This is a genomic window from Burkholderia plantarii (assembly GCF_001411805.1).
Classification (GTDB): Bacteria; Pseudomonadota; Gammaproteobacteria; order Burkholderiales; family Burkholderiaceae; genus Burkholderia; species Burkholderia plantarii.
The window spans coordinates 56662-518034 of record NZ_CP007212.1 but is presented as its reverse complement, the minus strand read 5'-3'; the positions used below and the strand labels follow the sequence as shown (position 1 = coordinate 518034).

395 protein-coding genes, 11 tRNA genes, 6 rRNA genes and 4 riboswitches (2 of these 416 cut by a window edge) are annotated in these 461373 nt (G+C 67.8%); of the genes, 122 read left to right on the top strand and 290 right to left on the bottom strand.

Annotated elements, in window-relative coordinates; all coding sequences use genetic code 11:
* The 23 genes from bpln_RS02275 to bpln_RS02165 all read right to left on the bottom strand — a co-directional run.
* A protein-coding gene (locus bpln_RS02275; RefSeq protein WP_055137988.1) for a peroxiredoxin crosses the window boundary here: on the bottom strand, positions 1–226 show its 5' portion. Its footprint begins 281 nt before the window's first position; the window shows 226 of its 507 coding nt (coding positions 1–226); its start codon is at positions 224–226; its stop codon lies off the left edge, out of view.
* 175 nt (positions 227–401) lie between these two features.
* Positions 402–1595, bottom strand: a complete 1194-nt coding sequence (gene ftsZ / locus bpln_RS02270; RefSeq protein WP_042623776.1) for a cell division protein FtsZ — start codon at positions 1593–1595, stop codon at positions 402–404.
* 103 nt (positions 1596–1698) lie between these two features.
* Positions 1699–2931, bottom strand: coding sequence for a cell division protein FtsA (ftsA, locus tag bpln_RS02265; protein ID WP_012734554.1), 1233 nt, complete (start codon positions 2929–2931; stop codon positions 1699–1701).
* A 25-nt stretch (positions 2932–2956) separates the two neighbouring features.
* On the bottom strand, positions 2957–3709 hold the full coding sequence (locus bpln_RS02260; RefSeq protein WP_042623775.1) for a cell division protein FtsQ/DivIB: 753 nt from the start codon (positions 3707–3709) through the stop codon (positions 2957–2959).
* Between the two features lie 20 nt (positions 3710–3729).
* Positions 3730–4671: a D-alanine--D-alanine ligase gene (locus bpln_RS02255; RefSeq protein ID WP_042623774.1), complete on the bottom strand. Its 942-nt coding sequence runs from the start codon at positions 4669–4671 to the stop codon at positions 3730–3732.
* 1 nt (position 4672) lies between these two features.
* Positions 4673–6073, bottom strand: coding sequence for a UDP-N-acetylmuramate--L-alanine ligase (gene murC / locus bpln_RS02250; protein WP_055137987.1), 1401 nt, complete (start codon positions 6071–6073; stop codon positions 4673–4675).
* Positions 6070–7173 carry an undecaprenyldiphospho-muramoylpentapeptide beta-N-acetylglucosaminyltransferase gene (gene murG / locus bpln_RS02245; protein ID WP_055137986.1) on the bottom strand — a complete coding sequence of 368 codons (1104 nt, stop codon included), beginning with the start codon at positions 7171–7173 and terminating at the stop codon, positions 6070–6072. The genes murC and murG overlap by 4 nt, the downstream gene beginning before the upstream one ends.
* Entirely contained in the window at positions 7170–8450 is a 1281-nt protein-coding gene (gene ftsW / locus bpln_RS02240; protein WP_055137985.1) for a putative lipid II flippase FtsW, read from the bottom strand. The genes murG and ftsW overlap by 4 nt, the downstream gene beginning before the upstream one ends.
* A complete protein-coding gene (gene murD, locus bpln_RS02235) occupies positions 8447–9958 on the bottom strand; it encodes a UDP-N-acetylmuramoyl-L-alanine--D-glutamate ligase (RefSeq protein ID WP_055137984.1) in 1512 nt (503 codons plus the stop codon). Before murD ends, ftsW begins: the two co-directional genes overlap by 4 nt.
* A 25-nt stretch (positions 9959–9983) precedes the next feature.
* Positions 9984–11153 (bottom strand): phospho-N-acetylmuramoyl-pentapeptide-transferase, encoded by a 1170-nt coding sequence (mraY, locus tag bpln_RS02230; protein ID WP_042623769.1) that lies wholly within the window; start codon positions 11151–11153, stop codon positions 9984–9986.
* Positions 11154–11167: 14 nt separating this feature from the next.
* Complete coding sequence (locus bpln_RS02225; protein ID WP_055137983.1) at positions 11168–12574, bottom strand: UDP-N-acetylmuramoyl-tripeptide--D-alanyl-D-alanine ligase; 1407 nt, start codon at positions 12572–12574, stop codon at positions 11168–11170.
* Positions 12571–14118, bottom strand: coding sequence for a UDP-N-acetylmuramoyl-L-alanyl-D-glutamate--2,6-diaminopimelate ligase (locus bpln_RS02220; RefSeq protein WP_055137982.1), 1548 nt, complete (start codon positions 14116–14118; stop codon positions 12571–12573). Before bpln_RS02220 ends, bpln_RS02225 begins: the two co-directional genes overlap by 4 nt.
* The gene (locus bpln_RS02215; protein WP_042623766.1) at positions 14115–15959 is read right to left on the bottom strand and encodes a peptidoglycan D,D-transpeptidase FtsI family protein; all 1845 of its coding nucleotides are present in this window, start codon (positions 15957–15959) and stop codon (positions 14115–14117) included. The genes bpln_RS02220 and bpln_RS02215 overlap by 4 nt, the downstream gene beginning before the upstream one ends.
* On the bottom strand, positions 15956–16291 hold the full coding sequence (gene ftsL, locus bpln_RS02210) for a cell division protein FtsL (RefSeq protein ID WP_042623765.1): 336 nt from the start codon (positions 16289–16291) through the stop codon (positions 15956–15958). Before ftsL ends, bpln_RS02215 begins: the two co-directional genes overlap by 4 nt.
* Positions 16288–17229: a 16S rRNA (cytosine(1402)-N(4))-methyltransferase RsmH gene (gene rsmH, locus bpln_RS02205; protein WP_042623764.1), complete on the bottom strand. Its 942-nt coding sequence runs from the start codon at positions 17227–17229 to the stop codon at positions 16288–16290. The genes ftsL and rsmH overlap by 4 nt, the downstream gene beginning before the upstream one ends.
* A gap of 23 nt (positions 17230–17252) precedes the next feature.
* Complete coding sequence (mraZ, locus tag bpln_RS02200) at positions 17253–17681, bottom strand: division/cell wall cluster transcriptional repressor MraZ (protein WP_012734541.1); 429 nt, start codon at positions 17679–17681, stop codon at positions 17253–17255.
* Positions 17682–18055: 374 nt separating this feature from the next.
* On the bottom strand, positions 18056–18685 hold the full coding sequence (gene coq7, locus bpln_RS02195; RefSeq protein ID WP_042623763.1) for a 2-polyprenyl-3-methyl-6-methoxy-1,4-benzoquinone monooxygenase: 630 nt from the start codon (positions 18683–18685) through the stop codon (positions 18056–18058).
* Between the two features lie 403 nt (positions 18686–19088).
* Entirely contained in the window at positions 19089–20762 is a 1674-nt protein-coding gene (locus bpln_RS02190; protein WP_055137981.1) for a long-chain fatty acid--CoA ligase, read from the bottom strand.
* 395 nt (positions 20763–21157) lie between these two features.
* Positions 21158–21271 (bottom strand): 5S ribosomal RNA (rrf, locus tag bpln_RS02185).
* A gap of 138 nt (positions 21272–21409) precedes the next feature.
* A 23S ribosomal RNA gene (locus tag bpln_RS02180) occupies positions 21410–24289 on the bottom strand.
* A gap of 292 nt (positions 24290–24581) precedes the next feature.
* A tRNA-Ala gene (locus bpln_RS02175) sits at positions 24582–24657 on the bottom strand.
* 37 nt (positions 24658–24694) lie between these two features.
* A tRNA-Ile gene (locus tag bpln_RS02170) sits at positions 24695–24771 on the bottom strand.
* A 64-nt stretch (positions 24772–24835) separates the two neighbouring features.
* A 16S ribosomal RNA gene (locus bpln_RS02165) occupies positions 24836–26368 on the bottom strand.
* The 16S, 23S and 5S rRNA genes sit together here with 2 tRNA genes alongside, the layout of an rRNA operon.
* Positions 26369–26794: 426 nt before the next feature.
* On the opposite strand from bpln_RS02165, the gene bpln_RS34995 reads away from it, so the two are divergent.
* On the top strand, positions 26795–26980 hold the full coding sequence (locus bpln_RS34995; protein ID WP_148653924.1) for a hypothetical protein: 186 nt from the start codon (positions 26795–26797) through the stop codon (positions 26978–26980).
* Here the strand turns inward: bpln_RS34995 and bpln_RS02160 are convergent.
* On the bottom strand, positions 26967–27743 hold the full coding sequence (locus tag bpln_RS02160; RefSeq protein WP_055137980.1) for an enoyl-CoA hydratase: 777 nt from the start codon (positions 27741–27743) through the stop codon (positions 26967–26969). The genes bpln_RS34995 and bpln_RS02160 overlap by 14 nt on opposite strands.
* Before the next feature lie 135 nt (positions 27744–27878).
* On the opposite strand from bpln_RS02160, the gene paaN reads away from it, so the two are divergent.
* The 4 genes from paaN to paaK are packed head-to-tail and all read left to right on the top strand — an operon-like array spanning position 27879 to position 32242.
* Positions 27879–29573, top strand: coding sequence for a phenylacetic acid degradation protein PaaN (paaN, locus tag bpln_RS02155; protein ID WP_055137979.1), 1695 nt, complete (start codon positions 27879–27881; stop codon positions 29571–29573).
* Positions 29574–29633: 60 nt separating this feature from the next.
* Positions 29634–30425, top strand: a complete 792-nt coding sequence (gene paaG, locus bpln_RS02150; protein ID WP_042623759.1) for a 2-(1,2-epoxy-1,2-dihydrophenyl)acetyl-CoA isomerase PaaG — start codon at positions 29634–29636, stop codon at positions 30423–30425.
* 1 nt (position 30426) lies between these two features.
* The gene (gene paaI / locus bpln_RS02145) at positions 30427–30903 is read left to right on the top strand and encodes a hydroxyphenylacetyl-CoA thioesterase PaaI (RefSeq protein WP_055137978.1); all 477 of its coding nucleotides are present in this window, start codon (positions 30427–30429) and stop codon (positions 30901–30903) included.
* A 43-nt stretch (positions 30904–30946) separates the two neighbouring features.
* Entirely contained in the window at positions 30947–32242 is a 1296-nt protein-coding gene (gene paaK, locus bpln_RS02140) for a phenylacetate--CoA ligase PaaK (protein WP_042623757.1), read from the top strand.
* Between the two features lie 69 nt (positions 32243–32311).
* Here the strand turns inward: paaK and mltA are convergent, their stop codons facing one another.
* Together mltA and apaG are read right to left on the bottom strand one after the other, a co-directional pair.
* The gene (mltA, locus tag bpln_RS02135; protein WP_042626388.1) at positions 32312–33544 is read right to left on the bottom strand and encodes a murein transglycosylase A; all 1233 of its coding nucleotides are present in this window, start codon (positions 33542–33544) and stop codon (positions 32312–32314) included.
* Between the two features lie 82 nt (positions 33545–33626).
* On the bottom strand, positions 33627–34001 hold the full coding sequence (gene apaG / locus bpln_RS02130; protein WP_042623756.1) for a Co2+/Mg2+ efflux protein ApaG: 375 nt from the start codon (positions 33999–34001) through the stop codon (positions 33627–33629).
* 178 nt (positions 34002–34179) lie between these two features.
* Between apaG and rpe the strand changes: the two genes are divergently transcribed.
* From rpe to trpE, 3 genes are all read left to right on the top strand, one after another.
* Positions 34180–34866, top strand: a complete 687-nt coding sequence (gene rpe / locus bpln_RS02125) for a ribulose-phosphate 3-epimerase (protein WP_042623755.1) — start codon at positions 34180–34182, stop codon at positions 34864–34866.
* 4 nt (positions 34867–34870) lie between these two features.
* Positions 34871–35584: a phosphoglycolate phosphatase gene (locus bpln_RS02120; RefSeq protein WP_042623754.1), complete on the top strand. Its 714-nt coding sequence runs from the start codon at positions 34871–34873 to the stop codon at positions 35582–35584.
* Between the two features lie 351 nt (positions 35585–35935).
* On the top strand, positions 35936–37429 hold the full coding sequence (gene trpE / locus bpln_RS02115; protein ID WP_055137976.1) for an anthranilate synthase component I: 1494 nt from the start codon (positions 35936–35938) through the stop codon (positions 37427–37429).
* A gap of 279 nt (positions 37430–37708) precedes the next feature.
* Here the strand turns inward: trpE and bufA1 are convergent, their stop codons facing one another.
* The 5 genes from bufA1 to bpln_RS02090 all read right to left on the bottom strand — a co-directional run bounded on the left by bufA1 (position 37709) and on the right by bpln_RS02090 (position 43356).
* On the bottom strand, positions 37709–39142 hold the full coding sequence (bufA1, locus tag bpln_RS02110; RefSeq protein ID WP_055137975.1) for a BufA1 family periplasmic bufferin-type metallophore: 1434 nt from the start codon (positions 39140–39142) through the stop codon (positions 37709–37711).
* Positions 39139–40149 carry a LysR family transcriptional regulator gene (locus bpln_RS02105; protein ID WP_055137974.1) on the bottom strand — a complete coding sequence of 337 codons (1011 nt, stop codon included), beginning with the start codon at positions 40147–40149 and terminating at the stop codon, positions 39139–39141. The genes bufA1 and bpln_RS02105 overlap by 4 nt, the downstream gene beginning before the upstream one ends.
* 88 nt (positions 40150–40237) lie before the next feature.
* Positions 40238–40885 carry a 3-isopropylmalate dehydratase small subunit gene (gene leuD / locus bpln_RS02100; RefSeq protein ID WP_055137973.1) on the bottom strand — a complete coding sequence of 216 codons (648 nt, stop codon included), beginning with the start codon at positions 40883–40885 and terminating at the stop codon, positions 40238–40240.
* 59 nt (positions 40886–40944) lie between these two features.
* The gene (gene leuC / locus bpln_RS02095) at positions 40945–42348 is read right to left on the bottom strand and encodes a 3-isopropylmalate dehydratase large subunit (RefSeq protein ID WP_042623751.1); all 1404 of its coding nucleotides are present in this window, start codon (positions 42346–42348) and stop codon (positions 40945–40947) included.
* Between the two features lie 105 nt (positions 42349–42453).
* Complete coding sequence (locus tag bpln_RS02090; protein ID WP_042623750.1) at positions 42454–43356, bottom strand: LysR substrate-binding domain-containing protein; 903 nt, start codon at positions 43354–43356, stop codon at positions 42454–42456.
* Between the two features lie 351 nt (positions 43357–43707).
* On the opposite strand from bpln_RS02090, the gene bpln_RS02085 reads away from it, so the two are divergent.
* The 6 genes from bpln_RS02085 to bpln_RS02060 all read left to right on the top strand — a co-directional run bounded on the left by bpln_RS02085 (position 43708) and on the right by bpln_RS02060 (position 49443).
* Positions 43708–44802 (top strand): iron-containing redox enzyme family protein, encoded by a 1095-nt coding sequence (locus bpln_RS02085; protein WP_158336029.1) that lies wholly within the window; start codon positions 43708–43710, stop codon positions 44800–44802.
* 8 nt (positions 44803–44810) lie between these two features.
* Positions 44811–46064, top strand: coding sequence for a pyridoxal phosphate-dependent aminotransferase (locus bpln_RS02080; protein ID WP_208459486.1), 1254 nt, complete (start codon positions 44811–44813; stop codon positions 46062–46064).
* A gap of 22 nt (positions 46065–46086) precedes the next feature.
* Positions 46087–46296 carry a 2-hydroxymuconate tautomerase family protein gene (locus tag bpln_RS02075; protein ID WP_042623749.1) on the top strand — a complete coding sequence of 70 codons (210 nt, stop codon included), beginning with the start codon at positions 46087–46089 and terminating at the stop codon, positions 46294–46296.
* 134 nt (positions 46297–46430) lie between these two features.
* Positions 46431–47042, top strand: coding sequence for a glutathione S-transferase family protein (locus bpln_RS02070; protein WP_208459485.1), 612 nt, complete (start codon positions 46431–46433; stop codon positions 47040–47042).
* 72 nt (positions 47043–47114) lie between these two features.
* Positions 47115–48173: a cyclase family protein gene (locus bpln_RS02065; RefSeq protein WP_055137972.1), complete on the top strand. Its 1059-nt coding sequence runs from the start codon at positions 47115–47117 to the stop codon at positions 48171–48173.
* A 19-nt stretch (positions 48174–48192) separates the two neighbouring features.
* Positions 48193–49443 (top strand): MFS transporter, encoded by a 1251-nt coding sequence (locus bpln_RS02060; protein WP_042623746.1) that lies wholly within the window; start codon positions 48193–48195, stop codon positions 49441–49443.
* A 54-nt stretch (positions 49444–49497) separates the two neighbouring features.
* On the opposite strand, the gene bpln_RS02055 is transcribed toward bpln_RS02060, so the two are convergent.
* The 3 genes from bpln_RS02055 to bufB all read right to left on the bottom strand — a co-directional run bounded on the left by bpln_RS02055 (position 49498) and on the right by bufB (position 53219).
* Complete coding sequence (locus bpln_RS02055; RefSeq protein WP_055137971.1) at positions 49498–51441, bottom strand: aconitase family protein; 1944 nt, start codon at positions 51439–51441, stop codon at positions 49498–49500.
* A 121-nt stretch (positions 51442–51562) separates the two neighbouring features.
* Positions 51563–52405, bottom strand: coding sequence for an HvfC/BufC N-terminal domain-containing protein (locus bpln_RS02050; RefSeq protein WP_055137970.1), 843 nt, complete (start codon positions 52403–52405; stop codon positions 51563–51565).
* On the bottom strand, positions 52395–53219 hold the full coding sequence (bufB, locus tag bpln_RS02045; protein WP_042623744.1) for an MNIO family bufferin maturase: 825 nt from the start codon (positions 53217–53219) through the stop codon (positions 52395–52397). Before bufB ends, bpln_RS02050 begins: the two co-directional genes overlap by 11 nt.
* A gap of 404 nt (positions 53220–53623) precedes the next feature.
* On the opposite strand from bufB, the gene bpln_RS02040 reads away from it, so the two are divergent.
* The 5 genes from bpln_RS02040 (at position 53624) to bpln_RS02020 (ending at position 57623) form a co-directional block, all read left to right on the top strand.
* Positions 53624–54214 carry an anthranilate synthase component II gene (locus bpln_RS02040; protein WP_042623743.1) on the top strand — a complete coding sequence of 197 codons (591 nt, stop codon included), beginning with the start codon at positions 53624–53626 and terminating at the stop codon, positions 54212–54214.
* A gap of 11 nt (positions 54215–54225) precedes the next feature.
* Positions 54226–55254: an anthranilate phosphoribosyltransferase gene (trpD, locus tag bpln_RS02035; RefSeq protein WP_055139425.1), complete on the top strand. Its 1029-nt coding sequence runs from the start codon at positions 54226–54228 to the stop codon at positions 55252–55254.
* A 67-nt stretch (positions 55255–55321) separates the two neighbouring features.
* Positions 55322–56113 (top strand): indole-3-glycerol phosphate synthase TrpC, encoded by a 792-nt coding sequence (gene trpC / locus bpln_RS02030; RefSeq protein WP_055137969.1) that lies wholly within the window; start codon positions 55322–55324, stop codon positions 56111–56113.
* Between the two features lie 11 nt (positions 56114–56124).
* Positions 56125–56751 carry a CYTH domain-containing protein gene (locus bpln_RS02025; protein ID WP_055137968.1) on the top strand — a complete coding sequence of 209 codons (627 nt, stop codon included), beginning with the start codon at positions 56125–56127 and terminating at the stop codon, positions 56749–56751.
* A 14-nt stretch (positions 56752–56765) separates the two neighbouring features.
* Positions 56766–57623, top strand: coding sequence for a uracil-DNA glycosylase (locus bpln_RS02020; protein WP_055137967.1), 858 nt, complete (start codon positions 56766–56768; stop codon positions 57621–57623).
* Between the two features lie 172 nt (positions 57624–57795).
* On the opposite strand, the gene bpln_RS02015 is transcribed toward bpln_RS02020, so the two are convergent.
* The 4 genes from bpln_RS02015 to bpln_RS02000 all read right to left on the bottom strand — a co-directional run bounded on the left by bpln_RS02015 (position 57796) and on the right by bpln_RS02000 (position 62582).
* Positions 57796–58392 carry an FMN-dependent NADH-azoreductase gene (locus tag bpln_RS02015; RefSeq protein ID WP_042623739.1) on the bottom strand — a complete coding sequence of 199 codons (597 nt, stop codon included), beginning with the start codon at positions 58390–58392 and terminating at the stop codon, positions 57796–57798.
* A gap of 145 nt (positions 58393–58537) precedes the next feature.
* The gene (locus bpln_RS02010; RefSeq protein ID WP_055139424.1) at positions 58538–60328 is read right to left on the bottom strand and encodes a M61 family metallopeptidase; all 1791 of its coding nucleotides are present in this window, start codon (positions 60326–60328) and stop codon (positions 58538–58540) included.
* Between the two features lie 117 nt (positions 60329–60445).
* The gene (locus bpln_RS02005) at positions 60446–61171 is read right to left on the bottom strand and encodes a DsbC family protein (protein WP_055137966.1); all 726 of its coding nucleotides are present in this window, start codon (positions 61169–61171) and stop codon (positions 60446–60448) included.
* 229 nt (positions 61172–61400) lie between these two features.
* On the bottom strand, positions 61401–62582 hold the full coding sequence (locus bpln_RS02000; RefSeq protein ID WP_042623737.1) for a UbiH/UbiF family hydroxylase: 1182 nt from the start codon (positions 62580–62582) through the stop codon (positions 61401–61403).
* 431 nt (positions 62583–63013) lie between these two features.
* On the opposite strand from bpln_RS02000, the gene bpln_RS38145 reads away from it, so the two are divergent.
* The 3 genes from bpln_RS38145 (at position 63014) to ychF (ending at position 65261) form a co-directional block, all read left to right on the top strand.
* Positions 63014–63136 (top strand): hypothetical protein, encoded by a 123-nt coding sequence (locus tag bpln_RS38145; protein ID WP_042623736.1) that lies wholly within the window; start codon positions 63014–63016, stop codon positions 63134–63136.
* 130 nt (positions 63137–63266) lie between these two features.
* Complete coding sequence (locus bpln_RS01995; protein ID WP_042626380.1) at positions 63267–63632, top strand: hypothetical protein; 366 nt, start codon at positions 63267–63269, stop codon at positions 63630–63632.
* Between the two features lie 534 nt (positions 63633–64166).
* Positions 64167–65261: a redox-regulated ATPase YchF gene (gene ychF / locus bpln_RS01990; RefSeq protein WP_042623734.1), complete on the top strand. Its 1095-nt coding sequence runs from the start codon at positions 64167–64169 to the stop codon at positions 65259–65261.
* A 74-nt stretch (positions 65262–65335) separates the two neighbouring features.
* On the opposite strand, the gene bpln_RS01985 is transcribed toward ychF, so the two are convergent.
* From bpln_RS01985 to bpln_RS36965, 4 genes are all read right to left on the bottom strand, one after another.
* Positions 65336–66733, bottom strand: a complete 1398-nt coding sequence (locus tag bpln_RS01985) for an O-antigen ligase family protein (protein ID WP_055137965.1) — start codon at positions 66731–66733, stop codon at positions 65336–65338.
* A complete protein-coding gene (locus bpln_RS01980) occupies positions 66733–67632 on the bottom strand; it encodes a glycosyltransferase family 17 protein (protein ID WP_055137964.1) in 900 nt (299 codons plus the stop codon). Before bpln_RS01980 ends, bpln_RS01985 begins: the two co-directional genes overlap by 1 nt.
* A 58-nt stretch (positions 67633–67690) precedes the next feature.
* On the bottom strand, positions 67691–68515 hold the full coding sequence (locus bpln_RS01975; RefSeq protein WP_244132087.1) for a glycosyltransferase family 2 protein: 825 nt from the start codon (positions 68513–68515) through the stop codon (positions 67691–67693).
* Between the two features lie 374 nt (positions 68516–68889).
* Entirely contained in the window at positions 68890–69060 is a 171-nt protein-coding gene (locus bpln_RS36965) for a hypothetical protein (RefSeq protein ID WP_162492373.1), read from the bottom strand.
* A gap of 300 nt (positions 69061–69360) precedes the next feature.
* Here bpln_RS36965 and ettA point away from each other — a divergent pair, with 300 nt between their 5' ends.
* Entirely contained in the window at positions 69361–71028 is a 1668-nt protein-coding gene (ettA, locus tag bpln_RS01970) for an energy-dependent translational throttle protein EttA (protein ID WP_042623731.1), read from the top strand.
* A gap of 103 nt (positions 71029–71131) precedes the next feature.
* Here the strand turns inward: ettA and bpln_RS01965 are convergent, their stop codons facing one another.
* The 3 genes from bpln_RS01965 to bpln_RS01955 are packed head-to-tail and all read right to left on the bottom strand — an operon-like array spanning position 71132 to position 73877.
* On the bottom strand, positions 71132–71758 hold the full coding sequence (locus bpln_RS01965; RefSeq protein WP_042623730.1) for an HAD family hydrolase: 627 nt from the start codon (positions 71756–71758) through the stop codon (positions 71132–71134).
* 30 nt (positions 71759–71788) lie between these two features.
* Positions 71789–73603, bottom strand: coding sequence for an aminopeptidase P family protein (locus bpln_RS01960; protein WP_042623729.1), 1815 nt, complete (start codon positions 73601–73603; stop codon positions 71789–71791).
* A 22-nt stretch (positions 73604–73625) separates the two neighbouring features.
* Positions 73626–73877, bottom strand: coding sequence for a hypothetical protein (locus tag bpln_RS01955; RefSeq protein ID WP_055137963.1), 252 nt, complete (start codon positions 73875–73877; stop codon positions 73626–73628).
* A 689-nt stretch (positions 73878–74566) separates the two neighbouring features.
* Here bpln_RS01955 and hemA point away from each other — a divergent pair.
* The 6 genes from hemA (at position 74567) to bpln_RS01925 (ending at position 79992) form a co-directional block, all read left to right on the top strand.
* A complete protein-coding gene (gene hemA / locus bpln_RS01950) occupies positions 74567–75853 on the top strand; it encodes a glutamyl-tRNA reductase (protein WP_042623727.1) in 1287 nt (428 codons plus the stop codon).
* Positions 75854–75932: 79 nt separating this feature from the next.
* Complete coding sequence (gene prfA, locus bpln_RS01945) at positions 75933–77015, top strand: peptide chain release factor 1 (protein ID WP_042623726.1); 1083 nt, start codon at positions 75933–75935, stop codon at positions 77013–77015.
* A gap of 20 nt (positions 77016–77035) precedes the next feature.
* Complete coding sequence (gene prmC / locus bpln_RS01940) at positions 77036–77884, top strand: peptide chain release factor N(5)-glutamine methyltransferase (RefSeq protein WP_055137962.1); 849 nt, start codon at positions 77036–77038, stop codon at positions 77882–77884.
* Positions 77885–78038: 154 nt separating this feature from the next.
* A complete protein-coding gene (gene grxD, locus bpln_RS01935) occupies positions 78039–78350 on the top strand; it encodes a Grx4 family monothiol glutaredoxin (RefSeq protein WP_042623724.1) in 312 nt (103 codons plus the stop codon).
* 7 nt (positions 78351–78357) lie between these two features.
* Positions 78358–78954, top strand: a complete 597-nt coding sequence (locus tag bpln_RS01930) for a UbiX family flavin prenyltransferase (RefSeq protein ID WP_055137961.1) — start codon at positions 78358–78360, stop codon at positions 78952–78954.
* A gap of 246 nt (positions 78955–79200) precedes the next feature.
* Positions 79201–79992 (top strand): DODA-type extradiol aromatic ring-opening family dioxygenase, encoded by a 792-nt coding sequence (locus bpln_RS01925; RefSeq protein ID WP_055137960.1) that lies wholly within the window; start codon positions 79201–79203, stop codon positions 79990–79992.
* 92 nt (positions 79993–80084) lie between these two features.
* Here the strand turns inward: bpln_RS01925 and bpln_RS01920 are convergent, their stop codons facing one another.
* A complete protein-coding gene (locus bpln_RS01920) occupies positions 80085–81683 on the bottom strand; it encodes an APC family permease (protein WP_042623721.1) in 1599 nt (532 codons plus the stop codon).
* Between the two features lie 434 nt (positions 81684–82117).
* Here bpln_RS01920 and bpln_RS01915 point away from each other — a divergent pair, with 434 nt between their 5' ends.
* Positions 82118–82321 carry a cold-shock protein gene (locus bpln_RS01915; protein WP_012734504.1) on the top strand — a complete coding sequence of 68 codons (204 nt, stop codon included), beginning with the start codon at positions 82118–82120 and terminating at the stop codon, positions 82319–82321.
* Between the two features lie 257 nt (positions 82322–82578).
* On the opposite strand, the gene bpln_RS01910 is transcribed toward bpln_RS01915, so the two are convergent.
* From bpln_RS01910 to bpln_RS01900, 3 genes are all read right to left on the bottom strand, one after another.
* Positions 82579–83838 carry an Hsp70 family protein gene (locus bpln_RS01910; protein ID WP_042623720.1) on the bottom strand — a complete coding sequence of 420 codons (1260 nt, stop codon included), beginning with the start codon at positions 83836–83838 and terminating at the stop codon, positions 82579–82581.
* A 278-nt stretch (positions 83839–84116) separates the two neighbouring features.
* Positions 84117–84719, bottom strand: a complete 603-nt coding sequence (locus tag bpln_RS01905; RefSeq protein ID WP_055137959.1) for a nitroreductase family protein — start codon at positions 84717–84719, stop codon at positions 84117–84119.
* 205 nt (positions 84720–84924) lie between these two features.
* Positions 84925–86208, bottom strand: a complete 1284-nt coding sequence (locus tag bpln_RS01900) for an MFS transporter (RefSeq protein ID WP_055137958.1) — start codon at positions 86206–86208, stop codon at positions 84925–84927.
* Positions 86209–86377: 169 nt separating this feature from the next.
* Here bpln_RS01900 and bpln_RS01895 point away from each other — a divergent pair, with 169 nt between their 5' ends.
* On the top strand, positions 86378–86992 hold the full coding sequence (locus bpln_RS01895; protein ID WP_042623717.1) for a TetR/AcrR family transcriptional regulator: 615 nt from the start codon (positions 86378–86380) through the stop codon (positions 86990–86992).
* Positions 86993–87162: 170 nt separating this feature from the next.
* Complete coding sequence (locus bpln_RS01890; protein ID WP_055137957.1) at positions 87163–87744, top strand: DUF1415 domain-containing protein; 582 nt, start codon at positions 87163–87165, stop codon at positions 87742–87744.
* A gap of 272 nt (positions 87745–88016) precedes the next feature.
* Here bpln_RS01890 and bpln_RS01885 read toward each other — a convergent pair whose 3' ends face one another.
* From bpln_RS01885 to bpln_RS01870, 4 genes are all read right to left on the bottom strand, one after another.
* Positions 88017–88880 (bottom strand): class I SAM-dependent methyltransferase, encoded by an 864-nt coding sequence (locus bpln_RS01885; RefSeq protein ID WP_055137956.1) that lies wholly within the window; start codon positions 88878–88880, stop codon positions 88017–88019.
* 208 nt (positions 88881–89088) lie between these two features.
* Complete coding sequence (locus bpln_RS01880; protein WP_055137955.1) at positions 89089–90231, bottom strand: methyltransferase; 1143 nt, start codon at positions 90229–90231, stop codon at positions 89089–89091.
* A gap of 221 nt (positions 90232–90452) precedes the next feature.
* Complete coding sequence (locus bpln_RS01875) at positions 90453–90932, bottom strand: LEA/WHy family protein (protein ID WP_420807350.1); 480 nt, start codon at positions 90930–90932, stop codon at positions 90453–90455.
* 239 nt (positions 90933–91171) lie between these two features.
* Positions 91172–92140, bottom strand: a complete 969-nt coding sequence (locus bpln_RS01870) for a LysR family transcriptional regulator (RefSeq protein WP_055137953.1) — start codon at positions 92138–92140, stop codon at positions 91172–91174.
* A 165-nt stretch (positions 92141–92305) separates the two neighbouring features.
* On the opposite strand from bpln_RS01870, the gene bpln_RS01865 reads away from it, so the two are divergent.
* Both bpln_RS01865 and bpln_RS33505 read left to right on the top strand, forming a co-directional pair.
* A complete protein-coding gene (locus bpln_RS01865) occupies positions 92306–93283 on the top strand; it encodes a quinone oxidoreductase family protein (RefSeq protein ID WP_055137952.1) in 978 nt (325 codons plus the stop codon).
* A 32-nt stretch (positions 93284–93315) separates the two neighbouring features.
* The gene (locus bpln_RS33505) at positions 93316–93468 is read left to right on the top strand and encodes a DUF1427 family protein (protein WP_082465165.1); all 153 of its coding nucleotides are present in this window, start codon (positions 93316–93318) and stop codon (positions 93466–93468) included.
* 93 nt (positions 93469–93561) lie between these two features.
* Here bpln_RS33505 and bpln_RS01860 read toward each other — a convergent pair whose 3' ends face one another.
* Together bpln_RS01860 and bpln_RS01855 are read right to left on the bottom strand one after the other, a co-directional pair.
* A complete protein-coding gene (locus tag bpln_RS01860) occupies positions 93562–94593 on the bottom strand; it encodes a transporter (RefSeq protein ID WP_123863398.1) in 1032 nt (343 codons plus the stop codon).
* A gap of 491 nt (positions 94594–95084) precedes the next feature.
* Entirely contained in the window at positions 95085–96113 is a 1029-nt protein-coding gene (locus bpln_RS01855) for a hypothetical protein (RefSeq protein WP_055137951.1), read from the bottom strand.
* A 123-nt stretch (positions 96114–96236) separates the two neighbouring features.
* On the opposite strand from bpln_RS01855, the gene bpln_RS01850 reads away from it, so the two are divergent.
* The 4 genes from bpln_RS01850 (at position 96237) to bpln_RS01835 (ending at position 103314) form a co-directional block, all read left to right on the top strand.
* A complete protein-coding gene (locus bpln_RS01850; protein WP_042623708.1) occupies positions 96237–97088 on the top strand; it encodes a M15 family metallopeptidase in 852 nt (283 codons plus the stop codon).
* A 265-nt stretch (positions 97089–97353) separates the two neighbouring features.
* Positions 97354–101235, top strand: a complete 3882-nt coding sequence (gene tssM, locus bpln_RS01845; RefSeq protein ID WP_055137950.1) for a type VI secretion system membrane subunit TssM — start codon at positions 97354–97356, stop codon at positions 101233–101235.
* Positions 101232–102224, top strand: coding sequence for a type VI secretion system-associated protein TagF (gene tagF, locus bpln_RS01840; RefSeq protein ID WP_042623706.1), 993 nt, complete (start codon positions 101232–101234; stop codon positions 102222–102224). Before tssM ends, tagF begins: the two co-directional genes overlap by 4 nt.
* Before the next feature lie 4 nt (positions 102225–102228).
* Positions 102229–103314, top strand: a complete 1086-nt coding sequence (locus bpln_RS01835; protein WP_148653922.1) for an OmpA family protein — start codon at positions 102229–102231, stop codon at positions 103312–103314.
* A 116-nt stretch (positions 103315–103430) separates the two neighbouring features.
* Here bpln_RS01835 and tssA read toward each other — a convergent pair whose 3' ends face one another.
* The 9 genes from tssA to bpln_RS01790 form a co-directional block, all read right to left on the bottom strand.
* On the bottom strand, positions 103431–104573 hold the full coding sequence (gene tssA, locus bpln_RS01830; RefSeq protein ID WP_055137949.1) for a type VI secretion system protein TssA: 1143 nt from the start codon (positions 104571–104573) through the stop codon (positions 103431–103433).
* Positions 104574–104665: 92 nt separating this feature from the next.
* A complete protein-coding gene (gene tssH / locus bpln_RS01825) occupies positions 104666–107335 on the bottom strand; it encodes a type VI secretion system ATPase TssH (RefSeq protein WP_042623704.1) in 2670 nt (889 codons plus the stop codon).
* A gap of 67 nt (positions 107336–107402) precedes the next feature.
* A complete protein-coding gene (gene tssG / locus bpln_RS01820) occupies positions 107403–108500 on the bottom strand; it encodes a type VI secretion system baseplate subunit TssG (RefSeq protein ID WP_055137948.1) in 1098 nt (365 codons plus the stop codon).
* Positions 108464–110302: a type VI secretion system baseplate subunit TssF gene (gene tssF, locus bpln_RS01815; protein ID WP_042623702.1), complete on the bottom strand. Its 1839-nt coding sequence runs from the start codon at positions 110300–110302 to the stop codon at positions 108464–108466. Before tssF ends, tssG begins: the two co-directional genes overlap by 37 nt.
* An 86-nt stretch (positions 110303–110388) precedes the next feature.
* Positions 110389–110871 carry a type VI secretion system baseplate subunit TssE gene (gene tssE, locus bpln_RS01810; protein ID WP_055137947.1) on the bottom strand — a complete coding sequence of 161 codons (483 nt, stop codon included), beginning with the start codon at positions 110869–110871 and terminating at the stop codon, positions 110389–110391.
* A 75-nt stretch (positions 110872–110946) separates the two neighbouring features.
* On the bottom strand, positions 110947–111450 hold the full coding sequence (locus tag bpln_RS01805; protein ID WP_012734481.1) for an Hcp family type VI secretion system effector: 504 nt from the start codon (positions 111448–111450) through the stop codon (positions 110947–110949).
* A 77-nt stretch (positions 111451–111527) separates the two neighbouring features.
* On the bottom strand, positions 111528–113018 hold the full coding sequence (gene tssC / locus bpln_RS01800; RefSeq protein ID WP_042623700.1) for a type VI secretion system contractile sheath large subunit: 1491 nt from the start codon (positions 113016–113018) through the stop codon (positions 111528–111530).
* A gap of 14 nt (positions 113019–113032) precedes the next feature.
* Positions 113033–113572, bottom strand: coding sequence for a type VI secretion system contractile sheath small subunit (tssB, locus tag bpln_RS01795; RefSeq protein ID WP_042623699.1), 540 nt, complete (start codon positions 113570–113572; stop codon positions 113033–113035).
* A gap of 43 nt (positions 113573–113615) precedes the next feature.
* A complete protein-coding gene (locus bpln_RS01790) occupies positions 113616–114284 on the bottom strand; it encodes a tetratricopeptide repeat protein (RefSeq protein WP_055137946.1) in 669 nt (222 codons plus the stop codon).
* A 369-nt stretch (positions 114285–114653) separates the two neighbouring features.
* Here bpln_RS01790 and tssJ point away from each other — a divergent pair, with 369 nt between their 5' ends.
* The 3 genes from tssJ (at position 114654) to icmH (ending at position 117502) form a co-directional block, all read left to right on the top strand.
* Positions 114654–115271: a type VI secretion system lipoprotein TssJ gene (gene tssJ, locus bpln_RS01785; protein ID WP_042623697.1), complete on the top strand. Its 618-nt coding sequence runs from the start codon at positions 114654–114656 to the stop codon at positions 115269–115271.
* Positions 115272–115373: 102 nt separating this feature from the next.
* On the top strand, positions 115374–116720 hold the full coding sequence (tssK, locus tag bpln_RS01780; protein WP_042623696.1) for a type VI secretion system baseplate subunit TssK: 1347 nt from the start codon (positions 115374–115376) through the stop codon (positions 116718–116720).
* Positions 116717–117502, top strand: coding sequence for a type IVB secretion system protein IcmH/DotU (gene icmH / locus bpln_RS01775; protein ID WP_042623695.1), 786 nt, complete (start codon positions 116717–116719; stop codon positions 117500–117502). The genes tssK and icmH overlap by 4 nt, the downstream gene beginning before the upstream one ends.
* 243 nt (positions 117503–117745) lie before the next feature.
* On the opposite strand, the gene bpln_RS01770 is transcribed toward icmH, so the two are convergent.
* The 8 genes from bpln_RS01770 to bpln_RS01735 form a co-directional block, all read right to left on the bottom strand.
* Entirely contained in the window at positions 117746–118933 is a 1188-nt protein-coding gene (locus tag bpln_RS01770; RefSeq protein ID WP_055137945.1) for a GGDEF domain-containing protein, read from the bottom strand.
* Between the two features lie 1484 nt (positions 118934–120417).
* Positions 120418–120493, bottom strand: a tRNA-Thr gene (locus bpln_RS01765).
* An 18-nt stretch (positions 120494–120511) separates the two neighbouring features.
* Positions 120512–121060 (bottom strand): ClpXP protease specificity-enhancing factor, encoded by a 549-nt coding sequence (locus tag bpln_RS01760; RefSeq protein WP_055137944.1) that lies wholly within the window; start codon positions 121058–121060, stop codon positions 120512–120514.
* A gap of 66 nt (positions 121061–121126) precedes the next feature.
* The gene (locus tag bpln_RS01755) at positions 121127–121738 is read right to left on the bottom strand and encodes a glutathione S-transferase N-terminal domain-containing protein (protein ID WP_012734444.1); all 612 of its coding nucleotides are present in this window, start codon (positions 121736–121738) and stop codon (positions 121127–121129) included.
* A 95-nt stretch (positions 121739–121833) separates the two neighbouring features.
* On the bottom strand, positions 121834–122592 hold the full coding sequence (locus bpln_RS01750; RefSeq protein ID WP_042626372.1) for a cytochrome c1: 759 nt from the start codon (positions 122590–122592) through the stop codon (positions 121834–121836).
* Positions 122593–122614: 22 nt separating this feature from the next.
* Positions 122615–123997 (bottom strand): cytochrome b, encoded by a 1383-nt coding sequence (locus bpln_RS01745; RefSeq protein WP_042623690.1) that lies wholly within the window; start codon positions 123995–123997, stop codon positions 122615–122617.
* Positions 123997–124617, bottom strand: a complete 621-nt coding sequence (petA, locus tag bpln_RS01740; RefSeq protein ID WP_042623689.1) for a ubiquinol-cytochrome c reductase iron-sulfur subunit — start codon at positions 124615–124617, stop codon at positions 123997–123999. Before petA ends, bpln_RS01745 begins: the two co-directional genes overlap by 1 nt.
* A 220-nt stretch (positions 124618–124837) precedes the next feature.
* Positions 124838–125584, bottom strand: coding sequence for a Nif3-like dinuclear metal center hexameric protein (locus tag bpln_RS01735; protein WP_042623688.1), 747 nt, complete (start codon positions 125582–125584; stop codon positions 124838–124840).
* Between the two features lie 21 nt (positions 125585–125605).
* Between bpln_RS01735 and bpln_RS01730 the strand changes: the two genes are divergently transcribed.
* Positions 125606–126811, top strand: a complete 1206-nt coding sequence (locus bpln_RS01730) for a Do family serine endopeptidase (protein ID WP_042623687.1) — start codon at positions 125606–125608, stop codon at positions 126809–126811.
* Positions 126812–127146: 335 nt separating this feature from the next.
* Here bpln_RS01730 and tatC read toward each other — a convergent pair whose 3' ends face one another.
* The 29 genes from tatC to bpln_RS01585 form a co-directional block, all read right to left on the bottom strand.
* A complete protein-coding gene (tatC, locus tag bpln_RS01725; protein WP_042623686.1) occupies positions 127147–127932 on the bottom strand; it encodes a twin-arginine translocase subunit TatC in 786 nt (261 codons plus the stop codon).
* Positions 127933–127983: 51 nt separating this feature from the next.
* Entirely contained in the window at positions 127984–128523 is a 540-nt protein-coding gene (gene tatB / locus bpln_RS01720) for a Sec-independent protein translocase protein TatB (RefSeq protein ID WP_042623685.1), read from the bottom strand.
* A gap of 26 nt (positions 128524–128549) precedes the next feature.
* The gene (tatA, locus tag bpln_RS01715) at positions 128550–128783 is read right to left on the bottom strand and encodes a Sec-independent protein translocase subunit TatA (RefSeq protein ID WP_042623684.1); all 234 of its coding nucleotides are present in this window, start codon (positions 128781–128783) and stop codon (positions 128550–128552) included.
* Between the two features lie 128 nt (positions 128784–128911).
* Positions 128912–129277, bottom strand: coding sequence for a histidine triad nucleotide-binding protein (locus bpln_RS01710; protein WP_055137943.1), 366 nt, complete (start codon positions 129275–129277; stop codon positions 128912–128914).
* A gap of 30 nt (positions 129278–129307) precedes the next feature.
* Entirely contained in the window at positions 129308–129724 is a 417-nt protein-coding gene (locus tag bpln_RS01705) for a DUF4870 family protein (RefSeq protein WP_042623682.1), read from the bottom strand.
* A gap of 72 nt (positions 129725–129796) precedes the next feature.
* Positions 129797–130162 (bottom strand): phosphoribosyl-ATP diphosphatase, encoded by a 366-nt coding sequence (locus bpln_RS01700; protein ID WP_042623681.1) that lies wholly within the window; start codon positions 130160–130162, stop codon positions 129797–129799.
* Complete coding sequence (gene hisI, locus bpln_RS01695; protein ID WP_055137942.1) at positions 130159–130578, bottom strand: phosphoribosyl-AMP cyclohydrolase; 420 nt, start codon at positions 130576–130578, stop codon at positions 130159–130161. The genes bpln_RS01700 and hisI overlap by 4 nt, the downstream gene beginning before the upstream one ends.
* Positions 130575–131354 carry an imidazole glycerol phosphate synthase subunit HisF gene (hisF, locus tag bpln_RS01690; RefSeq protein WP_055137941.1) on the bottom strand — a complete coding sequence of 260 codons (780 nt, stop codon included), beginning with the start codon at positions 131352–131354 and terminating at the stop codon, positions 130575–130577. Before hisF ends, hisI begins: the two co-directional genes overlap by 4 nt.
* Positions 131355–131438: 84 nt before the next feature.
* Entirely contained in the window at positions 131439–132194 is a 756-nt protein-coding gene (gene hisA / locus bpln_RS01685) for a 1-(5-phosphoribosyl)-5-[(5-phosphoribosylamino)methylideneamino]imidazole-4-carboxamide isomerase (protein ID WP_042623678.1), read from the bottom strand.
* Between the two features lie 163 nt (positions 132195–132357).
* Complete coding sequence (gene hisH / locus bpln_RS01680) at positions 132358–132999, bottom strand: imidazole glycerol phosphate synthase subunit HisH (protein WP_042623677.1); 642 nt, start codon at positions 132997–132999, stop codon at positions 132358–132360.
* The gene (locus bpln_RS01675; RefSeq protein WP_042623676.1) at positions 132996–133616 is read right to left on the bottom strand and encodes a MarC family protein; all 621 of its coding nucleotides are present in this window, start codon (positions 133614–133616) and stop codon (positions 132996–132998) included. The genes hisH and bpln_RS01675 overlap by 4 nt, the downstream gene beginning before the upstream one ends.
* A gap of 95 nt (positions 133617–133711) precedes the next feature.
* A complete protein-coding gene (hisB, locus tag bpln_RS01670) occupies positions 133712–134299 on the bottom strand; it encodes an imidazoleglycerol-phosphate dehydratase HisB (protein WP_042623675.1) in 588 nt (195 codons plus the stop codon).
* Positions 134300–134374: 75 nt separating this feature from the next.
* Positions 134375–135445 carry a histidinol-phosphate transaminase gene (hisC, locus tag bpln_RS01665; protein WP_055137940.1) on the bottom strand — a complete coding sequence of 357 codons (1071 nt, stop codon included), beginning with the start codon at positions 135443–135445 and terminating at the stop codon, positions 134375–134377.
* A 147-nt stretch (positions 135446–135592) separates the two neighbouring features.
* Positions 135593–136918, bottom strand: a complete 1326-nt coding sequence (gene hisD, locus bpln_RS01660) for a histidinol dehydrogenase (protein ID WP_042626371.1) — start codon at positions 136916–136918, stop codon at positions 135593–135595.
* Positions 136919–136958: 40 nt separating this feature from the next.
* On the bottom strand, positions 136959–137615 hold the full coding sequence (gene hisG / locus bpln_RS01655; RefSeq protein WP_042623673.1) for an ATP phosphoribosyltransferase: 657 nt from the start codon (positions 137613–137615) through the stop codon (positions 136959–136961).
* Positions 137612–138958, bottom strand: coding sequence for a UDP-N-acetylglucosamine 1-carboxyvinyltransferase (gene murA / locus bpln_RS01650; RefSeq protein ID WP_055137939.1), 1347 nt, complete (start codon positions 138956–138958; stop codon positions 137612–137614). The genes hisG and murA overlap by 4 nt, the downstream gene beginning before the upstream one ends.
* Positions 138959–138974: 16 nt before the next feature.
* Entirely contained in the window at positions 138975–139214 is a 240-nt protein-coding gene (locus tag bpln_RS01645; RefSeq protein ID WP_042623671.1) for a BolA family protein, read from the bottom strand.
* Between the two features lie 23 nt (positions 139215–139237).
* A complete protein-coding gene (locus tag bpln_RS01640) occupies positions 139238–139993 on the bottom strand; it encodes an ABC transporter permease (protein WP_042623670.1) in 756 nt (251 codons plus the stop codon).
* Positions 139990–140916, bottom strand: a complete 927-nt coding sequence (locus bpln_RS01635; protein WP_042623669.1) for an ABC transporter ATP-binding protein — start codon at positions 140914–140916, stop codon at positions 139990–139992. The genes bpln_RS01640 and bpln_RS01635 overlap by 4 nt, the downstream gene beginning before the upstream one ends.
* Positions 140917–141105: 189 nt before the next feature.
* Entirely contained in the window at positions 141106–141375 is a 270-nt protein-coding gene (locus bpln_RS01630; protein WP_055137938.1) for an STAS domain-containing protein, read from the bottom strand.
* Positions 141372–141998: an MlaC/ttg2D family ABC transporter substrate-binding protein gene (locus bpln_RS01625; RefSeq protein WP_042623667.1), complete on the bottom strand. Its 627-nt coding sequence runs from the start codon at positions 141996–141998 to the stop codon at positions 141372–141374. Before bpln_RS01625 ends, bpln_RS01630 begins: the two co-directional genes overlap by 4 nt.
* 110 nt (positions 141999–142108) lie before the next feature.
* Positions 142109–143098, bottom strand: a complete 990-nt coding sequence (locus bpln_RS01620; protein ID WP_055137937.1) for an MlaA family lipoprotein — start codon at positions 143096–143098, stop codon at positions 142109–142111.
* 62 nt (positions 143099–143160) lie between these two features.
* Positions 143161–143667 carry an outer membrane lipid asymmetry maintenance protein MlaD gene (gene mlaD, locus bpln_RS01615; protein ID WP_042623665.1) on the bottom strand — a complete coding sequence of 169 codons (507 nt, stop codon included), beginning with the start codon at positions 143665–143667 and terminating at the stop codon, positions 143161–143163.
* Between the two features lie 16 nt (positions 143668–143683).
* On the bottom strand, positions 143684–144451 hold the full coding sequence (gene mlaE, locus bpln_RS01610; protein ID WP_042623664.1) for a lipid asymmetry maintenance ABC transporter permease subunit MlaE: 768 nt from the start codon (positions 144449–144451) through the stop codon (positions 143684–143686).
* On the bottom strand, positions 144448–145266 hold the full coding sequence (locus bpln_RS01605) for an ABC transporter ATP-binding protein (RefSeq protein ID WP_055137936.1): 819 nt from the start codon (positions 145264–145266) through the stop codon (positions 144448–144450). The genes mlaE and bpln_RS01605 overlap by 4 nt, the downstream gene beginning before the upstream one ends.
* A gap of 284 nt (positions 145267–145550) precedes the next feature.
* Positions 145551–146648 carry a thiamine phosphate synthase gene (gene thiE, locus bpln_RS33500; RefSeq protein ID WP_082465164.1) on the bottom strand — a complete coding sequence of 366 codons (1098 nt, stop codon included), beginning with the start codon at positions 146646–146648 and terminating at the stop codon, positions 145551–145553.
* Positions 146645–147460 carry a thiazole synthase gene (locus tag bpln_RS01595; protein WP_042623662.1) on the bottom strand — a complete coding sequence of 272 codons (816 nt, stop codon included), beginning with the start codon at positions 147458–147460 and terminating at the stop codon, positions 146645–146647. The genes thiE and bpln_RS01595 overlap by 4 nt, the downstream gene beginning before the upstream one ends.
* 37 nt (positions 147461–147497) lie before the next feature.
* Positions 147498–147695 (bottom strand): sulfur carrier protein ThiS, encoded by a 198-nt coding sequence (gene thiS / locus bpln_RS01590; RefSeq protein ID WP_042623661.1) that lies wholly within the window; start codon positions 147693–147695, stop codon positions 147498–147500.
* 29 nt (positions 147696–147724) lie between these two features.
* Positions 147725–148903: an FAD-dependent oxidoreductase gene (locus bpln_RS01585; protein ID WP_055139420.1), complete on the bottom strand. Its 1179-nt coding sequence runs from the start codon at positions 148901–148903 to the stop codon at positions 147725–147727.
* A gap of 288 nt (positions 148904–149191) precedes the next feature.
* Positions 149192–149327, bottom strand: a riboswitch (TPP riboswitch).
* 361 nt (positions 149328–149688) lie between these two features.
* Between bpln_RS01585 and bpln_RS01580 the strand changes: the two genes are divergently transcribed.
* A complete protein-coding gene (locus tag bpln_RS01580; RefSeq protein ID WP_055137935.1) occupies positions 149689–151452 on the top strand; it encodes an ABC transporter ATP-binding protein/permease in 1764 nt (587 codons plus the stop codon).
* A gap of 106 nt (positions 151453–151558) precedes the next feature.
* Here bpln_RS01580 and bpln_RS01575 read toward each other — a convergent pair whose 3' ends face one another.
* The 3 genes from bpln_RS01575 to bpln_RS01565 all read right to left on the bottom strand — a co-directional run bounded on the left by bpln_RS01575 (position 151559) and on the right by bpln_RS01565 (position 158841).
* The gene (locus bpln_RS01575) at positions 151559–153025 is read right to left on the bottom strand and encodes a glutamate synthase subunit beta (protein WP_055137934.1); all 1467 of its coding nucleotides are present in this window, start codon (positions 153023–153025) and stop codon (positions 151559–151561) included.
* A gap of 114 nt (positions 153026–153139) precedes the next feature.
* A complete protein-coding gene (locus bpln_RS01570; RefSeq protein ID WP_055137933.1) occupies positions 153140–157840 on the bottom strand; it encodes a glutamate synthase-related protein in 4701 nt (1566 codons plus the stop codon).
* A 272-nt stretch (positions 157841–158112) separates the two neighbouring features.
* Positions 158113–158841, bottom strand: coding sequence for a transposase (locus bpln_RS01565; protein WP_042623657.1), 729 nt, complete (start codon positions 158839–158841; stop codon positions 158113–158115).
* A gap of 193 nt (positions 158842–159034) precedes the next feature.
* Between bpln_RS01565 and bpln_RS01560 the strand changes: the two genes are divergently transcribed.
* Positions 159035–159766 (top strand): OmpW/AlkL family protein, encoded by a 732-nt coding sequence (locus tag bpln_RS01560; protein WP_042623656.1) that lies wholly within the window; start codon positions 159035–159037, stop codon positions 159764–159766.
* Between the two features lie 145 nt (positions 159767–159911).
* On the opposite strand, the gene ugpQ is transcribed toward bpln_RS01560, so the two are convergent.
* From ugpQ to pilM, 12 genes are all read right to left on the bottom strand, one after another.
* The gene (gene ugpQ, locus bpln_RS01555; RefSeq protein ID WP_055137932.1) at positions 159912–160691 is read right to left on the bottom strand and encodes a glycerophosphodiester phosphodiesterase; all 780 of its coding nucleotides are present in this window, start codon (positions 160689–160691) and stop codon (positions 159912–159914) included.
* 67 nt (positions 160692–160758) lie between these two features.
* Positions 160759–161844 carry a sn-glycerol-3-phosphate import ATP-binding protein UgpC gene (locus tag bpln_RS01550; RefSeq protein ID WP_055137931.1) on the bottom strand — a complete coding sequence of 362 codons (1086 nt, stop codon included), beginning with the start codon at positions 161842–161844 and terminating at the stop codon, positions 160759–160761.
* A gap of 27 nt (positions 161845–161871) precedes the next feature.
* A complete protein-coding gene (gene ugpE, locus bpln_RS01545; RefSeq protein WP_042623653.1) occupies positions 161872–162717 on the bottom strand; it encodes a sn-glycerol-3-phosphate ABC transporter permease UgpE in 846 nt (281 codons plus the stop codon).
* Positions 162714–163622, bottom strand: a complete 909-nt coding sequence (gene ugpA / locus bpln_RS01540) for a sn-glycerol-3-phosphate ABC transporter permease UgpA (RefSeq protein WP_042623652.1) — start codon at positions 163620–163622, stop codon at positions 162714–162716. The genes ugpE and ugpA overlap by 4 nt, the downstream gene beginning before the upstream one ends.
* Before the next feature lie 107 nt (positions 163623–163729).
* Positions 163730–165055 (bottom strand): sn-glycerol-3-phosphate ABC transporter substrate-binding protein UgpB, encoded by a 1326-nt coding sequence (ugpB, locus tag bpln_RS01535; RefSeq protein ID WP_055137930.1) that lies wholly within the window; start codon positions 165053–165055, stop codon positions 163730–163732.
* A 94-nt stretch (positions 165056–165149) separates the two neighbouring features.
* Positions 165150–166334: a deoxyguanosinetriphosphate triphosphohydrolase gene (locus bpln_RS01530; protein WP_042626368.1), complete on the bottom strand. Its 1185-nt coding sequence runs from the start codon at positions 166332–166334 to the stop codon at positions 165150–165152.
* Positions 166335–166498: 164 nt separating this feature from the next.
* Entirely contained in the window at positions 166499–167578 is a 1080-nt protein-coding gene (gene aroB / locus bpln_RS01525) for a 3-dehydroquinate synthase (RefSeq protein WP_042623650.1), read from the bottom strand.
* Entirely contained in the window at positions 167575–168129 is a 555-nt protein-coding gene (locus bpln_RS01520) for a shikimate kinase (protein WP_080937051.1), read from the bottom strand. The genes aroB and bpln_RS01520 overlap by 4 nt, the downstream gene beginning before the upstream one ends.
* An 84-nt stretch (positions 168130–168213) precedes the next feature.
* Positions 168214–170193, bottom strand: a complete 1980-nt coding sequence (locus tag bpln_RS01515) for a type IV pilus secretin PilQ (RefSeq protein WP_055137929.1) — start codon at positions 170191–170193, stop codon at positions 168214–168216.
* Complete coding sequence (locus bpln_RS01510; RefSeq protein ID WP_175937986.1) at positions 170190–171017, bottom strand: hypothetical protein; 828 nt, start codon at positions 171015–171017, stop codon at positions 170190–170192. Before bpln_RS01510 ends, bpln_RS01515 begins: the two co-directional genes overlap by 4 nt.
* 113 nt (positions 171018–171130) lie before the next feature.
* The gene (locus tag bpln_RS01505; protein WP_055137927.1) at positions 171131–171817 is read right to left on the bottom strand and encodes a hypothetical protein; all 687 of its coding nucleotides are present in this window, start codon (positions 171815–171817) and stop codon (positions 171131–171133) included.
* Positions 171814–172758, bottom strand: coding sequence for a pilus assembly protein PilM (gene pilM / locus bpln_RS01500; RefSeq protein ID WP_063891169.1), 945 nt, complete (start codon positions 172756–172758; stop codon positions 171814–171816). The genes bpln_RS01505 and pilM overlap by 4 nt, the downstream gene beginning before the upstream one ends.
* A 186-nt stretch (positions 172759–172944) precedes the next feature.
* On the opposite strand from pilM, the gene bpln_RS01495 reads away from it, so the two are divergent.
* A complete protein-coding gene (locus bpln_RS01495) occupies positions 172945–175398 on the top strand; it encodes a penicillin-binding protein 1A (RefSeq protein WP_420807349.1) in 2454 nt (817 codons plus the stop codon).
* A gap of 81 nt (positions 175399–175479) precedes the next feature.
* Here bpln_RS01495 and cyaY read toward each other — a convergent pair whose 3' ends face one another.
* Positions 175480–175806, bottom strand: coding sequence for an iron donor protein CyaY (cyaY, locus tag bpln_RS01490; RefSeq protein WP_042623644.1), 327 nt, complete (start codon positions 175804–175806; stop codon positions 175480–175482).
* Between the two features lie 36 nt (positions 175807–175842).
* Here cyaY and lptM point away from each other — a divergent pair, with 36 nt between their 5' ends.
* On the top strand, positions 175843–176115 hold the full coding sequence (lptM, locus tag bpln_RS01485) for an LPS translocon maturation chaperone LptM (protein WP_042623643.1): 273 nt from the start codon (positions 175843–175845) through the stop codon (positions 176113–176115).
* A 6-nt stretch (positions 176116–176121) separates the two neighbouring features.
* Positions 176122–177393 (top strand): diaminopimelate decarboxylase, encoded by a 1272-nt coding sequence (lysA, locus tag bpln_RS01480; protein ID WP_055137924.1) that lies wholly within the window; start codon positions 176122–176124, stop codon positions 177391–177393.
* 154 nt (positions 177394–177547) lie between these two features.
* On the opposite strand, the gene msrQ is transcribed toward lysA, so the two are convergent.
* From msrQ to bpln_RS01455, 5 genes are all read right to left on the bottom strand, one after another.
* Entirely contained in the window at positions 177548–178234 is a 687-nt protein-coding gene (gene msrQ / locus bpln_RS01475; protein WP_055137923.1) for a protein-methionine-sulfoxide reductase heme-binding subunit MsrQ, read from the bottom strand.
* A gap of 10 nt (positions 178235–178244) precedes the next feature.
* On the bottom strand, positions 178245–179237 hold the full coding sequence (msrP, locus tag bpln_RS01470; protein WP_042623640.1) for a protein-methionine-sulfoxide reductase catalytic subunit MsrP: 993 nt from the start codon (positions 179235–179237) through the stop codon (positions 178245–178247).
* Between the two features lie 168 nt (positions 179238–179405).
* Positions 179406–180608 carry a c-type cytochrome biogenesis protein CcsB gene (gene ccsB, locus bpln_RS01465; RefSeq protein WP_055137922.1) on the bottom strand — a complete coding sequence of 401 codons (1203 nt, stop codon included), beginning with the start codon at positions 180606–180608 and terminating at the stop codon, positions 179406–179408.
* A gap of 4 nt (positions 180609–180612) precedes the next feature.
* The gene (locus bpln_RS01460) at positions 180613–182793 is read right to left on the bottom strand and encodes a cytochrome c biogenesis protein ResB (RefSeq protein ID WP_055137921.1); all 2181 of its coding nucleotides are present in this window, start codon (positions 182791–182793) and stop codon (positions 180613–180615) included.
* Between the two features lie 127 nt (positions 182794–182920).
* Positions 182921–183574, bottom strand: coding sequence for a c-type cytochrome (locus bpln_RS01455; protein WP_042623637.1), 654 nt, complete (start codon positions 183572–183574; stop codon positions 182921–182923).
* Positions 183575–183826: 252 nt separating this feature from the next.
* On the opposite strand from bpln_RS01455, the gene yihA reads away from it, so the two are divergent.
* Positions 183827–184486 (top strand): ribosome biogenesis GTP-binding protein YihA/YsxC, encoded by a 660-nt coding sequence (gene yihA / locus bpln_RS01450; RefSeq protein WP_042623636.1) that lies wholly within the window; start codon positions 183827–183829, stop codon positions 184484–184486.
* 245 nt (positions 184487–184731) lie between these two features.
* Positions 184732–185730 (top strand): porphobilinogen synthase, encoded by a 999-nt coding sequence (gene hemB, locus bpln_RS01445; RefSeq protein WP_055137920.1) that lies wholly within the window; start codon positions 184732–184734, stop codon positions 185728–185730.
* Between the two features lie 99 nt (positions 185731–185829).
* Here hemB and dsbD read toward each other — a convergent pair whose 3' ends face one another.
* From dsbD to bpln_RS01175, 56 genes are all read right to left on the bottom strand, one after another.
* The gene (dsbD, locus tag bpln_RS01440) at positions 185830–187746 is read right to left on the bottom strand and encodes a protein-disulfide reductase DsbD (protein ID WP_055137919.1); all 1917 of its coding nucleotides are present in this window, start codon (positions 187744–187746) and stop codon (positions 185830–185832) included.
* Positions 187739–188065: a divalent-cation tolerance protein CutA gene (gene cutA / locus bpln_RS01435; RefSeq protein WP_042623633.1), complete on the bottom strand. Its 327-nt coding sequence runs from the start codon at positions 188063–188065 to the stop codon at positions 187739–187741. Before cutA ends, dsbD begins: the two co-directional genes overlap by 8 nt.
* Before the next feature lie 132 nt (positions 188066–188197).
* Positions 188198–188590, bottom strand: a complete 393-nt coding sequence (gene rplQ / locus bpln_RS01430) for a 50S ribosomal protein L17 (protein ID WP_042623632.1) — start codon at positions 188588–188590, stop codon at positions 188198–188200.
* Positions 188591–188735: 145 nt separating this feature from the next.
* A complete protein-coding gene (locus tag bpln_RS01425) occupies positions 188736–189713 on the bottom strand; it encodes a DNA-directed RNA polymerase subunit alpha (RefSeq protein WP_012734378.1) in 978 nt (325 codons plus the stop codon).
* 122 nt (positions 189714–189835) lie between these two features.
* Positions 189836–190459, bottom strand: a complete 624-nt coding sequence (gene rpsD, locus bpln_RS01420) for a 30S ribosomal protein S4 (protein ID WP_042623631.1) — start codon at positions 190457–190459, stop codon at positions 189836–189838.
* 147 nt (positions 190460–190606) lie between these two features.
* A complete protein-coding gene (gene rpsK / locus bpln_RS01415) occupies positions 190607–191008 on the bottom strand; it encodes a 30S ribosomal protein S11 (protein ID WP_012734376.1) in 402 nt (133 codons plus the stop codon).
* 23 nt (positions 191009–191031) lie between these two features.
* A complete protein-coding gene (gene rpsM / locus bpln_RS01410; RefSeq protein WP_013696382.1) occupies positions 191032–191397 on the bottom strand; it encodes a 30S ribosomal protein S13 in 366 nt (121 codons plus the stop codon).
* 38 nt (positions 191398–191435) lie between these two features.
* Positions 191436–191552, bottom strand: coding sequence for a 50S ribosomal protein L36 (rpmJ, locus tag bpln_RS33495; protein WP_004199844.1), 117 nt, complete (start codon positions 191550–191552; stop codon positions 191436–191438).
* Between the two features lie 20 nt (positions 191553–191572).
* Positions 191573–191791, bottom strand: a complete 219-nt coding sequence (gene infA / locus bpln_RS01405; RefSeq protein ID WP_012734373.1) for a translation initiation factor IF-1 — start codon at positions 191789–191791, stop codon at positions 191573–191575.
* Positions 191792–191800: 9 nt separating this feature from the next.
* The gene (gene secY / locus bpln_RS01400; protein WP_055137918.1) at positions 191801–193147 is read right to left on the bottom strand and encodes a preprotein translocase subunit SecY; all 1347 of its coding nucleotides are present in this window, start codon (positions 193145–193147) and stop codon (positions 191801–191803) included.
* A gap of 43 nt (positions 193148–193190) precedes the next feature.
* Positions 193191–193625, bottom strand: a complete 435-nt coding sequence (gene rplO / locus bpln_RS01395) for a 50S ribosomal protein L15 (protein WP_012734371.1) — start codon at positions 193623–193625, stop codon at positions 193191–193193.
* Between the two features lie 27 nt (positions 193626–193652).
* Positions 193653–193835, bottom strand: a complete 183-nt coding sequence (rpmD, locus tag bpln_RS01390; RefSeq protein WP_042626366.1) for a 50S ribosomal protein L30 — start codon at positions 193833–193835, stop codon at positions 193653–193655.
* Between the two features lie 15 nt (positions 193836–193850).
* Positions 193851–194369: a 30S ribosomal protein S5 gene (gene rpsE, locus bpln_RS01385; protein ID WP_012734369.1), complete on the bottom strand. Its 519-nt coding sequence runs from the start codon at positions 194367–194369 to the stop codon at positions 193851–193853.
* A gap of 13 nt (positions 194370–194382) precedes the next feature.
* Complete coding sequence (rplR, locus tag bpln_RS01380; RefSeq protein WP_012734368.1) at positions 194383–194748, bottom strand: 50S ribosomal protein L18; 366 nt, start codon at positions 194746–194748, stop codon at positions 194383–194385.
* Between the two features lie 12 nt (positions 194749–194760).
* Positions 194761–195291, bottom strand: coding sequence for a 50S ribosomal protein L6 (rplF, locus tag bpln_RS01375; protein ID WP_042623629.1), 531 nt, complete (start codon positions 195289–195291; stop codon positions 194761–194763).
* A gap of 18 nt (positions 195292–195309) precedes the next feature.
* A complete protein-coding gene (rpsH, locus tag bpln_RS01370; protein WP_009687199.1) occupies positions 195310–195705 on the bottom strand; it encodes a 30S ribosomal protein S8 in 396 nt (131 codons plus the stop codon).
* A gap of 14 nt (positions 195706–195719) precedes the next feature.
* Positions 195720–196025: a 30S ribosomal protein S14 gene (gene rpsN, locus bpln_RS33490; RefSeq protein WP_012734365.1), complete on the bottom strand. Its 306-nt coding sequence runs from the start codon at positions 196023–196025 to the stop codon at positions 195720–195722.
* 7 nt (positions 196026–196032) lie between these two features.
* On the bottom strand, positions 196033–196572 hold the full coding sequence (gene rplE / locus bpln_RS01365; protein WP_012734364.1) for a 50S ribosomal protein L5: 540 nt from the start codon (positions 196570–196572) through the stop codon (positions 196033–196035).
* A 14-nt stretch (positions 196573–196586) separates the two neighbouring features.
* Positions 196587–196892, bottom strand: coding sequence for a 50S ribosomal protein L24 (gene rplX, locus bpln_RS01360; RefSeq protein ID WP_042623628.1), 306 nt, complete (start codon positions 196890–196892; stop codon positions 196587–196589).
* A gap of 9 nt (positions 196893–196901) precedes the next feature.
* Positions 196902–197270: a 50S ribosomal protein L14 gene (rplN, locus tag bpln_RS01355; RefSeq protein ID WP_004197951.1), complete on the bottom strand. Its 369-nt coding sequence runs from the start codon at positions 197268–197270 to the stop codon at positions 196902–196904.
* 300 nt (positions 197271–197570) lie between these two features.
* Positions 197571–197843, bottom strand: a complete 273-nt coding sequence (rpsQ, locus tag bpln_RS01350) for a 30S ribosomal protein S17 (protein WP_012734362.1) — start codon at positions 197841–197843, stop codon at positions 197571–197573.
* Positions 197840–198034, bottom strand: a complete 195-nt coding sequence (rpmC, locus tag bpln_RS01345) for a 50S ribosomal protein L29 (RefSeq protein WP_004199856.1) — start codon at positions 198032–198034, stop codon at positions 197840–197842. Before rpmC ends, rpsQ begins: the two co-directional genes overlap by 4 nt.
* Before the next feature lie 9 nt (positions 198035–198043).
* The gene (gene rplP, locus bpln_RS01340) at positions 198044–198460 is read right to left on the bottom strand and encodes a 50S ribosomal protein L16 (RefSeq protein WP_012734361.1); all 417 of its coding nucleotides are present in this window, start codon (positions 198458–198460) and stop codon (positions 198044–198046) included.
* Between the two features lie 2 nt (positions 198461–198462).
* Positions 198463–199263 carry a 30S ribosomal protein S3 gene (gene rpsC, locus bpln_RS01335; protein WP_012734360.1) on the bottom strand — a complete coding sequence of 267 codons (801 nt, stop codon included), beginning with the start codon at positions 199261–199263 and terminating at the stop codon, positions 198463–198465.
* 11 nt (positions 199264–199274) lie between these two features.
* Positions 199275–199604, bottom strand: a complete 330-nt coding sequence (rplV, locus tag bpln_RS01330) for a 50S ribosomal protein L22 (protein ID WP_004199272.1) — start codon at positions 199602–199604, stop codon at positions 199275–199277.
* A 12-nt stretch (positions 199605–199616) separates the two neighbouring features.
* Complete coding sequence (gene rpsS, locus bpln_RS01325; RefSeq protein WP_042623627.1) at positions 199617–199892, bottom strand: 30S ribosomal protein S19; 276 nt, start codon at positions 199890–199892, stop codon at positions 199617–199619.
* A 10-nt stretch (positions 199893–199902) separates the two neighbouring features.
* Complete coding sequence (rplB, locus tag bpln_RS01320; protein WP_042623626.1) at positions 199903–200730, bottom strand: 50S ribosomal protein L2; 828 nt, start codon at positions 200728–200730, stop codon at positions 199903–199905.
* Positions 200731–200732: 2 nt separating this feature from the next.
* On the bottom strand, positions 200733–201047 hold the full coding sequence (gene rplW, locus bpln_RS01315; RefSeq protein WP_012734358.1) for a 50S ribosomal protein L23: 315 nt from the start codon (positions 201045–201047) through the stop codon (positions 200733–200735).
* The gene (rplD, locus tag bpln_RS01310; RefSeq protein ID WP_012734357.1) at positions 201044–201664 is read right to left on the bottom strand and encodes a 50S ribosomal protein L4; all 621 of its coding nucleotides are present in this window, start codon (positions 201662–201664) and stop codon (positions 201044–201046) included. Before rplD ends, rplW begins: the two co-directional genes overlap by 4 nt.
* Positions 201664–202314, bottom strand: a complete 651-nt coding sequence (rplC, locus tag bpln_RS01305) for a 50S ribosomal protein L3 (RefSeq protein ID WP_042626365.1) — start codon at positions 202312–202314, stop codon at positions 201664–201666. Before rplC ends, rplD begins: the two co-directional genes overlap by 1 nt.
* 186 nt (positions 202315–202500) lie before the next feature.
* Entirely contained in the window at positions 202501–202812 is a 312-nt protein-coding gene (gene rpsJ / locus bpln_RS01300) for a 30S ribosomal protein S10 (protein ID WP_012734355.1), read from the bottom strand.
* Between the two features lie 145 nt (positions 202813–202957).
* Entirely contained in the window at positions 202958–204148 is a 1191-nt protein-coding gene (gene tuf / locus bpln_RS01295) for an elongation factor Tu (protein WP_012734343.1), read from the bottom strand.
* Between the two features lie 43 nt (positions 204149–204191).
* Positions 204192–206294, bottom strand: coding sequence for an elongation factor G (gene fusA, locus bpln_RS01290; RefSeq protein WP_042623625.1), 2103 nt, complete (start codon positions 206292–206294; stop codon positions 204192–204194).
* 117 nt (positions 206295–206411) lie between these two features.
* On the bottom strand, positions 206412–206882 hold the full coding sequence (gene rpsG, locus bpln_RS01285) for a 30S ribosomal protein S7 (RefSeq protein ID WP_006477195.1): 471 nt from the start codon (positions 206880–206882) through the stop codon (positions 206412–206414).
* A 175-nt stretch (positions 206883–207057) separates the two neighbouring features.
* Entirely contained in the window at positions 207058–207438 is a 381-nt protein-coding gene (rpsL, locus tag bpln_RS01280) for a 30S ribosomal protein S12 (RefSeq protein ID WP_012734353.1), read from the bottom strand.
* A gap of 280 nt (positions 207439–207718) precedes the next feature.
* Positions 207719–209566: a DNA helicase RecQ gene (gene recQ, locus bpln_RS01275; protein ID WP_042623624.1), complete on the bottom strand. Its 1848-nt coding sequence runs from the start codon at positions 209564–209566 to the stop codon at positions 207719–207721.
* A gap of 24 nt (positions 209567–209590) precedes the next feature.
* Positions 209591–210181, bottom strand: a complete 591-nt coding sequence (locus tag bpln_RS01270) for a hypothetical protein (protein WP_055137917.1) — start codon at positions 210179–210181, stop codon at positions 209591–209593.
* 351 nt (positions 210182–210532) lie between these two features.
* Positions 210533–214798: a DNA-directed RNA polymerase subunit beta' gene (gene rpoC / locus bpln_RS01265; protein WP_055137916.1), complete on the bottom strand. Its 4266-nt coding sequence runs from the start codon at positions 214796–214798 to the stop codon at positions 210533–210535.
* 21 nt (positions 214799–214819) lie between these two features.
* The gene (gene rpoB, locus bpln_RS01260) at positions 214820–218929 is read right to left on the bottom strand and encodes a DNA-directed RNA polymerase subunit beta (RefSeq protein ID WP_055137915.1); all 4110 of its coding nucleotides are present in this window, start codon (positions 218927–218929) and stop codon (positions 214820–214822) included.
* Positions 218930–219300: 371 nt separating this feature from the next.
* A complete protein-coding gene (rplL, locus tag bpln_RS01255) occupies positions 219301–219675 on the bottom strand; it encodes a 50S ribosomal protein L7/L12 (protein WP_012734349.1) in 375 nt (124 codons plus the stop codon).
* A gap of 60 nt (positions 219676–219735) precedes the next feature.
* The gene (gene rplJ / locus bpln_RS01250; RefSeq protein WP_042623621.1) at positions 219736–220233 is read right to left on the bottom strand and encodes a 50S ribosomal protein L10; all 498 of its coding nucleotides are present in this window, start codon (positions 220231–220233) and stop codon (positions 219736–219738) included.
* Between the two features lie 300 nt (positions 220234–220533).
* Positions 220534–221232, bottom strand: coding sequence for a 50S ribosomal protein L1 (gene rplA, locus bpln_RS01245; protein WP_042623620.1), 699 nt, complete (start codon positions 221230–221232; stop codon positions 220534–220536).
* Positions 221233–221664 carry a 50S ribosomal protein L11 gene (gene rplK / locus bpln_RS01240; RefSeq protein WP_012734346.1) on the bottom strand — a complete coding sequence of 144 codons (432 nt, stop codon included), beginning with the start codon at positions 221662–221664 and terminating at the stop codon, positions 221233–221235.
* 143 nt (positions 221665–221807) lie between these two features.
* A complete protein-coding gene (nusG, locus tag bpln_RS01235; protein ID WP_042623619.1) occupies positions 221808–222365 on the bottom strand; it encodes a transcription termination/antitermination protein NusG in 558 nt (185 codons plus the stop codon).
* A gap of 1 nt (position 222366) precedes the next feature.
* Positions 222367–222747 carry a preprotein translocase subunit SecE gene (gene secE, locus bpln_RS01230; RefSeq protein ID WP_012734344.1) on the bottom strand — a complete coding sequence of 127 codons (381 nt, stop codon included), beginning with the start codon at positions 222745–222747 and terminating at the stop codon, positions 222367–222369.
* Positions 222748–222786: 39 nt separating this feature from the next.
* Positions 222787–222862 (bottom strand) — tRNA-Trp (locus bpln_RS01225).
* 57 nt (positions 222863–222919) lie between these two features.
* Positions 222920–224110: an elongation factor Tu gene (tuf, locus tag bpln_RS01220; protein ID WP_012734343.1), complete on the bottom strand. Its 1191-nt coding sequence runs from the start codon at positions 224108–224110 to the stop codon at positions 222920–222922.
* A 63-nt stretch (positions 224111–224173) separates the two neighbouring features.
* Positions 224174–224248, bottom strand: a tRNA-Thr gene (locus bpln_RS01215).
* Between the two features lie 26 nt (positions 224249–224274).
* Positions 224275–224348 (bottom strand) — tRNA-Gly (locus bpln_RS01210).
* Between the two features lie 38 nt (positions 224349–224386).
* Positions 224387–224472 (bottom strand) — tRNA-Tyr (locus tag bpln_RS01205).
* A 1133-nt stretch (positions 224473–225605) separates the two neighbouring features.
* Positions 225606–225719, bottom strand: a 5S ribosomal RNA gene (rrf, locus tag bpln_RS01200).
* Between the two features lie 138 nt (positions 225720–225857).
* A 23S ribosomal RNA gene (locus bpln_RS01195) occupies positions 225858–228737 on the bottom strand.
* 292 nt (positions 228738–229029) lie between these two features.
* Positions 229030–229105, bottom strand: a tRNA-Ala gene (locus tag bpln_RS01190).
* A 37-nt stretch (positions 229106–229142) separates the two neighbouring features.
* Positions 229143–229219, bottom strand: a tRNA-Ile gene (locus tag bpln_RS01185).
* Between the two features lie 64 nt (positions 229220–229283).
* Positions 229284–230816: ribosomal RNA gene (locus bpln_RS01180) — 16S ribosomal RNA — on the bottom strand.
* 567 nt (positions 230817–231383) lie between these two features.
* Positions 231384–232673, bottom strand: a complete 1290-nt coding sequence (locus bpln_RS01175; RefSeq protein ID WP_055137913.1) for an SGNH/GDSL hydrolase family protein — start codon at positions 232671–232673, stop codon at positions 231384–231386.
* A gap of 183 nt (positions 232674–232856) precedes the next feature.
* Here bpln_RS01175 and paaA point away from each other — a divergent pair, with 183 nt between their 5' ends.
* From paaA to bpln_RS01140, 7 genes are all read left to right on the top strand, one after another.
* Positions 232857–233858 carry a 1,2-phenylacetyl-CoA epoxidase subunit PaaA gene (gene paaA / locus bpln_RS01170; protein ID WP_055139419.1) on the top strand — a complete coding sequence of 334 codons (1002 nt, stop codon included), beginning with the start codon at positions 232857–232859 and terminating at the stop codon, positions 233856–233858.
* Between the two features lie 38 nt (positions 233859–233896).
* Positions 233897–234181, top strand: a complete 285-nt coding sequence (gene paaB / locus bpln_RS01165; protein ID WP_055137912.1) for a 1,2-phenylacetyl-CoA epoxidase subunit PaaB — start codon at positions 233897–233899, stop codon at positions 234179–234181.
* A 7-nt stretch (positions 234182–234188) separates the two neighbouring features.
* Complete coding sequence (paaC, locus tag bpln_RS01160; RefSeq protein WP_055137911.1) at positions 234189–234995, top strand: 1,2-phenylacetyl-CoA epoxidase subunit PaaC; 807 nt, start codon at positions 234189–234191, stop codon at positions 234993–234995.
* A 38-nt stretch (positions 234996–235033) separates the two neighbouring features.
* Entirely contained in the window at positions 235034–235621 is a 588-nt protein-coding gene (gene paaD / locus bpln_RS01155) for a 1,2-phenylacetyl-CoA epoxidase subunit PaaD (RefSeq protein WP_055137910.1), read from the top strand.
* A gap of 1 nt (position 235622) precedes the next feature.
* On the top strand, positions 235623–236711 hold the full coding sequence (gene paaE, locus bpln_RS01150; RefSeq protein WP_055137909.1) for a 1,2-phenylacetyl-CoA epoxidase subunit PaaE: 1089 nt from the start codon (positions 235623–235625) through the stop codon (positions 236709–236711).
* Positions 236712–236838: 127 nt separating this feature from the next.
* A complete protein-coding gene (locus tag bpln_RS01145; RefSeq protein ID WP_042623614.1) occupies positions 236839–237660 on the top strand; it encodes a DUF1835 domain-containing protein in 822 nt (273 codons plus the stop codon).
* A gap of 69 nt (positions 237661–237729) precedes the next feature.
* Positions 237730–238356, top strand: coding sequence for a TetR/AcrR family transcriptional regulator (locus bpln_RS01140; RefSeq protein WP_055137908.1), 627 nt, complete (start codon positions 237730–237732; stop codon positions 238354–238356).
* Positions 238357–238372: 16 nt separating this feature from the next.
* Here bpln_RS01140 and bpln_RS01135 read toward each other — a convergent pair whose 3' ends face one another.
* On the bottom strand, positions 238373–239338 hold the full coding sequence (locus bpln_RS01135; protein WP_042624403.1) for an IS110 family RNA-guided transposase: 966 nt from the start codon (positions 239336–239338) through the stop codon (positions 238373–238375).
* Positions 239339–239779: 441 nt separating this feature from the next.
* On the opposite strand from bpln_RS01135, the gene bpln_RS01130 reads away from it, so the two are divergent.
* Positions 239780–240427, top strand: coding sequence for a GNAT family N-acetyltransferase (locus bpln_RS01130; RefSeq protein ID WP_042623612.1), 648 nt, complete (start codon positions 239780–239782; stop codon positions 240425–240427).
* Between the two features lie 93 nt (positions 240428–240520).
* On the opposite strand, the gene bpln_RS01125 is transcribed toward bpln_RS01130, so the two are convergent.
* Positions 240521–241030, bottom strand: coding sequence for an Lrp/AsnC family transcriptional regulator (locus tag bpln_RS01125; protein WP_042623611.1), 510 nt, complete (start codon positions 241028–241030; stop codon positions 240521–240523).
* A 170-nt stretch (positions 241031–241200) separates the two neighbouring features.
* On the opposite strand from bpln_RS01125, the gene hppD reads away from it, so the two are divergent.
* Positions 241201–242298 (top strand): 4-hydroxyphenylpyruvate dioxygenase, encoded by a 1098-nt coding sequence (hppD, locus tag bpln_RS01120; protein WP_042623610.1) that lies wholly within the window; start codon positions 241201–241203, stop codon positions 242296–242298.
* A gap of 151 nt (positions 242299–242449) precedes the next feature.
* Here hppD and bpln_RS01115 read toward each other — a convergent pair whose 3' ends face one another.
* Positions 242450–242641 (bottom strand): hypothetical protein, encoded by a 192-nt coding sequence (locus tag bpln_RS01115; protein ID WP_042623609.1) that lies wholly within the window; start codon positions 242639–242641, stop codon positions 242450–242452.
* Between the two features lie 311 nt (positions 242642–242952).
* Here bpln_RS01115 and bpln_RS01110 point away from each other — a divergent pair, with 311 nt between their 5' ends.
* The gene (locus bpln_RS01110) at positions 242953–246540 is read left to right on the top strand and encodes an indolepyruvate ferredoxin oxidoreductase family protein (RefSeq protein ID WP_055137907.1); all 3588 of its coding nucleotides are present in this window, start codon (positions 242953–242955) and stop codon (positions 246538–246540) included.
* A 118-nt stretch (positions 246541–246658) separates the two neighbouring features.
* On the opposite strand, the gene bpln_RS01105 is transcribed toward bpln_RS01110, so the two are convergent.
* Positions 246659–248935, bottom strand: a complete 2277-nt coding sequence (locus tag bpln_RS01105; protein ID WP_042623607.1) for an NADP-dependent malic enzyme — start codon at positions 248933–248935, stop codon at positions 246659–246661.
* A 494-nt stretch (positions 248936–249429) separates the two neighbouring features.
* Between bpln_RS01105 and bpln_RS01100 the strand changes: the two genes are divergently transcribed.
* The 5 genes from bpln_RS01100 to bpln_RS01075 all read left to right on the top strand — a co-directional run bounded on the left by bpln_RS01100 (position 249430) and on the right by bpln_RS01075 (position 255313).
* Positions 249430–250116 carry an orotate phosphoribosyltransferase gene (locus tag bpln_RS01100; RefSeq protein WP_012734328.1) on the top strand — a complete coding sequence of 229 codons (687 nt, stop codon included), beginning with the start codon at positions 249430–249432 and terminating at the stop codon, positions 250114–250116.
* A gap of 305 nt (positions 250117–250421) precedes the next feature.
* Positions 250422–251018, top strand: a complete 597-nt coding sequence (locus bpln_RS01095) for a YbhB/YbcL family Raf kinase inhibitor-like protein (protein WP_042623606.1) — start codon at positions 250422–250424, stop codon at positions 251016–251018.
* A 211-nt stretch (positions 251019–251229) separates the two neighbouring features.
* Positions 251230–252177, top strand: coding sequence for an N-acetyl-gamma-glutamyl-phosphate reductase (gene argC / locus bpln_RS01090; RefSeq protein ID WP_055137906.1), 948 nt, complete (start codon positions 251230–251232; stop codon positions 252175–252177).
* A gap of 1026 nt (positions 252178–253203) precedes the next feature.
* Positions 253204–254460, top strand: coding sequence for a DUF2957 domain-containing protein (locus bpln_RS01080; protein WP_042623604.1), 1257 nt, complete (start codon positions 253204–253206; stop codon positions 254458–254460).
* Positions 254461–254476: 16 nt separating this feature from the next.
* The gene (locus bpln_RS01075; RefSeq protein WP_055139418.1) at positions 254477–255313 is read left to right on the top strand and encodes an OmpW/AlkL family protein; all 837 of its coding nucleotides are present in this window, start codon (positions 254477–254479) and stop codon (positions 255311–255313) included.
* Positions 255314–255609: 296 nt separating this feature from the next.
* Here the strand turns inward: bpln_RS01075 and bpln_RS01070 are convergent, their stop codons facing one another.
* The 4 genes from bpln_RS01070 to bpln_RS01055 form a co-directional block, all read right to left on the bottom strand.
* Positions 255610–256245 (bottom strand): LysE family translocator, encoded by a 636-nt coding sequence (locus bpln_RS01070; protein WP_042626360.1) that lies wholly within the window; start codon positions 256243–256245, stop codon positions 255610–255612.
* A 159-nt stretch (positions 256246–256404) separates the two neighbouring features.
* Positions 256405–257274, bottom strand: coding sequence for an NAD(P)-dependent oxidoreductase (locus bpln_RS01065; protein WP_055137904.1), 870 nt, complete (start codon positions 257272–257274; stop codon positions 256405–256407).
* Between the two features lie 165 nt (positions 257275–257439).
* Positions 257440–257583, bottom strand: coding sequence for an MFS transporter small subunit (locus bpln_RS01060; protein ID WP_042623602.1), 144 nt, complete (start codon positions 257581–257583; stop codon positions 257440–257442).
* A gap of 10 nt (positions 257584–257593) precedes the next feature.
* A complete protein-coding gene (locus bpln_RS01055) occupies positions 257594–258997 on the bottom strand; it encodes an L-lactate MFS transporter (RefSeq protein WP_042623601.1) in 1404 nt (467 codons plus the stop codon).
* 453 nt (positions 258998–259450) lie between these two features.
* Here bpln_RS01055 and bpln_RS01050 point away from each other — a divergent pair, with 453 nt between their 5' ends.
* Complete coding sequence (locus tag bpln_RS01050; protein ID WP_175938005.1) at positions 259451–259852, top strand: hypothetical protein; 402 nt, start codon at positions 259451–259453, stop codon at positions 259850–259852.
* A 527-nt stretch (positions 259853–260379) separates the two neighbouring features.
* Positions 260380–261468, top strand: coding sequence for a diguanylate cyclase domain-containing protein (locus bpln_RS01045; protein WP_042623600.1), 1089 nt, complete (start codon positions 260380–260382; stop codon positions 261466–261468).
* A 145-nt stretch (positions 261469–261613) separates the two neighbouring features.
* Here the strand turns inward: bpln_RS01045 and bpln_RS01035 are convergent, their stop codons facing one another.
* From bpln_RS01035 to bpln_RS01020, 4 genes are all read right to left on the bottom strand, one after another.
* The gene (locus tag bpln_RS01035; protein WP_055137902.1) at positions 261614–262567 is read right to left on the bottom strand and encodes a heme/hemin ABC transporter substrate-binding protein; all 954 of its coding nucleotides are present in this window, start codon (positions 262565–262567) and stop codon (positions 261614–261616) included.
* The gene (locus bpln_RS01030; RefSeq protein ID WP_042623597.1) at positions 262564–263661 is read right to left on the bottom strand and encodes a hemin-degrading factor; all 1098 of its coding nucleotides are present in this window, start codon (positions 263659–263661) and stop codon (positions 262564–262566) included. Before bpln_RS01030 ends, bpln_RS01035 begins: the two co-directional genes overlap by 4 nt.
* 56 nt (positions 263662–263717) lie before the next feature.
* Positions 263718–266030 (bottom strand): TonB-dependent hemoglobin/transferrin/lactoferrin family receptor, encoded by a 2313-nt coding sequence (locus bpln_RS01025; protein ID WP_055137901.1) that lies wholly within the window; start codon positions 266028–266030, stop codon positions 263718–263720.
* A 139-nt stretch (positions 266031–266169) separates the two neighbouring features.
* Positions 266170–266865, bottom strand: a complete 696-nt coding sequence (locus bpln_RS01020; protein ID WP_055137900.1) for a M15 family metallopeptidase — start codon at positions 266863–266865, stop codon at positions 266170–266172.
* Between the two features lie 317 nt (positions 266866–267182).
* Between bpln_RS01020 and bpln_RS01015 the strand changes: the two genes are divergently transcribed.
* From bpln_RS01015 to bpln_RS33480, 4 genes are all read left to right on the top strand, one after another.
* A complete protein-coding gene (locus bpln_RS01015) occupies positions 267183–267929 on the top strand; it encodes an SDR family oxidoreductase (RefSeq protein WP_055137899.1) in 747 nt (248 codons plus the stop codon).
* Between the two features lie 528 nt (positions 267930–268457).
* Complete coding sequence (locus bpln_RS33485) at positions 268458–268919, top strand: Panacea domain-containing protein (RefSeq protein ID WP_244132125.1); 462 nt, start codon at positions 268458–268460, stop codon at positions 268917–268919.
* Between the two features lie 15 nt (positions 268920–268934).
* Complete coding sequence (locus bpln_RS34975) at positions 268935–269870, top strand: hypothetical protein (protein WP_148653920.1); 936 nt, start codon at positions 268935–268937, stop codon at positions 269868–269870.
* Positions 269871–269969: 99 nt separating this feature from the next.
* Entirely contained in the window at positions 269970–270083 is a 114-nt protein-coding gene (locus tag bpln_RS33480; protein ID WP_082465162.1) for a type II toxin-antitoxin system RelE/ParE family toxin, read from the top strand.
* A gap of 16 nt (positions 270084–270099) precedes the next feature.
* Here the strand turns inward: bpln_RS33480 and bpln_RS01005 are convergent, their stop codons facing one another.
* Positions 270100–275367, bottom strand: a complete 5268-nt coding sequence (locus bpln_RS01005) for a hypothetical protein (RefSeq protein WP_055137897.1) — start codon at positions 275365–275367, stop codon at positions 270100–270102.
* Positions 275368–275657: 290 nt separating this feature from the next.
* Complete coding sequence (locus bpln_RS01000; RefSeq protein WP_055137896.1) at positions 275658–280172, bottom strand: NACHT domain-containing protein; 4515 nt, start codon at positions 280170–280172, stop codon at positions 275658–275660.
* 512 nt (positions 280173–280684) lie between these two features.
* Here bpln_RS01000 and bpln_RS34970 point away from each other — a divergent pair.
* A complete protein-coding gene (locus bpln_RS34970; RefSeq protein ID WP_148653919.1) occupies positions 280685–282283 on the top strand; it encodes a hypothetical protein in 1599 nt (532 codons plus the stop codon).
* Here the strand turns inward: bpln_RS34970 and bpln_RS38365 are convergent.
* The 6 genes from bpln_RS38365 to bpln_RS00960 all read right to left on the bottom strand — a co-directional run bounded on the left by bpln_RS38365 (position 282234) and on the right by bpln_RS00960 (position 285147).
* The gene (locus tag bpln_RS38365; protein WP_082465161.1) at positions 282234–282458 is read right to left on the bottom strand and encodes an Arm DNA-binding domain-containing protein; all 225 of its coding nucleotides are present in this window, start codon (positions 282456–282458) and stop codon (positions 282234–282236) included. The two genes, bpln_RS34970 and bpln_RS38365, sit on opposite strands and share 50 nt — an antisense overlap.
* Positions 282459–282641: 183 nt before the next feature.
* Positions 282642–282717 (bottom strand) — tRNA-Ala (locus bpln_RS00980).
* 104 nt (positions 282718–282821) lie between these two features.
* Positions 282822–283187 carry a c-type cytochrome gene (locus bpln_RS00975; RefSeq protein ID WP_055137892.1) on the bottom strand — a complete coding sequence of 122 codons (366 nt, stop codon included), beginning with the start codon at positions 283185–283187 and terminating at the stop codon, positions 282822–282824.
* Entirely contained in the window at positions 283184–283987 is an 804-nt protein-coding gene (locus tag bpln_RS00970) for a BON domain-containing protein (RefSeq protein WP_042623592.1), read from the bottom strand. Before bpln_RS00970 ends, bpln_RS00975 begins: the two co-directional genes overlap by 4 nt.
* A gap of 18 nt (positions 283988–284005) precedes the next feature.
* On the bottom strand, positions 284006–284590 hold the full coding sequence (locus bpln_RS00965) for an SIS domain-containing protein (RefSeq protein ID WP_042623591.1): 585 nt from the start codon (positions 284588–284590) through the stop codon (positions 284006–284008).
* Positions 284591–284763: 173 nt separating this feature from the next.
* Positions 284764–285147 (bottom strand): YraN family protein, encoded by a 384-nt coding sequence (locus tag bpln_RS00960; protein WP_042623590.1) that lies wholly within the window; start codon positions 285145–285147, stop codon positions 284764–284766.
* Positions 285148–285415: 268 nt separating this feature from the next.
* On the opposite strand from bpln_RS00960, the gene rsmI reads away from it, so the two are divergent.
* Positions 285416–286300 (top strand): 16S rRNA (cytidine(1402)-2'-O)-methyltransferase, encoded by an 885-nt coding sequence (gene rsmI, locus bpln_RS00955; RefSeq protein ID WP_055137891.1) that lies wholly within the window; start codon positions 285416–285418, stop codon positions 286298–286300.
* Positions 286301–286466: 166 nt separating this feature from the next.
* Here rsmI and bpln_RS00950 read toward each other — a convergent pair whose 3' ends face one another.
* Positions 286467–287096, bottom strand: coding sequence for a septal ring lytic transglycosylase RlpA family protein (locus bpln_RS00950; protein WP_055137890.1), 630 nt, complete (start codon positions 287094–287096; stop codon positions 286467–286469).
* Positions 287097–287729: 633 nt separating this feature from the next.
* On the opposite strand from bpln_RS00950, the gene bpln_RS00945 reads away from it, so the two are divergent.
* The 3 genes from bpln_RS00945 (at position 287730) to bpln_RS00935 (ending at position 289614) form a co-directional block, all read left to right on the top strand.
* Complete coding sequence (locus tag bpln_RS00945) at positions 287730–288377, top strand: MBL fold metallo-hydrolase (RefSeq protein WP_055137889.1); 648 nt, start codon at positions 287730–287732, stop codon at positions 288375–288377.
* Positions 288374–289003, top strand: coding sequence for a 3'-5' exonuclease family protein (locus bpln_RS00940; RefSeq protein ID WP_042623586.1), 630 nt, complete (start codon positions 288374–288376; stop codon positions 289001–289003). Before bpln_RS00945 ends, bpln_RS00940 begins: the two co-directional genes overlap by 4 nt.
* A gap of 152 nt (positions 289004–289155) precedes the next feature.
* Entirely contained in the window at positions 289156–289614 is a 459-nt protein-coding gene (locus tag bpln_RS00935) for an Lrp/AsnC family transcriptional regulator (RefSeq protein WP_025101386.1), read from the top strand.
* Positions 289615–289660: 46 nt separating this feature from the next.
* Here bpln_RS00935 and bpln_RS00930 read toward each other — a convergent pair whose 3' ends face one another.
* From bpln_RS00930 to bpln_RS00920, 3 genes are all read right to left on the bottom strand, one after another.
* A complete protein-coding gene (locus bpln_RS00930) occupies positions 289661–290821 on the bottom strand; it encodes a cation diffusion facilitator family transporter (RefSeq protein WP_055137888.1) in 1161 nt (386 codons plus the stop codon).
* A 267-nt stretch (positions 290822–291088) separates the two neighbouring features.
* Positions 291089–291382, bottom strand: coding sequence for an H-NS histone family protein (locus bpln_RS00925; RefSeq protein WP_042623584.1), 294 nt, complete (start codon positions 291380–291382; stop codon positions 291089–291091).
* Between the two features lie 392 nt (positions 291383–291774).
* On the bottom strand, positions 291775–292485 hold the full coding sequence (locus bpln_RS00920; protein WP_055137887.1) for a HugZ family pyridoxamine 5'-phosphate oxidase: 711 nt from the start codon (positions 292483–292485) through the stop codon (positions 291775–291777).
* A gap of 213 nt (positions 292486–292698) precedes the next feature.
* Between bpln_RS00920 and bpln_RS00915 the strand changes: the two genes are divergently transcribed.
* Positions 292699–293904 (top strand): MFS transporter, encoded by a 1206-nt coding sequence (locus bpln_RS00915; protein WP_055137886.1) that lies wholly within the window; start codon positions 292699–292701, stop codon positions 293902–293904.
* A 167-nt stretch (positions 293905–294071) separates the two neighbouring features.
* Here bpln_RS00915 and bpln_RS00910 read toward each other — a convergent pair whose 3' ends face one another.
* Together bpln_RS00910 and bpln_RS00905 are read right to left on the bottom strand one after the other, a co-directional pair.
* Complete coding sequence (locus tag bpln_RS00910) at positions 294072–295214, bottom strand: branched-chain amino acid ABC transporter substrate-binding protein (protein ID WP_042623581.1); 1143 nt, start codon at positions 295212–295214, stop codon at positions 294072–294074.
* Positions 295215–295719: 505 nt separating this feature from the next.
* Entirely contained in the window at positions 295720–296835 is a 1116-nt protein-coding gene (locus bpln_RS00905) for an NAD(P)H-dependent flavin oxidoreductase (protein WP_042623580.1), read from the bottom strand.
* Positions 296836–297168: 333 nt separating this feature from the next.
* Between bpln_RS00905 and bpln_RS00900 the strand changes: the two genes are divergently transcribed.
* Together bpln_RS00900 and bpln_RS00895 are read left to right on the top strand one after the other, a co-directional pair.
* Positions 297169–297864 carry a dienelactone hydrolase family protein gene (locus bpln_RS00900; protein ID WP_042623579.1) on the top strand — a complete coding sequence of 232 codons (696 nt, stop codon included), beginning with the start codon at positions 297169–297171 and terminating at the stop codon, positions 297862–297864.
* A gap of 110 nt (positions 297865–297974) precedes the next feature.
* A complete protein-coding gene (locus bpln_RS00895) occupies positions 297975–299432 on the top strand; it encodes an amidase (protein WP_042623578.1) in 1458 nt (485 codons plus the stop codon).
* A gap of 109 nt (positions 299433–299541) precedes the next feature.
* Here the strand turns inward: bpln_RS00895 and metF are convergent, their stop codons facing one another.
* The 24 genes from metF to flhD form a co-directional block, all read right to left on the bottom strand.
* On the bottom strand, positions 299542–300372 hold the full coding sequence (gene metF, locus bpln_RS00890; protein WP_042623577.1) for a methylenetetrahydrofolate reductase [NAD(P)H]: 831 nt from the start codon (positions 300370–300372) through the stop codon (positions 299542–299544).
* 19 nt (positions 300373–300391) lie between these two features.
* Positions 300392–300745, bottom strand: a complete 354-nt coding sequence (locus tag bpln_RS00885) for a phage holin family protein (protein ID WP_042623576.1) — start codon at positions 300743–300745, stop codon at positions 300392–300394.
* 148 nt (positions 300746–300893) lie between these two features.
* A complete protein-coding gene (ahcY, locus tag bpln_RS00880) occupies positions 300894–302312 on the bottom strand; it encodes an adenosylhomocysteinase (RefSeq protein WP_042623575.1) in 1419 nt (472 codons plus the stop codon).
* Positions 302313–302408: 96 nt separating this feature from the next.
* A riboswitch (S-adenosyl-L-homocysteine riboswitch) is annotated at positions 302409–302478 on the bottom strand.
* A gap of 119 nt (positions 302479–302597) precedes the next feature.
* On the bottom strand, positions 302598–303359 hold the full coding sequence (locus tag bpln_RS00875; RefSeq protein ID WP_042623574.1) for an RNA polymerase sigma factor FliA: 762 nt from the start codon (positions 303357–303359) through the stop codon (positions 302598–302600).
* A 24-nt stretch (positions 303360–303383) separates the two neighbouring features.
* On the bottom strand, positions 303384–304196 hold the full coding sequence (locus bpln_RS00870; protein ID WP_042623573.1) for a MinD/ParA family ATP-binding protein: 813 nt from the start codon (positions 304194–304196) through the stop codon (positions 303384–303386).
* The gene (flhF, locus tag bpln_RS00865) at positions 304189–305922 is read right to left on the bottom strand and encodes a flagellar biosynthesis GTPase FlhF (RefSeq protein ID WP_042623572.1); all 1734 of its coding nucleotides are present in this window, start codon (positions 305920–305922) and stop codon (positions 304189–304191) included. The genes bpln_RS00870 and flhF overlap by 8 nt, the downstream gene beginning before the upstream one ends.
* Entirely contained in the window at positions 305919–308021 is a 2103-nt protein-coding gene (gene flhA, locus bpln_RS00860; protein WP_042623571.1) for a flagellar biosynthesis protein FlhA, read from the bottom strand. Before flhA ends, flhF begins: the two co-directional genes overlap by 4 nt.
* Positions 308018–309244: a flagellar biosynthesis protein FlhB gene (gene flhB, locus bpln_RS00855; protein WP_042623570.1), complete on the bottom strand. Its 1227-nt coding sequence runs from the start codon at positions 309242–309244 to the stop codon at positions 308018–308020. Before flhB ends, flhA begins: the two co-directional genes overlap by 4 nt.
* A 599-nt stretch (positions 309245–309843) precedes the next feature.
* Complete coding sequence (locus tag bpln_RS00850) at positions 309844–310371, bottom strand: VOC family protein (protein WP_055137885.1); 528 nt, start codon at positions 310369–310371, stop codon at positions 309844–309846.
* Between the two features lie 195 nt (positions 310372–310566).
* A complete protein-coding gene (locus tag bpln_RS00845) occupies positions 310567–311850 on the bottom strand; it encodes a DUF3443 domain-containing protein (RefSeq protein WP_055137884.1) in 1284 nt (427 codons plus the stop codon).
* A gap of 16 nt (positions 311851–311866) precedes the next feature.
* The gene (locus bpln_RS00840) at positions 311867–312370 is read right to left on the bottom strand and encodes a DUF2844 domain-containing protein (RefSeq protein WP_042623567.1); all 504 of its coding nucleotides are present in this window, start codon (positions 312368–312370) and stop codon (positions 311867–311869) included.
* A gap of 347 nt (positions 312371–312717) precedes the next feature.
* Positions 312718–313434, bottom strand: a complete 717-nt coding sequence (cheZ, locus tag bpln_RS00835; protein WP_042623566.1) for a protein phosphatase CheZ — start codon at positions 313432–313434, stop codon at positions 312718–312720.
* A gap of 1 nt (position 313435) precedes the next feature.
* A complete protein-coding gene (gene cheY / locus bpln_RS00830) occupies positions 313436–313831 on the bottom strand; it encodes a chemotaxis response regulator CheY (RefSeq protein WP_042626358.1) in 396 nt (131 codons plus the stop codon).
* 39 nt (positions 313832–313870) lie between these two features.
* Positions 313871–314947 (bottom strand): protein-glutamate methylesterase/protein-glutamine glutaminase, encoded by a 1077-nt coding sequence (locus bpln_RS00825; protein ID WP_082465316.1) that lies wholly within the window; start codon positions 314945–314947, stop codon positions 313871–313873.
* Positions 314944–315639 (bottom strand): chemoreceptor glutamine deamidase CheD, encoded by a 696-nt coding sequence (cheD, locus tag bpln_RS00820; RefSeq protein WP_055137882.1) that lies wholly within the window; start codon positions 315637–315639, stop codon positions 314944–314946. The genes bpln_RS00825 and cheD overlap by 4 nt, the downstream gene beginning before the upstream one ends.
* Positions 315636–316622 carry a CheR family methyltransferase gene (locus tag bpln_RS00815; RefSeq protein WP_055137881.1) on the bottom strand — a complete coding sequence of 329 codons (987 nt, stop codon included), beginning with the start codon at positions 316620–316622 and terminating at the stop codon, positions 315636–315638. Before bpln_RS00815 ends, cheD begins: the two co-directional genes overlap by 4 nt.
* 10 nt (positions 316623–316632) lie before the next feature.
* Positions 316633–318624, bottom strand: a complete 1992-nt coding sequence (locus bpln_RS00810; RefSeq protein WP_055137880.1) for a methyl-accepting chemotaxis protein — start codon at positions 318622–318624, stop codon at positions 316633–316635.
* A 25-nt stretch (positions 318625–318649) separates the two neighbouring features.
* Positions 318650–319165, bottom strand: a complete 516-nt coding sequence (gene cheW / locus bpln_RS00805; protein ID WP_404990972.1) for a chemotaxis protein CheW — start codon at positions 319163–319165, stop codon at positions 318650–318652.
* 52 nt (positions 319166–319217) lie between these two features.
* The gene (gene cheA / locus bpln_RS00800) at positions 319218–321491 is read right to left on the bottom strand and encodes a chemotaxis protein CheA (protein WP_042623560.1); all 2274 of its coding nucleotides are present in this window, start codon (positions 321489–321491) and stop codon (positions 319218–319220) included.
* Positions 321492–321559: 68 nt separating this feature from the next.
* A complete protein-coding gene (locus bpln_RS00795; protein WP_042623559.1) occupies positions 321560–321934 on the bottom strand; it encodes a response regulator in 375 nt (124 codons plus the stop codon).
* A gap of 21 nt (positions 321935–321955) precedes the next feature.
* Entirely contained in the window at positions 321956–323026 is a 1071-nt protein-coding gene (motB, locus tag bpln_RS00790) for a flagellar motor protein MotB (RefSeq protein WP_042623558.1), read from the bottom strand.
* A gap of 15 nt (positions 323027–323041) precedes the next feature.
* The gene (motA, locus tag bpln_RS00785) at positions 323042–323902 is read right to left on the bottom strand and encodes a flagellar motor stator protein MotA (protein WP_042623557.1); all 861 of its coding nucleotides are present in this window, start codon (positions 323900–323902) and stop codon (positions 323042–323044) included.
* 237 nt (positions 323903–324139) lie between these two features.
* On the bottom strand, positions 324140–324703 hold the full coding sequence (gene flhC / locus bpln_RS00780) for a flagellar transcriptional regulator FlhC (protein WP_042623556.1): 564 nt from the start codon (positions 324701–324703) through the stop codon (positions 324140–324142).
* A gap of 93 nt (positions 324704–324796) precedes the next feature.
* Positions 324797–325117 (bottom strand): flagellar transcriptional regulator FlhD, encoded by a 321-nt coding sequence (gene flhD / locus bpln_RS00775; protein WP_042623555.1) that lies wholly within the window; start codon positions 325115–325117, stop codon positions 324797–324799.
* Between the two features lie 554 nt (positions 325118–325671).
* On the opposite strand from flhD, the gene bpln_RS00770 reads away from it, so the two are divergent.
* Positions 325672–326736, top strand: a complete 1065-nt coding sequence (locus bpln_RS00770) for a glycosyltransferase family 4 protein (RefSeq protein WP_055137879.1) — start codon at positions 325672–325674, stop codon at positions 326734–326736.
* A gap of 112 nt (positions 326737–326848) precedes the next feature.
* Here the strand turns inward: bpln_RS00770 and bpln_RS00765 are convergent, their stop codons facing one another.
* From bpln_RS00765 to bpln_RS00755, 3 genes are all read right to left on the bottom strand, one after another.
* A complete protein-coding gene (locus bpln_RS00765; protein ID WP_042623553.1) occupies positions 326849–327145 on the bottom strand; it encodes an H-NS histone family protein in 297 nt (98 codons plus the stop codon).
* Between the two features lie 568 nt (positions 327146–327713).
* Positions 327714–328535: a Cof-type HAD-IIB family hydrolase gene (locus bpln_RS00760; protein WP_042623552.1), complete on the bottom strand. Its 822-nt coding sequence runs from the start codon at positions 328533–328535 to the stop codon at positions 327714–327716.
* 310 nt (positions 328536–328845) lie between these two features.
* Positions 328846–329748: a glucosamine kinase nucleotide-binding domain-containing protein gene (locus bpln_RS00755; protein ID WP_055137878.1), complete on the bottom strand. Its 903-nt coding sequence runs from the start codon at positions 329746–329748 to the stop codon at positions 328846–328848.
* A gap of 260 nt (positions 329749–330008) precedes the next feature.
* Here bpln_RS00755 and bpln_RS00750 point away from each other — a divergent pair, with 260 nt between their 5' ends.
* Complete coding sequence (locus tag bpln_RS00750; protein ID WP_055137877.1) at positions 330009–330731, top strand: DNA-3-methyladenine glycosylase I; 723 nt, start codon at positions 330009–330011, stop codon at positions 330729–330731.
* Between the two features lie 182 nt (positions 330732–330913).
* Here bpln_RS00750 and rpsU read toward each other — a convergent pair whose 3' ends face one another.
* Entirely contained in the window at positions 330914–331126 is a 213-nt protein-coding gene (gene rpsU, locus bpln_RS00745; RefSeq protein ID WP_006401410.1) for a 30S ribosomal protein S21, read from the bottom strand.
* A 593-nt stretch (positions 331127–331719) separates the two neighbouring features.
* Here rpsU and bpln_RS00740 point away from each other — a divergent pair.
* The 12 genes from bpln_RS00740 to bpln_RS00685 all read left to right on the top strand — a co-directional run bounded on the left by bpln_RS00740 (position 331720) and on the right by bpln_RS00685 (position 344675).
* Complete coding sequence (locus tag bpln_RS00740) at positions 331720–332874, top strand: flagellin (RefSeq protein ID WP_042623549.1); 1155 nt, start codon at positions 331720–331722, stop codon at positions 332872–332874.
* 236 nt (positions 332875–333110) lie between these two features.
* The gene (gene fliD, locus bpln_RS00735) at positions 333111–334673 is read left to right on the top strand and encodes a flagellar filament capping protein FliD (RefSeq protein ID WP_042626357.1); all 1563 of its coding nucleotides are present in this window, start codon (positions 333111–333113) and stop codon (positions 334671–334673) included.
* A gap of 21 nt (positions 334674–334694) precedes the next feature.
* Positions 334695–335003: a flagellar protein FliT gene (locus bpln_RS00730; protein ID WP_055137876.1), complete on the top strand. Its 309-nt coding sequence runs from the start codon at positions 334695–334697 to the stop codon at positions 335001–335003.
* A gap of 294 nt (positions 335004–335297) precedes the next feature.
* Positions 335298–337670, top strand: a complete 2373-nt coding sequence (locus tag bpln_RS00725) for a tetratricopeptide repeat protein (protein WP_055137875.1) — start codon at positions 335298–335300, stop codon at positions 337668–337670.
* Positions 337670–338815 carry a dTDP-4-amino-4,6-dideoxy-D-glucose aminotransferase VioA gene (gene vioA / locus bpln_RS00720; RefSeq protein WP_148654045.1) on the top strand — a complete coding sequence of 382 codons (1146 nt, stop codon included), beginning with the start codon at positions 337670–337672 and terminating at the stop codon, positions 338813–338815. The genes bpln_RS00725 and vioA overlap by 1 nt, the downstream gene beginning before the upstream one ends.
* Positions 338815–339840 (top strand): ketoacyl-ACP synthase III, encoded by a 1026-nt coding sequence (locus bpln_RS00715; protein WP_042623545.1) that lies wholly within the window; start codon positions 338815–338817, stop codon positions 339838–339840. The genes vioA and bpln_RS00715 overlap by 1 nt, the downstream gene beginning before the upstream one ends.
* 28 nt (positions 339841–339868) lie before the next feature.
* Positions 339869–340090 carry an acyl carrier protein gene (locus bpln_RS00710; protein ID WP_042623544.1) on the top strand — a complete coding sequence of 74 codons (222 nt, stop codon included), beginning with the start codon at positions 339869–339871 and terminating at the stop codon, positions 340088–340090.
* Positions 340091–340092: 2 nt separating this feature from the next.
* Positions 340093–341193: a ketoacyl-ACP synthase III gene (locus tag bpln_RS00705; protein ID WP_055137873.1), complete on the top strand. Its 1101-nt coding sequence runs from the start codon at positions 340093–340095 to the stop codon at positions 341191–341193.
* Positions 341190–341954: an SDR family NAD(P)-dependent oxidoreductase gene (locus bpln_RS00700; protein WP_042623542.1), complete on the top strand. Its 765-nt coding sequence runs from the start codon at positions 341190–341192 to the stop codon at positions 341952–341954. Before bpln_RS00705 ends, bpln_RS00700 begins: the two co-directional genes overlap by 4 nt.
* A 23-nt stretch (positions 341955–341977) precedes the next feature.
* Positions 341978–342646: an acetyltransferase gene (locus bpln_RS00695; RefSeq protein ID WP_042623541.1), complete on the top strand. Its 669-nt coding sequence runs from the start codon at positions 341978–341980 to the stop codon at positions 342644–342646.
* An 8-nt stretch (positions 342647–342654) separates the two neighbouring features.
* On the top strand, positions 342655–343713 hold the full coding sequence (locus bpln_RS00690) for an aromatic ring-hydroxylating oxygenase subunit alpha (RefSeq protein ID WP_042623540.1): 1059 nt from the start codon (positions 342655–342657) through the stop codon (positions 343711–343713).
* 335 nt (positions 343714–344048) lie between these two features.
* Positions 344049–344675 carry a LysE family translocator gene (locus bpln_RS00685; RefSeq protein ID WP_055137872.1) on the top strand — a complete coding sequence of 209 codons (627 nt, stop codon included), beginning with the start codon at positions 344049–344051 and terminating at the stop codon, positions 344673–344675.
* A 144-nt stretch (positions 344676–344819) separates the two neighbouring features.
* Here the strand turns inward: bpln_RS00685 and bpln_RS00680 are convergent, their stop codons facing one another.
* Together bpln_RS00680 and bpln_RS00675 are read right to left on the bottom strand one after the other, a co-directional pair.
* Positions 344820–346478 carry an acid phosphatase gene (locus bpln_RS00680; RefSeq protein WP_055139416.1) on the bottom strand — a complete coding sequence of 553 codons (1659 nt, stop codon included), beginning with the start codon at positions 346476–346478 and terminating at the stop codon, positions 344820–344822.
* 844 nt (positions 346479–347322) lie between these two features.
* A complete protein-coding gene (locus tag bpln_RS00675; protein ID WP_055137871.1) occupies positions 347323–348285 on the bottom strand; it encodes a LysR family transcriptional regulator in 963 nt (320 codons plus the stop codon).
* Between the two features lie 160 nt (positions 348286–348445).
* Here bpln_RS00675 and bpln_RS00670 point away from each other — a divergent pair, with 160 nt between their 5' ends.
* A complete protein-coding gene (locus bpln_RS00670; RefSeq protein ID WP_042623537.1) occupies positions 348446–349369 on the top strand; it encodes a carbon-nitrogen hydrolase family protein in 924 nt (307 codons plus the stop codon).
* Between the two features lie 148 nt (positions 349370–349517).
* Here bpln_RS00670 and bpln_RS00665 read toward each other — a convergent pair whose 3' ends face one another.
* Entirely contained in the window at positions 349518–349709 is a 192-nt protein-coding gene (locus bpln_RS00665; RefSeq protein ID WP_055137870.1) for a hypothetical protein, read from the bottom strand.
* Between the two features lie 179 nt (positions 349710–349888).
* On the opposite strand from bpln_RS00665, the gene bpln_RS00660 reads away from it, so the two are divergent.
* Positions 349889–350221 carry a hypothetical protein gene (locus bpln_RS00660; protein ID WP_055137869.1) on the top strand — a complete coding sequence of 111 codons (333 nt, stop codon included), beginning with the start codon at positions 349889–349891 and terminating at the stop codon, positions 350219–350221.
* Positions 350222–350418: 197 nt separating this feature from the next.
* Here the strand turns inward: bpln_RS00660 and bpln_RS00655 are convergent, their stop codons facing one another.
* Positions 350419–350724 (bottom strand): carboxymuconolactone decarboxylase family protein, encoded by a 306-nt coding sequence (locus tag bpln_RS00655; protein ID WP_042623534.1) that lies wholly within the window; start codon positions 350722–350724, stop codon positions 350419–350421.
* Positions 350725–350813: 89 nt separating this feature from the next.
* Between bpln_RS00655 and bpln_RS00650 the strand changes: the two genes are divergently transcribed.
* Together bpln_RS00650 and bpln_RS00645 are read left to right on the top strand one after the other, a co-directional pair.
* Complete coding sequence (locus bpln_RS00650) at positions 350814–351821, top strand: AraC family transcriptional regulator (RefSeq protein ID WP_055137868.1); 1008 nt, start codon at positions 350814–350816, stop codon at positions 351819–351821.
* A gap of 187 nt (positions 351822–352008) precedes the next feature.
* Positions 352009–353604, top strand: coding sequence for a methyl-accepting chemotaxis protein (locus bpln_RS00645; protein ID WP_042623532.1), 1596 nt, complete (start codon positions 352009–352011; stop codon positions 353602–353604).
* A gap of 91 nt (positions 353605–353695) precedes the next feature.
* Here bpln_RS00645 and bpln_RS38235 read toward each other — a convergent pair whose 3' ends face one another.
* On the bottom strand, positions 353696–354013 hold the full coding sequence (locus bpln_RS38235) for a type II toxin-antitoxin system RelE/ParE family toxin (RefSeq protein ID WP_063891166.1): 318 nt from the start codon (positions 354011–354013) through the stop codon (positions 353696–353698).
* Positions 354014–354263: 250 nt separating this feature from the next.
* Here bpln_RS38235 and mug point away from each other — a divergent pair, with 250 nt between their 5' ends.
* Positions 354264–354830 carry a G/U mismatch-specific DNA glycosylase gene (mug, locus tag bpln_RS00635; RefSeq protein WP_055137867.1) on the top strand — a complete coding sequence of 189 codons (567 nt, stop codon included), beginning with the start codon at positions 354264–354266 and terminating at the stop codon, positions 354828–354830.
* A 151-nt stretch (positions 354831–354981) separates the two neighbouring features.
* On the opposite strand, the gene bpln_RS38140 is transcribed toward mug, so the two are convergent.
* From bpln_RS38140 to bpln_RS00555, 16 genes are all read right to left on the bottom strand, one after another.
* Positions 354982–355971 carry a type II secretion system protein gene (locus bpln_RS38140; RefSeq protein WP_063891163.1) on the bottom strand — a complete coding sequence of 330 codons (990 nt, stop codon included), beginning with the start codon at positions 355969–355971 and terminating at the stop codon, positions 354982–354984.
* A gap of 173 nt (positions 355972–356144) precedes the next feature.
* Positions 356145–356561 (bottom strand): type II secretion system protein, encoded by a 417-nt coding sequence (locus bpln_RS00625; protein WP_042623530.1) that lies wholly within the window; start codon positions 356559–356561, stop codon positions 356145–356147.
* Positions 356562–356578: 17 nt separating this feature from the next.
* Positions 356579–357151, bottom strand: coding sequence for a type II secretion system protein (locus bpln_RS00620; RefSeq protein WP_082465160.1), 573 nt, complete (start codon positions 357149–357151; stop codon positions 356579–356581).
* Complete coding sequence (locus tag bpln_RS00615; protein WP_244131974.1) at positions 357148–359715, bottom strand: secretin N-terminal domain-containing protein; 2568 nt, start codon at positions 359713–359715, stop codon at positions 357148–357150. Before bpln_RS00615 ends, bpln_RS00620 begins: the two co-directional genes overlap by 4 nt.
* Positions 359716–359740: 25 nt before the next feature.
* The gene (locus tag bpln_RS00610; RefSeq protein WP_226993587.1) at positions 359741–360277 is read right to left on the bottom strand and encodes a hypothetical protein; all 537 of its coding nucleotides are present in this window, start codon (positions 360275–360277) and stop codon (positions 359741–359743) included.
* Positions 360274–361893 (bottom strand): hypothetical protein, encoded by a 1620-nt coding sequence (locus bpln_RS37260; protein ID WP_209444927.1) that lies wholly within the window; start codon positions 361891–361893, stop codon positions 360274–360276. Before bpln_RS37260 ends, bpln_RS00610 begins: the two co-directional genes overlap by 4 nt.
* A 2-nt stretch (positions 361894–361895) precedes the next feature.
* Positions 361896–362447 (bottom strand): hypothetical protein, encoded by a 552-nt coding sequence (locus tag bpln_RS00600; RefSeq protein WP_042623529.1) that lies wholly within the window; start codon positions 362445–362447, stop codon positions 361896–361898.
* The gene (locus bpln_RS00595) at positions 362444–363391 is read right to left on the bottom strand and encodes a hypothetical protein (RefSeq protein ID WP_063891159.1); all 948 of its coding nucleotides are present in this window, start codon (positions 363389–363391) and stop codon (positions 362444–362446) included. Before bpln_RS00595 ends, bpln_RS00600 begins: the two co-directional genes overlap by 4 nt.
* A complete protein-coding gene (locus bpln_RS00590; RefSeq protein WP_244131973.1) occupies positions 363384–365240 on the bottom strand; it encodes a GspE/PulE family protein in 1857 nt (618 codons plus the stop codon). Before bpln_RS00590 ends, bpln_RS00595 begins: the two co-directional genes overlap by 8 nt.
* Complete coding sequence (locus bpln_RS00585) at positions 365237–366424, bottom strand: type II secretion system F family protein (RefSeq protein WP_042623528.1); 1188 nt, start codon at positions 366422–366424, stop codon at positions 365237–365239. The genes bpln_RS00590 and bpln_RS00585 overlap by 4 nt, the downstream gene beginning before the upstream one ends.
* A 112-nt stretch (positions 366425–366536) precedes the next feature.
* Positions 366537–367016, bottom strand: coding sequence for a type II secretion system major pseudopilin GspG (gene gspG, locus bpln_RS00580; protein ID WP_055137866.1), 480 nt, complete (start codon positions 367014–367016; stop codon positions 366537–366539).
* A gap of 111 nt (positions 367017–367127) precedes the next feature.
* A complete protein-coding gene (locus bpln_RS00575) occupies positions 367128–374261 on the bottom strand; it encodes a discoidin domain-containing protein (protein ID WP_244131972.1) in 7134 nt (2377 codons plus the stop codon).
* A gap of 876 nt (positions 374262–375137) precedes the next feature.
* A complete protein-coding gene (locus bpln_RS00570; protein ID WP_148653918.1) occupies positions 375138–376343 on the bottom strand; it encodes a hypothetical protein in 1206 nt (401 codons plus the stop codon).
* Positions 376334–378733 carry a TcfC E-set like domain-containing protein gene (locus bpln_RS00565; protein WP_148653917.1) on the bottom strand — a complete coding sequence of 800 codons (2400 nt, stop codon included), beginning with the start codon at positions 378731–378733 and terminating at the stop codon, positions 376334–376336. Before bpln_RS00565 ends, bpln_RS00570 begins: the two co-directional genes overlap by 10 nt.
* 140 nt (positions 378734–378873) lie before the next feature.
* The gene (locus bpln_RS00560) at positions 378874–379407 is read right to left on the bottom strand and encodes a CS1 type fimbrial major subunit (RefSeq protein ID WP_055137862.1); all 534 of its coding nucleotides are present in this window, start codon (positions 379405–379407) and stop codon (positions 378874–378876) included.
* A gap of 137 nt (positions 379408–379544) precedes the next feature.
* Positions 379545–380339, bottom strand: a complete 795-nt coding sequence (locus tag bpln_RS00555; RefSeq protein ID WP_055137861.1) for a hypothetical protein — start codon at positions 380337–380339, stop codon at positions 379545–379547.
* 470 nt (positions 380340–380809) lie between these two features.
* Here bpln_RS00555 and bpln_RS00550 point away from each other — a divergent pair, with 470 nt between their 5' ends.
* Genes bpln_RS00550 through bpln_RS00530 form a run of 5 tightly spaced genes read left to right on the top strand, consistent with a single transcriptional unit; the run spans position 380810 to position 386677 of the window.
* Complete coding sequence (locus bpln_RS00550; protein ID WP_055137860.1) at positions 380810–381841, top strand: TRAP transporter substrate-binding protein; 1032 nt, start codon at positions 380810–380812, stop codon at positions 381839–381841.
* A gap of 4 nt (positions 381842–381845) precedes the next feature.
* Positions 381846–383738 carry a TRAP transporter large permease gene (locus bpln_RS00545; RefSeq protein ID WP_055137859.1) on the top strand — a complete coding sequence of 631 codons (1893 nt, stop codon included), beginning with the start codon at positions 381846–381848 and terminating at the stop codon, positions 383736–383738.
* 19 nt (positions 383739–383757) lie between these two features.
* Positions 383758–384828, top strand: a complete 1071-nt coding sequence (locus bpln_RS00540; protein WP_055137858.1) for a LacI family DNA-binding transcriptional regulator — start codon at positions 383758–383760, stop codon at positions 384826–384828.
* The gene (locus bpln_RS00535) at positions 384825–385856 is read left to right on the top strand and encodes an NAD(P)-dependent oxidoreductase (protein ID WP_055137857.1); all 1032 of its coding nucleotides are present in this window, start codon (positions 384825–384827) and stop codon (positions 385854–385856) included. The genes bpln_RS00540 and bpln_RS00535 overlap by 4 nt, the downstream gene beginning before the upstream one ends.
* Positions 385853–386677 carry an amidohydrolase family protein gene (locus bpln_RS00530; RefSeq protein WP_042623518.1) on the top strand — a complete coding sequence of 275 codons (825 nt, stop codon included), beginning with the start codon at positions 385853–385855 and terminating at the stop codon, positions 386675–386677. Before bpln_RS00535 ends, bpln_RS00530 begins: the two co-directional genes overlap by 4 nt.
* Positions 386678–386812: 135 nt before the next feature.
* On the opposite strand, the gene bpln_RS00525 is transcribed toward bpln_RS00530, so the two are convergent.
* Both bpln_RS00525 and bpln_RS00520 read right to left on the bottom strand, forming a co-directional pair.
* Positions 386813–387022 carry a hypothetical protein gene (locus bpln_RS00525; RefSeq protein ID WP_055137856.1) on the bottom strand — a complete coding sequence of 70 codons (210 nt, stop codon included), beginning with the start codon at positions 387020–387022 and terminating at the stop codon, positions 386813–386815.
* Entirely contained in the window at positions 387019–387402 is a 384-nt protein-coding gene (locus bpln_RS00520; RefSeq protein ID WP_148653916.1) for a hypothetical protein, read from the bottom strand. The genes bpln_RS00525 and bpln_RS00520 overlap by 4 nt, the downstream gene beginning before the upstream one ends.
* A 438-nt stretch (positions 387403–387840) precedes the next feature.
* On the opposite strand from bpln_RS00520, the gene bpln_RS00515 reads away from it, so the two are divergent.
* A complete protein-coding gene (locus bpln_RS00515; protein WP_055137854.1) occupies positions 387841–390744 on the top strand; it encodes a hypothetical protein in 2904 nt (967 codons plus the stop codon).
* A gap of 498 nt (positions 390745–391242) precedes the next feature.
* Here the strand turns inward: bpln_RS00515 and bpln_RS00510 are convergent.
* A tRNA-Arg gene (locus bpln_RS00510) sits at positions 391243–391318 on the bottom strand.
* A gap of 256 nt (positions 391319–391574) precedes the next feature.
* Between bpln_RS00510 and bpln_RS00505 the strand changes: the two genes are divergently transcribed.
* The gene (locus tag bpln_RS00505) at positions 391575–392477 is read left to right on the top strand and encodes a c-type cytochrome (RefSeq protein ID WP_055137853.1); all 903 of its coding nucleotides are present in this window, start codon (positions 391575–391577) and stop codon (positions 392475–392477) included.
* Between the two features lie 114 nt (positions 392478–392591).
* Here the strand turns inward: bpln_RS00505 and bpln_RS00500 are convergent, their stop codons facing one another.
* Entirely contained in the window at positions 392592–394676 is a 2085-nt protein-coding gene (locus tag bpln_RS00500) for a UvrD-helicase domain-containing protein (protein WP_042623515.1), read from the bottom strand.
* Positions 394677–395121: 445 nt separating this feature from the next.
* Here bpln_RS00500 and bpln_RS00495 point away from each other — a divergent pair, with 445 nt between their 5' ends.
* From bpln_RS00495 to bpln_RS00455, 9 genes are all read left to right on the top strand, one after another.
* The gene (locus bpln_RS00495; RefSeq protein WP_055137852.1) at positions 395122–396174 is read left to right on the top strand and encodes an oxidoreductase; all 1053 of its coding nucleotides are present in this window, start codon (positions 395122–395124) and stop codon (positions 396172–396174) included.
* Positions 396175–396389: 215 nt separating this feature from the next.
* Positions 396390–396800, top strand: a complete 411-nt coding sequence (locus bpln_RS00490; RefSeq protein WP_042623513.1) for a hypothetical protein — start codon at positions 396390–396392, stop codon at positions 396798–396800.
* 623 nt (positions 396801–397423) lie between these two features.
* Positions 397424–397524: riboswitch (glycine riboswitch) on the top strand.
* Positions 397525–397558: 34 nt separating this feature from the next.
* A riboswitch (glycine riboswitch) is annotated at positions 397559–397683 on the top strand.
* A gap of 96 nt (positions 397684–397779) precedes the next feature.
* Complete coding sequence (gene gcvT / locus bpln_RS00485; RefSeq protein ID WP_042626344.1) at positions 397780–398898, top strand: glycine cleavage system aminomethyltransferase GcvT; 1119 nt, start codon at positions 397780–397782, stop codon at positions 398896–398898.
* Between the two features lie 58 nt (positions 398899–398956).
* Positions 398957–399337 (top strand): glycine cleavage system protein GcvH, encoded by a 381-nt coding sequence (gcvH, locus tag bpln_RS00480; RefSeq protein WP_042623512.1) that lies wholly within the window; start codon positions 398957–398959, stop codon positions 399335–399337.
* Between the two features lie 61 nt (positions 399338–399398).
* Positions 399399–402329, top strand: coding sequence for an aminomethyl-transferring glycine dehydrogenase (gene gcvP, locus bpln_RS00475; protein WP_055137851.1), 2931 nt, complete (start codon positions 399399–399401; stop codon positions 402327–402329).
* Between the two features lie 152 nt (positions 402330–402481).
* The gene (locus tag bpln_RS00470; RefSeq protein WP_042623510.1) at positions 402482–403600 is read left to right on the top strand and encodes an alginate lyase family protein; all 1119 of its coding nucleotides are present in this window, start codon (positions 402482–402484) and stop codon (positions 403598–403600) included.
* Positions 403601–403634: 34 nt separating this feature from the next.
* Entirely contained in the window at positions 403635–405023 is a 1389-nt protein-coding gene (locus bpln_RS00465) for an L-serine ammonia-lyase (RefSeq protein ID WP_055137850.1), read from the top strand.
* 288 nt (positions 405024–405311) lie between these two features.
* Positions 405312–407027, top strand: coding sequence for a thiamine pyrophosphate-binding protein (locus tag bpln_RS00460; protein WP_055137849.1), 1716 nt, complete (start codon positions 405312–405314; stop codon positions 407025–407027).
* A 507-nt stretch (positions 407028–407534) separates the two neighbouring features.
* Entirely contained in the window at positions 407535–408614 is a 1080-nt protein-coding gene (locus bpln_RS00455) for a glycosyltransferase family 9 protein (protein WP_042623507.1), read from the top strand.
* A 20-nt stretch (positions 408615–408634) separates the two neighbouring features.
* On the opposite strand, the gene bpln_RS00450 is transcribed toward bpln_RS00455, so the two are convergent.
* On the bottom strand, positions 408635–409693 hold the full coding sequence (locus bpln_RS00450) for a helix-turn-helix domain-containing protein (RefSeq protein WP_420807348.1): 1059 nt from the start codon (positions 409691–409693) through the stop codon (positions 408635–408637).
* 346 nt (positions 409694–410039) lie between these two features.
* Between bpln_RS00450 and adh the strand changes: the two genes are divergently transcribed.
* The 3 genes from adh (at position 410040) to bpln_RS00435 (ending at position 413284) form a co-directional block, all read left to right on the top strand.
* The gene (gene adh / locus bpln_RS00445; protein ID WP_042623506.1) at positions 410040–411560 is read left to right on the top strand and encodes an aldehyde dehydrogenase; all 1521 of its coding nucleotides are present in this window, start codon (positions 410040–410042) and stop codon (positions 411558–411560) included.
* A 262-nt stretch (positions 411561–411822) separates the two neighbouring features.
* The gene (locus bpln_RS00440; RefSeq protein WP_055139413.1) at positions 411823–412416 is read left to right on the top strand and encodes a hypothetical protein; all 594 of its coding nucleotides are present in this window, start codon (positions 411823–411825) and stop codon (positions 412414–412416) included.
* A gap of 37 nt (positions 412417–412453) precedes the next feature.
* Positions 412454–413284: an NAD(P)-dependent oxidoreductase gene (locus tag bpln_RS00435; RefSeq protein WP_055137848.1), complete on the top strand. Its 831-nt coding sequence runs from the start codon at positions 412454–412456 to the stop codon at positions 413282–413284.
* A gap of 31 nt (positions 413285–413315) precedes the next feature.
* On the opposite strand, the gene eutC is transcribed toward bpln_RS00435, so the two are convergent.
* From eutC to eat, 3 genes are read right to left on the bottom strand one after another with little or no spacing between them, the layout of a single operon-like run.
* The gene (gene eutC, locus bpln_RS00430) at positions 413316–414110 is read right to left on the bottom strand and encodes an ethanolamine ammonia-lyase subunit EutC (protein ID WP_055137847.1); all 795 of its coding nucleotides are present in this window, start codon (positions 414108–414110) and stop codon (positions 413316–413318) included.
* Positions 414107–415504 carry an ethanolamine ammonia-lyase subunit EutB gene (locus tag bpln_RS00425; protein WP_055137846.1) on the bottom strand — a complete coding sequence of 466 codons (1398 nt, stop codon included), beginning with the start codon at positions 415502–415504 and terminating at the stop codon, positions 414107–414109. Before bpln_RS00425 ends, eutC begins: the two co-directional genes overlap by 4 nt.
* Before the next feature lie 41 nt (positions 415505–415545).
* Positions 415546–416952, bottom strand: coding sequence for an ethanolamine permease (eat, locus tag bpln_RS00420; protein WP_042623502.1), 1407 nt, complete (start codon positions 416950–416952; stop codon positions 415546–415548).
* Positions 416953–417258: 306 nt separating this feature from the next.
* On the opposite strand from eat, the gene bpln_RS00415 reads away from it, so the two are divergent.
* Positions 417259–417897 carry an AraC family transcriptional regulator gene (locus tag bpln_RS00415; RefSeq protein WP_244131971.1) on the top strand — a complete coding sequence of 213 codons (639 nt, stop codon included), beginning with the start codon at positions 417259–417261 and terminating at the stop codon, positions 417895–417897.
* A gap of 195 nt (positions 417898–418092) precedes the next feature.
* Here the strand turns inward: bpln_RS00415 and bpln_RS00410 are convergent, their stop codons facing one another.
* A complete protein-coding gene (locus tag bpln_RS00410; RefSeq protein ID WP_148653915.1) occupies positions 418093–420540 on the bottom strand; it encodes a heavy metal translocating P-type ATPase in 2448 nt (815 codons plus the stop codon).
* Positions 420541–420622: 82 nt separating this feature from the next.
* On the opposite strand from bpln_RS00410, the gene cadR reads away from it, so the two are divergent.
* Together cadR and bpln_RS00400 are read left to right on the top strand one after the other, a co-directional pair.
* The gene (cadR, locus tag bpln_RS00405) at positions 420623–421054 is read left to right on the top strand and encodes a Cd(II)/Pb(II)-responsive transcriptional regulator (protein WP_055137845.1); all 432 of its coding nucleotides are present in this window, start codon (positions 420623–420625) and stop codon (positions 421052–421054) included.
* Between the two features lie 97 nt (positions 421055–421151).
* Positions 421152–421763 (top strand): PadR family transcriptional regulator, encoded by a 612-nt coding sequence (locus bpln_RS00400; protein ID WP_055137844.1) that lies wholly within the window; start codon positions 421152–421154, stop codon positions 421761–421763.
* 42 nt (positions 421764–421805) lie between these two features.
* On the opposite strand, the gene bpln_RS00395 is transcribed toward bpln_RS00400, so the two are convergent.
* The 6 genes from bpln_RS00395 to hemE all read right to left on the bottom strand — a co-directional run bounded on the left by bpln_RS00395 (position 421806) and on the right by hemE (position 433540).
* Positions 421806–422609, bottom strand: coding sequence for a transporter substrate-binding domain-containing protein (locus tag bpln_RS00395; RefSeq protein ID WP_055137843.1), 804 nt, complete (start codon positions 422607–422609; stop codon positions 421806–421808).
* A gap of 44 nt (positions 422610–422653) precedes the next feature.
* Positions 422654–423808, bottom strand: a complete 1155-nt coding sequence (locus bpln_RS00390) for a pyridoxal phosphate-dependent aminotransferase (RefSeq protein WP_042623498.1) — start codon at positions 423806–423808, stop codon at positions 422654–422656.
* A gap of 285 nt (positions 423809–424093) precedes the next feature.
* Entirely contained in the window at positions 424094–425236 is a 1143-nt protein-coding gene (locus bpln_RS00385) for a branched-chain amino acid ABC transporter substrate-binding protein (protein ID WP_042623497.1), read from the bottom strand.
* Between the two features lie 85 nt (positions 425237–425321).
* Complete coding sequence (gene putA / locus bpln_RS00380; protein WP_042623496.1) at positions 425322–429245, bottom strand: trifunctional transcriptional regulator/proline dehydrogenase/L-glutamate gamma-semialdehyde dehydrogenase; 3924 nt, start codon at positions 429243–429245, stop codon at positions 425322–425324.
* A gap of 483 nt (positions 429246–429728) precedes the next feature.
* Complete coding sequence (locus tag bpln_RS00375) at positions 429729–431981, bottom strand: primosomal protein N' (RefSeq protein ID WP_055137842.1); 2253 nt, start codon at positions 431979–431981, stop codon at positions 429729–429731.
* Between the two features lie 464 nt (positions 431982–432445).
* Positions 432446–433540, bottom strand: coding sequence for a uroporphyrinogen decarboxylase (hemE, locus tag bpln_RS00370; protein ID WP_055137841.1), 1095 nt, complete (start codon positions 433538–433540; stop codon positions 432446–432448).
* A gap of 193 nt (positions 433541–433733) precedes the next feature.
* On the opposite strand from hemE, the gene bpln_RS00365 reads away from it, so the two are divergent.
* Positions 433734–434636 (top strand): transporter substrate-binding domain-containing protein, encoded by a 903-nt coding sequence (locus bpln_RS00365; RefSeq protein ID WP_244131970.1) that lies wholly within the window; start codon positions 433734–433736, stop codon positions 434634–434636.
* Positions 434637–435356: 720 nt separating this feature from the next.
* Here bpln_RS00365 and bpln_RS00360 read toward each other — a convergent pair.
* The 21 genes from bpln_RS00360 to bpln_RS00260 all read right to left on the bottom strand — a co-directional run bounded on the left by bpln_RS00360 (position 435357) and on the right by bpln_RS00260 (position 459062).
* Entirely contained in the window at positions 435357–437138 is a 1782-nt protein-coding gene (locus bpln_RS00360) for an AMP-binding protein (protein ID WP_055137840.1), read from the bottom strand.
* 206 nt (positions 437139–437344) lie between these two features.
* Complete coding sequence (locus bpln_RS00355) at positions 437345–437770, bottom strand: F0F1 ATP synthase subunit epsilon (RefSeq protein WP_012734182.1); 426 nt, start codon at positions 437768–437770, stop codon at positions 437345–437347.
* Between the two features lie 159 nt (positions 437771–437929).
* Positions 437930–439324 carry a F0F1 ATP synthase subunit beta gene (gene atpD / locus bpln_RS00350; protein ID WP_042623492.1) on the bottom strand — a complete coding sequence of 465 codons (1395 nt, stop codon included), beginning with the start codon at positions 439322–439324 and terminating at the stop codon, positions 437930–437932.
* Between the two features lie 72 nt (positions 439325–439396).
* A complete protein-coding gene (atpG, locus tag bpln_RS00345; RefSeq protein ID WP_042623491.1) occupies positions 439397–440275 on the bottom strand; it encodes a F0F1 ATP synthase subunit gamma in 879 nt (292 codons plus the stop codon).
* A gap of 68 nt (positions 440276–440343) precedes the next feature.
* Positions 440344–441885, bottom strand: coding sequence for a F0F1 ATP synthase subunit alpha (gene atpA / locus bpln_RS00340; RefSeq protein ID WP_042623490.1), 1542 nt, complete (start codon positions 441883–441885; stop codon positions 440344–440346).
* A 40-nt stretch (positions 441886–441925) separates the two neighbouring features.
* Complete coding sequence (locus bpln_RS00335) at positions 441926–442465, bottom strand: F0F1 ATP synthase subunit delta (RefSeq protein WP_042623489.1); 540 nt, start codon at positions 442463–442465, stop codon at positions 441926–441928.
* 2 nt (positions 442466–442467) lie between these two features.
* On the bottom strand, positions 442468–442938 hold the full coding sequence (locus bpln_RS00330; protein ID WP_042623488.1) for a F0F1 ATP synthase subunit B: 471 nt from the start codon (positions 442936–442938) through the stop codon (positions 442468–442470).
* Between the two features lie 133 nt (positions 442939–443071).
* Positions 443072–443341, bottom strand: a complete 270-nt coding sequence (gene atpE, locus bpln_RS00325; protein ID WP_013696170.1) for a F0F1 ATP synthase subunit C — start codon at positions 443339–443341, stop codon at positions 443072–443074.
* Positions 443342–443416: 75 nt separating this feature from the next.
* Positions 443417–444268, bottom strand: coding sequence for a F0F1 ATP synthase subunit A (gene atpB, locus bpln_RS00320; RefSeq protein ID WP_042623487.1), 852 nt, complete (start codon positions 444266–444268; stop codon positions 443417–443419).
* 154 nt (positions 444269–444422) lie between these two features.
* Entirely contained in the window at positions 444423–444950 is a 528-nt protein-coding gene (locus tag bpln_RS00315; protein ID WP_042623486.1) for an ATP synthase subunit I, read from the bottom strand.
* A 269-nt stretch (positions 444951–445219) separates the two neighbouring features.
* A complete protein-coding gene (locus tag bpln_RS00310) occupies positions 445220–446353 on the bottom strand; it encodes an SLC13 family permease (protein WP_055137839.1) in 1134 nt (377 codons plus the stop codon).
* 14 nt (positions 446354–446367) lie between these two features.
* Positions 446368–447255 (bottom strand): ParB/RepB/Spo0J family partition protein, encoded by an 888-nt coding sequence (locus bpln_RS00305; RefSeq protein WP_055137838.1) that lies wholly within the window; start codon positions 447253–447255, stop codon positions 446368–446370.
* 37 nt (positions 447256–447292) lie between these two features.
* Positions 447293–448063 carry a ParA family protein gene (locus bpln_RS00300; protein WP_042623483.1) on the bottom strand — a complete coding sequence of 257 codons (771 nt, stop codon included), beginning with the start codon at positions 448061–448063 and terminating at the stop codon, positions 447293–447295.
* 54 nt (positions 448064–448117) lie between these two features.
* Positions 448118–448810 carry a 16S rRNA (guanine(527)-N(7))-methyltransferase RsmG gene (gene rsmG, locus bpln_RS00295; protein ID WP_055137837.1) on the bottom strand — a complete coding sequence of 231 codons (693 nt, stop codon included), beginning with the start codon at positions 448808–448810 and terminating at the stop codon, positions 448118–448120.
* Complete coding sequence (gene mnmG, locus bpln_RS00290; RefSeq protein WP_055137836.1) at positions 448807–450774, bottom strand: tRNA uridine-5-carboxymethylaminomethyl(34) synthesis enzyme MnmG; 1968 nt, start codon at positions 450772–450774, stop codon at positions 448807–448809. The genes rsmG and mnmG overlap by 4 nt, the downstream gene beginning before the upstream one ends.
* A 1374-nt stretch (positions 450775–452148) precedes the next feature.
* Positions 452149–453126, bottom strand: coding sequence for a branched-chain amino acid ABC transporter permease (locus tag bpln_RS00285; RefSeq protein ID WP_042623480.1), 978 nt, complete (start codon positions 453124–453126; stop codon positions 452149–452151).
* Entirely contained in the window at positions 453126–454010 is an 885-nt protein-coding gene (locus tag bpln_RS00280; RefSeq protein WP_042623479.1) for a branched-chain amino acid ABC transporter permease, read from the bottom strand. Before bpln_RS00280 ends, bpln_RS00285 begins: the two co-directional genes overlap by 1 nt.
* A 90-nt stretch (positions 454011–454100) precedes the next feature.
* Entirely contained in the window at positions 454101–455309 is a 1209-nt protein-coding gene (locus tag bpln_RS00275) for an ABC transporter substrate-binding protein (RefSeq protein ID WP_042623478.1), read from the bottom strand.
* A gap of 83 nt (positions 455310–455392) precedes the next feature.
* Entirely contained in the window at positions 455393–456184 is a 792-nt protein-coding gene (locus tag bpln_RS00270; RefSeq protein ID WP_244131969.1) for an ATP-binding cassette domain-containing protein, read from the bottom strand.
* On the bottom strand, positions 456181–456945 hold the full coding sequence (locus bpln_RS00265; RefSeq protein WP_042626337.1) for an ABC transporter ATP-binding protein: 765 nt from the start codon (positions 456943–456945) through the stop codon (positions 456181–456183). Before bpln_RS00265 ends, bpln_RS00270 begins: the two co-directional genes overlap by 4 nt.
* A 392-nt stretch (positions 456946–457337) precedes the next feature.
* Positions 457338–459062, bottom strand: a complete 1725-nt coding sequence (locus bpln_RS00260) for a GMC family oxidoreductase (protein ID WP_042623477.1) — start codon at positions 459060–459062, stop codon at positions 457338–457340.
* 170 nt (positions 459063–459232) lie between these two features.
* Between bpln_RS00260 and bpln_RS00255 the strand changes: the two genes are divergently transcribed.
* Both bpln_RS00255 and bpln_RS00250 read left to right on the top strand, forming a co-directional pair.
* A complete protein-coding gene (locus bpln_RS00255; RefSeq protein WP_055137835.1) occupies positions 459233–460132 on the top strand; it encodes a LysR family transcriptional regulator in 900 nt (299 codons plus the stop codon).
* A gap of 224 nt (positions 460133–460356) precedes the next feature.
* On the top strand, positions 460357–460884 hold the full coding sequence (locus tag bpln_RS00250; protein ID WP_042623475.1) for a class IV adenylate cyclase: 528 nt from the start codon (positions 460357–460359) through the stop codon (positions 460882–460884).
* Between the two features lie 65 nt (positions 460885–460949).
* Here bpln_RS00250 and bpln_RS00245 read toward each other — a convergent pair whose 3' ends face one another.
* Positions 460950–461373 carry the 3' portion of an Lrp/AsnC family transcriptional regulator gene (locus bpln_RS00245; RefSeq protein WP_055137834.1) on the bottom strand. Its footprint extends 68 nt past the window's final position, so 424 of the gene's 492 nt are visible here — the last part of the coding sequence; the start codon falls outside the window, past its right edge; its stop codon occupies positions 460950–460952.

Genomic DNA, 461373 nt, shown 5'->3' with positions numbered 1-461373 from the left:
CGACGCCGGCCGCGCGCAGCGGCTCGGCCAGCTCGACGTAGCCCGGCACGTGCCTGGCCGAACAGGTCGGCGTGAACGCGCCCGGCAATCCGAAGATCACCACGCGCTTGCCCGCCGTCTGTTCACGCACGCCGAGCGCATTCGGCCCGAGCGTGCAACCCTCGCGCGCTTCGTCGACGAACTCGAAGACTTGTGCGTCGGGCAGCGTATCGCCTGCTTGAATCATGCCTGGTCCTTCAATGCGATGCGGTTGCGGGTTTCGCAACGGAAAACAGGCCCCGTCCCGCTCCGCCGAAGCGAAGAGGGCAACTTGCCCGGCCCGGCGCCGTCATCGACGCGGCCTGTCAGGGTCCGTTCCACCGTCACGTCGGCCGGCCGCGCGAGCGGCCCGCCTGCCCGTGTCAGTCGGCCTGCTTGCGCAGGAATGCCGGGATGTCGTAAGTATCGACGCCCTTTTCCTGCAGCGCCTGCACGTGCGAGGCCGCCGTTTCACGCGAATTGCGCCAGACGGCCGGCGTGTCGAGCGCGCCGTAGTCCGCGGTATTCACGTGCGCCGGGGCGTAGCTGTGCGCCACCGCGCCGACCGGCTGGTTGTCGGTACCGGTGCGCAGCAGCGTCATCGGCGTGGTCTGCTGCTTCTTCGCCGCGCGGCCGAGGCCCGTGGCCACCACCGTCACGCGCAGCGCGTCGCCCATCGCGTCGTCGTAGACGGCGCCGAAGATCACCGTGGCGTCTTCCGCCGCGTAGCTCTTGATGGTGTTCATCACTTCGCGCGTTTCCGACAGGCGCAGCGAACGGCTCGACGTGATGTTGACCAGCACGCCGCGCGCGCCCGACAGATCGACGCCTTCGAGCAGCGGGCTCGCCACGGCCTGCTCGGCCGCGAGACGCGCGCGATCGACGCCGGCCACCGTGGCCGTGCCCATCATCGCCTTGCCCTGCTCGCCCATCACCGTCTTCACGTCTTCGAAGTCGACGTTGACGAGACCGTCGACGTTGATGATTTCGGCGATGCCCGCGACGGCGTTGTTCAGCACGTCGTCGGCGCACTGGAAGCACTTGTCCATCTCGGCGTCGTCGCCCATCACGTCGAACAGCTTGTCGTTCAGCACGACGATCAGCGAATCGACGTGATCCTCGAGCTGCTGCGCGCCCGCTTCGGCCACGCGCATGCGCTTGCCGCCCTCGAACTCGAACGGCTTGCTGACCACGCCCACCGTCAGGATGCCCATCTCCTTGGCGATCTGCGCGACCACCGGAGCGGCGCCCGTGCCGGTGCCGCCGCCCATGCCGGCGGTGATGAACACCATGTGCGCGCCGCGCAGCGAATCGGCGATCCGCTCGCGCGCTTCCTCGGCGGCAGCACGGCCCATGTCCGGCTTCGCGCCGGCGCCGAGGCCGGTGCTGCCGAGCTGGATCACGTTCGGCGCGCGCGAGCGCGAGAGCGCCTGCGCGTCGGTGTTCATGACGACGAAATCGACGCCCTGCACGCCGCGGTTGATCATGTGCGCGACCGCGTTGCCGCCCGCGCCACCGACCCCGATCACCTTGATGATGGTGCCGTTGGTCTCGGTTTCCAGCATTTCGAATTCCATTGTTGCCTCCGTCAAGAAAGATAAAACCACTCGGCCGTTATCCGGCGGGAGATCGGGCAACCTCCCGTCGCGCGCCGGCCGCCGGCACCGGCGCAAAACCCGTTCAGAAATTGCTCAGGAACCAGTCCTTCATCCGCGTGAAGATCTGGCCCGCCGAGCCCGATTGCACTGCGACCTTGCGGCCGCGCATGCGTTGCGCGCTGCCTTCCACGAGCAGCCCCATCGCCGTCGAGTAGCGCGGATTGCGCACCACGTCGGCGAGGCCGCCCGCATATTCGGGCGCGCCGATACGCACCGGTTTCAGGAAAATGTCCTCGCCCAGCTCGACCATGCCGGGCATCATCGCAGCCCCGCCGGTGAGCACGACACCGGAACTAAGTAACTCTTCGTAACCCGACTCGCGCACGACTTGTTGCACGAGTGAGAACAGCTCTTCCACGCGCGGCTCGATCACGGCCGCGAGCGCCTGGCGCGACAGCGTGCGCGGACCGCGCTCGCCGAGCCCCGGCACTTCCACCATCTCGTCCGGATCGGCCAGCGCCTGCTTGGCGATGCCGTGGCTGACCTTGATGTCCTCGGCGTCGGGCGTCGGCGTGCGCAGCGCCATCGCGATGTCGCTCGTGATCTGGTCGCCCGCGATCGGGATCACCGCGGTATGGCGGATCGCGCCTTCCGCGAAGATCGCGATGTCGGTAGTGCCGCCGCCGATGTCGACCAGCACCACGCCGAGATCCTTCTCGTCCTCGGTCAGCACCGCCAGCGACGAGGCGAGCGGCTGCAGGATCAGGTCGTTGACCTCGAGCCCGCAGCGGCGCACGCACTTGACGATGTTCTGCGCCGCGCTGACCGCGCCCGTCACGATGTGGACCTTCACCTCGAGACGGATCCCGCTCATGCCGATCGGCTCGCGCACGTCCTCCTGGCCGTCGATGATGAATTCCTGGGTCAGGATGTGCAGCACCTGCTGGTCGGTAGGGATGTTGATCGCCTTGGCGGTCTCGATCACGCGCGCCACGTCGGTCTGCGTGACCTCCTTCTCCTTGATTGCCACCATCCCGCTCGAATTGAAGCTGCGAATGTGGCTGCCGGCGATCCCCGTGAACACGTTCGTGATCTTGCAGTCGGCCATCAGCTCGGCCTCCTCGAGCGCCCGCTGGATCGACTGCACGGTGGCCTCGATGTTCACCACGACGCCTTTCTTGAGACCTTTCGACTCGCTCTGGCCGAGGCCGATCACCTCGTAGCGGCCTTCGCCCTTCAGCTCGGCCACGACGGCCACGACCTTCGAGGTTCCGATGTCGAGGGCAACCAGCAGATCTTTGTAGTCTTTGCTCATAAGTGCTCTTGCGTGTGATGTCCTGTTACTTCTTGCCGTGGTCGGTGTCGCTCAGGAAGCGCATGCCTGCCGCGCGGATCGCGAACCCGTTCGGATAGCGCAGGTCCGCGTACTCGATGTCGGCGCCCCAGCGCTCGGTGACGGCCGGCCACGCGGCCACCAGCCGTTGCGCGCGATCGGGCAGCGTGTCGCCATTGCGCTCGCGCCCGAACTCGATCTCCATGCCGTTCGCGAGCTTGACGGTCCACGCGTAGCGCGACGACAGCGTGACCTCCTCCAGCGGCGAATTCAGCGGCGCGAGCCATTTGCCGAAATCGCGGTAGCGCCGCACGACTTCCTTGGCGCTGCCGTCCGGACCGTCGAAGGCCGGCAGTTCCTCGTCGAGCTCGCCCTGGTTCGCCGTGAACAGCTCGCCGTCGGTGCTGACGAGCTGGTCGCTGCCCCAGGTGCCGAGCGGCTTGTATTCCTCCAGCGAGACGGCCAGCGCGTTCGGCCAGACGCGCCGCACGCTCGCGTGGCGCACCCACGGCATCTGCTCGAACGCGACGCGCGCGGTATCGAGATCGACGGTGAAGAAGTTGCCCTTCAGCCGCCCGACCACGCTCGCGCGCACCGTGGGTGAATTGATATGGTCGGTGTCGCCGTCGATCAGGATCGTGCGCAGCGCGAACGCCGGGCGCTGGATCAGCCAGTAGCAGCCCGCCGCCGTGCAACCGAGCAGCAGCAGCGCGTAAAGCGCGCTGGCCGCGAGGTTGAGCTGGCGAACGTTGTTCCACATGGGTCGATTCCGTATCCGGGTCAGTCTTCGAGCGTCAGCGACAACACCTTCACCACCAGCTCCGAGTAGCTGATGCCGACCGCGCGCGCCGCCTTCGGCGGCAGCGAGTGGTCGGTCATCCCCGGCGCCGTGTTCACTTCCAGGAAATACGGGTTGCCCGCCGCGTCGAGCATGAAATCGGCGCGACCCCAGCCGCTGCAGCCGAGCACCTCGAACGCGCGGCGCGCGAGCCGCTTGAATTCCGTTTCCTTCGCCGCGTCGATCCCGCACGGGATCAGGTACTGCGTGTCGTCGGCGAGGTATTTCGCGTGATAGTCGTAGAACTCGCCGGCCGGCACGATGCGGATCACCGGCAGATCCAGGTCGCCCGCGATGCAGGCCGTGTACTCGCCGCCGCCCTCGATGCTCTTCTCGACGATCACGATGCGGTCGTGCCGGCCCGCCTCGTCGAGCGCGGCCGGCAGCGCGGCGGCGTCCTTCACCTTGATCACCGCGACGCTCGAGCCTTCGCTGGCCGGCTTCACGAACAGCGGCAGGCCCAGCTTCGCGACGATTTCCGGCGCACGCGCGGCCACGTCGTCACCGCGCATCACGGTCTCGAACGGCGGCGTCGGGATGCCGGTCTGCTGCCAGACCAGCTTGGTGCGGAACTTGTCGAGGCCGAGCGCCGAGCCGAGCACGCCGGGACCGGTGTAGCGGATCCCGTAGAAATCGAGCGCGCCCTGGATCTGGCCGTTCTCGCCGTAGCCGCCGTGCAGCGCGTTGAACGCGCGCACGAAGCCCTCGTCCTTCAGCGCCGACAGCGGCCGCTCGGACGGGTCGAACGGATGCGCGTCGATGCCCGCGTCGCGCAGGCCCTGCAGCACCAGCCTGCCCGAATTCAGCGATACCTCGCGCTCGGCGGTCACGCCGCCGAGCAGTACCGCCACCTTGCCGAAACGTTTCGGATCGATCCCGCTCATGTCATCCCTTCTGTTGCTGTTGCTGCGCGATCCGGCCCGGCACGCCGCCGATCGAACCCGCGCCCATCGTGATCACCACGTCACCCGCGCGCACCTGTTGCGCGAGCGCCGCCGGTACCTCGTCGACCGTCGCCACGAACGCCGGATCGACGCGACCGATCGCGCGCAGCGCGCGCGACAGCGCCTCGCCGCTCGCGGTCGGGATCGGCGCCTCGCCGGCTGCGTAGACCTCGGTCAGCACCAGCGCGTCGACCGTCGAGAGCACGTTGACGAACTCCTCGAAGCAGTCGCGCGTGCGCGTGTAGCGGTGCGGCTGGAATGCCAGCACCAGCCGGCGGCCCGGGAACGCGCCGCGCGCGGCGGCGATCGTGGCGGCCATCTCGACCGGATGGTGGCCGTAGTCGTCCACCAGCGTGTAGCTGCCCGCGCCGTCGGCGGTCGCGATCTCGCCGTAGCGCTGGAAGCGCCGGCCGACGCCGTTGAAATCGGCGAGCGCCTGCTGGATCGCCGCGTCGGCCACGCCGAGATCGGTCGCGATCGCGATCGCCGCGAGCGCGTTCTGCACGTTGTGCAGGCCCGGCAGGTTCAGCACCACCGGCAGCGGCGCGCGGCCTTCGCGGTGCGCCATGAAATGCATGCGCCCGTCGCGCGCGTGGACCTGCTCGGCACGCACCTCGGCGTCGGGCGCAAGGCCGTAGCGCACCACCGGCTTCGAGATGAACGGCAGGATCTGGCGCACGTTCGGATCGTCGACGCAGACCACCGCGCTGCCGTAGAACGGCAGCCTCTGGGTGAATTCGATGAACGCCTGCTTGAGCCGCGCGAAGTCGTGCCCGTAGGTGTCCATGTGATCCTCGTCGATGTTGGTGATCACCTCGATGACGGGATACAGGTTCAGGAACGAAGCGTCCGATTCGTCGGCCTCGGCGACGATGAAGTCGCCCGAGCCGAGCCGTGCGTTGGCGCCGGCGCTGATCAGGCGCCCACCGATCACGAAGGTCGGATCGAGGCCGCCCGCCGCCAGCACGCTCGCCACCAGGCTGGTGGTGGTGGTCTTGCCGTGGGTGCCGGCGATCGCGATGCCCTGCTTCAGGCGCATCAGCTCGGCCAGCATCACCGCGCGCGGCACGATCGGCACGCCGAGGCGCCGCGCCGCGAGCACTTCCGGATTGTCCGAGCGCACCGCCGTGGAGGTGACCACCGCGTTCGCGCCTTCGATGTTGGCCGCGTCGTGGCCGATCGCGACGCGCGCGCCAAGCGCCGCGAGCCGCTCGGTCACGGCGTTGCGCGACAGGTCCGAGCCGCTGACCTCGTAGCCGAGATTCACCAGCACCTCGGCGATGCCGCTCATGCCGGCGCCGCCGATGCCGACGAAATGGATGTGTTTGACGATGTGTTTCATGACTTCGATTCCAGGTTCGCGCCGGCCACCTGCGCGCACACGCGCGCGACCACGTCGGTGGCGTCGGGCTTCGCGAGCGAGCGCGAACGTTCGGCCATCTGCGCGAGCGAGTCGCGCGTCTGGCCGCGCAGCCAGTCGGCGAGCAGCTCCGCCGACAGGTCGCGCTGTTGCACCAGCACCGCCGCGCCCTGCTCGGCGAGGAATGCGGCGTTGGTGGTCTGGTGGTCGTCCACCGCGTGCGGGAACGGCACGAACAGCGCGGCCACGCCGACCGCAGCGATCTCCGAGACGGTCATCGCGCCCGAGCGGCAGATCACCAGGTCGGCGTTCGCGTAGGCCGCGGCCATGTCGTCGATGAACGGCAGCAGCGTGACGTCGTGGCCGGCCGCGAGTCCCGCCGCCTCGTAGTTGGCGTGCAGCGCGTCGACGTGTTTCGCGCCGGCCTGATGCACCACCTGCGGGCGCTCGTGCGGCGCGAGCTGCGCCAGCGCGCGCGGCACCACTTCGTTGAGCGCGGCCGCGCCGAGGCTGCCGCCCACCACCAGCAGCCGCAGCGGGCCGCTGCGCGCGGCGTAGCGCGCCGCCGGCGGTGCGCTGCGCGCGAGCTCGTCGCGGATCGGGTTGCCGGTCCACTCGGCGTTCGGCAGCGCGCCGGGGAACGCCACCAGCACGCGCTTCGCGAGCCTCGCGAGCACCTTGTTGGCGAGGCCGCCGATCGAATTCTGTTCGTGCAGCACCAGCGGGCGGCCGGTGAGCGCCGTCATCACGCCCGCCGGGAACGTGATGTAGCCGCCCATGCCGAGCACCACGTCGGGCTGCACGCGGCGCAGCGCGCCCAAGCTCTGCATGCAGGCACGCAGCAGGTTGAACGGCAGGCCGAGCCTGGTCTTCAGGCCCTTGCCGCGCAGCCCGCCGAAGCGCACCGGCTCCATCGCGATGCCGTGCTTCGGCACCAGCGTCGCTTCCATGCCGGCCGGGTTGCCGAGCCACACCACGCGCCAGCCGTGCGCCTGCATCCGGTGCGCGACCGCGAGCCCCGGAAACACGTGGCCCCCGGTGCCGCCTGCCATCACCATCAGCGTGCGCTGTCGTGCCGTCATACCTTGCCCCCGCGCATCAGCACCCGGTTCTCGTAGTCGACGCGCAGCAGCACGGCGAGCGACACGCAGTTGAGCAGGATGCCCGAGCCGCCGTAGCTGACGAGCGGCAGCGTCAGGCCCTTGGTCGGCAGCAGGCCGAGGTTCACGCCCATGTTGATGAAGGCCTGCGCGCCGAACCAGATGCCGACGCCCTTGGCCATCAGGCCCGCGAACGTGCGGTCGAGCGCGAGCGCCTGGCGGCCGATCTCGAACGCGCGGCGCACGATCCAGTAGAACAGCAGGATCACCACCAGCACGCCGACGAAGCCGAGTTCCTCGCCGATCACGGCGAGGATGAAGTCGGTATGCGCCTCGGGCAGGTAGTTGAGCTTCTCGACGCTGCCGCCGAGCCCCACGCCGAACCACTCGCCGCGGCCGAACGCGATCAGCGAGTGGGTCAGCTGGTAGGCCTTGCCCTGCGCGTAGCGCTCGTCCCACGGATCGAGGTAGGCGAAGATCCGCTCGCGGCGCCACGGCGACAGCCAGACCAGCATCGTGAAGGTGCCGACCGCGGTGGCCACCAGGCCACCGAACAGCTTGCCGTTCACGCCGCCGAGGAACAGCACGCCCATCGCGATCGCGGCGACCACCATGAACGCGCCCATGTCCGGCTCGAGCAGCAGCAGCATGCCGACCAGACCGACCGCGGCCGCCATCGGCAGGAAGCCCTTGGCGAAGCTGTGCATGTACTCCTGCTTGCGCACCGTGTAGTTCGCGGCGTAGATCGTCACCGCGAGCTTCATGATCTCGGACGGCTGCATGTTCGTGATGCCGAGCGGAATCCAGCGCCGTGCGCCGTTCACGCCCTTGCCGACGTGCGGAACCAGCACGATCACGAGCCCGACGAGCGCGAGCAGGAACAGGTGCGGAGCGTATTTGTCCCAGGTCGCGATCGGCACGCGGAACGCGACGATCGCGGCGACGAACGCCACCGTCAACGACACCACGTGGCGCAGCAGGAACGCATAGTCGCGATAGGCCGCGTACTTCGGCGAATCGGGCATCGCGATCGACGCCGAATAGACCATCACCACGCCGAGCCCGAGCAGCGCGATCGCCACCCACATCAGCGAGTAGTCGAAATCGAGCATCCGCGAGCGCGTCGGGCGCACGCCGCCGAGACCGTGGGCGAAACCGCCGGCGGCCGACGTGGTGCGCGCGGCCGGGCGCGCGACGGCGGCACTGCCGCCTTCGCGCTGGCTGATGAAGCGCGAGACGAAGCGATCGGACCAGCTCATAGCGACGTCCCCCTGTCGAGTGCGATGTCCTCGAGCGCGCTGCGGAACACCGCGGCGCGATGCGCATAACCGGTAAACATGTCGAAGCTCGCGCAGGCCGGCGACAGCAGCACCGCGTCGCCGGGCTCGGCCAGCTCGCTCGCGGCGCGCACGGCGGCCTCGAGCGTGGCGTGATCGGCGAGCGGCACGCCGCTGTCGGCCAGCACCGCGCGGATCTGCGGCGCGTCGCGGCCGATCAGCATCACCGCGCGGCACCAGCGCGCCACGGGTGCCGCGAGCGGCGAGAAATCCTGCCCCTTGCCGTCGCCGCCGGCGATCAGCACCGCGCGCTGCGCGAGGCCGTCGAGCGCGGCGACCGTCGCGCCGACGTTGGTGCCCTTGCTGTCGTCGACGTAATCGACGCCGTCGAGCGAGGCGATCAGCTCGACGCGATGCGCCTCGCCGCGGTATTCGCGCAGCCCGTGCAGCAGCGCGGCGCTCGGCAGCTCGATCGCGCGAGCGAGCGCGAACGCGGCCAGCGCGTTGGCCGCGTTGTGCAGCCCGCGAATGCGCAGCGCGTCGGCCGGCATCAGACGCTTGGCCGTCAGGGTCGGTGCGACCGCGGCGCCGGCCTTGCGGCGCCGCGGCGAGACCGGCTCGTCGGCGGCGTCGCGATCGATCGCCTCGACCAGCCAGTTGATGCCGTTGTCGCGCAGCAGGCCGTAGTCGCCCTCGCGATTCGGCTCGTTCAGGCCGAATGTGATCGCGCGCGGCGCGTCGCCCGCCGCCGCGGGCGGCATGAACTTCATCGTCTCGGCATCGTCGCGGTTCAGCACGCGCACGGTGCGCGGCCCGAAGACGCGGCCCTTCGCGGCCGCGTAGGCCGCGAAGCCGCCGTGCCAGTCGAGATGGTCCTGCGTGATGTTGAGCACCGTCGCCGCGTCGGGCGCGAACGTCTCCGCGGTTTCGAGCTGGAAGCTCGACAGCTCCAGCACCCATACCTGCGGCAGCGCGGCAGCGTCGATCGCGGCCGACAGCCGGTCGAGCATCGCCGGGCTGATGTTGCCGGCCACCGCCACCGACCGCCCCGCGCGTTCGCAGAGCAGGCCGGTCAGGCTGGTGGTGGTGGTCTTGCCGTTGGTGCCGGTGATCGCGAGCACCTTCGGCGCGTAGCCGTTGGCGGCGAGCCCGGCCAGCGCGCGCGCGAAGAATTCGAGTTCGCCCCACACCGGGATGCCGCGTTCGCGCGCGGCCGCGAGCAGCGCCGCGAGCGCCGGCTCGAGCGGCGACAGGCCCGGGCTCAGCGCTACGATCTCGACGCCGCCGTCGAGCAGGGCCGGCGTGAACGCGCCGCCGACGAACCCGGCGTCGGCCACGGACTCGCGCAGCGCGGCGAGATTCGGCGGCGCCTCGCGCGTATCCGCGACGCGCAACGGACACGCGTGCCTCGCGCACCAACGCGCGATCGCGAGGCCCGATTCACCGAGCCCCAGCACGAGCACCATCGGCCGCTGCCGATCTCCAAACATCTCGCCAGACATCCTTGCTATCCCTTTACCGCAGTTTGAGCGTGGTCAACCCGAACAGGCAGAGCATCAACGTGATGATCCAGAAACGCACCACGACCTGCGTTTCCTTCCAGCCGGACAATTCGAAATGGTGATGCAGCGGCGCCATCTTGAAGATGCGGCGCCCTTCGCCGTAGCGGCGCTTCGTGTACTTGAACCAGGTGACCTGCAGCATCACCGACAGCGTTTCGGCGACAAAGATCCCGCCCATGATGAACAGCACGATTTCCTGCCGCACGATCACTGCCACCGTGCCGAGCGCGCCGCCCAGCGCGAGCGCGCCGACGTCGCCCATGAACACCTGCGCGGGGTGCGTGTTGTACCAGAGGAACGCGAGCCCCGCGCCACCCATCGCCGAGCAGAAGATCAGCAATTCGCCCGCACCGGGGATGTGCGGGAACAGCAGGTATTTCGAATAGACCGAGCTGCCCATCACGTAGGCGAACACGCCCAGCGAGGCGCCCACCAGCACCACCGGCATGATCACGAGGCCGTCGAGGCCGTCGGTCAGGTTGACGGCGTTGCTCGCGCCGACGATCACGAAATACGTGAGCGCGATGAAGCCCCAGACGCCGAGCGGATAGCTGATCGACTTCAGGAACGGCAGCATCAAGTCGGCGCGCGCCGGCAGGCCCATCGACAGGCCGCTGCGCACCCACGCCATGAACAGGTCGAAGACGCGCACGTTGCTCGCCTCGGACACGCTGAACGCCAGGTAGACGGCCGCGAACAGGCCGATCACCGACTGCCAGAAATACTTCTCGCGCGACGACATCCCGCGCGGATCCTTGTGGACCACCTTGCGGTAATCGTCGACCCAGCCGACCACGCCGAAGCCGAACGTGACGAGCATCACGATCCAGATGAAGCGGTTCGTCAGGTCGCCCCACAGCAGCGTCGCGACCGCGATGCCGATCAGGATCAGCACGCCGCCCATGGTCGGCGTGCCCGACTTGACGAGGTGCGTCTGCGGGCCGTCCTTGCGCACCGCCTGGCCGACCTTCATCTCGGTCAGCTTGCGGATCACCCACGGGCCGCAAACGAGACCGATGCCAAGCGCGGTGATGGTAGCCATCACCGCACGGAACGTGAGGTACGTGAACAAGCGCAAAAAGCTTGCGTCTCCCTGCAGCCATTGCGCCAGCGCCAGCAACATTGCGGACTTCCTTCTCAGTGAGCGCCGGGCGCGGTGCCCGACGCGGGTTGATTCGTCAGCGCGTCGACCACGCGCTCCATGCGGGTATAGCGCGAGCCCTTCACGAGCACCGTCGCCGCCGCGCCGTACCGGGCGGTATCGAGTGCCGCGACCAGCGCACCGATCTCGTCGAAATGGCGCGCCGCCGCGCCGTAGGCCGCGCAGGCATCGCGGGTGGCCTCGCCGGTCGCGTACAGCGCGTCGATGCCGCGCTCGCGCGCATAGGCGCCGATCTCGCGATGGAACGCCGGACCTTCGTCGCCGACCTCGCCCATCTCGCCGATCACGAGCACGCGCGGCGCCGCGCACTGCGCGAGCACGTCGATCGCGGCGCGCATCGAGTCGGGATTCGCGTTGTAGGTGTCGTCGATCAGCATCGCGCCGGCCAGCGACGCGAGCACCGCGCGCTTGACCTGCAGGCGTCCCTTGACCGGCTCGAACGCCTCGAGCCCGGCGCGGATCGCGTCGGGCTCGACGCCGGCCGCGAGTGCCGCGGCCGTGGCGGCCAGCGCGTTGCGCGCGTTGTGCGCGCCGAGCGCGCGCAGTCGCACCTCGATGCGGCCGGCCGGCGTGTCGATCACGAGCACGCCGCCGTGGGTCGTGCCCGTCACCTCGGCGGGCGTGGCGCGGCCGTCGTCGTTCAGCGCGAAGTCGACGATCCGGTTGCCGGTGGCGGCCACGCGCCAGATGCCGGCGTACCTGTCGTCGGCCGGGAACACCGCGACGCCGTCCGGCCCGAGCGCGTGGATCACCGACGCGTGCTCGAGCGCGACCGCCTCGACCGTCGCCATGAATTCCTGATGCTCGCGCTGCGCGTTATTGACGAGCGCAATCGTTGGCGCGGCGATCTTGGCAAGGGTGCCGGTTTCGCCCGGGTGATTCATGCCGAGTTCGATCACGGCGAGCCGGTGCGCCGGCGCGAGGCGCAGCAGCGTCAGCGGCAGGCCGATGTCGTTGTTGAAGTTGCCGGCCGTGGAGAGCCGTGCGTCCTGGCCGACCGCGGCCGCAAACACCGAGGCGATCATCTCCTTCACGGTGGTCTTGCCGTTGCTGCCCGTCACGGCGACCAGTGGCAGCTCGAAGCGCTGGCGCCAGCCGTGCGCGAGCGCGCCGAGCGCCGCGCGCGTGTCGGCCGCCTTCAGTTGCGGCAGGCCCGGCAGCGCCGCCTCGCGCGACACCAGCGCCGCGCTCGCGCCGCGCGCGGCGACGTCGGCCAGGAAGTCGTGCGCGTCGAAGCGCTCGCCCCGCAGCGCGACGAACAGGTCGCCCTCGCCGACCGTGCGGCTGTCGGTGGACACGCGCGCGAACGCGGCGCTCCCGTCGCCGATCACGGTGGCACCCGGAATCAGCGCGGCGGCCTCATGCAGCGTCAGCATCGTCATTCGCCGCCTCCGTGCGCATGCGTCGCGCGCGCGGCCAGTGCGAGCCGCGCGTGATCCTGATCCGAGAATTCCCGCTTCTTGCCCATGATTTCCTGTGTTGCCTCGTGTCCCTTGCCGGCCAGCAGCACCACGTCCTCACGCGCCGCGCCGCGCACGGCCTGCAGGATCGCGCTGGCGCGATCCTCGACGCGCAGCGCGCGCTCCGGCGCCTGCATGCCGGCCGCGATCTGTTCGATGATCGCGAGCGGGGCCTCGCTGCGCGGGTTGTCGCTCGTCACGACCACGCGGTCGGCGAGCCGCTCGGCGATACCGCCCATCAACGGACGCTTGGTCGTGTCGCGATCGCCGCCGCAGCCGAACATGCAGACCAGCGCGCCGCCGCGTGCCTCGGCGATCGGCCGCAGCGCCTCGAGCGTCTTGTCGAGCGCATCGGGCGTGTGCGCGTAATCGACCACCACCAGCGGTTCGTCGTGATCGATCCGGCCGCCGAGCCGCTGCATCCGTCCGTTCACCGATTCGAGCCGGCGCAGCTCGGCGAGCGCCGCGTCGAACGGCAGGTCGGCCACCAGCAGCGTGGCCAGCACGGCCAGCAGGTTGCTGACGTTGAACAGGCCCAGCGTGCCGACTTCCACGTCGGCGTCGCCCCACGACGAGGTCAGCCGGAACGCGGTGCCGGTCGCGGTCGCGCGGACCTCGCTCGCGATCAGCGCGCGGTCGGCCTCGGGAGCGTCGTCGCGCGCGCCGATGCCGTAGGCCACGGTGCGCACGCGGCCCGCGAGCGTGGCCAGCAGTCGGCCGCCCGCCGCGTCGTCGCGGTTGACGATCGCGTGGCGCAGTCCGCGCCAGGCGAACAGCTTCGCCTTCGCCGCCTCGTAGGCCGCGAAGGTGCGGTGATAGTCGAGATGGTCCTGCGTCAGGTTCGTGAATACGGCGACGTCGAACGCGGTGCCGTTCACGCGACCCTGGTGCAGCGCGTGCGACGACACTTCCATCGCTACCGCCTGGGCGCCGTCATCACGCAGTTGCGCGAGGCTGCGCTGCAGCTGCGGCGCGTCGGGCGTCGTGAAGCCGGTGGCGACGAGCCGGCCCGGCATGCCGCTGCCGAGCGTGCCGATCACCGCGCACGGCCGGCGCAGCGCGGTGAGCGCCGTCGCGATCCATTGCGTGCAGGAAGTCTTGCCGTTGGTGCCGGTCACGCCGATCGCGAACATCGCGTCGCTCGGATCGCCGTACCAGCCGCTGGCGATCTCGCCCGCCAGCGCGTCGAGCCCGGGCACCGCGAGCGCGACGGCCGGGTCGAGCGCATCGGCGCCGGCGAAGCCTTCGGGCTGCACCAGCACGGCCACCGCGCCGCGCGACAGCGCGTTCGCGAGATGCGGGCGATTGTCGGCACCGTCCACGGCGTAGGCCAGGAATACGTCGCCGGGCTGCAGCGAGCGCGTGTCGGCGTGCAGCTGCGCGCCCGGCTTCGCGTGCTCGCGCAGCCAGGCAAGCGCGGCGGCGATTTGCGCCTGCGCCGGATGGGAACTGCGCACGGCGCTCATCGCACCACCCCCGGGCGGTTGTGAGCCGTGCTCGACACGGTCATGCGGCCGGCCGGCATGGTCGCGAGCTTCTGCGCGGCGGCCGGCAGCGCCTGCGCCGGGCCCGCGTCGTCGGACACCACCAGCTGCTTGACCGGCATGTTCGGCGGCACGTTCAGCGCGCGCAGCGTATCGCCGACGATGGTCGAGAACACCGGGCCGGACACCTGACCGCCGAAGTGGCTGCCGGCCGTCGGCTCGTCGACCGTCACGGCCACCACGATGCGCGGATTCGGCATCGGCGCCATGCCGACGAACGACGCGCGATACTTCTTGTGGTCATAGCCGCGGCCGACCTGCTTGTAGGCCGTGCCGCTCTTGCCGCCGACGCGATAGCCGGGCACCGCCGCGTCGGGCGAGGTGCCGTTCTTCGTCACCACGCTCTCGAGCATCTCGCGCACTTCGCGCGCGGTGGTCGGCGAGAACACCTGCGGGCCCTGCGGCGGCTGCGTCTCGTTGGCCTTGAAGATCGACAGCGGCATCAGCTCGCCGTCGTGAGCGATCGCGGTATAAGCATGGGCGAGCTGGAACAGCGAGACTGACAGGCCATAGCCGTAGGACATCGTCGCCTGCTCGATCCGGCGCCAGCTCTTCCACGGCCGCAGGCGGCCCGCCGCCGCGCCGGGGAAGCCGACCTTCGGCGCCTGGCCGAGGCCGATGCTGGTATACATGTTCCACATTTCCTCGGGCCGCATCGTCATCGCGATCTTGGTCGCGCCGATGTTGCTCGACTTCTGGATCACGCCGCCCACCGTCAGCACGCCGAAGCCGGCATCGTCGCTGATCGGCGCGCCATCGAGCGTGAAATGGCCATTGCCGGTATCGACCAGCGTGGTCGGCGAGACGCGGTGCAGATCGAGCGCGAGCGACACCGTGAACGGCTTCATGATCGAGCCCGGCTCGAACACATCGGTCAGCGCGCGGTTGCGCAACTGCTCGCCGGTCAGGTGCGAGCGGTCGTTCGGGTTGTAGGTCGGGTAATTGACGAGCGAGAGCACCTCGCCGGTGCGCACGTCGACCACCATCGCCGCGCCCGCCTTGGCGTGGAACTTCTCGATCGCGGCCTTCAGGTTCGCGTAGGTGATGTACTGGATCTTGCTGTCGATCGACAGGTCCACGTCGGTGCCGTCGTGCGGCGGCATCTGCTCGTCGACGTCCTCGACGATGTGGCCCACGCGGTCCTTGATCACGTGCCGGCTGCCCGGCACGCCGGCCAGCAGCTTCTGGTCGGCGAGTTCGACGCCTTCCTGACCTTCGTCCTCGACGTTCGTGAAGCCGATCAGGTGGGCGGTGATCTCCCCTTCCGGATAGAAGCGCTTGTACTCGTTGCGCGCATAGATGCCGGAAATGTCGAGCGCGGCGACCTTGTCGGCCACATCGATCGGCACCTGCCGCTTCACGTAGACGAAACTCTTGTCCTCGGACAGCTTGCGACGCAGGTCGGTCGTGCTCATGTCGAGCAGCTTGCCGAGATCACCGAGCTTGTCGGCGCCGAGATCGTCCGGCACCGATTCCGGAATTGCCCAGATCGCGCGCACCGGCAGGCTCGTCGCGAGCACCAGGCCGTTGCGGTCGAGGATCTTGCCGCGCGTGGCCGGCAGCTCGAGCGTGCGCTGGTAGCGGCTCTCGCCCTGCTTCTGGTAGAACGCGTTGCCCGGCCCCTGGATCCAGAACGCGCGCGCGGCCAGCGCGAAGAACGCCATGAACAGCATGAACACCACGAGCTTCGAGCGCCACATCGGCAGATGCACGGACAGCACGGGGCTCGACGCGAACTTGACGTTCGGCTGACGCGGCTTCATCGCGCGCTCCCCGGCGCGCCCGACACGGCCGAGGTGGGCAGCGGCGCGTCGACGGCCTTCGCGGCGCCCGGCGCGAGCGTCAGATACTGGGTGCGGCCGGTCGCGATCGGCTGCATCTTCAGCGAATCGTTGGCCAATTGCTCGATACGCGACGTCTTCGACAGCGCGCTCTGCTGGTACTGCAGCTGCGCGTAGTCCTGCTGGAGCTGATGCTCCTGCGACTGGGCACGCTGCAACTGGAAGAAGATCTGCCGCTGCTGATTGGTCGAATTGACGACCGACAAGGCACAACCCATCACGACGATCAGCAGGAAGATGTTGAGGCGGTTCATGGCGCGACGCGCTCCGCGATGCGCATCACGGCGGACCGGGCGCGCGGATTGGCGTCGACTTCGGCGTCGCTCGGGAACTTGCGTCCAAGCAGCTTGAGCGGCGGCGACGGCAGGTCGACGGCGCGGATCGGCAGGCGGCGGTCGACCGCCGGCGCACTGGAATGCGCCTGCATGAACCGCTTGACGATCCGATCCTCGAGCGAATGAAAGCTGATCACGACCAGCCGCCCCCCTTGCTCCAACGACGACAATGCGGCCTCTAGAACGACCTGCAGGTCCGCAAGCTCTTGATTGACGTGAATCCGTATAGCCTGAAAGGTGCGGGTTGCCGGATCCTTGCCCTTCTCACGTGTCTTGACGGCGTGACCCACGATTTGGGCAAGCTCGCCCGTGCTGTCGAGGGGCCCGAGACGATCGGATTCTTCCCGGCGAGCAACAAGCGCCTTTGCAATCTGAAAAGCAAACCGTTCTTCCCCATAATCTCGAATCACCTCCGTCAGTTCCTGCAGCGACGCGCGCGCGAGCCAGTCGGCCGCCGATTCGCCGCGTGTCGTATCCATGCGCATGTCGAGCGGGCCGTTCGCGCGGAAACTGAAACCGCGCTCAGGATCGTCGATCTGCGGCGAGGACACGCCCAGATCCAGCAGCACCCCCGTCGCCCGCGCAACGCCGCGTTCGGCCAGTGCGCCGCCGAGCGACGCAAAACTGTCATGCACGATCGAGAAGCGCGGGTCGGCGATCTGCTGCGCCGTCGCGATCGCGAGCGGATCCTTGTCGAACGCGATCAGCCGGCCGCCATCGGCCAGCCGCGCGAGCACCGCGCGGCTGTGGCCGCCGCGACCGAACGTGCCGTCGACATAGAGGCCGTCGGGCCGCGTCACGAGCGCATCGACTGCTTCGTCGAGCAGCACCGTCCGGTGCTGGAATTCGTTTCTCATCGCGGGCGTCTCCGTCACCGCAATCAGAACGTGAAGTTCTTCAGCGCATCGGGCATGCCCTGCGCCATCGCCGCCTGCTCCTTCGCGGTGTAGGTCTGCGCATCCCACAGCTCGAAGTGACTTCCCATTCCCAACAACATGACTTCCTTTTCAAGCCCGGCTGCCATCCGCAGTTCCGGTGATACGAGAATCCGGCCCGCGCTGTCGAGATCGACGTCCATCGCGTTGCCGAGAAAAATGCGGCGCCACCAGTGTGCGTCCATCGGCAGCGCGGCGATCTTGGCGCGGAAGACTTCCCATTCGGGGCGTGGAAACAGCAACAGGCAGCCGTCCGGGTGCTTGGTCACAGTCACCCGGCCTTCTGCCTGTCCTTGCAGCGCTTCGCGATAGCGAGACGGGACCGACATCCGCCCTTTCGCATCGAGCGTCAGCGCCGACGCCCCCTGGAACACTTTCCGCTCTCCCGTTCGGGGCGCCGCGCCCCCTCACATTCGCTGAGAATCTAACCGGAACTGCCCGCCAGATCACACAAAAATACACTTTCTCACACTGTCTCCCACTTTAGAGGAAGGGTCAGGGACGGTCAAGGGAGACGAACGATTTTTTGACGAATTTTGTTAGTTAGAACAAGGACTTACGCGCAGCCCCTCAAGCCGACCCTCAAACCGAAATTCGTTATAAATTAATGATCTAGTGCAAGTTGTGAATGTGATACGTGAAAAGACGCGCGCAAGCTGGCGAGATGGCGGGGGTTCGGGAGGCAGGGAAGGCGGGAATGGCGGACGGATTGACGCGGACGCGGCGCTGGCCGCGTCCCACTGGCGCATCAGAGATAGTAGGCAGTCCTCGTCATGACTTTCGAGGCCGCCTGCATCAGCCAGCGCGCCGGCGCCGGCAGTTCGGCGCCGCCGGCGTCGGTGGCGGCGCGACCGTGCTTGGCCTCGTCGTCGCGCATCTGCTCGACGATCGCGCGCGATGCCGCGTCGCCGGCCGGCAGCTCGGCAAGGTGGCCGTCGAGATGGCGCTCGACTTGCCGTTCGGTTTCGGCCATGAAGCCGAGGCTCGCCTTGTCGCCGAGCCGGCCGGCCACGAGCCCGATCGCGAGCGCCCCCGAGTACCAGAGCGGGTTGAGCAGGCTCGGCCGCGAGTCGAGCGATTTCAGTCGATGCATGGTCCAGGCGAGATGATCCTCTTCCTCGCGCGCGGAGGCCTCGAACAGCGCCTTCAGCGACGGGGACGAAGTGGACAGCTTCTGCGCCTGATATAGCGCCTGCGCACAGACTTCGCCGACATGGTTGACGCGCATCAGCCCGGCCGCGTGGCGGCGCTCCTCGACGCTCAGTTCCGGCACGGCCACATCGCCGGCCGGCTCCGGCACCTGGCGCGTCATCCGGCTCACGCCCACCACCGCGCGCAGGCCACGGTCGAATTCGTTGATCAGTTCATCCAGCAGCATTCGGGCTCTCCCTTGACGTGCTTCGCTTGCTTCGACTCGCCGCGGCGCATGCGTCAGTCGCCCATGGCATTAACTGATCCGATTACGACGCGAACACTACGATAAACCGACGATTTTAACCAATGTTGTCCGCGTGAAACATGAGCGATGTCGCGTCGGCTTTTTCCCTTTTGGTGTTGAAGTCGCAATCTTCCGGACCTAAAACGAGACGAATTGACGCTTTGGCATGAAATCGCCAAGGTTGCATGGAGATCGGCGCGGAACCGTGGGCCGGCCATCGCGACGGCCGACATTTGGCGTCATTCGCCTTGTGGCCCACGGACGCCATTGCGCCGCACAAACAAAAAGGCGTCCCCGCAGGACGCCTTTCCGACTCTTCTTCCGATGCCGCCGTCCGGCGCCGTCAGACCTTGCCGTCGCGCAACTCGCGGCGCAGGATTTTGCCGACGTTGGTCTTCGGCAGCTCGGTGCGGAATTCGATGATGCGCGGACGCTTGTAGCCGGTCAGACGCTCCTTGCAGTAAGCGAGGATGTCCTCCTCGGTCAGCGCCGGATCCTTCTTCACGACGAACAGCTTCACGGCCTCGCCCGAGTGCCCGTCGGGCACGCCGACCGCCGCGACCTCGAACACGCCCGGATGCGACGCGACCACGTCCTCGACCTCGTTCGGATAGACGTTGAAGCCCGAGACGAGAATCATGTCCTTCTTGCGATCGACGATCTTCACGTAACCGCGCTCGTCCATCACGCCGATGTCGCCCGACTTGAAGTAGCCATCGGCCATCATCACCTTCGCCGTCTCGTCGGGACGCTGCCAGTAGCCGGCCATCACCTGCGGGCCGCGAATGCAGATTTCCCCCCGCTGGCCGAGCGGCACCTCGTTGCCGTCGTCGTCGCGGATCGAGATCTCGGTCGAAGACAGCGGCAGGCCGATCGTGCCGGTGTATTCGGTCGCCGTCACCGGATTGCAGGCCACCACCGGCGAGGTCTCCGACAGACCGTACCCCTCGACGATCGGCGTATGCGTCCTCTCGTACCAGCGCTTCGCCACGCTCTCCTGAATCGCCATGCCGCCGCCGTTGGCCACGGCCAGCTTCGAAAAGTCGAGCTGGTCGAAATCGGGATGGTTCAGCATCGCGTTGTAGAGCGTGTTGACGGCAGGGAACGTCGACACCTGGAAGGGCTTGAGCTCCTTGATCATGCCGGCGATGTCGCGCGGATTCGGGATCAGTACGCCGGTGCCGCCGGTTCGCATCGTGAGGAAGCCGCAAACGGTCAGCGCGAACACATGGTAGAGCGGCAGCGCCGCGACGGTGATGAACTGCGTCTGGCCAGGCAGCTTCGTGTAGGCGGGCTCGTGCCACGCTTCGGACTGGAGCACGTTCGCGACGATGTTCCGGTGCAGCAACGTCGCCCCCTTCGCCACCCCGGTCGTACCGCCCGTGTACTGCAGGAACGCGACGTCGTCCGGCCCGAGCGGCGGTGCCGTGAGCGTCTGGCGGCCGCCCTCGGCGAGCGCCGAGTTGAACTGCGTGAAGGAGGGCAGGTGCCAGGCCGGCACGAGTTTCTTTACGCGTCGCACGACGTAGTTGACGATCAGGCCCTTGACGCCGAGCAGATCGCCCATCGTCGCCACGACCACGTGCCGGATCGCGGTCCGGTCGATCACCGACTGCAGCGTCGCCGCGAAATTCTCGAGAATCACGATCGCTTCAGCGCCGCTGTCCGTGAGCTGGTGCTCGAGTTCGCGGGGCGTATAGAGCGGATTCACATTGACGACGGTGTAGCCCGCGCGCAGCACGGCCGCGATCGTCACCGGATACTGCAGCACGTTCGGCATCATGATCGCGATCCGGGCGCCGCGCGCCAGGCCGCGCGACTGGAACCAGGCGCCCAGCTTGCGCGAAAGTGTGTCGATCTCGCCGTAAGTCAGCGATTTCCCCATGCAAACGAACGCGGTGCGTTCCCGGTAAGTTCGGAAGCTGTCGTCGAGCAGATCGGGGACGGTCGGATAACGAGATGGATCGATTTCGGCCGGAACGCCGGGGGGATACGATTTCAGCCAAATCTTGTCCATGCAACACGTCTCCTTACTGATTTTCGAATGGTCGTGCTAAAAAGGCATCCTAGCCGCTAGGCCGTTCCGAAACAACCGGGTTAGACACTCCTTTCGAACTTGCGGATCGGTCGCCCGAGGCCGTGGACGATGCGACTTTCGGGCGTCGGTGGCTGGCGGAGCGTCATGATGGTTCGCGATTCACGTCGACTTTGCATCGTACAGCGTCTGCCTTCGTCGGCTGGCGTTTTGGCATGCGACGAGAGTTATCGGCGCGATGCGTGAGTCACGCGCATGTTATCTCGCTGATGGATGCTTGGGTGAGGCGATGTGGGTCGCCGAAAGGCGCGGCGATTTCCGAGCCTGGAAAAAACAAAACCCCCACTGCGCGGGCAGCGGGGGTTTCGAAGGAGGAAGCCTGACGATTACCTACTTTCACACGGGCAATCCGCACTATCATCGGCGTAGAGTCGTTTCACGGTCCTGTTCGGGATGGGAAGGGGTGGGACCGACTCGCTATGGTCATCAGGCTAAGAGGGTTGTCGCGTCGCGTGTGTCGCGCCACGACCAATCTGGAAGAAGTAGTTTGGGTTGTGCTTGTACGGCACGACATGTCGAGAATCCAACCGCTGCGCACCAGCAAGACTGGTGCAAAACAGACCGGTTATAGGATCAAGCCTTACGGGCAATTAGTATCAGTTAGCTGAACGCATTACTGCGCTTACACACCTGACCTATCAACGTCCTGGTCTCGAACGACCCTTCAAGGGGATCAAGTCCCCGGGGATATCTCATCTTAAGGCGAGTTTCCCGCTTAGATGCTTTCAGCGGTTATCTCTTCCGAACATAGCTACCCGGCGATGCCACTGGCGTGACAACCGGTACACCAGAGGTTCGTCCACTCCGGTCCTCTCGTACTAGGAGCAGCCCCCTTCAAATATCCAACGCCCACGGCAGATAGGGACCAAACTGTCTCACGACGTTTTAAACCCAGCTCACGTACCTCTTTAAATGGCGAACAGCCATACCCTTGGGACCGGCTACAGCCCCAGGATGAGATGAGCCGACATCGAGGTGCCAAACACCGCCGTCGATATGAACTCTTGGGCGGTATCAGCCTGTTATCCCCAGAGTACCTTTTATCCGTTGAGCGATGGCCCTTCCATACAGAACCACCGGATCACTATGACCTGCTTTCGCACCTGCTCGACTTGTCGGTCTCGCAGTTAAGCACGCTTATGCCATTGCACTATCAGCACGATTTCCGACCGTACCTAGCGTACCTTCGTACTCCTCCGTTACACTTTGGGAGGAGACCGCCCCAGTCAAACTGCCTACCATGCACTGTCCCCGACCCGGATCACGGGCCAAGGTTAGAACCTCAAACAAACCAGGGTGGTATTTCAAGGACGGCTCCACCGAAACTAGCGTTCCGGTTTCATAGCCTCCCACCTATCCTACACAGATCGGTTCAAAGTCCAATGCAAAGCTACAGTAAAGGTTCATGGGGTCTTTCCGTCTAGCCGCGGGGAGATTGCATCATCACAAACACTTCAACTTCGCTGAGTCTCGGGAGGAGACAGTGTGGCCATCGTTACGCCATTCGTGCAGGTCGGAACTTACCCGACAAGGAATTTCGCTACCTTAGGACCGTTATAGTTACGGCCGCCGTTTACCGGGACTTCAATCAAGAGCTTGCACCCCATCATTTAATCTTCCGGCACCGGGCAGGCGTCACACCCTATACGTCCACTTTCGTGTTTGCAGAGTGCTGTGTTTTTATTAAACAGTCGCAGCCACCAGTTTATTGCAACCCCTTCACCCTTCTGGCGCAGGCCAGTCAAGCTACAGGGGCGTACCTTATCCCGAAGTTACGGTACCAATTTGCCGAGTTCCTTCTCCCGAGTTCTCTCAAGCGCCTTAGAATACTCATCTCGCCCACCTGTGTCGGTTTGCGGTACGGTCACTGTTAAACTGAAGCTTAGAGGCTTTTCTTGGAACCACTTCCGATTGCTTCGCTTCCGAAGAAGCTCGCGCCACATCCTTGAATTCCGCGCCCGGATTTGCCTAAGCGCCTTCTCCAATGCAGCGACCGGGACTTCCAACACCCGGACAACCTTCCGCGATCCGTCCCCCCATCGCATTTAACAATGGTGCAGGAATATTGACCTGCTTCCCATCAGCTACGCATTTCTGCCTCGCCTTAGGGGCCGACTCACCCTACGCCGATGAACGTTGCGTAGGAAACCTTGGGCTTACGGCGAGGGGGCCTTTCACCCCCTTTATCGCTACTCATGTCAGCATTCGCACTTCCGATACCTCCAGCACACTTTACAATGCACCTTCGCAGGCTTACGGAACGCTCTCCTACCATGCACATAAATGTGCATCCGCAGCTTCGGTATATAGCTTAGCCCCGTTACATCTTCCGCGCAGGACGACTCGATCAGTGAGCTATTACGCTTTCTTTAAAGGGTGGCTGCTTCTAAGCCAACCTCCTGACTGTTTTAGCCTTCCCACTTCGTTTCCCACTTAGCTATATTTGGGGACCTTAGCTGGCGGTCTGGGTTGTTTCCCTCTTGACACCGGACGTTAGCACCCGATGTCTGTCTCCCGTGATTGCACTCTTCGGTATTCGGAGTTTGCTATGGCGGGGTAATCTGCAATAGACCCCCCAACCATGACAGTGCTCTACCCCCGAAGGTGAGACACGAGGCACTACCTAAATAGTTTTCGGAGAGAACCAGCTATTTCCAAGTTTGTTTAGCCTTTCACCCCTATCCACAGCTCATCCCCTAACTTTTCAACGTTAGTGGGTTCGGACCTCCAGTACGTGTTACCGCACCTTCATCCTGGCCATGGATAGATCACTTGGTTTCGGGTCTACGCCCAGCAACTGAACGCCCTATTCGGACTCGCTTTCGCTACGCCTGCCCTATTCGGTTAAGCTTGCTACTGAACGTAAGTCGCTGACCCATTATACAAAAGGTACGCCGTCACCCCTTACGAGGCTCCGACTGTTTGTATGCATGCGGTTTCAGGATCTATTTCACTCCCCTCCCGGGGTTCTTTTCACCTTTCCCTCACGGTACTGGTTCACTATCGGTCGATCACGAGTATTTAGCCTTGGAGGATGGTCCCCCCATCTTCAGACAGGATTTCACGTGTCCCGCCCTACTTGTCGTACACCTAGTTCTTTCATACTGTTTTCGCCTACAGGGCTATCACCTGCTATGGCCGCACTTTCCAGAGCGTTCGGCTAACAATACAAATAAAGAGTACAGGCTCTTCCCATTTCGCTCGCCACTACTTTGGGAATCTCGGTTGATTTCTTTTCCTGCGGTTACTTAGATGTTTCAGTTCACCGCGTTCGCTTCACATGACCTATGTATTCAGTCATGGATACTCCAAAAGGAGTGGGTTTCCCCATTCGGACATCTACGGATCAAAGCTCGTTTGCCAGCTCCCCGTAGCTTTTCGCAGGCTACCGCGTCCTTCATCGCCTGTGATCGCCAAGGCATCCACCACATGCACTTGTTCGCTTGACCCTATAACGGGTCTGTCTTCTCGACAGCCGTTACAGGTTGAGTTCTCGCATTTGTGCCGTATTCCAATTGAGCCGAACATTTAAGTTCGAATCTTCTTGAGATACATCGATACAATCACAACCCGGATAGTTTCCACGCCCATCTCAAATAAGCGCTTCCGCTATCCAAATTACTACTTCTTCTAGATTGTTAAAGAACGACAGCCGATAAGTGCAACTTCTGACTTATCCTCTGACTGGCTCAATCGCCAATGACAAAAACTCAGTATGACTGAACGTTTGTCATTGAAGATTGGTGGAGGCAGACGGGATCGAACCGACGACCCCCTGCTTGCAAAGCAGGTGCTCTCCCAGCTGAGCTATGCCCCCATGTACAGAGACGTCTCAGGTTTCCGTGTCAGACAATTGGTGGGTCTGGTTGGATTCGAACCAACGACCCCCGCCTTATCAAGACGGTGCTCTAACCGACTGAGCTACAGACCCCTGAGTCTGTCTTGATCAACAGCCGATAAGCGTGAACGCTCAATGTATGCGGTATTAGCTCGAGAAAGGAGGTGATCCAGCCGCACCTTCCGATACGGCTACCTTGTTACGACTTCACCCCAGTCATGAATCCTACCGTGGTGACCGTCCTCCTTGCGGTTAGACTAGCCACTTCTGGTAAAACCCACTCCCATGGTGTGACGGGCGGTGTGTACAAGACCCGGGAACGTATTCACCGCGGCATGCTGATCCGCGATTACTAGCGATTCCAGCTTCATGCACTCGAGTTGCAGAGTGCAATCCGGACTACGATCGGTTTTCTGGGATTAGCTCCCCCTCGCGGGTTGGCGACCCTCTGTTCCGACCATTGTATGACGTGTGAAGCCCTACCCATAAGGGCCATGAGGACTTGACGTCATCCCCACCTTCCTCCGGTTTGTCACCGGCAGTCTCCTTAGAGTGCTCTTGCGTAGCAACTAAGGACAAGGGTTGCGCTCGTTGCGGGACTTAACCCAACATCTCACGACACGAGCTGACGACAGCCATGCAGCACCTGTGTATCGGTTCTCTTTCGAGCACTCCCAAATCTCTTCGGGATTCCGACCATGTCAAGGGTAGGTAAGGTTTTTCGCGTTGCATCGAATTAATCCACATCATCCACCGCTTGTGCGGGTCCCCGTCAATTCCTTTGAGTTTTAATCTTGCGACCGTACTCCCCAGGCGGTCAACTTCACGCGTTAGCTACGTTACTAAGGAAATGAATCCCCAACAACTAGTTGACATCGTTTAGGGCGTGGACTACCAGGGTATCTAATCCTGTTTGCTCCCCACGCTTTCGTGCATGAGCGTCAGTATTGGCCCAGGGGGCTGCCTTCGCCATCGGTATTCCTCCACATCTCTACGCATTTCACTGCTACACGTGGAATTCTACCCCCCTCTGCCATACTCTAGCTTGCCAGTCACCAATGCAGTTCCCAGGTTGAGCCCGGGGATTTCACATCGGTCTTAACAAACCGCCTGCGCACGCTTTACGCCCAGTAATTCCGATTAACGCTCGCACCCTACGTATTACCGCGGCTGCTGGCACGTAGTTAGCCGGTGCTTATTCTTCCGGTACCGTCATCCCCGAAGGATATTAGCCCTCAGGATTTCTTTCCGGACAAAAGTGCTTTACAACCCGAAGGCCTTCTTCACACACGCGGCATTGCTGGATCAGGCTTTCGCCCATTGTCCAAAATTCCCCACTGCTGCCTCCCGTAGGAGTCTGGGCCGTGTCTCAGTCCCAGTGTGGCTGGTCGTCCTCTCAGACCAGCTACTGATCGTCGCCTTGGTAGGCCTTTACCCCACCAACTAGCTAATCAGCCATCGGCCAACCCTATAGCGCGAGGTCCAAAGATCCCCCGCTTTCATCCGTAGATCGTATGCGGTATTAATCCGGCTTTCGCCGGGCTATCCCCCACTACAGGACATGTTCCGATGTATTACTCACCCGTTCGCCACTCGCCACCAGGTGCAAGCACCCGTGCTGCCGTTCGACTTGCATGTGTAAGGCATGCCGCCAGCGTTCAATCTGAGCCAGGATCAAACTCTTCAGTTCAATTCCTGTTACTGTTTTCGGTTCCGTTAAGAACCGGTCGCTCACTCAAAGCTGACAGGTTATGAATTGCTTCACAAACCTGACTTACTTTTGTGTGAGACTCTTGATACTTTTGCTGACCTGATCCAAAGATCAGGACCGCGTCGATCAAGCGTCCACACTTATCGGCTGTTAATTTTTAAAGAGCATTTCCGCTGAACCGACCGGACTTTCTGGCCTTCCCAGCAGCGCTGCGTTGTCAGCAGCAGAGAAGCGAGATTATGATCAACGTTTCGCAGCGCGTCAACTACTTTTTTCACGCTGCGATCAACCTGCTTTGTTGATCATTTACCTCCGGCAACACCAACACGCGGCCAACATTCGGCGCTGCGTTCGTCCTGCCTGGCTTCCCCTTCCGCGCCGCGTTTCCGTTAGCGCGAAAGAGGCGTGATTCTAAGCACCGATCCCGCTTCCTGCAAGCCTTTTCGTGAAGAAAATGCAAAAGAAAAACGCCAAGGGCGCCGCTCGCGCGGCGCCCTTGACGGCAAACCTTTGATACCAAACGAAGAAGCACGAAATCAGGTTGCGGACGCAACGATCACGCCATGTGCCGCCGTGCTCAACGATGCTTGAATACCGGCTTGCGCTTCTCGACGAAGGCCGCCATCCCCTCCTTCTGATCCTCGGTGGCGAAGATCGAATGGAACACCCGGCGCTCGAAATGCACGCCCTCCGACAGCGTCGTCTCGTAGGCGCGATTGACCGACTCCTTCACCATCATCACCGCCGGCAGCGAGAACTCCGCGATCGTCGTGGCGGCCGCGAGCGCGTCGTCGAGCAGCGAGGCCGCCGGCACAACGCGCGAGACGAGCCCGGCCCGCTCCGCCTCTTCAGCCTCCATGAAGCGCGCGGTCAGGCACATGTCCATCGCCTTGGCCTTCGATACCGCGCGCGGCAGGCGCTGCGTGCCGCCCGCGCCCGGCATCACGCCGAGCCGGATCTCGGGCTGGCCGAACTTCGCCGTGTCGGCCGCGATGATGATGTCGCACATCATCGCCAGCTCGCAGCCGCCGCCGAGCGCGAACCCCGCCACGGCCGCAAGGATCGGCTTGCGGATCTGCCGGATCGTCTCCCAGTTGCGCGTGATGTAGTCGCCCTTGTAGACGTCCATATATGTGTAGTTCGCCATCATCCCGATGTCGGCGCCCGCCGCGAACGCCTTCTCGCTGCCGGTCAGCACGATCGCGCCGATCCCGTCGCCGGCGTCGAACGCCTTCAGCGCCTCGCCGAGTTCGTCCATCAGTGCATCGTTCAATGCGTTCAGCGCCTTCGGACGATGCAGCGTGATCAGCCCGACACGCCCGCGGGTCTCCACCAGGAGGTTTTCGTAAGCCATCGATGTCTCCTCATCAAAGAAACGTCATTCATTGCGCACACGCGCCGGGAACAATGCTACCATTTGCCGACCAACCGGTCGGTTAATTAATTAAGTCCGCACGAACGCCCTCGTCCCCTCAACCAGGCTGCCGTCATGACCCATCCCCTCTTCACGAAGCACGAAGCCACTTTGCAGCGGGCTTTGTCCGCCATTGAAACCCGTGGTTACTGGAGCCCTTTCGCCGAAATGCCAAGCCCCAAAGTGTACGGGGAAAGCGCGGCGGCAGACGGCGAAGCCGCGTTCCAGGCCCAGCTCGGCCAGCGCTTCGCGCTCGACCAGCCGGGCACCGGCGGCGAGGTGGGCGCCGAGCTGTCGCCGTATGGTTTTCCGCTCGGCATCCGCTATCCGGAAGCGTCGCCGGACCAGCTCGCGGCGGCGGCCGCCGCCGCGCAGCCGGCCTGGCGCGCGGCCGGCCCGAGCGCCTGGATCGGCGTGAGCCTGGAAATCCTGGCGCGCCTCAACCGCGCCAGCTTCGAACTGGCGAACGCCGTGATGCACACCACCGGCCAGGCCTTCATGATGGCGTTCCAGGCCGGCGGCCCGCATGCGCAGGACCGCGCGCTGGAGGCGGTGGCCTACGCCTGGGACGCGCTGCGCAAGATCCCGGCCGACGCGCATTGGGAAAAGCCGCAAGGCAAGAACCCGCCGCTCGCGATGCAGAAGCGCTACACGATCGTCCCGCGCGGCACCGCGCTGGTGCTCGGCTGCTGCACGTTCCCGACCTGGAACGGCTACCCCGGCCTGTTCGCCGATCTGGCGACCGGCAACACGGTGATCGTCAAGCCGCATCCGGGCGCGATCCTGCCGCTCGCGATCACGGTACGCATCGCGCGCGAGGTGCTGCGCGAGGCCGGCTTCGATCCGAACGTCGTCACGCTGCTGGCAACCGATCCCGACGACGGCGCGCTCGTGCAGGGGCTCGCCGTGCGCCCCGACATCAAGCTGATCGACTTCACGGGCAGCACCGAGCACGGCGACTGGCTCGAACGCCACGCGCATCAGGCGCAGGTCTATACGGAGAAGGCCGGCGTGAACCAGATCGTGATCGACTCGGCCGACGACCTGAAGGGCGCGGTACGCAACATCGCGTTCTCGCTCGCGCTCTATGCCGGCCAGATGTGTACCGCGCCGCAGAACATCTACGTGCCGCGCGACGGCATCGAGACGCCCGACGGCCACTTGAGCTTCGATGAGGTCGCCCAGGCGATCGCCGGCGCGGTGCGCAAGCTCGGCGCCGATCCCGCGCGCGCCGTCGAGCTGCTCGGCGCGATCCAGAACGACGGCGTGGTCGCGCGCATCGACGAGGCGCGCGGGCTCGGCACGGTGCTGGCCGACAGCGTCACGCTCGACCATCCCGCCCATCCGGGCGCGCGCGTGCGCACGCCGCTCGTCGTGCAGCTCGACGCGAGCGACCGCGGCGTGTTCACGCGCGAGTGGTTCGGTCCGATCTCGTTCGTGATCGCGACCGACTCGACCGCGCAGTCGCTCGACCTGGCCGGCGGCATCGCGGCCGAATGCGGCGCGCTGACCCTGTCGGTCTACAGCACCGACACGGCGGTGATCGAGCAGGCGCACGACGCGGCGATCCGCGGCGGCGTTGCGCTGTCGATCAACCTGACGGGCGGCGTGTTCGTGAACCAGTCGGCCGCGTTCTCCGATTTCCACGCCACCGGCGCGAACCCGGCCGCGAACGCGGCACTCGCCGACGCCGCGTTCGTCGCGAACCGCTTCCGCGTCGTGCAGAGCCGCATCCACGTCGCGCCGCAAGCCGACACCGCCGGCGCCTGAGCCATCCCGGCCGCACCGGCCGGCACGCCGCCGGCCGGGCGCCTCCTCCAGGAGATACCGATGCCGCACGATACGATCCGGTTCGAACTCGATCCGCAGACGCGGGTCGCGACGATCACGCTGAACCGTCCCGACAAGCTCAACAGCTTCACCCGCGCAATGCATGCGGAACTGGCCGCCGCACTCGACGAGGCCGAAGCGGGCCGGGCGCGCGCGCTGGTGCTGACCGGCGCCGGCCGCGGCTTCTGCGCGGGCCAGGACCTCGCCGATCTCGACTTCACGCCCGGCGCGTCGACCGACCTCGGCGCGCTGATCGACACGCACTTCAACCCGCTGGTGCGCCGCCTGCAGGCGCTGCCGCTGCCGGTGATCGCCGCCGTCAACGGCATCGCGGCAGGCGCCGGCGCGAATCTCGCGCTCGCCTGCGACCTCGTGCTGGCCGCGAAATCGGCCAACTTCATCCAGTCGTTCGTGAAGATCGGCCTGGTGCCCGACTCCGGCGGCACCTGGTTCCTGCCGCAGCGCGTCGGCTTTGCGCGCGCGCTCGGGCTCGCGCTGACGGGCGAGAAGCTCGGCGCCGAGCGCGCGGCCGAGTGGGGGCTGATCTGGCGCGCCGTCGACGACGACGCGCTGGCATCCAGCGCCGCCGCGCTCGCGGCCGACCTCGCGAAGCAGCCGACCCGGGCGATCGCCGTGATCAAGCAGACGATGCGCGCGGGCCTGACCCAGACGCTCGACCAGCAGCTCGACCTCGAACGCGACCATCAGCGCGAACTGGGCCAGTCGCACGACTACGCGGAGGGCGTGGCGGCCTTCATCGAAAAGCGCGCGCCGCGCTTCGAGGGCCGTTGAGATGAACGCGCCCGATACCCCCGGCCCGGCCGCCGACACCGCCCCCATCGACGCCGAAGCGCTGGCGCGGGCGGCCGCCGACGCGATGTACGCGGCCGACGCCTGCACGCGCACGCTCGGCATCGAGCTGCTCGAGGTGGGCCCGGGCCGCGCGCGGATGCGCATGGCGGTGCGCGCCGAGTTCCTGAACGGCCACCGCACCTGCCACGGCGGGATGATCTTCACGCTCGCCGATTCCGCCTTCGCGCTGGCCTGCAATTCGTACAACCTGAACACGGTGGCGGCCGGCTGCTCGATCGAGTTCCTGCGCCCGGTCGCCTTGAACGAGGTGTTGACGGCCGAGGCGAGCGAGCAGACGCTGAGCGGCCGCCACGGCATCTACGATATCCGCGTGACCAACCGCGCGGGCGAGACGGTCGCGATGTTCCGCGGCAAGTCGGCCCGGATCGGCGGCACCGTGACCGCGACCGGCGCCTGAGCGCGCCGCCGCGCACGACACATAACAATGGCCGGAGACACCGATGAACGCCCCCCTTCCGCTCGAACCGATCGAGACCGCCAGCCGCGACGAGCTGCAGGCGCTGCAGCTCGACCGCCTGCGCTGGTCGCTCACGCACGCGTATGACCACTCGCCCGTCTATCGGCGCAAGTTCGACGAAGCGGGCGTGCATCCGGGCGAGCTGCGCGCGCTCGCCGATCTCGCGCGCTTCCCGTTCACGACCAAGGACGACCTGCGCGACAACTATCCGTTCGGCATGTTCGCGGTCCCGCAGGAACGGATCTCGCGCATCCACGCGTCGTCGGGCACCACCGGCAAGCCGACCGTGGTCGGCTACACGGCGCGCGACATCGACACCTGGGCCAACCTCGTGGCACGCTCGATCCGCGCGGCCGGCGCGCGGCGCGGCGACAAGGTCCACGTCAGCTACGGCTACGGCCTGTTCACGGGCGGCCTCGGCGCGCACTACGGCGCCGAGCGCGCCGGACTGACGGTGATCCCGTTCGGCGGCGGCCAGACCGAGAAGCAGGTGCAGCTGATCCGCGATTTCCGGCCCGACATCATCATGGTGACGCCGAGCTACATGCTGTCGATCGCCGACGAGATGGAGCGACAGGGGCTCGACCCGCGCGACGCATCGCTGCGAATCGGCATCTTCGGCGCCGAACCGTGGACCAACGAGATGCGCACGGCGCTCGAGGCGCGCGCGGGAATCGACGCGGTCGACATCTACGGGCTGTCGGAGGTGATCGGGCCGGGCGTCGCGTCCGAATGCGCGGCGACCAAGGACGGCCCGACGATCTGGGAAGACCACTTCTATCCGGAGGTGGTCGATCCGCTGACGGGCGAGGTGCTGCCGGACGGCGAACTCGGCGAGCTGGTGTTCACCTCGCTGACCAAGGAGGCGCTGCCGATCGTGCGCTACCGCACGCGCGACCTCACGCGCCTGCTGCCCGGCACGGCGCGCCCGATGCGGCGCATGGAAAAGATCACCGGCCGCGCCGACGACATGATGATCATCCGCGGCGTGAACGTGTTTCCGACCCAGATCGAGGAACAGTTGCTGAAGCAGCGCGTGCTGGCGCCGCATTTCCAGATCGTGCTGACGAAGGACGGCCCGCTCGACGTGATGACGCTGAACGTGGAGCCGTGCCCGCACGCGGCGGCCGACGGCGCGCAGCTGGACAGCGCGCGCCGCGCGCTCGCCTACGACATCAAGGCGTTGATCGGGGTGACCGCGGTGGTCGAGGTGCTGGCGCCGAACGGCATCGAGCGCTCGGTCGGCAAGGCGCGCCGCGTGATCGACCGGCGCCGCTGAGCGCCGCCAAGGGCCTGAGAAGGCCGCCGCGCGGCGCGCCCGGAGGCGAACCACGGCAGCGGCCATCCATCAGGAATTCGGCAGCAGCAGCCACATCCGGCCGACCTGCTTCATGCGGCCGGCCAGATCGCCCGCGTCGTCGCCGAGCCCCCAGAAATAGTCGGCGCGCACGCCGCCCTTGATCGCGGAGCCGGTGTCCTGCGCGAACACGAGCCGGCTCATCGGCGTATTGGTGAGCGGCCGCGTGGTCTGCAGGAATACCGGCGTGCCGAGCGGAATCGCCGACGGATCGACGGCGATCGAGCGCTCCGCCGTCAGCGGCACGCCGAGCGCGCCGATCGGGCCGTCCGCGCCGCCCTGCGGCGCGCCTTCCTGCGACGGCATCTCACGAAAGAACACGAAGCGCGGATTGGTGTCGAGCAGCGCGTCGAGCCGCGTCGGGTTGGCGCTCGCCCAGGCCTTGATGCCCTGCATCGTCGCCTGCCCGGGCGTGAGTTCGCCGTGGTCGAGCAGCCATTTGCCGATCGACCGGTACGGCTGGTTGTTGGTGCCGCCGTAGCCGACCCGCATCACGGTGCCGTCGTCGAGCACCACGCGCCCGGAGCCCTGCACCTGCAGGAAGAACGCGTCGACCGGATCGTCGACCCACACCAGTTCGTTGCCGTTCAGCACGCCCGAGCGTTCGAGCTGCGCGCGCGCCGGCAGCGCGGTGCCGGCGCGGTAGCCGGCCGGCCAGCGGTAGAGCGCGGTCTGGTAAGGCCCGCGGCGCACGCGCGAGCCGCGCAGCAGCGGCTCGTAATAGCCGGTCACGAGGCCGTCGAGCGTGCCGTCGGTATTGGCGAACTGGTACGGCGTGAAGTAGGTTTCGAAGAAGCTGCGCGCGCCGGTGATGTCGAGATCGTCGAGCCGGCCGGCCGCCTCGCAGGCACGGCGCCAGTTGGGCGCGCGCGCGAGCCGCGTGCAGTTCTCGCGCAGCGCGATGGTCGCGCCGATCAGCGTGTCGTCCTGCCAGCCAGGCACCTGCCGCCAGGCCACCGGCGTGAGCCGCTCGGCGGCCACCTGGCCCGGCACGAACGGCGCGCCGCCGGGCACCCTCGCCGCGGGCGGGCGCACCGGCGCGCCGCCGCAGGCGGCCAGCAGCGCCGCCGTCGCGATCGCGGCCGCCCATCCGGCGAGCCGCGGCCCGAACCACCTACAATGATCGTTCTTGATGGAAACCGCCATGTCTGATCTGTTCGACGAATACCCGATGCTGATCTTCGCGCTGGAATCGCTGCTGGCGCTCGGCCTGCTGATCTTCATCGTCGCCTGGACCGCGTCCGGCAAGAAGAAGCAGCGCCGGCAGGCCGACGATCCGCGCCACGGACGCTGAGGCCCGCGCCGCTCAGTGCAGCGTGCGCGGCATGTGCAGCGCGAATTCGGCGACCGGCGCGTCGAAGCGCTCGCCGTCCTCGGCCACGCAGAAGTAGGCGCCGCGCATGGTGCCCACCGGCGTCGCGATCACCGCCCAGCTCGTGTATTCGAATTGCTCGCCCGGCTTCAGGAGCGGCTGATGGCCGACCACGCCGAGTCCCTTCACTTCCTGCACCTTCTGTTCGCTGTCGGTGATCACCCAGTGCCGCGCGATCAGCTGCGCCGTCACCTGACCGGTATTGCGAATCGTCAGCGTGTAGGCGAATGCATATTGACGGCGTTCCGGGTCGGATTGTTCCGGCAGATAGGCCGTTTTCACGGACACGCTGAATTCGTACTGGCTCATGGGGATTCCTGCTTCGAAGGTCGACCGGTGCCCGGCGGGGCGCCGCACGGCCCGCCGGGCGGCCCGCTCTGGTCGGCATTCTGCTTGATGCCGCCGGCGCCCGCAACCGCGCGGGGCGGCCGCCGCCCGCGGCGGTAGAATGTCGGCTCTGCATAAACGCACGTCCCCCGATACCGTCATGACGCAATTCCGCATCGCTCCCAGCATTCTGTCGGCCGATTTCGCCCGGCTCGGCGAAGAAGTCCGCAACGTCGTCGCCGCCGGCGCCGACTGGATCCACTTCGACGTGATGGACAACCATTACGTCCCGAACCTGACGATCGGGCCGCTCGTCTGCGAAGCGATCCGGCCGCACGTGCAGGTGCCGATCGACGTCCACCTGATGGTGCGTCCGGTCGACCGGATCGTGCCGGACTTCGCGAAGGCGGGCGCCAACGTGATCAGCTTCCATCCGGAAGGCTCGGACCACATCGACCGCACGCTGAGCCTGATCAAGGACCACGGCTGCAAGGCCGGCCTGGTGTTCAACCCGGCCACGCCGCTCAACTACCTCGACCACGTGATGGACCGCCTCGACCTGGTATTGATCATGTCGGTGAATCCAGGCTTCGGCGGCCAGTCGTTCATCCCCGAGGCACTGCGCAAGATCCGCGAGGCGCGCGCGAAGATCGACGCCTACCGCGAGCGCACCGGCCGCGAGATCCACCTCGAGGTGGACGGCGGCGTGAAGGTCGACAACATCGCCGAGATCGCCGCGGCGGGCGCGGACACCTTCGTGGCCGGCTCCGCGATCTTCGGCAAGCCCGACTACCAGGCCGTGATCGACGAGATGCGCGCGTCGCTCGCCGGCGTCGCGAAGGGCTGAGGCGATGACGACGATCCGCTTCGCCGCGCCGAGGCTCGCGGCCGCGCTGATCGATCTGGACGGCACCATGATCGACACCGCCGACGACTTCACGGCCGGCCTGAACGCCATGCTCGCGCAACTGGGCGCGCCCGCCACGGCGCGCGACGAGGTCATGCGATACGTCGGCAAGGGTTCCGAGAACCTGATCGCGCAGGTGCTGAAGCCGCGCTTTCCCGAGACCGAGGCGCAGGCGCGCTTCGACGACGCGCTGGCGATCTACCAGACCGAATACGCGAAGATCAACGGCCGCCACACGCAGCTCTATCCCGACGTCGAGGCCGGCTTGCGCGCGATGCGCGAGGCGGGCCTCAAGCTCGCCTGCGTGACCAACAAGCCGCTGCGCTTCGCCGCCGAACTGCTCGCGCAATACGCGCTGGACGGCTATTTCGGCGTGGTGCTCGGCGGCGACAGCCTGCCTCGCAAGAAGCCGGACCCGCTGCCGATGCTCACCGCCTGCGAGCGGCTCGGCGTCGAACCGGCGCTGGCGGTGGCGATCGGCGACTCGGAAAACGACGCGATCGCGGGCCGCGCGGCGGGCCTCGCGACGCTGACGGTGCCCTACGGCTACAACCACGGCAACGCTATACAAACGATAAATTCGGATGGTATAGTCGATTCGCTGCTGGTCGCGGCGCAGGTCATTGCCGCGCACAACGCGTCCACGCCAACCCTCTGATTTATCTTCCACCGCATGTTTCTGAACAAAAAACGGAGTCTGAGCAGCATCGACCGGGGAGCCTGGCCCTGGCGTCGCTGGTCGCGCTGACCTCGTCGAGGTTCGCCGGAGTTCGGCTCCGGCATCCGTTTTTTGTTTGCTGCGCGTGTCCCGCGCCCCGTCCACCGATTCGTCGTCCCGCACCGCCACGCCGTTCGCCTTCGCGTCCGGGCGCCGGCCGCGCGTGCCGGGCGATCGCGTGAGCGGAGCGCCAGCCGGTCAGGCTTCCGACCACCCCGCCTTCCGGCCCGCCGCGCAGCGCCCGCGATTCTCCCGGCACGTTTTTGCCGCTCGTCCAGACAGGACCGGAACATGACTGAACTCGAATTCCAATCGCTCGCGAACGCCGGCTACAACCGCATCCCGCTGATCGCGGAGGCGCTGGCCGATCTCGAAACCCCGCTCTCGCTGTACCTGAAGCTCGCGCAGTCCGAGCGCGGCGGCGCCAATTCGTTCCTGCTCGAATCGGTGGTGGGCGGCGAGCGCTTCGGCCGCTATTCGTTCATCGGGCTGCCGGCCCGCACGCTGGTACGCACCCGCAACGGCGTCTCGGAGATCGTCACCGACGGCCAGGTGGTGGAGACCCACGAAGGCGACCCGTTCGCGTTCATCGAAGCCTTCCAGGCGCGCTTCAAGGTGGCCCAGCGCCCCGGCCTGCCGCGCTTCTGCGGCGGCCTGGCCGGCTACTTCGGCTACGACGCGGTGCGCTACATCGAGAAGAAGCTCGCCGATTCGACGCCGCCCGACGACCTGAACCTGCCGGACATCCAGCTGCTGCTGACCGAGGAAGTCGCCGTGATCGACAACCTCGCCGGCAAGCTCTACCTGATCATCTACGCCGACCCGGGCAAGCCGGAAGCCTATGCGAAGGCGAGGCAGCGGCTGCGTGAACTGAAGCAGCGGCTGCACGCGACGGTGCAGCCGCCCGTCACGTCGGCGAGCGTGCGCACCGAGACGTTCCGCGAGTTCAAGAAGGACGACTACCTGGCCGCCGTGCGTCAGGCCAAGGAATACATCGCGGCCGGCGAGCTGATGCAGGTGCAGGTCGGCCAGCGCCTGAGCAAGCCGTATCGCGACAATCCGCTGTCGCTGTACCGCGCGCTGCGATCGCTGAATCCGTCGCCGTACATGTACTACTACAACTTCGGCGACTTCCACGTGGTGGGCGCCTCGCCGGAGATCCTGGTGCGCCAGGAGAAGCGCGGCGAGGACCAGATCGTCACGATCCGCCCGCTGGCCGGCACGCGCCCGCGCGGCAACACGCCGGAACGCGACGCGGCGCTCGCCACCGAGCTGCTCAACGATCCGAAGGAGATCGCCGAGCACGTCATGCTGATCGACCTCGCGCGCAACGACGTGGGCCGCATCGCGACCACCGGCTCGGTGGCCGTCACCGACCGGATGGTGATCGAGAAATACTCGCACGTGCAGCACATCGTCAGCTCGGTCGAGGGCACGCTCAAGCCCGGCATGACCAACTACGACGTGCTGCGCGCGACGTTCCCGGCCGGCACGCTCTCGGGCGCGCCGAAGGTGCGGGCGATGGAACTGATCGACGAGCTCGAGCCGGTCAAGCGCGGGCTCTACGGCGGCGCGGTCGGCTACCTGTCGTTCTCGGGCGAGATGGACCTCGCGATCGCGATCCGCACCGGCCTGATTCACAAAGGCAACCTCTACGTGCAGGCGGCCGCCGGCGTGGTGGCCGACTCGGTGCCCGAGTCGGAATGGCAGGAGACGGAGAACAAGGCGCGCGCGGTGCTGCGCGCGGCCGAGCAGGTGCAGGACGGCCTCGACGGCGACTTCTGAACCTGGCGCGCGGCGCCGGGCCGGCAGTCATGCCGCCGGCGCCGCCCGTCGCGGCGGGCCGTGCGGGCCCTGCCTGATGCTGCCGGGGCGTGCCGGCATCGGGCACGACTTCAAGCATCGCCGTCACACGGCCGGCCGAGTCAGTTCGGCGCGGCCCGCTTCACGATCGCGGTTGACGGGCCGCCCCCGAGTGCCGGCCCGGGCGAGCCACTCGCTCGCGCCCGGCCTCGCTCCGCCGCGTCACCATCCCTTGTTGCAACGATCCCACCGAACCGCGCGTCACGGCGCGTTCGCGAGCGCGCCCGCGCCCTGCGCGGGCAGCTCGCGCACGACCCGGAACCCGAGATACCCGCGCCGCACCGTCGACGGCACGGCCGCACGGCTCGCCGCGCGGACGAACGCCGGCACGTTCGACCACGAGCCGCCGCGGATCGCGCGCCGCCCGCAGCTGGCGGCGTCCCAGGCGCTGCCGTCGGCCGGGGCGCCCGCGTAGTCGTCATGCCAGCAGTCGGCGGTCCACTGCCAGACGTTGCCGAGCATGTCGTAGAGACCGAACGGGTTCGGCGCGAAGCTGCCGACGGGCGAGGCGGTCACCCACTTGTCGGCGCCCGCCGCGAAGCCGCCGCAATTGGTCTGCTGCACGCAGGTGTCGGGGCCGTAGTTGGCGTTCTCGCGCGCCATCCCGTCCCCCCACCAGCGCGCGGTGGCGGTCCCGCCGCGCGCCGCGTACTCCCATTCGGCCTCGCTCGGCAGCCGGTAGCGCGCCCCCGTCTTCTGCGTCAGCCACGCCAGATAGGCCTGCACGTCCTCCCACTCGACGTTGACGACCGGCAGCGTGTCGCGTCCGTGTCCGTCGTCGGCCGGGCGGTATCCGCGGCAGCCACGGTCGCGCACGCAGGCGTCCCATTCGGCGAAGCTCACGTCGAAGCGGCCGATCGCGAACGCGTGGCCGATATCGACCACATGCTGGCGTTCGTTGCGAAAGCGCCCCGCCTCGGCGGGCGGCGAGCCCATCACGAAGCGGCCGGGAGGCAGCGGCACGACCTCGGGGCAATCGCGGCAGTCCCGGAACGGCTTGCCGGCACTCGCGGCGCGCACCGTGCCGCCGGCTCCGGCACCGCCCTGGCCGATCGCGGGCACCTGCGCGGCCAGGTACAGCGACAGGTTGGCGATGTCGGCGTCCGTCAGCGCATGCGCCGCGGTCATCATGACCGGGTTGTTGCGTGCGCCGCCGCGGAACGCGCGCAGCTGGGTATCGAGGTAATCGGCGTACTGGCCGCCCAGCCTCGGGTAGGCGGGCGTCGTCGAATCGCCGGCCGGCCCGTGGCATGCCGCGCACGCGGGAATCGCGCGGGCCGCGTCGCCATGCGCGTACAGCGCCTCGCCGGCCGGGGCGTCGGCGTCCTGCGCGGCCGACGACGCGGCGGGCGTGCAGGCGAGCGGCGCCGCCGCCACCTTGCCGCCGAGCTGCGTGCAGGTGCCCTTCGGCACCATGGTCCATTCGGTCGGATCGCGGTCGTGCTGGGAGAGCCCCGAGCACAGATGGAAGCAGGTGGTGTCGGCGCAGTCGTTGTGGCCGGCGGCGGCGACGCCGTAGCAGACCTCCTGGCTCCCGGCGCCGGCCGCGTGCGCGAGCGGCACGACGGCGCCGGCGCAGACCGCCGTCAGCGCCGCGCGGATCAGGGCCTGCTGGGCGGGGGACGCCGCCTTCACGCCAGCGCCCCCAGCATCGCCTCGGCCTGACGCGGCATCCGCGCGGCGAGCGGCGGCCGGCGCAGCGCCACGTCGAACGCGCCCGGGTTGACGCCGCGCGCGGCGCGGCGCAGATGCTCGAGCAGCATGACCGTCTCCACCGCCATCGGCCGGTTGCGCGGCGCGCCGATATGCAGCTGGAGCACCGCCCAGGCGTCGTCGAGCTCGACGGCCACCAGCCCGAGCGGCTGGCCGATGGCGCGGAACACCTCGTAGGGCACCAGGCCCACGCCCACCCCGGCATGCACGATCCGGCACAGCGCATCGAAGCCGGACACCTGCACGCGCAGCTTCAGCATGGCGCCGGCCGCCTCGGCGGCGCGCTGGCTCTGGCGACCGACCCAGCACTCGCCCTGCAGGCCGATGTAGTCGGCTTCCAGCGTGTCGGCGAACGACAGCCGCGCGCGCTGCGCGAACGCGTGATCGCCGCGCACCACCAGCACCAGCCGGTCGCGGCGGTATTCGTGCAGTTGCAGGCCGTCGTCCACGCCGTCGGGATTGGTGCAGATCCCGAGGTCGGCGTCGCCGTCGCTGACCGCCTGCAGCACGCCGCTGCTGGGCACCTCGTTCAGCTTGATCGGAATGCCCGGATGCAGCGCCATGAAGCGGCTCAGATCGTCGGGAAAGAACTGGATGATCGCGGCCAGGTTCGCGGCGACGCGCACCGCCTTCTGCGCGCACAGCCCGCGTTCGTTCAGTTCGGTGTTGATGCGCTGGGCGCTCGAGATCATCTCGCGGGCATGCAGCAGCAGGATCTCGCCGACCAGCGTGAGCGTCATGCCGGTGCGTTCGCGCACGAAGATCCGCTCGCCGAGCGCCCGTTCGAGCTCGTTCAAACGTTTGCTCGCCGCGGAAACCGCGATCGCCTCCTGGCGGGCGGCCTGGGTCAGCGTGCCGTGCTGGTGGATCGACAACAGCAGTTGAAGCGTCGTCAGGTCCAGATGCTTCAAAAGGGTTTTGAGCTGCATCTCCGCTATCTCCTTGTATCGTTCTTGTTGGTCGGCAGGGTCCGCGCGTTCGTGGCGCGCGGTGGATACCGTCATTGCACTTCCGGGCTCACAGCACGTTCGACAGCCACGGATACCGGGCCAGATGGCGTGCCTGGAACTCGCCGATCTCGTCGGCGCGGCGCAGGGTGAGCGCGACGTCGTCGAAGCCGTTGACGAGACAGTACTTGCGGAAAGGATCGATCTCGAAGGGATAGGCGAGCGCGTGGTCCGGCGTGCGAACGCGCTGCTGCTCGAGATCGACGTGCAGGCGCAGCACGCCCCGCTGCCGGGCGGCGTCGAACAGCGCGTCGATCTGGTCGGCGCCGAGCACGATCGGCAGCAGGCCGTTCTTGAAGCAGTTGTGGAAGAAGATGTCGGCGAAGCTCGCCGCGATGATCACGCGAAAGCCGTACTGGTCGAGCGCCCAGGGCGCGTGCTCGCGCGACGACCCGCAGCCGAAGTTCGCGCGCGTGAGCAGCACCGAGGCGCCGCGCAGGTCGGGCCGGTTCAGGACGAAGTCGGGGTTGAGCGGACGCGTCGAGCAGTCCTGGCCCGGCTCGCCGTGGTCCAGGTAGCGCCACTCGTCGAACAGGTTCTCGCCGAAGCCGGTGCGCCGGATCGACTTGAGGAACTGCTTCGGGATGATCGCATCGGTGTCGACGTTGGCCCGGTCGAGCGGAACGACGATGCCTTCGTGGCGAACGAACGGAGTCATGGGGGAAGTCCTGTGCTTGAAAGGTCCAACGCGCGGGCCGGCCTCGGGCCCGCGTCGCGCTAGATCGCGCGGATGTCGACGAAGCGCCCGGCGATCGCCGCGGCGGCGGCCATCGCCGGGCTGACCAGATGGGTGCGCCCGCCCGGCCCCTGGCGGCCCTCGAAATTGCGGTTCGAGGTCGAGGCGCAGCGCTCGCCCGGCTTGAGCCGGTCATCGTTCATCGCCATGCACATCGAGCAGCCCGGCTCGCGCCATTCGAAACCGGCATCGATGAAGATCCGGTCGAGCCCCTCGCGTTCGGCCTGCACCTTCACGAGCCCCGAGCCCGGCACCACCATCGCCAGCGTGACGTTGGCGGCGAGCCGCCTGCCGCGCACCACGGCGGCGGCCGCGCGCAGGTCCTCGATGCGCGAGTTCGTGCAGGAGCCGATGAACACCTTGTCGATGGCGATCTCGGTGATCGGCGTGCCGGCGGCGAGCCCCATGTAGGCAAGCGCCTTCTCCATGCTGTCGCGCCGCACCGGGTCCGGCTCGCCGAGCGGATCGGGCACGCGCTCGTCCACCGCCACCACCATTTCCGGCGAGGTGCCCCAGCTCACGTGCGGCCGGATGGCGGCCGCGTCGATCTCGACCACCGCGTCGAACGACGCGTCGGGGTCCGACCGCAGCGTGCGCCAGTAGGCGACGGCCTGCTCCCACTGCTCGCCCTGCGGCGCGAGCGGGCGGCCGCGCACGTAGTCGAGCGTGGTGTCGTCGAACGCCACCATGCCGGCGCGCGCGCCGGCCTCGATGGTCATGTTGCAGATCGTCATGCGGCCCTCCATCGACATCGCGCGGATCGTCGAGCCCGCGTATTCGATCGCGTAGCCGGTGCCGCCCGCCGTGCCGATCCGGCCGATCACGGCGAGGATCACGTCCTTCGGCGTGGAGCCCGCGGGCAGCTCGCCGTCGACCTTGACCAGCATCGACTTCATTTTTTTCGTCAGCAGCGTCTGCGTGATCAGCACGTGCTCGACTTCGGAGGTGCCGATGCCGTGCGCGAGGCAGGCAAACGCGCCATGCGTCGAGGTATGCGAGTCGCCGCACACAAGCGTCATGCCCGGCAGCGTGATGCCCTGCTCCGGCCCGATCACGTGCTCGATGCCCTGGCGCGGGTCGAGCATGCCGAAGAACTGGAAGCCGTAGGCCTTGGCGTTGTCGTCGAGCGTCGCGACCTGCAGTCGCGAGATCGGATCGGCGATCCGGCCGCCGCTGCGATCGGTGGTCGGCACGTTGTGATCGGCCACCGCGAAATTCGCGCGGCTGCGCCACGGCGTGCGGCCGGCCAGCCGCATCGCCTCGAACGCCTGCGGGCTCGACACTTCGTTGATGAGATGGCGATCGATGTAGAGCAGCGTCGTGCCGTCCTGCTCGGTGGCAATCGCGTGCGCGTCCCAAAGCTTGTCGTAGAGCGTCTGCGGCATGGTCCAACCGGTTCGAGTCCAGGTCGGACGATGATAGTGCGCGTGAATCGGGCCGCGCATGCCAAGTCGTGATGCCAGCTTTCTCGTTTCGAGAGCGCTGGCGGCTCAGCGCTTGTCCGTCAGGAAATTGACCAGCGCCGCGGCCGGCGCCGCGAGATGTTCGAGATTGCGGCACGCGATCATCAGCGTGCGCACGGCCCAGTCCTCCGCGATCGGCACCAGCTTCACGTTCAGCGTGTTGATGTAGAGCTCGCCGATCTGCTGCGGCACCACCGCGACGCCGAGCCGGACATGCACCATCCGGCACAGCGCGTCGAGGCTGCCCACGCGGATCTTGACGTCGAGCTTCGCGTCGAGCTTCTGCGCCTGTTCGGCCAGCAGCCTCATCAGCGAGGCGTCGCTGCGCAGGCCGACGAAATGCTCGCCGACGACGTCCGCCAACCGCACCGTCAGCGCGTTGCCGAGCCGGTGGCCGGCCGGGATCATCAGCACCAGCCGGTCGCTGCGATAGGTGCGCAGATCGAGCCCCTCGGCTGGCGATGTCGCGTTGCAGATACCGAAGTCGACGTCGCCCTCGCGCACGCTGCGCAGAACGTTGACGCTGGTCTGCTCGTCGATCTCGATGTCGACCTCGGGAAACACGCGCTTGAACGAGGAGATGTCCTCGGGCAGGAACTGCACCACCGCCGAGAGATTGGCCACGATCCGCACGCTGCCCTTGGCGCCCGTCGCATAGCGCGATAGTTCGGCCTCCATCCCCTCCAGGTTCGCGATCACCGCCTCCGCGTAGCGCATCACGGTCTCGCCGACCGCGGTCACCGAGATCCCGCGCGACTCCCGGACCACCACCGGCAGCCCGATCAGCGCCTCGATTTCCGCGATGCGCCGGCTCACCGCCGACGGCGTGATGCATTCGCGCTCGGCGGCCCGCGCGATGCTGCGTTCCTGGCAGACCGCCAGGAACAGGCGTAACGACGTGAGATCGAATTTTTTCAGCAGCTGCGTCATGACAAAAAGAAATTACGCCGCAAGGGCCAGGCACGACCCGGATGGAGAGGCAGGGTATCACGTCGCTTCATTTTCGGAATTGCCGTCGCAACAGTCGTCAATCACAAAAAGACCGGCCTCCTCGCCATTTCGGCCTCGTTCGCGAGATAGAAACCCGCCTTGAAAAATTGCGACTGGATATTTTCTTTTCCAGTAATTAACTTGTGACAAAAATTCATAAGGCATTACGCCGGGCAAGCGCGGATTCGGCAATTGAAATCACCTGCGAATGCCGATCTCATAATGATTTGATTTTGAGCGCCGGCGATTATCCGACGTATTTTCCCAGATCACAGAATGGAGCGCGGTAACATGACTGACGACCCGATTTGCCTGCTGTCCTTCATCGAGGATTTCGCAAAGCCACATACGCTGGGAAATGCGGCGGCGCCGCGCTGGTGTGAACAGGGCCATACCGCGGCCTACGTGCTCGACCTGCCGCTGCGCCAGCGCGTGGTGGACGCCTCGCGGCGCCTCGCGCTCGACGCGCGCTGCGACACGGCCGGCCGCCAGGAATACCTGCACCGCGTGCTGTCCACCGTCTACGACTACCGCTTCTCGGTGCCCGACGTCAGCACCGCCGACATCGACGTCTCGCCGGTGTTCGCCGACGTCGCGAGCCTGCTGGAAGCGGCCATGCTCGACGCCGAGATCAACCAGATCGACGAGGACATCTTCTGGGCCATGCCCACCGAGGGCGCCGCGTTCGTCGAATGGCTCAAGCGCACCATGTCCGACCATCCAGCCGGGGTCCACGCGTTCTATCGCGAATACCTGCGCGACGCCGCCGACGTCGAGAGCATGAAAGTGTTCCTCGCCCAGGAAACCACGCTCGACCCGCGTTTCGACGACATCCTCGCACTGATGCAGGTCGGCACCAGCGGCACCGAGAAGATGGAGATCGCGAAGAACTACTACGACGAGATGGGCTGCGGCGACGAGGCCGGCGTGCACACCCACCTGTTCAGCAAGACGCTCGACGCGCTCGGCATCGACGCCGACTACGTCAGGAGCACGCTGCTGCCCGACTCGCGCGTCTCGGGCAACCTGTCCGCCTGCCTGGTGCTGAGCCCGCGCCACCACTACAAGGCGATCGGCTACTTCGGCGTGACCGAGTACCTGGCGCCGCGCCGCTTCAAGGACCTGGTGGCCGGCTGGCGCCGGCTCGGCCTGCCCGAGGACGGCATCGCCTATCACGACCTGCACATCCGGATCGACGCCGTCCACGGCCGCGCCTGGTTCGACGACGTGATCCGGCCGATGGTCGACCGCGACCCGCGCGTGGCGCGCGAGATCGCGCTCGGCGCGCTGATCCGGCTCAACTCGTCGGCGCGCTACCTCGACAAGCTGCAGGCCACGCTCGTCTCGCGCGACGCGAAGGCGTGCCCGGAATCACTGGTCGCCTGAGCCCCGCGATGTCCATCGATCTTCACCTGGACCTTCATCCCGCGCCCGGCGTGGCCGGCGCGGCGGCACCGGGCGGCGGCCGGCTCGCGGCGCCGGCGGGCATGCCCGGCGACATCGTGCGGGTCGGCGCGGCCTCGCCGCTGGTGCGCGTGGCGCGCGAGGCGTTCCGGCTCGGCGATGTCGATTTCCTCTGCTTCGGCGAGAGCGACCACGCGGCGCCCGAGGGCGCGATCGCCGCACTGAAGCTCGCGCTCGACCGCGGCGAGACGCGCTATCCCGACATTCGCGGCCTGCCGCCGCTGCGCGCGGCGCTGGCCGCCTACCTGACCGGCCTGCACCAGCGCCCGGTGAGCGAGTCGCGCGTCGCGGTGACGGCCTCGGGGATGGCCGCGCTGACCGTGGCGTTCTCGGCGCTGCTGCGCGCGGGCGATCGCGTGGTGGTGGTGTCGCCGTCCTGGCCGAACCCGACCAGCCTCGCGCGCACCCGCGGCGCCACCGTGCATGAATTCGCGCTGGGCTACGACGACGACGGCTTCCGGCTCGACCTCGACGCGCTCGAGGCCACGCTCGCCGGCGCGCGGCTGCTGTTCCTGAACTCGCCGAACAATCCCACCGGCTGGTGCGCGAGCGACGCCGAGCTGGCCGCGATCCTGGCGATGTGCCGCCGCCACGGCGTCTGGATCGTCTCGGACGACGTCTATTCGCGGCTCGTGTTCGACGGCCGCGAGGCGGCGCCGTCGATCCTCGACCACGCCGGCCCCGAGGACCGCGTGATCGTCTGCAACAGCTTCAGCAAGGCCTGGGCGATGACGGGCTTTCGGGTGGGCTGGCTGGTGGTGCCCGAGGGGCTGCGCGACGAGATCGGCGAGCTGATCGAGATCACCCACTCGGGGGTGGCGCCGTTTACCCAGCGCGCGGCCATCGCCGCGCTGGCCGACGAGGCCTTCGTCCGGCATTTCCGCGACTACTGCGCGCGCGGCCGCGCCGTGGTGGACGCCGCGTTCGCGGGCCTGCCCGGGGTGCGCTACCGGCCGCCGGTGGCGGCGTTCTACGCGTTCGCGCAGATCGAGGGGCTCGCCGACAGCGGCGAATTCGCGATGCGGCTGGTGCGCGAGCAGCGCATCGCGGTGGCGCCCGGCGGCGCGTTCGGCCCCGGCGGCGAGGGCTTCATCCGGATCTGCTTCGCGCAGGACAGCGCGCGGCTCGCGCCCGCCATGGCGCGCTTCACGCAAAGCCTGGCCAGTCTCGAACCGTCCTATTGATTCCGTCTTTCAGGAGAAAACCATGCCTTACGTCAATATCAAAATCACCGACGAAGGGGTCACGCGCGAACAAAAGAAACAACTGATCGCGGGCGTCACCGAATTGCTGCAGAAAACCCTGGGCAAAAACCCGAAATCCACCACCGTCGTGATTGATGAAATCCATGTCGACAATTGGGGAATGGCGGGCCTGCAGGTTCCCGAATATCGCGAATCGCTGAAGCAATCCTGACCCGATTTACGCCGCCTGATTTACGCCGGCTTACTTACGCCACATTAGGCCGGCATCGCATTTCCATTTCCGTGCAGTTCATTCCGAGAGAGGTTGTCATGCTTACTGTTTGGGGTCGAGAACGCGGTTTGTGCGTGAAGAAGGTGCTCTGGTGCCTGGAGGATCTGGAGCTGAAATTCGATCGTATCGATGCCGGACGCCAATATGGCCGCACCAACGAGGAAGAGTATCTGAAGATGAACCGCAACGGACTGGTGCCCACGCTGGTCGACGACGGCTACGTGCTGTGGGAATCGAACTCGATCATGCGCTACCTCGCGATGACCTACGGCCCGACCACGTTCTACCCGGTCAACGACGCGAAGCTGCACGCCGACGTGAACCGCTGGCTCGACTGGTCGATGGGCGCGCTGTGGCCGGACATCGTCCCGCTGTTCACGTCGCTGATCCGCACCGCGCCGGAAAAACGCGACATGAACGCGGTGCGCGTCCAGAGCACGCGCCTGATCAAGAACTGGGGCATCGCCGACGAATACCTGGCGGGAAAGAAGTACATCACGGGCGACGAGTTCACCATCGCCGACATCGCGCTGGGCGTGCTGGCGCAGACCTACGACACGTTCGAGCTCGACAACAAGCCGGAGCTGCCGAACTTCAACCAGTGGTACGCGCGCATCGCCGAGCGTCCGGGCTTCCAGCGCTACGCGGTGCTGCCGCCGGAACCGGACCCCACCTCGAACCACTGAGCCACCGAGCAACCGAGCGCGGCCTGGCCGGCCGGCGCGGGCGGCCCGCGCCGGCGCAACCTCAACAGAGCGATGGGAGACGAGCGAGTGTCGACGAGATTCAAGAAGCGTCCGGAAGGATCGAACTGGGGGGACTTCGGGGCTGACGACCAGCTCGGAAGGCTCAATCTGCTCACGCCGCAGAAGGTGCGCGAGGGCACGGCCGAGGTGCGCGAGGGCAAGTCGTTCTGCCTGAGCCTGCCGCTCGACCTGCCCGGCGGCAGCAAGTGGAACCCGCGCCGCCGCCCGCCAACGCTGCTGCCGGTGCTGCGCAACAACAAATCGAACATCGGCTACGAGCTGCGCCAGGACGATGCGCCCTACCTGACCGACGTGCTGTGCGACCACCGCGTGACCCTCGACACCCAGTACTCGACGCAATGGGACGCGCTGTCCCAGGTCGGCAGCCTCTACGACCTCGACGGCGACGGCAACCGGCGCAGTTGCTTCTACAACGGCTATGCGGCCGAGCGCGACATGTTCGGCCCGCTGGTGCGCGAGCCCGACGCGCACGGCGTGCTGCCGCCGGCCCCGACCCGCGCGCTCGGCATCGAGCACATGGCGGCCACCGGCGTGCAGGGGCGCGGCGTGCTGATCGACCTGGAGGCCCATTTCGGGCGCGAGCGGCGCCGCATCGGCTATCGGGACCTGATGCAGGTGATGGACCGCGACCGGATCGTGGTCGAGCCCGGCGACATCGTGCTGTTCCACACCGGCTTCGCGCAGATGCTGGTCGAGATGAACGGCGACCCCGACGTCGAGCGGCTCGAGCACGCCTGCGCCGAGCTGGACGGGCGCGACGACGCGCTGCTGCGCTGGATCGACGAGGCGCAGATCGCCGCGATCGCCGCCGACAACCACGCGGTCGAGGCCTACCCGGCCGGCAAGCTCGACGAGCCGCACTATCCGACGCTGCCGCTGCACGAGCTGTGCCTGTTCAAGCTGGGCATCCACCTCGGCGAACTCTGGTATCTCACCCCGCTCGCGCGCTGGTTGAGAGACAATGCGCGAAGCCGCTTCCTGCTCACCGCCCCGCCGTTGCGGCTGACGGGCGCGGTCGCGTCCCCGGTAACGCCCGTCGCGACCGTCTGAGCGCCCAACCGCACCACCCATGACTACCTCCACCCCGGTTCCCGGCGTGTCGAACGCCGCGTGGCAGCGCAATCTCGCCGTCTGTTTCTGCGGCTCGTTCATCAACATCGTCGCCATGACGCTGCTGCTGCCGTTCCTGCCGCTCTACGTCGAGCAGCTCGGCGTACACGGGCACGCGGCCATCGTGCAGTGGTCCGGCATCGCCTACGGCGCGACCTTCCTCTCGGCGGCGCTGGTCGCGCCGGTCTGGGGACGGCTGGCCGACCGCTACGGCTGCAAGCTGAACCTGGTGCGGGCCAGCTTCGGCATGGTGGTGGCGATGTCGCTGATCGGGCTGTCGCAGAACATCTGGCAGCTCGTCGCGCTGCGCCTGCTGGTCGGGCTCGCCGGCGGCTACACGTCCGGCTCGTATGTGATCGTCGCCGCGCAGACGCCGAAGGAGCGCTCGGCCTGGGCGCTCGGAATGCTGTCCTCGGGGATCATGGCGGGCAACCTGCTGGGGCCGCTCCTGGGCGGGATCCTGCCGCAGTACGTCGGGATCCGCATGACGTTCTTCCTCGCGAGCGGCTTCATCCTGCTCAACTTCATCGCCACCGCCACGCTGATCCGCGAGGACCGCGAGGCGATGGCGGCGCGCCGCAAGAGCGGCGCCGGCGGCGGCGCGGCGTTGAGCGCGGGCACTCGCGGGCTGGTGCTGACCATGCTCGCCACCGCGATGCTGCTGATGTTCGCCAACATGTCGATCGAGCCGATCATCACGGTCTACATGCAGCAGCTGCTCGGCGACGTCGGCAACGTGACGTTCTACGCCGGCCTGGCGATGTCGGCGGCGGCGCTGGGCAGCATCACCTCGGCCTCGCGGCTGGGCAAGATCGCCGACCGGATCGGCGCGATGAAGGTGGTGATCGCCTGCCTGGCCGTGTCGGGGCTGCTGCTGATTCCGCAGGCGTTCGTCACGCACGCGTGGCAGCTGATCGCGCTGCGGTTCCTGATGGGCCTGTCGCTCGGCGGGCTGCTGCCGTGCCTGACCTCGATCATCCGCCACAACGTGCAGGACGGCTCGGTGGGCCGCGTGCTCGGCTACTCCACCTCGGCGCAGTATTCGGGCCAGGTGCTCGGGCCGGTCGCGGGCGGCTTCGTCGGCGGCCACGTGGGGATGCGCTACGTGTTCCTGATGACCTGCGTGCTGCTGCTCGCCAGCGCGGTCAGCAACGCGGTGCTGGGCGGCGCGCCGGCGCGCCGCTCGAACGGCTCGTCCACCACCGCCTGACGCCGCCCGCAAGCGGCGCGGCGCGGGCGGTCCCCCGCCGCCGCCCCGCCGCGCTCAAGCGGTGTGCATCGCCTGCAGCTGCTCGAAAGTCGCGATCCGGCCGGCCAGCGCGCTGGCCGCCACCGTGTAGGGGCTCGCGAGCCAGACCGCGCCCGGCCCCGAGCGGCCCGGGAAATTGCGGTTGATCGCGCTGATCGTCACGTCGCCGGCCGACGCCGACTGCCCCGGGCCGCAGTTCGCGCAGGCCCCGCAGCCCGGCATCACCAGCGTCGCGCCGACGCGCTCGAACACGTCCAGGTAACCGCGCGACTCGCAGTAGCTGCGCACGTCGAGCGTGCCGAACTGCAGGAACAATCGGGTGCCCGACGGCACGCTCAAGCCCTGCTCCGCGCCCCAGCGCAGCACCTCGTGATAGAAGTCGAAATCCTCGCGCTTGCCGGCCGTGCAGGAGCCGCCATAGGCGATGTCGATCCGCACGGCGTCGTCGAGCGCGGCCACCGCCACGCCGTTGCCGGGGTCGCCGGGCCGCGCGAGCATCGGCTCGATGGCCGCGCCGTCGAGACGGATCACGTGCCGGTAGGCCGCGTCGGCGTCGCTGTGCATCCACGCCTCGAGCGCGAAGTCGATGCCGCGCCGCTCCTTCAGGAACGCCACGGTGCGCGCATCGGGCTCGACGATGCCGGTGAAGCCGCCGAGTTCGGCCACCATGTTGGTCAGCGTGGCGCGCTCGTCGATCGACATCGCGCGCACCGCCGGCCCGCCGTACTCGAACACCAGGCCGATCGCGCCGCCGGCGCGGACGGTGTCGGTCTTCAGCAACTGCAGCACCACGTCCTTGGCGGTCACGCCCGGGCGCAGCTCGCCGTCGATCTCGACGCGCAGCGTCTCGGGAATCTTGCAGCGCACGTAGCCCGTCACCCAGCTGTTGGCGATCTCGGTCGCGCCGGCGCCGAACGCGAGGCAGCCGAGCGCGCCGGAATGCGCCGTATGCGAATCGGTGCCCACCACCACCTGCCCCGGCAACGCGTAGCGCTCGGCCATCAGCGCGTGGCAGATGCCCTCGGAGCCGGGGCGGTCTCCCAGCTCGCCGTGCGTGCGCACCGGGTAGTCGCGCGCGAACTTCACGTGCGCGTCCTGCAGGTTCGCCACGCCGGGCAACAGGCCGTCGCGCACGTGCGGAATGCTCTGCCCGGCCAGCACCAGATGGTCCTGGAACGCGACGATCGTGTCTGGCTCGAACAGCGGCGCCGGCTTGCCGAACGCGCGGTGCATCAGGTGCGCGCTCATGCCGGTGAAGTAGTCGTGGCTGAAGCGCCAGTCGGCCGCGAGGAACACGCCGTCGCCGCGCACCGCGTCGCCGGTGCCGGGATGCAGGTGGCGCTCGATGATCTTCTCGACCAGCGTTTTCGGCACGGCCGCGTCGGCGCGCGCGCGGCTGCCCGGCGTCGGCCACGTCAGCGACTTGCTGTAGGCCAGCAGGCCGCCGCTGCGGATCACGTCCTGCGTGAGCGCGTCGCGCCCGCGCAGGAATTCCTCGATGTGGATCGTCTCGCCGGCCATCAGGCGGTCGAGCACGGAGAAATCGGTGGTGGTCAGCAGGCCGATGTTGTCGCAATTCTGCTGGTAGATGCGCTCGAAGCTCTCGGCCACCACCAGCCGGATGCCGGCCGACAGTTCGGCGAGCGGGCTCGACTCGCGCGACGAGCCCTTGCCGTAGCGCTTGCCGGCCACGCAGACCTGGAAGCCGCCGCGCAGGATGTCGTGCTCCTTGACCGGCAGCTCGCCGCCCGAGCGAAAGCCGACATACGGGTAGCGGCCGAGCCGCTCGTCGTAGCAGAGCATCACGGTGACCGGCGTGATCTCGTCGGTCGAGACGTTGTCGCGCAGCGGGCCGGCCTGCTCGCGCGTCAGGTTCGCGCCGGCGAGCTGCGCCTTCATCACGGCGGGATCGTCGGACAGATAGAGGACGCGGCCACTGAGGCTGATGGTGTCGTTCATGGGTCGGATTCCCGGGAGGCAAACGGCCGACTATACGTTGCAGGCGAAACGCGAAAGCTGCTGTTTCGTCACCGCTAGCATCTCGAACTGAGAACGACGCCCGGCGCCGGCAGGCATGGCGTTACGGCCGCGCCGGGCGCGTCAGCAGGCCGTCGGCGAGCCAGCGCCGCAGGGCTGTCGCCGGATCGAACGGCGGCGACGGCGATGGCAGCGGTTCGCCGGACGGGTCCGTCATGGCCGCCTCCTCTGCCATGTCGGGCGCCGACGCGAGGCCGGCGGCCAGCGCCTCGCCAAGCGTCGCGCCGCGCGCGAGCGCGCCCAGCGCGGCCCATTCCGGCGCCTCCAGCTCGCGCACCGCCGGGGTCCAGCCATCGCGGTAGACGAGCGCGCGGCCCGGCCCGTCGATCGAGGCCGGCAGCGCCGGGCCGTCCGGCCGTTGATGCGCGAGCCAGATCGCCGCCACGCGCCATGGCGAGGCATGCAGCGCCGCCGCCGGATGCAGCGCCAGCGGCCAGTCCTGCGCCGCGTCGACGCCGGCCGCGGCAAGCTCGGCCGCACGCAGCGGCGGCACGTCGGCCGCCCGGTTCGCCGCGTGCAGCGACCATTCGAGCCGCGCGACGTCGGCGAAATACGGGTACCCGGCCGCGGCCGGCAGGCCCGCCACGAACCGCGCGAGTTCGGCGCCGAACCGGCTCAGGTCGCCGTCGCGCGACGGATGGGCGTCGCCGTAGGCATGCGCGAGGGTCCGGAAGAACGCCTCGCCCACCAGCGCGTGCAGGACCGGATAGACGAGCTGCAGCGAGCGCGCATGGCCGTGGCGCAGCGAGGCCTGATAGCGCGCGAAGCGCCGCCGCGTGGCGGCATCGTCGTCGAGCCACGGCGCCAGCGCCTCGAGCGCCGCGTCGCGCCGCGCCAGCTGCGCGCCGAACTCGGCCTGCAGAAGCGCGAGCTGGTCACGCGTCAACGCGGATCTCCCCGCCGATCCGGCGCGCCTCGCGCACCTCGTCCAGCAGCACGTCGAGCGGCGGCAGATTGGTGTCCCGCTCGATCAGCGTCGGCACCGGCCCGAACCGGCGCAGCGCCTGCGCAAGGAGCTGCCAGACCGGTTCGGCGACCGGCGCGCCGTGCGTGTCGACCAGCAGTTCCGCATCCGCCTCGTGGCCGGCCAGATGCAGCTCGCCGACCATCCCGGGCGCGAGCGCCTCGAGCGCGCGGGCGGCGTCCTCGCCGTGGTTGACCTGATTCACGTAGAGATTGTTGAGGTCGAGCAGCACGCGGCAGCCGGTGCGCCGGGCCAGTTCGGCCAGAAACGCGGTCTCGCCGAACGTGTCGCCGTGAAAGCGCAGGTAGGTGGATACATTCTCGATCAGGATCGGCCGCGCGAGCCGTTCCTGCACGCGCTCGACGCGCTCGCAGAGCAGCGCGAGCGTGGCGGCGTTGAGCGGCAGCGGCAGCAGTTCGTTGAGGACCGCGTGGGAGGTCGCGCCCCAGCACAGGTGCTCCGACACGAACAGCGGCTCGATGCGCTCCGCGAGCGCGGCGACGCGTTCGAGATGGGCCGCCGAGAAGCCGTGCGCCGAACCGATGCCGAGCCCCACGCCGTGCAGCGCGACCGGGTAGTCGGCACGCAGCGTGCGCAGCACGTGCAGGTCCCATCCGCCGTCGGCCAGGTAGTTTTCGGTATGCACTTCCAGCCAGTCGACCGCGGGCCGCGTATCGAGCATGGCGCGATGGTGGGCGCTGCGCAGGCCGATCCCGACCGGGAGGGACGCGTTCATGGGCTGTTTTCCGTCGACGCAGGTTCTTGCGCGGGTGTTGGTGAACGGGCCGGCCCGCCTCGACCGGCGCCGGCAAGCGAGTCTAGCAGCTTGCGCCGCCGCGCGAACCCTCGCGCCGGCGCCGGACGCGCCGCGCGCCGCCGATGCGGGTTTCGGGCACGGAATGTCACGGGATTCCTGCTAGAATGACTGCCACCATGCGACACAGCAGCCGCTTCCCCTCCGTTCTGCTCCTCTTCGGTTGGCGTTAAGCCAGCCACGACCTCCATTGCCTGCCCGCCTCGGGCTCCCCTGCCATCGCGTCCCGTCGTTCCGCGCGGACGACATGGCGGCGGAAATCCGCTTCTCGCCGTGACCCCGGCAAGAATTACTCATTCAAGCAAGTCATTAAGCTGAGTCCAATCATGCTGCTGATGATCGACAATTACGATTCGTTTACCTACAACCTGGTCCAGTACTTCGGCGAACTCGGCGAAGACGTGCGGACCCATCGCAACGACGAGATCACGCTCGACGAGATCACCCGGCTCGATCCGGCCGCGATCTGCCTGTCGCCGGGACCGAGCAATCCGCAGCACGCCGGCATCACGCTCGCGGTGCTGCGCGAGTTCGCGGGCAAAAAGCCGATCCTCGGCGTGTGCCTCGGCCATCAGGCGATCGGCGAGGCGTTCGGCGGCCGCGTGATCCGCGCCAAGACGATCATGCACGGCAAGGTGAGCCGCATCGAGACCGACGGCCGCGGCGTGTTCGCCGACCTGCCGACGCAGTTCGACGTCACGCGCTACCACTCGCTCGCGATCGAGCGCGAATCGCTGCCCGACTGCCTGGAGATCTCGGCCTGGACCGAGGACGGCGAGATCATGGGCGTGCGCCACCGGACGCTGCCGATCGAGGGCGTGCAGTTCCACCCCGAATCGATCCTCTCCGAGCACGGCCACGCGCTGCTCGACAACTTCCTGAAGCAGGCGCGCGCCGGCAGCGCGCAACCGGCATGAGCGGGGGCGCGATGATCACCGCGCAGGAAGCGCTGCAACGCACGATCGAGCACCGCGAGATCTTCCACGACGAGATGCTGCACCTGATGCGCATGATCATGCGCGGGGACATGTCGCCCGTGATGGCCGCCGCGATCATCACCGGCCTGCGCGTGAAGAAGGAGACGATCGGCGAGATCGCCGCGGCCGCCACCGTGATGCGCGAGTTCGCGCGCCACGTCGAGGTGCCCGACAATTCGAACTTCGTCGACATCGTCGGCACCGGCGGCGACGGCTCGCACACCTTCAACATCTCGACGGCCACCATGTTCGTGACGGCCGCGGCCGGCGCGAAGGTCGCCAAGCACGGCAACCGCAGCGTGTCGAGCAAGTCGGGCAGCGCGGACGTGCTCGACGCGCTCGGCGTCAACATCGACCTCGCGCCCGAGCAGGTGGCCGCCTCGATCGAGGCGACCGGGATGGGCTTCATGTACGCGCCGAACCACCATCCGGCGATGAAGAACATCGCGCCGGTGCGCCGCGAGCTCGGCGTGCGCACGATCTTCAACATCCTCGGCCCGCTGACCAATCCGGCCGGCGCGCCGAACCAGCTGATGGGCGTGTTCCACCCCGATCTGGTCGGCATCCAGGTCCGCGTGATGCAGCGGCTCGGAGCCGAACACGTGCTGGTGGTGTACGGCAAGGACGGCATGGACGAGGTGTCGCTCGGCGCGGCGACGCTGGTGGGCGAGCTGCGCGACGGCAAGGTCACCGAGTACGAGATCCATCCCGAGGACTTCGGCCTGCAAATGGTGTCGAACCGCTCGCTGAAGGTGGAGAACGCCGAGGAATCGCGCGTGATGCTGCTCGAGGCGCTCGACAACCAGCCCGGCGTGGCACGCGAGATCGTCACGCTGAACGCGGGTACCGCGCTCTACGCCGCCAACGTCGCGCCGTCGATCGCAGCCGGCATCGACACGGCGCGCGAGGCGATCGCGAGCGGCCGCGCGCGCGCCAAGGTCGACGAGCTGGTACGCTTCACGCGTCAATTCGCGCGCTGAGCGCCCACTCGCCGGCCGGCACGTCCGGCCGGCCCAACCCATGCGGAACGCACTCCGCCGGAATGCCATGAGCGACATCCTCAATCGAATCATTGCCGTCAAACGCGAAGAAATCGCCGCCGGGCTGCGCAGCACGCCGCTCGAGGCGCTGCGGCTCGAAGCCGAGGCGCGCGGCGCCGACACGCGCGATTTCGTCGGCGCGCTGCGCGCGCAGCACGCGACCGGCCGCAGCGCCGTGATCGCCGAAGTGAAGAAGGCCAGCCCCTCGAAAGGCGTGCTGCGCGAGCACTTCGTGCCGGCCGAGATCGCCGCCTCCTACGCGCAACACGGCGCGGCCTGCCTGTCCGTATTGACCGACGAGCAGTTCTTCCAGGGCGGCGCGCGCTACCTGCGCGAGGCGCGCGAGGCCTGCGCGCTGCCGGTGCTGCGCAAGGACTTCATCGTCGACGCCTACCAGGTGCTCGAGGCGCGCGCGATGGGCGCCGACGCGATCCTGCTGATCGCCGCGGCGCTCGACACGCCGCAGATGCAGGATCTCGAGGCCTATGCGCATTCGCTCGGCCTCGCGGTGCTGGTCGAGGTCCACGATCGCGACGAGATGGTCGAGGCGCTGACGCTGAAGACGCCGCTGATCGGCATCAACAACCGCAACCTGCGCACCTTCGAGACCACGCTCGACACCACGCTCGACATGCTGGACATGGTGCCGGCCGGGCGCGTCGTCGTGACCGAGTCGGGCATCCTCTCGCGCGACGACGTCGAGCGCGTGAAGGGCGCGGGCGTCCATACGTTCCTCGTCGGCGAGGCGTTCATGCGCGCCGCGCAGCCGGGCGAGGAACTCGCGCGGATGTTCTTCTGACGAGGCCGGCCATGGCGATCGAAACCGAAATCAAGCTCGCGCTGCCGGTCGGCGCGGAAACCGCGGCACGCCTCGCGCTCGACGCCTGCGCCGGCGCGGCGGGCCAGCCGATCACGCTCGTCAACGTCTACTACGACACGCCCGGGCTCGCGCTGGCGCACGCCAAGAGCGCGGTGCGCGTGCGGCGCGCGCCGCAGGGCTGGCTGCAGACCTTCAAGACGGTCGGCACGGCCGAAGCGGGCCTGCATACGCGCCACGAGTGGGAGCTGCCGGTGGCCGGCGACGCGCTCGAGATCGACGCGCTGCTCGCCGCCTGCGACGTGCCGGAGGCGGCCGAGGCACTGCGCGCGGCCGCGTCCGAACTTGTCGCGCTGTTCCGTACCGACTTCGCGCGCACGCTGTGGCGCATCGAGCGCGACGGCACCACGGTCGAGGCCGCGCTCGATCTCGGCGAGATCGTCGCGGAGGCCGGCGGCGACACACGCCGCGCGCCGATCCGCGAAATCGAGCTGGAATTGATCGACGGCGACGCGGCGGTGCTGCACGCGCTCGCGGCGGAACTCGGCCGCGCGCTGCCGGGCCTCGCCCCCGAGGATCGCAGCAAGGCGCAGCGCGGCTACCAGCTGCGCGCTGCCTGAGGCCCGCGCCGCGCATGGCCACCCGTTCCTCTTCCCACAAGACGCCGGCGGCGCAGGCGTCGCTGTTCGAGGCCCCGACCGCGCCGGCGGCACCGGTGGCGCCCCCCGCCGCCGACGAGATCGCGCTGCACGCCGGCGCCGGGCCGGTGCCGCCGCTGCCGCTCGCCGCGCAGTTCCACGCGCTGCCAGAGGCATGGCGCGAGTTGCTGGCGCCGTTCGTCGCGAGCGACGCCTACGCGCCGCTGTGCCGTTTCGTCGACGCCGAGCGCGCCGCCGGCAAGACGATCTATCCGGCCGACGTGTTCCGCGCGCTGCGCCTGACCGCGCCCGACGACGTGAAGGTCGTGATCCTCGGCCAGGATCCCTATCACGGCGACGATCGCGGCACGCCGCAGGCGCATGGCCTCGCGTTCTCGGTGCCGCCCGCGGTGCGCCCGCCGCCGTCGCTGCGCAACATCTTCAAGGAAATCACCGCCAATTTCGGCCACGACACGCCGCGGCACGGCTGCCTCGATGCGTGGGCGCGCCAGGGCGTGCTGCTGCTCAACACCGTGCTGACTGTCGAGCGAGGCGCGGCGGCAAGCCATGCGAAGCGCGGCTGGGAGCCCTGCACCGACACGCTGATCCGTGAGCTCGCGCGACGCCATCGGGGGCTGGTATTCATGCTGTGGGGCGCGCATGCGCAGGCCAAGCGCGCGCTGTTCGACGCCGGCGTGCATTGCATGCTCGAATCGCCGCATCCGTCGCCGCTGTCCGCGCACCGCGGCTTTCTCGGCAACCGGCACTTCGCGCTCGCCAACGCGTACCTGAGCGAGCATGGTCGGACGCCGATCGACTGGCGCCTGCCCGACGAGGCGGTGGTGCTGGCCTGAGGCGCCGCGCGCGCGGCCCGCGCCGTCCTCGGCGGCACGGTAACCGCGCCGCTCAAATGCACGCCCCAAACGAACAGCCCGATCGGCCAGGGCCGGTCGGGCTGCTTTTGCATCGGGAATCGTGCCGCGCGCCGCGCCGTCAATCATGGCGCGGCACGGCCGACCCGGGCCCTCAGGCCGCGGCGATCGCCTCGCGAGCCGCCGCCAGCGCGGCCGCTTCCGAGTCCGGCCCCATGTTCAGGCCTTCGGCGTAGATGAACGACACGTCGGTCAGGCCGATGAAGCCGAGGAACGTCTTCAGATACGGCGTTTGCGTATCGTTCGGCGTGCCCAGGTACTTGCCGCCGCGGGCCGAGACGACATAGACCTTCTTGCCGGTGATCAGGCCTTCCGGGCCGTTCGCGGTGTAGCGGAACGTGACGCCGGCGCGGGCGATCCAGTCGAAGTAGGTCTTCAGGTGCGAGGAGATGCCGAAGTTGTAGAGCGGCGCCGCGATCACGATCACGTCCGCGGCCTTCAGTTCCTCGACCAGCTCGTCGCTCTTGGCGACGATCGCGTTCTGCTCCGCGCTGCGCTGCTCGGCCGGCGTGAAGAACGCGCCGAGCACGGCGTCGTCGAGGTGCGGCTGCGCGTTGGACAGCAGGTTGCGCACCACCACCTTCGAGCCGGGGTTGCTCTTTTCCAGCTTCGCGGTCAGCTCGTCGGCGAGTTGCGTCGAGCGGGCGCCCTGCGAGCGGGCGGCGGAATTGATCTGCAGAATGGTCGTCATGTCGGAACTCCGTTGGGTTTGCGCTTCCGGTGAAGCGCGAGTGGAGCCATTGTGCGGATGCGCCCGGACATGAAAAAGCGGGCGTTCGGCGACGGATTGTTGCAACGCTGAGACAATCCGCGCCGTTGTAACGATTTCGTTCGTGCTAGACGCCGAGCCAGCCGTCCTGCCAGCTGCGCCGCGCGGTGGCCCGGGTGTCGGCCGCGAGCCGGTAGCGCAGCACGTCCGGCGCGTCGAGCTTCAGCGTCGTCACGCGCAGCTCGTCGTGGCGGAACGCGTGGGCCTGCACGCGCTCGCCGGGCTGGTAGCGCGCCAGCAGCGCGTCGAGGTTCGCGCCGGTCACGCGCAGGCCGTCGATCGCGATCAGCACGTCGCCGGCCGACAGGCCCGCGCGGTGCGCCGCGCCACCCTCGTAGACCGCCGCCAGCGTGGTGTCCGCGCCGCCGCGCACGCGCGCCCCGAGCGACGGCTTCGGATTCGGCCCCGTCTCGGGCGAGAGCGTCACGCCGAACGGCTCGAACAGCGCCGCGAGCGGCAGGTCGCGCGTGCCGGACACCGCGTCGTCGAACAGCCGGCCCAGCTCCACGCCGGTGGCCTCGGCGATCAGCGCGGCCACCTCGTCCTCGCCGACGCCGCGCGGCTGGCCTTGATAGAAATCGCGGCCGTAACGCGTCCACAGCAGGCGCATCACGTCGTCGAGCGACTTGCGGTTGCGCGTGGCGCCGCGAATCGCCAGGTCGAACGCGAGCGCGACGAGCGAGCCCTTCGTGTAATAGCTGACGATCGCGTTCGAGGCGTTCTCGTCCTGGCGGTAATACTTGACCCAGGTATCGAACGAGCTTTCGGCGACGCTCTGCTTCAGGCGCCCGGTGCCGCGCAGCACGCCGCCGATGGTGCGCCCGAGCGAGGCGAAATACTCGTCGCGGCTCATCAGGCCGCTGCGCACCAGCATCAGGTCGTCGTAGTAGGACGTGAAGCCCTCGAACAGCCACAGCAGCGAGGTGTAGCTTTCCTGGCGCAGATCGTAGGGTACGAACGCGGCCGGCTTGATCCGCTTGACGTTCCAGGTGTGGAAGTATTCGTGGCTGCAGAGGCCGAGATAGGTGCGATAGCCGTCGGTCGTCTCGGGACGGCCCTTCACCGGCAGGTCGCCGCGGTTGCAGACCAGCGCCGTCGAGGCGCGGTGCTCGAGGCCGCCGTAGCCGTCGGTGACGGCCTGCGTCATGAACACGTAGCGCGCCATCGGCGCCTTTTTCGTGCGCGGCTCGAACAGCGCGATCTGCGCCTCGCAGACGCGCTTGAGGTCCGCCGCGAGCCGCTCGATGTCGAGCCGCGCCACGCGCCCCGCGATCACCACGTCGTGCGGCACGCCGTGCGCCTCGAAGCTCGCCAGCGCGAACTCGCCGAGCGTGACGGGATGGTCGACGAGTTCGTCGTAGTCGTCGGCCAGGTAGTCGCCGAAGCCGAACCGCTTCGTGCCGCGCGCCTCGCGCAGCGCGGTGGCCACGCGCCAGCGGCGCGCGCCGTCGCCGGCCGGCCGCTCGATCGCGACCACGCACGGCGCCGCTTCCTGGCCCTCGACGGCGAGGAACACGCTGGTGCCGTTGAAGAAGCCGCCCGTGTCGTCGAGATGCGCGGCGCGCACCGACAGGTCCCACGCGTACACCTCGTAGCGCAGCGTCAGCGGCCCGACCACCGGCGCGGCCTGCCAGCAGTGCTTGTCGGTCTTCGCGATGCGCACCTTGCGGCCCGCCGCGTTGAACGCGCGCAGCGTGACGATGTTGCGCGCGAACTCGCGCACCATGTAGCTGCCGGGAATCCACACCGGCAGCATGAAGCGCTGGCCGTCCGCGGCGGGTTCGGCCACCGTCAGCGTGACCTCGAACAGGTGGGCGGCGGGATCCTTCGGGACGATCGAATAGCGTATCGGGGTCATCGATGACATCGGCAAGAAGCGGTTCGGATAGAGCGGTTCGAAAAGCAAAGAGGCGCCTGCGGGATGCCGGCGCCTCTTTGCGCGATGGGGGCGGGAGCGCGGCGCGGACCGCGCGCGTCACTTCACCGAAGCGAGCGCATTGTTCAGTTCGTCGGCGGACACGGCGCCGGGCAGGCGCGTACCGTCGGCGAGGATGATGGTCGGCGTGCCCGTCACGTTCAGGCCGCGGCCGAGCGCGAGGTTCTTGTCGAGCGCCGTGGTGTCGCAATTGCCGGCCCCGGTCGGCGCCTGATGGTTGACCATCCAGTTCTCCCAGCTCTTGGCGCGGTCCGACGCGCACCAGATCGCCTTCGACTTGACCGTCGAGTCGGGCGTCAGCACCGGGTACAGGAAGGTGTAGACGGTCACGTTGTCCATCGACTGCAGCGTCGACTCGAAGCGCTTGCAGTACGGGCAGTTCGGATCGGAGAACACCGCGATCTTGCGCGCGCCGTTGCCCTTCACGACCTTGATCGCGTTGCCGAGCGGCAGGCTCGCGAAATCGACCTTGTTGATCTCGGCCATGCGCGCTTCGGTCAGGTTCTTGCGCGACTTGGTGTCGACCAGTTCGCCAAGCAGGACGTAGTCGCCGGCCGCGTCGCTGTAGACGATCTGCGAGCCGAGATTGACTTCGTAGAGGCCCGGAATCGGCGACTTCGCGATGCCCTTCACCGTCGCGTCGCCGAGGCGCGCCTGCAACGTCGCCTTCAGCTTGTCGGTGGTCTGGTCGGCCTGCGCGGTACAGCCCAGCGTGGCGGCGGCGGTCGCCAGCACCAGCGCGGCGATACGGACAATCGTTTTCATTCAGCGGTTCCTTGGGAGGGCAGTCGAGGCACGACCGTTAGTGTACGACGGCGGCCGGAGCCTGTCCGATCGGCCTGGGCCCGGTTGGTTCATATCAAAATAGGGACGATATTCGCGCGACGGACGGGATCGCGCGCACTGGCCGGCACTCGCGGCGCCGCGCCGGCGGCGGGCGCCCCGCGCGTGCCCCGGACGCCCGCGCGAGAGCCGGGGACACATCGGCCCGGCCTCAGCCGAGCGCCGTCGCGACCAGCCAGCGCTTGACGAGCGGCTGCGCGCCGACCAGCGCCATGCCGGTGTTGCGCACCGCGCGCGCGAGCGTGCCGGGCAGCGCGAACAGCCGCTGCAGGCCGTCGGTGGCGATCATCAGCGCCCGGATGTCCTCGCGCCGCGCGCGCTCGTAGCGGCGCAGCAGCACCAGATCGCCCAGATCGCGGAACGCCTCGCGCGAGGCGATCGCGTCGGCCAGCGCGGCCACGTCGCGCAGCCCGAGGTTCATGCCCTGGCCGGCCAGCGGGTGAATCAGGTGCGCCGCGTCGCCGACCAGCGCGACGCGCGGCGCGACCAGGCGGTCCACCGTCTGCAGCGCGAGCGGGAACCCCTGCGCGGGCGTCACGCAGTCGAGCGTGCCGAGCTGGCGGTGGCTGACGCGCTCGACCTCGGCCGCGAGCCGAGCCGGATCGAGTGCGAGCAGCTGGTCGGCATGGGCCGTGTGCGCCGACCAGACCAGCGAGACGTGGCCGTCGGGCAGCGGCAGCAGCGCGACGATCTCGCCGTCGCGGAACCACTGCCAGGCCGTCTCGCGGTGCGGCTCGGACGCCTTGAAGTTGGCGACCACGCCGGTCTGCCGGTAGTCGCGCCGCTCTACGCGCGAGCCGATCTGCGAGCGCACCCACGAGTGCGCGCCGTCGGCGCCGACCACCAGATCGGCCGAGAGCACGCCGCCGTCGGCGAGCGTGAGCAGCGCGGCGTCGGGTTTCACGTCGAGCCCCTGCGCGCGCGTGTCGAGCCAGGTCAGGTTCGGCTGGAAGCGCAGCGCCGCGTCGAGCCCGCGCTCGACCAGCGACGACTCGCCGATCCACGCGAGCTGCGCGACCGCCGCCTGGAACGCCGAGAAATGCAGCTCGGCCTGCGCGTCGCCGTACACGCGCATGTCGTAGACGGGCGCGAGCCGCTCGTGCTCGAGCGCCTGCCAGACGCGCAGCCGCTCGAGCAGGGCCTGCGAACTCGCGGACAGCGCGTAGACGCGCGCGTCGAACGTCAGGCCGGCCGGACGCGGGGCGGCCGGCTGCGCGAGCAGCGCCGTCCGGAGGCCCGCCTGCGTCATCGAGAGCGCGGCGGTCTTGCCGACAAGGCCGCCGCCGACCACGGCGACGTCGAAGGTCTGGGTATGGGCTGTCATGGCGCGCATTATAGCTGCGCCGCCGCATACGGCCGGCGGCCCGGATTTGCGGAAGATCAGCGCAAACGCAGTCCATCGGGTCGCCGGCCGGGTGGCTGATCAAGCATCGCGCGGCTATCGTCCGGCCGTCGCGTTTGTCGCCGAATCGAGGCGCTCCGCTCATGCATGCTGTCGCGGCCATCCGACACGGACAAACCCGATGCTCACCGTCCCCGGCCGGCCAGCATCGGCGCCGACGCCCCGTTCGGCGGCCCTCGGCTCGCCTCGCGGGGCGCCCCATTCGATCCGGAACCATTTCATCCGTAACCGCCGTCGCGCCGCGCGGCGACCAGACCGGGGCGCCGCATTACACCCCACACGTTTCCTTACAAACGCATACGGCTTGTCATCCGGTGCGCCGCTACAGTCGGCTCCATCAACGACCCAAACGGAGATTCACCATGAAGCTGAAACGGATCGCACTGCTCGCCACCCTCGCCCTCGTGCTCGGCAGCACGCTTGGCGGCTGCATCGTCGTGCCGGACGGCGGCGGCTACCATCACCACGACTACTATCGTTACTGATGCGGGTTCACGCGAGTTCGGGCGAGTCCCGGCTTGCGTGAAAGCGTTCATGGCGTGCTATTGTTGATTCGTCGGCTCCGAGTTTCACCGGTGACGGAAAGCGACTCTCAACCCCATCTCGAGCATGGCCATGAGCGACGTACACCACAACCTCACCCAACATGACCGCGTCGAGCTGCTGTGCTGGCTCACGATCGGGAATCTCGGCGCGTTCTATCTGAACGAATCCTGGCCCTCGGCACCGTTCCAGGTGCAGGCGGCGCACAAGTGGCTCGATCGCCACCTGCGCGAAGCCGACTGGCTGTGCGTCGCGAAACTGGCCGCCGTGGCGCTCGACATCGCGAGGAAGCACGCGAGCTTCGTCGACGCGGCCTGGGCGCGCGACGCCGTCGAGGAAATCATCGACAGCGACGACCTCGACCGCCAGTCTCGGCTCGTCACGCTCGTGCTCGACGACTGCCGCGCGGCGCTGGCCGACCGGCGCATCGCCGACTGAACTCGCGGCGGAGCGCCGATGGCGGCCCGGGCTGTCGTCGGTCTGGCTGCTTCGATCGCGTCGGCCGCTTCGATCGTGCCGATTGATCTGGTCGCGTCGGCGAATCGCCGTTGCGACCCGCTTCGGTTGGCTGCGCTGGCTCGCGTCGCCAGAAAGCTTCGCTCCCCGCTTCCCCTCGATTTCGACGCTCGCCCGACGCTCGCCGCGCGCGCCTGCTTCGCTGCCCGTGGCTGCGCGCGGCCATGCCGGACCATGTAGACGTCCGCGCCTCGCCGCCCCGGTGCGCCAACTGCCAAGCGGCGCTCCCGCGCCCGCCCCGGCGCCGATTCGCGCTGCCGCCCCGAAATCCCGCCACCCGAACGCGATACAATTGCCGTTTTCGCGGGCAGCCCTGCCGCGCAAGCGCCGGCCACCGCCGCGCCGCCTCGCGCCGCCGGCCGCCCCGCCCGGCGCCATCCGCGCCGCGCCATGGCGGCGCGAGCGGCGCCCGGCGTCGCGCGAACCGGCACAACATCTGATCCAGAAAGGTTTTCCATGAGTCTCAAATGCGGCATCGTCGGCTTGCCCAACGTCGGCAAGTCCACCCTGTTCAACGCGCTGACCAAGGCCGGCATCGCCGCCGAGAACTATCCGTTCTGCACCATCGAGCCGAACGTCGGCATCGTCGAGGTGCCGGACGCGCGCCTGAAGGCGATCTCCGCGATCGTGAAGCCGGAGCGGATCGTGCCGGCCGTGGTCGAGTTCGTCGACATCGCCGGCCTCGTGGCGGGCGCGAGCAAGGGTGAAGGGCTCGGCAACCAGTTCCTCGCCAACATCCGCGAGACCGATGCGATCACGCACGTGGTGCGCTGCTTCGAGGACGAGAACGTGATCCACGTGGCTGGCCGCGTGAGCCCGCTCGACGACATCGAGGTGATCAACACCGAACTCGCGCTGGCCGACCTGGCCACCGTGGAAAAGGCGCTCTCGCGCTATTCGAAGGCCGCCAAGTCAGGCAACGACAAGGAAGCGGTCAAGCTCGCCGCGGCGCTCGAGAAGGTCCGCGCTCACCTCGACCAGGGCAAGGCGGTACGCGGCCTCGACCTGTCCGACGACGAGCACGCGATCCTCAAGCCGTTCTGCCTGATCACCGCGAAGCCGGCCATGTACGTGGCCAACGTCAAGGACGACGGCTTCGAGAACAACCCGCACCTCGACGCCGTGCGCAACTACGCCGAGGCCGAGAAGTCGCCGGTGGTGGCCGTGTGCGCCGCGATCGAGGCGGAAATCGCCGATCTCGACGACGCCGACAAGGACGCGTTCCTCGCCGACATGGGCATGGACGAGCCGGGCCTGGACCGCGTGATCCGCGCCGGCTTCAAGCTGCTCGGCCTGCAGACCTACTTCACGGCCGGCGTGAAGGAAGTGCGTGCCTGGACGATCCACATCGGCGACACGGCTCCGCAGGCCGCGGGCGTGATCCACACCGATTTCGAGCGCGGCTTCATCCGCGCGCAGACGATCGGCTACGACGACTACATCACCTACAAGGGTGAGCAGGGCGCGAAGGAAGCGGGCAAGATGCGCGCCGAAGGCAAGGAATACGTGGTCCACGACGGCGACGTGATGAACTTCCTGTTCAACGTCTGACCTCTTTCCCGCCCCGGCCGATCCGATCGATCCGGCCGGGGCGGCGGCCCGATCGCGTCCGACCGGCGGCCCGGTCAGGCCCCGCCGCTCTCCCCGGCGCCGCGCTCGCGGCTGCCACCCCCCACACCCAGCGCCTGCGCGACGAGCGTCGCGATCACGAGCGCATTGAAGCTCGCCGTGTACTTCAGCGTGAACATCTCGAACGTCACGCACGCCAGCATCAGGCAGATCATGAACGCGATCCCGGTGTCGGCCGCCCGCCGCGCGGCGGCATCGGCATCGAGCCGGCGCGCCCGCCAAAACAGGCCGAGCGGCACGGCGAACAGCGTCGCCACCGCGAGGCCGCCCGCCACGCCCGAACGCAGCAGGTTCGCGAGCAGCTCGTTGTGCGGTCCCGCGTGGATCATCTGCCGCGCGCGCTCGCTCGCGAACGAGGTGATCCACGGCGCGTCGAGCAGCGCGCGAAAGCCGGTGTCGCCGTAGCCCTGCCACGGACGATGCAGGAACAGCGCCCAGGCGATGCGCCACATCGTCAGCCGAAAGCCGCCCGAGGTATCGGGATTCGACGCATCGGCCCAGGTCGAGACGTCGGCATAAATGCTGACGAGCCGATCCGTCGCGCCGCTGAACGCGGCCACGCCGGCCACCAGCGCCAGCAGCACGCACACCGCCGTGCGGGCATCGAGCGCCGGCCGCCGCAGCCAGAGCCAGAGCAGCGCCGCGACCGGCACCAGCAGGTAGGCGGTGCGCGTCTGCGAGGCCACCACCAGATAGGCGCCCGCGCACACGCCGGACACCACCAGAACGCGGGACACCGTCGGGGGCAGCATCCAGCCCGGCCGCGCCGCGCCCGCCCCCGCCGAACCGGCCGAACTCCCCCGCTTCAGCGCGAACAAGGCGAACGCCGCGAGCAGCAGCGTGTAGACGCCGAACATGTCGGTATCGACGAAATAGGTCGCGTAGCGTCCCTGCCACGCCACCAGCGCGCGCGGATCGAGGCGCACCTGCACCACCAGTTCGATCAGCGCGAGCGGCGCGGCGAAGCCGAGAATCCGCACCGCATCGATGCGCCGATGATGAAACGCCAGCATCACCGGGATCGCGAGCAGCAGCCGCGACGGCGCGTCGAAGGCCTTCGCGAGCCACTCGCCGCGCAGCGCCTGGCCGATCGCCACGGACACGATCGGCGCGGTGAGCGCGGCGGCGGCGAGCAGCAGCGCGCGCCGTGTGCCGCGGCGGCCGGCGTCGCGCCACGCGCCGCGCAGGCCGGCCAGCGACAGCAGCGCAAGCAGCATCAGGCAGGCATTGGTCGCGCCGCGCAGCGACAGGTAACCCGCCACGGCCATGAACAGCAGCGCGGCGAGGCACAGCTCGAAGCCGCCGGCATCGGGCCGCCCGAGCGCGACGGCGGCCAGCCGGCCAAGCCGTCGGCGCGGCCCGGCGCCGGGCGCGACCTGATCCGCGTCCGGCATCAGGGCTGCCCGCCCGCAGCGGCCGGCACCGACGCGGCAGAATCGGCCGGCTCGATCAGCCAGCGCGCCAGGCGCTCGCGCGCCGCGACGATCTCGCTCGGGAACTGGGGCGCCTCGACCGGCTGCGGCACGTAGCGCAGCGGCCGGTCGAGCACGTCGCGGCCGGAACGGATCCGCGCCTCGATGAAGTCGAGATCCTGAAACGCGTCGCTCATGAACTTCTGGTCGGCCACGCTGCGCATCTTGACGATCATCGCCGCCGGGCTCGTGACCCACGAGAAATGCCAGCCGGCATGGCGGACCTGCTGGACCCGGAAGCGCCGGAACCACGCGCGCCTGAGCGAACGCAGCAGCCCCGCCGACTTGTACGAACGCACCGCGTTGACGTTGCCGAAGAACGTCGTCAGATGCCGGTAGGTGGTCACGCGCGTGCCGGTCCAGTCGGCGAAACCGTCGCCGTCCATCAGCCGGTTGTTCAGGAAGTAGGCGTAGCAATACTGATGCAGGTCCGCGCGCAGGTAGCGCCGCGCATCGAAGCGGCGCAGGCATTCGGGCCGCGGAATCTCGTCGAGGTCGGACACCACGATCAGGTCGTCGGGCTCGGCGTCGTGCAGCCCGTTGAACAGGTAGCTGCGCTGGTAGTTCTCGTTCTTCCACGGATCGGGCGCGCCCGGCGGCAGGTGATCGATCGCGAGATAGCGGATCTTGCTGCGAAAGCGCGCGAAGCGTTCCATGTCGAAGTTCAGCGGCTTCTCGTCACCGACCTGCGTGTAGCGCGATTCCGCGATCACGAAGTAATCGACGTGATCCCACAGGATCTCGAGCCGCAGCTCGAGCAGCATGTCCTCGTTGAAATAGCAGAAGCAATCGTAAATCTTCGGGCGGCGCGTCGAAGTCATCGAGCAGGACCGTGGCGGAAACAGGAAAGGGGAAAGCGGAGCCCGGCACGCCGGGCGCTCAGTTCCATTCGAAATCGTGGTGCCGGCGCACGCCGTGCAGCGTCATGCCGTAGTCGGCGAGTTCGCTGGCGCGCCACGCGCGGCCGCGCCGCGTGCGCTCGAGCTTGTCGAGCTTGCGCGACAGCCAGCTCTGCCCGAGCAACTGGTAGTTGTTGCGCATCCCGAGCCCCTGCCGCGCGGACAGGCCGCGCTCGCGCTTCATCTCCGACTGCGTGATCGAACCGTAGTGATGCAGCCACGCCGCGCCGACGATCTCGGACGGCACCCGTGCCTTCGCGAGTTCATGAAAGAACAGCGTGTCCTCGAAGCCGAGCAGCTGCGGCGAGGCGCGGAAATAGCCGACCTCCATCCAGACGCTGCGATGCACGAGCAGGCAGACCGCGTGGCAGGTGCCGACACGCCGCGCATCGCGCATGGTGTGGCTCCAGACCGGCGCCTGCCGATTGAAATCGTAGTCGAGCGAGCCCTCGATCAGCGCGGGCGAAGCGACCCGCACGCCGTGGCGCACCGCGGTGCCGATCAGGTTCTCGATCCACTGCGCCGACACCAGCACGTCGTTGTTCATCACCACGGTCCACTCGGACTGCCGGTGCAGGATGCCCTGGTTCCAGGCCGCGCCGCAGCCGAGATTGTCGTGATTGAAGATCCGGCCGCCGAGCGGCAGCGTAGCCAGATAGTCACGCGTGCTGTCCGACGAGGCATTGTCGACCACCACCACGCGATCGAGCGGCATACCGTGGCCGATCAGGCTGTCGATGCACTGGCGCGTGTACTCGATCTGGTTGTGGCAGGCAAACGTGACCGAATAATCGTGGATGTTCACGCGGCGGTTCCCCGTTGTCTGCTGCACGACGAGGCCGATCGATCGACGGTGCCGGAAGGCGTGAGCTTCACCACGCCCGATCCTGCGGCATGGACGGGCTTGCCCCGGTGCGCCCCGCGCGAGTGAAGCCGATTGCTGGTAGTGACATGAAAAACGCAACAAGCTTACAAATAACCATCGATCAAGACAGCGAGTTCCGGATGCCCGGCACGCATTCCCGCGCCGCCTCCGTCCGGACTGCTGATGTCGGGCATGCGTCGCCCAGCCGCAGATTATGCCTTGTCGAAAAAACGCCCGCATGGCGTACGTATCACTCAATATTTCAAACGCCATGCAGTGGGGCGGATGCGCCCGGGCGCGTCGGCCCGGCGCGCTCAATCGCGGCCCGCGTCGAACGCGGCGAGCTCGCGCCAGTGCCGGCGCAGCGGCGCGGCCACGGCGACGGGACCGGCGCGCGACAGCCGGACCGGCGCGCGCGGCATGGCGCGGGTCGCGCTGGCCGCCTTCGGATCGAGATAGCCGCACCCGCGTGCTGCCGCCGGCATCGTCGCGAAGCGGGACGGTTGCCGCCACGGGGCGGACGGCAGGCCCGAGCGCTGTCACGGCCGATCGCGCCCGGCCGTTCACCATTGCGGCGGCACACCGCCCGCACCGGTAAGCACCCGCCGACGCTCGCGGCCGGCCCGCCGCGCGCAGTACAATACGCGGTCTCGCCGCGCCTCGCTCGCGGCCGCGCCGCCGTCCAGTCACGGCAGCGCTCCGGTCCGCACCGGACCCTCCGTCGCCCCTCGCCGCCGCGCGCGGCGCGGCGACGGCCCCAACCTTGACGAGTTCCACTGACGCAGATGGCCCAATACGTATTCACGATGAACCGGGTCGGCAAGATCGTGCCGCCCAAGCGCCAGATCCTGAAAGACATCTCGCTGTCGTTCTTCCCCGGCGCGAAAATCGGCCTGCTCGGCCTGAACGGCTCGGGCAAGTCGACGCTGATCCGCATCATGGCGGGCGTCGACAAGGACATCGAGGGCGAAGCCACGCCGATGCCGAACCTGAACATCGGCTACCTGCCGCAGGAGCCGCAGCTCGACCCGACCAAGACCGTCCGCGAGGCGGTGGAGGAAGGGCTCGGCGACGTGTTCGGCGCGCAGAAGAAGCTCGACGAGATCTACGCCGCCTACGCCGAACCCGACGCCGATTTCGACGCGCTCGCGGCCGAGCAGGCCAAGTACGAGGCGATCCTCGCCACCGCCGACGGCGGCAGCCCCGAGCAGCAGATCGAGATCGCGGCCGACGCGCTGCGCCTGCCGGCCTGGGATGCGAAGATCGAGCACCTGTCGGGCGGCGAGAAGCGCCGCGTCGCGCTCTGCAAGCTGCTGCTCGAGAAGCCCGACATGCTGCTGCTCGACGAGCCGACCAACCACCTCGACGCGGAATCGGTCGAGTGGCTCGAACAGTTCCTGACGCGCTTCCCGGGCACCGTGGTGGCGGTCACCCACGATCGCTACTTCCTCGACAACGCGGCCGAGTGGATTCTCGAACTCGACCGCGGCCACGGCATCCCCTGGAAGGGCAACTACAGCAGCTGGCTCGACCAGAAGGAAGAGCGGCTGAAGCAGGAAGAGGCGTCCGAATCGGCGCGCCAGAAGGCGATCAAGAAGGAACTGGAGTGGGTGCGCCAGAACCCGAAGGGCCGCCAGGCGAAATCGAAGGCGCGGATCGCCCGCTTCGAGGAACTGAGCAGCCAGGAATACCAGAAGCGCAACGAAACGCAGGAAATCTTCATTCCGGCGGGCGAGCGCCTCGGCAACGAAGTGATCGAGTTCAAGAACGTCAGCAAGGCCTACGGCGACCGCCTGCTGATCGACGACCTCAGCTTCAAGATCCCGGCCGGCGCGATCGTCGGCATCATCGGGCCGAACGGCGCGGGCAAGTCGACGCTGTTCCGCATGCTGACGGGCAAGGAGCAGCCGGATTCGGGCGAGATCGTGCACGGCCCGACCGTCAAGCTCGCCTACGTCGACCAGAGCCGCGACGCGCTCGCGGCCGAGAAGACCGTGTTCGAGGAAATCTCGGGCGGCGCCGACGTGCTGACGGTGGGCAAGTACGAAACGCCGTCGCGCGCCTACATCGGCCGCTTCAACTTCAAGGGCGGCGACCAGCAGAAGATCGTCGGCAACCTGTCGGGCGGTGAGCGCGGGCGCCTGCACCTGGCCAAGACGCTGATCGCCGGCGGCAACGTGCTGCTGCTCGACGAACCGTCGAACGACCTCGACGTCGAAACGCTGCGCGCGCTGGAAGACGCGCTGCTCGAATTCGCGGGCTCGGTGATGGTGATCTCGCACGATCGCTGGTTCCTCGACCGGATCGCGACGCACATCCTCGCGTTCGAGGGCGATTCGCAGGTGGTGTTCTTCGACGGCAACTACCAGGAATACGAAGCGGACAAGCGCGCGCGCCTCGGCGAGGAAGCGGCCAAGCCGAAGCGGATCCGCTTCAAGCCGATCAGCCGCTGAGCGGCCCACGCCGGCAGGCGACGCGGCAACGAAAAAAACGGGCGAATTCGCCCGTTTTTTCATGAGCGGCGTCGCCGGGACAAGACGCCGGCACTCGCAGGTCTCAAGCCGGCAGGCCGAGTTCGCGCAGCCGCGCCTCGGTGGCCGCCACGCCCGTATGGTGGATGCCGTGCCAGCCGAGCGCCGTGGCCGCCTGCGCGTTGCGCGGGTTGTCGTCGACGAACACGAGTTCACCCGGCGCGATGCCGGGCAGCTGCGCGGCGATGCGCGCGAACATCTCGCGGTAGATCGCCGGATCGGGCTTGGCGAGCTTCACGCGCCCCGACACCACGATGTCGCGAAAGCGCCGCAGCACCGCGTAGCGCTCCCAGGCATGCGGGAACGTCTCGACCGACCAGTTGGTGAGCCCGAACAGCGGCACGCCGGCCGCGTCGAGCCGCTCGACCAGCGCGACGCCGTCGTCGAACTGGCCCGCCACCATCTCGGGCCAGCGCGCGTAGAACGCGCGGATCAGCGCCGCGTGCTGCGGGAACTCGGCGATCTTCTCGGCGGTGCCGTCCGCGATGGTCTGGCCCGCGTCCTGCCGCACCACCCAGTCCATCCCGCAAACCTCGGTGAGAAAGCGCCGTCGCGCCTCGGCGTCGGGAATCAGCTGCCGGTACAGATACTCGGGGTTCCAGTCGATCAGCACCCCGCCGAAGTCGAACACGACCGCCCGGATGGCAGGCATGCGTTCCTCCTCAGAATCCGGCCCGGTGCGTCAGAGCGGCTGGGTGCGCGCCTCGAGCCAGGTTTTCGCCGCCCCCGTGACGAGCGGGCCGACGCGCTCGCGCACCGTCGCATGATAGTCGTCGAGCCAGGCGCGCTCGCCCGCGTCGAGCAGTTCGGCCAGCACGCAACGCGTGTCGATCGGGCACAGCGTCAGCGTCTCGAACTCGAGGAAATCGCCGAACGGCGTCTGCCCGGCCGCGCGGTTCAGCACCAGGTTCTCGATGCGCACGCCCCACTGCCCCGGCCGGTACACGCCCGGCTCGTTCGAGGTGATCATGCCCTCCTCCATCGCCGTCTGCGGATCGGCCGCCGCGTAGTGCGCGATCACCTGCGGGCCTTCGTGGACGTTCAGGAAATAACCGACGCCGTGCCCCGTGCCGTGGCCGTAGTCGAGCCCGGCGGCCCACATCGGCGCGCGTGCGATCGCATCGAGCATCGGCGAGCGGATGCCGCGCGGGAAACGCGCGCGCGACAGCGCGATCATCGCCTTCAGCACGATCGTGAAGTCGCGCCGCTGCGCCTCGCTCGGCGTGCCGACCGGCACCACCCGAGTGATGTCGGTGGTGCCGCCCACGAACTGGCCGCCCGAGTCGATCAACAGCAGCCCGTCGCCCTCGATCGTCGCGTGCGCCTCGGGCGTCGCGCGATAGTGCGGCATCGCGCCGTTCGCGTTGAAGCCGGCAATGGTCGCGAAGCTCGGCGACACGAAGCCGGGCTGGCGCGCGCGCGCGGCGGTCAGCTGCTCGTCGATGGTCAGCTCGGTGAGGGTCTCGTGGCCGAGCGCAGCCTCGAACCAGGCGAAGAATTCGGCCAGCGCCGCGCCGTCGCGCGCCATCGTCTCGCGCACGTGGGCGATCTCGGCCGGCGTCTTGCGCGACTTGGCGAACGTCGACGGGTTGACGGCCTCGGCCAGCCGCACCGTGTCCGGCACCGCCTGCAGCGAGCCGAACGTGACACGGCGCGGATCGATCAGCAGCGTGCTGCCGGCCGGCAGCGCGGCCAGCGCCGCCGCGGCCGCCTCGTAGGCGCGCACCGTCACGCCGTCGGCCGCGAGCGACGCCTGCAGCGCCGCGTCGAGCTTGCCGTCGACGATGAACAGCGTCGCCTGGTCGGCCGTGATCAGCGCGTGCGCGACGAACACCGGGTTGTAGCTGACGTCGGCGCCGCGCAGGTTGAACAGCCACGCGATGTCGTCGAGCGTCGAGATGAAATGCAGCCCGGCGCCCTGCGCCCGCATCGCCTCGCGCACCTGCGCGAGCTTGTCGGCGCGCGCGGTGTGCGCGTGCGGCGCGACGTGTTCGAACACGGGCGCCACCGGCAGCGCGGGACGCTCCGGCCAGATCCGTTCGAGCAGGTCGAGGTCGGTGCGCAGCACCACGCCGCGCGCGCCAAGCGCCGCGGCCAGCGCGCGCGCGGCGGCCACGCCGAGCACCGCGCCGTCCACGCTGACCGCGGCGCCCGCCGGCACGTGCTCGGCAAGCCACTCGACGTGCGGCTGGGTCTGCTGGCCGCCCATCATCTTCATCAGTTGCACGCCGGTGCCGTCGAGCTGCGCGGCGGCCTGCACCCAGTAGCGGCTGTCGACCCACAGGCCGGCGAAGTCGGCCGTCACCACCAGCGTGCCGACCGAGCCCGTGAAGCCGGACAGCCAGCGGCGCGACTGCCAGTGCTCGGGCAGGTATTCCGACAGGTGCGGATCGGCCGACGGCACGAGGCAGGCGGCGACGCCCTCGCGCGCCATCGCGCTGCGCAACAGGGCAAGCCGGGCGGGGACGGGCGAGACGTCGGGATGACGGGCGTTCATGTTGGATTCCATCGGTGTGGGTTCAGCGGCGGGCGAGCGCGCCCGTGGTCAACGTGACGGCGGCGAGCGCCGTGGCGGCGCAGACGGGCCATTCGAGCGTGCCGCCGTCGTGGAACAGTCCGGTGAGATTGCCGCCCAGCCGGGCGGCGGCCGCACCGGCCAAGCCCGCGACGAGCGCCGCGCGCCAGCCGCGCCGGCCGGCCCGGGCCGGGTGCAGCCACCAGCCGAGCCCGCCCACGGCGAGCCCCAGGACGACGATTCCCAACCAGTTCATCCCGCGCCTTCTTTTGAATTTTCGATCGCCATTGCCCCGGGCCTGAACGAAACGCGCGGCATCGCGGGCTTGCGCCCCGGGGATGACGAGGATTCGGATTGTATTGAGATAGCGCTGACGAAATTGCCCCCGCGCAGCGGACGAGTTTAGGGGTCGTCTTATCGTTAGGCAAGTCTACATAAATACGCTGGTGCGGCGGGGCGGGGCCGCGCCTGTCGCATCGCGTCACGATCCTGCGCCGTGTTCAGCGGCTTGATTCGGCACCGCGATGCGGCACCGATTCCCGACGCCACGATGCGACGCCGCCGACGCACGCGCGTCCGACTCGTCCGGCCCGCATCGATTGATCCGTCACTTTTTCCACCGCTTCAGCCATATGGCCCGTCCAATCCCAAACATCAGGCAAAAACAGCGCGAATTCCGGGCAAGCCCGGTTGTCAAGCCGGCGATTCCGGCGCATCGTACCGCCAAGCTGCTGCGACCTGCCGTCGCGCCTCCCCGCGCGGGACGGATTTTTCGGCCGAAGGCACGCCGGGTCGCACCTGCCGGAATGCCGCGGCAGCGCCGTCCGACGGGCGCGACGGGCTGCCGCGCGGGATGCGTCGGCTGGTCGATCGGCCAGCGGCACGGCTGCCGGTGACAAAAGCGGTAAGACGCTATAATGCGAACCTAAACGATAGCCCCCGGATATGCAGCTCCTCACGATCGGAATCAATCATCACACTGCGCCTGTCGCCCTGCGCGAACGCGTGGCGTTTCCGCTCGAACAGATCAAGCCTGCACTGTCCACGCTGAAGGACGTCTTCCTGGGCCGCCAGGCGCCGAACGCGCCCGAAGCGGCGATCCTCTCCACCTGCAACCGCACCGAGCTGTACTGCGCCACCGACGATCGCGCCGCGCGCGACGCGGCGGTGCGCTGGCTCGCCGAATTCCATCGCATCCCGGCCGACGAACTGGCCCCGCACGTCTACGCGCTGCCGCAGTCCGAAGCCGTGCGTCACGCGTTCCGGGTCGCCTCCGGGCTCGACTCGATGGTGCTCGGCGAAACCCAGATCGTCGGCCAGATGAAGGACGCGGTGCGCACCGCCTCGGAAGCCGGCGCGCTCGGCACCTATCTGAACCAGCTGTTCCAGCGCACCTTCGCGGTGGCCAAGGAAGTGCGCAGCACCACCGAGATCGGCGCGCAGTCGGTGTCGATGGCCGCGGCCGCGGTGCGTCTCGCGCAGCGGATCTTCGAGAACGTGGCCGACCAGAAGGTGCTGTTCATCGGCGCGGGCGAGATGATCGAGCTTTGCGCGACCCACTTCGCCGCGCAGAAGCCGCGCGAGCTGGTGGTCGCGAACCGCACCGCCGAGCGCGGCGCGAGGCTCGCCGAGCGTTTCGGCGGCCGCGCGATGCCGCTCGCGGACCTGCCCACCCGCATGCACGAGTTCGACATCATCGTCTCGTGTACCGCGTCGACGCTGCCGATCATCGGCCTGGGCGCCGTCGAGCGCGCGGTGAAGGCGCGCCGCCGCCGGCCGATCTTCATGGTCGACCTGGCCGTGCCGCGCGACATCGAGCAGGAAGTCGGCAAGCTCAAGGACGTGTTCCTCTACACCGTCGACGATCTCGGCGCGATCGTGCGCGAAGGCAACGCGTCGCGGCAGGCGGCCGTGGCGCAGGCCGAGACCATCATCGAGACGCGCGTGCAGAACTTCATGCAGTGGCTCGACACGCGCAGCGTGGTGCCGATCATCCGCCACATGCATACCCAGGCCGACGCGCTGCGCCGCGCCGAGGTCGAGCGCGCGCAGAAGATGCTCGCGCGCGGCGACGATCCGCTCGCCGTGCTCGACGCGCTGTCGCAGGCGCTCACCAACAAGCTGATCCACGGCCCGACCTCGGCGCTGAACCGCACCAGCGGCACCGAACGCGACCAGCTGATCGACCTGATGCGCGGCTTCTACGCGCACGGCCCGCGCGCCGACAACTAGCGCCGCCGCGCCCTCGGCCATTCGGCCGGCCCCGCCTTTCCCCTTTTCGATTCCTCGCCCGGGAGCGTCGCTCCACATCATGAAAACGAGCATGCAAAGCAAGCTCGACCAGCTCTCCAGCCGGCTGGTCGAACTGAACGAACTGCTGAGCCGCGAAAACGTCACCGCCGACCTCGACCAATACCGCAAGCTCACGCGCGAACACGCCGAAATCGGCCCGGTGGTCGAGCAGTACGCGCAATGGCGCCTCGCGCGCGGCGACGAAGCCACCGCGCAGGAACTGCTCGGCGACGCCTCGATGCGCGACTTCGCCGAGGAGGAGATCGGCGAGGCGCGCGAGCGGATGGCGCGGCTGGAGGCCGAGCTGCAGACCATGCTGCTGCCGAAGGATCCGAACGACGATCGCAACATCTTCGTCGAAATCCGCGCGGGCACCGGCGGCGACGAGTCGGCGCTGTTCGCGGGCGACCTGCTGCGCATGTACCTGCGCTACGCGGAGCGCCAGCGCTGGCAGGTGGAGATGATGTCGGAGAGCGGCTCGGACCTGGGCGGCTACAAGGAAGTGATCGTGCGCATCGCGGGCCACGGCGCCTATTCGCGGCTCAAGTTCGAATCGGGCGGGCACCGCGTGCAGCGCGTGCCCGCCACCGAGACGCAGGGCCGGATCCACACCTCGGCCTGCACCGTCGCGGTGATGCCCGAGGCCGACGAGATCGCCGAGGTCGAGATCAACCCGGCCGACCTGCGCATCGACACGTTCCGCGCCTCCGGCGCGGGCGGCCAGCACATCAACAAGACCGACTCGGCGGTGCGCGTCACCCACCTGCCGACCGGCATCGTGGTGGAGTGCCAGGACGACCGCTCGCAGCACAAGAACAAGGATCGCGCGCTGAAGGTGCTGGCCGCGCGCATCAAGGACAGGCAGTATCACGAGCAGCACGCCAGGGAGGCCGCCACGCGCAAGAGCCTGATCGGCTCGGGCGACCGCTCGGAGCGGATCCGCACCTACAACTTCCCGCAGGGCCGCATGACCGACCATCGCATCAACCTGACGCTGTACCGGCTCGAGGCGATCATGGACGGCGACCTCGACGAGCTGATCGCCTCGCTCGCGAGCGAGCACCAGGCCGAACTGCTCGCCTCGCTCGGCGACGCGGACTGACACGGGCGGCGCCGATCGTCATGAAGGCCTCTCCCGCCACCGCGGCCGACCTGCTGCGTGCCAGCCCGCTCGACGCCGTCGACGCGCGCATCCTGCTCGCGCATGCGTTCGGCTGGAGCCGCACCCAGCTGATCACGCGCGCCGACGCGCCGCTCGAGGCCGCCGCCGCCGAACGCTATCTCGCGCTCGAGGCGCGGCGCGTGGCCGGCGAACCGGTCGCGCAGCTGGTCGGCTCGCGCGAATTCTTCGGACTCGCGTTCGAGGTCACGCCCGACGTGCTGATCCCGCGCCCCGAGACCGAGCTGCTGGTCGAGGCCGCGCTCGACGCGCTCGACGGCATTGCCGCGCCGGCCGTGCTCGACCTCGGCACCGGCAGCGGCGCGGTGGCGCTCGCGATCGCCGACGGGCGGCCCGACGCGCGCGTCACCGCGCTCGACCGCTCGGCCGCCGCGCTCGCCGTGGCGCGCCGCAACGCGGCACGGCTGCTCGACGGCGCGCGCCCCGGCGGCGCCGTGACGTTCCTCGAAAGCGACTGGTACGCCGCGCTCGACCCCGCGGCGCGCTTTCATGCCATCGTCAGCAATCCGCCCTACATCGCGCGGCACGATCCGCATCTCGACGCCGGCGACCTGCGCTTCGAACCGCGCGGCGCGCTGACCGACGAGGCCGACGGCCTCGCCGCGATCCGCCGGATCGTGGCCGGCGCCGGCGCGTTCCTGCTGCCGCGCGGCGAACTCTGGATCGAGCACGGCTACGACCAGGCCGAGGCCGTGCGCGAACTGCTGTCGCAAGCCGGCTTCGAGGAGGTGGCCTCGCTCGCCGATCTGGCCTCGATCGAGCGCACCACGGGCGGCCGGCTGCCCGGCTGAGCGAACGGCCAACCAAGGAGACCGCAACGGAGCCGCGCCGCAACGGCCGGACCCGGCGCCATTCAGCCCCACCCCGGCCCGCGCCGCGCCCGGTCGGCCCGGCCGAAATCCAGTATCATTTCCGTTCTCACGCCCCGCACCCGCAAGGTTCATCATGGATACCCAACAACGCATCAAGCATATCGTCGACGAACACCCGGTCGTCCTCTTCATGAAGGGCACCGCCCAGTTTCCGATGTGCGGCTTCTCGGGCCGCGCGATCCAGGTCCTGAAGGCCTGCGGCGTCGACCAGATCAAGACCGTCAACGTGCTCGAGGACGACGAAATCCGCCAGGGCATCAAGTCTTTCTCGAACTGGCCGACCATCCCCCAGCTCTACGTGAAGGGCGAGTTCGTCGGCGGTTCGGACATCATGATGGAGATGTACCAGTCGGGCGAACTGCAGCAACTGTTCGCCGCGGCCTGAGCGCCCGATGCCGGCAGGCCCGGTGCCGCCGCGGCGCCTGATCGTCGCGATCACCGGCGCGACCGGCGCGGTCTACGGGGTTCGCCTGCTCGAACTGCTGCGCGCGGCGGGCGGCGTCGAGACCCACCTGCTCGTGTCGGCCGCCGGCTGGCTCAACATCCAGCACGAACTGAAGCTGTCGAAGGACGAGGTCCACGCGCGGGCCGACGTCGTCCATGCGGTGCGCGACGTCGGCGCCAGCATCGCCTCGGGATCGTTCGCGACCGACGGCATGGTGATCGCGCCGTGCTCGATGAAGACGCTCGCGAGCGTCGCTCACGGGCTGTCGGACAATCTCGTCGCGCGCGCGGCCGACGTCACGCTCAAGGAGCGGCGCCGGCTCGTGCTGATGGTGCGCGAAACGCCGTTCAATCTCGCCCATCTGCGCAACATGACCGCCGTTACCGAGATGGGCGGCGTGATCTTCCCGCCGCTGCCGGCGTTCTATGCCCTGCCCGCCTCGATCGACGAACTCGTCGACCATACCGTCACGCGCGTGATCGACATGTTCGGCATCGGCGCGGCGCGCACCGCGCCCTGGACCGGCCTGCCCGACGCCGGCTGAGCCGCGCGCTTCTCTACCTCGCTCCTCCGCCTCGCTTCGCGGCTTCACCTTGCCGGGCGCCCGCCTGGTTCACGCCCATCCGCGCCGCGCCGCCTCCGGCGCCGTCCCCTGCGCCGATCGCTTCGAGATGGCATCGCCGTCGCTCGATTGCAAACCGGCAAGAATCAATCAAATCCTTCCGCGCCGATTTATCAAAAGACCGCGAACACCTATAGTCGACGCCAATACGATACCCGGTCCCCCGCCATGAACCGCCTGCCCTCGCTCTACCTGTCCCACGGCGCGCCGACGCTGCCGATCGATCCGTCGCTGCCGGCCCCGGCCTTCACGCGGCTGGGCGCCGAGCTGCCGCGCCCGCGCGCGGTGCTGATGCTGTCGGCGCACTGGTGTACGCTCGCGCCGGTCGCCAGCGTCGCGACGCGGCCCGAGACGATCCACGATTTTCACGGCTTCCCGCGCGCGCTCTACGAATTGCGCTACCCGGCGCCCGGCGCGCCCGAGCTGGCCCGCCAGGCGGCGGCGCTGCTCGGCGAGGCCGGCATCGCCACCGCCACCACCGAATACGGGCTCGATCACGGCGCCTGGGTGCCGATGCTGTTGATGTTTCCCGAGGCCGACATCCCCGTCGCGCAGCTGTCGATCCAGCCGCGCTCGGACGCCGCGCATCACTTTCGGGTCGGCCGCGCGCTGCGTTCGCTGCGCGACGAGGGCGTGATGGTGATCGGCTCTGGCCAGATCACGCACAACCTGCGCGAGGCCGACTTCGGCGCGACGCCGGCCGATGCCGATCCGCGCGTCGACGAATTCACGGGCTGGTTCGAGGAACGGCTCGCGCAGCGCGACATCGACGCGCTGCTCGACTATCGCCGCCAGGCGCCGCACGCGGTGCGCATGCATCCGTCCGACGAGCACCTGCTGCCGGTGTTCGCGGCGCTCGGCGCGGCCGACGACGACTACCGGCTCGGCATCCAGGCACTCGGCACCTACCAGCGCGTGCTGGCGATGACGAACTACGTGTTCGCGCCCGGCGCGGCCTGAGCGCCGCACCATGAAAAAAGCCCGCCCGGCATGACCCGGGCGGGCTTTTTCCTTGCCGCCGCGCCTGACGGCGGGGGCGGCGAACGCGGCGCTTACGCGCCGATGTTGTCGAGGATCTCGTCGTGCGACTCGCGCTCTTCCAGATACTGCGTGCGATAGCCGGTGTTGACGCCCCAGAAGTAGAAGCCGAGGGAAATCAGCGCGACGATCAGCATGTCCCAGCCGTAGGGCAGCACGCCCGAGCCGCCGAACTGCTTGCTGCCGATCAGCGACAGGATCGCCATCACCGGCAGGTAGGCCACCAGCCACCAGGCGGCCTTCAGGTCGCTGCCCCAGCCGCCCCAGCCCGACTTGGCCTGGAAGTAGAAGTACACCGGCAGCGCGACGACCATCAGCAGGATGATCTCGCCCGTCAGCGGCCACTTGGCCCAGTACAGGATCAGCGAGGCGCAGACGAACGCGAACGGCGCGATCAGCTTCATGCCCGGAATCGACAGCGGGCGCTCGAGGTCCTGGGCCGAACGGCGCAGCGCCATCAGGCTGATCGGACCGGTCAGGTACGAGATCACGGTGGCCACCGAGATCACGGCCGCCAGCGAGCTCCAGCCGCGGAAGAAGAACAGGAACACGAACGACACGAACAGGTTGAACCACATCGCGTTGCGCGGCACGCCGTAGAGCGGGTGAACCGTGCCGAACATCTTCGGCATCGTGTTGTTGCGCTCCATCGCGTAGATCATCCGCGTGGTGGTGGCCATGTAGGTCGTGCCGGTGCCGCTCGGGCTGATGAACGCGTCCACGTAGAGCAGGACCGCGAGCCAGTTCAGGTTCAGCGCGATCGCCAGTTCCGCGAACGGCGAGGCGAAGTTGAACTGCTTCCAGCCCTTCGCGACGTCGGCCGGATCGACCGCGCCAATGTAGGCAATCTGCAGCAGCACGTAGATCACGAGCGCGATCAGGATCGAGGTGATCACCGCGAACGGCACGCTGCGCGCCGGGTTGCGTGCCTCACCGGCGAGGTTCACCGGGCTCTGGAAGCCGTTGAACGCGAACACGATGCCGCTGGTGGCCACCGCGGTCAGCACCGCCGACCAGCCATACGGCGCGAACGTGTCGCTGGTGGTCATGCCGAGGTTGTCCGAGTGGAAGCTCGTGAACAGCAGGCCGAGAATCGTCAGGCCCGGGATCAGGAACTTGAACACCGTGATCGCCGAGTTGGCGCGCGCGAACAGCTTCACGCCCCAGTAGTTCAGCATGAAGTAGATGACCACGAGCACCGCCGACAACAGCAGCCCCGGTGTCGTCAACGAGCCGTCCACGAACAGGCTGTGCGCCCACTGGTACGGCCAGGTGCTCATGTACTGGATCGATGCCTCGGCCTCGATCGGGATCACCGAGACGATCGCGATCCAGTTGGCCCAGGCGCTGATGAAACCGACCAGCGAACCGTGCGAGTAGCGCGCGTAGCGCACCATGCCGCCCGACTCGGGGAACATCGCGCCGAGTTCCGCGTAGGTGAGCGCGATCGCCAAGATCACGACCGCGCCGATGATCCACGCGCAGATGGCGGCGGGACCCGCGATTTTCGCGGCTTTCCAGGCCCCGAAAAGCCAGCCGGATCCGATGATCGATCCGAGACCCGTCAGCATGAGCGCGATCGGGCCAATGTTCCGTTGAATAGAACTGTTCACAACCTCTCCTATGTCTCTCAAAAAGCCTTGTCCTGGCGAGGCCGAAGATCGTTCGGCTCCGCCGCGCCGGCATATTTGGGTGGCCGGGTTGCCCGGTCCGGGACAACCCTGCCGTGCGGCGCGTAGTGTACTCGGTTGCACCTCGCGCTTGTCGGCAAAATCGTGCGTCCCCTACAAAAAAATGGACTCGCCAGCAAGCTTTGTAAGCGTGATGCCTGGAATTTTTCGGGGTTTCCCTAGGAAATTCGGTTTGAAGGTTGACCGCGGGGGCAATAGGACGTATAACGGCCGAGCAGGATTTCAAGTGGCGAGTGAATAGGTACTTTCGTAGTTCGCCCATCAACGGTACTCCGGTCGGCCCCATTACCCCCTTCCTTGATTTTCATGCACCTCCCGGGCGTTTCGCCCTGTCTCACCATTTTTAGGAACAAGTTATGGCAACCGGCACCGTCAAGTGGTTCAACGACGCTAAGGGTTTTGGCTTCATCACGCCGGAAGGCGGCGGCGACGATCTGTTCGCGCACTTCTCGGAAATCCGTGTCGACGGTTTCAAGACGCTGCAAGAAAACCAGAAGGTCGAATTCGAAGTGAAGACTGGCCCGAAGGGTCTGCAAGCAGCGAACATCAAGCCGCTGTAAGTTCGCGCGATATCTTCGCCTGAATGAGAAACCCCGCTTCGGCGGGGTTTTCGTTTTCTCCGTCCCGTTTTCGCATCGGCCGGCATTTGTTCCGAAATCGATTCGCGGGTTCGCGCCGGACTGGCGGAAATCGGCCGCGCGCGGATGGCGCCGACATGCGCATGTCATGAAAGCGGCCGCTCATGGCGGCCGCAGGGCGTCCCGCGATGACCACGCGGGCTTCGATGGCGGCGTGCGGGCCGCGTGGCCCGCCGGCCTCAGCCGAACAGCCGCCGCGCGTGGATGCCGAGCCCGGTCGCCACGCTCGCGAGCCGGTCGCCGAACACCGGCTCGGCGTCGGGAAACGCGGCCGACAGCGCGCCCGACAGGAACGCCAGGCCGGTCGAGCCGCCCGTGAAGTAGAGCGCGCCGACCTCGCGCGGCGCGATGCCGGCCAGCCGCACCGTCTCGCGCGCGGCCTCGACGATGCGTGCCGTGTCGTCCACGCTGGCCTCGATCAGGCGCGCCGCATCGAACGCGATCTGCAGGTCCTCTTCCACGTCGTTCAGGTCGATCAGGGTCTGGCCGCCGGCCGCCACGCCGATCTTCGCCTCCTCGGCGCGCGCGGTCAGCGCGTGGCCGAGGCGCTGGTCGACCACGCGCACCAGCCGGTCGAACTGGCGCGTATCCACGTACAGGTGCTTCATCAGCTTCAGCTCGGCCAGCCGCTTGGGCGTGTAGACCGTGTTGATCAGGTGCCAGGTGGCCAGGTCGAAGTAGATCCGGTTCGGCAGCTCGCGGCCTTCCGGGTCGAGCGAGCGGTAGCCGAACGCGGGCAGGATCGACGCCAGTTCGACGCGGCGGTCGTAGTCGGTGCCGGCGACGTGGACGCCGTGATGGGCCAGCACGTCGTCCTTGCGCTCGAGCCGCGCCATGCGCTCGGGGCCGACGCGCACCAGCGAGAAGTCCGAGGTACCGCCGCCGATGTCGGCCACCAGCACCAGCGACTCGGCCGACAGCCGCGACTCGTAGTCGAACGCGGCCGCGATCGGCTCGTACTGGAAGCACACCTCCTTGAGCCCCACCGAACGCGCGGCCGCGGCGAGCTGCTGCTCGGCCAGCCGGTCGGCGCGCGGATCGTCGTCGACGAAGAACACCGGCCGGCCCAGCACCGCGCGCTCGATCGCGCCGCCCGCGCACGCCTGCGCCTTGCGCGTCAGGTGCTGCATGAAGATCGCGATCACCTCGGTATAGGCGATGCCGCTGCCGTCGCCGAGATCGGTGGTGGTCTCCGCGAGCGGCGAGCCGAGGATGCTCTTCATCGAGCGCATCAGCCGGCCGTCGAACCCGTCGATGTAGGACGCGAGCGCGGTGCGGCCGAACTCGCGCGAGCCTTCGTCGTTGTTGAAGAAGATCGCGGTGGGCAGGGTCCGGTGCTCGCCCTCGACGGGCGCGAGCCGCATCGCCCCCGGGTTGGCCGGGTCCGGCAACGCGACGGCCGAATTGGAGGTGCCGAAATCGATCGCGCAATAAGTCATGGGGAGAGGTCGCCGACTGGGCGGGCGCGAAGCGGAAAGGGGGGCTTTTTTATCACAGAAGCGCGGGCCGCTACAACGGGGCCGGCGCACGAGAAATACGGGGACGGGTCGGCCCGGCGGCCGGCGCCCGCGTACCGGCGCCGCAGCGGGGGAGGAAAACCGGCGCCGAAGCGGCTATTGCGCCGCGGCGTACCGCACTCGGACTCGAACCCGGCCGCACCGACAGTGTCGCGCCGGACGCGCGCCGATACGTACGCGCACGTGCGCGGCCGGCTCGCTCAGCGTCCCGCGAACGGCACCTTCCAGCCGCCCTGATAGACCACCTCGCCGATCGCATGGCGCGTGCGCGGCGCGCGTTCGCGGTCGCGCAGCACGGGATCGAGCTTCTCGGCGTCGCCGTAGTGGCCGAGCGAGATCATCGCGACGATCTCCACGTCGGCCGGCACCGCGAACGCCTCGCGGAACGCCTTCGGATCGAAGCCGCTCATCTGGTGCGCGGCGAGGCCCAGCGCATGCGCCTGCAGCACCAGCGACATCCCCGCCGCGCCGGCGTCGTAGAGCGCCGTGCTGCTCGGCTCGCCCTTCGAGGTCAGCGTGTGCGCGGTCACCGCGATCAGCACCGGCGCCGGCGCGTTCCAGCCCTGGTTGAACGGCACCAGCGTGGCGAACGCCTTCTTGAACGCGGCCTCGTCGCGCGAGCGGTCGAACACGACGAAGCGCCACGGCTGCGCGTTGTAGGCGGACGGCGCCCAGCGCGCGGCCTCGAGCACCGCGTGCAGGTGCTCGCCGCTGATCGGCTGGTCGGAATAGGCGCGCGGACTCCAGCGGCCGGCAAGCAATTCGTGAATCGGCACGGCGGTGGGTGCAAGGTTGACGGACATGCGTGGCCTCGTAGGTCGAAAAAGGGCGCTAGCCCCGGAGAACCGCCAGCATACCCGTTCACTGCCCCCGGCGGGTGACGCGCGGCGGCCTCGTCTTCGTGCCGCGCGTGGCCTCGGCAAGGCCCGCTCGCGGGCGCCCGGCGGGCCATGCCGGAGCGGGCTGGATGTCAGCGCGCCGCCGGCCAAGCGGCCCTGCCCGGCGGGCTCAGGCTGCCTGCGGCACCGCTTGCGCGCGGCCGCGCTTGATGCGCAGCACGATCACCGCGCCGACGATGCAGAGGCCGCCCGAAATCATCGAGGCGAGCGTGTAGGTGCCGAGGCTCGCGCGCAGCAGCCCCGCGCCGAGCGTGGCGAACGCGGCGCCGAGCTGGTGGCCGGCGACGATCCAGCCGAACACGATCGGCGCGCGCTCCTTGCCCCAGATGTCGGTGGCGAGGCGCACGGTGGGCGGCACGGTGGCGATCCAGTCGAGCCCGTAGAACACCGCGAACAGCGGCAGCCCGAAGAAGTCGATGCCGAACGCGTGCGGCAGGTAGATCAGCGACAGCCCGCGCAGCCCGTAGTACCAGAACAGCAGCACGCGGCTGTCATAACGGTCCGAGAGCCAGCCGGACAGCGTCGTGCCGATCAGGTCGAACACGCCCATCGCGGCGAGCAGCGAGGCGCCCTGCACCTCGCTCATGCCGTAGTCGCTGCACATCGCGATCAGGTGCGAGCCGATGTAGCCGTTGGTGCTCGCGCCGCAGATGAAGAAGCTGAAGAACAGCAGCCAGAAGTCGCGCTTGCGGGCCGCGTCGAACAGCGCGTTGAACGCCGTGGCGAGCGGGTTCTGCTTCGCGGCCTCGGGCGCGCGCGGCGCGTCGTCGGGCTCGCCGTAGGGGCGCAGCTGCAGGTCGGCCGGGCGCTCGGGCAGCAGGAAGATCACGAGCGGCACCACCACCGCGAGCGCCACCGCCACCACCAGCACCACCGGCCGCCAGCCGTGGTGCTGCGCGATCGCCGCCAGCATCGGCAGGAACACCAGCTGCCCGGTGGCCGAGCTGGCCGTCAGCATGCCCATCACGAGCCCGCGCCGCGCCACGAACCAGCGGTTCACGAAGGTGGCCGACAGCGTCAGCGCGGCCACGCCGGTGGCGCTGCCCACCATCACGCCCCAGATCAGCACCATCTGCCAGGTGGCCGTCATCATCGACGACAGCGCCACGCCCGTGCCCATCACCACCAGCGCGACGAGGACCGTCGGCCGCAGCCCGAAGCGCTGCATCGCGGCCGCCGCGAACGGCCCGGTCAGGCCGTACAGCGCGATGTTGATCGAGATCGCGAGCGAAATCGTCGCGCGGCTCCAGCCGAGTTCGTGCTCGAGCGGCACCATCAGCACGCTCGGCGTGGCGCGCGTGCCGGCCGCCGCGAGCAGGACCAGGAACACGACCGCCGCCGCGATCCAGCCGTAGTGGAAGCGCCCCCGGGCGCCCGCTGCCATCCAGTTCATTCCCCGTACTCCCGTAGCGGCCGCGGCGCGCCCGGCATGCCGCCGGCCCCCGACCCGTTGATGACGACCGCCAAGGTTACCGTTCGGTCACAAGAGCTTGCGATCGTAGTGACCGGCCAGTAACATGTCAAGCATCGTCAAAATTGACCCCAAGCCGTCGAGGTGATTGATGCCTGCTTCCTCCTCCAAACCCGCGCCGTCGCGCCGTTCGCCAACCGCCGGCGCGGACGCGCACACGCAGCTGCTCGACGCGGCCGAGGCGCTGTTCTATCAGGAAGGGGTGCGCGCGGTCGGCGTGGACGCGGTGGTCGAGCGCGCCGGCGTGAACAAGATGAGCCTGTACCGGCAGTTCGCGTCGAAGGACGAACTGGTGCTTGCCTATCTCGAACGCAAGAAGGCCAGCTACTTCCACCGCTTCGACGCCGCCGCCGCGCGCCTGCCCGGCGATGCGAAGGCGCAGTTGCTGCAGCTCGTGGACGATCTGGCGCAGCGCGCGCGGCAGCCGACCTATCGCGGCTGCCCGTTCATCAACGTCGCGGTGGAGTTTCCCGATGCCGCGCATCCGGCGCGCGCGTCGGTGGCAGAGAACAAGCAGGAGCTGATGCAGCGGCTGGTCGCGCTCGCGACCGAAGCCGGCGCGCGCGACCCGAAACTGCTGGCCGACGGGCTCGCGCTGGTGGTGGAAGGGATCTACGCGGCCAGCCAGACCTATCGCGACGAACACAGCCCGATCGGCGGCGCGCCGCGCGTGGTGCGGATGATGATCGAGGCGGCCTGCGCCTGAGATCCCCGAGCGCCTGCCCCCTGAGCCCGGGCCGCGCGGCCGGGCCGGGTTCGCGTTTCACACTTCACATGCGGCGGCGGCGGGCGCGCTCACGCGCCGCGCGCGGGCGGGGTACGTCGCGCCGGCGGGCCCGCTACAATGCCGGTCGCCGCATTGCCGCCGCCTCGACCATGAACGATCCCCATCAAGACATCCTCGCCGCCACGCGCCACTGGCTCACGCGCGCCGTCATCGGCCTGAACCTGTGCCCGTTCGCAAAGAGCGTCCACGTGAAGGAACAGGTGCGTTACGTCGTCAGCGAGGCGGCCTCGCTCGAGGACGCGCTCGACGATCTCGAACGCGAGTTGCGCACGCTCGACGCGGCCGCCCCGGAAGCGATCGACACCACGCTGCTGATCTATCCGCGCGCGTTCGCCGGGTTCGACGATTTCAACGACGCGCTCCATTTCGCCGACCGCCTGCTGCGCCAGTTGCGGTTCGAAGGCACCCTGCAGATCGCGAGCTTCCATCCGCACTACCGGTTCGACGGCACCGACGCCGACGACATCGAGAACTACACCAACCGCGCGCCCTACCCGATCCTGCATCTGCTGCGCGAGGCGAGCATCGACCGCGCGGTGGAGGCGTTTCCGGACGCCGCCGACATCTACGAGCGCAATCAGGCGACGCTGCGGCGCCTCGGCCACGACGGCTGGCGCGACTGGATGGCGGGCGGCGAACGCGGGCCGGAGACGCAGAAGGGCGGGGATTGACCGAAGGCCGGCGCGGCTGGTCGGCGGGAGTCGGCCTGCGTGACGGCCGGTGACGGCCGGTGACGGCCGGTGACGGCGGGCGCGGCGATCGGGGCCGCGGGCGAGGCGGACGCGATGGACTCGCGGCGCCTGGGGCGGCTCGGCGGCCGGATCCTCTTCCGGCTCGACAGCCGGATCGTGGCCCGCTTCGTTGATCGGACCGTCGCCCGCTCCGGCGGTCACGCCAACCCGCCATCCGGTGCGAGCAGCGCCGAGCGGGCGCCGCGCGCCACTCAGGCGTTCGTTTCGGCCGCTTCCCCCGTCGCCTCGGGCGCGAAGAAGCGCTCGTTCAGCTCGGCCAGCCCGAACATCGCGAGGATCTCGCCCAGGCGCTCGCCCGGCTTGCGGCGCGGCAGGTTCTTGTACTGCGCGATGATCAGTTCGTTCTTCATCGAGTGTTCCCACCCGACCAGTTCCGTCACGCTGACCTGATAGCCATGCGCCTCCAGTTGCAGGCAGCGCAGCACGTTGGTGATCTGGCTGCCGAACTCGCGCGTATGCAGCGGATGGCGCCAGACCTCGGTCAGCGCGCTGGCCAGCGACCTGCCCTTGTTCCGGCGCAGCACGCCGGCCACCTCGGCCTGGCAGCACGGCACCAGCACGATGTGCCGCGCGCGCTTGGCCAGCGCGAAGCGGATCGCGTCGTCGGTGGCGGTATCGCAGGCGTGCAGCGCAGTCACCACGTCGACGGTCCCGGGCAGCTTCGGCGAACGGATCGAGTCGGCGACCGACAGGTTCTCGAACGACATCGCGCCGAAGCCGAGCCGCGCGGCCAGCGCGGTCGAGTGCTCGACCAGTTCCTCGCGCGTCTCGATGCCGTAGATGTGCGAGCCCGCCGCCGGGCGCGACTTGAAAAACAGGTCATAGAGGATGAAGCCGAGATAGGACTTGCCGGCACCGTGGTCGACCAGCGTCACGCCGCCGCGATCGGCGGCGACATTTTCCAGCAGCGGCTCGATGAACTGATAGAGGTGATAGACCTGCTTCAGCTTGCGGCGGCTGTCCTGGTTCATCTTGCCGTCGCGCGTCAGGATATGCAGCTCCTTGAGCAGCTCGACCGATTGCTCGGGACGGACTTCGTAGGTCTTGTTCGACATCGTGCGGACGGCCGGCCCCGCACCGGAAAAACCGGCGCGGCGTCGGCGGGAAACGGGTGGAATGACGAGAGTTTACCGAAAATCGCGGCGGCGGCCCGGGCGCGGTGCGAATCCGGCCGGAACGGCCCGGGGCCGGCGGCCTCGCCGCGGCGTCGGGAACGGCGCCGCGGCTTCGGCGGCACCGCCAGCGCCGCGCTTCAGACGCCTGTCAAGCCGCCATCTCGCCGCGCGCGCCGAGCCGCCACAGCGAGGTGAGTTCGGCCGAACGGGCGCGGTGCAGCGGATCGTCGGCGTCGCTGGACTTCGGATGGACCGGCCGGATGTCGTCGCGGCCCAGCACCACGAGGCCGGCCGCCTCGATCCAGCCGAGCAGCGCCTCGCGCGTGCGCAGCCCCAGGTGTTCGGCGAAATCGGACAGCACGAGCCAGCCCTCGCCGCCCGGCGTCAGATGCGCGGCGAGCCCGGCCAGGAAGCCCTTCAGCATCCGGCTGTCCGGATCGTAGACCGCGTATTCGATCGGCGAACCCGGCCGCGCCGGCACCCAGGGCGGATTACAGACCACCAGCGGCGCGCGGCCCGCCGGGAACAGGTCGGCGCGCTGCAGCTCGACGCGCGCGCCGTAGCCGAGCCGTTCGAGATTCTCGGCCGCGCAGGCCAGCGCGCGCGGGTCCTGGTCGGTGGCCACCACGCGCTCGACGCCGCGCCCGGCCAGCACCGCCGCGAGCACGCCGGTGCCGGTCCCGATGTCGAACGCGAGCGTCGCGGCGGGCAGCGGCGCGCGCACGACCAGCTCGACGTATTCGCCGCGCACCGGCGAGAACACCCCGTAGTGCGGATGGATGCGCGCGCCGAGCGCGGGAATCTCCACCCCCTTCTTGCGCCATTCGTGCGCGCCGATCAGGCCGAGCAGCTCACGCAGCGAGGCGACCGACGGCGCGCCGCCCGGGCCGTAGGCCTCGACGCAGGCCTCGCGCAGGTCGGGCGCGCGGCGCAGCGCGATCGAATGATCGGCTTCGAGCGGGATCAGCAGCATGCCGAGCGTGCGCGCGCGCTGCGACTGGGCGAGCCGGTGCAGGTTGAACGCGTCCACCGGGTTGTCCGCGTCCTTCTTCCTCGCGCGCCGGTCGATGCGCCGCGCGAGCGCCTGCAGCAGCTGGCGCGCGTTCTGGAAGTCACCCTGCCAGACCAGCGCCGTGCCCTCGCAGGCAAGCCGGTACGCGGTGTCGGCCGTGGTCGTGTCGTCGGCGACCACGACGCGCTTCGGCGGCGGCGAGCCGGCCTCGGAGCGCCAGCGCAGCACACGTTCGACGCCGTTCGCGTCGTGGAATTGAAGGGTCGGATAATCGGTCACGGCAACTCGGAAAGGACGGCAGACATCGGAAACGGAAACGCCGCCCTGACGGCGGCAGGCCGCGATTATCGCTCGCGACGCGGGTGAGCCCAAGCGGCAATCTCGCGCAACCGCCCGTGCGGCCTCGCTCGATTGGTTTTAGCACAGCGGGCGCGGGCCTGTCGGGATCGGAACGGTCACGCGGACACGCCGCTTCCTTCGCCATGCGTCGAGGCACGTGCTCAGTACGCGCCGCCCGATGCGGCCGGCAGGCTCAGCGAGCCGGCATCGGTGAAACGCACGCCGCCGAACGCGCCGGCCTGCAGCTTGCCGCTCAGGCGGTACGGAATGCGCCCCGCCGCCGCCGCGTCGGCGAAACCGAACGCCTGCCGCGCGGCCGCGAACGCCGTCACCGTGATCGGCACGCCGATCACCACCTCGCCGAAACGCGGCACGACCCCGCGCGCATCGCTGACGCCGCTCGCGAAGGCGCGGCCGTTCAGTTCGAGATCGAGCGCGAGGCCGTCGTAGCCGATCGGCGTGTCGTTCGGATTCTGCACGCGCAGCTTCAGCTCGAAGCGCATCTCCAGGCCCTGCCCCGCGAGCGGCGTCAGCCCCACCACGCCGACCCGCACCGGATCGCGGCCGAGCACGGCGCACCCGCCCGTCAGGAGCGGCAGGCTGCCGATTACGAGTAGGCGGACGGCGGCGCGGCGCTGCATCGGCATTCCTCCGGGGGCGGGGATCAGGGGCGACAACGCGAGGCATGCCCGGCCGCGAATCGCGATCGGGCATGCGAACTGGACCGCGCGGCTGTCGCGTAGTTCCTTGGCGGTGCGCTGCCGGGCGGGGCGGGTCGTGGTTCGCGCGGCACGGCGCGCCGCCGAACCGTCGCGTCCGGACCGGCGAGTCTCGCCATTGCGTTCCAGCCGTCGCGCGCTCGCCGCCCCGTCCTTCGTCCTTATCCCTCGCTGCCGTCCCCGTCGCCCCGCCGCTCCCGTTCCACTCCTCCCGCCTCCCGCTCCCAGGGCGGTTGCGCGAACCACTCGCGCAGGAACTCGACCAGCGCGAGCGTGCGCGCGGCGCCGCCCGCCTGCTGGCGCAGCAGGTGGATCGTCGCGTCCTCCAGCACGGGTGCCGCGCCGGCGATGCCGAGCGCGACCAGCGAACCGTCGGCGAGCGCCGCGCCGGCCAGCCAGGTCGGCAGATGCGCGATGCCGAGCCCCTCGACGGCGGCCGCCAGCAGCGCCTCCGAATGATTGCTGCGAAAGCGCGGCGCGGCGGGCGCATGACGATGCTTGCCGAACCGCCACGCGCCGGGCGGCGGCGAGCCGTGCCAGGCGAGGCAGTCGTGGCGCGCGAGCGCGTCGAGCGACGCCGGCGTGCCGCGCGCGGCCAGATAGGCCGGGCTCGCGCACAGCACGCGCCGCTGCGGCGCGAGCAGCGTCGCGACGAAGCGGGTGGCCGCCACCGGGCCGATCCGCAGCGCCAGATCGACGTCGGCGCCGAGCCGCTCGCCGGGCAAGTCCACCATGCTGTCGGTCAGCACCAGCTCGACCACGATCGCCGCGTGGCGCCGCATGAACGCGGCCACGGCCGGCATCAGGTGCAGCCGCCCGAACGGCGCCGGGCAATCGATCCGCACCAGCCCGCCCGGCTCGTCGCGCTGCCGGTGCAATTCGGCATGCAGCCCGCGGATGCCGGCCAGCAGCGCCTTGGCGCGGTCGTACAGCAGCTGCCCGGCCTCGGTCGGCCGCATCGCGTGAGTGGTCCGGTGCAGCACGCGCACGCCGAGCTGCGCTTCCAGCTGATCGATGCGCCGCGAGATCGACGAGGCGGCCACGTCGTGGCGCCGCGCGGCGGCCGAGAAGCTCTGCAGTTCGACGACGTCGACGAACACGGCCAGATGCGGGGAGAGAACGGATTCCATGGAGCGGGTAAGGGCGCGAACGGAAGGGAAGGAAACGACAGGCGGCGCGCTGCAGGACATGCCTATGCGTTTTTCGCAAAGCGATGATGCGCCTTTGCATATTTCCGCGTCAACGGCATCTGCCTAGACTGCCTCCATTCCCTCACCGAATCCAGGAGCCCCGCCATGCAGCGCATCGTCCTCGCCACCGCCGCCCGCGACATCGACTCGCTCGTCGCACCGATCCACGATGACCCGTCGCCCGTCGCGCATGACGGCCAGCTGCTGATCGACGTCCACGCCGCCGGTGTCAATCCGAGCGACGTGAAGGCCGCGCTCGGCAACATGCCGCACGCCGTCTGGCCGCGCACGCCGGGCCGCGACTGGGCTGGCGTGGTGCGGCTCGGCCCGCCCGAGTGGATCGGCGCGCAGGTGTGGGGCTCGGGGGGCGAGCTCGGCATCCGCCGCGACGGCTCGCATGCGCAGCAATTGCTGCTCGACGTCGCGCAGGTGCGCCGCAAGCCGGCCGCGCTGACGCTCGACGAGGCCGCCGGTGTGGGCGTGCCGTTCATCACGGCCTACGAAGGGCTGCGCCGCGCGGGCATGCCGCAGGCGGACGACGTGGTGCTGGTGTTCGGCGCGAACGGCAAGGTCGGGCAGGCGGCGATCCAGCTCGCCAGCGCGCGCGGCGCACGCGTGATCGGCGTCGAGCGCAGCGCGGGCCGCTATCGCGGCCACGCGAGCGGCGTGGTGTCGATGATCGACGCATCGGCCGGCGACGTCGCCGAGGCGGTGCGCGCGCTGACCGGCGGCCACGGCGCCGACGTGGTCTACAACACGGTGGGCAGCCCGTATTTCGCGGCGGCGAACGCGGCGATGGCGATCGGCGCGCGCCAGATCTTCATCTCGACGCTCGAGCGCAGCGTGCCGTTCGACATCTTCGCGTTCTATCGCGGCCAGCACACCTACGTGGGCGTCGACTCGCTCGCGCTCGACGGTGCCGCCTGCGCGCGCATCCTCGACGAACTCGCGCCCGCGTTCGAGGCCGGCACGCTGCGGCCGTTCCCGATCACGGCCGACCACGCCTACCCGCTCGCGCGCGCGCACGACGCCTATCGCGCGGTCCTCGGCGGCACGCGCGAACGCGTGCTGATCAAGCCGTGAGCGGCCCGGCACGAAACGGAGGGAGAACGACAATGATCGACTATGCGGTGTCGCTCGGCGTCGGTGCCGGCGTGGGGCTGTTGTACGGCGTCCTGAACGTGCGCTCGCCGGCGCCGCCGCTCGTCGCGCTGGTGGGACTGCTCGGCATGGTGATCGGCGAGGCGGCGATTCGCTGGCTGCGTTGATCACGCACGGCGCGCGCGGCGCGGAAAGCACGGCGGCGCGGGGCAACCCGCGCCGCGATCCCGTGCCGCGATCCCCTCGCCGGTCGCGCCGCGCTAACGATCGCCGCGCCGCCGGAACGCCCACCACGCGGCGAGCGCCGTGAACAGCGCGACGAACAGCACCATCAGCCAGAAGCCGTGCTTGTTCTCGGCGAGCGGCACGCCGCCCACGTTCATGCCGAAGAAGCCGGCGATGATGTTGATCGGCAGCGCGATCACGGTCACCAGCGTCAGCGTGAACAGCGTACGGTTGTTCTGTTCGTCGAGGCGCGAGGTGATCTCTTCCTGCAGCAGCTTGATCCGCTCGACCAGCCCGGCCAGATCGGCCAGCACCAGCGAGAACTCTTCGGTCGATTCGCGCAGCTCCTGCACGTCGGCGCCGAGCAGCCACGCGGGCGGCTTGGCGAGCAGCCGGAAGATCGAGCCCGGCTCGGGCGCGAGCATGCGCTGCAGGCGCGTCATGGTCCGGCGCATCGAGCCGAGCTGGTCGCGGTTCGCGGTGGGGCGCTGCGACAGGAAGCGATCCTCGATGCGATCGACGTCCACGCTCGCGCGCCGCACGATGTGCTGCATCACGTCGGCCTGGTCGCGCAGCAGGTGGATCAGCAGCTCGGTGGGCGAACGGAACCGCTCGCCCTGCCGCACGCTCTCGCGCAGCGTGTCGACCGAGCGCAGCGGCTTCAGGCGCGCGGTCACCATCATGCGGCGATCGACGTAGACCCACAGCGTCGAGACCTCGGCGGCCTCCATGTCGAGGCTGAACATCACGTCGTTGACGACGGCGCGCAGCACGCCGTCCTGCTGCTCGATGCGCGTCGAGTGCGAACCCTCGCGCAGGAATTCGTAGAACGTCTCGGGCAGGCCGAGGTTGGCGCGCATCCAGCGCTCGCTCGCGCCGTGCGCGAGATTGAAGTGCAGCCACTGGAATTCGCGCGGCGCGTTGCCGTCGGCCACCTCCGGCTGCAGCAGCGCGCCGGTCCCGGCCGCGTCGACCGGCACGCCGGCCGCGTCCGGCGCGAAACGGAACGCGCAGACCATGCCGGACGTGTCGGCGCCGTAGGTGGGAATGATCATCTCTGGTTTCATCGACTGTCCTGCGAATCCTTGCCCTGCCCGTCCTGCCTTGCCATGCCCATGCCGCTCACGGCGCATCCCTGATATGTCGCCGATCCACATGTCACGGTGATGGCGCGTCACGCCATCGTCATCGACGCGTCGCGCGGGGACGACGGGCGGGCCACCGGCGCGGGCGGCCCGCGCCGGGCTCCGGCGTCACCGGCCATGCCCGCGAAGGCCCGCCGCGAGCGTGACCGCGCGCCGGGCGGCACCGGCTTCGAAGCATAGCGAAAGATGCGGACAACCGCGAATGAATCCGCCGCGCGGCGCGCGTGGACGGCCGCGCGCCATCGCACGAATGACGGGAAGGCGGGAAGCGGGAAGCCAACAACGTGGCGGGGGAAACGGCTCGATAAACGATGGCGGTACCGGCGACCGGCGGCTGCGGAAGAACGCCTCGCCTCGTCATGAACCCGCGGGCGCGCGGCCGGCGCGATACCGGCCATTCGCATCCGGATCGATCAGGGCTGGCGGTTCTGGTTCGCCGAACTCGGGCAGGCCGGATCCTTGCCCCAGTGGCCATCACACACGCGCCAGCGGCACAGCTGGTCCTCGAAGAAGCCGCGCTGGCCGCATTCCTTCACACGCGCGGCAAGCGTGGCCTCGTTCGCGGCGACCTTCGTGACGGCGGCCTTCTTCGGCCTGGCCGAAGGCGGCGGGCCGGGATCGGCCGGCTTGGTGCGCGCCACCAGCGCCGCGAGCAGGTCGGCGTCGGGATCGTCGTGGTGCGTGTTCGCGGTAGCGGGATGGCGCTTCGCGGCCGCCTCGAGCTGGCGGTCGTGGCGCTTCTTCGCGGCAAGCTCCTGCCGCTCCTGCTGCTTTTCCTGTTTCTCGCGCCTGGCCTCGGCCAGCTTCTCGGCCTTCGTCTTCGGCTTGTCGCCTGCGGCGTCGTGCTTCGACGCGTCGGCCTTGCCGGCGACGGTGGCCGCCGCGACCGTCGCGGCCGCGCCGGCGCCCGCGAGGGCCGCGCCGCCGGCGGTGTTCGAATCGGTCGCGCCGTTGGCGAGCGCCTGCGACAGCCGGTTGCCGGGCGTGCCGCCCGCACCCGAGGCGCCAGCATCGGCGGCCGGTTCGTCGTTGACGATGGTCGCCGTCTGCGGCGTCGAGGCGGCCTGCGCGAGTTGCGCGTCGCTGGCCGACGTCGTCCCTGAAGCGGCACCGGAAGCCGCGGCAACGACGGCCGGCGCGGACGCCGCCGACGCGCCCGACACCGCGGAGGCGGACGACGCCGCGGTCACGGCAGGCGCCGCGCCCTGATGCGCCTGGATGCGCCATGCGCCCCAACCGGCCACCGCCACGATCGCGAGCACGATCAGCGCGAGCGGTCCCTTGCGGGAGCGCGAAGGCGCGGCGCTTTCGGCACTCTGTTGCGGCGACACACGCCCTTCGAGATTGGCGAGAATACGCGAAGCGTTCTGCCCGCCCTTCTGGCCCGGGTCAGAAAGCAGACTGGGTGGAGCTTTCCGATTTGAATCTTCCGGCGCACTCATTCAATGTCTCGTTGAATCCTGGTTTAATTCGCCGCAATAATATCGCCCGGCCGACTCGAAGCAGGCCTGATTCTAAGAGCAAGGCTTCTAAAAGACAATCGATTGTAAATTTCGGGGATTTCAGTGATTGCCGTCGTCCTGATCGCATATTTCGGCATCGCCGTGCTGGCCGCCGCCTTGTTGTTATTGCCGGGCGTGCGGGCCGGCCTGTTCGGCTCGGTCGCGCAGTTTCACGGAAGATTAAGCCGGCGCGTTTCCGATCGCGCGCAGCGCACTCGCGGCCACATTCTTAAATCGGCAAAATTTTCGCAGAACTCTTTAAATGATCTGCAAAATTTACTGGTCCGACGGCGCTTGCTGATTATTGGCGCGACAGGTATTCTTGCGACGCCTCCGTTGATCGCGATTGCGTTACGCGGTCGGCAATTATTCCAATACGACGACACCATACGCGTTCCCGACGAAAAGATCGCCGCGCTGCTGCAAGGCGAACAACTCGTCCCGCCGCTGCCGCTGCCGCCCGAAGTCTTCGCCACCCGCGAAGTCGAGCAGATCCGGCCCGCGCTGAAGGATGCGAGTCGCGACTGGAACTTGCTCGATCCGGATTTCCGCACGCGCTTGCTGCTCGTCTACAAGATCATGCACGAGCAGTATGGATACGAAATGGCGCTGCTCGAAGGCTATCGCAGTCCCGAACGGCAGAACCGGCTTGCCCAGATGGGCACGAACGTGACGAACGCGGCCGCGTACCAGAGCTATCACCAGTTCGGACTCGCGGCCGACAACGCGTTCCTGCGCGACGGCAAGCTGGTGATCTCCGAGAAGGACCCGTGGGCCATGCGCGGTTATCAGCTGTACGGTCAGGTCGCCGAACAGGTGGGCCTGACCTGGGGTGGCCGATGGAAGATGATGGACCTCGGACACGTCGAATTCCATAAACCCGGTTTCAAGCTGGGGCACCCGCCGCCGCAGTGACGGCGTCGCAAAACCTGAGGGCGGTATGGGGAAGATGAACGATAGCGCCGGCCGCCAGGCCGGTCAGCCACACGCCGGGGGGCGCCGCGCCGGACGCGCGGCCGCCGCCCGCACCCGCTCGCCGCAACCGGCCCGCGCCGCCCGCGCGCCGCACCCTCACGATTCCACCGGATACGCAGCGTGACGTCATCAGCCGCCGTCACACTGTCGGCGCGCCCGCGCCATCGCTTCGCCTCCTTGATTCGCACCGGAACCTGACCGTCCTATGCAACGCATCCTCAACGTGTTGACTCACCCGCGCACGCTCTCGATCCTCGGGTTCATCGCGCTCGCCGCGATCCTGTTCATCGCGGCGGACGCCCTGCAGATCAGCTTCGTGTGGCCGATCGCGATCCTCGCCGCGCTCGTCGTGCTGTGGCTGATCGTGAAGCTGATCCGGCGGCTGCGGGTGCGGCGCGCGAACCGCAAGCTCGGCGACATGCTCGAGGAACAGGCCGAGGTCGACAACCAGGTGGCGGCCACGGCCGCGCCGGTCGAGCCGGCCAAGCAGGCCGAGCTCGACACGCTGCGCACGCGCCTCGTCGACACGGTCAAGACCATCAAGAGCTCGAAGATCGGCCAGGTCTCGGGCGGCTCGGCGCTCTACGAGCTGCCGTGGTACATCGTGATCGGCAACCCGGCGGCGGGCAAGAGCAGCGCGGTGATCAACTCGGGCCTGCAGTTCCCGTTCGCCGACAAGAACAGCGCCGTGATCCACGGCATCGGCGGCACCCGCAACTGCGACTGGTTCTTCACCACCGAGGGCATCCTGCTCGACACCGCGGGCCGCTACTCGGTGCATGAGGAAGACCGCACCGAATGGCTCGGCTTTCTCGGCCTGCTCAAGAAGCACCGCCCGAAGGCGCCGATCAACGGCATCATCGTCACGGCCAGCATCGCCGAGCTGACCGGCAGCCGCCCCGAGTTCGCCATCAACCTCGCGAAGAACCTGCGCCAGCGCGTGCAGGAGCTGACCGAAAAGCTGGAAGTGTTCGCGCCGGTCTACGTGATGTTCACCAAGGCCGACCTGATCACCGGCTTCACCGAGTTCTTCAGCAGCAGCGAGCGCGCCGAATACGACCGCGTGTGGGGCGCGACGCTGCCCTACGAGCCCGACGAGAAGCGCGACGTGGTGGCCCTGTTCGACGAGCGCTTCGAGGAGCTCTACGAGGGCCTCAAGGAGATCAGCGTCGCGCAGCTGTCGATCAGCCGCGGCAACATCCTCTCGCCGGGCCAGCTGAGCTTCCCGCTCGAATTCGCCTCGATCAAGCCGACCCTGCGAGCGTTCCTGGCCACGCTGTTCGAGAACAACCCGTTCCAGTACAAGCCGATCTTCCGCGGCTTCTACTTCACCAGCGCGCTGCAGGAAGGCGAGACCAACAGCGCGGCCGCGCAGCGCATCGCCACCCGCTTCGCGCTCGACGGCGCCGCGCTGCCCAAGCCGCACAGCGCGTTCTCGAAGAACGGCTTCTTCCTGCGCGACCTGTTCTCGAAGGTGATCTTCGAGGACCGCAAGACGGTGCGCCAGTTCGCGAGCCCCGCCAAGACCCGGATGCGCTACGTGACGTTCTTCGCGTTCGTCGCGGCGCTCGCGCTCGCGCTGGGCGGCTGGACCTGGTCGACGATCGGCAACCAGCAGTTGGTGGCCAACGTGCAGGCCGACCTCGACAACATCGCCAGGCTCGAACAGAACCGCAACGACCTGCAGTCGCGCCTGCAGGCGATGGACATCCTCGAGGACCGCATCGAGCAGCTCGAGCAGTTCCGCCACGACAAGCCGATCGCGGTCTCGCTCGGGCTCTACCAGGGCGACCGGCTCGAGGAACACCTGCTGACCGAGTATTACAACGGCGTGCGCCAGATCATGCTCGCGCCGGTGGCCGACAACCTCGCCTCGTTCCTGAAGGACGTGAACGCGCATCCGGACCAGCTCGCGCCGATGACGCGCACGCCCGAATCGGGCGCGGTGCCGGTCTCGGACAAGACCGCGCTGGCCAGCCGCGCGCAGGGCGGGCTCTATAACGACGCCTCGCCGACCAACGTCGAGGACGCCTACAACGCACTGAAGACCTACCTGATGCTGTCCGACAAGCGGCACGTCGAGCAGGCGCACCTGACCGACCAGATCGCGCGTTTCTGGCGCGGCTGGCTGGAAACCAATCGCGGCAACATGCCTCGTGACGAGATGATCCGCAGCGCCGAGCGGATGATCACGTTCTACCTCTCGCGCGTGCAGGACAACGACTGGCCGATGATCGACGCGAACCTCGCGCTGGTCGACCAGACCCGCGAGAACCTGCGCCACGTGGTGCGCGGCATGCCGGCCCGCCAGCGCGTCTACGAGGAGATCAAGGCGCGCGCCTCGACGCGCTACGCGCCGATGACCGTCGCGCGCATCGTCGGCGACGACAACGCCTCGCTGGTGGCCGGCAGCTACGCGATCCCCGGCACCTTCACGCGCGACGCGTGGTTCGACTACGTGCAGCCGGCGATCCGCGACGCGGCCACCAAGGAGCTGCAGGCCAAGGACTGGGTGCTCAACACCGCCTCGCAGGACGACCTGACGCTGGAAGGCAGCCCCGAGCAGATCCAGAAGGTGCTGGTGGGCATGTACAAGACCGAGTACGCGCAGCACTGGCAGAAGTTCATGCAGGGCATCGCGGTGCAGAACTTCGGCAGCTTCGGGCAGGCCGTCGATGCGATGAACCGGCTCGGCGACCCGCAGGATTCGCCGATCCGCAAGATCCTCGAGACCGCCTACGAGCAGACCTCGTGGGACAACCCCTCGCTCGCCAGCGTGACGCTGAGGAAGGCGCAGACCGGCGTGGTGGGCTGGGTCAAGCAGTGGTTCTCGCGCCAGCGCGGCGGCCAGCTCGCGGCCAACATCGACATCAACGGCAATCCGGTGGACGTGCCGATGGGGCCGATCGGCCAGGAGTTCATCGGGCTCGGCCGGATCGTGCAGACCCACGACGGCGGCCAGTCGATGCTGAAGGGCTACATGGATTCGCTCTCGAAGGTGCGCACGCGCTTCAACGTGATCAAGAACCAGGGCGACCCCGGCCCCGGCGCGCGCCAGCTGATGCAGCAGACGCTCGACGGCAGCGGCTCCGAGCTGGCCGATTCGCTGAAGTACGTGGACGAGCAGATGCTGACCGGCCTGACCGACTCGCAGCGCCGCTCGCTGCGCCCGCTGCTGGTGCGCCCGCTGATGCAGGCGTTCGCGGTGGTGATCCAGCCGGCCTCGGTGGAAGTCAACAAGGTCTGGAACGCGCAGGTCTACCAGCCGTTCCAGGCGTCGCTGGCGAGCAAGTATCCGTTCTCGCCGGGTGCCAAGGTCGAGGCCGCCGCTTCCGAGATCGCCCAGGTGTTCGGCCCGGACGGCTCGATCGCGAAGTTCGTCGGCACCACGCTCGGCCCGCTCGCGGTGCGCCGCGGCGACACGCTGACCGCTCGCACCTGGGGCGACATGGGCCTCGCGCTGACGCCGGACTTCACCGGCGGCTTCGCGAGCTGGGTCGCGCCGCTGGCGGGCGGCGCCGCCGCCAGCAGCGCCTCGTCCGAACCGCAGACGGTGTTCCAGATCCTGCCGCAGCCGAGCAGCGGCACGACCGAGTACACCATCGCGATCGACGGCCAGCAGCTGCGCTACCGCAACACGCCGCCGCAGTGGACCAACTTCGTCTGGCCGAACCCGTCAGGCTCGCCGGGCGCCACGCTCACCGCGACCACCTTCGACGGCCGCACGCTGCAGCTCGTCAACGAGCCGGGCCGCTACGGGCTGGAGAAGCTGATCAACTCGGCGCAGCGCACGCGCCGCCCGGACGGCACCTTCGACCTGACCTGGACGCAGGGCAGCGTGAACGTGTCGGTGACGATGCGCATCATCAGCACCTCGCAGCCCTCGGGCGGCGGCAGCGGCGGCGGCGATGCCCCGCAGCAGCAGAGCCTGCGCGGCATGCACCTGCCCTCGTCGGTGGCGAACACCAGCGCGAGCGGCGCCGTCAACGCGACGGCACAGGCACCGGCCGGCACGTCCGGCGTGACACCGGCCGCGGCCGCCGCGGGCACGGCCGCCAATGCATCGAACGCACAGGGGGCGCAATGACGCAAACGGTCCAGGCGCAGATCGCCTACTTCGGCAAGATCCCGTCGCGCGGCGACTTCGTGAAGAGCGCGCACAACCCGCAGCTGCTGCAGACGCTGGACAGCTGGATCGCGCAGGCCATGGAACTGCTGGCCGACGACCCGCGCTGGAAGATCGTCTACGAGAGCGCACGGCCGATGCATTTCGCGTTCATCGGCACGCGCAGCAAGCTCGCGATCGCCGGCCACATGGTGGCGAGCCACGACGCCTCGAACCGGCGCTTCCCGTTTCTCGCCGCCACCGCGCTCGAGGTCGACCGGCCGCTCACCTTCGTCGCGCGCAGCCCGCTCGCGTTCGCGCGGCTCTGGCAGCGCGCCGCCGCGCTGATGCGCCCGCTGCTCGGCCGCGACGAGCCGCCCGGCGCGCTGCAGGCGCTCGGCGACGCGCAGGTGCCGATCGACACCGGCGGCCCCGGCAGCGCGCACGACGGCACCTTCAACGATTTCGTCGAGCACCAGTCGCTGTTCGGGCTCGAGCAGATGCTGCTCGCGAGCGGCCATCCGGTGAAGCTGCGCGGCGCGATGCTGGCGCTCGGCTCGCTGCTGCGCCCGGTGATGCAGAGCGGCTCGTCGCACATCGAGCGCGGGCTCACGCTGCCGCTGCCGGTCGATCCGTTCTATCGCAGCCTGGTGGCCGCGTTCTGGATGGAGCTGATCGCGCCGTTCGTCTCGCAGGCCGATTTCGAGCTGGCGATCTTCATCGGCACCATCGCCGAGCGCGAGCGCCTGATCATCGGCTTCAACGGCGCCTCGGCGCGCACGCTGCACAGCGTGGTCGACCCGCAGACCTATTCGCAACACAACATCGACATCGACGACCCGGAATGGGTCGATGCCCATGCGCAACACGATCCCGCGACCAGCAAGCTCATCAGCTACCTCGAACAACCGCAACTGTCGCTGCGCGTGGCGATCGACACGTTCCGCGAAGCCTTCGTCGGAGGGGCCTGACGCCATGACGACCTCCGCGTTCCCGCCGCGCCCGCGCCACGTGGCCACCACGCTTGCCACCCTCTGCGCGCTTGCCGCCGGCGCCGTGTTCCGCGCGGGCGGCCTGGCCCTGCTTGCCGTGCCCGCCGGCGCGTTCGCCGACAACGCCGGCCCCGCCACCGTGACGCGCGTGGACCCGAGCGGGGTGGCCGTGCGCAGCACCGTGATCCCGCCGTCGGGCGCGCCCGCGCAGGCACCGTCGGGCGGCCTCAGCGCCCCGCCGCCGGCCGAGGGCGGCACCAGCCAGAACGGCACCGTGCTGACCGGCACCAACGTCGCGGGCGGCGCGGGCGCCGGCCCGGTGACGGGCGCCGGCACCGGCGCGACCGTCTCGGCGCCGCCGCAGGCCAGCGCCACGCCGGGGCAGGTCGTGGTGGGCGGCAAGGTGCCCGACGAGGCGACCAAGGCCGCCGTGCTGCAGAAGCTGCGCGACACCTACGGCGCCGGCAACGTGGTCGACCAGATCGAGGTGGGCGACGTGGCCACTCCGCCGAACTGGAGCAGCAACGTGCAGAAGCTGATCGGCCCGCAGTTGAAGCAGATCAGCAAGGGGCAGCTGCGCATCGACGGCACCTCGATCGACGTGAAGGGCGAGGTCCGCAACGAGGCGCAGCGCCAGCAGGTGGCGAGCGACATGGCGAACCAGCTGAACCCGACCTACACGATCCGCAACGCGCTGCGCGTGAGCGCCTCCGAGCAGGGCCTGCTCGACCAGACGCTCGCCAACCGCACGATCGAGTTCGAGACCGGCAGCGCCACGCTGACGCCGCAGGGCCGCGCGATCCTCGACCAGATGGCCGACGCGATGGGCCGGATGGCGAACCGCTCGGTGGCGATCATCGGCCACACCGACAACTCCGGCAACCGCGCCTCGAACATCGCGCTGAGCCAGGCGCGCGCCGACGCCGTGAAGGGCTACCTGGTGGCGAAGGGAATCCCGTCGCAGCAGCTGTCGACCACCGGCGTCGGGCCGGACCAGCCGATCGCCTCGAACGACACCGCCGACGGGCGCGCGCGCAACCGGCGCATCGAGTTCCGCGCGGGGCAGTAGGCGCGCGGGCGGCAAATCAGGCAGTCAGCGACAACGGCGCCGCCGGGTGGACACCCGCGGCGCCGTTGTCATTTGCGGCGATGCTGAAGGGCAGCCGGGCGTGGACGCCCGCCCCCTCAACCGTTCTCGTCGCGCTTCACCCCGAGCAGCTCGCGCAGATGCGCGAGCGAGCCGTCGTCCTTCACCACCGATTCGAGCCACAGATGCAGCGGCATGTCGGCCCATTCGGCCGCCTTGTCGGCCAGATAGGCGACCGGGCTGTGCGGCTCGGTGGCGCGGAAGTACCTGGCCACGGCGCGCAGCTGCTCGACCGCCTGCGCGCGGTTCTGGATCCCGGCGATCACGATCGGCGCGGGGACGTGGACGGCGACGGGCTGGGCGGTGGGCATCGGCGTGAGCGGTTCGGGCGTGAGCGGGGTCTTGAAACTCGGTTCGCTGCGTTCGATCGGGCCGCCCTGCGCGACGGGCGGCGGCGGCGCGACGGGCTGCGCGTCGGGCGAATAGCCCTGCTCCCGGGCGAAGCGCTCGGCCAGCAGGCGCACCGAATCGTAGGCGTCGCGCGCCTGCCGGAAGCTCGGCGCGGCGTTGCCGGCGCGCCGTTCGAGTTCGTCGTCGAGCGCGTCGAGCGCCGCGCGGAACGCACTCAGGCTCGCCAGCAACCCGGCGTAGAAACCCACCGAGGTCATCCGCTTCGAGGCCTCGATCTGTTCGACGGCGGGCTTGTTGCGCGCGATCTCGCCGGCGTTGTCGGGGTCGCGCCGCACCGCCTGCGCGACGTGCTGCGCCACGTCCCAGTCGAGCGCGCTGTAGGCGCTGCCCGAGCCGTCGGTGAGCGGCACCATGCGCAGCAGCTCGGCGGTGCGGCCCGACAGCCAGCCGACGTTGCCGAGCCGGTATTCGATGTCGTCGCCTTCCGGCAGCGGATGAACGGTGTCCCACCAGGTGCGGCAGAGCCCGGCCAGCAGCTCGTAGCCCTGGGTGAGCCCGGCCACGCCCTCCTGGATGCCGAGCGCCTCGGTGAGCCAGACCGCGAGCCTCAGGTCCTTGGTGCGCGTGCCGAGCAGCGCGACCGACTGATCGACCACGAAGCCCCAGTCGGCCTCCTTGATCTCGGTGATCCACTCGCCCTGGTCGAGCGAGGGATCGTCGAACTTGCGCGCGTGCTGGATCGCGTCGAATTCGGACGAGAACAGCAGGTCGTCGCCGCAGGGCGACGCTTCGTTCAGGGGCGCGAGCAGCGCATTGACGTGAATCGGCATGGTCGTCGTGACAGCTGGATGATCGGTGAGGCGGCGCGCGCGGCGCGGGCTCGATGGGCCCGCCCGCCGCGCGCGCCGCGCGGGTTACGGCCTTACTTGACGGTGTACTCGAACTCGCCCGCCTCGCTCGCGCGCACGGCGATACGCTCGATCGCGCTGCCCTCGGCGAGCCGTTCGAGCACGTGGCCGGCGACCTCGGGCAGCAGCGTGCCGTTCAGGATGTGATCGACATTGCGCGCGCCCGAATCCACCTCGGTGCAGCGCGCCAGCACGGCGTCCACCAGCGACTCGTCCCATTCGAAGACGGCCTTGTGGTTCGCCTCGATGCGCCGCGCGATCCGTTCGAGCTTCAGCTCGATGATCTCGGCCAGCACGTCGTCCGGAATCGGATAGTACGGCACCACCTTCATGCGGCCGAGGAAGGCCGGCTTGAACGCCTTGTAAAGCGCCGGGCGCAGCGTCTCGGCGAGCGCGTCAGGCTCGGGCAGTTCCTCGGCCGGCTTGTTGAGGCAGGCCTGCATCACCGCGGTCGAGCCGACGTTCGAGGTCAGGATGATCAGCGTGTTGCGAAAGTCGATCTCGCGGCCTTCGGCGTCGTCCATCGCGCCCTTGTCGAACACCTGGAAGAACATTTCGAGCACGTCCGGGTGCGCCTTCTCGACCTCGTCGAGCAGCACCACCGAATACGGATTGCGCCGCACCGCCTCGGTCAGCACGCCGCCCTCGCCGTAGCCGACGTAGCCGGGCGGCGAGCCCTTCAGGCCCGACACGCTGTGCGCCTCCTGGTACTCGCTCATGTTGATGGTGACCATCTTGCGCTCGCCGCCGTACAGCACGTCGGCCAGCGCCAGCGCGGTCTCGGTCTTGCCGACGCCCGACGGCCCGACGAACAGGAACACGCCGCGCGGCTTGTCCGGATCCTCCAGCCCGGCGGTGGCGGTGCGCACGCGCTGCGCCACGGCGTCGAGCGCGTGGTCCTGGCCGATCACGCGCGCGCCGAGCAGCGTCTTCAGGTTCATCACGGTCTCGATCTCGTCCTTGACCATGCGGCCGAGCGGAATCCCGGTCCACGCGGCGACGATCTCGGCCACCACGTGCGCGTCCACCTGCAGCGGCACCATCGGCTCGACGCCCTGCACCGCCTTCAGCGCGGCCACGCGTTCGGCCAGCTGCGCGCGCACCGCGTCGGCGTCGATCCGCTCGCCGTCGGCCGAGGCCTCGCGCGCGGCGTCGATCCGTGCGCGCAGCGCGACGATCTCGGCGACGATCGCCTGCTCCTCGGCATGGCGTGCCTCGGCCGCCGCCAGCGCGGCCAGATCGGCCTCGCGCGCCTCGCCCAGCGCGGCGAGCCGCTCGTCGTGCGCGGCACCGCCCGCCACCTCGCGCTCGAGCGCGGCGATCTCGGCAGCCGTGCGCTCGAGGCGCTTCTTCAGGTCGTCGATCGCCGCCGGCGTCGCGCTCTGCGCCAGCGCGACCTTCGCGCAGGCGGTGTCGAGCACGCTGATCGCCTTGTCCGGCAGCTGCCGGCCGCTGATGTAGCGATGCGACAGGCGCACCGCCTCGGTGATCGCGTCGTCGAGGATCCGCACGTTGAAGTGGCGCTCCATCAGCCCGGCCATGCCGCGCAGCATCGCGGCGGCGAGCGGCTCGCTGGGCTCCTCGATCTTGACCACCTGGAAGCGCCGCGCCAGCGCCGCGTCCTTCTCGAAGTATTTCTTGTACTCGCTCCAGGTGGTGGCCGCGATGGTGCGCAGCTCGCCGCGCGCGAGCGCCGGCTTGAGCAGGTTGGCCGCGTCGTTCTGGCCGGCCTGGCCGCCCGCGCCGATGATGGTGTGGGCCTCGTCGATGAACAGGATGATCGGATGCGCGCTCTTCTTGACCTCGTCGATCACGCTCTTCAGGCGGTTCTCGAACTCGCCCTTCACGCTCGCGCCGGCCTGCAGCAGCCCCATGTCGAGCACGTGCAGCGCCACGCCCGCGAGCGGCGGCGGCACGTCGCCGGCGGCGATCCGCAGCGCCAGCCCTTCCACCACGGCGGTCTTCCCGACGCCGGCCTCGCCGGTCATGATCGGGTTGTTCTGGCGGCGCCGCATCAGGATGTCGATCGCCTGGCGGATCTCGGCGTCGCGGCCGATCACCGGGTCGATCTTGCCGTCGCGCGCGCGCTGCGTGAGGTTGGTGGTGTAGGTGTCGAGCGCGGGCGTCTTCGACGGGCCGCCCGCGGCGGCGCCCGCGGCATCGGCCTCTGGCCCGTCGTCGTGCGCGGCCTCGGCGCCGCGCGGCTCGGCCTCGTTCGAGCCGGCCGTGATCTCGTCGAACTTGTGCTTGAGGTCGGTCACGCGCACCTGCGCGAACTGCGGCGACATGCGCTGCGCGAACTGCGCGAGATCGGGCGCGCTCAGCAGCGCGAGCAGCAGGTGGCCGGAGCGGATCCGGCCGATCTGCGCGTCGAGCGAGGCGATCAGCCAGGCCTGCTGGAACAGCTCGCTCAGATGCACCGAGAACACCGGCGTGCGCGTGTTGCCGCTCCTGAGCGTGTCGAGCTCGCGCTCGAGGTCGCGGCGCAGCGCGTGCGGATCGACGCCGCTCGCGCGCAGCACCACCGGCATGTCGCCCGAGGTCTCGTCGAGCAGCGCGACGAACAGATGCTCCAGATCGACCTCGTAGTGGCCGCGCGCGAGGCATTGGCTGGCCGCGCGTTCGGCCGCCTTGCGGCAGGTCGGGTTCAGTTTCGCAATCAGGGTTTTGAGGGGCGTGCTCATGACGTCGGTCGCTCTCGGGTTCGCTCGGTCGTTGGATTCGGGGGCTTGGCCGGCTCGGGCGCGGCGCTCAGTGGATCACGTGCAGCTCGTAGCGCGCGTCGGCGCGATCGTGCCGCGCCTCCTGCGTGCAGAGGAACGCGTCCCAGCCGAGCCGGCCGCCGGTGTTGAGGATGGTCGGGCCGACCTCGGCGCGCTTGAGCACCAGCCGGACCTCGTATTCGAGCGTGACGCCGGCCAGCAGCGTCAGCATCCGCTCCAGCGCGACCGCGCGGTCGCCGCCGGGCAGGAACGCCTCGTAATCGCGCTTCGACAGCGGGCCGACCACCAGCCTCGCGCGCATGTCGCGCTGCCAGACGCGCTCGCCCACCAGCGCGGTGGCGCCGAGCGTGGCGTTGATCTCGCCGAGCACGCTCAGCTGGTCGGGCGGCACGTCGTACCACTTGCCGACGAACTGCTCGACGCGGATCGCCACCTTGAAGTAGTCGGACAGCGTGCGCTGCAGGTAGGCGGCCGATACCGGCCGGTGCCGCGCGGCGAGCGCATGGCCGGCGATCGCCTCGTCGATCACGGCGCCCGTGCCTTCCTGCATCGCGCGCCGCGCGCCGCGATGCGACACGCCGGCCAGCGCGAGCAGCAGCGGCAGGTAGCGCTCGTCGCGGTCGAGTTCGTAGTGCAGCGGCAGCCGGTACTTCTTCCAGGCCGAATAGAACAGCGCGGTGGCGCGGTTCGAGAACACGTCGAAGAACGCGCGCGCCGCGTGATCGCGCTTCAGGTGCTCGCGCGCCACCACCTGCTCGGTGTAGTGGTGCGGCAGCGCGCCCTGGCCGCCCAGCAGCCCGAAGAACGCCGGCATGATCGACACGCGGTCGATTGCCTCGCCGTCGATCGCGGCCGCGCGCGCCTCCTCGGCCACGCGCTCGCCGGCCGCGTCGAACGACTGCGCTTCCTCGATCTCGCTCGGCGGGAAACCGAGCGAGATCGAGTTGCGGAACGCCACGCGCCGCTCGACGATCTCGCCGGGCCGCAGCGCATCGGGCTTCTCCGGGTCGCGCCGCGCGAACCAGGTTTCGAGCAAGCGCACCGCCTGGAAGAACTCGAAGCGATACGGCTCGTCGAGGAACTGCCCGACTACGCCAGGATCGATTCGCCGCTTCGCGGTTGGCATCGCATGATCTCCTCGCCGGTGCGCTTGGACACGACGATCAGTTGCACAAAGCTGTTGAGGTGGACGTACAGCCCGAAGAACGTGTCGAGCATGCGCGCGAACGCGGCCAGGCTGGTGCCGACGAAATGCTCCTCGTCGATCGTGAGGCGGATCTCGATGCCGCGCACGAAGGTCGCGAACGGCTTGCCGGGCAGCCACTGCACGGCGCCGCGCTGCTCGACCGCCACCAGCCCGTCGATGTGGCGCGTCGAGACCGCCGAGCGGCGCAGGTCGTAGAGCGTCAGCAGCTCCTTGAGCGGCGCGAGGCCGTCGGCCACCAGCGAGACGTGGTTCAGCGCGAGATGCGAGATCAGCCGCCAGTGCGCGGCGCGCCCGCGCGCGAAGCGCACGCTCGCGGTGGGCCGGCGCAGCATCGTGATGTCGCCGAAATCGGCGCCGCCGTCGGCGAACAGGTCGCCGCCCGCGAGGCCGGTGGCGAGCCCGGCCGGCAGGTCGCGGTTGGTGCAGGTCAGGCGCAGGCTCAGCGTGTCGGTCTGCGGCGCGGACGGCTCGAAATCGATGTCGACGATCGACAGCTCGGTCTCGTAGCCGGGGCTGTGCTGCGCGACCCACTCGTTGCGGCGCGCGAACCAGTAGTGGCCGACGTGGCCGGCCTCGCCGTGGTGCAGCGAGTAGAACGGCCGGAACTCCACCACCGCCTCCTCGTGCGCGGTCTGGCGGACCAGATGCACCGAGTCGATCGAATAGACCTCGTAGGCGAACGCGCGGCGCGCCTCGGCGATCACCGGGTACGCCACGCTCTGGTGATCGACGCGGATCGGCTCGCCGTTCTGCTTGAACAGGTTCACCACCGGCGTGCAGAACAGGCGCAGGTGCGTGGCGCCGAGCATGTCGAGCAGCCGCGCCACGTGCGAATCGCTGCGCACGTCGCTGAGCACGATGTGCAGCGTCAGGCGGTGGCACGGCCCCGCGCGGCGCACCATCGCGGCCAGGTCGAAATCGACGAAATCGAACTTGTCGGGAAACGCGAAGTATTCGGTCAGCAGCCGGTAGGCCGGATGCGAGCGCGCCGGATAGTCGATCAGCGCGTCCTGTTCGTCGAAGCCGGCCTGCGTGACGGGCGAGCGGCGCAGCGCGGTCCAGCGGCCGTTGCGCTCGGGCTCGACGTAGGTGGCCAGCGTGTTGATGAACAGGCAGTCGGCCAGCGCGGCGACGAACGACTGCTCGCCGTGCAGATGCGCACGCAGCGTGTCGAGCTTCAGCGCGCCGAGATCGAACTGCGGCGCGAGCGATTCGAAGGTGATCGAGATCACGCCGGTGGCGTTGCCGGGCAGCACGGTGGCGGCCGGCGCGGCGGCGATCGACGCGTAACGCGCCTCGCTGACGCGGATCGGCGCGATCGTCACGTCGTAGGCGGTGCGGAACTGGCACTGCACGCCGCGGATCGCGCGGCTTTTCAGCTCGGTGCCGCGCGCCACGCGATGCGGCGCGGTCAGCTGCGAGACCGCCGAGGTGGGTGCGAACTGCGCGATGGTGCAGGACGGGAACGGCCGCAGGTAGTGCGGATAGAGCACGTCGACGAGCGCCTCGGTGAACTCCGGGTAGTCGTCGTCGAGCTTCTTGTTGATGCGCGCGCCGAGCAGCGCGAACGATTCGATCATGCGCTCGACGTGCGGGTCGTCGCAATGCTCGCCCGTCATCGCGAGCCGCGCCGCGATCTTCGGATAGCGCCGCGCGAACTCGTGCGAGTAGCGCCGCAGAAACGACAGTTCGCGCTCGTAGTACGGCAGCAGCTCTTCCATCCTGATCCCCGAGAAGCCTGGCGCCCGTCCACCACCGGCGGCCGGGCCTGGTCGCCGTCGCGCCGCGCGCGGCGAAACGATTGAATTTATGTCTTGGCGGCGCGGCCGCGCGTCACCGAATACTGCAGGGTGGACGGCTGCAGCATCGCGTCGAAACTGACGGGCTCCTGCGCCGGATGCACGACCAGCAGCGCCCGGATCGCGAAATTCAACGAGTTGGTCGATTGCTCGTTGAGTTCGAACGATACCGCCACCTGGCGCAGGCGCGGCTCGTGCCGGTCGATCGCCTGCTGGATCGACTTGCAGATGAACGCGCGGTCGTAGTGACTCGCGAGGCTCAGGCCTGCGAAGTCGTTGAGGCCGTAGGTCAGCACCGACTGCTGGCACTGCGGCAGCGCCGTGAGGTCGTCGTCCGTCAGCGCGATGCGCGTGTTCAGGATCGATTCGACGTCACGGGCGACGGTGTTCTTCAGTTCGTCCAGCGACAGTTGCCGCATCGCGGGCGAGGCCGGCAGATGCGGTTCGTCGTCGAACAGCTTGTCGAGGAAACTCGGCTCGAAACGTTTCATGGAACGGCGGGCAGCGGTGAAGCAGGACGCCGGGCGGGGCAGCGCACGCCTCGCCCGGTGGGTGTCACGACGCGCTCAGACCGCGTAGGTCTTGTCGTTCTTCGTGAGGCTCCAGGCGCCCTGCGTGTTGCCGCCCTGGTTGCCGCCGATGTTCTGCTTGGTCTGCTTCCACTGCACCGCGGCGTACTTCAGCGAGAACTGCTCGACCGGCAGGCCTTCCTTCTGCACGCTCGGCGTGACGCTCGAGATGATCACGTACTTGAGCTTGATCTCGAGGTACTTGACGCGCTTGCCGTCGCCGTCCGAACGCATGAAGTCGATCGACACCTCGTCGAACGTCGTGCCGCCCGATGCGTGCTGGTACAGCAGCGGGCTCGCCATGTCGAGCTCCTTCGTGAACACCATGTCGCTGTGTTCGCAGCGCTCGGCGGTGTGGCCGCCCGAGGTGGACGAGGTGGCCGAACGCGGCTGCGTGACCGACCAGTCCCACGACTTGAGTTCGATCCAGCCCGAGTGGTCCTTGTCCTGCGACTCGCCCTTGATGGCCGGATTACCGAAATTGAGATAGATATCTAACATGACGCATCGACTCCCCAAAGAGGTGGTTTTCCCATTTCTGCCCGGGCGGCCCGCCCGGGCGACTTCGACTCAAACGCTCATGAATTTGCCGACTTGGGCAGATCCGCGACCAGGCGCAGCGAGATCGAGAGTTCGTCGAGCTGGAAGTGCGGACGCAGGAACGCGACCGAACGATACGAGCCCGGCTTGCCCGGAATCTCGGCCACCTGGACCGACGCTTCGCGCAGCGGAAACTGCGCCTTCTGTTCCTGGGTCGCGTTGTCGTCCAGCAGCACGTACTGGGAGATCCAGCGATTCAGGAACGATTCCACGTTCTGCGCGGAGGCAAAGCTGCCGATCTTGTCCCGCATCATCGCCTTCAGGTAGTGCGCGATGCGCGATACCGAGAAGATGTACTGGAGCTGAGCGGACAGCACGGCGTTCGCGTTCGCGCTGTCGGTGTTGTATTTCTTGGGCTTCTGCACCGACTGGGCGGCGAAGAAGGCGGCGTAGTCGGAGTTCTTGCAGTGGACGAGCGGAATGAAGCCGAGGTCGCTCAGCTCCTTCTCGCGACGGTCGGTGATCGCGATCTCGGTCGGGCACTTCAGCGCGATCTCGCCGTCGTCGGTCTTGAAGGTATGGGTGGGCAGGTCCTCGACCAGGCCGCCGCCTTCCACGCCGCGGATCGCCGCGCACCAGCCGAAGTCGTCGAACGCGGCGGTCAGGCGCGCCGCGAACGCCCAGGCGGCGTTGCACCACAGATATTTCGAATGATCGGTGCCGTCGACGTCCTCGACGAAGTTGAAGCTCTCGGCGATCTGGCCGTCCTTCGGATGGAACGGCAGGCGGCCGAGGAAGCGCGGCAGCGTGAGGCCGACGTAGCGGGAATCCTCCGCGTCGCGGAACGACTTCCACTTCGCGTATTCGACCGTGTCGAACACCTTGCCGAGGTCGCGCGGCTTGCCGAGATCGGCGAACGATTCCAGACCGATCAGCTCGGGCGAGGCCGAGGCGATGAACGGCGCGTGCGCGGCGGCCGCCACGTGCGACATCTGCTCGATGAAGTACATGTCCTCGGGCTGGCGCGAGATCTCGTAGTCGCCGATCAGCGCGCCGAACGGCGCGCCGCCGAAGGTGCCGAACTCTTCCTCGTAGACCTTCTTGAACAGCGCGCTCTGGTCGAACTCGGTGGCCGCCTTGAAGTCGCGCACCAGCTCGCGCTTCGGTGCGTGCATCGCCTTGATCTTGATGGTCGAGCCGGTGTTGCTCTCCGAGACCAGATAGTCGAGGCCGCGCCAGGTGCTTTCGAGGCGCTGGAATTCGGGCGCGTGCATCACCGCGCTCATCTGCGCCGAGATCAGCCGGTCGAGCTCGGCCACGCGCGCGTCGATGGTGGCCGACAGGTTGTCCGAGACGATCACGGTGCCGTCGAGCACCTGATGCACGAGTTCGCCGATCAGGTCCTTCGCACGCGCGTGCTCGGATTGCGATTTGGCCACCTTGCTCTTCTCGACGATCTCGTCGAGAAGCGATGTTTCGGCGCCCTCGAGGGCGCCGGACTGCTGGGCCGCAGCCGTTTGCTGGTTCATCTCACCCCCGTGGCTCATTCGCCGCTGTGCTTGCCGTCGTCCGGCTTGCCGTCCACCTCGCCCGACTGCTTCGCGAGCGCCTCGAGCTGCTGCGTGTTGCTGAGCACCTCGCTCAGCAGATCCTCGAGCTTGTCGTTGCCGGCCAGCTTGTTGCGCAGGTCGGCCAGCTTCGAGCGCGCCTCGATCAGGCGGCGCAGCGGATCGATCTGGTTGACCACCTGGTCCGGATCGAAATCGTCGAGCGAGCGGAACTTCAGGTCCACGGCGAACTTGCCGCCGTCCTCGCTGAGCTTGTTCTCGACCTGGAAGGCCGCGCGCGGCTCGATCGCCTTCATCACGTCGTCGAAGTTGTCGCGATCGATGTTGACGAACTTGCGGTCGCGCAGCTTCGGCATCTCGACCTCGGACTGCCCGGCCAGGTCGCCGACCACGCCGACCACGAACGGCAGTTCCTTCACCTCGATCGCGTCGCCGCGCTCGACCTCGTAGGTCAGCTGCACGCGGGGCGGCCGCACCTTTTGCAGGCGTTTCTGGATACTTTCTTTTTTCGCCATGACGGCTCTCCCGATAACGTGTGGTGGTGGACGTGCGGGGTGCTCAGCGCAGCGCGCTGAACGGGTCGGCGCCGCCCTTGGCCGGTGCCGGTGCCGGTGCCGGTGCCGGTGCCGGTGCCGGTGCCGGCGCGGCCGGCTTGGCGGCGTCGGCGGCCGGCGCGGCGGCGTTCGCCGCCTCGTGCGTGACGCGCTTGCGGTAGACCTTGCGACGCTTCGGCTGCGGCTTGTCGGCCTGCTGCTCGGGCGGGAACAGCGCGTCCTCGCCGAGCGTGTCGCGCAGCTGCTTGGCGAGCACCAGCGCGTCGGACTTCGCGTCGCCGGCCAGCGACGAATCCTGGCGCAGCTCGCTCAGCGACTCGGTGGCGATGCGCAGGCCCGCCACGGCCAGCACGCTCTTCGACTGGCGGTCGGTGTTGTCACGCTGCAGCGCTTCCTGCGCCGCGACGATCGCCTGGCCGTAATGGCCCTGCTGGAACTGGATCTGGGCGATGCGCGCCCACGGCTCCTCGCGCGTCGGATCGGACTTCGCGAGCTGCTGGTAGAGGCCGATCGCCTTGTCCTGGTCTCCCGCCTTCGCGACCGCGTCCGCGTCGTCGAGCGACTTGTTGAACGCGTCGGGCGTCGGCGGAGCCGGCGGCTGCGTTGCACAGCCGGCCATCACGCCACATGCCATCACCACTGCGGAAAGTTTTGCGAACAGTCGGTCTTTCATCGTTTTATCACCGGGCGCGGAGTTTTAAATCGTCGAGTTTCAGTAGTTTTGCTTTGATGCTAGTGCGCGGGTATAGTACCGATCAATTTTTCATAATTCAATGACTGCGACGCGAGCGCCGATTTAAATCGGCGCTGAGGCCCGCCGGATATGGCTGAACACAATCCCTTCTGCAAAGTGGATAGTAATTTGACGGGCAACATTTACTTGGATTTTCGTAAATGCGACTGAATTGAAGAAAAAATTTCCGAACGATTGATGCGAGTTGCGGGCAGCCGTTACCGGGTGCTGGACGGACCCGCAACATAAACCACACACGCTACCCAGGCATTTCTGACAGGAACCGACTCGCGTCGCCCTCGATCCACGATGACTCCGTTTCTCTCCCGCCTCGCGCTGCCGCTCGCGGCCTGCGCGCTTCTGGCAGGCTGCGCGGCGGCGGTGCCGCTGCTCGGCTCGGCAAGCAGCGCCGCGCTGCAGATGGTCGGCATCGGCAAGCCGGACGTGCCCGACGCCCAGAAGCCGCCGCGCAATCTGGGCGTGACCCTCTACGCCGCGCCGAACCTGAACGCCGCCAACGACAACAAGCCGCTCGCGTTAGTGGTAAGGCTCTACACGCTGAAGGATCCAACCTCGTTCCAGCAGGCGCCGTTCGACGCGTTCACCGATCCGGCCAAGGAAAAGGCCGCGCTCGGCGCCGACCTGCTCAGCGTGCGCGAGGTGACGCTGATTCCGGGGCAGCACTACAACGCCACCGAAAAGGTATCGCGCGAGGCGCAGGCGTTCGGCATCGTCGCGCTGTTTCGCGCGCCCGCGCTGCAACGCTGGAAACTGGCATTCGATCCGGCGAAATCGGAGAAATCCGGCATAATCATCGGCCTGCACAACTGCGCGATGACCGTGACCGGCGGCAACGTCATCGCGCCGCAACAGGGCATGCCGGTGCAGCAGCTCAATATGCTGTCGTCGGTAAGCTGCGGTGGCTGACGGACTCGATGACGATTCAAAGTCAATTAGACAAGTTTGACATTTACGTGACGCGGCGCGCGATTAACCACGGCCGCCACGTAATCACATTCAGGGTTTGAGATGAGTTATTCGGCCAAGGTGCTATGGGGTGAAGGCCTGTTTCTGCGGCCTCAGCACTTTCAACGTCAGGATGCCTATCACGAGGCGCGCCTGTTCGAGTCCGTGCAGGCGATCCAGCCGTACAACTGGGGCGTGCGCTCGGTGAAGCTGGACCGCGACGCGATCAGCAGCAACGTGTTGCGGCTCTCCGAACTGTCGCTGATCTTTCCCGACGGCGCGCTGTACTCCGCGCCGCAGGCCGACGACCTGCCGCCGCCCGTCGCGCTCGACACGCTGCCCGAGGGGATCAACGAATTCACGTTCTATCTCGCGCTGCATCCGCTGCGCGAAGCCGGCTCGAACTACGTGGAAGACGCCGACGGCGGCTTCGCGAGCCGCTTCACGAGCGAGAACAACCCGATCGCCGACCAGTTCACCGACGCCGCCGAAGCCGACATCACGTTCCTGCGCACCAACGTGAAGCTGATCGCGCACAGCGAGCCGCGCGACCAGCTGCTCGCGATCCCGCTCGTGCGGGTGCGCCGCACCGCCACCTCCGGCTTCGAGTTCGACGACGCGTTCGTGCCGCCGTGCCTCGCCATCGAGGCCTCCGGCATCCTGATGCAGCGGCTGCGCCAGCTAATCGACGCGCTGCAGGCCAAGGTCAACGCGTTGTACGGCTTCCACCGCGAGCCGACCAAGAACATCATCGAGTTCCGCTCCGGCGACATCGCCTCGTTCTGGCTGCTGCACACCGCGAACGCCGCGTTCGCCTCGCTCGCGCACCTGTACCAGCATTCGGCGCTGCATCCCGAGCGGCTGTTCCAGGAGCTGCTGCGCCTGGCCGGCCAGCTGATGACGTTCTCGAAGTCCTACGCACTCGCCGACCTGCCCGCCTATCGCCACGACGATCCCGGCCCGCCGTTCGCGCGCCTCGACACCATGCTGCGCGAGCTGCTCGAGACCGTGATCTCGACGCGCTACTTCGCGATCACGCTCGAGGAAGTGCGGCCGTCGTTCCATATCGGCCGGCTCGACTCCGGCAAGATCGACGACAAGACCGAGTTCTACCTCGCCGTGTCCGCCGACATGGCGTCGGTGGAGCTGGTGGACGCCGTGCCCGCGCGCTTCAAGGTCGGCGCGCCCGACGACGTCGACAAGCTGGTGCTGTCCGCGATGCCGGGCGTGCGGCTGTCGTACACGCCGCAGGTGCCGCCCGCGATCCCCGTGCGCCCCGGCGCCTGCTACTTCGCACTCGACGCGCGCAGCCCGCTCTATGAGCGCATGCTGCAATCGCAGTCCGCGATGATCTACGCACCGTCGGGCATCAACGACCTCAAATTCGACCTGATCGCCGTCACATCATGAGCTACGCGCCCTCCCTGTTCGGCGGCAACACGCCGCCTCCCGCCCCGCATTCGGCCTCGTCGACCGACGCCAGCTTCCAGGCGCGTTCGCTGCTCGACCTGCTGTATGACGGCTTCTTCATGATGTTCCTGCTGAAGAACGGCCGCGAGCCCGGCGAGGCCAACGAGTTCCGCACCCGGATCCAGGAGTTCCTCGCCGATTTCGAGCGCGGCGCGAAGAAGCTCAACGCCGGCGCCGACGACGTCTATGCCGCCAAGTTCGCGTTCTGCGCCGCGATCGACGAGGCCGTGCTGTCGTCGCAGTTCAAGGTGCGCGCCGAGTGGGAGCGCCGGCCGCTGCAGCTCGTGCTGTTCGGCGAGCAGCTGGCCGGCGAGAAGTTCTTCCAGTACCTCGAGGAATGCCGCGCACGCGGCGCCGCGCGCCTGCAGTCGCTGGAGGTGTTCCACATGTGCCTGCTGCTCGGCTTCCAGGGCAAGTACCTGCTCGAGGGGCCGGAGAAGCTCGCCTACCTGACCGCGCGGATCGGCGACGAGATCGCGCAGATGAAGGGCAAGCGCGCGCCGTTCGCGCCGCACTGGGCGCTGCCCGACCAGATCGCGCACCGCCTGAAGCGCGAGGTACCGCTGTGGGCGATCGGCGCCGTGTTCGCACTCGTTGGGCTGCTCGCGTTCATCGGGCTCAACGCGTACCTGCGCGACCACACGCTGAAGGCGCTCGCGCCGTACTCGCAGATCATCAAGGTCGGGCCGGAATCGGCGAATTTGACGATTTCGCTGCCTTGAGGGCGATCAGGGCCGGTTTGGCGGGTTGAGGCCGGGCGGCTGCCGGGGCGGCGGCTGTCTGGCCGCCCGGATCACGGCAGCCCGAGGTTGTATCCCGACGGCGGCCTTGCGCCGTCGCGTTGGTGTCGTTGCCCTTCTTTTCTTCTCTTGCTGGCCGGCTGGCCGCGCGCTTCATGCGTTCTTGCGTGCGCTGCCTGCCCTGCCCCGTTCGCCGTGCGTCCTGCGCGGCGGCTTTCCCGACATTCAAGCCGATTCGAACTGCGCGATCGCCGATTGCGACAGGCCCGCGTGTGCGCAGACGCGGTTGCGGCCCGAGATCTTCGCGTCGTAGAGCGCGCGGTCGGCGCGTGCCGACAGCTGTTCGAAGGTTTCGCCCGGCATGCGGCTCGCGAGGCCGCCGCTGGCGCTGTACGAGCAGAGTCCCGCCGTGGTTTCCACCGTATGCCGGTTGACCTCGTCGCGCAGGCGGTCGGCGATGCGCAGCGCGTCCGAGAGCGTCGTGCGCGGCAGCAGGATCGCGAACTCCTCGCCGCCCAGGCGGCCCAGTGCGTCGCCGCCGCGCAGCTTCTGCAGCATCAGCTCGGCGAATTCGCGCAGCACGCTGTCGCCGCCCGCGTGGCCGTAGGTGTCGTTGATTGACTTGAAGTGATCGAGATCGATCAGCAGCAGCGACAGCGGGGTGCCGTCGCGTTCCGCGTCGCGCACGCGGGCGCGCGCCACCACCTCGAAACGCTGCCGCGACAGCGCGCGCGTGAGGAAGTCGTGGTCGATCACGCGACGCGCGGCCTGCTGCATCGAATCGTGGACCATCATGATCGCGCACATCGACATTACCGGCATGATCGCCGCGCCCACGCAGAGCAGGCTGATGTTGAACGTCGTCAGGTACACCTGCGCGCCCGCCGGCCCCGGCAGCATGACGAAATAGGCGCCGCGCAGCACCTGGCTGATCGCGAACAGCGTGGCGAAACCCGCGGTGGCGACGTAGGGGTAGCGCGACTGGCCCGAGCGATAGCGCCGGATCACGATCGCCGCAATCGCGAAGCAGACGATCGCCGTGTAGAGCGTGGTGATGCCCACGCGCATCGGGATGCTGTCGGCCACGTAGTGCCAGTAGACGAGGGCCGGCAGCGTCAGGCCCGTGAGCAGCCCGAGCCAGGGCCAGCGCGGCGGCAGGTCGAGGAAGCGCGCGTAGCCGGCGTAGAGCGTGACGCCCGACAGCACGAACATGCCGTTGCCCAGCACCACCGTGAAGACGTCGGGAATCCGGCCGCGCGCGAGCAGCAGCGCGAGTGACAACGACAGCAGCAGATTCGCCGCGAACCACTCGCGCACGCCGGCCACGCCGGTGCGAACCAGCGAGCCGAGCAGCACGAGCATCACGAGCCCGAACAGCGCGGTGGTAGCCAGAGCAACGGTGATGGCGGACATGGCAGGGGCGGATACTCGGCACGGCGGCGGACGGCGCGCGGTACACGGACGGATCGACGGAGACCGGAATTTAACAGCTTCGGGAAAAATCGAATGTGAAATAGGATGGCGCGCGGCGGGGGTTGGCGCGGCTGGGACGGCACGAAAAGGTTTGCGGGGCGGGGGTGGGGGGTGGCGCGATGACGTGGGAACGGTTCCGGGATTGAAGGTTGGGTGACGCCGGGCGGCCAGATTGCAGGACTGGCGTGGGAAAGCGGGCGGCTTGGGGGTGTTGCGCGGTGGGGTTGGAAAGCTGCGGGGAGAATACGGGTTTATCCCTAGACGGGGATTTACCATTTTTGTCACATTGGTGTGGTGAGAAAGGTGAAAGGGGAAGAAAAGGGACGTGGGAAATCGATGTGCTCCCCGGATCTCCGGCATTCGTCGGGCCTGACGCCGCGGCGGGCCATCCGGGCACGACACGCGTTCCGAGTACCGGAGGGCGAGCCGGACGGTGCCAATCTTAACGTTTTCAGTACAAACATCTTTCAGTAATCGCAAGTGCCTCATCCAGGACAACGATTGACACCACGAGACGGCAAAGTCATCAATATCCGCTTCATTCATCATCAAAGGACCACTTCGGTTTTTGAAACAATGCATCAAAGAAGCAATGGACGGACGTTTTTAAGTTGTTTGTGCGTCGGCACCATATCACTCCGATGACATTCCGCTCGCCAACCCCGATTTACAAAGACGCTTCATCACCATCGACTTCGAATTCCAGGACGCAAATTCCCCATGAAAATAGCCCAATTGATTTTTCCAGGATAATGTTGAAAGTCGAGCCGGGTCTTATGTTGACATGTGCCATCGAAGCAGGTGAATTCCGCTAGTCCAGGCAATCCACATGCCCGAATGCTTGCCCTGATTCATCGCTCGCGATGCTTGATCAGCGACAGTTTCAATTCGATCAAAAACTCATCAAAATGTCGGCAGCCGAATATCGAGCACCGATACCTCGATCACGAAAGAAAAGCAGAAGAGAAGTTCGAAAATAGCTGACACCAAATTATCAACCGACTGCCTGAGCACGGTGACCACGTAAAATCGGACCGCCGGATAAATGAATTTAAGCGGCACGCTCATTCAGGCAGAATTGTCGAGTGCAAAGTAATGATTGACTGTGATCATGCGTTGCCGGCTTCGCAGCGGGGCCGTCTGATTGGTATCGCGACATCGAACGTGTTTTAGCGGGCGAGACCTGTCGGAGAAGCCAATCAACAACGGACGCGCTTGGCGCGGCAACGCGGCCGTCGAGCCAGCGTGGTGCAGCGTCAAATACGAGGAGGCCCATCGAGAGCCTGCCCGATCAAGTGCAGGAGCGAGAGAGAAAGCCCGGGACGATCGGCGTGAACACGGGGGTGGCGATTACATGCCAATTGCAAGGACGCAGAAATGAACAAGGGGTTACGCGAAAAATTCACGTAACCCCTTGTGTGTACTGGTGCCGGCTGCAGGACTCGAACCCGCCACCTGATGATTACAAATCAACTGCTCTACCAGATGAGCTAAGCCGGCATAGCCGCGAATTCTACCTCATTTCACGATCTTGAGGCGGGGTCGGTTGCTCTTTCCGGACGCACCATCGTCGTCGGGCGACGGCGTGGATGAGGACGAAGCCGAAGCCGAGCCCGAAGGCACATCCGCGCCCTCCGACAGCTCAGCGGCCCCATCGGCAGCCGAACGCGAGGCACCACCCGCACCAGCCCCCGCCGCGCCACCCTCACCCTCATCCGCCTCCACCAACGTCGTCTCGCCCGGCTCGTCCGCCGCCAGATCGACCTGGAACGCCATCCCCTGCCCGTTCTCGCGCGCGTAGATCGCGAGCACGTTCGCCACCGGCACCTCGAGCTTGTGCGCCTTGCCCGAGAAACGCGCGGTGAACTCGATCCATTCGTTGCCCATCTGCAGCGCGGTGGTCGCCTCGAAGCTGATGTTCAACACGATCTCGCCGTCGCGCACGTACTGCCGCGGCACGCGCGTCGAGTTGTCGACGCGCACCGCGATGTGCGGCGTATACCCGTTGTCCGTACACCACTCGTAGAGCGCGCGCAGCAGATACGGCTTCGTGGAAGTCTCTTGCATCACTGTCCTCGTACAGGCACGCGCGCGGCAGGCAGCGCCGCGCGCGCACCGTTGGCCGCAGGCCGTTTAACGACGCATCACCTTTTCCGACGGCGTCAGCGCCTCGATGTAGGCCGGGCGGCTGAAAATGCGCTCGGCATACTTCATCAGCGGCGCCGCGTTCTTCGACAGCTCGATGCCGTAGTGATCGAGGCGCCACAGCAGCGGCGCGATCGCGACGTCGAGCATCGAGAACTCCTCGCCGAGCATGTACTTGTTCTTCACGAAGATCGGCGCGAGCTGCGTGAGCCGGTCGCGAATCGCGAGGCGTGCCTTCTCGTGGTTCTTCTCGGCCGCCTTGCCCTTCTCGTTCTCGAGCGTGCTGACGTGAACGAACAGTTCCTTCTCGAAGTTCAGCAGGAACAGGCGCGCGCGCGCACGCTGCACCGGGTCGGCCGGCATCAGCTGCGGGTGCGGGAAGCGCTCGTCGATGTACTCGTTGATGATGTTCGATTCGTACAGAATCAGATCACGCTCGACGAGAATCGGCACCTGACCGTAGGGATTCATCACGGCGATGTCCTCGGGCTTGTTGAACAAGTCCACATCGCGAATCTCGAAGTCCATGCCCTTTTCGAACAGCACCAGCCGGCAGCGCTGGGAGAAGGGGCACGTCGTGCCGGAATACAGAACCATCATAATTAACGTTTCCTCAAAAAAGCCGATGGCCGGCGCGCGGATCGACCTGCCAGCAGGTCTCACCTTGCGCCGGCCTCACGCCGGTCTTGGCGTGTTTACTTGATATCTTTCCAATAGGCGGCGTTGAGCCGCCAGGCGAAAAAGCTCAGGATGCCGAGGAACAGCAGCACCCAGACGCCCACGCGCTTGCGGGTCTGCTGCTCGGGCTCGGACATCCAGCCCAGATACGCGACGAGGTCGGCCACGGCAGCATCATAATCCACCGGAGACAACGTCCCCTGCGTGACGGCCTGGAAACCGACGAGCCTGCGCACCTTCTCGCCCGTCTCCTCGTTCGTCGTTTCCTCGTATTTCGGCACGCGCTGCCCCTGCAACTGCCAAAGCACATGGGGCATGCTGACGTTCTCGAACACCGCGTTGTTCCAGCCCGTCGGGCGCGACTCGTCGCGGTAGAAACTTCGCAGATACGTATAGAGCCAGTCGCGGCCGCGCGCGCGCGCCTCCACCGAGAGGTCGGGCGGCGTCACGCCGAACCAGCGCTTGGCGTCGTCGGGCCGCATCGCCACCGACATCGGGTTGCCGACCTTGTCCGTCGTAAACAGGAGATTCGCCTCGATCGCCTTCTGGGATATCCCCAGATCCGTCAGACGGTTGTAGCGCATCAGGTTCGCGCTATGGCAATTCAGGCAATAGTTTACAAACAATTGCGCGCCATGTTGCAGGGCAACGAGATTTTCCGCGTTATCGGGCGCCCGGTCGAGCGGAAAATTACCCTCGTCGGCTCGCGCCGCGCCGCCCAGCAGCGCCAGCGACGTCGCACCAATCAGCAGGAACGTCTTCAATAGCGTCCTCATCATCGTGTTCTCCTCGCTCGCATTAATGGGGCCGGAATTTGACGCGCTCGGGCGGCTGCTTGAATGTGCCAAGCGGCGTCCAGAGCGGCATGCCGAGGAAAAACGCGAAGTAGACGAGCGCGCACACCTGCGCGATCAGCGTCTTGGCGGGCGACGGCGACTGCGTGCCGAGGAACCCGAGCGTCAGGAACGCGACGACGAAGATCCCGAGGAACACCTTGTGGAACGTGGGCCGGTAGCGGATCGACTTCACCGGGCTGCGATCGAGCCAGGGCAGGAAGAACAGCGAAATCACGGCGCCGCCCATCACCACCACGCCCCAGAACTTCGATTCGGTCAGCGCCATGAACACGATCAGCACGACGGCCAGCACCGGCAGGCCGATGCGCCATTTGCCGCGGGCCCGCCAGAGCGCGACCAGCCCGAGCACGGCGATCACCACCATCAGCACGATCTTGAACGGATCGGTGGTGGCGCGCAGCATCGCGTAGAACGCGGTGAAGTACCACACCGGCGCGATCTCGGGCGGCGTCTGCAGCGGGTTGGCGGGCACGAAGTTGTTGGCTTCGAGGAAGTAGCCGCCCATCTCCGGCGCGAAAAACACCACCAGCGCGAAGATCATCAGAAAAACACAGACCCCGAAGTAATCATGCACGGAGTAGTAGGGATGGAACGGGATGCCGTCGAGCGGAATGCCGTGCTCGTCCTTCTTCTCCTTGATCTCGATGCCGTCGGGGTTGTTCGAACCCGTCTCGTGCAGCGCGACCAGGTGCGCGACCACCAGCCCGACCAGCACCAGCGGAATCGCGATCACGTGGAACGCGAAGAAGCGGTTCAGCGTGACGTCGGACACCACGTAGTCGCCGCGGATCCAGAGCGAGAGGTCCGGCCCGACGAACGGGATCGCCGAGAACAGGTTCACGATCACCTGCGCGCCCCAGAACGACATCTGGCCCCACGGCAGCAGGTAGCCGAAGAACGCCTCGGCCATCAGGCACAGGAAGATCGCGCAGCCGAAGATCCATACCAGCTCGCGCGGCTTGCGGTACGAGCCGTACATCAGCCCGCGAAACATGTGCAGATAGACCACGATGAAGAACATCGAGGCGCCCGTCGAGTGCATGTAGCGGATCAGCCAGCCCCACGGCACCTCGCGCATGATGTACTCGACCGACGCGAACGCGAGCGTCGAATCGGGCTTGTAGTTCATCGTCAGGAAGATGCCCGTGACGATCTGGTTCACCAGCACGAGCAGCGCGAGCGAGCCGAAGAAGTACCAGAAGTTGAAGTTCTTCGGCGCGTAGTACTCGGTCACGTGCTTCTTGAGCGTGACCGTGAACGGGAAACGCGCATCGATCCAGCCCATCAAACCCGTCGTGGCGACAGTCTTGTTGTCGGTGGCCATCACGCTTCTCCTTTCTCGTCCTTGCCGATCACGACCGTGGTGGCCGAGGTGAACATGTAAGGCGGAATGTCGAGGTTCTGGGGCGCGGGCTTGTTCTTGAACACGCGGCCGGCCAGATCGTAGGTGGAACCGTGACACGGACACAGGAAGCCGCCCGGCCAGTCGTCGGGCAGGTTCGGCTGCGGGCCGGGCGTGAAGCGCGAGGTGGGCGTGCAGCCGAGGTGCGTACACACGGCCATCACGACGAGGATGTTCTGGCGATCGGCCCGCGAGCGATATTCGTTCGCGCAGTACGCGGGCAACGGCATCGAATAGGTGGATTTGGACTGCGGGTCGGCCAGCTCGGGATCGGCCTTTTTCACGTCGGCCAGCATCGCGTCGGTGCGGTTCAGGATCCAGACCGGCTTGCCGCGCCAGGCCACGGTGACGAGCTCGCCCGGCTTCAACCCGCTGATGTCGACCTCGACCGGCGCGCCGGCCGCCTTCGCCTTGGTCGACGGCGCGAGCGACGCCGCGAACGGTATGACCGTAGCGACCCCGCCGACTCCGCTCGCTACGGATGTCGCAATCAGCCAGGTACGGCGGCCGCTGTCGACGCGTTTCTCTTCTTTATCTCGCATCTCACGCCCCACTTCTGAGTTGGATTCACCGTCACGACTTCGCATACCGCCGCTAGTGTGCGCGAACGAGGCCCGCATTTTCAAGGCCCGATTCATAAAATCGACGCGAAGTCATTGATCGGCAAGGGTTTTCCCCCATCGCCGCGGAACCAGCTCAGATCATCTTTTAAGCAGATGCTTCATTGCGTTTCGTGGGTGCGCCGCCGCAATTCCGGGCGTTTCAAACGGGGTTCGGGATGTCGATGAACGTGTGTTCGAGGCCGAAATGTTCCGACAAATGGCGGCCGAGCGCCTGGATGCCGTACCGCTCGGTGGCATGGTGCCCCGCCGCAACGAAGGCCACGCCGCTCTCGGCGGCCGCGTGCGTGACGAATTCGGACGCCTCGCCGGTCAGGAACACGTCGGCGCCGGCCTCGATCGCGGCATCGAAATAGCCTTGCGCGCCACCCGTACACCAGGCCACGCGGCGCAGCTGCTGATCGCTGTCGCCGAGCACGAGCGGAGTGCGGCCAAGCGTGTGCTCGACCTTGGCGGTGAAGTGCTCGAGCGAGACCGGCATCGGCAGCGTGGCCATCCAGCCGAGGTCCTGCTCGCCGAAACGCGCGTCGGCGATCAGGCCGAGGCGTTCGCCGAGCTGCGCGTTGTTGCCGAGATCGGGATGCGCGTCGAGCGGCAGGTGGAACGCGAACAGGTTCAGCTCGGCGCCGATCAGCAGCTTCAGGCGCTGGTACTTGCGCCCGGTGACCTGCGCCGGCTCGTTGCGCCAGAAATAGCCGTGATGGACCAGCACCGCGTCCGCGCCCCATTCGATCGCGCGTTCGAGGAACGCGGCCGAGGCGGTCACGCCGGTGGCGATCCGCTCGATCCGGCGGCGCCCCTCGACCTGCAGCCCGTTGGGGCAGTAGTCCTTGAAGCGCGCGGTTTCAAGGGTATTGTTCAAGTACAATTCGAGTTCGATCCGGTCCATATAATCCCCTAATCTCTTCAAATGCTTAGACGCTTCTGGCTGTTCTTCGCACAGGCGGTGACGGTGCTGCTCGCGCTGATGTTCATCGTCGCGACCCTCAAGCCACAATGGCTGCAGCGCCAGGGACAGCTCGGCAAGCAACTCGCGGCACCGATCGTGGCGTTGCGCGAAGTCACGCCGGGCGGTGCCGGCGCGCCGGCGCAGACGTCCTACGCGGATGCCGCGCAAAAGGCGATGCCGGCCGTGGTCAACGTGTTTTCGAGCAAGGACGGCTCGCTGCCGCCCGACCCGCGCGCGAAGGATCCGCTGTTCCGCTACTTCTTCGGCGACCGCAATCCGCGCCGGCAACAGGAGGAACCGGCGTCGAACCTCGGCTCGGGCGTCATCGTGAGCCCGGAAGGTTACATTCTAACGAACCAGCACGTGGTGGACGGCGCCGACCAGATCGAGGTGGCGCTGGCCGACGGCCGTACCTCCACGGCCAAGGTGATCGGCAGCGACCCCGAGACCGACCTCGCGGTGCTGAAGATCAACCTGACGAACCTGCCGACCATCACGCTCGGCCGCTCGGACCGCGCGCGCGTGGGCGACGTGGTGCTCGCGATCGGCAACCCGTTCGGGGTCGGCCAGACGGTGACGATGGGCATCATCAGCGCGCTCGGGCGCAACCACCTCGGCATCAACACCTTCGAGAACTTCATCCAGACCGACGCGCCGATCAACCCGGGCAACTCGGGCGGCGCGCTGGTGGACGTGAACGGCAACCTGCTCGGCATCAACACGGCGATCTACTCGCGCTCGGGCGGCTCGCTCGGGATCGGCTTCGCGATCCCCGTCTCGACCGCGCGCACGGTGCTGGAGAGCATCATCACGACGGGCGCCGTCACGCGCGGCTGGATCGGCGTGGAGCCGCAGGACGTCACGCCCGAGATCGCCGATTCGTTCGGGCTCGCGCAGAAAACCGGCGCGATCGTGGCCGGCGTGCTGCAGGGCGGCCCGGCCGACAAGGCCGGCATCAAGCCCGGCGACATCCTGACCACCGTCAACGACGAGCCGATCACCGACACCACGAAGCTGCTCAACGTGGTCGCGCAGATCAAGCCAGGCACGCCGACCAAGGTGCAGGTGGTGCGCAAGACGCGCAGCTTCGAGGTGACGGTGGTGATCGGCAAGCGCCCGCCGCCGCCGAAGCAGGCCAACGACGACCAGAACGACGACGCCGAATGAGCGCGTGAGGCGCGGCGCCCGGCGAGGCGGCCGGCGCGCGCTCGCCCAGGCAGCGGGGAAGTTGCGGGGCGTGCGACGGCCGGCCTCGGGGCCGGCAAGCGGGGCGTGTTGAGCGGCGATGCGCCGATGGCGACCGCATCGGGATGGCTACCATCACGCCCCCGTCCCGCCGCATTGCATCGAATCCATCACGCTTACGCCATCCCCGCCGCCCGCGCGCCGAACGGCCGCGCACCGCCACGCCAATACAACGCCCCGCCCGCTTCCTCCCGCAACGAAAAAGGGCGGCCCATGCCGCCCTTCCCGATGATTCGACCACCGCGCACGCCGACGCGTCAGCCCGTCGCCCCGGACTCCTCGTCCTTCTTCACGGCCGCGCCGTGCCCGACGAAGATCCGCGCGGCCAGCAGCCCGACTTCGTAGAGCACCACGAGCGGCAGCGCCAGCATCAGCTGCGAGAACACGTCGGGCGGCGTCACCACCGCCGACACCACGAACGCGCCGACGATCACGTAGGGCCGGATCTCCTTGAGCTTCTTGAGCGGCAGCACGCCCATGCGCACCAGCAGCACCACGATCACCGGCACCTCGAACGTGACCCCGAACGCGAGGAACATGCCGAGCACGAAGCTCACGTAGTTGTCGATGTCGGTCGACATCTCGGCGCCGAGCGGCGCGTTGTAGTGCGCCATCACGCGGAAGATGGTCGGGAACACCACGAAGTAGGCGAACGCCATCCCGCACAGGAACAGGAAGTAGCTGCTGCTGACGAGCGGCAGCACCAGCCGCTTCTCATGCTGGTAGAGCCCCGGCGCGACGAACGCCCAGATCTGGTAGAGCACGATCGGCAGCGCGATCACCAGCGCGACGAGCATCGTGACCTTCATCGGCACGAAGAACGAGCCCGTCACGTCGGTGACGATCATCTTGCCGTCCTTCGGCAGGTTCTGCATCAGCGGCCGCGCCAGCAGCCGGAAGATGTCGGGCGCCCAGTAGACGAGCCCGACGAACACCACGAGCACGGCGCCGCCCGCCCGGATCAGGCGGTCGCGCAGTTCGACGAGATGGGAGATGAAGGTTTCTTCCCGGCCTTCTTCCGGATTGTGCTGGGGGTCGCTCACGCAGGCCCTCGGTTCAGGTGATGGGCACGCATCGTCGGCATCGTCAGACGCTCAGAAGAAGCGCACGGGCCGGCGCAGGCTGGCCGGCTGATGGCGCGCGACGCGCGCGGCGCCGGACTGCACGTGGGTGCGGCGCAGCGAGGCGCGCTTGTACCAGGCCGGCGTCGCCGACTGCCTGACGCGCCAGTTGCGGCGTTTCGGCGTGAAGCCGGTACTGGCGCCGCCGCCCTGCCACGACGTCGAGCCGAAGCCCGAGGCGCCATCGGCCGACACCGAAACCGGCGACGACGCGGCGTCGCCCGAGACGGCCGAACTCCAGGCGTCGTTGAGGTCCGCCTCATGCTGCCGCAGGTTGTCGTGAATCGTGTTCTCGACGTTGCGCGCGGCGCTCTCGAAGTCGGTGCGCATGGTGCGCAGCGCGTCGAGTTCGATCTCGCGCGAGACTTCCGCCTTCACGTCGTTGATGTAGCGCTGCGCGCGCCCGAACAGCGCGCCGGCCGTGCGCGCGACGCGCGGCAGGCGCTCGGGGCCGAGCACCACGAGCGCGACGACGCCGATCAGCGCCATCTTGGAAAGACCCAGATCCAGCATCGCGGCGTCCCGTCAGCGCGCGTTCATCACGCCTTGTTCGAATCGGACGAACGCGCCGCTTCCTTCGCGTCGACGTTCACCGAACCGGTGCGCGGCAGCTGCTGCGCGTCGGCCGGGGTCTCGTGTTCCTTCATGCCGTCCTTGAAGCCCTTCACCGCACCGCCCAGATCGCTGCCGATGTTGCGCAGCTTCTTCGTGCCGAACACCAGTGCCACGATCAGCAAAACGATCAGCCAGTGCCAAATGCTCAATCCGCCCATGATGCCACTCTCCTCAACCTCGCCGCCGCGGCGGCGTCAACTGCCGGCGACGCCGGCCTCTTTCCCGATGCGGGCCGGCGCCGGTGCGGCGCGGCCCGCGATGATCTTGCTTTCCTGCGGGGCCCGATTCACCCCATCCGCTTCCACGGGCGCGGGCCCGCGAGCAGGTGCGCGTGCAGGTGGAACACCTCCTGCCCGCCGCCCGGCCCGGTATTGATGACGGTCCGGAACCCGGTTTCGCCGCCCGTATACGCGCAGCCGAGCTGCTCGGCCAGACGCGCGACGAGGACCAGCATTCTACCAAGCAGCGGCGCGTCCTCAGCCGTGGCCGCCGACAGCGTCGGCAGATGCCGGCGCGGAATCACCAGCACGTGCGTGTCGGCCGCCGGATGAATGTCGCGAAACGCGACGAACTCGTCGTCCTGGTGGACCTTCTCGCTCGGAATCTCGCCCGCCGCGATCTTGCAGAACAGGCAATCCGGATCGTGACTCATCGTGCTCTCCGCGCCGCGCGGCCCCCGACCTCAGAACCAGGCCTTCGGATCGAGCGGCTTGTCGTCGTTCAGGAACAGCCAGCCTTTGATGATACGGTACAGCGTCCAGACCCACGTCGCACCGAGTACAAAAAAGCCGACCACGACGAAGCTCAGCATGACGCCGATCAGGTAGAGGATCAGCGCGCGCCAGAAGGTGCGGATCTGCCACTCGAAATGCTGCTGGTAACGCGTGCCGACCACGTCGGGCCGCTTCACGTAGTTGATGATGATCGCGATCAGGCCGGTGATGCCGCCCGTCAGCCAGTGGACCGCGTAGAGCGCATACAGCACATGCGTCAGCGTGCGCAGCGAGCCGTCACGGCTGCCCGCCGGCGCGGCGCCGGGATAGGCCGGATAGCGATCCGGAACGGAAGCGTCGCCGGGGCGCCACGAAGGATCTTCCACGATGCTACCTCCCTTTGATGACATCACCGGAGCAGGGCCCGCACCCGGACGTCGCCGCCCGGCCGCCGCCGCTCACCCGTCCCCGTTCTCGCGCTCGCGGCGCTTGCGCAGCGCCTTTTCCTCGAGACCCGACAGGCCCTCGCGGCGCTCCAGCTCGGCCAGCACGTCGGCCGGGCTCAGCTCGAAGTGCGACAGCATCACGAGGCAATGGAACCAGAGGTCGGCAACCTCGCCGACCAGCGCCGTCGGCGCGCCGCCCTGGCGCACGTCCTTGGCGGCCAGCACGACCTCGGTCGCTTCCTCGCCGATCTTCTTGAGCACCGCGTCGTCGCCCTTGTGGAACAGGCGCGACACGTAGGATTGCTCGGGATCGCCGCCCTTGCGGCTGTCGATCACGGCCGCGAGGCGCAGCAGCGTGTCGTTGGTGGTCTGCGTCATTTGTAGATGTGCTCGGGATCTTTCAGCACCGGCTCGACCGCGACCCAGTCGCCGCCCTCGGCGGTGCCCTCGAATTTCTGGAAGAAGCAGGAATGGCGGCCGGTGTGGCAGGCGATGCCCGACACCTGGTCGATCTTCAGCAGCACCACGTCCTCGTCGCAATCGAGCCGCACTTCATGCACGTGCTGCACGTGCCCCGATTCCTCGCCCTTGAACCAGAGCCGCTGGCGCGAGCGCGAATAGTAGACCGCGCGCCCCGTCTCGACGGTCTTCGCGAGCGCCTCGCGGTTCATCCACGCGAACATCAGCACGTCGTTCGTGCCGAGCTCCTGCGCGATCACCGGCACGAGGCCGTTGGCATCCCAACGCACCTTGTCGAGCCACGCGGGGGAAACTGTCGCCGGTATCGTCGTCATGATGGGAGCCTCACCGGAATGCCGCGTCCGGCCATGAAGCGCTTCGCCTCGCCGACCGTGTGTTCGCCGTAATGGAAGATGCTGGCCGCGAGCACCGCGTCGGCATGGCCGTCGACGATGCCGTCGGCCAGGTGCTCGAGCGAGCCCACGCCGCCCGAGGCGATCACCGGCACCGGCACCGCGTCGGACACGCCGCGCGTGAGCGCCAGGTCGAAACCGGACTTGGTGCCGTCGCGGTCCATGCTGGTCAGCAGGATCTCGCCCGCGCCGAGTTCGGCCATGCGGCTCGCCCACGCGATCGCGTCGAGCCCGGTGGCCTTGCGCCCGCCGTGCGTGAACACTTCCCAGCGCGGCGCCTCGCCGTCGGCCGAGACGCGCTTGGCGTCGATCGCCACCACGATGCATTGCGAGCCGTACTTGTTCGCCGCGTCGGCGACGAGCTGCGGATTGGCGACCGCCGACGAATTCATGCTGACCTTGTCCGCGCCCGCGTTGAGCAGGCGCCGCACGTCCTCGACGGCGCGCACGCCGCCGCCCACCGTCAGCGGAATGAACACCTGCGAGGCCACCGCCTCGATGATCGGCAGGATCAGGTCGCGCTGGTCGGAGGTGGCGGTGATGTCGAGGAAGGTCAGTTCGTCGGCGCCCTGGTCGTCGTAGCGTCGTGCGATTTCGACGGGGTCGCCCGCGTCGCGCAGCTCGACGAAATTGACGCCCTTCACGACGCGCCCGGCGGTCACGTCGAGACAGGGGATGATGCGTTTAGCTAGAGCCATGATGGTACACAGGTGCCGCAGGTGACGCCGCCCGCGGCGCGGGCGGCTTGGGCGATGACGCCGGCGGCGCTCGGCCGCCGCGGGTCAGGCGTCGTCGAGTTCGCCGTTCAGCTCGTCGGCGCGCTTCTGCGCGACCGAGAAGTCGAGATCGCCGGAGTAGATCGCGCGGCCGCAGATCACGCCCTCGATTCCCTCGCCTTCCACGCTGCAGAGCTGCTCGATGTCGTTCAGGTTCGACAGGCCGCCGCTGGCGATCACGGGAATCCCGACCGCCTGCGCGAGCTTCACCGTCGCCTCGATGTTGATGCCCTGCAGCATGCCGTCGCGGCCGATGTCGGTATAGACGATCGATTCGACGCCGTAGTCCTCGAACTTCTGCGCGAGGTCGATCACCTCATGGCCCGTCAGCTTGCTCCAGCCGTCGGTGGCGACCTTGCCGTCCTTGGCGTCGAGCCCGACGATGATGCTGCCCGCGAACGCCGTGCAGGCGTCCTGCAGGAAGCCCGGGTCCTTGACGGCCGCGGTGCCGATGATCACGTAGGACAGACCCGCGTCGAGGTACTTCTCGATCGTCTCGAGGCTGCGGATGCCGCCGCCGAGCTGGACGGGGATCTCGTCGCCGACCTCGGCGAGGATCGCCTCGATCGCCTCGAGGTTCTTCGGCTTGCCCGCGAACGCGCCGTTCAGGTCGACCAGATGCAGGCGCCGCGCGCCGAGATCGACCCATTTGCGGGCCATCGCCGCAGGATCCTCGGAGAAAATCGTCGCCTGGTCCATATCGCCCTGTTTGAGGCGCACACACTGACCGTCTTTAAGATCGATGGCCGGAATCAGCAGCATAGCAATCGGAAGTCGTCTGAAAAGAAGAAGGGGTGACGCGCCGTTGCCGGCCCAACCGGCACCGCGCCGTCTGCTAGTTTAGTACAAGTCTTTCAGGGTTTTGACGCGCGAGCCCCACGCCACGGGCATGTCTGGCCCGTTCGCCGTGGCGTGCGCGCGACGTTCAGGGCTGCCAATGCACGAAATTGCGGTAAAGCCGCAGCCCGACCTCGGCGCTCTTTTCCGGGTGAAATTGGGTCGCGAAGATGTTGTCGCGCGCCACCGCCGAGACGAACGGCTCGCCATACAAGGTCTCGCCCGCCGCGTGCGCCGCGCTCCCGGGCACCACGTAGTAGCTGTGGACGAAGTAGAAGAACGCCTCGTCCGGCACGCCGGCCCAGAGCGGATGCGCGAGCGTCTGGCGCACGCGGTTCCAGCCCATCTGGGGCACCTTGAAGCGCGAGCCGTCGTCCTGCACGCGGCCGGCCAGGTCGAAGCGCAACACCTTGCCCGGCAGCAGCCCGAGGCCCGGCGTGTCGCCCTCCTCGCTCCAGTCGAACAGCATCTGCTCGCCGACGCACACGCCCAAGAGCGGCTTGCTGCGCGACGCCTCGATCACCGCCTCCTGCAGCCCCGATTCGCCGAGGCAGCGCATGCAGTCGGGCATCGCGCCCTGGCCCGGCAGCACCACGCGGTCGGCCGCGCGGATCGCCTCGGGACGATCGACGATCGCCACCTGCGCATCCGGCTCGGCCTTCATCAGCGCCTGGGCCACCGAACGCAGGTTGCCCATCCCATAATCCACAATCGCAATCGAAGTTTTCATTTCAGTGCAGGCAGCAAAGCCTTCAGTCCGTCGACGATGAATTCCACCGCCAGCGCCGACAGCATCAATCCCATCAGCCGCGTCGCAATATTAATGCCGGTGCGGCCGATCCAGTTCGCGATCGGCTCGGCGAGCCGCATCGCGAGGAAACAGAGCAGCGCGAGCACCGCGCCGATCGCGATCAGGCCGATCCGGTCGTACCAGTGGGCCACGCTGGCCGAGTAGACGATCACCGTGCTGATCGAGCCAGGGCCCGTCAGCAGCGGGATCGCGAGCGGCACCACGGCGATGCTGTGCTTCGATTCGGCCTCGTCGCGCTCTTCCGGGGTCGAGCGCGTGTTGCCCATCTGCGCGTTCAGCATGTTGATCGCCATCAGCAGCATGATGATGCCGCCGCCGACTTCGAGCGAGGCCACCGAGATCCCGAAGAAACGGATGATCTGCTGGCCGAGCAGCGTGGTGACCGCGATCACGCAGAACACCGACACCGCCGCGATGCGCACCGTCCTGCGCCGCTCGGCGTCGGTCAGCGCCGCCGTCAGGCTCAGGAAGAACGGCACCGCGCCGAGCGGGTTGATCAGCGCGAGCAGCGATATGAACGATTTGAGCAAGTCCATCGTGCGGTGTCGGAGGCGGCGCGGCGCGCGGCGGAATCTACGGCCGGCGGGCCGCGGTCAGACCCGCGGGGCCGCCGGCGCCGGTCCGGATTCGCTCAGAGGCTGCCCTTGGTCGACGGAATCTGCCCGGCCGCGCGCCCGTCGATCTCGACGGCCATCCGCAGCGCGCGCCCGAACGCCTTGAACACGGTCTCGAGCTGGTGATGCGCGTTGAGGCCGCGCAGATTGTCGACGTGCAGCGTGACGCCCGCGTGGTTCACGAACCCGCGGAAGAACTCGATCGACAGGTCCACGTCGAAGGTGCCGATCCGCGCGCGCGTGAACGGCACGTGGAATTCGAGGCCGGGCCGGCCCGAGAAGTCGATCACCACGCGCGAGAGCGCCTCGTCGAGCGGCACGTAAGAATGGCCGTAGCGACGGATGCCCTTGCGCTCGCCGATCGCCTTCGCGACCGCCTGGCCGAGCGTGATGCCGACGTCCTCCACCGTATGGTGGTCGTCGATATGCGTATCCCCATGCGCTTCGATGTCGAGATCGATGAGACCATGGCGCGCGATCTGGTCGAGCATATGGTCGAGGAACGGCACGCCGGTGGCCAGTTTCTGCTGGCCGGTGCCGTCGAGATTGATCTTCACACGGATCTGCGTTTCGCTCGTATCGCGAACGACTTCCGCCACGCGCATGGTGATTCCTTGAAAGGACTGGGTAATGGGGGACAAGCGAGGCAGCGGCGGCCGCCCGGCGGCGGGCGGCCCGCGCTAGCGCAGCACCAGTCGCAACGCGGCGAGCAGCGCGGCGTTCTCGTCAGGAGAACCGACCGTCAGCCGCACGCAGTTCGCGAGCAACGCGTGCATTTTACTCACGTTTTTGATCAAAACCCGCTCGGCGAGCAGCGCGTCGAACAGGGCCGGCGCGTCGGGCACCCGCACCAGCAGGAAATTGCCGGCGCTCGGGAACACCGTCGTGCCGGGCAGCGCGGCCACCGCCGCGGCGAGCCGGCCGCGCTCGGCGCGCAGTTGCGCGGCCTGCGCGTCGAGCACGTCGAGATGGTCGAGCAGGTAGTCGACGCAGGCCTGGGTCAGCACGTTGACGTTGTAGGGCGGGCGCACCTTGTCGATTTCGGCGAGCCAGGCCGGCGCGCCGACCAGATAGCCGAAGCGGACCCCGGCCAGGCCGAGCTTCGAGACGGTGCGCATCACCACCACGTTGTCGAATTCGGGCACGCGCGCGAGCCAGCTGCGCTCGGCGAACGGCTGGTAGGCCTCGTCGATCACCACCAGGCTCGCGCGCGCGGCGGCGATCACGCGCTCGATGTCGGCGTCGGCGTGGAGCGTGCCGGTGGGATTGTTCGGATAGGCCAGATGGATCAGCGACGGCTGGTGCTCGTCGATCGCCGCGAGCAGCGCGTCGACGTCGAGGGACATATCCTCGCGCAGCGGCACGCCGACGAATCCCATCTGCGCGAGGCGCGCGTACTGCTCGACCATCACGAAGCCGGGCACCGGCATCAGCACCTTCGCGCCGGGTCGCGCGCAGGCCACCGACAGCATGCCGATGATCTCGTCCGAACCGTTGCCGAGCAGCACCTCGCAGCCGTCGGGAATCCCCATCGCGGCGCGCAGCCTGCCGATCAGCGCGGCGGGGCGCGGCGACGGATAGCGGTTCAGCGCGACCTGCGCGAGCCGCTCGCCGAGCCCGGCCGCGAGCGGCGCGGGCAGCGTATACGGGTTCTCCATCGCGTCGAGCTTCACGAGCCCGGTCGCGTCCGGCACCGGATAGCTCGTCATCGCGAGCACGTCGCGGCGGATGATGTCTTGTGGCGTCGTCATGGTGGGTTCGCGGCGTGCCTCGCGCCGCCCGTGTCGGCGGCCCGGAGGGTCCGGGCCGCGGGTCTCGATGCCGCCGCCCTGCCGCGGCCGGTCTCGTCGCTGTTGCCGTTGCTTTTTGCTGGTGCGCTTCACCGCCGCCGCGGCCGCTCAGTTGCCGTGGTTGCGCATCCGGTATTCGGCGCTTCGCGCGTGCGCCTGCAGCCCCTCGCCGTAGGCCAGCTCCGAGGCGATCTCGCCGAGCGTCTGCGCGCCGTCGGCGCTGACCTCGATCAGGCTCGAGCGCTTGATGAAATCGTAGACGCCGAGCGGCGACGAGAAGCGCGCCGTGCGCGAGGTCGGCAGCACGTGGTTCGGCCCGGCGCAGTAGTCGCCGAGGCTCTCGCTCGTGTAGCGGCCGAGGAAGATCGCGCCGGCGTGGCGGATCAGCTTGCCCCATTGCTGGGGCTCGAGCGCCGAGATCTCGAGGTGCTCGGGCGCGATCTCGTTGGCGATCTTGCAGGCCTCGGCCATGTCGCGCACCGTGATCAGCGCGCCGCGCCCTTCCAGCGAGGCGCGGATCACGGCCTCGCGCGGCATGGTCGGCAGCAGCTCGTCGATCGCCTTCTCGACGCGCTCGATGAAGGCCGCGTCGGGGCACAGCAGGATCGACTGCGCGAGCTCGTCGTGCTCGGCCTGCGAGAACAGGTCCATCGCGACCCAGTGCGGATCGGTGGTGCCGTCGCAGAGCACCAGGATCTCGGACGGCCCGGCGATCATGTCGATGCCGACCGTACCGAACACGCGGCGCTTGGCCGACGCCACGTAGGCGTTGCCGGGGCCGCAGATCTTGTCGACCGCCGGCACCGTCCCGGTGCCATAGGCGAGCGCGGCCACCGCCTGCGCGCCGCCGATCGTGAACACGCGATCGACGCCGCCGAGATAGGCGGCCGCGAGCACGAGGTCGTTCTTCACGCCGTCGGGCGTGGGCACCACCATCACGATCTCGCCGACCCCGGCCACCCGCGCCGGAATCGCGTTCATCAGCACCGACGACGGGTAGGCGGCCTTGCCGCCCGGCACGTAGAGGCCGACGCGGTCGAGCGGCAGCACCTTCTGGCCCAGCACCGTGCCGTCCGATTCGGTGTACTGCCAGCTATGGCTGCCGCATTCGAGCTTCTGCTTCTCGTGATAGCCGCGCACACGCGCGGCGGCCGCTTCCAGCGCCGCGCGGCGCTTCGGCTCGAGCGTATCGAGCGCGGCCTCGAGGGCGTCCTGGCGCAGCTCCAGCGCGGCCACGCTCGACGCGTCGAGCCGGTCGAAGCGGTTCGTGTAGTCGAGCACAGCCGCGTCGCCGCGCGTCTTCACGTCGGCGAGAATCGCGGCGACCGAGCGCTCGATCGCCTCGTCCTCGCTCGCCTCGAAGGCGAGCACCGCGCGCAGCGCGGCGCCGAAGCCCTCGCTGCGCGAATCGAGTTTGCGAATCTTGATGGGCATGATGCTGTTCATTCCGGTAATGCGCCGGTGCCGGGAGCGGTCAGCTCCCGCTCTGCTTCGACGCGCGTTCGAACGCGTCGAGGATCGGTTTCAGCGCGGCGCGCTTCAGTTTCAGCGCGGCCTGGTTCACGACGAGGCGCGACGAGATCGGCATGATCTCCTCGACCTCGACCAGATTGTTCGCCCGCAGCGTGCCGCCCGAGCTGACCAGGTCGACGATCGCGTCGGCCAGGCCGACCAGCGGCGCGAGTTCCATCGAGCCGTACAGCTTGATCAGGTCGACGTGGACGCCCTTGGCCGCGAAGTGCTCGCGCGCGGTGGACACGTACTTCGTCGCGACGCGCAGCCGCGCGCCCTGGCGCACCGCGTTCGCGTAGTCGAAGCCCGCCTGCACCGCCACCGACATCCGGCAGCGCGCGATGTCCAGGTCGATCGGCTGGTAGAGCCCGCCGCCGCCGTGCTCGATCAGCACGTCCTTGCCGGCCACGCCGAAATCGGCCGCGCCGTACTCGACGTAGGTCGGCACGTCGGTGGCGCGCACGATGATCACGCGCACGTTCGGGTCGTTGGTCGGCAGGATCAGCTTGCGCGACGATTCGGGATCCTCGGCCACCTCGATGCCGGCGGCCGCGAGCAGCGGCACGGTTTCCTCGAAGATACGCCCTTTCGACAGCGCGAGGGTCAGCGGTGCGGTCATGCGGCACTCCCGGTGATGCGGCGCACGTCGGCGCCAACTGCGTTCAGCTTGGCTTCCATCCGATCATAGCCGCGATCGAGATGGTAGATCCGGTCGATGACGGTCTCGCCGTCGGCGCACAGCCCCGCGATCACGAGGCTCGCCGAGGCGCGCAGGTCGGTGGCCATCACGTTGGCGCCCGACAGCCGCGCCACGCCCGTGACGAGCGCCGTGTTGCCGTCCACCACGATGTCGGCGCCGAGCCGGTTCAGCTCCTGCACATGCATGAAGCGGTTCTCGAAGATGGTCTCGACCACGTGCGCGGTGCCTGCGGCCACCGCGTTCAGCGTCATGAACTGCGCCTGCATGTCGGTCGGGAACGCCGGATATTCGGAGGTGCGGATCGCCACCGCGGCCGGGCGCCGGTCCATCGTCACGCGCAGCGTGTCGGCGCGCTCGTCGAGCGTCGCTCCCGTCTCGCGCAGCTTGCCGAGCACCGCGTCGAGCAGGTTCGCGCGCATGCCGCGCAGCGTGAGCTCGCCGCCCGCCGCCGCCACCGCGCAGAGGAACGTGCCGGCCTCGATGCGGTCGGGCACCACCGCGTGGCTCGCACCGTGCAGCCGCTCGACGCCCTGGACCACGAGCCGGTCGGTGCCGATCCCGTCGATCCTCGCGCCCATCGCGACCAGCAGGTTGGCGAGGTCGGTCACCTCGGGCTCGCGCGCGGCGTTCTCGATCACGGTCTCGCCGTCGGCCAGCGTGGCGGCCATCAGCAAGTTCTCGGTGCCGGTCACCGTGATCATGTCGGTGACGATCTGCGCGCCCTTCAGGCGCGTGGCGCGCGCCTCGATGTAGCCGTGCTCGATGGTGATCTCGGCGCCCATCGCCTGCAGCCCCTTGATGTGCTGGTCCACCGGTCGCGCGCCGATCGCGCAGCCGCCCGGCAGCGACACCTTCGCGTAGCCGAAGCGCGCCAGCAGCGGGCCGAGCACGAGAATCGACGCACGCATGGTCTTGACCAGTTCGTAGGGCGCCACCGGCTCGCTCACGCTGGCCGCGTCGAGCGTGACGCGCGCGCCGTCCACCTCGCTCTTCACGCCCATCCCGCCGAGCAGCGCGAGCATGGTGCGCACGTCCTGCAGGTCGGGCACGTTGTCGAGCCGCAGCGGCTCGGCGCTGAGCAGGCCCGCGCAGAGGATCGGCAGCGCCGCGTTCTTCGCGCCCGACACCTGGATTTCTCCGGCGAGCCGCGCGCCGCCGGTGATCACGAGCCGTTCCTCATGCCCTTGCGAAGCCCGGCCGGCGGCCGGGTTCGCCGTCGCGACGTGGCTTACCGCGTCGCGTTCCTTTACTGAAACTTGCACGAAGGATGTCCGTTCTTTATGCGTTCTGCCATTCGGCGGGCGTCAGCGTCTTCATGCTGAGCGCGTGGATTTCCTGCTTCATGCGGTCGCCGAGCGCCGCGTAGACGAGCTGATGGCGCTGGATCGGACGCTTGCCTTCGAAATGCTCGGAGACGATGGTCGCGAAGAAATGCTGGCCGTCGCCTTCGACTTCCAGATGCGTGCAGGCAAGCCCGCCCGCGATGTATTGCTTGACCTGTTCGGGAGTCGGCAACATGAGAAATGCTCCAGTCGGTGCGTTCAGTGACGCAGCTTGTAGCCGGTCGCGAGCAGCCGCATCGCGACGAGCGCGAGCAGCACGAAGAAACCGGCGACGATCGCGAGGCTTTCATACGGGTTGATGTCGGCGACGCCGAAGAACCCGTAGCGGAAGCCGTCGATCATGTAGAAAAACGGATTGAGACGCGACACCTCGCGCCACAGGGGCGGCAGCGAGTGGGTGGAGTAGAACACGCCGGACAGGAACGTCAGCGGCATGATCAGGAAGTTCTGGAACGCGGCGAGCTGGTCGAACTTCTCGGCCCAGATCCCGGCGATCAGGCCGAGCGTGCCGAGAATCGCCGAGCCGAACAGCGCGAACAGCACGATGAACAGCGGCGAGGCGAAGCCGACCGGGATGAACCAGACCGTCACCACGAACACGCCGACGCCCACCGCGAGGCCGCGCACCACGGCCGCGAGCACGTAGGCCGAGAAGATCTCGGCATACGACAGCGGCGGCAGCAGCACGAACACGAGGTTGCCGGTGATCTTCGACTGGATCAGCGACGACGAGCTGTTGGCGAACGCGTTCTGCAGCACGCTCATCATCACCAGGCCCGGCACCAGGAAGCTCACGTACTCGACGCCGGGATAGACGTTGACGCGGCCCGACAGCGCATGGCCGAAGATCGTCAGGTACAGCAACGCCGTGACCACCGGCGCGAGCACGGTCTGAAACGCCACCTTCCAGAACCGCAGGATTTCCTTGTAGAACAGCGTGCGAAACCCGCTCATGCCAGCCCCTCGATCACATCGGCTCCGTTCATCACCTGGACGAACACGTCTTCGAGGTCGGCCTTGCGCACCTCGATCTCGTCGAACCCGCAGCCGGCCGCGCGGCAGGCCGACAGGATCGGCTCGACCTCGTCGTAGCTGGTGAGCCGCAGCAGGTGCTCGCGCGCGCCGGGCACGGCGGCCTCGGTCTGCAGCGCGCGCAACTCGGCGGGCAGCTCGCCCCGCGCGAGACGCAGGTACAGCTGCAGGCCCGCGAAGCGCTGCAGCAGCGCGCTGGTGCGCTCGAGCGCGACCACCTCGCCGCGCCGCAGCATCGCGATGCGGTCGCACAGCGACTCGGCTTCTTCCAGGTAGTGGGTGGTCAGCACGATCGTGTGGCCTTCGCGGTTCAGGCGCGAGATGAACTTCCAGAGCGTCTGGCGCAGCTCGACGTCCACGCCGGCGGTCGGCTCGTCGAGCACGATCACGGGCGGCCGGTGGACCAGCGCCTGCGCCACCAGCACGCGGCGCTTCATGCCGCCCGACAGCGCGCGCATGTTGGCGTCGGCCTTCTCGGTCAGGTCGAGATTGGCCATCACCTCGTCGATCCAGTCGTCGTTGCGGCGCAGCCCGAAATAGCCGGACTGCAGCCGCAGCGTCTCGCGCACCGAGAAGAACGGATCGAACACGAGTTCCTGCGGCACCACGCCGAGCGCGCGCCGCGCATCGCGGAAGTCGGTCACGACGTCATGCCCGCGCACCGAGATGCTGCCTTCGTCGGCGCGGGCGAGCCCCGCGAGGATGCTGATGAGGGTCGTCTTGCCGGCGCCGTTCGGGCCGAGCAGACCGAAGAACTCGCCTTCCTCGACGGACAGGCTGACGCCCTTCAGCGCCTGGAGCGACGCATAGCGCTTCTTGACGTTTCGGATTTCTATGGCTGACATGACTGAGCGCGGCACGGGCGCCGCGACGCCTGATTCTGGTCGTGAAGTCGAATGGGGAAAAATGGGGGCCGATTGGAAGCCCCGCAAAACGGTTGATTATAGGGCAAACCGGGCAGCCGGATCGGCGCGGTCGAGCCGCCGCGATCCGGGACGCCAGGGCGCGCGGCGCCGGGCGTCAGGCGGCGAGCGTCAATGTCGCTCGCCGAGGAGGGAGTCGATGCCGTAGGCCCGCGCGAGGCTGGCGAGTGTGGGCGGCAGGTTCAGGATCTCGAGCGCGGTGCCGCGCGCCCGGGCGGCACGCTGCCACGCGAGCAGCACGGCGAGCGCGGCCGAGTCGAACTGCGCGAGTGCCGCGCAGTCCACCGCGGTCGCGCCGCCGGCGATGCGGCCGAGCCCGTCGTCGAGCGCGGCCTTCGCGCTCGCGTGGGTCAGCGAAGCGCCGGTGGCGAACTGGCTCACGATGCCTTGCCGGCCGCGAGTTGCTGGTTGCGCTGCGTGAGGAACTGGATCAGGCCGTCCACGCCGCTCTGCTGGATCTTCTCGTTGAACTGCTGCTGGTAGGTCTGGATCAGCCAGGCGCCGAGCACGTTCAGGTCATAGACGCGCCAGCCCTGCTGCGTCTTGTAGAGGCGGTAATCGATCTGCACCGGCTGGCCGTTGTTCGAGGCCAGCGTGCGCACCACCACGTCGGTCGCGCCCGGATCGGCGCGGAACGGCGGGTACTGGATCTGCTGGTCGGCCTTCAGCTGCGAGATCGCGCCCGAATAGGTGCGGATCAGCAGCATCTTGAACTGCTCGATCACCTTGTCCTGCTGGTCCGGCGTCGCCGCGCGCCAGTTGCGACCCATCACGAGCTGCGTGGTGCGGCGGAAATCGGTGTACGGGAGGATGTCGCGATTGACGATGTCGGTGATCCGGCCGATGTCGCCCGGCTTGATCGACTGCGTCCGGACCTCGTTCATCACCTGTTCGGTCGCGGTCTTGATCAGCGCCTGCGGGTTCGACTGGTCGACCTCGGCATGGGCGGCGCTGCCGAACGAGAAAAACGCGGCTACCACGGGAATCAGAAACAGTTTTTTCATGAGATGTCCTGCGAAGTGAGTCGATGCTGCATTTTGAACCAGCGGCGGACTTCGTGTTGCATCCGCCGCCGTCACAAACGTTTCCGGCTGTAACGAACCGCGCGGCGCGATCAGTGCAGCCGCAGGCTCGGCCAGTGGAAACCGTTCGGCGCCGGCGGCACCACGTTCTGCGCCGGCACGTGGGTGGCGCTGGCCGGATTCGGCATGGCCGCGGCTGGCGCCGAGGCGGCCGAGGCGGCATCCTGGGCCGGGGCCGTCGCGCCCGGCGACACCGCCGCGCCGGCTGCCGTACCGGCCGCGCCCGCACCCGCGGCACCCGCCGCCGGCGCCGCGCCGTCATCGGGCAGATCATACTTCGGCAGCGTTTCCGCGCCGTAGTCGGGCACGTTCGCGGCCGCCTTGCCGCCGGGGCCGCCCGAGGCGGCGATCAGCGACTGGCGGCGCTGCAGGTAGGCATTGCGCACGAACGAGTACTTGTCGATCGCGGCCGCGTCGAGCACGTCGCCGGCGCCGAGCAGGTTCGCGCGCGTATTGACCAGGTTCACGCCGAACAGGCCCCAGCTCACCGCATCCGAATTCACCCAGGTGAGCGGGTTGCCGACGTAGTCGACCCCGAGGCCCGCCGTGTCGCGCACGGTGCTCGGCCCGAGGAACGGCAGCACCACGTACGGGCCGGGCGGCACGCCGTAGTGGCCCATCGTGATGCCGAAGTCGTTGGTGTGCTTCGGCAGCTTCGCCACCGTCGCCACGTCGAACAGGCCGCCCACGCCGAACACCGTGTTGATCACCACGCGCATGATGTCGCCCACGCCGTCGGCGATGCGCAGCTGCACGAGGTTGTTGGCGGCGATGTAGACGTCACCGATGTTCGAGAAGAAGTTCGTCACGCTGTCGCGCACCGGCTGCGGCACCGCCCACTGGTAGCCCTTGGCGACGGGCTTCAGCGCATAGGTGTCGACGGTGTCGTTGAACTTGTACATCGTCCGGTTGAAGCCTTCGAGCGGATCGCCCTTGGTGGGCGTCTGGACGGTGGCGCAACCGCTCATCGCGGCAACCGCCGCGAAGGTCAAGGCCGTGTTCCTGAGGCGCATGGTCTGCATGATCGTGTTCCTTCTTCTCTTTTCTCTGTCTGTTGCCTCGCCGGTGGGGACGGCGCGAGCACTCAATGGGCAGCCGCCCCCGACGCCGCGGCCGGCTTGCCGCCGCCCGCGTCCGCTGCCTTGCTGTACAGGAACTGTCCGATCAGGTTCTCGAGCACGATCGCCGACTGCGTCATCGAGATCGTGTCGCCCGCCTTCAGCATCTCGGTGTCGCCGCCCGGCTCGAGGCCGATGTACTGCTCGCCGAGCAGGCCCGAGGTCAGGATCTTGGCCGAACTATCCTTCGGGAATTCGTACTGCCGGTCCAGCTCGATCGTCACCACCGCCTGGTAGGTGTTGGTGTCGAAGCCGATCGCGCCAACCCGGCCCACCACCACGCCGGCGCTCTTCACCGCCGCGCGCGGCTTCAGGCCGCCGATATTGTCGAACTTCATCTTGACGGGATAGGTCGGCTGGAACGACAGCGAGCTCATGTTGCCCACCTTCAGCGCGAGAAACAGCAGCGCCAGGAAACCCAGCACCACGAACAGGCCGACCCAGAAGTCGAGAGCAGTCTTTTTCATCGTCATCTCAGAAATAGCCGACTCAGCTGAACATCAGCGCGGTCAGCAGAAAATCGAGGCCGAGTACCGCGAGCGACGCGTACACGACGGTTCGGGTGGTCGCGCGCGACACGCCCTCGGGCGTCGGCTTCGCCTCGTAGCCCTGGTAGAGCGCCACGAAGGTAACCGCGAAGCCGAACACGACGCTCTTGAGCACGCCGTTGCCGACGTCGCTCCAGGCGTCCACGCCGCCCTGCATCTGCGACCAGAACGCGCCCGGATCGACGCCGATCAGGATCACGCCCACCACGTAGCCGCCGATCACGCCCACCGCGCAGAAGATCGCCGAGAGCAGCGGCATGGTGATGATGCCGGCCCACATGCGCGGCGCGATCACGGTCTTGATCGGGTCCACCGCCATCATCTCGAGCGCGGTCAGCTGCTCGCCCGCCTTCATCAGGCCGATCTCGGCCGTGAGCGAGGTGCCCGCGCGGCCCGCGTACAGCAGCGCGGTGACCACCGGGCCCAGTTCGCGCACCAGCGACAGCGCCACCAGCAGCCCGAGCGACTGCTCGGCGCCGTAGCGGTTCAGCGTGTAGTAGCCCTGCAGCCCCAGCACGAAGCCGACGAACAGGCCCGACACGGCGATGATCACAAACGAATAATTACCGAGGAAGTGGATCTGTTTCGTGACGAGCCGCGGGCGGCGCAGCAGCGGGAAGAATTCGAGCACGAGCCGCACGAACAGGCGCGTGGCGTAACCCGTGCGCTCGAGCCCGCCCAGCACGAAACGACCGATAGCGCTGATCATCGGCGCCCTCCGCCAAGGCCGAAGTCCGCGTCGAGCGGCGGACTCGTGTAGTGGAACCGGAACGGGCCGTCGGGCACGCCGTCGATGAACTGGCGCACGCTCGGCTCGGTCGAGGCGCGCAGCTGGTCGGGCGTGCCTTCGGCGAGCACGCCGCCGTTGCCGAGGAAGTAGACGTAATCGGCGATCGCGAACGATTCCGGCACGTCGTGCGTGACCAGGATCGAGGTCGCGCCGAGCGCCTCGTTGAGCGTGCGGATCAAGTTCGCGGTGATGCCGAGCGAGATCGGGTCGAGGCCGGCGAACGGCTCGTCGTACATGATCAGCTGCGGGTCGAGCGCGATCGCGCGCGCCAGCGCCACGCGGCGCGCCATGCCGCCCGACACCTCGGACGGCATCAGGTCGCGCGCGCCGCGCAGGCCGACCGCGTTGAGCTTCATCAGCACCAGGTCGCGGATCAGCGGCTCGGGCAGGTCGGTGTGCTCACGCAGCGCGAACGCGACGTTGTCGAACACCGACATGTCGGTGAACAGCGCGCCGAACTGGAACAGCATGCCCATCTTGCGACGCAGCGCGTAGAGGCCGTCGCGCGACTGCGCGCCGACGTCGGCGCCGTCGAACAGCACCTGACCCCGGCGCGCGCGCACCAGGCCGCCGATCAGGCGCAGCACGGTCGTCTTGCCACAGCCGGAGCCGCCCATCACGGCCACCACCTGACCGCGCCCGAAGCGCAGGTTCAGATTGGACAGCACGAGGCGGTCGCCGTAGCCGAAATCGACGTCGCGAAGTTCCAGCAGGGACTCGGAAGGAGAGCTCACGGAGCTGACAATCCTGTAACGCAGAACGCCGAATTATAGGGCCTGCTCCGGTTTGGTGTCGGGAGAGTGTGCAGCGCGGCAATTTCGGGCGCTGGCCAAACGTTACGTGATGTAACCGCGAGGGCGCCGGAAAACCGCGAGCGGCCGCCCGGCGCGGCGGACGCGGGACCGCCTGTCCCGGCGGCAAGGGGCCGCCGGGGCGGATCCGCCGGCCCCGCGGCGGCGGGCGCGACGAGGCACGACGGGGCACCCGCGCATCGGGTGCGCGGGCGCAACGCTTCGTTTCAGCGATCGAAGCAATCGGCGAGCAAGGCCACCGCGGCGCGCGGGTCCGCGGCCTGCGTGATCGCGCTGACCACGGCCACGCTGCCGACCCCGGCGGCGATCACCTCGGGCAGGGTCGCGGCCGTCACGCCGCCGATCGCGACGAGCGGCGCGCGCTGTCCGGCGAAGCGCGCGTAGCGGGCGAGCCGCGCGAGCCCCTGCGGCGGCGCGACCACCGCCTTGGTCGCGGTGGCGAACACCGGGCCGAGCGCCAGGTAGCTGGGCCGCTGGCGCAGCGCGACCAGCATCTCGTAGTAGCCGTGGCTCGACAGACCGAGCCGCAGGCCGGCCGCCGCGATCGCGCCGAGCCCGGCGTCCTGCAGGTCCTCCTGGCCGAGATGCACGCCGTAGGCGCCGGCCTCGATCGCGAGCCGCCAGTGGTCGTTGATGAACACGCGCGCATCCGGGTAGCGGCGCCCCGCCGCCACCGCGCGCGTGATCTCGGCGGCCAGCACGTCCGGCGCGGCGTCCTTGACGCGCAGCTGCACGGTGCGCGCGCCGTAGTCGAGCACGCGTTCGACCCATTCGGCCGACGGCACCACCGGATACAGGCCGAGCCGCGCCGGGCAAGGCGCGAAGGCCGGCTCGGGCGCGCCCGGCGCGCCGGCGATCGACGGAAAACGGGCCGGATCGACCGGCCACGGATCGCCGTCGGCCGCCTCGTCGCCGTCACGCCAGGCGAGCGCCAGCACCAGCGCGTCGTGCGGCTCGAATCCGCAGTCGGCGAACGCGGCCAGCGCGGCGATCCAGTCGTCGGCAAGCGGCGCGGCGGCGGTCAGCGCGTAGCGCGCGGCGGCGCCCGTCAGCGTGGCGTGCCGCTCGTCGATCTCGAGCACGGCGCCGCCGGCCGCGATCAGCTCGGCCGCGCGTCCGGCCTCGGCGTCGCCGGCCGTCACCACCAGCAGGTCGCCCGGCTGCGCACGTTCGGGTACCGCAACACAGATTCGCATCGGCGCGCGGCGCGCGGGCCACTCGCCGAGCCGCGCGCGGATCCGCTCGGCGGCGCCCGCCAGCTCGTCCACTGGGGGCCAGAACAAATCACCGAAGCGCGTGGTCATTGCGCACCTCCGTCCTGGTGCCAGAACGGCATGCCGACCACCGGCGTGCTCGCGTGCGCGGTCTCGCGCGGGTCCATCGGCCCGGCCAGCCACGCGTCGCGGCCCGCCTCGACGGCCTGCGCGAACGCGCGCGCCATCGTCTCGGGATGGGTGGCCTGCGACACGGCCGTGTTTAGCAGCACGCCGTCGAAGCCCCACTCCATCACCTGGCACGCGTGCGACGGCACGCCGAGCCCGGCGTCGACGATCAGCGGCACGTCCGGCAGCCGCTCGCGCAGCACGCGCAGCGCGTAGGGGTTCATCACGCCCTTGCCGGTGCCGATCGGCGCGCCCCACGGCATCAGCGCCTCGCAGCCCGCGTCGAGCAGCCGCCGACCGATCACGAGATCCTCGGTGCAGTACGGCAGCACCTTGAAGCCGTCCTTGACGAGCAGCGTGGCCGCCTCGATCAGGCCGACCGGGTCGGGCTGCAGCGTGTAGTCGTCGCCGATCAGTTCGAGCTTGATCCAGTCCGTCTCGAATACCTCGCGCGCCATCTGGGCGGTGCTGACCGCCTCGGCGACGGTCTGGCAGCCGGCCGTGTTCGGCAGCAGCGGCACCTCGTGGCGCCGCAGCAGGTCGAAGAAGCCGGCCTCGGCGGTGCCGGCGTTCATCTGCCGGCGCAGCGCGACGGTGACCATGCCGGGCCGCGACGCGGCGATCGAATCGGACAGCGACTGCAGCGACGGATAGCGGGACGTGCCGAGCAGCACGCGGCTCTGCAGCGCGGTGCCGTACAGCGTCAGCGAATCGGTGGAGGAACGAAGCGTCATGGGGAAGTCCTGTGAAAGGTCTGCCGGGCAGCGGCGGTCAGCCGCCCGCGACGGGATGCACGACGTCGAGCCGGTCGCCGGCCGCGAGCGCGTGCTGCGCGTGCCGCGTGCGCGCGACGAACGCGCCGTTGACGGCGACCGCGAACGGCGGCCGGGCCTGGTAGGCGGCGAGCGCGTCGGCGACGGTCGCGCCGTCGGGAAGCGTCAGCGTCTGCTGGTTGATCTGGATGTCCATGATGTCGGTAGAGGATCGGTGCCGCGCGCTCATGCGCGCACGGGGTCGGGTTGGTACTGGAACAGCGCCGGCCAGCGCACCGCGCGGCGCCATGCGGCGAGCGCGTCGCGGCCCTCGCCCGACCCGCCCGCCTCGTCGCTGCCGGTGCCATTGGTGCCGAACTCGCCGCCGAACCACGCGTGAACGAATTCGACGGCGGCCTGCGCGACTTCCGGCGCGATCATGAAGCCGTGCCGGTACAGCCCGTTGACCGCCAGCGTCGCGCCGCCGTTCCAGACGATCGCGGGCCGATGGTCGGGCAGCGTCGGCCGACACTGGGAGCCGAGTTCGAGGATGCGCGCCTCGCCGAACGCCGGATGCACGGAGAACGCCGCGCTCAGCAGCTCGAGCGCCGAGCGCACGCTGACGGGCGAGCGATCCTCGCCTTCCACCTCGGTCGCGCCGATCACGTAGAGATCGTCCTGCTTCGGCGCGATGTAGAGCGGGTAACGCGGATGCAGCAGCCGCACCGGCCGCGCGAGCCCGATGCCGGGCGCATGGATCCGCGCGACCTCGCCGCGGATGCCGCGCAGCGCCGGCAGCACCGCTTTCGCGCCGAGCCCGCGGCAGTCGATGGTGAGCCGCGCGCGCGGCTCGGGCGCCGTCTCGACGGCCGTGTTCCAGTGCGTATCGACGCCGCGCGCGGCGAGCCCCGCGGCCAGCGCGGCGAGCGTCTGGCGATTGTCGAGCTGGCCTTCGCGCGGCAGCAGCAGGCCGCGCGCGAAGCGTCCGGCCAGCGCCGGCTCGGCCGCGTCGACCTGCTCGCCCGCCAGCGCGAGGAAACCGCCGTCGACGAGCGGTGCCGGCGCGTTGGCGCGCACGCGGCGCTCGAACAGCGGCGCCTCGGCGCGATCGGCGTGGTGCCAGACGACCAGCGTGCCGTTGCGCTGGAAAAACACCGGCTCGGGCAGTTCGGCGAGCCACGCCGGCCAGCGTTCGAGCGAGGCGGCGCCGAGTTCGGTGATCAGCAGCTCGGCGCTGGCCGCCTCGGCAAGCGGCGCGAGCATCGCCGCCGCGACCCAGGCGGCCGCGCCGGAGCCGGCCGCGTCGCCGCGCTCGTGCAGCGTCACGCCCAAGCCCGCGCCCGCGAGCCGCCACGCGATCAGCCGGCCGACGAGGCCGCCGCCCAGCACGGCGACGTCGGGACGGGTGCCGGTCGTGCCGCTCATCGCGCGGCCTTCCCGGCGAGGCGTGCCGCCGCGCGGACGAACGCGCGCGGCGCCGGGGTCCGGCCACACGGAGCGAAACCGGCGTGACAAGCGCAACCCGAGGGACGAACGAACCGGGGTACGAAACTAAGCGGTGGGACGTGAATAACGGGCATGGGCTCCTTCCGTAACGCGCGACTGCGCAATCGAACGGACGAAACCGGCGGCGGGGAGCCGACCCGGAAGCCAACGCCATGCGCCCCGTTCCAATGCGAACGACGGCGGCCGAACGACAACGGCGGGCGCGACCCGGTGGAATCGAAAACTTCCCGCGCCGGTATTACCCGGATCGGGTGCGAAGGGACTCTCTCAGCCTTGCCGCCGCGCATCCCGATGCATCGTTCACCGGACGCCGACAGGCAGCAAAGCACCCCTGTTTCGTCTGGCGGCCATTAGACCACAGAAGCGGAAACGGTCGCAAACCGCGGCGCAGCATGGCTTGTGCGGGATCGCGCCGGATCGGGAAGCGGCCCGATAGCGGCCCGCGCCGGCCACGCGGCGCGCCCCGTCTTTCCGCCTCCTGCGCGAGCCGGCGCGACGCTGGCACAATGCTGGCGTTGCGCCCGTCCATGGCGGCCCCGCGCGGAACGTGCCAGTCCGTTAAGTGCCGTTTAAGCGAGGTGCGACACAATCCGCCGGGCATCGCCATATGGCACGATTTCAGGCGCGCCGCCGCGTCCATCGGTTGGCATCGCGCGGCGCTTCGACCTTCGCGGCCCTGCGCCGCCTCACCCAGCAGGAAGTTCATGACCGCAACGTCCCCCGTCGCCCGCGCCGCGAACGACGCCTCGCCCGACGACATCCGCGTTTCCGCCTGGAGCCTCATCAAGCCGTACTGGGTGTCCTCGGAATGGAAGATCGCCTGGAGCCTGCTGCTCTCGATCATCGCGATGAACCTCGCGAACGTCTGGATCAGCGTGAGGATCAACGCCTGGTACGCGGACTTCAACAACGCGCTGCAGCAGAAGAACGCCGCGCAGTTCCCGCACCTGCTGCTGATTTTCAGCGGCCTCGCGTTCGCCTCGATCATCCTGTTCGTCTACAGCCGTTACCTGCGCCAGCTGCTCGGCTTCCGCTGGCGCCAGTGGGTCACCAACAGCGCGCTCGATGAATGGTTCGGCGATCGCGCGTTCTACCGGATCGAGCGCGACCGCCTCGCCGACAACCCGGACCAGCGGATCACCAACGACCTCAACTCGCTGGCCACCACCACGCTCGCGCTGTCGCTGGACCTGCTGTCCACCGTGGTCACGCTGTTCTCGTTCATCACGATCCTCTGGGGCCTGGCGGGCGCGCTGTCGATCCCGCTCGGCGGCAGCACGATCCAGATTCCCGGCTACATGGTGTGGGCCGCCGCGCTCTACGCGCTGATCGGTTCGTTCGTGATGCACAAGGCCGGGCACCCGCTGGTGTCGATCAACTATCAGCAGGAGCGCGTCGAGGCCGATTTCCGTTTCGGCCTGATCCGGATTCGCGAGAACGCCGAGCAGATCGCGTTCTACGACGGCATGGCCCTCGAGAAGCAGGGCGCGCAGGACCTGTTCCAGCGGATTCGCGACAACTGGTGGCGGCTGATGGCCTACACGCGGCGCCTGAACTTCGTGCTGAACTTCTACAGCCAGCTGGCGATCATCTTCCCGCTCGTGGTGGCCGCGCCGCGCTACTTCGCCGGCGCGTTCTCGTTCGGCGTGCTGATGCAGATCACCAACGCGTTCAGCACCGTCAGCGATTCGTTCTCGTGGTTCATCAACAGTTACGGCACGCTCGTGGAATGGCGCGCGACCATCAACCGTCTGCGCGAATTCATGCGCGTCACGCGCAGTTCGCACCTGAAGGAAACGCTGTCGCCCGCCACCGAGCATGGCGGCATCAATCTGCACTACGTCGATGCGCCGTCGCTGACCACCAGCGGCCTGCGCCTCGCGCTGCCCAACGGCGCGCCGCTCTCGACGATCGCCGACGTGACCATCGAGCCGGGCTCGCGCTGGCTGGTGCGCGGGCCGTCCGGCGCCGGCAAGAGCACGCTGATGCGCGCGCTGGCGGGCCTCTGGCCGTTCGGCAACGGCGCGATCGACGCGCCGGTGGGCGCGCGCATGATGTTCGTGCCGCAGCAGAGCTACCTGCCGATCGGCACGCTGAAGGCCGCGCTCACCTATCCGTCGCCGGCCACGCGCTTCGATGACGAGACCTGTCGCGCGGCGCTGCGCGACTGCGGCCTGGCCGACTACGCGACGCGCCTCGAGGAGTCCGAGCACTGGACGCGCGTGCTCTCGCCGGGCGAACAGCAGCGCCTGGCGGGCGCGCGCGTGCTGCTGCACAAGCCCGACTACCTGTTCCTCGACGAGGCCACCAGCGCGCTCGACGCCGACAACGAGGCGAACCTCTACAGCCTGATGGCCGCGCGCCTGCCGGGCGCGGCCATCGTCAGCATCGCGCACCGCGAATCGCTCGCGGCGTTCCACGACCACACGCTGGACGTGCAGCGCGAGGCGGCGCCGCTCGCGGCCTGAGGCGGCGGCACTGACCGGCCCCACCAGCAAAAAGAGCACGCCAGGGCGTGCTCTTTTTTCATCCATCCGGCGCGGCGGCGCGCCCGTCTGGGCCCGCGCCGCCCGCTCAGCGCGGCAGTTCCGAATGCCCCATCAGGAACGCGTCGACGGTGCGCGCGCACTGGCGGCCTTCGCGGATCGCCCAGACCACCAGCGACTGGCCGCGGCGCATGTCGCCGGCCGCGAACACCTTGTCGACCGAGGTCGCGTAGGCGCGCTCGCCTTCGGTGGCCGCGCGTGCGTTGCCGCGCGCGTCCTTGGCCACGCCGAACGCGTCGAGCACCGGCGCGGCCGGCTGCGTGAAGCCCATCGCCAGCAGCACCAGGTCCGCCTTCATCTCGAACTCGGAGCCCGCCACCTCCACCATCTTGCCGTCCTTCCATTCGACGCGCACGGCGATCAGCTTCTCGACCTTGCCGTTCTTGCCTTCGAGGCGCTTGGTGGCGACCGCCCAATCCCGCTCGCAGCCTTCGTCGTGCGACGACGAGGTGCGCAGCTTGATCGGCCAGTACGGCCAGACGAGCGGCTTGTTCTCGGCTTCCGGCGGCTGCGGCAGCAGTTCGAACTGCGTGACCGACTTCGCGCCGTGGCGGTTCGAGGTGCCGACGCAGTCCGAACCCGTGTCGCCGCCGCCGATCACGATGACGTGCTTGCCCTTGGCGAGCAGTTGATCGGTCAGCTTGTCGCCGGCGTTCACGCGGTTCTGCTGCGGCAGGAAATCCATCGCGAAATGGACGCCTTCGAGCTCGCGGCCCGGCACCGGCAGGTCGCGCGGCGTCTCGGAGCCGCCCGCGATCACCACCGCGTCGAAGCTTTCCTTCAGCTGCTCGGGCGTGATGGTTTCCTTCGCCATGTTGCCGATCATGTCCGGCAGCGCTTCCTTGCCGATGAACACGCTGGTGCGGAACGTCACGCCTTCGGCCTCCATCTGGCGCATGCGGCGGTCGATCAGCCACTTCTCCAGCTTGAAGTCGGGGATCCCGTAGCGCAGCAGGCCGCCGATCCGGTCGTTCTTCTCGAACACCGTCACCTCGTGGCCGGCGCGCGCGAGCTGCTGCGCGGCCGCGAGGCCCGCCGGGCCGGAGCCGACCACGGCCACCTTCTTGCCGGTCTTGTGCTCGGCCGGCAGCGGCTTGACCCAGCCTTCGGCCCAGGCCTTGTCGATGATCGCGTGCTCGATCGACTTGATGCCGACCGGATCGTTGTTGATGCCGAGCGTACAGGCCGCCTCGCACGGCGCCGGGCAGATGCGGCCCGTGAACTCGGGGAAGTTGTTGGTCGAGTGGAGGACCTCGATCGCCCGCTGCCAGTCCTGGCGGTACACGAGATCGTTGAAGTCCGGAATGATGTTGTTGACCGGGCAGCCGTTGTTGCAGAACGGGATGCCGCAATCCATGCAGCGCGCGCCCTGGATCTTCGCGTCGTCGTCGGACAGCGCCGCGACGAATTCCTTGTAGTGCTTCACACGCGTGAGCGGAGCCTCGTACGCCTCGTGGCGGCGTTCGAACTCGAGAAAACCGGTTGCCTTGCCCATAAGGTTCTCGTCTGAATCTGGGTGTATCAGGTGTGGGGAACGCGCCCGCCGGTGGCGGCGGGCGCATCCGCTATGTCGTTTCGCTGGTGCCGTGCGTTTGGGAGCGGCGGTGCCTCAGGCGGCGACGGCTTGCCTGGCGGCCTTCGCCGCCGCGATCTCGCCGAGCGCGCGCTTGTATTCGTGCGGGAATACCTTCACGAACTGGCGGCGCGCCGCATCCCAGTTTTCCAGCAGCGACTTCGCGCGCGGCGAGCCGGTGAACTGGAAGTGGCGCTCGACCAGCCCCTTGAGCAGCGCCTCGTCGGTCTGCCCGGCGTGCCAGATCGCGCGGTCGACCGTGCGCTCCTGCTCGGCCTGCTGCAGCACCGGGTCGAGCGCGACCATCGACTTGTTGCACTTCGCCGCGAACGCGCCGTCCGGATCGTAGACATAGGCGAGGCCGCCCGACATGCCGGCCGCGAAGTTGCGCCCGGTCTCGCCGAGCACCACCACCGTGCCGCCCGTCATGTACTCGCAGCCGTGGTCACCGGTACCCTCGACCACCGCCGTGGCGCCCGAGTTGCGCACGCAGAAGCGCTCGCCGGCCACGCCGCGGAAGAACGCCTCGCCTTCCAGCGCGCCGTACATCACCGTGTTGCCGCAGATGATGTTTTCCTCGGATTTGCCGCGGAAGTCGTTGGTCGGGCGGATGATGATGCGGCCGCCCGACAGGCCCTTGCCGACGTAGTCGTTGCCGTCGCCGACCAGGTCGAGCGTGACGCCCCTGGCGAGGAACGCGCCGAAGCTCTGGCCCGCGGTGCCTTTCAGCTGGATGTGGATCGCGTCGTCGGCGAGGCCGTCATGGCCGTGCTTCTTCGCGATCACGCCCGACAGCATCGCGCCGACCGTGCGGTTCACGTTGCGCACCGGCTGGATGAACGAGACATGCTCGCCGTTGTCGATCGCGGCGCGCGACTTCTCGAGCAGTGTGTGATCGAGCGCGCGCTCGAGGCCGTGGTCCTGCACGTCGACGTGGCGCGTCGAGGCGTTCTCGACCTGCGGCTGGTAGAACACGCGCGTGAAGTCGAGGCCCTTGGCCTTCCAGTGCTCGACGCCCTTGCGCGTGTCGAGCAGGTCGGCGCGGCCGATCAGGTCGTCGAACTTCGCGATGCCGAGCTGCGCCATGATCTCGCGCACTTCCTCGGCGACGAAGAAGAAGTAGTTGACGACGTGTTCCGGCTGGCCCGAGAACTTCGCGCGCAGCACCGGGTCCTGCGTCGCGACGCCGACCGGGCAGGTGTTCAGGTGGCACTTGCGCATCATGATGCAGCCCTGCACCACCAGCGGCGCGGTCGCGAAGCCGAACTCGTCGGCGCCGAGCAGCGCGCCGATCGCGACGTCGCGGCCGGTCTTCATCTGGCCGTCGGCCTGCACGCGGATCCGGCCGCGCAGCCCGTTCAACACCAGCGTCTGCTGGGTTTCGGCGAGGCCCAGTTCCCACGGCGTGCCGGCGTGCTTCAGCGACGACAGCGGCGAGGCGCCGGTGCCGCCGTCATGGCCCGCGATCACGACGTGGTCGGCCTTGGCCTTGGCCACGCCCGCGGCCACCGTGCCGACGCCCACTTCCGAGACGAGCTTCACCGAGATGCTCGACACCGGGTTGACGTTCTTCAGGTCGTGGATCAGTTGGGCCAGATCCTCGATCGAGTAGATGTCGTGGTGCGGCGGCGGCGAGATCAGGCCGACGCCCGGCACCGCGTAGCGCAGCTTGCCGATGTACTCGGTCACCTTGTGGCCCGGCAGCTGGCCGCCTTCGCCCGGCTTCGCGCCCTGCGCCATCTTGATCTGGATCTGGTCGGCCGACGACAGGTATTCCGCCGACACGCCGAAGCGGCCCGAGGCGACCTGCTTGATCTTCGAACGCAGCGAATCGCCGTCCTTGAGCGGGATGTCGCGCACGACCTCCTCGCCGATCACCGAGCGCAGCGTCTCGCCGCTCTTGATCGGGATGCCGCGCAGCTCGTTGTGGTAGCGGTTCACGTCCTCGCCGCCTTCGCCGGTGTTCGACTTGCCGCCGATCCGGTTCATCGCCACCGCCAGCGTGGCATGCGCTTCCGTGCTGATCGAGCCGAGCGACATCGCGCCGGTGGCGAAGCGCTTGACGATGTCCTTGGCCGGCTCGACGTCGTCGATCGAGATCGCCTTCGACGGATCGACCTTGAACTCGAACAGGCCGCGGAACGTCATGTGACGGCGCGTCTGGTCGTTGATCAGGTGCGCGTATTCCTTGTAGGTCTGGTACGAGTTGCTGCGCGTGGCGTGCTGCAGCTTGGCGATCGAATCGGGCGTCCACATGTGGTCTTCGCCGCGGATCCGGAACGCGTACTCGCCGCCCGCGTCGAGCATGTCGCGCAGCAGCGGGTTGTCGCCGAACGCGTCGCGATGCAGGCGCAGCGCTTCCTCGGCCACCTCGAACAGGCCGATGCCGCCGACCTTCGAGGCCGTGCCCTTGAAGTACTTGTTGACGAGCTCGCTCGCGAGGCCGACCGCCTCGAAGATCTGCGCGCCGGTGTAGGACATGTAGGTCGAGATGCCCATCTTCGACATCACCTTGTAGAGGCCCTTGCCGACCGCCTTGGTGAAGTTGTAGATCGCCTTCTCGGCCGACAGGTCGCCCGGCAGCCCTTCGGCCATCCTGGCGAGCGTTTCCATCGCGAGGTACGGGTGGACGGCTTCCGCGCCGTAGCCGGCCAGCAGCGCGAAGTGGTGCGTCTCGCGCGCCGAGCCGGTTTCGACCACGAGGCCGGTGCTGGTGCGCAGGCCCTGGTCGACGAGGTGCGAATGGATCGCCGAGGTGGCGAGCAGCGCCGGGATCGCGACCGTTTCCGCGTCGGTCTTGCGGTCCGACACGATCAGGATGTTGTAGCCCGACTTCACGGCGTCGGCGGCTTCGGCGCACAGCGAGGCCAGACGCGCCTCGATGCCTTCCTTGCCCCAGCCGGCCGGGTAGCAGATGCTCAGTTCGTAGGCGCTGAACTTGCCGCCGGTGTATTGATCGATCGAACGGATCTTGGCGATGTCCTTGAAGTCCAGCACCGGCTGGGACACTTCGAGACGCATCGGCGGGTTCACGTTCTGCGTGTCGAGCAGGTTCGGCTTCGGGCCGATGAACGACACGAGCGACATCACCATGTTCTCGCGGATCGGGTCGATCGGCGGGTTCGTGACCTGCGCGAACAGCTGCTTGAAGTAGTGATAGAGCGTCTTGTTCTTGTTCGACATCACCGCGAGCGGCGAGTCGTTGCCCATCGAGCCGACCGCCTCCTCGCCCTGCTGCGCCATCGGCGCCATCAGGAACTTGAGGTCTTCCTGGGTATAGCCGAACGCCTGCTGGCGGTCGAGCAGCGTCGCCGCCGCCCGGCGCTCCGCCGCGACGTCCTCGTCCTTCGAGTCGATCTCGTCGAGCTTGATGCGCACCGCGTCGATCCAGCTCTTGTACGGCTTGGCGTTGGCGAGATTGTCCTTCAGTTCCTTGTCGTCGATGATGCGGCCGTGCTCCATGTCGATCAGGAACATCTTGCCCGGCTGCAGGCGCCACTTCTTGACGATCTTCGATTCGGGAATCGGCAGCGTGCCCGCTTCCGAGGCCATGATCACGAGATCGTCGTCGGTCACGATGTAGCGCGCCGGACGCAGGCCGTTACGGTCGAGCGTCGCGCCGATCTGGCGGCCGTCGGTGAACGCGATCGCGGCGGGGCCGTCCCACGGCTCCATCATCGCGGCGTGGTACTCGTAGAACGCGCGGCGGTTGTCGTCCATCAGCGTGTGCTGTTCCCAGGCTTCCGGGATCATCATCATCATCGCGTGGACGAGCGGGTAGCCCGCCATCACCAGCAGTTCGAGGCAGTTGTCGAACGAGGCCGTGTCCGACTGGCCCGGATAGATCAGCGGCCAGAGCTTGGGCAGGTCGTCGCCGAGCACGTGGCTCGCGATCGCGCCGGTGCGCGCGTTGAGCCAGTTGACGTTGCCCTTGACCGTGTTGATTTCGCCGTTGTGGGCGATCATCCGGTACGGGTGCGCGAGCTCCCAGGCCGGGAACGTGTTGGTCGAGAAGCGCTGGTGGACGAGCGCGAGCGCCGACACCACGCGCGCGTCCTGCAAATCGAGATAGTAGACGCCGACCTGACCCGCGAGCAGCAGGCCCTTGTAGACGATGGTGCGCGCCGACATCGACGGCACGAAGTATTCCTTGCCGTGCTTGAGCTTGAGCGCCTGGATGCGGTGGCTGGCGGTCTTGCGGATCACGTAGAGCTTGCGTTCGAGCGCGTCGGTGACGATCACGTCCTTGCCGCGGCCGATGAAGATCTGGCGGATCAGCGGCTCGGAGGCCTTGACCGTCGGCGAGACCGGCATCGTCGAATCGACCGGCACGTCGCGCCAGCCCAGCACCACCTGGCCTTCCGCCTTGACGGTGCGCTCGAGCTCCTGTTCGCAGGCGATCCGCGAGGCGTTTTCCTTCGGCAGGAAGATCATCCCCACGCCGTATTCGCCGGCGGGCGGCAGCGTCACGCCCTGCCTGGCCATTTCCTCGCGGTAGAACGCGTCCGGGATCTGGATCAGGATGCCCGCGCCGTCGCCCATCAGCGGATCGGCGCCCACCGCGCCGCGGTGATCGAGATTCTCGAGGATCTTCAGACCCTGTTCGATGATCTCGTGGCTCTTCTTGCCCTTGATGTGAGCGACGAAACCGACGCCGCAGGCGTCATGCTCGTTTTGCGGGTCGTACAGACCTTGCGCGGCGGGGACCGCGCCGTGCGGCTCTTGGTGGTCGTTCATGGGGACACCGTCTGGTAAGGGCCTCGCGGCCGTTGAAACGTCTGCTGGGGGCCCGCCGCTCGGCGGCGGCGTGGCGGGCAAAACCGGGCACGATCGCGCCCGGCCTGCCGGAATTCGGAATATACGCGACGAATCAACAGGATGGCAAATAAAACCGTGTGATGTGACACCAATTAAATGAATGATTCGATTTGGTGCCATTTTATTGGGGCCGCATCAAAAAAGTGCAAAAAAAGCGGCACCCGAAGATGCCGCCGGGTGCCGCGCCGCCGCTATTGCTGATGCGCCGACGGGTTGTGCGGGCCGTTGTTTTCACGTACCTTACGCGGCCGTCCGCGCGGCAGCGGCGAGACTCGCCGGTTGGCCGTGCGCGCCGCCCACTCACGGTAGGTTTCACCGCCGAGCACCCAGCCCTTGAGCGTGGCCTGCTGCAGCTGCTCGGTCTGGCGCTCGTCGAGCGGCTGCTCGCAAAGCTCCTTGTAGGCGCGCTGCCGTTCGAACGGCGTGTTGCCAAGCGCCCAGTAGAGCGGGTGATCGGTGATCAGGCTGTCGACGGTCAGGCCGATGTGATGACGATAGCTCGACCATCGGTAGCCCTCCGCCGCCTGGGCCAGCTGGGCGCGCACCGGGCTCAGCTCCACCACCCGGCTGGCCAGCAGGAAGTAGCGCTCGCCCTCGATCACGGTGGCGCGGTAGCGCCCTTCCCAGAGCGTGCCGCGCCGCGAGTAGCGCCGGTTGAAGTGAGCGACGTAGCGCCGGCCCACCGCCTGCATCGCCTTCGGCAGGCTCGCCTCGTCGCTTGGCGTGACGAGCAGCTGAACCTGTCGAGGCAGCAGCACGTAGGCATGCACCGCCAGTTGATGATCGCGCGCCGCCGCCTTCAGGCAATCGATGAAAAGCTCGTAATCCTGGTCATCGACGAACGCCGGTTGCTGATCCAGACCGCGCAGGATGACGTGCTGCGGCTGATCGGGAACATAGAGTCGTGCTAGCCGTGCCATGCTGAATGTCCGTTTGATCGCGTTAGGAAATACCCGAAGGCCCGAATGACTGCATCCGCGCAGAGCCCCGCGCGGCAGGGAGGATTCGCACGAGCGTGCGAATTCCTAGGGAGATTGCTCTAGCTTACTAGCCTGTTCCGTTTGAAACGCCGTGGTCATAATGAGCACGCTCTAATCAAGGAGGAGACACCTGATGAAACAACAATTGGCCATTACGGGGGCTGTTGCGCTGGCATTGCTGGCCGCCGGCACCACCGCACAAGCACAATCGGCTGGAAGCTTCTACGTCACCACGGGCTGGTTTCATCTTGCCCCTCAGGATTCGAGCGACCCGCTGAAGGTCATGTCCGTCGGCGGCTCGCCCGTGAACCGGTCGGTCCCCAACACTGGTGCCGGCATCAGCGATGCGGACACGCTCGGCGTCACCGCCGGCTATTTCGTGACCGACCACATCGCTGCCGAGTTCGTCTACGGGATCCCGCCAAAGTTCAATCTGACCGGTCAGGGATCGTTCTCGCAATTCGGCACGCTCGGCCGTGCCTACCAGTGGAGCCCGGCGCTCCTGCTCAAGTACTACTTCAACAGCGCCGAGGCGAAATTCCGGCCCTACGTCGGCGTCGGTGCTTCGTACATCTACTTCACTGGCGCCAAGCTGACCAACGGCGCCTTCGAAACCGGCGTGCTCGGCGGCCCCACCAGCGTCACCACCAGCAACCAGTGGGCGCCCGTGTTCAACGCCGGCTTCAACTACAACTTCACGAAGCACTGGTTCGCCGGCCTGTCGATCTCATACATCCCGGTCAGCCTGACCGCGACGCTGACCACCCAGCGCGCCTCGCCGGTCGGCAACCTGACCCAGACCTCGCAGGCGCACATCAAGCTGAATCCGATCGTCAGCTACGTGAACATCGGCTACCGCTTCTAAGCGTAGTCGAATATTTGGGGAATGGTTATTTTCGCTGCAATTTGTAGCGATTTTTTCCTGACGTTACGAAATCGGGATGCAATCATGCTCCGGCGCTTGAGGGCCGGAGCAAATTCCCGCCGGCTGTCGCGGCAAATTCGCGACTTTATTCCCCGGATCCGGCAAAGTGCGGCCAGATCAAATCGATCCGGTCGGTGCAGATCAGGTCCACGCCCCAGTCGATCAGCTCGCGCGCGCGAGCCGGCTCGTTGACCGTGTAGGCCAGCACGTGCAATCCGGCTGCACGGATTGCGGCGACGCTCGCCGCGTCGAGCGCGCGATGGCTCGCGTGCAGCGAGACGCAGCCAAGTTCGGCCGTGAGCGTGCGCCAGTCGGCCGGCAGCGTCTCGACCAGCAGCCCGCGCGGCAGCGCGGGAGCGGCCTCACGCGCCGCCGCCAGCGCCGCCACCGAGAACGACGACAACAGCGGCGGCACCGCCGCGCCGTGCCAGAGGCGCGCCGTGTCGAGCGCCACGCGCTTGCCCGTCTCGGCCTCGCGGCCCGGGCATGGCTTGATCTCGACGTTGGCGACGAGGCCGAGCGCGCGGCAGCGCCCGGCCGCCTGTTCGAGCGTCGGCATCCGCTCGCCGGCGAAGCGCGCGTCGAACCAGGCGCCGGCGTCGAGCGCCGCCAGCTCGCCGTAGGTCATCGCCGCGGCCGCGCCGCGGCCGTTCGAGGTGCGCTCGACGGTGTCGTCGTGCAGCAGGAAGCTCACGCCGTCGGCCGACAGCTTCGCGTCGAACTCCACCATCCGGTGCCCGCGCCGCGCGCCCGCCTCGAGCGCCGCCAGCGTGTTCTCGGGTGCGAGCCTGCCGCCGCCGCGATGCGCGACGATCCGGGCGATGCCGGCGTAGGGCCAGCCGACGGGGACGTGGGTGACGCTCATGACGCGGTTCTCCTGATGGCCTCGCCGCGTGGAGTGCGCGGCGGAGCAATGATTCGGCCGATGCGGCTCAGTTCGCGCGCCGGCCCGTGACCGGATCGAAGAAGTGCAGCCGGTGCGCGGGCAGCGAGATGGCCAGCGCGGTGCCGGGCGCGGGCCGCTCGGCATAGGGCAGCCGCACGGCCACATCGTAGGCGCCCCAGCGGCCGTGCGCGAGATTGTCGGCGCCGAGCAGTTCGCATGAATCAACCACGAGCGGCGCGACCGGCATGCCCGGTTGCGGCGTCATGTGTTCGGGCCGCACGCCGAGCACCCACTCGCGGCCCGGCACGACGTCGCGGCCGATGCCGGGCGCGCCGGCCACCGGCAGCCGCGGGCCGCCGTCGAGTACCTCGAACAGCGCACCGTCGGCCGACAGCCGGCCGCGCAGCAGGTTCATCGCCGGCGAGCCGATGAAGCCGGCCACGAACACCGTCGCCGGCCTCTCGTAGATGTCGACCGGCGCGCCGATCTGCTCGGCGCGCCCGTGGTTCATCACGATCACGCGCTGCGCGAGCGTCATCGCCTCGATCTGGTCGTGCGTCACGTACACGCTGGTGGTGCGCAGCCGGCCGTGCAGGCGCTGGATCTCGAGCCGCATCTGCACGCGCAGCTTCGCGTCGAGGTTCGACAGCGGCTCGTCGAACAGGAACACGGCCGGCTCGCGCACGATCGCGCGGCCCATCGCGACGCGCTGGCGCTGGCCGCCCGACAGCTCGCGCGGGCGCCGCGCGAGCAGCGGCTCGAGTTCGAGGATGCGCGCGGCCGACGCCACGCGCTGCTCGATCCCTGCGCGCCCGATGCCGCGGATCTTCAGCCCGTAGCCCATGTTCTGCGCCACCGTCATGTGCGGGTACAGCGCGTAGTTCTGGAACACCATCGCGATGTCGCGATCCTTCGGTTCGAGCGTGTTGACCACTTGCCCGCCGATCGATATCTCGCCCTCGGAGACGCTCTCCAGGCCCGCGATCATCCGCAGCAGCGTGGACTTCCCGCAGCCGGACGGCCCGACCAGCACGACGAATTCGCCGTCGGCGATCTCGACGTCGATGCCGTGCAGCACGGCATGCTTGCCGTCATAGGTTTTCCTGACACCGTTCAAGCTCAGTGCGGCCATGCTTCGCAACTCTCCGGGTAAAGCGGGTTATTTTTCCGTGTCCACCAGGCCGCGCACGAACCAGCGCTGCATCGCCAGCACCACCACCAGCGGCGGCAGCATCGTCAGCAGCGTGGCGGCCATCACCAGATGCCATTCGGTGGCCGCGTCGCCGCTCGCGATCATCGTCTTGATACCGACCACGGCCGTCGACATCGCGCCGTCGGTGGTGATCAAAATCGGCCACAGGTATTGATTCCAGCCGTAGATGAAGGTGATCACGAACAGCGCCGCGATGCTGGTGCGCGACAGCGGCAGCACCACGTCCCAGAAGAAGCGCAGCGGCCCGGCGCCGTCGATGCGCGCGGCGTCCATCAGTTCGTCGGGCAGCGTCATGAAGAACTGCCGGAACAGGAAGGTGGCCGTGGCCGAGGCCATCAGCGGCAGCGTCAGGCCCGCGTAGCCGTTGGTCATGCCGAGCGTGGATACCACCTGCACGGTCGGGAAGATCCGCACCTCCACCGGCAGCATCAGCGTGACGAAGATCAGCCAGAACGCGGCGTTGCGCAGCGGGAAGCGGAAATAGACGATCGCGTAGGCCGACAGGATCGAGACGGCGATCTTGCCAAACGCGATCGCCAGCGCCATCACGAGGCTGTTCATCAGCAGCACGCCGAACGGCGTGGTGGTGGCGCCGCTGCCGCGATGCCAGATGGTGGCGATGTTCTCGAACAGATGCGTGCCCGGCACCAGCGACATCGGCACCGAGAACACCTCGGCCGAATTCATCGTCGCGGCGCAGAAGCCGACGTATACGGGAAACAGCAGCAGCGCGGCGCCCGCGATCAGCACCGCGTGGCAGAACCGGTCGAAGCCCTTGCGATTCTCGATCATGTGTATTGCACCCGGCGTTCGACGAAGCGGAACTGCACCACGGTCAGCGCGACCACGATCACCATCAGCACCACCGACTGCGCGCCCGAGCTGCCGATGTCGAGCCCCTGGAAGCCCTCGGTGAAGATCTTGTAGATCAGCGTCTTGGTGCTCTGGCCCGGGCCGCCGGCGGTGGCCGCGTCGATCACCGGGAAGGTGTCGAAGAACGCGTAGACGAGGTTCACGATCAGCAGGAAGAAGCTGGTCGGCGAGAGCAGCGGCAGCGCGATGTCGACGAAGCGGCGCGCGGGGCCGGCGCCGTCGAGCGCGGCCGCCTCGATCAGCGAGCGCGGGATCGCCTGCAGGCCGGCGTAGAAGAACAGGAAGTTGTAGCTGACCTGCTTCCAGACCGAGGCGATCACCACCAGCGCCATCGCCTGATTGGCGTCGAGCGCGTGGTTCCAGACGATGCCGAGCCTGGCGAGCGCGTAGGTGACCACGCCGATGCTCGGGTTGAACAGGAACGCCCACAGCACGGCGGCCACCGTCGGCGCCACCGCATACGGCCAGATCAGCAGCGTGCGATAGGTGCGCGAGCCGCGCACCACGCGGTCCGCGCAGGCGGCCAGCAACAGCGAGACGGCCAGCCCGATCACCGTCACCAACGTGCTGAACACGAGCGTGGTGCGCAGCGAGGCGAGATAGAGCGGATCGCCGAACAGGTGCGCGAAGTTGGCGAGGCCGACGAATTCGCTGGTGGTGCCGAACGCATCCTGGCTCTGCGTCGACTGCCAGAGCGCGACGCCGGCAGGCCAGAGAAAGAACACCACGGTGATCGCGAGCTGAGGCGCGACCAGCAGGTACGGCAACACGCCGGCGCCGAACCGGGAGCGGGCGGCAAGCGGGGAGCGGGAACGGGATGACATCGATGGCTTTCCGTCGACAGGAGAAACCGGCGTAGCGCGCCGCCGCCGGCCGCCGCGTCCATCGTCGCGGGCGGCACCCGCGCGGCGGCCAGGCGGCCGGATGACACTCAGGAGCCCTGCTTCTCGAAGCGGCGCAACAGCTCGTTGCCGCGCGCGACGGCCGAATCGAGCGCGGCCTGCGGCGTCTTCTGCTGCGCCCAGACCTGTTCGAGTTCCTCGTCGACGATGGTGCGGATCTGCGGCATGTTGCCGAGACGCAGCCCCTTCGTGAACGGCAGCGGCGGCTTGTTCAGCATCTGCTTGATCGCGGTGTCGGCGCCCGGGTTCTTCGCGTAGAAGCCCTGTTCGCGCGTGAGGTCGTAGGCGGCCGTGGTAACGGGCAGATAGCCGGTGTCCTGGTGCCACTTCGCGGCGACCGCGGGCGAGCTCAGGTAGGCGAGGAACTTCGCGACGCCCTTGTAGGTGTTCGCGTCCTTGCCGCCCAGCACCCACAGGCTCGCGCCGCCGATGATCGCGTTCTGCGGCGCACCCTTCACGGTATCGTCGTAGGGCATCATGCCGGTGCCGAAATCGAACTTCGCGTATTTGCGGATCGTCGCGAGCGCGCCCGAGGAGGTCGTCATGATCGCGCAGTCGCCGCTGTAGAACTTGCCGGTCGCCTCGTCCTTGCGGCCCGCGTAGGTGTAGGTGCCGTCCTTGGCCATCTGCTGCAGGAAGCGGATGTGCGCGACCTGCTGCGGCTTGTTGAATTCGAGCACGGCGTCGGCGCCGTCGAAGCCGTTGTTGCGCGTGGCGATCGGCAGACCATGCCAGGCGCTGTAGTTCTCGATCTGGATCCAGCCCTGCCAGCCGGTGGTGTAGCCGCAGCTGGCGCCGGCGTGGCGCAGCTTCTCGGCGTCGGCCTTCACCTCGGCCCAGGTCTTCGGCGGCTGGTTCGGATCGAGCCCGGCCTTCCTGAACAGGTCCTTGTTGTAGTAGAGCACCGGCGTCGAGCTGTTGAACGGCATCGACACCAGGCGGCCCGTCTTCGCGTCGCCGTAGTAGCTCGCCACGGTCGGCACGAACGCCTTCTCGTCGAGCGGCACGCCGGCCTGGCGGAACACCTCGGAGACGGGCAGCACGGCCTTCTTCGCCTGCATCATGGTGGCGGTGCCCACTTCGTACACCTGCAGGATCGCCGGCGCGTTGCCGCTGCGATAGGCCGCGATGCCGGCCGCGAGCGCCTGGTCGTAGGTGCCCTTGAACACTGGCACGATCTTGTAGTCGCTCTGCGAGGCGTTGAACTGCTCGGCGATCGCGTTGACCTTGTCGCCAAGTGCCGCTTCCATCGCGTGCCAGAACTGGATCTCTGTGGCCGCGAACGCGGCGCCCTGCATGCCGAACCAGATCGCGCCGCCGGCAGCCAGCGAACGAAACACGGTGTTGACTCTCATCGACCTATCTCCGTTGTAGGCGGCGCGGCTCGAACGGCCACCCGCGTTTGTATCAGCCATGCAGTCGTGTCGCTCACGAGCGGGACGGGGCAGTCTAATTCTCGTCCATGACAAAAAGGCGTTGATATTCCTTCAGCGCGAAACGGTCGGTCATGCCCGCGATGTAGTGCGCGACGAGCCGCGCCTGCAGCGCCGGATCGGCGCTCTGGTAGGCCGGCGGCAGCAGGCGCGAATCGCCGGTGAACGCTTCGAACAGGCCCTTGACGACGCGCTGCGCCTTGTTGGCCATGCGCATCACCTTGTAGTGGCGATAGAGGTTGTGGAACAGGAAGCGCTTGAGCTCGGCGGCCTCGGCCGCGATCACGGTGCTGTGCGCGACGAGCGGCGGGCAGCGGCGCACGTCCTCGAGCGAAGCCGGCGCGTGCTCGGCCAGGTTGCGCGTGGTGGCGTCGATCAGGTCGACGATCAGCGTATTGATGATGCGGCGCACCGTTTCGTGAACCAGGCGGCGCCCCTCGATCGACGGGAAGTCGGCGAGCGCCGCGTCGTAGTGGCGGCGCCAGAGCGCCACGCCCGCCAGCTGCTCGATGGTGATCAGGCCCGAGCGCAGGCCGTCGTCGACATCGTGGTTGTTGTAGGCGATCTCGTCGGCGATGTTCGCGATCTGCGCCTCCAGCGACGGCTGGCGCCCTTCGAGGAAGCGCTCGCCGAGTTCGCCGAGCCGGCGCGCGTTCTCGCGCGAACAATGCTTGAGGATGCCCTCGCGCGTCTCGAAGCAGAGGTTGAGCCCGTCGAACGCGCCGTAGTGCTCCTCGAGTTCGTCCACCACGGCGAGACTCTGCAGGTTGTGCTCGAAGCCGCCGTGCTCGTGCATGCAGGCGTTGAGCGCGTCCTGGCCCGCATGGCCGAACGGCGTGTGGCCGAGGTCGTGCGCGAGCGAGATCGCCTCGACCAGATCCTCGTTCAGGCGCAGGTTGCGCGCGACCGAGCGGGCGATCTGCGCGACCTCGAGGCTGTGCGTGAGCCGCGTGCGGAACAGGTCGCCCTCGTGGTTCACGAACACCTGCGTCTTGTATTCGAGGCGGCGAAACGCGGTGGAATGGACGATGCGGTCGCGGTCGCGCTGGAACTCGGTGCGCGCGGCCGGCGCGCTCTCGGGATGGCGGCGCCCGCGCGTGCGCGAGGCATGAGCCGCGTAGGGCGCCAGATGCGCCTCGAGCGCGGCGACGGTGGGCGCCGCGACGGGGCCGCTCGCGCGACCGATGCGCTCGGCCGGCAGATCAAGCGCGGCCGGTGGTACGGATGACGCCGCGGCGGGTTGCTCCGGTAGCGGGCCGGATGCGGAAGCGGCGGCCCGACTGTCGTCGATTGGGTGTGGCAACTCGCGCGATGTTTCGCTCACTGACTCCTCCACTGCTGGGCGCCGGCCGATCCGGCGCCGTGTTACCGGATCGCGGCCTCGAGCGTCGCCTGCACCGCCTCGTCGGGCGCGGCGGTGATCGACGAGGCGCCGATCCGGTCGAGCAGGATGAACTTGATCGCGCCCGCTTCCGCTTTCTTGTCGACCTGCATCAGCTCGACGTAGCGGCCGGCGCCGAGGTCCGGCGCGCGCACCGGCAGGTGCGCGGCGGCGATCACGCGGTTCAGGCGCTGGCGCGCCGCGTCGTCGAGCCGGCCGACGCGCACCGACAGGTCGGCCGCCATCACCATTCCGCAGCCCACCGCCTCGCCGTGCAGCCACTCGCCGTAGCCGAGGCCGGCCTCGATCGCGTGGCCGAACGTATGGCCGAAATTGAGGATCGCGCGCAGCCCGCCTTCGCGCTCGTCGGCGGCCACCACGCTCGCCTTGATCTCGCACGAGCGCCGCACGGCCTCGGCGAGCGCGGCCGGCTCGCGATGGTTCAGCGCCTCGACGCTGGCCTCGATCCAGTCGAAGAACGCCGGGTCGGCGATCGCGCCGGTCTTGATCACCTCGGCGATGCCGGCCGCCAGTTCGCGCTCGGGCAGCGTGCGCAGCGCGCCGATGTCGGCGATCACCGCCTGCGGCTGGTAGAACGCGCCGATCATGTTCTTGCCGAGCGGGTGATTGATGCCGGTCTTGCCGCCGACCGACGAATCGACCTGCGACAGCAGCGTGGTCGGCACCTGGATGAACGGCACGCCGCGCATGTAGCAGGCGGCCGCGAAGCCGGTCATGTCGCCCACCACGCCGCCGCCGAGCGCGATCAGCGTGGTCTTGCGATCGGCGCGCGAGCCGAGCAGCCCGTCGAAGATCAGGTTCAGCGTTTCCCACTGCTTGTAGGATTCGCCGTCGGGCAGCACCACGGTGTTGACCTGCTTGCCGAGCGGCGCGAGCGCGGCGCGCAGCGCGTCGCCGTAGAGCGGATCGACGGTGGTGTTGGTGACGATGGTGACGGCGGCGCCCTTGATGTGCGGGGCGAACAGTTCGGTGCGGCCAATCAGGCCGTCGCCGATATGAATCGGGTAGGCGCGATCGCCCAGGTCGACGTTGACGGTAATCATGCTTGTAGCGGCTTGGCGACGATGCCGGCCAGCTCGAGCTGCATCAGCACCATGTTGACGAGGCCGTTGACCGACGGACGGCCGGTCTCGATCACGAAATGCGCGCATTCGCGGTAAAGCGGGTCGCGCACCTCGTACAACGCTTCGAGCCGGGCCTTCGGATCTTCCGTCTGCAGCAGCGGGCGATTTTTGTCCTTACGGGTTCTCAGCCAGAGATCGTGCGGATTCGCGCGCAAATAGATGACGATGCCGCGCGAACGCAGCGCGTCGCGATTTTCGGGGCGCATCACGGCGCCGCCGCCGGTCGCGAGCACGACGTTGCCGCGTTGGGTGAGCTCGTCGATCATTTTTTTCTCGCGGTCGCGGAAACCCGCCTCGCCCTCGAGTTCGAAAATGACCGGGATCCGCGTACCGGTGCGCGCTTCGATTTCATGATCGGAATCGAAGAACGGCCGGTCGAGACGGCGCGCGACGGCGCGACCCACGGTGGTTTTACCCGCCCCCATGAGTCCGACGAAAAATACGCTTGCGTATGGATCCCGCGGTTGCAACGGCTTCCTCTGCTTCAATCTGGCTGGTGGTGTGGCGCAGCTTACTGGCAAAGCGCTTGCCTTGTCGAGCGCGCCCGTGGGCGATCAGCGGGCCGCCGCGGACTTGTCCCCCGAGCCCGGGACACCCGCCGGCGGCCCGTCCGGCGCGCCGACGACGCGCGGCGTGATGTAGACGACCAGCTCCGCGGTCCGCTCGCGCCGCGCCCGATGCCGGAACAGCGCGCCCAGAACCGGTATTTTGCCCAAGACCGGCACCCGAGTCACATCGTCCCGACGATCGCTCTCGTAGATGCCGCCGATCGAGACCGTACCCCCATTTTCGACCTCCACGCGCGTGCGCACGTGCTTGGTGTGGATCGCCGGCCCCGCGTCGGTGGCCTCGCCGACGCTGTCCTTCGCCACGTCGAGATCGAGCACCACGTGGCCTTCGGGCGTGATCTGCGGCTCGACCTCGAGCTTGAGCGTGGCGCGGCGGAACTGCACGCCGGACACGCCGAGGCCGACCTTGGCCTGGTACGGCAGTTCGGTGCCCTGCTCGATCAGCGCCGGCGCGCGATCGGCCGTGACGATGCGCGGGCTCGACACGATCCGCCCACGCCCCTCCGCTTCGAGCGCGCTCAGTTCCAGATCGAGCAGGCGGCTCGCGCCGGCGACGAACAGCGTAAGGCCGGCCGTGGCTGCCTCGAATCCCGCGAGCGGACGCGCCGACAGGTCCAGCAGCCGTCCGCCGGGACCGCCGACGATGCCGGTCGCGGTGCCGCCGGTGGTGGGCTCCGGGGTGGCGGCTCCGCCGGCCGCGCTGCCGCCCGAGCCGCTTGCACTGGAGCCGCCCGCCGCACTGCCGCCCCACGCAGTCGAGCGCAGCGCGAGCCGCGCTCCGAGCTCGCGCGAAAAACCGCGTTCGCCCTCGACGATGCGTGCCTCGATCAGCACCTGCCGCGACGGACGGTCGAGCTGCGCGAGCAACGCGGCGATCTGGGCGAGCCGGCCGTCGAGGTCGGTCACGAACAGCAGGTTCGTGCGCGGATCGGCCAGCACCGAGCCGCGCCGCGACAGCACGCGCTGGCTCGCGCCGCCGCCCGTCAGCAGCCGCGCGACGTCGTTCGCGCGCGGGTAGCGCAGCACGAAGGTGCGGCTCGCGAGCGGCTCCAGCTCGGCCGCGCGCGCGTGCGTTTCGAAGCGGGCGCGCTCGCGTGCCGCCAGCTCGGCCACCGGCGCGACCCAGATCACGCCGCCGCGCTGCGCCATCGCGAGTCCGTTCGCGTCGAGCAGTGCGTCGAACGCATCGCGCCACGGCACGTCGCGCACGCGCAGCGTGGCGCTGCCCTGCACGCGCCCGCTCAGCACGATGCTCTGGCCCGTGAAGCGCGCGAACGCGTCGAACGCGGCCGCGAGCGGCGCCTGCTGAAGATCGAGCGAGATCCGGCGAGGCCCGCGGGTGCCGTGCTTGCCGCGCATACCATGCACGTCATGCATGCCGGCCGGCGCATCGGACAGCCGGAGTGGAGCCGGCAGCGGAATGGGGGGTCCTTCGAGCGCGGGCGGGACCGTGGCGGTGACAGCCGGTGGCGGCGAAGCGGGTCCGGCATCGGCGGACTTGGCCGCTTGCGTGCTGCCGCCGGCCGGAGGCAGATCCTGTTCCGATGAATCGGCGCCGCCGGGCTCGGCGGCTGCATCCGCCGAGGGAACCCGATCGTCGGGCAGAGAAATCGGAACGCCGGCCGGGCTCAGCGCGTTCGCCGTCGCCGCCGGGTCCGACGCGCGACTTCGCGCTGCGCCGTGTCCCGCCCCGGCCGGCGCCCTGCCGCCGTCGTCACCGTCGTCGCCGTCTCGGCCGGCATCACCGTCGAGCCCGCTCGTGCCACGCACGCGGCCGACTTCGGTAGCGAGCCATGGCGCTTCGTCGCCGCCAGCGTGCGGCGAGGCGCCGGCCGCCCCGACCCCGGCATTCGTGGGCATCGCGACCGGCAGCGGCGGCGGGCTCGCCCGCGCTACCGCTTCGGCATCGGCCACGAGCGCCGCCACGGCGATCATTCGCACCATCAAGCCGACCCGGCGGTTCATCGGCTCGCCTCCGCGCTCAGGGCCACGCGCTGCTCGCGGCCATCGTCGGTTTCGAGCCAGACGCCGTCCGCCGTGATGCGCGTGATCCGCTCGGCGCCGATCCGTTCGCCGACCGCCGCCGCGCGCGCCCGCCCGCCGGCGTCGATCAGGGCCAGCCCGCCGCGCGCATCGCGCAGGATGCCGGCAACACGCGGCATGGCGAGCGCGTCGCTGCCGCCGAACTCGGCCGCGCCAGCCGGCAACGCGGCCCGCATCAAGCCGCTGGTCGCCGCCGGCCGCCCGTCGCCGTCGTGGACCGCGAAACGCGCCGAAAACGCGGCGCCGCCGGCCCGCCGCGTGACCTCGATGCCGAGCGGGACGATCGTCGCCGGCACCCGCGCGAGCGAACGGACCCAGCGGGCGACCTCGCCGAAACCGCCGGTCCCGGCGACGTCGTAACGCTGCCCGGCCGCGTCGGGCTCGCCATGTTCGGCCGGCATGGGGCCGAGGCGGCCGATCCGCAGGCCGCTCTCGTGCGCGGCGGTGGCGAGCCACCAAACCGTGTCGTGGGCGAGCCGGCCGTCGTGTTGCGGCGTCGCAGAAACCGCGGAAGACGGCTGCGTCGTGCGCGGCTCGGGCGGAACTCGCGTATCGGCGCGCGCCGCGGTAACGATCGGTGCCGCCGCTCGCCCGGCCGATCGTGGCGATTCATGCCGCACCGCCGCCGGCCGCCACGCGCGCAATCTCCGCTCGGCCCGGTCCCGCTCCGACATGGCCGCATCGAGCCGCCGCCGCGCTTGTCCGACGCCGCTCCAGTCGCGCTCGTCGCCGGTGGCGCGCAGCACGGCGCAGACCGCTCCCGCCACGCAGCCGAGCACCACCAGCTTCGTGGCCCCGCGGTACGCCGGCATGCGCGCGATTGCCATGCGGCCGCCGCTGCCCCCCGTGCCGCTCGCCATCATCCGCGCCCTCCCTCGTTGGCACTGCTGTGGCTCACCACGGCTCGCGGCCGCGGCTCGGCCTGCGGCCAGCGAATCCGCACCACGAAGCGGATCGAGCCCGAGCCATTCGCGACCGACTCGCCCCGGCCCACGTCGATGCCCGCCACCTCGACCTGCCAGTCGGCCCGCGTCTCGCGCAATCGCGCAACCCAGCGCGCCGCGGCGAGCGGATCGCGCGCCCGCGCATCGAGCTGCGCGGTGCCGTCCGCCTGGCGCAGCCCGAGCAACACCACCGCGCGATAGTCGAGCGCGCGCAGCGCATCGAACAGCGCCACCGCCCGCGCGAGCGGCCGCGCCCGCTCGGCCGCCGTCGTCTCGTGCCGGCGTCGGGCGGCCACCTCACGCGCCGCCGCATCCGCGGCGCGCATGCGCGGCGCCCATTGCGCCAGCTGCTGTTCGATGGCTGTGCGCCGCATGTCGAGCCGCGCGCGTTCGAACGCCTGCGCGGCGCAGGACAGCGCGGCCGCCACCACCCCGACGCAGGCCGCGCCCGCGAATTCGGCCGCGCGCCGCCGACGCCGCAGCCGGGCGTCGCGCTGCCGGTACGGCATCAGATTGAAGCCGCCGAGCCAGGCGCGGCGCCGTGCCGGATCACGCATCACCGCGCGCGGGGGCACCGCCGCGAGCCGCCGTCGCGCGCTCATTCGCACACCCCGCGCAGGCCGAGCCCGAATGCCACCGCGAAGCGCGGCGAGTGGCGCGCCGCCGCGTCGATCTCGGGCCGCCGGCAATACGCGGCGCATTCGAACGGCAACGCGGCGCACCCGAGCAGATCGCCGATCTCGGCGAGCCGCGCCGCGATCTCGCCCGATCCATCATCCATCTCACCGCCTTCGTCGAGCGCGCCGCCGACGAACGCGCAATCGATCTCGCCGCCGCGCCGCGCCAGCTCGCGCAGCGCGTCGGCGACGCTCGCGTGGGCCGGCGACGGCGCCCGCACGTGGGTGGTCGCCGTGGTCGCCTCGACGCGCCAGCCGTCCACGCCGCCGGCCCCGATCCAGATCGCCGCGTAGGGCGCGTCGGCCTCGACCTCGAACGCGGCGACCTGCCGGATCGCGCGCAGCGCCGCGTGCGGCTCGCCGTCGATCGCGGTCAGGCCGAAGCCGGCCGCCGCCGCGGCCTCGACGCGCACGTCGATGCGCGCGCGGTCGGTGGACGCGATCATCACGCGCCCGGGATGCAGGATGTCGTTGACGCACCAGTCGATCGCGAGCGAATCGCGCGCGATGCCGGTAGTGCGCTCGGCCTCGACCAGCACGGCCGGCTCGAGCGGGCCGTCCGCCGCGAGACGCGCGTCGAGCATCGACGTCGCGACCTCGCGGCACGACAGCGCCATCGCGGCCGGCATCCGGCCGACCGGCAGCCGCGCGCCGGCCCGCTCGGCCACGCGGGCCAGCGCGCGCGTCACCGCGGCCCAGTCCCCGCCCGTCACGTCGTGCGGCGCGTCGAACGGCTCGCGCTCCAGCCGCTCGATGCCGATCACGCTGCCGCGCCGGCTCACGAACGCGACACGCACCGCGTCCCGTCCCACATCGATGCCGGCGGCAAGCCACCGCCCGGCCATCCATCGTCGATAACCCGTCATGATCGGCCCTCCCGGCCGCCGTGCGACACAGGCACGGCATGACGGAAATTGTTGCCGGCCCGCCGGCGCGCGACCAGTCGTCCGAACGGCCAGCCGGCGGCCATGCGGGCGGGTGCGGCACCGATCGCGCCGATGCACCAGGAATGCCCATAGCGGACGTTTATAATCGCTGGACTGTTTTCCGGTATGCCTATGCAACCTACGACTCCCCCGTCTCCGCCGCCGGCCTCGGAACCGCCTCCCCCTCCGCCGCCGCCGGCTGTCGAACCACCGCCGCCGCCCCCTCCACCGCCGCCGCCGCGCAAGCGGCCGCTGTGGCTGAAGCTGCTGCTCGGCTTCGTCGGCCTGTGCGTGGCGCTCGCGCTGTGCGCGGGGCTCGTGCTCGGCTACGCGCTGGTGGTGGCCTGGCCGAACATGCCGTCGCTCGACGCGCTCACCGACTATCGCCCGAAGGTGCCGCTGCGCATCTACACGGCCGATCACGTGCTGATCGGCGAGTTCGGCGAGGAGCGCCGCGACATCGTCCATATCCAGGACGTGCCCGATTCGCTGAAGAAGGCGATCCTCGCGATCGAGGACGCGCGCTTCTACGAGCACGGCGGCGTCGACCTGACCGGCATCGCGCGCGCCGGCGTGGTGGCGCTGACCAACGGCCACGCGACGCAGGGGGCGAGCACGATCACGATGCAGGTCGCGCGCAACTTCTTCCTGTCGAGCGAGAAGACCTACACGCGCAAGATCTACGAAATGCTGCTCGCCTACAAGATCGAGCGCGCGCTGACGAAGGACCAGATCCTCGAGCTGTACATGAACCAGATCTATCTGGGGCAGCGCGCCTATGGCTTCGCGGCCGCCGCGCGCGTGTACTTCGGCAAGGATCTGAAGGACATCACGCTGGCCGAGGCGGCCATGCTCGCGGGCCTGCCGAAGGCGCCGTCGGCCTACAACCCGGTGGTCAATCCGAAGCGCGCGAAGGTGCGCCAGCAGTACATCCTCGAGCGCATGCTGGAGCTGAACTTCATCACGCGCGAGCAATACGACGAGGCGGTCGCGCAGCCGCTGGTGGTCAAGACCGCCACGCGCGAGTACAGCGTCCACGCCGAGTACATCGCGGAAATGGTGCGCCAGATGATGTACGCCCAATACAAGGACGAAACCTATACGCGCGGCTTCAACGTGGTGACGACGGTCGACTCGGCGGACCAGACGCTCGCCTACCAGGCGCTGCGCCGCGGCCTGATGGACTACGAGCGCCGCCACGGCTATCGCGGCCCGGAAGCGTTCATCGAGCTGCCGGCCGACGCCGGCGAGCGCGAGCAGGCGGTCGGCGACGCGCTGCTCGACCACCCCGACAACGGCGAGCTGATCGCGGCGGTGGTCACCGACGCGAATCCGAAGCAGGTGCGCATCGCGTTCGCCGACGGCAGCGGCGCGACGCTCGAAGGCCCGAACCTGCGCTTCGCCGCGGCGTCGCTGGCCGCCAACGCGCAGCCGAACCGGCGCATCCGCCCCGGCGCGATCGTGCGCGTGGTGAAGAACGACGGCGGCGACTGGGCGATCACGCAGTTGCCGCAGATCGAGGGCGCGTTCATCTCGATCGTCCCGCAGGACGGCGCGATCCGCTCGCTGGTGGGCGGCTTCGACTTCAACAAGAACAAGTTCAACCACGTCACGCAGGCGTGGCGCCAGCCCGGTTCGAGCTTCAAGCCGTTCATCTACTCGGCCTCGCTCGACAAGGGCCTGGGGCCGGCCACCATCATCAACGACGCGCCGCTGTTCTTCAGCGCGGCCGAAACGGGCGGCCAGCCGTGGGAACCGAAGAACTACGGCGGCGGCTTCGACGGGCCGGAGCCGATGCGCACGGCGCTGATGCGCTCGCGCAACCTCGTTTCGATCCGGATCCTCAACTACATCGGCACCAAGTACGCGCAGCAGTACATCACGCGCTTCGGCTTCGACGCGGACCGCCATCCGGCTTACCTGCCGATGGCGCTCGGCGCGGGGCTCGTCACGCCGCTGCAGATGGCGGGCGCCTACTCGGTGTTCGCCAACGGCGGCTATCGCGTGAATCCGTACCTGATCGCCGAGGTGACCGATTCGAGCGGCAACGTGGTGGCGCGCGCGCAGCCGCTGGTGGCCGAGCAGAGCGCGCCGCGCGCGATCGACGCGCGCAACGCCTACGTGATGAACAGCCTGCTGCAGAGCGTGGCGCAGCGCGGCACCGGCGCGAAGACCAACGTGCTCAAGCGCACCGACCTCGGCGGCAAGACCGGCACCACCAACGATTCGCGCGACGCGTGGTTCGCGGGCTTCCAGCACACGCTCGCCGCGATCGCCTGGATCGGCTACGACAACCCGCGCAGCCTCGGCGACCGCGAGACGGGCGGCGGCCTCGCGCTGCCGGTCTGGATCGACTACATGGGGCCGTCGCTGAAGAACGTGCCCGAGTACAAGATGCCGATGCCCGACGGTGTCACGACGATCGGCGACGAGCTGTTCTTCAGCGAGTTCACGCCGGGCCACGGCTTCGTGTCGACGGTCGGCGTGGCGCAGGCGGCCTCGCCCGACGACGCGTCGATCCCGCACGTCGACGCGCAGGAGAAGCAGGACATCATGAACCTGTTCCAGGGCGGCAACTGAGGCGCCGCGCGGCCTCGCAACGCAAAAGAGCGACCCGCGGGTCGCTCTTTTCTCATCGGCAGCGCGCCTGCCGGTGCAGGCTCAGGCGCTGAACGTCACCGGCTCGCCGGCCTGCTCGGTCGCGTACTGCGTCAATGCCGCGAAGAACTCGTTGCCCGAACGCGTGTCGCGCCACGCGCCGTCGAGATAGCGGAAGTGATAGCCGCCCGACTTCGCCGCGATCCACACTTCCTTCATCGGCGGCTGCAGGTTCACGATGATCTTGGTGCCGTTCTCGAAGCTCAGCGTGATGACGCCGCCGTTGCGGCCCAGATCGATGTCGAGGTCGCCCTCGTTGGCTTCGTCCACGCAGCGCTCGACGGCCGCCAGAACGGCCTCGGCGCGGGTCAGGTATTCAGTGTCGCTCATGCTAAACTCTGTCGATTCAATTGTTTAGGGACGATCATGCGAGTCGTTTTCCAGATGAGCGCGATTGTAGCGGCTTTGGCGCTTGCCGGCTGCGGTCAACGCGGCGCGCTCTATCTGCCCACCGTGCCGCCCTTGCCTCCCAAACCGATCGAAACGACGCAACCGCCAGCCGCCGACGACGCGGCGTCGGCCCCCGATGCCGCCTCCACCGCCGACCCGGCGCCGGACGACGCGGCCGGCGCGTCACTGACGCTTTCGCCGTCGCTCGCCTCGCCGGGCGCGGCCTCCGACGCCACCCCCAATCGATGATCCCGGATGACTCACCCCGCATTTGACTACGTCGACGGTACGCTGCACGCCGAAGGCATTCCGGCCGACAAGCTCGCCGACCACTTCGACACCCCGCTCTACGTCTATTCGCGCGCCGCGCTGACGGCCGCGTACCAGGCCTACGCCAACGCCTGCGAGGGCCGCCGCGCGTCGATCCACGTCGCCGTGAAGGCCAACGGCAACCTCGGCGTGCTGAACCTGTTCGCGCGGCTCGGCGCCGGCTTCGACATCGTCTCGGGCGGCGAACTCGCGCGCGTACTGGCGGCGGGCGGCAAGCCGGAGCAAGTGGTGTTCTCGGGCGTGGCCAAGAGCGCCGACGAAATGCGCGTCGCGCTCGAGGCCGGCGTCAAATGCTTCAACGTCGAATCGGTGCCGGAGCTCGACCGCCTCAACGCGGTGGCCGGCTCGCTCGGCAAGCGCGCACCGGTCTCGCTGCGCGTGAACCCCGACGTCGATCCGAAGACGCATCCGTACATCTCCACCGGCCTGAAGGCCAACAAGTTCGGCGTGGCGTTCGCCGACGCGCGCGCGACCTACCGCGCCGCCGCCGCGCTGCCGAACCTGCAGGTGGTCGGCATCGACTGCCACATCGGCTCGCAGATCACCGAGCTGAGCCCCTATCTCGACGCGCTCGACAAGGTGCTCGACCTGGTCGAGCAGATCGAGGCGGACGGCATCGCGATCCATCACGTCGACGTGGGCGGCGGGCTCGGCATCACCTATTCCGACGAAACGCCGCCCGACATCGGGGCGTTCGTGCAGGCGCTGTTCGCGAAGCTCGACGCGCGCGGCCACGGCCACCGCGAACTGTTCTTCGAGCCGGGCCGCTCGCTGACCGGCAACGCCGGCATCCTGCTCACGCGCGTCGAATTCCTGAAGCCGGGCGAGGAGAAGAACTTCGCGATCGTCGACGCGGGCATGAACGACCTCGCGCGTCCGGCGATGTACGAGGCGTACCACGCGATCGTGCCGGTCAAGCAGGCCAGCGCCCATGCGAGCGCCGTCTACGACGTGGTCGGCCCGGTCTGCGAGAGCGGCGACTGGCTCGGCCGCGAGCGCACGCTCGCGATCGCCGAGGGCGACCTGCTCGCGATCCGCTCGGCCGGCGCCTACGGCTTCGCGATGAGTTCGAACTACAACACGCGCCCGCGCGCGGCCGAGGTGCTCGTCGACGGCCAGAACGCCTATCTGGTGCGCGAGCGCGAGACGATTCCGAGCCTGTTCGAGAAAGAGTCGATCCTGCCCGAGGAAGAATGAGCCGGCGGTAAGCCGGGCCGGGCGCGGCAGCACCGCGGCCATCGGCGGGACGAAAAAAAGCGATGCGTGTGAAAAGCGCATCGCTTTTTTCATGCCGGCTCGCCAGGCGCGCTGCCGTCGGCGGCACCACCGCGATACCCGCGTGCCCGGCGAGCTACCCCGCGGCCCGGGTACGCCGTCGCGCCAGCGCCGCCACGAGCCGCCAGCCGAGCAGCACCAGCACGATCGCGCCGTACAGCTTCGGCAGCGCCAGATCGTGCTTGCCGGCGCGCATCCACCAGAAATGCAGGATCGCCAGCAGCGCGATCGCGTAGATCAGCCGGTGCAGCCGCTGCCAGTGGCGGCCGAGCCGGCGCACCATCGCGCGCGGCGAGGTCAGCGCGAGCGCGATCAGCAGCACGAACGCTGCGAAGCCGACGGTGATGAACGGCCGCTTCACGACGTCCCTCAGGATCGCCGCGAGATCGAACCACTTGTCGAACCAGAAGTAGGTGATGAAGTGCAGCGTCGCGTAGAAGAACGCGAACAGGCCGATCATGCGCCGCAGACGCAGCAGCGCGGCCACGCCGGTGAGCCGCCGCAGCGGCGTGACGGCCAGCGTCACGCAGAGGATCACGAGCGTCCAGAGTCCGGTCGAGCGCGTGACGAACTCGATCGGATTCGCGCCGAGCCCGCCCGTCGCACCGAGCAGCACGAGCCGCGCGAGCGGGAACAGGCCCGCGGCGAACACCGTCACCTTCGCGATGCGCAGCGCCCACGGCGCGGCCGGCGCCCGGGCCGTCTCGCGCGGGCCGCCGGCGGCTCGCGTGGCGCGCGACGCACCTTGCCATTGTTTGTCCACCGCGCGCCGCCTAGAAGTTCTTGCGCAGATCCATGCCGCGATACATCGATGCGACGAGATCGCCGTAGCCGTTGAACATCAGCGTCTTGCGCTTCGGCGTGAAGAAGCCGTCCTCGCCGATGCGCCGCTCGGTCGCCTGGCTCCAGCGCGGATGATCGACCTCGGGATTCACGTTCGAGAAGAAGCCGTATTCGGTCGGCGCGTAGGTGTTCCAGCTGGTCTTCGGGGCCTGCTCGACGAAGCGGATCTTCACGATCGACTTCGCGCTCTTGAAGCCGTACTTCCACGGCACCACGATCCGCACCGGCGCGCCGTTCTGGTTCGGCAGCACCTGTCCGTAGACGCCCATCGTCAGCAGCGTGAGCGGGTTCATCGCCTCGTCGAGCCGCAGCCCTTCCGAGTACGGCCAGTCGAGGATCGGCTCGGCCAGCCCCGGCATCTGCGACGGATCGGCGAGCGTGACGAACTGCACGTACTTCGCGTTCGACGTCGGCTGCACGCGGCGGATCAGGTCGGCAAGCGGGACGCCGATCCACGGGATCACCATCGACCAGCCCTCCACGCAGCGGTGCCGGTACACGCGCTCCTCGAGCGGCGCGAGCTTGAGCAGGTCGTCGATGTCGTAGACCTTCGGCGCCTTCACCGCGCCCTCCACGCTCACGCGCCACGGATGCGGGCGCAGCGAGCCGGCGTGCTGCGCGGGATCGCCCTTGTCGGTGCCGAATTCGTAGAAGTTGTTGTAGGTCGTCACGTCCTTGTACGGCGTGACCTTGTCGGGGACCACGAACTTCGCGTTGGTCGCGGCGGCGAGCGGATGCGCGGCGGGGTCCGGCGACCGGTAGGCCGCCGACGCGGCGCCCGGCACGCCGAGCCCGGCCGCCACGGCGGCGCCCGCGGCGCGCAGCACGCCGCGGCGGGCGGCGAATGCCGACGGCGCGGTAATGTCGTGGCGCGCGATGTCGTCGCCGGTCAGCAGCCGGCGGCGCGTGGTCCTGATCAACATGAAGCGTCTCCTCGCCGGGCAACGGCGCCGGCGGTCATGCGTTGCATCGATCGCCGCCCATGCGCACGAGGCGCGCGGCGGCCCAGCAAAAAACCGCCGGGCACGAACGCGTGCGGCGGCGGTTTGCGAATCCGTGATCCGTTCCGGCCGGAGCCGATGAAGTCCGGCTCACAGCTTGCCGTAGCTGTGCAGCCCCGAGAGGAACATGTTCACACCGAGGAACGCGAAGGTGGTGACGACGAGGCCCGTCAGCGCCCACCAGGCGGCGACGGTGCCGCGCAGCCCCTTCATGAGCCGCATGTGCAGCCACGCCGCGTAGTTGAGCCAGACGATCAGCGCCCAGGTCTCCTTCGGGTCCCAGCTCCAGTAGCCGCCCCACGCTTCGGCGGCCCACAGCGCGCCGAGGATCGTCGCGATCGTGAAGAACGCAAAGCCAACCGCGATCGACTTGTACATCACGTCGTCGAGCACCTCGAGCGCGGGCAGGCGATCGGCCAGCACGCCGCGCTCCTTGCACAGGTAGGCCACGCTGACCATCGCCGACAGCGCGAAGCTGCCGTAGCCGATGAAGTTGGCCGGCACGTGGATCTTCATCCACCAGCTCTGCAGCGCCGGCACGAGCGGCTGGATCTGCTGCGCGTCGCGCGCGATCGAGTACCACATCAGGAAGCCGACCGCGGCGCTGATCACGAGCAGCACGAACGCGCCGAGCGCGCGCGTGCCGTAATGCCCTTCGTAGTACAGATAGAGCAGCGCCGTGATCAGGCTGAACAGCACGAACACTTCGTAGAGGTTCGACACCGGGATGTGGCCGACGTCGGCGCCGATCAGGTACGACTCGTACCAGCGCACCATCAGGCCCGTGAAGCCCATCAGCACGGCGGCCCAGGTCATCTTCTGGCCGATCGCGGCGCCGGTTTCGGAGCGGCTCAGCATGCCGATCCAGTAGAACACCGTGGCGAACACGAACAACGCGCTCATCCAGAGGATCGCCGACTGGCTCGACAGGAAGTACTTCAGGAAGAACGCCGAATCGGCGCGCGACAGGTCGCCGTGATAGAGGTTCAGCGACAGCAGCGAGAACACCGCGATCGACGCCATCAGCAGCCGCGCCGGCTTCCAGCGCCAGCCGAGCACGACCAGCGCGGCGGTCGCGCCGGTCATCACGGCCTGATCGTAGTAATCCATGTGCGCCTGATAATGCACGAGCGCGAAGCCGGCGCCGGCCACCATCGCGAGCGCGAACAACCAGTCAACGAGGGACAAGCGCTTCAGGAACGGGCGCTCGTCGAACAGCGGCGCCGGGGCGGGCACGCCCGCTTGCGCGCGGCCGCGCGGCGCGGGGGACGAAGAAACTTGGGTCAGATCCATGACGTTACCGTGGGGAGTCGTGGGGATCGGTCTCGCGCTCGACAGGGCCCGCTGCGGCGGGCGCGGCACCGAGTACCGCGCCGACCGCGTCGCGCGTCTGCGCGAACTCCTTCTCGAAATCGAATGTCTTGCGGGCGCTCGACATCGCCATCACGACGCCCGTGCCTGCTGCCGTGTCCTTGAGCCAGAACCACAGCCGACGCTCGCGTACGTAGAACATCGAAAAGATGCCGAACACCAGCAGCAGGCTGCCAAGATACACCAGATTTTTACCAGGTGCGCGTGTCAACTGGAATACCGAAGCCTGCACCTGTTTATATGAATCAAGCCGCAAATACACCGGCGCGCCGTACAGAAAGCTGTCCGACAGCGCGTTGATGGTGTTCTGCACGAAGCGCGCCGACTCGGCCGACTGCGCGACGGCCTTCAGGTTCGCCTGCTCGCGCGCCACCTGCCAGACCTGCCACATCGCGCCTTCCAGCATGCGCAGCAGCAGGCCGGCGGCCTTCTCCTGCTCGGCTTTCGGTACCGACTGGTCGATGAAACCGGCCACCGCCTGGAAGCCCCCCACCGGATCGCCATCGGGCTGGCGGCCCGAACTCGCGTCGGCCCCCGCGAAAAGGGTCAGGACACGCAGCGCGCTGTCGTTCAGGCGCGTGCGCAACGCCGCGTCGGCGTCGGGCAGCGAGCCCTGCGCGAAGCGGCGCGCGGCCTCGGCACGCACGGCCGGATCCTCGAGCGCGGCGCGGATCCGCATCCACTCGTCGATCGAATCGTCGGCGTCGGCGGGAATCCGCAGGTAGCGGAACGGATCGTTCGGGCTCGCGCGCACGCCGGCCAGGAACACGCGGTCGCCGCCCACCTCGACCGGCAGCATGTAGTTGTTGAACTCACGCGCCTGGCCGTCTTTGCCGCGCACCTTGTACTGCACCGACGGCCCGACGTTGTGCAGGTTCACCGGCGTCGAGGTCTTCGCGCCGGAGCCGAGCCGCTCGTCGAACGCCTCCTTGAGCGAGTGCGTCGTGCTCACGCCGCGCGCGTCGGTCTTGCCGCTCGCGTCGGTGAGGTTCTCGACGTTGATCGCGCGGAAGTCGGCGAACTCGATCGTCTCGCCGTCATGGCCCGCGAGCGGCACCGCGTTGCCGATCGTGCCGTCCACCGGGAACGACGCGTCGCGGTCGCCCGTCATCGGGAACGCGGTCATCCGCATCTGCGAGCCGCCGTCCTGGAAGCTCGACTGGTAAATCGACACGCCCTTGTAGGTGAACGGCTTGTTGACCTCGACGCGCGCCGGGATGCGCTTGCCGGTCTCGCGATCGATCACGACGATGTCGCTCGCGAACAGCTTCGGCATGCCGGTCGAATAGTAGTCGACGATGAACTTGTCGAGCTGGATCGAGAACGGCAGGTCCTGGATCAGCGAGCCGTTCGGCTGGTTCAGGATCGCGGTCGAGACGTACTGCCCTTCCGGCACCCACGCGTAGCCGCGAAACGTCGGGTTCGACGCCGACAGCCGGTGGTCGGGCGAGATCTCGCTGATCGCCGCGCTGGTGTTGACGGGCGATTTGCCGAACAGCCACATCTGGAAATGGATCGGCAGGTTGCTGTCGAGCAGGCCGCCGAGGCAGATCACGACGATCGCGAGGTGGGCGGCGATGTAGCCGTACCTGGTCATCGCGCCGCGCTTCGCGGAGATCAGCGTCGCGCCGTCCGATTCGCGCACCACCAGCTTGTAGCCGGCCTTGCCGATGAACGCGGCGAGCGAGGCCGCCACCTGCGCGCGCGCGCCGGTGGCCGCGTACTCGGCCTTGTGATGGAACGCGCGCAGGCTGCCTTCGCGCACCTTGTCCTTCCAGCTCTTCGCGTCGGCCAGCATCTTCGGGCCGTTGCGGATCACGCAGAGCGACAGCGAGATCACCAGGAACAGCAGGATCAGCATGAACCACCAGGCGCTGTAGACCGTATAGAGACCGATCGCGCGGAAGATGTCGGCCCAGAACGGGCCGAACTGGTTCACGTAGTTCGGATAGGGATCATCCTGCGTGAGGACGGTGCCGATGATGCTCGCGATCGCCAGTACGACGAGCAGCGCGATCGCGAAGCGCATCGAGCTGATCAGCTCGACCGAGGTGTTCAGCATGCGGCGCCGCGAGTTCGCCTGGATTCCTGACGTGGTAACGCTCATTCACACTCCGACTGACAACAAAAAAGGGCAAGGCGCCAGCCTGGCGGCAGCGCCCCACCCTTTCTCTTTGTTTCCGCGCCGCGGCGCGCGAGGCGCGGCGGAGAGGATTCCCGTGCGTCGGGAGCGATCAGTGCAGGCCGGCAATGTAATCGGCAACCGCCTTCACTTCGCTGTCCGACAGGCGCGATGCGATCTGGTGCATCGGCTCGTTGTTGTTGCGCGCGCCCGCGCCCTGCTGGAACGCCGTGAGTTGCGCGACCGTGTAATCGGCCCACTGCCCCGACAGGCGCGGATACTGCACCGGAATGCCCTGTCCGGTCGGACCATGGCAGCTTGCGCAGGCCGGCACGCCCTTGTCCGCGATGCCGCCGCGGTAGATCTGCCGGCCCAGCGCGACGGTGGCCGCGTCGCGCGCGACCCCGGGCTTCGGGGACTGCGCGCCGTAGTAGGCGGCCACGTTGCGCGCGTCGGCGTCGTTCAGCGCGCCGGCGAAACCGGCCATCACCGCGCTGTTGCGCGCCGGCCCCTTGGCGCCCGGCTGCGTCTTGAAATCGTGCAACTGCTTGACCAGATAGTCGGGATGCTGGCCGGCCAGCTTCGGGAACGCGCCCGTGGCACTGTTGCCGTCGGCGCCGTGACAGGACGCGCAGACCTGCGTCGCGATCGCCTTGCCTCGCTCCAGATCCGGCTTGGCCGCATCCGCCGCGTCTGCCTCTGCCACGAAACCAACGAACCCTGCCGCAACCTGAAGCGCTATCAGAGACTTGCACAGTCGATTCATTCGCACACCCTGTTTCGTCTTGTGGGAATTTGAGGTTCTGCAAACGACGGCACTCAGTCTACCGCAGAAAGCGCCCGCAACCGGCCCGCAGGGCTTCGGAAAAACCGCCGTATTGTACAATATGGCGTTTACAGCCCCGTTCCGGCTATCAGGGTTACTGCGCGGATTACCGCATGCAACGCCCGCGCGGATCATTGCGGGGTTCCCGCCTCCACGCGCGGCCCGCTCCGCGCTCTCGCTCCATCCGCACTCATGGCCTTCCTGCTCCATCAAGCCCGCTTCTACACGACCGTCAATCACCTGCGCGACCTGCCGCCCACCGTGATTCCGGAGATCGCCTTCGCCGGCCGGTCGAACGCGGGCAAATCGACGGCGATCAACATCCTCTGCAATCAGAAGCGGCTCGCGTTCGCCTCGAAGACGCCGGGGCGCACGCAGCACATCAACTACTTCTCGGTCGGCCCCGAGGCGGAACCGGTCGCGAACCTCGTCGACCTGCCCGGCTACGGCTACGCCGAGGTGCCCGGCGCTGCGAAGGCGCACTGGGAAGCGCTGCTGTCGGCCTACCTCAAGACCCGGCCCCAATTGCGCGGCATGATCCTGATGATGGACTCGCGCCGGCCGCTGACCGAACTCGATCAGCGCATGATCGAGTGGTTCGCGCCGACCGGCAAGCCGATTCACACGCTGCTGACGAAGTGCGACAAATTGACCCGCCAAGAGAGCGTCAATGCGCTTCGCAATACGAAGAAAGCGCTCGAGGCCTATCGCGACGGCGGCTATGAGGGTGAGCTAACCGTGCAGTTGTTCTCGGCACTCAAGCGCACCGGACTCGACGAAGCGCACGCGCTGATCGAGGGTTGGCTGCGGCCGTCGGCCGCCGGCGAAAATGACGCAGCTGTAGGAGAATGACCGTTCCGCGCGCCTCGCGCGCGGCCCCGAACGGAGGCTTGCCGTCGGTTGGCGCATAAAAAAACCCGCCGTTTCGCGGCGGGTCAAACAGCCTAATCGAATAACGACAGGCACCCGCTCAGGGAGGAGAAGCGGGGAGCATCGCGCCTTGGCGCGGCACTCGATCGCTATCATATACCATTGTCTCGAAATTTCACCGAAGGGTTCCGTAAGGGTTCCTTCAGACTGATTCCAGCGATTTCGTCATGAGCCTCCATCCCTTGCATCGCCCGCGCAGAATGCGCCGCGACGACTTCTCGCGTCGCCTGATGCGTGAAAACCTCCTCACCACCAACGACCTGATCCTGCCGGTGTTCGTCGTCGAAGGCACCAACGTGCGCCAGAGCGTGGCCTCGATGCCGGGCGTCGAGCGCGTCTCGGTGGACCTGCTGATGGGCGTGGCCGAGCAATGCGTCGCGCTCGGCGTGCCGGTGCTGTCGCTGTTCCCGGCGATCGAGCCGGCGTTGAAGACGCCCGACGGCCGCGAGGCCGGCAATCCCGATGGCCTGATCCCGCGCGCGGTGCGCGAGCTGAAGCGCCACTTTCCCGAGCTCGGCGTGCTGACCGACGTGGCGCTCGATCCGTACACGAGTCACGGCCAGGACGGCGTGCTCGACGAGAACGGCTACGTGATCAACGACGCGACCATCGAGATCCTGCTCGAGCAGGCGCGCGCGCAGGCCGAGGCCGGCGTCGACATCGTCGCTCCGTCGGACATGATGGACGGCCGGATCGGCTCGATCCGCGAGATGCTGGAAAGCGACGGCCACATCCACACGCGCATCATGGCCTACTCGGCGAAATACGCGTCGGCGTTCTACGGCCCGTTCCGCGACGCGGTCGGCTCGGCCACCAATCTCGGCAAGAGCAACAAGATGACGTACCAGATGGACCCGGCGAACTCCGACGAGGCGCTGCGCGAGATCCGGCTCGACATCGACGAAGGCGCCGACATGGTGATGGTGAAGCCCGGCATGCCGTACCTCGACATCGTGCGCCGCGTGAAGGACGAGTTCCGCTTCCCGACCTACGTCTACCAGGTCAGCGGCGAATACGCGATGCTGAAGGCCGCCGCGCTGAACGGCTGGCTCGACCACGACAAGGTCGTGCTCGAATCGCTGCTCGCGTTCAAGCGCGCGGGCGCCGACGGCGTGCTCACCTACTTCGCGCTCGACGCCGCGCGTCTGCTGCGCGACCAGAAGTAAACCAGTGCGCCCGCTGGGCGCCTCCCAACGAAAACGGCGAAGCGCGTCAGGCGCTTCGCCGTTTTTTCATGCGGAATCCGCCCAGCCCGGCGCCTGCGCTCAGGCCGACGGCGCGCCCGCGCGATCGAGGCTGCGCAGGAAGCGGTCGGCCGCCTGGTAGCCGACCACGCGGCCGAGCTCGCGGCCGTCGCGATCGAACACGATGATGCCGGGCGGCCCGAACAGACCGAAGCGCTTGAGCAGCACCTGGTCGTCGCCGTTGTTGGCGGTCACGTCGGCGCGCACCAGCTGCAGCTGTCCCAGTCGCGCCTGTACGCGCGGATCGGTGAAGGTCAGGTGTTCCATCTCCTTGCAGCTCACGCACCAGTCAGCGTAGAAGTCGAGCAGCACTGGCCGGCCGGCGGTCTTGATGACCTGGTCGAGCTCCGCGCTCGAACGCACCGGCGCGAAGCTCGGGCCTTCATGCACGGCGGTGCCGGCCTTGGCCGCGCCCGCCACGGCGGCACCGCCGCGCGCGGCGAATACCGACAGCGGACGCAGCGGATCGGTCGAGCCGGCCGCGAGGCCGACCAGCAGCAAGGCGGCCCAGATCGCGAACGCGGCGCCGACGCCGCGGCCGAGCCGACGCCAGATCGAAGCGCCGCCGGCCGCCGGCGTGAAGAGGCCGGTGGCCGCCGCGGCGATCAGCAGCCAGAGCGCGGCGAGCGCGATCTGCACCGCGGCGCCGAGCACCGGCCAGACGATCCAGAGCGCGGCCGCGAGCAGCACCACGCCGAAGAACACCTTCACGCCTTCCATCCAGGCGCCGGCGCGCGGCAGCAGCGTGCCTGCGCCGAGGCCGATGATCAGCAGCGGCACGCCGAGGCCGATCCCCATCGCGAACAGCGCGGCGCCGCCGAGCAGCGCGTTGCCGGTATGAGCGATGAACGCGAGCACGGCGAACAGCGGCGCCGTCATGCAGGCGCCCACCACCAGCGCCGAGAGCGCGCCCATCGCGGCCACCGCCGCGAAGCGCCCGCCCGAGCGCCGGCTCGAGGCCTGCGCGGCGCCGTCCTGCCAGCGCTGCGGCAGCGCGATGTCGATGCCGCCAATCAGCGTCAGCGCGAATACCGTCAGCAGCAGCCCGAACGCGCCAAGCATCCACGGGTTCTGCAGCCATGCGCCGAGGCTCTGCCCGATCAGCGCGGCGGCAATGCCGAGCACGGTGTAGACGAGCGCCATCCCGACCACGTAGGTCAGCGACAGCGCGAAGCTGCGCGCGCGCGTCGCCCGGGTGCCCTCGCCGATGATGATCGCCGACAGGATCGGGATCATCGGGTACGAGCACGGCAGCAGGCTCAGCACCATGCCGGCCACGAAGAACAGCGCGACGACGGTCAGGAAGCCGTGGCCCTCGAGCAGCGACTGCGCGTAGTCGGCGCTCGTCAAGCGTTCGTACCAGCTGCCGTCCTCGGCGGGAGCGGCCGGCGCCGCGGACGTCGGCGCGGACGCCCGCGAGCCCGATCCCGGCACGGCCGATTGCGCCGGCGCCGGCGAACTGGACGCCGGCGCCGCCGTCAGTGCCGCGCCATCGACATGCACCACGTGCTCGGCGGGCGGATAGCAGATGCCGCCGTCGGCGCAGCCTTGCGAGGTCACCGACAGCTCGAACGGGCCCGCCGCCTTCGTGACGGGCACATGGATCGTGAGCTCGCCGCGATAGGTCTCGACGTTCTTCGCGAACGTCTCGTCGTACTTCACGTGGCCGGGAGGGATCTGCGCCTCGCCGAGCGTCGCGGTGCCGCTTTTCACGGCGAACACGAAGCGCTCGCGATACATGTAGTAGCCGTCGGCGATCTTGAAATGCAGGTCCACCTGCCCCGGCGATTCGCTCGAACTGAAGCGGAACGCGAGCGACGGGTCGAGGAAGTCGCCGTCGGCACGCGCAGCCGAAAGGCCGAACAGCGCGCCGAACAGCATCAGGCACGCGAACAGCAGACGCAGGCCGGCGGCCGCGGAAAAGGGTCGATCAGACATGGAAGAGGCGTTGGGTTTCGGCCGCCACCCAACTGCCGTAGGGGACGGACGCGGTGGCCTGCCATGAGACGATTTCGGGTGTCTCGTAGGGATGATGGGAGGTGATGAAACGCTCAAGCTCGAGCGCGCGCACGGCGCTCGTCTTGAACAGCAACTGGATCTCTTCTGCCGATTCGATCTTGCCTTGCCAGTGATAGCTCGAGCGGATCGTGCCAAGCTCCGACACGCACGCCGCGAGCCGGGCGCCGAGCGCGCCGTCCGCGAGCGAGCGGGCCGTGGCCGCATCCGGCACGGTCGTCATCATCAGCACGATCACCATCGACGTCTCCTGCGAAATTCGCGAAACGCCATATCCTAACGCAGGCATCCACTTCGCGCGCTGCGTGCGGCCGGCGCACGGGCAACAAAAAAGCCAGGCATCGGCCTGGCTTTTTTTCGACATCGCGAAAGCTTATTCGGCTTCCTGGACGTTGTCTTCCGAGACTTCCGGACGATCGAGCAGCTCGACCAGCGCCATCGGCGCGTTGTCGCCGACGCGGAAGCCGAACTTCAGGATGCGCAGATAGCCGCCCGGACGATTCGCGAAGCGCGGGCCCAGCACGTCGAACAGCTTCGTGACCGAGTCACGATCGCGCAGGCGGTTGAACGCCAGGCGGCGGTTCGCGAGCGACGGCTTCTTGCCGAGCGTGATCAGGGGCTCAACGACCTTGCGGAGTTCCTTCGCCTTCGGCAGCGTCGTCTTGATGACTTCGTGCTCGATCAGCGAGTTGGACATGTTACGGAGCATTGCCAGACGGTGGCTGCTCGTGCGGTTCAGTTTCCGCAGACCATGACGGTGACGCATTTCAGTTTCCTTGATTCAAAGTTTTGATCCAGCTCTTCTATCGCGCCGGAACTGGCGCACGGGCCGGTAGAAAAAAGCAAGACGCGGATTCTAAAGGAAAATCCGCGTCCTGACCAGACTGGCGACGCGTGGACGCCGCCGGGAATTACTTGTCGAGACCGGCCGGCGGCCAGTTTTCGAGCTTCATGCCCAGCGTAAGGCCGCGCGAGGCCAGCACTTCCTTGATTTCGTTCAGCGACTTGCGGCCGAGGTTCGGCGTCTTCAGCAGCTCGTTTTCCGTGCGCTGGATCAGATCGCCGATGTAGTAGATGTTCTCGGCCTTCAGGCAGTTCGCCGAACGTACCGTCAACTCGAGATCGTCCACCGGACGCAGCAGGATCGGATCGATCTGCGGCGCGCGCGACGGCGCTTCCGCGGCCGTCTCCGTGCCTTCCAGCGCCGCGAACACGGACAGCTGGTCGACCAGGATGCGGGCCGACTGGCGGATCGCTTCTTCCGGCGTGATCACGCCGCTCGTCTCGATGTTCATGACGAGCTTGTCGAGGTCGGTACGCTGCTCGACCCGGGCGCTTTCCACCGCATAGCTGACGCGACGAACCGGCGAGAACGAGGCGTCCAGCACGATGCGGCCGATGATCTTCGCGGTTTCCTCGCCGTAGCGACGAACGTTGCCCGGCACGTAGCCGCGGCCCTTCTCGATCTTGATCTGGACGTCGAGCTTGCCGCCCTTGGTCAGATGCGCGATCACGTGATCGGGGTTGATCACCTCGCAGTCGTGCGCGAGTTCGATGTCGCCGGCCGTCACAATGCCTTCGCCTTCCTTGCGCAGGGTCACCGTGACTTCGTCGCGGTTGTGCAGCTTGAACACCACACCCTTCAGGTTCAGCAGCAGGTTGACGACGTCCTCTTGCACACCATCGAGCGTCGAGTACTCATGCACGACACCGGCGATCGTCACTTCGGTCGGCGCGTAGCCCACCATCGACGACAGCAGCACGCGGCGGAGCGCATTGCCCAAGGTATGGCCATAGCCGCGTTCGAACGGCTCCATGACCACTTTCGCATGGTTCTCGCCCAGCGACTCCACGGCGATGATCTTGGGTTTCAACAAACTGGTTTGCATAGGTTTTCCTTTTCAATACCCTCGGCTCGTTACACCGATAAGGCTGACCGGTAACACCTGAAAATGAACAGCCGAGGCCCTGCCGGCACTTAGCAAGCAGGGTACCTCGGCTATCAATCGGATTAACGCGAATACAATTCGACGATCAGGCTTTCGTTGATATCGCCTGCGATTTCAGCGCGTTCCGGCACTTGCTTGAACGTGCCTTCGAACTTCTTCGCGTCGACCGCAACCCAGCTCGGCATGCCGCCTTGCTCGGCCAGCGACAGCGATTCGACAATACGCGCCTGCTTCTTCGACTTTTCACGGATCGCGATGACGTCGCCTGCCTTGACCTGCAGCGACGGGATGTTCGACGCGATGCCGTTCACCGTGATCGCCTTGTGGCTCACCAGCTGGCGCGCTTCGGCGCGCGTCGAGCCGAAGCCCATGCGGTACACGACGTTGTCGAGGCGCGACTCGAGCAGTTGCAGCAGGTTTTCACCCGTGTTGCCCTTGCGGCGATCGGCTTCGGCGAAGTAGCGGCGGAACTGACGCTCCAGCACGCCGTAGATGCGCTTGACCTTCTGCTTTTCACGCAGCTGCGTGCCGTAGTCGGACGTGCGCGCACCGGAGATGCGGCCGTGCTGACCCGGCTTGCTGTCGAGCTTGCACTTGTCGGCGAGCGAGCGGCGCGCGCTCTTCAGGAACAGATCGGTGCCTTCACGGCGGGACAACTTGGCCTTCGGGCCGGTATAACGTGCCACTTTGCGTTTCCTCTATCTATCGTCACGCGGATCCGGATCCGCGCTAGTTCGTGTCCTTTGGACCGAACGGTGGACTTAGTCAATCAATACAATCAACTACGTTGCCCGTCGGCGCCCTGCGGCGACAACAGGCTGCGCCAGGCATCCTTAGATGCGGCGGCGCTTCGGCGGACGGCAGCCGTTGTGCGGGATCGGCGTCACGTCGGAGATCGCCGTGATCTTGATGCCGAGGCCGTGCAGCGCGCGCACTGCCGACTCGCGACCCGGGCCCGGGCCCTTGATGCGCACTTCCAGATTCTTCACGCCGTATTCCATCGCGACGCGGCCAGCCGACTCGGCTGCCACCTGCGCGGCGAACGGGGTCGACTTGCGCGAGCCCTTGAAGCCCTGGCCGCCCGACGTCGCCCACGCCAGAGCGTTGCCCTGACGATCGGTGATCGTGATGATCGTGTTGTTGAACGATGCGTGAACGTGAACCACACCTTCCGCAACGTTCTTCTTAACCTTCTTGCGAACGCGTTGAGCCGCGTTATTGGAAGCCTTAGCCATGACGTTTTCCTGTAACTGTCAGCTTATTTCTTCAGCGCTTGAGCGGCGCGGCGCGGACCCTTGCGGGTACGTGCGTTGGTACGCGTACGCTGGCCACGCATCGGCAGACCCTTGCGATGGCGCACGCCACGGTAGCAGCCAAGGTCCATCAGACGCTTGATGTTCATCGTCACTTCACGGCGCAGATCGCCTTCGACGACAAACTTGCCAACCTCTTCACGCAGCTTTTCGAGGTCTGCGTCGTTCAGGTCCTTGACCTTCTTCGAGAATTCGACGCCAGCAGCGACGCAGATGCTGCGCGCGCGCGTGCGGCCGACACCGAAAATCGCCGTCAGGCCGATCTCGGTATGCTGGTGATTCGGGATGTTAACCCCTGCGATACGAGCCATTGTTTTTCCTCAAACAAAAAGCGCAAACGAGCGCGCGATCAGCCTTGACGCTGCTTGTGGCGCGGGTCCGAGCTGCAGATCACGCGAACCACACCCTTGCGCTTGATGATCTTGCAATTGCGGCAAATGCGCTTAACCGATGCCATCACTTTCATGATATTACCCTTTTTACAAATCACTTCGCCCGGAACACGATCCGCGCACGAGACAGATCGTAAGGCGTCAACTCAACCGTCACCTTGTCGCCCGGGAGGATGCGGATGTAGTGCATCCGCATCTTTCCCGAAATATGCCCCAATACGACATGGCCGTTTTCCAGCTTCACGCGGAAGGTCGCATTCGGGAGGTTTTCGACAACCTCGCCTTGCATCTGGATTACATCGTCTTTGGCCATAGTCCTTAATCAACGCATTGGGATGTTGCTGCCCTTGAAATTGGCTTTCTTGAGCAGCGATTCATACTGTTGCGACATAACGTACGACTGCACCTGCGCCATGAAGTCCATCGTGACGACGACAATGATCAGCAGCGACGTTCCACCAAAATAAAACGGCACGTTCCAGCGCAGTACCAAAAATTCCGGCAGCAGACACACAAAGACGATGTAGATCGCACCGGCCAGCGTCAGACGCGTGAGAATGCGGTCGATGTATCGCGCGGTCTGGTCGCCCGGACGGATGCCCGGCACGAACGCACCGCTCTTCTTCAGGTTGTCTGCCGTTTCCCTGCTGTTGAACACCAGCGCGGTGTAGAAGAAGCAGAAAAACACGATCGCCAGCGTGTACAGCAGCACGTACACCGGTTGACCCGGCTTCAGCGCTTCGGCCACGTTGTGCAGCGTGTCGGACAGCCAGCTCTTGCGGTCACCCGAGCTGAACCAGCTCAGGATCGTTGCCGGGAACAGGATGATCGACGATGCGAAGATCGGCGGAATCACGCCCGACATGTTCAACTTCAGCGGCAGATGCGACGACTGTCCGCCGTAAATCTTGTTACCAACCTGGCGCTTCGCGTAGTTCACGAGGATCTTGCGCTGACCGCGTTCGATGAACACGACCAGGTAGGTCACCGCGCCGATCAGCACGACGATGATGATCGCCGAGATGATGCTCATCGAACCCGTGCGCACCAGTTCGAACAGCCCGCCGACGGCGTTCGGGAAACCCGCCGCGATCCCGCCGAAGATGATGATCGAGATGCCGTTGCCGAGGCCGCGCTCGGTGATCTGCTCGCCGAGCCACATCAGGAACATCGTGCCCGTCACCAGCGTCACGACCGTCGTCAGCCGGAACAGCATGCCGGGATCGATGACGAGGCCCGGCTGGTTCTCGAGCGCCGCGGCGATGCCGAAGGCCTGGAACGTCGCCAGCACGACCGTGAAGACCCGCGTGTACTGCGTGATCTTGCGCTGCCCTGCCTGCCCTTCCTTCTTCAGCGCCTCGAGCTGCGGCGAGACGATCGCCAGCAGCTGCATGATGATCGACGCCGAGATGTACGGCATGATCCCCAGCGCGAAGATCGTGAAGCGCGACAACGCACCACCCGAGAACATGTTGAACATGCCGAGGATGCCGCCTGCCTGGCTCTGGAACAACTTCGCCAGTTGATCCGGATCGATGCCCGGAACCGGAATGTGCGCGCCGATGCGATAGACGATCAGCGCCAGCAGCAAGAACATTGCCCGCCGGCGCAGATCGCCGAACTTCGCCGTGCTTCGACCGGGTTTTGCGAGACTCGGGCTGTTGGCCAAGTATCTTCTCCGATGCAGATGCTAGTAACGGCCGCGAGGCACGTTACTCGGCAAACGAACCGCCGGCCGCTTCGATCGCTGCGCGAGCCGACTTGGTCGCACCGAGACCCTTCACGACGATCTTGCGCTTCAGTTCGCCCGTAGCGATGATCTTCGCGCTCTTCGTCAGCTCGCCGACCAGGCCGGCTTGCTTCAGTGCGAGCAGATCGATCTCTTCGACCGGCAGCTTCTCGAGGTCGCCCAGGCGCACTTCACCGACGAATTCCTTCGTCAGCGAAGTAAAGCCGCGCTTCGGCAGACGACGTTGCAGCGGCATCTGACCGCCTTCGAAGCCGACCTTGTGGAAACCGCCCGAACGCGATTTCTGACCCTTGTGACCACGGCCGGCCGTCTTACCGAGACCGGAACCGATGCCGCGGCCGACGCGACGCTTGGCGTGCTTCGCGCCTTCTGCCGGCTTCAGGTTATTCAATTCCATAACAACTCCTTGATCCGTAGCCGGCGCTTAGCCGATGACCTTAACAAGGTACGAAACCTTGTTGATCATGCCGCGCACCGCCGGCGTATCCTGCAGCTCGCTGATCGAGTTGAGGCGACGCAGACCCAGGCCGCGCACGGTGGCGCGGTGCGTTTCGCGGGTCCCAATCAGGCTCTTGACGAGCTGAACCTTGACAGTTTTTTCAGACATGGTGACCACCTGGGCTTAGCCCAAAATATCTTCGACGGACTTGCCGCGCTTGGCGGCGATGTCTGCCGGCGTCGATTGCTTGCGCAGGCCGTCGAGCGTCGCACGAACGAGGTTGTACGGGTTCGTCGAACCGTGGCTCTTGGCCACCACGTTCTGCACGCCCATCACGTCGAACACCGCGCGCATCGGACCGCCGGCGATCACGCCGGTACCTTCCTTCGCCGGGGCGAGGAGGACCGCCGAAGCGCCGTGCTTGCCGTGAACTTCGTGTTGCAGGGTACCGTTCTTCAGCGGCACCTTGAACATGTTGCGGCGAGCCTGCTCCATTGCCTTCTGCACGGCAACCGGCACTTCCTTCGCCTTGCCCTTGCCCATGCCGACGCGGCCATCACCGTCGCCGACCACGGTCAGTGCGGCGAAACCGAGAATCCGGCCACCTTTCACGACCTTGGTCACGCGATTGACCGAAATCATTTTTTCGCGAAGGCCGTCGTCGCGCTCGTCGGCCTGAACTTTCGCTTGCATCTTTGCCATGACGATTCCTTCCTTAGAACTTGAGCCCAGCTTCACGAGCTGCGTCGGCCAGAGCCTTGACGCGACCGTGATAGCGGAAGCCCGAGCGGTCAAAGGCGACGGATTCGATGCCGGCGGCCTTGGCCTTTTCTGCGATACGCTTGCCGATCAGCGTCGCTGCATTGACGTTGCCGCCCTTGCCCGACTGATCAGCCAGCTGCGCACGCACTTCGGCTTCGAGCGTCGACGCGCTGGCCACCACCTTGGTGCCGCACGGCGAGAACACTTGCGCGTAGATGTGCGAGTTCGTGCGATGCACGGCGAGACGCGCGACCTGCAGCTCGGCGATCTTGATACGCGTCTGGCGAGCGCGGCGCAGGCGAGATTGAGTCTTATCCATGATTGCGCACCCTTACTTCTTCTTCGTTTCTTTGAGGATCACAACCTCGTCGGCATAGCGCACACCCTTGCCCTTGTAGGGCTCGGGCGGGCGGTAACCGCGGACTTCCGCAGCCACCTGGCCGACCTTCTGCTTGTCGATCCCCTTGATCAGAATTTCGGTTTGCGTCGGGGTTTCCGCCTTGATACCTTCCGGCATCTGATGCACCACCGGGTGCGAGAAACCCAGCGACAGGTTCAGCTTGTCGCCTTGCGCCTGCGCACGATAACCGACGCCAACCAGCGTCAGCTTGCGCTCGAAACCCTTCGTCACGCCCTGCACCATGTTCGCGATGAGCGCGCGCATCGTGCCGGACAGTGCATTCGCTTCGCGGCTTTCGTCGACCGGCGCCAGATTCAGCGTGCCGTTGTCGTTCGCCACCGTCACAAGCGGGTTCACCACTTGCGAGATCGTGCCCAGCGGGCCCTTGACGGTGATCGAGCCATTCGCCAGCGTCACCTCCGCGCCTTGCAGCGCGATCGGGCTCTTACCTACTCGAGACATGTTTCTTTCTCCTTTCGGTTAGGCGACGTAGCAGATGACTTCGCCGCCGACGCCGGTAGCGCGCGCCTTGCGGTCGGTCATCACGCCCTTCGGCGTCGACACGATTGCCACACCCAGGCCGTTCATGACCTGCGGGATGTCATTGCGGCCGCGGTACACGCGCAGGCCCGGCTTCGACACGCGCTCGAGGCGTTCGATGACCGGACGGCCGGCGTAGTACTTCAGTGCAATGTTCAGTTCTGCCTTCGCGCCTTCGCTCTTGACTGCGAAATCGTCGATATAGCCTTCGTCCTTCAGGACCTGGGCGATCGCGACCTTCACCTTCGACGAGGGCATTGCCACCGAAACCTTCTCAACCATCTGCGCGTTGCGGATGCGAGTCAGCATATCGGCGATAGGATCACTCATGCTCATTTACGTTTCTCCTATTACCAGCTCGCCTTGGTCAGGCCAGGAATCTCGCCGCGGAAAGCGATTTCACGAATCTTGTTACGCGCGAGGCCGAACTTGCGGAACGTGCCACGCGGACGGCCCGTGATCGCGCAGCGGTTACGCTTGCGAGTCGGGTTCGAGTTGCGGGGCAGTTGTTGCAGTTCCAGACGAGCGGCATAACGCTCTTCGTCCGACTTGCTCGCGTCATCAATGACCGCCTTCAGTGCCGCACGCTTCGGTGCGAACTTAGCTGCCAGGCGGGCACGCTTCTTTTCACGTTCGATCAGTGCCAGTTTAGCCACGGTAACCTCAGTTTCTGAACGGGAACTTGAAGCTGGCGAGCAGTGCCTTCGCTTCGTCGTCGGTCTTCGCGGTGGTCGTGATGCTGATGTTCAGCCCACGCAGCGCGTCGATCTTGTCGTAATCGATTTCGGGGAAAATGATCTGCTCTTTCACACCGATGTTGTAGTTGCCACGGCCGTCGAACGCACGACCCGACACGCCGCGGAAGTCGCGCACGCGGGGCAGGGCGACCGTCACGAAACGATCGAGGAATTCGTACATCGCGCGGCCGCGCAGCGTCACCATCGCGCCGATCGGGTAACCCTGGCGGATCTTGAAGCCGGCGATTGCCTTGCGAGCCTTCGTCACGACGGGCTTCTGACCTGCGATCTTGGTCAGGTCGCCAACGGCGTTCTCGATGATCTTCTTGTCAGCGACGGCTTCGCCAAGACCCATGTTCAGGGTGATCTTGGTGATGCGCGGCACTTCCATGATCGACTTGTAGCCGAACTTCTCGATCAGGCCGGGAACAACCTTCTCTTTGTAAAACTCTTGAAAACGTGCCATTTCTATACTCCGCGTCAGGCCAGCACGGCACCGGTCGTCTTCAGGAAGCGAACCTTCTTGCCTTCCTCGACCTTGATGCCAACACGCGAAGCCTTGCCGTTCGCGTCGACCAGCGCGACGTTCGAAATATGCAGCGGCATCGCCTTCGCTTCCACGCCACCCGTCGTGCCCTTCATCGGGTTCGGCTTCACATGCTTCTTGACGAGGTTGATACCTTCGACGGTCACATGTTCGGCATCGACGGCCAGCACGACACCGCGCTTGCCCTTGTCCTTGCCGGTGATGACGACGATTTCGTCACCCTTGCGAATCTTGTTCATCGCGACTCCTTACAGCACTTCCGGCGCCAGCGAAACGATCTTCATGAATCGTTCGCTACGCAGCTCACGCGTGACCGGCCCGAAAATGCGGGTGCCGATCGGCTCGAGCTTGTTGTTCAAAAGCACAGCGGCGTTGCCGTCGAACTTGATCAGCGAACCGTCTTGACGACGCACGCCCTTGGCGGTGCGAACCACCACGGCGTTGTAGATTTCGCCTTTCTTCACGCGCCCGCGCGGCGTTGCTTCCTTGACGCTCACCTTGATGATGTCGCCAATGCTGGCATAACGACGCTTCGAGCCGCCGAGCACCTTGATGCACATGACTTCACGCGCACCCGTGTTGTCGGCCACTTCAAGCCGAGATTCGGTCTGGATCATGGTTTATCTTTCCCAACTTAATCCGGATGCACCACCATGGCACATACGGTCAGTCTTGGTCCCGTCAGCCAACCGGCTGCTTGGGTTTGAACAGCAGCGATGGCAAACGAAACCCGCCATCGCAAATCGGTGAATCATCAGGCCGACAGAACGCCAGCCCGCTTCCCCCACCGTGACTTCGCCCGCGACGGGGCTCCCATAAAGAGGGAAGACCGGGATTATAACGCACAATCCCGGCCACGCAAGCAAAAACTTTGCGATTTCAAGTACTTCTACTGCCTGCGGCCTTTCGGCCTCCGCTTAGATGACGCGGGCGGCCTCGATGAGGCGCGACACCGTCCAGGCCTTCGTCTTCGAGAGAGGACGCGTTTCCTGGATTTCGACGAGGTCACCCTCGTTGTAGGTGTTCGCTTCGTCGTGCGCGTGGTACTTCTTCGAACGCACCACGTACTTGCCGTAGATCGGATGCTTGACGCGGTTCTCGATCAGCACCGTGACGGTCTTGTCCATCTTGTTGCTGACGACCCGACCGACAAGCGTCCGCTTGAGCGAGGTTTTTACGCTATCGTTCATTTCTGGTTCGCCTTCTGAGTCAGGACGGTCCGCACACGAGCGATGTCGCGACGCACCTTCTTCAGCTGGCTCGTGTTCGTGAGCTGCTGGGTCGCGAGTTGCATGCGCAGGCCGAATTGCGCCTTCAGCAGGTCCGACAGCTCCTTGTTGAGCGCGGCCTGGTCCTTCTGGAGAAGTTCGGAAGCCTTCATGTTTTCTCCTTAGGCGCCGAGCTGACGAACGATGAACGCCGTCTTCAGCGGCAGCTTCGCTGCGGCCAGACGGAACGCTTCGCGTGCCAGTTCTTCGGTGACGCCATCCATTTCGTACAACATCTTGCCCGGCTGAATCTCGGCGACGTAGTACTCGGGGTTGCCCTTACCGTTACCCATCCGCACTTCGGCCGGCTTCTGCGAAATCGGCTTGTCCGGGAAGATACGGATCCAGATCCGGCCGCCACGCTTGATGTGACGCGTCATGGCACGACGTGCCGCTTCGATCTGACGTGCGGTCAAACGGCCGCGACCGATAGCCTTCAGGCCGTACTCACCGAACGACACGGCGTTACCGCGCGTGGCGATACCGGTGTTGCGACCCTTCTGCTCTTTACGATACTTCCTGCGTTTCGGTTGCAGCATCGTTATTCTCCAGTCTTGCCGTCTTCCGGCTTGCCTGCAGCGCGACGCGGAGCGCCACGACGGGCACCCGGACCACCGCCTTCACCGTCACGGCGCGGACGACGATCGCCCGGGCGCGCGTTGCGGCGCGGACGCTTGTCTTCCGTCACTTCCTCGACCACCGGCGCGTCGTTGCGGCCCAGCGTGTCGCCCTTGTACACCCACACCTTGACGCCGATGATGCCGTAGGTCGTCTTCGCTTCCGAGGTCGCGTAGTCGATGTCGGCGCGCAGCGTGTGCAGGGGCACCCGGCCTTCGCGGTACCACTCGGTACGTGCGATTTCGATGCCGTTCAGACGGCCCGCGCTCATGATCTTGATGCCCTGGGCACCCAGACGCATCGCGTTCTGCATCGCGCGCTTCATCGCGCGGCGGAACATGATCCGGCGCTCGAGCTGCTGCGTGATCGAATCGGCGATCAGTTGCGCATCGGTTTCCGGCTTGCGGATCTCTTCGATGTTGACGTGAACCGGCACGCCCATGCGGCGTTGCAGTTCCGTCTTCAGCAGTTCGATATCCTCACCCTTCTTGCCGATGACGACGCCCGGACGCGAGCTGTAAATCGTGATGCGCGCGTTCTTCGCCGGACGCTCGATGACGACGCGGCCAACCGAAGCGTTCTTCAGCTTCTTCTTCAGATACTCACGAACACCGATGTCTTCCTGCAACATCGCCGCGAAATTGTTGTTGTTCGCGTACCAACGCGACGCCCAATTGCGGCTGACGGCCAAACGGAAGCCAGTCGGATGAATTTTCTGTCCCATCGTGTGACCCCTTAATTCCCGACCGTCACAGTGATGTGACAGGATTGCTTCTCGATGCGGTTACCGCGGCCCTTGGCGCGCGCGGTGAAACGCTTGAGCGAGGCAGCCTTGTCGACGTAGATGCTCTTGATCTTGAGCTCGTCGATGTCGGCGCCCTCGTTGTGCTCCGCATTCGCGATAGCCGACAACACCACCTTCTTCACGATGCCAGCGGCCTTCTTCGGCGAGAACGTCAGGACGTTCAGCGCCTTGTCGACCGGCAAACCGCGGATCTGGTCAGCCACCAGGCGCGTCTTCTGCGCCGAGATGCGGGCACCGCGATGAATTGCTTTCACTTCCATCTTGATTGCCCCTTATTTCTTGGCCTTCTTGTCGGCCGCGTGACCCTTGAACGTACGGGTCAGTGCGAACTCGCCAAGCTTGTGGCCGACCATGTTTTCCGAGATGTACACCGGAACGTGTTGACGGCCGTTGTGAACGGCGATCGTCAGGCCGATGAAGTCCGGCAGGATCGTCGAACGACGCGACCAGGTCTTGATCGGCTTCTTGTCACGCGTAGCTGCAGCCGCCTCAACTTTCTTCAGCAAATGGGCGTCGCAGAACGGACCTTTTTTAACAGAACGTGCCATTGCCTACTCCTTAGCGCTTATGACGGCGCTGGACGATCATCGTCGTCGTGCGCTTGTTGCTACGCGTACGGAAGCCCTTCGCCGGCGTGCCCCACGGGCTCACCGGATCGCGACCTGCCGCGGTCTTGCCTTCACCACCACCGTGCGGGTGATCGATCGGGTTCATCGCGACGCCACGAACCGTCGGGCGGATACCACGCCAGCGGTTGGCACCGGCCTTGCCGATCTGGCGCAGGCTGTGCTCTTCGTTACCCACTTCGCCGATCGTCGCGCGGCACTCGATGTGCACGCGGCGGATTTCGCCCGAACGCAGACGGACCTGCGCGTAGACACCTTCACGAGCGAGCAGCATGGCCGAGGTGCCGGCCGAGCGCGCGATCTGCGCGCCCTTGCCCGGCAGCATCTCGATGCAGTGGATCGTGGTACCGACCGGGATGTTGCGGATCGGCAGCGTATTGCCTGCGCGGATCGGCGCTTCCGAGCCGGACATCAGCTGCTGGCCCACCGTCACGCCCTTCGGCGCGATGATGTAGCGACGCTCGCCGTCCGCGTACAGCACCAGCGCGATGTTCGCGCTGCGGTTCGGGTCGTACTCGAGGCGCTCGACCTTCGCCGGGATGCCGTCCTTGTTGCGACGGAAATCGACGATACGGTAGTGCTGCTTGTGACCACCGCCCTTGTGGCGCGTGGTGATGTGGCCGTTGTTGTTGCGGCCGGCGGTCGAGCTCTGCGTGTCGAGCAGGGCCGCGAACGGCTTGCCCTTGTGCAGGTTCTTGTTGACCACCTTGACCATCGCGCGGCGACCCGGCGAAGTCGGCTTAACTTTCACGATTGCCATGATTACTTGGCCTCCGCTTCAAAGTTGATTTCCTGGCCGGGCTTCAGGCACACGTATGCCTTCTTCACGTCCTTGCGGCGGCCCATCGAACGGCCAAAGCGCTTTTGCTTGCCCTTCTGAACCAGCACGTTGACGGAATCAACTTCCACCTTGAACAGCAGCTCGACAGCCGCCTTCACTTCCTGCTTCGTGGCATCCGGTGCGACTTCGAACACGACTTGCTCGTTCTTGTCGGCAACCAGCGTCGCCTTTTCCGAGACCACCGGCGCGAGCAGGACCTGCATCAAACGATGATCGTTCTTGCGAATCTCGCTCATGACAGCAACTCCTCGATCTGGGCGACCGCAGCCTTCGTGACCAGGATCTTCTTGAAGTAGATCAGCGACAGCGGGTCGGCGTAACGCGGCTCGACAACCGCCACATTCGGCAGGTTGCGCGACGCGAGGTACAGGTTTTCATCGACCGTATCGGTGATGACGAGCACGGACTCGAGGCCCATGGCCTTGAACTTCTCGGCCAGCAGCTTGGTCTTCGGTGCTTCGAGCGTCAGGTCTTCGACCACCGACAGACGGCCTTCGCGCGCCAACTGCGAGAAGATCGAGCAGAGACCTGCGCGATGCATCTTCTTGTTGACCTTGTGCGAGAAGTTTTCTTCGGGCGAGTTCGGGAAGATCCGACCACCGCCGCGCCACAGCGGGCTCGACGACATACCGGCACGGGCGCGGCCCGTACCCTTCTGGCGCCACGGCTTCTTGGTCGTGTGCTTGACCTGCTCGCGATCCTTCTGAGCGCGGTTGCCCTGGCGAGCGTTCGCCTGGTACGCAACGACGATCTGGTGGATCAGCGCTTCGTTGTAGTCACGGCCGAACACGACGTCCGACGCGTTGACGACAGCACCTTCCTGACCATTAGCATTCAGGAGCTTGAGTTCCATTATTTCGCCCCCTTGGTCTTGACGGCCGGCGTCACGAAGACCTTGCCGCCCTTCGCGCCCGGAATGGCGCCCTTGACGAGCAGCAGCTTGCGCTCTGCGTCGATACGCGCGATTTCGAGGTTCTGAACCGTCACCGTGACGTCACCCATGTGACCCGTCATGCGCTTGCCCGGGAACACACGACCCGGATCCTGCGCCATACCGATCGAGCCCGGCACGTTGTGCGAGCGCGAGTTACCGTGCGTGGCGCGGCCCGAGCTGAAGTTGTAACGCTTGATCGTACCGGCGTAGCCCTTACCGATCGACACGCCTTGCACGTCGACCTTCTGGCCTACTTCGAAGAGATCGGGACCGACGATGGCGCCGTTCGACAGCTCGGCTGCCTTCGTCGCATCGATGCGGAATTCCTTGAGGACTTCACCGGCTTCGACACCGGCTTTGGCGAGATGACCTGCCAGCGGCTTCGTCACGCGCGAGGCGCGGCGCGAGCCGAATGCAACCTGAACAGCCGTGTAGCCGTCGGTTTCAACAGTCTTGATCTGCGTCACGCGGTTGTCCGACACGTCCAGCACGGTGACGGGAATCGAGTCCCCATCCGCCGTGAAAATACGGGTCATGCCAACCTTGCGACCTACGAGTCCAAGGCTCATCGTTTTCTCCATTCCCAACTGCGATTGGTCGGGGCTAATTTACAAAACGCCGCGGCCGCCAAGACGGCGGGCACGTCGGCTTTTACGCAAATACGCGAAAAGCCTTGCATTATAGCGAGGCCCTTCGATTTCCGCAAGCAATCAATGACTTAGCGTGGCCGGTATCGACCGACCCCGCGGAAAGCCTTACTGCAGCTTGATTTCGACGTCGACGCCAGCCGGCAGATCGAGCTTCATCAGCGCGTCGACCGTCTTGTCGGTCGGATCGACGATGTCCATCAGGCGCTGGTGCGTACGGATTTCGAGCTGGTCGCGCGAGGTCTTGTTGACGTGCGGCGAGCGCAGGATGTCGAAACGCTGAATGCGCGTCGGCAGCGGCACCGGGCCACGGACGATCGCGCCCGTCCGCTTCGCCGTGTCGACGATCTCGGCGGCCGACTGGTCGATCAGGCGATAGTCGAATGCCTTCAGGCGAATGCGGATTTTTTGCTTTTGCATGACGATTCCTTGAAAAGAGCGAGGCGATGTTGCATCGCCGGATCAATAAAAGAACATGGGATCGGGCGCCCGTTGAGCACGGGCACCCGATCCCGGGCGCTTAACCGCTAATGATACACCAGCTACAGCTCGATGATGCTCGAGATTAGTCGAGGATCTTGGCGACGACGCCGGCGCCGACGGTGCGGCCGCCTTCGCGGATCGCGAAGCGCAGACCTTCTTCCATCGCGATCGGAGCGATCAGCTTCACCGTGATCGACACGTTGTCGCCCGGCATGACCATTTCCTTGTCCTTCGGCAGCTCGATCGAACCCGTCACGTCCGTCGTACGGAAGTAGAACTGCGGACGGTAGTTGTTGAAGAACGGCGTGTGGCGGCCACCTTCATCCTTGCTCAGCACGTACACCTCAGCCGTGAAGTGCGTGTGCGGCTTGATCGAGCCCGGCTTCGCCAGAACCTGACCACGCTCCACTTCTTCACGCTTCGTGCCGCGCAGCAGGATACCAACGTTGTCGCCAGCCTGGCCTTGATCCAGCAGCTTGCGGAACATTTCCACGCCCGTGCAGGTCGTCTTCACCGTCGGCTTGATACCGACGATTTCGATTTCCTCGCCAACCTTCACGATGCCGCGCTCGACACGACCCGTCACCACCGTGCCGCGACCCGAGATCGAGAACACGTCTTCCACCGGCATCAGGAACGTACCGTCCACCGCGCGCTCCGGCGTCGGGATGTACGAGTCCAGCGCGTCGGCCAGGTTCATGATCGCCGTCTCGCCCAGCTCGCCCTTGTCGCCTTCCAGCGCCAGCTTCGCCGAACCCTTGATGATCGGGGTGTCGTCGCCCGGGAAGTCGTACTTCGACAGCAGCTCGCGAACTTCCATCTCGACCAGCTCGAGCAGTTCAGCGTCGTCCACCATGTCGCACTTGTTCAGGAACACGATGATGTACGGAACGCCAACCTGACGCGCCAGCAGAATGTGCTCACGCGTTTGCGGCATCGGGCCGTCGGCTGCCGAGCAGACCAGGATCGCGCCGTCCATCTGCGCGGCACCCGTGATCATGTTCTTCACGTAGTCGGCGTGGCCCGGGCAATCGACGTGTGCGTAGTGGCGGTTCGCCGTTTCGTACTCGATGTGCGCAGTGTTGATCGTGATGCCGCGTGCCTTTTCTTCCGGCGCCGCGTCGATTTCGTCGTACTTCTTCGCTTCGCCGCCGAACTTCGACGACAGAACCGTTGCGATCGCCGCCGTCAGCGTCGTCTTGCCGTGGTCAACGTGACCGATCGTGCCGACGTTGACGTGCGGCTTGGTCCGTTCGAACTTCTCTTTTGCCATGATTCTCTTCTTTCAAAAATGATGAACGTTTGGGGGAGACGACTTACTTCGACTTCGCGCTGATGATCGCTTCGGCGACGTTACGCGGAGCTTCGGCGTAGTGCTTGAACTCCATCGTGTACGTGGCGCGACCCTGGGTCAGCGAGCGCAGCGACGTCGAGTAGCCGAACATTTCCGACAGCGGCACTTCGGCGCGGACGATCTTGCCGCCGCCGACCATGTCTTCCATGCCCTGGACGATACCGCGACGGCCCGACAGGTCGCCCATCACGTTGCCCATGTAGTCTTCCGGCGTTTCGACTTCCACTGCCATCATCGGTTCGAGCACGACCGGGCTGGCGCGGCGCATCGCTTCCTTGAACGCCATCGAGCCCGCCATGCGGAACGCGTTTTCGTTCGAGTCCACGTCGTGGTACGAACCGAACGTCAGGTGGACCTTCACGTCGACGACCGGGAAGCCCGCCAGCACACCGCTCTTCAGCGTGTCCTGGATGCCCTTGTCGACGGCCGGGATGTATTCGCGCGGAATCACGCCACCCTTGATCTCATCGAAGAACTCGTAGCCCTTGCCCTGCTCGTTCGGCTCGAGCGTGATGGTTGCGTGACCGTATTGACCGCGACCACCCGACTGCTTGACGAACTTGCCGTCGACATCCTTCGCCGTCGAACGGATCGTCTCGCGGTATGCAACCTGCGGCTTGCCGACGGTTGCCTCGACGCCGAATTCACGCTTCATCCGGTCGACCAGAATTTCGAGGTGGAGCTCGCCCATGCCCGAAATGATGGTCTGGCCCGATTCCTCGTCCGTCTGGACGCGGAACGACGGATCTTCCTGCGCGAGACGGTTCAGCGCCAGACCCATCTTTTCCTGGTCGGGCTTCGTCTTCGGCTCGACGGCCTGCGAGATCACCGGCTCCGGGAACACCATGCGTTCCAGGATGATCGGGCTAGCCGGGTCGCACAGCGTATCGCCCGTGGTCGCATCCTTCAGGCCGACCGCGGCGGCGATGTCGCCGGCGCGCACTTCCTTGATTTCTTCGCGCTGGTTCGCATGCATCTGCAGAATCCGGCCCAGGCGCTCCTTCTTGCCCTTGGTCGAGTTCAGCAGCGTATCGCCCGAGTTGACGACGCCCGAATACACGCGGAAGAAGATCAGCTGGCCGACGAACGGGTCGGTCATGATCTTGAATGCGAGCGACGAGAACTTCTCTTCGTCCGACGCGCGGCGCTCCACCTTCTCGCCGTTGTCGAGCTCGCCCGTGACCGGCGGAATGTCGACCGGCGACGGCAGGAAGTCGATCACGGCGTCGAGCATGCGCTGCACGCCCTTGTTCTTGAACGCGGTACCGCACAGCATCGGCTGGATTTCGCACGCGATCGTGCGGTCGCGCAGCGCCTTGACGATGTCGGCTTCCGGCAGATCGCCTTCTTCCAGGTACTTGTTCATCAGGTCTTCGTTGGCTTCCGCCGCCGCTTCGACCATCTTTTCACGCCATTCCTGGCAGGTGTCCGCGAGTTCGGCCGGAATGTCGACGTAGTCGAACTTCGTGCCCTGGGACGCTTCGTCCCAAATGATCGCCTTCATCTTCAGCAGGTCGACCACGCCCTTGAAGTTTTCTTCCGAGCCGATCGGCACCACCACCGGCACCGGATTCGCCTTCAGGCGCAGACGCAGCTGGTCGTAGACCTTGAAGAAGTTCGCGCCGGTACGGTCCATCTTGTTGACGAACGCGAGACGCGGCACCTTGTACTTGTTCGCCTGACGCCAGACGGTTTCCGACTGCGGCTGAACGCCACCCACCGCGCAGTACACCATGCACGCGCCGTCGAGCACGCGCATCGAACGCTCCACTTCGATCGTGAAGTCGACGTGGCCCGGGGTGTCGATGATGTTGATGCGGTGCTCGGGGTAGTTGCCGCCCATGCCCTTCCAGAACGCGGTCGTAGCAGCGGACGTGATCGTGATGCCACGCTCCTGTTCCTGCTCCATCCAGTCCATCGTGGCGGCGCCGTCGTGAACCTCACCGATCTTGTGGTTCACGCCGGTATAAAACAGAATGCGCTCGGTCGTCGTCGTCTTGCCGGCGTCGATGTGGGCGCTAATACCGATATTGCGGTAGCGCTCGATAGGAGTCTTGCGAGCCACTTTGATCCTCTATGGGTTAACGCGACGCAAGGTCGCGTCACGCCTCAACACAAACGGGCGAGGCGCTCGAAACAAGCGCACCCGCCCGGATTTTTACCGCTTGAGTCTCGCTCGCGCTTAGAAGCGGAAATGCGAGAACGCGCGGTTGGCTTCCGCCATCCGGTGAACTTCGTCGCGCTTCTTCATCGCGCCGCCGCGGCCTTCGGCCGCTTCGGAAAGTTCACCTGCGAGGCGCAGGGCCATCGACTTTTCGCTACGCTTCTTCGCGGCCTCACGCAGCCAGCGCATCGCCAATGCCATACGACGCGACGGGCGCACTTCGACCGGAACCTGATAGTTCGCACCACCAACGCGACGGCTCTTCACTTCGACCACCGGCTTCACGTTGTTCAGCGCGACCGTGAACACTTCCAGCGGGTCCTTGCCACCCTTGGTCTGGATCTGTTCGAAAGCGCCATAAACGATGCGTTCCGCGACCGACTTCTTGCCGGACAGCATCAGCATGTTCATGAATTTTGCAACATCAACGTTACCGAACTTCGGATCCGGCAACACTTCCCGCTTGGGGACTTCGCGACGACGCGGCATGTTTCTTCCTTTACCTTTTCAGTTGGAGCTGGGCTTCAGCTCCGCGGCCACCAACAAACCCGATTTCATCTCGTTTCGACTAACCAGCTTGGCCGGGTGACCACTTACTCGACAGCACCGGCTATCCGGCACCACCGCATTAATCGCCATCAGGCGATCACTTTTTCGGGACTGCTTACTTCGCAGCCTTCGCACGCTTCGCGCCGTACTTCGAGCGCGCCTGCTTACGGTCCTTGACGCCCTGCGTATCGAGCGAGCCGCGAACCATGTGGTAACGCACACCCGGCAAATCCTTCACACGGCCGCCGCGGATAAGCACAACCGAGTGTTCCTGCAGGTTGTGGCCTTCACCGCCGATGTACGAAATCACTTCGAAGCCGTTCGTCAGACGAACCTTGGCGACCTTACGGAGTGCCGAGTTCGGCTTCTTCGGCGTCGTCGTGTACACGCGAGTGCACACGCCGCGACGCTGGGGGCAGTTCTGCAGGGCCGGGCTCTTGCTCTTGGTCGTTTCCGACTCACGGCCTTTGCGAACCAGTTGGTTGATGGTTGGCATTGTGTATTCCTGAAGATGACAAAAACCGGCACACAGACGTCGGGCAAAGCGACGCCGGCATGCCTGTGACGATCCGAAACCGTGAGACTCGCCCGCAGCCGGTGCTTGACATCGGCTCGCGAGTTTACCTACCGAGAATCGGAACCCGGCATCATAATCCAAAAATCTCAAGCGAGTCAACAGCTTGCGTGATCGACTCGCGCAAGAATAAGTGACGAATCGGTGACGGCTGCGGCGGCGAGCGCGGTGCCGCCGCCCCGGCACGCGCCGCCGGCGTGGCTCAGGGCGCTTCGACGACCTCGAGGATCTCGTCGCCGAAGCGGTCGAGCTTGCGCGCGCCAATGCCGGGGATGTGGCGCAGGTCGTCGATCGATCCGGGCGCGTTGCGCGCGATCTCGGCCAGCGTGGCGTCGTGGAAGATCACGTAGGCGGGCACGCCGTCGCTCTTGGCCGTCTCGGCGCGCCAGGCGCGCAGCCTCTCCCAGCAGGCACGCTCGCGGGCCGACATGCCGGCCGTCGGATCGGCGCGCGCGCCGCTGCGCGTGGACGATTGCCGCGAACTCTTCGGCTTCACGTAGCGGCGCAGCGTGACCGTTTCCTCGCCCTTCAGCACCGGCTTGCTCGCCGCGGTCAGCACCAGCGCGCCGAAGCCGCCGTGATCGACGGCCAGGTAGCCGAACGCCACGAGCTGCCGGAAGATCGCGCGCCATTCGGGCTCGGACAGCTCGGCGCCGATGCCGAACGTGCTCAGCGTGTCGTGACCGCGTTGCTGGACCTTCTCGGTCTTCGCGCCGCGCAGGATCTCGATCAGGTGGCTCGCGCCGAAGTTGAAGCCGCTCGCGCGCTGCGCGCGGAATACGCACGACAGCGCCATCTGCGCCTCGCGCGTGGCGTCCCAGGTGTCGGGCGGCTCGAGGCAGGTGTCGCAGTTGCCGCACGGCTGGCTGGTCTCGCCGAAATAACCGAGCAGGCGCACGCGGCGGCAGGAGGCGGTTTCGCACAGGCCGAGCAGCGCGTCGAGCTTGCCGGTCTGCACGCGCTTGTGCGCGTCGTCGGCATCGGACTCGTCGATCATCTTGCGCTGCTGCACCACGTCGCCGAGGCCGTAGGCCATCCATGCGTTGGCCGGCAGGCCGTCGCGGCCCGCGCGGCCGGTTTCCTGGTAGTAGCCCTCGACGCTCTTGGGCAGGTCGAGGTGGGCCACGAAGCGCACGTCGGGCTTGTCGATCCCCATCCCGAACGCGATCGTCGCGCACATCACGATCCCTTCCTCGCGCTGGAACATTTCCTGATGGCGCTGGCGGATCTCGAACTCCATCCCGGCGTGATAGGGCAGCGCGCGCACCCCCTGGGTCTTGAGCCACTCGGCCGTTTCCTCGACCTTGCGGCGCGACAGGCAGTAGACGACGCCAGCGTCGGTCGTGCCGTCGGCGTTGGTGTGCTCGGCGCGGATGAAATCGAGCAGCTGCGAGCGCGCGTTGTCCTTCTCGACGATCCGGTAGCGGATGTTCGGCCGGTCGAAGCTCGACACGAACACGCGCGCATCGTCGAGCGCCAGGCGATGGATGATCTCGTCGCGCGTGATCGCGTCGGCGGTGGCCGTCAGCGCGACGCGCGGCACATACGGAAAGCGCTCGTGCAGAACCGACAGCTGGATGTATTCGGGGCGGAAATCATGCCCCCATTGCGACACGCAGTGCGCCTCGTCGATCGCGAACAGCCCGATGCGCGTGCGCTCGAGCAGGTCGAGGAAACGCGGCGTCATGAGCCGTTCGGGCGCCACGTAGAGCAGGTCGAGCTCGCCTTCACGCAGCGCGCGCTCGGTGGCGGCCGCCTCGGCGCCGGACAGCGTCGAGTTCAGGTACGCGGCGCGCACGCCGACCTCGGTCAGCGCGGCGACCTGGTCCTGCATCAGCGCGATCAGCGGCGACACGACGATGCCGGCGCCCTGCCCCGCCTCGTGCCGCACCAGCGCCGGGATCTGGTAACAGAGCGACTTGCCGCCGCCGGTGGGCATCAGCACGAGACAGTCGCCACCCGCCGCGACGTGTTCGACGATCTCGCCCTGCTGGCCGCGAAAGGCCGGATAACCGAAAACTTCGTTCAGGATTTCGAGCGCGCGCGACATGAGGCAAGGAGACCGGATGGAAAATCAAGGCAGCATTCTACAGACAGACGGCGCCCCGCCCTCACGATCGTTCGCAGGTTGGCCATCCGGCCCGGTCGGCGCGGCGCGCGAGGCCGCGTGTATCGCGCTCGCGAGGCGCACCGCCGGTGAATCGCCGGGACCCTCCGGGCCGTCCGCGGGCCGCGCGGCCAGGCCGATCGCGATGGCGTGCCGGACGCCGTCGACGTCGATCACGACGTGATTCTGGAAGCCCGACACATGGCCGACCACCGACACGCAGAGCGTGTCATCGCCGTCGACGACGACGTCGGCCAGATCGTTGTCCGCGCTCAGGAACGGCGCGCGGCGGTCCATCAGGCCGCCCAGCGTGGAGCGGTCGATGAAGCGCCCGGACAGGTAGTAGTCGTAGCGCGGCGGCGCCGAGGCGCCGCCCTCGCGGCGGACCACGTAGATCATCAGGCCGGGGCGCAGCACGCGCGTGTAGACGATCGCGTCGCCTGGGACCCAGTGATGGCGCAGATACCACCAGCCCGGCAGCGCGAGCACCGCCAGCGACAGACAGAGAACGAGACCGGTGATGCCGATCCAGCGGTTGACCGCGACCACGTTGCGCATGGGATGCCCTCTCGTCGTTACCGTCCGGCCCAGGCACGATCGCGAGGAAGGAACCGCTCCGGCGGAAGACCGGCACGAACGCGCCGGCCTGAAAATCGATGAAATCAGCCGCTGACCTTAGCATTCGCCCCATCTCGAAACAACGGAGCCTCGCGCGAAAACCCCACAACATTCATCATTTTCGAGATCGACGGCCGCCGCGATCGCACGACGAAATTTCATCGCGATCGCGCGCTCCCGCCGCCGGCGCAAGCAGCGAGACCGCGCCGGCGACGGACGAAAAAAAACCGCCCGGTCGAAACCGGGCGGTTCTTGAAGCACGGAGGCCGAAGCGGCTGGCGCCGCTCCCGCTTATTCCGCGCTCGGGTGCTGTTGCGATTCGACCGCGTCGGTCGGATCGGCGGCCGCCGGGGTTTCCGGAATGCCGAACTCGAACGCTTCTTCCTGTGCGATCTGGTCGAAACGCTCGCGATCCGAGACCTCCTTGTTCCGGCGCGCCTTGTGGAACGCCAGACCGGTACCGGCCGGGATCAGACGGCCGACGATCACGTTTTCCTTCAGGCCGCGCAGGTCGTCGCGCTTGCCCATGATCGCCGCTTCCGTCAGCACGCGCGTCGTTTCCTGGAACGATGCCGCCGAGATGAACGAATCCGTCGACAGCGATGCCTTCGTGATACCCAGCAGGATGTTCTCGTAGGTCGCCGGACGCTTGTCTTCCGCGATCATGCGATCGTTTTCGTCAAGCATGTCCGAACGCTCGACCTGCTCGCCCGGAATGAAGCGCGTGTCGCCGTTGTCGGTGATCTGAACCCGACGCAGCATCTGGCGAACGATCACCTCGATGTGCTTGTCGTTGATCTTCACGCCTTGCAGTCGGTACACGTCCTGCACTTCGTCGACGATGTAGCGCGACAGCGCCTCGATACCCTGCAGACGCAGGATGTCGTGCGGATCGGCCGGACCGTCCACGATCATTTCGCCCTTGTTGACGACCTGGGCGTCGTGGACCAGCACCTGCTTTTCCTTCGCGATCAGGAACTCGTGCTGGTTGCCCTCGAGATCCGTGATGACGAGACGCTGCTTGCCCTTCGTGTCCTTGCCGAACGAGGTCGTGCCGGTGACTTCCGCCAGAATGCCGGCGTCCTTCGGCGAACGCGCTTCGAACAGTTCGGCCACCCGCGGCAGACCGCCGGTAATGTCACGCGTCTTCTGCGCTTCGGTCGGAATCCGTGCCAGCACTTCACCGACCTGCACCTGCTGGCCGTCCTTCACGGTGATCAGCGCGCCGACCTGGAAGCCGATCTGCACCGAGTGCTCGGTGTTCGGGATCTTCACTTCCTCGCCGCTCGCGTCGAGCAGCTTCACCTGCGGACGCACGCTCTTCGAAGCCTGCGAACCGCGGCGCTTCACGTCGATCACGACGAGCGTCGAAAGGCCCGTCACGTCGTCGATCTGCTTGGCGACCGTCACGCCTTCCTCGACGTTCTCGAACTTCACCGTACCACCGTACTCGGTGATGATCGGGCGCGTCAGCGGATCCCACGTGGCCAGCTGAGTGCCGGCCTTGATGGTGTCGCCGTCGAGCTGCAGCAGCGTCGCGCCGTACGGGATCTTGTGACGTTCGCGCTCGCGGCCGATGTCGTCGGTGATCATCGCCTCGCCCGAGCGCGAGATGACGATCTGCTCGCCCTTCGCGTTCGTCACGTAGCGCATGGTCGCCGTGAAGCGCACCACGCCGTTGCTCTTCGCCTCGACCGACGAAGCAACCGCCGCACGCGATGCCGCGCCGCCGATGTGGAAGGTCCGCATCGTCAGCTGCGTGCCCGGCTCGCCGATCGACTGCGCCGCGATCACGCCGACCGCTTCGCCGACGTTCACGAGCGAGCCGCGGCCCAGGTCGCGGCCGTAGCAGGCCGCGCAGAGGCCGTAGCGCGTTTCGCAGGTGAGCGCCGTGCGCACGCGCACTTCGTCGATGCCGAGGCGTTCGATTTCCTCGACCGCCGTCTCGTCGAGCAGCGTGCCCGATTCGTACAGCGTTTCCTGCGTTTCCGGGTTGACGACGTCGGCCACCGCGACGCGGCCGAGAATCCGGTCGCGCAGCGCTTCGACCACTTCACCACCTTCGACCAGCGCCTTCATCGCCACGCCGTTCGAGGTGCCGCAATCGTCCTCGACCACCACCAGATCCTGCGTGACGTCGACCAGACGACGCGTCAGATAACCGGAGTTCGCCGTCTTCAGTGCCGTATCAGCCAGACCCTTACGTGCGCCGTGGGTCGAGATGAAGTACTGCAACACGTTCAGGCCTTCGCGGAAGTTCGCCGTGATCGGCGTCTCGATGATTGAGCCGTCCGGCTTCGCCATCAGGCCGCGCATCCCGGCCAGCTGACGGATCTGGACCGCGGAACCGCGCGCGCCCGAGTCGGCCATCATGTAGATCGAGTTGAACGATTCCTGGCGCGTCGCATTGCCGTCGCGGTCCGTCACCGGCTCCGTCGACAGCTGCTCCATCATCGCCTTGCCGACCGCTTCCGAGGTCGCCGACCAGATGTCGACCACGTTGTTGTAGCGTTCCTGCGCGGTGACGAGACCCGACATGTACTGGCGGTCGTACTCCTTCACCTTCTTCGCGGCGTCGCCGACGATCACTTCCTTCTGCGGCGGCACCAGCATGTCGTCGACGCAGATCGAGATGCCGGCGCGCGTCGCGAGCCGGAAGCCCGACTGCATCAGCTGGTCGGCGAACACGACGGTCGCGCGCAGGCCGCACTTGCGGAACGCGGTGTTGATCAGGCGCGAGATTTCCTTCTTCTTCAGCGGCTTGTTCAGCACCGAGAACGGCAGGCCGGCCGGCAGGATTTCCGACAGGATCGCGCGGCCGACGGTGGTCGCGTACAGCGAGATCTTCGGCACGAACTGCGGCGCGCCTTCCGACTTGTCCTCGTTGTGGACCATTTCGGTGATCCGCACGTTGACGCGCGAGGCCAACTCGACTTCCTTGTTCTCGTAGGCGCGCAGGACTTCCGACACGCCGGTGAACGACATGCCCTCGCCCTTGCCGTTGACGGCTTCGCGCGTGGCGTAGTACAAGCCCAGCACGATATCCTGGGACGGCACGATCGACGGATCGCCGTTGGCCGGGAACAGCACGTTGTTCGACGCCAGCATCAGCGTGCGCGCTTCCATCTGCGCTTCGAGCGACAGCGGCACGTGGACGGCCATCTGGTCACCGTCGAAGTCGGCGTTGAACGCCGCGCAGACGAGCGGATGCAGCTGGATCGCCTTGCCTTCGATCAGGACCGGCTCGAACGCCTGGATGCCGAGACGGTGCAGCGTCGGCGCACGGTTCAGCATCACCGGGTGCTCGCGGATCACCTCTTCGAGGATGTCCCACACCACAGGCGTCTGGTTCTCGACTTCCTTCTTCGCGGCCTTAATGGTCGTCGCGACGCCCATCACTTCCAGCTTGTTGAAGATGAACGGCTTGAACAGCTCGAGCGCCATCAGCTTCGGCAGGCCGCACTGGTGCAGCTTCAGCGTCGGGCCGACCACGATGACCGAACGGCCCGAGTAGTCGACGCGCTTGCCCAGCAGGTTCTGACGGAACCGGCCGCCCTTGCCCTTGATCATGTCGGCGAGCGACTTCAGCGGACGCTTGTTGGCGCCCGTCATCGCCTTGCCGCGACGACCGTTGTCGAGCAGCGAATCGACCGCTTCCTGCAGCATGCGCTTTTCGTTGCGCACGATGATCTCCGGCGCCTTCAGCTCGAGCAGACGCTTCAGACGGTTGTTCCGGTTGATCACGCGGCGATACAGGTCGTTCAGGTCCGAGGTCGCGAAACGGCCGCCGTCGAGCGGCACCAGCGGACGCAGTTCCGGCGGCAGCACCGGCAGCACTTCGAGGATCATCCACTCGGGCTTGATGCCGGAGCGCTGGAATGCCTCGAGGACCTTCAGGCGCTTCGCGTACTTCTTGATCTTCGCTTCCGAGCCGGTGTTCTTCAGCTCGGTGCGCAGCGTCTCGACCTGTTCGTCGATGTTGATCGCGCGCAGCAGCTCGCGCACGCCTTCCGCGCCCATCTCGGCGCGGAATTCGTCACCGTATTCCTCGACCTTGTTGTAGTAATCCTCCTCGGTCATGATCTGCCGCGCCTTCAGCGGCGTCATGCCCGGTTCGATCACCACGTAGGCTTCGAAGTACAGCACGCGTTCGATGTCGCGCAGCGTCATGTCGAGCACCATGCCCAGACGCGACGGCAGCGACTTCAGGAACCAGATGTGCGCGACGGGCGAGGCCAACTCGATGTGGCCCATGCGCTCGCGACGCACCTTGGCGAGCGTCACCTCGACGCCGCACTTCTCGCAGATCACGCCGCGGTGCTTGAGGCGCTTGTACTTGCCGCACAGGCACTCGTAATCCTTGATCGGCCCGAAGATCTTCGCGCAGAACAGACCATCCCGCTCCGGCTTGAAGGTGCGGTAGTTGATCGTTTCCGGCTTCTTGACCTCGCCGAACGACCACGAACGGATCTTGTCCGGCGAAGCCAGACCGATCTTGATCGCGTCGAAAACTTCTTCCTGTTGGACTTGCTTGAATAGATCGAGCAGAGCTTTCATTGCTTTCTCTCCGTAGTCCGATTAGTTGCGGTCGAGGTCGATGTCGATACCGAGCGAGCGGATTTCCTTCACCAACACGTTGAAGGATTCCGGCATGCCCGCGTCGATCACGTGGTCGCCCTTGACGAGGTTCTCGTACACCTTGGTCCGGCCGTTCACGTCGTCCGACTTCACCGTCAGCATTTCCTGCAGCACGTACGATGCGCCGTACGCTTCGAGCGCCCACACTTCCATTTCCCCGAAACGCTGGCCGCCGAACTGCGCCTTACCACCCAGCGGCTGCTGCGTGACGAGCGAGTACGGGCCGGTCGAACGCGCGTGCATCTTGTCGTCGACCAAGTGGTGCAGCTTCAGGTAGTGCATGTAGCCGACCGTCACGGTCCGCTCGAACGCCTCGCCGGTGCGGCCGTCGTACAGGCGAACCTGATTCTTCGACGGCGTCATGCCGAGCTGCTGCGCGATCTCGTCCGGGAACGCCAGATCGAGCATCTTCGACATTTCTTCCTCGGTCGCGCCGTCGAACACCGGCGTCGCGAACGGCACACCCTCGCGCAGGTTGCGCGCGAGTTCGAGGATCTCGTCGTCGCTGAAGCTGTCCAGGTCTTCCGCGCGACCCGACTCGTTGTAGATCTTGGTCAGGAACACGCGCAGTTCCTCGATCTTGGTCTGGCGCGCCAGCATTTCGCCGATCCGCCAGCCGAGACCCTTCGCGGCCCAGCCCAGATGCACTTCGAGCACCTGACCCACGTTCATCCGCGACGGCACGCCGAGCGGGTTCAGCACGACGTCGGCCGGACGGCCGTCGGCCATGTACGGCATGTCTTCGACCGGAACGATCTTCGACACCACGCCCTTGTTACCGTGGCGACCCGCCATCTTGTCGCCCGGCTGCAGGCGACGCTTGACCGCGAGGTACACCTTGACCATCTTCAGCACGCCCGGCGGCAGTTCATCGCCCTGCGTGAGCTTCTTGCGTTTCTCTTCGAACGCGAGGTCGAACTGGTGGCGCTTCTCTTCGATCGAGTTCTTGATCGCTTCGAGCTGGGCCGCCGCTTCCTCGTCGGCCAGACGGATGTCGAACCAGTGATAGTGGTCGAGATCCGACAGGTAGGCCTGGTCGATCTTGGTGCCCTTGGCGAGCTTCTTCGGACCGCCGTTGGCGACCTTGCCGTCGAGCATGCGCGCCAGACGCTGGAACGCGTCGCCTTCCACGATGCGCAGCTGATCGTTCAGGTCGAGGCGATAGCGCTTCAGTTCATCGTCGATGATCTGTTGCGCGCGCTTGTCACGCACGATGCCTTCGCGCGTGAACACCTGCACGTCGATCACCGTGCCGCTCATGCCCGACGGCACGCGCAGCGAGGTGTCCTTCACGTCCGAGGCCTTTTCGCCGAAGATCGCGCGCAACAGCTTCTCTTCCGGCGTCAGCTGGGTCTCGCCCTTCGGCGTGACCTTGCCGACCAGCACGTCGCCCGCTTCGACTTCGGCGCCGATGTAGACGATGCCCGATTCGTCGAGACGGCCGAGCTGGACTTCCGCCAGGTTCGAGATGTCGCGCGTGATTTCTTCCGGCCCGAGCTTCGTGTCGCGAGCGACCACGTTCAGCTCTTCGATGTGGATCGACGTGTAGCGATCGTCGGCCACCACCTTCTCCGAGATCAGGATCGAATCCTCGAAGTTGTAGCCGTTCCACGGCATGAACGCGATCAGCATGTTCTGGCCGAGCGCGAGCTCGCCCAGGTCCGTCGAGGCGCCGTCGGCCAGCACGTCGCCGCGCGAGACCTTGTCGCCCATCTTCACGATCGGACGCTGGTTGATGTTCGTGTTCTGGTTCGAACGCGTGTACTTGATCAGGTTGTAGATGTCGACGCCAACCTCACCGGCCACGGCTTCGTCATCGTTCACGCGAATCACGATACGGCCGGCGTCGACGTAGTCGACCACGCCGCCACGCTCAGCCTGCACCGTGGTGCCGGAGTCGACCGCGCAGGTGCGCTCGATGCCGGTACCGACGACCGGCTTTTCCGGACGCAGGCAAGGCACGGCCTGACGCTGCATGTTCGAGCCCATCAACGCGCGGTTCGCGTCATCGTGCTCGAGGAACGGGATCAGCGAGGCGGCCACCGAGACGATCTGCGACGGCGCCACGTCCATGTACTGGATGCGGTCCGGCGTGACCATCATGGTTTCGCCGGCTTCACGCGCCGACACCAGTTCGTCGGTCAGCTCGCCCGAGGCTTCGTCCACCGACGCGTTCGCCTGCGCGATCACGTAGCGGCCTTCCTCGATCGCCGACAGGTAGTCGATCTGGTCGGTCACCTTGCTGTCTGTGACCTTGCGGTACGGCGTCTCGAGGAAACCGTACTCGTTCAGGTGCGCGTACAGCGCCAGCGAGTTGATCAGGCCGATGTTCGGACCTTCCGGCGTCTCGATCGGGCACACGCGGCCATAGTGGGTCGGATGCACGTCGCGGACTTCGAAGCCCGCGCGCTCGCGCGTCAGACCGCCCGGCCCGAGTGCGGAAACGCGGCGCTTGTGCGTGATTTCCGACAGCGGGTTGGTCTGGTCCATGAACTGCGAGAGCTGCGACGAACCGAAGAACTCGCGGATCGCCGACGAAATCGGCTTCGAGTTGATCAGGTCGTGCGGCATCAGGTTTTCGCTCTCGGCCTGGCCGAGGCGTTCCTTCACCGCGCGCTCGACACGCACCAGGCCGGCACGGAACTGGTTCTCCGCCAGTTCGCCGACGCAACGCACGCGACGGTTGCCGAGGTGATCGATGTCGTCCACTTCGCCCTTGCCGTTGCGCAGCTCGACGAGGATCTTGATGGTGGCGAGGATGTCGTCGTCCTGCAGCGTCATCGGGCCGACGATCTCGTCACGGCTCACGCGGCGGTTGAACTTCATGCGGCCGACCTTCGACAGGTCGTAGGCGTCTTCGCTGTAGAACAGGCGGTTGAACAGCGCCTCGACGGCTTCTTCCGTCGGCGGCTCGCCCGGACGCATCATGCGGTAGATCGCGATGCGCGCGGCCGTCTTGTCGGCCGTTTCGTCGACGCGCAGCGTCGAGGAGATGTACGGCCCCTGGTCCAGATCGTTCGTGTAGATCGTCTGGATGTCCTTGATCTTCGCCTCGCGCAGCTTGTCGAGTACGCTTTCCGTGACCTCGTCGTTCGCGTTCGCGATCACTTCGCCGGTGTCGCCGTCCACGACGTTCTTCGCCAGCACGCGGCCGAGCAGATAGTCTTCCGGCACCGAGATGAACTTCGTCTTCGCGGCCTCGAGATCGCGGATGTGCTTCGCGTTGATGCGCTTGTCCTTCTGGACAATGACCTTGCCATCACGATCGGTGATGTCGAAGCGCGCGACTTCGCCACGCAGACGCTCGGGCACGAATTCCATCTGTGCGCCTTCGTCCATCAGCGTGAAGTTGTCGAACACGAAGAAGTTCGCGAGGATCTGTTCCGGCGTCAGGCCGATGGCCTTCAGCAGGATCGTGACCGGCATCTTGCGGCGACGGTCGACGCGGAAGTACAGCACGTCCTTCGGATCGAATTCGAAGTCGAGCCACGAACCGCGGTAGGGGATGATCCGTGCCGAGAACAGCAGCTTGCCGGAGCTGTGCGTCTTGCCCTTGTCGTGCTCGAAGAACACGCCCGGCGAACGGTGGAGCTGCGACACGATCACGCGCTCGGTACCATTGATGACGAACGAGCCGGTCGGCGTCATGAGCGGAATTTCGCCCATGTACACTTCCTGCTCCTTCACTTCCTTGACGACCGGCTTGCTCGGCGATTCCTTGTCGAGCAGCACCAGGCGCACCTTGGCGCGCAGGGCGGAGCAATAGGTGAGGCCTCGCTGCTGGCATTCCTTGATGTTGAATGCCGGCGACGACAACGCATAGCTCACGAATTCGAGGCGAGCAAAACCGTTGTGCGAGACGATCGGGAACACGGAGGTGAAGGCGGCTTGCAAGCCTTCGGACTTACGTTGCGCTGCCGACACTTCAGCTTGCAGAAACGTGCTGAATGATTCAAGCTGAGTGGCTAGCAGGAAAGGAACTTGGTGAACGATGGAGCGCTTCGCGAAACTCTTGCGAATACGCTTCTTCTCGGTGAAGGAATATTGCATACGATCTCCGAATCACGACGGGCGCTATCGAGGCGGGATACCTGGACGTGTCAAACCCGAGTGTTCACCGACTGAGACTCGATGGCCGTGCGGCGGCTCGAGCCGAGAAGCTTGGTGGTTGGCCGCTACCAACCGCTGGCTGACGGCAGCGGATGCCTGTGTTGCCCGCTACCCGACCAAACTTGCCTTCTGCAGTCGCTTCAGAAGACAAAGAGAATCGCCTGTCGCCGTTACCACACCGCGGGGCGTTTTTCTTTGGCTTCTGGGGCCCTCCATCTTGACACGTTTATTGAGTGTCAAAACAGCGTCCCCACAAAGCACAAAAAGGCCGGCGGTATAAAACCGCCAGCCTTCGCGCAGACTGTCGAACCTTACTTGATTTCGACCTTCGCGCCAGCTTCTTCCAGCTTCTTCTTCGCTTCTTCCGAAGCAGCCTTGTCCACGCCTTCCTTGACGGGCTTCGGTGCGCCGTCGACGAGGTCCTTCGCTTCCTTCAGGCCCAGGCCCGTCAGTTCGCGAACGGCCTTGATGACGGAAACCTTGTTGGCGCCGACTTCAGCCAGGATGACCGAGAACTCGGTCTTCTCTTCGACTGCAGCAGCTGCGCCGCCGCCTGCCGGGCCAGCGACTGCCACTGCAGCTGCCGACACGCCGAACTTCTCTTCGAACGCCTTGACCAGCTCGTTCAGTTCCAGAACAGTCATGCCTTCGACTGCTGCCAGGATGTCTTCTTTTGCGATTGCCATGTGAAATACTCCTAAATTGAATGCGGGTACAGCCAGCGATCTGTGACGCGAATGCCGACGTTATGCAGCTTCGGCCTGCTTCTTCTCGGCCAGCGCAGCCAGAGCGCGCGCAAAGCCGGAAACAGGCGACTGCATGACGAACAGCAGCTTCGAGAGCAGTTCTTCGCGGCTCGGGATGGTGGCCAGCGCTTGCACGCCTGCCTTGTCCATCACCTTGCCATCGAACGCACCAGCCTTGATGATCAGCTTGTCATTGCTCTTCGCGAAGTCGTTCACCACCTTGGCGGCGGCAATCGCATCTTCGGAGATGCCATAGATCAGCGGGCCAGTCATCTGCTCTGCCAGCGAAGCAAACGGCGTGCCTTCGACGGCGCGACGCGCCAGCGTATTCTTCAACACGCGAAGGTACACCTGCTTTTCACGCGCTTGCGCGCGCAGCTTGGTCAGATCGCCAACCGCAATTCCACGATACTCAGCCAGCACAACGGTCTGGGCCTTCGCGACTTGCGCGGAAACCTCAGCGACGACGGCTTGCTTGTCTTCTCTATTAAGCGGCACGGTTAGCCTCCAGAAACGATACGATCGGCGGGTGCCTTTCGTACCTCGTTCAACAACGGCGTCCGAGTCGTCAGGAGTATTTCCGCCGCCGGTCCGGATCGCTCCGCACCACCGGCTTCACCACTTCAAAACTTGTTCGGGTTCGCCATCTGCGTTGGCCTGTATTAAGGGATAGCCTGCCTGATGCCTCCCACCAACGGTCTTTGATAACCGGTTGCCTTGCGCTTGCGCGCCGGGCAACCGCCCAAAGCCCAGGTTGGGCTGCCTCACCACCAGGGTGAAGCGGCCCGAATGCTTCGCTTACTGCGCCGCGAGCGAGGTCTGGTCGACGCGAACGCCGACGCCCATCGTGCTCGACAGGGCGATCTTGCGCAGGTAAACACCCTTGCTCGTCGCCGGCTTCGACTTCTGCAGCGCTTCGATCAGCGCGGCCAGGTTCGAACGCAGTGCAGCCGATTCGAACGATGCACGGCCGATGGTCGCGTGGATGATACCGGCCTTGTCGACGCGGTACTGCACCTGACCTGCCTTCGCGTTCTTGACCGCGGTCGCGACGTCCGGCGTGACCGTGCCGACCTTCGGATTCGGCATCAGGCCGCGCGGGCCGAGGATCTGACCCAGCGTACCGACGACGCGCATCGTATCCGGCGAGGCGATCACGATGTCGAAATCCATCTGACCGGCCTTGATCTGCTCGGCCAGGTCTTCCATACCGACGATTTCCGCACCGGCGGCACGTGCCTGCTCGGCCTTCTCGCCCTGTGCGAACACGGCGACGCGGACCGACTTGCCGGTACCTGCCGGCAGCACGACCGAACCACGGACCACTTGGTCCGACTTCTTCGCGTCGATGCCGAGCTGAACCGACACGTCGATCGATTCGTTGAACTTCGCGCTCGCGCATTCCTTCACGAGTGCCAGTGCGTCTTCGATCGCGTACAGCTTCTGACGATCGACCTTAGCGGCAAATGCCTGACGACGCTTCGAGATCTTGGCCATTTACACGCCCTCCACGGTGATGCCCATCGAGCGAGCGCTGCCCGCGATGGTACGAACTGCCGCGTCCAGATCCGCCGCCGTGAGGTCAGGCATCTTGGTCTTCGCGATTTCTTCAGCTTGCGCGCGGGTGATCGAGCCGACCTTGTCGGTATGCGGCTTGGCCGAACCCTTGTCCACCTTGGCCGCCTTCTTGATCAGGACGGTCGCCGGCGGCGTCTTCATCACGAACGTGAAGCTCTTGTCCGCGAATGCCGTGATGACCACCGGCACCGGCAGGCCCGGCTCCATGCCCTGGGTCTGCGCGTTGAACGCCTTGCAGAACTCCATGATGTTCAGGCCGCGCTGGCCCAGTGCCGGACCGACCGGCGGCGACGGATTGGCTTTACCTGCAGGGATCTGCAGCTTGATAAAGCCGATAATCTTCTTTGCCATTTGAAAACCTCGTTGGAACGCCAGGCAGGCGTTCGATGAGTGATAACGCGCGTTCGCCGGCTCCGGCTACTGACGCTCCTCAACGGTCGATGATGCGGACCGTAAGCGCAATGATGGGCAGCGCGAGGGCTGCCCATCAAAACTCAGACCTTCTCGACCTGGCCGAACTCGAGTTCGACCGGTGTAGCGCGCCCGAAAATGGTGACGGACACACGCACCCTCGATTTCTCGTAATTGACTTCTTCGACAGTGCCGTTGAAATCGGTAAAAGGACCTTCCTTCACCCGAACCATCTCGCCTACATCGAACAGGGTCTTCGGGCGCGGCTTCTCCACGCCTTCCTGCATCTGCGACATGATCTTTTCGACTTCCCGCGGGGAAATCGGGCTCGGGCGATTGCGTGCGCCGCCGACGAAACCGGTAACCTTCGCGGTGTTCTTCACGAGGTGCCACGTTTCGTCCGTCATTTCCATCTCGACCAGCACGTAGCCGGGGAAGAAACGGCGTTCAGTCACGGCCTTGTGACCACCCCGGACTTCGACGACCTCTTCGGTCGGCACCAGGATCTGGCCAAACTTGTCTTGCATGCCGGCACGCTCGATGCGCTCTTGAAGCGCGCGCTGCACGCTCTTCTCCATCCCGGAGTAGGCGTGCACGACGTACCAACGTTTTCCGCTCGGAGATGCCGGAGTATCGCTCATATCATTTCCAACCCAGAATCGCCGAGAAAATCACCCATTCGATCGACTTGTCGCTAAGCCAAAGAAAGAGTGCCATGACCAGCACAAACCCGAACACGACCAGCGTGGTTTGCGTGGCTTCCTTGCGCGTCGGCCAGACGACCTTGCGCACTTCCCGGTAAGAATCCTTTGCAAAGGCGATGAAGCTCTTGCCCGGAAGCGACATCAGGGCGACGGCCACACCGGCGATCACCCCGACTGCCAGCGCAGCGCCGCGGATGTACCACTCCTTGCCGCCAAGCAAGAAGAAGCCCGCAAATCCGGCCAAGACCAGCAATACGCCCAGGCCCAGCATCAGCTTATCGCCGGAGGTATTTACAGTTTCGACGGATGGATTCGCCATAACACCTTAAAACAAATGCCACGTCTGAACGTGGCGATTTGGCAGGGGCAGAGGGAATCGAACCCCCAACCTTCGGTTTTGGAGACCGACGCTCTGCCAGTTGAGCTATACCCCTGTACCAATGGGACTGGACAACTCCAGCCCCAAAACTGTCGATCCGGGACTAACTGGCTTAGTCGAGGATCTTGGCGACGACGCCGGCGCCGACGGTGCGGCCGCCTTCGCGGATCGCGAAGCGCAGACCTTCTTCCATCGCGATCGGAGCGATCAGCTTCACCGTGATCGACACGTTGTCGCCCGGCATGACCATTTCCTTGTCCTTCGGCAGCTCGATCGAACCCGTCACGTCCGTCGTACGGAAGTAGAACTGCGGACGGTAGTTGTTGAAGAACGGCGTGTGGCGGCCACCTTCATCCTTGCTCAGCACGTACACCTCAGCCGTGAAGTGCGTGTGCGGCTTGATCGAGCCCGGCTTCGCCAGAACCTGACCACGCTCCACTTCTTCACGCTTCGTGCCGCGCAGCAGGATACCAACGTTGTCGCCAGCCTGGCCTTGATCCAGCAGCTTGCGGAACATTTCCACGCCCGTGCAGGTCGTCTTCACCGTCGGCTTGATACCGACGATTTCGATTTCCTCGCCAACCTTCACGATGCCGCGCTCGACACGACCCGTCACCACCGTGCCGCGACCCGAGATCGAGAACACGTCTTCCACCGGCATCAGGAACGTACCGTCCACCGCGCGCTCCGGCGTCGGGATGTACGAGTCCAGCGCGTCGGCCAGGTTCATGATCGCCGTCTCGCCCAGCTCGCCCTTGTCGCCTTCCAGCGCCAGCTTCGCCGAACCCTTGATGATCGGGGTGTCGTCGCCCGGGAAGTCGTACTTCGACAGCAGCTCGCGAACTTCCATCTCGACCAGCTCGAGCAGTTCAGCGTCGTCCACCATGTCGCACTTGTTCAGGAACACGATGATGTACGGAACGCCAACCTGACGCGCCAGCAGAATGTGCTCACGCGTTTGCGGCATCGGGCCGTCGGCTGCCGAGCAGACCAGGATCGCGCCGTCCATCTGCGCGGCACCCGTGATCATGTTCTTCACGTAGTCGGCGTGGCCCGGGCAATCGACGTGTGCGTAGTGGCGGTTCGCCGTTTCGTACTCGATGTGCGCAGTGTTGATCGTGATGCCGCGTGCCTTTTCTTCCGGCGCCGCGTCGATTTCGTCGTACTTCTTCGCTTCGCCGCCGAACTTCGACGACAGAACCGTTGCGATCGCCGCCGTCAGCGTCGTCTTGCCGTGGTCAACGTGACCGATCGTGCCGACGTTGACGTGCGGCTTGGTCCGCTCAAATTTTTCCTTGGCCATTTTCAACTCCCGTAAGGAATTTCACATGTTGCGCCGTGCGCAAACAGACACTGACTAACCTGATGGTGCCCATGGGCAGGATCGAACTGCCGACCTCTCCCTTACCAAGGGAGTGCTCTACCACTGAGCCACATGGGCGAAACAAGTACTTACTGCGCAGAACGTGGAGCGGGTGAAGGGAATCGAACCCTCGTCGTAAGCTTGGAAGGCTTCTGCTCTACCATTGAGCTACACCCGCGCGGGCCGCTTTACGATCCCTTACCGCTCTGCATGTTTTGGTGGAGGAGGTTGGATTCGAACCAACGTAGGCGTAAGCCAACAGATTTACAGTCTGCCCCCTTTAGCCACTCGGGCACCCCTCCGCAGAGAACTGACGATTATGGCGGCATGCCTACTTCGTGTCAAGCACCCCGCGAAGATTTCTATCATCTCGCGGCGGCGCACTGCTTGGCATACGCTACAGGCCAGCCCACCCGACGTTCGTGAATCGGCACCCTGTAAAAGCGCCGCGTTCCGCCAGACTACTGGCCGCACGGAAAACTGCATCCGTCCAGACCGTCCTTCCGACCGCCGGGCAAGTTCACCGGAAAATCGGGAGACGTGAATCATAAGGGGTCGCGACGATTAAGCCAATAGAAAAACCGCTTTTTTTTAACTTTTTTTGATTGTCGGCTCGTCGAACCGAGGGAGCCACGATGCGCGGACGGGAGGGAGTTCGTCGGAAGCGTGTGGTTAAGGGAAATTGTAGCGCGATTCGAAGCTGTTCCGGGGTGGTCGGACCGAGGAGTGGGAAAGTACCGGTGACGACCTGGCGGCCGCCTCGCTCTCGCTTGGAGGAGACCCTGCAGCGATTTGCTCGGCGCACGTTTGTCGAAGGATTTCATCAGCGCGGATGCGACATCACACGACCTGGCGTCTCGGTCGATGCCTTCCAGGGAGGATGAGCGATCCGAAGCTTCGAGCTCGCGCTTGATTGCCGCGAAGCGGTGGATGGGAAATGTTGTTTCGCCATTCGATGCGCTACGCATCGGGCTCGTGCCCTCGCGATCGCGAACCCGAATCTGCGCGTTGCTGAATGACGGCCGGCATGAGTAGTTCGCGAGATCCAGCCATGGGGAAAGCCAGCTGGCTCATCAATGTGCCTGAGAGAGCGGATAGCGGCTCCATTATCAGCCGGTAGCGGGGGGCCACGATCCGCCCCTGCTCGAAGCAGCTATGCCGCCCGCAATCGTCCTCTGAGGAACCATGCCTCACCTCGGCCACCATCACACGCCTTTAACGGCTCTTCCAAGAGCCTCATGACATGCCACTTGCGGTGCATGGGCATCTCGAACAAACGAGCACTCCGATGAAAGTCGGGCTTCAAACGTAGTTCGGAGATCGCCACCTGGAGCCACGCGACAAGCTAGATGTGGGGTGCCGAAAGGCGCGGCGTTTCCGTCCTGGAAAAGACAAAACCCCCACTGCGCGGGCAGCGGGGGTTTCGAAGGAGGAAGCCTGACGATTACCTACTTTCACACGGGCAATCCGCACTATCATCGGCGTAGAGTCGTTTCACGGTCCTGTTCGGGATGGGAAGGGGTGGGACCGACTCGCTATGGTCATCAGGCTAAGAGGGTTGTCGCGTCGCGTGTGTCGCGCCACGACCAATCTGGAAGAAGTAGTTTGGGTTGTGCTTGTACGGCACGGCATGTCAAGAATCCAACCGCTGCGCACCAGCAAGACTGGTGCAAAACAGACCGGTTATAGGATCAAGCCTTACGGGCAATTAGTATCAGTTAGCTGAACGCATTACTGCGCTTACACACCTGACCTATCAACGTCCTGGTCTCGAACGACCCTTCAAGGGGATCAAGTCCCCGGGGATATCTCATCTTAAGGCGAGTTTCCCGCTTAGATGCTTTCAGCGGTTATCTCTTCCGAACATAGCTACCCGGCGATGCCACTGGCGTGACAACCGGTACACCAGAGGTTCGTCCACTCCGGTCCTCTCGTACTAGGAGCAGCCCCCTTCAAATATCCAACGCCCACGGCAGATAGGGACCAAACTGTCTCACGACGTTTTAAACCCAGCTCACGTACCTCTTTAAATGGCGAACAGCCATACCCTTGGGACCGGCTACAGCCCCAGGATGAGATGAGCCGACATCGAGGTGCCAAACACCGCCGTCGATATGAACTCTTGGGCGGTATCAGCCTGTTATCCCCAGAGTACCTTTTATCCGTTGAGCGATGGCCCTTCCATACAGAACCACCGGATCACTATGACCTGCTTTCGCACCTGCTCGACTTGTCGGTCTCGCAGTTAAGCACGCTTATGCCATTGCACTATCAGCACGATTTCCGACCGTACCTAGCGTACCTTCGTACTCCTCCGTTACACTTTGGGAGGAGACCGCCCCAGTCAAACTGCCTACCATGCACTGTCCCCGACCCGGATCACGGGCCAAGGTTAGAACCTCAAACAAACCAGGGTGGTATTTCAAGGACGGCTCCACCGAAACTAGCGTTCCGGTTTCATAGCCTCCCACCTATCCTACACAGATCGGTTCAAAGTCCAATGCAAAGCTACAGTAAAGGTTCATGGGGTCTTTCCGTCTAGCCGCGGGGAGATTGCATCATCACAAACACTTCAACTTCGCTGAGTCTCGGGAGGAGACAGTGTGGCCATCGTTACGCCATTCGTGCAGGTCGGAACTTACCCGACAAGGAATTTCGCTACCTTAGGACCGTTATAGTTACGGCCGCCGTTTACCGGGACTTCAATCAAGAGCTTGCACCCCATCATTTAATCTTCCGGCACCGGGCAGGCGTCACACCCTATACGTCCACTTTCGTGTTTGCAGAGTGCTGTGTTTTTATTAAACAGTCGCAGCCACCAGTTTATTGCAACCCCTTCACCCTTCTGGCGCAGGCCAGTCAAGCTACAGGGGCGTACCTTATCCCGAAGTTACGGTACCAATTTGCCGAGTTCCTTCTCCCGAGTTCTCTCAAGCGCCTTAGAATACTCATCTCGCCCACCTGTGTCGGTTTGCGGTACGGTCACTGTTAAACTGAAGCTTAGAGGCTTTTCTTGGAACCACTTCCGATTGCTTCGCTTCCGAAGAAGCTCGCGCCACATCCTTGAATTCCGCGCCCGGATTTGCCTAAGCGCCTTCTCCAATGCAGCGACCGGGACTTCCAACACCCGGACAACCTTCCGCGATCCGTCCCCCCATCGCATTTAACAATGGTGCAGGAATATTGACCTGCTTCCCATCAGCTACGCATTTCTGCCTCGCCTTAGGGGCCGACTCACCCTACGCCGATGAACGTTGCGTAGGAAACCTTGGGCTTACGGCGAGGGGGCCTTTCACCCCCTTTATCGCTACTCATGTCAGCATTCGCACTTCCGATACCTCCAGCACACTTTACAATGCACCTTCGCAGGCTTACGGAACGCTCTCCTACCATGCACATAAATGTGCATCCGCAGCTTCGGTATATAGCTTAGCCCCGTTACATCTTCCGCGCAGGACGACTCGATCAGTGAGCTATTACGCTTTCTTTAAAGGGTGGCTGCTTCTAAGCCAACCTCCTGACTGTTTTAGCCTTCCCACTTCGTTTCCCACTTAGCTATATTTGGGGACCTTAGCTGGCGGTCTGGGTTGTTTCCCTCTTGACACCGGACGTTAGCACCCGATGTCTGTCTCCCGTGATTGCACTCTTCGGTATTCGGAGTTTGCTATGGCGGGGTAATCTGCAATAGACCCCCCAACCATGACAGTGCTCTACCCCCGAAGGTGAGACACGAGGCACTACCTAAATAGTTTTCGGAGAGAACCAGCTATTTCCAAGTTTGTTTAGCCTTTCACCCCTATCCACAGCTCATCCCCTAACTTTTCAACGTTAGTGGGTTCGGACCTCCAGTACGTGTTACCGCACCTTCATCCTGGCCATGGATAGATCACTTGGTTTCGGGTCTACGCCCAGCAACTGAACGCCCTATTCGGACTCGCTTTCGCTACGCCTGCCCTATTCGGTTAAGCTTGCTACTGAACGTAAGTCGCTGACCCATTATACAAAAGGTACGCCGTCACCCCTTACGAGGCTCCGACTGTTTGTATGCATGCGGTTTCAGGATCTATTTCACTCCCCTCCCGGGGTTCTTTTCACCTTTCCCTCACGGTACTGGTTCACTATCGGTCGATCACGAGTATTTAGCCTTGGAGGATGGTCCCCCCATCTTCAGACAGGATTTCACGTGTCCCGCCCTACTTGTCGTACACCTAGTTCTTTCATACTGTTTTCGCCTACAGGGCTATCACCTGCTATGGCCGCACTTTCCAGAGCGTTCGGCTAACAATACAAATAAAGAGTACAGGCTCTTCCCATTTCGCTCGCCACTACTTTGGGAATCTCGGTTGATTTCTTTTCCTGCGGTTACTTAGATGTTTCAGTTCACCGCGTTCGCTTCACATGACCTATGTATTCAGTCATGGATACTCCAAAAGGAGTGGGTTTCCCCATTCGGACATCTACGGATCAAAGCTCGTTTGCCAGCTCCCCGTAGCTTTTCGCAGGCTACCGCGTCCTTCATCGCCTGTGATCGCCAAGGCATCCACCACATGCACTTGTTCGCTTGACCCTATAACGGGTCTGTCTTCTCGACAGCCGTTACAGGTTGAGTTCTCGCATTTGTGCCGTATTCCAATTGAGCCGAACATTTAAGTTCGAATCTTCTTGAGATACATCGATACAATCACAACCCGGATAGTTTCCACGCCCATCTCAAATAAGCGCTTCCGCTATCCAAATTACTACTTCTTCTAGATTGTTAAAGAACGACAGCCGATAAGTGCAACTTCTGACTTATCCTCTGACTGGCTCAATCGCCAATGACAAAAACTCAGTATGACTGAACGTTTGTCATTGAAGATTGGTGGAGGCAGACGGGATCGAACCGACGACCCCCTGCTTGCAAAGCAGGTGCTCTCCCAGCTGAGCTATGCCCCCATGTACAGAGACGTCTCAGGTTTCCGTGTCAGACAATTGGTGGGTCTGGTTGGATTCGAACCAACGACCCCCGCCTTATCAAGACGGTGCTCTAACCGACTGAGCTACAGACCCCTGAGTCTGTCTTGATCAACAGCCGATAAGCGTGAACGCTCAATGTATGCGGTATTAGCTCGAGAAAGGAGGTGATCCAGCCGCACCTTCCGATACGGCTACCTTGTTACGACTTCACCCCAGTCATGAATCCTACCGTGGTGACCGTCCTCCTTGCGGTTAGACTAGCCACTTCTGGTAAAACCCACTCCCATGGTGTGACGGGCGGTGTGTACAAGACCCGGGAACGTATTCACCGCGGCATGCTGATCCGCGATTACTAGCGATTCCAGCTTCATGCACTCGAGTTGCAGAGTGCAATCCGGACTACGATCGGTTTTCTGGGATTAGCTCCCCCTCGCGGGTTGGCGACCCTCTGTTCCGACCATTGTATGACGTGTGAAGCCCTACCCATAAGGGCCATGAGGACTTGACGTCATCCCCACCTTCCTCCGGTTTGTCACCGGCAGTCTCCTTAGAGTGCTCTTGCGTAGCAACTAAGGACAAGGGTTGCGCTCGTTGCGGGACTTAACCCAACATCTCACGACACGAGCTGACGACAGCCATGCAGCACCTGTGTATCGGTTCTCTTTCGAGCACTCCCAAATCTCTTCGGGATTCCGACCATGTCAAGGGTAGGTAAGGTTTTTCGCGTTGCATCGAATTAATCCACATCATCCACCGCTTGTGCGGGTCCCCGTCAATTCCTTTGAGTTTTAATCTTGCGACCGTACTCCCCAGGCGGTCAACTTCACGCGTTAGCTACGTTACTAAGGAAATGAATCCCCAACAACTAGTTGACATCGTTTAGGGCGTGGACTACCAGGGTATCTAATCCTGTTTGCTCCCCACGCTTTCGTGCATGAGCGTCAGTATTGGCCCAGGGGGCTGCCTTCGCCATCGGTATTCCTCCACATCTCTACGCATTTCACTGCTACACGTGGAATTCTACCCCCCTCTGCCATACTCTAGCTTGCCAGTCACCAATGCAGTTCCCAGGTTGAGCCCGGGGATTTCACATCGGTCTTAACAAACCGCCTGCGCACGCTTTACGCCCAGTAATTCCGATTAACGCTCGCACCCTACGTATTACCGCGGCTGCTGGCACGTAGTTAGCCGGTGCTTATTCTTCCGGTACCGTCATCCCCGAAGGATATTAGCCCTCAGGATTTCTTTCCGGACAAAAGTGCTTTACAACCCGAAGGCCTTCTTCACACACGCGGCATTGCTGGATCAGGCTTTCGCCCATTGTCCAAAATTCCCCACTGCTGCCTCCCGTAGGAGTCTGGGCCGTGTCTCAGTCCCAGTGTGGCTGGTCGTCCTCTCAGACCAGCTACTGATCGTCGCCTTGGTAGGCCTTTACCCCACCAACTAGCTAATCAGCCATCGGCCAACCCTATAGCGCGAGGTCCAAAGATCCCCCGCTTTCATCCGTAGATCGTATGCGGTATTAATCCGGCTTTCGCCGGGCTATCCCCCACTACAGGACATGTTCCGATGTATTACTCACCCGTTCGCCACTCGCCACCAGGTGCAAGCACCCGTGCTGCCGTTCGACTTGCATGTGTAAGGCATGCCGCCAGCGTTCAATCTGAGCCAGGATCAAACTCTTCAGTTCAATTCCTGTTACTGTTTTCGGTTCCGTTAAGAACCGGTCGCTCACTCAAAGCTGACAGGTTATGAATTGCTTCACAAACCTGACTTACTTTTGTGTGAGACTCTTGATACTTTTGCTGACCTGATCCAAAGATCAGGACCGCGTCGATCAAGCGTCCACACTTATCGGCTGTTAATTTTTAAAGAGCATTTCCGCTGAACCGACCGGACTTTCTGGCCTTCCCAGCAGCGCTGCGTTGTCAGCAGCAGAGAAGCGAGATTATGATCAACGTTTCGCAGCGCGTCAACTACTTTTTTCACGCTGCGATCAACCTGCTTTGTTGATCATTTACCTCCGGCAACACCAACACGCGGCCAACATTCGGCGCTGCGTTCGTCCTGCCTGGCTTCCCCTTCCGCGCCGCGTTTCCGTTAGCGCGAAAGAGGCGTGATTCTAAGCAGCCCGAGCCCATCACGCAAGCCATTTTTAAGAAAATCGTTAAAAAATTTCGGGCGCCATCGCGACGCCCGATTTTTCATCCCCGCAGCGTTCCTTCACGCCCGCTCGCGCCGGCGTTTCCCCCAACCATTAGTATCGCTTCGCGGCAGCCACCAACCGCTCGATCGGCACGGCGTCGGCCATCGCCGCGTAGCCGGCGTCGCTCGGGTGAACGCCGTCGCCGCTGTCATAACGGCGCTGCAGCACCTGCGGGCGCGCCGGATCGCGCAGGGCGGCGTCGAAATCGATGACGCCGTCGAATGCGCCCGAGGTCCGGATCCAGTTGTTCACCTCGATGCGAATCGCCTCGCGCTCCGGCGGCAGCGACGCCGGCGTCAGCGTGGCGCCGAACAGGGCGATCCGGTGAGCGTGCGCGCTTGCGATCAGGCGTCGATACCCGTCGATCAGCATCCGCGCATCGACACGCGTGTGCGGCGTGTCGCAGTCGAGCCCGGCATGCGGCGGCATCGCGGCGAAATTGATGTCATTGATGCCGATCAGCAGCACCGCCGCCTTCACGCCCGAGCGTGCCAGCACGTCGCGATCGAAGCGCCGCTCGAGCGCGACGCCATAGCATGCCGAATCGCTGAGCAATCGATTGCCGCTGATGCCGAGGTTAACCACGCTCCAGGCTCGCTCGCCCGCCGCGTCGAGCCGGCGATCGAGCCCGTCGGTCCAGCGGCGGTTGTGATTGAGGCTCGAACGCAGGCCGTCGGTGATCGAATCGCCGACCGCCGCGATCGTGCCGGCCGCGGCCGCGCCCCCCTCTACTGCCAGTTCGCTCACCCAGGCCGATTGCGTGAAGCGGCTCCGGAACGCGTCGCCGTCGGCGTCAGCACTGTGGTCGCCGGGTACCGACACGTAATTGACCTGATTCGCCACGCGGTGCCAGGCCGTCATCTTCTGCTCGCCGCGCACAAACAGGCTGATCGCATAGGGCGCGCCCGCCTCGACCGGCAGCGCGACCGGATCGCTGTCGCGCTCCTCGCCGGCGGGCACCACCAGCTCGCGCCGCCCGCCGAACGTGACGAGCGCCGCGTCGCCAGGCTGCACGGCGGCACCCGCCGCCGACCGGGCGATCCGCACGGCGCCGAGCGACAGCGGCGTGCGGCCGTAGGCGTTGCTGATCCGCAGCCGCACGCGCGTGCCGCCGACGCTCGGATAGACGATCTGGCGAAGCGTGCGGTCCGTGACCTCGGGCGCTTTATATAGAGGCGGCGGCGACGCGAGCGCCGGAATCGGCTGCAGGGCGCTCGCCCATGCCGCCACCCAGTGCGGCGCGCCGCCGGGGCTGGCGGCGTCGCTGGCCGCGAGCGCCGCGCCGGACAGGCACAAGGCAAGACATCCGGCCCAGGCCGGCAAACAACGACGAAAACTCATGATTCGATAGCGCACGACGGGAAAGATACCGATTGTGCCCGATATCCACGCCACGCCGCGGTCGCCCGAAGCGGCCCTCGCTCCCCACCATCCAGCCGATTTTCCCTTTCTCGAAAAATTAATTAACCGACCGGACGGTTGATTTATACTTTGATCCACCTCATCCCGCACGAGACGTTTGCCATGTACACGCAATCCCTCGACCTACCCGGCCAAGCCGCCCCCGCCGGCGAACCGGTCAGCGCCGCGCCCGAACAGGCGCGCTTCGACGCAGTCATCTCCGCCGACGGCAAGATCGAGCCGCAGGACTGGATGCCCGACGCCTATCGCAAGACGCTGGTCCGCCAGATCTCGCAGCACGCCCATTCCGAGATCGTCGGCATGCTGCCGGAGGGCAACTGGATCACGCGCGCGCCGAGCCTGAAGCGCAAGGCGATCCTGCTCGCCAAGGTACAGGATGAGGCCGGCCACGGGCTCTATCTGTATAGCGCGGCCGAGACGCTCGGCGTGTCGCGCGACGCGCTCGTCAACGCGCTGCACGCCGGCAAGGCCAAGTATTCGAGCATCTTCAACTACCCGACACCGGACTGGGCCGACGTCGGCGTGATCGGCTGGCTCGTCGACGGCGCCGCGATCATGAACCAGATCCCCCTCTGCCGCTGCACCTACGGCCCCTATGCGCGCGCGATGATCCGCATCTGCAAGGAGGAATCGTTCCACCAGCGCCAGGGCTTCGACGCACTGCTCGCGATGATGGCCGGCACGCCGGCGCAGCGCGAGATGGTGCAGCAGGCCGTGAACCGCTGGTGGTGGCCGGTGCTGATGATGTTCGGCCCGAGCGATGCCAATTCGGTCCACAGCAACCAGTCGGCGAAATGGGGGATCAAGCGGATCTCGAACGACGACCTACGCCAGAAATTCGTCGACGCGGCGGTCGAGCAGGCGAAGGTGCTCGGCGTGACGTTCCCCGACCCGGACCTGAAGTGGAACGAGGCGCGCGGCCACCACGACTACGGCACGATCGACTGGGACGAATTCTGGCGCGTCGTCAACGGTGACGGCCCCTGCAACCGCGAGCGGCTCGCCACGCGCGTCAAGGCCCACGACGACGGCGCCTGGGTCCGCGAGGCCGCGCTCGCCCATGCCGACAAGCGCGCGGGCCGCGCCGAACGGCAAGCCGCCTGACGCCCGCCCCCCTTCGAATTCGATTCAGGAGAAACGCAATGAAACAGGAATGGCCGATCTGGGAAGTGTTCGTGCGCAGCAAGCAGGGGCTCGACCACAAGCACTGCGGCAGTCTGCACGCCGTCGATGCGTCGATGGCGCTGCGCATGGCCCGCGACGTCTACACGCGCCGCCAGGAAGGCGTGAGCATCTGGGTGGTGCCGTCGGCCGCGATCACGGCGTCCGATCCGAACGAGAAGGCGGAGCTGTTCGAACCGGCCGGCGACAAGATCTACCGCCATCCGACGTTCTACACGCTGCCCGACGAAGTCAACCACATGTGAGCCCGCGATGACGACGACCCCGGCCTCCCATCTGTCCTACGTGCTGCGCCTCGCCGACACCGCGTTGATCCTCGGTCAGCGCAACGCCGAGTGGTGCGGGCACGGCCCGATCCTCGAAGAGGACATCGCGCTGACCAACATGAGCCTGGACCTGATCGGCCAGGCCCGGCTGCTCTACGCGCATGCGGCCGACCTCGAACACGCGCTGCGCGGCGCGACCCGGACCGAGGACGACTACGCGTACTTCCGCACCGAGCGCGAGTTCACGAACCTGACGCTGGTCGAGCTGCCGCACTACGGACCGCTGAGCGGCACCGCACATGCGAGCAACGACTACGCCGTCACGATCGTGCGCAACTTCCTCTACGCGACGCTGATGCTGCACCTGTGGACGGCGCTCGAAACCTCGGCCGATCCGCAACTGGCCGCGATCGCCGCGAAGTCGATCAAGGAAACGCGCTACCACGAGCATCACGCGCGCGAATGGCTGATCCGCTTTGGCGATGGCACCGACGAATCGCACCGCCGGGCGCAGGCCGCGCTCGACTACCTGATGCCCTACACGCGCGAGTGCTTCGTGGCCGACGCGGTCGAGCGCGAGGTCGCGGCGGCCGGCATCGCGCCGGCGGCCGACACGCTCGAGGCGGCCTGGCGCGCCGACGTCGATGCCGCGCTCGCCGAGGCGACGCTGGTCGCGCCGGCGCCGGTCGCCTACGTGACGACCGGCCGGCACGGCGAGCATTCCGAGCACATGGGCTTCCTGCTCGCGCAGATGCAGAGCCTCGCGCGCCAGCATCCGGGCGCGAGCTGGTGACCCCCCCGGCGCCTGCACTCATCAGGAGAGAAATCACGATGTCCGCGCTGCCCGCTTCCGTCGATGCCGCCGCCTTGACCGATGCCGAACTCGCGCGCGTGCGCGCCGCGCTCGACACGGTGCCGGACCCGGAGATCCCGGTCGTCTCGATCGGCGAGCTCGGCATCCTGCGCGAGATCCGGCGCGCGGCCGACGCGACGATCGAGGTCGTGATCACGCCGACCTACTCCGGTTGTCCGGCGATGTCGCAGATCGCCGAGGACATCGGCGCCGCGCTCGACCGCGCCGGCGTGCCGCCCTGCCGGATCGTCACGGTGCTGTCGCCGGCCTGGACCACCGACTGGATCACCGAGGCCGCGCGCGAGAAGCTGCGCGCCTACGGCATCGCGCCGCCCGTCGGTACCTGCGGGAGCGGCAACGCGGCGGCTTCCGGCGACGCGAGCGGGGCCCGGCCCGCCGCCGTGAAAGTGATCCGCTTCGCGCCGAAGCCGGCCGCCGCCCCGGCCTGCCCGCGCTGCGGTTCGCGCCACACCGAGCGGCTCGCGCAGTTCGCGTCGACCGCCTGCAAGGCGCTGTACCGCTGCCTCGACTGCCGCGAACCCTTCGACTACTTCAAGCCCTACTGACATGGCGACTCCGCAATTTCACCCGCTGCGCATCCGCGACGTGCGACCCGAGACCGCCGACGCGGTGACGGTCTCGTTCGAGGTCCCCGCCGAGCTGCGCGAACAGTTCCGCTTCACGCAGGGCCAGTTCGTCACGCTCAAGACGCAGATCGACGGCGAGGAAACCCGCCGCTCGTATTCGATCTGCGTCGGCACCACCGATTACGACCGCGACGGCGAGCTGCGGATCGGCATCAAGCGCGTGCGCGGCGGGCGCTTCTCGAACTTCGCGTTCGACACGCTGAAGGCCGGCCACACGATCGACGTGATGACGCCGGACGGCCGCTTCTTCACGCACCTGAACGCCGAGCACGGCAAGCACTACGTGGCGTTCTCGGGCGGCTCGGGTATCACGCCGGTGCTCGCGATCGCACGCACCACGCTCGAACTCGAGCCGCGCAGCACGTTCACGCTGATCTACGGCAACCGCAGCGTCGATTCGATCATGTTTGCCGAGCAGCTCGAAGACCTGAAGAACCGTTTCATGCAGCGCTTCGTGCTCTACCACGTATTGTCCGACGAGCTCCAGGACGTCGAGCTGTTCAACGGCGTGCTCGACCAGCCGAAATGCGCGGCGTTCCTGAACACGCTGGTGCCGGCCGCCTCGATCGACGAGGCGTTCATCTGCGGCCCGGCGCCGATGATGGACGCGGCCGAGGCGGCGCTCGGCGCGGCCGGCGTGGCGCGCGGGCGGATCCACGTCGAGCGTTTCGGCACGCCGCTGCCGCAGGCCGGCGCGCCGGCCGTGGAGATCACCGAAGCGACGCCGGCCGCCGCGCTCGAGATCGTGCTCGACGGCAAGACGCGCAAGCTGCGCCTGCCCTACGAGGGCGTGAGCCTGCTCGACGTCGGCCTGCGCGCCGGCCTTGCGCTGCCATATGCCTGCAAGGGCGGCGTCTGCTGCACCTGCCGCGCGAAGGTGGTGGAAGGCGAGGTGCGGATGGACAAGAATTACACGCTGGAGGAACAGGAAGTGCGCGACGGATTCGTGCTGACCTGCCAGTGCCATCCGGTCAGCGAGCGCGTGGTGGTGAGCTTCGACGAGCGCTGAGATACCGCGCGACGCACCGGTCGCGAGATATCTCGCGACCGGACATCTCGCTTACACTAGGGGCCGCTTTTCGAGCCGGGTCCGCGAATCCGGCCGAAAGCGGCCCTTTTTCGTTGATCTCTCGCTGATGAGCACTCTTCATGTCACCGTCGGCGGTTCCGCCGCCGAATCGCTGCGCGCCGCGCTGGCCGCCGCCGGCCGCGACGATACCGTGGTCGAACTCCTCGACGATCTGGCCGTCGGCCCGCTGCGCGGCATCGACGACGCGCCCGAGCTGCGCGCCGCGTTCTGGGAACGGATCTTCGCCGACACGCCGTCCGACTGGGACGCGCGGCTCGCCGGCGAGCTCGACAAGCTCTCCCGGCTCGCGGCCGGCTCCGGCCAGGTGGTGATCTGGCATGCGCAGAGCGCGGCCGACCAGTTGATGCTGCGCCGCATCGCCTATCATCTGCGCCACGCGCCGCAGCGGCTCAACGAAGTCCGGCTGTCGGCCGCCGATCTCGGCCCGCGCGAGCATCCGCCCGGCCGCGAGGCCGCCGTTTCGGTCGGCATGTTCGGCCCCGGACAGCTCGGCGCGAAGCTGCCCGAGGCGGCGCCGATCTCGGTGCTGCGCATCAGCCGGCTCGCGCTCGAATGGCAGGAAGCCAAGCAAGTCAACGCCGAGCTGCGCTACTGGATCGACAACACGTTCAAGAGCGGGCACTACACCGACATCGACGCGCTCGCGCTCGATCAGGCAGGCGAAGCCTGGACGCCGGCCGCGCGCGTGGTCGGCGCGGTCATCGGGCTCGCCAATCGCGGCCACCTCGGCATCAGCGACAGCATCGCGTTCTGGCGCTGCCGCGAGCTGGCCGCCGCGGGCCGGCTCGAACTGCGCGGCGGCGAGTCCGGCCCCGACAATCTGCGCACGGCCTCGCTGCGCGCGGCGCCGGCCGCCGCGCTGCCCTGACCGCTCGCGCCCCCGTTCCCTTCGTCCACTGCGGCCGCCCCGCCGCCCCGATCCGACTCCACCGACGCCATGGCCCGCACCCGAGCGCCCGACCACGAATCCCAGCGCGAGCAGATCCTCGATCTCGCCGCCGGGAAATTCGCGCACACCAGCTACCCGAGCACCTCGATGACCGATCTCGCTGCCGCGAGCGGCACCTCGAAGGCGCGTCTCTACCACTACTACGAAAGCAAGGAAGCGATCCTGTTCGACCTGCTCGACCGCTACACAAAGCGGCTGATGCTGATCATCGCGGAGGTCGAGGGGACCAGCCAGCGGCGCGGGCTGGGCGAGCGCGAGGCGTTCGCGGAGCTGATTCGCGCGTTCCTCGCCGAATACGAAACCTCGCACAGCCGGCACGTCGCGCTGCTCAACGACGTGAAATACCTGGAGAACACCCAGCGGCAGGTGATCCTCGACCGGCAGCGCGACATCGTCGCCGCGTTCACGCGCCAGATCGAGCGCGCCTACCCGGGGCGCGTGTCGCGCGAGAACCAGACCGCCGTCACGATGATGGTATTCGGCATGATCAACTGGACCTTCACCTGGCTGAAGCCGGGCGGCCGTCTCGGCTATCGCGACTTCGCCGAGCAGGTGATCGCACTGATCGAGCGCGGGCTCGGCGGCGAGGGCGCGGAGCCGTCGCGCAAGGCCTGAGTAACCGTGTCTCGAGTCAAGCGAGATGAAGCGAATCGTCCCAGGGGGTGTTGGATTTGACCATGGCATTGAGCATGGTCAGGAGCTTGCGCATGCAGGCAACCAGCGCGACCTTGGGCAGTTTGCCGGCTGCTTTGAGACGTTGATGGAAGGCCTTGATAGCCGGGTTGTGGCGGGTTGCAGTGAGCGTCGCCATGTACAGCACGCGGCGAATTTCAAAGCGCCCGCCCTGCACACGTCGTCGTCCTTGGCGCGAGCCCGAATCGCAAGCGACAGGGGCAACGCCCACGAGTGCCGCAATCTGGCGACGATTGAGCTTGCCCAGTTCCGGCAGTTGAGCAATCAGGCAGGCACTGGATACCGGGCCGATGCCGCGAGTCGATTGCAGCAATCGGTCGAGTTCAGCAAAGTGTTCGCGAACGTGGCCGACCATTTGAGCATCGATGTCGTCGAGCTGGGCCTGAATGGCGGCGATGATGGCCTGCAAACTGGGATGCAAACGCTCGGGCGTGATTTGCAGCCGCTGCCGCTCGGATAAGAGCATGGTGATCAACTGGCGCCTGCGCGTCAGCAGAGCAGCAAGCCACTGCTGGCGCTCGTCGGAGACGGGGCGCAGCAAGCGGGACAGATCTTCACGACGCACCAGCACCGAGGCCATTTCGGCGAGCATGCGGGCGTCGATGGAATCGGTCTTGGCGAGCTTGCCCATGGCACGCGCGAAGTCACGAGCCTGGCGGGGATTGACGACGGCCACCGGCAAGCCAGCACCTTGCAGAGCGCAGGCCAATTCGGCTTCATAGCCACCGGTCGCTTCCATGACGACCAGATCGATGCCCAATGGCTGTAATGCCGTGGCCAGCGCCGTATGGCCGTCGGCGTCATTGTTGAAGCGTTGAGCGTCCAGACGGGCGCCCAGCAAGGCGACATCGACGTGGGCTTTGGCCACATCGATGCCAACCGTGACGAAGGAAGGAGCAGACATGATCTTCGGATCCCATGCTTGTACATGCGCACTCGGCGGTGCCGGGGCGCGTAACCGTTCGGGTTTCGGGAAGACCAGCACGGCGACCGTGCGCTCTTTACTCAGTCACGGGCTCGAACGCCCAAGCGGCGGACAAACTGCACGGTCTTGTCTGGCTACCGTCAGACTTTACCGTACTGGTCTGGTTTAAACATACAAGCGGCACGACCCGGGGTGGCGTCCACGGCGCGGCTCCCACGCCGATCGTTGCGGCGGCGTCACAGGTCAAATTTCATCGGATGAAATAGTGATTGCTTTGAAATCAACAGCTTCGGAGATCGTTTCGCTTAACTAGAACTATCGCTCGATATTTCTACGGGTTTTCCCTTATGAGACCGGTACCGTTCGGTTAGAATGCTGCTGCATTGCACAACCGGCTGTTTGGTCCTTGAGGAACCCACGATGAACGCGCACCCTCTCCGCCCTGCCGCCCCGATCGGCAACGTCGGGCAGGCACCGGTTCTCGTCAGGGAACTGGCATCCACGGATCGTGAGTCGATGCTCACGCACTTTCTCGCGCTCGACGACGACGATCGCCTGCTTCGCTTCGGCCAGTCCGTGCCGGATCACGTGCTCGAGAACTACGTCCGCACCATCGATTTTGGCCGCGACACCGTGTTCGGCGTGTTCGACCACGCCCTCGAGCTGGTCGGCGTCGGCCATCTGGCCTACCTGCCCGACGACGGCGACAAGCGCACGGCCGAGTTCGGCGTGTCGGTCCTCGAATCGGCGCGCGGCCAGGGCGTCGGCTCGAAGCTGTTCGAGCGCGCGTCGATCCGCAGCCGCAACACGCAGGTCTCGACGCTCTACATGCATTGCCTGTCGCGCAACGCGACGATGATGCATATCGCGAAGAAGTCGGGCATGCGGATCGAATACGCCTGCGGCGAGGCCGACGCCTACCTGTCGCTGCCGCCCGCCGATCAGTCGACGATCATCGCCGAGATGCTGCAGGAGCAGGCGGCCGTGTTCGACTACGCGATGAAGCGCCAGGCGCGCCGCGCGACCCAGATTTTCGAATCGCTGCTGCCGGCCGGCATCGCCGCCTGATTCCGGCGCCGCGCCGCCGCGACCGCCAGCGACAACGGGCGGCCCGCTTCGTCGGGCCGCCCGTTTTTCATTTCCGTGCCGCCGACGGCCGGCTCAGCGGATCGGCAGCGCCGTGGTCTCCTTGAAGCTCTCGAGCGCGAAGCTCGTGCGCACGTCCACCACCGACGGATGGTGCAGCAGCTGGTCCTGCACGAAGCGCGAGAAATGCGCCATGTCCTCCACCTGCACGCGCAGCAGGTAATCCATGTCGCCCGTCATCGCGTGGCAGGCCACCACCTCGGGCCAGGCCTGCACGGCCACGCGAAACCGGTCGGCGTGCGTGGTGCCGGCCCGCGCGCCGCCGTCGGCCGGCGCCGCCGCGCCACCACGCTTCTCGAGCCGCACGCTGATGTAGGCGAGCAGGTCGAGCCCGAGTTGCTTCGGATCCAGCAGCGCGACATAGCCGGTGATCACGCCCATCTCCTCCAGGCGCCGGATGCGCCGCAGGCACGGGCTCGGCGACAGGTTCACGCGCTCGGCGATCTCCTGGTTCGACAGGCGTCCGTTCTCCTGCAGGATCGCCAGGATGCGGCGATCGATGGTGTCGAGTTCGACACGCGCCATTTTCCACCCCAATTTCGTGATTTGTTTGGACAAAACTTGCGCAATCGTAGCGATGCGCGATTAATTTCGCAAGTAATTGCCGGTGCCGCGCGCCTACACTGTTTCGCACGCGGCGGCCCCACTGCCGCCCCCATGATCGGCGACGCGAGCCAATACCGGAGACGAGCACCATGCAGATTCCCACCTGGGACAACCCCGTCGGCACCGACGGCTTCGAATTCATCGAATACACGGCGCCCGATCCGAAGGCGCTCGGCCAGCTGTTCGAGCGGATGGGCTTCACCGCGATCGCGCGGCACCGGCACAAGGACGTCACGCTGTACCGCCAGGGCGAGATCAACTTCATCGTCAACGCCGAGCCGGACTCGTTCGCGCAGCGCTTCGCGCGGCTGCACGGCCCGTCGATCTGCGCGATCGCGTTCCGCGTGCGCGACGCGGCGCAGGCCTACCGCCGCGCGCTCGAACTGGGCGCCTGGGGCTTCGACAACAAGACCGGCCCGATGGAGCTGAACATCCCGGCGATCAAGGGCATCGGCGATTCGCTGATCTATTTCGTCGACCGCTGGCGCGGCAAGCACGGCGCGGCGCCGGGCACCATCGGCGACATCGGCATCTACGACGTCGATTTCGAGCCGATCCCGGGCGCGGACCCGGCGCCCGTCGGCCACGGCCTCACCTACATCGATCACCTCACGCACAACGTGCATCGCGGCCGGATGGGCGAATGGGCCGAATTCTACGAGCGGCTGTTCAACTTCCGCGAAGTGCGCTACTTCGACATCGAGGGCAAGGTGACGGGCGTGAAGTCGAAGGCGATGACCTCGCCGTGCGGCAAGATCCGGATCCCGATCAACGAGGAAGGTTCGGATACGCCGGGCCAGATCCAGGAATACCTCGACGCGTATCGCGGCGAAGGCATCCAGCACATCGCGCTCGGCACCGGGGACATCTACGGCACGGTGGACGGCCTGCGCGGCCAGGCCGTCACGCTGCTCGACACGATCGACACCTATTACGAACTCGTCAACCGCCGCATTCCGAACCACGGCGAACCGCTCGACGAGCTGCGCCGCCGCAAGATCCTGATCGACGGCGCGCACGACGACCTGCTGCTGCAGATCTTCACCGAGAACCAGATCGGCCCGATCTTCTTCGAGATCATTCAGCGCAAGGGCAACCAGGGCTTCGGCGAGGGCAACTTCAAGGCGCTGTTCGAATCGATCGAGCTGGACCAGATCCGCCGCGGCGTGGTGCAGGACAAGGCCTGACATCGAAACACCGGGCGCCCGACCACGGCGCCACACAGAAGAAAAGGGCGGAAATCCCGCGATTTCCGCCCTTTTTGCATTCATCGACCGGGCCGGAGCCGACCGCGCGATGCATCAGTCGCGTGGCGGCACGAAGCCGGCGGCCGGGACCTCAGCGCTTCGGCGCGCCCGCTACCTGGGTGGTGGCCGTCACGCCGGCCGGCGCGATCGCGTCGCCGGTGATCTGCTGCATCTGGGTACCCGCCGTGGCCAACGCGCTCGCGCCTTGCGAACGCACCGGCCCCGTCATCGCGAAGAACGCGGCGGACACCATCAGGAAATTCTGGATATTTCTCGTACTCATTGCACCTCCGTTGTCATCGCCGGCTGCTTCTCTCTCAGCAGGGCCGTCTGGGGCCCGACCATTGCCGGCAGCGCAACAGACTAAACAAGAAGTGTGACAGCAGCCCGCGGCCTTACATGCTTTTACATGATGTAACGCAGAAAATCGTCAGCCATTCGGAAGAATTGCTAACAGAATTCGCAACAAAACGACGGGTTTCCACCAGTGCTACCATCGATGAAAACCCGCCAATATGGCGCCCGGCAAACGCGGCCACAAGACGCCGATGCCGAGAGTTTTGGTGATCCCAAACGGTTGGAGGAGACGCAGTCATGAACGCCCCACTTGATGCCGGCCAGCGCGCGACGCTGGAAGCCGCCCTGCAGTCGGTCACGCTCGACGACAAATACACGCTCGAGCGCGGCCGCGCCTACATGAGCGGCGTGCAGGCGCTGGTCAGGCTGCCGATGCTGCAGCAGGCGCGCGACCGCGCCGCCGGCCTCAATACCGCCGGCTTCATCTCCGGCTACCGCGGCTCACCGCTCGGCGGCCTCGACCAGTCGCTCTGGAAGGCGCAGAAACATCTCGCCGCCAACCGCATCGTGTTCCAGGCGGGCCTCAACGAGGATCTCGCCGCCACCGCCGTGTGGGGCTCGCAGCAGGTCAACCTCTATCCCGGCGCGAAGTTCGACGGCGTGTTCGGCATGTGGTACGGCAAGGGCCCCGGTGTCGATCGCTCGGCCGACGTGCTCAAGCACGCCAATTCGGCCGGCAGCTCGCCGCACGGCGGCGTGCTGGTGCTGGTCGGCGACGACCACGCCGCGAAATCGTCGACGCTCGCGCACCAGTCCGAGCATCTGCTCAAGGCCTGCGGGCTGCCGGTGCTGTTCCCCGCCAACGTCCAGGAATATCTCGATTTTGGCCTGCACGGCTGGGCGATGAGCCGCTACTCGGGGCTCTGGGTCTCGCTGAAATGCGTGACCGACGTGGTCGAATCGTCGGCCTCGGTCGATCTCGACCCGCAGCGCGCGAACATCATGCTGCCGTCGGATTTCATGATGCCCGAGGGCGGCCTCAACATCCGCTGGCCCGATCCGCCGCTCGTGCAGGAAGCGCGGATGATCGACTACAAATGGTACGCGGCGCTCGCCTACGTGCGCGCCAACCGGCTTGACCGCATCGAGATCGATTCCCCGCAGGCGCGCTTCGGCATCATGACCGCGGGCAAGGCCTACCTCGACGTGCGCCAGGCGCTGACCGATCTCGGCCTCGACGACGCGACCTGCGCGCGGATCGGCATCCGCCTCTACAAGGTCGGCTGCGTCTGGCCGCTGGAGGCGCAGGGCGCGCAGCAGTTCGCACGCGGCCTCGACGAGATCCTCGTGATCGAGGAAAAGCGCCAGATCCTCGAATACGCGATCAAGGAAGAGCTCTACAACTGGCCGGACGGCCAGCGCCCGCGCATCTTCGGCAAGTTCGATGAAAAGGACGGCGCGGGCGGCGAATGGTCGGTGCCGATGGGCAACTGGCTGCTGCCCGCGCACTACGAGCTGTCGCCGGCGATCATCGCGAAGGCGATCGCCACCCGGCTCGACAAGTTCGAGCTGCCGTCCGACGTGCGCGCGCGCATCGCCGCGCGCATCGCGGTGATCACCGCCAAGGAGGCCGCGCTCGCGCGGCCGCACGTCACCGCCGAGCGCAAGCCGTGGTTCTGCTCGGGCTGCCCGCACAACACCTCGACCAACGTGCCGGACGGCTCGCGCGCGATCGCCGGGATCGGCTGCCACTACATGACGATCTGGATGGACCGCAATACCAGCAGCTTCAGCCAGATGGGCGGCGAAGGCGTGCCGTGGATCGGCCAGGCGCCGTTCACCGACGAGAAGCACGTGTTCGCGAACCTCGGCGACGGCACCTATTTCCACTCCGGGCTGCTCGCGATCCGCGCGGCGATCGCGTCGAAGGCGAACATCACCTACAAGATCCTCTACAACGACGCGGTGGCGATGACGGGCGGCCAGCCCGTGGACGGCACGCTGACCGTGCCGCAGATCACGCACCAGATGGCGGCCGAGGGCGCGGCGAAAATCGTGATCGTCACCGACGAACCGCAGAAGTACGAAGGCCAGCACGCGCGGCTCGCGCCGGACGTGGCGATCCACCATCGCGACCGGCTCGACGCGGTGCAGCGCGAGTTGCGCGAGATCGCCGGCACCACGGTGCTGATCTACGACCAGACCTGCGCGACCGAGAAGCGCCGCCGCCGCAAGCGCGGCACGTTCCCCGATCCGGCGCGCCGCGTGGTGATCAACGAGGCGGTCTGCGAAGGCTGCGGCGATTGCTCGGTGCAGTCGAACTGCCTGTCGGTCGAGCCGCTCGACACCGAATTCGGCACCAAGCGGCAGATCAACCAGTCGAGCTGCAACAAGGACTTCTCGTGCGTGAAGGGCTTCTGCCCGAGCTTCGTGACCGTCGAAGGCGCGCAGCTGAGGAAGCCGAAGGCCGTGACGATGGACGCCGCCTCGCTGCCGGCGCTGCCCGAACCGGCGCTGCCCGCGATCGCGCGCACCTACGGCGTGCTGGTGACGGGCGTGGGCGGCACCGGCGTGGTGACGATCGGCGCGCTGATCGGCATGGCCGCGCACCTGGAGAACAAGGGCGTGACGGTGCTCGACGTCACCGGCCTCGCGCAGAAGGGCGGCGCCGTGATGAGCCACGTGCAGATCGCGCACGCGCCCGCGGACATCCACGCGACGCGCATCGCGATGGGCGAGGCCGACCTCGTGATCGGCGGCGACGCGCTGGTGACCGCCAGCGACGAATGCACCTCGCGCATGCGGCTCGGCGAAACGCGCGTGGTCGTCAACAGCGCGAAGACGCCGACCGCCGATTTCATCAAGCATCCGCAGTGGTCGTTCCCGGGCACCAGCGCCGAGCGCGACATCCGCGCCTCGGCCGGCGAGACGGTCGATCTCGTCGATGCGAACCATTTCGCCGTCGCGCTGCTCGGCGACGCGATCTATGCGAACCCGTTCGTGCTCGGCTACGCGTGGCAGCGCGGCTGGCTGCCGCTCACGCACGCCTCGCTGGCGCGCGCGATCGAACTGAACGGCGTGCAGGTGGAGAAGAACCGCACGGCCTTCGAATGGGGCCGCCGCGCCGCGCACGATCCGGCCGGCGTGCGGCAGGCCGCGTCGGGACAGGCGGGCACGGCGGCCGCCGACGGCGCGACGGTGATCTCGCTGCACACGAAGAAGGCGGTGGACACGCTGATCGCGACGCGCGTCGCGCAACTGGGTGCGTACCAGAACGCCGCCTACGCGGCGCGCTACACGAGCGTCGTCGAACGCGTGCGCGAGGCCGAGCGCCGGCTCGACGGCGATCACGCGCAGGAGCCGCTGACCGAGGCGGTCGCGCGCAACCTGTACAAGCTGATGGCCTACAAGGACGAGTACGAGGTCGCGCGCCTGCAGTCCGATCCGGCCTTCCTCGCGAAGCTGGCCGCGCAGTTCGACGGCGAACTGACGCTGCGCTACCACCTCGCGCCGCCGATCTTCGCGAAGCACGACGAGCACGGCCGGCTGGTGAAGAAGGCCTACGGGCCGTGGATGCTGAACGCGTTCCGGCTGCTCGCGAAGCTCAAGGGCCTGCGCGGCACCGCGTTCGATCCGTTCGGCCGCACCGAGGAACGGCGCACCGAGCGCGCGCTGATCGGCGAATACGTGGCGCTGGTCGACACCCTCGTCGCGCGGCTGACGCCGCAGCGGCTGCCGCTCGCGCTCGAACTCGCGAACCTGCCGGACGGCATTCGCGGCTACGGGCACGTGAAGGAGAACAACCTGCGCGCGGTCCGCAGCAAGTGGGAGGGGCTGCTCGCGCGCTGGAACGGCCCCGAGGCCGAGACGCGGCACGTGGCGTAGGGCGCGCCGCGCCCGCCGGCCGGCCGGGCGCCGTTCCGGGCGGTCGAAAAAAAACGCCACGGCCCGCGAGGACCGTGGCGTTGGTGCTTCCGGCGGGGCCGTCCCGCCCCGCGCGGGCTCAGCGTGCCGCGCTGTTGACGTTCGCGGCGGCCACCGCCGTCATGTTGACGATCCGGCGCACCGTCGCGGCCGGCGTCAGGATATGCACGGGCTTGGCCGCGCCGAGCAGGAACGGCCCGACCGTCACGCCTTCGCCACCCACCATCTTCAGCAGGTTGTAGGCGATGTTGGCGGCCTCGACGTTCGGCATGATCAGCAGGTTCGCCTCGCCCGACAGCGTCGAGCCCGGGAACGCGGCCTTGCGCACCACTTCCGAGAGCGCCGCGTCGCCATGCATTTCGCCGTCCACCTCGAGCTGCGGCGCACGCTCGGCGATCAGCCGGCGGGCCTCGGCCATGCGGCGCGACGACGACGACGGCGCGCTGCCGAAGTTCGAGTTCGACAGCAGCGCGGCCTTCGGCGTGATGCCGAAGCGCTCGATCTCGGCGGCGGCCTGGATCGTCATGTCGGCAAGCTGTTCGGCGCTCGGCAGTTCGTTGACGTAGGTGTCGCAGATGAACAGGTTGCGGCCCGGCAGCATCAGCAGGTTCATCGCGGCGAGATGCTCGGCGCCCGGTGCGTGGCCGAGCACCTGCTCGACGTACTTCAGATGGCTGTGGAACGTGTCGATCATCCCGCAGATCATGCCGTCGGCCTCGCCGAGATGGACCAGGATCGCGCCGATCAGCGTGTTGGCCTTGCGCAGCGCGGCCTTCGCCACTTCCGGGGTGATCCCGTCGCGCGCGCCGAGCGCGTGATAGGCCTGCCAGCACTTCTGGTAGCGCGGATCGTCCTCGGGATCGACGATCTCGAAATCGGTGCCGGCGCGCAGCTTCGAGCCGATCTTCTTCAGGCGCATCTCGACCACGGCCGGGCGGCCGACGATGATCGGCCTCGCGATCTTCTCCTGCAGCACGAACTGCGCCGCGCGCAGCACGCGCTCGTCCTCGCCCTCGGCAAACACGATGCGCGCCTGCCTGGCCTTCGCGCTGGCGAAGACGGGACGCATCACCATGCCGGTGCGGTAGACGGTCGCGCCCAGTTCGTCGCGGTAGGCGTCCATGTCGGCGATCGGGCGCGTGGCCACGCCCGAATCCATCGCCGCCTGCGCCACGGCCGGTGCGATCTTGATGATCAGGCGCGGATCGAACGGCTTCGGGATCAGGTAGTCGGGGCCGAATTCGAGCGAATGCCCTTCATAGGCCTTCGCGACCTCTTCGCTCTGATCGGTTTCCTGCGCGAGCTCCGCGATCGCGCGCACGCAGGCGAGCTTCATCGCCTCGGTGATGGTGGTGGCGCCCACGTCCAGCGCGCCGCGGAAGATGAACGGGAAGCAGAGCACGTTGTTGACCTGATTCGGATAGTCCGACCGGCCGGTCGCGACGATCGCGTCGGGGCGCACGGCCCTGGCCGCCTCCGGGCGGATTTCCGGCTCCGGGTTGGCCAGCGCGAGAATCAGCGGCTGCGTGCCCATGGTCTGCACCATCTCCGGCTTCAGCACGCCGGCGCTCGAGCAGCCGAGGAACACGTCGGCGCCCTGGATCGCGTCGGCCAGCGTGCGTGCCTCGGTATTGGCGGCATAGCGCTGCTTCGACGGATCGAGCTGACCGCGGCCCTCGTAGATCACGCCCTTCGAATCGGTGACGAGAACGTTCGCCTTCGTCAGGCCGAGGTTGACGAGCAGGTCCAGGCAGGCGATCGCCGCGGCGCCCGCGCCCGAACACACCAGCTTCACCTCGGCGAGCGACTTGCCGACCACCTTCAGACCGTTCAGGATCGCGGCCGAGGCGATGATCGCCGTGCCGTGCTGGTCGTCGTGGAACACCGGGATCTTCATGCGCTCGCGCAGCTTCTGCTCGATGTAGAAACACTCGGGCGCCTTGATGTCCTCGAGGTTGATGCCGCCGAGCGTGGGCTCGAGCATCGCGATCGCCTCGACCAGCTTGTCCGGATCGGACTCGGCCAGCTCGATGTCGAACACGTCGATGCCGGCGAATTTCTTGAAGAGACAGCCCTTGCCCTCCATCACCGGCTTGGCCGCGAGCGGGCCGATGTTGCCGAGCCCGAGCACCGCCGTGCCGTTCGTCACGACGCCGACCAGGTTGCCGCGCGAGGTGTATTTCTGCGCGTCGAGCGGTTCGTCGAAGATCGCCATGCAGGCGGCGGCCACGCCCGGCGAATACGCGAGCGAGAGGTCGAGCTGGTTCGACAGCGGCTTGGTCGGCGTGACCGAGATCTTGCCGGGCTTCGGATTCTGGTGATACGCGAGCGCGCTCTGCTTCAGTTGTTCGTCCATGATTGATCTGATCTGCGAGAAAGGCGAGGTGGGCGGCCCGGCATTCGGCAACCGGCAGGCGCCGGAACGAGGCAATCGAGGGGGTGGTCGATGGGGGCGGGCGTCGCGCCGGATCGGTGCGCTGCCGGACCTGTCTGCGGGATAAGCAAGGAGGCCAAACTACCGGGCGAATTCTTTGCGTACGCAGTGTACACCTGCCCCGGCACGCGCGTTGCTGCACTGCCGGATACCCGATATTGCCGCGACAGCGTGCCGCGCACGCCGCCCGGCGAGGGTCGCCCGCCGCGCCGCCGGCGGCCCACGACGCGCCGTGCGCGGCCGGCCCGACGGCGACGGCCGGCCGGGTTCCGATTCGGGTAAAATGTCGGCCCACGCGCGCAGCGATGTTCCTCCGCCGCCGGCCCACCCGCCGGCCCGCCCTTGCGGCGGGAATTCCGTCGCCGCGCCACGGTGCCCCGCGCCCGGCCTCTGAGCTCATCACCCAAGGAATGCCCATGACAGGCTTCGATCGTCAAACGATCTCCGACACCACCGCCAAAATCCTGCTCGAAGTGCAGGCGGTCCACTTCAACGCCGAAAAGCCGTTCATCTTCACGTCCGGCTGGGCGAGCCCCGTCTACATCGACTGCCGCAAGCTGATCTCGTATCCGCGCGTGCGCCGCGGCCTGATGGAGATGGCGGAAGCGACGATCCTGCGCGACGTCGGTTTCGAGCAGATCGACGCGGTGGCGGGCGGTGAAACCGCCGGTATTCCGTTCGCGGCGTGGATCGCCGACCGGATGATGCTGCCGATGCAGTACGTGCGGAAAAAGCCGAAGGGCTTCGGCCGCAACGCGCAGATCGAGGGCCATCTCGAGGAAGGTTCGCGCGTGCTGCTGGTGGAAGACCTGACCACCGACAGCCGCAGCAAGGTGAACTTCATCAACGCGCTGCGCACGGCCGGCGCCACGGTGAACCACTGCTTCGTGCTGTTCCACTACAACATCTTCAAGGAAAGCGTCTCGGTCCTGAAGGACATCGACGTCGACCTGCACGCGCTGGCCACCTGGTGGGACGTGCTGCGCGTCGCCAAGGCCTCGGGCTACTTCGAGACGAAGACGCTCGACGAGGTCGAGAAATTCCTGCACGCGCCGGCCGAATGGTCGGCCGCGCACGGCGGCGCGACCTCGCCGAAGGAGTAAGCGGCCCGGCGCCCTCGATGGCGCGCCAGCCGACGAGGCCCGTCATCGACGGGCTTTTTTTCGCGTGCGCCTTGGCGCGGGGGGCGCGGGACCTGCTGGCGACGGCGGCATAGCGGGTCGCCCACGCCGCTTGCCGAGGACGATGTCGCGCCGGCCCGTTTTCCCGCCCCCGGCCCGATCCGCCGCACACCGCCGCCGGCCTCGGCGGGCGGCGCCGATGCTAGACTGCCCCATCACTAACACAGGGTCGCAACACGAATTCGGCCGCGGGCCGCGTGGCCCGACGTGACGGGAGGGTCGCGAAAATGCGTGAGAGCCGGCAGACGAAGCGAACCAGCCGCAGGCGCGGCGTGAACGCGTGGCGCCTGCTCGCCGTGCTGGCCGCGGCGTTCGCCAGCCTGGCGCGGCCCGGTGCGCAGACGCCGTTCTCGCTGACGAGCCCCGAGCTGCGCGACGGCGGCCGCGTGAGCGCCGCGCAGCGCTACGGGCAGGGCGCCTGCCACGGCGAGAACCGCTCGCCGGCGCTGGCCTGGCAGAACCCGCCGCGCGGCACGCGCTCCTACGCGATCACGATGTTCGACCTCGACGCGCCGGGCCGCGGCTGGTGGCACTGGGCCGTAGCCGACATTCCGGCCTCGGCCACCGGCCTGCCCGCGAACGCGAGCGGCTCCGGCTTCCTCGGCCGGCTCGGCGCGGTCGAGGCGCGCAACGACTTCGGCGGCGACGGCTACGGCGGCCCCTGCCCGCCTCCCGGCAAGCCGCACCGCTACGTGATCACCGTCTACGCGCTCGACACCGAGCGCCTGCGCGCGGCTCAGGGCCGGCCGCCCCAGTTGTTCGACCACGAAATCAGCGTCTCCGCGCTCGCCTACGCGCGCCTGACCGTCACCGACGAACGCTAGGCGCGCGGCCAGGCGCGCCGGTTCGAGCCTCGATGCGCCCGCGGATGCGCGGCCGGTCAATATTTCGTCACGCGCGCCATGCACGATGAAGGCCGCCCGCCATCGAGGCCGGCCGGCTTTTTTCGGCGGCCCCGGTTACGGTGCCGTCCACCAGGTCTTAAAATGACGGCTTTCCGGCGTTCGCGCCGGCCGCCCCATCCGCGAGAGCAAGATGACCACGAAAGTTTTTGTCGACGGCCAGGAAGGCACGACCGGCCTGAAGATCTTCGAATACCTGTCCGCCCGCGGCGACATCGAAATCCTGCGCATCGACGACGCGAAGCGCAAGGACGTCGAGGAACGCCGCCGCCTCATCAACGCGTCCGACGTCACGTTCCTGTGCCTGCCCGACGTCGCCTCGCGCGAATCGGCCTCGCTCGTCGACAACGACCGCACCACGCTGATCGACGCGAGCACGGCGTTCCGCACCAGCGTCGACTGGGCCTACGGCCTGCCCGAGCTGACCCGCGCGCAGCGCGAGCGGATCCGCGGCGCGAAGCGGATCGCGGTGCCGGGCTGCCACGCCTCGGCGTTCGTGCTGGCGATGCGCCCGCTCGTCGACGCCGGCATCGTCGCCACCGAGTTCGCGGCGCACAGCTATTCGATCACCGGCTACAGCGGCGGCGGCAAGAAGATGATCGCCGACTACGAAGCGGGCGGCAACGCGCGCCTCGCCAGCCCGCGCCCTTATGCGCTCGGTCTCGCGCACAAGCATCTGCCGGAGATGGCCGCGCACACGGGCCTCGCGAACGCGCCGATCTTCACGCCGATCGTCGGACCGTTCTACAAGGGCCTGGCCGTTACCACCTACTTCACGCCGGGCCAGCTCGCCAGGCACGTGACGCCGCAGGACGTGCAGCAGGCGTTCGCCGAGTATTACGAGGGCGAGGCGTTCGTCCGGGTCGCGCCATTCGACGCGGCCGCGAATCTCGACGACGGCTTCTTCGACGTGCAGGCCAACAACGACACCAATCGCGTCGACCTGTTCGTGTTCGGCAACGAGGAGCGCTTCGTCACCGTTGCGCGTCTCGACAACCTCGGCAAGGGTGCCTCGGGCGCCGCGATCCAGTGCATGAACCTCAACATCGGCGCGGCCGAGAATGCCGGCCTGAATCGCTGATCCCGTTCGTTTCCGCTGCATCGAAAACCGGCCCGCGCGGCCGGTTTTTTGTTATCCGCGATTTTCTCCGGTCCCGCCGAAAATCACCGCCGTTTGCCCACCATTCGCCACGCGGCATTCACGTAAATTCACAATCCTTCGATTCGCCAGCAAATCCGGCGTAATTCAATCATTTCCCCAATCGTGAATATCCCGAATAGGGATACACCTGAGTTGCGGCGCCCGAGCCTTGCCCCGCAAGCATCGGCGCGTCACGGCTCGGCACCCGGCGGCACGCCGGCAACGGGTTTGGAGGGTAATTTCAAACACCGATTTCGTTTCAATTCCCCGCTCCCGGCCCGTCCTCGCGGGGTTTTATCGAACGCATCCCGTTTAAATCATGTTTTTTAGACGGTTCCATCAATTGACAGCCGATTGGCGCGCGGCGAAATTACATCGCACAATTACACCGGAGACGGAGGCATGTCATACGCCTTGTGGGAGGGGCTGGCCGTGGCCAGCGCGCCGAGCCCCTTGCTGGCCGCTGCAGGAGCGGGGATCGACGCATCCCCGGCTGCCGCCGGCGCCGCGCCGCGCCCGTGGCCGGCACGCCCGGTCTCGGACCGCCCCGACGCATGTCGAGCACGCCATACCCACGGCGTCGACCATCGCCCGCTCTCTCAACGCACTTACCAGGATTTGCACCGGTCCACGGCCAATGTTCAGGCATCCGAAACGATGCCCGCCATGGTCAACCGGAGCGCGCGCGCGCCGCAGCCGTCGCGGGCCGACCGATCGACCGGGCCGGGACACGCCGGCGGCGCCACGGCGCGTCACAACGCACTCGCCGCGCCCGCGCGCGAGGCGGTACGCAAGATCAACGGGGGCGTGGAGCCGGCGGCAACGCCGGAGTCGGGGGCGTCGCCGGGGCCGCACGCCGGCCCCGGCGCAGCAACCGGCTAGCCGGACGGCAGCACGCGAGGGTTACCAAAGAAGCGGTCGACAGGGAGCCGGCCGCCACCAACAAGACAATCCTGGAGGAGCGAAATGAAGCGGAATCTCTTGATGGTCACGGCGGCAGTCGCCGTGCCGTTGTTGTCGGCTTGCGGGGGCGCCGACGACCAACCGACCACGGCGCTGGCCGCCACCGAGCCGGGGCTGTGCCCGTCGTCGCTCGACTACAGCACGGTCTACACCGGCGGCGGCGGCGACGGCGAGCTGGTGAAACTGCAGCTCGACACGCAGAAGCTGACCTGGCAAATCTCCTATATCGAATCGCCGATCCCGGCCACGACGGGCACCGTCACGCCGACGCGCGCCGGCACCACCGTGAGCGGCACGCTCACCCACGAGACCGGCCTGCCTACCGCGAAGCTGAACAACTGCGCTTACCAGCTCAACGGCGCGAGCCTCGACCCGGCGCGCCCGGCGCGCGTGTTCGTCGGCTTCGGCGTGGCGGGCGGCACCATTCCCGGCGCGCGGATCCAGTTCGCCGGCGTGATCGGCGTGGGCGCCGTGCCCGACACGACGTTCCCGTACTACCCGTTCATCGGCTTCTCGTCGATCGAGACCAACATCGCGAACGTGGCCGGCACCTACAGCCAGGTCGGCTACGCGCAGGTGCCGTCGCAGAACTTCATGCCGACCACCATCGACGGCAAGGTCACGATCAACGCCGACGGCAGCTGGCAGCGCTGCGACACCACCGGCATCAACGCCGGCACCTGCCAGCAGCTCGGCTCGAACTTCGTGCCGTCGCCGGACGGCAGCGGCGCGTTCGTGACCAACAACTACCAGGGCCAGGTGAAGCCGACGCTGACGGCCTCGGGCGCGCAGGCGAAGGGCTATCTCATCGTCGGCAAGCTGCGCAACCAGCTGGTGCCGATCATGATCCGCACCGGCGTGGCGAACCCGAATCCGCTGCCCGACGCGAACGGCGTGCCGGGCCTCGTCGCCGACGACGAGTCGGGCATCTCGCTCATGGCGCCGCAGACCACCATCGCGCTCGGCTCGCAGAACGGCGAGTACATCGGCGTCGACAGCCAGTTCGACTATCGCACCACCGCGCTCGTCAATGCCCAGGCCACCCAGCTCGATCCGTTCAACGCCTCGCAGGCCTCGCTCGCGACCGCGCTGAACCTCGACTACACGCAGGCCACGCCGGGCACGGTCACCACGGTTCATGCGGGCTCGACCAGCACCACGCCGACCGGCAAGTTCATCTTCACGGGTGGCGTGTTCGGTTTCCTCGACAACAACAACGCGACGTCGCCGTATTTCACGGTCGGCGCATTCGTCCAATAAGCGTAGAGGATTGCCCGTGAACAAGACCCTTCTTCGCGCCGCACTTGCGCTCGCCGCCGGCCTCGCGGCGGGCGCGGCCCACGCGCAGAGCGCCGGCAGCAACGTGATCGGCCTCGGCTGGTTTCACATCGCGCCGGTCCAGAGCAGCACGTCGCTGACCACCAACGTGGCGCCGACGCCGATCAACACGCCACTGAGCCTGCCGCCCTCGTTCAATTCGCCTGGCACCGGGCTCAGCACCAACAACTCGGACACGCTCGGCCTGACGATCAGCCACTTCTTCACCGACCACGTCGCGGTGACCTCGGTGGCCGGCGTGCCGCCGGTATTCCAGGTGTCCGGCAGCGGCACGATCGTGCCGCCCGGGCCGGCCGGCGCGCTCGGCACGCAGAACATCGAGCTCGGCGCGGTCAACCCGATCGTGAAGAGCGTGCGCCAGTGGAGCCCGGCCGTGATCCTGCAGTACTACTTCGCGAACGCCAACGCGAAGCTGCGGCCGTTCGTCGGCGTCGGCGTGTCGTACAACTGGTTCAGCGACCTGCAGCTCAGCAACAACTTCATCAAGCAGACGCAGGACAACCTCGGCTCGATCCTCGCGGCGGGCGCCGGCAAGCCCGGCACCACGCAGGTGTCGGCGAAGGCGTCGTCGTCGTGGCAGCCCGTGTTCAACGCGGGCCTGACCTACTCGATCAGCGAGCACTGGGGATTGATCGCATCGGTGACCTACATCCCGCTGAAGACCACCTCGACCGTGACGATCAAGGCGGCCGACGGCTCGACGCTCGCCGAGACGAAGGGCGACCTGAAGGCGAACCCGATCATCAGCTACCTCGCGCTGTCGTACAAGTTCTGACGCGGGGCGGCCGGGAGATCGTCCGACGAAAGCGATGGACGAAAAAAAGCCCGCCTGAAAAGGCGGGCTGAATCCATATCAGAGGAGACATGGAGGAGACAGTTCCAACTATACCCGAGCCGATGACGCAACGCAACATTTCCATACAGAAAATAAGGATTTTCCCTTGCGGGTTGTTGCGGAGTCGGCACGGTATCGATGGGGCACGATCGACCTCCGACAGTCACCCATGAAAAAACCCCGCTGCGCGACGCGTGCAGCGGGGTTGTCTTTTGACGCCGGCGCCGGCGCCCGGCTCAGTGGCGCACCAGCGCCATCGCCGCGCCGAAGCCGACGAACACGCCGCCCGTCAGGCGATTGAAGATCCGCACCACGCGCGCGCTCTTGAGCGTCGCGCCGATCCGCGTGCCGAACCCGCAGTAGACGAGATACCAGCTCACCTCGCAGATCGCCAGCGTCACGACCAGCGACGCGAACTGCGGCAGCTTCGGCGCGGCCGGATCGATGAACTGCGGCGTGAGCGCCGCCGCGAACAGCAGCGCCTTCGGGTTGCTGCCCGATACCAGGAAGCCGTTGCGGAACAGCGCGCCGGGCGTCGCGAACGCGGCCGGCGCCGCGGCGGCCGCGTCGACGGCCCGCGCATCGTCCACGCGCGCGCGCCACGCCTTGACGCCGAGGTAGATCAGATAAGCGGCGCCGGCCAGCCGCAACGCGTCGAACATGCGCGGCCACGCTTCGAGGAACACGCCGAGCCCGGCCGCCGACACCAGGAACATCAGCACCAGCGCGAGCAGCGCGCCGGCCATGGTGGCCGCCGACCGGCGCATCCCGTAGCGCGCGCCGTGCGACATCACCAGCAACATGTTCGGCCCCGGCATCGCCGACACCACGAACATCGTCGCCAGGAACAGACCCCACGTATGCAAACTCATCGATACCTCGTCATGCAAGAAAAACACGGCCGGCGGCACCTCGGGCCGCCGGCCGGCGGATCACGATGATACGGGCCGCCCCGCCGGCGAACCCGACGAGGCGCGTGCCCGACGCACCGGTCGTGGCGGCGCGCGAACGGCGCCGCGCCCCGCCCGCGCTCAGCGTCCCGCGCGGCGCGCGGCCACCTCGCCCAGCACCGCGAAGTCGCGCTCGCCGTCGCCGTGCGCGATCGCGTCGATCAGGTTGTCGCGCAGCACGCTGCCAACCGGCATCGGCACCGACACCGCGTCGGCCGCCTCGAGCGCGAGCCGCACGTCCTTCAGCCCGAGCCGCGCCTTGAACATGGCCGGCTCGTAGCGGCGCTCGGCGATCATGGTGCCGTAGCCTTGGTAGACCGGCCCCGGCAGGATGCTGTTGGTGATCACGTCGATGTAGTCGCTGACGGCCACGCCGTGCCCGACCAGCATCGCGGCGGCCTCGCCCATCGTCTCGATCGCCGAGGCGATCGAGAAATTTGCCGCGAGCTTCACCGCGTTCGCGTGCTGCGGCAGCGAGCCGAGCCGCCAGGTCTTCTTGCCGATCACGTCGAAGGCCGGCTGCACGCGGTCGATCGCCTCGGCCGGACCGGCCGCGACGATCGTCAGCTGCCCCAGCGCGGCCACGTTCGGGCGCCCGAGCACCGGCGCCGCCACGTAGTGCAGGCCGCGTTCGGCATGCGCGTGCGCCAGCCGCTCGGCCAGCGCGACCGAAATGGTCGCCATGTTCACGTGGATCAGCCCGCGCGGCGCCTGCTCCAGCAGCCCCGCGTCGAACACGCCGCGCACGGCCGCGTCGTCGGCCAGCATCGACAGCACCAGGTCGCCGGCGAAGGCGTCCTCGATCGTGGCCGCCAATTGCGCGCCCTGCGCGACGAGCGGCGCGGCCTTCTCAGGCGAGCGGTTCCAGACCCGCACGCGGTGGCCCGCCCTCAACAGGTTCGCGGCAATCGCGCTGCCCATTTCGCCGAGCCCGACAAATCCGATATCCATCCCTTCGCTCCTCGTTTCCTCAAGCGGGGAAGTAAAGCACAGCTGCGCGATCTTTGCCCGGTCGGGCGAAATCGGACGAAGCCGTCCACCACCATGAAAAAAGTCCCGCCGCGCGAGCGGACGGGACTTCCTCGGGCGAGGCCGGCCAGGGCCGGCGGGCGCCGCTTACTGGAACAGCTTCAGCGCCTGGGCGAGCGTGTTGAACACGCCCCACACCAGCGGAATCAGCACGTAGAGCCAGAACACCACGAGCAGGCCCTTGTTGGTCGGGTGCTCGCTGCCGCCGCTGCGGGTCGAGAGTTCGGTCATCACGGTCTCCTTATTTGCCGGCCGCGAGTTGCGCGTCGGACATGTAGTGTTGATCGGCCACGCGCCGGACCAGCAGGTTGCAGAAGAAGCCCACCACCAGCAGCACCGCCATCAGGTGAACCGTCATCGTGTAGGCGTCGGCCTTCGCCACGCCATGGCCCACCTGGTACGCGCGGATGTAGTTGACCAGCACCGGGCCGGCCACGCCGGCCGCGGCCCAGGCCGTCAGCAGGCGGCCGTGGATGCCGCCCACGAACGCAGTGCCGAACATGTCGGCGAGGTAGGCCGGCACGGTCGAGAAGCCGCCGCCGTACATCGACAGGATCACGCCGTAGGCCAGCACGAACAGCGCGATGTGGCCGCCCGCCGCGAACTGCGGCACGCAGTAGTAGAGCACCGCGCCGAGCACGAAGAAGATGAAATAGGTGTTCTTGCGGCCCACCCAGTCCGACGCCGACGCCCACACGAAGCGCCCGCCCATGTTGAACAGCGACAGCAGGCCGACGAAGCCGGCGGCCGCCGCGGCCGACACGGTGTCCTTGAAGCTTTCCTGGATCATCACCGAAGCCTGGCCGAGGATGCCGATGCCGGCCGTCACGTTCAGGAACAGCACCAGCCAGATCAGGTAGAACTGCGGCGTCTTCAGCGCCTGGTCGATATGGACGTGGCGCGAGGTGATCATCTTGTTGGTCGACTGCGCCGGCGGCTCCCAGCCGGCCGGCTTCCAGCCCGGCGCCGGCACGCGGATCGCGAACGCGCCGATCGTCATCGAGATGAAATAGGCGATGCCGAGCACCACGAAGGTTTCGGCCACGCCCACGCTGGTCGCGCTCTTGAAGTGATTCATCAGCGCCACCGACAGCGGCGCGGCGATCATTGCGCCGCCGCCGAAGCCCATGATCGCCATGCCGGTCGCCATGCCGCGGCGGTCCGGGAACCAGCGGATCAGCGTCGAGACCGGCGACACGTAGCCGAGCCCGAGGCCGATCCCGCCGATCACGCCGTAGCCGAGATAGAGCAGCCAGATCTGGTGCAGCCAGACGCCGATCGCCGCCACGATGAAGCCGCCGCCGAAGCAGCAGGCGGCCGTCAGCATGGTGCGGCGCGGGCCGACGCGCTCGAGCCACTTGCCGGCGAACGCCGCCGACAGGCCGAGAAACACGATCGCGAGCGAGAAAATCCAGCCGAGCGTGGTGAGCGTCCAGTCGCCAGCGGCCGACGACGTGATGCCGATCACCTTCGTGAGCGGACCGTTGAACACGGAGAACGCATAAGCCTGCCCGATGCAGAGGTGGACCGCGAGCGCCGCGGGCGGCACCATCCATCGCGAGAACCCCGGACGGGCGATCGTCGCTTCCTTGGACAGGAAGGACGGGGTGCCCGCGCTACCGGCGGGCTCGATGACACTACTCATGGTCGTCTCCGTTGCAAATCTTGTTGTGGCCTGCGCGTGCCTTCGCGCCGGATGGTCTCGGCATAGGAATTACTGATTCATATTGTTGAACGCCCGGAATGCGCTGCCCCGATTCCGGCGCGCCATTCCGAACGATAGGCATGCCGAAATGCATACGCAATATGAGATATTCAGACATAAGGGAATGCCCAAGCGTAAGGCGTGGCATTGTTTTACGAGATACGCGAAAGGCACGTTTCGGGGGCTGATCGGACGGTCGGCACGAACTTCCGATGCGCTTACGTTCGCCCGACAAAAGCGGCGCATCCTACGCGAGACGCCGTGCAAACACAATTTTTAACATCCTCGACCCGCCACGCTTGCTAGCCTGCCCCGACATCGTTGGCCGACGGCCGCTTCGGGGCGCCGGCCGACGATGCGTTGACGGACCCGCACCCGAGAATGAAGCCATTGATGAATGCACCGAAACGAATCGCGGCCTGTGCGCTGCTCGCCGGCACGGCCGCCGCGCTGGCCGGCTGCGGCAGCAGCAGCGACGGCCCGCGCCCGCTCGCCCAATCCCAGGCCGCCGCGATCGGCACGCCGCCGGGCGCGATGATCTACGTGTCGTCGGCGCTGGCCGCGCCCCAGATCGAGCAATGCCTGTCCAGCCGCCTGTCGCGCTCGCGCGTCAACCGGCAGGGCGCCGTCGCGACGGTACTGGTCGGCCCGCACTCCGAAGCCGACGACTGGCGCATCACGCTCGAACGCAACGCCGCGGCCGGCACGACGATCGCCGTCTACCCGCCGCGCAGCGGCGACGGCGAGCCCGACGAGGCGACGCTGCGCTTCCACCTCGCGCGCTGCTCGGTCTGAACGCGCGGCGTCCGCTGCCTCCGGCACAGGTCGCGACGCACAGCACTTGTCCCCAGGCGGCTGTGGGCAGGCACCGTGCGCGCGGCGCCACCGCCGCCCGCCTGCCGCAAATCCGCTGCGGGCTTTTCCGGTGCAGCCTACAATGCATTCCCGGCGGCCAGGAAAACCCGCGTACCCCGACCGGGCCGAGCGGTGACAGCCGCGCGGCCCCGCGGGCGAGCGGCGCCGCCGCGACTGTGCGAGGCGACCGGTGGGTCCGAGGACGCACGGCGCGCCGGCCGCCGGCCCGACGCGACGACGCTTTCGCATCCGGTACGGCGGCGCCCACGTATATCGGGCATCGATCCACCGGCTACCGGCATTCGTCCCGATCCTCCCCGGCCGCATCCACCTGCCCCGCCCTCCGTGCCTGGAGCCGGGCACGCGGATGCAGCGGCCCGACGCCGCGTGCGCCGGCGCCGGCGCGGAGATCGGCAGGTTGCCCGCCGGGCCCGGCAACGCATTGCGCATTCTGAAGGAAACCACGCATGGAACTGGAACCGGCCGGCGCGCCGAACCATCGGCCCGAGGAGTCGGGCAGCGGCCCGCAGGGCGACGACGCCGTGCTCGAGGCGGCGCGGCGCGCATTGCCTGCCCACTCCGCGACATCCGATACGGCGGTGGTCCTGCTCGTCGACGATCAGCCGATCGTGCGCGAGGCGGTGCGTCAGGCACTGGCCGGCGAAACCGGCATCGAGCTGCGCTACTGCCAGCACGCGGCGCAGGCGCTCGACACCGCGCGCCAGACCAAGCCGACGCTGATCCTGCAGGATCTCGTGATGCCCGAGATCGACGGCCTCACGCTCGTGCAGCAATACCGCCGCACGCCGGAGCTGCGCGACGTGCCGATCATCGTGCTGTCCACCAAGGAGGAGCCGCGCATCAAGCAGGCCGCCTTCGAGATCGGCGCGAACGACTACCTGATCAAGCTACCCGACCGCGTCGAGCTGGTCGCGCGGATCCGCTATCACTCACGCGCCTACGTGAACCTGCTGCAGCTGAACACGGCGTACCGCGCCCTGCGACAGTCGCAGGAGGAACTGCTGATCGCGAATCGCGAACTCGAACGGCTCTCGCAGTCGGACGGCCTCACCTCGCTGCCGAACCGACGTTATCTCGATACCTATCTCGACGGGGAATGGCGCAAAAGTCTGCGCGAGGGTGCCGAGCTGTCGATGCTGATGATCGACGTCGACCGCTTCAAGCAGTACAACGACACCTACGGCCACGTGGCCGGCGACGACGTGCTGCGGCAGGTGGGCGCCGCGCTGCAACGCTGCATGAGCCGGCCCGGCGATCTCGCCGCGCGCTTCGGCGGCGAGGAGTTCGGCGTCGTGCTGCCCGGCACGCCGGCCGGCGGCGCGCGCCTGGTGGCCGAGAAGATCCGCCTCGAGGTGGCCGCCATGCAGGTGCCGCATACGGGCGGCGCGGCCGACGGCATCGTCACGGTCAGCATCGGCGGCGCCTGCACGATCGCCACGCCGAGCGGATCGACCACGGCGCTGATCGAGGCCGCCGACGCCGCGCTCTATCAGGCCAAGCGCGGCGGACGCAACCGCGCCGTGATCTCGGCCTGAGCCGGGCCGGCGCGCCGCCAGGCGTTCGCGGCGCCGATGGCGGGCTGCGAGATGCCGCCGGCCGAACCGATGCGGCCGATCTGAAGTGCGTCGGCCGCGCCGCCCGACCGCCGTTCCGACCGCGCGCGCACCATGCCGTGGCGCCTCAGGCCGCGGCCAGCCTGCGCCGCAGCGCGATCACGGCCTCCGGCATGCGCGGCCCGAAGCCGAGCAGGAACAGCGAGTCGAGCGACACCACGCGCGACGCGCGGCCGGCCGGCGTCATCGAGAACCCGGCCGTGGCCAGCAGGCGCGCCGGGCCGCCGACCGCCTGCAAGGTATCGTCGGTGGTCAGCACCACGTCGGGCTGGGCGGCCACCAGCGCCTCCGAGGTCAGCACCTTGTAGCCGTCGGCGTCGCCGATCACGTTCGTCACGCCGGCGTAGCGCAGCATCGCGTCGGCCCCCGTATGCCGGCCCGCCACCATCGGCTGGCGCCCCACCGGATCCATCACGAACAGCACGCGCAGGGGCGGCGGAGCCGCGGTGGCCATCGCGCGCGCCCAGTCGTGGTCGAACTTCGCCGCCAGCGCTCGGCCCGCCGCCTGCGCGCCGAGCGCCGCCGCCATGCCGGTGATCTTGTCGCGCGTCGAGGACGGGTCGTGCCGCTCGGCGAACAGCTCGACCCGCACCCCCGCCTGCCGCACCTGATCGAGCGCCGTGGGCGGCCCCGCCTCCGCCGAGGCCAGCACGAGGTCGGGACGCAGCGCGAGCAGGCTTTCGGCCGACACCGTGCGCTGGTAGCCGATCTTCGGCAGCGCGCGCACCGCCGGCGGGAACGTGCAGGTCGTATCGGTGCCGACCAGCCGACCCTCGCAGCCGAGCGCGTAGACGATCTCGCCGAGTGCCCCGCCGATCACGACGACGCGCCCCGGCGGGACCGCGGCAGGCGCGCCTGCCGACGCCCCTGCCGCTGCACCCGCCGACGCACTCGCCGAGCCGGGATTGATCGACGCCGCCGCCGCGCGAAGGCCCCAGGCGGCCACCGTCACGCCGAGCACGAGCGCGGTCGATTCTCGCAGCCAGCGGCGCCGACCGACGTCGGACGGATCGCGGCTCATGCCGGCACCTCCTCGCGCAGGTCGGCCGCCGGTGCGAGCCGCGCCACCGCGGCACGCCAGCCTTCGAGCTCCGGCACGCCGGGCCGGCGCGCGCCGAACAGCATCGCGATGGTCTCGCCCCGCGCGTCGAACAGTTCGACCGAGGTGACCACGCCGTCGCGGGTCGGCTTGCGCACCGCCCAGGCGCTGTCGACCAGGTCGGCGCGCAGGTGCAGGTTGAACGCCGGATCCATCACGTTGAGCCACGGCCCCATCGACACCACCTTGCGGATCGGCCCGGTATGGATCTGGATCATCCCGGCGCTGCCGACGAACACCATGATCGGCAGGCCGCTCGCGGCCACGTCACCGAGCAGGGCGGCCGTCGCGCCGGCCGCGAGCGGCACGGCGCGCGAAGTGCCGGCGAGCCGCATCGCCTGCAGCCGCGCCGTGCCGAAGCGGCGCAGCATGCCGAAGAATTCGTGGGTGTCCTGCATCGCGTCCCACGCCGCGCGCAGGCCGGCCACGTCGATCTCCACGTCGTCGCGGCGCGCGGCCGGCGCCGCGGCAGGCTCGACCGCGAGCCCGGCCACCTGCGGCCGCGCCGCGTGGCTTGCCACCAGCGCGTCGAATGCGGCGTGATCGCTGTCCTCGCGCAGGTAGACCTTGGTGATTGCCGTGCCGTGCGCGTCGAAGAACTGCAGGCTCCTGCGCTCGCCGTCGCCGGCCGTCTCGCGTGCCGCGAAGCCCGAAGCCCATTTCGCGTAGAAGATCCGCAGGTCGATCGCCTCACCGAGCGCGAGCCCGATCGTGCCGTCGTGGCTCATGTTCTCGAAGCGGCCGATCTTCTCGTGAACCGCCGCCTCGTTGCGCGTCAGCGTCATCACGTTGCCGAGCCGCGGGAGCGCCTCGTAGAGTTCGACGAAGCGCGCGTCGAGCCGCACCACGCGCTCGCCGACGAATGCGGCCAGCGCCTCGCCTTCGCTCACGCCGAGCGCGGCGGCCGCATCGCGATGGCGCAGCCTGCGCTCGGTGCGCAGCCGGGTGAAATCGCGCCGCAGCGCGGCTAGCGCGGCCGCGTCGCGCCGCGGCGGCAGGGTGGATGGAGTTGCCATGATGTCGTCCTTGGAAACGGGATGCGCGGCGCCGCACCGGTGGCGCCGCCGGCCGATCAGAAATCGATCTTCATCCCGACGTTGAAATTGCGACCCGGTGCCGTCAGCGCGGCGATCTTCGCGTCGCCGTCGCTGTCACGGATGCCCCGCACGTCGTTCCAGACCCAGTACCTGCGGTCGAACAGGTTGTCGATGCCGGCCGTCACGCTGACGTGGCGCGAGACCTTGTAGCCCGCGTGCAGGTCGAGAATCGTGTACGACGGCGTCGAGAAGAAGGTCGGGTCGGACATGTCGGACTTGTGCTTGCGCGAGTTGTAGGTCAGGTCGACGCCCGCGAACCAGCGCTCGCCGCCCGTGTAGCGCACGCCGAGCACGACCGCGAGCGGCGGCACGGTGTCGAGCCCGGTGGTCACGCCGTCGCGCGTCTCGGTGCCCTTGATGTAGGCGAGCCCGCCCTTCAGTTCGAGGTTGTCGTTGACGAGCCAGTCCGCCTTCGCCTCGATGCCGCGAATCGAGGCCTTCGAGAAGTTCACGTACTGCACCGTGTACGGATCGGTCGCCGAGGTGACGCTGCCGCCCACCACGCGCGTGTCGATGAAGTCGTTGTAGCGGCCGGCGAAGCCGGCGAGGCTGTAGCTGACGTGGCCGGCGCCGATGCCGACCTTGCCGCGCAGGCCGAGCTCGAAGGTGTTGCTGGTCTCGGGCTTCAGGTTCGGGTTGCCGACCTGCTGGTAGAACAGGCCATACGCGCCGGCCGGGTTGTAGTAGCTGTTCACCTGGTACGCCGACGGCGCGCGGAAGCCGCGTGCGTACTGCACGTAGGGCACGAGGGCCGGCGTCAGCTCGTAGAGCAGCGCGAGGCGCGGCGATACCGCGTTGCCGGTGAGCCCGGTGGTCGGCTTGGTCGACGCCGAGGTGGCGCTCGCGTAGGTCGCATCGGGATGCGGCGTCATGCTGAAATAGTCGAAGCGCACGCCGGGCAGCACGCTGAGCCGGCGCCAGCGGACGTCGTCCTGCAGGAACGCGCCGAACGCCGTCTGCGAGGTCTTCGGAAACACCTCCGGATACCCGTCGTCGCCCCCCACCCATTCGCCCGCCGCCGAGCTCGCGGTGCTGAAATGCGACTGGCTCAGGTCGAAGCCATAGGTGAGCTGGTGATTCACCGCGCCGGTGGCGAACTTGCTGTCCGCCACGAGATTGCCGCCGACGATGGTGTCGCGGTAGTCGTTCACGCGCGCGCGGCTCGCCGTGGCGCCCGCGGCGCCGATCCCGCCGATGTCGAGCGTCTGATGCGTCTGTGCGTTTCGGTAGTACACCGAAGCATGCAGCTGCTGAAAATACGGATTCGTGTCGTCGCGGTGATCGTAGTCGAGCTTCACGCGGTTGCTCTGCACGTCGTTGCCGGTCACGTAGCGGTCCGCCGCGTAGTCACGCGAAGCGCGCCCGCCCCAGGTGTAGGCGCCGCCCAGCTGCGACAGGCCGTCGCCGAGATTGGTGTTGTTCAGCGTCTCGGCGGTCAGTTTGAGCGTGTCCTCGCGCGTGAGCCGGAACACGATCTTGCCGAGCGCGTCGCGATTGTTGTAGGTGAGCGGATCGGGCTTCGAGCGCGCCGCGCCGAGCCCGCCGACGTCGCCGCGATTGTCGGTTTCGTGGCCGTGGCGCCCGCTCAGCGCGATCATCCCTTGCACGCGTTCGCCGCCGAACGCGGCCATCGCCGTCGAGCCCCAGCTGCGATCGGTCGAGTCGTAGCCGCTCTTCAGCGAGAAATAGGTCTTCTTGTGATGGATCGCGAGCAGATCCTTCGGGTCCTTCGTCACGAAGTTGACGGCGCCCGTCAGGCCGTCGCTGCCGTACAGCACCGAGGTCGGGCCGCGCAGCACCTCGATGCGCTCGTAGAGATCCGTGTTCAGGTAGTCGCCGCGGCCCGCCGCGCCCGAGCCGAACTCGAACGACTGCGGCAGCGGAATGCCGTCCTCGAGCATCAGCACGCGGTTGCCTTCGAGCCCGCGGATATTGATCCCCTCGTTGCCGCCGCGGCCCGCCCCGCTGGCGACGCCCGACGGGCGGTAGGCCTGGCGCCGCACCTCGACGCCGGGCTCGTAGCGCAGCGCGTCCTTGACGTCCTTCGCGTTGTCGTCGTCGATATCGTCGCTCGTGATCACCGACACCGACGCCGCCATCCGGTTCACGCTCGTGGCGCCGAGCCGGTTCGCGGTGACCGACACCGCCTTCAACGTCTGCTCGCGGCGCAAGGCCGACTCGCGCGGCACGGCCGCCTCGCCGGCCGCGGTCCCGGCCAGCGCGACCGGACAGGTATTGGCCAGCATCGCCGGCACCACGTACCGGACGAAACAATGTTTGAACTGCATCGACGACTCCCCCGTAGCATGTTGATGCCGATTGCCCCGGTGCCGGGACGGATGATTCGGGAGCGATTGTAACTTGTAAACGAGAATCATTTCTATTTGAGTGGGCCAGATTCCCGATCGCCGCGCGGACGGGACGCGCTCAGATTTCGTCCGGGGCCGCGACGTTGAGAATGTGTCTCCGATAGATCTCGGGAATCCGCTCCAGCACCAGCGCCTTGCCGAGCATCTCGGCGTCCTGCGTGACGCGCGTCAGCAAGTCGGGCGTGACCTGCGCGAGCGCCGGCACCGACCGCGCCGCGTAGCTGAGGTGCCATGGCTCCGGATACATGCCACCCTGATCCCGCCGGTACGGCCGGAAGAAGCCGAAGCGCGCGGCGTGCTCGTCGAGCCAGCGGTGCAGGCGCGAGAAAATGCCCCCGGGGCGCACCTCTTCCGGCAACAGCTTCGGCAGGTAGCCGGGCGGCATCGCGGCGCCGTCGACGACGTCGATCTCGGTGCCCCACTGGTGCCGGCTGCCGCCCGGCAGCGCCGACCAGTTCAGGATGCAGTCGATGATCTGCGCCTGCGAGAGCGCCGCGAAATCGCGGGGCCGGCCGTCCCTGTCGTAGAGCGGCGCCCGGCCGCTGAACTTCGCGTTCCAGATGCGCAGCTGCATGCGGTAGTCGCGGAAGCTGCTGTACGGCAGCAGGTCGATGCCGTCGCCGCGCGCCGCCTCGCGCATCGCGAGGAACGCTTCGGCCGCTTCGGGCTGGGCCGCGAAACGCGGCGCGTCGTACTGGACGACATGCGTGCGGGCGCGTCCGGTCAGCTCCCGTTCGTCGAGTAGGCGTGTCATGGGGAAGGCGGGTGTGAGGCAGCCGCCAGCATAACCGCTGCCGCGCTCGCGCGGTCGCGTGCCAGGCGAGACCGGCATCGGCTTACCTCACCGAATTCCGGTTAGATGTTGCGCATCGCCGATGGATTCCCCCATCTTTCGGCGAACGGCATGATTCGTCCCATGCCAACGCGAGGCGGGCCGAAAACGGCGAACCGCCGACGATCCACAGCTCGCCGCGCGCTGGTGCTCCGACCGGACCGTTCCGTCTCGCCAAGCGCGACCGGCCGGCTACCAATAGTTAGTCATCCAGATTTTTTCGAACAGGGAAATCCACCATGAAACTGAACGGCAAGGTTGCCTTCATCACCGGCGGCACCACCGGCATCGGCCTTGAAACCGCGAAGCGGTTCCGTGCCGAGGGCGCGAAGCTCGCGATCGTCGGCGCGAACGCGCAACGCCTGGCCGCGGCCGGCCGCGAACTCGGCGGCGAGGCGCTGCTGCTGCAAGCCGACCTGCGTCGGGTCGACGAGATCGAACGGGCCGTGGCGGCCACGCACGAGAAATTCGGCCGCATCGACGTGGTGTTCGCGAACGCCGGCGCCGGCACGGTCGCGCCGCTCGAGGCGATCACGCCGGCCTATCTCGACGACGCCGTCGCGCTGAACTTCAGCGGCACGTTCTTCACGATCCAGAAGACCGCGCCGCTGATCCCGGCGGGCGGCAGCATCATCGTCACGACCTCGTTCCTGAACGCGGTCGGCAAGCCGGGGCTGTCGATCCTCGCGGCGCTGAAGGCCGCCTCGCGCTCGCTGGTGCGCACGCTCGGCGCCGAACTCGCGCCGCGCGGCATCCGCGTCAACGCGATCAGCCCTGGCGCGATCTCGACGCCGTTCTACGGGAAGATGGGGCTCAGCGACGCGCAACTGTCGGGCGTCGCGGCGGGCCTGCAGCAACAGATCGCGCTGCGGCGCTTCGGCGAGCCGGCCGAGGTGGCGAAAACGGCGCTGTTCCTGGCAAGCGACGACGCCTCGTACACGACGGGAACCGAGCTGGTGGTGGACGGCGGCCTCACGCAGTTCTGACGCGGCCGGCGATACGGGTTCGCGGCCGCCAAAGCAAAAAGGGTTACAGGCGAACCTGTAACCCTTCGAATTCGTTGGGAGGAGGACACCACAACTAATTCATGCAACCCTTACCCAACAAGGAAGTATCTTTCAATAATTCGAAAGATGCCCCCATAAATGCCCCCATCGTTGGTAGCCTGACCTCGCCATCAAAGCACAACCCTTCGTGCTTGCTACAGCAAGCTGACAAATTCAGCGCCTTGCCGCCAATGTGGCTCAGAAGCTACGTTTTGTTCTTGATTCGATCCTGCCACGATCTAGCGCGTCACCATCGTAGGCGAACTAGAGCGAGCTTTCGCACGGGCGCATTAACCACCCAGTCCTTGACAGGCCATGGCCGATCCGCTACCCTCCGCTCACCACAACGGGCGCCCTATGAGGTTTACATAGGGCGCCCGTTGTGGTATCAACAACAAAGACTTGAAGAATTACTGTACATTCATACAGTGCTGATGAAGGTCGTACGTCCACGACGAACCATGGGGAATGAAAATGACGGTTTCAGCATTGCAACTCGCCGGCGAGATCATCCGTCGATCGGGCGCGCGCGGCCGTTTGTTGACTAATTTGTCGGTCCAGAAGCTCGCCTATTTCTGCCACGGATGGCATTTGGCACTTAGGGGTGCTCCTTTGGTCGACGAGAACTTCGCCGCGTGGAAGTTTGGTCCGGTTTTGCCGAGCGTTTATCATAAATTGAAGGTGTTCTCGTCGAACCCGATTCCGCCGTCGCATCCGTTGGTTGTGGCTGCTGGCGGCGACATCTTGGATAACGATTCCGGCCAAATCGTAGATAAAGTGCTCGAACTATATGGCGGCTACACGGGCGCACAGCTCGTGGATATGTCGCATGTTGCCAATGGTCCTTGGGCGGAAGCGTGGGCGGCCGGTTCTGACGAGATGGAAGACGTGCGCATTCAAGCTTATTTCAAGTCGCTAATTAAGCATTAAATCCGCGGGGGAGCGGTGCCCGACCCAGAAGAAAAAAACGGCCTTCTGCAGGATGGCCTCAGCGTTTCGGACATCCGGATCGTTGAAACGCAGGCGACAGTGCCGCAGCCAGACGAGTCCGGGTTCGTCGCGGACTCTCCACGGCACGCTGAATACGAGGATCGAATCGTTGCGTTCGTCGACGTACTCGGATTTAAAGACATCATCTTCAAATCTGCCGGAAAGCCGGATCTCGTCCGGAAAATTCATCATGCGTTGACAGTTAGTAACGATGCATGGGCAGAGGTATTTGCGAAGGAAGTTGGCTTGGACATGACGGCCAACGACTTCGAAGATCGGATGACTTCATTTTCCGATTGCGTCGTCATATCGGTAAAGCCGGACATTCGCGAGATCGGACTTCTCGTCTATATCATCTTCAGGATCTGTCGACAGTTATTGATGGCGGGCTTCCTTAGCCGTGGCGGAGTCGCCAAGGGGCTGCTGTACCACGAGGACGGCGCGACATCGGGTAACTCTGGCGCACCCATGGTATTTGGTCCCGCGTTTGTGAACGCCTATCTTTTCGAGTCAACCCACGCAGATGGCCCCCGAGTCATCTTGGAAAATTCTGTTCGGGAACATATCAGAAGAAAATGCTTACAGATGCCCGAAACCAAGTTAACAGCTTTTCTGAACACGCACATTAAACGGGCGGAAGACGGCCCCGCTTATATAGACATATTCGCAGACTTCGGCGCCAACGATTATTACGAAACAGCTCCAGACGTTTCGTCAGAAATCGAAACGATTCACGGGCATTTGTGTGCTGCTCTAGATCAAACTGCCGATCGACCGCTACATTTCAAGAAAAACGCACAGCTCGCGCGTCAGTTCAATCACGCGGTCGAACGGGTGGGGCGTGTGGATTTTCATATTGACGGCGATCGTCTGCCTACGCGCGACTCTTAACGGGAGCGACAAAAATAGAACGCAAAGCCAAGCGCACTTCGGCGCTCGGATTGTTCGAGACCGATTGTGTACTCACTTCGACACAGAGCCATCAGTGAAATGATCTTGAGCGGTATCGACGCTGATCTCAGTGGTGTCGTAAAAAGGAGGGTCGGGCTGCGTGGCCGTGGGAAAGGTGGCGGCGAACGAACTGTCGTCGCACCGACCACGTGAAGCCTGTTCCCGACCGCTATCGCAACAGCTTGACGCGCTCCTGGAGAGCCAAGGCGGCCGGGATGTTCATAGCTGCAAGTACAGCAGCTATCTCAACAAGCGCCTGCCGCGCCTGAGCGTGTTGCGACAGGGCCTGCGCGTCCGAACTCAATGCCGCCGCAACCACCTCTACCAATGCGTCGCTCGTACCGTCTCGGTACCAGCGACTGGAAGGCTCGCGTTCCGTCAGCGTGGCGGCAAGCCAGCGCAGCCCTTCAAGCCGAAGCGCGGCTCCGAACTTCGTCGTCAGGAAGTGGCAGAAACGGATAACGCATTCTTCGTCGTGGGTCAGGTGCGTAGCGGCCCAGCGTTTGTAGAGATCCTGCATCCGCAGAGCCGCGCCCGACTGTAGCCGTGACAGGGCATCCTCGTTCCCGAAGCCAAGCAGGTCGCAGATCAAGCGCTCACCGTGGAACCAGAGGCCCGGTTGAGACCAATCGGCTGCGAGGCCATACTCCGCGATAGGCCGCCATACGCGCTCAAATGCCACCGGGTCGTCGCCTTTTCCGAGGCGCAGGAACAACCCGTGAATGAAGTGCTGCAGCGCGTAATGTGCGGCCGGACCGTGGGCGAGAACGGGCTCCCAAATCGCGCGCTCTTTTCCTGCGGGTGCCGCGATCGACAATGCCCCAAGCTTTAGAAGGATGTCGTAGCCAAGGTTCTGGCTTGGCAAGTCGTACTCGCCATGCTCTCTCTGGCGCACCTCGGCGCGCGTGGCGTCGTAATCCCAGATGCGCAGCGCCAAGCGTGTGTCGAGATCACGGTCGCCAGTACCACCGCCTTCGATGAGCCAGTTAAACAGGACTTCGAGGAAGTGATCGTCTAGCGAACCACCTCGTTCGTGCTCCGGCTTTCCGCGCCAAGCCTGGTCGCCGGCATTGTAGAGCCGAGTGCGTCGCTGGAAGTCCAAACGTTCTTGGCCCGCAGCGACACGCTTGAAATCGAGTTCGTCCGGCGTCGCGTTCGGCCCACGAAGCGGAAAGCGCCGCAGTCGCGCAAGCCAAACCCTCCAGGCGCGCTCCACATCGTCGCCGTCGCCGTGGTGTGGAGCGAGCAGGATGAGGCCCGACCAGAATAGCCCAGCGCGAAGCAGCCGCCACCACGCGGTGCCAAGCTGCTCTCGATTGGCGTGTGCGACGCCGATCACAACGGCGGCCGCTCGCGTGTCGCCGCTCGTCAGAAGGCACAGGACGGCAGTCTCCCATTCCTGAACGCCATCTCCTCCGGCGAGCCACAGGTGCATGACCGCATAGGAGACGAACTTCAGCTCGTCGCGAAGACTCCCCATGCGCCGCCCGCGAATCTCTTCTCCAGTCGACGCGATTGCCGCGACACCGGCGCGCACGACTTCGAGCGCGTGCTTCCGCGCTTCGGCGTTCCGGGCGAGCCAAGCGCCGCTCAATGCGACGAGCGTGCCGGCTGCAGCGAAACGGCATTTCGATTTCGCGTCCTCATCTTCGCCTTCCGCTCCAGCGTCACACTCCTGGAGCAGATTGAAGAGGTACAAAGCTTCATCGTCGGTGAGTGGTTGGCCGCCCCGAAGCCTCTGCTCGCATCGGTCCGGCACGAGAAGGTATGCAAGGGTTGGCGCGCTGTCGGTCTGCCACGACAATACCTCGAGCCGAAGTTCTTCGGGATACACGAGGACTTTGGTCTCCGCACCCGTCGCTGGGTCGGTGACGGCCTGATAGTTGGCCCGGTCGAGCGCGGCGAAGAGAAGCTTGAACTCCAAAGCATCTTTCGGGTCTTCAGGCCGCGTCCAAGTGGGCAGCAGCGTTTGAAGACGCCGCGCAACGTCGTCGTCGGCTAACAGGAGCTCGACAACAACATCGAGAAACTTCCGCTGGCGATGGGGAGCCAGTGTCCAATCACGCGCGAAATCAAACATCACCTGGCCGCCCTTGAGCCAGCTCCACCCGATGAAGTTGTAGCCGACCTGCTTCACGCGGTCGCTGTCCCAATAGAACAGGGTCGGGAACGTAATAAGGGCTGTAAGAGACCCCGCCAGCAGTGACGGCCGATACTTGGCAACGTTGATGAGCACGCTGACGAGTGCCGCTGAGTATCCCTCCCTGAATATCCTCTCGATATCAGCAGTGATGTCCGCACCCGCGTCGAGCCTTAGCGTGAGCCAGCGCTCCAACGCATCGAGCGCGCAGAACAGGTTTCCGTTGCGCATCTCATTGGACTGCGGCCAACCGAATACCTGCCACCAGCCGGGGAAGGTCTTCTCCGACCCGTCCGCAAATTGCAGCGTTACCCCGGGAGCCCCGCCGGGTTGCCCCTTCATGACCGCGATCACCCAGCGCTCCGTGCAAAAGTTCACCAGCGCGATGAGCGAAGTGAGCGCCACGTCCGGAGCCAACAGGAAGAAGGGGAAGAACGGGCTCTTCCAGAAGGCTGTCGGGTACGCGTCCCGGGGGTACTCGAGGCCGAGGTCTATTTCGAACCGCCTGGCCCCGTACTCCCGTTCCGGCTGCTCTTCGATGATGAGCGCGAGCAGGACCTCTGCCGCCAGCTCAGGCTGTGCACGCATCAGAGACTGGATGCCGTTCTCCTTAATGCAGGCGGTCCGGAAATCCATGTCGACCTTGTCGCGGGTCCCTAGCGGCCAAGGCGGCAATCGCTCACGGAACGACCCAAGGGAGCGCGGCATCCGCTTCCGTTCTTCGTGCCGCGCCTTGTATTTGGCATCGGTCTCCAGACGCTCGGCGTGCACCCTCGCCTTCTGTAGCCGAACCTCGGCGATACGCCGTCTGACCTCAGCGTCGACATCTCGGCGTCCCGCGAGTTCGAGCGCCCAGTTCCCGACCTCGGCCGGCAGGTCGGCCGCGCCAGCCAGTGGTGCGGTGTACAGCAACGGCTCATGCATCAGGTACATCACGCCGTGGCCCTTCTCGACCTGCACGGTCCGAGCCATAGCGAGCGCCATCTCCGCCATCTCCAAGCGGAAAGGCATCCGATTGCCGTTGCCCAGCGTGAGCGGCGTCTTCGTCAGCCAGGTCTCGATGACCTTCGCGAGAGCGGATGAAACCAGTCCAGCCAGTCGCTCTCGCTGCGCGATGAGGAATCGCAAAACCGGCGGCCAACGGCCAAAGACAATCGAGCGATAGTGCGCCTCCATGTACAAGCCGACATCCGCGCTCAGTCCCGTTCCACCGCCGGTCGGCACCGTCGCGATGTGGTGGAAGCGCAGAAGCAGCCGCGTAAAGTGCTTCGTGCCGTTGCCGAGCAGGAAGTCGACGCGCTCGGTCAGGAAACGTTCGGCGTCTGGGTCCAAGCAGAGCGCGTCAAGGAGGATATCGCCTGCAAGTTCGTTCTTCGCGGCCTCTGCGGGCCCGAAGGCGACATCCCAGGCCGTGCCATTCTCGACCGGCTGTCGCAGCAGGAACTGGCCCAGCATTCGGAGCGCGTTCGTCCAGAGCGGATTGCCGGCCAGGGCGGCCCATTGCGGTGTGTCAGTCCAGATCTGTTTCAGGAACTGGAAGCGGGCCCAATCCGCCGCAAGATCATGCTCGAACTCGATGCGGTTGGTCCGCTCGTTCAGGCGCAGCGGGAGCTCGTCGGGCCGCTGCGTGAACGTCGCCGTGTCCGCTGGCTCGAAGTCGGTCAGCGCGAAGCTACGCTCGAACGATGCCTCTCGCTGGGCGAGGCGCATCATCAACGCCTGCACGTCGGCGCGGTCCTTCGTCCAATACTTCCAGAGGCGGTCGGCGATGGCGGTGTGAGACGCCAGTCCACCGGCGTTCGACCCCAGCGCCGCCCCCGCTTTGATGACCCATGCCAAAGTCCGCAGGTTCGTCAGTGCCGCAATGGTGTCGTCATGTGCGGCCAACCAGCCCAAGGTTGGCGAAGGCAGAAGCGCCAGCTTCACAGCATCGCTCTTGAGCGTTTCGACCTCGAAGAGATGCGCTTTCCGCCCGCCGAGTATCGTCTCTTCGCCTTCGACCCAACTCTGAGTCTGCGTGACGATGACGATCCGCCAAGCGCCTTCGGTCTCTTCGCGGTCACTCGGCAGGATAGCTCGAAGCAGTTGGCGGATGACGACGAACTCGCCGGCCTCGATGCGTTCCGCAGAGTCGATGACCAGCACGTTTTGCAGCTTCACCGTAGCGTTCAGCACCAGCGGGAGTTCGTGCGTCAGAGGGAGGGTGCCGCGGCGAGCGGCGCTAAGCGCGGTCTTCAGTTGTTCCGGACCGAACCACACCTGGTTCCAAGACGGGTGAGCGCCATCCAAGACAGACTTGACCAGCGCTGACTTGCCCGAGCCCGACTCTCCAAAGACCACCGTGACCAGGTGGTCGGCGACAGCTGCCTGAAGCGACGCCTTCTCCGCTGCTCGCGGGACGGCGTAGCCAGACGGTAACTCCGTTTCTATCCGCGCCTTGTGGTCCGCGGTGATGTTGAAGAGCGTCTCCCAATCACGTTCGAAGTCCGGATGATGGCGGAGGCCGAACCGGCTCCGGAGCAAGGACAACAGATCCGGGACGGTGATGGTCCCACTGCGAAGGCGCACTTCCTTCGCAACGTTGATAAGGCTCTCCCAAAGAGCCTGCGCTTCGTCGTCACGGCCGAACGCGAGCAAGCGACGGCATTGCGTGATGGCCTGGGTCTCGTTCTCGGAGTGCGCGAACTGCAAGTCGGTCGGCAGCACGTACAGGCGGCGAATAAGCTCGATGGTCTCCTCGTCGGACGCGCCGCCGGGCTTCCGGACGCTGTCGAAGATGCCGGACTGCCTAGTGTTGCTGCGGATGCGGCTCATCGCGAGCGATGAATCCGTACCGCTGCACGCGTTCTTCACTTCCGTCCACGCCGGGGCGAACGCCTGATGGGTGCCGCGCGTGACCAAAGCCAGCCCGTCGGCCGCGCGGTCGAACGGACCCTGCGGGTCACGCCACTGTTCCCAAGCGCGCGTCACGAAGTCAGCGGGGAGGCCACCTGCGGTCACTTGCAAATTGCCCTTCGCCGAGATCGCGAGCCGCCGCGGCGCCGCGGTACCCTGGACCGTCAGCAGCAGGTCGTCGATGCGCCACCCCAAGGTCGAAACTTGGGCTTGGACCTGCATGACCACACCGCCGATACCCGGTGCCTGCTCACCTGACAGGGCCTTCACCAACTGCCAGGCGCTTATCAAGTCCTCGAACTCGAACCCAGCGCCGCTCGTCGACCTAAGTGTCGCGGGCGTGCGTTTCGCGTTGCCGCGGCGAGTCGCTTTGGGCTTCGATGTGTTCTCAGACAGGGCCATTAGCTTCCGAATGCTTACAGCTTTAGATTGTTGCCATATCTGCCGACAAGAAGCAGGGGCAGGTTCCTTGCAGCCTCTATGAACTTGAAGCGCGTTGTAGGTCCGCGATACTTAAATTAGGCATCAGTCAAAATTGCGATCGGACCGGTGCCGTATGCCAATTCATAACTGAGCCAGCGGCACGCTAACAAAGCAAGACCAAGCAGAGGCAGTGGCTTGGGGCACCGTTTTCAGCAACTATGGTGACAACCCGCACCGTGAGGCGCACAACTTCAGTGCGAAGCCCAACATCAAGCTTTGCATCCCAAGTAGCTGGTTTGCAGTGCCTTCAACTGCTCCGCGCTCGGTTCACGGAATTCTGTCTTTTGGCCAAACGGAGTCAAAGCCCCAGAATCCACCGTAAAGACAGTGGTGTGGTACAGACAACCGCCGAATCCGTCACCGCCGCGAATGTCTCGACCAGAATAAACGTTTTTCTCGCCCGCCAGCACCCATACGGGTTCCAGTCCGGCGCGTGTGAGCCGGTCTAGGAAGTAATCGCGCGAAACGACGCCTGCTCCGACTCCACGCGTGTGCACTGACGGGTCTTGCCACCTGAGAACACCTGCAGCATCAACGTACTCCGGTGTCTTTCCGCTTCGCAGATACAGGCCAAGCATCCTTAAGACACTAGAAGAAGGTAAGTGAAGTGTAAACGACTCGTCGACCGAGTTGTCTTTGGTTTTGCTTTCGGCCGTCAAGGACTCAACGATACCCGAGTACGGGGTCCTGATGCTTTCGGGGGTGTTCTTTGTGAGCTTGATGTCTTTCGGGTCGCGCCATCCATGCTCCCCCAAAAAGGAATTCAAGTGTCTGTCGTCCCACAATCGCGTCGCATCACTGCGTTGTTTACTCAGGAGTTCGTTTGCAAACGCGGCGCCGGCGCCAAGGCGAGTGACCAGACATGTGATGTGCGACCAAGCGTCCGCGTGATTGCGCCTGCTCTGACCGGGAACAGTCCAATGACGGAAGCCATACACTACCAACCAGCCATGACCATCAGGGCTGACAACGTCAATATCCCTCACGTTGTTGCATAAGTCGCTCTCGACATTAACCCAAGCAAGCAGCAAGTCAGTGTCTCCCGAAGGCAGACGTGGTGATGTGGGCGTCCACCAGGTTACTGGAGTTGAGGACCACCCAGATTCCAACGTGCCACGTATAAGAAGCGAGGGGTCCAAGTCCCTTTTCATCTCACGGCCATGCGGGCCGTACTCGAACGCGCGCAGCTTGCCGTCATCCTCATAGGAGCACATTGCGCGGTTATCGGTCAGTCGTGCTGTGACTTCAGCCAGTGCGATGTGCTGGTACTTCTTGCCCACTCGTTCGACCCGGTGGTTTCCCATCCGCTCACGCGAGATATGAGGACCTTCGTCGAACTTTTCGAAGAGTGCTTCGCTCCATCCAAGCCTGTGAGCTCGTGCGCAAATCCAGCGCCTCACCACGCGGCGGTCAACCTCCGGCGGTCGCCGGTCATCGTCATTCATGCGAGTTGCTTCGAGCAGGTGCTGCTCGGCGAACTCGGCGTACTCAGCGAGCATCTCGGAGGAAAGCAGACCTTTGAAGGTTTCGTTCGCGTGCACTAGTGCATCCCACAAACGGGCGGATTCCTGCCGGCCTTCATCGCTGTACCAGCCACGGTCCGGGCGTAGGCGATAGTCGACTGTCATCCGATGGAGGGCGAGGTAAGCCTCTTGCTGCTCAATTGTTGCCTTCCTCACCATAGCGCTCTCCCAATTCTCAAAGAGCTCCCGGGTAGCTTGGCCAGCAAGCGCTCGCGGCAAGTTCGCAATGTCGTGCAGCCAGCTACCGAGGGTGTAATTGCCGAAATCCCCGTGTTCGTCGGTCGAAGAGTAAATGGAATCCCCATACCCTTTGCCGCGGTAGTCATTAAAGTCCTCGTCCGATACGGGTTCCAGCGGCCAAGCTGACGAGAGCTTGGCCTTGCATGCATCGAGATCGACTTCCGGCGGCAACTGGCCGGCCGCTTGCGTGTAGAGTAGGACGCCGAGGGCATAGTCTCTGGCAAGCAGATGCAAGGGCGGCTGGCGGTCGCCAGCAAAGTGGTTTCTCCAGATCGACGAAGCGACCATCTTGCAGCCTGTTCGATCTATGCCCTGCATGACGGCTCCATAGCACGCCGCGAGTAGTCGCTCTGAGATATACGGGTCGTCGATGTCGGCGAACTCATTGACCAGAGCGGCGGCATGGGCGAGCTTGGACGACAAAAGGTTGACCAAGGCCTTGGTGGCACGGTCGCGAACCGCACGGTTACTGGTCGACAGAAACCAAGTTAGTGTGACTGCAGCAAGCCAATGGCGTCGCTCCTCGACTTCGCCAGCTTCGACCTGCCACGCCCAGTCGATAAGCGATTCGACTGCCCCCCCTTCGCTCAAGTCATCTCGGGCCAGGAAGATCGACCACGTCGCATCCCTCTGTGGCATCGGGCGCGGCCAGAGATCCCGGTGAAGCCATTCGGCGTTGAACTGGTTCTCAGGTTCGGTGCAAACCAACAGTAGCAAACCGTACTCGGACCGACCAGTAAGCTTGCAGAGCTTATTCACCCATCCAGCCGTACGGCTTGTGAATGCCCTTGGCGCGCGCCAGGCCAACGAGCTTTCGAACGCTTGACCCAGTGACTCGTTTTCGATTGCCTCCTTGGGAAGTACATCGAACAGCTCGTACTCGAACTCCTCAGGGAATTGGACCACAAGTGCTTCGATCACTCCGGCAAATCGCCAGGACGCATCCGGGTCGAAATATGATGCCAGGGGCTTTCGTTGGAATGAGCCTTCGAGGTCCGTTCGGTCAATTTGCGCAAGAAGGCGTTTGGCTCGCAGATGGTCCGACAGCCTTTCGAAGGTGAATCTGACAATCTCCATGGTGCTACCGTCCTGCCATTCGAGCTCCTGCGTCAGAACACCTTCCGAGAGGAATGCGGACAGCAGGCTTCTGTCTACGCTGCCGCCCGAACTGTAGAAGCGCTCCAGCAATTCGATGGTCGCATCCAGTCGCAGACTTCCACCATCGCCATGCTCAGCGCAGGCATCGAGAAAGCCGTCCAACGCCTTTCGTGCAATTCTCAACTGCGGAACGAGCCGTAGTTCCTTCTCTACCTTCCGGGCAACCGCCGCCATATAGAAGTCGAAAATGGCCGTGATGCCGTCCATGCCCTTTGGCAGTTGCTTGAGGTTTTCGACGTCAAGGTACGTGCAACACGTTCGAAGGAAAAGAGGGTTCTCAAATTCACGTGCAAGATTCGGCGAACTTGGTCGCGCGATGCCCCGGTGGTCAAGGTATGCCTTGGCTGCGGCGCTGGAATGCCCGGCGAAGCCAAGGTGTGCAATGTGCTCAAGGTCTTCCAACGGAAGGAAGTGCATGTACGTGTTGCGCACGGTCAGTATCAGGGCAAGGCGCGGGAAAGTCTGGACAAGCGCGACAAACCCCTGTAGTCGCGTTTCCCAAAGCGCAATCCCATGCCTCTCGTTCAGTGCATCGACCGCGAGCACGGCTCGACTACCAGCGGCCTCGGCAGCACCGTCTAGCGCGCCCAGGAATTCGTGGGTAGTGATCTGTGTCAGGTCCAGTTGGCCCCGAATCTGCTCCCAGGGGTCACTCTCTGTCATGGTTCCGGTGAGAACCAAGATGAAGGGACGCCCGTCCTCGAGCTGTTTGTGCCCGAAGTCAGCCACGAGGTGCGACTTCCCGATGCCAGCTGGCCCGGAGATGACCAGTTCGCGCTTGTTCGCGAGGCGCCAGCGCACACTTGTGAGCTCCTCGCGAACATGCTCCACGACGGAGTAAAGCTCGAAGAGGTCGCGGCGGACGACGTGACTGTTCTTCTCCGGGACTTTGTCCTGAAGTTCCGTCAATGCGCTGGAGATGCTCTGTATGGCAGTTGCAGTGAGGGGCACCCAAACTTCTAGGGGCACTGCGGTTTCCAAGGTGGCGGGAGGCTCGCCAAGGCCTTGCCGCAATGGCTCGAAAGCTTGGCTTACTTGGTCAGCAGTAGACGACAAACCTTGCCGCGCCAAGCCACGGACAACTCCGTCCAGCTTGTACGTTATCTCGGCTGCCCAAGCGGCTGGCGCCTTGAGTAATTCGGGGTCGCGCGCCAATGATTGCAAGGCTTGTCGGACGGGCAGTTCGACATGGTTCTCAGGGCTGTAACGCTCTCCCAGATTGCGGCGCTGGACCTCGAATTTGTCGCGGAACCAAGTTGAGCTGAAGCTAACAGTGTCAAACCAATAGCGAGCTCGTCCAGAGTAGGCCGCAGTGTCGCGGCCAAGCCGCTCACCGATACTCGATGCGCTCCACAGCTCAATTTCAAGGCTACGCCCTTTTGCGGCCGAGGCCTCGATGCTCTCCTTGCGCCACTTTTCGTAACGCTGGACTTCGCTGAGTTTCTTACCCGAGCGGTTATCGCGCAGGTCGACGGGCAGGCAGACCACAAATGCCTTCAACTGCGGATGCGCTTCGAGGGCGCGCTGCAGCGACCCATCTAGGTCTGCAACCTGGGTGGAATCGAATCCGTTGATGAAGTATTTCGCCTGCCATCCGACTTCGTGCCCATCCGGGTAGGTGCGGTAGCACTCGAGGCCTTGGTCCGCCCCAAGTCCTTTGCGGACGAACCTGGTGCTTTTTGCCGGGTCCTCCAAGGCAGCCAATTGGCAGCAGAGCTCTTCGAAGCCCCCCATCTGCGTGCCACGATGCTCTCGAATGCGAGTGAAATCCAAACGCAACGCCAACACGATCTCCTTCTTCAAAGGCGCGGCCCACGCGCGATCTAGACTGCCTCAACTTCGCTGGGGACTCTACCAGAGAAGCGCACGATGGACCTTTGGTCCGAAAAGACCTACGGCGCCGCGCGTCGTTCCGTTGCGCCACATGGAAATAAGTAGATTCGTTCGAACTTGTGCTCAACATATCGCTTTCAGCGAAGATGGCTAGCAGCATGATCGAGGACGACCACACCCACGGTCACGCTTTGAGGTGAATGGCATAAGGCTGCGGAAACTCGCTGCATAGCGCCCTTAAGAAGCTGTCCGCTTGGGGGTCTCGCCGAACCATAGATGCTACGGCAGTTCATCGCACGACGATTGTCTGCTAGCTCAGCTAGTCGTACAAACGGAGCGTCTCGTCTCTTCGTGGACCGGTTGCGGAAACAACTGCCGATGCCCAGTCAGTCCAAATGAGTTTTCTCTGACTTCGGTCAGAATTGGCACAATAATGTTCCTTATCTGCAAAAATTTATTATCCCTCACGCTACTTCTCCTCAATGGTCAAGAATGCCGAACCTAATCCGCCTTTAAAAGCGGGCCGACGTCTTTTCGATATGGCCAGTTCCGAGGGGATCAACGACTCAGAACGTATTCTTGCAGCGCTATGCCGGAAGTCCTTCCTGCGGCTCTGGTCGCAGACAAATGTTTTCACAGACGAAGGCTTCAAAGACGGCAAGGGGAGCACACGAGAACTATGCGATGCGCTCGTCATCTTCGGAAACGACGTGATTGTCTTTTCGGACAAACACATTACATTTCAGGCTGACAAGGACCTCTCCCTTTCGTGGCCCCGTTGGTACAGGCGCGCGGTTCTAGAATCCTGCAAGCAACTACATGGCGCGAAGTCATGGCTGCAACGCTTTCCGAACCGGATATATCTGGACGCAAAGTGTACGCGCTCATTGCCAGTGCCCGTGCCGGCCAACAGCACGGTGCGATTCCATCTGGTAGCAGTTACCCGGGGCAGTCGGGAAGCTGCGCTCGCCTACTACGGAGGAAACGGATCGGGCTCTTTCTGGCTAAACAGCGCGATCGAGGGCAACGAGCACCTTCAAAAACCATTCGCTATTGGATTCCCTGAGCCAGACAAGCATTTCGTACATGTCTTTGATGAAGTGTCGATTGAACTTCTACTTGGTGAACTCGATACGGCGGCCGACCTGCTCGACTATCTCAAGAAACGGGAAGCGTTACTGGGCCGACGGGGAACGCAGGTCGCCGCCTATGGCGAGGAAGAACTGCTCGCGGCATATCTTCAAACCATGACCCCAGATGGATCGGAGCATGTGTTCTTTAACGCTCCGGTCAACGAAGGCCTGCCCGACGCCATCTTCTTTGACGAGGGTTTCTACAGAGCGCTCAACGATGACCCGGGTTACGAACGCAAGAAGCTGGCAGACGGTGTCAGCTATGAATGGGACAAGCTTGTGGATCGCTTTCTGGAGTATGGTGACCCGGACATCCACGAGAGATATGTCGACCAAAGCGCTGCTGAAACTGAGCAAGGACTACGCCTCATGGCTGCGGAGCCCCGGTTTCGTCGCCGCCAGCTGGCGGGAGCGTTCATCGGCGCTCTGGAACGGGTAGGCCCCGGCGAACGGCTTGGCCGTCTGGTATATGGAGGCGTATCTGGTGAAACGGTGTATGTCTTTGTCGTCGTGTCGAAGCGGCGAGACGAGTCCTACGACGAGTACCGGCAGTATCGCCTCGCTGTTCTCCACGCCTATGTCCAGACCGCCAGGCTGAAAGCTCCACTGGGAACAACGTTCGTCGGCATTGCATTCGACAATCCGCACAAGGACTATCAAGGCAGCTCAGAGGATCTCTTTGTTCTATCTAAGGAAACGTGGATCGCGGACGAGCTTGCAGAGCTCGAAGTCCAGCGGCGTGAACTGGGTCTCTGGGGCGCTGCGATGGAATATCGGCAGTATCGGCAGGACGAGTTCCCTCAAGCTAACCAACGTGCGCCATTTCAACGGGTACCGGCAGCCGCCAATGAAGTCGCAAAACAAAGGCAGGAAGAAAGGAAGAAGGCTGTCAAGCGTCTCAGGAAAATTCAGAAGGCATCGAAGCGCCGCAATCGAGGAAAAAACTAGCGGCCGGCCACATTGGAGACGCAACGACAGGCATAAATCCAGCGATGCGGTACTTGAGTCGCCAGTACTTCCCTCCGGCAGGCGACACTTCTAGGTACATACCAGCGCCGTCTGCAAGACGGTAGGCTTTCTCGCGCGGCCGCGCGTTGCGAATCTCAACGTCGGTAAGGGGCATTTCATCTCCGTGGGGGCATCAGCCTTGACTAGGCTCGACATGCCCCCGAATGTGCCCCCCTGTGCCCCCCTGTGCCCCCGGATGTCAACGAATCCCGTTGGACGATGATGGAAATAAAAAACCCGCGAAGCCTTGCAGCTACGCGGGTTTCAGGACTTCCTTGTACAACCTAAGACATGTTCTTGGTGGAGAGGAGGAGGATCGAACTCCCGACCTTCGCATTGCGAACGCGACGCTCTCCCAGCTGAGCTACCCCCCCAACATCTTGGCGATCATACACAACCTGCATCCGGGATGGCAAGCCACCTCGGAAAAGTTTTTACGACCCCGGCAGCGACATCAAGGATTCGCGAAAGCGCCGGCTCAGTTCGACGGCGCGCCCGCCAGCACCCATCTGACGACCGACTTGATGTCGGCATCGCTCATGCCGGGATGGGCCGGCATCGGAATCACGCCCCACACGCCCGAGCCGCCGTCGCGAATCTTCTTCGCGAGCTTGTCCGCGGCAGCCGGATCGTTTTTGTAGCGTGCGGCCACGTCCTTGAACGACGGCCCGACCAGCTTGCGGTCGACCGCGTGGCAGCCCATGCAGGCGTTGCCGCGCGCCACGCGCAGGCCGTCGTCGGCGGCCCGCGCGGCCGGCGCGGCCAGCACCGCGGCGGCGATGGCCGCCGTCGCGGCAAGCGCGACGAGGCGCCGGCCACCCAGCCGTTCGATACGCACGCTCATTGGCCACCCGCCTTCGCGTTGCCCGGATGGACGTTCGGCGAGCTCGACACCGGCGCCGGCGACTGCAGCGGTGCCGAGGTCACGCTCGAATCGGGCACGGCGCCGACGGTCGGCCCGACGTCCACGGCCGGCGCCGGCTGCGCGGCGCCGGCGTCGCTGACCGGCGCGCTCGAGGTGGCGAGGCCCGGCGCATCCATCGGCTTGATGTACTGGAACACCTTCACGACCTGCACGACGCCGGGCACGCGGCTCGCCACGTCGGCGCCGATGTTGCCCTCGTCGACCGTCACCAGCCCGAGCAGATAGATGCTGCCGCGCTCGCAGACCACCTTGAAGTTGTTCGCGGAAATGCCCTTCTCGGCGATCAGCGCGGTCTTCACGCGGCCTTCGAGATACGAGTCGTTGGTGCGGTCCGTCAGCGAGCTGGCCGGCGCGACCGCGAGCTCGTTGACGATCGCGTTGACGTTGTTGATCGCGCGGACGATCTCCTCGGCGCGCTGCTTCGACGCGTCGTTCGGCACCTCGCCCGTCAGCAGCACGCGGCGGTTGAAGACGGTCACGTTCACATGCGCTTCGTCGGGCAGGCCGCTCTTGATCTGCGAGGCCGCCTTGACCTGGATCTCGCGATCCTCGGTCTGCGCGCCCAGCGTGCGACGATCGGTTGCAATCAGGGCGCCGCCTCCCGCGGCCGCGCCTGCGAAGGCCAGCACGCATCCCTGCAGCGTGGCGGCAAGGCCCGCCGACAGCGCGATCACCAGCGTGGTTCTCACAAGCGCGGGTCCGACGCGGCTCGTATTCATCGACAGCTCTCCTTCGAATCAGTCTTCGCCCAGCAGCATCGCGTCGATGCCGTCGCACAGGCAGTGGATGGTCAGCAGGTGGATTTCCTGGATGCGCAGCGCCCGCTCGGACGGCACGCCGATATGAATGTCGGTGTCGGACAGCGCGCTCACGAGCTCGCCGCCGCTGCCGGTCAGCGCGATCACCGTCATCTCGCGCTCGCGCGCCTCGGCGGCCGCGGCCAGCGCGCGCGGCGAATCGCCGGACGGATCGATCACGAGCAGCACGTCGCCGGTCTGGCCGAGCGCGCGCACCTGTTGCGCAAAAATGTGATCGGCCGCCTCGCCGCCCGTGAACGGGCCGGCACGGCTCGCATCGGTGGCGAGCGCGAGGCCCGGCAGGCTGGGCCGTTCGCGTTCGAAACCGCCGACCAGCGCGTTCGCGAGCCGTTCGGCCGGCGCGGCCGACGGGCCATCGCCGCAGGCAAGGATCTTGTTGCCGTTCGCGAGCGCCATGAACATCGCGTCGACGGCGGCCGCGATCGGCAGCGACAGCGCATCGAGCACCTCGTGGACGAGCGTTGCGTTGTCGCGGATATGTTGCTGAATACGTTCGACTGACATCGATACCTATCGAATGAAACGCGGAACGGAGCCGCGCAGGAGCGTGGGTGCGGCGAGTTTACCGCACTCCGCGCCCGTCGCCGCCGCGTCCTTTACAACTCGACACAACAACCGTGCGCGAACCATGCGCGACGCGCATCCGCTCGCCCGCCACGCGGTGCCGGCCGCTGCCGCTAGACGTCGTCGGCACGGAACGCGTCGCGCAGCCAGACGAGCCGCCCGGCCTCGAAGCCGACCACGTCGAAGCGGCACGCGCATGCACCGCCGAGCCGCGCCCAGATCACGCACGCCGCCTGCACGATGCGCCGCCGCTTGTGCAGTCCCACGCTCGCGAGCGCGCCGCCGTGGCGGCCGTGCCGGCGCGCGCGCACCTCGACGAACACCAGCGTGCCGTCGCGCTCGCGCATCACGAGATCGAGCTCGCCGCCGCGCACCACGAGGTTCGACGCGACGAACGCGAGACGCTCGCCTTCGAGGAAACGTCGCGCCTGCCATTCGAAGCGCTCGCCAATGCGCTTCGACCCGGGACGGCCGGAAAAGTTGTCGGCGCCGTCCATGGGCGCGGCATCGCGTGAGCGCGCCGGAGAATGACCGGACGCGCGGGCAACGTCGCATGGCGCATCGCTCGCGGCGTGATCGCGCTCGACGCGCGAATGCCCGCGCCCGCCCGCCCGATGGTCCCCGGCGTCACCACTCACCCGGCCATCACGCGATCCGGCCGCCGTCTTCGACGCCGTCTCAGGCACCATCGGCGGCGCCTCGTGGCTCGCGTGGCACAATGCCAGCCTTGTTCCGCCCGCCACGCGTTTTCGCGCGTTTCCCGCCATGACTTCCCTCCCCGAACTCGCGCAAACGCAGCATTACCCCGCCGGCACGCTCTATGTGGTCGCGACGCCGATCGGCAACGCGGCCGACATCACGCTGCGCGCGCTGCACGTGCTCACGCTCGTCGACCGGATCGCCGCCGAGGACACGCGCAACACCGGGCAGCTGCTCGCGCGCTACGGCATCTCGAAGCCGCTCGTCGCGGTCCATGAACACAACGAACGCGAAGCGGCCGGCCGCCTCGTCGAGCAGTTGCGCGCGGGCGAGCGGATCGCCTATGTGTCCGACGCCGGCACGCCCGGCATCTCGGACCCGGGCGCGAAGCTGGTGGACGCGGTGCGCGCGGCCGGCCTGCCGATCGTGCCGCTGCCCGGCGCGAACGCGGCCGCGACGGCGCTCAGCATCGCCGGCGACTGGGCCGGCCCGTTCACGTTCGCGGGCTTCCTGCCGCCGAAGGCGAAACAACGCGCGGCGGCACTCGCGGCGCTGAAGGCGCACCGCTACGCGCTGGTGTTCTACGAGGCGCCGCACCGGATCGTCGAGACGATCGACGCGCTCGCCGACGCGTTCGGCCCGCAGCGACGCGTGCTGATCGCCCGTGAGCTGACCAAGTTACATGAGGACGTGTTCGAGGGCACCCTGGCCGAAGGGCCAACGTGGCTGGCCGGCGACCCGAACCGGCAGCGCGGCGAGTTCGCGGTGGTGGTGGAAGGCGCGGGCGCGCCGAGCGAAGACGACGATCCGCACGCACACGACGCGCTGCTGACGCTGCTGCTCTCGGAAGTACCGGTGAAGAGCGCGGCGAAGCTGGCCGCCGCGCTGACGGGCACGTCGCGCAGCACGCTCTACGCGCGCGCGCTCGAACTGAAGGAAGAGGAAGACTGAGGGGCATGGGGCACGTGAGGCGCCGCTGCCGCAACCGGCGCCGATCCGCTCGCGCCGCGTACCCATGACGAACGCGACAGCATGATCAGCATCATGCTGTCGCGATGGCACCCATCCGGATTCAGCCGCAACCGATCGGGCGAGGCGCGTGGCCGCGCCCGAACGCTCAGTGCGTCTGCGAGGTCGACGCGACCATCTCGTCGCGTGCAATCCGCGCCTGCTCGGCAGAGAGGCCGACGATCTTCACGCTCGCGGTGCCCGAGCGCACGAGGCCGATCACCTTCGCGGCCGCATACGACAGGTCGAGCACGCGGCCGCGCTTGAACGGCCCGCGATCGTTGATCTTCACCACCACGGACTTGCCGTTGGTCTGGTTGATGACCTTCACGTACGAGGACAGCGGCAGCGTGCGATGCGCGGCGGTCAGCTCGTTCATGTCGAAGCGGTCGCCGTTGGCGGTGCGCCGGCCATGGAACGCGCGGCCGTACCACGACGCCCGGCCGGTCTGGCGGAAGTCGGACACGTCGGCCGCGTCGATCGGCTTCGCGTTCGCCAGCGAGGCGCGCGACGCGTCGTCGGTGCCGGCCGCCGGCATCGTCGCCAGCGCCGAATCGAAGTCGTCCTGCTTGCCGTTCGCGTCGTCCGCCTGGGCGGCCGCCGTGGTGCGAAGTGCGTTCTTCGCCGGGTTGTCGTTGTCGGCCGCCTGCTCGGAGGCCGGATTCGGCGGCATCGCGCACCCGGTGAGCGCTACCACCATCACTACTGAACCGAGTTGCCTCGGCAATCGAAATTTCATCGACGTGTCGCCTATGGGTGCGGGCCGTCGCACTACCTCGTCAAGACGGCCCGGACGGATATGCGCGCACGCGCTCGCCCGTCGCGGGCAAGCGGCTTGCACTGGTGCGGCTGTCGTACTCGCCGCGACCGTCCTGTTTAGCTTTCACGTCTGGCGCAACCTGTCCCCGGCAGCCTGACCAGACCCCAAATGCCGCCTTCGAACCGAAGAACACGGTTCGTGCGCGTCGCGTGTGGCCAACGGGCAGGAACAGCGGCATAGGCCTCATCCGGCATTGCGACAGCAAGGCCGCGGCGGGCGCGCGTTGCGCCCGGCCGGACAAGACGTGAGCACCGATTGAATCGGCACTGGATGCGCCGCCGGTAAGCCGGCGGCTAGTGCATTGACGGCGCTTCGGCACTCGCTGACGGGTGCTTGAACGCCTGTAGAACGCGTGGCGGAACCACGCACAATGGGCCGCATTATACATAAATGAAAATGCTCGCCCGCAAAACACTCTGTCCCCTTGATTGATTCTTGCTATGGCGCAATCCCCGGTACACCCGCGGCAAAGCCGTCTTCGACGCGGGCCGGCACGGGGCGCCCGCGCGGGCGAGCCAGTACAATCGAAGTTTTGCCAGCGCCGCTACCCCCATGAAAGTCACGCTGATTCCCGTCACGCCGTTCCAGCAGAACTGCTCGCTGATCGTCTGCGAACAGACCGGCAGGGCCGCCGTCGTCGATCCCGGCGGCGATCTCGAACGCATCCGCGAACAGGTCGAGCAACAGGGCGTGCAGGTCGAGAAGGTGCTCGTCACGCACGGCCACGTCGATCACTGCGCGGGAGCGAAGGCGCTCGCCGAGCACTATGGCGTGCCGATCGAGGGGCCGCAGGAGGACGAGCGGTTCTGGATCGAGCAGTTGCCCTCGCAAAGCGAGCGCTTCGGCTTCGGCGGCCGGGCCGAGGCCTTCGAGCCCGACCGCTGGCTCACGGACGGCGACACGGTGACGGTGGGCGGCGAGACGCTCGAGGTCTATCACTGCCCGGGCCATACGCCGGGCCACGTGGTGTTCTTCAGCCGCGCGCACCGGCTCGCGATCGTCGGCGACGTGCTGTTCGCCGGCTCGATCGGGCGCACCGATTTCCCGCGCGGCAACCATGAGGATCTGGTGCGCTCGATCCGCGAGAAGCTCTGGCCGCTCGGCGACGACGTCACGTTCGTGCCGGGCCACGGCCCGGTATCGACGTTCGGCGACGAGCGCTCGACCAACCCGTTCGTGGCGGACCGGAGGTTCGGATGAGCAGCGAGATCTACGTCAGCACCGACGTCGAGGCCGACGGCCCGATTCCCGGTCCGCATTCGATGCTGAGCTTCGCCTCGGCCGCCTATACCGAAGACAAGCAGCTGATCGCGACCTTCTCGGCGAACCTCGAGACGCTGCCCGGCGCCGCCGCGCATCCGGTGCAGGAAGCCTGGTGGAAGACGCAGCCCGAGGCCTGGGCCGCGTGCCGCCAGGACCTGCAGGCGCCCGAGGCGGCGCTGGTCGCCTACGTCGAGTGGGTCGAGGCGCTGCCCGGCAAGCCGGTGTTCGTGGCGATGCCGGCCGGCTTCGATTTCACGTTCATGTTCTGGTACATGATGCGCTTCACGGGGCGCTGCCCGTTCTCGTGGTCGGCGCTCGACATCAAGACGCTCGCGTTCGCGCTGACCGGCCTGCCCTATCGCAAGGCGATCAAGCCGCGCTTCCCGAAGCACTGGTTCGACGATCATCCGCACACGCACGTCGCGCTTGATGACGCGATCGAGCAGGGTGCGCTGTTCTGCAACATGCTCGCCGAGCTGCGCGTGCGGCAGGCCGCGTTCGCCGCCGGCACGGGCGCCGCGAACGCCCCGGCCGACGCGGCCGGCGAGGACGAGCCAAGCTGACGTAATGGTCAGCGGGGTCGGGCGCGAACAATATAAATATTTCCATCGCGCTGGCCTCGCGTAGCGAATCCCGCTCGAATATCGCGCATCGATTGCGTGACTTTTCCTGCGCCTCTAACATGGCGGCATGGCAGCCGCCTTCGGAGACGCAGGTGATACTCGATTCTTTTTCGCAGAAAATTCTTCGCCTGTTGCAGCTCGACGCGCGCCGCTCGGTCCAGGAGATTTCCGACCAGGTCGGCCTGTCGAGCACGCCGTGCTGGCGACGCATCAAGGACATGGAGCAATCGGGCGTGATCCAGCGCTACACGGCGCTGCTCGACCGCGAAAAGCTCGGCCTGCATGTCTGCGCGCTCGCCCACGTGCATCTGACGCGCCACAACGAGGGCGGCGTCGAGCAGTTCGAACGCGAGATCGCGACCTGCCCCGAAGTGACCGAGTGCTACAGCACCACCGGCGAGGCCGACTACATCCTCAAGATCGTCGCGCCCGACATCAAGGCCTACGACGTGTTCCTGCACGAGCGCATCTTCAAGATCCCGGCCGTCTCGCAGGTCCGCACGAGCGTCGTGCTGCGCGAGATCAAGTTCGATACCCAGTTGCCGCTCTGAGGCGCCGCACGCCGCGCCGCCCCCCCCTTCGAACCGCGGCGCGCCGCTACGACGCGCCGTGCGCGCCGGCCGAGGCCATGTCGCACGCGATACCGATCCGTCTCACGCCGAGCCGCTCGCGCAGCGCGGCCGCGTCGAGATCGGTGAGAGCCGGCGTACCGGCGGCCAGCGTCAGGTCGATCTCGAGCCCGCCGCTCAGGTAATGCAGCTGCACGGCGGTGGCGCGCAGGCCCGATTCGCCCAGCACCGCCTCGATCCTCGGCGCGATCTCGCTGCGCGGCGGCAGCGCGAGCGCCGGCTTCAGCCAGATCTGGTCGTTCTCGGTATCGACGTGGATCAGCGCGTCGAGCACGCGCACGTCGCCGAGCAGGCGCGCCCTCGCCGTCTCCGCGATGAAATGCCCTTCGGAGGCCGAAATCATCGGATCGACGAGGATGTGCGCGTCGACGAGCGCCGCATCGCCCATCTTGCGCGTGCGCAGCTCGTGGATGTCGCGCACGCCGGGCGTCGCGCTCAGCAGCGCGCGGATCTCGGCCTCGGCCTTCGCGTCGAGCGCGCGATCGGACAGATCCTGCAGCGCCTCCCAGCCGAAGCTCCAGCCCATTCGCGCGACCATGAAGCCGACGATCGCGGCGGCGATCGGATCGAGCAGCCGCACGCCGGCCAGGCTGCCGACCACGCCGATCGCGACGACCAGCGACGAGGCCGCGTCGGAGCGCGCGTGCCAGGCGTTCGCGACCAGCATCGCCGAACGCACGCGCCGCGCCTCGGCGAGCATGTAGCGAAACAGTCCTTCCTTGAACACCACCACCAGCCCGGCGACGGCGAGCGCGCTCGCGTGCACGGCCGGAATCGCGGCGTGCTCCACGAGCCGGTCGCCGGCGCGCCACAGCATGCCGACGCCGACCGCAATCAGGATCGCGCCCAGCAATAACGAGGCGACCGTTTCATAACGGCTGTGTCCGTAATTATGGTCGGCATCCGGCTTCGCGCCACTATGCCGATTGGCCAGCAACACCACGAAATCCGATACGAGGTCGGATAAGGAATGTACGCCATCCGCAATCAATGCCTGCGAATGGGCGATAAGTCCGACAGCTATTTGTAATATTGTAAGAACGACGTTGAGCGCAATACTGACCCAGGTGGTCTTGCGGGCGACGGCATGTTTTTCGGCGTCGAGATTGTCGGCGGGAAATGTGGACATGGGATACTTGTTTGAGGCCGCAATTCTGAGATTCTATCAAGCGTTCCATGACACCTGCCGCAGGTTTCGATGAAACACGCGGCAAATCAATTGCTTATCAAAGCAACCTGGCCACGGGTTTGAGCGGATTTGATCGTATCGGACCGCGCTGCCTGATCACGGCGCCCGCGTTTCACCGCCACCACCGAAAGCAAAAAGGCCACGCATCTCGCCGACGAGATGCGTGGCCTTTCTTTCCGCAAGACGGGTTATCCCCGCCGCCGGAAATCAGATCGTGAATTGATCGCGATTCTTGCCGGCGATCCAGCGCGGCGGTTTGCCGCGGCCAGACCAGGTTGCGCCCGATTCCGGATCGCGATACTTCGCGGCGACACCGGCACGTGCCCGGCCAGCCTTGGCCGCCTTGGCGCGGCTCAGACCGAGTTCGGCCAGCGAGAAGCCGTAATCCGAGATCTTCTGTTTGACGTCGTTGAGGACATCGGCATATTCCTTCGCCTTGGCTTCCTCGATTTGCTTCTCCAGCTTTTCTCGCTGCGCGAGAAGGTCCTTGTAAGAAGACATATATTTCCTTTTCTCTGACTAAACAGGACCGGTCTGTGCCGGCTCACCCATTTCCACGTAACGATGCCTCGGATGATTATGGAGGCAGAGATTAGCACAAAAAACAAACGAAGGAATCACCGGCGCCACAAATAAATGTGCTCGATTGTAATTAATCTCGAACGAGTCGGAGGGCCGATCAGCAATTCAATTACCACTTAAATGATTGAGGCAATCGATTAGGCAGAGTTTGTTCATATATTCATGCTTTCAGGCTGCGCAACGGACGGCGCCGATGCACCCGGAAGCTTTCATGTCGAGAGAGGTTTTGCTGAGAATCGACTGAAAATCAACGCACCGAAACCGTGCACTCGCCTGATGTGCCGATATTCATCAGGCTTCGGAATTGCCGATCACGGCGAATCAATAGTGGCCGCGGCGATCTCCACGGCGTCGATGAGCGAGCGGGAATCAGCCGCCGGATTTGCAAAAGTCGTGCGCCGCAGCCGTCCGGCAATCCGCCAATCGGCACCATGCCGGTCGACGCCGATCAATTCCGGTCCGCTATTACCAACGGCATACCGCGCCCATAATGCCTGCTCCTCGTCGAACGACAGCGGCGGCAGCGCGTCGAGTTCGGCGCCGTCGAGCCAGCCCATTCGGCCAAAGCCGCCGATGAAGCGCAGCCGCTCGCATTCGAGCGCCCAGAACGCGAAATCGCCGAGCGCGAGATAACGCGCCGCATCGCGGTGATATCGCTGGTAACGCGCGGCGAGATACGGGTCGTCGTCGATTCGCACGAAGCGGCCAATCAACGTGACGCGTTCGGCTTCGAGCGTCGCGCTCGCGGCGGGCTCGCCGTCGGACGAAGCCTCGGGCGCCGCGGCGGCCCGGCCTGCCGGCTGCGGGTCGACGACCAGGAAGCCGGCGCGCGCATCGGCGGCCAGGTTGCGCGTGTGCTCGGCCAGTGTGCTGACCAGCACCACGGGCCGATGGCGCGCATCGGTGGCGTAGGGAACGACGGTCGGATACGGGAAGCCGGCCGGCTCGCGCGCATGAGTCGCGAGCGTGCCGGCCTGCCCGCGATGCAGCAGGTGAATCGGTAGCGAGACGGACAGCTTCAAGGCATGCTCCTGCGCGGCGCCGCCGCGATCGTGCGCGTCGCCCTGCCGGCGCGGAGCACCACCGCGCGCGTCGGGCGCGACGCTCCGTTAGAATCGGTTGCTGCTGCCCATTGTCGCGCATCGTTCGCATAAGGCGCGACCTTCAACGATAACCCTCCCTGCGCGCGACCGGCGTGACTCCGAACGCCGGCGACGCGCATCGCCGAGCTCACCGTGTCCGATCATTCCTCCCGGCTTCCGCCGCAGCCCGCCGCCCACCGCGCCCTGCCCCCGGCGGCGCGCCACCGCGCCCGCGCGGCCACCATGGCGCTGTTCTTCGTCGCCGGCATGATGTACGCCTCGTGGGGCGTCCACGTGCCGACCGTGCGCGACCGCTTCGCACTGAGTCCGGCGCTGCTGTCGCTCGCGCTGCTCGCCGTGGCGATCGGCTCGATCATCGCGATGACCACCAACGCGAAGTGGATCGCGCGGGTGGGCACGCGTACCGCCTGCCTCGCCGGCGGCATCGGCATGTCGGCGTGCGGCGCGCTGATCCTGCTCGCGCCGAGCTATCCGCTGCTGATCGTGGTGCTGATGCTGTTCGGCTTCACGATGGCCACGCTCGACGTCGCGATGAACGCCGAGGCGAGCGCGGTCGAGATCGCGTTCGGCCGGCCGATCATCTCGATGCTGCACGGCATGTTCAGCATCGGCGGGCTCGGCGGCGCGGCGCTCGGCGGCGCGGCGCTGTCGGCAGGCATGGCGCCGCCCGTGCATCTGGCGCTCGCCTCGCTGGTGTGCGCGGTGATCATCGTGGTGGCCTGCCCGGCCGTGCTGCCGCACGTACCGCATCAGGAGGCGGAGCACGGCTCGTCGCTCAACCGCTGGCGCTCGACCGCGCTCTGGACGCTCGGCGCGATCGCGCTGGTCTCGCTGATCGCCGAGGGCGCGATGTACGACTGGGCCACCGTCTACATGCGCGACGTGGTGGCCGCCACGCCCGCGTTCGCGAGCGCCGCCTATGCCGCGTTCTCGGGCGGCATGGCGGGCGGACGCTTCGCCGGCGACTTCGTGCGCGCGCGCTTCGGCGCGCCGCAGGTGGTGTTCGCGAGCGCCACGTTCGCCTGCATCGGGATGGTCGGCGCGCTGCTGCTGCCGTATCCGGCGCCGGCGCTGATCGGCTTCACGATGATGGGCCTCGGCCTGTCCAACATGATGCCGCTGCTGTTCGCCGCCGCCGCGCGCGTGGCCGGCATCTCGCCCGCCGAGGGGCTCGCGCACGTGGCCGGCCTCGCCTACTTCGGGCTGATGTTCGGCCCGGTCGTGATCGGCGGCGTCGCGCAGGCGGCCGGGCTGCCGGTCGGCCTCGGGATCGTCGCGCTGTGCGCTGCGATCGTCGCCGCGTTCGCGCCGCGCGTGATGCGCCGGCTCAACGTCTGAGCATCCGAGCGTCCGGGCGGCGCTCGCGCTTCGGGCCGCGGCACCCGGCCTTCCCGACGGCGGCACGCCGCGTGCCGCGCGCGATCGTGCCTGCGTTCGCGCTCCGCAAAAAAGAAAGGGCGCCCGTCTTTCGACGGGCGCCCCTTACCCCCTCTGTCGAGGCAGATTTACATCTTCACTTGATCGAGGAACGTCTTCTTGCCGCCCTTGTAGTCGTACAGCGAGATCACGCCGTGCTTCAGGTCGCCCTTCGAGTCGAACACGGTTTCGCCGATCACGCCCTTGTAGTCCGTCGCCGGCATGGCCGCGAGGATCTTCGCCGGATCGGTCGAGTTCGCGCGCTTCATCGCGTCGACGATGATGTACACGGCGTCATACGTGAACGGCGAGTAGATCTGGATCGGCTGGCCGAAGCGCTTCTGGTACTTTGCTTCGAACTCCGAACCACCCGGCATCTTCTCGAGCGCCGCGCCGGCCTGCGAGCAGACCACGTTCGCCGATGCGTCGCCGGCCAGATCCGAGAGCTGCTCGGTACACACGCCGTCGCCGGCCAGCACCTTCGCGCGCAGGCCGAGCTGCTTGGCCTGCTTGGCGAACGGGCCGCCGGTGGCGTCCATGCCGCCGTACATGATCACGTCCGGGTTTTCGCCCTTGATCTTGGTCAGAATCGCGCGGAAGTCGACCGCCTTGTCGTTGGTCGCGTCATGCGAGAGGACCTTCAGGCCGAGCGCCTTGGCCTTCTTCTCGAACTCGTTCGCGAGACCCTGGCCGTAAGCGGTCGAATCGTCGACCACCGCCACGCTCTTGTAGCCCTTCGACTGCGCGTAGTTCGCCAGCGCCGGACCCTGCTGCGCATCGGTCGCGACCACGCGGTAGGTGGTCTTGAAGCCCTGTTGCGTGTAGGCCGGGTTGGTCGCCGACGGCGAGATCTGCACGATGCCCGCGTCGCTGTAGATCTTCGAGGCCGGGATCGTGGTGCCCGAGTTCAGGTGGCCGACGATCGCCACGACCTTGTCGTCGACGAGCTTCTGCGCAACCTGCGTGGCGGTACGCGGGTCGGCCGCGTCGTCCTGTGCATCGAGCTGGAGCGTGATCTTCTGGCCACCGATCGTCAGGCCCTTCGCGTTGATTTCCTCGACAGCGAGGCGAGCACCGTTCTCGTTGTCCTTGCCGAGGTGGGCGATACCGCCCGTCAACGGCGCAACGTGACCGATCTTCACCACCTGGTCGGCCGATGCGTTCGTTGCCAACGCCGCAAACACCATCGCCGCCGCGCTGATCGGCAACAGCTTTTGCATCTTGATATTCATGGAAGTCTCCAGTTTCGATCCAAAAAATGCCATCGCCGGTTCCCCGCTCCATCCCCGGTGCCAATCACCACTGGAGTGTCGCCGGCCGCATCTGTCATGCACGTGGCTACAAGCAGGCGACGCAACCGCTTTTAGCGGCCGCCTCACCGTACTTGCGCGCAAGTGTAGGTGATCAAATTAATTTGTGGGACTTTTTTGAGGAAGTGGGAAGACTACCGATGTCGCGGCCGGACGACAGTATTGGCGACCGCTCGGAAACCCTTGGTGGTTAAGGGTTTCCGCTAATTCGATCGGGACGCCGAAAAGTTGTTTTACGAATCGGACACACATCCGGATCACGTTGCGGATCAACGGCTTCGGTCGAAAACAATTCACCGGTCCGCGCGGCCCGAATGGCGCCGCGCGGTCCTGAAAAATACGGTTGCGTGCGCATTCCGGATGCAACGTGAATGCGGATCGAAGCGGGCTGAAACACGATTCGACTATATATAGGCGTGCCGCCGCGTCAGCGCGCCGCCGCGAAGCGCGCGACGGCCGTGCGCCATTCGGCGTCGAGCGCGTCGATCAGCGCGGCGGCCGTCAGTTCGCCGCCGCCGCGGACGACGACGCGGCGGCGGCCGAGCGGCATGCCCTGGCCGGCCCACAACGACAGATAGTCGGCCTCGCCCGCGTGGCCGGCCGCCTGCCGCAACGCCTGCGTCAGCGCGTTCTGCACCGGATACGGCGCGATCGCGTCCGGCCGCGCGCCGAGCGCGTCGATCAGCGCGTTGCGGATGCCGCGCGCATGCCGGCCCGAGATCGCGCGCGTCACCACCGTGGCGGTATCCCCGCTCGTCACGAGACGCTCGCGCCAGGCGGCGGGAATCGTGGCCTCGGCGCAGCCGAGGAACGCGGTGCCGAGCTGCGCGGCCTGCGCGCCGAGTGCGAGCGCGGCGGCGATGCCGCGGCCGTCCATGATGCCGCCCGCCGCGAGCACCGGCAGCCCGGTCGCGTCGACGAGCTGCGGCACCAGCGCCATGGTGCCGATCAGCGCGTCCTCGGCCGCGCCGAGGAAGGTGCCGCGATGGCCGCCCGCCTCGGCGCCCTGCGCGCTGATCGCGTCGGCGCCGGCCTCGCGCCACGCGAGGCCCTCGGCCAGATGGGTCGCGGTGCCGATCACGTAGCAGCCGGCCGCGTGCAGGCGCGCGACTTGCGCAGCGTCGAGCACGCCGAACGTGAAGCTCGCCACCGGCACGCGCGCGGCCACCAGCACCTCGAGCTGCGCGTCGAAGTCGGGCGCGTAGCGTTCGAGCGGCGCGCCGGCCGGCAGGCCGAGCCGCGCGCGCAACGGGTCGATCGCGGCGAGCGCGCGCCGCACCGTCGCGTCGTCGGGGCGCGCCTCGTCGAGTACGAACAGGTTGACCGCGAACGGCCGCGAGGTGGCCGCACGAATCGCCTCGATCTCGGCGGCGAGCCGCTCGGGCGCGAAACCGGCGCCGCCGAGGCTGCCGAGCGCGCCGGCGTTCGAGGCGGCGGCGACGATGGCCGCCGAGGTCGCGCCGGCCATCGGGGCCTGCACCAGCGGCAGGCGCAGGCCGAAACGTTCGGCGAACGACGTGGAGGGAAGACTGGCTTGGGACATTGGCGGGCTCCGTGAAATCCGCGCGGGCGATCCCGCGCCGTTGGGTTTGCCTGCGACTGTAGCGAAGCCCCGGGCCGCCGGATAATGAAAGATCGTGATCGCGGCAATCACCAGGGAAGATAGCCCGTGCGTGTTTGGATCGTTGCCGGCGGCCGCCGCCCGCGACCGGCCAGGCGCATCGGCGCGGCACCGGCACGCCGCCGGCGGGGTCCGCCGCGCCCTACAGTCCGCTGACACGCAGCAGCGCGGCACGATCGATGGCACACTGACGCCGCCCCTTTTCCCCTCGCGCGCGCCCGTTCCCGTGGCGCGCGCTTCGTCTGGAGACCCGCAATGACTTCGCAATGGATCGACATCCCCGCCGGCAACGAAACGTTCGGTGGTTACCTTGCCCTGCCCAAGGGCGGCAAGGGGCCGGCCGTGGTGATCGTTCAGGAAATCTTCGGCGTGAACGGCCACATCCGTTCGGTCGCCGATCAATATGCGGCCGACGGCTACGTCGCGCTCGCCCCGGACATCTTCTGGCGCACCCAGCCGCGCGTGGATCTCGGCTATGAAGGCGCCGACCGCGACAAGGGCGTCGAGCTGCTGCAGAAGACCGATCCGCACCAGGCCGCGGCCGATATCGGCCACGCGGTCGCCGCGCTGCGCGCGCGCCCCGAGGTGGAAGGCAACCGCGTGGCCGGCATCGGCTACTGCTTCGGCGGGCGCCTCGTCTACCTGGCCGCGGCGGCCGGCTCGTTCGACGTCGCGGTCGCCTATTACGGCGGCGGCATCCAGAACCACCTCGACGTCGCGAACCACGTCACGCAGCCGATCCAGTTCCATTACGCGGGCCTCGACGACCACATTCCGGCCGAGGCGGTCGAGCAGGTCAAGGCCGCGTTCGGCGGACGCGCGGACGCGCAAATCCATTGGTACCCGGATGCCGGCCACGGCTTCAACTGCAACGCGCGCGCCTCGTACAACCAGCGCGCGGCGGCGCTCGCGCACGGCCGCACGCTGACATTCCTCGCCGAACAGCTGTAAGCTCGTCGCACCGGCCCGCGCGGGCCGGCGTCCGCGCGCGCTGGCTCGGTGCCCGCCGGACGCCGGCGCCGCGCGTGGCCCGATTCTCATTCGAACGAACGGGGGCCACGGTGCAGGACGACTATCCGAACTACGATGCCACTGACCTCGCCACGCTGATCGCCACCCGGCAGACCAGCGCCCGCGAGGTGCTCGACGCCGCGATCGCGCGCGCCAACGCACTGAACCCGTCGATCAACGCGATCGTGTTGACCGACTACGACGCGGCCCGCGAGCGCGCCAGCGCCGCGCCGCCGGCCGGCCCGCTCGGCGGCGTGCCCTACCTCGTCAAGGATCTCGCGGCGGCCGCCGGGCTGCGGATGTCGTTCGGCAGCCGCCACTACCGCTATTTCGTGCCCGACGCCGACGCGCCGTTCATCGCCCGCGCGAAGGCGGCCGGCGCCAACGTGTTCGGCAAGACCAGCACCTCCGAATTCGGCCAGATGCCGGTGACCGAGCCCGAGCTGTTCGGGCCGTGCCGCAACCCGTGGAACCTCGATCACACGCCGGGCGGTTCGAGCGGCGGCGCGGCGGCGGCCGTGGCGGCCGGCATCGTGCCGCTCGCGCACGCGTCCGACGGCGGCGGCTCGATCCGCATCCCCGCCTCGTGCTGCGGCCTGTTCGGCTTCAAGCCCGGCTACGATCCGCAGCTGGCCGTGCAGCCGGTGCCCGGCGACCTGATCGTCAACCACGCGATCTCGCGCAGCGTGCGCGACAGCGCGCTGCTGTTCGACCTCACCACCGGCCGCGCCGGCACGCCCGAGGCCGCGCTTGCCCGGCTCGACGAGCCGGTCGGGCCGCTGCGCATCGGCCTCGTCACCGATCCACTGTTCGCGGCGTCGCTGTCGCCCGACGTGCTGGCGGCGCTCGACGACGCGGCCCGGCTGGCCGAATCGCTCGGCCACGTGGTCGAGCCGGTGACGCTGCCGATCGACCGGGCACGCGCGGCCGAGACCTTCCTCACCTGCTGGGCCACCATCGTCGAACCGCTGGTCCACGACGCGCAGGCGCTCACCGGGCGCCGGCCGCGCGGGGACGAGTTCGAGCCGGCGAGCCGCGCGATGGCGCAGGTCGGGCGACATGTTGCGCGCGAGCGGCTGCCCGTCGCGCTCGACTGGCAGAAGCAGCTGATCGCCGACATGGCGAGCGCGACCGCGCGCTACGACCTGGTGCTGTGCGCGACGCTGGCGGCGCCGCCGGTGCGGATCGGCGAGCTGCGCTCCACGCCGCTCGAGCGCGCGCAGATGCGCCTGCTGGCCGCGCTGCCGGCGCGGCCGCTGCTGCGGATGATGCTCGCGAAGGCGGCCGACCGTGCATTCGCCTGGGCCGGCTGCACCGAACTGTTCAACCTGACCGGCCAGCCCGCGATGTCGGTGCCGCTCCACTGGAACGCGCGCGGCCTGCCGGTGGGCGTGCAGTTCGCCGCGCGCCTCGGCGACGATGCGCGGCTGCTGCGGTTCGCGCGCCAGCTCGAACTCGCGCGGCCGTGGTTCGCGCGGCGTCCGCCGCTGGTGCCGGCGGCGCGCTAAGGCGCCGAGGCTCGGGCGTGGATGCCGGGCCCGCTCCGCCCGCGCATAAAAAAAGCGGACCCGCGGGTCCGCTCGCCTGCCATGCGCGCCGCAACCGGCCGCGAGCCGCTCAGAACCCGAGCCGCTCGCAGACCGCCCTGGTCGCCATCGCCGCGTTCAGCGTGTAGAAGTGCAGCCCCGGCGCGCCATCCCGGATCAGCCGCTCGCACATCGCGGTGACCACGTCGGTGCCGAACGCGCGGATCGACTCCTTGTCGTCGCCGAAGCTTTCGAGCCGGCGCGCGACCCAGCGCGGCACTTCGGCGCCGCACATCTCGGAGAAGCGCATCAGCTGCGTGAAGTTCGTGATCGGCATGATGCCCGGCACGATCGGCACGTCCACGCCGAGCTTGCGCGCGTCGTCGACGAAGCGGAAATACGCGTCCGCGTTGAAGAAGTACTGCGTGATCGCCGAGTTCGCGCCGGCCTTCACCTTCGCCGCGAAGTGCTGCAGGTCGAGCTTCGGCGAACGCGACTGCGGATGGTATTCCGGGTACGCGGCCACTTCGAGCCAGAACCAGTCGCCGTGCTCGGCGCGGATGAAGCTGACGAGTTCCGACGCGTAGCGCAGCTCGCCCACCTCGCCCATGCCCGAGGGCAGGTCGCCGCGCAGCGCGACGATGTGGCGGATGCCGTGCGAGCGGTACTGGTCGAGCACCGCGCGCAGGTTGTCCTTCGAGGCGCCGATGCAGGACAGGTGCGGCGCGGCCTCGAGGCCGTCCTTCTGCATGTCGAGCACCGTGTCGAGCGTGCCTTGCTGCGTCGAGCCGCCGGCGCCGAACGTCACGGAGACGAACTTCGGCTTCAGCGGCAGCAGCTGCGCGCGCGTGGCGCGCAGCTTCTCGACGCCCTCCGCCGTCTTCGGCGGGAAGAATTCCAGGGAGAGTTCGATCGGTTTCATGATTCGGATGAGCCCGCGTTCAGCCGATGCTGCGCTGGCCGAAGATCAGGGCGGACAGGAGCCACGACACGATGCTGTACAGGATCGAGCCGAAGAACGCGGACCAGAAGCCCTGCACCTCGAAGCCCTTCAGCAGCGACGACGCGAACCAGAAGCAGAGCGCGTTGACCACGAGGATGAACAGGCCGAGCGTGAGGACCGTCACGGGCAGCGTCAGCAGGATCAGCACCGGCCGGATCACCGTGTTGATCAGCCCGAGCACGACCGCGACGATCAGCGCCGTACCGAAGCTGCGGATGTGAATCGACGGCACCAGGTAGGTGATGATCAGCAGCGCGAGGGCATTGATGATCCAGGTCAGGATGAGGCTCATGATGGCTCCTGTGCAAGAAAACAGGCCGGGCCGCACGAGCGGCCCGGGGCGGGCCGCGCGGGGCGGCCGGCGCGATGCGTGGCGCGGCCGCGCCGGCAGGGCGCGGCGCGCGACACGTCCGGTCCGGCGCGCGGCGCCGGGCGCGGGATCAGTAACGGTAGTGGTTCGGCTTGAACGGACCGTCCTGCGACACGCCGATGTACGACGCCTGCTCCGGCGACAGCACCGTCAGGTTCGCGCCGATGCGTGCCAGGTGCAGGCGCGCGACCTTCTCGTCGAGGTGCTTCGGCAGCACGTACACCTTGTTCTCGTACTGCTCGCCGCGCACGAACAGCTCGATCTGCGCGAGCGTCTGGTTCGCGAACGAGTTCGACATCACGAACGACGGATGGCCGGTCGCGCAGCCGAGGTTCACGAGGCGGCCTTCGGCCAGCAGGATCACGCGCTTGCCGTCCGGGAAGATGATGTGGTCGACCTGCGGCTTGATGTTTTCCCACTGGTACTGGCGCGTCGACGCGATGTCGATTTCCGAGTCGAAGTGACCGATGTTGCAGACGATCGCGTTGTGGCGCATCGCCTTCATGTGGTCATGGCCGATCACGTGGAAATTGCCGGTGGCCGTCACGAAGATGTCGGCCTTGTCGGCCGCGTACTCCATCGTCACGACGCGGTAGCCTTCCATCGCCGCCTGCAGCGCGCAGATCGGATCGATTTCGGTGACCCACACGGTCGCGCCGAGGCCGCGCAGCGACTGCGCGCAGCCCTTGCCCACGTCGCCGTAGCCGGCCACGACCGCGATCTTGCCCGCGATCATCACATCGGTCGCGCGCTTGATGCCGTCGACGAGCGACTCGCGGCAGCCGTACAGGTTGTCGAACTTCGACTTGGTGACCGAGTCGTTGACGTTGAACGCCGGGAACGGCAGGCGGCCGTCCTTTTCCATCTGGTACAGGCGATGCACGCCGGTGGTGGTTTCTTCGGTCACGCCCTTGATGTGGGCGAGGCGCTTCGAGTACCACTCGCCGTCGGCGTCGAGGTGCGCGGCGATCGACTTGTACAGCGCGACTTCTTCCTCGTTGGTCGGCTTGGCGATCACCGAGCGGTCCTTCTCGGCCTTCGAGCCCAGGATCAGCAGCAGCGTCGCGTCGCCGCCGTCGTCGAGGATCATGTTGGCGAATTCGCCGTTCGGCCATTCGAAGATGCGGTGCGAGTACTCCCAGTACTCGTCGAGCGACTCGCCCTTGAACGCGAACACCGGCGTGCCGGCCTCGACGATCGCGGCGGCCGCGTGATCCTGCGTCGAGAAGATGTTGCACGAGGCCCAGCGCACGTCCGCGCCGAGCGCCTTCAGCGTCTCGATCAGCACGCCGGTCTGGATCGTCATGTGCAGCGAGCCGGCGATGCGCGCGCCCTTGAGCGGCTGCGATGCCTTGTATTCGTCGCGGATCTGCATCAGGCCGGGCATCTCGGTCTCGGCGATGGTCAGTTCCTTGCGGCCCCATGCGGCCAGCGCGAGGTCGGCGACGATGTAGTCCTGCGAAGCTTTCGGGTCGATAACGGCGTTCATCACGCCCTCCTTTCTAATCAAAGATTGGTGACGTGAGCGCCGTTCAGAAAGCGGGAAGCCGGACCGGCGCGGCGAATCGTGCGATTCGCGCTGCCTGCCGGGCCACCGCCTGGTGAAGATTTCCGAGCCTGGCGGGCCGGTGCCCGTCGCAACGCTCCTCGGAAACGAGCTCGGATTGTAGCAAAGTGTCGGGAAGAATTCCCGCGCGCGATGCGGGCGCAAGCCTGCTGGTGCGTGCCGATTAAGGAGCGGAGCCGAATTTCCGGCGCGCGCCGCGCGCGGCCCTCAGTGTTCGGCGCCCACCCAGGCCTGTTCGCGCAGCCGCGCGCGCAGGCGCGCCACGGCCTGGCTGTGGAGCTGGCACACGCGCGACTCGCTGACTTCGAGCACGGCGCCGATCTCGCGCAGGTTCAGGCCGCGCTCGTAGTAGAGCGACATCAGCAGCTTCTCGCGCTCGGGCAGGCGGTCGATCGCCTCGACCAGCGCCGCGCGCAGGTGCTCGTCGAGCAGCGCGGACAGCGGATCCGAGTGGTCGACGCGGTAGCGGTCGAGGAACGGCTCGTCGTCGGCCGAGCGGTCGAAATCCTCGTAATAGATCAGCTGGCTGCCGTGCAGGTCCTGCAGCATCGACTGGAAGTCGGTGAGCGGCATTTCCAGGTGGGTGGCGATCTCGCTCTCGTTGGCCGAACGCCCCAGCCGCTGCTCGACCTGATGGATGGCCTGCTCGACCTCGCGCGAGGTCTTGCGCAGGCTGCGCGGCAGCCAGTCGTTGCTGCGCAGTTCGTCGAGCATCGCGCCGCGGATGCGCTGCGTCGCGTAGGTCTCGAACTGCGCGCCCTGATCTTCCTTGTAGCGGCTCGCCGCGTCGAGCAGGCCGATCATGCCGGCCTGGATCAGGTCGTCGAGATCGACGCTCGCGGGCATCTTCGCGACGAGTTGCAGGCCGAGCCGGCGCACCAGCGGCGCGTATTTCGCGAGCACTTCGGCCTGCCCCATCCCGGCCTCGCCCATCGCGGACGTGGACAGCTTTCCTTGAGCGTTGTACATCGGCTCCCTCCTGAGTGCCTTGGGTCAAACGGCGTGCGCCGCGCCCCGTTCGACTGCCGGATGTCCGGCAAAGGCCCGTCCGGCGGGATTCGTCGGACGCATCGGCCAGTACAGCAGGTCCGACGCGATCTGCCGGTAGTCGCGCGCGGCGGCCGACGACGGGAACGCATCGACCACGGTATGCACGAGTTCGCGCGCGCGCGGCACCAGCGGATCGGCGCTCACGTAGCCGCCCTCGGCCAGCGCCACCGTCAGGTAGCGGCCGGCCACGCCCGCCAGGTTCTCGTAGGCGGCGCGCGCGTCGGACTCGCTCTGCACGTGGTTGACCAGCACGCGGAACTGCGCGAGCGCGTGCGCGTAATGGAGCCGCTTCATGCAGGCATAGGCCTCCGTGATCGCGGAGCCGGCTACGCGCGTCACGATCAGCACGTCGTGAGCGGCACGCGCAAGAGCGGAGAGCGCGCCGTTCGCGTCGCGCTGGGCGTCGACGAGCACGATGTCCGCGGCGCCTTCCAGATAGGCGGCGAGGCGTTCATCGTCGTAGCCGTCGCGCGCGAGATCGGCGGCGACGCAAAGGGAGAAACCGGCTTCGTGGCGCACCGTGTTGCCGGTACGCAGCCACGCGCTGCCGAGCGTCGCGGCGGCCGAATCGGCGTCGTTGCGCTCGTCGACGACGAGCACGTCCTTGCCGAGCGCGGCGAGCGCGGCGGCCAGGTTGACGACGGCCGAGGTGCAGCCGACCCCGGTGGGGCCGCCCGTCACCGCGACGATCCGGGTCGCGCGGCCGGCCAGCAACCGCCGCAGTCCTTCAGCCTGATCGGTGATTCGTTTATCCAAAGTAGACCTCGTGATGTCCGGAACCCGGACGGCCGCCAGCCAGGGCCGACAGCATGCCGGGCAGATCGTCTTCGAGCGGCACGAACGGCGAGCCGTCTCGCGGTACACAGAACGCGCTCTTCAGCAGGAACTTGCGCGTCGCCACGTAAAGGTTCTCCGGCACCTTCTGGCCGGTCGACACGTAATGCACCGGCAGCTGGTAGCGGATCACGGTGTCGAGCACGCCGCCGAGGTTGGTGGCCTCGTCGAGCTTGGTCAGGATGCAACCGGCCAGGTCGGGCTGATCGGAGCCGCGATAGGCCTGCACCACCTCGTTGAGCGTATCGCCATGGCTGGTGGCCGCGAGCAGCAGCAGGCGCTGCACGCGCGCGTCGGCGCCCTGCAGCATCGCGATCTGGTCGGAGACGGTGCGGTCGCGCTGGCTCATGCCGATCGTGTCGATCAGCACGATGTGCTTGTTGCGCAGCTCGGAGAGCGCCAGCTGCAGGTCGCCGCCGTCCTTCACGGCATGCACCGGCACGCCGAGGATCCGGCCGAAGATGCGCAGCTGCTCGTGGCCGCCGATCCGGTAGCTGTCGGTGGTCAGCAGCGCGACCTTGCTGGCGCCGAAGCGCATCACGCAGCGCGCGGCCAGCTTCGCCGTGGTGGTGGTCTTGCCGACGCCGGTCGGGCCCATCAGCGCGAACACGCCGCCGCGCTCCATCAGCGCGTCCTCGCTGTCGAGCACCGGCAGGTTGCCGGCCAGCACCGATTCGGCCCAGTCGCAGGCGCCGTCGAAGCTGCCCGCCGAGACGTCGGCCGGCAGGTTGTCGACCACCGTGCGCACCAGCTGCGCCGAGAAGCCGGCCGCGAACAGCCGCTTGGTCAGCGCGCCGTGCAGCGGCGTGCGGCGCTGGCGGTCGTTCCACATCAGGCCGGCGAACTGCTCTTCCATCATGCCGCGCATCGCGCTCAGCTCGTGCATCACCGTCTCGTTGACGATGCGCTCGATGCGCGCGTTGACCTCGTCGGCCAGCGTGGCGGACACGCCGGCACGTTCGGCCAGCTTCGGCGCCGCGGCCGTGGCGGCGGCGGCGCGCGCGACGCCCGCCTCGGCGGACTGGCGCGCGGCCACGTTGCGCACGATGTCGCGCGCCCACTCGGGCGGCTCGCTGTCGCCGCGCGCGGCCAGCGGGGCGGCCGGCGCGATCGGGCTCGCGGCGGCCGGGAACGCCTCGCTGCGCGGCGCCGGCGAGACCAGCGCCTCGTGCTGGCGCGTCAGGCGTCGCGCGTGCTCGACGAGCCACGGCGCGGGGGCCGACGGCGCGGCCGGTTGGTCCTGCGCGGGCGCGGCGGCGACGGTGGCGGCCGGCAGCTCGCCGTCGTCGAGCAGTTCGTCGTCGTTGGCGTCGGGCGCGCCCGGCTCGGCGCTCGCGCCGAACACCGACGAGAACACGTCGGGCAGACCACCCGAGGCATACGGATTGTTCGGCGCGGCGGCGCGCGGCATGCCGGTCACGGCGCTCGCCGGACGGGTCGCGGGCGGTAACGCGCGCATGCTGCCGGCGGCGGCAACGGGCGCCTTCGGCGCCAGCGCGGCGAGCTCGGCGTCCGCGAGGGCGACGATCTCGACCGAGCCGTCGTCGAGCGTGCGGTTCGACAGCACGACGGCATCGCCGCCGAGCGCCTCGCGCACCAGACGCAGCGCGTCGCGGCTCGTTGGGCCGGTGAATTTGCGGATGTTCAAGCGTTACCCCCGATGACGTTCGTGACTTTGATCGTGCGTGTCTCCGGCACTTCGGCGTAAGACAGCACCTTCAATTGCGGCAGGCTGCGGCGCAGGAAGCGCGCGAGCATCGCGCGCAGCGCATGCTGCACCAGCAGCACGGGCGGCAGCCCCATGTTCTGCTGCCGCAGCATCGCTTCCTGCGTGCCCATCAGCAGCGTCTGCGCGAGTCCGGGCTCGAGGCCCGGGTTCGCGCCAGTGGCGAGCGCCTGCGACAGCACGCGCTCGAGATTCGAATCCAGACCCATCACCTGCATCTCGCCCGCGCCCGGATACCACTGCTGGGTAATCGCGCGGCCCAGCGCCAGACGCACGGCGGCGGTCAGGTCGTAGGGATCGGTGATGCGGCCGGCCTGCTCGGAGACCGCCTCGATGATGGTGCGCATGTCGCGGATCGGCACGCCTTCCTCGAGCAGGTTCTGCAGCACGCGCTGCAGCGTGGTCAGCGACACCGTCTTCGGCACCAGGTCCTCGATCAGCGACGGCGCATCGCGGCCGGTGCGCTCCAGCAGCGCCTGCACTTCCTGACGGCCGAGCAGCTCGGCGGCGTGCTGCACCACCAGGTGGTTCAGGTGGGTCGCCACCACGGTGCTGGCGTCCACCACCGTGTAGCCGTACACCTGCGCCTGCTCGCGCTGCGAGACGTCGATCCAGACCGCCGGCAGGCCGAACGCCGGATCGCGCGTCTGCGCGCCGGGCAGCGCGGCCGTGACCTGGCCCGGATTGATCGCGAGCCACTGGCCCGGATAGGCGTCGCCGGTGCCGACTTCCACGCCCTTGAGCGCGATCCGGTAGCCGTTCGGGCGCAGTTCGAGGTTGTCGCGGATATGGATCACCGGCGGCAGGAAGCCGATTTCCTGCGCGAACTTCTTGCGGATGCTCTTGATCCGCTTGAGCAGTTCGCCGTCGCCGCTCGACTCGACCAGCGGGATCAGCCGGTAGCCGACCTCGAGCCCGAGCGGATCGATCAGCGTGACGTCTTCCCAGGTCGCTTCGTGGCTGTCGGCCGGCAGCGCGGCGGGCGGGGCGATCTCGGTGACCGCGCCCATCGCGCGACGGGTGGCCTCGCGGCGGCGCATGGTGCGCGCCAGCCAGATCGCGCTGCCGCCGAGCAGCAGGAACGCGAAGTGAGGCATGTTCGGGATCAGGCCCATCATCACGATGATGGTGCCGGTGATGGTCAGCACGCGCGGGTTGGTGAACAGCTGGCCCGTGATCTGCGTGCCGATGTCCTCCTCGGTGGCCACCCGCGAGACGATCACGCCGGCCGCGGTCGAGATCACCAGCGACGGGATCTGCGCGACCAGGCCGTCGCCGATCGTCAGCAGCGTGTAGTTCTTGCCGGCCGCGGCGAAGCTCATGTCGTGCTGGACGATGCCGACGATCAACCCGCCGATCACGTTGATCGCCATGATGATGAGGCCCGCGATCGCGTCGCCGCGCACGAACTTCGAGGCACCGTCCATCGAGCCGTAGAACTCGGCTTCCTGCGCCACCGACACGCGCCGCTTGCGCGCCTGCTCCTCGTTGATGAGGCCGGCGTTGAGGTCGGCGTCGATCGCCATCTGCTTGCCGGGCATCGCGTCGAGCGTGAAGCGCGCCGACACCTCGGCGATCCGCCCCGCGCCCTTGGTGATCACCATGAAGTTGATGATCATCAGGATGATGAACACGACGATGCCGACCGCGAAGTTGCCGCCCACCAGGAAGTGGCCGAACGCCTCGATCACCTGGCCGGCCGCGTCGGGGCCGGTGTGGCCCTCGAGCAGCACCACGCGCGTGGAGGCCACGTTCAGCGACAGCCGCAGCAGCGTGGAGAACAGCAGCACGCTCGGGAACGCCGCGAAGTCGAGCGGCTTCGTGGTGTACATGCTGACCAGCAGCACCATCACCGACAGCGCGATGTTGAACGTGAACAGCAGATCCAGCAGCATCGGCGGCAGCGGCAGGATCATCATGCCGAGGATCATGCAGATCAGGATCGGCCCGGCCAGCGCGCGCAGGTTGGCGGCGTCGAAGCGACCCGCGAGCTTGCTGGAGAGTCCGGACGGCGTGCTCATGCGGCACCTCCTTCGTTACGTGCGTCGCGGCCCGCCGCGCGCTGGCCGAGCACCTCGGCGGCTTCCCGCAGTTCTTCCTCGCCGTCGACCTCGGCGCCCTTGTCGAGCTCGGGCGGCACGTCCAGATCGACCGGCTCGGCCGGGAACGCCCCGCCCTCGCTGCGGAAGCGCTTGAGCTGGTAGACCCACGCCAGCACCTCGGCGACGGCCGAATAAAGCGAGCCCGGGATCTCGCGCTCGAGGTCCACGTTGTGATAGAGGGCGCGCGCGAGCGGCGGCGCCTCGAGGATCGGCACGCGGTGCTCCTCGGCCAGCTCGCGGATCCGCGCGGCCACCAGATTCACGCCCTTGGCGATCACCTTCGGGGCGCGCATCTCGCCGTCGGTATAGCGCAGCGCGACCGCGAAGTGGGTCGGATTGGTGACCACCACGTCGGCCTTCGGCACGTTGGTCATCATCCGGCGGCGCGCCATCGCGCGCTGCTGCTGGCGAATCCGGCCCTTCACGTGCGGATCGCCCTCGCTCTCGCGATGCTCGCGCTTCACTTCTTCCTTCGTCATGCGCAGCTTCTTGTTGTACTGCCAGATCTGGTACGGCACGTCCATGGCGGCCACCACCAGCATGCCCGCCACCGTCATGCCGCAGCACACGGCCACCAGATGCATGGTGTCGGCCAGCGCCTCGTGCAGCGGCAGCTTGAGCAGGCCGAGCATTTCGTCGTGGTTGCGCCAGATCGTGGCGGCGCCGATGCCGCCGACGATCACCGTCTTGGCCAGCGCCATGCCGAGCTGGATCACGCCCTGCGGCGAGAAGATCCGGCCCAGGCCCGAGATCGGGTCGAGCCGGTCGAACTTGAAGCCGATCGCCTTGGACGAGAGCAGCCAGCCGCCCAGCGCGACCGGTGCGGCGAGCGCGGCCAGGCCGGTCAGCGCCAGCACCGGCGCCAGCGCGGAGAGCCCTTCCATGCCGGCGCGGCCGGCGCCCGTCAGCATCTGGTGGGTGTCGAAGGCGGTCGCGTGGTCGAACGCGAGCGAGCCGCGCAGCATCGTGCGCAGGTGTTCGCCGATCGGACCGGACAGCAGCCATGCCCCGTAGAAGCCGGCGGCGAGCAGCGCGAACGAGGCGAGTTCGCGCGAGCGCGCGACCTGCCCTTCCTCGCGCGCCTTTTCACGGCGCCGGGGAGTGGCCTCTTCGGTTTTCTCGAGATCGCTGTCCTCTGCCACTGCAGCCTCCGGACGGAGACGGCGGGATGCCGTTTCCAGTACAGCGATTATTGATGGAGCGCGCCAGCGGCGATCGGTCGAGGAAAGCGGGGAAACGGGGGTATTTCCGACGATCGGGGTACGGCGCGGCGGTAAAAACGACGTGGCGCGGTAGCGTGGGCGTGGGCCGGCGTGGCGCGGAGGCGGCGTGGCGGCGGGCTGGAGACGGGGTGGAAAGGCACGGCCGACGGGTGAGCGGCGGGAGCTTGCGGGAGGCCGCGGAGACGGCGGCGAGGGTGGCGTCACGGGCGACGCGGATCGCGTGCGCCGCACGCCCCGGGTCGCGGCGGAATCAGCGGCCGGCGCCGGAAAGAAACCCGGCAGCGGCCCCGGAGGCTGGTGCCGGGCGGCGAGGCCGCGCTCTGATGCGGTTCGGCGGCAGGATCGTCCGGCGCGGCGCCATGCGCCACCCCTGGCCGGGCGTAGCGGCCGCCGCAACGGCGGCGGGAGACGGCACCCGCCTCGAATGAGCCGACGGCGCCGACGGCGACAGCAGCCCTGGGAACGCGCCGCCCTCACCGCCCTCACCGCCCCTCACCGCCTTTTGCCCCTGCCTGCCCTCACGCCTGCCCGGCCGCCGCGCGTTCGAGCGCCGCCAGGTCGAGCTTCCTCATCGTCATCAGCGCGCCCATCACGCGGGCCGCCTGCGCCGCGTCGGCCTCGCCGAGCAGTGCCGGCAGCTGCACCGGCACGATCTGCCACGACACGCCGAAGCGGTCCTTGAGCCAGCCGCATTGCTGGGTGCTCTCGTCGCTGCCGTCGCCGAGGCTCGTCCAGTAGCGGTCGATCTCGTCCTGCGAGCGGCAGTTGACGACGAACGACACGGCCGGGGTGATCCGGAACACCGGCCCTCCGTTGATCGCCGAGAAGGCCTGCCCGGCCAGCTCGAACGCCACCGTCATCACCGTGCCCTCCGGCTGGCCGGCCGCGCGGGCGCCCTCCCTGCCATAGCGGGCGATCCGCGTGATGCGCGAATTGTCGAACACCGATACGTAGAAATTCGCCGCGGCCTCGGCCTCGTGGTCGAACCACAGGAACGGCGTGATCCGCTGGATCGACGGCAGGACCGTCGCAGTCGTCTGATGCATCGCGTGCCTCCGGGTATGCGCGCGCCGGGACGGACGGCGCACGGCGCCGCGCCGCGCCGCCGACGCGGCCGAACCCCGATGATAGGCGCCGCGCGCCGGGTGCGCCCGCCACGAAAAAGGGCATGACCATCCGGCCCCAGCGGGCCGGGCGATCATGCCCCGGGCAGGCGCGGGCGGCCCGCGGGCCGCGCCGCGTCAGAGCGCGACGAACGGCGTCTGCGTGCCGCCGATGCTGCGCTGGTCGATCCCGAAGTAGACGGTGCGGCCGAAGAAGTGCGGCAGCCCGAAGTCGAGCGTCGAACTCTGGCCGAACGGCCCGCCCAGGTTCGCGATCGCGAACGCGCCGGTGTTGAACAGCGTCTGCGCGTTGGCGATGGTGAACGCGAGGCTCAGGTTGTTGCTGCCGTCGGTGAGCGTTGCCGTCAGGTTCACGTTCGTGGTCGGGCAGTAGAACGAGGTGTTGCGGCTGCAGGTCGGCAGCGACGCGCCGCCGGTGCTGTCGAAGAAATAGGCGTTCGAGCCGGTGTCGAAGAACGCCGTCGAGATCGCGCGGCCCTGGAACGTGCCGGTCAGGTCGCCCGCCGTGGTGGTGGTGAGCCGCGTGACGCCGCTCGGCAGCGCGCTCGGCACGCCGAGCGTGAGCACGCCGGTGGCGGTGCCGCCGCTCGGTGCGTTGAGCTGCACCGATACGCCGTTGTTGTTGCTCGGCAGGCGCGCCACCGGGTTCGCGACCTGCGCGTTCAGCGCCACCGTGGTGGCCGCGCAGGTGCCGCCCGACGGGCACGAGTAGTAGTTGCTGAAGGTGGTCGACGACACGCACGAGATGCCGCAATCGAACGGCGCCTGACCGACGCCGAGAATGCCGTTCGCGCCGAGCGCCTCGACCGTGTTCGCCGAGGTGCCGCCGTTCGAGCAGCTGGTCGGCACGCTCGAGGTGGCGAGGTCGCCGATGATCTGCACCGGCAGCGCGCTCGCGGTGAGCCCGCCGATGGTCACGTCGGCCTGGCGCACCGAGCCCCAGGTGAAGCTCGACACGAACTGCCCGCATTCGGCCAGCGCGCCGCCGTTCGAGGCGGTCTGCGCCGGCAGGTTGCCGAGCACGCCGGAAGCGGCCGTGCCGACGAGGCGCAGCCCGTACGAGGCGGTGTCGAGCAGCACGTTGTCGATGGTCTGGCAGGTGGCGGTGCCGGGCGCGCACACCTTGACGCTCACGCTCGGCATGTTGATGACGTTCTGCACGCCCGCGTTGACGACGATCGGCACCTGGCCGTTGCTGCCGGTGTCGCCGCTGCCGGAACTGGTGCTGCCGGAGCCGGAGCCGGAGCCCGAGCTGGAGCCGTTGCTGCCGACCGTCGACTGCCCGCTGCCGCCGGCGCTGCTGCTGTCGTCGCCACCGCCGCCGCAGGCGACCAGCATTGCCGTGATCGCGACCAGGCTCAGCGCGCCGAGCCAGCGAAGAGGATTCGATGAGGTACGCAAGATGGAGCCCCCGGGGTCACTGGATATCGTTGCCGGTCACGCCGGCCGGCAGCGCCGCCGGCAGCCAGGCCTGGCCGACGAAGGCGCCCATGTGGCCGCCCGCGTGGACCACCAGCGAGCCGGAATCGACGGCGATCGGCGCGCGCAGGCCGTGCGCGGCGTGCGAGGCCTCGACGCCGGACAGGTATTGCGGCAGGTAGGCGCCGAGCAGCGCCGCCAGATCGGGCTTGGTCGGACCTTGCCAGGCAAAGCCGAACACGGTGCCGTTCGCGCCCAGGTACTCGCGGATCACGGTGCCGGACCCGAGCGTGGTCTCGCGCACCGTGTAGGCGCCGCCGGCGGTGCTGCCGGAACCGGCGAGCTGCGCGCTGGCGTTGATCGAGGGTGACAGGGTGCGAACCACCGCGGCGGTGTCGCCGGCCGGCGGCGGCGTGGGCGCGCCGCCGAGTTCCGCGAACGCGCTGGCCGCGCAGCCCGCCGCCAGCAGGCCGACGGCCCATTTCGCGGCCAGGCCGCGCATCTTCTGTGTCGATTTCAATCCGTCACCTTTCCTGAGCGACGCCGCGGCACGCGCCGCGGCCGCCGCGATCCAGCACCGGCCCGTCTCGCCGGCCGACGGCCGGGGAGCGGGAAGTTCGATGGCTAGTATGCCTTCGACGTGCGTCAAAAACCAACCGGAAAACAGCGGAGGTAAGGAATGGTCACGAAGCGCCGGCCGGCCGCCCGAAAACAGGGGCGGCCCCGGGGACAAGACCGGGGAAGCCCAGGGCCGGCGCGGGATCGACTCCGGATCGACGCGAGGCCGGCATGGCGCCGACGGCCCGGACCACGAGGTCCCGGGCCGCCGGCCACGCCGGCCGGGCGCCCTCAGAAGCCGAGGCTGGCGAGCAGGTCGTCGACCTGCGCCTGGTCCTGCACCACGTCGGCCCGGCCTTCGGGCGCGATCTGCGGGCCGTTCAGCAGCGTTTCGGGCGTGGCCTCGGAAGCCAGCGCGGCGGCGTTCGCGGCGAACTGCTCGCGGCGCTCCGGCGCGATGTTGTCGACCAGCACGCCGAGCAGCTGCTGCTCGATCATGTAGACCATGTCCATGATCTTCTTGATCACCTGACCGGTCAGATCCTGGAAATCCTGCGCGAGCATGATTTCGAGCAGCTGGGCGTTGGTCGCCGAGGTCGCCTCGGGCAGCGTGCCGAGGAACGAACGCGTGTCGTCCATCAGTTCGCGCACCTCGGTCCGCTCGATCGGTGCGCGGTACCAGGCCTCCCAGCGCGCGTCGAGCGCCTCGGCCTCGGCCTGCATGCGCTCCTGCACCGGCTTGGCGACTTCGATCGCGGTCAGCACGCGCTCGGCGGCCTGTTCGGTCATGGCCGCGACGTAGCGCAGCCGGTCGCGCGCATCGGGCACCGCCTGGGCGGCCTGCTCGACGTGCTTGTCGAGCCCGAGCTCGCGCATCGAATCGCGCAGCGTGCGGGTGAGCTGGCCGATTCTTGCAAGAATCCGGTCGCTCGTCAGATCCGCGCCGTCCGCGGAAGCTTCGGCGGGAGAATCGGCGCCGGCCAGCGCAGCATGAATCGGCTCATCCATCTCAGCTCCCCGTCTTCGCCATCTTTTCAAGAATCTTGTTCAATTTTTCGTCGAGCGTCGCCGCGGTGAACGGCTTCACGACGTAACCGCTCGCACCCGCCTGGGCGGCCGCGATGATGTTCTCCTTCTTCGACTCGGCCGTCACCATCAGCACCGGCAGGTGCGACAGGGCGGCGTCGGCGCGGATCTCCTTGAGCATCGCCAGACCGTCGAGATTCGGCATGTTCCAGTCCGAGATCACGAAGTCGAAGCCGCCGCCCTTCAGGCGCGCGAGCCCGGCGGCACCATCCTCGGCCTCGTCCACGTTGCCGTAGCCGAGTTCCTTGAGCAGGTTGCGAACGATCCGGCGCATCGTCGGAAAGTCGTCCACAACCAGAATTTTCATGTTCTTGTCCATCACCATTCCTCTACAAAATTCAGTCATCCGGCGGCGCCGTCAGACGCGCTGCACCCGCTCGCCCATCGAGGCCAGCACGCGCCGGCTCATTTCCGAGAGCGGCACCACCTCGTCGGCGCCGCCGAGCGCGATCGCCTCGCGCGGCATGCCGAACACCACGCAGCTCGCCTCGTCCTGCGCGAACGTGTGGGCGCCCGCGCGCTTCATTTCGAGCAGGCCGGCCGCGCCGTCGCGGCCCATGCCGGTCAGGATCACGCCGATTGCATTCTTGCCCGCGTGCGTCGCGGCCGAGCGGAACAGCACGTCCACCGACGGGCGGTGCCGGTTCACCGGCGGCTCGTCCGACAGGTGCGCGAGGTAGTTCGCGCCGCTGCGGGCAAGCAACAAATGTGCGTGCCCGGGCGCGATGTACGCATGTCCCGGCAGCACCCGCTCGCCGTGTTCGGCCTCCTTCACCGCGATCCGGCACAGCGTGTTCAGGCGTTGCGCGAACGACTTGGTGAAACCGGGCGGCATGTGCTGCGCGATCAGCACCGCGGGCGCATCGGGCGGCAGCGGCACCAGCAGTTCGCGAATCGCCTCGGTGCCGCCCGTCGACGCGCCGACGATCAGCAGTTTCTCGGTACTGACGAGCGGATTGTTCATCAGCGGCGCGCCCGCGTGGCCGCCCGCCGAGGCCGGCCGGGCCGGCGCCGCCTGCCGCACGCGCGCGCGCGCGGCCGCGCGGATCTTGTCGGCCAGCCGTTCCGAATAATCGAGCATGCCGTCGCGAATCCCGACCCGCGGTTTCGTGACAAAATCAACCGCGCCGAGCTCCAGCGCGCGCAGCGTGATCTCGGAGCCGCGCTCGGTCAGAGACGATACCATCACCACCGGCATCGGACGCAAGCGCATCAGGCGTTCGAGGAAATCGAGCCCGTCCATGCGGGGCATTTCGACGTCGAGCGTCAGCACGTCCGGGTTGTGCTGCTTGATCAGTTCGCGCGCGACGAGCGGGTCCGGTGCCGTTGCCACCACCGTCATGTCGGGCTGTCCATTGATGATCTCGGTCATCAGACTGCGGATCAGCGCCGAATCGTCGACGCACAATACCTTGATTTTCTGCACGGTGCTCAGGCCTCCTGCTTTTTTGTTCCGGCCGCGGCCGATGAGCCGAACAGTTCGACGCGCGGCTTCGGCGACGCCGGCGCGGAAAACAGTTCGACATGGGCGCGCGCACGTTGCGCGCGGGCGGCTTTCGCGTCGGCAGCCGACCGGGCGAGCTCGGCTTCGCGCTCCGCCACGCCGGGTACCGACAGCCGCAGTTTCTTGACCATCGCCTGGCCGGTGCGGGGCATGAACGCGACCTTGCGCGGATGCACGCCCTGCAGATCCTCGGCGGCGATGCGGATCTTCTCGAGCGCCAGGTAGCGGCGCACGAAATCGGCGTTGCGATCGCCGATGTTGATGGTGGTCATGCCCGCCAGCACGGCCGCGCCGCCGAACACCTTGGCCTCGAAGCGCTCGCGCCGCCCGCCCGCCTTGATCAGTTCGTTGATCAGCACTTCCATCGCGTAGGCGCCGTAGCGCATCGAGTCGGACGCGGTGGCGCGCACGTCGGCGCCGTCGTCGGGCAGCATGAAGTGGTTCATGCCGCCGAGCCCGGCGAACGGGTCGTGCAGGCAGGCGGCCACGCACGAGCCGAGCACGGTGACGAGCACCATGTCCTCGCGCGTGGTGAAGAACTCGTTCGGCAGCAGCTTCACGCCGGGACGGCCGAAGTGGTTGTCGAAATAGTGGTTGGTCGCGATCGGCAGTGCGGCGCTCATGCGTCCTCCCCGGCCAGGCTCGGCGCGGCATCGGCGGCGCCGGCCGGCGCCTCGGCGGCAGGCCGCGCACGCGGGCGCGCCGTGCCGGCCGGACCCGCGTCGCGCGTGCGCTCGTAGACGGTCTGGCCGCGCAGCCGGAACGCCTGCGTCACGTAGGAGAAATTCTCCGAATGGCCGGCGAACAGCAGGCCGCCCGGCTTGAGCAGCGGCTCGAAGCGCGTCAGCACCTGGGCCTGGGTCGGCTTGTCGAAGTAGATCATCACGTTACGGCAGAAGATCACGTCGAAGCTCTGGCTGCTGATGCCGTAGTCGGCGTCGGTCAGGTTCAGCGGCTCGAAGCGGATCATCTGCTTGAGCTCGGGGCGCACCTTCACGCGCCCCGCCTGCGGGCCGGTGCCCTTCAGGAAGAAGCGGCGCAGCCGCTCCTGCGAGAGGTGCTTGACCTGGTCGAACGTGTAGACGCCCGCACGCGCCTTCTCGAGCACCTGGGTATCGAGGTCGGTCGCGAGGATCGTCGCCGAGCGCGCGGCCGACGGGCCGAGCGCCTCGAGCAGCGTGATCGCGATCGTGTACGGCTCCTCGCCGGTGGAGGCCGCCGAGCACCAGACCGAGACCGGCGTGGCGCGCGTCTTCACGAACTCCGCGAGGATCGGGAAGTGGTGCGCCTCGCGGAAGAACGCGGTCAGGTTGGTGGTCAGCGCGTTGGTGAACGCCTCCCACTCCACCGGATCGTTGTCGCGTTCGAGCCGGTCGAGGTAGTCGCGGAAACTGTCGAGGCCGAGCGTGCGCAGCCGCCGCGCGAGCCGGCTGTAGGCCATGTCGCGCTTGTGATCGGACAGCGAAATGCCCGCGCGCCGGTGGATCAGCGCGCGGATTCGCGCGAAGTCCTCACCGGTGAATGCGAAATCACGGCCGGCCTCCGTCGTGCGGGACGGCGACGACGGAAGCTCGAGTCGGGATGCGGGGCGGGCGGCGGCGTTCATCGCGGATGGCTCAGAAGGTTTCCCAGTCGTCGTCGGAACCGGCCGAGGCGGTCACCGCCGGCTTCGGCTCGCCGCCGAGCGCCGGGCGCTTCAGCGCGCCGCCGTCGGTGGCCGCTTTGGCCGTGCGCGGCGCATAGGCCGACTTCGCGGCGGCGCCGGCCGACACGGCCGCGCCACCGCTGCGGGCGGTGCCGGCCGCCGGACGGCGCGGCGTCTTCGCCCTGGCGGCAACCGGTTCGGCCGGCGCGGCGGTCGGCGTGGCGTCCGGTTCGGCCGATGCGTGTTCCTTCGCCGAATCCGAAGCCGGCGCGGCATGGCCGGCATGCGCCGTCGCGGCGGCTGCCGACGCCGCGTGCTTGACGGGCGCGGCCGGCTTCGACGGACGCACCGGCTGCGGAGCCGGTGCGCGCAGCACCGGTTCGGCCGCGGCCTGCGCAAGCGCGGCGGTGCCGCCCTCCACGCGCCAGCCCGCGACCACGCCCTTCAGCTGGCGCGTCTGGTCCTCGAGCGAGGCGGCGGCGGCCGCGGCCTGCTCGACGAGCGCCGCGTTCTGCTGCGTGACGGCATCCATCTGGCCGACCGCGCGGTTGATCTGCTCGATGCCGGTGGACTGCTCGTGCGACGCGGCGCTGATCTCGCCGATGATGTCGGTCACGCGGCGCACCGCCTGCACGATCTCGGCCATCGTGTCGCCGGCGCGGCCGACCAGCTCGGAGCCGCTCTTGACGTTGTCGGCCGAGTCGCCGATCAACTGCTTGATTTCCTTGGCGGCGCTGGCGCTGCGCTGCGCGAGCGAGCGCACCTCGCCGGCCACCACCGCGAAGCCGCGGCCCTGCTCGCCGGCCCGCGCCGCCTCCACGGCCGCGTTCAGCGCCAGGATGTTGGTCTGGAACGCGATGCCTTCGATGGTGCCGATGATGTCGACCACCTTGTTCGAGCTGACCGAGATCGCCTGCATGGTCGTGACGACCTCGCTGACCACCTGGCCGCCGCGCGTGGCGATGTCCGACGCGTTGACGGCCAGCTGGCTCGCCTGGCGCGCGTTCTCGGCGTTCTGGCGCACGGTGCCGGTCAGCTGCTCCATGCTGGAGGCGGTTTCCTGCAGCGAGGCGGCCTGCTGCTCGGTGCGCTGCGAGAGATCCACGTTGCCGGTGGCGATCTCGTGCGCGCCGACGTCGATCGACTCGGCGCCGCGATGCACGGACTTCACCATCTCGGTCATCGCCTTCTGCATCCGGCCGATGCCGCCGAACAGGCGGCCGATCTCGTTGGTGCCGTGCTCGCGCACGCGCTCGGACAGGTCGCCCGCGGCGATCCGCTCGAACTGGCCGATGGCGCGCTCGAGCGGCCCGACGATCAGCCGGCGCAGCGTGACGCGCACGCCGAACACCATCAGGAACGCGAGACCGATGCCGACCGCGATGCAGGTGGTCATCAGCGCGATCTGCCGCTGGGTGTTCTCGCGGTGCGAGCCCACCCGCTTCACCAGCACGTCGAGCACCGACGCCACGGCGCCGTCGTAGGCCACGAACATCGGGCTGATCTGCGCGTCGGCGATCGCGTGGTAAGCGGCGATGTCGCCGCCCTTGATCGCGGCGAACTCGGAATCGACGGCGGCCGTGAGCGCGCTGTGGCGCGTGGCGACCTCGTCGGCCAGCGTGCTGTCCACGCCCACCTTCTTCGCGTCCTGGAACGCCTGCCAGTTCTTGGCCGAGGTGTCATACAGCGCCAGCGCGCGGTTCAGCGCGCTCTGCGTTTCCTCGACGTTGCCGGACTCCGTCAGCGCGCGCACCCGATCGAGCGCGACGCGCGTGCGCAGCAGATAGGACGAGGTGTCGCTGAGCGCATGGATGGCCGGCATGTCGCCGCCCACGATCTCGTCGAGCGCGCCGCCCGTGTGCTTCAGCGCGACGAGGCCGAGCCCGCCGACCACGGCGGTAAGAAGCACGAACGACATGCTGACCGCGGTCAGCGTCGTACGGATCGACCAGTTCTGCAGCATCTTCAGTCTCCCCCGGAGGCGCCGTTCAGGCGCGGAACTCGTCGATGAGGGCCATCTCGCGGCTCGTCATCAGCTTTTCGATGTCCATCAGGATCAGCATCCGGCCGTCCACGGTGCCGAGGCCCGTCAGGTACTCGGTGGTCAGCGTCGCGCCGAACTCCGGCGCCGGCATGACCTGGTCGGGGGTCAGCGTCAGCACGTCGGACACGCCGTCCACCACCATCCCGACCACGCGATGCGCGACGTTCAGGATGATCACCACCGTCTGGTGGTCGTAGTCGATGCGCCCGAGATGGAACTTGATGCGCATGTCGACGATCGGCACGATGATGCCGCGCAGGTTGATCACGCCCTTGATGAACTCGGGGGCGTTGGCGATCCGCGTGACGCTGTCGTAGCCGCGGATTTCCTGCACCTTCAGGATGTCGATACCGTATTCCTCGTCGCCGAGCGTGAAGACGAGGAACTCCTGACCGGCCGCATCGGCTTGCGCGGCGTCGCGGCGGTTGCTGGCGCCCGCGCCCGCGGCCGCCGTTTGCATCGAATGGACTTCGGACACGTTGTCCTCCAGTGCGGCCGAAGCCGCGTGACGGTTAGAAAGTCGCGAGCGCGCCCGCGCCATGGGCGGTGCGGGCGTCGCGGTTGAGGGCGGCCACGTCGACGATCAGCGCCACGCTGCCGTCGCCGAGAATGGTCGCGGCGGAAATGCCGTGTACCTTGCGATAGTTGGTCTCGAGGTTCTTCACCACCACCTGCTGCTGGCCCACCAGCTCGTCGATCAGCATCGCGAAACGGCGCCCCTCGGTCTCCATGATGGTGACGATGCCCTGGGTCGGGTCGGTACGTGCGTCGCACACCGAGAAGACTTCATGCAGCGCCACCAGCGGCAGGTATTCGCCGCGCACGCGCACCACGCGTTCGCCGTTGCCGACCGTGTAGATGTCGGCGGCGGCCGGCTGCAGCGACTCCATCACGAAGTTCAGCGGCAGGATGAAGATCTCGTTGCCGACCTTGACGGACATGCCGTCGAGGATCGCCAGCGTGAGCGGCAGCACGATGCGCGTGGTGGTGCCGCGCCCGGCCGTCGACGAGATCTCGACATGGCCGCCCATCGACTGGATGTTTCGCTTGACCACGTCCATGCCGACGCCGCGGCCCGACACGTCGGTGATGGTCTCGGCAGTCGAGAAGCCCGGCGCGAAGATCAGGTTCCAGACTTCCTCGTCGCTGATCGTGTCGGACACCGGGATGCCCTGCTGCGCGGCCTTCTTCAGGATCCGCTCGCGGTTCAGGCCGGCCCCGTCGTCGCTGACCTCGATCACGATGTTGCCGCCGTGGTGCGCGGCCGACAGCACCAGCTGGCCGACCGCGTCCTTGCCCGCCGCGCGGCGGCGCTCGACCGTTTCGATGCCATGGTCGAGGCTGTTGCGCACGAGGTGGGTGAGCGGATCGATGATGCGTTCGATCAGGCTCTTGTCGAGTTCGGTCGCCTGGCCGAACGTGACCAGCTCCACTTCCTTGCCGAGCTTCGCGGCCAGGTCGCGCACGAGGCGCGGGAAGCGGCTGAACACGTAGTCCATCGGCATCATGCGGATCGACATCACCGCTTCCTGCAGGTCGCGCGCGTTGCGCTCGAGCTGCGCCATGCCGTTGAACAGGCGGTCGTGCAGCGCCGGGTCGAACGCGTTGGCGGTCTCGGCCAGCATCGCCTGCGTGATCACGAGTTCGCCGACCAGGTTGATCAGCTGGTCGACCTTCTCCACGCCGACGCGGATCGAACTGCCCTCGGCGCCGGCCGCGGCCGGATGCGCGCGGGCGCGGCGGTCTTCCGCCTGGGCGGCCGGCTTGGCCGCGTCGCCGTCGGCGTGCGCCGCGGCCGGTGCCGCCGCGGGTGCCGCGGCCGGGGCCGCCGCCGGCGCGCTGGCCGCGGCCGGGCGGGCCTCGGCGGCCGGTGCCGGCGCGTCGTCGTGTTCGTCATGCGCGTCGTGTTCGTCGACCGCGCCGAGGATCTCGGCCGGCCCGCCCGCGCCCGGCGCGGTGCCGCGGCCGATCGCGATCTGGCTCTCGTCGATCACGAAGCAGAGCACGGCGACGATATCGTCGGACGGCACGTCGCTCTCGAGCCACAGCGTCAGCGCATCGCCCGATTCGCTGCGCTCGACGATGTTGCCCAGGTTGCCGAGTTCCTCGACCAGCAGTTCGCGGTCCTTGGCGTCCACCCCGGTCAGCACGACCTTCAGGTGCGGGCCTTCCTGCGCGCCGCCTTCGGCCTCGCCGCCTTCGGCGCCCGGATGAGCGGCCTCCACGGCCTGCGTCACGACGTGCTCGGGCGCGCCGCCCGTGGCCGAATCGAATTCGGCCGCGGCAGCCGCGAACGCGCTTTCGAGATCGGTGTCCGAGTCAGGCTCCGAGGCAGCGGCCGGGGCGGCCGCCACCGGCGCCGGCGCGGCGGCGGCCGGCGCGGCACCGCCGCCGAGCGCCTCCTTCAGCAGCGATTCGAGCTTGGCGCAGATCGCCGCCGCGGCGGCCGCGTCCGGCTCGGCGCTCGCGCGGTAGTCGGCCAGCTGCTCCGAGAGCACGTCCTTGGTCTCGAGGAACGCGTCGATCATCGGCACGGTCAGCGTGATCTCGTGATTGCGCGCGCGATCGAGCAGCGATTCGAGGATGTGGGTGGTGTCGGTCAGGGCCGCGAAACCGAAGGTCGCCGCGCCGCCCTTGATCGAATGGGCCGCGCGGAAAATCGCGGCGAGGTCCTCCGGGTCCGGCGAGCCGGCGTCCAGACCGAGCAGCAGCTGCTCCATCTGCGCGAGCAGCTCGTCGGCCTCGTCGAAGAACGTCTGATAGAACTGGGTAATGTCGAGAGTCATGCCGGATCCACGTCGAAGTCGTCGTTTGGGCGTCGTGTTGGGGGGCGGTCGGCCGCTTGCCGGCGACGCTACGGATGGCTCGGCGCCAGCGCGGCGACGAGGTCGAGTAGCGTGTCCGGTTCGAGCGGTTTCTCGATCCAGCCCGTGGCGCCCGCGTCACGCGCGGCCGCCTTGAATGTGTCACTGCTCTCCGTCGTCAGCACCAGGATCGGCGTCTGCCGGTACGTGCCCCGCGTGCGCAGCGTGCGGATCACGTCGAGCCCGTTCTTGCCCGGCATGTGATGGTCGGTCACCACCAGGTCGAAGGCGATCGCCGCCGCGAGCTCCAGCGCGTGCTCGCCGTCGGCCGCCACGGTCACGTCGTAACCGGCGTCGGCGAGCGTCACCTGCAACAGCCCGCGCATGGTCGCGGAATCGTCGATGGCGAGGATGGAGCGGATCATGTCGTTCGGTCCGTAATCACGTCAGTGGGCGGCGGGCCGCGCCGGCGCCACCGCCGGGGCAGGCGCCATCACCGGCGCAGGCATGGCCACCGGGGCGGGCGCGCCCGACGTCGCCGGCTTCGCGGGCCTGGCCGGCGAGGTGATCTGCGCCAGCGCCTGCGATCCGGCCGCGTCGTTCGACAGCGTCGTCGTGTTCGCGTCGTCGCGCATCAGCGCGACTTCCGACTTGTGGTTCAACACCAGGATGCTGATCCGGCGGTTCTCCGGATCGAGCGGATCGGCCTTGTTCAGGTTCTGCGTCGAGGCCAGGCCCGTCACGCGCAGCACCTTCGCTTCGTCCATGCCGCCCGAGATCAGCTCGCGTCGCGACGCGTTCGCGCGGTCCGCCGACAGCTCCCAGTTGCTGTAGCCCTTCTCGCCGCCCGCGTAAGGCACGGCGTCGGTATGGCCCTGCATCACGATGCGGTTCGGCACGTCGTTGAGGGTCTTGCCGATCTCGCGCAGGATGTCGCGCATGTAGGGCTCGACCTGGTTGCTCGCCGTGGCGAACATCGGGCGCTTCTGCGTGTCGACGATCTCGATGCGCAACCCCGACAGCGTCGAGTCGATGCGGATCTGCTGCTTGAACTGGCGCAGCACCGGGTTCGCCTCGATGGCGGCCATCAGCTTGATCTGCAGGTCGTGCAGCCGCGCCTGCTCGGCGCGATCCTGCGAACCCGGATCGGTGTCGTGTTCGTCGTCGCGGCCGTTCTGCGACAGGCGGTTGGCCAGCATGGTGGTGCCGTCGGTGCGGCGCGTGGTGCCGGCGTCGCTGCGCGTGATGTCCGAGCCGCCGCCCTGGATGATGCTCGAGTCGTGCGAGCTGCGGTCGCCGTTGCCGAACAGCGCAGCCTTCAGCGGCGTATTGAAATAGTCGGCGATGCCCTTCAGCTGCACCGGCGTGACGGCCGACAGCAGCCACATCAGCAGGAAGAACGCCATCATCGCGGTCATGAAGTCCGCGTAGGCGAGCTTCCAGGCACCGCCGTGGTGTCCTTTCTTCGCCGGCGCGACCCGCTTGACGACGATCGCGCGATCCTTGCCCTTGCTCATCGCCGGCCGCTCCGCTTACTTCGCCTTCACCCGGCGCACGTGCTCCTCGAGCTCGGCGAACGACGGGCGTTCGGTCGAGAAGAGCACCTTGCGGCCGAACTCCACCGCAATCGCCGGCGCGTAGCCGTTCAGGCTCGCGAGAATGGTGACCTTGATGCACTGGAGCAGCTTGGTCGATTCGGCCACGCGCTGCTCCGCGAGGCTCGCGAGCGGCCCGATCAGCCCGTAGGACAGCAGGATGCCGAGGAACGTACCGACCAGCGCCTGCGCGATCATCGCGCCGAGCACCGCGGGCGGCTTGTCGGCCGAGGCCATGGTGTGGACCACGCCCATCACGGCCGCGACGATCCCGAACGCCGGCATCGCGTCGCCGACGCGCGTGAGCGCATGGGCCGGGCCTTCGCCCTCGACGTGATGCGTCTCGATTTCCTCGTCCATCAGGCTCTCGATCTCGAACGCGTTCATGTTGCCGCCCACCATCAGGCGCAGGTAGTCGGTCAGGAATTCGACCATGTGCTTGTCGGCGAGGATCTTCGGGTACTGCGTGAAGATCGGGCTCTTTTCCGGATCGTCGATGTCGGCTTCCAGCGTCAGCGTGCCTTCCTTGCGCGCCTTGGCGAGCAGCACGTAGAGCAGCGCCATCAACTCCATGTACAGCGCCTTCGTGTATTTCGAGCTCTTGAACAGCGCCGGCAGCACGCGCAGCGTCGCCTTGATCGTCTTGACCCCGTTGCCGAGGATGAAGGCACCGAGCCCTGCACCCACGATCATCAGGATCTCGAGCGGCTGGATCAGGGCGCCCAGGTGGCCGCCCGCGAGCGCGTAGCCGCCAAACACGGACAACAACGTCACGAGAGTTCCCACGATAATCAGCACAGCCTGTCCCTCACGAATGGCCGGCGGGGAAAGGCCGCCGATAAGTGGTTTACGGCAGGGGTGTCGAAAACTTTCACCTGCGGGGGCGGGGACTAACCCGATGTGATCCGGGTCGGCAAAATATGCCGGACTGCGCGCCGAGCGGGGGGCGTCGCGGCGGCGCCTCGCGCACCGCCTGGTTCGGCGCAATCCCGCGCCTGGCCAGGCCCAGGCCGCTGCGGGCGGCCCCGGCCGGGCTCAGACCGCGGCGAGCGCGACCGCCGGTTCGGCCTCGGCCTTCGCGGCGGCCTTGCGGGTCTTGCCGGCACGCGACGGCGGCTGGCACAGGCCGCAGACGAAGCCGCCCTGCGGGTCATGAGCGTGCGCAACAAAATGGCCGCCGCAGCGCGTACACGGCGTCATCTGCAGCATCCCCGAATCGAAGAAGCGCACCAGCGTCCAGGCGCGCGTGAGGCTCAGCGCCGCCTCGTCGTCGGACAGGCCGACGTGCTCGAGGTAGAGCCGGTAGCTCTTCACGATCGACTGGATCGAGTCGCAGCCGCCATGGGCCTGCATGAAGCGGTAGATGTTGTAGAACAGCGACGAATGGATGTTCGGCTGCCAGGTCATGAACCAGTCCGTCGAGAACGGCAGCATGCCCTTCGGCGGCGAGACGCCCTTCAGTTCCTTGTACAGCTTGATCAGGCGGTCGCGAGACAGGTTCGTCTCGGCTTCCAGCAGTTGCAGTCGGGCACCCAGCTCGATCAGCTCGATCGCCAGGGTGATTTCCTTGACCTCGAGCACCACGCTCTTCGTCGCCATTGCAGTCTCTCCGCGAATTCCGGTATTGGGCCGAGCACGCGCGCCGGGCGCACAAATGCGCGCCGGGCCACGGACGGCGAATGATGTAGGGAGTTAGCGGAGGCTTTCGACGGGCTGCCCGGCCATCAGGATGGCTGAGTGCGCCTGCGCGACGGCCGTACTGCGCCCCTTGTCGGCAAGCGAGGACAGCAGGGCGTGGTCGTCGAAACGGAAGCGGCACAGCATCTGGTTCGATGCCGCGAGCTTGACCGTCTGGGCGAGCGTCAGGTTCGCGAGCACGTCCGCGATCTCTTCCGAGATGCCCATGCGGAACATGCCCATTGCCTTGTCCTCACGCAGCAGGCGCTGCGCGAGCAACAGATACGACAGGTTAACTTCCTTGATCTCGGCGAGCATTTCACTGGTCGCGCTCATGATTCCCCCGTAAGAAATCTTGGCCATCTAGCTTTGAAAACGTTTGCCAGGTCTGCTCGCCCACTGGGTCGGCAACCGGCGTTTATATTCTTGCAGTCATTGTGGCCAAACGAGTTTTCGGCGGGTATCAGCAAAGGGGAACGCGCAGCGCAGGATTTGTCTGTAAACCGTGTAGGAATTTTTCCGACATCCATGAGGACTTACGGAACCTGTTGTTTTCATGTAAACCCTTGATGGGCAAGGGTTATAACGGCACGTAATAATTTTTCTTCAGGTCATTTTCGCGATATCTTTGCGCCTGACACAATCGGCAGGCACCCGCCCGGAAAACGGTCGCCCGCCATCCGGGATTCCTCCTATTTCAGGCTGTAACAAGGGTTAAGTGTTTGCAAAACCACTCGATCCTCGCCGCTCGATCCCGATAATAGAGTCGAACGGTCGGCCGGCGGTCCCCTTGCCTCGCTCTGCGGACCGCCCCGCTGCCCGCCGCCGCAGGCGCCCGATCCGGCGCACTGCGCGCCGGCCCGGCCACCATACGCACAGGAGAACCACTCATGCGCATCGCCCAAATCGCCCCGCTCTACGAAGCCGTCCCGCCAAAACTTTATGGCGGCACCGAGCGCGTCGTGTCCTACCTGACGGAAGCCTTGGTCGAACTGGGCCACGACGTCACGCTGTTCGCGAGCGGCGATTCCGTCACGTCCGCGAAGCTCGAAGCCTCGTGGCCGCGCGCGCTGCGCCTCGACCCGTCGATCCGCGACTCGATGGCGCCGCACATGCGCCTGCTCGAACAGGTGGCGCGCGTCGCGCATGAGTTCGACGTCCTGCACCTGCACCTCGACTATCTGCCGTTCCCGCTGCTGTCGCGCCTCGACGTGCCCTACGTGACCACGCTGCACGGCCGGCTCGACCTGCCCGAGCTGCAGCCCGTGTTCAACGCGTTCCCGAACGCGCCGGTGGTGTCGATCTCGAACTCGCAGCGCATCCCGCTGCCGCAGGCCGGCTGGGCCGGTACCGTCTACCACGGCCTGCCCGACACGCTGCTCACGCCGCAGCAGGACCGCAAGCCAGAGTATCTCGCATTTTTGGGCCGGATCTGTCCCGAAAAGCGTGTCGACACCGCAATTCGTATCGCGGCCAAGAGCGGCCTGCCGCTGAAGATCGCCGCCAAGGTCGACAAGGTCGACGAGGAATACTTCAAGACCGAGATCGAGCCGCTGCTCGCCACCGCCAACGTCGAGTTCATCGGCGAGATCAACGAGGCGCAGAAGCCGGCGTTCCTGTCGGGTGCGAAGGCGCTGCTGTTCCCGATCGACTGGCCGGAGCCGTTCGGCCTCGTGATGATCGAGGCGATGGCCTGCGGCACGCCGGTGGTGGCGTTCAATCGCGGCTCGGTGCCCGAGGTGATCGAGGACGGCCTGACCGGCTTCATCGTCGAGGACGAACACAGCGCGATCGGCGCGCTGCAACAAATCGACACGTTGTCACGCGAAGCGATCCGCCAGCGTTTCGAAACGCGATTCAGTGCGAAGACGATGGCACGTCACTATGTGGAGATTTATGAAACGCTGGGCGCTCACGTCAAGCGACCGCATTTGACGCGACTTGCCGCGAGCTGATCCGGATTCGGTGCGGGATTCCACCTGATCCGCCCGTAATGTGAATCGCAAAAAGAAAAGCCGCATGTGACATGCGGCTTTCTTTTTTCGTGGCCCACCCTCGCGCGTCGATTCACTCGACCAGATAACGCTCACGATTTTTCCCGACGATCCAATTGGGGGGTTTACCACGGCCACTCCAGGTGGCGCCCGACTTGGGATCACGATACTTCGGCGGCAGCGGTGCCTTTTTCGGCGGCCGGCCGCGCCGCGCGCGCTCCGCGAAACCGAGGTCCTGCGCCGTCAAGCCGTATTCGGCGATCTTGCGCTGTAAATCAGTGATCACAGCCTCGACTTCCTGACGGCGGACGTCCTCGGCTTGCACCTGAAGGTCGGCGATCTGCGCCTTGAGTTTTGCGTATTGAGACATTTTTCACTCCCTATTCCCGATTCGCCGAGCATGCAGCGCCCCGGCCCCATCGCTCCGTTCCGCAATCAGCACTGTACCGAAACCGGGCGTCGCCCATTTCGTATGAAAAATTTTATTGCGGATGCGTTATATTGCAGTGCGATTTAATTCTAATAAAAATCCTGCGCCGCCTGAGCGGAATTTAACAATCGTTGACTCTTGGCCACGCATTGGAAATCTTATAATCCAATGCAATTGCGGCGGCGTCAATTATTCGCCGCGCAACCAACGAAATTTTCACTCTTTTTGAACGCACGGTTCACGAAAATCGCCACGCGGCGTCAACGCGGCGATTGCATGATTGCCACGTGTTCACCAATTCGGACAAAAAGCCGGAACCATTACGAGGAGCGCGGTGGCGGCGACCCCGACGCCGCTCGACCTGATACAAGAGCCGGGGGATGGTGAACTTGAGCGGGCGCCGCGGCGCCCGCTTTTCGTTGGCGCGGCGGAATCGAACGATCGCTTGGGGAAAGGCCGCGTGGGGTTTCCAACGGCCCGGCGGCGGGCCGCGGCGCCTGGCGCGCGTTCAGCGCGCCGGATCGGCGTTGATTTCGAACAGCATGCGCAGATGGCGCGCGACGCCCGCGTCGGCGTTGCTGCCGATGCGCGGCACCGTCGGCAGGCGCAGCATCAGGTCCGGATTCGCGTTGTCCATCATGAACGGGAAGCCGGCGGTTTCGAGCAGGTCGATGTCGTTCATGTTGTCGCCGAACGCGACGCAGTGGGCGCGATCGATGCCGAGCCGTTCGAGCACGACGCGCAGCGCCCGGCCCTTCGAGACGTTGGCCGTCATCACTTCCAGGCAGTCGGGCAGCGAATAGGTCACGTAGAGCGCGTCGCCGAAACGGTTCGCGAGGTTCGCGGCCACCACGGCCAGATCGCGCGGCTCGCCGATGTAGAGCACCTTCGCGACGTCGGTGCCGTCGTGCGCGAGCATGTCGATCACGCGGTAGTGGAAACCGGAGTCCTGGTGGAACGCGAGCAGTTCCGGCGCCTCGCGGTCGATCAGCCAGCTGTCGTCGGTGAACAGGTTGACGATCACGCGCCCGTGCGCGCCCGCCACCTCGGGCCGGACCAGTTCGCGCGCCATCGGCGGCGCGATGTCGAGCGCGTGCAACTGGGTGTCGTCGGGCGCGTGGACGCGCGCGCCGTTCGAGGTGATCAGGTAGGGCCGGATGCCGAGCACGTCGCGGATCCCGGCGACGTCGGCGTAATGGCGGCCGGTCGCGATCACGAAAGGCACGTCGTCGCCGGCCAGCCGCCGCACGGTCTCGATCGTGTACGGATCGAGCTGGTGATCGCTGTTCAGCAGCGTGCCGTCGAGATCGGTGCAGATGACTTTGTACATGGCGGGCGGCGAATGCGGAAACCCTGCATTTTAAACGCCGGCTGGTGAAAGCAGCGCAATGACGCGGGATCCCGGATGGACGCGGGCGGGCTTTTGGGGCGAGCGGTCGAGCGAGGCGGTGGATGCGAGGAAGCTCGTGCGCTCGCCGGCCGTGATTGATTTCGCGAGTGCTTTTCAATACGCGCGGGCCGCCGGGTTGCCGGGTTGCCGGGTTGCCGGGTTGCCGGGTTGCCGGGTTGCCGGGTTGCCGGGTTGCCGTTCTCCGTTCGCCGATTTACGGCAATCAAAACACCGGCGCCCCAGCCGCCGCTCAGCGCGCCCCGGCCAGCCGCGCGGCCTCGCGTTGCGCGAGCCGCAGCGCGCCGTGCGCGGAATCCGCCAGCGGCGCGCGCAGCCGCGCGCGATGCGGCTCCGGCACGGCCGCCTCGAGCTGGCCGGCCAGCCCGCCGCAGAGCGCGACCGGCAGCGCCCGCGCGGGATCGAGCGCGTCGATCATGCGGCCGATCGCATCGCCCGCCTCGGCGATCAGGCCGGCCGCGACCGGATGTCCACGATGCGCGAACACGGCCGGCGCGAGCGCCGCGTAGGCGGTCTGGTTCGCCGCGCACGACCAGACCACCAGGCTGTCGCGATCGCCGGCGCCGGTCTTTTCGAGCAGCGCCGCCGCGAATGCGTCAGCCGGCACGCGGCCGTCGAGCGCCTGCTGCGCATGGGCGAGCGCACGCAGCCCGAACCACGCGCCGCTCGCCTCGTCGCCGGACGGAAAACCGTAGCCGCCGGCGATCCGGCAGCGGCCGTCCGCATCGAGCGCGGCCGCGATGCTGCCGGTGCCGAGCGCGACGATCACGCCCGGCGCGCCGTCATGGGCACCCAGCACGGTGGTGTAGGCGTCGTTCTCGACCACCAGCGCGGCGGCCGGCGAGCCGGCGACAAACGCCGCCAGCCAGCCCGGATGGTTGCTGCCGGCGAGCCCGCAGCCGAGCACGCATTGCGCCCAGTCGATCCGCAGGCCGGCCCGCGCGAACGCGTCGGCGCACGCCGCGCCGATCGACGCCCAGGCCGCGTCGATGCCGAGCGCAAGCCCCGAAGGGCCGCCGCTGCCGCGCGCCAGCTCGCGCCCGTGGGCATCGGCAAGCACGGCGCGCGTGCCGGTGCCGCCGCCGTCGATGCCGATCAGATAGGTGGGTGCCGCCGTGGCGCGCGTCTGCTGCATGCTGCGATGCTCCGGGGAATGCGGGAATGGATGGGCCGAGGCGAGAGCTTAACCGGATCGCGGCGGGTCGTCGTGGATCGCCGCCCGGCGTCGCGCGCCGCTCGCCGAGATCGGATGGCCGGAATGGCTGAATGGCCGGCTTGCGCGGCGCGGCCGTTCGGCTATGCTGGGCGGCGGCTGAAATCCGCCGGCCGATAATCGGGCCGACAATCGGGCGACGAACCGGCCACCAGCCGGGCCGCCAACCACGCGAGGAGTCGATGGATACACGCTGCAACTGGGTCCGCACCGAGGCCGACGCGCATTATCACGACACCGAATGGGGACGCCCGTCGCGCGACGATCGTTACCTGTTCGAAATGCTGATCCTCGAGGGCGCGCAGGCCGGCCTGTCGTGGTCGACGATCCTGAACAAGCGCGAGAACTATCGCGCCGCGTTCGCGAACTTCGACGCCGACGCGGTCGCCCGCTTCACGCCGGCCCAGGTCGAGGCGCTGATGCAGGACCCCGGCATCGTGCGCAACCGCCTGAAGATCGAATCGACGATCGCGAACGCGCGCGCGGTCCAGCGCATCCGCGCGGAACACGGCTCGCTCGCCGCGTTCCTGTGGTCGTTCGTCGGCGACTCGCCGGTGCAGAACGGCTGGCGTTCGTATCGCGACGCGCCGGCCTCGACCGGGACCTCCGACGCGCTCAGCAAGGCGCTCAAGCGCTACGGCTGCAAATTCGTCGGCTCGACGATCTGCTACGCGCTGATGCAGGCGATCGGCATGGTCAACGACCATGAATTCGACTGCCCCTGCCGGGCCGCCTGCGCGGCGGCGGCTAACGTCGAGGCAGAAAACGCGGCCAAATCGACGATCGACGCGGCGCCATCGACGAAACACGCGGCCACCGAGGCCGCCGCCAAGCCGGCCGCAACCGCCAAGCCGGCCAAGAAGCCGGCCGCGAAGCCGGCCACCAAACGGCCCGCCGCGAAGTAGAAAAAAAACCCCACCACGGCCTGAGCATGCACGTCGCCACGAAGCGGCGCAGCCATGCTGCCGGCTCCAGGGCAGCCGGCAAACGACGATCCCGGGCAAACCCGATCCCGGCCCCCAAAAGCAAAACGGCGGCGCCACCTCTTGCGAGGCGGCACCGCCGTCCTGTTGCGAACCGTGGAAGCTTAGTGGAGCTTCTTCGGCAGCATCTGGCTGCGCAGGCGCTTGTGCAGGCGCTTGACTGCGGCAGCCTTCTTGCGCTTGCGAACAGCCGTCGGCTTTTCGTAGGACTGGCGCTCACGCAGTTCAGCGATCAGGCCGTTCTTTTCGATCGCGCGGCGAAAGCGGCGAATCGCTACTTCGAACGGCTCGTTTTCCTTCAGAAGAATCGTCGTCATGTCGTTCCCAAATTGCTTGATACGGTCAAAAACGTAGCGGCCAAGCGCCACGCACCGGCCTTCCGGGCGTTTCCACAAACAGGCGAAACGAGCGGCTTGGTGGCCTCGGAGGCCGGAAAAGAGAGGCGGAATGCACCGCGAAACGCCCGGCAACCCACACCAGGCGCCGCGTTTGACTGCCAGCAGGACATGCCGAAAACGGGCACCGCTTGCAGAAATCTCAATTCAGCCCGCCATGTTAGCAGGTAAACATTCGGACTGCCAGAGGTTTACCGCCTCCCTGTCGTATCCACACATTCGTGTCGTCCCGGGTATCTCCCGTCCTTCAGTCTTGGCCGCCGCTGCCGAAATCCATCTGTGGGCGGAGTCATCCGCGTGCAATCCCGCAACCGACAGCACTTTGCGTCGGCCACGGGGCGAAGCGCGATTCGCGACCGACGCGAGATTAAAAAGTCGGGACGAATCGAAACTATCCCTCAAGTTTTTTTTCGGGCCGCCGAAATCCTGCTCTGAGGCGGCCAGCAAAGAACGAGTGCGTCCGCCGATGCCAATGTTGGCTTGTCAAAGGTCTCGGCTCACTTAGGAGAATTTCCATGCTCGGTATTAATACTAATGTCAACTCGCTGGTCGCTCAGCAGAACCTGAACGGCTCGCAGAGCGCACTGTCGCAAGCCATCACGCGTCTGTCGTCGGGCAACCGCATCAACAGCGCGGCTGACGATGCAGCAGGTCTGGCGATTGCAACGCGTATGCAAACGCAGATCAACGGCCTGAACCAGGGCGTGCAGAACACCAACGACGCCGTCTCGCTGATCCAGACGACGTCGAGCCAGCTGTCGTCGCTGACGACCAGCCTGCAGCGTATCAGCACGCTGGCAACGGAAGCCGCCACGGGCACGCTGTCGTCGAGCGACCAGGCCGCTGCCGAGAAGGAAGTGGCGCAGCAGATCCAGGAAGTGAACCGTATCGCTTCGCAGACGAACTTCAACGGCAAGAACCTGCTCGACGGTTCGGCCGGCATCGTCACGTTCCAGATCGGCGCGAACGTCGGCCAGACGGTCAGCCTCGACCTGAGCCAAAGCCTGTCGGCGGCCAAGATCGGTGGCGGTCTGGTGCAATCGGGCACGAACGTCGGCACGATCCAGAACCTGAGCCTCGACGCGAACGGCGCGGCCACGACGGCGGCCCAACCGGCCATCACGTCGGTCAACGTGCTGTCGGACGGCAAGGGCGGCTTCACGTTCACGGACCAGAACGGTCAGGCCCTGAGCACGACGGCAGTCGGTGCGATCTTCACGACGGGCACGTCGGCAGGCACGGGCACGGCAGTCACGAACCTGACGCTGTCGACCGGCGCAACCAGCGGCATGACGACGGCACAGGCCAGCGCCGCCGCCAACATGATCTCGCAGATCAACGCCGTCAACGCGCCGCCGACCGTGTCGAACGTGAGCATCAGCGACGCAACGAGCGCCAACCAGGCCATCGTCTCGATCGCCAACGCGCTGACCACCGTCAACAACCTGCAGGCAACGCTCGGTGCAACCCAGAACCGACTGCAGGCCATCGCGCAAACGCAGCAAGCCAACTCGACGAACCTGTCGTCGGCTCAGTCGCAAATCCAGAGCGCCGACTTCGCGCAGGAAACCGCGAACCTGAGCAAGGCTCAAGTGCTGCAACAAGCCGGTATCTCGGTGCTGGCGCAAGCCAACTCGCTGCCGCAGCAAGTTCTGAAGCTCCTGCAGTAATCGCCGTAGCGCTTTGAAAACCCGGGCCGCGCCATCATGGGCGGCCCGTTCGTGCGACGGTGCAACCTTCCTCGTGGCCGTCGCGCGCTTTTTGTTTTCAGCCCCCCCGTTTCCGGAATTGGCGCTGCAACAGCCGCCTTTTCGTCGTACCGTTTTCTCGCGGTTTGCCGTAGGATCCGCCACGATCCGCAACTGAATTGTCTGCGCCGTCGATGGCGCCCCAACGGAGCTACGCGATGTCCACGATCTCGAGCAGCATTCTCTCGTCCCAGACCAGCAACAACCAGCTGTCCAGCAGCACCGCGCTGCAGGAAGCCGCGCAATCGATCATCAGCGGCTCGACGGGCAACACCGGCATGGACGTCAACACGCTCGTCACCGCGCTGGTCAATTCGAAGACGGCCGCGCAGGCGTCCCTGCTGTCCACCGCGATCGCCCTGAACCAGAACAAGTCGCAGGCCTACACGGCGCTGCAGACCGCGCTGACGACGCTGCAGTCGTCGCTCGCGACGCTCTCGGACGGCACCTTCGCCCAGACCTTCACGGCCACCGCCTCGGGCAGCGGCCTGACCGCGTCGGCCGGCGCCGGCGCCGTGGCCGGCACCTACCAGATCGGCGTGACCCAGATCGCCCAGTCGCAATCGCTGTCGTCGCCGGCGTTCGGCGCGAGCACGCAGCTCGGCACCGGCACCATGACGCTGACCGTCAACGGCAAGTCGTCGACGGTCAGCATCAACTCGAACAACAACACGCTGGCCGGCATCAAGGACGCCATCAACAACGCGAGCGACAACCCCGGCGTGACGGCGACCATCGTCAACGGCGCCGATGGCGCCCATCTGGTGCTGAGCTCGACGAACAGCGGCGCGGCCAACACCATCAACGTGAGCGTCAACGCCACCACCGACACCGGTCTGTCGGAGCTCGGCGTCACCTCCACCCCGAGCACCACCGGCGGCCAGTCGACGATCGTCTCGGCCGGCACCACGGCCGCCACCTCGTGGACCCAATCGACCGCCGCGCAGGACGCGCAATTCACGGTCGGCGGCATCGCGAACTCGAGCTCGACCAACACGGTGACCTCGGCGATCGCCGGCGTCACGCTGAACCTCACGCAGGCGGCGGTCTCGACCACCACGCCGGCCACCAAGCAGACGCTGACCATCGCCGCCGACACCACCAAGCAGTCGGCCGCGATCACGACCTTCGTGCAGAACTACAACGCGCTCGTCACGGCAATGCAGACGGTCGGCTCGTACAGCACCACCGCCGGCAGCAACAAGCCCACGGTCGGCGCGCTGTTCGGCGACTCGGCGCTCAACTCGATCCAGTCGCAGCTGTCGGCGATCCTCGGCGGCTCGGTCACCAGCAACGGTGTGACGGCCACGCTGAATTCGCTCGGCATCACGGTGTCGGACGGCACCGACGGCGCGACGGCGGGCGACCTGGTGATCAACCAGACGACGCTGACCACGGCGCTGACGAGCAACCCGGGCGCGACCGCGGCGCTGTTCAACAGCACCAACGGCATCGGCGCGCAGATGAACACCGCGATCACGTCGATCACGTCCGACAAGGGCGTGCTCACGCAGAGCGAGAACTCGGTCACCTCGACGCTGGCGAGCCTGAGCACCCAGCAGACGGCGCTGTCCGCCTACGCGCAGACGCTGACCACGCAGTACAACACGCAGTTCACTCAACTGAACACGGTACTGGCCGAAATGACGACCAACCAGAACTACCTGACCCAGCTGTTCGGCGGCACCAACAGCGCCGGCGCACTCGCCACCAACAAGTAAGCGGCCCGGGGAGAGACGGACATGGATCAGCAAACCCTCGTGAGCCAGGTGCTGGCGATGACGCACGACATCGAGCGGGCCGTGCGGCTCGCCGACTGGGCGGGCGTCGAGCGGCTGGTGGCCGCGCGCTCGCCCTACCTGATGTCGATCGAAGCGGAACAGACGCCGGAAAGCCTGCTGATGATCCGCGAGATCCAGGCGCTCGACGCGGCGGCGATCGCCGAATCGGCCCTGGCGCGCGACGAACTGCAGCGCGAGTACCGCGCGGCGAGCGAACGGATCCACGCGGCACGGCAGTACAGCCAGGCCGCCACCTCGCTCGGCTACTGAGCGGTGCGCCCCGAATAATCACAATTCACGCGCATGAGCGCGTGCTCGTTCACCTCGAAGCCCGCCCCGCGGGCTTTTTTTTCGTCGCCAGGCGCGCGAGCGGGCCTGGCCGTCCCAGCCGGAGCCACCCGCGGGAAATCCCGGAGACGCCGGCCCGGTCCGCCCCTCGTCGCCGCCGCGCGGGCCGCGTAGATCCGCGAAATTGACGGCGGTTTACCGGTCAGTTCCGGGCTTCGTCGCACGCCGGACGGCCGGATAATTTCTACCATTCGCTATTCCCGTCCGATTTACGCCATGTCCGATTCGATGCCTACCGCCGGCCCCGTGCCCGATCCGCAGCAGCTCGACGCGGACATCGCGCTCGTGATGCAGAGCGCGCTCGCCTGCCATCACAAGGGCGAGCTCGCCGACGCCCAGGCCATGTACGAGGTGATCGCCACGGCCCGGCCGAACTATGTGGACGCGCGTTACAACCTGGCGGTGCTGCACGTGCAGACCGGCAACCCGGAGGCGGCGCTGCCGCATTTCGAGGCCGCGTTGGGCATCGACCCGAACAACGGCCAGTTCTGGGTCGCCTACATCAACGCGCAGATCGAGGCGGGCCGCGTGGCCGCCGCCTGGGCGATGATCGGCATGTGCCAGCAGCGCGGCATCCACGGCCCGGCGCTCGACGGCCTGATCCAGCGCCTGTCGATTTCGGCGGAAGGCCGCGCCGCGGCGGCCGTCACCGCCGCCGCGGGCCATGCGGTGACGGTCACGCAGGCGCCCGCCGCGCCCGAGGCGCCGGTCAACGCGGACACGCGCGGCGCCCTCGGGCGGCGGCCGACCCAGCAGGACGCGTCGCGCTTCACCGCGCTCTACAACAAGGGCCGCTACGCCGAGGCCGTCAAGCACGCGCGCACCATGACACAGCGCTACCCGGCGAGCGGCTACGCCTGGAAATCGCTCAGCAACGCGCTGCACAAGGACGGCCAGTACCTGGCCGCGGCCGAGCCGCTGGCGCGCGCCACCGCGCTCGATCCGGCCGACGTGGTGCTCGGCACGCTCTACGCGGACGTGCTGCGCCTGGCCAACCGGCTCGCCGATTCGGAGCGCGAAGCGCGCCGCGCGATCTCGGTGGACGACCGCTACGCCGAGGCATGGCGCGTGCTGAACATGACGCTGCTCGCGCAGGGCCGCAGCACCGAGGCGATCGCGGCCGGCAACCGCTCGATCGAACTCGCGCCCGACTCGCAGCAGATGTACGGCTCGCTCGGCGTGGCGCTGAGCGAACTGGGCGCCACGCTGGAGGCCGAACGGGCGTTCCGTCGCGCGCACGAGCTCACGCCGCGCGACGCCGCGATGCACAGCAACCTGCTGTTCTGCCTGACCCATGATCCGCAGCTCGACAGCGAGGCGATCTTCGCCGAGCACCGTCGCTTCGCCGACATTCACGAGGCGCCGGTACGCTCGCGCTGGCCGCGCCACGCCAACAAGCGCGATCCGGAGCGCCAGCTGCGCGTCGGCATCATCTCGGGCGACCTGTTCAATCACGCGGTGGCGTCGTACATCATGCCGATCCTGGAAGTGCTGCACCGCGATCCGTCGCTGTCGCTGCACGTCTACCACAACCACACCACCGAGGACGGCATCAGCGAGCGCATGCGCGGCTGGACCGACAGCTGGCTGCAGGTGGCGGGCCTGACCGACGACCGTCTGGTCGAGCGGATCCGCGCCGACCGCATCGACATCGTGCTCGACCTGTCGAACCACACCGGCCGCAACCGCCTGCCCGCGCTCGCGCGCAAGCCGGCGCCGGTGCAGATCACCTGGATCGGCTATCCCGGCACGACCGGGCTCGACGCGATGGACTACTACCTCGCGGACCGCTTCGGCGTGCCGTTCGGCGAGATGGAGCGCCAGTACACCGAGAAGATCATCCATCTGCCGGCGGGCGGCACCTTCAAGCCGGTCGACAACGCGCCGCCCGTCAACCTGCTGCCCGCGCTGCACAACGGCTTCGTGACGTTCGGCAGCTTCAACCGCCTGAACAAGCTGCGCCGCGAGGTGATCGCCGAGTGGGCGCGGATCCTGCACGCGGTGCCGAACTCGCGCATGCGGATCGGCTCGATCCCGCGCGTGGGCGGCGTGGACATGCTGCTCGAATGGTTCACGGCCGAGGGCATCGCGCACCAGCGGCTCGACCTGCAGCCGCGCGCGCCCGCCGCCGTCTACCTGCAGCAGCACCATCACGTGGACCTCTGCCTCGACACGTTCCCGTACACCGGCTCGACCACCGCGCTCAACGCGCTCTGGATGGGCGTGCCGACCCTGACGATCCGCGGCGACACGCTGGCGAGCCGCGCCGGCGCGGTCTGGATGTCGTCGGTCGGACTCGAGCAGTTCGTGGCCGACAGCGCCGACGATTTCGTCGCCCGCGGCATCGCGCTCGCCAACGACCTGGAAGGGCTCGCCGACGTGCGCCGCGGCCTGCGCGAGCGCTGCCGGCAGTCGCCGGGCTTCCAGCCCGAGCGCATCGCCAACGCGGTGTCCGACGCGTTCCGGATGGCCTGGCGGCGCTGGTGCGCCGACGAGGCGCCGGCCTCGTTCACGGTGCCCGAGCGCGCCGCCGTCGGCGCCGCCGCCGATTCCACGGCCGCCGAGGCCGCCCTCACCGGAGAAGCATGATGAACGCCCTGCCGCTGCGCGCGGTCGAGCCCCAGGCCGACGAACGCATCTATGTGACGCAGCCGCATCTCGCGCCACTCGCCGAATTCCTGCCGTATCTCGAACAGATCTGGGACAGCAAGGTGCTGACCAACGGCGGGCCGTTCCACCAGCGCCTGGAGAAGGCGCTCTGCGAGTATCTCGGCGTCGAGCACCTGGCGCTCTTCACCAACGGCACGCTCGCGCTGGTCACGGCGTTGCAGGCGCTGCGCATTTCGGGCGAGGTGATCACCACCCCGTACTCGTTCGTGGCCACCGCGCATTCGCTGCTCTGGAACGGCATCAAGCCGGTATTCGTCGACATCGACCCGCACACGCTGAACCTCGACCCGGCCAGGATCGAGGCCGCCATCACGCCGCAGACCACGGCCATCATGCCGGTCCACTGCTACGGCCGGCCCTGCGACGTGAAGGCGATCCGCCGCATCGCCGACAACTACAACCTGAAGGTGATCTACGACGCCGCGCACGCGTTCGGGGTCCATACCCACGACAGCAGCGTGCTCGAGCACGGCGACCTGTCGATCCTGAGCTTCCACGCGACCAAGGTGTTCAACACCTTCGAGGGCGGCGCGATCGTCTGCCCCGACGCGAAGACCAAGCAGCACATCGACCACCTGAAGAACTTCGGCTTCGTCGACGAGGTGACGGTGGTGGCCGCCGGCATCAACGGCAAGATGAGCGAGATCAACGCCGCGTTCGGGCTGCTGCAGTTGCAGCACATCGACGCCGCGCTGGCGCGGCGCGCCGCGATCGACGCGCGCTACCGCGTGCTGCTGGCCGAGATACCCGGCATCCGCTGCCCGCCGCCGGTCGACGCGAAGGTGGCGAACCACTCGTATTTCCCGATCCTCGTCGACGATGATTTCCCGCTCTCGCGCGACGGGCTCTACCAGCACCTGCGCGACCACGAGATCTACGGGCGCCGCTACTTCTATCCGCTGATCTCGGACTTCCCGAACTACCGCGGCCTGCCGTCGGCGCATCCGGACAACCTGCCGGTGGCGCGCGAGACCTCGCGGCGCATCCTGTGCCTGCCGATCTATCCGGAGCTGTCGGACGCCAACGTGGAACGCATCGTCTCGCTGATCGCGGAGGCGCGCTGATGCCCGCACGCGCCGCGATCCTCGACATCGCGAGCCATCTGCCCGCGACGGTGCTCGGCAACGACACGCTCGCGGCGCTGTACCCGGAGTGGCCGGCCGAGAAGATCCTCGCCAAGACCGGCATCCGCGAGCGGCGCGTGGCGGCCGACGGCGAGACCGCCTCGGACCTCGCGTTCGAGGCCGCGCGGCGGCTGTTCGCGCAGGGCCGCGTGAGCGCCGGCGAGATCGATTTCGTGATCCTCTGCACCCAGGCGCCCGACTACGTGCTGCCGGCCTCGGCCTGCCTGCTGCAGCACCGGCTCGGGATTCCGACCCACGCCGGCGCGTTCGACGTGAACCTCGGCTGCTCGGGCTACGTGTACGGGCTGTCGCTCGCCAAGGGGCTGGTCGAGACGGGCGCGGCGCGCAGCGTGCTGCTGCTGACCGCCGACACCTATTCGAAGTACCTGCATCCGCTCGACAAGAGCGTGCGCACGCTGTTCGGCGACGGCGCGGCGGCCACCGTAATCGGCCTCGACGAGCGCGCGGCCGACGCCGAGCGCATCGGCCCGTTCGTGTTCGGCACCGACGGGCGCGGCGCGCAGAACCTGATCGTGCGCGCCGGGCTGTTCCGCGAGCCGCGCAGCGCCGAGAGCGCGCGCGAGCACGAGGACGCCTCCGGCAACGTGCGCACCGACGAACATCTGTACATGAACGGCGCCGAGGTGATGGCGTTCTCGCTCGCCGAGGTGCCGCGCGCGGCCGACCGGCTGCTCGAGCGCGCCGGCCTCACGCGCGACGACATCGACTGCTTCGTGCTGCACCAGGCGAACCGGTTCATGCTCGAGGCGCTGCGCAAGAAAATGAAGGTCTCCGAGGATCGCTTCCCGATCCTCATGGAGCACACCGGCAACACGGTGTCGTCGACGCTGCCGCTCGCGCTCGAGCAGCTGCGCGGCGAAGGCAGGCTGGCACGCGGCACGCGCGCCATGCTGCTCGGATTCGGCGTCGGCTACTCGTGGGCCGGCTGTCTGTTGAACTGTTAGCAACCGTTGGCTTTAGGCAGGAACTCTGATGAACGCATTCTACGAAGGGCTCGCGGAAGTCTTCGAAATCGACGCCGCCGAGGTGTCGCCCGCGCTGGTGCTGGCCGATCACAACTGGGATTCGCTCGCGATCGTCTCGACCATCGCGCTGGCCGACGATTGCTTCGGCGTGCTGCTCAACGGCCAGGCGCTCGGCAACTGCCAGACGGTGGCCGACATCGAAGCGCTGGTCGCGGCGCAGAAGGGCTGAGCTTGAACGCGCCGCTCGCCTCCGTCGGCCGGGAGCTGCGCTCCGGCGGCGCCCGCATCGCCGGGGTGGTGTCGTGCGTGCCCGCGCGCGAGCTCGCCAACGACGTCTTCGTCGAACGCTTCGGCGAGGCCGGCGTGCGCGACGTGGTCAAGATGATCGGCGTCGAGCGCCGCCGCGTGGCCGCCGCCGGCGAGACCGCCGGCGACCTGTGCCGCGCCGCCGGCGCCCACCTGCTGCGCGGCCTGGGCTGGCGCGCCGACGAGGTGGACGCGGTGCTGTTCGTCTCGCAGACGCCCGACTACCGGCTGCCCGGCACCGCGTTCGTGCTGCAGGCCGCCTGGGGGCTGCCCGCCGCGTCGATCGCGCTCGACATCAACCTCGGCTGCTCCGGCTACCCGCAGGCGCTCTGGCTCGGCATGAACCTGATCCGCAGCGGCGCCGCGCGGCGCGTGCTGCTGGCCGTGGGCGACACCATCAGCAAGCTGGTCGATCCCGACGACCGCGCCACCGCGCTGCTGTTCGGCGACGCCGGCACGGTCACCGCGCTGGAAGCCGATCCCGAGGCCGAGGACGCCGTGTTCGTGATCGGCTCGGACGGCGCCGGCGTGCCGAACCTGATCGTGCCGGGCGGCGGGTGCCGGGAAAGCGTGGTTGCCGCAACCCCGGCCGGCATGCCGGAAGCGGCCCCCGAGGCCGACCCGCGCCTCGCCGGCCGCTCGCGCGCGCACCTGTTCATGGACGGCGGCGAGATCTTCAACTTCACGCTGCGACGCATCCCGCCGCTCGTCGCGCGCACGCTCGAGCTGGCCGGGCACGGCGTGCCGGACCATGACGCGTTCCTGTTCCACCAGGCCAACCTGTTCATGCTCAAGCATCTGGCGAAGAAGGCCGGCCTGCCGGGCGAGCGCGTCCCCGTCAACCTGACCACCTACGGCAACACGAGCTGCGCGTCGATCCCGCTGCTGATGACCACCGAACTGCGCGAGGCGCTCGCCACGCGGCGCCAGCGCCTGGCCATGTTCGGCTTCGGGGTCGGCTACTCGTGGGCCTCGGCCTCGCTCGTCGCCGGGCCGCTCGCCGTGGTCGACACCATCGAATCATGACCGCCTTTTCCGATCACGCCCTCGCGGGCGGCACCTATCTCGTCACCGGCGCCTCGTCGGGCCTCGGCCGCGCCACCGCGGTGGCGATCGCGCGCGCCGGCGGCCGCGTGATCGCGGGCGGCCGCGACGCCGCGCGCCTCGCCGACACGTTCGCGGCCCTGCCCGGCGACGGCCATCGCGCCGAAACGCGCGCGCTCGACGACGCCGACGTCACCGCCGAGTGGGTCTCGGAACTGGCCGAGACGCACGGCGCGCTGGCCGGCGTGTTCCACGCGGCCGGCATCGAGCTGATCCGCCCGGCCCGCATGACCAGGCAGGCGCAGCTCGACGAGACGTTCGCCGGCAGCCTGTTCGCGGCGTTCGGCATCGCGCGCGCGGCCGCCAGGAAGGGCGTGCTGGCCGACGGCGCCTCGCTGGTGCTGATGTCGTCGGTGGCCGCCTCGACCGGGCAGGTCGGGATGACCGCCTACTCGGCCGCCAAGGCCGGCGTGGAAGGGCTGGTGCGCTCGCTCGCCTGCGAACTCGCGCCGCGCCGGATCCGCGTCAACGCGATCGCGGCCGGCGCGGTGCGCACCGAGATGCACGCACGCCTCACGCGCGGCAGCCCCGACGACGCGGTGGCCGCCTACGAGTCGAGCCACCTGCTCGGCTTCGGCGAGCCCGAGGACGTGGCCAATGCCGCGCTGTTCCTGCTGTCCGACGCGAGCCGCTGGGTGACCGGCACGGCGCTCGCCGTGGACGGCGGCTACCGGGTGCGCTGATGAATTCGCCGACGGGTGGATCGATGCATGCGCCGGCAGGTACGCCGCACGACGCCGCGAAGCCGGCCCGCTACCTCGTGGCCGGCGGCGGCGCGTTCGCGCGCGAGCTGATCAACTGGGCCGAGGATGCCGCCGACGCGGGCCTCGGGCCGCGCGTGACGGGCTTCCTCGACGCGAATCCGCGGGCGCTCGACGGCTTTCCCTACGCGCTCGAATGGCGCGGCGACATCGACACCTACCAGCCCGCCGACGGCGACGCGCTGCTGATCGCGATCGGCGAGCCGCAGGCCAAACGCGACGTGGTGGCCCGGCTGGCCGCGCGCGGCGCGCGCTTCGCCTCGCTGCGCCACCCGAGCGCGGTGGTCGCGCGCAGCGCGCGGCTCGGCACGGGCGTGGTGCTGTGTCCGCAGGCGGTGCTGTCGGCCGATTGCGAGATCGGCGATTTCGTGGCCGTCAACATCCTGTCGAGCGTCGGCCACGACGTCACGGTGGGCGCCTATTCGACGCTCAGTTCGCACGTCGACCTGACCGGCCACGTGCGGGTGGGCGAAGGCGTGTTCTTCGGCTCGGGCGCGCGCGTGCTGCCGCGCGTGGCGGTCGGCGCCGACGCGCGGATCGGCGCCGGCGCCGTGGTGATGCGCAAGGTGCCCGACGGCGCGACCCTGTACGCCGCCCCGGCGAAGAAGCTGTGAGCGCGGCGATGGACTTCGATCTCGAACTGATCGCGCGCCACTGGCATCTGGTAGGCCACCGGCGCGAGCTGCCGGCCGACGGCGACTTCGTGCGCCTCGACTGCGCGGCCGGCGAGATCGTCGTGTTCAACGACGCCGGCGAACTGGTCGCGTTCGACAACCGCTGCCCGCACCGCGGCGCGCGCATGTACCTCGACGACAGCGGCAACCAGCCGGCCAGCTGCGCCTATCACGGCTGGACCTACCGCGAGGGGCAGCTGATCATCCCGGGCCGCGAGCGGTTCCGCCAATGCTCGATCGAGCGCGCCGCGCTCAACACCTACGCGCTCGACTGGTGCGGCGATTTCCTGTTCGTCGGCATCCGTCCCGCCACCGACCTGGCCACCCAGCTCGGCGAGTTCGAGCCGCTGGTGGCCGACATCTCGTTCAACATCGACCGGCGCCTCGACCTGAACCGCTACGACTACGGCTGCTACTGGCCGCTCGCCGTCGAGAACGCGCTCGAGCCGTACCACATCGGCGCCGTGCATCCGGGCACGCTCGGTACGCTCGCGCTCGAGGACGGCGAGAACCGCTACGACGGCGTGAACTCGCTCTGGCGCACGCCGCTCGGCGCCTCGCGCCAGCGCAACCAGCTCGCGAAGCTGCGGCGCCTGTTCGCGATCGACTTCCAGTACGAGGGCTATCTGAGCCTGTACCTGTTCCCGTTCACGATGATCTCGTCGACCTACGGCTACTCGTACTCGCTGCAGCATTTCCTGCCGGCGGGCGGCGAGGCGGCCGGGCTCACGCGCTTCACGAGCCGGCTGTACGGCGCCCCGACCACGGGCGCGGCGGCCGACGGCATCCTCGAGCCGTTCTTCGCCTCCACCGCGCGGCTGAACCGCCAGGTGTTCGACGAGGATCACGCGATCTGCCGGCGGCTGCCGCGCGACGCGTGGACCACCGCGCCGCTCGCGTTCCCGGCCGACACCGAGGCGAAGATCGACCACTTCCGCGCCTCGTGCCGCGCGTTCGACGCGACGCTGCATCCGGGCGCGCCGGTCGCGGCGCGCTCGGCGGCGTGAGGTGATTTCGGGGTGATCCGAAGCGGCACGCGGCGTGGAGCGGCTCGGGATGGTCGGAGATGGCGCCCCGTCCGTCGCCTGGCGCGGAGAAGACGGCGCGGCGGACGTGGCCCGCACGGCGGGCGGCTCGACCATGGGCCGTCCAGCCCGTCCGGCCCGTCCGCGGCCGCCCGTCGCGCACTCATCGCTCGCCTGCCCGGCCGCACGCCTTCCGGCCTCCCGGTCACGTCATCGCTCACCCGCCGCTCGCTCGTCGCTTACTCATCGCTCGTCGGCTTGACAGCGCGCGGCCGCCCGTGGATCACTGGTGGCTCCTCACCCTTGCGGAGCTTCCGATGACCTTCGAAACCTGGCTCGCCTTCGCCGGCGCATGCATCGTGCTGGTGTTGATCCCCGGCCCGACCATCCTGCTCGTGATCGGTGATTCGCTGGCGAACCGCCACCGGTCGTCGTGGAGCACGGTGGCCGGCGTGGCGGCCGGCGACACCACCGCGATGGCCGTCTCGCTGGCCGGCGCGGGCGCGCTGCTCGCGCTGTCGGCCACCGCGTTCACGGCGCTCAAGCTGGTGGGCGGCGCCTACCTGATCTATCTCGGCCTGCGCTCGATCCTGCAGGCGCGCGCGGCCGGCCGGCAGACCGTGCCGGTCGAGCCGAAGTCGGCCGCGCGCCGCTTCCTGAGCTCATGGACCGTCACCGCGCTGAACCCGAAGAGCATCGTGTTCTTCGTCGCGTTCGTGCCGCAGTTCGTGTCGCCGCACGCCACCTTCCTGTCGCAGTGCGCAGTGCTGCTGCCCACCTTCGTCTGCATCGCGACGGTGAACGCCGCCTGCTATGCACGCATCGCGCGCTACGCGGCCTCGCGGCTGACGGGCGCCACGGCGCAGCGCCGCTTCGGCTACGGCGGCGGCGCGGCGCTGATCGGCGCCGGCGCGCTGACGCTGCGGATGTCGTCGCAGCATTGAGGGGGCGGCGGCACCGGCGGGACGGCGCCGCCGCCCGCCAATCGCCGCATGTAAAAAAAACGGGCAGCCGCTTCCGGCCGCCCGTTTCGCTTTCCCGCCCGCCGCCCGATCACCGGGCGTATCGGCTGAACCGCCCCAACCTGCTCAACCGAGCGTCAGCGCGTTCGTCAAATCACCCGGCGGCACCGCGCCGCGTTCGGCGAACGCGCGGTCGCGCGCCGCCACGCCGTCCAGCGGCGCGAGCCCGTGGACGCGGCTGATGAAGCGCAGGATCGAGTTGGTGTCGTAGAGCGTGTGATCGACGTAGCCGCGCCTGGCGAACGGCGAGATCACCAGCGCCGGAATCCGCGAGCCCGGGCCCCAGCGGTCGCCCTGCGGCGGCGCGACCGGGTCCCACCAGCCGCCGTTCTCGTCGTGCGTCATCACGATCACCGTGTTCGGCCACAGCGGGCTGTTGCGCAGATGCTCGATCACCGCGGCCACGTGGCGGTCGCCCGATTCGACGTCGGCGTAGCCGGCATGCATGTTCAGGTTGCCCTGCGGCTTGTAGAACGTCACGGCCGGCAGCCGGCCCGCGTCGATGTCGGCCAGCAGCCGGTTGGTGGACGGATCGTCGCCGAGCCCCGCGTCGCGCAGGTGGCGGCGGCGCGCCTCGGTGCCGGGGGCGTAGTTCACGAAATAGTTGAACGGCTGATGGTGGTACTGGAAGTCCGGCACCATGCCGGTGTCGCGGTGCTCGATCGCGTACTGCCACGCGCCCGCGTACCAGGCCCAGTCGACGCCCTTCTCCGAGAGCCGGTCGCCGATCGTCGCGTAGCGCTGCGGCGGCAGCACGCGCGGGTTGGTCGGATCGGCATAGGCCGGATTGCCGCCCTCGAGCGGACGCACGTTGCTGGGCTGGTACGGCGGCGCCATGGTGTTCACCGCGTAGCCGTCGGGCGTGAAGAGGCCGTCGTTGACGAACTTCGGCGGGCCGTCGAGCGCCGAGGCCGGCGAATCGTCGGCGAGCTTCAGGCGCGTGCCGGCGGGGTCGTCGCCGTCCACCACCGAGGCCAGCGACCTGGCCGGGCTGGTGGCGATGTCGGGATAGAACGGCGCCTGCGCGGAGATCAGGAAGATGTGGTTCAGCCACGAACCGCCGAACGCGGCCATGAAGAAGTTGTCGCAGAGCGTGTAGTCGCGCGCGAGCTGCCAGAGCCGCAGCGTCTCGGCCGAGTTCCGGTAGTGGCCCATCACCAGGCCGCCCGAATCGGCCCAGGCCGCGAACTGGTCGTTGCGGCCCGCGTTGATCTGCATCTGGTTCTGGTAGAAGCGGTGCCAGAGGTCGCGCGTGATCACGCCGTTCGGCAGCGGCTTGCCGTGCGCGTCGTGGATCCGGAACGGCGCGTTCTTCAGGCCGTGGATGTCGCGCTCGGCGATCATGTAGCGCGTGCCGTCCACCTCCTGCGCCTGCGGCACCAGCCCGCCCCAGATCGCCGGCAGCCGCGCGAGCGGCGTCTTGCCGTCGCGGTCGAGCTGCGTGTAGCGCTCGGCCGGCACCGTCGAGAGCGGCTGCGCGACGCCCGGGAAATCGCCGTACAGGTTCGCGAAGCTGCGGTTCTCGGCGTAGATCACGACGATGTGACGGACCTGCTCGCGCAGCGCGCGGTCGGCGCGCAGCTCGGCTTCCGTGCGCGGCGCGGCGGCCTGCGCACCGCCCGGCGGCGCGGCGCAGGCGCCCAGCGCGAGGCTCGCGCCGAGCGCGGCCAGGCCGCCCAGCGCGCGACGACGCTCCGGATCGTCGGGGCCGGCGGCGCCGGGCAATGCGTCGCTGTCGGCGCTGGCGCCGCTCGGATTCGATTTCGCTTTCGGGTCGGTCACGTCGTCATCCTCCTCGTCCTCGGTCGGTGTGGTGTGTCGTCCTAGAAACGCGTCGATCCGCCATGGACGCTGCGCGTACTGCGTGACGCTTTCGTGACACCACGGGATGCCGCGATGGTAACCGGCCCGGCGCGAGACGGCGCGGGAAATCTCGCCCGAGTCGGCGCAGGATCAGGGGTGGGACATTTCGAAACGGTGCCTGATTTGCGCCCGGTTCGCGTCTGGTTCGCGCCCCTCGGCGGCAGGGAGCGACGGGGAGCGATTGCGCCTGGCCGCCTGCTTGCGCAGGATTGGAGGCTTCGTGGTCGGCCGCATGGGGTGGCCGCCGCGGGCGGGCCCGACGGGGTCGCCTGGGCGGGTTTGCCCGTCGGCGGCGCTCGTTGGTCTTGGCGGTTGATCTTGGCGGTTGGTCTTGGCGGTTGGTCTTGGCCGTTGGTCTTGGCCGTTGGTCTTGGCCGTTGGTCTTGGCCGTTGGTCTTGGCCGTTGGTCTTGGCCGTTGGTCTTGGCCGTTGGTCTTGGCCGTTGGTCTTGGCCGTTGGTCTTGGCCGTTGGTCTTGGCCGTTGGTCTTGGCCGTTGGTCTTGGCCGTTGGTCTTGGCCGTTGGTCTTGGCCGTTGGTCTTGGCCGTTGGTCTTGGCCGTTGGTCTTGGCCGTTGGTCTTGGCCGTTGGTCTTGGCCGTTGCCACCCAATGTTCGCCGCTCACCGAACGCCCGGTCGCCCGCCCGCCGCTCAATCGCCCCTCCGCGCCCCGTGGCCATTCATTCGTGCCGCCCACCGCGCCACGCGCTACGCCCGGTCGCCGTAACCACCGGCCGCCGGATCGCCTGCCGCCGCAAACCCCGCGAAGCAGTCCACGATCGCCTGCCGCAGCTTCGCGACGGCCGCGTCCCGCAACGTACTGACGCGCCAGCCGAGCGCGACCGGGTAGGCCGGCATCGCGAGCGGGCACGCCATGAGCGCGAGCCCCGTCATGCGCGCGATCGCGTCGGCCGCGTGATGCGGAATCGTCGCCACGGCCGACGTGCCGCGCAGCAGGAACGGCAGCGCGGCGAAATGCGTGGTGGACGCGCGCACCGTGCGGCGGCGCCCGATCTCGGCGAGCGCCTCGTCGACGATCCCGACCACCCCGCCCGACGACACCAGCACGTGCTCGCGCGCGAGGAAATCGTCGAGCGTCAGCGTATACCGCCCGGGTCCGGGCGCGCCGGCCGGATCGAGCAGGCAGGCGTAGCGCCCGTCGCCGAGCGCCATGTGGCCGAGCCCGCGCGTGGCGAAGCCGCCCGCCGCGATCGCCAGATCGGCCTCGCGGTTCGCGAGCGCGTCGCCGACGATCTGGCTGTGGGTCTGCCGGAAGATCACGCGCAGGCCCGGCGCGAGCTGCGCGGCGCGCTCGATGAGGCGACGGCCGAACGCGATCTCGAAATCGTCCGACATCGCGACCGACACGGCGCGCCCCTCGAACGAGGCCGGCGCCGGCGCGCCGAACGCGAGGCTCTGCCGGCAGCGGTCGAGCGCCTCGCCGATCAGCGGCTTCAGCTCGCGCGCACGCGCGGTGGGCGCGAGGCCGCGACCGGTGCGCACGAACAGCGGATCGCCGTAGAGCACGCGCAGGCGCCGCAGCGCGGCGCTGACGGCCGACTGCGTGAGGTCGAGCCGGATCGCCGCGCGGCTCGCGCCGCCCTCGTCGAACAGCGCTTCGAACACCTTCATCAGGTTCAGATCGACATCGGCGATATTCATGGCATTCATATCGAAAAGTGGGCTGGCCCGTATTGTCGGGCGGGGCATCGCGCCATGATATGGGCATCGAAACGCGCCCCGGAACCCGGATCGGAGCGCGAATCGAGATATCCCGTCGATAACGCGAAAGCCCGCGCCGGCGGCGCGATCGCCACCACCGGAGCCCGCCATGCCCCAATCCCGAATCGCCGCGCTGCAGATCGGCGCCTCCCCGCTCGGCAAGGCCGAGACCCTGCAACGGATCCTCGCGTTCGAGGACGCGATCCGCCTCGAGCGGCTGGCGCTGGTGGTGATGCCCGAGGCGCTGCTGGGCGGCTATCCGAAAGGCGAGACGTTCGGCACCCGGCTCGGCTATCGGTTGCCGGAAGGCCGCGACGCGTTCGCGCGCTATCACGGCAACGCGATCGACGTGCCGGGGCCGGAGACCGAGGCGCTGGCCGGACTGTCGGCGCGCAGCGGCGCCTCGCTCGTGATCGGCGTGATCGAGCGCGCCGGCGCGACGCTGTACTGCACGGCGCTGTTCTTCGATCCGGCCGCCGGCCTCGTCGCGAAGCACCGCAAGCTGATGCCGACCGGCACCGAGCGGCTGATCTGGGGGCAAGGCGACGGCTCGACGCTGCCGGTCGTGGAGACGGCGGCCGGCCGCGCCGGCGCCGTGATCTGCTGGGAGAACCACATGCCGCTGCTGCGCATGGCGATGTACGCGAAGGGCGTGGAAATTTGGTGCGCGCCGACCGTGGACGAACGCGAGATCTGGCAGAACTCGATGCGCCACATCGCGCACGAGGGGCGCTGCTTCGTGGTGAGCGCGTGCCAGGTGCAGCCGTCGCCGGCCGCGCTCGGCATCGAGGTGCCGGACTGGGACCCGCGGCGGCCGCTGATCAACGGCGGCAGCGTGATCGTCGGGCCGCTCGGCGACGTGCTGGCGGGGCCGCTCGCCGGCGAGACCGGGCTCGTGATCGCCGAGGTCGACACCGCCGAACTGACGCGCGCCCGCTACGACTTCGACGTGACGGGCCATTACGCGCGGCCCGACGTGTTCTCGCTCGCCGTCGACGAACGCGCGAAACGGACGGTTGTGTTCAACGATTGAACGCGAAGCCGAGGCGGCGGCACGGCGTGCGGCCCGGCTGGCCGGGTGCCGCATCGGGCGTTCGGCGAACCGGCGCGGACCCGGTCGCGCGGCACCAGCCGCCCCCGCGCGGCGCGGCACCGCGTCCGCCCGCGCCCGCCCGCGCTCGTCACGCCACTCGACCGGGCCGGCCGCGCCTGGCGCCGGCATCCCGATCGACGCAGCCGGTCGCGCCGCGCCCGTCCGCTCGAGCCACCGGCTGCGCCGGCACGATCGCCGCGCAGATCGGTGCAATCGCGGCGACACGCGCGATCGCGAGAATCGATTCGTCGTCGTCGGACGACGTCCTGGAGTCGGTCAAGTCGGTACTCGGGCAAATCGGGCACGGGCGGCCCGCGCCCTGAGGTGGCGCAGGCGGCGCGGGCACGGCGTGCCGAGGGTCCCGACGCGCTTGATCCATTCGGATGCGATCGCGAGCGGTTTCACTACACTGCCCCGATCGGCCGACAACCCTGCCTACCGTCATCGAGGAGGATCGACATGGTGAACGACATGCGCGCGGTGGTGATTCATGCGCCGATCCGCGATCTGCGCGGCTTGCCCACCTGGAAGCTGATTCCGTTCGCAAGCATCGCCGGCGGCCCGCGCGGCGCCCGCACCTACGGCGTCAGCAAGCACGGCGTGATGATCACGCTCGACGAGACCGCGCCCGGCATCACGCAGACCCTGAACGTGATCCCGCACGACCAGAACGACGATCGCGCCGCCGCGAGCCATGCGCTGCGCGACCTCGCCGACGAACTCGACGCGGCCGGCTTCGATCGCCAGCTGAGCGCCTCGGCCGAAGCGCCCGGACTGGTCGGCAACGCCTGACGAAAGGGGGCTGGCCGGCACCGCGCGCGGTCCGGTCGGCCCGCGTCGGGACCGGATCGGGTCGGGCGGAAGTCGCGGTTCGATCCGGTTCGCTTCCCATCCGGCGCGGGCCGGCATGCTGCCGGCGTCGCCCCGAACGCCATCATTCGCGGCATCCGCCGCCGGCCAGCCGCGGGCCGCGCCGCCTACGCGCCCGCTCAGCCGCGCAACAGATGCGTGGCGTGCGTGATCGCCCCGCCGGCGCGGATCGCGGCCGCGACGAGCGCGGCCTCGGTCAGTTGCGCCTCGCTCGCGCCGGCCTGGCGCGCCGCCTTGCCGTGAAGGTCGATGCAGTACGGGCACTGCGTCGTCAGCGCGACGGCCACCGCGATCAGTTGCTTGGTCTGCGCGCTCAGCGCGCCGTCCTCGAACACGGCATGATCGAATGCCCAGAACGACTTCATCGCGTCCGGTGCGTTTTCGTCCAGCTTCTTCAACAGGGTAAGATTCTTCGGGTCGAACATCACTGCCTCCATGAACAGGGGATATCGCCTGTCATCGTAGCGGCGGGTGGGTTCGAATTGGTCTCGACCTGGTTCCGAATCGTCCAGCCATGCACGCCCCCTGCTCCGCCCCCCTGCTCGATCATCTGCTCGCCACGCTCGATCTCGGCGTGGTCAATTTTTCGATCTGCGACATCCGCCGCGGCTGGGGCGTGCGCTTCGAGCCCTGCCGCGTGGCGAGCCTGCACTACTGCCTGTCGGGCGGCGGCGCGCTGGCGCTCGGCGATGGCACGCGCGTGCCGCTCGCGCCCCACTGCTTCGTGCTGCTGCCGGCCGGCGCGGTCTACCGGATCGATACGCCGGAGCACACGGCCGCGCGCAGCGTCGAGCGCTCGCGCGTGGGCTCCGCGCTCGCGCGCGAAACCGCGCCCGTGGTCAGCGTGGGCGACGGCGCCGAGGGCGTGGTCACCGCCTGCGGCGAACTCGATCTCGGCCCCGGCGCCGCGGCCGATCCGTTCGGGCCGCTCGCGCGTCCGCTCGTCGTGCGCTTCGACGCGGCCTCGGGCCTGCGCGACCAGTTCGTGCTGCTGCTGGCCGAATCGGCGCGGCCCGGTCCCGGCTCGCGCGTGCTGGTCGAGGCGCTGCTCAAGCAATGTCTGGTGATGGCGCTGCGCCGTCACATCGACGCCGCCGCCGATCCGTCCACCCCGGCCCACGCCGTCGAGGCCGCCGGCGGCGCCGTGCTGCCCTGGGCCGGCGGCCTCGCCGACCCGCGCCTGGCCGCCGCGCTTACGGCGATCTTCGAGCGCCCCGCGCAGGCGCTCACCGTCGAACGGCTCGCGGCGCTCGCCTCGATGAGCCGCTCGGCGTTCGCCGCGCGCTTCGCCGAGGCGTTCGGCCAGCCGCCGATGGCGATGCTCAAGACGGTGCGCCTGCGCCGCGCGGCCGAGCTGCTCGCCACCACCACGCTGCCGGTGGCCGCGGTGGCGAAGGCGGTCGGCATGGCGAGCCGCAGCAATTTCTCGGTGGGGTTCCAGGCCCTGTACGGCGCCGATCCGAGCACGTTCCGCCGCCGCTCGCGCCCGACCTACCGCCGCGAACGCGGCCCGGACGAATAAATTTTCGATCCGCTGTAACCGGTTGCGCCCGAAAACGGAATAAACCACCGGGTCGAACCGTTTACGTACGGGCGGCCCGGCTGCCGCGCCGTCGCACGTACCGGTTCCGTCCAAGCCTGGGGACGCGGCCGCGCGTGATCACGGAGACCAACCAGATCCAGAAGTCGCCCGGGCGCTCGGGGAAAACATGAAAATTCGAATCAGAAGTGTGCGGGGCAAGCTGATCGTCAGCTTCGGCATGATGCTGGTCGCCATGGTGGCGCTAGCCGTGATCGCGATCCTGCAGGTGCAGAACATCCGCGAACGGCTCGACGACATCATCGACCTGAACGGCGTGAAGGAGCGCTACGCCGTGAACTTCCGCGGCAGCGTCCACGACCGCTCGATCGCGCTGCGCGACGTCACGCTGGTCGCCCCCGACGAGCTGCCGGCCGTGATCCAGCAGATCCGCAAGCTGCAGAACGACTATGACGAATCGGCCAAGCCGTTCGAGACCATCTTCCTGCCGAGCGACAACATCACGCCCGAGGAAAAATCGATCTACCAGGGCATCCAGGCCGCGCAGGCGCGCGCGATGCCGCTGATCGACCAGGTGATCGACCTGCAGACCCACAACCAGCCCGACGAGGCGCGCAAGGTGCTGCTCGAGAGCGCGCGGCCCGCGCTGGTCGCCTGGCTCGCGGCGGTCAACACCATGATCGACTACGAGGATTCACTGAACGCGACCGAGGGGATGGAGGCGCGCGACACCAGCCGCGCCTTCAAGATCCTGATGGCCGCGCTGACCGCCGGCGCCTGCCTGCTGAGCCTCGCGATCGCCTGGCTCGTCACGCGCAACATTTCATCGACGCTCGGCGCCGATCCGCGCGAGATGATCGGTTTCGCCGAGGCGATCCGCGCCGGCAACCTGTCGGTGCGCTCGCCCGCGCATTCCTCGGACGACACCAGCGTGATGGCCGCCGTCACCAAGATGCGCGACAGCCTCGCCGAGATCGTCGAGCGCGTGCGCGAGGCCGCCGACGGCGTGGTGCAGGCGAGCCGCGAGATCGCGCACGGCACCAACGACCTGAGCGCGCGCACCAGCAAGCAGGCCGTCGCGCTCGAACAGGCCACCAACGCGCTCGGCGAGTTCGACACCAGCGTCTCCGAGAACGCCTCGAACGCCGGCCACGCCGACGAACTCGCCAACAAGGCCTCGTCCACCGCCAGCAACGGCGGCGACGCGGTCGGCCGGGTGGTGGAGACGATGCGCGGCATCGACGCGTCCTCGCACCGGATCGGCGAGATCATCTCGGTGATCGACGCGATCGCGTTCCAGACCAACATCCTCGCGCTCAACGCGGCCGTGGAGGCCGCCAAGGCCGGCGGCCACGGACGCGGCTTCGCGGTGGTGGCGGGCGAGGTGCGGATCCTCGCGCAGAAGAGCGCGGCGGCCGCCAAGGAGATCAAGTCGCTGGTGCAGGAGAGCAACGCGCGCGTGAGCGACGGCGGGCGGCTCGTGTCGGTGGCCGGCTCGACCATCGAGGACGTGATCCAGTCGTCGCGCAACGTCACGTCGATCATGAGCGAGATCAACGACGCGTGTAAGGTGCAGACGCGCCGCATCGGCGAGGTCCGCACCATGATCGAGCAGCTCGAGGACAGCACGCAGCAGAACGCGGCGCTGGTCGAGCAGTCGAGCACGGCCACCGAGATGCTGGTGTCGCAGGCCGAACGGCTGCTGGAGACGGTCAGCGTATTCCGCACCACGGTGGAATCGACGCTGGAGGCGATGCCGGCCTGATGGCGCGGGACACCGCGCGGGGCCGGCTCCGCGATGCGCGGGCGCCGTGGCCGCCTCGAGCATCGCTTCCTCGGCGAGGAACGCGTCGAAGTCACCGCCGATGTGGCGGCTCGCCATGGGTCACTCGTTCCGTGCTTTTTTGGCGTGGGGCCGCGTTCATCGCGTTCAGGCCGGCCGTTTCGATGCCCTCGCCCCTCGCCACCTGCCGCGTGCGCGCCTTCGCGGTGTCCAGATCGATTCGCGGCGTGGCGCGCGACTTCTTGTCGACGCCGTGCAGCAGCACCACCTGCTCGTCCACGATCGTCGACGGCACGCGCGCGATTCGACCGGGCAGCGCGATCCCCCTGTCGTACAGGTTGGCCGCCGTCTCGCGAACGAGCGGCATGCCGGGCGGCCAGCCGATCTGCACCGTCTTGATATCCTGCAGACGACGCGCCGCTCGCGCACGCTCAACGATCGCGGCCGGTCGCGCACCGGTTCGTTGCCGGTATCGGAGGCGAACAAGCGAACGACGGGCACGAACGGAACCGCGCGACCACGGCCAAGCCCGCGAGAATCGGAGGCACGGGCATTGCCTCAATCCTGGTACGCCCCGCAAGTGGACGATCCGTCGCTCGCGGCCGACGCACCCGCTCCCTCATCGCCTGATTCGGCCAGCCATGACCTCTCCCGTTTCCCTCTCGCCGTTCGACGTCCTGCTGCCCGATCTGCCGGTGCTGTTCTGCGGGATCAACCCGAGCCCGCTCGCCGCGACGTCGGGGCACAACTTCGGCTCGGCGTCGAACCGCTTCTGGCCCGCGCTGCATCTGGCGGGATTCACGCCGGTGCGGCTGCGCGCCGAGGACGATCGCGCGCTGCTGCGCTATGGATGCGGCATCACCTCGATGGCGACGCGGCCGACGCGCCGCGCGGCCGAGCTGGGGCGCATCGAGATGGGCGACGCGGTGGCGCCGTTTCGCGCCAAGGTCGCGCAGTGCCGGCCGCGCGCGATCGCGTTCCTCGGCAAGCCGGCGTTCGCGGCGCTCACGCAGCGGCGCGAGATCGCATGGGGCGAGCAGGCGGACCCGTTCGCGGATGCCCGCGTGTGGGTGCTGCCGAACCCGAGCGGGCTCAATCGCGCGTTTTCGCTGGAACGGCTCGTCGAGGCCTATGCGGCGCTGCGGCTGGCGATGTCGGCGCAACTCGACGCGTGGCAGGCCACGCATCGCGACACGGGTGAGCGCTAAACGACGGGCAGTAACGGACACGGCCTGAACGGCGGGCCGCAAGCGCTGCGCGGGACCGCCGAGGCCGTGCGCCACCCGGCGCAATCGCGCGAGCGCCGCGGCCGGCAGCCGTCGCGCGCGCCCTTCGCACATCGGCACGCCACGGCACGCCTCAGTTGCCGGCGCCGCTCCCCGACGAGAACCCGCCGCCACCCGAGAATCCGCCGCTGGAGAATCCACTGCCGCCCGAAAAGCCGCCATTCGGGTAACCGCCGTTCGAGCCGCCGCCTCCCGAGCCGAAGCCGCCGTTGGTCGAGAACCCGCCCCCCGACGAGAACCCGCCGCCGTTCGACAATCCGCCGCCCGCACTGCTCCCGCCGTTCGAGAACCCGCCTCCGGAGCCGAACCCGCCACGGGTCGAGAAGCCGCCGCCGAACCCGCCGCCGAAGCCATCGTCCGAACCGAATCCGCCGCTCGCCGGGAAGCCGGCATCGGCCATGCCGCCCGTCCCCGGCGCGGCGCCGTCGTCGTCCCCGCTCACCGGCAGCGGCGTGCCCGGCGCCACGCCCGGCACCGGCACGCCGCCCGGCGCGCGCGCGCCGAGCCCCTGTTGCGGGGGCCGCGCGACGAACACCCATTGCGTGTAGCTGTGCTTGTCCTCGAAGCCGCGAAACTGCTCGGGGAACTGCCGCAGCTGGATCGGACGCTCGTGCGACGCGCTGTGGATGCCGACGATGGTCTGCCCGTTCGGCGAGCGCACCAGCACCCAGTCGGCCTTGCCCGTCAGCGGATCGGCACGGATGCGGCGCAGGTGGCGCACCGGGTTTGGATAGCGCGGATCGCGCACCAGTTCCTCGAGCGAGCGCGGCTGGGTGGGCTGGCCGACCGGCGTGTTGTCGGTGTAGCTGAGCAGCGCGCGCTGGAACTCGTCGCCGATATCGAGCAGCGCCCGCTCGGCCATGCGCCGCTGGTAGAGCGCGCCAAGCTGGATCGTGCCGGCCGCCACCACGCCGATGATCGCGATGCCGATCAGCAGCGCCAGATAGGCGAGCCCGCGCTGGCCGTGCCGCGCGCCCGGCCCGTGCCCGCGGCGCGGCGGGCGGCGCGGCGCCGGTCCCGCCGCCCCTACCGGCCCCACCGCCGCCGCTGCCTTGGTCGGCACGCCGGGACCGTTACGACGGGCGCGATGACAGGCGCGGCACCGATCCTCGAGGGCCGCCGGCCCCGGTGACCGCGCCATCGCCCGCGCCATGGCTCGCGACATCGCCCGGCCTCGCTCCACCCCGCCCGCGCGTCGCGGCACATCCGGCCCGCCATCGAGCCCCTCTCGCGACGTCATAACGCGTCGAACGGCCGGCCGTCGAGCGTGGTGCCCTCGGCACCGCTCTTGAGGTCGTAGACCTTGCCGGGAAACTGTTCCTCGGGCGCGATCAGGTGCCAGGTGGTGGCGCTGTCGGTGACGGGATCGAACGGCAGCGTGCGCAGGTAATGCTTGTCGACGAGTTCGTCGAGGGATTCGGGGTAGCGGCCGAGGTCGCCGTAGAACTTGTCGATCGCGTCGCGCGTGGCATGCAGGTTCTCGGCGAGGATCTTCTCCTTCGACGCGTCGATCGAATGGAAATACTGCGGCAGCGCGAGCGTGAGCATCAGCGCGACGATCGCCAGCACCATCAGCAGCTCGATCAGCGTGAAGCCGCGCCAGCCACGCCGCTCGCGTGGTTCGCGCCGCGCGCGTCGATTGGTCGGTCGCATCGGGATTCGCATCGCGCTCACCAGTTCCGGTAGGGAATGCCGTTCAGGCCGACGGCCTTCGAGGTCGAGTAGACGTCGTAGACGTCGTCGCCTTCCTGCGGATCCTCGGGCTCGCTCGCGTAGGCACGCTTGCCCCAGGTGTCGGCGGCGTCGAGCTGCGGATCGTTGCTCATCGGGTCGCGCGGCAGGCGGCGCAGAAAGTAGATCTTCGCGCCCTTCGGATCGTTCTGGTCCTTCACGCCGTCCACCAGCACGTTCAGCGTCGGTGGGTAGCCGGACGCACCGTTGTCGGACGGCACGCGTCCGTCCTTCGAGGCCGTCTTGTAGGCGTCGATCGCGCCGCGGATCTGGTGCAGCGCCTCGCGCAGTTCCTGCTCGCGCTCGCGCTGGCGCATCACCTGCGCGACCGGCACCGTCATGCTGGCCAGCACGCCGAGGATCGCGAGCGTGACGAGCAGCTCGATCAGCGTGAAGCCGGCCGCCGCGCGCCGGCCGCCGCGCGCCGCGCCGGCCCCGCGCGCCGGACCCGGCGCGGGCCGCCGCGCCGGCGCGGCGGCGGGCAGGCGTGAAGCGGGCGAAACGTGCCTCATGGCGTCGGATTGATGCCGAGCGTGAACGCGGACGGCGGCGCGAACGTGATCGGCGCGCCCGTAAGGCCCACCACCGAGCCCGGCGTGATCTTGATCGAGGTCTGCGAGGCCGGCGCCAGCGCCTTGAAGCTCAGCACCGCGTAGGTGCCGGTGGCGGCGCCGCCCATCCCGCCCTGCACGGAGTCGGCGAGCTGCACCTGGCCCGGGCTCACGCGGCTCGAGAACGAGGTGGGCGCGCCGCCCTGCTTCAGGAAATCGCCCTCGGTCACGCCGACGAACTGCAGCCTGGTGGCGTCGAAGCCGACGATCGACGACGCGCTCGCCACCGGCTGGTCGGCCGACATCGACAGCGAGACGGTGACCGAATCGCCGGTCTTCACCTGCGGCGGCCCGTCGATCGTCATCTGCGCGGTGCCGAGCACGGCGCCCGAGCCGGGCGCGGCGACGCCGTCGCCGCCGTAGTAGAGGCCGCTGCCGCCGTTGGCGCTGCCGTAGGCGCCGGCGCCCGACGAGCCGCTCGCGCCGTAGGCGCCGCCCGCGCCCGCGCCATATCCGCCGTAGCCGCCGTTCGCACCATAAGCGCCGGCCGTCCCGCCGCCGGCGCCGGTGCTCGCCGCGGCCGGCGTGCTGCTCGACGCGGCCGGCTGCGCGAGCCCGTTCGACTGGATCATGCTGCGCAGGTTGGTCTCGGTGCCCGAGGTGAAGTAGGCGAGATCGGCGTCGGGCCGGCGCAGGTTGCGCACCAGATGCGGCGTGATCGCGAGCACGATCTCGGTGTTCTTGGCCTGGTCGTCGTTGGCGCCGAACAGCCGGTCGAGAATCGGCAGCTGGCCGATGCCGGGCAGCTTGTTGCCGGAGGTGCGTTCCTCGTTGTCGATCAGGCCCGCGAGCACGTCGGTCTCGCCGTTCTTCAGCTGCAGCACGGTGCTGGCCGTGCGCGTGCCGATCTGGTACGCGGCGGTGCCGGTGGTGGTGGTGATCGAATTGCCGAGGCTGCTCACTTCCAGCGCGAGCTTGATGCCGACCGTGTCGTCGAGGTAGACGGTGGGCTCGACGTTCAGCGTCAGGCCGATGTCGAGGTAGTTGACCGACTGCGAGAGAAAGCCGGTGGAAGTGGCCGTGGAGGTGAAGTTCGGCACGCGCTCGCCGATCAGGATCTTGGCCTTCTCGTGGTTGCGCACGCGGATCCGCGGATTGGTCAGCAGCTTGACGTCGGAGTCCTGCACGTTGGCGTTGACGGTGGCCTGCAGCGACGACAGGCCGATGGTGCGGATCGTCTGGTGCAGCAGGTCGTTCATGGTCAGCGCCGGGGTCGAGCCGCTCGAACCGGTGCCGTACGAGCCCACGCCGCCATAGCCATAGGGGTAGTACGGCGAGCCGGCCACGCTGGTGGCGCTGGACTGCCCGGTGACGGGCGCGATCACGCTGCCGAGCGGCAGCGGCGTGACGTTGACCGAACTCGGCCAGGCCACGCCGAGGTTGACCTCGTGGTTGCGCTGCACTTCCAGCACCTCCACCTCGAGCATCACCTCGGGCTCGGGCACGTCCTCCAGCGCGACCAGCCGCTCGGCCATGCGGATCGCGTCGGGCGTGTCGCGCACGATCACCATGTTGAGCTTCTCGTCGGCCACCACGTCGTGGACCTTCAGGATCGTCTTCAGCGTGTTGGCGATGGTCTTCGCCTCGGTGTTCGAGAGGAAGAACGTGCGCACCGCCAGCTCCTGGTAGTCCTTCACCTTCGCGGCCGTGTTCGGATAGATCAGCACGGTGTTCTCGTCGAGCACCTGCTGCGCGAGCTGGTTGGTGGCGAGCACGTAGCGCACGGTGGCGTCGATCGTGCTGTTCTTCAGGAAGATGGTGGTGCGCTGGTCGGTCTTCACGTCGCGGTCGAACAGGAAGTTCATGCCCGAGGAACGCGAGATCACGTCGAAGATCTGCTTGAGCGGTGCGTCGCGGAAGTCGATGCGGATCGGCTTGCGGTAGGCGGCGGCCAGCGCCGCCTCGACACGCGCCGATCCGGAATCGGCGGCGAGCCTGCGCTGCAGCTCGAGCGCGCGGCGGTTGGCGGGCGCCTCGGTCAGCACGGCGTCGAGCATGCGGCGCGCGTCGTCGGGCTGATGGCGCGCGTAGAGCGCCTCGGCGCGACTCAGCATCAGGTTCAGGCGCACGTCGGTATCGAGCGCGGTGAGGCCGGCGATCGCGCGCTCGTTGCCGGGGCTCAGCGCCAGCACGTGCTCGTAGGCCTTGCGCGCGGCATCGCGCGCGCCGCTCGCGGCGAGCCGGTCGCCCTGCCCCATCGCCTCGTTGATCGCCTTCTCGCGCTCGGCGAGCCAGGCCTGGCGGTATTTGGCGTCCTCGGGCTCCTGGTTCGACGCGTCGTGGAGCTTGCCGAGCCCCTCGTCGACCTTGCCGGCCGCGACCAGCTTCTGGCCGTCGCGATAGGGCTGGGACTGCGCGCACGCGGCGAGCAGGACCGCCAGCGCGACCAGCATCGTGCCGCGCCGCAGCAGACGCAGCGCGGCCGGGGTGGGCGGGCGGTTTCGGATCGGGATGGGCTTGGACAACGGTTCGTTCCTCGTGGCGCGCGGATCAGTCGGCACTGCCGATATCCAGCGTCTGGACAAGTTTCTGAGGCAGGTAGACGAGCGTCAGGTTCGGCGGATCGATCGACTCGACCCGGTACGTGCCGTCGATCACCATCTGGTCGCGGACGATCAGCGTGTCGTCGCCGCGCGCGAGGTAGACCTCCCAGCGCCCGGCCGACTGCTGCTTGCCGATGTAGGTGAACGGCATCGGCGGCGTGTTCGGCAGCGGCGGCACGTCGACCTGCTCGGGCGCGGCCGACGGCAGCGGCGGCGCCAGCAGCAGCGTGCCGAACAGCGCGTGGGCGCCGCCGCCGGTGCGCTCGGCGCGGGCGCGGACCGCCGCGATCGTCGGCACGCCTGACGTGCCGCGCGGGCTGTCGGGGTTGGCGTTCGCGTTCGCCGCGCGGGCCGGCGCGGCGGCGGGTGCGCGCGGCGTGGCCTCGACGATGCCGTCGTCCTGCGAATGGCCGGTGAAGACGAGCACCAACGCGCAGGCGACGAACAGCACGGCCATCACGATGTGCTGGCGTTTCATCTTCATGGCGCGGCTCCCCGCGAAGCGGCGGCGGCGGCGCGAGCCGGTGCGGATGCCGCCGGCTGCACGGTCGCGGTGGGCGCGGTGGGCGCGGGCACTGCGAGCGTCGTTGCTCGCGGGCCGCCGAGCGAGGCTTGCGCCGCAGGCTGCGATGCGGGCGCGGCCGGTTTCGTGGTCGCCACGGGCGCCGGCATCGCGAGCGTCATCGCTCGCGGGCCGCCGAGCGAGGCCTGCGCCGCAGGCTGCGATGCGGGCGCGGCCGGTTTCGTGGTCGCCACGGGCGCCGGCATCGCGAGCGTCATCGCTCGCGGGCCGCCGAGCGAGGCCTGCGCCGCAGGCTGCGATGCGGGTACGGCCGGTTTCGTGGTCGCCACGGGCGCCGGCATCGCGATCGTCGTTGCTCGCGGGCCGCCGAGCGAGGCTTGCGCCGCAGGCTGCGATGCGGGCGCGGCCGGTTTCGTGGTCGCCACGGGCGCCGGCATCGCGAGCGTCATCGCTCGCGGGCCGCCGAGCGAGGCTTGCGCGGATGCCCTGGCCGCCACCGGTCTCGCCGGTTTCGCGGCCACGCCACGCGTCGGCGTCGCGACCGTCGTCGCCTTGCCATCCTGTCTTGCCGGTTCAGCGTGAGCCGGTGCCTTGACCGCCACCGGCCGCGCGACGCCGGCCGCGCCCGGCGCGGGGGTTGCCAGTGCCGATGCCGTCGCGGCCACCGGAGCCACCGGAGCCGATGCGCCGCCCCGGTTCGACTTCGCCGCCGTCGCCAGCGTCGCCGGATGCGCCGCCCCGCCCCGCTCGCCGTGCGCGGGCGCGGCCGTCACCGGCACCACCGCCAGGGCGCGCGCCGCCACCGCCGATATCGTGCCGTCCGAGGTCGGCAGCGGCACTTCGGAGCTGTCGCGCTGCTGCGCGGATCCGAACCCGGCGCGCTGCGTGGTATCCGTCACCGACGCGGCAGGCATCGCCGCTGCCGCGCCGGGCGCCCCGGATGCTGCCGATGCCCCCGCCGCGCTCGCCCCCGACGCCGCCGACGCCTCGGCCGCCGCCACCGCCGACGCGCTGACCGGCGCGATCGTCACCGGCCGCAGGAACGTGGTGAAGCGCAGGTTCGCCTCAACGCCCGGCTCGTTCGCCGAATTGCGCTTGAAGCGCAGGTCGTCGAGCGCCGCGTAGGGCACGGCCACCAGCACCTTCTGGCTGAACTGCCGCAGCCGCGCGTAATCGCCCTTCACGGGCAGCGTGATCGTATAGGTGTCGAAGCGCCCCGGGGTGTCGTGCCCGGGCTTGTACTCGGCCTTGTCGAGCGTGACGCCGGACGCGGCGGCGGCCTCGAACAGCCGCGCGACGATCTCGCCGGTATGCGCGGAGTCGCCAAGCCCGGCGTAGAAGTCGGCGAGCCGGCCGGCCGCCAGCACCGGCGCCGGCACCACCGGCTTCGGCGGCGGCAGCGCGGCGAGCCGCGCGACCGAGCGCGTCTGGTCGTCCACGCGCGCGGCCATGCCGGGCAGCAGCCCGAGCCAGAGCAGCGCGGCGGCGGCCAGCAGCGCGCCGGCCAGCACGGTGCCGGTGCCGCAGCGCGAGAGCGCGAGACGAAGCCGCAACAGGCTCCGGGCCAATGCCTGCATGCTCACGATCCGTTCCCCCGCCACTGCACCTCGACCTGGAAGCGCAGCACGCCGTCCATGCCGTCCTTCACGAGTTCGTGCCGCGTGAGCGTGACGCGCCCGACGAGCGGCTGCCGCGCGAGCGCGCCGAGATAGTCGAGCATGTCCGGACTGCCGGCGCATTCGGCCTCGATGCGGATCAGCGCGCGCGCGGGCTCGGGCGTGATCGACATCAGCGCGATCCTGCCGGAGGTGGCCGCCTCGATCGCGTCGAGCAGATCGTCCCACGGCAGGTTCAGGCGCGCGACGGCGAGGTTGACGGCGGCGGCCTGCCTGGCGTCGATCGGCTCGCCGCGCAGGCGCTGCGGCGCATGCAGCGCGCGCTCGTTGCGCTCGGCGATGCGCGCGGCCTCGCCGTCGAGCGCCTGCAGCCGCACGATCAGCGTCTGCGCCCGAAACGCGGCCACGCCGCACAGCACGAGCCCGGCCAGCGCGAGCACGCGCGCATACGGGCGAATCCGGTACCACTCGCGCCGCACGCTGAACGGCGCGAGATCGATGGGCAGGCTTCTCATCGCGCGGACCCGCTCCAGCCGAGCGGCACGGCCGGCGTGGCGGCGCGCGCGAGCAGTTCCCCACCCGCCTCGCCCGGCGCGGCCCAGCGCACGCTCATGCCGGGATCGGTGAAATCGGTGGCGCCGGGCAGCCACGCCTCGCAGCGCGGGCCGTGCAGCAGCAGCGCAGTGGGCGCGGGCAGGTCGTCGAGCAGCGCGGCGCGTGCCACCTGCGCGCGCAGCCAGCCGAGCGACGGCGCCGGATCGGGCAGCGCGAGCGTGCGCACGGCGGCCACGCGCGCGCGCGGGCCGGCGGCGATCAGGCCCAGCGTCAGCGCGTGCTCGCCGCGCGTGGCAAGCCAGGTGCGGGCGTCGAGTTCGCGGCGCGAGCGGTTCCAGGCAGCCACGAATTCGGGCTGCGCCGACACCAGGCAGCCGCGCCCGGCGGCCACCGCCTGCTGCAGCGCGTCGGTCCAGCGCCGCGACACGGCGCAGGCGAGGAACGGCTCGGCGGCCTGCCAGTCGGCCACGATCTGCCAGCCGGCCGGGTCGTCGCCGTACAGCGCCTGCAGGCGCGCGCCGGCGGCCGCGCGCAGATCCTGCAGGCGCACGCTGTTGTCGGCCGGCGTGACGATGAAATAGCGCACCAGCGCGTCGGCGAACGTGGCCTGCACCGGCAGGCCGCGGCCGCCCGATTCGTCGAGCGCGGCGGCGATCAGCGCGGCGAGCGCCTCCGGCTGCGCCTCGACGCCGGCCGGCAGCGGCCGTTCGACGAACAGCGCCGGCACCTTGCGCGAGGCGCCCGCGCGGCGCACCGTCAGCGCGCCGGGCGCCAGCGCGAGCCGGCACTGGCCGCGCCGCGCGAAGGCCCGCGCGGCAAGGCCGCCGAGCAGGCGCGCGCGGCCGGCGCCGGGCTCGCCCGCGCGGGCCTTGGGGGCAAGACGCGACAGCCAGCGCTCAAGCATTGAGGGTCACCCGCTTGACTTCGGCCAGCGTGGTCTCGCCGCGCCTGACGAGGCCGAGCGCGACCTCGCGCAGCTGCCGCGTGCCGTTGCGGCGCGCGACTTCCTTGATCACGCGGATCGGCTGCTTCTCCACCACCAGGTCGCGGATCTCGTCGTCGAGGATCAGGATCTCGGCGATCGCGCGCCGGCCGCGATAGCCGGTGCCGCGGCAGTCGCCGCAGCCGGTGCCCTGGCGGAACGCGTAGTCGGCGGTGCCGGCGCGCGTGAGGCCCAGCCGCGCGAGTTCGGCGTCGGTGGGCTCGTAGGGCGCCGCGCACCGCGGGCAGTTCACGCGCAGCAACCGCTGCGCCCAGATGCCGTTCAGCGCCGAGACGAACGCATAGGGATCGATGCCCATGTGGCTGAAGCGGCCGAACACGTCGAACACGTTGTTGGCGTGGACGGTGGTCAGCACCAGGTGGCCCGTCAGCGCCGACTGCACGGCGATCTCGGCGGTCTCGCGGTCGCGGATCTCGCCCACCATGATCTTGTCCGGATCGTGGCGCAGGATCGAGCGCAGCCCGCGCGCGAACGTGAGGCCCTTCTTCTCGTTGACGGGGATCTGCAGGATGCCGGGCAGCTGGTATTCGACCGGGTCCTCGATCGTGATGATCTTGTCGCGGCCGTTGTGGATCTCGGTGAGCGCCGCGTACAGCGTGGTGGTCTTGCCCGAGCCGGTGGGGCCGGTCACCAGCAGCATGCCGTAGGGTTCCTCGGCCAGCGCGCGCAGCGCCACCAGCGATTCGGCGTCGTAGCCGAGCGCCTCCAGCGTGAGCGAGCCGTAGGCCTCGATCATGGCGCGCTTGTCGAGAATCCGGATCACGGCGTCCTCGCCGTGGATGCTCGGCATGATCGACACGCGCAGGTCGATGTCGCGGCCGCCCGCGGCCACCCGGAAGCTGCCGTCCTGCGGCACGCGCCGTTCGGCGATGTCGAGTTCGGCCAGCACCTTCAGGCGCGAGATCACCTGCTCGGCGGTCTCGATGCCCTGGATCGTGGCGGCGGCGTCGAGCACGCCGTCCACGCGGTACTTCAGCGCGAGCCCGGTGGCGGTGCTCTCGAGGTGGATGTCGGAGGCGCCGGCCTTCAGCGCGTCGTAGAGCGTCGAGTTCACCAGCTTGACGGCCGGGCTCGCGGCCTCGTTGACGGTCTGGAACGACAGCACCTGGGCGGTGCGCGCGTCGGCCTGCGAGCCGTCGCCGACCGACACCAGGCTGTCCACCGCGCGCGCCGACTCCTCCATGCGCGTGTGGTAGGCGAGCAGGTCGCCGGGCAGCGCGAGCCGCATCTCGACGTCGCCGCCCGCCTGCGCGGCGAGCCAGGTCTGCAGGTCGAGATCGAACGGGCTGGTGACCACCCCCACCAGCGCGCCGCCGGCCTCGCGCAGCAGCGCGCAGCGGCGCTGCATGGCGCGCGACAGCGGCACGCGGTCGAATGCGGGCGCGAGCGCGAGCATGCCGGCCGTCTCGACCACCGGCATCGCGAGCCGCGCCGCCAGCGCGCGCATCAGCGCGATCGGCTCGGCGCCCGTCAGCGTCTGCAGTTCGTCGATCAGGTGGCGCCGGGTGGCGGCCGCGGCACCGCGCGCGCGGGCCAGCAGTTCGGCGTCGATCAGCGGCGCCTCGGGCTCGAACGCACGCGCCGGCGCCGGGGCGGCGGCCACGGCCGCTTCATGGATCGCTTCATGGATCGCTTCATGGATCGTTTCATGGGCGGCTTCCTGCGTCGCATCCTGCGTCGCGTCGAGCACCCGGGCGAGCGCCGCCTCGGGGGCCGCCCCGGCAGCGGCGGGCATGGGCTGCGAATTCATGACAGGCTTCCCGCGAGATCGAAGATGGGCATGTAGAGCAACACGACGATGGTGCCGACCACCACGCCGATCGCCGACATCAGCAGCGGCTCGAACATGCGCGTGAAGCGGTCGATCCAGCGGCTGATCTCGCCGTCGTAGAACGCGGCGGACTGGGTCAGCATCGCGCCCAGCTCGCCCGAGCGCTCGCCCACCCGCAGCATGCGCAGCGAGATCGGCGTGGTCAGCGCGCGCGCGAGGAACGCGGCGGACAGCGGCTCGCCCGACTGCACCGCCGCGCGCGCCGCGAGCAGGCCCTCGCGCATGGCGGGCGAGACGGTGCCACAGGCGGTATCCATCGCCGCGACGATCGGAATCCCGCCTTCCAGCAGCATGCCGAGCGTCAGGTAGAGCCGCGACAGCTGATAAATGCGCAGATGCGGCCCGAGCACCGGCACCCGGCCGAGCAGGCTCACCAGCCCGACCCGCGCGATGGTCGCGCGCACGCCCATGACGAGCGCCGCGCCGCCGCCCAGCGCGGCCAGCGCGAGCGGCAGCCCGTGCGCGGCGGCGAACTTGCCCCAGTCGAGCAGCATCTGCGACATCCACGGCAGCGCGCGGCCGGTGCCTTCGTAGATGGTCGCGAAGCGCGGCACCACGTAGGAAATCAGGAACGCCGACACGCCGCCGCCCACCACCAGCAGGATGCTCGGATAGATCGCGGCGCTCACCAGCTTGTTGCGCACCGTGTCGATGCGCTCCTGGTAATCGACGTAGCGCTGCAGCGCGCGCGGCAGGTCGCTGGTGCCCTCGGCCGCCCGCACGATGCCGACATAGAGCGGCGGGAACACGTCGGGCTGCTCGCCGAGCAGGCTGGAGAAGCGCTTGCCCTCGCGCAGCCCGGCCAGCAGCCGTTCGAGCACGCCGCGCAGGCGCGCGCCGCCCTCGCGTTCGAGCAGCGCCTCGAGCCCCTCGACGATCGACAGGCCGGCCTTGAGCAGCGCCAGCAACTCCTGGCTGAACAGCACCAGCGAGATCCCGCCGCGCGCGCCGGCCGGCCGGCGCAGCGCGCGCAGCGGCGCGACGCGCGTGACGTGCAGGCCGCGCGCCTCGGCGTGGGTGCGCGCGCCGGCCTCGTCCTGCGCGTCGACGACGAGCGCGATGATCCGGTTCTCGGGCGAGAGCGCCCTGACTTCGTATTGCATGGTCCCGCGTTACCTTTGGTCTGAACCGCCTGCCGCATGGCGCTGCGCCTCATCTGCACCTCATGGGACGCAGCGCGATGCGGGGTCCGCCCGAGGGCGGACCGCCGATGCGTCATTCGCTGCTGATGTCGGCATCCTCGCCGGCGCCGCCGGGCTGCCCGTCGCGGCCATACGAGATCACCGCGTAGTCGCCCTTGGTGCCGGGCACCTGGTAGACGTAGGGGTGGCCCCACGGATCGAGCGGCACTTCCTTCTTCAGGTACGGACCGTTCCACTTGTCCGCGCTGGCCGGGCGCACCACCAGCGACGTCAGCCCTTCCTCGGCGGTCGGGAACCGGCCGACGTCGAGCCGGAAGTTGTCGACCGCCTTGGTCAGCACGTCGATCTGCGCGCGGGCGACCGTCACCTGCGACTTGCCGAGCTGCGCGAAATAGCGCGGCCCGACGATCGCCGCCAGCATGCCGATGATGACCAGCACCACCAGCAGTTCGAGCAGCGTGAAGCCGCGTGCCGCGCGTCGCGCCTGCCGCGGGTGCCGCCGGTCCTGCACGTTGCGCGCCCGCGCGGCCCGCGCCGCCGTGATCCCTGCCATCCCGTCATTCATCGATCATCCTTCACGAAAATCTCGAAAAAGGAGGGGCGCCCGCGATCCGGGCGCCCGTCCTGTGCGGCATGCGCCGCTGCCGTCATCGGCCGCGCGGCATCAGTAGCCGATGCCGAGCACGACGTGCTCCGGATTCGGCACGTTCACGGTCGAGCTCTGGTTGTTCACGTCGTCGAACGAGAAGCCATAGTCGAGACCGCTGACGCCGTGGTCGTGCCAGAAGCGCGCGTACTCGTTGTACGGCGAAGCCGCGTAGTACGCCGACGGCACGTTCCACTTGGTCGCGTCGCCCATCACGTGGCGGTTGATCGCCGCGCAGATCTGCGCCTCGATCTGCTGCTGCGTGCCGTCGCCGTCGAGGAACACGCCGTTGCAGAGCAGCACGTCCTGCGTGGATGGCTTGTTCACGGCATAGGTGCTGCCCTGGAACTGGCCGTTGTGCTGGTCGACCTCGCCGAACACCAGTTGCGTGCCCGACGCGCGGCCGACGAACGCGCGCGCGCCCGCCACCACCGGCAGATCGTTCGAGGCGTAATACGTCCACATGTCGTTGACGTAGCCGTCGAAGTAGTTGCCGTTGGCCTTGCCGGCCGCGAACGAGTCGTGCGCCGGGGCCATGATGCGGAAGTTCGACGGCGCCGACGGCTGGAACGCCGCCGACACTTCGTGCGTGTACGCCTGGAACAGGTCGGCGCGGCGCTGCGTGATGCCGGTGCGCTGATGCACGGTGCCGTTCGCCGAGTAGACGTCTTCCGTGAGCGGGAAGCCGAACTCGTCGACCTGCGTCGTGTTGATCCAGAGGCCGTTGCTGCCGTAGGCGAACTCGTACCAGTCGAACGGGATGCCCAGGCTCGGGTCGGTGGCGTTGTTCGGATCGGGCGGGGCGAAGCCGATGTTGCCGGCCGCGTCCGTGTTGATCTTGATGAACAGCGGCGAGCCGAGCGACACGAAGATCCGGCCCGAGAACAGCGGCGGCAACTGCAGCGTCTTGCTCTGCGCGAGCGTGAAGAAGTAGTTGCTGTAGTTCTGCCCGTTCGGTGCCGTCAGGTGGTTCGGCGCATCGTTGTCGGCCACCGTCGCTGCCACGATCGTGCCGTCCGGCTTGAGCCACGCGAACTGGCCGGTGGCCGGATCGCGCGCGATCACGGCGACATACACCTGGGCATCCGAGTAGGTGCCCTGCGTGTTGTTCACCAGATCCACGCCGATCACGCCCGACTTGACGGTGTACTTCGGTACCGTCGTGTCGACCGTGAGCGTCGCCGTGCCCGAGGTGGTGACCGTGCCGTCCGGCCCGGTCACCGCCACGCTGTACACCTTGCCGCTGTCGGTGGCGACGGTGGCCGGCGTGTCATAGGTGCGGCTGGTCGCGCCGGCGATCGGCTGGCCGCCGAGCAGCCACTGGTACGTGTAGCCGGTGCCCGAGAGCATCACGGCGAAGTGGCCGTTCTGCCCCACCGGCACCGCCTGCGCGGCGGGCTGCTCGACGAACGGGCTCGGCGTCGGCTGCGGCTGGGTGGTACCCGTGCCGTTGCCGGTGCCGCTCGACGCGCGCGCCGGGTCGTTGTAGACCCCGAACTCGAACAGCGAGTAGCCGTAGCCCGACGCGCGCTGCTGCCCTTGCAGGCGGATGTAGCGTGCGGTGGTGTTGGGCAGCGGCAGGTCCTCGATGCCGCCCTTGCCGGCGCTTTGCGTGTAGACCGTGTTCGACCAGTCCACGTTGTCGTGCGAGGCCTGGATCAGGTACTGCTTGCCGTAGGCGTTCTCCCAGTTCAGCACCACGCGGTTGAACGCGGTTTCCTTGCCGAGATCGAGCGTGATCCAGGCATCGTCGGCGAAGTTCGACGACCAGCGCGTGTTGAGGTCGCCGTCGATCGCGTTCGAGGCCGGATAGCCGTTGTTCTCGAGCCCGCTGGCGCTCGCCTTCGCGCCCAGCGCCAGGTTCACCGCCCCCGCCGCCGAGCCGAACGCGACGTTCAGCGTGTGGGTGGTCAGCACGTTGTCGAACGTGTAGTGATCGACGATGCCCACGTCCTGGCCATCGACCTGCACGCCCGTCACCGCGGCGCCCGTGGCCGGCACGAACTGGTACGTCTGGCTGCCGCCCTGCAGCACCGAGGCGTTGCCGGCCGGCGCGAGCGTGCCGCTGCCCGTGCTGGTGGCCGTCAGCGTGAACTTCGGCGTGTTCGCGGTGTTGTACACCTCGAACTCGAACAGCGAGTAGCCGTACTGCGTGGAGCGCTTGGTGCCGTACATGCGCACGTAGCGCGCCTGCACCGGCGCCGGGAACAGCAGGTCCTCGTTGCCGCCCGTGTCGCCCGTTTTGGTCACCGCGTCGTTCCACTGCTGGTTGTCCGTCGAGGTCTGGATCTTGTAGTCCACCCCGTACGAATCCTGCCAGCGCAGCACCACGCGATCGACGGTCTGCACCGAGCCGAGATCGACCTCGAGCCACTGCGGATCGGAGAACGCCGACGACCAGCGCGAGTTGGTGCTGCCGTCGGTGGCGTTGGCCGGGCCGAAGCCGTCGTTCTCGTTGCCGCTGGAGGTGGTCGGCTTGCCGAGCGCCAGGTTCGCGCTCGGCGTGGTCGGCTGGGTGGTGCCGCCACCGTTGTTGCCGGTGCCGCCATTGCCGCCATTGCCGCCATTGCCGCCCGTGTTGCCGTTGCCGCCGTTACCCCCGGTGCCGCCGTTGCCGCCGGTGCCGGTGCTCGCGGCCACCACGGTCAGCGCCGCCTGCGCGCTGCTCACGGTGCCGCCCGCGTTGCTGACGTTGACCGTGTAGATCGCGCCGTTGTCGCCCGCCACCGTGAGGGCCGGCGTGGTGTACGACGGGATCGTGGTGATCGCGACCAGCGTGCCGTTGCGCATCCACTCGTAGTCGAGCGGACCGGTGCCGGTAACGGCCACCGTGAACTTCGCGCTCTGCCCTTCGCTGGCGGTGAGCGCCGCGGGCTGCGCGGTGATCACGGGCGCCGGCACGGTCGGGCCGGAGACGCACATCACCCAGGCCGGCGTGTTGTTGATGATGCCCGGCCAGGACTTGCCCGACGAATCGACGAGCCACGCGTTGTTCGCGAGGTTCGGCACCGGCGTGGTGGTCCAGGTGCGCCACGGCGACGGGAACGCGCACGAGGCGTAGTTCGCGCGCGCCACGGTGAGCGCCTCGTTCAGCGTCGGCACGCGCATGCCGATCGACTGGCAGTACTGTTCGGCGATCTGCTGCGTGAACTGCGCGCCGTCGGCCGCGAAGGTGGTGTACGTCTGCTGCCAGGTCAGGCCGCTGACGTTGTCCTTCACGGTCGGGATGAACGGGCCGTCCGGCAGGCCCGGGATGGTCGAATGCCAGGTGCCGGCCTGCGCCGGGATCGGCGTGAAGCGCTCGGTCTCGGCGCCGCACTGCGGCGCGTCGAGCACCTGGAACTCGAACAGCGAGTAGCCGTACTGCGTGGCGCGCTTGGTGCCCAGCATGCGGATGTAGCGCGCCGAGGTGCTCGCGAAGAAGCGCGTCTCGGTGCCGCCCGCGCCCGTGACCGGTGCCGTGGTGTTGCCGGCGCCGTCGGGCTGGCCGTTCGGGAACACGGTGGTCCAGGTCTTCTCGTCGTTCGAGACCTGGATGTCGTATTCCGAGGCGTAGGCGTTTTCCCACACCAGCACGACCTTGTCGAAGGTCTTCACCGAGCCGAGGTCGACCTCGAGCCACGACGGATCGATTTCCGGCGCCGACGACCAGCGCGTGCCGATCGAGCCGTCGATCGCGTTGGCCGCAACGAGGCCGCCGTTCTGGTCGCTGCTCGACTTGGCGATGCCGCCCAGCGCGAGATTCGACGCGTCGGTGCCGCTCACGTCGAGCGTCGCGGTGCGGCTCGTGACGCTGCCGGCGCTGTTGGTGATGGTCACCGCGTAGCTGCCCGCGTCGCTCGACTGCGCCTGCGTGATCAGGTAGCTGGCGGAGTTGTCGCCGACCGGCAGGCCGTTGTGGGTCCACTGGTAGCTGAGCGGGTTCGAGCCGTTCGCGCTGATGCTGAACGTCACGCTCTGGCCGAACGGCACGCTCTGGTCGGTCAGGTCCGAGACGATCACGGGCGGCGTGGCCACGTTCACGGTCAGCTTCACCGCCGTGGACGTGATGCTGCCCGCGCTGTTGGTGATCGTGACGCTGTACAGCGTGCCGCTGTCGGTCACGGCCATCACCGGCGTGTCGTAGACGGGCGAGGTGGCCCCGTCGATCGGCGCGCCGTTCTTGAGCCACTGGTACGACAGCACCGGCGAGCCCGAGGCCTGCACCGTGAACTCGGCGCTCTGGCCCGCGGTGATGTTCTTCGCGAGCGGCGCCGTGACGATCTGCGGCGCGGCCGGCTGCACCAGCGTGACCACCGCGTTGCGCGAGCTGACGTGGCCGATCGTGTTGCTGACTTCCACGCTGAAGGTCGCGTTGTTGTCGCCCTGCTGCAGCGCCGGCGTGGTGTAGCTGTAGCTCGTCGCGCCCGAAATCGGCGTGCCGTTCTTCAGCCACTGGTACGAGATCGGCGTGGCGCCGGCCGTCAGCACCGTGAAGGTGCCGGTCTGGCCGAGCGTGACGACCTGGTCGGCCGGCTGCGTGACGATCTGCGGTGCCTGCTGGTCCTGCTGGCCGACGGTGGTGCCGGTGCCGTTGAAGCCCTGCGCGTCGACGGCCGGCACCACGTTGAACGAGGCGTTGGCGCTGCCGAGGTTCGGCGAGCTGACCGTCACCTGCACGGTGCCCGTGGCGAACTGGGTGCGCACCGCGATCTTTGCCATGCCGCCTTCGGCGGACAGGTTCGGATCGCCCGGCGCGTGCCAGCCCTGCGGCTGGTTGTCGTTCACGTAGTGGTCCGAGCCGCCGCGATAGGTGCCCGGGCCGCTGACGCTGAAGGTCAGCGTCTGGGCCGCGTCCGGCACCAGGTTGCCCTGCGCGTCGACCACCTTGGCCGTCAGCGTGGCCGCGTCGGTGCCGTTGGCGGTGAGCTGGAACTGGTCGCCGTCCGGCTTGGTGATCTGCGGATCGACCGTCAGCACCAGATGGTCGGCGGGGCCGGCCGTCACCAGCGTGTCGGTGGCGGCGACCTGCAGGTTCTCGTTCAGGCACTCGGCCACCAGCGTGCCCGGCTGGAACGTGATGTTGTCCCAGTGGACCTGGCCCGGCAGCAGCGTGGTGTTCTGCGTGATGTCCGCGGACGGATCCGAGTTCACCGCGTTCGGCGCCTGCGCGCCGCCGATCAGCTGGCCGTTCAGGCGCAGCTGCACCGACGGGCAGTTGCTGAACGCGTTCACGCGCACCGTGCCCGAGCGGTTCCAGGTATGTGCGAGCTTGACCACCGGCTTGATCTGGTACGGCGTCCAGATCGCCTCGTAGATGTAGTAGATCAGGCGCGGCAGGCGGTTCCAGTCCATCATCGACGCGCCGTTCGAACGCACTTCGTTGTTCGGCGTGCCGTCGGTCTGGGTGTTGATTTCGCCCGGCGTGTCGGCCAGATACCAGTGCGCGATGCCGAACGACTTGCCGGCGACGCTATGCACCCAGTCGCGGATGTAGGACGCCGCGAACTGGATCTCGAAGTCGTACTTCCAGCGGCCGAGACCGTCGCCCCAGTACTCGGAGCCGTAGGCCGGCGAGTTCGGGTAGGTCTGCTTGACGTTGATGTCGCAACCCTGGCCGCTGCAGCCGAGGATGTCGCCGTTGGCCGGATCCGGCGTGCGGTCGGCCTGGGCGCGCGTGTTGACCGGGTCCCACTGACGCGAGATCTGCTTCAACTGCTGCGCGATGCCCTCGTCCATCTTGCCGTTGTTCGCCTCCCACGCGAGCACCGACGGATGGTTGCGGTCATGGATGATCATGTCGCGATGCAGCTCTTCCTTCAGCGTGACGTTGTCCTGCGTCACGCAGTTGCCCTGGCCGGCCGAGGTGCAGAGCGCGCTGAAGCCGTTCTCGCCGTCGCCGCTGGGCTGCAGCATCATGATGCCGTACTCGTCGGCGGCGTCGAGCCACTCGCGGCCCTGGCTCGAATGGCCGGGGCGATACGAGCTGCCGCCCGCCTGCGCGAGCAGCGAGAGATCCTGCCATTGCAGGTCCGGCGGCACGGCCGAGCCGAGCGCCGGGTAGTCGTAGCGGCCCGAGGCACCCCACAGGAAGTGCTCGTGGCCGTTGATCACGGGCAGGTTGCGGTCCCAGGTGATGGTGCGGATGCCGAGCGGGCTCTCCTTGGTGTCCACCACCACGCCGTTCATGCTGACCGAGTGGATCACGCGGTACATGTACGGATGGCCGAACGTGCTGTTGTTCGGATACCAGAGCGTCGGGTTGTTCACCGTCAGCACCTGGTCGAACAGCGTCGGATTGAGCGGCCCCGAGCTGTTGGCCGGGATCGTCCTGCTGTCCTGCGCGGTGGCCACGACGTTGCCGGCCGCGTCGACGATCTGCGTCGTCAGCGTGACCGGCTGGCTCGACGAATACTCGTTGAGCACGTTGGTCTGCACGCGGATGGTGGCCGAGGCGTCGTTGGCCGACACCGTCGACACGTAGGTGCCCCAGGTGTTCAGCACCGCGTAGATGTTCTCGGGAATGTGGACGCGGTCGGTGATGTGCATCCACACCGGCCGGAACAGGCCCGTGTCGTCCTGGCCGAAGCGGAACGCGCCGGAGAAGCTCGGCGATTCGAAGAACTTGTCGCCGCGCGAGACCTTCACCGCCAGCACGTTGTCGACCGGATTGCCGTTGGCGTCCTTGAACTGGACGTAGGGCGTGATGTCGACGATGAACGGGATGAAGCCGATCACGTGCGTGGCCTGCGAGTTCGCCTGCACCTGGCTGTTGCCCGGGATGAAGTGGCCGTTGATGTAGACCTGCACGCCGGTATGCGCGCCTTCGAACTCGACCAGGATCTTGCGGTTCAGCTGATCCGGCCCATACGACGGATCGAGCGTGAAGTGCTTGCGATACCAGTTGGTGTTGCCGGTCAGCTGGCCCTGGCCGCCGCCCGACTCGAGATTGATGAAGGTGTCGTTGTCGGCGGGCGTCTGCGGCACGCCGATCGACTGCCACTTCGAATCGTCGAACGACGGCTGCATCGAATTCGGGTTGTCGACGTCCTTGATGTATTTCCACGGCGTCGCACCCAGATTGATCCGGATGTGATTGCTTGGCGGCAGCTTGACGGCCGCTCGCGCATGCACCGCGGAGAGCAGGAATAGCCCCCATAACAGGAGCAACAAGCCCGCACCCTGCCAGGCTGAATGCCTAACATTCTTGCGCATGTTGAGTTTCCCCAGTTTTTTCCGTTTTGCGTATGTCTTGCACCCGGGCCGCCCGAACCGGGCGCGCCCCCCCATGTGCCGGGCGCGCGCGAACGCCCGGGCCGATCGACCCGCACGCCACCGCGCACCCTTTCCCCATTACCCCGTTACCCCGCCTCGCTACCCGTCGACCGTTCATCACGGACGGATGGCAAACGTTTTCGTCGCCAAATAGGGGATGACCCTCATCTGGCATCAGCAGGGGATAACGGCCTCAATCTCCCAAATTAGGTAGGTGTAAACCCTTGCAACCCTAAAATACCCGGCAATCGGGCCAAACGTTTGCGGATTCGTGTCACGTGCATGACGTTTCGCTTTCGAATGACCAACGGGAAACCGGATGCGCACCTGGCTGGTGCGCGATCCATCAAGCCGGAACGGGCGAGGTGAGGCCGTTACCACGCTCGCGCGCCGGCCCGCGCGGGTGCGCGACGGCACCCGCGACCGGTCGGTGGCGAGGTGAAACTTGCCTTGGCAGCCGTTGCTGGCGTTCTCGTTTTGTTTTGCGGCGAGGCTGTGGTGTGAAGCGTCGGTGGTTGATGGTTCGTCCCGACGCGAGCCGTTCGCATGCACCCCGTGAACGTAATCCCCTGTTGGCGTGGCCAGGCAGGTCGGAGCGTCTCATGAAGCGCGAAGCCGCGCGCGCGGCCGATGCGAACCCTTCCGCATCGGCGCGAAGCGAACCGGCGGCATGACGCGCGGCCGCGCCATGCCCCGCAACGGCCGGCCGCGCCGTTACGGAAAAGTGGCGACGCGGCGCGCCGATCGGCTCGAACCCGAAACAATCGGCCGGCGCTAGTCGACGCCGGAATCGAAGGTGAGAATCAACAAGCCGTAATAGCTTTCTCCGCGCCGCATCCGGCCGGTCGTACCGGCCGAGGTGCGAAACGTCAGGCGTGCCTGCCGGATGCCGCTGCCCTGCGCTGAAACCGGCGTGAACACGCGCGGCGCCTGGGTCAGACGGCTGTCGATGGCCTGGCGGCCCGTGTCGTCCGTCAGGCCGGCATCGGTCAGCAGCACGTCGACGCCCAGCGCAGGGCTGGTGTCGTTCTGCGCGATGCCGCACCCGTCGCCGACCGGGTAGGCGCAGGCCATGCTGATCGACACCGGCCCGCGCGTGCCGAAATCGAACCAGGTGCTGCCCGTCAATACGGGCGGCATCTCGCTCTGCCAGGCGAGCCAGCCGCCCATCGGCTCCATCTCGACGGTGAGGGCGTTCCAGTTGCCGTCCCTCAGGAAGTGGACGTACATGTCCGGCTCGACCGACACCACGAAATGCAGCATGACATCGTCGGTGTTGCCCTGGAAATTCCGGCCGAAATCGAGGTTGTTACCCGGGCCGAACCGATAGAGGTAGCTGCCCCGATAGATGCCGGGACGCCACGTCCACGGCTGATCGAGCGTGAGCCGATAGCTGAAGCTGACGTCGCCGATTTCCACCGAATCGAGGCCCGGTTGCGGCGGCCCGTAGTAGACGCAATATCCGCTGCTCGCGCTTTTGAACATCGCGTAGAACGGCGACTGCCCCCACGCGGTGCCGCCCATGAAGTCGCAGCCCGAATGCCCGATCGAGGCGGTCGGCGACGCCGGAAACCGGTTGGCGGACAGGCCGATCGACGTCACCTCGAAGTTGAGCGAACGCGTGAAGCCGGCATCGTCCGCCACCGTGATGAAGGTAAACGACGGGACGTTGAAGCCAATATAGAAACGGTCCTCGAACGGGGCCCGCGGGTCCTTCGACAGCAGCTTCACGCCGAGATGGCCGCCGGCGTTGCCGGCCCACGGAAACAGCAGGCTGAAGCTGCCCGGCGGGCACGCTTGCGGATGATCGACGCACATGCCGCTCTGCGGCGTCGTGTTGGTGAGATGGCCGTTCGTTTGCGCAAGGTTGCCGCGGTAGCTCGCGCTGATCGTCAGGTCGGACGCCTCGGCGTGGCGCGTACCCGTGCCGGTCAGGATCAACAGCGCCGTCAAGCCGGCCAGATATCGCTTCATCGACATGTCAGGTCTCCCAGCACGGCCACCCCGCTCGCGTCGGGCCGCACGATCCGGTGGCGCAGGTCGACGTGGCAGACATCGCGCCCGCCGTCGAAGATCTCGATGGTGGGCTGCTGCCGGCTCACCTCCATCGTGAACACGCCGTCGCTTTCCGGCCAGGCCTGGCCGGCGTGATTGACGATGCGGATGCCGGTGCGCGGCCGGCCGTTCGCATCGACGACGCGCCCCACCACCGTGATGGTGCGGATCGCGTCGAGCTTGCGATGCACCACCCCGCCCGGATACAGCTGCACCGACATCGATTCGGGCCGGAAACGCACCCCGCCCGTCTTGCCGTCGAGCTGGTCGAAGCTCAGGTGGGCGGTGCGATACGGATCGACCGCCACCAGGTTGCGCCCCGCATGCAGCGTCACGAACTGCCCGTCGCTCATGCGCGCCACCAGGCCGGCGGGCAGCGCGGCACCATCGGCGCCGACGTCGAGCACCACCGCCGAGCGCGCGGCGCCGAGGTCCGAGGCCGCCTCGCCGATCGCCCAGCCGCCGATCGCCGTGGTGCTGCGCAGGTTCAGGCCCAGCGAGGCGTCGCCGCTGCCGGTCGCGTACTGCACGTAGCCGTCGCCGCTAAGGTGACGCGCCGAGAAGCGCGCCGACGCCGTGGCCGAGCTGCCGCCGCGCGCATAGTTGCCGGCGACGTCGATCGACTGCACGGCGCCGTGCGCGAAGTTGTGCTGGTAGCCGAGGTTGACCGAGCGGTCGAGACCGGCCGCCGTGCGGCCCGCGCCCGTGCTGACGTTGAACTGGTCGCTGCCGCGCCCGAACGTGCCGGTCAGGCCGATCATCACGCCGTGCTCGCGCTGGCGGATGTCGTGGCCGCTCCACGCGGCCGGCCGGTCGTACAGGCTCACGAACGCCTGGATCTGCGTGCCGCCGTGGGTCACGAGATCGCGATAGAACGACAGGTCGATGGTGTGCTGGGCATGGACGTGATCGAACCGCAGGCTCGTGCTCAGGCGGTTGTGCTCGTTGACCTGCCACGAGCCGACCACGCTGCTGTAGCGCGAGATGTCGGTGTAGACCGGCAGCGGGCTGCCGTCGTAGGTCCGCACGCGGCGGCTGTACTTGACCTGCGCGTAGCGGTGCGTGACGGCCAGGCTCGCGGTGCCCGCGCGCAGCGTGCCCTGGACCTCGAAGCCCGAGCCGCGCCGCGACGAATAATAGGGATTCACGTAAAGCCGCGCGCTGTCGTTGAACTGGTAGTCGACGAACAGGCCCACCGGCGTGTCGTCGCCCTGGTAGGACACCGTCACGCCGCCGCGCAGCCGTGGCGTGAGCAGGTAGCCGAGCTGCGCGCCGCCGGCCCAGTCGCCCCGCCCGGTGTCGTCGAACGCACCGTCCCACGGCGCGAAGCGGCGCCCGCCGTAGACGCGAAACCGCCAGCGGCTGCGGCCGTTCCAGTTGGTCGGCTTGTAGATGCTCTCCGGCATGCTCGACACCAGCTGGTTGCCCTCGTAGAGCCGCACCTCCACCGTGTAGATGCCGTTCGGCAGATCCTCGGTGGGCAGTTCGGTGACGCCGGGCTGCACCACCCGCGTGGCCAGCATCCGGCCGTCCTTGTAGATCTCGACGCGGCCGGCGCGGTTCGCGTTGACGGTCAGCGGGATCATGCTGGCGTGCCGGTCGGAGCGCAGCAGCGTGTCCGACGAGCCGATCGAGAAGCCCGCGATGGTGTCCGCGCCGGCGTAGGGCAGCGGCGCGAGGTTGCCCTGGTCGGTCGAATTGTCGGGCGCGAAAATCCCGGCGCGCGCGTAGTAGCCGTGGAACTCGCGCTGCAGGTAGGCGTCGTTCAGGTACTTGCGCCACTGGTCGCCGCCGAAGCCGCCGAACGAGCGGTAGTGTTCGTAGATCACCTGCAGGTCCGAGTAGGCGGTCCAGCTGCCGAGGTTGGAAGAGATCGACAGATCGTAGTTGAGGCTGCTCGCCCCGCCGCCCGGATCGCTCACGAGCGACAGGCCGTGCGAGAGCACCGCGCCGCCGCTGCCGCGCGCCGGGGGCGTGAGATAGGTGGCGCTGGCGGCATCGGCGGCGCCGCGGTCCGTGAACAGGGCGAGCTTCGAATCCGCGAGGCCGAACGCGCTGCGCACGATGCCGGCGCGGCAGTCGAGCCCCGAGCAGGTACCGAGCGTGAGGCCGCGGCGCAGCACGGCCTCGTACTCGTTGCGCCGCTCGAGCGGGATCGTGCTCTCGGCGCCCGCCATCATCTGCGTGAGCGTGACGCGATCGTGGCGATCCAGCACCACCATCGCGTCGGCCAGGTAGCGACCGTCGACCTCTACCCGGACGGCCAGCGGCGCGTCATAGATCGCGCTCGCGAAACCGTCGGGCAGATCGTTCATGTAGCGCGTCGGCTGAAGCTCCATGTGTCCGGCGAAGCTGCGCGCGGCTGAAAATGCAAGCAGGGCGCCGCAGGCAAGGCGATGGAGGCGGATCGGCACGAGGTCGGTCTGGAGCGCGGATCATGAACGGCGGGGGGACATTACTGCGCCGGCGCCGGCTGGAAGTCGAACACGAGCGCGGCCGTGCCCTGATAGGACTGGCCCGGATTCAGCTTCGCGTCGTCCTGCACGTGCAGCGTCAGCGCGCCGTCCACTTCCGCGCCGGCCTTGTCGTTGTAGATCTGCTGCCCGGTCGTGCTCAGCACGACCGGCTTCGTCAGCGCGCTGCCGCTGATCGAGGCCTGCACGGGCAGATCGTCGGTGGCCACGCCGTCGCTGAGCACGATCGGGTACGAGAGGCTGGCCAGAATCACGCCCCCGGCGCCGGGGCCCGTGCCCATGTTGTTGCGCATGCGCAGGCCGATCACGGGCGGGTTGCGCAGCTTCTGCGTGTTCTGGTCGTAGACGAAGTCCACCGCATCGGCCGGCCAACCGCCCACCGCCTTCACGTAGGACGTGCCGGACGGCACCGTGGCGCGCAGCTGGATGTTCTGCTGCACCGTGTCGGCGTGCGCGATGCCGACTGCGGCGACGGACGCGGCGACCAGGGACTGGAAAGCGAGCTTGCTAAGCATGACTGAATACCTCTTGGATTGACGAATACGGCCGTCATGGAACGACCGAGTGGCACTGACGTTTCAGTCAGCGGGAAAACGAAAACGGACGAATCGGGGGGGCGCGCGAAGCCGGTGGCGCGACCGGGCGCGGCAGGCTAGAAATCGAAGTGCTGGTGGCGCGTATGCCGGCCTTCCTCGAGATCGAACGCGACCGACCGGACATCCTGCTTCTTCACCGTCAGCGTGCGACCCGGCAGGATGAAGTGGCGCGACGGCTCGTCGCCCGCCTGGTTGCGGGCGCTCACGCGGTAGTTGTCGAGCACCACGGTGGTGTTGCCGCGATTGACGATGCGCAGCGCGTCCGGCGTGTCGTCGAAGCGCGTGTCGTAGTGCTCGTGGCTCGGGCGCACGAACACGATCTCGCCATAGCCGATCAGCACCTTGATGCCGGCGCGGGCGGCCCGGCGTTCGACCTCCGGCGACACGTCGAAGCCGGCCTTGCGCGACGGCTGGACCGGCAGGTAGCGCACGCGGAAGTACTGCTCGACCTCGCGCTTGCCGACATAGAGGATGCGGGTGCTGCGCGTGCCCTGCGGCGGCACGATCAGCCGGTTGGGACTGACGATCAGGCGGTCCTCGAGCGCGCCGTCGCCCGGCTGCGGCGACTCGTGAAGGTGGTCGTCGGCATCGAAGGCGATGCGCTTGATCTCGACGACGACGAAGCCGGTCTCGTCGCCGTCGTTGCGGATCGGTTTCATGATCGAGGAGGTGTCGCCGGGCAGGTAGTCGTACAGGCCGCCGACGTTGAGTTTCGGTCCGGACGGCGCGGGCCCGGGTGCGGCGGACTGGGCGGGATCGACGGCGGACGCGGCGGGATCGGCGAGCGGCGCGGATGCCGCGGGCTCGGTGGTTGCCGCGTGCGCGGCCATGCCGATGGCCAGCAGCGTCATGGCCGCGCCTCGGACCCCGTATCGCCGGCTCCCGCCGGACCGGAAAATCCGCCACGCCGCATGCATCCCCCGCCGTTTCCCGTGTGCTTTCGCATTCAATTGACTTGTCCTCGAACCCTTGACCTTGATGCGCGTCGCGCTCTGGCTACGGGGTATCGCCTCGTTTTCAGACAACCGGCCGGTTTTTATTTGCGTACCCCGAACACCAACCTGATCGAAACGCGAAGAACTATCGTTCATTGCTCCCCTTCGAGCCATCGTAAAACTACGAAACCGCCCGCCACCGCACGATCAATTTCGTCACAGCGAACTGCGTCGCCCCTTCCAACGGCGGGAAAACACCGAGTTGCACCGGCCTGATCCGTGGTTGACTATATCGATACACTAAATCGATACAGTCGCTGCGTGGCCGTCGCGACGACTCACGACATCCACTCGCGCCAGGCGCGGCACCCAGGAGACACCACACCATGCAGTCGATTTCGAGAAGACGCTTCCTCCAGACCGCCTCGGCGGCCTCGCTCGCCACGGCGGGCCTCGGCCTCGCGGGCCTCGCACGCGCCGACGCGCCGGTCGCGCTGCGGCTGTCCTCGTCGATGCCGGCCAACGAGAACGCCGCGCACTACGTCTGGTACCAGGATCTGGCCGCGAACCTGAAGGCGAGCGTCGGCGACCGGATCCGCATCGACTTCTTCCCGAACAACCAGCTCGGCAAGGAAAGCGACGTGGTCCAGCAGGTCAAGGTGGGCGCCGTGGACATGATGGTGGCGGGCTCGTCGATCTGGGCCACCGCGCTGCCCGAGCTCGGCATGCTCGATCTCGGCTACCTGTTCGACGGTTTCGACCACGTCGGCCGCGCCATGGACGGCCCGGTCGGCGCGAGCTTCGACAAGCTGCTGCAGCAGCGCGCGGGCTGCTCGATCATCACCTGGGGCTACTCGTTCGGCGGGCGCAACGTGTTCACCAAGAAGCCGGTCCACTCGCTGGCCGAGCTCAAGGGCATGAAGCTGCGCGTGCTGCCCACGCCGGCCTTCATGGACACGTTCCGGCTGATGGGCGCGGTACCCACCCCGATTCCGGTCGGTGAGCTCTACATGGCCGCGCAGACCGGCGTGGTGGACGGCTTCGAGCACGACTGCGCGACCGTGCTGGCGAGCAAGTTCGACGAGGTGGTGAAGTCGTGCTGGCAGACCCAGCACGTGTTCAGCCCGATCGTCGTGACGATGGGCCGCCGCGCCCTGGCGAAGCTCCCGGCGGACCTGCGCGGCCCGTTCCAGGCGGCCGTGCAGGACGCCACCCGCAAGCAGCGCCAGACCGCGATCCAGACCGCCGCGAACGCCGAACAGGAGCTGAGGAAGCGCGGCATGAGCTTCGCGCCGATGTCGGCGGCCGACCGCGACGCGGTGCGCCGCGAGATGCAGGCGAAGCTCTACGCGAGCTTCGCGAAGCAGTATCCGGCCACCGCGCCGCTGTTCCCGGCGATCGTCGCCGCGCGGGGCTGAGCCGATGAGCGCCCTGCCCACCCCGTCGGGCCGGGCCGCGGCCGCCGCGCCCGGCTTCGGCGAGACCACCCGGCTCGCGCGCGGCCTCGGCTGCCTGCTGCGCGGCATCGAACATTTCTGCGCGGCGGTACTGGCCGCCGACGTCGCCGTGGTGTTCATCTCGGTGATCTACCGCTACTTCCTGCACGACCCGGTGGACTGGGCCGAGGAGGTGGCGGGCGCGCTGATGATCGTGCTGGTGTTCTGCGGCGCGGCCACCGTGCTCGCGCGCAGCCAGCACGTGGGCGTGGACCTGTTCCGCGGCCTGCTGCCGGCGCGCTGGCAGCCCGCGCTGGTGCAGCTCGGCCACTGGGTGATCGCGGGCGTGGCGGGCAACCTCTGCGTGTCGTCGTGCCTGCTGCTGGTCGATTCCTACGGCCAGATGACGCCGAGCGGGCTGCCGGCCTGGATCGACGTCTATCCGCTGGTGGCCGGCAGCGCGTTCATGGCGATCTTCGCGCTCGCCAACGCGCTGAACGGCCCGCGCGCCACGGTGCTCGGCACCTTCCTCGGCGGCGTGCTGGCCGCCGCCGCGGTGGTGGCCTGGAACGCGTTCGTACCCGGCCACGCGCTCTCGCCGGGGCTGCTGCTGGCGGCGGGCTTCTTCGGCGGGCTGCTGCTCGGCGTGCCGATCGGCTTCGTGCTGGCGCTCTCGGCGCTGCTCTACTTCCTCGCCGATCCGTCGCTGCCGATGCTGGTCTACGCGCAGCAGGTGATGGCCGGCACCGACCACTTCGTGCTGCTGGCGATCCCGTTCTTCGTGCTGGCCGGCCTGCTGATGGAAACCAACGGCATGTCCTCGCGCCTGATCGAGCTGCTGTTGCGGCTGTTCGGGCGCGTGCGCGGCGGCCTCGGCCTGATCACCATCATCGCCACGGCGTTCTTCTCGGGCGTGTCGGGCTCGAAGCTGGCCGACATCGCCGCGGTGGGCGGCGTGGTGATGCCGGCGGTGCGCCAGAGCGGCGAGGATCCGGACGAGGCCGCCGCGCTGCTGGCCTGCAGCGCGGTGATGGCCGAGACCATCCCGCCCTGTGTGAACATGATCATCATGGGCTTCGTGGCCAACATCTCGATCGCCGGACTGTTCCTGGCGGGCGTGGTGCCGGCCGTGGTGCTGGCGGTGGCGCTGGCCGTGGTGGCCGTGATCGCCGGGCGCCGCATCGACGTGGCCGCCGCGCTGCCGAACCCGCGCCACTGGCTGCCGCTGGCGGGCGGCGCGCTGGTCGCGCTGGTGATGATCGCGATGATCGGCAAGGGCGTGACCTCGGGCATCGCCACCTCCACCGAGGTGTCGGCGTTCGCGGTGGTCTACGCGCTGCTGGTGGGCTGGCTCGCGTTCCGCGAACTCACGCCGCGCTCGATCGTGCGCGTGTTCGTGCGCTCGGCGTCGATGGCCAGCAGCATCCTGTTCATCGTCGCGGCGGCGTCCAGCGTCTCGTTCGCGCTGACCGTCGAGCAGATCCCGGCACTGGTGTCCGATTCGATGATCGCGTTCGCGCATCAGTACGGGCCGACCCTGTTCGTGCTGCTCTCGGTGCTGCTGATGATCGTGTTCGGCGCGGTGCTCGAGGGCGCGCCCGCGCTGATCATCTTCGGGCCGCTGCTCACGCCGATCGCCACCCAGCTCGGCATCGATCCGCTGCACTTCGGCACCGTGATCGTGGTGGCGATGGGGCTCGGCCTGTTCGCGCCGCCCGTCGGGCTCGGCCTGTTCGCCACCTGCGCGATCACCGGCACCGACGTGAAGGCGGTGGCGCGCCCCATGCTCAAGTATCTGGTGGTACTGTGCGCCGCTTTGGTGGTACTGATTCTGGTGCCGTCGTTTTCATTGTGGTTGCCGAACCGCTTCGGCCTGTAGCGCCTCTACACACCCAGCCATGAGCACCATTCAGGATGTCGCGCGCCACGCCGGCGTGTCGGTCAGCACGGTATCGAACGTCCTCAACGGCCGCGTCGACCAGATGCGCGAGGAAACCCTCGCGCGCGTGCGCGCCGCGATGGACGCGCTCGACTATCGCCCGAGCAAGCTGGCGCGGCAGCTGAAAACCGGCCAGACGCCGCTGGTCGGGCTGCTGGTGCCGTCGATCGCCAACCCGATGTACGGCTACATCGCGCGCGAGGTGGAAACCCTCGCGCAGGAGCGCTACGGCCACCGCGTGCTGATCGGCAACACCTACCGCGACCCGGTGAAGGAGGCGTCGTTCTTCGACGACCTGCTCTCGCAGGGCGTGCGCCGCGTGATCGTGATCTCGTCGCTGGCCGACGAGCGTCATCTGGAGACCGCCGCCGAACGCGGCATGGTGGTGGTCAGCTACGACCGGCGCGCCACCGGTGGCGGCCACACGCGCATCGGCCACGTCACGCCCGACAACTTCGGCGCCGCGCGCCTCGCCACGCGCCACCTGATCGCGCACGGCCATACGCGGCTCGCCTACGCCACGCTGGCCGGCATGACGATGAGCCGGCGCGACAAGATCGACGGCTTCCTCGCCGCCGCCAGCGAGGCCGGGCTCGCGGCCGGCGCGCGCGTGCTCGACAGCGGCACCGTCGACGAATACGGCGACGCGATGATCGCCGAGAACGGCCGCGCGCTGGCCCGGCGGCTCGCGGCCGAGCCCGCCGCGACGCGGCCTGGCGGCGTGGTGGCCGTCAACGACCTGATGGCGCTCGGCCTGATGGCCGGGCTGCGCGAGGCGGGCCTCGCGGTGCCCGGCGACGTCTCGGTCGTCGGCATGGACGGCCACTTCCTCGCCGCCATCTCGAACCCGGCGCTGACCACCGTGCAGCTGCCGGTGCCGGCCATGGCCGCCGCGATGGTCGAGCGCGTGATGCGCCGGGACGATGCCCCCGCCGCGGCCGAGCCCACGCTGTTCACGGACATCTCGCTCGTCGAGCGCGAATCGGTCGCGCCGCCGGGAGCCCCCCGGCCAACCAGGAAAAAGACATGACCCAGGTATTCGTGAGCCATCCGCGCCACATGCTCGACCATTATTTCGGCGCGCGTGCGGCCGCCGCGCTGCGCGCCGTCGCCAGCGTCCGGTTCAACGACGCCGAGCGCGAACTGAGCACCGACGAGCTGATCGCCGCCGCGCGCGACGCCGAGGTGATCATCGGCTACCGGCAGACGCCCGCGCCGCGCGCGCTGTTCGCCGCGCTGCCGAAGCTGCTCGCGTTCGTGCGCTGCGCGGTGGACATCCGCACCGTCGACGTGGCGGCCGCGAGCGAACACGGCGTGCTCGTCACGCAGGCGAGCGCCGGCTTCGTGCCGGCCGTCAGCGAATGGGTGATCGGCGCGATGCTCGACCTCGCGCGCTCGACCAGCGCCTACGCGGCCAGCTACCGGCGCGGCGAGCCGCCGGTGCCGCGCATGGGCCGCGAGCTGCGCGGCGCCACGCTCGGCGTGATCGGCTACGGACAGATCGCGCGCTATCTGTGCGAGCTGGCGCTCGCGTTCGGCATGCGCGTGGTGGTGGCCGATCCGTTCGCCACCGTCACCGACCTGCGCATGCACCAGGTCGAACTCGACGCGCTGCTCGGCGAGGCCGACTTCGTGGTCTGCCTGGCGCCCGCCACGCCCGACACGCGCAACCTGATGGACGCGCGCGCGTTCGCGGCGATGAAGCCCGACGCGCTGTTCATCAACGCGGCGCGCGGCGAGCTGGTGGACGAGGCCGCGCTGCTCGCCGCGCTCGACGCCGGCCGGCTGGCCGGGGCCGCGCTCGACGTGGGCCGCGCCGCCGACCAGATGCCGTCGCCGGCGCTGGCCGCGCATCCGCGCGTGCTGGCCACGCCGCACGTGGGCGGCCTCACGCCCGGCGCGATCGAGCACCAGTCGCTCGAAACCGTCGCGCAGACCGAGGCGCTGCTGCAAGGGCGCATCCCGGCCGGCGCGGTGAACGCGGCGCAGGCGCGGCGGCTCGCGCAGCGTCATCCCGCCTCCGCCGCCCTGGCCGGCGCGCCGGAGCCGACACGATGAGCGCGCCGCCGCGATTCGACGGCGCCTGCGACTGCCACGTCCACGTATACGAAGCCGGCTATCCGCTGGCCGCGAGCGCGACCTTCGTGCCGCCGCCCGCGCCCGCCTCGGCCTGCCGCGAGATGCAGCGCGCGCTCGGCCTGTCGCGCGTGGTGGTGGTGCAGCCGACCGGCTATGGCTTCGACAATCGCTGCACGCTCGCCGCGATCGCCGAACTCGGCGACGGCGCGCGCGGCGTGGCGGTGGTGCCGCCCGAGGTCGGGGATGCCGAACTGGAGCGGCTGCACGCGGGCGGGATTCGCGGCGTGCGCTTCATGATGCTGCCCGGCGGGCTGCTGCCGTGGGACGCGCTGCCGGCGCTGGCCGCGCGCATCGCGCCGCTCGGCTGGCACATCGACCTGCAGCTCGACGGCCATACGCTGCCGCAACACGAGGCGCAGCTCGCGCAGCTGCCGGCGCGGCTCGTGATCGATCATCTCGGCAAGTTCCTCGGGCCGCTCGCGCCCGACGGCGCGGCGCTCGCCGCGCTCGACCGGCTGCTCGACGGGCCGCGCTGCTGGGTCAAGCTGTCGGCGCCCTACGAAAGCTCGCGGGACGGCCCGCCCGCCTACGACGACCGCGCCTGGCTCGCGCGCCACCTGGCCGAACGCCATCCCGAACGCTGCCTGTGGGCCTCGAACTGGCCGCATCCGAACGTGAAGCCGGTGCCCGACGACGCGCGGCTGCTCGACTGGGCGATGGGCTGCATCGACGACGACGCGGTGCGCCGCCGGATCCTCGTCGACAATCCGGCCGAGCTGTACGGGTTCGGGGCGGCGTGAAGTCGGCGTGAGTTGACGTGAGGCCGGCCTGAAATCGACCCGGAGCCAGCCTGAGATCGGCCGGAATCCGGCGGCCCTGCCCGAGACACGACGCAACCCGCGTGGCCGCCTGCGCCGCCGTGCCTGGCGAGCCGCTCAGGGCTGGCCGTGCTGCCAGGTGTTGAGGTAGCACTCGCCGCCCGCCTGCCAGCCGAGCCGCACCTGCACGGCCTGCTCGACCGTCGAGACGGCGTTCGGCGTCAGCACGTCGGTGAACGGCGAGTCGAACGCGAACGACGACGGCGTGCTGCCCGGGCTCGGCCCCCACATCGTCGCGACGCAGGTGGTGGCGGGGAGGTTGGTCACGGCCGTGCCGAGCGAATGGATCGACGCCCGGAAGTCCGGATAGAGCGCGCCACCGCCTCGCGCGATCGCGCCTCCACCGCCGTGCGCAGGCCCCGGCGCAGTACCGCCAGCAACCCGCGCAACCCGTCGAGCGTCACGCCGTGCAGGTAGTGCGGCCACGCGCGATCCCGGAACGCGGCGCCCGCGTCGTCGGCCGTGCCGCGCAGGCCGCTCGGATCGCGCAGCAGCCCGGGCAGCGCGAGCGCCATCGCCGCGCCATGCAGCGCGCAGCCTCTGTCCCAGGCGCCCCGCCTGCCGTGCAGCGCGGCGTCCGAACCTGCAACGCCGAGGCGGCGGTCGGGCTGCAGGGCCGGCAACCGTTTCCGGACGAGAAATCCCATGCGTGGCGCTCCGGCGGATGATCGACGGGGCCCGGGTCTAGATGGGCGGCCGGACAAATCCTGTCCGATGCGCGAGAGCAGGCGGCGGGCGATTGGCGGCCTTCACCAGGCCGTCGGGCCGCCGGGTCGCGAGTCGCGTCGCGCCGCTCGCGAACCCGGCAACCCGGCCTCCAGCCCATCTCCCGCCCGACCATCACGGCCCCGCGCGCGCCGTCCCTGTAGCGCGTTTGTGCTACAGAAATCGCACGTGGCCATTCCTATACTCACGCCCAAATAAACGACACCGCACGCCGCCGCATCACGCAGGCGCGCCGGTGCCGGCATGGCCGATCCAACGCCGCGTCGACGGCGCCGCCCACCCGAACCGGGGCCGTCCGCCATGCCACGATTCGCCCGTTCCGGGCGTGACTCGCAGCACCCATTCCATGAGATACCAACATGACCACGCCAAACTTTGAAGTGCTCGTCCACGTGCATGACCTCGGGGACATCACCGTCGGTCCGGACGAATACGCCGGCGCACGCGGCAAGGACAAGACGCTCGAGGGCTTCCGGATCCGTTTCCCGGACGCGGCGGGACTCGGGCTGCGCTACATGGCCCACGTCGCCGAAACGGGCGACACGGGCTGGCGCGGGGATGGCGAGTTCGTCGGCAGCCGCGGCAGGAACGCGCCGGTGCAGGGCTTCGCGATCACGCTGACGGGCGAGAAGTCCACGGAATACGACGTCGTCTACATGGCCTATCAGCACGGCGGCGGCGAGACCGCCTGGTGCGCGAACGGCGCGTTCTGCGGCACGCGCGGCCAGGCGCGCGACCTCGATGCGATGGTGGTCAAGCTGGTACCGAAGTTCGCGGTGCGCGTGCATGTGCCGGGCGTGGGCGACGTCACGGCGGGCCCGAACGAAGCCGCCGGCGCGCCCGACCAGGGTCTGCCGCTGAGCGGCTTCCAGATCCGGCCCGCCGCGACCTCCGGCCTGTCGCTTCAATACATGGCGCATCTGGCCGGCACGGGCGATACGCCCTGGCTCGGCGACGGCGAGTTCGTCGGCGGCGAGGACGGCCGGCAGTCGGTGGAAGGCTTCGCGATCAGGCTGACCGGCGACCATTTCGCCGACTACGACGTCTTCTACCGGGCGCACGACACGCGAGGCACCGAGACCGCCTGGTGCGCGAACGGCGAGTTCTGCGGCACGCGCGGCCAGTCGCGCCCGCTCGACGCGATCACCGTCAAGCTCGTGCGCAAATTCTCGGTGCTGGTGCATGTGCAGCAGCTCGGCGACATCACCGTCGGCCCCAACGAATACGCCGGCGCGCGCGGCGACAGCAAGGCCCTCGAGGGCTTCCAGATCAAGTTCGCCGCCCCGGTCGGCCTTGGCCTGCGCTACATGGCGCACGTGACCGGCAAGGGCGATACCGGCTGGGTCAAGGACGGCGAGTTCGCCGGCACGCGCGGCCAGCAAGCGACGATCCAGGGGTTCGCGATCGAGTTGACCGGGGAGAACTTCACGCGCTACGACATCTTTTACATGGCGTACCGCCACGGCGGCGGCGGCGAGACCGCCTGGTGCTCGAACGGCGAGTTCTGCGGCTCGCGCGACGCCGCATCGCGATTCGACGCGATCGTCGTCAAGCTCGTCAAGCGTGCGCCGAACTACGTGTCCATCATCTCGAAGGCGCGCTCGGCGTCGGGACGGATGCTGCTCATCACCGGGCATCCGGCTCCGGGCACCGTGACGGTGGACGTCCACGGCGACGAGAACTGGCAGACCTGGGACCAGCGCCTGGTGCCGAGCCGCTCCGGCTTCTTCCTGATCAGCAAGGCCGACCCGACCCGCTGCATCGCGCGTCGCGGCAACCGCGAGCCGACCGCGCTCGCGGAGATTCGCTCGACGAAGCTCGAGGACTGCATCTGGCGCAACGACACCGTGCCCGGCCTGTACAACGCGATCAACTGCCTGAGCGATTGGGAATTGAAGCTGAACATGCGCCGCTCCGATGCGTATCCGGACCGAGGCAACGTCCTGCAGATCTTCAACTGGGACGATGCGTCTCCCTACGAACTCTGGCGCACCACCACGCAGCGCTACGACGTCGTCGCCGGCGGCGATGAGCATGCGCTGAACAGCGTGGCCGACGCGATTTACCGCGGCTGCTATCCCCAGGTGTTCAAGGCGTCGATCGACGTGGACCGCGAAGGCCTCACCCGGGTCGGCTTCGACATGCGCACCGCGCCGGTGTTCAGGCTCGCGCCGCCGGCGGTGCGGCCGCGCTCGGCACAATCGGCCCTTTCCGCCGAGCAGCAGGCGTTGCAGGAGCAGGCCGACGCGGCGAGCTTTTCCGCCAGTGTCGCCCAGGTGCGGCTGACGGCGGGCGGCGCGATCGCCGCCGAACTGGACGCCCGGCTGGAGGCCGCCGCGACGGTCCGGTTCGACCGCGACAGCCGCCTGACGATTCATCTCGACCGGGGCGAGTTGCAGATCGCCTCAGGGCAGATCGACGAACCGCTGCGGGTCATCCTGGAACTCGCGCTGAACCAGGCCTTCCTGCCGCTGCTGCTCGACTACCTGAACCGGGAAATTCTCGGGCGCATTGCGATTCCCGCGCTGGACCTGAACGGCGTTCAATTCGCCGCGCCGGTGGTCGCCGTGCAGCCGCCCTACCTGCTCGGCTCGACCTGCATGGCGCCGGACGCGGCGGTCACCCCGCCGCCGTCCGGTTGGCCCCGCGGGCGCCTGTTCTGCGGCGTCGACACGCCCACCCTGGATGCCGTCGCCACCACCTTCCTGAAAGACATTTCCGTGCGTGACCGGTGGAGCCGCGACCTCGGCATCACGACCGTCTCGGCGGAATACTGGCTGACCTTCGCCAATCCCCGGTTCCAGGTGACCGCGGGGGCGGGCAACCGGTACAAGCTGTCGATCGGCGTGGACGGCGGCGCGAAGCTCGCCGCCTCGACCATCTTTGGCGATGTCGGCTTCACCGCCAGTGCCGACGGTTCCGTACAGGCCGAGGCCTCGATCGAGATCACGCCGGAGCGGAAAGTGAAGATCGTGTTCCGGGCGCTCGACGACGTCGACGTGAACTGGCATTTCCACGGCCTGCCCGTGATTGTCGACGCCGGCGTGTTGTTGAGTGCCTTCAACCCCGTCATCAGGGAAGCGGTCACGGCGGCGCTGCGCGGCCTGGCGTTCGACGTCTACACGATCCCCGAGATCGAGACGACGATCGGCGGCAGGAGCGTCACGATCACGCTGCGGGGGCTGGGGCTCGATTCGATGCAGGACGCGGCGAGAAAGGCGCTGGTGGTGGCGGCGGGGGAAGTCGACGTCAGGCTGGAATGAGGAGCCGGGGTGGCGCGTGTCGGTCTTGGCCTTGCGGATGGGGTGGCGGGGTGGGACTGGCATGCGCCCGAAATGGGGGCCGGGGCGCAGTTGCGATCTGATCGCGCCGGCCTCTTCGATGTGATTCCCGCTCGGGTTCCGCCCGGGTGGGCTTCAGGGCGGTTTCTGGTGGTCTTCGCCTGGAATCCGGTCTGATTGGTGCTGCCGTCGGCGATATAGGCGGGCTACGAACAAGCCCTGGCGCCAGGTTTTTCCCGTCCCGCATGCCGCGACGGACGGACCCCGGCCTCGCGAGCCGGACGAATTCTCGGGTTCGACCCACCTTCCGGCAGCCGGCCTGTATTCGCGTAGGGCCGCGTGTTTTTCCCTGTGTGTTTCCCATGACGCTCTGGCGCCGGATTTCGCGGGCATGCCTTGGCGTTCTGCGAACGCAAATACCCACGCGCCTTATCCAGCGCGGCTTTTCAAGACTTCGGGAAATTTCGGAGAACAACCAGATGGCGCGCCCGGCTGGGATCGAACCAGCAACCCCTGCCTTCGGAGGGCAGTACTCTATCCATTGAGCTACGGGCGCATCGGGGAAACCGCGTCACGACCCTGAAAAACCATTCGGTGACGTCGGCAAGACCGAAAGCATACCCGGTTTCGCCCACAGCGTCCACCGGCCGCGCCCGCCACCGCCGTGGCCCGCATGCGTGCGGGTAAACGCGCGTCGCAACCGGCCCTTTGCGCGGAAAAAGAGGCGTCTATAATCATTCGAGCTTCCGTCGTCAGACATTCTGCCGCAGCCGAACCCGAGCACAATTCCTATTCACGGAGACGAGGCCAGCATGAGCGAAGCGCCCCAACACGAAGCGCCCATCAAGACGCCCGGGCAACTGATCGCCGTGATCGTCGCGTCGTTCGCGATCCCGATCGTCATCATCATCCTGCTGGCCGGCTATGCCGATCACGCGTTCCGCTCCGGCGCCGGCACCGACGGCCTGTCGGACGCGGCCGTCGCGCAGCGCATCGCGCCGCTCGCGCAGGTCGACGTCAAGGACGCCAACGCGCCGAAGACCTACAAGAGCGGCGAAGCCATCTACCAGGCGGTCTGCGTGACCTGCCACGGCACCGGCGCGGCCGGCGCGCCGAAGTTCGGCAACGCCGGCGACTGGGCACCGCGCATCGCGCAGGGCTACGACACGCTGCTGCACACGGCGCTGACCGGCAAGGGCGCGATGCCCGCGCGCGGCGGCACCAGCCCCGACGACGTCAGCGATTTCGAAATTGCGCGCGCCGTCGTTTACATGGCGAACCACGCCGGCGCGAACTTCGCGGAACCGGCCCAGCCGGCCGCCAACGCGGCACCGGCCTCGGGCGCAGCGGCCGATGCCGCGGCAGCCTCGGGCGCGAGCGGCGCCGACACCGCGAACACGCAGGCGGCCGCCGCGATGGCCGCGATCGCCGCGCTGCCGAAACCGGGCGCCGCACCGGCCGCCGTGCCCGCCGCGGGCGGCGCCGGGCAGGCGCTCTACAACTCGACCTGTCAGGCCTGCCACGCCACCGGCGTGCTGGGCGCGCCGAAGTTCGGCAACAAGGCCGACTGGGCGCCGCGCCTGGCCGATCCGATCGACAAGATCTACAACTACGCGCTGCACGGCAAGGGCTCGATGCCGCCGAAGGGCGGTTCGAACGCCTCCGACGAGGACGTGAAGGCCGCCGTCGACTACATGGTCAACGCGGCGAAATAAACGAAGCGGCGCCGGTCGCCACGCGCCCCTCAACAACGCATCGGCTCGTGTCCGCCAACGGCGGCACGGGCCGATTCCCATGGCGCGGGCGGCAAGCGCGCCGCCCGCCCCGGCTTACTTCTGCAGCAACGCCTTCAGGCTCGCCAGCCGGTCCTTCGGCGTCATCGGCGCCTCCTCCGGCGTGGGCGGCGGCGCGTCGTCGAGCACCATCTCGGCGATGAAGCGCGACGGCTCGCAGACGATCGTCTCGCGCGCCCGCTTGCGCTTCTTGCACCAGTTCAGATGGAGGCTGCGCTGCGCACGCGTGATCGCCACGTACATCAGGCGGCGCTCCTCCTCGATCCGCTCGTCGTCGATCGCGTCGTCCTCCGAACCGCCGCGGTGCGGCATCACGCCTTCCTCGACCCCCACCAGGAACACGTGCGGGTATTCGAGCCCCTTCGAGGCATGCACGGTGGACAACCGCACCGCGTCGGGATCCTCCTCCTTGCCCTCGAGCATCGACATCAGCGCGACGGTCTGGATCAGCCCGAGCAGGTTCTTGCCGGTGTCGGCGAGCCCGTCGGCGTTGTGGAAACCCTCGGCCTCGCCGTCCACGGCCTCGGCCTCGGGCTTGGTGCCCTTGCGCTTGAGCCATTCGAGGAATTCCAGCACGTTCTGCCACTTGGATTGCGCCTGGCGCTCGTCGAACGCGTCGTACAGATACGCCTCGTAGTGGATCGCCTCCATCATGTCGTCGAGCACGACGGTGGCGGGATCCTTGTCGGCGCGCTCGGTCAGGCGCTGGATGAAGTCGCAGAACATGCGCAGCGGCTCGACCTGCCGCGCCGACAGCCGCGCCTCGATGCCGCCCATGTAGACGGCCTCGAACAGCGACACCTTGGCCTGCCCGGCGAACGAGCCGAGCGCCTCCAGCGTGGTGTTGCCGATGCCGCGGCGCGGCGTGGTGACGGCGCGGATGAAGGCGGGATCGTCGTCGGCGTTGGCGATCAGGCGCAGGTAGGCGCACAGATCCTTGATCTCGGCCTTGTCGAAGAACGACTGGCCGCCCGACAGCACGTAGGGAATCCGCTCGCGGCGCAGCACCTGCTCGAAGATGCGCGCCTGGAAGTTGCCGCGATAGAGGATCGCGTAGTCGCGGAACTGCGTGCGCCGTTCGAACTTGTGCGCCGAAAGCCGGAATACCACCGATTCGGCCTCGTGCTCCTCGTCGTTGCAGGGCGTGACGGTGATGGTGTCGCCCATGCCGTGCTCGGACCACAGCTTCTTCTCGAACAGCTTCGGGTTGTTGGCGATCACGTTGTTCGCGGCGGTCAGGATCCGCACCGTCGAGCGGTAGTTCTGCTCGAGCTTGACCAGATGCAGCTTCGGGAAATCCTTGCCGAGCTGCGCGAGGTTTTCCAGCGTGGCGCCGCGCCAGCCGTAGATCGCCTGGTCGTCGTCGCCGACCGCCGTGAACGCCGCGCGCGGGCCGGCCAGCAGCTTGAGCAGCTGGTACTGGCAGGCGTTGGTGTCCTGGTATTCGTCGATCAGCAGATAGCGCAGCTTGTTCTGCCAGCGGTCGCGCACCTGCTCGTTGCTGGCGAACAGCTCGGTGGGCAGCCGGATCAGGTCGTCGAAATCGACGGCCTGATAGGCATGCAGCGTCGCCACGTAATTGCGGTAGACGAGCGCGGCCTGATGCTCGTCCTCGTTGGCGGCGATCGTCATGGCCTCTTCGGGCGTGATCAGGCCGTTCTTCCAGAGCGAGATGATGTTCTGGATCTTGCGGATCAGGCCCTTGTCGGTGGTGCCGATCTGCTCCTGCACCATGCCGAAGCAGTCGTCCGAATCCATGATCGAGAACTGCGGCTTGAGCCCGACGTGCTCGGCTTCCTGGCGCAGGATCTGCACCCCGAGCGAGTGGAAGGTGCAGACCGTCAGCTGGTTGACGGGCACCTTGCGGCCTTCCTTGCCGGGCGTGGTCAGCGTCTTGCCTTCGAGCAGCTTGCCGACGCGCTCGCGCATTTCGGCGGCCGCCTTGTTGGTGAACGTCACGGCCGCGATGTGGCGCGGCTCGAAACCCTTGTTCTCGATCAGATGGGCAATCTTCTGCGTGATCACGCGCGTCTTGCCGCTGCCGGCGCCGGCGAGCACGAGGCAGGGACCGTCGAGATAGCGCACCGCTTCGCTTTGAGCGGCATTGAGACCTGCGGACATGGTGGCGGATGGAGTGCGTGCGGATGACGGCGCCGCCGCCGCGCCTCGAGCCTCGAGCCTCGGGCGGGCGCGCTGTGCGCGGCGCGAAGGCGGCGCGGATCGGAAAACGGCGGGCGCGGGAGCCGCATGTTAACACGCCGCGAAGGCGCCGGCCGGATGCCGCGAGCGCAAAAAATGAAAACGCGCGCGCGCCGGTGGCATGGCCTCGAAGGGTATGGAAACGGGGCGGCGGCACGGACACGGCGACGCCCGACACCTTGGCTGCGGGGTCGATTCCCCGGTGAGCGTCGAGCGGCCGCCCCGATCCGCCCGCGCCGTGCGCCACCCGGTGTTCGCGCCCCGGTTGCCGTGCCAGAATAGCCGGTCGCGGGGTGGCCGCCGCGCGCCGGCGGCGCCGGCCTGCCGTCACGCTCCGTTCGATCTCGCACGCTGACAGGATTCGCTCATGACGTCTCTACTGAAAGTTGGTCTGATGGGTTTCGGCTTCGCCGGCGCGACGTTCCACGCCCCGGTGATCGCGCACAGCGGCCGCACCCGGGTCGCCGCGATCGCGACCGGGCAGCCGGACAAGGCGCGCGCCGCGTATCCGGGCGCGGCGGTGGTGGCCGATTTCGACGCGCTGCTCGCGCACCGCGACGTCGAATGCGTGGTGATCGCCACGCCGAACGACACGCACTTCGACCTCGCGCGCCGCGCGCTCGACGCGGGCAAGCACGTGGTGGTGGACAAGCCGGTCACGCTGAGCTCGGCCGAGGCGCGCGCGCTCGCGCGCCTGGCCCGCGAGCGCGGCCTGGTGTTCGCACCGTTCCACAACCGCCGCTGGGACGGCGATTTCCTCACCGTACGCGCGCTGGTGGCGGGCGGCGAACTGGGCCGCATCACCTGGTTCGAATCGCATTTCGACCGCTTTCGCCCGCAGATCCGCCAGCGCTGGCGCGAGGACGCAACGCGCGGCGGCGGCCTGCTGTTCGACCTGGGCCCGCACCTGATCGACCAGGCGCTGACGCTGTTCGGCGCGCCCGAGACGGTCAGCGCCACGGTGAAGGCGCGCCGCGACCAGGCCGAGGCGACCGATCTCGTCCACCTGCTGCTCGGCTATCCGGACAAGGAAGTGCTGCTGCACGCGAGCGCGCTGGCCGCGATCGAGCCGGCGCGCTTCACGGTCCTCGGCACGCGCGGCGGCTATCAGAAGTTCGGCCTCGATACGCAGGAGGACCAGTTGAAGGCCGGGCTCACGCCGGACCACGTCGAGTTCGGCGGCGGCAACCCGCCCGGCGTGCTGCGCCTGCTCGACGGCGAGGTCGAGACGGAGCGGCCGGTGCCGACGCTCGACGGCCAGTACGCCGAGTTCTACCGCGCGCTGGCCGCCTCGGTGCAGGACGGCGCACCGTTCACGGTGGCCGCGCAGGACGCCGTGGACGTGATGGCGATCATCGAGCTGGCTGACCGGAGCGCCCGCGAAGGCCGCCAGCTGCCGTTCGTGCGCGAAGCGTTCTGACCGGCGCCGGACCGCGCATGGAGATTCGGCCGTCCGCCGATCCGACGGTCTGGCAAGAACAATCCGTTACAAAAGCGTCGGGAACCCGCGCCCAGGCCGAGTCAGTCTGAAGCATGCTTCGAAAAGCCGGTCCGCAGCTGGCCCCCGCCGGGATCGCGGGGGAGGCTCCCGGGCCGGCTTTTGCTTCACCGATACGACAATCAGGAGAATGATCCATGCAACGGTTGATCCGCACGGCCGTCGGCGCCGCCCTCGTCGCCTCGCTGGCCGCGTGTGTCATCACGCCGCCACCGCCGGCGAAGCGGCCGGCGCCGCGCCCGCGTCCCACTCAACCGGCCCCTGCCCAGCCATTGCCTCCGCCGCCGCAACCGGCACCGACGCCGATCGGCGTCGAACGCATGAACGACGTGCTCGGCCGGATCGACAGCCTCGGCCGCCGCATCGACACGCGCGTGAACGGCGGCAACTACCCGCCGCCGCAAGGCCAGGCGCTGCATCGCCGGCTCGACGTGATCCGCCAGGAAGCGACCGACATGGGCGCGCAGCACGGCGGCGGCCTGACCGCCGACGAGCAGCGCGTGCTGAACCAGGAACTCGACACGGCCGCGCGCGCGATCGGCGTCTGAGTCCGGCGCCGGCGATGGCTCCGGCCGCGCGGGTACGTCACCTGCCGCGCGCTTCCGGCCTGACACCTCTTCTGTTTCCACGCCACCGCCGCCGCGCTGCGGATCACGCACGCGCCGCGTGCTGGCGGGCGCGATCACCCGACCGCGCCCTGTCGATGTTCATTTTCCCGTTCACCGCCTTGCCGGTCGCCGGTCGCCGGTCGCCGGTCGCCGGTCGCCGGTCGCCGGTCGCCGGTCGCCGGTCGCCGGTCGCCGCCGGGATTGTCCACCGTCGATCCACTGTTTATCCCTGCGTTATCCCCGCGGTTATCCCGTGCCTGTCCACCGCTTTTCCCGCTACTTGCCCCCAGGCTTTTCCCCTGGCGATCCACCGCTTCTCCACAGGCTTATCCCGGGCTTGTCCACGCGCGATCCACCGGCTTTTCCACTACCAGACCCTCACTTGCCCCCTGTCAATCCACAGCTTTTCCACCGCGTTATCCCCAGCCGCTCCCGCCACCTCCACCACACCCGCGCCACGCGCCTGCCGCCCGCCCGCCGGTCGTCACGCACCGCCGCGCTTGTCGTGAAGCGACGTCAATTTGAGCAAATTGACAACCCATCCGGCCTCGCGTAAATTCGCCGGCACGCGTCGGGAGAGCGTGCGACCGTTTGTCATCAAACCGGTCGTGCCGCCGAAGGGGCATACCCAGAAACTCTCAGGCAAAAGGACCGAACGCGTCGGATCACCCGCGCCACGCAATCGCGTCGCGCGGCGGAGTTCGGACTCTGGAGAGCGGCAGTAGCCACGTGCGCGAGCATCGGCAGGCTGCCCACCGAAGGGGCGCGCGCAGGCCGGCAACGGCGGCGCAATCTCTCAGGTATCGAGGACAGAGGGGCTGCAATGAATCGCAGGCGGCATCACGCGCTTGCGCCTCGTTGCATCGCCGTTTTGTTTTCGCGTTCGCCCGCCATGGGCGAGCGGAACCCCGAGGCCCCGATGACCGCACTCAAACACACCCCGCTGCACGCCGCGCACGCCGCGCTCAACGCCCGCATGGTCGACTTCGGCGGCTGGGACATGCCCGTCAATTACGGCTCCCAGCTCGAGGAACACCGCGCCGTGCGCACCGACGCGGGCATGTTCGACGTGTCGCACATGTGCGTCGTCGATTTCCGCGGCGCGCGCGTGCGCGCCTTCTTCGAACACGCGATCGCCAACCACGTCGGCAAGCTGCGCACGCCCGGCAAGGCGCTCTACTCGTGCCTGCTGAACCCCGAAGGCGGCGTGATCGACGACCTGATCGTCTACTACTTCACCGAAAACTTCTTCCGCGTGGTGGTGAACGCCGGCACCGCCGAGAAGGATCTGGCCTGGTTCACCCAACTGAACGCCGAGGGCGGCTTCGGGCTCGACATCACGCCGCGCCGCGATCTCGCGATCGTCGCCGTGCAAGGCCCGAACGCGCGCGCCAAGGTGTGGGACACGGTGCCGGCCGCGCGCGCCGCCACCAGCGAACTGAAGCCGTTCAACGCCGCGCAGGTGGCGGACACGCCGTTCGGCGAGCTGACCGTGGCCCGCACCGGCTACACCGGCGAGGACGGTTTCGAGGTCATCGTGCCGGCCACCCACGTCGAGGCGCTCTGGCACGCGCTGGCGGCCCACGGCGTGCGCCCGGCCGGGCTCGGCGCGCGCGACACGCTGCGCCTCGAAGCCGGCATGAACCTCTACGGCCAGGACATGGACGACAGCGTCTGCCCGCTCGACGCGGGACTCGCCTGGACCGTCGATCTCACCACGCCGCGCGAGTTCGTCGGCCGCGCCGCGCTCGAGGCCCGCGGCCAGCGCAGCGCGTTCGTCGGCCTGATCCTCGAGAAGGAAAACGGCAAGGCCGGCGGCGTGCTGCGCGCCCACCAGACCGTGCTGACCGAGCACGGCGAGGGCGAGATCACGAGCGGCACGTTCTCGCCCACCATGCAGGAGTCGATCGCGTTCGCGCGCGTGCCGGCCGGCGTCGCCGCCGGTGCGACCGTGCAGGTGCGAATCCGGGACAAAAACCTTCCCGCGCGCGTGGTAAAACTCCCGTTCGTGCGCAACGGCAAGGTGCTGGCCGCCTGACGGCCACCCGCCCTGCGCGCGAATCTCAACGCACACACCACAATCTCAGGAGCATCCGATGAGCAACGTCCCGGCCGATCTGAAATACACCGACGAACACGAGTGGATCCGCACCGAGGCGGACGGCACGCTGACGATCGGCATCACCGATCACGCGCAGGCCACACTTGGCGACATCGTCTTCCTCGAACTGCCGCAAGTCGGCAAGCAGGCGAAAGCCGGCGACCCGGTGGGCGTCGTCGAATCGGTGAAAGCCGCCTCCGACATCTACGCACCGGTGTCGGGCGAAATCATCGCCATCAACGACGACGCCGTCGACACGCCGGAATCGGTCAACGAAGACGCCTACGACGCCTGGCTCTTCAAGGTCAAGCTCGCGCCGGGCGCCAACACCGACGCGCTGCTCGACGCCGATGCCTACAAGAAGCTGATCGACTGACCCTCTGTCCACCCTGGCGGCGCGCCCGGCCACGGCGCGCGCCGCAACCCGCCGGAACGCCATGAAGCTCGAACACCCGGATCACCTGATGAACCGCACGCCCCTCTCGCTCGCCGCACTCGAAACCCACGACGCGTTCGCCGAACGCCACATCGGGCCCGACGCCGCCAGCCAGCAGGCCATGCTCGACACGCTCGGCTTCGCCTCGCGCGCCGCGCTGATCGACGCGGTGATCCCCGCCGCGATCCGCCGCACGGAAACGCTGCCGCTCGGCGCGTTCACGCAGCCGAAGAGCGAGGCGGAAGCGCTCGCCGCGCTGCGCGAGCTGGCCGGCAGAAACCAGGTGTTCCGCTCGTTCATCGGTCAGGGTTATTACAACGCGCATACGCCGGCCGTGATCCTGCGCAACGTGCTCGAGAACCCGGCCTGGTACACGGCCTATACGCCGTACCAACCCGAAATTTCGCAGGGGCGCCTCGAAGCGCTCCTGAACTTCCAGCAGATGGTGACCGACCTCACGGGCCTCGCGATCGCCAACGCGTCGCTGCTCGACGAGGCGACCGCCGCCGCCGAGGCGATGACGCTGCTGCAGCGCAACGGCAAGCCGAAGTCGAACGTGTTCTTCGTCGCCGACGACGTGCTGCCGCAGACGCTCGAGGTGATCCGCACGCGCGCCGAGCCGATCGGCATCGAGATCGCGACCGGCCCGGCCTCGCAGGCCGCCCACGCCAACGCGTTCGGCGTGCTGCTGCAATACCCGGGCGTCAACGGCGACGTGCATGACTACCGCGCGCTTGCCGACGCCGTGCATGCCGCGGGCGGCCACGTGGTGGTGGCGGCCGACCTGCTCGCGCTGACGGTGCTCGCCGCGCCGGGCGAATGGGGCGCGGACGTGGCGGTGGGCAACACCCAGCGCTTCGGCGTGCCGGTCGGCTTCGGCGGCCCGCACGCGGCCTACCTCGCCGTGCGCGACGAATTCAAGCGCCAGATGCCGGGCCGCCTGGTGGGCGTGACCGTCGACGCTCAGGGCAAGCCCGCGCTGCGCCTCGCGCTGCAGACGCGCGAGCAGCACATCCGCCGCGAGAAGGCCACCTCGAACGTCTGCACCGCGCAGGCGCTGCTGGCGATCATGGCCAGCTCCTACGCCGTCTACCACGGCCCGCGCGGCCTGAAGACGATCGCGCTGCGCGTGAACCGGATCGCCGCGCTGCTCGACGCAGGCCTGAAACAGCTCGGCTACGCCACCGTCAACGAAACCTTCTTCGACACGCTGACGATCGAGGCGGGCGAACGCGCCGCCGCGCTGCACGAAGCCGCCAGCGCCCGGCGCATCAACCTGCGTCGCGCCGGCGCGACGCGGGTGGGCGTGTCGATCGACGAAACCACCACGCGCGCCGACCTGGCCGACCTGCTGGCGATCTTCGCCGAGGTGGCGGGCGCCGCGGCGCCGGGCGTCGACGCGCTGGAAGCCGCGCTGCCCGGCAGCGCCGCGCTGCCGGCCGGCCTCGAACGCCAGAGCGCGTACCTCACGCACCCGGTGTTCAACCGCCACCATTCCGAAACGGAAATGCTGCGCTACCTGCGCAGCCTGTCCGACAAGGATCTCGCGCTCGACCGCTCGATGATCCCGCTCGGCTCCTGCACCATGAAGCTCAACGCCACCTCGGAGATGCTGCCGGTGACCTGGCCCGAGTTCGGCCAGATCCATCCGTTCGCGCCGCAGGAGCAGACGGTCGGCTATCGCGAGATGATCGCCCAACTCGAGGCGATGCTGGTGGCCGCCACCGGCTACGCGGCCGTGTCGCTGCAGCCGAACGCGGGCTCGCAGGGCGAGTACGCGGGCCTCCTGATCATCCACGCCTATCACGCCTCGCGCGGCGAGGGCCATCGCGACGTGTGCCTGATCCCGGCCTCGGCGCACGGCACCAACCCGGCCTCGGCGCACATGGCCGGCATGAAGGTGGTGGTGGTGGCCTGCGACGCGCAGGGCAACGTCGACGTCGCCGATCTGCGCGCCAAGGCCGAGCAGCACTCGGCGAACCTCGCGGCGATCATGATCACCTACCCGTCCACCCACGGCGTGTTCGAGCAGAACGTGCGCGAGATCTGCGAGATCGTGCATGCGCACAGCGGCCAGGTGTACGTGGACGGCGCGAACATGAACGCGATGGTCGGCCTGACCGCGCCGGGCCAGTTCGGCGGCGACGTGTCCCACCTGAACCTGCACAAGACGTTCTGCATCCCGCACGGCGGCGGCGGCCCCGGCGTCGGCCCGGTCGCGGTCGGCGCGCACCTCGCGCAGTTCCTGCCGAACCAGCGCTCGACCGGCTACGCGCGCGGCGAGCACGGCATCGGCGCCGTCTCGGCCGCGCCGTATGGCTCGGCCTCGATCCTGCCGATCTCGTGGATGTACGTGGCGATGATGGGCGCGCGCAACCTGACGGCCGCCACCGAAGTGGCGATCCTCAACGCGAACTACATCGCGCGCCGCCTCGCGCCGCACTACCCGGTGCTCTATTCGGGCCCGGGCGGCCTCGTCGCGCACGAATGCATTCTCGACCTGCGGCCGATCAAGGAATCGAGCGGCATCACCGTCGACGACGTGGCCAAGCGCCTGATGGACTACGGCTTCCATGCGCCGACCATGAGCTTCCCGGTGCCGGGCACGCTGATGGTCGAGCCGACCGAATCGGAATCGCAGGAGGAACTCGACCGCTTCATCGACGCGATGATCGCGATCCGCGAGGAAATTCGCGCCGTCGAGGACGGCCGCGCCGACCGCGAGGACAACCCGCTGCGCCACGCGCCGCACACGGCCGCGGTGGTCACCGCCAACGAGTGGACGCACGCCTACACGCGCGAGCAGGCCGCGTTCCCGGTGGCCTCGCTGGCGGCCGGTAACAAATACTGGCCGCCCGTCGGGCGCGCGGACAACGTCTACGGCGACCGCAACCTGTTCTGCGCGTGCGTGCCGATGTCCGACTACGCCTGAGCCCGGCGGGACGGGACGGCCGGGCGGACCCATCGCGCGCCGCCATGCCGTGCGTCATCGCATCCGCCGCGCGGGCGCGGCGGCGCGGTCGCGTTCGTTTCCAAGTCCGGATAACATCACACACCGCCATCCAGCCAATCGAGGAGTTCCGCATGGTGCGTAAGGTGTTTCCGGACAGGGCGCGAGCGCGCGCGCGAACCTGGCGCACGCTCGCGCCGGCGTTCGCGGCCTGCGTCGCGCTGGCGGCCGCGTCGCAGGCGCGCGCGGCGATGAATTTCTGCGCGGCGCCCGCGCTGCAGAGCAACGAGGTGACCTCGGCCGAGCCGGGCGTGCAGGCGCTGGTACGCAGCGTCGAGGCACGCGTCAACGAGCAGCCGAAGGCGCTCGCCCACCTCCATACCGAGGGCCTGCTGCCGCACGAGGGCATTCGCGACGCGAGCGAGGCCGCGCTCGACGACATGGAACTGATGCGCGACGCCGCGCTGGCCTGGCGCGTGACCAACGACGCGCGCTATCTCGCGCTCGTGAACCGTTTCCTGCTGGCCTGGGTGACCACCTACCAGCCCGATTTCGATCCGATCGACGAGACCCGTTTCGAAAGCCTGATCGTGGCCTACGACATGACCGCGAGCACGCTGCCGGTGAAGACGCGCAACGCCGCCGCCGCGTTCATCGCCAAGCTCGGCGCCGGCTACGTCGCGCAGATCGAGGCGCAGAAGCGCCCGCTCACGGGCACCTGGCGCAACAACTGGCAGAGCCACCGGATCAAGCTGATCGCGCTGGCCGCGTTCACGCTCGGCGACCGCAAGATGATGAACGCCGCGCAGCGGCTGTTCGTCGAACACCTGGCCGACAACATCGGCCCCGACGGCACCACGCTCGACTTCACCGAGCGCGACGCCGTGCATTACGCCGTCTACGACCTGCAGCCGCTCGTGACGGCCGCGCTCGCCGCGCGGCGCTTCAACCGCAACTGGCTGCGCGAGCGCGGCGCCAACGGCGCGACGCTCGAAGCCGCGCTCGACTGGCTGGTGCCGTATGCGCGCGGCGAAAAGACCCACGAGGAGTTCGTGAACTCCACGGTGGCATTCGACGCGAAGCGCCGCGAGGCCGGCCTGCCCGGCTACTCGGGCCCATGGTCGCCGAAGAACGCCACGGAACTGTTCTACCTGGCCGCCCGCCTGGACGGCCGCTACAACAGCGTCGCGCAGCTGCTCGCGCCGCAGCCGCCCGCCTGGGTGGCCGCCTGCCTGCCGCTGCCGGCACGTTAATCCCCAGAAGCACCCAGAACCACAGGAAATCCCCATGGCAGTCAGCGTGTTCGATCTTTTCAAAATCGGGATTGGCCCGTCCAGCTCGCATACGGTGGGACCGATGCGCGCCGCGCTGATGTTCGTCCAGGGACTCGAGCGCGACGGCCTGCTCGAGCGCACCGCCGCCGTGAAAGTCGACCTGTACGGCTCGCTCGGCGCGACCGGCAAGGGCCACGGCACCGACCGCGGCGTGATGCTCGGGCTGATGGGCGACGCGCCCGACACGGTCGATCCCGATACCATCGACGCGCGGCTCGCCGAGGTGCGCGACACGCGCAAGCTGGCGCTGCTGGGCCGCCATCCCGTGCCGTTCGTGCTGAAGGAGCAGATCGGCTTCTACCGGCAGGCGCTGCCCGAGCATCCGAACGCGATGACGCTGCGCGCGCGCGACGCGGCCGGCGAGACGCTGCGCGAGACCACCTACCTGTCGGTGGGCGGCGGCTTCGTGGTGACGGCCGGCGCGCCGAACACGAAGGTGCTGAACGCGGCAGAACAGATGCCCCACCCGTTTCGCAGCAGCGCCGAGCTGCTCGAGCTGACGGCCAGCACCGGCAAGTCGATCGCGCAGCTGATGTGGGACAACGAGCGCGCCTGGCACGACGAGGCCACCACGCGCGCCGGCCTGCTGAAGATCTGGGACGTGATGCAGTCGTGCGTGTCGCGCGGCTGCGGGATCGACAACCCCGACGCGAACGGCACGCTGCCCGGCCCGTTTCAGGTCAAGCGCCGCGCGCCGCAGCTGTACCGCACGCTGACCGGCAACCCCGAGCAGGCGCTGCGTGATCCGCTCTCGATGATCGACTGGATCAACCTCTACGCGATCGCCGTGAACGAGGAAAACGCGGCGGGCGGGCGCGTGGTGACCGCGCCGACCAACGGCGCGGCCGGCATCATCCCGGCCGTGCTGCACTACTACATGCGCTTCACGCCCGGCGCCAACGAACAGGGCGTGATCGACTTCCTGATGACGGCCGCCGCGATCGGCATCCTCTACAAGCTCAACGCGTCGATCTCGGGCGCCGAGGTGGGCTGCCAGGGCGAGGTGGGCGTGGCCTGCTCGATGGCGGCCGGCGCGCTCGCCGCCGTGCTCGGCGGCACGCCGCGCCAGGTCGAGAACGCCGCCGAGATCGGCATGGAACACAACCTCGGGCTGACTTGCGACCCGGTCGGCGGGATGGTGCAGATCCCCTGCATCGAGCGCAACGCGATGGCCTCGGTGAAGGCCGTCAACGCCGCGCGCATGGCGCTGCGCGGCGACGGCAGCCATTACGTGTCGCTCGACTCGGTGATCAAGACGATGCGCGAGACCGGCGCCGACATGAAGACGAAGTACAAGGAAACCTCGCGCGGCGGGCTCGCGGTGAACATCGTCGAGTGCTGATCGTCACCGCGGCCGCGCCGGCCTGAGGCGGCACGGCCCCCGGCGCGGCGGATGGGCGGGATCGCGTCGATTCGGGGCAGGAGCGGCGGCGCGGCATGGCATTTGCCGCTGGCGCCGCGCCGTGCCCGAGCCGCGCCGGCCGCCGGTTCTCCATGCTGGGCGTTGCCGACGCCATCGGCACCCGCCCGGCCTCGATCCGCCCCCATCCACCCCTCTCCGGCATCCTCCGCCACGTCCCGCGCATCCGGCGTAAGCTATCCCTCTCGCCACCGAGGGAGCCCGCCACTCATGTCGATCACCCCGGAGTCCGCCGTCCCCGCCGCCAGCGTCACCGGCGCCCGCCTGCTGGTCGATGCGCTGCTCGCGAACCGCGTCGAACGCGTATTCTGCGTCCCCGGCGAGAGCTTCCTCGCCGTGCTCGACGCGCTCGCCGACGAAACCGAACGGATCGGCACCGTCGTCTGCCGCCACGAGGCCGCCGCCGCGAACATGGCCGAGGCGGTCGGCAAGCTGACCGGCCGGCCCGGCGTCGCGCTCGTCACGCGCGGCCCCGGCGCCACGCACGCGTCGATCGGCGTCCACACCGCGTTCCAGGATTCCACGCCGATGATCCTGCTGATCGGCCAGTGCGCGCGCGAACACCTCGACCGCGAGGCGTTCCAGGAGATCGACTACCGCCGCATGTTCGGCGAACTCGCCAAGTGGGTCGCGCAGATCGACGACGCGCGCCGCATCCCCGAATACCTGAGCCATGCGTTCCACGTCGCCACCTCCGGCCGGCCCGGCCCGGTGGTGCTCGCGCTGCCCGAGGACGTGCTGTCCGAGCCCTGCGCGCCGCAGCCGGCGGCGCCGGCCGCGAAGCGGATCGCCGCCGCGCCGTCCGAGGCGCAGCTCGGCGAGCTGCGCGAGCGGCTCGCGCGCGCCGAGCGGCCGGTGGTGATCGCGGGCGGCAGCGGCTGGAGCGTGGACGCCTGCGCCGACCTGCGCCGCTTCGCCGAGAGCTGGCAGTTGCCGGTGGCCTGCGCGTTCCGCTATCAGGACACCTTCGACAACGAGCATCCGCTCTATGCCGGCGACGTCGGGCTCGGCATCAACCCAGCGCTCGCGCGGCGCATCGACGCCGCGGACCTGCTGCTCGTGATCGGCCCGCGGCTCGGCGAGGCCACCACCGGCGGCTACACGCTGCTCGAGATCCCGAAGCCGCGGCAGACGCTGATCCACGTCCACCAGGGTGCCGACGAACTGGGGCGCGTCTACGCCGCCGACCTGCCGATCGTCTCGGGCATGCCCGAGATCGCCGCGAGGCTGGCCGCGCTCGCGCCGCCCGAGGTGCCGGCGTGGGCCGGCAGCGCGGCCGAGGCACACGAGGCGTATCTCGCGTGGCGCCGGCCGCTGCCGATGCCGGGCCGGCTGCAGCTCGGCGAGATCATCCAGCAGCTGCGCGAGCGGCTGCCGCACGACGCGATCGTCACCAACGGCGCCGGCAATTACGCGACCTGGCTGCACCGCCATTACGCGTACCGGCTGTTCCGCTCGCAGCTCGCCCCCACCAGCGGCGCGATGGGCTACGGCGTGCCGGCGGCGCTCGCCGCGAAATCGCTCTATCCGCAGCGCGTGGCCGTGGCGCTGGCCGGCGACGGCTGCTTCATGATGGCCGGCAACGAACTCGCCACCGCGATGCAGTACGGGCTCGCGATCATCGTGATCGTCATCAACAACGGCCATTTCGGCACGATCCGCATGCATCAGGAGCGCCATTACCCGAATCGCGTCCACGGCACCGCGCTGACCAATCCCGACTTCGCCGCCTACGCACGCGCGTTCGGCGCGCATGGCGAGACCGTCGTCGACACCGCCGGCTTCGCGCCCGCGCTCAAGCGCGCGCTGGCGAGCGGCCTGCCCGCGCTGATCGAGATCCGGGTGCCGCAGGAGGCGTCCACGCCGGCCGCGACGCTCGAACAGATTCGCGAACAGGGGCGCCGTGCGCGCGGTGAGACGACTTGAGGCGACGTGGGGCGACGTGAGGCGGGGCGATCGTGACTCGTTCGGGATCGGGGCGGCGGCGTGGCGGCCGTGCCGGTTGAGGCCTGGCGTCGGACCCGGGCCGGCCGCGCGCCATTCGACGGCGCGTCCTCGCGATCAGTTGCGGGTCGCGCTATGGCGCCGTCGACGCCGTCGCTCGAGTCAGCCCCGGCAGTTGATGAAGTGTGACGGCGGACCGCGCCGGCCGCGCGCCGTCTGATGGTGCCGCCTCGGCCGATCGACCGGAGGCGGCTCGCTTCACGGCACCACCAACACCATCGCTCGCGCCGCCGCTGACGCATTGCGCGCGACGCGCCGACCGCAAGCCGCGCCGCGCACTTCGCCACCCGCTTCACCACCCGCTTCACCACCCGCTTCGCCGCGCGATCGGCCGCTTCGCCGGCGGGACGCCCCGAATCGCGCGGCTGGCGCTAACATCGACGGCGAACGCGCCGGGCCGCCGGCGTCGCCCCGAGGAACACACCGCCCATGAAACCCCAAGCGCCGGCCGCCGGCGAAGCCGCGCCGAGCCGGTTCGACGCGCTGCGCCATCCCGGCACGCTGCTCGCGCCCGAGCGCAGGCTCGTCGCGTCCTACGATCTGGAAGTGGCGGGCCAGTCACCGGCCGGCCACATCGCGGCCACCGAGGCCGATGCCGGCCTCCTCAACGCGGCCGAGCGGCCGTTCCGGCTCGACTATGCGCGGCTCACGGAAGTCCATGTGATCAACGGCATGGGTGTCGCGCTAGGTGACTCGATCATCGGGCTGACCGCGCTGGCCGCGTTGCGCGCCGCGCATCCGGCGCTGCGCTTCGTGCTGTATCGGCCGGCGCGCCTCGCGGCCCACGTCGAGGCGCTGTACCGGCTCGCCGGCAGCGAGCCCGCGGCGCCACGCACGCTGCCCTGGCCGCTCGACGCGCTGCCGCGGGCGGCGACGCGCATCGACGTCGGCAACCAGCTCTATCGGCCCGCGTTCGCGACGCTGCCGATGATCGACTACTTCCTCGACGCGCTCGGCGCCGATCCGGCGTCGATCCCGGCCGCCGCCAGGCGCAACCGCTGGCTCGCGCGGCTGGCACTGCCAGCGCTGCCGGACGGCTGGCGCCGGCGCCCCTACGCGCTGCTCTGCGCCGATGCGAGCACGCCGCTGCGCAGCATTCCGGCGGCCGAACGCGCCGCGCTCGTCGAACGGATCGCGCGGCGCTACGGGCTGCCGGTGGCCGGCTTCGGCCCGGTCGCGCATCGCGCCTACACCGACGTGTCCGCGCTGTCGCCCGACACCGCCGCCTATCTCGCCTGGGTCCGCGACGCGCGCGTGCTGGTCGGCGCCGACAGCTCGGCGATCCATGTCGCCGACGGCTTCGAGGTGCCCACGCTGGCCTGCTTCACCAGCATCACGCCCGAAATGCGCGTGCGCGACTATCCGCACTGCGTGGCGGCACGCCTCGACGTGCCGGCCGCCCTGCGCGACCGGCACGCGAGCGACGAGCCGGCCCACCTCGCGGCGGTGGCGGCGGCCTATCGCGCGTTCGACTGGGACGCGATCGCGTGGCCCCGGGCGCGCGACTGAATCCGCCGCCTCAACCCGCCTCAAACCGTCGCATCGCGCAACGCCTCGGACGGCCGCATCCCGAACATGCGCCGGTAGTCGTTCGCGAACTGGCTCGGATGCCAGAAACCCCAGGCGGCGGCCACGTCCTGCACCGAACCGGCCGCGCGGCCGCACAGGTCGCGCCGCGCCCCGTTCAGCCGCAAGGCGCGCAGGTAGGCGGCGGGGGCCATCCCGAGCACGTCCTGAAAGCAGTTCTGCAGCGTGCGGCGGCTCACGTGCAGCTGCTCGCAGAGTTCCGGCACGCCCACCGCGCGGCCGCGATGCGCGAGCACGTAATCGCGCGCCTGCGCGACGATCCGGCGCCGCCGCGCCGGCGCGAGCGCGTCCGAGGCCGCCTGCCGCGCCGCGTCCGGCCCCGCGCAGACGTCGAACAGCGCCGCCAGCACGGCCGCCTGCAGTTCATGCCGCTCGCGGCCGGACAGCGCCGCGCGCGGGCTCGCCGCGCCGTCGAGCGAGGCGGCCAGCAGCGCGCGCAGCCGCGCGAGCCGCCCGCCGCCGGCGTGGATCATCGGGCACGGCAGACGGTCGTCCAGGCCCGCGTGCTCGACCTGCTCCGCGTAGCGGCGCAGCACGTCGCCGCGCACCACCACGCCGTAGATCGAGAACGCGGCCGGCGTCAGCAGCTCGAACCCGAGGTTGCCGGGCCGGCAGGCGAAGCCGTCGGCCGCGATCGGCTGCGCGTCGATCCGTGCGCCGCCGTCCGGTACCGCAGGAATCCCGAACCAGTACGCGTCGCCGCGCACTTCGCAGGCCTGCCGCAGCGTGTGGCTGGTGGTTTCGCGAAACAGCTTCATGGTGTCGAGCGGCAGCTCGGTCAGCGTGCCGACGAAGCGCCCGGCCGCGAGCTGGTCGTAGGTCTGGCGCCAGCCCACCAGGTTGCGCGCCTGCTCGTCGGCGTCGTGCGCGACGCTGACCACCGCGCGTCCGGCCGGCGCGTCGGCGCCGTCCGCGCCGCGCCGCGTGTCCTCGGCCGTGGCGTCGGCGCCCGGCATGGCGCCGCCGGCCGACGCCCGGCCCGCTCCGCTCGCTGCGTTCATCGCTGCCCTCCCTCGTCCATCGCCGGAATCATGCAAGTCCCGTGCCGAAACCAGGCTGGTATCGAAGTGGCCTCCGCCGCCGCCATCCCCCGTTCCCGCTGATCGGGCGCCCGGCGCAGTGCTCAATAGCGGCACAACGTCGCACCCTTGGATCGTGCCAATTTTGCACAGCCGGATCCGGCCGGCGCGGCGCGATTCGGCGCCCGCGCCGCCGCACCGGCGCGTGCCGCCCGCGCACCGCGGCGCGGCGGGCTGGCACGCTTTTGGCGTATCGAACGGGCCCTGCCGGCTTGATCGACGAGCCGCCGCAGCGTTTTCCCATATCGAACATGCGAGGAGCGACACGATGAATCACGCCGAGATGCAACACCTGAACATCGAATTCCCGTACCGCAAGCAATACGGGAACTTCATCGGTGGCGAATGGATACCGCCCGTCGGCGGCGACTATTTCGACAACGTCTCGCCCGTCACGGGCCAGCCGTTCACCGCGATCCCGCGCTCGCAGGCGGCCGACATCGAGCTCGCGCTCGACGCGGCGCACGCGGCGCGCGCCGCCTGGGGCGCGACCCCGGCGGCCGAGCGCGCGGGCATCCTGCTCAAGATCGCCGACCGCATGGAAGCGAACCTCGCGCGCCTCGCGGTGGCCGAGACGATCGACAACGGCAAGCCGCTGCGCGAGACCACCGCGGCCGACATCCCGCTCGCGATCGACCATTTCCGCTATTTCGCGGGCTGCGTGCGCGCGCAGGAAGGCTCGATCGCCGACATCGGCGGCGACCTGGTGGCCTACCACTTCCACGAGCCGCTCGGCGTGGTCGGCCAGATCATTCCGTGGAACTTCCCGATCCTGATGGCCACCTGGAAGCTCGCGCCCGCGCTGGCGGCCGGCAACTGCGTGGTGCTGAAGCCGGCCGAGCAGACCCCGGCCTCGATCCTGGTGTGGGCCGAGCTGATCCAGGACCTGCTGCCGCCCGGCGTGCTCAACATCGTCAACGGCTTCGGGCTCGAGGCCGGCAAGCCGCTCGCCTCGAGCAAGCGGATCGCCAAGATCGCGTTCACGGGCGAGACCTCCACGGGCCGCCTGATCGCCGGCTACGCGAGCGCGAACCTGATCCCGGTCACGCTCGAACTCGGCGGCAAGAGCCCGAACATCTTCTTCGCCGACGTGATGGACCGCGACGACAGCTACTTCGACAAGGCGCTCGAAGGCTTCGCGATGTTCGCGCTGAACCAGGGCGAGGTCTGCACCTGCCCGTCGCGCGCGCTGGTCGAGGAAAGCATCTACGAGCGCTTCATCGAGCGCGCCGTGCAGCGCGTGGAAAAGATCCGCCAGGGCCATCCGCTCGACGCGCAGACCATGATCGGCGCGCAGGCCTCCGAGGAGCAGCTGGAGAAGATCCTGTCTTACATCGACATCGGCCGCCAGGAAGGCGCCGAGTGCCTGACGGGCGGCGCGCGCAACACCATGACGGGCGAACTGGCGAGCGGCTTCTACGTGAAGCCGACCGTGTTCCGCGGCCACAACAAGATGCGCATCTTCCAGGAGGAAATCTTCGGGCCGGTGCTGTCGGTGACGACCTTCAAGAACGAGGCGGAAGCGCTCGAGATCGCCAACGACACGCTCTATGGCCTCGGCGCCGGCGTCTGGACCCGCGACGGCAACCGCGCCTATCACTTCGGCCGCGACATCCAGGCCGGGCGCGTCTGGACCAACTGCTACCACGCCTATCCGGCGCACGCGGCGTTCGGCGGCTACAAGCAGTCCGGCATCGGCCGCGAGACGCACAAGATGATGCTCGATCACTACCAGCAGACCAAGAACCTGCTGGTCAGCTACAGCGACAAGCCGGCCGGCCTGTTCTGACTCGCGTTCGCCCCGCCGCCGCCGATCGATCCACGACGGGCGGCGGAAGGGGACTTGGACAGGCGTCGGCGGCGGATCGCCGGCGCTTTTTTTTGCACCCGGCCCGACGCGCGTGGCCTGATGCGTCCGGCGCGACGCGTCCGGGCGTGATGCGCGCGCCACGCGCCGCCGCCCTTCCCGCCGGCGTCGGTCATTCGACCGATACCGTGCGCGGCACCCGCCTGCGATGCTGGACGCCTCTTCAACACGAAGCGGAGTCGCCATCGTGGACCGTTCCCCTCATTCCCTTCCCGCGCAGGACGAGCCCTGGCTCAAGCGCTATTACTTCACGCGCACCGCGTTCTCCGTGATCTGGGCCGCGCTGGCCTTTTCGATCGGCCGCCAGGCGCCCGCCGTGGCCGCCGTGCTGCTGGTGATCTACCCGGCCTGGGACGCGCTCGCCAACGGCATCGACATGTCGCGCAGCGGCGGAGCGGGCGCCAACCGCACCCAGGCGATCAATCTCGTCATGAGCGTCGCCGCCACGCTGGCCGTGGTGGTCGCGCTGCAGTCGCGCGACGGCGGCGGGCTCGGTATGTTGGGCGTGTTCGGCGCCTGGGCGATCGTGGCGGGGCTGCTGCAGCTCGGCACCGCCCTGCGCCGCTGGAAGTCGGCCGGCGGCCAGTGGCCGATGATCCTGAGCGGCGCGCAGTCGGCGCTGGCGGGCGCCGCCTTCTTCGCGCAGGCGCATGCCCCCGTCACGCAGGCGATCACGAGGATCGGCGGCTACGCCTGCGTCGGTGCGCTGTACTTCCTGATCTCGGCGGTGACGATCGTCGTCACCGAAAAGCGCCGGCAGCGCGTGCGCGCGTCCTGACGGCCGCGCCCTCCCCTCCCCGCCAACGAGCTCACGGATGGATCACGCTTGCGAGGCAATCGGCCTGATCGGACTCGGCGCGCTGGGGCAGCCGATCGCGCAGAACCTGCTCGACGCCGGCTACCGCCTGAGCGTCCACAACCGCACCGCCAGCAAGGCCGACGACCTGCTCGCGCAGGGCGCGCGGTGGGCGCCGCGCGCCGCCGACGCGGTGCCGCCGGGCGGCGTCGTGATCAGCCTGCTCTGGGACGATGCGTCGGTGGAGGCGCTGGTGCGCAGCGAGGACTTTCTCGAGCGGCTCGCCGAAGGCGGCGTGCATGTGTCGATGAGTACGCTGTCGCCCGAAGGCTCGCGGCGGATCGCGGCGCTGCACGCGCGACACGGCTGCACGCTGGTGGAGGCGCCGGTGTTCGGGCGCCCCGAGGCGGCCCGCGTCGGGCGGCTGATCGCCGCCTGCGTCGGCCCGGAGGCGGCGAAGCAGCGTGTGCGCCCGGTGCTCGCCGCGCTCGGCGTGCAACAGGTATTCGATTTCGGCGCCGCGTTCGGCCACGCGCTCACCGTCAAGCTGATCGGCAATTTCCTGATCTTCTGCGCGGCCGCCGCGCTCGAAGAGGGCCTCACGCTCGCGCGCCACGCCGGACTGGATCCGCGCGCGGTGGCCAACCTGTACACGTCCACGCTGTTCGCCTCGCCCGTCTACGTGAACTACGCGCGGATGATCACCGAGGGCGCCTCGCCGTTCGGCGACAACGCGATTCCGGCGAAGGATCTCGACCTGCTCCGGCAGGCGTCCGGGCAAGCCGGCGCGCCGGCCGCGATGGCGGATTTCCTGCGTGCGACCCTGCTCGGGCAAGGCCGCGAGTCGTGACCGAACCAAGCAATCGGGCCACGGCTTCCGGTCACCGCCGCGCGTCGATCCGTTCGTGATCCGCACCTTCCGGCAGCAGCGCGTCGCTGTCGTCCTTGAGCCCGACGCCCGTCAGCCCGAGCCGCCGCGCCTGCGTCAGCAGATAGTGCAGCTTGTGCGCGGCGGCGGCATGCGGCAGCCCTTCGGGCCGCACGTTCGAGATGCAGTTGCGCTGCGCGTCGTGGCAGCCCACCCGCGGCGCATGGGTCAGATACACGCCGAGGCTGTCGGGCGAACTGAGCCCCGGCCGCTCGCCGATCAGCATCGCCACGAAGCGCGCGCGCAGCAGCTCGCCGATCTCGTCGCCGAGGGCGACGCGCGCCTGACGCGCCACCACCACCGGGCCGAGCCTCCAGCCGTCGGCCTCGAGCCGCCCGCGCACCGCGTTCAGCAGCGGCAGCGCCTGCTTCGCGGCCGCGAACGCCGACAGTCCATCGCCGATCACGAACACCAGATCGGGCTGGCCCGCGCCGCCGGCGGCCGCGCCCAGCGCCGCGCGGCTCGGATCCGACAGGCGCCGGCCGAGGTCGGGGCGCCGCAGGTAATGCTGGCGATCGGGCGCGGCGCTGTCGGCCGCCAGCGTCGCGAAGCCGGCCGCCTCGAGTTCGCCGCGCAGCCGGTCGGCGTCGAGCGGCTGATGCACGGCGTCGCGCGCCTGCGCATGCGAGAGGTTGAACGCGAGCAGCGGCGCGGTGGGCAGGCTGCTGCCCGCGCGGCCCAGCGCGATGCGCGCGTTCGTGAACGACTTCAGCGCGCCCCACGGGTTCTTCTCGACCGGGTCCGTCATGCGCCGAGCCCCATCCACGCGTCGGCCCCGGCCAGCAGCGGCGTGCGCACCGAGGCCGGCAGCAGCGCGCCCTTCGCGTCGGCGATCTCCATCGCCTCCAGCCATTCCTCGAACTCGGGTGCGCGCCGCAGCCCCAGCACCTCGCGCACGTAGAGCGCGTCGTGGAACGAGGTGCTCTGGTAGTTCAGCATCACGTCGTCGGCACCGGGGATGCCCATGATGAAGTTGATGCCCGCCGCGCCGAGCAACGTCAGCAGCGTGTCCATGTCGTCCTGGTCGGCCTCGGCGTGGTTCGTATAGCAGATGTCGCAGCCCATCGGCACGCCGAGCAGCTTGCCGCAGAAGTGATCCTCGAGCCCGGCGCGGATGATCTGCTTGCCATCGTACAGGTACTCGGGGCCGATGAAGCCGACCACCGTGTTGACGAGGAACGGCCGGAACCGGCGCGCCACCGCGTAGGCGCGCACCTCGCAGGTCTGCTGGTCCACGCCGTGATGCGCGTTGGCCGACAGCGCGCTGCCCTGGCCGGTCTCGAAGTACATCAGGTTGTCGCCGACGGTGCCGCGCTTCAGCGAGCGCGCGGCCTCGTGCGCCTCGTCGAGCAGCGCGAGCGAGATGCCGAAGCTCGCGTTGGCCTGCTCGGTGCCGGCGATCGACTGGAACACCAGGTCCACCGGCGCGCCCCGCTCGATCGCCGCGATCGTGTTGGTGACGTGGGTCAGCACGCAGGACTGCGTCGGCACGCGGTAGCGCTCGCGGAACGCATCGATCATCACGAGCAGCTTCGTGATCGCGGCGAGGCTGTCGGTGGCGGGATTGATGCCGATCATCGCGTCGCCCGAGCCGTACATCAGGCCGTCGAGCATCGAGGCGGCGATGCCCTTCACGTCGTCGGTCGGGTGGTTCGGCTGCAGCCGCACCGACATGCGCCCCGGCAGCCCCACCGTGTTGCGAAAGCGCGTGACCACGCGGCGCTTGCGGGCCGCCGCGATCAGGTCCTGGTTGCGCATCAGCTTCGAGACGGCCGCCATCATCTCGGGCGTGAGGCCCGGCGCGACGCGCTCCAGCGCGGCGCCGTCGGCGGCCGGCGACAGCAGCCAGTTGCGGAACTCGCCCACCGTCAGGTGCGCGAGTTCGGCGAACGCGGCCGCGTCGTGCGTGTCGACGATCAGCCGCGTGACCTCGTCGCGTTCGTAGGGGATCAGCGCCTCGTTCAGGAACGCCTTGAGCGGCACGTTCGCGAGCGCCATCTTCGCGGCCACGCGCTCCTCCTCGCTGGCCGCCGCGATGCCGGCCAGCTGGTCGCCCGAGCGCAGCGGGCTGGCGCGCGCGAGCAGCGTCTTCAGGTCCGCGAAGCGGTAGGTGCGCGAACCGATCGTCTCCGTATGGGCCATCTGCAACTCTCCTGCGAATCAGTCGGCGCGGTCGGCGCGCGTCATTCCTCGAGCAGCGCCTCGGCCGGCGCGGCCGCGCGCTGCGCGCGCGTCGCGATGAAATAGCCGTAGCCGAGCCCGACGATCACCAGGAAGATCAGCGCGACCAGCGCGTTGAAATAGACCATGGTGGCGAGGCACACCAGCGCGGCGGCCAGCGCGAACGCCGGGAACAGCGGATAGAGCGGCGCGCGGAACGGCCGCGCCATCGCCGGCTGGCTGCGGCGCAGCTTGAACAGCGCGGCCATGCTGACGATGTACATCACGATAGCGCCGAACACCGACATCGTCACGATGTTCGCGGTCAGCGTCTGGCCGCCGAACTGGATCAGCTCGTCGCTGTAGATCGCCGCGATGCCGACCACGCCGCCCGCGAGGATCGCGCGGTACGGGGTGCGAAAGCGCGGGTGGACCTTGGCCAGCCATTCGGGCAGGTAGCCCTCGCGCGCCAGCGCGAAGATCTGGCGCGAATAGCCGAGGATGATGCCGTGGAACGACGCCACCAGGCCGAACAGGCCGAGCCAGACCAGCATGTGCATCCAGCCGCTGTGCTCGCCGACGATGGTCTTCATCGCCTGCGGCAGCGGATCGTTGATGTTGGCGAGCTTCGTCCAGTCGCCCGCGCCGCCCGCGAACACCATCACGCCGATGGCGAGCACCACCAGCGTGAGGATGCCGGCCACGTAGGCGATCGGGATCGAGCGCCGCGGGTTCTTCGCCTCCTCGGCGGCCATCGCCACGCCCTCGATCGCGAGAAAGAACCAGATCGCGAACGGGATCGCCGCGAACATGCCGGAGAACGCGCCGGACGAGAAGTGCTCGGCGCCGCCCCAGCCGCCCTTCGAGAAGTGTTCCCACGAGAAGCCCGGCGACACCACGCCCATGAACACCAGCAGCTCGAAGATCGCGAACAGCGTGACGATCAGCTCGAAGGTGGCGGCGATCTGCACGCCGACGATGTTGAGCGCCATGAATACGAGGTAGGCGCCCATCGCCGCGTGCTTCGGCTCCAGCGACGGGAACTGCACGTGCAGGTAGGCGCCGATCGCGAGCGCGATCGCGGGCGGCGCGAACACGAACTCCACCAGCGTGGCGATGCCGGCCAGGTAGCCTCCCGCCGGGCCGAACGCGCGGCGCGCGTAGGCGAACGGGCCGCCCGCGTGCGGGATCGAGGTGGTCAGCTCGGTGAAGCTGAAGATGAAGGTGGTGTACATCGCGGCGATGAACAGCGCCGTGACGACGAAGCCGAGCGTGCCGGCGCTGGCCCAGCCGTAGCTCCAGCCGAAGTATTCGCCAGAGATCACGAGGCCGACCGCGATCCCCCACAGCTGCCAGGTGCCGAGGGTCTGCTTCAACGCCGGCCCCGGCGCGCCGCCCGCTGCGGGACGGCCGTTCGACTCTGCGTGCATCGCGTGTTCTCCTTGGGTGGAACCCGTTCGGGCCGGCCGCGCCAGATGTGGCGCGGCGGGAACGGGTGATCGACCACCGATGCTAGAGAGTCATAAATCCGCGCGTTATCGAAAATCGGCAAACATGGCGGACGCTACGGTCAGCGAAGTGATTGGCGCGGAGCAGGAAGCGGGCCCGCGCGCGGCGGCGTTCCGGTGGTTGGCGCGACTGGCGTCGATTGCGTGAATCCAGCGGATTGCGCCGGTTTCGTACCATGCGCGGGCGCCGGCGTCCGCCCGGTCGCCGATATCCGTGGAGATTCGCGCATGGCAAACCGTCGGACCGAGATCCGGCAACAGGCGCCGATCGAGGTGCTGGCGATCGTGCACGTCGGCCCGTATCCCGGGATCGGCGGCGCGTTCGCGCAGCCGGCCGCGCGGGTCGGCGCGCGCGGGCTGTTCGGCCCCCATGCGCGCCGCCTCGCCGCCTTCCACGACAATCCCGGCACCACGCCGGCCGACCGGCTGCGCTCGCACGCCTGCTTCGCGCTCGGCCCGGGCACGGCCGCGCTGGACACGCCGCCGCCCGTCACGCGCCTGACCATCGCGGGCGGGCTCCATGCCGTGTACCTGCATCAGGGGCCGTATCCGACGCTGCCTGGCGCGTATCGCCGGCTGTTCCAGGAATGGCTGCCGGCGTCGGGGCGCACGCTGGCCGAGGCGCCGTCGTTCGAGATCGATGCGGACGATCCACGGACCACGCCGCCCGGCCGCGCCGCTGACCGGGATGCCCGTGCCGCTGCGCTGAGCGACGCGCGACCGGCGCCGGCCCGGTTCGACGCGTGTCCGCGGTTCAGCGCATGCGCGTCCCGCAATGCACGCACCAGCGCGCGGCCGGGTCGAGCGGCGCGCGGCAGCGTCGGCAGACCGGGGGCGGGCTCGAATCGCCGGCGCGCAGCCGCTTGAATCCGGGGCGCCGGCTCGCGGTGCAGTCGGGGCGTGCCGGGCTGCCGCCGGGCGCGCCGCCGTTTAGCGCTCCGCCACGGGGCGCTCCATTGTCAGGCGCTCCGCACCGGCCACCGCGTCCGGCGCGCGATCCGGGCGCCAGGCCGTGCAGCAGCCGGTCGAACCATCTCGCGAGCTGCCCCATGTCATCCTCCGTCAGCGCGACGCGCGCAGCAGCCGCAAGCCGTTGGCGACCACGATCAGGCTCGCGCCCGCATCGGCGAACACGGCCATCCACATCGTGCCGAGCCCGGCCAGCGTGAGCCCGAGGAACACCAGCTTCACCACCAGCGCGAAGCCGATGTTCTGCAGCAGCACGCGGTGGGTGGCGCGCGAGAGCCGCACGAACGCGGGGATCTTGCGCAGGTCGTCGTCCATCAGCGCGACGTCGGCCGTCTCGATCGCGGTGTCGGTGCCCATCGCGCCCATCGCGAAGCCGATATCGGCGCGCGCGAGCGCGGGCGCGTCGTTGATGCCGTCGCCGACCATCCCCACCGCGCGGCCCTGCCGCGCCAGCTCGGCCACCGCCGCGAGCTTGTCCTCGGGCAGCTGGCCGCCGCGCGCGTCGTCGATGCCGACCTCGCGCGCGATCGCCGCGGCGGTGTGCGCGTTGTCGCCCGTCAGCATCGCCGTGCGGATGCCGAGCGCATGCAGCTGCGCCACCGCCTCGCGGCTGGTGTCCTTGACCGTGTCGGCCACCGCGAACAGGCCGAGCACGCGCGCCGCGTCGCCGAGCATCACCACGGTCTTGCCCTGCGCCTCGAGTTCGGCCACGCGCGCGTCGAGCGGCGCCGAGGCACGGCCGAGTTCGACCGCGAGCCGGTGATTGCCGAGCCAGTAGGCCGCGCCGCCGATCTCGCCGCGCACGCCGCGCCCGGGCAGCGCCTCGAAGCCGTCGACCTCGGCGAACGCCCGCACGCCCTCGGCCGCCGCCGCGGTCGCGATCGCCTGCGAGACCGGGTGGTCGGAGCGGCTCGCGAGGCTCGCGCCGAGCCACGCGATGCGCGCCGGCTCGACGTCGCGCGCGAACGGCTCGGCATCGGTGCGCACCGGCCTGCCGTGCGTGAGCGTGCCGGTCTTGTCGAGCGCGAGCCAGCCGAGCTTGCGGCCCTCTTCCAGATAGACGCCGCCCTTCACGAGGATCCCGCGCCGCGCCGCGGCCGCGAGCCCCGAGACGATCGTCACCGGCGTGGAGATCACCAGCGCGCAAGGGCAGGCGATCACCAGCAGCACCAGCGCGCGATAACACCAGTCGTGCCACGCGCCGCCCGCCAGCAGCGGCGGCGCGATCGCCACCACCAACGCGATCGCGAACACGATCGGCGTGTAGACGCGCGCGAAGCGGTCGACGAAGCGCTGGGTGGGCGCCTTCGCGCCCTGCGCCGCCTCGACCGCGTGGATGATGCGCGCGAGCGTGGTGTTCGAGGCCACCGCCGTGACGCGGTACTCGAACGAACCGGCCTCGTTGATGGTGCCCGCGAACACGGCGTCGCCGGGCGCCTTCTCGACGGGCAGGCTCTCGCCCGTGATCGGCGCCTGGTTCACCGTGGAGCGGCCGGCCACGAGCGCGCCGTCGAGCCCGATGCGCTCGCCCGGACGCACGCGCACGATCGCGCCGAGCGCGACCTCGGCGGCCGCCATCGGTGCCCAGCTGCCGTCGGGCCGGCGCACCGTGGCCGTGTCGGGCGCGAGCCGCATCAGGCCCTGGATCGCGTTGCGCGCGCGGTCGAGCGACTTCGCCTCGATCAGTTCGGCGATCGTGAACAGCACCATCACCATCGCGGCCTCGGGCCACTGGCCGATCACCATCGCGCCCGTCACGGCGATGCTCATCAGCGCGTTGATGTTCAGGTTGCCGTTGCGGATCGCGATCCAGCCCTTGCGATAGGTGGTCAGGCCGCAGAGCGCGACGGCGGCCACCGCGAGCAGCGCCGCGAGCCAGATCGGCAGGCCGGCCCAGGTCAGCGCCTCGGAGCCGAGCGCCGCCGCGCCAGCCGCGACGAGCGGCCAGAGCGGCTTGGCCTCGGGCGCGGGCGCGCCGCCGGCGGCGGCATCGGCGCCGGCCGCCTCGGGCGTCATGCCCAGCGAGCGGATCGCGGCGGCCACCGCGTCGGCCGCTCCCGGCGCATGCACCACCGTCAGCATCCGCTGCATCAGGTTGAAATCGAGCGTGGTGACCGTGGCCATGCCGCCCAGCTTCTTGCGGATCAGCGTCTCCTCGGTCGGGCAGTCCATCTGCATGATGCGGAACGCGGTGCGCTCGCTGCCGTCGGCGAGACGGCTCGTACCCGGCAGCGGCGCGAGCGAGAGCGCGGCGGGCGCGCAGCAGCTGGCGCCGTGGTCGTGGTCGTGGTCGTCGTGATCATGCGAATGTGCGTGGCCCGACGCGCCGCCGTGATCGTGCGAGTGCTCGTGGCCCGACGCATGGCCGTGGTCGTGGCCGTGCGAATGGCCCGACGCGTGATCATCGTCATGATCGTGCGAACACGCCCCGGCCCGCGGCGCATCATGCGCATGCGCGGCGCCACCGCAGCACGCCGACGCCTTGCGCGGCACCGCCGCGTCGGCCTCCCCCACTTCGGACAGCTCGTTCGCCTGGGCCATGACCTTCTCCTGTTCGCTTGACGGTGTACAGTTAACACCCTGAAGTCACTTCAAGGTCAACCGCTTCCGACAGGAGATTGCAATGAAGATCGGCGAACTCGCGAAAGCCGCCCGCTGCACGCCCGATACGATCCGCTTCTACGAGAAGGAGGGCCTGATGCCGGACGCGGAGCGGACCGACGCGAACTACCGGCGCTACACCGAGATCCACGTCGAGCGCCTGCGTTTCATCCGGAACTGCCGCGCGCTCGACATGACGCACGACGAGATCCGCGCGCTGCTGCGCCTCACCGACGGCCCGTCCGAGCGCTGCGATTCGATCAACGCGCTGCTCGACGAGCACATCGGCCACGTGAACGCGCGGCTCGTCGAACTGCAGCACCTGAAGGCGCAACTCACCGACCTGCGCGACCAGTGCCAGGGCGAACACACGGTGGAGGACTGCGGAATCGTGCATGGTCTCGCCACGATGGAAACGCCGGAGGCGCCCGCCAGGCGCACCCACGTCGGCTGAGCCGGAGCCGCGGTTTCCCCGCGTCCATCTTGTGCCCGTCCATCACCAGTCATAAAATAACCAGTCATTTTTTGACGATGGACATCACGCGGGAAACATGCCGAAATTCTCACCCCTCGCGCTCGCGGTGCTCGCGATGCTGACCGAAGCGCCGATGCACGCCTACCGCATCCAGCAGCTGATCAAGCTGCGCGGCAAGGACGACGTGATCAACGTGCGCCAGCGCAACAGCCTCTACCAGACGCTCGACCGGCTGCTGCGCGAACGGCTCGTGGTGGTCCACGAAACCGAGCGCGACGGGATGTTTCCGGAGCGCATCGTCTATGCGATCACCGACGCGGGCCGCAACTGCGCGCGCGCCTGGCTGCGCGAACAGCTCGCGCGCCCCGCGCGCGAATTCCCGGCGTTCCCGGTGGCGCTGTCGGTGCTGCCGCTGCTGTCCGTCGAGGATGCGCGCCGCCAGCTCGAAGCGCGGATCGGCGCGCTCGAGGAAGAACTCGAACGCCTCGACGCCGCGCGCAACGCCGCGCTCGCGATGCAGATCCCGCGCCTGTTCCTGCTCGAGGGCGAACTGCTGCAGGCCACGGTCGAAACCGAACTCGGCTGGGTCCGCAGCGTGGTGGAACACCTGAGGGCGGGCGCCCTGACCTGGAGCGAGGCGTGGCTGCGCGACGTGGCCGAGCGCCTCGCGCAATCCGACGCCGAATGAAGCGAACCCGGCGGCCGGCCGGCACCGGCCGCGCCGCCGCCGTTACTTCGCCGAGATGTCGATATCGCCGAAGTACTTGCGGCCGAGCGCCCGCACGGTGCCGTCGGCCTTGAGCTTGTCGATCGCGTCGTCGAGGCGCGCCTTCAGCGCGTCGTCGCCCTTGCGCAGCCCGAAGCCGATCCCGCTGCCGAGGATGCGGTCGTCGCGCACCGGCTGGCCGACGAAGCCGAAGCCGTTGCCGTCGGGCCGCGACAGGAATCCGCGCTGGCCGGCCGGCGCGAGCACCAGCGTGGCGTCGAGGCGACCCGAGACGAGATCCGCATACACCTGGTTCTGATCCTGATAGGCCACCACCGTCACGCCCGCGTTCGCCCAGTGGGCGTTCGCGTAGGTCTCCTGGATCGAGCCCTGCAACACGCCCACCCGCTTGCCCGCGAGCGATTCGGGGGTGGGCAGCAGCCCGCTGGCGCTGCGCGCGATCAGCTGCGTCGGCACGCGATAGATGATGGTGGTGAACGCGATCGCCTGGCGGCGCTGCTCGGTGGCATTCATCGCCGAATTGATCGCATCGAACTTGCGACCCTGCAGTGCCGGAATCAGTCCGTCGAACGAGGTCTCGACCCATCTGCACGACAACTGCGCGACCCGGCACACGGCGTTGCCGACGTCGATGTCGAAGCCCTGCAGCGTGCCGTCGGCCGCCTTCGATTCGAACGGCGCGTACTGCGCCTCGACGCCGAAGCGCAGCGTTGCCTGCGGCTGCGCCGCCAGCGCGCCGCCGGCGGCGAGGCCGCACGCCAGGGCGCAGGCCAGCGCGAGCGCCGCGCGCGGGTTCCATCGGTTCATCGTGGTCTCTCCTGCATGAGGGTCGGGGTTCGGGGCGGCGCGGCTCAGAAGGCGCTCAGGCGTCGCGCGCCTTCCACGAGCGTCGCGTCGTCCTTCGCGAAGCTGAGCCGGATCACGCCGGTGTCGGTGCCGTCGGCGTGGAAGGCCGACAGCGGGATGGTCGCGACGCGTGCCTCGCGGATCAGCCGCAGCACGAAATCGCCGTCGCGCTCGTCGCTGAGATGGCGAAAGCGCGCGAGCATGAAGAACGTGCCCTCGCTCGGCAGCAGTTCGAAGCGCGAGCCGGCCAGCTCGCGCGCGAGCAGGTCGCGCTTGCGCTGGTAGAACGGCGCGAGCCCGAGATAGCTCTGCGGCTCGGCCAGCGCCTCGGCGAACGCGACCTGCATCGGCGTGTCGGCCGCGAACGCCATGAACTGATGCACCTTGCGGATCTCGTCCATCAGCAGCGCCGGCGCGAGGCAGTAGCCCACGCGCCAGCCGGTCACGTGGAACGACTTGCCGAACGACGACACGATCACGCTGCGCCCGGCCAGCTCGGGCCGGCTCGCCATGCCGTGATGCGGCGCGCCGTCGTAGACCATGTGCTCGTAGACCTCGTCGGAAAGGATCACGATGCCGGTGTCGCGCGTGAGCCGTTCGAGCCGCGCGAGATCGCCGGCGCCGAACACGGTGGCGGTCGGATTGTGCGGCGTGTTGACGATGATCATGCGCGTGCGCGGCGTCAGCGCGGCGGCCACCTCGTCCCAGTCGATCCGCAGCGTCTCGGGCGAGAGCTTGATCGCCACCGGCACGGCGCCCTGCAGGCGCACGATCGGCGCGTAGCTGTCGAACGACGGCTCGAAGTAGAGCACCTCGTCGCCGGGATGCACGAGCGCGCTGATGGTCGCGTAGAGCCCCTCGCTCGCGCTCGCCACCACGGTGATCTCGCTGCCCGGATCGTAGCGCGCGCCGGTCAGGCGCTCGGTCTTCGCCGCGAGCGCCTCGCGCAGCGCCACCACGCCCGGCATCGGCGCGTACTGGTTGTGGCCGTCGCGCATGGCGCGCGCCACGCGCTCGACGAGCGCGGGATCGGGCGCGAAGTTCGGCGCGCCCTGCGCGAGGTTCAGCGCGTCGTGCTCGGCGGCGAGCCGGCCGATCACGGTGAAGATGTTGGTGCCGACGTCCGGCAGTTTGGAGCGGGGCGTGGTGGCGCTCTGCATGGTCGTCTCGACGGTCGAAGGGACGCGGGCCGGCAGGCCTGCCTGGTACCGGTCGATTTAGCCAAGGACAATTTCCGCGCGCAACCGAATCGTATGCATGCCCGCGATGAGGAAAACGCATGGCAGGGCGCATCGATCGAGCGCTCAGGCGGCACGGCGCGCGACCATGAAAAAAGGCCGGCCGCCGGGACGCGCGATGCGCGCCCGGCGGCCGGCCCGATGCAACGGATTCCGAAACATCCGCGCGCGGCGGCGCGCGGTGCCCGTCAGCCGTTCAATCCATGCTTACTTGCCGCCGATGCTCTTGAGCGGCACCCACTCGCCCTTCACGACCTTGTACATCGTGATGCCGCCGTTGCGCAGGTCACCCTTCGAGTCGTAGGCGATGTGCGTCGAGGTCACGCCGGCCATGTCGGTCTTCGCCAGCACCGGCAGGTACTTGGCCGGATCGGTCGAGTCGGCCTTCTTCATCGCGTTGAACATCGCCATCGCGCCATCGTAGGCATACGGCGAGTAGGTCTGCACGTCCTCGCCGAAACGCTTCTTGTACTTGTCGGCGTAGGCCTTGCCGCCCGGCATGTCGTTCAGCGGCAGGCCCGCGAGCGACGCGATCGTGCCGTCCGACGCATCACCGGCGATCTTCAGGAAGGTCGGCGTGTGCACCATCTCGCCGCTCATCAGCGGTGCCGTGGCGATGCCGAGCGACTTCATCTGCTTGACCATCGGCGCACCCTGCGAGTCGGCGCCGCCGTAATAGATCAGGTCCGGCTTGGCGGCCTTCAGCTTGGTCAGGATCGCCTTGAAGTCGACGGCCTTGTCGTTCGTGAACTCACGATCGACGATGGTCGCGCCGGCTGCCTTGGCGGCCTTCTCGAACTGGTCGGCAAGGCCCTGGCCGTAGGCGGTGCGGTCGTCGACGATGGCGATCCGCTTCATGCCCAGATCCTTCACCGCGAACGCGCCGGCCACCGAGCCCTGCTGCGTGTCGGACGTCATCATCCGGAACGTGGTCTTGTAGCCCTGCATCGTGTACTCAGGCGCCGTCGCCATGGCGATTTCCGGGATGCCGGCGTTCGCGTAGATGCGCGAGGCCGGGATCGTGGTGCCCGAGTTGAAGTGACCCAGCATGCCCTTGATACCGTCGTCGACGAGCTTCTGCGCGACCGTGGTACCCGTGCGCGGGTCGGCCTGGTCGTCCTGCGTGTCGAGCACGAACGTCACCGGCTTGCCGCCGATCACGGGCTTCGTCGCGTTGAAGTCCTCGATCGCCAGCACGATGCCGTTCTGCATGTCCTTGCCGTAGTGCGCCTGCGCTCCCGTCATCGGCGCCGCGAAGCCGATCTTCACGTCTTCCGCGTATGCGGTCCCCGCCAGCGACATAACGGCAACGAACGTTGCGCCTGCCACTTTTTTCATCGTGTGTTGCATAGCTTCTCCTAATACCAGGGTAAGTGGAGCGACTTCGGGTTTGCCTTGCCGCTTCCGTTTCGTCATGCCAACCAGCCGGGATCGCTCAGCCGATCGTCATCAGGTTCGCGTTGCCGCCTGCCGCCGCGGTGTTCACGCTGACCGAGCGCTCGGTCAGCAGGCGTTCCAGCGCGTAATCCTCGTCGCCGTTCTCGAAGGCGCCCGCCGCCACGCCCTGCACCGACACGATCGGCCCGGGGCGCTGCGCCACCTCCTTCACGAGCGCCAGCAACTCGTCGCTGTCGCCTTCGAACAGCACCGCGTCGAAGCTCGCATCGGGTTGCTTGCGCACGCCCGCATATGGCTTCAGCGCGGCCGGCAGCGCGGCGGCCAGCGCCTCGCCCGCGGCGCCCGCGAACAGCGCGCGGTTGCCGGTGGCCAGCACCGCCGCAAGCTGCGCGCGCGCGCCCCTGGCGGTCGCCGCCACGCACAGCACCGTGCCGCGCGGGCCGAGCGTGTAGGTGTTGCGTTCGCCGGTCGGCCCCGGCAGTACCGCGGTGGCGCCCGCCAGTACGTGCGCCAGATAGCTCTCGCAGCGCGCGGCGAGCGCCGGCTCGCGTTGTTCGATCAGCCAGTCGCGCAGCGCGGCCAGCGCCGAGGACGGATTATCACCCGACTCGCCGTCCACCGGCGCATCGACCATCAGCGACGCCTCCAGCGACTTCGGCAGCCCGGCCGGACGCGTGGCCAGCAGGCGCTGCAGGTAGAGCGCGCCGCCCGCCTTCGGGCCGGTGCCCGACAGGCCCTCGCCGCCGAACGGCTGCACGCCCACCACCGCGCCCACCACGTTGCGGTTCACGTAGATGTTGCCCACGTGCGCGCGGCCGATCACGTGTGCGATGGTCTCGTCGATGCGCGTGTGGATGCCGAGCGTAAGCCCGTAGCCGGTCGCGCGCACCTGGTCGAGCAGCTTGTCGAGCGCGCTGCGGCGGTAGCGCACCACGTGCAGCACCGGGCCGAACACCTCGCGCTTCAGCTCGTCGATGCTGCCGATCTCGATCAGCGTCGGCGGCACGAAGGTGCCCTGCGCGCAGCCATCCGGCATCGGCAGCTGGGTCACCGCATGGCCCTTGTCCTTCATCGCGGCGATGTGCGTGTCGATGGTGCGCTTCGCCTCGGCGTCGATCACCGGGCCGACATCGGTCGACAGTCGGTCCGGGTTGCCGAGCGACAGCTCGTGCATCGCGCCCTTCAGCATCGTCAGCGTACGGTCGGCCACGTCGTCCTGCAGGCACAGCACGCGCAGCGCGGAGCAGCGCTGGCCGGCCGAGTCGAACGCCGAGTTCATCACGTCGGCCACCACCTGCTCGGCCAGCGCCGACGAATCGACGATCATCGCGTTCTGGCCGCCGGTCTCGGCGATCAGCGGGATCGGCTTGCCGTCCGGGTCGAGCCGGGCCGCCAGCACCTTGTTGATCAGGCGCGCGACCTCGGTCGAGCCGGTGAACATCACGGCGCGCGTGCGCGGATCCGACACCAGCGCCGCGCCCACCGTCTCGCCGTCGCCGGGCAGCAGTTGCACCGCGCCGGCCGGCACGCCTGCCTCGCGCAGCAGGCGCACGGCCTGCGCCGCGATCAGCGGGGTCTGCTCGGCCGGCTTGGCCAGCACCGTGTTGCCGGCCGCCAGCGCGGCGGCCACCTGGCCCATGAAGATCGCCAGCGGGAAATTCCACGGGCTGATGCAGACCACCGGACCGAGCGGGCGATGCGTGTCGTTCGAGAACTCGTCGCGGATCTGCGCCGAGTAGTAGCGCAGGAAGTCGATCGCCTCGCGGATCTCGGCCACGGCGTTCGGCAGCGATTTGCCCGCCTCGCGCACCACCAGGCCCATCAGCGTGTGCATCTGCGCCTCGAGCAGGTCCGCGGCGCGCGCCAGGCAGTCGGCGCGCGCCTCGACCGGCGTGGCCTGCCAGATCGGCGCGGCCGACACCGCGTGCGCGAGCGCCGCGCTGACGTGCTCGGGCGTCGCCTCGCTGACGGTGCCCACCACGTCGCGCTGGTCGGCCGGATTGCGCACCTCGCGCGCCGGCGCGTCGGCCAGCGCCTCGTCGGCCAGCAGCGGCGCGGCGCGCCACGGGTGGTGCGCGCTCGTCAGCAGTGCCGACGACAGCGACGCGAGCCGGTGCTCGTTCGACAGGTCGAGGCCCATCGAGTTGGCGCGCGAATCGCCGTAGAGCTGGCGCGGCAGCGGGATCTTCGCGTGCGGCGCGCCGAGCGGCACGATGCGCGCCGATTCCTCGACCGGATCGGCCACCAGATCCTTCACGGCCACCGTCTTGTCGGCGATCCGGTTCACGAACGAGGTGTTCGCGCCGTTCTCGAGCAGGCGGCGCACCAGATACGCAAGCAGCGTTTCATGCGTGCCGACCGGCGCGTAGACGCGGCACGGCCGGTTCAGCTTGTCGCGGCCCGTCACTTCCTCGTAGAGCGGCTCGCCCATGCCGTGCAGGCACTGGAACTCGTACTGGCCCGGGTAGTAGTTCTGGCCGGCCAGGTGATAGATCGCCGAGAGCGTGTGCGCGTTGTGCGTGGCGAACTGCGGATAGACCGCGTCGGGCGCGCCGAGCAGCTTCTTCGCACAGGCCAGGTACGACACGTCGGTGTAGATCTTGCGCGTGTAGACCGGATAGCCCTCCAGGCCGTCCACCTGCGCGCGCTTGATCTCCGAATCCCAATAGGCGCCCTTCACGAGCCGGATCATCAGGCGGTGACGGCTGCGGCGCGCCAGATCGATCAGGTAGTCGATCACGAACGGGCAGCGCTTCTGGTACGCCTGCACCACGAAGCCGATGCCGTTCCAGCCGGTCAGCTCCGGATCGAAGCAGAGCGCCTCGAGCAGGTCGAGCGAAATCTCGAGGCGGTCCGCTTCCTCGGCGTCGATGTTCAGGCCGATGTCGTAGCGGCGCGCCAGCAGCGCGAGCGCACGCACGCGCGGCAGCAGCTCGGTCATGGTGCGGTCCTGCTGCGCGCGCGAGTAGCGCGCGTGCAGCGCCGACAGCTTGATCGAGATGCCCGGGCCTTCGTAGATGCCGCGGCTGCCGGCGGCCTTGCCGATCGCGTGGATCGCCTGCTCGTAGGACGCGTAGTAGCGCAGCGCGTCCTCCTCGGTGGTAGCGGCCTCGCCGAGCATGTCGTAGGAGTAGCGGAAGCCGCGCGCCTCGTACTTGCGGCTGTTGGCGAGCGCCTCCGAGATCGTCTCGCCGGTCACGAACTGCTCGCCCATCAGGCGCATCGCCATGTCCACGCCCTTGCGGATCAGCGGCTCGCCGCCCTTGCCGATCATGCGCGTGAGCGCCGACGAGAGCCCCGCCTCGCTGTTGGTCGTGACCAGCTTGCCGGTGATCATCAGCCCCCAGGTGGCCGCGTTGACGAACAGCGACGGCGCATGGCCGACGTGCGAGCGCCAGTCGCCCTTGCTGATCTTGTCGCGGATCAGCGCGTCGCGCGTGGCGCGATCGGGGATCCGCAGCAGCGCCTCGGCCAGGCACATCAGCGCCACGCCTTCCTGGCTCGACAGCGAGAATTCGTGGATCAGCCCTTCCACGCCGCCGCCCGAACTCTTGGTGCGCAGCGTCTCGACCAGCCTGCCCGCCATCGTCTGGACCTCGCTGGCGAGGTTGGCCGGCAACCGCGCCTGGCCGATCAGGAACGGCACGCACTCGGGTTCCGGGCGACGGTACGCGGCGGTGATCGCCGCGCGCAGCACCGACTGCGGCTGCACGCTCTGCGCGAATTCGAGGAACGGGTGCGGGGCGCCGTCTTCGGCGTCGGCCTGGCTGTCGGCCAGCTCGGCGAAGCCGCTGCGGCCCGACAGCTCGGCCGGCAGCTGGCCGTGCTCGATGCGTTCGAGGTACGCGAAGATGGCCTGCTTGATCAGCCAGTGGGGGGTGCGCTCCAGTCGCGCGGCGGCGTCCTTGAGACGCGAGCGAAGCAGATCGTCGACTTTGACGCCTAGGGTGGTGCTTGCCATGATTCCTTTTTGTGCCGGGCTGGAGCCGGCGGTCGCGTGGATGAGACTCGCGGAATCCTATGCCACACAATAAAAAGGTGCAACCGAATTACAAGCCCGGTTGCACCCTTACAAAATTCTTTGGAATCAATGCATTAGATCATTGCAACCAGGCCTCGCCAAGCACCGGAGCGATCGGTATTTTCCCTTAGCCCAAAATCGGGCCGATCTGCCCGGAACGGATGCACCGGAATGGGGAAACGGCGCCGACAGCCCCGCGAGGACATTCCGGCTCGCACGCATGGCGGGTGCGGAAGAACGGAAAACCGCCGCGAGGCAGGTGCGACAAGGCGCGGCAGGGGTTTGGTCGTGCCGCGACGGGGTTGCGCCGGCAGGCCGGCACGCTTGCCGCGGCCGGCCGGTGCGCCTGCGCATCGCGGCGGGCGCGGCCGGGTTGCACCACTTCGATGCATTCGCGCGAGCCGTGTCGCGACGCGCCGGCGCTCAGATATCGAGCGGATCGACTTCGACACTCCAGCGCAACACCCCCTTCAGCTCGCGCAGCAGCGGCTGCCACGCGGCGAGCACGCGCTGCAGCACCACGCGCGACGCGCTTTCGACCAGCAGCTGCGCGCGATGCACGTGCATCACCTTCACGATCGTCAACGGCACCGCGTCGTAGACGGTCACGCGCTCGGCCCCGGGCAGCGCGGCGAGCGCGGCCGCGCCGGCCTGCAGGAACGCGATCGCGGCCTCCAGCGTGCGCCCCTCGGCGCGCAGCAGCGCCTGGTAGACGAACGGCGGCAGGTGCGCGTCGCGCCGCTCGGCCAGCGTTGAATTGGCGAAGCCGACGTAATCGTGGCGCGCCAGCGCGTGGTAGAGCGCGTGGCGCGGATAGCGCGTCTGGATCAGCACGTCGCCGGCCAGCCCGGCGCGGCCGGCGCGCCCGCTTACCTGCATCAACTGCGCGAACAGCCGCTCGGTGGCGCGAAAGTCGTGCGAGAACAGCGCGGTGTCGGCGTTCAGCACGCCGACCAGCGAGACGCGCCGGAAGTCGTGGCCCTTCGCGATCATCTGGGTGCCGACCAGGATGTCGATCTCGCCCGCGTGGACGTCGGAGAACAGCGCCTGCGCGCTGCCCTTGCGGCGCGTGCTGTCGGCGTCGATGCGCAGGATCCGCGCGCCGGGCACCGCCTCGGCAAGCGTTTCCTCGACGCGCTGGGTGCCGCGGCCGAGCGGCGCGAGATCGACGTTGCCGCACTCCGGGCAGGCATGCGGAATCCGCGATTCCCAGCCGCAATGGTGGCAGCGCAGCGCGCGCTCGGGCTTGTGCAGCACCACGTAGGCGCTGCAGCGCGGGCAGCCGGCGACCCAGCCGCAGGCGTCGCAGGCCAGCGCCGGCGCGTAGCCGCGGCGGTTCAGGAAGATCAGGCTCTGCTCGCCGCGTTCGAGGCGCCCCTTCAGCGCCGCCACCAGTGGCCCCGACAGCCCGCCGAGCGAGGCGCGCCCGCGCCGCCGTTCCTCTTCCAGATCGACGAGCCGCACGCTCGGCAGCACCGCGTCGGCCACCGCGCGCCGCGACAGCGTGAGCCGCTGGTAGCGCCCCTGCTCGGCGAGCCACCAGCTTTCGAGCGACGGCGTGGCCGAGCCGAGCACCACCGGCACGTCGAGCTGCTTGGCGCGCCACACGGCCAGATCGCGCGCCGAGTAGCGCAGGCCTTCCTGCTGCTTGTAGGCGGGCTCGTGCTCCTCGTCCACCACGATCATCGCCAGCGACGGCAGCGAGGCCAGCACCGCGAGCCGCGTGCCGAGCACGATCCGCGCGCGGCCGGTGTGCGCGGCGAGCCAGTGCCGCGCGCGCTCGCCCTCGGCGAGCCCGCTGTGCAGCGTGACGATCGCGTCGCCGGGCATCACGGCCGCGAAGCGCGCGCGGAACGCGGCCTCGAACTGCGGCGTGAGGTTGATCTCGGGCACCAGCACCAGCGCCTGCGCGTCGGGCCGCGCGTCGAGCAGCGCCGCCAGCGCGCGCAGGTAGACCTCGGTCTTGCCGCTGCCCGTCACGCCGTGCAACAGGAACGCCGCGAAGCCGCGCGCCGCGCTGATCGCGTCGAGCGCGTCCTGCTGCTCGGCCGTCAGCGGCGGCGGCACAGCCGCGCCGACCCGGTTGTCCACCGGTTGTCCACCGGCGTCGGCGATCGAGATTTCGTCGCGCGCGGCCCAGCCGGCCTCGCACCAGGCGTCGAGCGTCGCGCTCGCCTTCGGATGCAGCGCGCGCAATTCGGGCAGGCCGAGCGAGGGCGCCTCGACGAGCGCCTGCGCGAGCCGGCGCAGCGCCGCCGCGCGCGCCGGCAGCGCGTCGGGCAGCGCCTCGCGGCCGGCCGGCAGCAGTCGATAACGGACTTCGGGCGCCAGCAGGCGGCCCCAGCGCGACGCGTCGCGCAGCGCCTGCGGCAGCGCCGGCAGCGCGACCTCGCCGCGCCCGCGCTGGTAATAGTCGGCCGCGAACGCGATCAGTTCGAGCCAGGCGTCGGACAGCGGCGGCAGTTCGGAGCAGACCTCGGTCACCTCGCGCAGGCGGTTCGCGGGGACCTCGGTGTGAGTGGCAACTTCGCAGATCAGCCCGACGGCGAGCCGTTTTCCGAACGGCACCTGCACGAGCATGCCGCGCTCGGGCGGCACCGCCGCGCCGTAGCGGTAGTCGAACAGCGTCGCCAGCGGATGGTCGAGCGCGACGCGGACGAAGCCGTTCCCTCTCATCGCCCGGGCGCCGCGCCGCCGCGCGCGATCGAAGGCCGGCGCACGGCCGGCGCCGCGAAGTTAAAGTAAAACATCACTTTCGCCGCTAAGTTTCGGATTCTCATTAAGAATCGGGGAACGCCGGTTCCGCCTGTGGATAACTTTGTTGAGAACTCGCGCTTGACAGGCCGGGAACGGTGTCCCCATCTGCGCTTCGCTGCATTTTGATACGTTCTGGCACCGATCGCGGAGCCTTATCCAGCAAGGCTGCTATCCGTTTTCCGACGCAATAGCGTGAGCGGTTTGTTGATGTGGCGCTCTACCGCGCCGCAACGTGCAAAATGTGTATAAGTCAAGTCTTGACAAGCCGGGAAGTGCCAATCGGCGGGCGGCGACGCCCCTGATGGCGGCTCGCCGGCCTCCCGGCCCGCGGCGCGCGCCGGCCATTCGTCGCTGCAATGCAGCATCGCGCCGACAGTGACCGCTCAGCCCAGCGAGCCCGCGCGCAGCGTCCTGCTGTGCCGATGCACTTCGTCGACGAGTTCCGCGACGTGCTCGGGCGGCGTGAACTGCGAAATCCCGTGGCCGAGGTTGAACACGTGGCCCGGATGGTTGCCGTAGCTGTCGAGCACCGCGCGCGCTTCCATGCGGATCGTCGCCGGCGGCGCGAACAGGATCGACGGATCGATGTTCCCCTGCAGCGCCACGCTGCCGCCCACGCGCTCGCGCGCGCGGCCGAGGTTGACGGTCCAGTCGAGGCCGACCGCGTCCACGCCGCTGGCGGCGATGTCCTCGAGCCAGAGCCCGCCGCCCTTGGTGAAGGTGATCACCGGCACGCGCTCACCGTCGTGTTCGCGCTTGAGCTGCGCGACGACGCGGCGGATCGGGTCGAGCGAGAGCCGCTGGTAGGCGCCGTCGGCCAGCGCGCCGCCCCAGGTGTCGAAGATCATCACGGCCTGCGCGCCCGCTTCGATCTGCGCGTTGAGGTAGGCGGCCACCGCGTCGACGTTCACGTCGAGGATGCGCTGCATCAGGTCGGGCCGCGCGTAGGCCATCGACTTCACCGTGCGGAAATCGTCGGAGCCACCGCCTTCCACCATGTAGCAGGCGAGCGTCCACGGGCTGCCCGAGAAGCCGATCAGCGGCACGCGCTGGCGCCCCTGCGCGTCGGTCAGCGCGCGGCGGATCTCGCGCACCGCGTCGGTCACGTAGCCGAGCGTCGCGCCGATGTCGGGCACCGCGAGGCGCGCGACGTCGGCCTCGGTGCGCACCGGATGCGCGAACTTCGGCCCCTCGCCGGCCTGGAACTCGAGGCCGAGCCCCATCGCGTCGGGGATCGTCAGGATGTCGGAGAACAGGATCGCCGCGTCGAGCGGATAGCGTTCGAGCGGCTGCAGCGTCACTTCCGTCGCATATGCCGGGTTCTTCGCGAGCCCGAGGAAACTGCCGGCGCGCGAGCGGGTGGCGTTGTATTCCGGCAGATAACGGCCCGCCTGGCGCATCAGCCAGATCGGCGTGTAGTCGGTCGGCTGGCGCAGCAGCGCGCGCAGGAAGGTGTCGTTGAGCAGGTTATGAGCCACGGTGGAGAGCGAGGGAGCGTGAGCAAACGGGCATTCTACCGGAGCAGCCGCCCGGAACCGTGCGAGCGCGTCGCGCCGGGCGGCCCGCCATGCCCCCACGCACCGCTATCATCACGGGCCGGCGGGTTCGCCCGCCGCCCTGATCCCGACATCCATCGAACCGGCCGGCGCGGCCGGCCCTCCGGAGACCTCGATGCCGTTCGTCCGCTCCCAGCGCTTCATCCACCGCGCGCGTCATGCGCGTCGCCCGCATCGCCCGGCCCAGGCGCGGCCCCGGTTCCTCGCGGCGCCGGCCGTCGCGCTTGCGCTGGCCGGCGCCGCAGTCTTCGGCTCGCCGTCGGCGCTGGCCGCGGACGCGACCGACGCCCCCGGCGCCACCGGCGTCGCCGCGCCCGCCTCGCGGCTCGACGCGGTGCTGGCGCGCGGCACGCTGCGCATCTGCACCACCGGCGACTACCGTCCCTACTCCTACTATCGGCCCGACGGCCGCTTCGAGGGCATCGACGTCGACCTGGCCGAGTCGCTCGCGCGCTCGCTCGGCGTGCGGGCCGAGTTCGTCAAGACCAGCTGGCGCACGCTGACCGACGACTTCATCGCAAAATGCGACGTCGCGGTCGGCGGCATTTCGACCACGCTCGACCGCCAGAAGCGCGCGTTCTTCACGCGCCCGACCCTGCAGGACGGCAAGACGCCGATCGTGCGGTGCGCCGACGTCGACCGCTACCGCACCGTCGCGCAGATCGACCAGCCCTCGACGCGCGTGATCGTGAACCCGGGCGGCACCAACGAGCGTTTTGCTCGGCAGTTCCTGTCGCACGCGAACCTGACGGTCCATCCCGACAACGTGACGATCTTCCGGCAGATCCTCGACGGCCACGCGGACGTGATGGTGACCGACGCGTCCGAAACCCGCTGGCAGCAGAAGCTCAACCCGGGGCTCTGCTCGGTCCATCCCGACCAGCCGTTCCAGTTCGGCGAGAAGGCCTACATGCTGCCGCGCGGCGACGTGGTGTTCCAGCAGTACGTCGATCAGTGGCTGCATCTCGCGCGCGAGAGCGGCGAATTTCAGTCCATTACGGACAAATGGCTGAAATGAGCCGCGGCGGCCCCGTGCGGCGGCCCCGCGAGGAGGCATCCGGCGGCCGCAAACCCGGGACACCGCCGCGCCCCGTCGAACGCCGTTTCCGCCCGCGCGGCGCCGCTACCCGGCAAATTTGGCGGCACGATCGCCGGCCGAATCCTCACCGTTGCGATCGAATTGGTCCGACCGCCCGACCACGCCGTCGCGCGATTACCTGCCGGCACGCCCTTAATCACGTCATCACTTAATTCAATTGTTTCGATCCGACAAATGATGCAATATCAAAACGCATGAAATCATAACTTTCGTCAAATGAGACGCATCGCATGAGAGTGGATAATCGAGCACAGAAAGCCGTCGGGAAAATGTGGTAAAAATGACGCCGAGAGCCCCCTGCCCAAGGGGTAAAAAATCCCGGAGAGCCTTATCTGGCGGGCGTTACAACCTGATACACTTTGTTACCGCGCTACTTTCCCAATTCGCCCACAATGGCTCTCACGGTTTCAACACGGATGTGGTCTTTCTAGTGCGGCGTGTGAGCGGATGCGATGCACTTTAATAGTCCGTCGGCCTTGCGCCGAATCCCTTATCAGGGGCATCCCTGTTGGAATCGTGATCGGCCCACGCCGATTGCGTTCCACCTTTGGTCTCCTCGCGCTAACCCCGTAGCGTGTGGTTTTTAGCGGGCTCTTAAGCCCGCTTTTTTTCGTCCGCAGAAAACGCAACCGGCATTTTTCAGGCCGTTTTCTGCACCGCCAGCCCGAGTTCGTCGATCATCGCCTCGCGCATCACGAACTTCTGCACCTTGCCCGTCACGGTCATCGGCAGCGCCTCCACGAAGCGCACGTAGCGCGGCACCTTGTAGTGCGCGATCTGCCCGCGGCAGAACTCGCGCAGGCCTTCCGCGTCGAGCGTCTCGCCGGCGCGCAGCACCACCCACGCGCACACCTCCTCGCCGTACTTCGCATCGGGCACGCCGAACACCTGCGCGCTCTGGATCTTCGGATGGCGGAACAGGAATTCCTCGATCTCGCGCGGATAGATGTTCTCGCCGCCGCGGATCAGCATGTCCTTGAGGCGCCCGACGATGTTGCAGAAGCCTTCCTCGTCGAACGTGGCGAGGTCGCCCGTATGCATCCAGCCGTCGACGATCGCCGCGCGCGTGAGCGCGTCGCCGCCATCGCCCGCGCCGTCGTGCCAGTAGCCCGACATCACCGAATAGCCGCGCGTGCAGAGTTCGCCCGTCTCGCCCACCGGTACGATCGCGCCCGCCGCATCGATGATCTTCGCCTCCAGGTGCGGCTGGATCCGGCCCACCGTGGTGGTGCGCTTCTCGAGCGAATCGGTGGTGGTGCTCTGGAAGGAGACCGGGCTCGTCTCCGTCATGCCGTAGGCGATCGTGACCTCCGTCATGTGCATCTCGGCAACCACGCGCTTCATGGTCTCGATCGGGCACGGCGAGCCGGCCATGATGCCGGTGCGCAGCGTGGACAGGTCGAAGCGGCCGAACTCGGGATGGTCGAGCTCGGCGATGAACATGGTCGGCACGCCGTGCAGCGCGGTGCAGCGTTCGGCCTGCACGGCCTCGAGCGTCGCGAGCGGATCGAACGCGGCGCCCGGGAACACCATCTTCGCGCCCACCGACACGCAGGCCAGCGCCGCCAGCACCATCCCGAAGCAGTGATAGAGCGGCACCGGGATGCAGAGCGCGTCCTGCTCGGTCAGGTGCATCACGTGGGCGATCGCGATCGCGTTATTGACGATGTTGCGATGCGTGAGCGTGGCGCCCTTCGGGCTGCCGGTGGTGCCGCTCGTGAACTGGATGTTGATCGGATCGGTCTGCGCGAGCCCGGCGCCGAGCACGTCGAGCGCCGCCCGCGTGCGCTGCGCGCGGCCCTGCGCCAGCACCTCGTCGAAGCGGAACATGCCGGCCGGCGCCTCAGCGCTCATCGACACGATCGCGCGCAGCGACGGCACGCGCGCGCAGCGCAGCGAGCCCGGCATCTGGCTGTCCAGCTCGGGCAGCAGCGTGCGCAGCATCTGCGTGTATTGCGAGGACTTGAACGACTCGGCCGCGATCAGCACCTTGCAGCCGACCTGGTTCAGCGCGTAGTCGAGTTCGGCGAGCCGGTAAGCGGGATTGATGTTGACGAGGATCGCACCGATCCGCGCGGTGGCGAACTGCGTGAGCAGCCACTCGACCCGGTTCGGCGCCCAGATCCCGACGCGCTCGCCCGGCGCGATGCCGAGCGCGACCAGCGCGGCGGCCAGCGCATCGACCTCGTCGCCGAACTCGCGCCAGCTCCAGCGCACGCCCTGCTCGCGGGACACCACGGCCGGTCGGTCGGGAAAGCGCGCGATCGTGTCGGCCAGGAACGCGCCGACGGTCGCGTGGCTGAGCGGCACGTCAGTCGCGCCGCGCACATACGAGAGGCCGTCGCACGGCGCGATCCGCGCGCCGTCGGCATCGTCCACCGCGCCATCACCGCCAGTCGTCGCCGCCGCCATCGTCGCCATGCCGTCTCCACGCGCGCAGGATGAGCGGCCCATTCTGCACCCGCCGCCCCTCGCCCGACATCGGGGTTAGCGCGGGCAGGACGATGCGCGACAAGCTTCGCGGCGCGGCCGGGACGTGCGTCGGGATGCATGCCGAAAAGCGCGGGCGAAAAAAAAGCAGCCCGAAGGCTGCTTCTTCCTGCCGACGCGCGAGGCGCCGACGTGCGTCAGTTCTTGCTGCGGATCTTCGCGAGACGCTGGATCGCCTCGAGCTGCGCCATCGCGGTCGCGAGTTCCGACTGCGCCTTGGCGAGATCGATGTCCGACTTCGCGTTCTGCAGCGTTTCCTCGGCGCGACGCTTCGCTTCCTCGGCCTTGGCGGCGTCGAGGTCGCGGCCGCGGATCGCGGTGTCGGCGAGCACGGTGACCGCGCCCGGCTGCACTTCGAGAATGCCGCCGGCGACGAACACGAACTCGTCGGCGCCGGCTTCGGACTCGATGCGCACCGCGCCCGGACGAATCCGGGTGATGAGCGGCGTGTGGCCGGGCAGAATGCCCAGTTCACCCGATTCGCCCGGCAGCGCGACGAACTTCGCCTGGCCCGAGAAGATTTCCTCTTCCGCGCTGACGACGTCTACTTTGATGGTTGCCATATCGACTCCTGTCGACGAAGCGCGGCGCCTGAGCGTCTCGCCCCGTCCCATGCACGGCGGGTTGAGCGTGTTGCGTGTCGCGCGGGCGGCACCGGGATCGACCGCGCACCTGCCGCGATGCGCCCCGACGCCTGCCCGCGCAAGCGACTCACTTCACCCTTACTGGATCTTCTTGGCCTTCTCGAAGGCTTCGTCGATCGTGCCGACCATGTAGAACGCCTGTTCCGGCAGGTGATCACACTCGCCGCCGACGATCATCTTGAAGCCGCGGATGGTTTCCTTCAGCGGCACGTACTTGCCCGGCGCGCCCGTGAACACTTCCGCGACGTGGAACGGCTGCGACAGGAAACGCTGGATCTTCCGGGCGCGTGCGACCGTCAGCTTGTCTTCCGGCGACAGTTCGTCCATGCCCAGAATCGCGATGATGTCGCGCAGTTCCTTGTAGCGCTGCAGCGTCTGCTGCACGCCGCGCGTGATCGTGTAGTGCTCTTCGCCGATCACGTTCGGGTCGATCTGGCGCGAGGTCGAGTCGAGCGGATCGACAGCCGGGTAGATACCCAGCGAGGCGATGTCACGCGACAGCACGACGGTGGCGTCCAGGTGGCCGAAGGTGGTGGCCGGCGACGGGTCGGTCAAGTCATCCGCCGGAACGTACACGGCCTGCACGGACGTGATCGAGCCGGTCTTGGTCGACGTGATGCGCTCCTGCAGCTTGCCCATTTCCTCGGCCAGCGTCGGCTGATAACCCACCGCCGACGGCATCCGGCCCAGCAGTGCCGACACTTCGGTGCCAGCCAGCGTGAAACGGTAGATGTTGTCGACGAAGAACAGCACGTCGAGGCCTTCGTCACGGAAGTGCTCGGCCATCGTCAGGCCGGTCAGCGCGACGCGCAGACGGTTGCCCGGCGGCTCGTTCATCTGACCGTACACGAGCGCGACCTTGTCGAGCACGTTCGAGTCCTTCATTTCGTGGTAGAAGTCGTTCCCTTCACGGGTCCGCTCGCCCACGCCCGCGAACACGGAGTAGCCGCCGTGCTCCTTCGCGATGTTGTTGATCAGCTCCATCATGTTGACGGTCTTGCCGACGCCGGCACCGCCGAACAGGCCGACCTTGCCGCCCTTCGCGAACGGACAGACCAGGTCGATCACCTTGATGCCCGTTTCGAGCAGTTCGGTCGACGGCGACAGCTCGTCGAACGCCGGCGCCTTCTGGTGGATCGAGCGCTGATGTTCGCTCACGATCGGGCCGGCTTCGTCGATCGGGCGACCGAGCACGTCCATGATGCGGCCGAGGGTCGGCTTGCCGACCGGCACCGAGATCGGCTTGCCGGTGTTCTTCACCAGCACGCCGCGGCGCAGGCCGTCGGAGGCGCCCAGACAGATGGTGCGGACGATGCCGTCACCAAGCTGCTGCTGGACTTCGAGCGTCAGCTCCGAACCTTCCAGCGTCAGCGCGTCGTAGATCTTCGGCATGCCGTCACGCGGGAATTCCACGTCGATAACGGCGCCGATGCACTGTACGATCTTGCCTTCTACCAAAGCAGTAGTACTCATCGCTTTTCCTTTCAATACCTGATTCTTGACTCGCGCAAGGGCGCAGTTTCGAGGCAACGGTCGCCCGGCCGCTTACACCGCGGCGGCACCGCCGACGATCTCCGACAGCTCCTTCGTGATCGCGGCCTGCCGGCTCTTGTTGTACGACAGCTGAAGCTCGCTGATCACGGTCTTCGCATTGTCGGACGCAGCCTTCATCGCGACCATTCGCGCCGATTGCTCGGACGCCATGTTTTCCGCCACGGCCTGATAGACGAGCGCCTCGACGTAGCGCACCAGCAGTTCGTCGACCACCGCCTGCGCATCCGGCTCGTAGATGTAGTCCCACGAGGTCGAGGGCGTGCCGTCCGCGCCGTTCTCGAAGTGATCGGCCGCGAGCGGCAGCAGCTGCTCGATCACCGCTTCCTGCTTCATCGTGTTGATGAAGCGCGTGTAGGCGATGTACACGGCCGACAGCTTGCCTTCCGAGTACAGGTCGAGCTGGACCTTCACGGCGCCGATCAGCTTGTCGAGGTGCGGCGTGTCGCCGAGCTGGACGACCTGCGAGATCACCTTGCCGCCGAAGCGGTTCAGGAAGCCGAGGCCCTTGCCGCCGATCGCGGTGGCTTCGAACTTCTGGCCCTGCTTCTCGAGTTCCTTCAGCTTGTTCACCGTCGCGCGCAGCACGTTGGTGTTCAGGCCGCCGCACAGACCCTTGTCGGTCGTCACGAGGATCAGGCCCGCCGTCTTCGCCTCGTCGTTCGCCACCATGAACGGGTGGCGGTACTCGGGGTTCGCGCGGCTCATGTGCGCGGCGATCGCGCGGACCTTGTCGGCATACGGACGGGCTGCGCGCATGCGTTCCTGCGCGCGGCGCATCTTCGATGCCGCGACCATCTCCATCGCCTTGGTGATCTTGCGCGTGTTCTGCACGCTCTTGATCTTGCCGCGAATTTCCTTCATTCCAGCCATTGCTTGCTCCTTGACCGAAGCGGCACGGCGCTACGCGCGCCGCACCGCTTCAGGGTGTCCCTCGCGGATCAATAGGCGCCCGACTTCTTGAAGGACTTCAGCGCTTCGTGCAGCGCGCCGTCGTCTTCCTTCGACAAAGCCTTGGTGTCTTCGATACGCTTGATGAGCTCGGCGTGGCTGGCCTTCAGGTACTCGCGCAGGCCCTTCTCGAATGCGAGGACGTCCTTGACGTCGACGTCGTCGAGATAGCCGTTGTTCGCCGAGAACAGCGCGACGGCGAGTTCCCACACCTGCAGCGGCTGGTACTGCGGCTGCTTCAGCAGTTCCGTCACGCGGCGGCCGCGTTCGAGCTGCTTGCGCGTCGCGGCGTCGAGGTCCGAGGCGAACTGGGCGAACGCGGCGAGCTCGCGGTACTGCGCGAGGTCGGTACGGATGCCGCCCGAGAGCTTCTTGACGACGTTGGTCTGCGCGGCGCCACCGACTCGCGACACCGACACGCCGGCGTTGATTGCCGGACGGATGCCCGCGTTGAACAGGTCGGTTTCCAGGAAGATCTGGCCGTCGGTGATCGAGATCACGTTGGTCGGCACGAATGCCGTGACGTCGCCGGCCTGCGTTTCGATGATCGGCAGCGCCGTCAGCGAACCCGTCTTGCCCTTGACTTCGCCGTTCGTGAACTTCTCGACGTACTCGGCCGACACGCGCGCGGCGCGCTCGAGCAGGCGCGAGTGCAGATAGAACACGTCACCCGGATACGCTTCGCGGCCCGGCGGGCGACGCAGCAGCAGCGAGATCTGGCGGTAGGCCCAGGCCTGCTTGGTCAGATCGTCATAGATGATCAGCGCGTCCTGGCCGCGATCGCGGAAGTATTCGCCCATCGAGCAGCCCGCATACGGCGCGAGATACTGCATCGCGGCCGAATCCGAGGCCGAGGCCGACACGACGATGGTGTATTCCATCGCGCCGGTTTCCTCGAGCTTGCGCACCACGTTCATGATCGACGAAGCCTTCTGGCCGATCGCGACGTAGATGCAGATGAGGTCCTTGCCCTTCTGGTTGATGATCGTGTCGAGCGCGACGGCGGTCTTGCCCGTCTGGCGGTCGCCGATGATCAGCTCGCGCTGGCCGCGGCCGATCGGCACCATCGCGTCGATCGACTTGACGCCCGTCTGCACCGGCTGCGACACGCCATGACGCCAGATCACGCCCGGGGCGATCTTCTCGATCGCATCGGTCGCCTTCGCGTTCACCGGGCCCTTGCCGTCGATCGGGTTGCCGAGCGCATCGACCACGCGGCCGATCAGTTCCGGGCCGACCGGCACTTCGAGAATGCGGCCCGTCGTCTTGACGATGTCGCCTTCCGAGATGTGGCCGTAGTCGCCGAGAATCACGGCGCCGACCGAGTCGCGCTCGAGGTTCAGCGCGAGGCCGAACGTGTTGCCCGGAAATTCGAGCATTTCGCCCTGCATCACGTCCGACAGGCCGTGGATGCGCACGATGCCGTCCGTCACGGAGATCACGGTGCCCTGGTTGCGAACGTCCGCGCTCGCTTCAAGGCCCTGGATCCGGCTCTTGATCAGCTCGCTGATCTCAGAGGGATTGAGTTGCATATTCGCTCCTGATGTTCAATTCTGTTGCCGGCAGCCGCGCTCAGGCCGTCAAGGCAGCCTGCATGCTGGCCAGCCGCGCGCGCACCGAGGTATCGAGCACTTCGTCGCCGACCGTCACGCGCACGCCGCCGATCAGCGACGCGTCGATCTCGACGGTGGCCTTCAGCTTGCGCCCGAACTTGCGTTCGAGACTCGCGACGAGCTCGGCGAGCGGGACGCCCTCGAGCGGGAACGCGCTGACGATCTGCACGTCGGCGGCGCCTTCGCGCGCGTTCTTCAGTTCGTCGAATTGCACGGCGATTTCCGGCAGCAGCACGATGCGGTGATTGTCGACCAGCATCCGCACGAAGTTCTTCGCTTCCGCGCTGTCCGCGAGCGGCGACTTCACCGCGGCGAGCAGCAGCTCGACGATCTGCTCGCGCGCCACCTTCGGGCTCGATGCGACAGACTTCACTTCGGGCAGTTGCGCAACCTGGGCCAGCGCCTCGACGAGCGTGGACCAGGCGGCGATGTCACCAGCCTCGGCCACGCGGAACAGCGCTTCTGCGTAAGGGCGGGCGATGGTTGCAAATTCGGCCATGATCAGAGCTCGGCTTTCAGTTGATTCAGCAGTTCGGCATGGGCCGTCTGGTCGACTTCGCGCTTCAGGATCTGTTCGGCGCCCTTGACGGCGAGCGTGGCAACGTCGGCGCGCAGCGCTTCACGGGCCTTCACGACTTGCTGTTCGGCGTCGGCCTTGGCTTGCGCGATGATGCGGGCCGCTTCGGCCTGCGCGTTCGCCTTGATTTCTTCGGCGACGGCGAGCGCGCGCTTTTCAGCGTCGGCGATGCGTTGCTGGCCGTCGGTGCGGGCTTGCGCGAGTTCCTGGTCGGCGCGCTGGTGCGCGGCCTCGAGTTCCGCCTTGCCCTTTTCCGCTGCGGCCAGGCCGTCGGCGATCTTCTTCGCGCGCTCGTCGAGTGCATTGATCAGCGGCGGCCACACGAACTTCATCGTGAACCACGCGAGGATCAGGAACACGACCAGCTGCGCAAACAGGGTTGCGTTGAGATTCACGGTGTTTCCTTAGTCTGCTATTCCGGGAAAATGAAACGGTAAGGCGCTCATCGATTGCAGCCGATCAGCGCCCGGTCTCCGTTCCGCCCTGCGCCCCTCACCTTCGGTGCGGGCGCAACATTTCCGGGGAACCTTAGCCTGCGAGCTTCGACAGGAGCGGGTTCGCGAACGCGAACAGCATCGCCACGCCCACGCCGATCAGGAATGCGGCGTCGATCAGGCCGGCCAGCAGGAACATCTTCGTTTGCAGCGGATTGATCAGTTCAGGCTGACGTGCGCAGGCTTCGATGTACTTGCCGCCCATCAGGCCGATACCGATACAGGCGCCGACGGCACCCAGGCCGATGATGATGCCGATACCGATGGCGGTCAGACCCTGGATGTTGGCGATGAAAGCTTGCATGATCACTCCTATGTGAAAAGACTGGGAACTAGAGATTTAAAAAACGAAAAACGAAGACTCGTGGGTCCGGCGCGCTCAGTGCTTCTCGTGCGCCTGACCGAGATACACCAGCGTCAGCATCATGAAGATGAACGCCTGCAGCAGCACGATCAGGATGTGGAAGATCGCCCAGATGCTGCCCGCGATCACGTGACCGACGAAGCCGAGCACCGTCGCGTCGCCACCGAAGCTCCACATGCTGCCGAGCAGGGCGATCAGCAGGAACACCAGTTCACCGGCGTACATGTTGCCGAACAGCCGCATGCCGAGCGACACCGTCTTGGCGACGTACTCGACGATGTTCAACGCGAGGTTCGGAATCCACAGCAGCGGGTGCGCGCCGAACGGCGCCGACAGCAGCTCATGCACGAAGCCGCCCAGGCCCTTGATCTTGATGCTGTAGTAGATCATCAGCACGAACACGCCGAGCGCGATGCCGAGCGTGCCGTTCAGGTCGGCGGTGGGGACGATGCGATGGTGGGGAATCACGCCCGACAGACCGATCAGGTCGATCACGCGACCCGGCAGATCCACCGGCAGGAAGTCGAGAGAGTTCATCAGCAGCACCCAGACGAACACGGTCAGGGCGAGCGGCGCGATGAAGGTGCGATTGCCGTGGACCACGGCCTTCGATTGATCCTCGACCATCTCGACGACCATCTCGATCAGGCACTGGAAGCGGCCGGGCACGCCCGGCGTGGCCTTGCGAGCGGCCAGACGCAGCACCAGGATGGTGACGAGGCCACAGACGATCGACCAGAACAGCGTATCGAGGTTCCACACATGGAAGTCGACGATCGACGTCTGATGCGAGGAGGTGAAGTTCTGCAAGTGGTGCGCAATGTACTCGGACGGATCCAGAGCGTGCGTGCCTTCGCTAGCTGCCATAGTCGTTAATGCCACCCAAATTGTCGAAAATCGTTGTTTTACGCATTGCCGCAACAAATTATTGCGGGAACACGCGAGCGCAACCTCGGGTCGTATTGCGATACTGACGCCCACGTCAATTCGGAATTCGACAGCCGTTTTGCTGCAGTATGCTTTACCGCCAGGCCAGAGCGAGCCAGTAGGTTTTCAGCGCGACGAGGTAGGTGACCAGCAACGGCACCCAATGCACATCCGGAAACCGGAGCGCCACCGCGGTGAACATCGCGATCGTCACGCCCAGCTTCAGCGCCTCGCCGAACATCCAGCCCATCACGGTGTTCGCACCGCCGAATCTCAGTCTCGCTGCAAACACCGCACTCGGTACCCAGCCGATCGCTCCGCCCATGAACGCGGATTGCGCAGCGGCGCCCGGCGACTTCGAAAACAGCCACCACGCCAGCGTTGCAACCAGGGACAAGGCCACTTGCGCGATCACCACCCGAAACGGGGTGACGCGAGATGGCCGGCTCACCTCGGGACCGAACAGCGCCTGCGCCTCGGCCCGCGTGAGCGGAACGATAAGGTTATCCTGCTGCCCGGCATCCCAGTCGTCATCCGCCGCCGGGGAGCCGTGCCGCTGCGCGGCAGCGACCTGCTGCGCATGGTGATCGTCGTGCCTGTCTTTCGGCGCTTGACCCGCCATCGCAATCTTCCGCAAATTCGCTTTTCTTCCCGTCAGCTTTCCATAGGCTTTCAGGGCTGCCGTGCTAACAAATCCGAGCGATTGTAAGCGATACCCGCAGGCGATTCAAGGTTTTGCACGAGACAAAAACACCACGGAAACGACGTTCGAGTCGAACAAAATCGCGTGAATTTTCGACGACAGACAACAGTTGTAAGGTCTGTTTCTGCTTCGCCTTTCAAAACCGTTTCGATCCGGCTCGCGCCGGCTGCGGCGCGACCCGCAGTCCGTTAGAACCAGCGCAGCCAGGCGGCGCCCGCCGCGAACGCGGCGAGGCCGAACGGCACGCAGACGAGGTGGAACGGCAGCCAGATGCCGGGCGCCTTCGCGAGCCGCACCGCGATCAGGTTCGCGAGCGAACCGATCGCGAAGCCGAAGCCGCCGACGCTCACGCCGAACGCGAGCGCGCGCCAGTCGCCGCTGAACTCCGAGAGCAGGATCGCCGCCGGCACGTTGCTGATGCCCTGCGACAGCACCGCGCCCGCCGTGTAAAGGCGCAGCGGCACGTCCAGGCCGAGCCGCGCGAGCGTGTCGTGGACCGCGGGCAGCGCCGCCGCACCGCGCAGCACCACGAACATCAGCACGAAGATCAGCAGCAGCAGCCAATCGATGCGCAGCACCGCCTCGCGTCGGAGCACGCCGAGCATCACGGCGACCACGATCACGCCCGGCACCGCGTAGTGTGCGTCGGCCGCCGCCACGAAGCCGGCGAACAGCAGCGCGGCCGCGATCGCGAGCGGCCGGCGCACCGGATGCGGCTCGCGATCCCCGGAAAAATCGAGGGGTTTTGAACGGAACCAGCAAGCCGCCAGAAAGAGCAGCATCGCCATCGTCATCAGCGCGAGCGGGCCCAGTTCGAGGATGAAGCGACCAAATGACGCACCACTGCGCTGCCAGAGAAACAGGTTCTGCGGATTGCCGAGCGGCGTCGCGATCGAACCGGCGTTGACCGCGATCGCGAGGCAGATCACGAGCCGCTTGAACGGCAGCGGCGCGAGTTTCTGCAGCGAGACGACGAGCGGCACCGCGACGAACAGCGCCACGTCGTTGGTGAGCCAGGTGGCGAGCACCGCGGCGAACACGATCAGCAGCATCGCGAGCGAGCGCTCGGTGCGCACGTGCTGGACGATTCGGTGCGCGAGCCACATCAGGAAGCCCGACATCTCGAGCGCCTTCGTCACCATCAGCAAGCCGGCCAGCGTCGCTACCGTCTGCCAGTCGACGAGCCTCGCGAGCGCGGCCACCGGCTGTGGCCGCGCGACCTGCAGCGCGATCAGCGCGACCACGAGGATCGACAGCACCGGCTCGCTCGCGACGAACGCGAGCCACCGCCGGGGGGCGCTCTTCCCGCTCAGTTCCACCATGGGTTGCCCTCGCCTCAGGCCGCGACGTTGCCGCGCAACCGCACGAGAATGCCCTCGAGCGCGTCGAGGTCGCCGAAGTCGATCGTCAGCTGCCCTCGCCCGCGGCGGCCCAGCTTGATCTTCACGTTCGAGGCGAGCATGTCGGACAGTTCCTCCTCCAGGCGCCGCGTGTCGCGGCCGCCGTCGTCCTTCGACTTCGCCTTCAGCGCCGGCGCTTCCTTGGTGGTCTGCGCGACCAGCTTCTCGGTCTCGCGCACCGACAGCCGCTTGTTGACCACCTGATGCGCGAGCGTGATCTGCGTCGCCGCATCCACGGCGAGCAGCGCGCGCGCGTGGCCCATGTCGAGATCGCCGGCCAGCAGCATGGTCTGCACCGGCGCGGCAAGATTCAGCAGGCGCAGCAGGTTCGAGACCGCGCTGCGCGAGCGGCCGACCGACTCGGCGGCCTGCTCATGCGTGAAGTTGAACTCGTCGAGCAGACGCTGGATGCCGTGCGCCTCTTCGAGCGGATTCAGATCCTCGCGCTGGATGTTCTCGATCAGCGCCATCGCCGCGGCGGCCTGGTCGGTCACCTGCCTGACGAGCACCGGCACCTCGGTCAGGCCGGCCAGACGCGCGGCCCGGAAGCGCCGCTCGCCGGCGATGATCTCGAACCGGTCGGCACCGACCGGCCGCACCAGGATCGGCTGCATCACGCCCTGGGCGCGAATGCTCGCGGCCAGCTCCTGCAGCGCACCCTCGTCCATCCGCGTGCGCGGCTGGTACTTGCCGGCCTGCAGCCGGTCGAGCGCGAGCGTGTTCGGCGCGCCCTCGATCTTCACCGCCTCGGTGATGTCGGCGCTGCCGCCGAGCAAGGCCTCGAGCCCGCGCCCCAGCCCCTTCTTCTTTGCTACCGCATTCATCGCATTCCCTCGTTCGCTAGCCCGGAACCCGCGGCGCTCACAGCGCGCGCACCCGCTCGATCATCTCCGCGCCGAACTGCAGGTAGGCCTGCGCGCCGCGTGAGGCGCGATCGAACACCACGCCCGGCAGCCCGTAGCTCGGCGCTTCAGCCAGACGCACGTTGCGCGGGATCACCGCGTCGAACACCTTGTCGCCGAAGTGCGCCTTCAGTTGATCGGACACCTGCTGCTGCAGCGTGATGCGCGGATCGAACATCACGCGCAACAGGCCGATCACCTTCAGCTCGCGGTTCAGGTTCGCGTGGATCTGCTTGATGGTGTTGACCAGATCGGACAGCCCTTCCAGCGCGAAATACTCGCACTGCATCGGAATCACCACGCCGTGCGCCGCGCACAGGCCGTTCAGCGTCAGCAGCGACAGCGCCGGCGGGCAGTCGATCAGCACGAAGTCGTACTGATCGGCGATCTTGTCGATCGCGGCCTTCAGCTGGCGCTCGCGATTCTCGACCTCGACCAGCTCGATCTCGGCGCCCGCGAGTTCGCGGTTGGCCGGCAGCACGTCATAGGCGAGCGCCTCGGGACGCACGCGCGCCTGCTCGATATCGACGCCATCGACAAGCACTTCGTAGACGGTCGATTCGCAGGCCGCCTTGTCGATACCGCTGCCCATCGTGGCATTGCCCTGCGGGTCCAGATCGATCAGCAACACGCGCTGCTCCTGGGCAGCGAGGCTCGCGGCGAGATTGACCGTCGTCGTCGTCTTGCCGACGCCCCCCTTCTGGTTGGCCACGCAGAAGATTTTTGCCATCGTTGGTTTGTCCCTCTTTCTAAAACCGTTGGACGCGGACACCCGCGTCACATTTCATTGGGCTTCGGCGACGCCGACTTCGATCAGATGCCGCTCAGCGTCGAGCGTCGGCACCGCGAGCCGGATCGTCCGGCGAACCTGTGAACCTGCCGGCAGTCGCGCGATTTCATCGTCGGGACGCACGCCCTTCATCGCCCAGATCGCCCCGCCCGGCGCCACCAGATGGCGGGCCAGCGACACGAAATCGGCCAGGTCGGCGAACGCGCGCGAAACGATCACGTCGAACTGCGCCGGCACTTCGTGGCCGGGACGCAGCGCCTCGACGCGGCCCGTGACGACCGACAGGTTCGCGAGCTTCAGCTCCGCCTTCGCCTGCGTCTGGAACGCGGACTTCTTGTGGACGATGTCGTTCAGCGTGACCTGCCAGCCCGGAAACACGATCGCGAGCACGATACCCGGCAGGCCCCCGCCCGAACCGACGTCGAGCGCCTTGGTGGCTGCGTCGAGCGAACTCAGGTGCGGAACGATCGACAGCGAATCGAGGATGTGCTGGATCAGCATCTGCCGCGGGTCGCGGATCGCGGTCAGGTTGTAGACCGCGTTCCACTTGCCGAGCAGCGCAACGTAATCGAGCAGTTTTGCCACCTGTGCCTCGTCGAGCTTGAGCCCGAGCGAATCGAGGCCGTCGGCCAGCAATGCATGCAATGCCTCGCGGGACGCGCCCGCCATCGGATGCCGCCCCGTCATTGCTGCGTCGGGACGTTGTTGCCCCCCGCTTCGCCCGTCGTCGCCGACGTCGTGCCGCGCCGGCCGAGGCCGCGCTTCAGATGAACCATCAGCAGCGAGATCGCCGCCGGCGTGATGCCCGAGATCCGCGATGCCTGCCCGATCGTTTCCGGCCGATGCTGGTTCAGCTTCTGACGTGCCTCGAACGACAACCCGCGCACCTCGGCGTAATCGATGCCGTCCGGCAGGCGCGTATTCTCGTGCGCGCCGTTGCGCTCGATCTCGCCGGCCTGGCGCTCGATGTAGCCTTGGTACTTGATGCCGATCTCGATCTGCTCCTCGATCTGGGCCAGCAGCACCGGATCGTCAGCCAGCGGCTCGGTCGGGCCGCATTCTCCGCCACGCAAGCCGCAAACACCAGCGTAGCCGACACCGGGGCGGCGCAGCAATTCGGCCAGGCTGTATTCATGATCGATTGCCTTGCCGAGCAGGGCTGTCGCCTCTTCCACCGGCAGCGTCTTCGGCGTCACCCAGGTAGAACGTAGCCGCTCTGTTTCACGTGAAACAGCGTCGCGCTTGCGGCTGAACGCGTCCCAACGCGCGTCGTCGACGACGCCGAGTTCGCGGCCGATCTCGGTCAGGCGCATGTCGGCATTGTCTTCGCGCAGGCTCAGGCGATATTCGGCACGGCTCGTGAACATCCGGTACGGCTCGGACACGCCGCGTGTGACCAGATCGTCGACGAGCACGCCGAGATAGCCTTGGTCACGGCGCGGGCACCATGCTTCCTTGCCCTGTGCATAGCGGCCGGCGTTGATCCCGGCTAGCAGACCTTGCGCTGCCGCTTCCTCGTAGCCGGTGGTGCCGTTGATCTGCCCGGCGAAGAACAGGCCCTCGATCACCTTCGTTTCTAGCGAGGCCTTCAGGCCGCGTGGGTCGAAGTAATCGTATTCGATCGCATAGCCGGGGCGCAGGATGTGCGCATGCTCCAGCCCCCGCATCGAATGGACGAGATCGAGCTGCACGTCGAACGGCAGGCTGGTCGAGATCCCGTTCGGGTAGAACTCATTCGTGGTCAGCCCTTCCGGCTCGAGAAAGATCTGATGCGAATCCTTCGAAGCGAAGCGGTGGATCTTGTCCTCGATCGACGGGCAATAACGCGGACCGACGCCTTCGATTACGCCGGTGTACATCGGCGAACGGTCGAGACCGCTGCGGATGATGTCGTGCGTCTTCTCGTTCGTGTGCGTGACCCAGCACGGCATCTGCCGCGGGTGTTGTTCGATGCGGCCGAGGAACGAGAATACCGGGATCGGATCGAGATCGCCTGGCTGTTCCTCGAGCTTGGAGAAGTCGATCGAGCGGCCGTCGATGCGTGGCGGCGTACCGGTCTTGAGCCGGCCTTGCGGCAGCTTCAGCTCCTTCAGGCGTGCGGACAGCGACACGGCCGCCGGATCCCCTGCCCGCCCACCGGTGTGGTTGTTCAGGCCGACGTGGATCTTGCCGTCGAGGAATGTGCCGGCGGTCAGCACGACCGCACGCGCCAGGAAGCGGACGCCGATCTGCGTAACCGCGCCGACCACGCGCTCGCCTTCGACGATCAGATCGTCCACGGCTTGCTGGAACAGCCAGAGGTTCGGCTGATTTTCGAGGCGGCTGCGGATCGCCTGCTTATACAGCAGACGATCGGCCTGCGCGCGCGTGGCGCGCACGGCCGGCCCCTTTGACGAGTTGAGAATCCGGAACTGGATGCCAGCCTCGTCGGTGGCGATCGCCATCGCACCGCCCAGCGCGTCGACCTCCTTCACCAGATGGCCCTTGCCGATCCCGCCGATCGACGGGTTGCAGCTCATCTGTCCGAGCGTTTCGATGTTGTGCGTCAGCAGCAGCGTTTTCACGCCCATGCGGGCGGCGGACAAAGCGGCTTCCGTACCGGCGTGACCGCCGCCGACGACGATCACGTCAAATTCAGTGGGATAAAGCATTGCGGATTTCGCGTCAGAACGAGCGCGAACCTGAGAGAGAAGTATGGGCCGAATTATAGCGGGTTCGCTTTTGGCCCGAATATCGACCGAATGGATAGCGGACAAAAACCGCGTGTTTCACGTGAAACACGCCGCTTTTTTCCAACACTGGCGGGAGTGGGCCGGCCGATTGGGACCGGTTCGGGTTTGGCGAGCGATGAAGCGCGTCGCTCGGTAGGTCGTCGGTATGTTTTCGACTTGCTGCGAGGAGTGCTTTTTCGCCACCATGATCGGGCGCGGAAAATTGTTTCACGTGAAACCATAGTGCTCCCTCAACTCGGGAATGTGCAAGCCATCGCAAGCCGGATGAAGGGGATCGATGGCTCGCGGGTTCAACGAGGCTCTGAAGCGACAGACTCGGTAGGATGAAATGGCGCGTTCGCAGCGCGCGAATCGTGCATGACACCACGCTGTTCGATCCGGCATCGTATCGATGGTTGGTCTCACATCCACGTCCAGTCGATTACATGAATGCCAAGCGCAACCAAGATTTCGAATGACGGCGACGCCATCCGCTGCGTCCGGCCGAATCGGTCTTCATCGATCCGGTGATATCCCCGACGAAAAGATCGTGGCCGATTCCTCGATGTCGCGAACACCCCACTTTTGTGGCGGCGGTAATCCAACATCCAATCCATTTCGATGCATGACGCGCGGCCACGAACCTCGAATCAAATGGCGCATATCAACGGACAAGCTTCCTCCGCGATCAGCCACACCAGCGCTCCGGCACTCATCCTGCACGCAACCCATCAAACGACCCGCACGCGCCCCGCCAAGACCTTCTCGACGCACGCCAAGCGCCACCCTCATCACCGCCAGAAGCACAACGATCGCCTACTTATCCGCGTGTCTCGCCGATCCACTCCACGCGCAAGAAGTTTCCACACGCCCGTGCGCAACCCCGCGTCGCCGAACCCGAGCGACGTCAGACAAAGTCAGACAAAACCAGAAAAGGGAAACAAACCGCCGACCAACCACCCGCCCATTGCAGGCTGGCGCAAAACAGAAAAACTCCGAAACAGACACCCCCGGCGAGCGCCGAAAATGAAAAAGCGCTGTTGGATTCCGTCCAACAGCGCTTTGGGGCCGGGCACTTTGTGCCTCGATTGTCTCCTCGTTCTCCACCTGCAAAATTCGTTTCGCGGTGCATCAGAACTGAGACGAAGATTAAACAACCGCCGGGTATGCGACAACCTAGCATTTACCCCTATGGTGCATCGCCGCACGAAAATTGGGCACAAAATCAGGCGAGGTACCGGTGAATTGACCGGCATTCACCGCCAGTTGCCGTCAATTGTCCCTCCGCCTCGTCCCGTGCTTTGCCGCTGCGCATCACGACGAAGCACGCAACGGTTTCACGCGCGCGATGATCTCGCCGACGATGCCGCGCCGGAACGCGAGCACGCAGGCGATGAAGATCAGCCCGGTGACGATCGAGGTCGATTCGCCGAGCGAGCGGAACCATTGCACGCCCGTGACCGAGGCCAGCCAGGTGCCGATGTCACCGAGCCGCTCCTCGAGCAGCACGATCAGCGCCGCGCCGAGCAGCGGCCCGAACAGCGTGCCCATCCCGCCCACCAGCGTCATCAGGATCACGAGGCCCGACATGGTCCAGTACGCGTCGCCGAGCGTCTCGAAGCCGAGCACGAGCACCTTCAGCGAGCCAGCCAGCCCGGCCAGCGCCGCGGATAGCACGAACGCGAGCAGCTTGAAGCGGTCGGTGTCGTAGCCGAGCGAGATCGCGCGCGGCTCGTTCTCCTTGATCGCGACCAGCACCTGGCCGAACGGCGAATGCACGATCCGCACGATCGACATCGCGGCCAGCACCACGGCCACCAGGATCACGTAATAAAGCGTCAGGTCCGACGACAGGTCGAGCAGCCCGAACAGGCGCCCGCGCGGCACACCCTGCAGGCCGTCCTCGCCATGCGTGAACGGCGCCTGCAGATAGACGAAATAGACCATCTGCGCGAACGCGAGCGTGATCATCGCGAAGTAGATCCCCTGCCGGCGGATCGCGAACAGCCCCACCACCAGCCCCATCGCCGTCGCCGCCGCGGTACCGGCCAGCACGCCCTGCTCGGGCGCGACGCCGAGCGTCTGGATCGCGTAGCCGGTCACGTAGCCGGCCGTGGCGAGGAACATCGCATGGCCGAACGACAGCAGCCCCGTATAGCCGATCAGCAGGTTGAACGCGGCCGCGAACAGCGCGAAGCACATCACCTTCATGACGAACAGCGGATAGACGCCCACGAACGGCGCGACCGCGAGGCCGGCCAGCAGCAGACCATAAAGCACCTTTCTCTGCATCATCGCTCCTTGCCGAACAGGCCCGCCGGACGCACCAGCAGCACCAGCGCCATGATCACGAACACGACGGTCGCGGACGCCTCCGGATAAAACACGCGCGTGAAACCCTCGATCACGCCGAGCAGCAGGCCCGTGACGATCGAGCCGAGAATCGAGCCCATCCCGCCGATCACGACCACGGCGAACACGGTGATGATCATCGGCTGCCCCATCAGCGGCGAGACCTGGATCACCGGCGCGGCCAGCACGCCCGCGAACGCCGCCAGCGCGACGCCGAAGCCGTAGGTGAGCGTGATCATCAGCGGCACGTTCACCCCGAACGCCTCGACCAGCTTCGGGTTCTCGGTGCCGGCGCGCAGGTAGGCGCCGAGCCGCGTCTTCTCGATCACGAACCAGGTGGCGAGGCAGACCGACAGCGACGCCACCACCACCCAGGCGCGATAGTTCGGCAGATACATGAAGCCGAGGTCGGTCGCGCCGGCCAGCAGCGCGGGTACGTCGTAGGGTTGGCCCGACGCGCCGTAGATCGAGCGGAACACGCCCTCCACGACAAGCGTGATGCCGAACGTCAGCAGCAGCCCGTACAGATGATCGAGCCGGTAAAGCCAGCGCAGCATGGTCCGCTCGATCAGGATGCCGAACAATCCGGTGGCGAGCGGCGCGATCACGAGCATCGCCCAGTACGGCAGCGAGAAATAGTTGAGCCCCATCCACGCGAGCATCGCGCCGAGCATGAACAGCGCGCCGTGCGCGAAGTTGATCACGTTGAGCAGCCCGAAGATCACCGCGAGCCCGAGGCTCAGGATCGCGTAGAACGAGCCGTTGACGAGGCCGAGCAGCAACTGGCTCAGCATCGCCGACAACGGAATGCCAAAGATGTCCATCGAACCTGCCGTTTGAAGAGGGAGCGCGGCGCGCCCGGCACCGGCTCACCGCCACGGGCGGGACCGGCGCCGCGCGGGAACGGGTTCAGCTCATTTCCACGATGCGCAGCGCGATTCCTGCTTGGTCGCGAACGCCTGCTCGCCCGGAATCGTCGCGAGAACCTTGTAGTAATCCCACGGCTCCTTCGATTCGGACGGCTTCTTCACCTCCATCAGGTACATGTCGTGGATCATGCTGCCGTCCGCGCGCACGTAGCCCTTCGCGTAGAAGTCGTCGATCTTCTGCGTCTTCAGTTGCGCCATCACCTTGTCGGCATCGGTCGAACCCACCGCCTGCACCGCCTTCAGGTAGGTCGTCACCGAGGAATAATCGGCCGCCTGCAGGCTGGTCGGCATCTTCTTGGTCTTCGCGAAGAAGCGCTGCGCCCACTTGCGCGAGGCGTCGTCGCGGTTCCAGTACCAGCTGTCGGTCAGCACGAGGCCCTGGGTCGTCTCCAGGCCCAGGCTGTGGATGTCGGAAATGAACGCCAGCAGCGCGGCCAGCTTCATGGTCTTGGTGATGCCGAATTCCCTGGCGGCCTTGATCGAGTTGATGGTGTCGCCGCCCGCGTTGGCGAGGCCAAGGATCTGCGCCTTCGAGGCCTGCGCCTGCAGCAGGAACGACGAGAAATCCGAGGCCGACAGCGGATGGCGCACCGCGCCGAGCACCTGCCCGCCGTTGGCCTTCACGACGTCGGAGGTGTTCTTCTCGAGTGCCTTGCCGAACGCGTAGTCGGCGGTCAGGAAGAACCAGGTCTTGCCGCCCTGCTTCGTGACGGCCGAGCCGGTGCCCTTGGCGAGCGCCATCGTGTCGTAGGCATAGTGGATCGTGTACGGCGTGCATTGCTCGTTGGTGAGGTTGTCCGCGCCGGCGCCGATGTTGATGTAGACGCGCTTCTTCTCGGCCGCCACCTGGTTCATCGACAGCGCGGTGGCCGAATTGGTGCCGCCCACCAGCAGGTCGAGCCCGTCGCGATCCATCCATTCGCGCGCCTTCGAGGCGGCGATGTCGGCCTTGTTCTGGTGATCGGCGTAGACGAACTCGATCGGCTTGCCGTTGACCTTGCCGCCGAAGTCGGCGATCGCCATGCGGATCGCCTCGATGCCGCCGGGGCCGTCGATATCGGTGTACAGCCCGGACAGATCGGTGATGAAGCCGATCTTCACGACATCACCGGCCGCCTGCGCCGGAGCGGCCGCGACGGCGGCAACCGCAAGCGCGGCGCCGAAGCACGCGCGCGCGAGGATCTTCAGTTTCATTGACGTCTCCTGAGGTGCTGCGTTGTGGTTATGTCGTCGTATCGTCCGGCGGGCGCCGTCGGCGGGCCGTTCGCGTGGCGCGTTCAGACGCCGAGCAGCGCGTGCAGCACCGGCATCTTGCCGTCGAGTTGCGACGCACCGAAATGCTCGACGATGCGGCCGTGCTCCATCACGTAGAAGCGGTCGGCGAGCGGCGCGGCGAAACGGAAGTTCTGCTCGACCATCACGATGGTGTAGCCGCGCGCCTTCAGCGCGACGATCATGCGCGCGAGCGTCTGCACGATCACCGGCGCGAGGCCCTCGGAGATCTCGTCGAGCAGCAGCAGGTTCGCGCCGGTGCGCAGGATGCGCGCGACCGCGAGCATCTGCTGCTCGCCGCCCGAGAGCCGCGTGCCCTGGCTGTGCCGGCGCGTGGCGAGGTTCGGGAACAGCGCGTAGATCTCGTCGAGCGACATCGCATGCTCGCGCGCGCCGACGGCGGGCGGCAACAGCAGGTTTTCCTCGCACGACAGGCTCGCGAAGATGCCGCGTTCCTCGGGGCAATAGCCGACGCCGCTGCGCGCGATGCGGTGCGTGGCCAGCCCGATCGTCTCGCGTCCGCCGATGCGGATCGAGCCGCGCCGCCGGCCGGTCAGGCCCATGATCGCGCGCAGCGTGGTGGTGCGGCCCGCGCCGTTGCGGCCGAGCAGCGTGACCACCTCGCCGCGCGCCACGCGCAGGTCCACGCCGTGCAGTATGTGGGATTCGCCGTACCAGGCTTCCAGCCCGGAGATCGCGAGCGCCGGCACGTCGGCCGCGGCCCGCGCCGTGTTCGGCGCGGTGGTGGTGGCGCGCTGCGGGGCGCCGAGTTCCGGTTCCATCCGCTCGCCGCTCATCGGTGCGCTCCCGCGCTCCCCATGTAGGCCTCGATCACGAGCGGATTCTTCGATACTTCGGCATACGAACCTTCCGCCAGCACCTCGCCGCGCTGCAGGACGGTGATCGTGTCGGAGATGCCGGCGATCACGTTCATGTTGTGCTCGACCATCAGGATGGTGCGCCCGCTCGACACCTTGCGGATCAGCGCCGTCACGCGATCGACATCCTCATGGCCCATGCCCTGGGTCGGTTCGTCGAGCAGCATCAGTTCGGGCTCCATCGCGAGCGTGGTGGCGATCTCGAGCGCGCGCTTGCGGCCGTAGGCGAGCTCGACCGTCGGGATGTGCGCGAAATCGGTCAGGCCCACCTGGGTCAGCAGATCCATCGCTCGATCGTCGAGGCGGCGCAGCGTGCGGGCGCTGCGCCAGAAGTGGAACTCGCTGCGCAGGCTGCGCTGCAGGCCGACGCGCACGTTCTGCAGCGCCGTGAGATGCGGGAACACCGCGGAGATCTGGAACGAGCGGATGATGCCGCGCCGCGCGATCTGCGCGGGCCGCTCACGCGTGATGTCGATACCGTTGTAGACGATTTCGCCGGCGGTGGGCCGCAGGAATTTGGTCAGCAGATTGAAGCAGGTGGTCTTGCCGGCGCCGTTCGGGCCGATCAGCGCATGAATCGAGCCGCGCCGCACGCGCAGGTTCACGCCGCTCACCGCCGTGAATCCCCGGAACTCCTTGGTGAGTCCGTGCGTCTCCAGAATCGTGTCGCCGAGAATCATGCCCGCTTCCATCCGATGTGACGCGCAACACCAAAAATCTCGCGCGAGCGGCCGCGATTCCCTCCGTCGAATGAGGGTTGCCGCCGAGCTCGATGCCGGTGCGCCGTTCGATCCGGATCGAACGGCGCACGCTGCCTGCTGCGCGCATTGTCGCGCCGTTGATGCAGTGCATTCATCGGGATTTGCACTGAGACTCCGCGCGCCGCGAACGCGGGCACGCGGCGATCTGGCTTAGGCATGCGAAGCGATTTGCGTTCCCCGCATGCCGTCCATCAGGGTTCGTACCGACGCGCGCGTGACGCAGGGGACGCGTGTCCCCGGCAGCGCATCACGCGCTCCGTCGTCGCGCGGGTGCGCGATGCGAATCGACCTGGAGCAGGACGCGCGTTGGGTCAGGCCGCGGCCGTATCGTTGCTGCGCGACGGCGCATCGGTACGAGCCTGCGCGGCTGGCGCGATCACGGCGTCGGGCCGCCCCTGCCCCGCGCGCCGGTCGGCGCGAATCATCTCGCTCGCGCGCTCGGCGATCATCAGCGTCGGCGAGTTCGTGTTGCCCGAGGTGATGGTCGGCATCACCGAGGCGTCGACGACCCGCAGGCCGTCGACGCCGCGCACGCGCAGCCGGCTGTCGAGCACGGCGAGCGCATCGTCGGCGCGCCCCATCCGGCAGGTGCCGACCGGATGGAAGATCGTGGTGCCGACCGCGCCGGCCGCGATCGCCAGTTCCTCGTCGGTCTGATAACGGTGCCCCGGCAGCACCTCGTCGGGCCGGTAGCGCGCGAGCGCGGGCGCGGCCGCGATGCGCCGCGTCAGGCGCAGCGCGTTGGCGGCCACGCGCCGGTCCGCCTCGGTGGCGAGATAGTTCGGCGCGATGCGCGGCGCCGCGAACGGATCGGGCGAATCGATGTGGATGCTGCCGCGCGAGGTCGGCCGCAGGTTGCAGACCGAGGCCGTGAACGCATCGTAGCGGTGCAGCGGTTCGCCGAAGCGATCGAGCGAGAGCGGCTGCACGTGGTATTCGAGATCGGCGCGCGTGATCGACGGATCGTGCGGATCGGACTTCGTGAACACGCCGAGCTGCGACGGCGCCATCGACATCGGCCCGCTCTGTCGCAGCAGGTATTCGGCGCCGATCCAGAGCTTGCCCCACCAGTGCGCGGACAGCGTGTTCAGGGTCCGCACGCCGGCCACGCGAAACGCCGTGCGCAGCTGCAGGTGGTCCTGCAGGTTCTCGCCCACGCCGGGCAGGTCGCGCACCACCTCGATGCCGAGCGCGCGCAGCCGCGCCGCGTCGCCGATCCCGGACAGTTCCAGCAGCGCCGGCGAATTGACGGCGCCGGCCGCGACGATCACCTCGCCGCGCGCCCGCGCGACGAACGGCTGGCCGCCGCCGCGATACTCGACGCCGGCGCAGCGCGCGCCGTCGAACGCAAGCCGCTCGACCTGCGCGCCCGTGATGATGGTCAGGTTCGTGCGCGACAGCGCCGGGCGCAGGAACGCCTTGGCCGCGTTCCAGCGCACGCCGCGCTTCTGGTTCACCTCGAAATAGCCGACCCCGCTGTTGTCGCCGCGATTGAAATCGTCGGTGGCCGGGATGCCGCTCTGCTGCACGGCCTCGGCGAACGCGTCGAGGATCTTCCAGCGCAGCCGCTGCTGCTCCACGCGCCACTCGCCGCCGGCGCCGTGCGCGTCGTTGCCGCCGCCGTGGTGGTCCTCGCTGCGCCTGAACACCGGCAGCACGGCGTCCCACGCCCAGCCGGCGTCGCCGGTCAGCTCGGCCCAGCCGTCGTAGTCCTCGCGCTGGCCGCGCATGTAGATCATGCCGTTGATCGACGACGAGCCGCCCAGCACGCGCCCGCGCGGATACGACAGCGCGCGTCCGTTCAGCGCCGCCTCGGGCTGCGTCTTGTAGAGCCAGTCGGTGCGCGGGTTGCCGATGCAGTAGAGATAGCCGACGGGGATATGGATCCAGTGATAGTCGTCCTTGCCGCCCGCCTCGAGCAGCAGCACCGAGACCTCGGGATCTTCGCTGAGGCGGTTCGCGAGCAAGCAGCCCGCGGTGCCCGCGCCGACGATCACATAATCGAATTCGCCCTCGAGCGTGCGTTCGGATGTCACGATTCGTCTCCTTCCATGTCGTCCCGGCATCGGTGGCCGGGCTATGTCCGGTTATGGTCGGACCGGGACGCGCCGCCCGGCCAGTATGGAATCGAAGCGTACTCGTGCCGCGCGCTCGCGATCCAATGAGTTATGCTCAACCGCATCATAAGCCCGGCAAATATTGCTCGATGGATCTGATCCTGCTCCGCGCCTTCGCCGCGGTGGCCCGCGAAGGCAACCTGACGCGCGCCGCCGCGCAGCTCTGCCTCACGCAGCCCGCGGTCAGCCTGCAGATCAAGCATCTGCAGCAGGTGCTCGGCGTGGTGCTGTTCGCGCGCACGTCGCGCGGCCTCGTGCTGACGCGCGACGGGCAGGCGCTGCTGCCGCACGCCGAGCGCGCGTTGTCGGCGGCCGGCGAGGTGCTTCGCGCGGCCAGCGCGCTGCGCCAGGAAGTGCGGGGCCGGCTGCGGATCGGCACGGTACTCGATCCCGAATTTCTGCGGCTCGGCGGCTTTCTCAGGCAGCTCGTCGAAACCCATCCGCGGCTCGAAACGGAACTGCGACACGGCATGTCCGGCTGGGTGCGCGACGCGATCCGCGCGCACGAACTCGACGTCGGTTATTCGATCGGCCGCCCCGACGACGACGATCCACACCACGGTGCGCTGTTCCACACTCGCACGCTCACCCGCTACCAGTATCGCGTGCTCGCGCCGGCCGGCTGGAAGGAACGCGTGCAGCGCGCCCGCGACTGGCGCGCGCTGGCGGCGCTGCCGTGGATCTGGACGCCACCCTCCTCGGCGCATCACCGGCTGCTGTCTCGGCGCTTCGCCGAAGCCGGCGTGCAGCCGGTGAAGGTCGCCGAGGTCGATCAGGAACCGTCGATGCTCGATCTCGTGAAGTCCGGCGTCGGGCTCACGCTGGCGCGCGATTCGATCGCGCTACGCGAGGCGCACGCGCATGCGCTCGTGATCGTCGAGCCGGTCACGGTGCCGACCGAGCTGACCTTCGTCACGCTGGCCGCGCGCCGCGAGGAGCCTGCGATCGCGGCCGCGCTGCGGCTCGTCGAGGCGCAGTGGGCCGCCTGACGCCGGCATGCGGCCCCGGCCGCGCCTGCGCGGGCTTATCAACAGGAGGGACGTTTTTCGACGGTGAACCCGGCGTTTCGCGCACGGTCACCGCACGGCATGCGGCCGGCACCGCGGCGCCGTGCGAAGCGAGGCGCGCGCGTCACGCCACGGTCGCCGGGTTTTTGCTAGATTGGCTGACCCAACCCAAGCGATTTCGCATCGCCAAGACTGAGGAGAACGGCATGGCACGCAACATCGAGATCAAGGCTCGCGCCCGCGACTTTGACGGCCTGCGCGACAAGGCGGCATCGCTCGCCACGGAGGAACCGCTCTTTTATCGTCAGCAGGATTTCTTTTATGACGTGCCGCGCGGCCGCCTCAAGCTGCGCCGCTTCGAGGACGGCACGCCGGCCGAACTGATCTTCTACCAGCGCGACGATCGCGACGGCCCGAAGGCGTCGTACTACACGCGCAGCCCGGTGACGAACCCGGATGCGATGCATGCGCTGCTCGCCACCGCGCTGACCACGCGCGGCATCGTCACGAAGGAGCGCCACGTCTATCTGGCCGGCCGCACGCGCATCCATCTGGACCGCGTGGACGGGCTCGGCGATTTCGTCGAACTCGAGGTGGTGCTGGCCGAGGACGACGACGAAGCGGGGGGCGAGGCCGAGGCGCACGAGGTATTCGCGAAGCTCGGCGTGGCGGGCGAGGATCTGGTCGCGGTGGCCTACGTCGACCTGCTCGCGCAGGAGCCGACGGCCGCCTGAGCCGCCTGGCCAGGCGCGGGGGAAGGAATCGCATCGTCCACCCCGGGGCGCCGGCCGGGCTCCGCTCAGGCCGGCGCCGCCCCCGGCTCCAGATGCGACAGCGGCAGCGGGCCGTTGCGCTTGAAGGTCGTCAGCACGATGTTCGAGCGCACGCTGTCCACGCCGGGCACGCGCATCAGCTTCTTCATCACGAACGACGACAGCGCGTTCAGGTCCGGCGCCACGATCCGCAGCAGGTAGTCGGCGTCGCCCACCACCGCATGACATTCGAGCACTTCGGCCAGCACGTCGATCTGCTGCTGGAACTGCTCGATGATCGAATCGCCGTGGTGCTTGAGCTTCAGGCTCGTGAACGCGGTCACGCCGAGCCCGAGCCGCTCCGGGCGCAGCACCACGCGATAGCCGTCGATCACGCCGGCCGCCTCGAGCCGCTGCAGGCGCCGGCCGATCTGCGACGGCGACAGCGGCACCTGCTCGCCGAGCTGCTGG

Bases quoted from the DNA above. Each gene is read 5' to 3' on its own strand.
- bpln_RS33480 (WP_082465162.1), top strand. From the start codon at position 269,970: ATGATCTTGAGCGGTATCGACGCTGATCTCAGTGGTGTCGTAAAAAGG.
- bpln_RS34970 (WP_148653919.1), top strand. From the start codon at position 280,685: ATGGTCAAGAATGCCGAACCTAATCCGCCTTTAAAAGCGGGCCGACGT.
- bpln_RS02065 (WP_055137972.1), top strand. From the start codon at position 47,115: ATGGGAGACGAGCGAGTGTCGACGAGATTCAAGAAGCGTCCGGAAGGA.
- cadR (WP_055137845.1), top strand. From the start codon at position 420,623: ATGAAGATCGGCGAACTCGCGAAAGCCGCCCGCTGCACGCCCGATACG.
- rplB (WP_042623626.1), bottom strand. From the start codon at position 200,730: ATGGCAATCGTGAAAGTTAAGCCGACTTCGCCGGGTCGCCGCGCGATG.
- mltA (WP_042626388.1), bottom strand. From the start codon at position 33,544: ATGAAGATCAGCAGGCCGAGCGCCAGCAGCGATTCCAGCGCGAAGATC.
- bpln_RS00840 (WP_042623567.1), bottom strand. From the start codon at position 312,370: ATGCGCGGCCTGGCCGCGAAATGGGCCGTCGGCCTGCTGGCGGCGGGC.
- bpln_RS00505 (WP_055137853.1), top strand. From the start codon at position 391,575: ATGAGCGAAGCGCCCCAACACGAAGCGCCCATCAAGACGCCCGGGCAA.
- ftsL (WP_042623765.1), bottom strand. From the start codon at position 16,291: ATGAACCGCCTCAACATCTTCCTGCTGATCGTCGTGATGGGTTGTGCC.
- rplD (WP_012734357.1), bottom strand. From the start codon at position 201,664: ATGGAACTCAAGCTCCTGAATGCTAATGGTCAGGAAGGTGCTGTCGTC.
- bpln_RS00685 (WP_055137872.1), top strand. From the start codon at position 344,049: ATGACCTTCGAAACCTGGCTCGCCTTCGCCGGCGCATGCATCGTGCTG.
- hisD (WP_042626371.1), bottom strand. From the start codon at position 136,918: ATGCCCATCAAGATTCGCAAACTCGATTCGCGCAGCGAGGGCTTCGGC.
- bpln_RS01750 (WP_042626372.1), bottom strand. From the start codon at position 122,592: ATGAGGACGCTATTGAAGACGTTCCTGCTGATTGGTGCGACGTCGCTG.
- bpln_RS00305 (WP_055137838.1), bottom strand. From the start codon at position 447,255: ATGAATGCGGTAGCAAAGAAGAAGGGGCTGGGGCGCGGGCTCGAGGCC.
- tssG (WP_055137948.1), bottom strand. From the start codon at position 108,500: ATGCCAACCGCGAAGCGGCGAATCGATCCTGGCGTAGTCGGGCAGTTC.
- prmC (WP_055137962.1), top strand. From the start codon at position 77,036: ATGAAGGCCTCTCCCGCCACCGCGGCCGACCTGCTGCGTGCCAGCCCG.
- trpC (WP_055137969.1), top strand. From the start codon at position 55,322: ATGAGCGACATCCTCAATCGAATCATTGCCGTCAAACGCGAAGAAATC.
- rplA (WP_042623620.1), bottom strand. From the start codon at position 221,232: ATGGCCAAGATCTCGAAGCGTCGTCAGGCATTTGCCGCTAAGGTCGAT.
- bpln_RS00670 (WP_042623537.1), top strand. From the start codon at position 348,446: ATGCCCCAATCCCGAATCGCCGCGCTGCAGATCGGCGCCTCCCCGCTC.
- flhD (WP_042623555.1), bottom strand. From the start codon at position 325,117: ATGAGCGCGACCAGTGAAATGCTCGCCGAGATCAAGGAAGTTAACCTG.
- rpsC (WP_012734360.1), bottom strand. From the start codon at position 199,263: ATGGGACAGAAAATTCATCCGACTGGCTTCCGTTTGGCCGTCAGCCGC.
- bpln_RS01760 (WP_055137944.1), bottom strand. From the start codon at position 121,060: ATGCAAGAGACTTCCACGAAGCCGTATCTGCTGCGCGCGCTCTACGAG.
- vioA (WP_148654045.1), top strand. From the start codon at position 337,670: ATGAACGCCCTGCCGCTGCGCGCGGTCGAGCCCCAGGCCGACGAACGC.
- msrP (WP_042623640.1), bottom strand. From the start codon at position 179,237: ATGTTGATCAGGACCACGCGCCGCCGGCTGCTGACCGGCGACGACATC.
- eat (WP_042623502.1), bottom strand. From the start codon at position 416,952: ATGCACGCAGAGTCGAACGGCCGTCCCGCAGCGGGCGGCGCGCCGGGG.
- gcvP (WP_055137851.1), top strand. From the start codon at position 399,399: ATGAAGCTCGAACACCCGGATCACCTGATGAACCGCACGCCCCTCTCG.
- rpsH (WP_009687199.1), bottom strand. From the start codon at position 195,705: ATGAGCATGAGTGATCCTATCGCCGATATGCTGACTCGCATCCGCAAC.
- bpln_RS01735 (WP_042623688.1), bottom strand. From the start codon at position 125,584: ATGGACCGGATCGAACTCGAATTGTACTTGAACAATACCCTTGAAACC.
- bpln_RS33485 (WP_244132125.1), top strand. From the start codon at position 268,458: ATGAAAATGACGGTTTCAGCATTGCAACTCGCCGGCGAGATCATCCGT.
- bpln_RS00365 (WP_244131970.1), top strand. From the start codon at position 433,734: ATGCCGTTCGTCCGCTCCCAGCGCTTCATCCACCGCGCGCGTCATGCG.
- bpln_RS00495 (WP_055137852.1), top strand. From the start codon at position 395,122: ATGACGTCTCTACTGAAAGTTGGTCTGATGGGTTTCGGCTTCGCCGGC.
- hisH (WP_042623677.1), bottom strand. From the start codon at position 132,999: ATGAAAACTTCGATTGCGATTGTGGATTATGGGATGGGCAACCTGCGT.
- tssB (WP_042623699.1), bottom strand. From the start codon at position 113,572: ATGGCGAAAAAAGAAAGTATCCAGAAACGCCTGCAAAAGGTGCGGCCG.
- bpln_RS01710 (WP_055137943.1), bottom strand. From the start codon at position 129,277: ATGAGTCACGATCCGGATTGCCTGTTCTGCAAGATCGCGGCGGGCGAG.
- rsmI (WP_055137891.1), top strand. From the start codon at position 285,416: ATGACTTCCCTCCCCGAACTCGCGCAAACGCAGCATTACCCCGCCGGC.
- mraY (WP_042623769.1), bottom strand. From the start codon at position 11,153: ATGTTGCTGGCGCTGGCGCAATGGCTGCAGGGAGACGCAAGCTTTTTG.
- bpln_RS00930 (WP_055137888.1), bottom strand. From the start codon at position 290,821: ATGTCCACATTTCCCGCCGACAATCTCGACGCCGAAAAACATGCCGTC.
- rsmG (WP_055137837.1), bottom strand. From the start codon at position 448,810: ATGACGGGGCGGCATCCGATGGCGGGCGCGTCCCGCGAGGCATTGCAT.
- tssC (WP_042623700.1), bottom strand. From the start codon at position 113,018: ATGAACCAGCAAACGGCTGCGGCCCAGCAGTCCGGCGCCCTCGAGGGC.
- bpln_RS01965 (WP_042623730.1), bottom strand. From the start codon at position 71,758: ATGCCTGCCATCCGGGCGGTCGTGTTCGACTTCGGCGGGGTGCTGATC.
- bpln_RS01620 (WP_055137937.1), bottom strand. From the start codon at position 143,098: ATGCAGACCATGCGCCTCAGGAACACGGCCTTGACCTTCGCGGCGGTT.
- paaA (WP_055139419.1), top strand. From the start codon at position 232,857: ATGTACACGCAATCCCTCGACCTACCCGGCCAAGCCGCCCCCGCCGGC.
- bpln_RS01790 (WP_055137946.1), bottom strand. From the start codon at position 114,284: ATGAAAGACCGACTGTTCGCAAAACTTTCCGCAGTGGTGATGGCATGT.
- bpln_RS02085 (WP_158336029.1), top strand. From the start codon at position 43,708: ATGACTGACGACCCGATTTGCCTGCTGTCCTTCATCGAGGATTTCGCA.
- bufB (WP_042623744.1), bottom strand. From the start codon at position 53,219: ATGAACGCGTCCCTCCCGGTCGGGATCGGCCTGCGCAGCGCCCACCAT.
- mlaD (WP_042623665.1), bottom strand. From the start codon at position 143,667: ATGACGATGAAAAAGACTGCTCTCGACTTCTGGGTCGGCCTGTTCGTG.
- bpln_RS02220 (WP_055137982.1), bottom strand. From the start codon at position 14,118: ATGAGCGCCGTGCGCAGTTCCCATCCGGCGCAGGCGCAAATCGCCGCC.
- bpln_RS00595 (WP_063891159.1), bottom strand. From the start codon at position 363,391: ATGCTTGAGCGCTGGCTGTCGCGTCTTGCCCCCAAGGCCCGCGCGGGC.
- flhA (WP_042623571.1), bottom strand. From the start codon at position 308,021: ATGAGCACGCCGTCCGGACTCTCCAGCAAGCTCGCGGGTCGCTTCGAC.
- bpln_RS00925 (WP_042623584.1), bottom strand. From the start codon at position 291,382: ATGTCTTCTTACAAGGACCTTCTCGCGCAGCGAGAAAAGCTGGAGAAG.
- apaG (WP_042623756.1), bottom strand. From the start codon at position 34,001: ATGAGCCAGTACGAATTCAGCGTGTCCGTGAAAACGGCCTATCTGCCG.
- bpln_RS02190 (WP_055137981.1), bottom strand. From the start codon at position 20,762: ATGGACAAGATTTGGCTGAAATCGTATCCCCCCGGCGTTCCGGCCGAA.
- bpln_RS01065 (WP_055137904.1), bottom strand. From the start codon at position 257,274: ATGGATATCGGATTTGTCGGGCTCGGCGAAATGGGCAGCGCGATTGCC.
- bpln_RS01915 (WP_012734504.1), top strand. From the start codon at position 82,118: ATGGCAACCGGCACCGTCAAGTGGTTCAACGACGCTAAGGGTTTTGGC.
- leuC (WP_042623751.1), bottom strand. From the start codon at position 42,348: ATGCCGCAGACGCTCTACGACAAGCTTTGGGACGCGCACGCGATTGCC.
- bpln_RS01835 (WP_148653922.1), top strand. From the start codon at position 102,229: ATGACGACCTCCGCGTTCCCGCCGCGCCCGCGCCACGTGGCCACCACG.
- bpln_RS00620 (WP_082465160.1), bottom strand. From the start codon at position 357,151: ATGAGGCACGTTTCGCCCGCTTCACGCCTGCCCGCCGCCGCGCCGGCG.
- bpln_RS01875 (WP_420807350.1), bottom strand. From the start codon at position 90,932: ATGCAGCGCCGCGCCGCCGTCCGCCTACTCGTAATCGGCAGCCTGCCG.
- rpmD (WP_042626366.1), bottom strand. From the start codon at position 193,835: ATGTCTGAAAAAACTGTCAAGGTTCAGCTCGTCAAGAGCCTGATTGGG.
- bpln_RS02080 (WP_208459486.1), top strand. From the start codon at position 44,811: ATGTCCATCGATCTTCACCTGGACCTTCATCCCGCGCCCGGCGTGGCC.
- bpln_RS01645 (WP_042623671.1), bottom strand. From the start codon at position 139,214: ATGTTGCCGACTCCCGAACAGGTCAAGCAATACATCGCGGGCGGGCTT.
- bpln_RS00435 (WP_055137848.1), top strand. From the start codon at position 412,454: ATGGATCACGCTTGCGAGGCAATCGGCCTGATCGGACTCGGCGCGCTG.
- atpB (WP_042623487.1), bottom strand. From the start codon at position 444,268: ATGGCAGCTAGCGAAGGCACGCACGCTCTGGATCCGTCCGAGTACATT.
- bpln_RS00910 (WP_042623581.1), bottom strand. From the start codon at position 295,214: ATGAATATCAAGATGCAAAAGCTGTTGCCGATCAGCGCGGCGGCGATG.
- bpln_RS02160 (WP_055137980.1), bottom strand. From the start codon at position 27,743: ATGGCTTACGAAAACCTCCTGGTGGAGACCCGCGGGCGTGTCGGGCTG.
- bpln_RS00945 (WP_055137889.1), top strand. From the start codon at position 287,730: ATGAAAGTCACGCTGATTCCCGTCACGCCGTTCCAGCAGAACTGCTCG.
- grxD (WP_042623724.1), top strand. From the start codon at position 78,039: ATGGATACCCAACAACGCATCAAGCATATCGTCGACGAACACCCGGTC.
- ugpA (WP_042623652.1), bottom strand. From the start codon at position 163,622: ATGTCATCCCGTTCCCGCTCCCCGCTTGCCGCCCGCTCCCGGTTCGGC.
- bpln_RS00570 (WP_148653918.1), bottom strand. From the start codon at position 376,343: ATGTCGATGAAGCGATATCTGGCCGGCTTGACGGCGCTGTTGATCCTG.
- hppD (WP_042623610.1), top strand. From the start codon at position 241,201: ATGCAGATTCCCACCTGGGACAACCCCGTCGGCACCGACGGCTTCGAA.
- bpln_RS01130 (WP_042623612.1), top strand. From the start codon at position 239,780: ATGAACGCGCACCCTCTCCGCCCTGCCGCCCCGATCGGCAACGTCGGG.
- infA (WP_012734373.1), bottom strand. From the start codon at position 191,791: ATGGCCAAAGACGATGTAATCCAGATGCAAGGCGAGGTTGTCGAAAAC.
- bpln_RS01960 (WP_042623729.1), bottom strand. From the start codon at position 73,603: ATGAACGCCCGTCATCCCGACGTCTCGCCCGTCCCCGCCCGGCTTGCC.
- rpsQ (WP_012734362.1), bottom strand. From the start codon at position 197,843: ATGAACGATAGCGTAAAAACCTCGCTCAAGCGGACGCTTGTCGGTCGG.
- tssE (WP_055137947.1), bottom strand. From the start codon at position 110,871: ATGAAACGTTTCGAGCCGAGTTTCCTCGACAAGCTGTTCGACGACGAA.
- bpln_RS01980 (WP_055137964.1), bottom strand. From the start codon at position 67,632: ATGACTTCGACGCGCCGCCCGAAGATTTACGATTGCTTCTGCTATTTC.
- atpD (WP_042623492.1), bottom strand. From the start codon at position 439,324: ATGAGTACTACTGCTTTGGTAGAAGGCAAGATCGTACAGTGCATCGGC.
- mnmG (WP_055137836.1), bottom strand. From the start codon at position 450,774: ATGCTTTATCCCACTGAATTTGACGTGATCGTCGTCGGCGGCGGTCAC.
- bpln_RS01770 (WP_055137945.1), bottom strand. From the start codon at position 118,933: ATGTCCGCCATCACCGTTGCTCTGGCTACCACCGCGCTGTTCGGGCTC.
- motB (WP_042623558.1), bottom strand. From the start codon at position 323,026: ATGAGCAAGGGCAAGGATCGCGCGATCGTCGTCAAGCGGGTCGCGCCG.
- murC (WP_055137987.1), bottom strand. From the start codon at position 6,073: ATGAAACACATCGTCAAACACATCCATTTCGTCGGCATCGGCGGCGCC.
- bpln_RS01865 (WP_055137952.1), top strand. From the start codon at position 92,306: ATGCAGCGCATCGTCCTCGCCACCGCCGCCCGCGACATCGACTCGCTC.
- rpmJ (WP_004199844.1), bottom strand. From the start codon at position 191,552: ATGAAAGTGATGGCATCGGTTAAGCGCATTTGCCGCAATTGCAAGATC.
- bpln_RS00795 (WP_042623559.1), bottom strand. From the start codon at position 321,934: ATGATCCGCTCCATCCTCGCCATCGACGATTCCGCGACCATGCGCGGG.
- rplV (WP_004199272.1), bottom strand. From the start codon at position 199,604: ATGGAAGTGAAAGCAATTCATCGCGGTGCCCGCATCTCGGCGCAGAAG.
- bpln_RS00250 (WP_042623475.1), top strand. From the start codon at position 460,357: ATGGCACGCAACATCGAGATCAAGGCTCGCGCCCGCGACTTTGACGGC.
- atpE (WP_013696170.1), bottom strand. From the start codon at position 443,341: ATGCAAGCTTTCATCGCCAACATCCAGGGTCTGACCGCCATCGGTATC.
- petA (WP_042623689.1), bottom strand. From the start codon at position 124,617: ATGCGAGATAAAGAAGAGAAACGCGTCGACAGCGGCCGCCGTACCTGG.
- bpln_RS00360 (WP_055137840.1), bottom strand. From the start codon at position 437,138: ATGGCGACGATGGCGGCGGCGACGACTGGCGGTGATGGCGCGGTGGAC.
- bpln_RS01580 (WP_055137935.1), top strand. From the start codon at position 149,689: ATGACCGCAACGTCCCCCGTCGCCCGCGCCGCGAACGACGCCTCGCCC.
- hemA (WP_042623727.1), top strand. From the start codon at position 74,567: ATGCAGCTCCTCACGATCGGAATCAATCATCACACTGCGCCTGTCGCC.
- bpln_RS00585 (WP_042623528.1), bottom strand. From the start codon at position 366,424: ATGCAATACGAAGTCAGGGCGCTCTCGCCCGAGAACCGGATCATCGCG.
- pilM (WP_063891169.1), bottom strand. From the start codon at position 172,758: ATGACGGGTTATCGACGATGGATGGCCGGGCGGTGGCTTGCCGCCGGC.
- bpln_RS01270 (WP_055137917.1), bottom strand. From the start codon at position 210,181: ATGCGCAACGTGGTCGCGGTCAACCGCTGGATCGGCATCACCGGTCTC.
- bpln_RS01460 (WP_055137921.1), bottom strand. From the start codon at position 182,793: ATGAGCGTTACCACGTCAGGAATCCAGGCGAACTCGCGGCGCCGCATG.
- bpln_RS00760 (WP_042623552.1), bottom strand. From the start codon at position 328,535: ATGTACAAAGTCATCTGCACCGATCTCGACGGCACGCTGCTGAACAGC.
- bpln_RS01060 (WP_042623602.1), bottom strand. From the start codon at position 257,583: ATGACCGAACTCTCGACCCGCAGCGGCGGCAGCGAGCACCCGACCAAC.
- bpln_RS00940 (WP_042623586.1), top strand. From the start codon at position 288,374: ATGAGCAGCGAGATCTACGTCAGCACCGACGTCGAGGCCGACGGCCCG.
- bpln_RS01035 (WP_055137902.1), bottom strand. From the start codon at position 262,567: ATGAGCCGCGATCCGTCCGACGTCGGTCGGCGCCGCTGGCTGCGAGAA.
- atpA (WP_042623490.1), bottom strand. From the start codon at position 441,885: ATGCAACTCAATCCCTCTGAGATCAGCGAGCTGATCAAGAGCCGGATC.
- atpG (WP_042623491.1), bottom strand. From the start codon at position 440,275: ATGGCTGGAATGAAGGAAATTCGCGGCAAGATCAAGAGCGTGCAGAAC.
- bpln_RS01495 (WP_420807349.1), top strand. From the start codon at position 172,945: ATGCCTATGCAACCTACGACTCCCCCGTCTCCGCCGCCGGCCTCGGAA.
- thiE (WP_082465164.1), bottom strand. From the start codon at position 146,648: ATGACCACGCGCTTCGGTGATTTGTTCTGGCCCCCAGTGGACGAGCTG.
- mug (WP_055137867.1), top strand. From the start codon at position 354,264: ATGACCTCTCCCGTTTCCCTCTCGCCGTTCGACGTCCTGCTGCCCGAT.
- rplX (WP_042623628.1), bottom strand. From the start codon at position 196,892: ATGAACAAGATTCGCAAGGGTGACGAAATCGTCGTCATCACCGGCAAG.
- ychF (WP_042623734.1), top strand. From the start codon at position 64,167: ATGAGTCTCAAATGCGGCATCGTCGGCTTGCCCAACGTCGGCAAGTCC.
- bpln_RS02055 (WP_055137971.1), bottom strand. From the start codon at position 51,441: ATGAACGACACCATCAGCCTCAGTGGCCGCGTCCTCTATCTGTCCGAC.
- bpln_RS00555 (WP_055137861.1), bottom strand. From the start codon at position 380,339: ATGACGCTGCTGGCCATCGGCATGGCCGCGCACGCGGCAACCACCGAG.
- mlaE (WP_042623664.1), bottom strand. From the start codon at position 144,451: ATGATCAGCGCTATCGGTCGTTTCGTGCTGGGCGGGCTCGAGCGCACG.
- bpln_RS01560 (WP_042623656.1), top strand. From the start codon at position 159,035: ATGAAACAACAATTGGCCATTACGGGGGCTGTTGCGCTGGCATTGCTG.
- metF (WP_042623577.1), bottom strand. From the start codon at position 300,372: ATGAAACCGATCGAACTCTCCCTGGAATTCTTCCCGCCGAAGACGGCG.
- bpln_RS00490 (WP_042623513.1), top strand. From the start codon at position 396,390: ATGCAACGGTTGATCCGCACGGCCGTCGGCGCCGCCCTCGTCGCCTCG.
- bpln_RS02260 (WP_042623775.1), bottom strand. From the start codon at position 3,709: ATGTGGAACAACGTTCGCCAGCTCAACCTCGCGGCCAGCGCGCTTTAC.
- paaC (WP_055137911.1), top strand. From the start codon at position 234,189: ATGACGACGACCCCGGCCTCCCATCTGTCCTACGTGCTGCGCCTCGCC.
- bpln_RS01125 (WP_042623611.1), bottom strand. From the start codon at position 241,030: ATGGCGCGTGTCGAACTCGACACCATCGATCGCCGCATCCTGGCGATC.
- tagF (WP_042623706.1), top strand. From the start codon at position 101,232: ATGACGCAAACGGTCCAGGCGCAGATCGCCTACTTCGGCAAGATCCCG.
- bpln_RS00970 (WP_042623592.1), bottom strand. From the start codon at position 283,987: ATGAATACGAGCCGCGTCGGACCCGCGCTTGTGAGAACCACGCTGGTG.
- bpln_RS01505 (WP_055137927.1), bottom strand. From the start codon at position 171,817: ATGAGCGCGCGACGGCGGCTCGCGGCGGTGCCCCCGCGCGCGGTGATG.
- bpln_RS01860 (WP_123863398.1), bottom strand. From the start codon at position 94,593: ATGAAACCAGAGATGATCATTCCCACCTACGGCGCCGACACGTCCGGC.
- bpln_RS01730 (WP_042623687.1), top strand. From the start codon at position 125,606: ATGCTTAGACGCTTCTGGCTGTTCTTCGCACAGGCGGTGACGGTGCTG.
- bpln_RS01895 (WP_042623717.1), top strand. From the start codon at position 86,378: ATGCCTGCTTCCTCCTCCAAACCCGCGCCGTCGCGCCGTTCGCCAACC.
- rsmH (WP_042623764.1), bottom strand. From the start codon at position 17,229: ATGAGAAACGAATTCCAGCACCGGACGGTGCTGCTCGACGAAGCAGTC.
- bpln_RS00965 (WP_042623591.1), bottom strand. From the start codon at position 284,590: ATGTCAGTCGAACGTATTCAGCAACATATCCGCGACAACGCAACGCTC.
- bpln_RS00395 (WP_055137843.1), bottom strand. From the start codon at position 422,609: ATGAACCGATGGAACCCGCGCGCGGCGCTCGCGCTGGCCTGCGCCCTG.
- bpln_RS01055 (WP_042623601.1), bottom strand. From the start codon at position 258,997: ATGAGTAGTGTCATCGAGCCCGCCGGTAGCGCGGGCACCCCGTCCTTC.
- bpln_RS01570 (WP_055137933.1), bottom strand. From the start codon at position 157,840: ATGAACGACCACCAAGAGCCGCACGGCGCGGTCCCCGCCGCGCAAGGT.
- bpln_RS01080 (WP_042623604.1), top strand. From the start codon at position 253,204: ATGAAGCGGAATCTCTTGATGGTCACGGCGGCAGTCGCCGTGCCGTTG.
- bpln_RS01805 (WP_012734481.1), bottom strand. From the start codon at position 111,450: ATGTTAGATATCTATCTCAATTTCGGTAATCCGGCCATCAAGGGCGAG.
- bpln_RS01575 (WP_055137934.1), bottom strand. From the start codon at position 153,025: ATGGGCAAGGCAACCGGTTTTCTCGAGTTCGAACGCCGCCACGAGGCG.
- bpln_RS02225 (WP_055137983.1), bottom strand. From the start codon at position 12,574: ATGACGATGCTGACGCTGCATGAGGCCGCCGCGCTGATTCCGGGTGCC.
- bpln_RS01095 (WP_042623606.1), top strand. From the start codon at position 250,422: ATGCGTGAGAGCCGGCAGACGAAGCGAACCAGCCGCAGGCGCGGCGTG.
- bpln_RS00875 (WP_042623574.1), bottom strand. From the start codon at position 303,359: ATGTACAACGCTCAAGGAAAGCTGTCCACGTCCGCGATGGGCGAGGCC.
- murG (WP_055137986.1), bottom strand. From the start codon at position 7,173: ATGACGGCACGACAGCGCACGCTGATGGTGATGGCAGGCGGCACCGGG.
- ugpQ (WP_055137932.1), bottom strand. From the start codon at position 160,691: ATGAGCGTCACCCACGTCCCCGTCGGCTGGCCCTACGCCGGCATCGCC.
- bpln_RS01870 (WP_055137953.1), bottom strand. From the start codon at position 92,140: ATGGAATCCGTTCTCTCCCCGCATCTGGCCGTGTTCGTCGACGTCGTC.
- bpln_RS01105 (WP_042623607.1), bottom strand. From the start codon at position 248,935: ATGGACGAACAACTGAAGCAGAGCGCGCTCGCGTATCACCAGAATCCG.
- rplF (WP_042623629.1), bottom strand. From the start codon at position 195,291: ATGTCTCGAGTAGGTAAGAGCCCGATCGCGCTGCAAGGCGCGGAGGTG.
- rpsE (WP_012734369.1), bottom strand. From the start codon at position 194,369: ATGGCAAAGATGCAAGCGAAAGTTCAGGCCGACGAGCGCGACGACGGC.
- bpln_RS00850 (WP_055137885.1), bottom strand. From the start codon at position 310,371: ATGCATCAGACGACTGCGACGGTCCTGCCGTCGATCCAGCGGATCACG.
- rpsG (WP_006477195.1), bottom strand. From the start codon at position 206,882: ATGCCGCGTCGTCGCGAAGTCCCCAAGCGGGAAGTGTTGCCGGATCCG.
- bpln_RS01455 (WP_042623637.1), bottom strand. From the start codon at position 183,574: ATGAATCGACTGTGCAAGTCTCTGATAGCGCTTCAGGTTGCGGCAGGG.
- bpln_RS02015 (WP_042623739.1), bottom strand. From the start codon at position 58,392: ATGACGACCATTCTGCAGATCAATTCCGCCGCCCGCTCGCAGGGCGCC.
- bpln_RS00700 (WP_042623542.1), top strand. From the start codon at position 341,190: ATGACCGCCTTTTCCGATCACGCCCTCGCGGGCGGCACCTATCTCGTC.
- bpln_RS02060 (WP_042623746.1), top strand. From the start codon at position 48,193: ATGACTACCTCCACCCCGGTTCCCGGCGTGTCGAACGCCGCGTGGCAG.
- lptM (WP_042623643.1), top strand. From the start codon at position 175,843: ATGCGAGTCGTTTTCCAGATGAGCGCGATTGTAGCGGCTTTGGCGCTT.
- bpln_RS00810 (WP_055137880.1), bottom strand. From the start codon at position 318,624: ATGCTGCAGAACTGGTCGATCCGTACGACGCTGACCGCGGTCAGCATG.
- bpln_RS00285 (WP_042623480.1), bottom strand. From the start codon at position 453,126: ATGCAGAGAAAGGTGCTTTATGGTCTGCTGCTGGCCGGCCTCGCGGTC.
- paaN (WP_055137979.1), top strand. From the start codon at position 27,879: ATGACCCATCCCCTCTTCACGAAGCACGAAGCCACTTTGCAGCGGGCT.
- bpln_RS01015 (WP_055137899.1), top strand. From the start codon at position 267,183: ATGAAACTGAACGGCAAGGTTGCCTTCATCACCGGCGGCACCACCGGC.
- hisB (WP_042623675.1), bottom strand. From the start codon at position 134,299: ATGCGCGTGGCGGAAGTCGTTCGCGATACGAGCGAAACGCAGATCCGT.
- bpln_RS00730 (WP_055137876.1), top strand. From the start codon at position 334,695: ATGGATCAGCAAACCCTCGTGAGCCAGGTGCTGGCGATGACGCACGAC.
- yihA (WP_042623636.1), top strand. From the start codon at position 183,827: ATGGCCTTCCTGCTCCATCAAGCCCGCTTCTACACGACCGTCAATCAC.
- cheW (WP_404990972.1), bottom strand. From the start codon at position 319,165: ATGCAAACGGCGGCCGCGGGCGCGGGCGCCAGCAACCGCCGCGACGCC.
- bpln_RS01640 (WP_042623670.1), bottom strand. From the start codon at position 139,993: ATGAGCGGGTTTCGCACGCTGTTCTACAAGGAAATCCTGCGGTTCTGG.
- prfA (WP_042623726.1), top strand. From the start codon at position 75,933: ATGAAAACGAGCATGCAAAGCAAGCTCGACCAGCTCTCCAGCCGGCTG.
- paaG (WP_042623759.1), top strand. From the start codon at position 29,634: ATGCCGCACGATACGATCCGGTTCGAACTCGATCCGCAGACGCGGGTC.
- icmH (WP_042623695.1), top strand. From the start codon at position 116,717: ATGAGCTACGCGCCCTCCCTGTTCGGCGGCAACACGCCGCCTCCCGCC.
- rplW (WP_012734358.1), bottom strand. From the start codon at position 201,047: ATGAGCGAGATTCGCAAGAACGATCATCGTTTGATGCAGGTCCTGCTC.
- bpln_RS01140 (WP_055137908.1), top strand. From the start codon at position 237,730: ATGGCCCGCACCCGAGCGCCCGACCACGAATCCCAGCGCGAGCAGATC.
- flhC (WP_042623556.1), bottom strand. From the start codon at position 324,703: ATGGCGACGAAGAGCGTGGTGCTCGAGGTCAAGGAAATCACCCTGGCG.
- leuD (WP_055137973.1), bottom strand. From the start codon at position 40,885: ATGACTCCGTTCGTTCGCCACGAAGGCATCGTCGTTCCGCTCGACCGG.
- rpoB (WP_055137915.1), bottom strand. From the start codon at position 218,929: ATGCAATATTCCTTCACCGAGAAGAAGCGTATTCGCAAGAGTTTCGCG.
- bpln_RS02040 (WP_042623743.1), top strand. From the start codon at position 53,624: ATGCTGCTGATGATCGACAATTACGATTCGTTTACCTACAACCTGGTC.
- bpln_RS00535 (WP_055137857.1), top strand. From the start codon at position 384,825: ATGACCCAGGTATTCGTGAGCCATCCGCGCCACATGCTCGACCATTAT.
- tssH (WP_042623704.1), bottom strand. From the start codon at position 107,335: ATGAGCACGCCCCTCAAAACCCTGATTGCGAAACTGAACCCGACCTGC.
- bpln_RS00610 (WP_226993587.1), bottom strand. From the start codon at position 360,277: ATGAAGATGAAACGCCAGCACATCGTGATGGCCGTGCTGTTCGTCGCC.
- bpln_RS01565 (WP_042623657.1), bottom strand. From the start codon at position 158,841: ATGGCACGGCTAGCACGACTCTATGTTCCCGATCAGCCGCAGCACGTC.
- bpln_RS01755 (WP_012734444.1), bottom strand. From the start codon at position 121,738: ATGATGGTTCTGTATTCCGGCACGACGTGCCCCTTCTCCCAGCGCTGC.
- bpln_RS00650 (WP_055137868.1), top strand. From the start codon at position 350,814: ATGCACGCCCCCTGCTCCGCCCCCCTGCTCGATCATCTGCTCGCCACG.
- aroB (WP_042623650.1), bottom strand. From the start codon at position 167,578: ATGATTACCGTCAACGTCGACCTGGGCGATCGCGCCTACCCGATTCAT.
- bpln_RS01745 (WP_042623690.1), bottom strand. From the start codon at position 123,997: ATGGCCACCGACAACAAGACTGTCGCCACGACGGGTTTGATGGGCTGG.
- bpln_RS01855 (WP_055137951.1), bottom strand. From the start codon at position 96,113: ATGAGTGCGCCGGAAGATTCAAATCGGAAAGCTCCACCCAGTCTGCTT.
- tatA (WP_042623684.1), bottom strand. From the start codon at position 128,783: ATGGGCGGATTGAGCATTTGGCACTGGCTGATCGTTTTGCTGATCGTG.
- tuf (WP_012734343.1), bottom strand. From the start codon at position 224,110: ATGGCCAAGGAAAAATTTGAGCGGACCAAGCCGCACGTCAACGTCGGC.
- bpln_RS01995 (WP_042626380.1), top strand. From the start codon at position 63,267: ATGAGCGACGTACACCACAACCTCACCCAACATGACCGCGTCGAGCTG.
- bpln_RS00565 (WP_148653917.1), bottom strand. From the start codon at position 378,733: ATGAACGATCTGCCCGACGGTTTCGCGAGCGCGATCTATGACGCGCCG.
- bpln_RS00560 (WP_055137862.1), bottom strand. From the start codon at position 379,407: ATGCTTAGCAAGCTCGCTTTCCAGTCCCTGGTCGCCGCGTCCGTCGCC.
- bpln_RS01425 (WP_012734378.1), bottom strand. From the start codon at position 189,713: ATGCAAACCAGTTTGTTGAAACCCAAGATCATCGCCGTGGAGTCGCTG.
- rpe (WP_042623755.1), top strand. From the start codon at position 34,180: ATGACGCAATTCCGCATCGCTCCCAGCATTCTGTCGGCCGATTTCGCC.
- bpln_RS01700 (WP_042623681.1), bottom strand. From the start codon at position 130,162: ATGACGCAGACCACCAACGACACGCTGCTGCGCCTCGCGGCCGTGATC.
- bpln_RS00770 (WP_055137879.1), top strand. From the start codon at position 325,672: ATGCGCATCGCCCAAATCGCCCCGCTCTACGAAGCCGTCCCGCCAAAA.
- bpln_RS00455 (WP_042623507.1), top strand. From the start codon at position 407,535: ATGAAACCCCAAGCGCCGGCCGCCGGCGAAGCCGCGCCGAGCCGGTTC.
- bpln_RS00390 (WP_042623498.1), bottom strand. From the start codon at position 423,808: ATGCAGAGCGCCACCACGCCCCGCTCCAAACTGCCGGACGTCGGCACC.
- bpln_RS01625 (WP_042623667.1), bottom strand. From the start codon at position 141,998: ATGAAAAAACTGTTTCTGATTCCCGTGGTAGCCGCGTTTTTCTCGTTC.
- rpsK (WP_012734376.1), bottom strand. From the start codon at position 191,008: ATGGCTAAGGCTTCCAATAACGCGGCTCAACGCGTTCGCAAGAAGGTT.
- bpln_RS00545 (WP_055137859.1), top strand. From the start codon at position 381,846: ATGAGCGCCCTGCCCACCCCGTCGGGCCGGGCCGCGGCCGCCGCGCCC.
- bpln_RS00815 (WP_055137881.1), bottom strand. From the start codon at position 316,622: ATGAACGCCGCCGCCCGCCCCGCATCCCGACTCGAGCTTCCGTCGTCG.
- rpoC (WP_055137916.1), bottom strand. From the start codon at position 214,798: ATGAAAGCTCTGCTCGATCTATTCAAGCAAGTCCAACAGGAAGAAGTT.
- rpsJ (WP_012734355.1), bottom strand. From the start codon at position 202,812: ATGCAAAAGCAAAAAATCCGCATTCGCCTGAAGGCATTCGACTATCGC.
- bpln_RS00655 (WP_042623534.1), bottom strand. From the start codon at position 350,724: ATGTTCGACCCGAAGAATCTTACCCTGTTGAAGAAGCTGGACGAAAAC.
- bpln_RS01100 (WP_012734328.1), top strand. From the start codon at position 249,430: ATGACAGGCTTCGATCGTCAAACGATCTCCGACACCACCGCCAAAATC.
- paaD (WP_055137910.1), top strand. From the start codon at position 235,034: ATGTCCGCGCTGCCCGCTTCCGTCGATGCCGCCGCCTTGACCGATGCC.
- cheY (WP_042626358.1), bottom strand. From the start codon at position 313,831: ATGGACAAGAACATGAAAATTCTGGTTGTGGACGACTTTCCGACGATG.
- bpln_RS01005 (WP_055137897.1), bottom strand. From the start codon at position 275,367: ATGGCCCTGTCTGAGAACACATCGAAGCCCAAAGCGACTCGCCGCGGC.
- bpln_RS00515 (WP_055137854.1), top strand. From the start codon at position 387,841: ATGACCACGCCAAACTTTGAAGTGCTCGTCCACGTGCATGACCTCGGG.
- bpln_RS00885 (WP_042623576.1), bottom strand. From the start codon at position 300,745: ATGAGCCTCATCCTGACCTGGATCATCAATGCCCTCGCGCTGCTGATC.
- bpln_RS00375 (WP_055137842.1), bottom strand. From the start codon at position 431,981: ATGAGAGGGAACGGCTTCGTCCGCGTCGCGCTCGACCATCCGCTGGCG.
- bpln_RS01045 (WP_042623600.1), top strand. From the start codon at position 260,380: ATGGAACTGGAACCGGCCGGCGCGCCGAACCATCGGCCCGAGGAGTCG.
- bpln_RS01020 (WP_055137900.1), bottom strand. From the start codon at position 266,865: ATGACACGCCTACTCGACGAACGGGAGCTGACCGGACGCGCCCGCACG.
- bpln_RS00750 (WP_055137877.1), top strand. From the start codon at position 330,009: ATGGATACACGCTGCAACTGGGTCCGCACCGAGGCCGACGCGCATTAT.
- rplR (WP_012734368.1), bottom strand. From the start codon at position 194,748: ATGGATAAGACTCAATCTCGCCTGCGCCGCGCTCGCCAGACGCGTATC.
- bpln_RS00695 (WP_042623541.1), top strand. From the start codon at position 341,978: ATGCATGCGCCGGCAGGTACGCCGCACGACGCCGCGAAGCCGGCCCGC.
- murD (WP_055137984.1), bottom strand. From the start codon at position 9,958: ATGTTTGGAGATCGGCAGCGGCCGATGGTGCTCGTGCTGGGGCTCGGT.
- bpln_RS37260 (WP_209444927.1), bottom strand. From the start codon at position 361,893: ATGCAGGCATTGGCCCGGAGCCTGTTGCGGCTTCGTCTCGCGCTCTCG.
- bpln_RS00415 (WP_244131971.1), top strand. From the start codon at position 417,259: ATGGCAAACCGTCGGACCGAGATCCGGCAACAGGCGCCGATCGAGGTG.
- bpln_RS02255 (WP_042623774.1), bottom strand. From the start codon at position 4,671: ATGAGCGGGATCGATCCGAAACGTTTCGGCAAGGTGGCGGTACTGCTC.
- bpln_RS00900 (WP_042623579.1), top strand. From the start codon at position 297,169: ATGACTTCGCAATGGATCGACATCCCCGCCGGCAACGAAACGTTCGGT.
- bpln_RS00675 (WP_055137871.1), bottom strand. From the start codon at position 348,285: ATGAATGCCATGAATATCGCCGATGTCGATCTGAACCTGATGAAGGTG.
- tuf (WP_012734343.1), bottom strand. From the start codon at position 204,148: ATGGCAAAAGAGAAGTTCGAACGGACCAAGCCGCACGTCAACGTCGGC.
- bpln_RS01110 (WP_055137907.1), top strand. From the start codon at position 242,953: ATGAACGCCCCACTTGATGCCGGCCAGCGCGCGACGCTGGAAGCCGCC.
- bpln_RS00725 (WP_055137875.1), top strand. From the start codon at position 335,298: ATGTCCGATTCGATGCCTACCGCCGGCCCCGTGCCCGATCCGCAGCAG.
- tssM (WP_055137950.1), top strand. From the start codon at position 97,354: ATGCAACGCATCCTCAACGTGTTGACTCACCCGCGCACGCTCTCGATC.
- bpln_RS00500 (WP_042623515.1), bottom strand. From the start codon at position 394,676: ATGTCCGCAGGTCTCAATGCCGCTCAAAGCGAAGCGGTGCGCTATCTC.
- hisA (WP_042623678.1), bottom strand. From the start codon at position 132,194: ATGCTGCTGATTCCGGCCATCGATCTTAAAGACGGTCAGTGTGTGCGC.
- bpln_RS02075 (WP_042623749.1), top strand. From the start codon at position 46,087: ATGCCTTACGTCAATATCAAAATCACCGACGAAGGGGTCACGCGCGAA.
- rpsM (WP_013696382.1), bottom strand. From the start codon at position 191,397: ATGGCTCGTATCGCAGGGGTTAACATCCCGAATCACCAGCATACCGAG.
- bpln_RS00715 (WP_042623545.1), top strand. From the start codon at position 338,815: ATGCCCGCACGCGCCGCGATCCTCGACATCGCGAGCCATCTGCCCGCG.
- bpln_RS02020 (WP_055137967.1), top strand. From the start codon at position 56,766: ATGGCCACCCGTTCCTCTTCCCACAAGACGCCGGCGGCGCAGGCGTCG.
- paaE (WP_055137909.1), top strand. From the start codon at position 235,623: ATGGCGACTCCGCAATTTCACCCGCTGCGCATCCGCGACGTGCGACCC.
- bpln_RS00600 (WP_042623529.1), bottom strand. From the start codon at position 362,447: ATGAGAAGCCTGCCCATCGATCTCGCGCCGTTCAGCGTGCGGCGCGAG.
- bpln_RS00550 (WP_055137860.1), top strand. From the start codon at position 380,810: ATGCAGTCGATTTCGAGAAGACGCTTCCTCCAGACCGCCTCGGCGGCC.
- bpln_RS00300 (WP_042623483.1), bottom strand. From the start codon at position 448,063: ATGGCAAAAATCTTCTGCGTGGCCAACCAGAAGGGGGGCGTCGGCAAG.
- paaB (WP_055137912.1), top strand. From the start codon at position 233,897: ATGAAACAGGAATGGCCGATCTGGGAAGTGTTCGTGCGCAGCAAGCAG.
- cutA (WP_042623633.1), bottom strand. From the start codon at position 188,065: ATGGTGATCGTGCTGATGATGACGACCGTGCCGGATGCGGCCACGGCC.
- bpln_RS00280 (WP_042623479.1), bottom strand. From the start codon at position 454,010: ATGGACATCTTTGGCATTCCGTTGTCGGCGATGCTGAGCCAGTTGCTG.
- bpln_RS00645 (WP_042623532.1), top strand. From the start codon at position 352,009: ATGAAAATTCGAATCAGAAGTGTGCGGGGCAAGCTGATCGTCAGCTTC.
- rplL (WP_012734349.1), bottom strand. From the start codon at position 219,675: ATGGCAATCGCAAAAGAAGACATCCTGGCAGCAGTCGAAGGCATGACT.
- bpln_RS00740 (WP_042623549.1), top strand. From the start codon at position 331,720: ATGCTCGGTATTAATACTAATGTCAACTCGCTGGTCGCTCAGCAGAAC.
- ftsW (WP_055137985.1), bottom strand. From the start codon at position 8,450: ATGAGCTGGTCCGATCGCTTCGTCTCGCGCTTCATCAGCCAGCGCGAA.
- bpln_RS00270 (WP_244131969.1), bottom strand. From the start codon at position 456,184: ATGAGCGGCGAGCGGATGGAACCGGAACTCGGCGCCCCGCAGCGCGCC.
- gcvH (WP_042623512.1), top strand. From the start codon at position 398,957: ATGAGCAACGTCCCGGCCGATCTGAAATACACCGACGAACACGAGTGG.
- gcvT (WP_042626344.1), top strand. From the start codon at position 397,780: ATGACCGCACTCAAACACACCCCGCTGCACGCCGCGCACGCCGCGCTC.
- bpln_RS00540 (WP_055137858.1), top strand. From the start codon at position 383,758: ATGAGCACCATTCAGGATGTCGCGCGCCACGCCGGCGTGTCGGTCAGC.
- bpln_RS00710 (WP_042623544.1), top strand. From the start codon at position 339,869: ATGAACGCATTCTACGAAGGGCTCGCGGAAGTCTTCGAAATCGACGCC.
- cheA (WP_042623560.1), bottom strand. From the start codon at position 321,491: ATGACTCTCGACATTACCCAGTTCTATCAGACGTTCTTCGACGAGGCC.
- rpsL (WP_012734353.1), bottom strand. From the start codon at position 207,438: ATGCCAACCATCAACCAACTGGTTCGCAAAGGCCGTGAGTCGGAAACG.
- ahcY (WP_042623575.1), bottom strand. From the start codon at position 302,312: ATGAACGCCGTTATCGACCCGAAAGCTTCGCAGGACTACATCGTCGCC.
- bpln_RS02025 (WP_055137968.1), top strand. From the start codon at position 56,125: ATGGCGATCGAAACCGAAATCAAGCTCGCGCTGCCGGTCGGCGCGGAA.
- cyaY (WP_042623644.1), bottom strand. From the start codon at position 175,806: ATGAGCGACACTGAATACCTGACCCGCGCCGAGGCCGTTCTGGCGGCC.
- bpln_RS00355 (WP_012734182.1), bottom strand. From the start codon at position 437,770: ATGGCAACCATCAAAGTAGACGTCGTCAGCGCGGAAGAGGAAATCTTC.
- bpln_RS01515 (WP_055137929.1), bottom strand. From the start codon at position 170,193: ATGAACCGCCGGGTCGGCTTGATGGTGCGAATGATCGCCGTGGCGGCG.
- bpln_RS00335 (WP_042623489.1), bottom strand. From the start codon at position 442,465: ATGGCCGAATTTGCAACCATCGCCCGCCCTTACGCAGAAGCGCTGTTC.
- tatB (WP_042623685.1), bottom strand. From the start codon at position 128,523: ATGCTGGATCTGGGTCTTTCCAAGATGGCGCTGATCGGCGTCGTCGCG.
- bpln_RS01145 (WP_042623614.1), top strand. From the start codon at position 236,839: ATGAGCACTCTTCATGTCACCGTCGGCGGTTCCGCCGCCGAATCGCTG.
- bpln_RS00315 (WP_042623486.1), bottom strand. From the start codon at position 444,950: ATGGCGGGTCAAGCGCCGAAAGACAGGCACGACGATCACCATGCGCAG.
- bpln_RS02215 (WP_042623766.1), bottom strand. From the start codon at position 15,959: ATGAAGCCGCGTCAGCCGAACGTCAAGTTCGCGTCGAGCCCCGTGCTG.
- recQ (WP_042623624.1), bottom strand. From the start codon at position 209,566: ATGTCGCGCGCGCTCGAAATCCTGAACGAAGTTTTCGGTTATCCGGCC.
- bpln_RS33505 (WP_082465165.1), top strand. From the start codon at position 93,316: ATGATCGACTATGCGGTGTCGCTCGGCGTCGGTGCCGGCGTGGGGCTG.
- rplO (WP_012734371.1), bottom strand. From the start codon at position 193,625: ATGGAATTGAATAACCTGAAGCCGGCAGAAGGCGCGAAGCACGCCAAG.
- putA (WP_042623496.1), bottom strand. From the start codon at position 429,245: ATGGCAAGCACCACCCTAGGCGTCAAAGTCGACGATCTGCTTCGCTCG.
- bpln_RS00625 (WP_042623530.1), bottom strand. From the start codon at position 356,561: ATGCGACCGACCAATCGACGCGCGCGGCGCGAACCACGCGAGCGGCGT.
- bpln_RS00310 (WP_055137839.1), bottom strand. From the start codon at position 446,353: ATGGTGGAACTGAGCGGGAAGAGCGCCCCCCGGCGGTGGCTCGCGTTC.
- bpln_RS01925 (WP_055137960.1), top strand. From the start codon at position 79,201: ATGAACCGCCTGCCCTCGCTCTACCTGTCCCACGGCGCGCCGACGCTG.
- bpln_RS01595 (WP_042623662.1), bottom strand. From the start codon at position 147,460: ATGACGCTTCGTTCCTCCACCGATTCGCTGACGCTGTACGGCACCGCG.
- rpsU (WP_006401410.1), bottom strand. From the start codon at position 331,126: ATGACGACGATTCTTCTGAAGGAAAACGAGCCGTTCGAAGTAGCGATT.
- adh (WP_042623506.1), top strand. From the start codon at position 410,040: ATGAATCACGCCGAGATGCAACACCTGAACATCGAATTCCCGTACCGC.
- tssK (WP_042623696.1), top strand. From the start codon at position 115,374: ATGAGTTATTCGGCCAAGGTGCTATGGGGTGAAGGCCTGTTTCTGCGG.
- bpln_RS01910 (WP_042623720.1), bottom strand. From the start codon at position 83,838: ATGACTTATTGCGCGATCGATTTCGGCACCTCCAATTCGGCCGTCGCG.
- bpln_RS00520 (WP_148653916.1), bottom strand. From the start codon at position 387,402: ATGGGATTTCTCGTCCGGAAACGGTTGCCGGCCCTGCAGCCCGACCGC.
- bpln_RS01885 (WP_055137956.1), bottom strand. From the start codon at position 88,880: ATGTCGAACAAGACCTACGAAGTCCGTCCCGAGCAATCGGTCGAGCTG.
- tssJ (WP_042623697.1), top strand. From the start codon at position 114,654: ATGACTCCGTTTCTCTCCCGCCTCGCGCTGCCGCTCGCGGCCTGCGCG.
- bpln_RS00385 (WP_042623497.1), bottom strand. From the start codon at position 425,236: ATGCAACACACGATGAAAAAAGTGGCAGGCGCAACGTTCGTTGCCGTT.
- bpln_RS01070 (WP_042626360.1), bottom strand. From the start codon at position 256,245: ATGAGTTTGCATACGTGGGGTCTGTTCCTGGCGACGATGTTCGTGGTG.
- paaK (WP_042623757.1), top strand. From the start codon at position 30,947: ATGAACGCCCCCCTTCCGCTCGAACCGATCGAGACCGCCAGCCGCGAC.
- bpln_RS01585 (WP_055139420.1), bottom strand. From the start codon at position 148,903: ATGAGCGGCACGACCGGCACCCGTCCCGACGTCGCCGTGCTGGGCGGC.
- rplK (WP_012734346.1), bottom strand. From the start codon at position 221,664: ATGGCAAAGAAGATTATCGGCTTTATCAAGCTGCAGATCCCTGCAGGT.
- bpln_RS01030 (WP_042623597.1), bottom strand. From the start codon at position 263,661: ATGGCAACTCCATCCACCCTGCCGCCGCGGCGCGACGCGGCCGCGCTA.
- ccsB (WP_055137922.1), bottom strand. From the start codon at position 180,608: ATGGATCTGACCCAAGTTTCTTCGTCCCCCGCGCCGCGCGGCCGCGCG.
- bpln_RS00690 (WP_042623540.1), top strand. From the start codon at position 342,655: ATGGACTTCGATCTCGAACTGATCGCGCGCCACTGGCATCTGGTAGGC.
- rplQ (WP_042623632.1), bottom strand. From the start codon at position 188,590: ATGCGTCACCGTCATGGTCTGCGGAAACTGAACCGCACGAGCAGCCAC.
- rplN (WP_004197951.1), bottom strand. From the start codon at position 197,270: ATGATCCAGACCGAATCTCGGCTTGAAGTGGCCGACAACACGGGTGCG.
- bpln_RS02010 (WP_055139424.1), bottom strand. From the start codon at position 60,328: ATGACCCCGATACGCTATTCGATCGTCCCGAAGGATCCCGCCGCCCAC.
- hisG (WP_042623673.1), bottom strand. From the start codon at position 137,615: ATGACCGCACCGCTGACCCTCGCGCTGTCGAAAGGGCGTATCTTCGAG.
- bpln_RS00460 (WP_055137849.1), top strand. From the start codon at position 405,312: ATGTCGATCACCCCGGAGTCCGCCGTCCCCGCCGCCAGCGTCACCGGC.
- ftsA (WP_012734554.1), bottom strand. From the start codon at position 2,931: ATGAGCAAAGACTACAAAGATCTGCTGGTTGCCCTCGACATCGGAACC.
- lysA (WP_055137924.1), top strand. From the start codon at position 176,122: ATGACTCACCCCGCATTTGACTACGTCGACGGTACGCTGCACGCCGAA.
- paaI (WP_055137978.1), top strand. From the start codon at position 30,427: ATGAACGCGCCCGATACCCCCGGCCCGGCCGCCGACACCGCCCCCATC.
- secE (WP_012734344.1), bottom strand. From the start codon at position 222,747: ATGGCGAATCCATCCGTCGAAACTGTAAATACCTCCGGCGATAAGCTG.
- bpln_RS00950 (WP_055137890.1), bottom strand. From the start codon at position 287,096: ATGAAATTTCGATTGCCGAGGCAACTCGGTTCAGTAGTGATGGTGGTA.
- bpln_RS00765 (WP_042623553.1), bottom strand. From the start codon at position 327,145: ATGTCTCAATACGCAAAACTCAAGGCGCAGATCGCCGACCTTCAGGTG.
- bpln_RS00410 (WP_148653915.1), bottom strand. From the start codon at position 420,540: ATGGCCCAGGCGAACGAGCTGTCCGAAGTGGGGGAGGCCGACGCGGCG.
- hisI (WP_055137942.1), bottom strand. From the start codon at position 130,578: ATGACGACGATACCGGCGACAGTTTCCCCCGCGTGGCTCGACAAGGTG.
- ugpE (WP_042623653.1), bottom strand. From the start codon at position 162,717: ATGATCGAGAATCGCAAGGGCTTCGACCGGTTCTGCCACGCGGTGCTG.
- bpln_RS01675 (WP_042623676.1), bottom strand. From the start codon at position 133,616: ATGGACTTGCTCAAATCGTTCATATCGCTGCTCGCGCTGATCAACCCG.
- eutC (WP_055137847.1), bottom strand. From the start codon at position 414,110: ATGACGGACCCGGTCGAGAAGAACCCGTGGGGCGCGCTGAAGTCGTTC.
- bpln_RS00590 (WP_244131973.1), bottom strand. From the start codon at position 365,240: ATGAATTCGCAGCCCATGCCCGCCGCTGCCGGGGCGGCCCCCGAGGCG.
- bpln_RS00755 (WP_055137878.1), bottom strand. From the start codon at position 329,748: ATGCAGCAGACGCGCGCCACGGCGGCACCCACCTATCTGATCGGCATC.
- fliD (WP_042626357.1), top strand. From the start codon at position 333,111: ATGTCCACGATCTCGAGCAGCATTCTCTCGTCCCAGACCAGCAACAAC.
- bpln_RS02000 (WP_042623737.1), bottom strand. From the start codon at position 62,582: ATGCGCGCCATGACAGCCCATACCCAGACCTTCGACGTCGCCGTGGTC.
- ettA (WP_042623731.1), top strand. From the start codon at position 69,361: ATGGCCCAATACGTATTCACGATGAACCGGGTCGGCAAGATCGTGCCG.
- tssF (WP_042623702.1), bottom strand. From the start codon at position 110,302: ATGGAAGAGCTGCTGCCGTACTACGAGCGCGAACTGTCGTTTCTGCGG.
- argC (WP_055137906.1), top strand. From the start codon at position 251,230: ATGACCACGAAAGTTTTTGTCGACGGCCAGGAAGGCACGACCGGCCTG.
- bpln_RS00470 (WP_042623510.1), top strand. From the start codon at position 402,482: ATGGTGCGTAAGGTGTTTCCGGACAGGGCGCGAGCGCGCGCGCGAACC.
- bpln_RS38365 (WP_082465161.1), bottom strand. From the start codon at position 282,458: ATGCCCCTTACCGACGTTGAGATTCGCAACGCGCGGCCGCGCGAGAAA.
- bpln_RS02105 (WP_055137974.1), bottom strand. From the start codon at position 40,149: ATGCAGCTCAAAACCCTTTTGAAGCATCTGGACCTGACGACGCTTCAA.
- bpln_RS02090 (WP_042623750.1), bottom strand. From the start codon at position 43,356: ATGACGCAGCTGCTGAAAAAATTCGATCTCACGTCGTTACGCCTGTTC.
- bpln_RS00905 (WP_042623580.1), bottom strand. From the start codon at position 296,835: ATGTCCCAAGCCAGTCTTCCCTCCACGTCGTTCGCCGAACGTTTCGGC.
- gspG (WP_055137866.1), bottom strand. From the start codon at position 367,016: ATGGCAGGGATCACGGCGGCGCGGGCCGCGCGGGCGCGCAACGTGCAG.
- bpln_RS00450 (WP_420807348.1), bottom strand. From the start codon at position 409,693: ATGAACGCAGCGAGCGGAGCGGGCCGGGCGTCGGCCGGCGGCGCCATG.
- bpln_RS01930 (WP_055137961.1), top strand. From the start codon at position 78,358: ATGCCGGCAGGCCCGGTGCCGCCGCGGCGCCTGATCGTCGCGATCACC.
- trpE (WP_055137976.1), top strand. From the start codon at position 35,936: ATGACTGAACTCGAATTCCAATCGCTCGCGAACGCCGGCTACAACCGC.
- cheD (WP_055137882.1), bottom strand. From the start codon at position 315,639: ATGAGCGCCGCACTGCCGATCGCGACCAACCACTATTTCGACAACCAC.
- ugpB (WP_055137930.1), bottom strand. From the start codon at position 165,055: ATGAGAGTCAACACCGTGTTTCGTTCGCTGGCTGCCGGCGGCGCGATC.
- bpln_RS01115 (WP_042623609.1), bottom strand. From the start codon at position 242,641: ATGAGTACGAGAAATATCCAGAATTTCCTGATGGTGTCCGCCGCGTTC.
- bpln_RS00265 (WP_042626337.1), bottom strand. From the start codon at position 456,945: ATGATTCTCGGCGACACGATTCTGGAGACGCACGGACTCACCAAGGAG.
- rplE (WP_012734364.1), bottom strand. From the start codon at position 196,572: ATGGCACGTTTTCAAGAGTTTTACAAAGAGAAGGTTGTTCCCGGCCTG.
- bpln_RS36965 (WP_162492373.1), bottom strand. From the start codon at position 69,060: ATGCCGGCGGCAGCACGCGGGTGCGGCTATCTCGATCCGAAGGCGGCC.
- rpmC (WP_004199856.1), bottom strand. From the start codon at position 198,034: ATGAAGGCTTCCGAACTTCTCCAGAAGGACCAGGCCGCGCTCAACAAG.
- bpln_RS00275 (WP_042623478.1), bottom strand. From the start codon at position 455,309: ATGAAACTGAAGATCCTCGCGCGCGCGTGCTTCGGCGCCGCGCTTGCG.
- hemB (WP_055137920.1), top strand. From the start codon at position 184,732: ATGAGCCTCCATCCCTTGCATCGCCCGCGCAGAATGCGCCGCGACGAC.
- bpln_RS01900 (WP_055137958.1), bottom strand. From the start codon at position 86,208: ATGAACTGGATGGCAGCGGGCGCCCGGGGGCGCTTCCACTACGGCTGG.
- bpln_RS01890 (WP_055137957.1), top strand. From the start codon at position 87,163: ATGAACGATCCCCATCAAGACATCCTCGCCGCCACGCGCCACTGGCTC.
- tssA (WP_055137949.1), bottom strand. From the start codon at position 104,573: ATGCCGATTCACGTCAATGCGCTGCTCGCGCCCCTGAACGAAGCGTCG.
- bpln_RS01955 (WP_055137963.1), bottom strand. From the start codon at position 73,877: ATGAACTGGTTGGGAATCGTCGTCCTGGGGCTCGCCGTGGGCGGGCTC.
- bpln_RS01135 (WP_042624403.1), bottom strand. From the start codon at position 239,338: ATGTCTGCTCCTTCCTTCGTCACGGTTGGCATCGATGTGGCCAAAGCC.
- hisC (WP_055137940.1), bottom strand. From the start codon at position 135,445: ATGACGACGCCACAAGACATCATCCGCCGCGACGTGCTCGCGATGACG.
- hisF (WP_055137941.1), bottom strand. From the start codon at position 131,354: ATGGCTCTAGCTAAACGCATCATCCCCTGTCTCGACGTGACCGCCGGG.
- coq7 (WP_042623763.1), bottom strand. From the start codon at position 18,685: ATGCTGCTGGATGAACTGATCAACGAATTCGACCGTGGCCTGCGCGCG.
- ftsZ (WP_042623776.1), bottom strand. From the start codon at position 1,595: ATGGAATTCGAAATGCTGGAAACCGAGACCAACGGCACCATCATCAAG.
- bpln_RS00530 (WP_042623518.1), top strand. From the start codon at position 385,853: ATGAGCGCGCCGCCGCGATTCGACGGCGCCTGCGACTGCCACGTCCAC.
- dsbD (WP_055137919.1), bottom strand. From the start codon at position 187,746: ATGTCTGATCGACCCTTTTCCGCGGCCGCCGGCCTGCGTCTGCTGTTC.
- cheZ (WP_042623566.1), bottom strand. From the start codon at position 313,434: ATGGATGAGCCGATTCATGCTGCGCTGGCCGGCGCCGATTCTCCCGCC.
- bpln_RS01635 (WP_042623669.1), bottom strand. From the start codon at position 140,916: ATGTCAGCCATAGAAATCCGAAACGTCAAGAAGCGCTATGCGTCGCTC.
- nusG (WP_042623619.1), bottom strand. From the start codon at position 222,365: ATGAGCGATACTCCGGCATCTCCGAGCGGAAAACGTTGGTACGTCGTG.
- bpln_RS00960 (WP_042623590.1), bottom strand. From the start codon at position 285,147: ATGGACGGCGCCGACAACTTTTCCGGCCGTCCCGGGTCGAAGCGCATT.
- bpln_RS01985 (WP_055137965.1), bottom strand. From the start codon at position 66,733: ATGCCGGACGCGGATCAGGTCGCGCCCGGCGCCGGGCCGCGCCGACGG.
- trpD (WP_055139425.1), top strand. From the start codon at position 54,226: ATGATCACCGCGCAGGAAGCGCTGCAACGCACGATCGAGCACCGCGAG.
- bpln_RS00975 (WP_055137892.1), bottom strand. From the start codon at position 283,187: ATGAGCGTGCGTATCGAACGGCTGGGTGGCCGGCGCCTCGTCGCGCTT.
- rplP (WP_012734361.1), bottom strand. From the start codon at position 198,460: ATGCTGCAACCGAAACGCAGGAAGTATCGTAAAGAGCAGAAGGGTCGC.
- bpln_RS02120 (WP_042623754.1), top strand. From the start codon at position 34,871: ATGACGACGATCCGCTTCGCCGCGCCGAGGCTCGCGGCCGCGCTGATC.
- rplC (WP_042626365.1), bottom strand. From the start codon at position 202,314: ATGAGCCTTGGACTCGTAGGTCGCAAGGTTGGCATGACCCGTATTTTC.
- bpln_RS00255 (WP_055137835.1), top strand. From the start codon at position 459,233: ATGGATCTGATCCTGCTCCGCGCCTTCGCCGCGGTGGCCCGCGAAGGC.
- bpln_RS00400 (WP_055137844.1), top strand. From the start codon at position 421,152: ATGCCGAAATTCTCACCCCTCGCGCTCGCGGTGCTCGCGATGCTGACC.
- bpln_RS01050 (WP_175938005.1), top strand. From the start codon at position 259,451: ATGAATGCACCGAAACGAATCGCGGCCTGTGCGCTGCTCGCCGGCACG.
- bpln_RS01550 (WP_055137931.1), bottom strand. From the start codon at position 161,844: ATGGCCGCACTGAGCTTGAACGGTGTCAGGAAAACCTATGACGGCAAG.
- bpln_RS00465 (WP_055137850.1), top strand. From the start codon at position 403,635: ATGGCAGTCAGCGTGTTCGATCTTTTCAAAATCGGGATTGGCCCGTCC.
- bpln_RS01175 (WP_055137913.1), bottom strand. From the start codon at position 232,673: ATGAGTTTTCGTCGTTGTTTGCCGGCCTGGGCCGGATGTCTTGCCTTG.
- bpln_RS01025 (WP_055137901.1), bottom strand. From the start codon at position 266,030: ATGCAGTTCAAACATTGTTTCGTCCGGTACGTGGTGCCGGCGATGCTG.
- bpln_RS00425 (WP_055137846.1), bottom strand. From the start codon at position 415,504: ATGGCCCATACGGAGACGATCGGTTCGCGCACCTACCGCTTCGCGGAC.
- bpln_RS00660 (WP_055137869.1), top strand. From the start codon at position 349,889: ATGGTGAACGACATGCGCGCGGTGGTGATTCATGCGCCGATCCGCGAT.
- bpln_RS02005 (WP_055137966.1), bottom strand. From the start codon at position 61,171: ATGAAAACGATTGTCCGTATCGCCGCGCTGGTGCTGGCGACCGCCGCC.
- bpln_RS38145 (WP_042623736.1), top strand. From the start codon at position 63,014: ATGAAGCTGAAACGGATCGCACTGCTCGCCACCCTCGCCCTCGTGCTC.
- bpln_RS01905 (WP_055137959.1), bottom strand. From the start codon at position 84,719: ATGTCCGTCAACCTTGCACCCACCGCCGTGCCGATTCACGAATTGCTT.
- rpsS (WP_042623627.1), bottom strand. From the start codon at position 199,892: ATGGCACGTTCTGTTAAAAAAGGTCCGTTCTGCGACGCCCATTTGCTG.
- thiS (WP_042623661.1), bottom strand. From the start codon at position 147,695: ATGGACATCCAGATCAACCAGCAGACGCTGACGCTTCCCGACGGCGCG.